Source organism: Rhodococcus sp. JG-3 (assembly GCF_000482405.1).
GTDB lineage: Bacteria > Actinomycetota > Actinomycetes > Mycobacteriales > Mycobacteriaceae > Rhodococcoides > Rhodococcoides fascians.
The window spans coordinates 570,622-1,029,545 of the sequence record NZ_KI519398.1 but is presented as its reverse complement, the minus strand read 5'-3'; the positions used below and the strand labels follow the sequence as shown (position 1 = coordinate 1,029,545).

At 64.6% G+C, this 458,924-nt stretch carries 454 protein-coding genes, 6 tRNA genes, 3 pseudogenes and 2 riboswitches (2 of these 465 only partly in view); of the genes and pseudogenes, 239 read left to right on the top strand and 224 right to left on the bottom strand.

The features are described from left to right. From K414_RS0106320 to K414_RS0106305, 3 genes are all read left to right on the top strand, one after another. Positions 1-642, top strand: the final stretch of a protein-coding gene (locus tag K414_RS0106320; protein ID WP_027495178.1) for a DEAD/DEAH box helicase. It extends 1,308 nt beyond the left edge of the window; the window shows 642 of its 1,950 coding nt (coding positions 1,309-1,950); its start codon lies beyond the left edge, outside the window; the stop codon is at positions 640-642. Between the two features lie 93 nt (positions 643-735). Beyond that, positions 736-891: a DUF6131 family protein gene (locus tag K414_RS29305; RefSeq protein WP_094611554.1), complete on the top strand. Its 156-nt coding sequence runs from the start codon at positions 736-738 to the stop codon at positions 889-891. A 422-nt stretch (positions 892-1,313) separates the two neighbouring features. Next, positions 1,314-2,060, top strand: coding sequence for a GTP pyrophosphokinase family protein (locus K414_RS0106305; protein WP_027495176.1), 747 nt, complete (start codon positions 1,314-1,316; stop codon positions 2,058-2,060). Between the two features lie 70 nt (positions 2,061-2,130). On the opposite strand, the gene K414_RS0106300 is transcribed toward K414_RS0106305, so the two are convergent. Further along, positions 2,131-3,714, bottom strand: coding sequence for an MFS transporter (locus K414_RS0106300; protein WP_027495175.1), 1,584 nt, complete (start codon positions 3,712-3,714; stop codon positions 2,131-2,133). Between the two features lie 117 nt (positions 3,715-3,831). Here K414_RS0106300 and K414_RS0106295 point away from each other — a divergent pair, with 117 nt between their 5' ends. Then, positions 3,832-4,398, top strand: a complete 567-nt coding sequence (locus K414_RS0106295; protein ID WP_027495174.1) for a TetR family transcriptional regulator — start codon at positions 3,832-3,834, stop codon at positions 4,396-4,398. A gap of 263 nt (positions 4,399-4,661) precedes the next feature. Here K414_RS0106295 and K414_RS0106290 read toward each other — a convergent pair whose 3' ends face one another. The 4 genes from K414_RS0106290 to K414_RS0106275 are packed head-to-tail and all read right to left on the bottom strand — an operon-like array spanning position 4,662 to position 8,648. Further along, entirely contained in the window at positions 4,662-5,981 is a 1,320-nt protein-coding gene (locus tag K414_RS0106290) for an MFS transporter (protein ID WP_027495173.1), read from the bottom strand. Then, positions 5,978-6,529 (bottom strand): 3-isopropylmalate dehydratase, encoded by a 552-nt coding sequence (locus K414_RS0106285; RefSeq protein WP_027495172.1) that lies wholly within the window; start codon positions 6,527-6,529, stop codon positions 5,978-5,980. Before K414_RS0106285 ends, K414_RS0106290 begins: the two co-directional genes overlap by 4 nt. Then, on the bottom strand, positions 6,526-7,770 hold the full coding sequence (locus K414_RS0106280) for an aconitase family protein (RefSeq protein ID WP_027495171.1): 1,245 nt from the start codon (positions 7,768-7,770) through the stop codon (positions 6,526-6,528). The genes K414_RS0106285 and K414_RS0106280 overlap by 4 nt, the downstream gene beginning before the upstream one ends. Before the next feature lie 17 nt (positions 7,771-7,787). Next, complete coding sequence (locus K414_RS0106275; RefSeq protein ID WP_027495170.1) at positions 7,788-8,648, bottom strand: isocitrate lyase/PEP mutase family protein; 861 nt, start codon at positions 8,646-8,648, stop codon at positions 7,788-7,790. Between the two features lie 149 nt (positions 8,649-8,797). Between K414_RS0106275 and K414_RS0106270 the strand changes: the two genes are divergently transcribed. Then, the gene (locus tag K414_RS0106270) at positions 8,798-9,598 is read left to right on the top strand and encodes an IclR family transcriptional regulator (protein WP_027495169.1); all 801 of its coding nucleotides are present in this window, start codon (positions 8,798-8,800) and stop codon (positions 9,596-9,598) included. Positions 9,599-9,646: 48 nt separating this feature from the next. On the opposite strand, the gene K414_RS0106265 is transcribed toward K414_RS0106270, so the two are convergent. Continuing rightward, the gene (locus K414_RS0106265; RefSeq protein WP_027495168.1) at positions 9,647-10,480 is read right to left on the bottom strand and encodes a DUF72 domain-containing protein; all 834 of its coding nucleotides are present in this window, start codon (positions 10,478-10,480) and stop codon (positions 9,647-9,649) included. A gap of 69 nt (positions 10,481-10,549) precedes the next feature. On the opposite strand from K414_RS0106265, the gene K414_RS0106260 reads away from it, so the two are divergent. Next, positions 10,550-12,094 carry a metallophosphoesterase gene (locus tag K414_RS0106260; protein ID WP_027495167.1) on the top strand — a complete coding sequence of 515 codons (1,545 nt, stop codon included), beginning with the start codon at positions 10,550-10,552 and terminating at the stop codon, positions 12,092-12,094. A gap of 38 nt (positions 12,095-12,132) precedes the next feature. Next, positions 12,133-13,272, top strand: coding sequence for a trypsin-like peptidase domain-containing protein (locus K414_RS0106255; RefSeq protein WP_027495166.1), 1,140 nt, complete (start codon positions 12,133-12,135; stop codon positions 13,270-13,272). A gap of 10 nt (positions 13,273-13,282) precedes the next feature. Here the strand turns inward: K414_RS0106255 and K414_RS0106250 are convergent, their stop codons facing one another. Further along, entirely contained in the window at positions 13,283-13,660 is a 378-nt protein-coding gene (locus K414_RS0106250) for a VOC family protein (protein ID WP_027495165.1), read from the bottom strand. A gap of 59 nt (positions 13,661-13,719) precedes the next feature. Here K414_RS0106250 and K414_RS0106245 point away from each other — a divergent pair, with 59 nt between their 5' ends. The 6 genes from K414_RS0106245 (at position 13,720) to K414_RS0106220 (ending at position 17,662) form a co-directional block, all read left to right on the top strand. After that, the gene (locus K414_RS0106245; protein ID WP_027495164.1) at positions 13,720-14,697 is read left to right on the top strand and encodes an LLM class F420-dependent oxidoreductase; all 978 of its coding nucleotides are present in this window, start codon (positions 13,720-13,722) and stop codon (positions 14,695-14,697) included. Between the two features lie 65 nt (positions 14,698-14,762). Next, entirely contained in the window at positions 14,763-15,371 is a 609-nt protein-coding gene (locus K414_RS0106240; RefSeq protein WP_027495163.1) for an AIM24 family protein, read from the top strand. Position 15,372: 1 nt separating this feature from the next. After that, positions 15,373-16,050 carry an AIM24 family protein gene (locus K414_RS0106235; RefSeq protein ID WP_027495162.1) on the top strand — a complete coding sequence of 226 codons (678 nt, stop codon included), beginning with the start codon at positions 15,373-15,375 and terminating at the stop codon, positions 16,048-16,050. Positions 16,051-16,059: 9 nt separating this feature from the next. Then, positions 16,060-16,803, top strand: a complete 744-nt coding sequence (locus tag K414_RS0106230; protein ID WP_027495161.1) for an AIM24 family protein — start codon at positions 16,060-16,062, stop codon at positions 16,801-16,803. Positions 16,804-16,860: 57 nt separating this feature from the next. Next, positions 16,861-17,184: a hypothetical protein gene (locus tag K414_RS0106225; protein ID WP_027495160.1), complete on the top strand. Its 324-nt coding sequence runs from the start codon at positions 16,861-16,863 to the stop codon at positions 17,182-17,184. A gap of 19 nt (positions 17,185-17,203) precedes the next feature. Next, positions 17,204-17,662, top strand: a complete 459-nt coding sequence (locus K414_RS0106220) for a hypothetical protein (protein WP_027495159.1) — start codon at positions 17,204-17,206, stop codon at positions 17,660-17,662. Here the strand turns inward: K414_RS0106220 and K414_RS0106215 are convergent. Next, positions 17,655-18,824, bottom strand: coding sequence for a macrolide family glycosyltransferase (locus K414_RS0106215; RefSeq protein ID WP_027495158.1), 1,170 nt, complete (start codon positions 18,822-18,824; stop codon positions 17,655-17,657). The two genes, K414_RS0106220 and K414_RS0106215, sit on opposite strands and share 8 nt — an antisense overlap. A gap of 34 nt (positions 18,825-18,858) precedes the next feature. Beyond that, positions 18,859-19,173 (bottom strand): helix-turn-helix domain-containing protein, encoded by a 315-nt coding sequence (locus tag K414_RS0106210; protein ID WP_027495157.1) that lies wholly within the window; start codon positions 19,171-19,173, stop codon positions 18,859-18,861. Positions 19,174-19,260: 87 nt separating this feature from the next. On the opposite strand from K414_RS0106210, the gene K414_RS0106205 reads away from it, so the two are divergent. Genes K414_RS0106205 through K414_RS26185 form a run of 4 tightly spaced genes read left to right on the top strand, consistent with a single transcriptional unit; the run spans position 19,261 to position 25,355 of the window. After that, on the top strand, positions 19,261-20,544 hold the full coding sequence (locus tag K414_RS0106205) for an MFS transporter (protein ID WP_027495156.1): 1,284 nt from the start codon (positions 19,261-19,263) through the stop codon (positions 20,542-20,544). Then, positions 20,513-21,100 carry a GNAT family protein gene (locus tag K414_RS0106200; protein ID WP_027495155.1) on the top strand — a complete coding sequence of 196 codons (588 nt, stop codon included), beginning with the start codon at positions 20,513-20,515 and terminating at the stop codon, positions 21,098-21,100. Before K414_RS0106205 ends, K414_RS0106200 begins: the two co-directional genes overlap by 32 nt. 9 nt (positions 21,101-21,109) lie before the next feature. Next, positions 21,110-23,479: a lysylphosphatidylglycerol synthase transmembrane domain-containing protein gene (locus K414_RS0106195; protein ID WP_027495154.1), complete on the top strand. Its 2,370-nt coding sequence runs from the start codon at positions 21,110-21,112 to the stop codon at positions 23,477-23,479. Positions 23,480-23,534: 55 nt separating this feature from the next. Continuing rightward, positions 23,535-25,355: a bifunctional diguanylate cyclase/phosphodiesterase gene (locus tag K414_RS26185; RefSeq protein WP_235580063.1), complete on the top strand. Its 1,821-nt coding sequence runs from the start codon at positions 23,535-23,537 to the stop codon at positions 25,353-25,355. Here K414_RS26185 and K414_RS0106185 read toward each other — a convergent pair. Then, positions 25,333-25,629 (bottom strand): antibiotic biosynthesis monooxygenase, encoded by a 297-nt coding sequence (locus K414_RS0106185; protein WP_027495153.1) that lies wholly within the window; start codon positions 25,627-25,629, stop codon positions 25,333-25,335. The genes K414_RS26185 and K414_RS0106185 overlap by 23 nt on opposite strands. Before the next feature lie 81 nt (positions 25,630-25,710). Between K414_RS0106185 and K414_RS0106180 the strand changes: the two genes are divergently transcribed. Beyond that, positions 25,711-27,063, top strand: a complete 1,353-nt coding sequence (locus K414_RS0106180; protein ID WP_027495152.1) for an 8-oxoguanine deaminase — start codon at positions 25,711-25,713, stop codon at positions 27,061-27,063. Between the two features lie 22 nt (positions 27,064-27,085). Here K414_RS0106180 and K414_RS0106175 read toward each other — a convergent pair whose 3' ends face one another. From K414_RS0106175 to K414_RS0106160, 4 genes are read right to left on the bottom strand one after another with little or no spacing between them, the layout of a single operon-like run. After that, the gene (locus tag K414_RS0106175) at positions 27,086-27,904 is read right to left on the bottom strand and encodes a fused MFS/spermidine synthase (RefSeq protein ID WP_027495151.1); all 819 of its coding nucleotides are present in this window, start codon (positions 27,902-27,904) and stop codon (positions 27,086-27,088) included. Then, positions 27,897-28,337, bottom strand: a complete 441-nt coding sequence (locus tag K414_RS0106170; RefSeq protein ID WP_027495150.1) for a cupin domain-containing protein — start codon at positions 28,335-28,337, stop codon at positions 27,897-27,899. The genes K414_RS0106175 and K414_RS0106170 overlap by 8 nt, the downstream gene beginning before the upstream one ends. A gap of 14 nt (positions 28,338-28,351) precedes the next feature. Then, entirely contained in the window at positions 28,352-29,017 is a 666-nt protein-coding gene (locus tag K414_RS0106165) for an SDR family NAD(P)-dependent oxidoreductase (RefSeq protein ID WP_027495149.1), read from the bottom strand. Beyond that, a complete protein-coding gene (locus K414_RS0106160) occupies positions 29,014-29,715 on the bottom strand; it encodes a TetR/AcrR family transcriptional regulator (protein ID WP_027495148.1) in 702 nt (233 codons plus the stop codon). Before K414_RS0106160 ends, K414_RS0106165 begins: the two co-directional genes overlap by 4 nt. A 187-nt stretch (positions 29,716-29,902) precedes the next feature. Between K414_RS0106160 and K414_RS0106155 the strand changes: the two genes are divergently transcribed. The 7 genes from K414_RS0106155 to K414_RS26180 are packed head-to-tail and all read left to right on the top strand — an operon-like array spanning position 29,903 to position 37,671. Beyond that, a complete protein-coding gene (locus tag K414_RS0106155) occupies positions 29,903-31,450 on the top strand; it encodes an amino acid permease (RefSeq protein WP_027495147.1) in 1,548 nt (515 codons plus the stop codon). Positions 31,451-31,456: 6 nt separating this feature from the next. Next, positions 31,457-32,239, top strand: coding sequence for an urea amidolyase associated protein UAAP1 (locus tag K414_RS0106150; protein WP_027495146.1), 783 nt, complete (start codon positions 31,457-31,459; stop codon positions 32,237-32,239). Continuing rightward, complete coding sequence (locus K414_RS0106145) at positions 32,236-32,862, top strand: urea amidolyase associated protein UAAP2 (protein WP_027495145.1); 627 nt, start codon at positions 32,236-32,238, stop codon at positions 32,860-32,862. The genes K414_RS0106150 and K414_RS0106145 overlap by 4 nt, the downstream gene beginning before the upstream one ends. After that, on the top strand, positions 32,859-34,883 hold the full coding sequence (locus K414_RS0106140) for a 5-oxoprolinase/urea amidolyase family protein (protein ID WP_037218943.1): 2,025 nt from the start codon (positions 32,859-32,861) through the stop codon (positions 34,881-34,883). Before K414_RS0106145 ends, K414_RS0106140 begins: the two co-directional genes overlap by 4 nt. Beyond that, positions 34,873-36,576: an allophanate hydrolase gene (gene atzF, locus K414_RS0106135; RefSeq protein ID WP_027495143.1), complete on the top strand. Its 1,704-nt coding sequence runs from the start codon at positions 34,873-34,875 to the stop codon at positions 36,574-36,576. The genes K414_RS0106140 and atzF overlap by 11 nt, the downstream gene beginning before the upstream one ends. Before the next feature lie 46 nt (positions 36,577-36,622). Further along, complete coding sequence (locus tag K414_RS0106130) at positions 36,623-37,126, top strand: PaaI family thioesterase (protein WP_027495142.1); 504 nt, start codon at positions 36,623-36,625, stop codon at positions 37,124-37,126. A 2-nt stretch (positions 37,127-37,128) separates the two neighbouring features. Then, positions 37,129-37,671 (top strand): helix-turn-helix domain-containing protein, encoded by a 543-nt coding sequence (locus K414_RS26180; protein ID WP_080729912.1) that lies wholly within the window; start codon positions 37,129-37,131, stop codon positions 37,669-37,671. Here K414_RS26180 and K414_RS0106120 read toward each other — a convergent pair. Together K414_RS0106120 and K414_RS0106115 are read right to left on the bottom strand one after the other, a co-directional pair. Next, on the bottom strand, positions 37,621-38,262 hold the full coding sequence (locus K414_RS0106120; protein ID WP_027495141.1) for a LysE family translocator: 642 nt from the start codon (positions 38,260-38,262) through the stop codon (positions 37,621-37,623). The two genes, K414_RS26180 and K414_RS0106120, sit on opposite strands and share 51 nt — an antisense overlap. 61 nt (positions 38,263-38,323) lie before the next feature. Then, complete coding sequence (locus tag K414_RS0106115; RefSeq protein WP_202595049.1) at positions 38,324-39,211, bottom strand: SGNH/GDSL hydrolase family protein; 888 nt, start codon at positions 39,209-39,211, stop codon at positions 38,324-38,326. 252 nt (positions 39,212-39,463) lie between these two features. Here K414_RS0106115 and K414_RS29300 point away from each other — a divergent pair, with 252 nt between their 5' ends. Further along, the gene (locus K414_RS29300; RefSeq protein WP_167328122.1) at positions 39,464-39,622 is read left to right on the top strand and encodes a hypothetical protein; all 159 of its coding nucleotides are present in this window, start codon (positions 39,464-39,466) and stop codon (positions 39,620-39,622) included. Here the strand turns inward: K414_RS29300 and K414_RS0106100 are convergent. After that, positions 39,619-39,807, bottom strand: coding sequence for a hypothetical protein (locus K414_RS0106100; protein WP_230593523.1), 189 nt, complete (start codon positions 39,805-39,807; stop codon positions 39,619-39,621). The genes K414_RS29300 and K414_RS0106100 overlap by 4 nt on opposite strands. A 291-nt stretch (positions 39,808-40,098) precedes the next feature. On the opposite strand from K414_RS0106100, the gene K414_RS0106095 reads away from it, so the two are divergent. Beyond that, the gene (locus K414_RS0106095) at positions 40,099-41,088 is read left to right on the top strand and encodes an NAD(P)/FAD-dependent oxidoreductase (RefSeq protein ID WP_037219817.1); all 990 of its coding nucleotides are present in this window, start codon (positions 40,099-40,101) and stop codon (positions 41,086-41,088) included. A gap of 10 nt (positions 41,089-41,098) precedes the next feature. On the opposite strand, the gene K414_RS0106090 is transcribed toward K414_RS0106095, so the two are convergent. Beyond that, entirely contained in the window at positions 41,099-41,809 is a 711-nt protein-coding gene (locus K414_RS0106090) for a Clp protease N-terminal domain-containing protein (protein ID WP_027495137.1), read from the bottom strand. A 201-nt stretch (positions 41,810-42,010) separates the two neighbouring features. Here K414_RS0106090 and K414_RS0106085 point away from each other — a divergent pair, with 201 nt between their 5' ends. Then, positions 42,011-44,233 (top strand): bifunctional diguanylate cyclase/phosphodiesterase, encoded by a 2,223-nt coding sequence (locus K414_RS0106085; RefSeq protein WP_027495136.1) that lies wholly within the window; start codon positions 42,011-42,013, stop codon positions 44,231-44,233. A gap of 36 nt (positions 44,234-44,269) precedes the next feature. Next, positions 44,270-46,186, top strand: coding sequence for a gamma-glutamyltransferase (gene ggt, locus K414_RS0106080; RefSeq protein ID WP_027495135.1), 1,917 nt, complete (start codon positions 44,270-44,272; stop codon positions 46,184-46,186). A 19-nt stretch (positions 46,187-46,205) separates the two neighbouring features. Here the strand turns inward: ggt and K414_RS0106075 are convergent, their stop codons facing one another. From K414_RS0106075 to K414_RS0106040, 8 genes are all read right to left on the bottom strand, one after another. Continuing rightward, positions 46,206-46,883 carry a response regulator gene (locus tag K414_RS0106075; protein ID WP_027495134.1) on the bottom strand — a complete coding sequence of 226 codons (678 nt, stop codon included), beginning with the start codon at positions 46,881-46,883 and terminating at the stop codon, positions 46,206-46,208. Continuing rightward, positions 46,880-49,333: a sensor histidine kinase KdpD gene (locus K414_RS0106070; protein ID WP_051364964.1), complete on the bottom strand. Its 2,454-nt coding sequence runs from the start codon at positions 49,331-49,333 to the stop codon at positions 46,880-46,882. Before K414_RS0106070 ends, K414_RS0106075 begins: the two co-directional genes overlap by 4 nt. Then, positions 49,317-49,973, bottom strand: coding sequence for a potassium-transporting ATPase subunit C (locus tag K414_RS26170; protein ID WP_032392574.1), 657 nt, complete (start codon positions 49,971-49,973; stop codon positions 49,317-49,319). Before K414_RS26170 ends, K414_RS0106070 begins: the two co-directional genes overlap by 17 nt. Positions 49,974-49,975: 2 nt before the next feature. Beyond that, positions 49,976-51,988, bottom strand: coding sequence for a potassium-transporting ATPase subunit KdpB (gene kdpB, locus K414_RS0106060; RefSeq protein ID WP_027495132.1), 2,013 nt, complete (start codon positions 51,986-51,988; stop codon positions 49,976-49,978). Then, entirely contained in the window at positions 51,985-53,649 is a 1,665-nt protein-coding gene (gene kdpA, locus K414_RS0106055) for a potassium-transporting ATPase subunit KdpA (RefSeq protein ID WP_027495131.1), read from the bottom strand. Before kdpA ends, kdpB begins: the two co-directional genes overlap by 4 nt. A gap of 7 nt (positions 53,650-53,656) precedes the next feature. After that, on the bottom strand, positions 53,657-53,740 hold the full coding sequence (locus K414_RS28455) for a potassium-transporting ATPase subunit F (protein WP_072691966.1): 84 nt from the start codon (positions 53,738-53,740) through the stop codon (positions 53,657-53,659). A 117-nt stretch (positions 53,741-53,857) separates the two neighbouring features. After that, entirely contained in the window at positions 53,858-54,316 is a 459-nt protein-coding gene (locus K414_RS0106045; protein WP_027495130.1) for a hypothetical protein, read from the bottom strand. Next, the gene (locus K414_RS0106040) at positions 54,301-54,858 is read right to left on the bottom strand and encodes a sigma-70 family RNA polymerase sigma factor (protein WP_048318882.1); all 558 of its coding nucleotides are present in this window, start codon (positions 54,856-54,858) and stop codon (positions 54,301-54,303) included. Before K414_RS0106040 ends, K414_RS0106045 begins: the two co-directional genes overlap by 16 nt. A 120-nt stretch (positions 54,859-54,978) precedes the next feature. Between K414_RS0106040 and K414_RS0106035 the strand changes: the two genes are divergently transcribed. From K414_RS0106035 to K414_RS26155, 7 genes are read left to right on the top strand one after another with little or no spacing between them, the layout of a single operon-like run. Further along, entirely contained in the window at positions 54,979-55,467 is a 489-nt protein-coding gene (locus tag K414_RS0106035) for an Asp23/Gls24 family envelope stress response protein (protein WP_027495128.1), read from the top strand. Next, positions 55,464-55,754 carry an Asp23/Gls24 family envelope stress response protein gene (locus K414_RS0106030; protein WP_027495127.1) on the top strand — a complete coding sequence of 97 codons (291 nt, stop codon included), beginning with the start codon at positions 55,464-55,466 and terminating at the stop codon, positions 55,752-55,754. Before K414_RS0106035 ends, K414_RS0106030 begins: the two co-directional genes overlap by 4 nt. A 19-nt stretch (positions 55,755-55,773) precedes the next feature. Further along, positions 55,774-56,058: a hypothetical protein gene (locus K414_RS29295; RefSeq protein ID WP_162247549.1), complete on the top strand. Its 285-nt coding sequence runs from the start codon at positions 55,774-55,776 to the stop codon at positions 56,056-56,058. 38 nt (positions 56,059-56,096) lie between these two features. After that, the gene (locus tag K414_RS0106020; RefSeq protein WP_027495126.1) at positions 56,097-56,276 is read left to right on the top strand and encodes a hypothetical protein; all 180 of its coding nucleotides are present in this window, start codon (positions 56,097-56,099) and stop codon (positions 56,274-56,276) included. Continuing rightward, positions 56,269-56,682, top strand: a complete 414-nt coding sequence (locus K414_RS0106015) for an Asp23/Gls24 family envelope stress response protein (RefSeq protein WP_027495125.1) — start codon at positions 56,269-56,271, stop codon at positions 56,680-56,682. The genes K414_RS0106020 and K414_RS0106015 overlap by 8 nt, the downstream gene beginning before the upstream one ends. After that, positions 56,679-57,221 (top strand): DUF6286 domain-containing protein, encoded by a 543-nt coding sequence (locus K414_RS26160; protein ID WP_051364962.1) that lies wholly within the window; start codon positions 56,679-56,681, stop codon positions 57,219-57,221. The genes K414_RS0106015 and K414_RS26160 overlap by 4 nt, the downstream gene beginning before the upstream one ends. 13 nt (positions 57,222-57,234) lie before the next feature. Continuing rightward, positions 57,235-57,834 (top strand): hypothetical protein, encoded by a 600-nt coding sequence (locus K414_RS26155; protein ID WP_051364961.1) that lies wholly within the window; start codon positions 57,235-57,237, stop codon positions 57,832-57,834. Here K414_RS26155 and K414_RS0106000 read toward each other — a convergent pair. The 3 genes from K414_RS0106000 to K414_RS26150 are packed head-to-tail and all read right to left on the bottom strand — an operon-like array spanning position 57,827 to position 61,441. Continuing rightward, positions 57,827-58,807, bottom strand: coding sequence for an endonuclease/exonuclease/phosphatase family protein (locus K414_RS0106000; RefSeq protein ID WP_051364960.1), 981 nt, complete (start codon positions 58,805-58,807; stop codon positions 57,827-57,829). The two genes, K414_RS26155 and K414_RS0106000, sit on opposite strands and share 8 nt — an antisense overlap. A gap of 14 nt (positions 58,808-58,821) precedes the next feature. Next, the gene (locus K414_RS0105995; protein ID WP_027495123.1) at positions 58,822-60,120 is read right to left on the bottom strand and encodes a lipase family protein; all 1,299 of its coding nucleotides are present in this window, start codon (positions 60,118-60,120) and stop codon (positions 58,822-58,824) included. After that, the gene (locus K414_RS26150; RefSeq protein WP_161631778.1) at positions 60,038-61,441 is read right to left on the bottom strand and encodes an HNH endonuclease signature motif containing protein; all 1,404 of its coding nucleotides are present in this window, start codon (positions 61,439-61,441) and stop codon (positions 60,038-60,040) included. Before K414_RS26150 ends, K414_RS0105995 begins: the two co-directional genes overlap by 83 nt. Before the next feature lie 160 nt (positions 61,442-61,601). Between K414_RS26150 and K414_RS0105985 the strand changes: the two genes are divergently transcribed. The 4 genes from K414_RS0105985 to K414_RS0105970 all read left to right on the top strand — a co-directional run bounded on the left by K414_RS0105985 (position 61,602) and on the right by K414_RS0105970 (position 65,599). Then, positions 61,602-62,513: a TIGR04222 domain-containing membrane protein gene (locus K414_RS0105985; protein ID WP_032392740.1), complete on the top strand. Its 912-nt coding sequence runs from the start codon at positions 61,602-61,604 to the stop codon at positions 62,511-62,513. Further along, on the top strand, positions 62,486-63,349 hold the full coding sequence (locus tag K414_RS0105980) for a DUF692 domain-containing protein (protein WP_051364958.1): 864 nt from the start codon (positions 62,486-62,488) through the stop codon (positions 63,347-63,349). Before K414_RS0105985 ends, K414_RS0105980 begins: the two co-directional genes overlap by 28 nt. Before the next feature lie 311 nt (positions 63,350-63,660). Further along, complete coding sequence (locus K414_RS0105975; protein ID WP_027495120.1) at positions 63,661-64,890, top strand: molybdopterin-dependent oxidoreductase; 1,230 nt, start codon at positions 63,661-63,663, stop codon at positions 64,888-64,890. Between the two features lie 106 nt (positions 64,891-64,996). After that, a complete protein-coding gene (locus K414_RS0105970) occupies positions 64,997-65,599 on the top strand; it encodes a hypothetical protein (protein WP_027495119.1) in 603 nt (200 codons plus the stop codon). On the opposite strand, the gene K414_RS28135 is transcribed toward K414_RS0105970, so the two are convergent. From K414_RS28135 to K414_RS26140, 3 genes are read right to left on the bottom strand one after another with little or no spacing between them, the layout of a single operon-like run. Next, positions 65,596-66,357, bottom strand: coding sequence for a class I SAM-dependent methyltransferase (locus tag K414_RS28135; protein ID WP_051364957.1), 762 nt, complete (start codon positions 66,355-66,357; stop codon positions 65,596-65,598). The genes K414_RS0105970 and K414_RS28135 overlap by 4 nt on opposite strands. A gap of 27 nt (positions 66,358-66,384) precedes the next feature. After that, positions 66,385-66,834, bottom strand: coding sequence for an SRPBCC family protein (locus tag K414_RS0105960; protein WP_027495118.1), 450 nt, complete (start codon positions 66,832-66,834; stop codon positions 66,385-66,387). Positions 66,835-66,888: 54 nt separating this feature from the next. After that, entirely contained in the window at positions 66,889-67,842 is a 954-nt protein-coding gene (locus tag K414_RS26140) for a D-2-hydroxyacid dehydrogenase (RefSeq protein ID WP_051364956.1), read from the bottom strand. Between the two features lie 23 nt (positions 67,843-67,865). Here K414_RS26140 and K414_RS0105950 point away from each other — a divergent pair, with 23 nt between their 5' ends. Next, positions 67,866-68,426 carry a sugar O-acetyltransferase gene (locus K414_RS0105950; protein WP_027495117.1) on the top strand — a complete coding sequence of 187 codons (561 nt, stop codon included), beginning with the start codon at positions 67,866-67,868 and terminating at the stop codon, positions 68,424-68,426. On the opposite strand, the gene K414_RS0105945 is transcribed toward K414_RS0105950, so the two are convergent. Together K414_RS0105945 and K414_RS0105940 are read right to left on the bottom strand one after the other, a co-directional pair. Then, positions 68,418-69,971, bottom strand: coding sequence for an ABC transporter permease (locus tag K414_RS0105945; RefSeq protein ID WP_237606143.1), 1,554 nt, complete (start codon positions 69,969-69,971; stop codon positions 68,418-68,420). The two genes, K414_RS0105950 and K414_RS0105945, sit on opposite strands and share 9 nt — an antisense overlap. 26 nt (positions 69,972-69,997) lie before the next feature. Further along, positions 69,998-70,726, bottom strand: a complete 729-nt coding sequence (locus tag K414_RS0105940; RefSeq protein ID WP_032367991.1) for an ABC transporter ATP-binding protein — start codon at positions 70,724-70,726, stop codon at positions 69,998-70,000. Between the two features lie 107 nt (positions 70,727-70,833). On the opposite strand from K414_RS0105940, the gene K414_RS0105935 reads away from it, so the two are divergent. Together K414_RS0105935 and K414_RS0105930 are read left to right on the top strand one after the other, a co-directional pair. After that, a complete protein-coding gene (locus tag K414_RS0105935) occupies positions 70,834-71,637 on the top strand; it encodes an SDR family oxidoreductase (RefSeq protein ID WP_027495114.1) in 804 nt (267 codons plus the stop codon). A gap of 32 nt (positions 71,638-71,669) precedes the next feature. Next, positions 71,670-73,235, top strand: a complete 1,566-nt coding sequence (locus tag K414_RS0105930) for a Na+/H+ antiporter (protein ID WP_027495113.1) — start codon at positions 71,670-71,672, stop codon at positions 73,233-73,235. On the opposite strand, the gene K414_RS0105925 is transcribed toward K414_RS0105930, so the two are convergent. Together K414_RS0105925 and K414_RS0105920 are read right to left on the bottom strand one after the other, a co-directional pair. Further along, positions 73,232-74,014, bottom strand: a complete 783-nt coding sequence (locus K414_RS0105925; protein WP_027495112.1) for a pirin-like bicupin family protein — start codon at positions 74,012-74,014, stop codon at positions 73,232-73,234. The two genes, K414_RS0105930 and K414_RS0105925, sit on opposite strands and share 4 nt — an antisense overlap. Positions 74,015-74,048: 34 nt before the next feature. Then, entirely contained in the window at positions 74,049-74,573 is a 525-nt protein-coding gene (locus K414_RS0105920) for a VOC family protein (RefSeq protein WP_027495111.1), read from the bottom strand. A gap of 85 nt (positions 74,574-74,658) precedes the next feature. On the opposite strand from K414_RS0105920, the gene K414_RS0105915 reads away from it, so the two are divergent. Together K414_RS0105915 and K414_RS0105910 are read left to right on the top strand one after the other, a co-directional pair. Next, a complete protein-coding gene (locus K414_RS0105915; protein WP_027495110.1) occupies positions 74,659-75,111 on the top strand; it encodes a MarR family transcriptional regulator in 453 nt (150 codons plus the stop codon). After that, entirely contained in the window at positions 75,108-75,830 is a 723-nt protein-coding gene (locus K414_RS0105910) for a pirin family protein (protein WP_027495109.1), read from the top strand. Before K414_RS0105915 ends, K414_RS0105910 begins: the two co-directional genes overlap by 4 nt. A 16-nt stretch (positions 75,831-75,846) precedes the next feature. On the opposite strand, the gene K414_RS0105905 is transcribed toward K414_RS0105910, so the two are convergent. After that, positions 75,847-76,281: a MarR family transcriptional regulator gene (locus K414_RS0105905; protein WP_027495108.1), complete on the bottom strand. Its 435-nt coding sequence runs from the start codon at positions 76,279-76,281 to the stop codon at positions 75,847-75,849. A 62-nt stretch (positions 76,282-76,343) separates the two neighbouring features. Here K414_RS0105905 and K414_RS0105900 point away from each other — a divergent pair, with 62 nt between their 5' ends. The 4 genes from K414_RS0105900 (at position 76,344) to K414_RS0105885 (ending at position 78,279) form a co-directional block, all read left to right on the top strand. Then, the gene (locus K414_RS0105900; protein ID WP_027495107.1) at positions 76,344-76,715 is read left to right on the top strand and encodes a VOC family protein; all 372 of its coding nucleotides are present in this window, start codon (positions 76,344-76,346) and stop codon (positions 76,713-76,715) included. An 18-nt stretch (positions 76,716-76,733) separates the two neighbouring features. Then, complete coding sequence (locus tag K414_RS0105895; RefSeq protein WP_230074095.1) at positions 76,734-77,408, top strand: DUF1109 domain-containing protein; 675 nt, start codon at positions 76,734-76,736, stop codon at positions 77,406-77,408. Between the two features lie 62 nt (positions 77,409-77,470). Continuing rightward, positions 77,471-78,058 carry a helix-turn-helix domain-containing protein gene (locus K414_RS0105890; RefSeq protein WP_027495105.1) on the top strand — a complete coding sequence of 196 codons (588 nt, stop codon included), beginning with the start codon at positions 77,471-77,473 and terminating at the stop codon, positions 78,056-78,058. A gap of 8 nt (positions 78,059-78,066) precedes the next feature. Further along, positions 78,067-78,279, top strand: coding sequence for a hypothetical protein (locus K414_RS0105885; RefSeq protein WP_027495104.1), 213 nt, complete (start codon positions 78,067-78,069; stop codon positions 78,277-78,279). 10 nt (positions 78,280-78,289) lie between these two features. On the opposite strand, the gene K414_RS0105880 is transcribed toward K414_RS0105885, so the two are convergent. Continuing rightward, positions 78,290-78,775 carry a GNAT family N-acetyltransferase gene (locus K414_RS0105880; protein WP_027495103.1) on the bottom strand — a complete coding sequence of 162 codons (486 nt, stop codon included), beginning with the start codon at positions 78,773-78,775 and terminating at the stop codon, positions 78,290-78,292. Next, complete coding sequence (locus tag K414_RS0105875; protein ID WP_027495102.1) at positions 78,775-79,716, bottom strand: DUF808 domain-containing protein; 942 nt, start codon at positions 79,714-79,716, stop codon at positions 78,775-78,777. The genes K414_RS0105880 and K414_RS0105875 overlap by 1 nt, the downstream gene beginning before the upstream one ends. A 181-nt stretch (positions 79,717-79,897) precedes the next feature. Between K414_RS0105875 and K414_RS0105870 the strand changes: the two genes are divergently transcribed. Both K414_RS0105870 and K414_RS0105865 read left to right on the top strand, forming a co-directional pair. Further along, positions 79,898-80,305 carry a hypothetical protein gene (locus K414_RS0105870; protein WP_152530366.1) on the top strand — a complete coding sequence of 136 codons (408 nt, stop codon included), beginning with the start codon at positions 79,898-79,900 and terminating at the stop codon, positions 80,303-80,305. Then, positions 80,302-80,499 (top strand): helix-turn-helix transcriptional regulator, encoded by a 198-nt coding sequence (locus K414_RS0105865; protein ID WP_027495100.1) that lies wholly within the window; start codon positions 80,302-80,304, stop codon positions 80,497-80,499. Before K414_RS0105870 ends, K414_RS0105865 begins: the two co-directional genes overlap by 4 nt. Positions 80,500-80,502: 3 nt before the next feature. Here K414_RS0105865 and K414_RS0105860 read toward each other — a convergent pair whose 3' ends face one another. Continuing rightward, the gene (locus tag K414_RS0105860; protein ID WP_027495099.1) at positions 80,503-81,723 is read right to left on the bottom strand and encodes a pyridoxal phosphate-dependent aminotransferase; all 1,221 of its coding nucleotides are present in this window, start codon (positions 81,721-81,723) and stop codon (positions 80,503-80,505) included. Further along, positions 81,720-82,661, bottom strand: coding sequence for a DMT family transporter (locus K414_RS0105855; protein WP_027495098.1), 942 nt, complete (start codon positions 82,659-82,661; stop codon positions 81,720-81,722). Before K414_RS0105855 ends, K414_RS0105860 begins: the two co-directional genes overlap by 4 nt. Between K414_RS0105855 and K414_RS0105850 the strand changes: the two genes are divergently transcribed. Then, positions 82,660-84,054: a PLP-dependent aminotransferase family protein gene (locus K414_RS0105850; protein WP_027495097.1), complete on the top strand. Its 1,395-nt coding sequence runs from the start codon at positions 82,660-82,662 to the stop codon at positions 84,052-84,054. The genes K414_RS0105855 and K414_RS0105850 overlap by 2 nt on opposite strands. Here K414_RS0105850 and K414_RS0105845 read toward each other — a convergent pair. After that, positions 84,047-84,322 (bottom strand): PLD nuclease N-terminal domain-containing protein, encoded by a 276-nt coding sequence (locus K414_RS0105845; RefSeq protein ID WP_027495096.1) that lies wholly within the window; start codon positions 84,320-84,322, stop codon positions 84,047-84,049. The two genes, K414_RS0105850 and K414_RS0105845, sit on opposite strands and share 8 nt — an antisense overlap. Positions 84,323-84,503: 181 nt before the next feature. Between K414_RS0105845 and K414_RS0105840 the strand changes: the two genes are divergently transcribed. Further along, positions 84,504-85,127: a hypothetical protein gene (locus tag K414_RS0105840; RefSeq protein WP_152530365.1), complete on the top strand. Its 624-nt coding sequence runs from the start codon at positions 84,504-84,506 to the stop codon at positions 85,125-85,127. A 5-nt stretch (positions 85,128-85,132) separates the two neighbouring features. After that, positions 85,133-85,594 (top strand): DUF6194 family protein, encoded by a 462-nt coding sequence (locus K414_RS0105835; protein WP_027495094.1) that lies wholly within the window; start codon positions 85,133-85,135, stop codon positions 85,592-85,594. Between the two features lie 154 nt (positions 85,595-85,748). Here the strand turns inward: K414_RS0105835 and K414_RS0105830 are convergent, their stop codons facing one another. Next, entirely contained in the window at positions 85,749-86,342 is a 594-nt protein-coding gene (locus tag K414_RS0105830) for a TIGR03086 family metal-binding protein (protein ID WP_027495093.1), read from the bottom strand. Between the two features lie 103 nt (positions 86,343-86,445). Between K414_RS0105830 and K414_RS0105825 the strand changes: the two genes are divergently transcribed. The 9 genes from K414_RS0105825 to K414_RS0105780 all read left to right on the top strand — a co-directional run bounded on the left by K414_RS0105825 (position 86,446) and on the right by K414_RS0105780 (position 93,188). Then, complete coding sequence (locus K414_RS0105825) at positions 86,446-87,378, top strand: WYL domain-containing protein (protein ID WP_027495092.1); 933 nt, start codon at positions 86,446-86,448, stop codon at positions 87,376-87,378. Between the two features lie 326 nt (positions 87,379-87,704). After that, positions 87,705-88,076 (top strand): VOC family protein, encoded by a 372-nt coding sequence (locus K414_RS0105815; protein WP_027495091.1) that lies wholly within the window; start codon positions 87,705-87,707, stop codon positions 88,074-88,076. A gap of 12 nt (positions 88,077-88,088) precedes the next feature. Further along, positions 88,089-88,490: a hypothetical protein gene (locus K414_RS0105810; RefSeq protein ID WP_027495090.1), complete on the top strand. Its 402-nt coding sequence runs from the start codon at positions 88,089-88,091 to the stop codon at positions 88,488-88,490. Between the two features lie 40 nt (positions 88,491-88,530). Next, positions 88,531-88,863 (top strand): hypothetical protein, encoded by a 333-nt coding sequence (locus K414_RS0105805; protein WP_152530364.1) that lies wholly within the window; start codon positions 88,531-88,533, stop codon positions 88,861-88,863. A gap of 14 nt (positions 88,864-88,877) precedes the next feature. Further along, positions 88,878-89,360, top strand: a complete 483-nt coding sequence (locus tag K414_RS26135) for a GNAT family N-acetyltransferase (RefSeq protein ID WP_032373444.1) — start codon at positions 88,878-88,880, stop codon at positions 89,358-89,360. Positions 89,361-89,369: 9 nt separating this feature from the next. Further along, positions 89,370-90,125, top strand: a complete 756-nt coding sequence (locus tag K414_RS0105795; protein ID WP_027495088.1) for a class I SAM-dependent methyltransferase — start codon at positions 89,370-89,372, stop codon at positions 90,123-90,125. After that, positions 90,122-90,661 carry a hypothetical protein gene (locus K414_RS0105790; RefSeq protein ID WP_027495087.1) on the top strand — a complete coding sequence of 180 codons (540 nt, stop codon included), beginning with the start codon at positions 90,122-90,124 and terminating at the stop codon, positions 90,659-90,661. The genes K414_RS0105795 and K414_RS0105790 overlap by 4 nt, the downstream gene beginning before the upstream one ends. A gap of 43 nt (positions 90,662-90,704) precedes the next feature. Continuing rightward, entirely contained in the window at positions 90,705-90,989 is a 285-nt protein-coding gene (locus K414_RS0105785; RefSeq protein ID WP_027495086.1) for a DUF1490 family protein, read from the top strand. Between the two features lie 18 nt (positions 90,990-91,007). Continuing rightward, positions 91,008-93,188 (top strand): cation-translocating P-type ATPase, encoded by a 2,181-nt coding sequence (locus tag K414_RS0105780; protein ID WP_051364954.1) that lies wholly within the window; start codon positions 91,008-91,010, stop codon positions 93,186-93,188. A 46-nt stretch (positions 93,189-93,234) separates the two neighbouring features. Here the strand turns inward: K414_RS0105780 and K414_RS0105775 are convergent, their stop codons facing one another. From K414_RS0105775 to rpsF, 7 genes are all read right to left on the bottom strand, one after another. Further along, on the bottom strand, positions 93,235-93,492 hold the full coding sequence (locus K414_RS0105775; protein WP_027495084.1) for a DUF3297 family protein: 258 nt from the start codon (positions 93,490-93,492) through the stop codon (positions 93,235-93,237). Positions 93,493-93,581: 89 nt separating this feature from the next. Further along, complete coding sequence (gene dnaB, locus K414_RS0105770) at positions 93,582-94,976, bottom strand: replicative DNA helicase (RefSeq protein ID WP_027495083.1); 1,395 nt, start codon at positions 94,974-94,976, stop codon at positions 93,582-93,584. Positions 94,977-95,499: 523 nt separating this feature from the next. After that, positions 95,500-97,779 carry a bifunctional SulP family inorganic anion transporter/carbonic anhydrase gene (locus K414_RS0105765; RefSeq protein WP_027495082.1) on the bottom strand — a complete coding sequence of 760 codons (2,280 nt, stop codon included), beginning with the start codon at positions 97,777-97,779 and terminating at the stop codon, positions 95,500-95,502. Between the two features lie 228 nt (positions 97,780-98,007). Next, positions 98,008-98,463: a 50S ribosomal protein L9 gene (rplI, locus tag K414_RS0105760; protein WP_027495081.1), complete on the bottom strand. Its 456-nt coding sequence runs from the start codon at positions 98,461-98,463 to the stop codon at positions 98,008-98,010. 15 nt (positions 98,464-98,478) lie between these two features. After that, positions 98,479-98,721 (bottom strand): 30S ribosomal protein S18, encoded by a 243-nt coding sequence (gene rpsR, locus K414_RS0105755; protein ID WP_027495080.1) that lies wholly within the window; start codon positions 98,719-98,721, stop codon positions 98,479-98,481. 42 nt (positions 98,722-98,763) lie between these two features. After that, positions 98,764-99,309, bottom strand: a complete 546-nt coding sequence (locus tag K414_RS0105750; protein ID WP_027495079.1) for a single-stranded DNA-binding protein — start codon at positions 99,307-99,309, stop codon at positions 98,764-98,766. A gap of 57 nt (positions 99,310-99,366) precedes the next feature. After that, entirely contained in the window at positions 99,367-99,654 is a 288-nt protein-coding gene (rpsF, locus tag K414_RS0105745; protein ID WP_008711385.1) for a 30S ribosomal protein S6, read from the bottom strand. Between the two features lie 161 nt (positions 99,655-99,815). Between rpsF and K414_RS0105740 the strand changes: the two genes are divergently transcribed. From K414_RS0105740 to K414_RS0105730, 3 genes and pseudogenes are all read left to right on the top strand, one after another. Beyond that, a complete protein-coding gene (locus K414_RS0105740; protein ID WP_027495078.1) occupies positions 99,816-101,219 on the top strand; it encodes a DUF2029 domain-containing protein in 1,404 nt (467 codons plus the stop codon). 52 nt (positions 101,220-101,271) lie between these two features. Continuing rightward, the gene (locus K414_RS0105735) at positions 101,272-101,970 is read left to right on the top strand and encodes a response regulator transcription factor (RefSeq protein WP_048318943.1); all 699 of its coding nucleotides are present in this window, start codon (positions 101,272-101,274) and stop codon (positions 101,968-101,970) included. A gap of 265 nt (positions 101,971-102,235) precedes the next feature. Beyond that, positions 102,236-102,466, top strand: a pseudogene (locus tag K414_RS0105730) (helix-turn-helix transcriptional regulator); the annotation flags it as partial. A gap of 31 nt (positions 102,467-102,497) precedes the next feature. Here K414_RS0105730 and K414_RS0105725 read toward each other — a convergent pair. Continuing rightward, a complete protein-coding gene (locus K414_RS0105725; RefSeq protein WP_027495075.1) occupies positions 102,498-103,595 on the bottom strand; it encodes a DUF475 domain-containing protein in 1,098 nt (365 codons plus the stop codon). A gap of 125 nt (positions 103,596-103,720) precedes the next feature. Next, positions 103,721-104,296 carry a TerD family protein gene (locus K414_RS0105720; protein ID WP_027495074.1) on the bottom strand — a complete coding sequence of 192 codons (576 nt, stop codon included), beginning with the start codon at positions 104,294-104,296 and terminating at the stop codon, positions 103,721-103,723. A gap of 220 nt (positions 104,297-104,516) precedes the next feature. Here K414_RS0105720 and K414_RS0105715 point away from each other — a divergent pair, with 220 nt between their 5' ends. From K414_RS0105715 to K414_RS0105675, 9 genes are all read left to right on the top strand, one after another. Next, positions 104,517-105,596: a hypothetical protein gene (locus tag K414_RS0105715; RefSeq protein ID WP_027495073.1), complete on the top strand. Its 1,080-nt coding sequence runs from the start codon at positions 104,517-104,519 to the stop codon at positions 105,594-105,596. Between the two features lie 26 nt (positions 105,597-105,622). After that, complete coding sequence (locus K414_RS0105710) at positions 105,623-106,774, top strand: HpcH/HpaI aldolase/citrate lyase family protein (protein WP_202595048.1); 1,152 nt, start codon at positions 105,623-105,625, stop codon at positions 106,772-106,774. After that, positions 106,771-109,104: a phosphoribosyltransferase gene (locus K414_RS26130; RefSeq protein WP_081701540.1), complete on the top strand. Its 2,334-nt coding sequence runs from the start codon at positions 106,771-106,773 to the stop codon at positions 109,102-109,104. The genes K414_RS0105710 and K414_RS26130 overlap by 4 nt, the downstream gene beginning before the upstream one ends. Beyond that, positions 109,101-109,904, top strand: a complete 804-nt coding sequence (locus K414_RS0105700; protein ID WP_027495071.1) for a hypothetical protein — start codon at positions 109,101-109,103, stop codon at positions 109,902-109,904. The genes K414_RS26130 and K414_RS0105700 overlap by 4 nt, the downstream gene beginning before the upstream one ends. 39 nt (positions 109,905-109,943) lie before the next feature. Next, positions 109,944-111,305 carry a PPE domain-containing protein gene (locus tag K414_RS28130; protein WP_051364953.1) on the top strand — a complete coding sequence of 454 codons (1,362 nt, stop codon included), beginning with the start codon at positions 109,944-109,946 and terminating at the stop codon, positions 111,303-111,305. Between the two features lie 2 nt (positions 111,306-111,307). After that, positions 111,308-112,042 (top strand): ESX secretion-associated protein EspG, encoded by a 735-nt coding sequence (locus K414_RS0105690; RefSeq protein WP_027495070.1) that lies wholly within the window; start codon positions 111,308-111,310, stop codon positions 112,040-112,042. Between the two features lie 106 nt (positions 112,043-112,148). Then, the gene (locus tag K414_RS0105685; RefSeq protein WP_237606142.1) at positions 112,149-112,727 is read left to right on the top strand and encodes a hypothetical protein; all 579 of its coding nucleotides are present in this window, start codon (positions 112,149-112,151) and stop codon (positions 112,725-112,727) included. Continuing rightward, a complete protein-coding gene (locus tag K414_RS0105680) occupies positions 112,727-112,954 on the top strand; it encodes a helix-turn-helix transcriptional regulator (RefSeq protein ID WP_027495068.1) in 228 nt (75 codons plus the stop codon). The genes K414_RS0105685 and K414_RS0105680 overlap by 1 nt, the downstream gene beginning before the upstream one ends. Before the next feature lie 91 nt (positions 112,955-113,045). Then, complete coding sequence (locus K414_RS0105675; protein ID WP_237606141.1) at positions 113,046-114,269, top strand: TerD family protein; 1,224 nt, start codon at positions 113,046-113,048, stop codon at positions 114,267-114,269. Here the strand turns inward: K414_RS0105675 and K414_RS0105670 are convergent. The 3 genes from K414_RS0105670 to K414_RS0105660 form a co-directional block, all read right to left on the bottom strand. Beyond that, the gene (locus K414_RS0105670; RefSeq protein WP_048319254.1) at positions 114,244-115,692 is read right to left on the bottom strand and encodes a glycosyltransferase 87 family protein; all 1,449 of its coding nucleotides are present in this window, start codon (positions 115,690-115,692) and stop codon (positions 114,244-114,246) included. The genes K414_RS0105675 and K414_RS0105670 overlap by 26 nt on opposite strands. Positions 115,693-115,803: 111 nt before the next feature. Then, positions 115,804-118,107 (bottom strand): transglycosylase domain-containing protein, encoded by a 2,304-nt coding sequence (locus tag K414_RS0105665; RefSeq protein ID WP_230074926.1) that lies wholly within the window; start codon positions 118,105-118,107, stop codon positions 115,804-115,806. Between the two features lie 435 nt (positions 118,108-118,542). Next, positions 118,543-118,974 (bottom strand): DUF5318 domain-containing protein, encoded by a 432-nt coding sequence (locus tag K414_RS0105660; protein ID WP_027495064.1) that lies wholly within the window; start codon positions 118,972-118,974, stop codon positions 118,543-118,545. Between the two features lie 99 nt (positions 118,975-119,073). Here K414_RS0105660 and K414_RS0105655 point away from each other — a divergent pair, with 99 nt between their 5' ends. Next, complete coding sequence (locus tag K414_RS0105655; protein ID WP_237606140.1) at positions 119,074-119,889, top strand: DUF1707 domain-containing protein; 816 nt, start codon at positions 119,074-119,076, stop codon at positions 119,887-119,889. Positions 119,890-119,913: 24 nt separating this feature from the next. Then, positions 119,914-120,756 carry a DUF1707 domain-containing protein gene (locus K414_RS0105650; protein WP_027495062.1) on the top strand — a complete coding sequence of 281 codons (843 nt, stop codon included), beginning with the start codon at positions 119,914-119,916 and terminating at the stop codon, positions 120,754-120,756. Between the two features lie 26 nt (positions 120,757-120,782). On the opposite strand, the gene K414_RS0105645 is transcribed toward K414_RS0105650, so the two are convergent. Genes K414_RS0105645 through K414_RS0105635 form a run of 3 tightly spaced genes read right to left on the bottom strand, consistent with a single transcriptional unit; the run spans position 120,783 to position 121,770 of the window. Further along, on the bottom strand, positions 120,783-121,055 hold the full coding sequence (locus tag K414_RS0105645) for a DUF4235 domain-containing protein (protein WP_027495061.1): 273 nt from the start codon (positions 121,053-121,055) through the stop codon (positions 120,783-120,785). Continuing rightward, positions 121,052-121,330, bottom strand: coding sequence for a DUF3618 domain-containing protein (locus tag K414_RS0105640; RefSeq protein ID WP_027495060.1), 279 nt, complete (start codon positions 121,328-121,330; stop codon positions 121,052-121,054). The genes K414_RS0105645 and K414_RS0105640 overlap by 4 nt, the downstream gene beginning before the upstream one ends. Further along, entirely contained in the window at positions 121,327-121,770 is a 444-nt protein-coding gene (locus K414_RS0105635) for a phage holin family protein (RefSeq protein WP_237606139.1), read from the bottom strand. The genes K414_RS0105640 and K414_RS0105635 overlap by 4 nt, the downstream gene beginning before the upstream one ends. A 197-nt stretch (positions 121,771-121,967) precedes the next feature. Between K414_RS0105635 and K414_RS0105630 the strand changes: the two genes are divergently transcribed. After that, positions 121,968-122,558 carry a PadR family transcriptional regulator gene (locus tag K414_RS0105630; RefSeq protein WP_027495058.1) on the top strand — a complete coding sequence of 197 codons (591 nt, stop codon included), beginning with the start codon at positions 121,968-121,970 and terminating at the stop codon, positions 122,556-122,558. Beyond that, positions 122,551-123,633: an inositol-3-phosphate synthase gene (locus K414_RS0105625; RefSeq protein WP_027495057.1), complete on the top strand. Its 1,083-nt coding sequence runs from the start codon at positions 122,551-122,553 to the stop codon at positions 123,631-123,633. The genes K414_RS0105630 and K414_RS0105625 overlap by 8 nt, the downstream gene beginning before the upstream one ends. Positions 123,634-123,728: 95 nt before the next feature. Here the strand turns inward: K414_RS0105625 and K414_RS0105620 are convergent, their stop codons facing one another. After that, positions 123,729-124,079, bottom strand: a complete 351-nt coding sequence (locus tag K414_RS0105620) for a nuclear transport factor 2 family protein (RefSeq protein ID WP_027495056.1) — start codon at positions 124,077-124,079, stop codon at positions 123,729-123,731. A 108-nt stretch (positions 124,080-124,187) separates the two neighbouring features. Here K414_RS0105620 and K414_RS0105615 point away from each other — a divergent pair, with 108 nt between their 5' ends. Both K414_RS0105615 and K414_RS0105610 read left to right on the top strand, forming a co-directional pair. Continuing rightward, positions 124,188-124,622 (top strand): MmcQ/YjbR family DNA-binding protein, encoded by a 435-nt coding sequence (locus tag K414_RS0105615; RefSeq protein ID WP_027495055.1) that lies wholly within the window; start codon positions 124,188-124,190, stop codon positions 124,620-124,622. Next, positions 124,613-125,497 (top strand): LysR family transcriptional regulator, encoded by an 885-nt coding sequence (locus K414_RS0105610; protein ID WP_027495054.1) that lies wholly within the window; start codon positions 124,613-124,615, stop codon positions 125,495-125,497. Before K414_RS0105615 ends, K414_RS0105610 begins: the two co-directional genes overlap by 10 nt. Here the strand turns inward: K414_RS0105610 and K414_RS29290 are convergent. The 4 genes from K414_RS29290 to K414_RS0105590 are packed head-to-tail and all read right to left on the bottom strand — an operon-like array spanning position 125,481 to position 128,810. Next, the gene (locus K414_RS29290) at positions 125,481-125,654 is read right to left on the bottom strand and encodes a hypothetical protein (RefSeq protein ID WP_169879403.1); all 174 of its coding nucleotides are present in this window, start codon (positions 125,652-125,654) and stop codon (positions 125,481-125,483) included. The two genes, K414_RS0105610 and K414_RS29290, sit on opposite strands and share 17 nt — an antisense overlap. Next, positions 125,651-126,472: a carbohydrate ABC transporter permease gene (locus K414_RS0105600; RefSeq protein WP_027495053.1), complete on the bottom strand. Its 822-nt coding sequence runs from the start codon at positions 126,470-126,472 to the stop codon at positions 125,651-125,653. The genes K414_RS29290 and K414_RS0105600 overlap by 4 nt, the downstream gene beginning before the upstream one ends. Continuing rightward, entirely contained in the window at positions 126,469-127,515 is a 1,047-nt protein-coding gene (locus K414_RS0105595; RefSeq protein WP_027495052.1) for a sugar ABC transporter permease, read from the bottom strand. Before K414_RS0105595 ends, K414_RS0105600 begins: the two co-directional genes overlap by 4 nt. A 14-nt stretch (positions 127,516-127,529) precedes the next feature. Continuing rightward, a complete protein-coding gene (locus K414_RS0105590; RefSeq protein ID WP_027495051.1) occupies positions 127,530-128,810 on the bottom strand; it encodes an ABC transporter substrate-binding protein in 1,281 nt (426 codons plus the stop codon). Positions 128,811-128,998: 188 nt separating this feature from the next. Here K414_RS0105590 and K414_RS0105585 point away from each other — a divergent pair, with 188 nt between their 5' ends. Further along, entirely contained in the window at positions 128,999-129,817 is an 819-nt protein-coding gene (locus K414_RS0105585; RefSeq protein ID WP_027495050.1) for a DUF2786 domain-containing protein, read from the top strand. A 3-nt stretch (positions 129,818-129,820) separates the two neighbouring features. On the opposite strand, the gene K414_RS0105580 is transcribed toward K414_RS0105585, so the two are convergent. From K414_RS0105580 to K414_RS0105555, 6 genes are all read right to left on the bottom strand, one after another. Continuing rightward, positions 129,821-130,630, bottom strand: coding sequence for a MerR family transcriptional regulator (locus K414_RS0105580; RefSeq protein WP_081701538.1), 810 nt, complete (start codon positions 130,628-130,630; stop codon positions 129,821-129,823). 288 nt (positions 130,631-130,918) lie between these two features. Further along, the gene (locus tag K414_RS0105575; RefSeq protein WP_027495048.1) at positions 130,919-132,184 is read right to left on the bottom strand and encodes an MFS transporter; all 1,266 of its coding nucleotides are present in this window, start codon (positions 132,182-132,184) and stop codon (positions 130,919-130,921) included. Beyond that, entirely contained in the window at positions 132,181-133,932 is a 1,752-nt protein-coding gene (locus K414_RS26120; protein WP_202595047.1) for an ABC transporter permease subunit, read from the bottom strand. Before K414_RS26120 ends, K414_RS0105575 begins: the two co-directional genes overlap by 4 nt. A gap of 3 nt (positions 133,933-133,935) precedes the next feature. Further along, a complete protein-coding gene (locus tag K414_RS0105565) occupies positions 133,936-135,420 on the bottom strand; it encodes an ABC transporter substrate-binding protein (RefSeq protein WP_027495047.1) in 1,485 nt (494 codons plus the stop codon). Positions 135,421-135,437: 17 nt separating this feature from the next. Then, a complete protein-coding gene (locus K414_RS0105560) occupies positions 135,438-136,199 on the bottom strand; it encodes an ATP-binding cassette domain-containing protein (protein WP_161631777.1) in 762 nt (253 codons plus the stop codon). Beyond that, positions 136,196-136,921, bottom strand: a complete 726-nt coding sequence (locus tag K414_RS0105555; protein WP_027495045.1) for an ABC transporter ATP-binding protein — start codon at positions 136,919-136,921, stop codon at positions 136,196-136,198. The genes K414_RS0105560 and K414_RS0105555 overlap by 4 nt, the downstream gene beginning before the upstream one ends. A gap of 106 nt (positions 136,922-137,027) precedes the next feature. Here K414_RS0105555 and K414_RS0105550 point away from each other — a divergent pair, with 106 nt between their 5' ends. The 5 genes and pseudogenes from K414_RS0105550 to K414_RS0105525 all read left to right on the top strand — a co-directional run bounded on the left by K414_RS0105550 (position 137,028) and on the right by K414_RS0105525 (position 143,084). Then, positions 137,028-137,537 (top strand): TIGR04338 family metallohydrolase, encoded by a 510-nt coding sequence (locus K414_RS0105550; protein ID WP_027495044.1) that lies wholly within the window; start codon positions 137,028-137,030, stop codon positions 137,535-137,537. Positions 137,538-137,609: 72 nt separating this feature from the next. Next, positions 137,610-138,374 carry an LLM class F420-dependent oxidoreductase gene (locus K414_RS0105545; protein ID WP_027495043.1) on the top strand — a complete coding sequence of 255 codons (765 nt, stop codon included), beginning with the start codon at positions 137,610-137,612 and terminating at the stop codon, positions 138,372-138,374. Positions 138,375-138,499: 125 nt separating this feature from the next. Continuing rightward, positions 138,500-140,215, top strand: a pseudogene (locus K414_RS29285) (ABC transporter substrate-binding protein/permease). A 5-nt stretch (positions 140,216-140,220) separates the two neighbouring features. Beyond that, complete coding sequence (locus tag K414_RS0105530) at positions 140,221-140,949, top strand: amino acid ABC transporter ATP-binding protein (protein WP_174557188.1); 729 nt, start codon at positions 140,221-140,223, stop codon at positions 140,947-140,949. A gap of 83 nt (positions 140,950-141,032) precedes the next feature. Then, on the top strand, positions 141,033-143,084 hold the full coding sequence (locus K414_RS0105525; protein WP_027495039.1) for a PhoX family phosphatase: 2,052 nt from the start codon (positions 141,033-141,035) through the stop codon (positions 143,082-143,084). A 67-nt stretch (positions 143,085-143,151) separates the two neighbouring features. Here the strand turns inward: K414_RS0105525 and K414_RS0105520 are convergent, their stop codons facing one another. After that, a complete protein-coding gene (locus K414_RS0105520) occupies positions 143,152-144,033 on the bottom strand; it encodes a LysR family transcriptional regulator (RefSeq protein WP_027495038.1) in 882 nt (293 codons plus the stop codon). A gap of 139 nt (positions 144,034-144,172) precedes the next feature. On the opposite strand from K414_RS0105520, the gene K414_RS26115 reads away from it, so the two are divergent. Both K414_RS26115 and K414_RS0105510 read left to right on the top strand, forming a co-directional pair. Continuing rightward, a complete protein-coding gene (locus K414_RS26115) occupies positions 144,173-145,366 on the top strand; it encodes an MFS transporter (protein WP_230074338.1) in 1,194 nt (397 codons plus the stop codon). 140 nt (positions 145,367-145,506) lie between these two features. Next, entirely contained in the window at positions 145,507-146,193 is a 687-nt protein-coding gene (locus K414_RS0105510) for a thioesterase domain-containing protein (RefSeq protein ID WP_027495037.1), read from the top strand. Between the two features lie 10 nt (positions 146,194-146,203). On the opposite strand, the gene K414_RS0105505 is transcribed toward K414_RS0105510, so the two are convergent. Then, positions 146,204-147,541: a glycogen debranching protein gene (locus tag K414_RS0105505; protein WP_027495036.1), complete on the bottom strand. Its 1,338-nt coding sequence runs from the start codon at positions 147,539-147,541 to the stop codon at positions 146,204-146,206. 107 nt (positions 147,542-147,648) lie between these two features. On the opposite strand from K414_RS0105505, the gene K414_RS0105500 reads away from it, so the two are divergent. Continuing rightward, entirely contained in the window at positions 147,649-148,164 is a 516-nt protein-coding gene (locus K414_RS0105500; protein WP_027495035.1) for a DinB family protein, read from the top strand. A gap of 13 nt (positions 148,165-148,177) precedes the next feature. Further along, positions 148,178-148,849, top strand: a complete 672-nt coding sequence (locus K414_RS0105495; protein ID WP_027495034.1) for an SDR family oxidoreductase — start codon at positions 148,178-148,180, stop codon at positions 148,847-148,849. 218 nt (positions 148,850-149,067) lie between these two features. Here the strand turns inward: K414_RS0105495 and K414_RS29525 are convergent. Next, positions 149,068-149,289: pseudogene (locus tag K414_RS29525) on the bottom strand (LuxR C-terminal-related transcriptional regulator); the annotation flags it as partial. Positions 149,290-149,640: 351 nt separating this feature from the next. Between K414_RS29525 and K414_RS0105485 the strand changes: the two are divergent. Beyond that, positions 149,641-150,879 carry a TetR/AcrR family transcriptional regulator gene (locus K414_RS0105485; RefSeq protein ID WP_027495032.1) on the top strand — a complete coding sequence of 413 codons (1,239 nt, stop codon included), beginning with the start codon at positions 149,641-149,643 and terminating at the stop codon, positions 150,877-150,879. Positions 150,880-150,900: 21 nt separating this feature from the next. On the opposite strand, the gene K414_RS0105480 is transcribed toward K414_RS0105485, so the two are convergent. Beyond that, positions 150,901-151,491, bottom strand: a complete 591-nt coding sequence (locus tag K414_RS0105480) for a cytochrome b/b6 domain-containing protein (protein ID WP_027495031.1) — start codon at positions 151,489-151,491, stop codon at positions 150,901-150,903. Then, on the bottom strand, positions 151,475-152,200 hold the full coding sequence (locus tag K414_RS0105475; RefSeq protein ID WP_027495030.1) for a molybdopterin-dependent oxidoreductase: 726 nt from the start codon (positions 152,198-152,200) through the stop codon (positions 151,475-151,477). Before K414_RS0105475 ends, K414_RS0105480 begins: the two co-directional genes overlap by 17 nt. Positions 152,201-152,291: 91 nt before the next feature. On the opposite strand from K414_RS0105475, the gene K414_RS0105470 reads away from it, so the two are divergent. Continuing rightward, positions 152,292-152,717, top strand: coding sequence for a pyridoxamine 5'-phosphate oxidase family protein (locus K414_RS0105470; RefSeq protein WP_027495029.1), 426 nt, complete (start codon positions 152,292-152,294; stop codon positions 152,715-152,717). 5 nt (positions 152,718-152,722) lie between these two features. Here K414_RS0105470 and K414_RS0105465 read toward each other — a convergent pair whose 3' ends face one another. Together K414_RS0105465 and leuS are read right to left on the bottom strand one after the other, a co-directional pair. After that, on the bottom strand, positions 152,723-153,961 hold the full coding sequence (locus K414_RS0105465; protein ID WP_202595046.1) for a lipase family protein: 1,239 nt from the start codon (positions 153,959-153,961) through the stop codon (positions 152,723-152,725). Between the two features lie 124 nt (positions 153,962-154,085). Then, positions 154,086-156,908 carry a leucine--tRNA ligase gene (leuS, locus tag K414_RS0105460; RefSeq protein WP_027495027.1) on the bottom strand — a complete coding sequence of 941 codons (2,823 nt, stop codon included), beginning with the start codon at positions 156,906-156,908 and terminating at the stop codon, positions 154,086-154,088. Between the two features lie 68 nt (positions 156,909-156,976). Between leuS and K414_RS0105455 the strand changes: the two genes are divergently transcribed. The 4 genes from K414_RS0105455 to K414_RS0105440 are packed head-to-tail and all read left to right on the top strand — an operon-like array spanning position 156,977 to position 160,764. Further along, a complete protein-coding gene (locus K414_RS0105455; protein WP_027495026.1) occupies positions 156,977-157,381 on the top strand; it encodes an SdpI family protein in 405 nt (134 codons plus the stop codon). Positions 157,382-157,385: 4 nt separating this feature from the next. Next, positions 157,386-158,366, top strand: coding sequence for a DUF1648 domain-containing protein (locus K414_RS0105450; protein ID WP_027495025.1), 981 nt, complete (start codon positions 157,386-157,388; stop codon positions 158,364-158,366). A 17-nt stretch (positions 158,367-158,383) separates the two neighbouring features. After that, a complete protein-coding gene (locus K414_RS0105445; RefSeq protein WP_205912897.1) occupies positions 158,384-159,370 on the top strand; it encodes a bile acid:sodium symporter family protein in 987 nt (328 codons plus the stop codon). A 32-nt stretch (positions 159,371-159,402) separates the two neighbouring features. Then, on the top strand, positions 159,403-160,764 hold the full coding sequence (locus K414_RS0105440) for a glutamate decarboxylase (RefSeq protein WP_027495023.1): 1,362 nt from the start codon (positions 159,403-159,405) through the stop codon (positions 160,762-160,764). A 72-nt stretch (positions 160,765-160,836) separates the two neighbouring features. Here K414_RS0105440 and K414_RS0105435 read toward each other — a convergent pair whose 3' ends face one another. Continuing rightward, complete coding sequence (locus tag K414_RS0105435; RefSeq protein WP_032371389.1) at positions 160,837-161,454, bottom strand: YqgE/AlgH family protein; 618 nt, start codon at positions 161,452-161,454, stop codon at positions 160,837-160,839. Between the two features lie 54 nt (positions 161,455-161,508). After that, positions 161,509-162,198 carry a TetR/AcrR family transcriptional regulator gene (locus K414_RS0105430; RefSeq protein ID WP_027495021.1) on the bottom strand — a complete coding sequence of 230 codons (690 nt, stop codon included), beginning with the start codon at positions 162,196-162,198 and terminating at the stop codon, positions 161,509-161,511. 117 nt (positions 162,199-162,315) lie between these two features. Between K414_RS0105430 and K414_RS0105425 the strand changes: the two genes are divergently transcribed. The 3 genes from K414_RS0105425 (at position 162,316) to K414_RS26110 (ending at position 166,116) form a co-directional block, all read left to right on the top strand. After that, positions 162,316-163,248 carry an NAD-dependent epimerase/dehydratase family protein gene (locus K414_RS0105425; RefSeq protein ID WP_027495020.1) on the top strand — a complete coding sequence of 311 codons (933 nt, stop codon included), beginning with the start codon at positions 162,316-162,318 and terminating at the stop codon, positions 163,246-163,248. A gap of 24 nt (positions 163,249-163,272) precedes the next feature. Further along, entirely contained in the window at positions 163,273-164,559 is a 1,287-nt protein-coding gene (locus K414_RS0105420; protein WP_027495019.1) for an MFS transporter, read from the top strand. A gap of 120 nt (positions 164,560-164,679) precedes the next feature. Next, a complete protein-coding gene (locus K414_RS26110; RefSeq protein WP_237606138.1) occupies positions 164,680-166,116 on the top strand; it encodes a DUF4185 domain-containing protein in 1,437 nt (478 codons plus the stop codon). 50 nt (positions 166,117-166,166) lie between these two features. On the opposite strand, the gene K414_RS0105410 is transcribed toward K414_RS26110, so the two are convergent. Beyond that, positions 166,167-167,633, bottom strand: coding sequence for a CCA tRNA nucleotidyltransferase (locus K414_RS0105410; RefSeq protein WP_027495018.1), 1,467 nt, complete (start codon positions 167,631-167,633; stop codon positions 166,167-166,169). A gap of 101 nt (positions 167,634-167,734) precedes the next feature. Here K414_RS0105410 and K414_RS0105405 point away from each other — a divergent pair, with 101 nt between their 5' ends. From K414_RS0105405 to K414_RS0105370, 8 genes are all read left to right on the top strand, one after another. Beyond that, complete coding sequence (locus tag K414_RS0105405) at positions 167,735-168,310, top strand: NUDIX hydrolase (RefSeq protein WP_027495017.1); 576 nt, start codon at positions 167,735-167,737, stop codon at positions 168,308-168,310. 2 nt (positions 168,311-168,312) lie between these two features. Then, positions 168,313-170,715, top strand: coding sequence for a DUF6049 family protein (locus tag K414_RS0105400; RefSeq protein WP_237606137.1), 2,403 nt, complete (start codon positions 168,313-168,315; stop codon positions 170,713-170,715). Beyond that, a complete protein-coding gene (gene murJ / locus K414_RS0105395) occupies positions 170,712-174,902 on the top strand; it encodes a murein biosynthesis integral membrane protein MurJ (RefSeq protein WP_081701536.1) in 4,191 nt (1,396 codons plus the stop codon). The genes K414_RS0105400 and murJ overlap by 4 nt, the downstream gene beginning before the upstream one ends. A 99-nt stretch (positions 174,903-175,001) precedes the next feature. Continuing rightward, positions 175,002-175,583 carry an RNA polymerase sigma factor SigM gene (sigM, locus tag K414_RS0105390; RefSeq protein ID WP_045841535.1) on the top strand — a complete coding sequence of 194 codons (582 nt, stop codon included), beginning with the start codon at positions 175,002-175,004 and terminating at the stop codon, positions 175,581-175,583. 59 nt (positions 175,584-175,642) lie between these two features. After that, the gene (locus tag K414_RS0105385) at positions 175,643-176,401 is read left to right on the top strand and encodes a hypothetical protein (RefSeq protein WP_027495013.1); all 759 of its coding nucleotides are present in this window, start codon (positions 175,643-175,645) and stop codon (positions 176,399-176,401) included. Positions 176,402-176,526: 125 nt separating this feature from the next. Beyond that, positions 176,527-177,516, top strand: a complete 990-nt coding sequence (gene trxB / locus K414_RS0105380; protein ID WP_027495012.1) for a thioredoxin-disulfide reductase — start codon at positions 176,527-176,529, stop codon at positions 177,514-177,516. A gap of 47 nt (positions 177,517-177,563) precedes the next feature. Further along, positions 177,564-177,896: a thioredoxin gene (trxA, locus tag K414_RS0105375; protein ID WP_008711582.1), complete on the top strand. Its 333-nt coding sequence runs from the start codon at positions 177,564-177,566 to the stop codon at positions 177,894-177,896. A 138-nt stretch (positions 177,897-178,034) separates the two neighbouring features. Further along, a complete protein-coding gene (locus tag K414_RS0105370) occupies positions 178,035-179,228 on the top strand; it encodes an N-acetylmuramoyl-L-alanine amidase (protein ID WP_027495011.1) in 1,194 nt (397 codons plus the stop codon). 38 nt (positions 179,229-179,266) lie between these two features. On the opposite strand, the gene K414_RS0105365 is transcribed toward K414_RS0105370, so the two are convergent. The 9 genes from K414_RS0105365 to rpmH form a co-directional block, all read right to left on the bottom strand. Further along, positions 179,267-179,947 (bottom strand): hypothetical protein, encoded by a 681-nt coding sequence (locus tag K414_RS0105365; RefSeq protein ID WP_027495010.1) that lies wholly within the window; start codon positions 179,945-179,947, stop codon positions 179,267-179,269. A gap of 235 nt (positions 179,948-180,182) precedes the next feature. Next, entirely contained in the window at positions 180,183-181,259 is a 1,077-nt protein-coding gene (locus K414_RS0105360; protein ID WP_027495009.1) for a ParB/RepB/Spo0J family partition protein, read from the bottom strand. 3 nt (positions 181,260-181,262) lie between these two features. Continuing rightward, a complete protein-coding gene (locus tag K414_RS0105355) occupies positions 181,263-182,264 on the bottom strand; it encodes a ParA family protein (protein WP_027495008.1) in 1,002 nt (333 codons plus the stop codon). Positions 182,265-182,340: 76 nt separating this feature from the next. Then, positions 182,341-183,018: a 16S rRNA (guanine(527)-N(7))-methyltransferase RsmG gene (gene rsmG / locus K414_RS0105350; protein ID WP_027495007.1), complete on the bottom strand. Its 678-nt coding sequence runs from the start codon at positions 183,016-183,018 to the stop codon at positions 182,341-182,343. A 2,665-nt stretch (positions 183,019-185,683) separates the two neighbouring features. Then, positions 185,684-186,376 carry a R3H domain-containing nucleic acid-binding protein gene (locus K414_RS0105325; protein WP_027495005.1) on the bottom strand — a complete coding sequence of 231 codons (693 nt, stop codon included), beginning with the start codon at positions 186,374-186,376 and terminating at the stop codon, positions 185,684-185,686. A gap of 25 nt (positions 186,377-186,401) precedes the next feature. After that, entirely contained in the window at positions 186,402-187,493 is a 1,092-nt protein-coding gene (yidC, locus tag K414_RS0105320) for a membrane protein insertase YidC (protein ID WP_027495004.1), read from the bottom strand. Between the two features lie 4 nt (positions 187,494-187,497). Then, the gene (gene yidD, locus K414_RS0105315; protein WP_027495003.1) at positions 187,498-187,827 is read right to left on the bottom strand and encodes a membrane protein insertion efficiency factor YidD; all 330 of its coding nucleotides are present in this window, start codon (positions 187,825-187,827) and stop codon (positions 187,498-187,500) included. After that, complete coding sequence (rnpA, locus tag K414_RS0105310; RefSeq protein WP_027495002.1) at positions 187,824-188,204, bottom strand: ribonuclease P protein component; 381 nt, start codon at positions 188,202-188,204, stop codon at positions 187,824-187,826. Before rnpA ends, yidD begins: the two co-directional genes overlap by 4 nt. A gap of 30 nt (positions 188,205-188,234) precedes the next feature. Beyond that, complete coding sequence (gene rpmH / locus K414_RS0105305) at positions 188,235-188,378, bottom strand: 50S ribosomal protein L34 (protein WP_026347786.1); 144 nt, start codon at positions 188,376-188,378, stop codon at positions 188,235-188,237. A gap of 622 nt (positions 188,379-189,000) precedes the next feature. Between rpmH and dnaA the strand changes: the two genes are divergently transcribed. From dnaA to K414_RS28120, 15 genes are all read left to right on the top strand, one after another. Next, positions 189,001-190,533 carry a chromosomal replication initiator protein DnaA gene (gene dnaA, locus K414_RS0105300; RefSeq protein ID WP_027495001.1) on the top strand — a complete coding sequence of 511 codons (1,533 nt, stop codon included), beginning with the start codon at positions 189,001-189,003 and terminating at the stop codon, positions 190,531-190,533. Positions 190,534-191,203: 670 nt separating this feature from the next. Beyond that, a complete protein-coding gene (gene dnaN, locus K414_RS0105290) occupies positions 191,204-192,388 on the top strand; it encodes a DNA polymerase III subunit beta (protein ID WP_027494999.1) in 1,185 nt (394 codons plus the stop codon). Positions 192,389-192,492: 104 nt separating this feature from the next. Continuing rightward, positions 192,493-193,419 (top strand): phosphogluconate dehydrogenase (NAD(+)-dependent, decarboxylating), encoded by a 927-nt coding sequence (gene gnd / locus K414_RS0105285; protein WP_027494998.1) that lies wholly within the window; start codon positions 192,493-192,495, stop codon positions 193,417-193,419. Continuing rightward, positions 193,420-194,652: a DNA replication/repair protein RecF gene (recF, locus tag K414_RS0105280; RefSeq protein WP_027494997.1), complete on the top strand. Its 1,233-nt coding sequence runs from the start codon at positions 193,420-193,422 to the stop codon at positions 194,650-194,652. It begins immediately after the preceding gene. Then, a complete protein-coding gene (locus K414_RS0105275) occupies positions 194,649-195,209 on the top strand; it encodes a DUF721 family protein (protein ID WP_027494996.1) in 561 nt (186 codons plus the stop codon). The genes recF and K414_RS0105275 overlap by 4 nt, the downstream gene beginning before the upstream one ends. A 167-nt stretch (positions 195,210-195,376) precedes the next feature. Then, positions 195,377-196,294, top strand: a complete 918-nt coding sequence (locus K414_RS0105270; RefSeq protein ID WP_027494995.1) for a metal-dependent hydrolase — start codon at positions 195,377-195,379, stop codon at positions 196,292-196,294. Continuing rightward, a complete protein-coding gene (locus K414_RS0105265) occupies positions 196,291-197,424 on the top strand; it encodes a PDR/VanB family oxidoreductase (protein ID WP_080736544.1) in 1,134 nt (377 codons plus the stop codon). The genes K414_RS0105270 and K414_RS0105265 overlap by 4 nt, the downstream gene beginning before the upstream one ends. Before the next feature lie 255 nt (positions 197,425-197,679). After that, on the top strand, positions 197,680-199,722 hold the full coding sequence (gene gyrB / locus K414_RS0105260; RefSeq protein WP_027494993.1) for a DNA topoisomerase (ATP-hydrolyzing) subunit B: 2,043 nt from the start codon (positions 197,680-197,682) through the stop codon (positions 199,720-199,722). Positions 199,723-199,787: 65 nt separating this feature from the next. Further along, positions 199,788-202,331, top strand: a complete 2,544-nt coding sequence (gyrA, locus tag K414_RS0105255; protein WP_027494992.1) for a DNA gyrase subunit A — start codon at positions 199,788-199,790, stop codon at positions 202,329-202,331. Next, a complete protein-coding gene (locus tag K414_RS29280; protein WP_081701535.1) occupies positions 202,332-203,708 on the top strand; it encodes a DUF3566 domain-containing protein in 1,377 nt (458 codons plus the stop codon). It abuts the gene before it with no gap. A 109-nt stretch (positions 203,709-203,817) separates the two neighbouring features. Further along, positions 203,818-203,891: transfer RNA gene (locus tag K414_RS0105245), tRNA-Ile, on the top strand. A 190-nt stretch (positions 203,892-204,081) separates the two neighbouring features. Next, positions 204,082-204,154: transfer RNA gene (locus K414_RS0105240), tRNA-Ala, on the top strand. A gap of 392 nt (positions 204,155-204,546) precedes the next feature. Continuing rightward, positions 204,547-205,497, top strand: a complete 951-nt coding sequence (locus K414_RS0105235; protein ID WP_027494991.1) for an acyl-ACP desaturase — start codon at positions 204,547-204,549, stop codon at positions 205,495-205,497. 196 nt (positions 205,498-205,693) lie between these two features. Continuing rightward, on the top strand, positions 205,694-206,689 hold the full coding sequence (locus tag K414_RS0105230) for a GGDEF domain-containing protein (protein ID WP_027494990.1): 996 nt from the start codon (positions 205,694-205,696) through the stop codon (positions 206,687-206,689). Positions 206,690-206,811: 122 nt separating this feature from the next. Then, positions 206,812-208,443 carry an alpha/beta hydrolase gene (locus K414_RS28120; protein ID WP_051364951.1) on the top strand — a complete coding sequence of 544 codons (1,632 nt, stop codon included), beginning with the start codon at positions 206,812-206,814 and terminating at the stop codon, positions 208,441-208,443. Here K414_RS28120 and K414_RS0105220 read toward each other — a convergent pair. Beyond that, positions 208,432-208,821 carry a hypothetical protein gene (locus tag K414_RS0105220; protein ID WP_027494989.1) on the bottom strand — a complete coding sequence of 130 codons (390 nt, stop codon included), beginning with the start codon at positions 208,819-208,821 and terminating at the stop codon, positions 208,432-208,434. The two genes, K414_RS28120 and K414_RS0105220, sit on opposite strands and share 12 nt — an antisense overlap. Positions 208,822-208,903: 82 nt before the next feature. On the opposite strand from K414_RS0105220, the gene K414_RS0105215 reads away from it, so the two are divergent. Both K414_RS0105215 and K414_RS0105210 read left to right on the top strand, forming a co-directional pair. After that, complete coding sequence (locus K414_RS0105215; protein ID WP_094621787.1) at positions 208,904-209,440, top strand: peptidylprolyl isomerase; 537 nt, start codon at positions 208,904-208,906, stop codon at positions 209,438-209,440. A gap of 23 nt (positions 209,441-209,463) precedes the next feature. Then, positions 209,464-210,381 (top strand): rhomboid family intramembrane serine protease, encoded by a 918-nt coding sequence (locus K414_RS0105210; protein ID WP_027494987.1) that lies wholly within the window; start codon positions 209,464-209,466, stop codon positions 210,379-210,381. A gap of 207 nt (positions 210,382-210,588) precedes the next feature. On the opposite strand, the gene K414_RS0105205 is transcribed toward K414_RS0105210, so the two are convergent. Together K414_RS0105205 and crgA are read right to left on the bottom strand one after the other, a co-directional pair. Next, the gene (locus K414_RS0105205) at positions 210,589-211,074 is read right to left on the bottom strand and encodes a PH domain-containing protein (protein WP_045841529.1); all 486 of its coding nucleotides are present in this window, start codon (positions 211,072-211,074) and stop codon (positions 210,589-210,591) included. Between the two features lie 36 nt (positions 211,075-211,110). Next, positions 211,111-211,374, bottom strand: coding sequence for a cell division protein CrgA (gene crgA / locus K414_RS0105200; RefSeq protein ID WP_027494985.1), 264 nt, complete (start codon positions 211,372-211,374; stop codon positions 211,111-211,113). Positions 211,375-211,577: 203 nt separating this feature from the next. On the opposite strand from crgA, the gene K414_RS0105195 reads away from it, so the two are divergent. Further along, positions 211,578-212,324 carry a DUF881 domain-containing protein gene (locus K414_RS0105195; protein ID WP_027494984.1) on the top strand — a complete coding sequence of 249 codons (747 nt, stop codon included), beginning with the start codon at positions 211,578-211,580 and terminating at the stop codon, positions 212,322-212,324. A gap of 13 nt (positions 212,325-212,337) precedes the next feature. After that, entirely contained in the window at positions 212,338-212,979 is a 642-nt protein-coding gene (locus K414_RS0105190; RefSeq protein ID WP_027494983.1) for an aminodeoxychorismate/anthranilate synthase component II, read from the top strand. Between the two features lie 10 nt (positions 212,980-212,989). Here K414_RS0105190 and pknB read toward each other — a convergent pair whose 3' ends face one another. From pknB to K414_RS0105155, 7 genes are all read right to left on the bottom strand, one after another. Further along, positions 212,990-214,924 carry a Stk1 family PASTA domain-containing Ser/Thr kinase gene (gene pknB / locus K414_RS0105185; protein WP_027494982.1) on the bottom strand — a complete coding sequence of 645 codons (1,935 nt, stop codon included), beginning with the start codon at positions 214,922-214,924 and terminating at the stop codon, positions 212,990-212,992. Continuing rightward, positions 214,921-216,297, bottom strand: coding sequence for a serine/threonine-protein kinase (locus K414_RS0105180; protein ID WP_027494981.1), 1,377 nt, complete (start codon positions 216,295-216,297; stop codon positions 214,921-214,923). The genes pknB and K414_RS0105180 overlap by 4 nt, the downstream gene beginning before the upstream one ends. Before the next feature lie 6 nt (positions 216,298-216,303). Then, positions 216,304-217,788, bottom strand: coding sequence for a penicillin-binding protein 2 (locus K414_RS0105175; RefSeq protein ID WP_027494980.1), 1,485 nt, complete (start codon positions 217,786-217,788; stop codon positions 216,304-216,306). Next, on the bottom strand, positions 217,785-219,242 hold the full coding sequence (locus tag K414_RS0105170) for an FtsW/RodA/SpoVE family cell cycle protein (protein WP_027494979.1): 1,458 nt from the start codon (positions 219,240-219,242) through the stop codon (positions 217,785-217,787). The genes K414_RS0105175 and K414_RS0105170 overlap by 4 nt, the downstream gene beginning before the upstream one ends. Next, entirely contained in the window at positions 219,239-220,684 is a 1,446-nt protein-coding gene (locus K414_RS0105165) for a PP2C family serine/threonine-protein phosphatase (protein WP_027494978.1), read from the bottom strand. Before K414_RS0105165 ends, K414_RS0105170 begins: the two co-directional genes overlap by 4 nt. Then, the gene (locus K414_RS0105160) at positions 220,681-221,145 is read right to left on the bottom strand and encodes an FHA domain-containing protein (protein WP_027494977.1); all 465 of its coding nucleotides are present in this window, start codon (positions 221,143-221,145) and stop codon (positions 220,681-220,683) included. Before K414_RS0105160 ends, K414_RS0105165 begins: the two co-directional genes overlap by 4 nt. A gap of 180 nt (positions 221,146-221,325) precedes the next feature. Then, the gene (locus tag K414_RS0105155; RefSeq protein ID WP_027494976.1) at positions 221,326-222,795 is read right to left on the bottom strand and encodes a DUF3662 and FHA domain-containing protein; all 1,470 of its coding nucleotides are present in this window, start codon (positions 222,793-222,795) and stop codon (positions 221,326-221,328) included. Between the two features lie 207 nt (positions 222,796-223,002). Here K414_RS0105155 and K414_RS0105150 point away from each other — a divergent pair. The 4 genes from K414_RS0105150 to K414_RS0105135 all read left to right on the top strand — a co-directional run bounded on the left by K414_RS0105150 (position 223,003) and on the right by K414_RS0105135 (position 230,713). Next, positions 223,003-223,088 (top strand) — tRNA-Leu (locus tag K414_RS0105150). A 424-nt stretch (positions 223,089-223,512) separates the two neighbouring features. Beyond that, on the top strand, positions 223,513-228,102 hold the full coding sequence (gene gltB, locus K414_RS0105145) for a glutamate synthase large subunit (protein ID WP_027494975.1): 4,590 nt from the start codon (positions 223,513-223,515) through the stop codon (positions 228,100-228,102). Then, the gene (locus tag K414_RS0105140; protein WP_027494974.1) at positions 228,095-229,546 is read left to right on the top strand and encodes a glutamate synthase subunit beta; all 1,452 of its coding nucleotides are present in this window, start codon (positions 228,095-228,097) and stop codon (positions 229,544-229,546) included. The genes gltB and K414_RS0105140 overlap by 8 nt, the downstream gene beginning before the upstream one ends. A 264-nt stretch (positions 229,547-229,810) precedes the next feature. Further along, complete coding sequence (locus tag K414_RS0105135) at positions 229,811-230,713, top strand: cutinase family protein (protein WP_027494973.1); 903 nt, start codon at positions 229,811-229,813, stop codon at positions 230,711-230,713. Here the strand turns inward: K414_RS0105135 and K414_RS0105130 are convergent, their stop codons facing one another. Beyond that, positions 230,714-232,240, bottom strand: a complete 1,527-nt coding sequence (locus K414_RS0105130; RefSeq protein ID WP_027494972.1) for an MFS transporter — start codon at positions 232,238-232,240, stop codon at positions 230,714-230,716. Between the two features lie 102 nt (positions 232,241-232,342). On the opposite strand from K414_RS0105130, the gene K414_RS0105125 reads away from it, so the two are divergent. After that, entirely contained in the window at positions 232,343-232,636 is a 294-nt protein-coding gene (locus K414_RS0105125) for a putative quinol monooxygenase (RefSeq protein WP_027494971.1), read from the top strand. Here K414_RS0105125 and K414_RS0105120 read toward each other — a convergent pair. The 3 genes from K414_RS0105120 to K414_RS0105110 form a co-directional block, all read right to left on the bottom strand. Further along, a complete protein-coding gene (locus K414_RS0105120; RefSeq protein ID WP_237606136.1) occupies positions 232,571-234,064 on the bottom strand; it encodes a phage infection protein in 1,494 nt (497 codons plus the stop codon). The genes K414_RS0105125 and K414_RS0105120 overlap by 66 nt on opposite strands. A 96-nt stretch (positions 234,065-234,160) precedes the next feature. Then, positions 234,161-234,775, bottom strand: a complete 615-nt coding sequence (locus tag K414_RS0105115) for a histidine phosphatase family protein (protein ID WP_027494969.1) — start codon at positions 234,773-234,775, stop codon at positions 234,161-234,163. A gap of 4 nt (positions 234,776-234,779) precedes the next feature. Further along, positions 234,780-235,691 carry a LysR family transcriptional regulator gene (locus tag K414_RS0105110; protein ID WP_202595045.1) on the bottom strand — a complete coding sequence of 304 codons (912 nt, stop codon included), beginning with the start codon at positions 235,689-235,691 and terminating at the stop codon, positions 234,780-234,782. A gap of 82 nt (positions 235,692-235,773) precedes the next feature. On the opposite strand from K414_RS0105110, the gene K414_RS26095 reads away from it, so the two are divergent. After that, positions 235,774-237,006 carry an MFS transporter gene (locus K414_RS26095; RefSeq protein ID WP_051365314.1) on the top strand — a complete coding sequence of 411 codons (1,233 nt, stop codon included), beginning with the start codon at positions 235,774-235,776 and terminating at the stop codon, positions 237,004-237,006. Here the strand turns inward: K414_RS26095 and K414_RS29745 are convergent. The 5 genes from K414_RS29745 to lysX all read right to left on the bottom strand — a co-directional run bounded on the left by K414_RS29745 (position 236,992) and on the right by lysX (position 243,665). Then, entirely contained in the window at positions 236,992-237,477 is a 486-nt protein-coding gene (locus K414_RS29745) for a DUF4190 domain-containing protein (RefSeq protein WP_027494967.1), read from the bottom strand. The genes K414_RS26095 and K414_RS29745 overlap by 15 nt on opposite strands. A gap of 50 nt (positions 237,478-237,527) precedes the next feature. Then, complete coding sequence (locus tag K414_RS0105095; protein WP_027494966.1) at positions 237,528-237,929, bottom strand: PPOX class F420-dependent oxidoreductase; 402 nt, start codon at positions 237,927-237,929, stop codon at positions 237,528-237,530. 313 nt (positions 237,930-238,242) lie between these two features. Further along, a complete protein-coding gene (locus tag K414_RS0105090; protein WP_027494965.1) occupies positions 238,243-239,247 on the bottom strand; it encodes a beta-ketoacyl-ACP synthase III in 1,005 nt (334 codons plus the stop codon). 100 nt (positions 239,248-239,347) lie between these two features. Then, positions 239,348-240,244: an alpha/beta hydrolase gene (locus tag K414_RS0105085; RefSeq protein ID WP_202595044.1), complete on the bottom strand. Its 897-nt coding sequence runs from the start codon at positions 240,242-240,244 to the stop codon at positions 239,348-239,350. Positions 240,245-240,353: 109 nt separating this feature from the next. After that, on the bottom strand, positions 240,354-243,665 hold the full coding sequence (lysX, locus tag K414_RS0105080) for a bifunctional lysylphosphatidylglycerol synthetase/lysine--tRNA ligase LysX (RefSeq protein WP_027494963.1): 3,312 nt from the start codon (positions 243,663-243,665) through the stop codon (positions 240,354-240,356). 304 nt (positions 243,666-243,969) lie between these two features. On the opposite strand from lysX, the gene K414_RS0105075 reads away from it, so the two are divergent. Then, positions 243,970-244,941 carry a hypothetical protein gene (locus tag K414_RS0105075; protein ID WP_027494962.1) on the top strand — a complete coding sequence of 324 codons (972 nt, stop codon included), beginning with the start codon at positions 243,970-243,972 and terminating at the stop codon, positions 244,939-244,941. Here K414_RS0105075 and K414_RS0105070 read toward each other — a convergent pair. The 4 genes from K414_RS0105070 to K414_RS0105055 all read right to left on the bottom strand — a co-directional run bounded on the left by K414_RS0105070 (position 244,923) and on the right by K414_RS0105055 (position 248,619). Continuing rightward, positions 244,923-245,477, bottom strand: a complete 555-nt coding sequence (locus tag K414_RS0105070; protein ID WP_032367599.1) for a GNAT family protein — start codon at positions 245,475-245,477, stop codon at positions 244,923-244,925. The two genes, K414_RS0105075 and K414_RS0105070, sit on opposite strands and share 19 nt — an antisense overlap. Before the next feature lie 226 nt (positions 245,478-245,703). Continuing rightward, entirely contained in the window at positions 245,704-246,123 is a 420-nt protein-coding gene (locus tag K414_RS0105065) for a TIGR03668 family PPOX class F420-dependent oxidoreductase (RefSeq protein ID WP_027494960.1), read from the bottom strand. A gap of 10 nt (positions 246,124-246,133) precedes the next feature. Beyond that, positions 246,134-247,489 carry a bifunctional diguanylate cyclase/phosphodiesterase gene (locus K414_RS26090; RefSeq protein WP_051364949.1) on the bottom strand — a complete coding sequence of 452 codons (1,356 nt, stop codon included), beginning with the start codon at positions 247,487-247,489 and terminating at the stop codon, positions 246,134-246,136. An 83-nt stretch (positions 247,490-247,572) separates the two neighbouring features. Then, positions 247,573-248,619, bottom strand: coding sequence for a LacI family DNA-binding transcriptional regulator (locus K414_RS0105055; RefSeq protein WP_027494959.1), 1,047 nt, complete (start codon positions 248,617-248,619; stop codon positions 247,573-247,575). Between the two features lie 46 nt (positions 248,620-248,665). Between K414_RS0105055 and K414_RS0105050 the strand changes: the two genes are divergently transcribed. From K414_RS0105050 to K414_RS0105035, 4 genes are all read left to right on the top strand, one after another. Then, positions 248,666-249,865: an MFS transporter gene (locus K414_RS0105050; protein WP_027494958.1), complete on the top strand. Its 1,200-nt coding sequence runs from the start codon at positions 248,666-248,668 to the stop codon at positions 249,863-249,865. Between the two features lie 45 nt (positions 249,866-249,910). Continuing rightward, positions 249,911-249,975, top strand: a riboswitch (cobalamin riboswitch). 65 nt (positions 249,976-250,040) lie between these two features. Further along, positions 250,041-251,069: an ABC transporter substrate-binding protein gene (locus tag K414_RS0105045; RefSeq protein WP_027494957.1), complete on the top strand. Its 1,029-nt coding sequence runs from the start codon at positions 250,041-250,043 to the stop codon at positions 251,067-251,069. Further along, positions 251,066-252,091: an iron chelate uptake ABC transporter family permease subunit gene (locus K414_RS0105040; RefSeq protein WP_027494956.1), complete on the top strand. Its 1,026-nt coding sequence runs from the start codon at positions 251,066-251,068 to the stop codon at positions 252,089-252,091. The genes K414_RS0105045 and K414_RS0105040 overlap by 4 nt, the downstream gene beginning before the upstream one ends. After that, positions 252,088-252,876 (top strand): ABC transporter ATP-binding protein, encoded by a 789-nt coding sequence (locus K414_RS0105035; protein WP_027494955.1) that lies wholly within the window; start codon positions 252,088-252,090, stop codon positions 252,874-252,876. Before K414_RS0105040 ends, K414_RS0105035 begins: the two co-directional genes overlap by 4 nt. Positions 252,877-252,956: 80 nt before the next feature. On the opposite strand, the gene K414_RS0105030 is transcribed toward K414_RS0105035, so the two are convergent. Further along, complete coding sequence (locus K414_RS0105030) at positions 252,957-253,427, bottom strand: nuclear transport factor 2 family protein (RefSeq protein ID WP_027494954.1); 471 nt, start codon at positions 253,425-253,427, stop codon at positions 252,957-252,959. A 290-nt stretch (positions 253,428-253,717) separates the two neighbouring features. Between K414_RS0105030 and K414_RS26085 the strand changes: the two genes are divergently transcribed. Further along, the gene (locus tag K414_RS26085; protein ID WP_051364948.1) at positions 253,718-254,263 is read left to right on the top strand and encodes a tetratricopeptide repeat protein; all 546 of its coding nucleotides are present in this window, start codon (positions 253,718-253,720) and stop codon (positions 254,261-254,263) included. Next, complete coding sequence (locus tag K414_RS0105015) at positions 254,260-254,691, top strand: PPOX class F420-dependent oxidoreductase (RefSeq protein ID WP_027494953.1); 432 nt, start codon at positions 254,260-254,262, stop codon at positions 254,689-254,691. Before K414_RS26085 ends, K414_RS0105015 begins: the two co-directional genes overlap by 4 nt. Positions 254,692-254,785: 94 nt before the next feature. On the opposite strand, the gene K414_RS0105010 is transcribed toward K414_RS0105015, so the two are convergent. Continuing rightward, positions 254,786-255,241, bottom strand: a complete 456-nt coding sequence (locus K414_RS0105010) for a DUF3237 domain-containing protein (protein WP_027494952.1) — start codon at positions 255,239-255,241, stop codon at positions 254,786-254,788. Between the two features lies 1 nt (position 255,242). Then, positions 255,243-255,761 carry a phenolic acid decarboxylase gene (locus K414_RS0105005; RefSeq protein ID WP_197077467.1) on the bottom strand — a complete coding sequence of 173 codons (519 nt, stop codon included), beginning with the start codon at positions 255,759-255,761 and terminating at the stop codon, positions 255,243-255,245. A 60-nt stretch (positions 255,762-255,821) separates the two neighbouring features. Here K414_RS0105005 and K414_RS0105000 point away from each other — a divergent pair, with 60 nt between their 5' ends. After that, positions 255,822-256,265 carry a MarR family transcriptional regulator gene (locus tag K414_RS0105000; RefSeq protein WP_027494950.1) on the top strand — a complete coding sequence of 148 codons (444 nt, stop codon included), beginning with the start codon at positions 255,822-255,824 and terminating at the stop codon, positions 256,263-256,265. Positions 256,266-256,380: 115 nt separating this feature from the next. Here the strand turns inward: K414_RS0105000 and K414_RS0104995 are convergent, their stop codons facing one another. The 3 genes from K414_RS0104995 to K414_RS0104985 form a co-directional block, all read right to left on the bottom strand. Then, entirely contained in the window at positions 256,381-256,875 is a 495-nt protein-coding gene (locus K414_RS0104995; protein WP_196248563.1) for a hypothetical protein, read from the bottom strand. Between the two features lie 117 nt (positions 256,876-256,992). Next, positions 256,993-257,862 (bottom strand): AraC family transcriptional regulator, encoded by an 870-nt coding sequence (locus K414_RS0104990; protein WP_027494948.1) that lies wholly within the window; start codon positions 257,860-257,862, stop codon positions 256,993-256,995. A gap of 89 nt (positions 257,863-257,951) precedes the next feature. Next, the gene (locus tag K414_RS0104985; protein WP_027494947.1) at positions 257,952-258,821 is read right to left on the bottom strand and encodes a helix-turn-helix transcriptional regulator; all 870 of its coding nucleotides are present in this window, start codon (positions 258,819-258,821) and stop codon (positions 257,952-257,954) included. A 129-nt stretch (positions 258,822-258,950) separates the two neighbouring features. Between K414_RS0104985 and K414_RS0104980 the strand changes: the two genes are divergently transcribed. Beyond that, positions 258,951-260,024: an aldo/keto reductase gene (locus K414_RS0104980; RefSeq protein ID WP_027494946.1), complete on the top strand. Its 1,074-nt coding sequence runs from the start codon at positions 258,951-258,953 to the stop codon at positions 260,022-260,024. Between the two features lie 22 nt (positions 260,025-260,046). Here the strand turns inward: K414_RS0104980 and K414_RS28115 are convergent, their stop codons facing one another. Continuing rightward, positions 260,047-260,508, bottom strand: a complete 462-nt coding sequence (locus tag K414_RS28115) for a GNAT family N-acetyltransferase (protein WP_027494945.1) — start codon at positions 260,506-260,508, stop codon at positions 260,047-260,049. Between the two features lie 112 nt (positions 260,509-260,620). Here K414_RS28115 and K414_RS0104970 point away from each other — a divergent pair, with 112 nt between their 5' ends. After that, positions 260,621-261,343, top strand: a complete 723-nt coding sequence (locus tag K414_RS0104970) for a haloacid dehalogenase type II (RefSeq protein ID WP_027494944.1) — start codon at positions 260,621-260,623, stop codon at positions 261,341-261,343. Between the two features lie 253 nt (positions 261,344-261,596). On the opposite strand, the gene K414_RS0104960 is transcribed toward K414_RS0104970, so the two are convergent. Next, positions 261,597-262,046: a MarR family winged helix-turn-helix transcriptional regulator gene (locus tag K414_RS0104960; RefSeq protein WP_037218906.1), complete on the bottom strand. Its 450-nt coding sequence runs from the start codon at positions 262,044-262,046 to the stop codon at positions 261,597-261,599. Between the two features lie 67 nt (positions 262,047-262,113). Between K414_RS0104960 and K414_RS0104955 the strand changes: the two genes are divergently transcribed. Beyond that, a complete protein-coding gene (locus tag K414_RS0104955) occupies positions 262,114-262,791 on the top strand; it encodes a hypothetical protein (RefSeq protein WP_027494941.1) in 678 nt (225 codons plus the stop codon). Positions 262,792-262,801: 10 nt separating this feature from the next. Here K414_RS0104955 and K414_RS0104950 read toward each other — a convergent pair whose 3' ends face one another. From K414_RS0104950 to K414_RS0104940, 3 genes are all read right to left on the bottom strand, one after another. Next, positions 262,802-263,014, bottom strand: a complete 213-nt coding sequence (locus K414_RS0104950) for a hypothetical protein (RefSeq protein WP_027494940.1) — start codon at positions 263,012-263,014, stop codon at positions 262,802-262,804. A gap of 16 nt (positions 263,015-263,030) precedes the next feature. Further along, entirely contained in the window at positions 263,031-264,101 is a 1,071-nt protein-coding gene (mraY, locus tag K414_RS0104945) for a phospho-N-acetylmuramoyl-pentapeptide-transferase (RefSeq protein WP_027494939.1), read from the bottom strand. Positions 264,102-264,216: 115 nt separating this feature from the next. Next, entirely contained in the window at positions 264,217-265,041 is an 825-nt protein-coding gene (locus tag K414_RS0104940; protein ID WP_237606135.1) for a helix-turn-helix transcriptional regulator, read from the bottom strand. A gap of 67 nt (positions 265,042-265,108) precedes the next feature. On the opposite strand from K414_RS0104940, the gene K414_RS0104935 reads away from it, so the two are divergent. Continuing rightward, positions 265,109-265,486 carry a VOC family protein gene (locus tag K414_RS0104935; protein ID WP_027494937.1) on the top strand — a complete coding sequence of 126 codons (378 nt, stop codon included), beginning with the start codon at positions 265,109-265,111 and terminating at the stop codon, positions 265,484-265,486. 19 nt (positions 265,487-265,505) lie between these two features. Continuing rightward, entirely contained in the window at positions 265,506-265,892 is a 387-nt protein-coding gene (locus K414_RS0104930) for a VOC family protein (RefSeq protein ID WP_027494936.1), read from the top strand. Positions 265,893-265,896: 4 nt separating this feature from the next. Here the strand turns inward: K414_RS0104930 and K414_RS0104925 are convergent, their stop codons facing one another. The 3 genes from K414_RS0104925 to K414_RS0104915 form a co-directional block, all read right to left on the bottom strand. Then, positions 265,897-266,289, bottom strand: coding sequence for a VOC family protein (locus K414_RS0104925; RefSeq protein WP_027494935.1), 393 nt, complete (start codon positions 266,287-266,289; stop codon positions 265,897-265,899). Beyond that, a complete protein-coding gene (locus tag K414_RS0104920; protein WP_037219763.1) occupies positions 266,286-266,807 on the bottom strand; it encodes a DUF664 domain-containing protein in 522 nt (173 codons plus the stop codon). The genes K414_RS0104925 and K414_RS0104920 overlap by 4 nt, the downstream gene beginning before the upstream one ends. A gap of 122 nt (positions 266,808-266,929) precedes the next feature. After that, positions 266,930-267,547, bottom strand: coding sequence for a LysE/ArgO family amino acid transporter (locus tag K414_RS0104915; protein ID WP_027494933.1), 618 nt, complete (start codon positions 267,545-267,547; stop codon positions 266,930-266,932). Between the two features lie 75 nt (positions 267,548-267,622). On the opposite strand from K414_RS0104915, the gene K414_RS0104910 reads away from it, so the two are divergent. After that, the gene (locus K414_RS0104910) at positions 267,623-268,477 is read left to right on the top strand and encodes a LysR family transcriptional regulator ArgP (protein WP_306436686.1); all 855 of its coding nucleotides are present in this window, start codon (positions 267,623-267,625) and stop codon (positions 268,475-268,477) included. Position 268,478: 1 nt separating this feature from the next. Here K414_RS0104910 and K414_RS0104905 read toward each other — a convergent pair whose 3' ends face one another. Further along, on the bottom strand, positions 268,479-268,883 hold the full coding sequence (locus K414_RS0104905; protein ID WP_027494931.1) for a hypothetical protein: 405 nt from the start codon (positions 268,881-268,883) through the stop codon (positions 268,479-268,481). Between the two features lie 73 nt (positions 268,884-268,956). Next, on the bottom strand, positions 268,957-270,285 hold the full coding sequence (gene lat / locus K414_RS0104900) for an L-lysine 6-transaminase (protein ID WP_032367949.1): 1,329 nt from the start codon (positions 270,283-270,285) through the stop codon (positions 268,957-268,959). A 124-nt stretch (positions 270,286-270,409) separates the two neighbouring features. On the opposite strand from lat, the gene K414_RS0104895 reads away from it, so the two are divergent. Together K414_RS0104895 and K414_RS0104890 are read left to right on the top strand one after the other, a co-directional pair. Next, positions 270,410-271,945: an aldehyde dehydrogenase family protein gene (locus K414_RS0104895; protein ID WP_027494929.1), complete on the top strand. Its 1,536-nt coding sequence runs from the start codon at positions 270,410-270,412 to the stop codon at positions 271,943-271,945. A 16-nt stretch (positions 271,946-271,961) separates the two neighbouring features. Continuing rightward, the gene (locus K414_RS0104890; RefSeq protein WP_152530362.1) at positions 271,962-273,194 is read left to right on the top strand and encodes a hypothetical protein; all 1,233 of its coding nucleotides are present in this window, start codon (positions 271,962-271,964) and stop codon (positions 273,192-273,194) included. Positions 273,195-273,216: 22 nt separating this feature from the next. Here the strand turns inward: K414_RS0104890 and K414_RS26075 are convergent, their stop codons facing one another. After that, entirely contained in the window at positions 273,217-274,914 is a 1,698-nt protein-coding gene (locus K414_RS26075) for a cutinase family protein (protein ID WP_037219760.1), read from the bottom strand. Positions 274,915-275,033: 119 nt separating this feature from the next. Here K414_RS26075 and K414_RS0104880 point away from each other — a divergent pair, with 119 nt between their 5' ends. Genes K414_RS0104880 through K414_RS0104850 form a run of 7 tightly spaced genes read left to right on the top strand, consistent with a single transcriptional unit; the run spans position 275,034 to position 281,037 of the window. Further along, on the top strand, positions 275,034-275,546 hold the full coding sequence (locus tag K414_RS0104880) for a GNAT family N-acetyltransferase (RefSeq protein WP_237606134.1): 513 nt from the start codon (positions 275,034-275,036) through the stop codon (positions 275,544-275,546). A gap of 26 nt (positions 275,547-275,572) precedes the next feature. Continuing rightward, on the top strand, positions 275,573-275,821 hold the full coding sequence (locus K414_RS29275; RefSeq protein WP_032389480.1) for a hypothetical protein: 249 nt from the start codon (positions 275,573-275,575) through the stop codon (positions 275,819-275,821). Further along, positions 275,818-278,007, top strand: coding sequence for a heavy metal translocating P-type ATPase (locus K414_RS0104870; protein WP_027494926.1), 2,190 nt, complete (start codon positions 275,818-275,820; stop codon positions 278,005-278,007). Before K414_RS29275 ends, K414_RS0104870 begins: the two co-directional genes overlap by 4 nt. 43 nt (positions 278,008-278,050) lie before the next feature. Next, positions 278,051-278,284 carry an RNA-binding S4 domain-containing protein gene (locus tag K414_RS0104865; RefSeq protein WP_027494925.1) on the top strand — a complete coding sequence of 78 codons (234 nt, stop codon included), beginning with the start codon at positions 278,051-278,053 and terminating at the stop codon, positions 278,282-278,284. Next, positions 278,281-279,018, top strand: coding sequence for a class I SAM-dependent methyltransferase (locus tag K414_RS0104860; protein ID WP_027494924.1), 738 nt, complete (start codon positions 278,281-278,283; stop codon positions 279,016-279,018). The genes K414_RS0104865 and K414_RS0104860 overlap by 4 nt, the downstream gene beginning before the upstream one ends. Further along, a complete protein-coding gene (locus K414_RS0104855; RefSeq protein WP_027494923.1) occupies positions 279,015-280,532 on the top strand; it encodes an NAD(P)/FAD-dependent oxidoreductase in 1,518 nt (505 codons plus the stop codon). The genes K414_RS0104860 and K414_RS0104855 overlap by 4 nt, the downstream gene beginning before the upstream one ends. A gap of 49 nt (positions 280,533-280,581) precedes the next feature. Beyond that, complete coding sequence (locus tag K414_RS0104850) at positions 280,582-281,037, top strand: GNAT family N-acetyltransferase (RefSeq protein ID WP_027494922.1); 456 nt, start codon at positions 280,582-280,584, stop codon at positions 281,035-281,037. A gap of 84 nt (positions 281,038-281,121) precedes the next feature. Here K414_RS0104850 and K414_RS0104845 read toward each other — a convergent pair whose 3' ends face one another. Both K414_RS0104845 and K414_RS0104840 read right to left on the bottom strand, forming a co-directional pair. Next, positions 281,122-281,304 (bottom strand): hypothetical protein, encoded by a 183-nt coding sequence (locus K414_RS0104845; protein WP_027494921.1) that lies wholly within the window; start codon positions 281,302-281,304, stop codon positions 281,122-281,124. Positions 281,305-281,362: 58 nt separating this feature from the next. Next, positions 281,363-281,812: an Hsp20/alpha crystallin family protein gene (locus K414_RS0104840; RefSeq protein ID WP_027494920.1), complete on the bottom strand. Its 450-nt coding sequence runs from the start codon at positions 281,810-281,812 to the stop codon at positions 281,363-281,365. 229 nt (positions 281,813-282,041) lie between these two features. Between K414_RS0104840 and K414_RS0104835 the strand changes: the two genes are divergently transcribed. From K414_RS0104835 to K414_RS0104825, 3 genes are all read left to right on the top strand, one after another. Then, entirely contained in the window at positions 282,042-282,533 is a 492-nt protein-coding gene (locus K414_RS0104835) for a GNAT family N-acetyltransferase (RefSeq protein WP_027494919.1), read from the top strand. Positions 282,534-282,609: 76 nt separating this feature from the next. Continuing rightward, a complete protein-coding gene (locus K414_RS0104830; protein ID WP_027494918.1) occupies positions 282,610-282,954 on the top strand; it encodes a metalloregulator ArsR/SmtB family transcription factor in 345 nt (114 codons plus the stop codon). Next, positions 282,951-283,418: an SRPBCC family protein gene (locus tag K414_RS0104825; RefSeq protein WP_027494917.1), complete on the top strand. Its 468-nt coding sequence runs from the start codon at positions 282,951-282,953 to the stop codon at positions 283,416-283,418. Before K414_RS0104830 ends, K414_RS0104825 begins: the two co-directional genes overlap by 4 nt. A 1-nt stretch (position 283,419) precedes the next feature. Here the strand turns inward: K414_RS0104825 and K414_RS0104820 are convergent, their stop codons facing one another. The 3 genes from K414_RS0104820 to K414_RS0104810 form a co-directional block, all read right to left on the bottom strand. Then, positions 283,420-284,439, bottom strand: a complete 1,020-nt coding sequence (locus tag K414_RS0104820; RefSeq protein ID WP_027494916.1) for a DUF5914 domain-containing protein — start codon at positions 284,437-284,439, stop codon at positions 283,420-283,422. Positions 284,440-284,871: 432 nt separating this feature from the next. Beyond that, entirely contained in the window at positions 284,872-285,183 is a 312-nt protein-coding gene (locus K414_RS0104815; protein ID WP_027494915.1) for an AzlD domain-containing protein, read from the bottom strand. Then, entirely contained in the window at positions 285,180-285,878 is a 699-nt protein-coding gene (locus K414_RS0104810; RefSeq protein WP_027494914.1) for an AzlC family ABC transporter permease, read from the bottom strand. Before K414_RS0104810 ends, K414_RS0104815 begins: the two co-directional genes overlap by 4 nt. A gap of 66 nt (positions 285,879-285,944) precedes the next feature. On the opposite strand from K414_RS0104810, the gene K414_RS0104805 reads away from it, so the two are divergent. Further along, positions 285,945-286,502 carry an XRE family transcriptional regulator gene (locus K414_RS0104805; RefSeq protein WP_027494913.1) on the top strand — a complete coding sequence of 186 codons (558 nt, stop codon included), beginning with the start codon at positions 285,945-285,947 and terminating at the stop codon, positions 286,500-286,502. Positions 286,503-286,669: 167 nt separating this feature from the next. Next, entirely contained in the window at positions 286,670-287,497 is an 828-nt protein-coding gene (locus K414_RS0104800; RefSeq protein ID WP_027494912.1) for an SDR family oxidoreductase, read from the top strand. A gap of 1 nt (position 287,498) precedes the next feature. Here K414_RS0104800 and K414_RS0104795 read toward each other — a convergent pair whose 3' ends face one another. Continuing rightward, a complete protein-coding gene (locus tag K414_RS0104795) occupies positions 287,499-288,050 on the bottom strand; it encodes a response regulator transcription factor (RefSeq protein ID WP_237606133.1) in 552 nt (183 codons plus the stop codon). Between the two features lie 215 nt (positions 288,051-288,265). On the opposite strand from K414_RS0104795, the gene K414_RS0104790 reads away from it, so the two are divergent. Together K414_RS0104790 and K414_RS0104785 are read left to right on the top strand one after the other, a co-directional pair. After that, positions 288,266-289,018, top strand: coding sequence for an ABC transporter ATP-binding protein (locus K414_RS0104790; protein ID WP_027494910.1), 753 nt, complete (start codon positions 288,266-288,268; stop codon positions 289,016-289,018). An 80-nt stretch (positions 289,019-289,098) separates the two neighbouring features. Next, on the top strand, positions 289,099-291,414 hold the full coding sequence (locus K414_RS0104785; protein WP_237606132.1) for an ABC transporter permease: 2,316 nt from the start codon (positions 289,099-289,101) through the stop codon (positions 291,412-291,414). A 30-nt stretch (positions 291,415-291,444) separates the two neighbouring features. Here K414_RS0104785 and K414_RS0104780 read toward each other — a convergent pair whose 3' ends face one another. Then, positions 291,445-291,831 (bottom strand): hypothetical protein, encoded by a 387-nt coding sequence (locus tag K414_RS0104780; protein ID WP_027494908.1) that lies wholly within the window; start codon positions 291,829-291,831, stop codon positions 291,445-291,447. Positions 291,832-291,860: 29 nt separating this feature from the next. Further along, the gene (locus K414_RS0104775; protein ID WP_027494907.1) at positions 291,861-292,415 is read right to left on the bottom strand and encodes a DUF3558 family protein; all 555 of its coding nucleotides are present in this window, start codon (positions 292,413-292,415) and stop codon (positions 291,861-291,863) included. Positions 292,416-292,804: 389 nt separating this feature from the next. Between K414_RS0104775 and K414_RS0104770 the strand changes: the two genes are divergently transcribed. The 5 genes from K414_RS0104770 to galK all read left to right on the top strand — a co-directional run bounded on the left by K414_RS0104770 (position 292,805) and on the right by galK (position 297,594). Then, positions 292,805-294,073: a reverse transcriptase family protein gene (locus tag K414_RS0104770; protein ID WP_027494906.1), complete on the top strand. Its 1,269-nt coding sequence runs from the start codon at positions 292,805-292,807 to the stop codon at positions 294,071-294,073. Between the two features lie 38 nt (positions 294,074-294,111). Further along, a complete protein-coding gene (locus K414_RS0104765; protein WP_027494905.1) occupies positions 294,112-294,387 on the top strand; it encodes a YrhK family protein in 276 nt (91 codons plus the stop codon). 89 nt (positions 294,388-294,476) lie between these two features. Next, on the top strand, positions 294,477-295,292 hold the full coding sequence (locus K414_RS0104760) for a DeoR/GlpR family DNA-binding transcription regulator (RefSeq protein WP_027494904.1): 816 nt from the start codon (positions 294,477-294,479) through the stop codon (positions 295,290-295,292). A gap of 23 nt (positions 295,293-295,315) precedes the next feature. Further along, positions 295,316-296,431: a galactose-1-phosphate uridylyltransferase gene (galT, locus tag K414_RS0104755; protein ID WP_032374625.1), complete on the top strand. Its 1,116-nt coding sequence runs from the start codon at positions 295,316-295,318 to the stop codon at positions 296,429-296,431. After that, positions 296,428-297,594: a galactokinase gene (gene galK / locus K414_RS0104750; protein ID WP_027494902.1), complete on the top strand. Its 1,167-nt coding sequence runs from the start codon at positions 296,428-296,430 to the stop codon at positions 297,592-297,594. Before galT ends, galK begins: the two co-directional genes overlap by 4 nt. Positions 297,595-297,600: 6 nt before the next feature. Here the strand turns inward: galK and K414_RS0104745 are convergent, their stop codons facing one another. Next, the gene (locus tag K414_RS0104745) at positions 297,601-298,251 is read right to left on the bottom strand and encodes a cutinase family protein (RefSeq protein WP_027494901.1); all 651 of its coding nucleotides are present in this window, start codon (positions 298,249-298,251) and stop codon (positions 297,601-297,603) included. A 379-nt stretch (positions 298,252-298,630) separates the two neighbouring features. Here K414_RS0104745 and K414_RS0104735 point away from each other — a divergent pair, with 379 nt between their 5' ends. Next, positions 298,631-299,464, top strand: a complete 834-nt coding sequence (locus K414_RS0104735; protein WP_027494899.1) for a MerR family transcriptional regulator — start codon at positions 298,631-298,633, stop codon at positions 299,462-299,464. Here the strand turns inward: K414_RS0104735 and K414_RS0104730 are convergent. Beyond that, a complete protein-coding gene (locus K414_RS0104730) occupies positions 299,452-299,634 on the bottom strand; it encodes a hypothetical protein (RefSeq protein ID WP_027494898.1) in 183 nt (60 codons plus the stop codon). The two genes, K414_RS0104735 and K414_RS0104730, sit on opposite strands and share 13 nt — an antisense overlap. A 194-nt stretch (positions 299,635-299,828) precedes the next feature. On the opposite strand from K414_RS0104730, the gene K414_RS29270 reads away from it, so the two are divergent. The 3 genes from K414_RS29270 to K414_RS0104715 are packed head-to-tail and all read left to right on the top strand — an operon-like array spanning position 299,829 to position 302,526. Then, positions 299,829-301,103 carry a histidine kinase gene (locus K414_RS29270; protein WP_080735759.1) on the top strand — a complete coding sequence of 425 codons (1,275 nt, stop codon included), beginning with the start codon at positions 299,829-299,831 and terminating at the stop codon, positions 301,101-301,103. Further along, positions 301,094-301,750 carry a response regulator transcription factor gene (locus K414_RS0104720; protein ID WP_027494897.1) on the top strand — a complete coding sequence of 219 codons (657 nt, stop codon included), beginning with the start codon at positions 301,094-301,096 and terminating at the stop codon, positions 301,748-301,750. Before K414_RS29270 ends, K414_RS0104720 begins: the two co-directional genes overlap by 10 nt. After that, complete coding sequence (locus tag K414_RS0104715) at positions 301,747-302,526, top strand: DUF4097 family beta strand repeat-containing protein (protein ID WP_027494896.1); 780 nt, start codon at positions 301,747-301,749, stop codon at positions 302,524-302,526. Before K414_RS0104720 ends, K414_RS0104715 begins: the two co-directional genes overlap by 4 nt. Here the strand turns inward: K414_RS0104715 and K414_RS0104710 are convergent. Next, a complete protein-coding gene (locus K414_RS0104710) occupies positions 302,520-303,740 on the bottom strand; it encodes an FAD-binding domain-containing protein (protein ID WP_027494895.1) in 1,221 nt (406 codons plus the stop codon). The genes K414_RS0104715 and K414_RS0104710 overlap by 7 nt on opposite strands. Before the next feature lie 42 nt (positions 303,741-303,782). Further along, a complete protein-coding gene (locus K414_RS28445) occupies positions 303,783-304,010 on the bottom strand; it encodes a zinc ribbon domain-containing protein (RefSeq protein WP_230591622.1) in 228 nt (75 codons plus the stop codon). A gap of 200 nt (positions 304,011-304,210) precedes the next feature. Here K414_RS28445 and fmdA point away from each other — a divergent pair, with 200 nt between their 5' ends. Next, positions 304,211-305,464, top strand: a complete 1,254-nt coding sequence (gene fmdA / locus K414_RS0104700) for a formamidase (RefSeq protein WP_027494894.1) — start codon at positions 304,211-304,213, stop codon at positions 305,462-305,464. 1 nt (position 305,465) lies between these two features. After that, the gene (locus K414_RS0104695; protein WP_237606131.1) at positions 305,466-305,978 is read left to right on the top strand and encodes a hypothetical protein; all 513 of its coding nucleotides are present in this window, start codon (positions 305,466-305,468) and stop codon (positions 305,976-305,978) included. 6 nt (positions 305,979-305,984) lie between these two features. On the opposite strand, the gene K414_RS28105 is transcribed toward K414_RS0104695, so the two are convergent. Together K414_RS28105 and K414_RS0104685 are read right to left on the bottom strand one after the other, a co-directional pair. Continuing rightward, complete coding sequence (locus K414_RS28105; protein WP_152530361.1) at positions 305,985-306,476, bottom strand: hypothetical protein; 492 nt, start codon at positions 306,474-306,476, stop codon at positions 305,985-305,987. A 169-nt stretch (positions 306,477-306,645) separates the two neighbouring features. Then, positions 306,646-307,137, bottom strand: coding sequence for a hypothetical protein (locus K414_RS0104685; RefSeq protein ID WP_152530360.1), 492 nt, complete (start codon positions 307,135-307,137; stop codon positions 306,646-306,648). A gap of 120 nt (positions 307,138-307,257) precedes the next feature. Here K414_RS0104685 and K414_RS28100 point away from each other — a divergent pair, with 120 nt between their 5' ends. Then, positions 307,258-309,177 carry an HNH endonuclease signature motif containing protein gene (locus K414_RS28100; RefSeq protein WP_051364945.1) on the top strand — a complete coding sequence of 640 codons (1,920 nt, stop codon included), beginning with the start codon at positions 307,258-307,260 and terminating at the stop codon, positions 309,175-309,177. Positions 309,178-309,295: 118 nt separating this feature from the next. Beyond that, on the top strand, positions 309,296-309,652 hold the full coding sequence (locus K414_RS26040) for a hypothetical protein (protein WP_051364944.1): 357 nt from the start codon (positions 309,296-309,298) through the stop codon (positions 309,650-309,652). A gap of 4 nt (positions 309,653-309,656) precedes the next feature. Here the strand turns inward: K414_RS26040 and K414_RS0104670 are convergent, their stop codons facing one another. From K414_RS0104670 to K414_RS0104660, 3 genes are read right to left on the bottom strand one after another with little or no spacing between them, the layout of a single operon-like run. Beyond that, the gene (locus K414_RS0104670; RefSeq protein ID WP_027494891.1) at positions 309,657-309,854 is read right to left on the bottom strand and encodes a PLDc N-terminal domain-containing protein; all 198 of its coding nucleotides are present in this window, start codon (positions 309,852-309,854) and stop codon (positions 309,657-309,659) included. Between the two features lie 36 nt (positions 309,855-309,890). Next, on the bottom strand, positions 309,891-311,411 hold the full coding sequence (locus K414_RS0104665; RefSeq protein WP_027494890.1) for a hypothetical protein: 1,521 nt from the start codon (positions 311,409-311,411) through the stop codon (positions 309,891-309,893). 31 nt (positions 311,412-311,442) lie between these two features. Next, complete coding sequence (locus K414_RS0104660) at positions 311,443-312,444, bottom strand: hypothetical protein (protein ID WP_027494889.1); 1,002 nt, start codon at positions 312,442-312,444, stop codon at positions 311,443-311,445. A gap of 64 nt (positions 312,445-312,508) precedes the next feature. On the opposite strand from K414_RS0104660, the gene K414_RS0104655 reads away from it, so the two are divergent. Next, positions 312,509-312,730 carry a PLDc N-terminal domain-containing protein gene (locus tag K414_RS0104655; protein WP_027494888.1) on the top strand — a complete coding sequence of 74 codons (222 nt, stop codon included), beginning with the start codon at positions 312,509-312,511 and terminating at the stop codon, positions 312,728-312,730. Continuing rightward, positions 312,727-312,984 carry a hypothetical protein gene (locus tag K414_RS0104650; protein ID WP_027494887.1) on the top strand — a complete coding sequence of 86 codons (258 nt, stop codon included), beginning with the start codon at positions 312,727-312,729 and terminating at the stop codon, positions 312,982-312,984. The genes K414_RS0104655 and K414_RS0104650 overlap by 4 nt, the downstream gene beginning before the upstream one ends. Here K414_RS0104650 and K414_RS26035 read toward each other — a convergent pair. Together K414_RS26035 and K414_RS26030 are read right to left on the bottom strand one after the other, a co-directional pair. Then, on the bottom strand, positions 312,950-313,426 hold the full coding sequence (locus tag K414_RS26035) for a GNAT family N-acetyltransferase (protein ID WP_051364943.1): 477 nt from the start codon (positions 313,424-313,426) through the stop codon (positions 312,950-312,952). The two genes, K414_RS0104650 and K414_RS26035, sit on opposite strands and share 35 nt — an antisense overlap. Beyond that, positions 313,413-314,423, bottom strand: a complete 1,011-nt coding sequence (locus K414_RS26030) for an aldo/keto reductase (RefSeq protein WP_051365311.1) — start codon at positions 314,421-314,423, stop codon at positions 313,413-313,415. Before K414_RS26030 ends, K414_RS26035 begins: the two co-directional genes overlap by 14 nt. A 64-nt stretch (positions 314,424-314,487) precedes the next feature. Between K414_RS26030 and K414_RS0104635 the strand changes: the two genes are divergently transcribed. Next, positions 314,488-315,399: an aminotransferase class IV gene (locus K414_RS0104635; RefSeq protein ID WP_027494886.1), complete on the top strand. Its 912-nt coding sequence runs from the start codon at positions 314,488-314,490 to the stop codon at positions 315,397-315,399. Here the strand turns inward: K414_RS0104635 and K414_RS0104630 are convergent, their stop codons facing one another. Then, positions 315,400-316,548 carry a serine hydrolase domain-containing protein gene (locus K414_RS0104630; protein ID WP_027494885.1) on the bottom strand — a complete coding sequence of 383 codons (1,149 nt, stop codon included), beginning with the start codon at positions 316,546-316,548 and terminating at the stop codon, positions 315,400-315,402. 66 nt (positions 316,549-316,614) lie between these two features. Then, positions 316,615-317,175, bottom strand: a complete 561-nt coding sequence (locus K414_RS0104625) for a TetR/AcrR family transcriptional regulator (protein ID WP_027494884.1) — start codon at positions 317,173-317,175, stop codon at positions 316,615-316,617. A gap of 103 nt (positions 317,176-317,278) precedes the next feature. Between K414_RS0104625 and K414_RS0104620 the strand changes: the two genes are divergently transcribed. Further along, entirely contained in the window at positions 317,279-318,118 is an 840-nt protein-coding gene (locus tag K414_RS0104620) for an alpha/beta hydrolase (RefSeq protein ID WP_027494883.1), read from the top strand. A gap of 64 nt (positions 318,119-318,182) precedes the next feature. Here K414_RS0104620 and rraA read toward each other — a convergent pair whose 3' ends face one another. Together rraA and K414_RS0104610 are read right to left on the bottom strand one after the other, a co-directional pair. Then, positions 318,183-318,662 carry a ribonuclease E activity regulator RraA gene (gene rraA / locus K414_RS0104615; protein WP_027494882.1) on the bottom strand — a complete coding sequence of 160 codons (480 nt, stop codon included), beginning with the start codon at positions 318,660-318,662 and terminating at the stop codon, positions 318,183-318,185. Positions 318,663-318,686: 24 nt separating this feature from the next. Beyond that, entirely contained in the window at positions 318,687-319,070 is a 384-nt protein-coding gene (locus tag K414_RS0104610) for a DUF5313 family protein (RefSeq protein ID WP_027494881.1), read from the bottom strand. A 115-nt stretch (positions 319,071-319,185) separates the two neighbouring features. On the opposite strand from K414_RS0104610, the gene K414_RS0104605 reads away from it, so the two are divergent. Next, on the top strand, positions 319,186-320,217 hold the full coding sequence (locus K414_RS0104605) for an amidohydrolase family protein (RefSeq protein ID WP_237606130.1): 1,032 nt from the start codon (positions 319,186-319,188) through the stop codon (positions 320,215-320,217). 192 nt (positions 320,218-320,409) lie between these two features. Here K414_RS0104605 and K414_RS0104600 read toward each other — a convergent pair whose 3' ends face one another. Together K414_RS0104600 and K414_RS0104595 are read right to left on the bottom strand one after the other, a co-directional pair. Next, positions 320,410-321,162, bottom strand: a complete 753-nt coding sequence (locus K414_RS0104600; RefSeq protein ID WP_027494879.1) for a MerR family transcriptional regulator — start codon at positions 321,160-321,162, stop codon at positions 320,410-320,412. A 109-nt stretch (positions 321,163-321,271) separates the two neighbouring features. Beyond that, a complete protein-coding gene (locus K414_RS0104595; protein WP_027494878.1) occupies positions 321,272-322,477 on the bottom strand; it encodes a lipase family protein in 1,206 nt (401 codons plus the stop codon). Positions 322,478-322,633: 156 nt separating this feature from the next. Here K414_RS0104595 and K414_RS0104590 point away from each other — a divergent pair, with 156 nt between their 5' ends. After that, positions 322,634-324,187, top strand: a complete 1,554-nt coding sequence (locus K414_RS0104590; RefSeq protein WP_027494877.1) for a succinic semialdehyde dehydrogenase — start codon at positions 322,634-322,636, stop codon at positions 324,185-324,187. Between the two features lie 75 nt (positions 324,188-324,262). On the opposite strand, the gene K414_RS0104585 is transcribed toward K414_RS0104590, so the two are convergent. The 3 genes from K414_RS0104585 to K414_RS0104575 all read right to left on the bottom strand — a co-directional run bounded on the left by K414_RS0104585 (position 324,263) and on the right by K414_RS0104575 (position 327,348). After that, entirely contained in the window at positions 324,263-326,308 is a 2,046-nt protein-coding gene (locus K414_RS0104585; protein WP_027494876.1) for an MDR family MFS transporter, read from the bottom strand. A gap of 3 nt (positions 326,309-326,311) precedes the next feature. Further along, positions 326,312-326,797, bottom strand: coding sequence for a MarR family transcriptional regulator (locus tag K414_RS0104580; protein WP_027494875.1), 486 nt, complete (start codon positions 326,795-326,797; stop codon positions 326,312-326,314). A 137-nt stretch (positions 326,798-326,934) separates the two neighbouring features. After that, on the bottom strand, positions 326,935-327,348 hold the full coding sequence (locus K414_RS0104575) for a hypothetical protein (RefSeq protein ID WP_027494874.1): 414 nt from the start codon (positions 327,346-327,348) through the stop codon (positions 326,935-326,937). 266 nt (positions 327,349-327,614) lie between these two features. On the opposite strand from K414_RS0104575, the gene K414_RS0104570 reads away from it, so the two are divergent. Beyond that, the gene (locus tag K414_RS0104570) at positions 327,615-328,511 is read left to right on the top strand and encodes a hypothetical protein (RefSeq protein WP_032371722.1); all 897 of its coding nucleotides are present in this window, start codon (positions 327,615-327,617) and stop codon (positions 328,509-328,511) included. A 30-nt stretch (positions 328,512-328,541) separates the two neighbouring features. Here K414_RS0104570 and K414_RS0104565 read toward each other — a convergent pair whose 3' ends face one another. Continuing rightward, entirely contained in the window at positions 328,542-329,822 is a 1,281-nt protein-coding gene (locus tag K414_RS0104565; RefSeq protein ID WP_161631776.1) for a plasmid pRiA4b ORF-3 family protein, read from the bottom strand. A gap of 79 nt (positions 329,823-329,901) precedes the next feature. Here K414_RS0104565 and K414_RS0104560 point away from each other — a divergent pair, with 79 nt between their 5' ends. Further along, positions 329,902-330,252 carry a VOC family protein gene (locus tag K414_RS0104560; RefSeq protein ID WP_027494871.1) on the top strand — a complete coding sequence of 117 codons (351 nt, stop codon included), beginning with the start codon at positions 329,902-329,904 and terminating at the stop codon, positions 330,250-330,252. A gap of 2 nt (positions 330,253-330,254) precedes the next feature. On the opposite strand, the gene K414_RS26025 is transcribed toward K414_RS0104560, so the two are convergent. The 9 genes from K414_RS26025 to K414_RS0104515 all read right to left on the bottom strand — a co-directional run bounded on the left by K414_RS26025 (position 330,255) and on the right by K414_RS0104515 (position 337,927). Beyond that, a complete protein-coding gene (locus K414_RS26025) occupies positions 330,255-331,370 on the bottom strand; it encodes a TDT family transporter (RefSeq protein WP_051364941.1) in 1,116 nt (371 codons plus the stop codon). 68 nt (positions 331,371-331,438) lie between these two features. Next, positions 331,439-332,347 (bottom strand): LysR family transcriptional regulator, encoded by a 909-nt coding sequence (locus K414_RS0104550; protein WP_027494870.1) that lies wholly within the window; start codon positions 332,345-332,347, stop codon positions 331,439-331,441. A gap of 24 nt (positions 332,348-332,371) precedes the next feature. Continuing rightward, positions 332,372-333,232 carry a GIY-YIG nuclease family protein gene (locus tag K414_RS26020; protein WP_051365309.1) on the bottom strand — a complete coding sequence of 287 codons (861 nt, stop codon included), beginning with the start codon at positions 333,230-333,232 and terminating at the stop codon, positions 332,372-332,374. Further along, positions 333,216-334,406, bottom strand: coding sequence for a DNA cytosine methyltransferase (locus K414_RS0104540; RefSeq protein ID WP_027494869.1), 1,191 nt, complete (start codon positions 334,404-334,406; stop codon positions 333,216-333,218). The genes K414_RS26020 and K414_RS0104540 overlap by 17 nt, the downstream gene beginning before the upstream one ends. 68 nt (positions 334,407-334,474) lie before the next feature. Next, positions 334,475-335,419, bottom strand: a complete 945-nt coding sequence (locus K414_RS0104535) for a CopD family protein (protein WP_237606129.1) — start codon at positions 335,417-335,419, stop codon at positions 334,475-334,477. Positions 335,420-335,435: 16 nt separating this feature from the next. Continuing rightward, a complete protein-coding gene (locus K414_RS0104530; protein WP_081701678.1) occupies positions 335,436-335,939 on the bottom strand; it encodes a copper resistance CopC family protein in 504 nt (167 codons plus the stop codon). Between the two features lie 74 nt (positions 335,940-336,013). Continuing rightward, the gene (locus K414_RS0104525) at positions 336,014-336,676 is read right to left on the bottom strand and encodes a YcnI family protein (protein WP_027494866.1); all 663 of its coding nucleotides are present in this window, start codon (positions 336,674-336,676) and stop codon (positions 336,014-336,016) included. Positions 336,677-336,726: 50 nt separating this feature from the next. Next, positions 336,727-337,260 carry a hypothetical protein gene (locus K414_RS0104520; RefSeq protein WP_027494865.1) on the bottom strand — a complete coding sequence of 178 codons (534 nt, stop codon included), beginning with the start codon at positions 337,258-337,260 and terminating at the stop codon, positions 336,727-336,729. A gap of 16 nt (positions 337,261-337,276) precedes the next feature. After that, entirely contained in the window at positions 337,277-337,927 is a 651-nt protein-coding gene (locus tag K414_RS0104515; RefSeq protein ID WP_027494864.1) for a DUF6474 family protein, read from the bottom strand. A 151-nt stretch (positions 337,928-338,078) separates the two neighbouring features. Between K414_RS0104515 and K414_RS0104510 the strand changes: the two genes are divergently transcribed. Next, on the top strand, positions 338,079-339,647 hold the full coding sequence (locus K414_RS0104510; RefSeq protein WP_237606441.1) for a TM0106 family RecB-like putative nuclease: 1,569 nt from the start codon (positions 338,079-338,081) through the stop codon (positions 339,645-339,647). Between the two features lie 40 nt (positions 339,648-339,687). Here K414_RS0104510 and K414_RS0104505 read toward each other — a convergent pair whose 3' ends face one another. The 5 genes from K414_RS0104505 to K414_RS0104485 all read right to left on the bottom strand — a co-directional run bounded on the left by K414_RS0104505 (position 339,688) and on the right by K414_RS0104485 (position 344,237). Beyond that, positions 339,688-340,455 (bottom strand): SDR family NAD(P)-dependent oxidoreductase, encoded by a 768-nt coding sequence (locus tag K414_RS0104505; RefSeq protein WP_027494862.1) that lies wholly within the window; start codon positions 340,453-340,455, stop codon positions 339,688-339,690. 112 nt (positions 340,456-340,567) lie between these two features. Next, positions 340,568-341,584, bottom strand: coding sequence for a hypothetical protein (locus tag K414_RS0104500; RefSeq protein ID WP_051364939.1), 1,017 nt, complete (start codon positions 341,582-341,584; stop codon positions 340,568-340,570). Next, positions 341,581-342,765, bottom strand: coding sequence for an ATP-binding protein (locus K414_RS0104495; protein WP_051364938.1), 1,185 nt, complete (start codon positions 342,763-342,765; stop codon positions 341,581-341,583). The genes K414_RS0104500 and K414_RS0104495 overlap by 4 nt, the downstream gene beginning before the upstream one ends. A gap of 30 nt (positions 342,766-342,795) precedes the next feature. Then, positions 342,796-343,503 (bottom strand): TMEM165/GDT1 family protein, encoded by a 708-nt coding sequence (locus K414_RS0104490; RefSeq protein ID WP_027494859.1) that lies wholly within the window; start codon positions 343,501-343,503, stop codon positions 342,796-342,798. A gap of 206 nt (positions 343,504-343,709) precedes the next feature. Then, entirely contained in the window at positions 343,710-344,237 is a 528-nt protein-coding gene (locus K414_RS0104485; protein WP_027494858.1) for a hypothetical protein, read from the bottom strand. A 157-nt stretch (positions 344,238-344,394) separates the two neighbouring features. Between K414_RS0104485 and K414_RS0104480 the strand changes: the two genes are divergently transcribed. Continuing rightward, complete coding sequence (locus tag K414_RS0104480; protein ID WP_027494857.1) at positions 344,395-345,342, top strand: ABC transporter substrate-binding protein; 948 nt, start codon at positions 344,395-344,397, stop codon at positions 345,340-345,342. Position 345,343: 1 nt separating this feature from the next. Then, positions 345,344-346,264, top strand: coding sequence for a sucrase ferredoxin (locus K414_RS26015; RefSeq protein ID WP_051364937.1), 921 nt, complete (start codon positions 345,344-345,346; stop codon positions 346,262-346,264). Positions 346,265-346,343: 79 nt separating this feature from the next. Here the strand turns inward: K414_RS26015 and K414_RS0104470 are convergent, their stop codons facing one another. After that, a complete protein-coding gene (locus K414_RS0104470; protein WP_019667073.1) occupies positions 346,344-346,967 on the bottom strand; it encodes a superoxide dismutase in 624 nt (207 codons plus the stop codon). Positions 346,968-347,226: 259 nt separating this feature from the next. Here K414_RS0104470 and K414_RS0104465 point away from each other — a divergent pair, with 259 nt between their 5' ends. Continuing rightward, complete coding sequence (locus tag K414_RS0104465) at positions 347,227-348,366, top strand: acyltransferase (protein ID WP_027494856.1); 1,140 nt, start codon at positions 347,227-347,229, stop codon at positions 348,364-348,366. Positions 348,367-348,469: 103 nt separating this feature from the next. On the opposite strand, the gene K414_RS0104460 is transcribed toward K414_RS0104465, so the two are convergent. Beyond that, a complete protein-coding gene (locus K414_RS0104460; RefSeq protein WP_037218886.1) occupies positions 348,470-349,414 on the bottom strand; it encodes an LLM class F420-dependent oxidoreductase in 945 nt (314 codons plus the stop codon). Positions 349,415-349,740: 326 nt separating this feature from the next. On the opposite strand from K414_RS0104460, the gene K414_RS0104455 reads away from it, so the two are divergent. Genes K414_RS0104455 through K414_RS0104440 form a run of 4 tightly spaced genes read left to right on the top strand, consistent with a single transcriptional unit; the run spans position 349,741 to position 352,863 of the window. Further along, the gene (locus K414_RS0104455) at positions 349,741-350,043 is read left to right on the top strand and encodes a rhodanese-like domain-containing protein (protein ID WP_230074781.1); all 303 of its coding nucleotides are present in this window, start codon (positions 349,741-349,743) and stop codon (positions 350,041-350,043) included. Then, positions 350,044-351,171 carry a DUF4328 domain-containing protein gene (locus K414_RS26010; RefSeq protein WP_051364936.1) on the top strand — a complete coding sequence of 376 codons (1,128 nt, stop codon included), beginning with the start codon at positions 350,044-350,046 and terminating at the stop codon, positions 351,169-351,171. Next, entirely contained in the window at positions 351,168-351,941 is a 774-nt protein-coding gene (locus K414_RS0104445) for a glycerophosphodiester phosphodiesterase (protein WP_027494853.1), read from the top strand. Before K414_RS26010 ends, K414_RS0104445 begins: the two co-directional genes overlap by 4 nt. A gap of 10 nt (positions 351,942-351,951) precedes the next feature. Further along, the gene (locus K414_RS0104440; RefSeq protein ID WP_027494852.1) at positions 351,952-352,863 is read left to right on the top strand and encodes a DUF5926 family protein; all 912 of its coding nucleotides are present in this window, start codon (positions 351,952-351,954) and stop codon (positions 352,861-352,863) included. Between the two features lie 157 nt (positions 352,864-353,020). Here K414_RS0104440 and K414_RS0104435 read toward each other — a convergent pair whose 3' ends face one another. From K414_RS0104435 to K414_RS0104415, 5 genes are all read right to left on the bottom strand, one after another. Continuing rightward, positions 353,021-353,575, bottom strand: a complete 555-nt coding sequence (locus K414_RS0104435) for a ferritin (RefSeq protein ID WP_027494851.1) — start codon at positions 353,573-353,575, stop codon at positions 353,021-353,023. Between the two features lie 112 nt (positions 353,576-353,687). Next, positions 353,688-354,233, bottom strand: coding sequence for a ferritin (locus tag K414_RS0104430; RefSeq protein ID WP_027494850.1), 546 nt, complete (start codon positions 354,231-354,233; stop codon positions 353,688-353,690). A gap of 30 nt (positions 354,234-354,263) precedes the next feature. Next, positions 354,264-355,514 (bottom strand): LCP family protein, encoded by a 1,251-nt coding sequence (locus K414_RS0104425; protein WP_228139378.1) that lies wholly within the window; start codon positions 355,512-355,514, stop codon positions 354,264-354,266. Positions 355,515-355,803: 289 nt separating this feature from the next. Then, complete coding sequence (locus tag K414_RS0104420; protein ID WP_202595094.1) at positions 355,804-356,610, bottom strand: type II CAAX endopeptidase family protein; 807 nt, start codon at positions 356,608-356,610, stop codon at positions 355,804-355,806. 38 nt (positions 356,611-356,648) lie between these two features. Further along, complete coding sequence (locus K414_RS0104415; protein WP_027494847.1) at positions 356,649-357,419, bottom strand: DUF2470 domain-containing protein; 771 nt, start codon at positions 357,417-357,419, stop codon at positions 356,649-356,651. 124 nt (positions 357,420-357,543) lie between these two features. Between K414_RS0104415 and K414_RS0104410 the strand changes: the two genes are divergently transcribed. Genes K414_RS0104410 through K414_RS0104400 form a run of 3 tightly spaced genes read left to right on the top strand, consistent with a single transcriptional unit; the run spans position 357,544 to position 359,870 of the window. Further along, on the top strand, positions 357,544-358,266 hold the full coding sequence (locus K414_RS0104410) for a hypothetical protein (RefSeq protein WP_027494846.1): 723 nt from the start codon (positions 357,544-357,546) through the stop codon (positions 358,264-358,266). A gap of 9 nt (positions 358,267-358,275) precedes the next feature. Further along, entirely contained in the window at positions 358,276-359,208 is a 933-nt protein-coding gene (gene pheA / locus K414_RS0104405) for a prephenate dehydratase (RefSeq protein ID WP_027494845.1), read from the top strand. Then, complete coding sequence (locus K414_RS0104400; protein WP_027494844.1) at positions 359,205-359,870, top strand: histidine phosphatase family protein; 666 nt, start codon at positions 359,205-359,207, stop codon at positions 359,868-359,870. Before pheA ends, K414_RS0104400 begins: the two co-directional genes overlap by 4 nt. On the opposite strand, the gene K414_RS26005 is transcribed toward K414_RS0104400, so the two are convergent. The 4 genes from K414_RS26005 to K414_RS0104380 all read right to left on the bottom strand — a co-directional run bounded on the left by K414_RS26005 (position 359,863) and on the right by K414_RS0104380 (position 362,931). Beyond that, complete coding sequence (locus tag K414_RS26005; protein WP_051364935.1) at positions 359,863-360,726, bottom strand: ESX secretion-associated protein EspG; 864 nt, start codon at positions 360,724-360,726, stop codon at positions 359,863-359,865. The two genes, K414_RS0104400 and K414_RS26005, sit on opposite strands and share 8 nt — an antisense overlap. Further along, the gene (locus tag K414_RS0104390) at positions 360,723-361,898 is read right to left on the bottom strand and encodes a PPE domain-containing protein (RefSeq protein WP_027494843.1); all 1,176 of its coding nucleotides are present in this window, start codon (positions 361,896-361,898) and stop codon (positions 360,723-360,725) included. Before K414_RS0104390 ends, K414_RS26005 begins: the two co-directional genes overlap by 4 nt. A gap of 66 nt (positions 361,899-361,964) precedes the next feature. Further along, a complete protein-coding gene (locus K414_RS0104385) occupies positions 361,965-362,276 on the bottom strand; it encodes a PE family protein (protein WP_027494842.1) in 312 nt (103 codons plus the stop codon). A gap of 88 nt (positions 362,277-362,364) precedes the next feature. After that, positions 362,365-362,931, bottom strand: a complete 567-nt coding sequence (locus K414_RS0104380; RefSeq protein ID WP_032366732.1) for a histidine phosphatase family protein — start codon at positions 362,929-362,931, stop codon at positions 362,365-362,367. Positions 362,932-362,995: 64 nt separating this feature from the next. Next, positions 362,996-363,130, top strand: a riboswitch (cobalamin riboswitch). 50 nt (positions 363,131-363,180) lie between these two features. Here K414_RS0104380 and K414_RS0104375 point away from each other — a divergent pair. Next, positions 363,181-363,375, top strand: a complete 195-nt coding sequence (locus K414_RS0104375) for a CbtB domain-containing protein (protein WP_027494840.1) — start codon at positions 363,181-363,183, stop codon at positions 363,373-363,375. After that, positions 363,366-364,136, top strand: coding sequence for a CbtA family protein (locus K414_RS0104370; RefSeq protein ID WP_027494839.1), 771 nt, complete (start codon positions 363,366-363,368; stop codon positions 364,134-364,136). Before K414_RS0104375 ends, K414_RS0104370 begins: the two co-directional genes overlap by 10 nt. Before the next feature lie 130 nt (positions 364,137-364,266). Here K414_RS0104370 and K414_RS0104365 read toward each other — a convergent pair whose 3' ends face one another. Both K414_RS0104365 and K414_RS0104360 read right to left on the bottom strand, forming a co-directional pair. Beyond that, positions 364,267-364,599, bottom strand: a complete 333-nt coding sequence (locus tag K414_RS0104365; RefSeq protein WP_027494838.1) for a metallopeptidase family protein — start codon at positions 364,597-364,599, stop codon at positions 364,267-364,269. A 13-nt stretch (positions 364,600-364,612) separates the two neighbouring features. Continuing rightward, positions 364,613-365,695 carry a septum formation family protein gene (locus K414_RS0104360; RefSeq protein WP_027494837.1) on the bottom strand — a complete coding sequence of 361 codons (1,083 nt, stop codon included), beginning with the start codon at positions 365,693-365,695 and terminating at the stop codon, positions 364,613-364,615. Between the two features lie 34 nt (positions 365,696-365,729). On the opposite strand from K414_RS0104360, the gene K414_RS0104355 reads away from it, so the two are divergent. Next, on the top strand, positions 365,730-366,122 hold the full coding sequence (locus K414_RS0104355; RefSeq protein WP_027494836.1) for an ankyrin repeat domain-containing protein: 393 nt from the start codon (positions 365,730-365,732) through the stop codon (positions 366,120-366,122). An 11-nt stretch (positions 366,123-366,133) separates the two neighbouring features. Continuing rightward, positions 366,134-367,387, top strand: coding sequence for a serine--tRNA ligase (gene serS / locus K414_RS0104350; RefSeq protein WP_027494835.1), 1,254 nt, complete (start codon positions 366,134-366,136; stop codon positions 367,385-367,387). A 7-nt stretch (positions 367,388-367,394) separates the two neighbouring features. Here the strand turns inward: serS and K414_RS0104345 are convergent, their stop codons facing one another. Next, on the bottom strand, positions 367,395-368,279 hold the full coding sequence (locus tag K414_RS0104345) for a hypothetical protein (protein ID WP_027494834.1): 885 nt from the start codon (positions 368,277-368,279) through the stop codon (positions 367,395-367,397). A 100-nt stretch (positions 368,280-368,379) separates the two neighbouring features. On the opposite strand from K414_RS0104345, the gene K414_RS0104340 reads away from it, so the two are divergent. Both K414_RS0104340 and K414_RS0104335 read left to right on the top strand, forming a co-directional pair. Continuing rightward, a complete protein-coding gene (locus tag K414_RS0104340; RefSeq protein ID WP_027494833.1) occupies positions 368,380-369,120 on the top strand; it encodes a lysophospholipid acyltransferase family protein in 741 nt (246 codons plus the stop codon). Positions 369,121-369,129: 9 nt separating this feature from the next. After that, positions 369,130-369,615: a GNAT family protein gene (locus K414_RS0104335; RefSeq protein ID WP_027494832.1), complete on the top strand. Its 486-nt coding sequence runs from the start codon at positions 369,130-369,132 to the stop codon at positions 369,613-369,615. Between the two features lie 25 nt (positions 369,616-369,640). Here the strand turns inward: K414_RS0104335 and K414_RS0104330 are convergent, their stop codons facing one another. Both K414_RS0104330 and K414_RS0104325 read right to left on the bottom strand, forming a co-directional pair. After that, positions 369,641-371,056: a HAMP domain-containing sensor histidine kinase gene (locus K414_RS0104330; protein WP_237606128.1), complete on the bottom strand. Its 1,416-nt coding sequence runs from the start codon at positions 371,054-371,056 to the stop codon at positions 369,641-369,643. Further along, positions 371,053-371,736 carry a response regulator transcription factor gene (locus K414_RS0104325; RefSeq protein WP_081701528.1) on the bottom strand — a complete coding sequence of 228 codons (684 nt, stop codon included), beginning with the start codon at positions 371,734-371,736 and terminating at the stop codon, positions 371,053-371,055. Before K414_RS0104325 ends, K414_RS0104330 begins: the two co-directional genes overlap by 4 nt. Before the next feature lie 127 nt (positions 371,737-371,863). Between K414_RS0104325 and K414_RS28095 the strand changes: the two genes are divergently transcribed. After that, a complete protein-coding gene (locus tag K414_RS28095) occupies positions 371,864-372,466 on the top strand; it encodes a hypothetical protein (protein ID WP_152530359.1) in 603 nt (200 codons plus the stop codon). Positions 372,467-372,549: 83 nt separating this feature from the next. On the opposite strand, the gene K414_RS0104315 is transcribed toward K414_RS28095, so the two are convergent. The 7 genes from K414_RS0104315 to K414_RS0104285 all read right to left on the bottom strand — a co-directional run bounded on the left by K414_RS0104315 (position 372,550) and on the right by K414_RS0104285 (position 378,705). Next, positions 372,550-373,383, bottom strand: coding sequence for an LLM class F420-dependent oxidoreductase (locus K414_RS0104315; RefSeq protein WP_027494828.1), 834 nt, complete (start codon positions 373,381-373,383; stop codon positions 372,550-372,552). A 61-nt stretch (positions 373,384-373,444) separates the two neighbouring features. Beyond that, positions 373,445-373,903, bottom strand: coding sequence for a nitroreductase family deazaflavin-dependent oxidoreductase (locus K414_RS0104310; RefSeq protein WP_051364931.1), 459 nt, complete (start codon positions 373,901-373,903; stop codon positions 373,445-373,447). A gap of 393 nt (positions 373,904-374,296) precedes the next feature. Continuing rightward, positions 374,297-374,890: a DinB family protein gene (locus K414_RS0104305; RefSeq protein ID WP_051365305.1), complete on the bottom strand. Its 594-nt coding sequence runs from the start codon at positions 374,888-374,890 to the stop codon at positions 374,297-374,299. Between the two features lie 5 nt (positions 374,891-374,895). Next, positions 374,896-375,639: a CPBP family intramembrane glutamic endopeptidase gene (locus K414_RS0104300; protein ID WP_027494825.1), complete on the bottom strand. Its 744-nt coding sequence runs from the start codon at positions 375,637-375,639 to the stop codon at positions 374,896-374,898. A 19-nt stretch (positions 375,640-375,658) separates the two neighbouring features. Further along, on the bottom strand, positions 375,659-376,930 hold the full coding sequence (locus K414_RS0104295; RefSeq protein ID WP_027494824.1) for a DUF3533 domain-containing protein: 1,272 nt from the start codon (positions 376,928-376,930) through the stop codon (positions 375,659-375,661). A 175-nt stretch (positions 376,931-377,105) separates the two neighbouring features. Beyond that, the gene (msrA, locus tag K414_RS0104290) at positions 377,106-377,618 is read right to left on the bottom strand and encodes a peptide-methionine (S)-S-oxide reductase MsrA (RefSeq protein ID WP_027494823.1); all 513 of its coding nucleotides are present in this window, start codon (positions 377,616-377,618) and stop codon (positions 377,106-377,108) included. Positions 377,619-377,673: 55 nt separating this feature from the next. Further along, entirely contained in the window at positions 377,674-378,705 is a 1,032-nt protein-coding gene (locus tag K414_RS0104285; protein ID WP_027494822.1) for an NADP-dependent oxidoreductase, read from the bottom strand. 75 nt (positions 378,706-378,780) lie between these two features. On the opposite strand from K414_RS0104285, the gene K414_RS0104280 reads away from it, so the two are divergent. After that, complete coding sequence (locus K414_RS0104280) at positions 378,781-379,617, top strand: Cof-type HAD-IIB family hydrolase (protein ID WP_027494821.1); 837 nt, start codon at positions 378,781-378,783, stop codon at positions 379,615-379,617. A 78-nt stretch (positions 379,618-379,695) separates the two neighbouring features. On the opposite strand, the gene K414_RS0104275 is transcribed toward K414_RS0104280, so the two are convergent. After that, positions 379,696-381,876, bottom strand: coding sequence for an N-acetylmuramoyl-L-alanine amidase (locus K414_RS0104275; RefSeq protein WP_027494820.1), 2,181 nt, complete (start codon positions 381,874-381,876; stop codon positions 379,696-379,698). A gap of 181 nt (positions 381,877-382,057) precedes the next feature. Between K414_RS0104275 and cobM the strand changes: the two genes are divergently transcribed. From cobM to K414_RS0104195, 16 genes are all read left to right on the top strand, one after another. Then, a complete protein-coding gene (gene cobM / locus K414_RS0104270; RefSeq protein WP_027494819.1) occupies positions 382,058-382,801 on the top strand; it encodes a precorrin-4 C(11)-methyltransferase in 744 nt (247 codons plus the stop codon). Beyond that, on the top strand, positions 382,798-383,547 hold the full coding sequence (gene cobF / locus K414_RS0104265) for a precorrin-6A synthase (deacetylating) (protein ID WP_027494818.1): 750 nt from the start codon (positions 382,798-382,800) through the stop codon (positions 383,545-383,547). The genes cobM and cobF overlap by 4 nt, the downstream gene beginning before the upstream one ends. Positions 383,548-383,614: 67 nt before the next feature. Next, the gene (glf, locus tag K414_RS0104260) at positions 383,615-384,844 is read left to right on the top strand and encodes a UDP-galactopyranose mutase (protein WP_027494817.1); all 1,230 of its coding nucleotides are present in this window, start codon (positions 383,615-383,617) and stop codon (positions 384,842-384,844) included. Continuing rightward, the gene (locus tag K414_RS0104255) at positions 384,841-386,748 is read left to right on the top strand and encodes a glycosyltransferase (protein ID WP_027494816.1); all 1,908 of its coding nucleotides are present in this window, start codon (positions 384,841-384,843) and stop codon (positions 386,746-386,748) included. The genes glf and K414_RS0104255 overlap by 4 nt, the downstream gene beginning before the upstream one ends. Then, complete coding sequence (locus tag K414_RS0104250) at positions 386,726-387,262, top strand: phosphatase PAP2 family protein (protein ID WP_174557191.1); 537 nt, start codon at positions 386,726-386,728, stop codon at positions 387,260-387,262. The genes K414_RS0104255 and K414_RS0104250 overlap by 23 nt, the downstream gene beginning before the upstream one ends. Next, positions 387,259-388,164, top strand: coding sequence for a decaprenyl-phosphate phosphoribosyltransferase (locus K414_RS0104245; RefSeq protein ID WP_027494814.1), 906 nt, complete (start codon positions 387,259-387,261; stop codon positions 388,162-388,164). Before K414_RS0104250 ends, K414_RS0104245 begins: the two co-directional genes overlap by 4 nt. After that, a complete protein-coding gene (gene zomB / locus K414_RS0104240; protein ID WP_027494813.1) occupies positions 388,142-390,007 on the top strand; it encodes a flagellar motor control protein ZomB in 1,866 nt (621 codons plus the stop codon). Before K414_RS0104245 ends, zomB begins: the two co-directional genes overlap by 23 nt. A gap of 213 nt (positions 390,008-390,220) precedes the next feature. Then, entirely contained in the window at positions 390,221-391,231 is a 1,011-nt protein-coding gene (locus K414_RS0104235) for an alpha/beta hydrolase family protein (protein ID WP_174557192.1), read from the top strand. 331 nt (positions 391,232-391,562) lie between these two features. Next, positions 391,563-392,576, top strand: coding sequence for an alpha/beta hydrolase family protein (locus K414_RS0104230; protein WP_027494811.1), 1,014 nt, complete (start codon positions 391,563-391,565; stop codon positions 392,574-392,576). Between the two features lie 219 nt (positions 392,577-392,795). Next, a complete protein-coding gene (locus tag K414_RS0104225; RefSeq protein WP_027494810.1) occupies positions 392,796-394,697 on the top strand; it encodes an alpha/beta hydrolase-fold protein in 1,902 nt (633 codons plus the stop codon). Positions 394,698-394,780: 83 nt separating this feature from the next. After that, positions 394,781-395,332, top strand: a complete 552-nt coding sequence (locus K414_RS0104220) for a DUF732 domain-containing protein (protein ID WP_032374174.1) — start codon at positions 394,781-394,783, stop codon at positions 395,330-395,332. 9 nt (positions 395,333-395,341) lie between these two features. Further along, positions 395,342-396,295 (top strand): cutinase family protein, encoded by a 954-nt coding sequence (locus K414_RS0104215; protein WP_027494808.1) that lies wholly within the window; start codon positions 395,342-395,344, stop codon positions 396,293-396,295. A gap of 289 nt (positions 396,296-396,584) precedes the next feature. Then, positions 396,585-397,583 (top strand): LLM class F420-dependent oxidoreductase, encoded by a 999-nt coding sequence (locus K414_RS0104210; RefSeq protein WP_027494807.1) that lies wholly within the window; start codon positions 396,585-396,587, stop codon positions 397,581-397,583. A 179-nt stretch (positions 397,584-397,762) separates the two neighbouring features. Continuing rightward, on the top strand, positions 397,763-399,661 hold the full coding sequence (fadD32, locus tag K414_RS0104205; RefSeq protein ID WP_027494806.1) for a long-chain-fatty-acid--AMP ligase FadD32: 1,899 nt from the start codon (positions 397,763-397,765) through the stop codon (positions 399,659-399,661). 42 nt (positions 399,662-399,703) lie between these two features. Further along, positions 399,704-404,743, top strand: coding sequence for a polyketide synthase Pks13 (pks13, locus tag K414_RS0104200; RefSeq protein WP_027494805.1), 5,040 nt, complete (start codon positions 399,704-399,706; stop codon positions 404,741-404,743). A gap of 3 nt (positions 404,744-404,746) precedes the next feature. Beyond that, the gene (locus K414_RS0104195; RefSeq protein ID WP_027494804.1) at positions 404,747-406,291 is read left to right on the top strand and encodes an acyl-CoA carboxylase subunit beta; all 1,545 of its coding nucleotides are present in this window, start codon (positions 404,747-404,749) and stop codon (positions 406,289-406,291) included. A 163-nt stretch (positions 406,292-406,454) separates the two neighbouring features. Here the strand turns inward: K414_RS0104195 and K414_RS0104190 are convergent, their stop codons facing one another. The 5 genes from K414_RS0104190 to K414_RS0104170 all read right to left on the bottom strand — a co-directional run bounded on the left by K414_RS0104190 (position 406,455) and on the right by K414_RS0104170 (position 416,876). Further along, the gene (locus tag K414_RS0104190) at positions 406,455-407,426 is read right to left on the bottom strand and encodes a hypothetical protein (RefSeq protein ID WP_027494803.1); all 972 of its coding nucleotides are present in this window, start codon (positions 407,424-407,426) and stop codon (positions 406,455-406,457) included. 305 nt (positions 407,427-407,731) lie between these two features. Further along, positions 407,732-410,944 (bottom strand): arabinosyltransferase domain-containing protein, encoded by a 3,213-nt coding sequence (locus K414_RS0104185; protein WP_237606439.1) that lies wholly within the window; start codon positions 410,942-410,944, stop codon positions 407,732-407,734. A 180-nt stretch (positions 410,945-411,124) separates the two neighbouring features. Beyond that, positions 411,125-414,301, bottom strand: a complete 3,177-nt coding sequence (locus tag K414_RS0104180; RefSeq protein WP_237606127.1) for an arabinosyltransferase domain-containing protein — start codon at positions 414,299-414,301, stop codon at positions 411,125-411,127. A 10-nt stretch (positions 414,302-414,311) separates the two neighbouring features. Then, positions 414,312-416,081: a glycosyl transferase gene (locus K414_RS0104175; RefSeq protein ID WP_027494800.1), complete on the bottom strand. Its 1,770-nt coding sequence runs from the start codon at positions 416,079-416,081 to the stop codon at positions 414,312-414,314. A 96-nt stretch (positions 416,082-416,177) separates the two neighbouring features. Then, a complete protein-coding gene (locus K414_RS0104170) occupies positions 416,178-416,876 on the bottom strand; it encodes a nitroreductase (protein WP_051365304.1) in 699 nt (232 codons plus the stop codon). Positions 416,877-416,955: 79 nt separating this feature from the next. On the opposite strand from K414_RS0104170, the gene K414_RS0104165 reads away from it, so the two are divergent. Then, on the top strand, positions 416,956-417,408 hold the full coding sequence (locus K414_RS0104165; protein ID WP_027494798.1) for a helix-turn-helix domain-containing protein: 453 nt from the start codon (positions 416,956-416,958) through the stop codon (positions 417,406-417,408). A gap of 45 nt (positions 417,409-417,453) precedes the next feature. Here the strand turns inward: K414_RS0104165 and K414_RS0104160 are convergent, their stop codons facing one another. The 3 genes from K414_RS0104160 to K414_RS0104150 are packed head-to-tail and all read right to left on the bottom strand — an operon-like array spanning position 417,454 to position 421,669. Continuing rightward, entirely contained in the window at positions 417,454-419,451 is a 1,998-nt protein-coding gene (locus K414_RS0104160) for a galactan 5-O-arabinofuranosyltransferase (RefSeq protein WP_051364929.1), read from the bottom strand. A 5-nt stretch (positions 419,452-419,456) separates the two neighbouring features. After that, complete coding sequence (locus K414_RS0104155; protein ID WP_027494796.1) at positions 419,457-420,221, bottom strand: decaprenylphospho-beta-D-erythro-pentofuranosid-2-ulose 2-reductase; 765 nt, start codon at positions 420,219-420,221, stop codon at positions 419,457-419,459. After that, entirely contained in the window at positions 420,218-421,669 is a 1,452-nt protein-coding gene (locus K414_RS0104150; RefSeq protein ID WP_027494795.1) for an FAD-binding oxidoreductase, read from the bottom strand. The genes K414_RS0104155 and K414_RS0104150 overlap by 4 nt, the downstream gene beginning before the upstream one ends. 68 nt (positions 421,670-421,737) lie before the next feature. On the opposite strand from K414_RS0104150, the gene K414_RS0104145 reads away from it, so the two are divergent. Together K414_RS0104145 and K414_RS0104135 are read left to right on the top strand one after the other, a co-directional pair. Next, on the top strand, positions 421,738-422,235 hold the full coding sequence (locus tag K414_RS0104145; RefSeq protein ID WP_230593552.1) for a GtrA family protein: 498 nt from the start codon (positions 421,738-421,740) through the stop codon (positions 422,233-422,235). 174 nt (positions 422,236-422,409) lie between these two features. Next, entirely contained in the window at positions 422,410-423,438 is a 1,029-nt protein-coding gene (locus K414_RS0104135) for a TerC family protein (RefSeq protein ID WP_027494793.1), read from the top strand. A gap of 62 nt (positions 423,439-423,500) precedes the next feature. Here the strand turns inward: K414_RS0104135 and rfbC are convergent, their stop codons facing one another. Together rfbC and rfbA are read right to left on the bottom strand one after the other, a co-directional pair. Further along, positions 423,501-424,082, bottom strand: a complete 582-nt coding sequence (gene rfbC, locus K414_RS0104130) for a dTDP-4-dehydrorhamnose 3,5-epimerase (RefSeq protein ID WP_027494792.1) — start codon at positions 424,080-424,082, stop codon at positions 423,501-423,503. After that, the gene (gene rfbA, locus K414_RS0104125) at positions 424,079-424,951 is read right to left on the bottom strand and encodes a glucose-1-phosphate thymidylyltransferase RfbA (protein ID WP_027494791.1); all 873 of its coding nucleotides are present in this window, start codon (positions 424,949-424,951) and stop codon (positions 424,079-424,081) included. Before rfbA ends, rfbC begins: the two co-directional genes overlap by 4 nt. Positions 424,952-425,097: 146 nt before the next feature. Between rfbA and K414_RS25995 the strand changes: the two genes are divergently transcribed. Next, entirely contained in the window at positions 425,098-425,616 is a 519-nt protein-coding gene (locus K414_RS25995; protein WP_051364928.1) for a maleylpyruvate isomerase family mycothiol-dependent enzyme, read from the top strand. A 15-nt stretch (positions 425,617-425,631) separates the two neighbouring features. Here K414_RS25995 and K414_RS0104115 read toward each other — a convergent pair whose 3' ends face one another. Genes K414_RS0104115 through K414_RS29265 form a run of 3 tightly spaced genes read right to left on the bottom strand, consistent with a single transcriptional unit; the run spans position 425,632 to position 427,966 of the window. After that, entirely contained in the window at positions 425,632-425,988 is a 357-nt protein-coding gene (locus K414_RS0104115) for a hypothetical protein (RefSeq protein WP_037219715.1), read from the bottom strand. Further along, positions 425,985-427,193, bottom strand: a complete 1,209-nt coding sequence (locus K414_RS0104110; protein ID WP_027494789.1) for a WXG100 family type VII secretion target — start codon at positions 427,191-427,193, stop codon at positions 425,985-425,987. Before K414_RS0104110 ends, K414_RS0104115 begins: the two co-directional genes overlap by 4 nt. Continuing rightward, positions 427,190-427,966 carry a hypothetical protein gene (locus tag K414_RS29265; protein ID WP_051364927.1) on the bottom strand — a complete coding sequence of 259 codons (777 nt, stop codon included), beginning with the start codon at positions 427,964-427,966 and terminating at the stop codon, positions 427,190-427,192. Before K414_RS29265 ends, K414_RS0104110 begins: the two co-directional genes overlap by 4 nt. A 90-nt stretch (positions 427,967-428,056) precedes the next feature. Here K414_RS29265 and rfbB point away from each other — a divergent pair, with 90 nt between their 5' ends. Beyond that, entirely contained in the window at positions 428,057-429,064 is a 1,008-nt protein-coding gene (gene rfbB, locus K414_RS0104100) for a dTDP-glucose 4,6-dehydratase (RefSeq protein WP_027494787.1), read from the top strand. Here rfbB and K414_RS25990 read toward each other — a convergent pair. Further along, a complete protein-coding gene (locus K414_RS25990; protein ID WP_051364926.1) occupies positions 429,061-430,053 on the bottom strand; it encodes a lysylphosphatidylglycerol synthase transmembrane domain-containing protein in 993 nt (330 codons plus the stop codon). The two genes, rfbB and K414_RS25990, sit on opposite strands and share 4 nt — an antisense overlap. After that, a complete protein-coding gene (locus tag K414_RS0104090; protein ID WP_230593061.1) occupies positions 430,050-430,775 on the bottom strand; it encodes an acyl-ACP--UDP-N- acetylglucosamine O-acyltransferase in 726 nt (241 codons plus the stop codon). The genes K414_RS25990 and K414_RS0104090 overlap by 4 nt, the downstream gene beginning before the upstream one ends. A 172-nt stretch (positions 430,776-430,947) precedes the next feature. On the opposite strand from K414_RS0104090, the gene K414_RS0104085 reads away from it, so the two are divergent. Both K414_RS0104085 and K414_RS0104080 read left to right on the top strand, forming a co-directional pair. Beyond that, on the top strand, positions 430,948-432,048 hold the full coding sequence (locus K414_RS0104085; RefSeq protein WP_027494785.1) for a DegT/DnrJ/EryC1/StrS family aminotransferase: 1,101 nt from the start codon (positions 430,948-430,950) through the stop codon (positions 432,046-432,048). Continuing rightward, positions 432,048-433,004 carry a Gfo/Idh/MocA family oxidoreductase gene (locus K414_RS0104080; protein WP_027494784.1) on the top strand — a complete coding sequence of 319 codons (957 nt, stop codon included), beginning with the start codon at positions 432,048-432,050 and terminating at the stop codon, positions 433,002-433,004. Before K414_RS0104085 ends, K414_RS0104080 begins: the two co-directional genes overlap by 1 nt. Here the strand turns inward: K414_RS0104080 and K414_RS25985 are convergent. Then, a complete protein-coding gene (locus tag K414_RS25985) occupies positions 432,998-435,166 on the bottom strand; it encodes a hypothetical protein (RefSeq protein ID WP_152530356.1) in 2,169 nt (722 codons plus the stop codon). The two genes, K414_RS0104080 and K414_RS25985, sit on opposite strands and share 7 nt — an antisense overlap. Positions 435,167-435,260: 94 nt before the next feature. Between K414_RS25985 and K414_RS0104070 the strand changes: the two genes are divergently transcribed. The 4 genes from K414_RS0104070 to K414_RS0104055 all read left to right on the top strand — a co-directional run bounded on the left by K414_RS0104070 (position 435,261) and on the right by K414_RS0104055 (position 439,355). After that, complete coding sequence (locus tag K414_RS0104070) at positions 435,261-436,061, top strand: glycosyltransferase (RefSeq protein ID WP_027494783.1); 801 nt, start codon at positions 435,261-435,263, stop codon at positions 436,059-436,061. Between the two features lie 118 nt (positions 436,062-436,179). After that, positions 436,180-437,922, top strand: a complete 1,743-nt coding sequence (locus K414_RS0104065; protein ID WP_237606124.1) for an amidohydrolase family protein — start codon at positions 436,180-436,182, stop codon at positions 437,920-437,922. Further along, positions 437,923-438,525, top strand: a complete 603-nt coding sequence (locus K414_RS0104060; RefSeq protein WP_027494781.1) for a TetR/AcrR family transcriptional regulator — start codon at positions 437,923-437,925, stop codon at positions 438,523-438,525. It abuts the gene before it with no gap. Beyond that, positions 438,522-439,355, top strand: coding sequence for an alpha/beta fold hydrolase (locus tag K414_RS0104055; protein ID WP_027494780.1), 834 nt, complete (start codon positions 438,522-438,524; stop codon positions 439,353-439,355). Before K414_RS0104060 ends, K414_RS0104055 begins: the two co-directional genes overlap by 4 nt. A 7-nt stretch (positions 439,356-439,362) precedes the next feature. Here the strand turns inward: K414_RS0104055 and K414_RS0104050 are convergent, their stop codons facing one another. The 6 genes from K414_RS0104050 to K414_RS0104025 form a co-directional block, all read right to left on the bottom strand. Next, positions 439,363-441,240 carry a glycosyltransferase gene (locus K414_RS0104050; RefSeq protein ID WP_027494779.1) on the bottom strand — a complete coding sequence of 626 codons (1,878 nt, stop codon included), beginning with the start codon at positions 441,238-441,240 and terminating at the stop codon, positions 439,363-439,365. A gap of 102 nt (positions 441,241-441,342) precedes the next feature. Next, positions 441,343-442,212, bottom strand: coding sequence for a TylF/MycF/NovP-related O-methyltransferase (locus K414_RS0104045; protein ID WP_027494778.1), 870 nt, complete (start codon positions 442,210-442,212; stop codon positions 441,343-441,345). A gap of 51 nt (positions 442,213-442,263) precedes the next feature. Beyond that, positions 442,264-443,166, bottom strand: a complete 903-nt coding sequence (locus K414_RS0104040; RefSeq protein ID WP_027494777.1) for a glycosyltransferase family 2 protein — start codon at positions 443,164-443,166, stop codon at positions 442,264-442,266. Beyond that, entirely contained in the window at positions 443,159-443,965 is an 807-nt protein-coding gene (locus K414_RS0104035) for an ABC transporter ATP-binding protein (protein ID WP_037218880.1), read from the bottom strand. Before K414_RS0104035 ends, K414_RS0104040 begins: the two co-directional genes overlap by 8 nt. A gap of 10 nt (positions 443,966-443,975) precedes the next feature. Further along, a complete protein-coding gene (locus K414_RS0104030) occupies positions 443,976-444,812 on the bottom strand; it encodes an ABC transporter permease (protein ID WP_167669101.1) in 837 nt (278 codons plus the stop codon). A gap of 104 nt (positions 444,813-444,916) precedes the next feature. Beyond that, entirely contained in the window at positions 444,917-445,495 is a 579-nt protein-coding gene (locus K414_RS0104025) for a bacterial proteasome activator family protein (RefSeq protein WP_027494774.1), read from the bottom strand. Positions 445,496-445,670: 175 nt separating this feature from the next. Between K414_RS0104025 and K414_RS0104020 the strand changes: the two genes are divergently transcribed. Continuing rightward, on the top strand, positions 445,671-446,876 hold the full coding sequence (locus K414_RS0104020; protein WP_027494773.1) for a cysteine desulfurase-like protein: 1,206 nt from the start codon (positions 445,671-445,673) through the stop codon (positions 446,874-446,876). 73 nt (positions 446,877-446,949) lie between these two features. Here the strand turns inward: K414_RS0104020 and K414_RS0104015 are convergent, their stop codons facing one another. Continuing rightward, positions 446,950-447,939, bottom strand: a complete 990-nt coding sequence (locus K414_RS0104015) for an NAD(P)H-quinone oxidoreductase (RefSeq protein WP_027494772.1) — start codon at positions 447,937-447,939, stop codon at positions 446,950-446,952. 34 nt (positions 447,940-447,973) lie between these two features. After that, the gene (mgrA, locus tag K414_RS0104010) at positions 447,974-449,008 is read right to left on the bottom strand and encodes an L-glyceraldehyde 3-phosphate reductase (protein ID WP_027494771.1); all 1,035 of its coding nucleotides are present in this window, start codon (positions 449,006-449,008) and stop codon (positions 447,974-447,976) included. Positions 449,009-449,154: 146 nt separating this feature from the next. Here mgrA and K414_RS0104005 point away from each other — a divergent pair, with 146 nt between their 5' ends. From K414_RS0104005 to K414_RS0103995, 3 genes are all read left to right on the top strand, one after another. Next, entirely contained in the window at positions 449,155-449,598 is a 444-nt protein-coding gene (locus tag K414_RS0104005) for a MarR family transcriptional regulator (protein ID WP_222085094.1), read from the top strand. A 57-nt stretch (positions 449,599-449,655) separates the two neighbouring features. Continuing rightward, positions 449,656-449,745: transfer RNA gene (locus K414_RS0104000), tRNA-Ser, on the top strand. A 113-nt stretch (positions 449,746-449,858) separates the two neighbouring features. Then, a complete protein-coding gene (locus K414_RS0103995) occupies positions 449,859-450,671 on the top strand; it encodes a formate/nitrite transporter family protein (RefSeq protein ID WP_027494769.1) in 813 nt (270 codons plus the stop codon). 25 nt (positions 450,672-450,696) lie between these two features. On the opposite strand, the gene K414_RS0103990 is transcribed toward K414_RS0103995, so the two are convergent. Both K414_RS0103990 and K414_RS0103985 read right to left on the bottom strand, forming a co-directional pair. Further along, positions 450,697-451,611, bottom strand: a complete 915-nt coding sequence (locus K414_RS0103990; protein ID WP_237606123.1) for a pseudouridine synthase — start codon at positions 451,609-451,611, stop codon at positions 450,697-450,699. A gap of 78 nt (positions 451,612-451,689) precedes the next feature. Continuing rightward, positions 451,690-452,025 carry an excalibur calcium-binding domain-containing protein gene (locus tag K414_RS0103985; protein ID WP_027494767.1) on the bottom strand — a complete coding sequence of 112 codons (336 nt, stop codon included), beginning with the start codon at positions 452,023-452,025 and terminating at the stop codon, positions 451,690-451,692. 160 nt (positions 452,026-452,185) lie between these two features. Here K414_RS0103985 and K414_RS0103980 point away from each other — a divergent pair, with 160 nt between their 5' ends. Together K414_RS0103980 and K414_RS0103975 are read left to right on the top strand one after the other, a co-directional pair. Next, positions 452,186-452,389: a DUF3072 domain-containing protein gene (locus tag K414_RS0103980; protein WP_027494766.1), complete on the top strand. Its 204-nt coding sequence runs from the start codon at positions 452,186-452,188 to the stop codon at positions 452,387-452,389. A 292-nt stretch (positions 452,390-452,681) separates the two neighbouring features. After that, on the top strand, positions 452,682-453,728 hold the full coding sequence (locus tag K414_RS0103975; RefSeq protein WP_027494765.1) for an alpha/beta hydrolase family protein: 1,047 nt from the start codon (positions 452,682-452,684) through the stop codon (positions 453,726-453,728). On the opposite strand, the gene hisC is transcribed toward K414_RS0103975, so the two are convergent. Then, positions 453,717-454,772: a histidinol-phosphate transaminase gene (gene hisC, locus K414_RS0103970; RefSeq protein ID WP_027494764.1), complete on the bottom strand. Its 1,056-nt coding sequence runs from the start codon at positions 454,770-454,772 to the stop codon at positions 453,717-453,719. The two genes, K414_RS0103975 and hisC, sit on opposite strands and share 12 nt — an antisense overlap. Before the next feature lie 96 nt (positions 454,773-454,868). Here hisC and K414_RS0103965 point away from each other — a divergent pair, with 96 nt between their 5' ends. The 3 genes from K414_RS0103965 to K414_RS0103955 all read left to right on the top strand — a co-directional run bounded on the left by K414_RS0103965 (position 454,869) and on the right by K414_RS0103955 (position 455,974). Beyond that, the gene (locus K414_RS0103965) at positions 454,869-455,633 is read left to right on the top strand and encodes a dienelactone hydrolase family protein (protein WP_027494763.1); all 765 of its coding nucleotides are present in this window, start codon (positions 454,869-454,871) and stop codon (positions 455,631-455,633) included. 123 nt (positions 455,634-455,756) lie between these two features. Then, a tRNA-Ser gene (locus K414_RS0103960) sits at positions 455,757-455,846 on the top strand. Positions 455,847-455,901: 55 nt separating this feature from the next. Further along, a tRNA-Arg gene (locus K414_RS0103955) sits at positions 455,902-455,974 on the top strand. An 88-nt stretch (positions 455,975-456,062) separates the two neighbouring features. Here K414_RS0103955 and K414_RS0103950 read toward each other — a convergent pair. Then, a complete protein-coding gene (locus K414_RS0103950) occupies positions 456,063-457,820 on the bottom strand; it encodes a helix-turn-helix domain-containing protein (protein WP_027494762.1) in 1,758 nt (585 codons plus the stop codon). 316 nt (positions 457,821-458,136) lie between these two features. After that, positions 458,137-458,924, bottom strand: the 3' portion of a protein-coding gene (gene groL / locus K414_RS0103940) for a chaperonin GroEL (protein ID WP_027494761.1). 862 nt of this gene lie beyond the right edge of the window; only the last 788 of its 1,650 coding nucleotides appear in the window; the start codon falls outside the window, past its right edge — the gene reads right to left on this strand; it ends in the stop codon at positions 458,137-458,139.

Below are 458,924 nucleotides of genomic sequence, written 5' to 3'. Positions count from 1 at the left end.
CCGATCTGGAAGGCCGTCGGCGGAAAGCGAGTGCTGCAGAAGAATCCGAGTACTCGTGCGGCGACGCTGCGTTTTCGCCAGAAGTGCTCGTACCTGCGCATTCCCGCGTCTGCGGATCAAGTCCGGACGTGGGTCAAGGCAGGCAATCAGGTGTTCGTCTCGATGTTCTACCGCGAGTCGGTCGCTGCTCTGGCCCAGACACTTCGAGACGAGGGGCTCGAGGTCGCCGTGGTCGACGGGAGCATGAGCAGTCCCGAGCAGGAGGCGTCGATCCGCAGTTTTCAGACCGGCGACGCGTCGGTCATCGTCTCGACCACCACGAGCGCGATCAACCTGCACACCAACGAGTTACTGCTCCCGGAGGGGACGGTCTCCACACTCGCACCGCGCGTGACGCTGATTCACGATCCTCGGTGGACACCCATCGACATCAGGCAGATCGAGGGCCGCGCCAACCGCATCGACAAGGACCACAACCACACCACGTCGACCTGCTACTACGGCTACGCCGAGGGCACCGTCGAGGAGGAGATGGTGCTCACCGGGATCGAGCGCATCGCGGATCTGGGATCGATCGTGGGGCAGGCGGATCTGATCGATCCGGAGGCTTTCCTCGCGGCGAAAGTGGATGCCGGAAAATAGCGACAATTGTGAGCAATCGTCCACGCGCCCGAGTAGGTTCGGTCCCATCGACAATTCGTCGATAGTGGGCTCACTTTGGCACCAGGAGTAGTCATGATCGTTCTCGGAATCATCCTCGCCCTCATCGGCTATTTCGCCGGCATTTCAATTTTGACGACTATCGGCATCATTCTGGTGGTCGTCGGCGCGGTTCTGACGTTGCTCGGTTCGATGGGGCGCGCAGTCGGTGGCCGCAAGACGTGGTTTTGACATCCACGTTAGAACATACGTTCGATTTCTGTTAGTCTGAGCGGGCCCCCGGAGTTGGCGATGCGGCCAGCGGAGCCACTTCGGGCGGTCCAAATCGGGCGGTAGACAGTGTCGAAGGCGGTTGCGCGCGATGGCATCCGACGAGCGCGACACCGACCCGGTTGCCGGCTCGCTCTACCGCGTCGGCGATCGGTGGGCAGAACGAGCACCTACTCACTGCACCAACGGCCATCCGCTTGTCGCCGGTTCGGTACTGGTGGGTTCGCGTGCTTGCTCGTGTGAGCGGGGGCATCACCGTACCCATCAGTGCCAGAGGTGCAATCTCGTGCGGTTCACCCCAGAACTCGGTGCCACGTGCAGCGACGCCAGCTTCGATTCTCGCGCGGCGCGGTCACGTCCGGCGATCGTGGACAATCGGGGGCATGAGCAACAGTGAAGCCGTCGTCGACCTGGTGCAGCTGAGGCACGATTTCACCCGCTTCATGATGAGTTACAAGTTCGGAATCGACGAACTGATCACCAAGATCAACATCCTGAAGCAGGAATTCACTCACATCCACCGCTACAGCCCCATCGAGCATGTCTCGTCGCGACTCAAGACGCCCGAGAGCATCGTCGACAAGGCTCAGCGCAAGAAGTGCGCACTGACGCTCGACGCCATTCGCGAGAACATCTTCGACGTCGCAGGTGTCCGCATCACGTGCAGCTTCATCTCCGACACCTACCGCATCGCGGACATGCTCAGTAGTCAGACCGACGTTCGAGTCGTCGAGGTCAAGGATTACATCGCGAACCCGAAAGCCAACGGCTACAAGAGTTTGCACCTCATCGTCGAAATTCCGGTGTTCATGTCCGATCGCGTCCAACCGGTCTTGGTCGAACTCCAGATCCGCACGATTGCCATGGATTTCTGGGCGAGCCTCGAGCACAAGATCTTCTACAAGTACCGCGGCCAGATTCCGCCCACCCTGTTGGCGGAACTGACCGAGGCCGCCGAGACGGCCAACACGCTGGACGAGAAGATGGAAAGCCTGCACGACGAGGTGGAGGAACTGAACGGCGATTCCGACAACTCCATCACTCTCGGCGCGATGCCTCCGATGGCATTGCCTCCCGAGCTGCTGCACATGTTGCTCACCGCGCAGGCCGAAGCAATCGACCCGGACTGACGATGCCTTCGAAGAACGTCAACCCCGCTGCTCGACGGCTGAGCAGCGGGGTTGTCGGTTCGTGCCTGCGTTATCCGATATGTACCGGGGTGTCGCCGACGGGCAGGTCGTCTTTCTTCGCGCGGACGAGCAGCAACACGACCGGGCTCACCAGCGCTACGAGGATCGCGGCGGTACCGAATGCCCAGGCGTAGCCGGAGACCTCGGCCGAGAACGCGTGGTCGATGGTCGCGAGCACGAAGTTGCGGATCGGCTCCGGCAGCGCGGCCAACATCTCGTCGCTGGGCACTTCCTGGCCGGCGAGAGCTTCCGCGGGAACTCCGGCGGGCGGAGTCGGTGCCGGATTCTCGGCCAGGTACGAGGTCTTCGACGAGGTGTAGACGGTGGTGAACACCGCAGCACCGAGTGCACCACCGACCTGCAGGGTGGCGTTGATCAGCGCCGATGCGGCACCTGCGTCGTGATCGGGAACGCCGATCAGTGCGACGTTCTGCATCGGAACCATCAGCAGACCGAGGCCGAGGCCGAGCAGCACGACGCCCGGCAGGACGTGCGTGAAGTACGAGGTGTCGACGCCGATCTGGGTGAGCAGCAGCAGGCCGACTGCGGAGACGACCGGACCGACGGCCATCAGCGGCTTGGGTCCGATCTTCGGCACGAGTGCAGAAGCGAGCGCGGCCGTGATCAAAATGCCGCCGGTCATCGGGAGCGACGCGACGCCGGCGATCACCGGGCTCATCTCCAGCACGATCTGGAAGTAGAACGTGAGGTACAACGTGCCACCGAGCAGGGCAGCGCCGATGACGGCCGAGCCGATGTACGCGGCACCGCGGTCACGGTCGAGCAACACACTCAACGGCAGCAGTGGGTTGGCGGACTTGGACTCGACGACGACGAACGCGGCCAGCAGAGCGAGGCCGAGCGCGATGAACGAGATGGTGGGTACCGTCGCCCAGCCGTCTTCGGCCTCGGTGAAGCCGTAGACCAGCGATGCCAGACCGAGAGCGACGACGATCGCGCCGGGCAGGTCGTAGCGGGTGTCTCCGTGAGCCTTGCTCTCCTTCACCAGCGGCACCGCTGCGGCGATGGCGAACACTGCGACCGGGATGTTGACCAGCAGGCACCAGCGCCAGTTCGCGTATTCGGTGAGCACTCCGCCGAGGAGTAGGCCGACCGCTGCGCCGCCACCGGCAATGGCGCCGAAGACGCCGAACGCTTTGGCGCGTTCCTTGGTGTCGGTGAACGTCACCGTCAGGATGGCCAGTGCTGCCGGGGCGAGCAGTGCAGCGAACACACCCTGGCCGGCGCGCGCGATGAACAGCTGCCAGCCTTCCTGAGCGAGTCCGCCGATAGCGGAGGCAACGGCGAAGCCTGCCATGCCGACGATGAACGAGCGCTTGCGTCCCCAGTAGTCGGCAATGCGTCCGCCGAGCAGCAGCAGTGCGCCGAACGACAACGCGTAGGCGGTGATGACCCAGGCGCGGCTGCTGTCGCTGATGCCGAGATCCAGCTGAGCCTGCGGCAGCGCAATGTTGACGATCGTGCCGTCGAGCACGATCGTGAGCTGCGTGATGGCGACGATGCACAGCACCAGCCATCGGCGCTCGTAGTTCGGATTCAGATCCGGCGCTTCGCGCTCGGAGTGCTGCGACATGCTTGTACCCCACTCGTACTCGTTGATTCTGGGCACGAAAAATGTCCCGAGCAAAAAGGTAGGCGACCCAGAACCAATAGTCAAACGAACTAGTTGGTTGGGGGTATGGTGACCGCCATGAAACCTGACGCCAGTGCGACCCGCGCCCGCATCGTCGTCGCCGCCCGGGACGAGTTCTCGGTACACGGGCTGGCCGGGGCCCGCGTCGATCGGATCGCGGCCGCGGCCAAGGCCAGCAAGGAACGTCTGTACGCCTACTTCGGCGACAAAGAAGCCCTGTTCCGGGCCGTCGTCGAGGACGGGTTCGCGAGGTTCATCGACGAAGTACCCTTCGCCGTCGACGACCTCGGCGGGTACGCAGCGCGCGAATACCTGCACCTCGCTGCGCATCCCGAGGAGCACCGCCTCCTGCTGTGGACTCAGCTGCAGGGCGGTATGGCGACCTCGGGCACCGACGACATCCACTCGGTCATCGCCGAGCGACACAGGGCCATGGCCGACGCCCAGCGAGACGGACTGATCTCCGACGCCTTCACCGTCGAGGATCTGATCACCATGATGTTCGGCATCACCTCGGCGTGGATGACCGCGCCGAGCCTGCACTGCGAGCCTGCCGATGACGCCGAAATTCAGCGTCGTGCGTCGAAAATCGAAGCCGCCGTGCGTCGACTCTGCGCTCCGTAGCGCTGTCTATCCATATCTAGCTTTGACGCAAGAGTGCGGAATACTGGGGTAGCGGCCCCCATTTCCGCAAACGCGCGCGCGTTTGCCAGACGCGCACAAAGTAGACACCGATCACGTCGCTATTCTGCGCGCATCTGGCAAGTGCGCTCGCGTTTGTCACCCCGGTCGGCTGCGTCCCTCGACCGCACACACGCGGGACGCCCCACCACGTCGAGCGCACGTGGTGGGGCGAGTCTCGAACTACGGCCGGCATCTACGCCGCACTACACCGGGAGTTTCTCGCGTCCGGTTTCCTTGATGGTCAGCACCGTGAGTACGCCGATCACGCAGACACCCATGACCCAGTAGGCGGGTGACATGGCGTTGCCGGTCGACTCCACCAGTTGAGCGGCGACGTACGGTGCTGTACCGCCTGCGGCGATGGTGCCGATGTTGAAGCCCAACGACACTCCGGTGTATCGAACTGCCCGGGGGAACAGCTCGGTGAACAGTGGGAACGCAGGTACCTGCACGACTCCGTTGAGAACCATGTAGACGAAGTACACACAGCCCACCACGATGATCGACGACGTCGCGCCGAGGATCATGAACACCGGCAACGCAATGACGACATACGCAACGTAGCCGCTGAGCAGTACCGGTTTGCGCCCGAATCTGTCGGTGAGCATGCCGCTGAGCGGGAAGGTCGCACAGGCCAACGCAATTGCGATCGCGGATGTCCAGTAGACCGAGTCCTTGGAGAATCCGAGGTCGTTGATCAGGTACACGCTGAAGTACGTCAGACCGATGTAACCGGATCCGTTCATCGCGATCGCAATTCCGACGACACGTAGCACCGACCACGGCTGCTTCTTCACGACATCGCTGAGCGGGCTTTTCGCAACCTCGTTCTTGGCTGCCATTTCCTCGAACTCGGGGCTGTCTTCGAGCTTCAGCCGCACTCGCAGACAGACGAATGCCAGCGGGAGAGCAAGCAGGAACGGGATGCGCCAGCCCCACGACGACATCTGGTCGTCGGTCGTGATGAGGGCGACCACTCCGACAACGGCTGCGGCGACCGCGAATCCGAGGGTGGAACCGACCGGCGTGAACGACCCGAAGAAGCCGCGACGGTTCGGCGGTGCAGACTCTGCGATATAGGTTGCTGCACCGCCGATTTCACCTCCTGCAGAGAATCCTTGGGCGAGTCGGATGATGACGAGCAGAATCGGTGCCAGCACGCCCACACTCGAGTGCGTGGGCAGCATTCCCAGGACTCCACACGCGATACCCATACAGACCACTGTCACGACCAGAGCCTGCCGACGGCCCCTTCTGTCGCCGAGGCGGCCGAAGAAGATGCCTCCGAGCGGACGTGCAACGTATGCGACGCCGAATACTGCCAGGGTCGCGAGGATGGATACGCCGGGGCTGGTGGACGGAAAGAACAGTGGCGCAATGACTACGGCGAGAAATCCGTAGACGGCGAAGTCGTAATACTCGATGAGCGTGCCGACGCCACCGGCGAGCGCAGCACGGCGCGCGGTGGTGGTGTCGGCTTTCGGTGCGCTGGTGACCGCAGAAGGCTGGTCGACGTTCGTCATCGCGCTGTTCCCTGTCCTGTGAGTGGTTGCTTGTTTCGGTGTTCGGCCAGCAGTAGTTCGTACGATCCGCCGGCCTCGATGACTGCGACAGTACGAGGGTTGGGCGCACTGCCCACCATCGATCGACCGTCGGCGGTGGTCAATGCTGCTCGTCGCCAATCGAGTTCGACGGCATCACCGGTGACGACCGCGCCGGAGACTTCCGGAATGGTGATGAGGGGTACTCCGTTGAATGTCTCTCCGCGCCAGAATCCCGGCGAGAACGACTCGGCCACGATGGCCTGGATACCGGCGTTGCGCAGAGCCACCATCGGCGGATAGTGCGGGTGACCGTACCCGAAGTTGCGGCCGCCGACGATGATGTCGCCCGGCCGAACGCGATCGACGAAACCCGGATCGTATGCGGTCATGCAGACCGACCTCAGATGCTCGGGATCGTACGACTTGATATTCGCAACGCCGACAACGAGATCGATGTCGAAGTCGTCGCCGAAGACCCAGGCAACTCGGCCGGAGATGACGTCGGGCGGGGGTGGGTAGGCGCTCACGAGCCCACCTGCTGGATCGTGCCGGCCAGCGCGCTGGCGGCGACGGTGTACGGAGAACCCATGTAGATGTTGGCGTCCGAGCTACCCATCCGGCCGGAGATGTTGAGCACGCCGGTCGATATGCAATTCTCGCCCGCCGCCAACGGCTTCTGATAGCCGAAACAGAAGTCGCAGCTCGACACTGCAATGTGCGCACCAGCCGCGCGCAGTACGTCGAGCAGCCCCTCTCGCTCTGCCTGATCGTGCACCTTCTGCGACGTGGGCACGACATTGAGCTCCACACCGGGAGCCACGGTGCGTCCGTCGAGCACGAGTGCCGCGGCCCGCAGATCCTCGATTCGTCCACTGGCACATGATCCGATGAACGCCTTGGTGATCGGAGTGCCGGCGAGTTCGGCTGCAGTGTGGGTGTTGGCTGCACGCGCCGAGCCGGGCTGCACGACCTGCGGCACGATCTGGGCGAGGTCGATGGTGTGCCGAGCTGCGTAGGTCGCATCGGAGTCTGGGTGGACCGGCGTGAACGACTGTCGCGCAACATCGTTGGCGTAGGCGAGTGAGGTTTCGTCCGGTTCGAATATCGCGGACACGGCTCCGGTGAACATCGCCATGCCGCACAATCCCTGCCGGTGATCGATTTTCATCGACCGGGCACCGGGGCCACCGAATTCCATCACCTGGTGTGCGCACCCGTCGGCCCCGACGAGGTCGATGATGGTGTGCACCAGATCGCGGCTGTCCACCCCCGGCGCGAATTCTCCGTACAGGTCGAACCGCGTCGTCGCTGGGATATCCACGTAGAGTTGGCCGGTCACCCATGCCTCGATCAGATCTCGGCGGATACCCCAGCCCAACGCACCGAACGCCCCGATTCCGCTGATGTGGCCGTCGAAGTGGACGAGGAAGTCACCGGGGATGGCCAAACCGAGTTCGGCGGTGAGTTGGTGCCCGATGCCGCGGCCCTCGTGCAACTCGATTCCGTAGTACTCGCACCACTCTCGGGTGACCTGGTGTACTTCTTGTTCCCGGTCGTTGCGCTTGGTCAACATGTGATCGATGAAGACGACGTACCGAGACGGGTCCTCGAGTGAGGTGATACCGAAGTCGTCGCGCATCTGCCGGAACATCACATCGGTGTACCCGGGAAAGTCGTACGCGATCATCCGAGCCGGTCGTACCGCGTGGTTCTCACCGGCACGCACTGGATCACCGCCACAGGTCCTACCGAGGATCTTCTCGACCATCGTGAACGCGGCCGATGTCATCGGTTCGCCTCTGCAGGAAGGTACTTACGCTGCTGCGCTTCGACTTCGGGAAAACCGATGAGGTCCACGAACTCGTGGTGCTGCAGCGCGTCGGCACTGACGTCGGCGGGAGCTTCGCCTGCGGCCAGGCGACGCAGAGTCTCGCGTGCGGCACCGGTTGCGGCCATCAGCACCTGAGTGGGCAGCAGAGCCAGCCGCACTCCGATCTGTGCCAGAACCTCCGGAGTGAACTCCCGCTCGGTCCAGGTCGACGCGGTGAGCGTGGCCATCAGCGGAACCCCGACCGCTCGGTGACAGTTCTCCCACTGCTCGACGGTCTCGAACGTCTTCGTCACCGGCATGATCATGTCGGCTCCGGCGTCGACGTAGGCCTGTGCGCGCATGATCGCCTCGTCGCCACGTGCGTCGGTGCGTGCGATGAGCAGAACGTCGTCCGGCATGGAATCACGCACCGCCCGAACCTTGCCCGACGCCTCCTCGACGGAGATCAAGTCCACCGGCTCGCCGACGCAGATCGGGCATTTCTTCGGCGACAGCTGGTCCTCCATGAACACACCCTGGACGCCGGCCTCGGCGAACCGCGTCGCGGTGCGCGCGGCGTTGACGGCGTTTCCGTAGCCCGTGTCGATGTCCGCGACGAGGGGCAGAGACGATGCCTCGCGAATGGTCCGGACGGCCTGCAGGTTCTCGGTCATGGTGTACAGCTCGGCGTCGGGCAGTCCGAGCGCAGCCGATACGGCGAAGCCGGACGCGCACAGCGCCGAGAAGCCCGCCTGCTCGGCCAGCTTGGCCGTCAACCCGTCCCAGACGCCGGGCGCATACACCAGGCCTTGTTCGGTCAGGCCTCTCAAAGTCATCGTCACGAGCACTCTCCGTTTCGTATTGCGGAACGCCTTCCGAATTTAGAGTGGCTCGGATCACAAGTCAATACCCGTGGATCGATAGCGCATCGCGCGTCGGTTCGTAGGATGGCGACGACGCTCCACCCGACCGGAAGGAACAACTCGTGGCAGTTCCCACCGAGTCCGACGCCCAGGCCGGCCGCGACATCGTCGGTGCCGTCGTGAAGGCATGCGCTCTGCTCGACCATTTCGACACGACGCATCCTGTGTGGACGCTCAACGACCTGACGACGGCGAGTCGAATGAACAAGACGACCGTGCATCGTCTGATGACGACGTTGATCCATGCCGGCTGGGTGGACAGAACAGCGGAGGGTTCGTACCGGATCGCCATGCCGGTGTTCGAGATCGGATCGTCCGCGTTGACACAGCTCGACATCCGCGGTGCCGCCCAGCCGTATCTGTCGGACATCGCCCAAAAGTTCGGCGACACCGCCTATCTGATGGTTCCCGCTGACGAGGGCGCGGTGTGCATCGACCGCCACGAGGGCAGCAATCCCCTTGTGGTAGCGGGCATTTCGATTGGATCCGTTCTTCCGTATCACGCGACGGCCGGGCCGATGGCGATGCTCGCGTTCTCCGCTCGCATTCGCGACCGCTGGCTCGGCGGAGAGCTTGCTGCATACACGAGCCGAACACTGACGTCACCCGACCAGTTGATGGATCATCTCGACCGGATCCGAACGCAGGGATACGCGCTGAGCAACTCCGACTACCTGGCCGGCGTCGCGGCGGTGGGCGCACCGATTCTCGGACGCGACGGGGTGGTCGTCGCGTCGATCAGCGTCGGTGGCCGCGTGGAGACATTCGAGGGCGACGCCTTGGCGGACAAGGTGGAGACAATTCTCGCGGCGGCGCGCAGCCTTTCACGTGTCGCAGAGGCTCTACCTGCATCGAGTCAGTAGCTACACGAGTATTCGCTCCTCTAGCTTCGATCCTAGAGAGACGAATACTCAGCTACCGACGCGCTCGATGAGTTTCATGGCATCGAAGGGTGCGTAGCCCTTGATGTCGTTGTCGAAGTACACGAAGACGTCCCGGCCCGCCGACGTCCACTCGGAGATCTTGGTGGCCCATCGATCGAGAGCGTCGTCGGTGTAGCCGCTGGCGTACAACTCTTCGTCTCCGTGCAGTCGGGCATACATGAAATCCGCTGTGGGGGTGTCGATGTACGGGTACTTTCCGGCGGTGTCGGCAACCACGATCGCAATATCGTTCTCGCGCAACAGTTCCATTGCCTCGTCGGAGGCGAAGCTTGCATGCCTGGCTTCGATACAGTGCCGCAGTGGCCGAGACGACGCAGCCGGCAACAGCACTCGATCCTCGGCCAGTTTGTCGTCCCGCGACTCCGCCAGAGTTACTGCAGCAGAAACAGTTCTGGGCAACAGGGCGCAGAAGTCCGTCATCTTCTGCGCGTCGAACTCGAGATTGGGTGGGAGCTGCCACAAGAATGGCCCCAGCTTGTCACCGAGGGTGAGGACCCCGGTGGCGAAGAAGTTCGCCAATGCCGACTCGACGCCGACGAGCCGCTTGATGTGCGTGACGTACCGCCCACCCTTGATGGAGAACACGAAGTCATCCGGAGTCTCGTCGTGCCACTTGGTGAAGCTCGACGGCTTCTGCATCGCATAGAACGTGCCGTTGATCTCGATCGACGTCAGGTGCTCGGACGCGTACCCGAGTTCCTTGCGATGCGCGAGACCGCTCGGGTAGAAATCCCCTCGCCACGGCGCGTACGTCCAGCCGGAGATACCGATCAGAACCCGAGGGCGATGCTGCGCGGACATGAGCCGACTGTAGCCGGGCAGCCCTGCGGTTTCCGCGGCTCCGGCGCTGGTATCGGTAACCTCGATGGCATGAAGCGCCCATCGGCATTCGGCTCCTTGGCGCTGACCTGTGTGCTGCTCGCCCTCACCGGTGCCGATGCGGCTGCCGAGCGCCGCGACCAGCCGACGCCTCGTCAGGCGGCTGCGGTACCGGGGATCGGTTTGACGACGGTGCCCGCGGCGATCACCACGTCCATGGTCGCGGGTGTCGCAGACGCGCCGAATCCGCCGACTCACGAGGTCGGTGTCGAGTCGTCGACGACGGAGATGCGTACCTCGGGGTGGGACGAATATCCCTATCTCCGCTACACCGCGACGTTCGCGCCGGGTACGGACACGGCGACGCTGACGTGGTCCGGCAGATCGGTGAACACCAACGATCTGGCGTTGCATGTATGGGACCAGTCGGGCAACACGTGGGGCCCGGCCATTGCCACGGCCGACCCGGTTGCGCCCGGCGGTTCGGTGGAATTGAGTGCCGAGATCTCCACCGAGAGAGGCACTGTCGAAGTACTGGTCATCGACAACCCGCGTGCAGATCGTTCTTTCGCCGAAACCAACGCGCGCCCCGACAGCAGCTTCGCCGATCCGAGCACGTACGATTTCGCGCTCCAGCACATCACCGACACGCAGTACATAGCCCGCGACGATCCCGGTGTGTATTCGGAGATGACGCAGTGGACCGCCGACAACGCCGACGAGCTGAAGATCGACTACAGCATGCACACCGGCGACCTGATTCAGAGCTGGATCAGCCCGGGGCGTCCGGATACTCAGGCGCGCAAGGAGTTCGAGGCCGCCAGCGAATCGATGCAGATCCTCGAGGATGCCGGCATCGCCCACGGCGTTCTGCCTGGTAACCACGACAACATCTGGAACGTCGCAGGCAAATTGGTCCCCGGGGAGCACGAGAAGAATCACGCGCTCTACAACGAGTACTTCGGCCCTCAGCGTTATCGGGATCAACCCTATTGGGGCGGTTCGTTCACCGACGAGGACAATTCGGCGCACTACGACCTGGTCGACATCGCGGGTGCCAAATTCTTGATGCTGTACATCGGCTACAACCCGCCGGAGAAGGTCATGCAGTGGGCCGAACGAGTTCTCGACGAGAACCCCGACCGCAATGTCGTCATCGGCACGCACTACTACCTCGACGAACTCGGCGAGAAGAAACTGATGGGGTTCGGCGACATCGGGTCGAGCTCCGGCCAGCAGATCTGGAATCGACTGGTCGTTCCACACGAGACCGTCTTCCTCGTCCTGTCCGGGCACGTCGACGGCCAGGTCGCGGTCGTCGACGAGCACGTGGGAGAGACCGACCGCACCGTCGTGCAACTGCTGGCCGACTACCAGTACTTCGAGGTCGACGGCGAACGCAGTACCGGCTTCCAACGTCTGCTCCAGTTCGATATCGACGGCGGCTCGATGGCCGTCACCACCCATTCGCCGTCCCTCGACGCGTTCGACGTCGAGAGCTACGACATCAAGAATCGATACGGGCCCGAAGACGGCGAATTCGTCACCGACTTCACGTTGCGCGCCGACGTTCCCCGAGCGGTGATCGCAGACTGACTGGCACGGTGCTCGGCATCGGACCATAATCGATTTTCATGCAGTCGGGTGGGCGAGCGTGGGTACTGACGCTGGTCGCCGCCGGTGTCTGGTTCCTCGCCACGCCGCTGAGTCCCGGAGTGCTGAGTCCCGGAGTGCTGAGTCCCGGAATTGTCGGCACCGACGTCCAGCTGCAGGCCCCCGAGGTCACGTCCATCCCCGTCGTCGAGCCGCCCCCGCTCACTCTCGAGGACCTCTCGGCGCGAGTGAACCCCACCGTCGTCACGATCTCCGCCACCGCCGGCTACTCCGGCGTCGCAGGTACCGGCTTCGTCGTTGCCCCGGACGGCCTGGTGCTCACCAACTTCCACGTCGTCGAAAACGCGACCGAGATCAGCGCCGTGCACATGGGCAACGGACTGATCTACGACGCCACCGTGCTCGGTTACGACAAATCTCGTGACCTGGCGGTCATGCAGTTGATTTCCGCGGCCGACCTGCCGGTGGTCGAGTTCGCTCCGGACTCACCTCCCGAGGTGGGGGATGCGGTCACTGCCGTCGGGAATGCCGCTGGCGCAGGTGTTTTGGTGCCTGCGCCGGGTGCGGTGACGGCTCTGGATCAGCAGGTGCGTACCCGTAGTTCGGTGGACGGTTCGCGGAACACTCTGGATCGGATGATTCGAGTCGATGCCGATGTGCGAGCGGGTGATTCGGGTGGCCCACTGTTCGATGCCTGGGGTCGTGTGGTGGGCGTCAATACAGCGGGCCTCTCGGACGAGGCGCGCACCGGCTCCGAGAGCAGGCCTCCGCAGGCCCCCGAGGCGTATGCGGTTCCGATCACGGAGGCTGCTGCCGTGCTCGATCAGGTCGTCGCGGGGCAGTCCGGCGGGACGGTTCATGTGGGCCGGACCCCGTACTTCGGGGTGTCGGTGCGAGATGTGTCCGTGTTCGACAACAAGCCGGCGATGGGTGCCGAGGTGGTGACGGTGGCTACCGATTCTCCGGCCTCGGCAATCGGACTGTCCGGCGACGATGTGATCGTCGCCTTCGACGGTGCCGGTGTCGGTTCGTCCTCGGATCTGGCCCAGGCCCTCATCGGACGGCACCCCGGTGATGTCGCCGTCGTCGAGTGGGTCGATCCCCAGGGCGTACGACGTTCCGCTACAACGGCTTTGGCGGAAGGAACCCCGGCTGCCTGAGCGGTCGAGTTCAGTCCTGCAGCACCGACAACACGTTGCCCGCCGGATCGGTGAACCAGGCGATGAGCGGTCCGCCGTGCCGGAAGATCCCCTTCTCGTCGGTGCCCATGTCCGGATACTGTTGGAACACCACCCCTTTGGCGATCAATGCATCGACTGCGGCCTCGATGTCGGTCACCGGGAAATTGAGGATGGTGTACTGCGCCGGCACGTGACCGGGCCGGGGATAGATCAGTACCGCCGCAGCTCCCAGGTGAAGTTCGAGCATCCCCATCTCGTTCTCGGTCACCTCGAGACCGAGGGTGTCCGCGTAGAACGTGCGAGCTGCCGGCAGGTCGTCGACGGCGAATCCGGAGAACGGTGCTCGGGCCAGATCGATGGTGGTCATGGACGAATTATCGCGCTCTCCCACGTGCTGTGGGCCGATATCCGAGTAGCGTGGCTCCCGTGACTATTCGCCTCGGTTACCAGATGCCCAACTTCAGCTACGACGGTTCGGTCGCGGAACTCTTTCCCCAGGTCATCGCGCAGGCGCGCGAGGCCGAAGCGGCCGGGTTCGACACTGCATTCGTGATGGATCACTTCTACCAACTCCCCGGAATCGGAAAGCCCGACGAGCCGATGCTCGAGGCCTACTCCGCCCTGTCGGCGCTCGCGACGGCCACCGACACCATCCAGCTCTCCGCCTTGGTCACCGGCAACACGTATCGCAACCCGGCGATCCTGGCCAAGACCGTCACCACGCTCGACGTCGTCAGCGGCGGCCGGGCCATTCTCGGTATCGGTGCCGGCTGGTACGAACTCGAGCATCAGAGCTTCGGACTCGAATTCGGTACGTTCACCGACCGATTCGAGCGCCTCGACGAGGCCCTGCAGATCATCGAACCCATGCTCCGCGGCCAGCGTCCCACGTTCGACGGCCTGTGGTACCAGGTCGAGAACGCGATGAACGAGCCCCGCATCCGCGATGATCTGCCGATCATGTTGGGTGGTGGCGGCGAGAAAAAGACCTTCGGCCTGGCCGCACAGTTCGCCGATCACCTCAACATCATCTGCGACGCAAACGAACTGCCCCGCAAGATGGCCGCCGTTCAGGCCCGGTGCGAGGAAGTCGACCGCGATCCGAAGGATCTCGAGACGAGCTTCCTCGCCTTCGTCATCATCGACGAGGACGGCGACAAGGCCAAGGAGTTGCAGCGGGAGTTCGTGCTGAAGCAGGGCCTCGATCTGACGAACCTGTCCGAGGAGGACGCAGCGAAGGCCACCGACCGCCACTTCTGCGGAACCCCCGACGATGTCGCCGAGCAGGTGCAGAAGCGCGTACTCGATCAGGGCATCGACGGCGTCATCATCAACCTGATCACCAACGGACACCAGCCCGGTGCCGTCGAATTGGCGGGCAAGGCTCTGAAGCTGCTCGTCTAGATTTTCTCCAGCAGTAGCCGCGGGGGTGCGAGCGGTGGCATAGTTCCCCCGTGGCTCAGCTGAGGATGAACGGGCACCGTGTCTTGGTCGCAGACCTGACCGGTGACTCTCTGCGCGCGATGTCGGGTTCGATGGTTGCCTACGAAGGCGATGTCGCCTTCAAGAGCGCAGGCATGGGCGGTGGCGGCGGTTTTCGCGCCGCGCTCAAACAAAAGGTGACCGGCGAGTCGTTGTCGCTGATGGACGTGTCCGGCAAAGGCACCGTGTACTTCGCGGTCGACGCCCAGGACATCACTCTGGTCGAGGTGCAAGGCGACAACCTGCACGTCGAATCGTCTCAATTGCTTGCTCTCACAGGTCAATTGAAGACGGACGTGAAGTTCTCCGGCCTTCGTGGTGCGACGTCGGGGCAGGGACTGTTCACCACAGTCGTGAGCGGCTCCGGGACGGTGGCGCTGCTGTCGAAGGGTGGGCCGATCATCGCGCTCGCCGTCGATCCGCAGTATCCGCTCGTCGTCGACCCCGACGCCTTCGTCGCGCATCGAGGGCAGCTCAACCAGAGTTTCGTCACCGACGTCACGTGGCGCTCCGCCATCGGCGGCGGCAGCGGCGAGGCGTTCTCCCTCCGCTTCGACGGCCAGGGCGTCGTCTACATCCAACCCGAGGAGCGCTGACGTGCCGCTCGAACTCGTCAACAGCAAAGTCGTGAAATCCGTTCTGGCACCGAATCAGAGTGTGCTGGCTCGGCGCGGATCGATGCTCTATTACACCGGCGACGTCCGGTTCGTCCCGCATTCCATGGGCGGCGGCGCGGGTGCCATGCCCGGCATGAGCGGTGTCGCGGGCATGGCCGGCCGCATGATGGCAGGCGAGCACGTGGCGATGATGGCCGCCGAGGGGCAAGGCGAAGTCTTCTACGGCCACGCCGGGCTGTACGTCGAAGTGATTCATCTCGACGGCTCGTCCATGCTCACCGTCGAAGCCGATCGCCTGCTGGTGCATGACGGCTACCTGCAGAGTTCCATCGTTGCGCTCACCTCCCAGGGCGGCGTTCGCGGAGCAGTGCGCGGTGCCATGACCGGGCAGGGTCTGTTCACGACGCAACTCACCGGGCAGGGCAGCGTCGCGGTCCTGTCGCACGGCGGCGCGACACCGCTGCAGGTCGGGCCCAACAACCCCATGGTCGTGGTGGATCCGCAGGCGTACGTGTGCCACATCGGCAACATCAACGTCGACATCTCCGCCAACGTCGGGTGGCGTGACGCCGTGGGCAAGGGCAGCGGCGAGGCGATCCAGTTGAAGATGACCGGCATGGGCACCGTGTGGGTCCAGGCGTCCGAGCAGAAGTTCTAGGGAGCGGCAATGAGTTTGGACATTCACACCCCGTACACCCTGCCGGTCAACGACAACGTCCCCGGTAACGACTACGCGTTCTGCGTCGAACTCGCCGGCCAACCGTGGTTCACCTCCAAAGGCGCGATGATCGCGTACTACGGCAACGTCCGATTCGAACCACTCGGGCAGACGTCCATGCCCGCCATCGTGGCGGCGCGGTTCTCGTCTCCGCTGTACTCGAACGACTGGGTGCTGGCGCAGGGGCAGGGCAAGCTGATCCTCGGGGATCGCGGGTTCAACATCAACAGCTACGACCTCGACGACGGCAACCTGACGATCCGAGCCGCGAATCTGCTGGCCTTCGAGCCGACTCTGGACCTCAAGCAATCCATCGTGCCCGGCTTCCTGACCCTGCTCGGTACCGGCAAGTTCTTGGCCTCCTCCAACGGCACGGTCATGTTCGCCGAGCCGCCGCTGCGGATCGATCCGGAAGCGCTTGTCGGATGGGCAGATTGCCCGTCACCCTCGCATCACTTCGATGCCGCCTGGATGCAGAACTTCCTCGGTGCCGCTCGCGGATTCCTCGGGGCCAACAGTGGCGAAGAGCGTCAGTTCGATTTCACCGGCGCCGGCACCGTGCTGATCCAGTCGAGCGAGAAGGTTTTGAACGACACCCATCTGTTGCGGCACATCGAATCTCAGACGGTCTCGCTCGGCCAGAACTCACTGCGGGCTCTGCACAACACCATCGGGGCCCGACTGCAGCAGTAGCTGCTCGCCCATTCGGAGAAAACGCGCATACTGGAGTTTCACTCAGGAGGTAGCGCCATGGCCAACCAGGGACCCTTCGGATTCGGATCCGACGACTTCGACAAGTTCGCGCGTGAAGCAACCGAGGGCCTGCGCGAGGTGGTCGGTTCGCTGTTCGCCAACACGGGAGCACCCAAAGCCCCGCCGGAGCCGGAAACCACAGGCCAGAAGGGTGATGGTGTCTGGGCGATCTACAGCGTCGACGATGCCGGCTCGGCGCAGGTCGATCAGCTCTACGCCACCGAACTCGATGCGCTGCGGGCACACAAGGACAACACCGACCCGCGTCGACGGGTTCGTTTCCTGCCCTACGGCGTGAGCGTCAGCGTTCTGGAGGACTGAGTCGGTACCTTTGATTCTCGTGACTACACAGCAGGATGCAATCTCGATTCCGTTGGGCCGGCCCGTGTTCGTTCAGGCGCTGAGGTACACCGCACTGTTCGATCAGAAGCCGTTCGCCGAGGCGTTGTTGATCTACACCGACAACGGCGCGTACAAGATCATGTCTCCGGGAGAAGATCATTACGGCAGCTACGTCTCGTACACCGACCCCGCCGAGAACCCTCGACACGTGATCTTCCTGTCGTGGCCGTCGGAGGATTGGGGACGCAACGTCGCCTCGCACACTCTGACGTTCAACCCCGATTCTGCAGCGTTCACGCAGGTACTCGTTCTGCCCGGTAGCCCGGTGCCGCGCTCGCAGTACGGCTATGCGCTGCCGATCGCCGGTCCGGAGAGTGTGGACATGACGGCTTCCTGGGATCAGGTCCGCGACACGTACGCCGAGACGTTCGAGGAGTTGGCGACGCTGGCTACGTAGCCGCGCCGCCGGCATCGACACCGAATGCTTCGATCGCATTCGCGGCCTGATCGACGCCGCCGTGCGCGCGCACATCGGCGCTGATCTCACGTGCGCGCGGCGCGAGTCCGCGGGCCTGTTCGACGGCGTCGCGCAGTCCTGTCGCCGTCACCCCGTCGAAGTCGACCTGCACTCCCACGCCGAGTTCGGCGAGCATCGCCGCGTTACCGAATTGGTCGACCGCCTGCGGTAGGGCAACTGTCGGCACGCCGAACCACAGGGCTTCGGTGCACCCACCCATTCCGGCGTGGGTGACGAACACGGTGGCGGCGTCGAGTACCGCGAGCTGCGGAACGTGTTCGTGTACTTCGATATTCGCGGGTGGCTCCCCGAGCACAGTGGGGTCGACGCGTCGGCCGATGGAGATCACCACGTGCCAGTCCGTGTTCGCGAACGTCTCGATGCACAGCCGGTAGAAGTCGGGGCGTTCGTTGTACCCGGTGCCGAACGATACGTAGAGAACGGGCCCCTCGGGCGCGGACCACGATCGGTCGTGCAGTCGCACCGGATCGAGACACGGGCCGACGAACTGCACCGAGCTGGGGACTCGATCGGCGTTCGGCTGCATCACTTTCGGGATCAACGACAGGCAGTGCTCCGGGTACGTGATCCAGTCCCACGGGTCGGCGTCGATGTCGTTCTCTCGCAACCAGGTCGCATAGGTATCGCAATACGCAACGCCGGTTGTCGACTCGCGGATTGAGGTCATCCCGTCACCGAGATCCTCGACGTAGCCGTCCCAGGCGAAGTACGTCGGGGAGAGCTGCACGGCCGTCACGCCGTACCGGACGCCGAGAATCGGGGCGGTCAGGCCGCCGATGTCGTAGAGGATCACATCCGGCTGATCGTCGTCGTAGAACGCGGTGAGCACGGGAAAGGACGCAATCGCTTCGTCGAGGAACACCTGCATCGCCGAGGCCGGGTCGTCCGGCCAAGAGCCCTCACCGTCGGGAAGTATCGAGGGGAACGCCACCACCTCGACGCCGGCCGGTTCCACCAAGTGCCGCAACGACTCGCCGACGGCATAGGTGACGCGATGCCCGCGTCGGACCAATTCGGCGACGACGGCGAGCGAGGGGTAGATGTGGCTCGGCGCCGTCGTGCCGATCATCGCGAAGTGCATGCCGCCCACCGTAGGACGCGAAGAGGGTGTGGGGCTACCGGTTTTCGTTGGCGATCAGATCGAGCAGACCGGGGAATCGCTCTTCGAGCTCGTGGCGACGCAGCGTCACTTTGCGACTGTTTCCGCGATCGACCTGGAACACCAGGCCTGCCTCGCGTAGCACTCGAAAATGGTGCGTCAGAGTCGATTTGGTGACACCGAGCTCGAACGACATACACGTCCGCTCGGCCCCGTCGTCGTCGCCGACGAGTTCTGTGACCACCTGGCGACGCAACGGATCGGCCAACGCGGACATCACCGCACCCAGTTGCATTTCCTCGGGCTCGGGATGCCCGTCCTTGTCTGCCATGCGCTCCTCCTACAAGGTACGACTTGCGCCGTACCTTGAAACCTGGTCTAGTACGAGAACCATCGTACCTACGGTTCAGGGGGACACATGAAGGCAGTGCTACCGGTCGTACTCGCGGCTCAATTCGTCGTACCGATGTCCATCTCGGGTACTGCACTCGCCCTTCCGGTTATCGCCGGCGACCTCGGTACCGATCCGACGCCTCTGCAGTGGGTCGTCAACGGCTTCAACATCGCGTTCGCGCTGTTCACCGTCGTCTGGGGCGCAGTGTCGGATCGAATCGGTCACCGCACGTCGTTCCGCATCGGGGTGGTGCTGACGGCCGTCGCGAGTGCGGTCAGCGCCGTCGCGCCGTCGTTGTACCTACTCGATGTCGCGCGGGTGTTCGCGGGTATCGGAGCCGCAGCAGTTCTGGTGGGCTCCACTTCCATTCTCTCACTTCACTTCCACGGCGCAGCCCGAGCAACGGCGTTCGCACTGTTCGGCACCGTGAACGGTCTCGGTCTGGCACTCGGGCCCACCATCTCCGGGCTGCTCGTCGCGGCGTTCGAGTGGCGGGGCGTGTTCGCCGCACAGGCGGTCGTCCTGGCTGCGGCGGCCATCGGAACTGTCGCTCTGCCGACTCTGCGAACCGAATCGACGGCGCACCGCCTGCTCGATTTCTCGCTATTGCGCAACCGGAGATTCCTGGCCCTGTGCCTCGTTCCGGTGGCCGGGGCCATCGGATTCGTCACGCTGCTCACGTATCTGCCCGCTGCGCTGAGCGCTGTCGCGTCGCTGACGCCGGGGCTCGCCGGAGTGTTCATGCTGGCCATGACCATCCCCGTTCTGCTCGCTCCGCTGACCGTTGCCCGCCTGAGCCGCATGTTCGACGCCGTCACCCCCACTCGCGTCGTGCTGGTCAGCCTCGGCTGCCTCGTACTCGGCAATCTGGGCATGCTGGCGCTGCAACCAGGTGTCCCGCTCGGTGCCGTCGTGGTCCCGATGATCGCGTTGGGGCTCGGATTCGGACTCCCGATCGGCTTGGTGGACGGCGAGGCACTGGCTGCGGTGCCGCCGCACAGCAGCGGTACCGCGGCGGGCGTGCTGAACCTGTTTCGCATCGGCAGCGAGGCCCTGATGGTGGCCGGATATGCCTGGTTGCTGACCGTCCTGGTCCGCGGCGAGCTACCCGACCGAGCCGACGCCGACGCCGCAGCAGCCGGACGCTCCGGGTTTGCCGACGCCTACGCGCACGCCTACACCGAGGTCGTGTCGATCGTCGTCGTAGCTCTCGTCGTGACCGCGGCGGTGATCTTCTCGCTGTTGCGAACACCACGCCGGGACGTATCGTCGGCCAATGTCCTTTCTGCAACCGGTGACCCTCACTGACGACCTCGTGACACTCGAGCCGCTGAGCCGCGACCACCTCGAGGGGCTGTGCGATGCCGCCCGCGACGGCGAGCTCTGGAACCTCTGGTACACGAGCGTTCCGAAACCGGAAGACATGGCCGCAGAGATCGATCGCCGGCTCGGACTGCTCGACGCGGGTACCATGCTTCCATTCACATTGCGGCGCAACGACACCGGGCAGATCCTCGGCGCGACGACCTTCTGCAACATCGACGCGAACAACCGCCGCGTCGAAATCGGATACACCTGGAATGCGCGCTCCGCCCACGGAACCGGCACCAACGCGTCGAGCAAACTGCTGTTGCTGACGCACGCTTTCGAGCAACTCGGTTGTATCGCGGTGGAATTCCGCACCCACTGGATGAACCTCCAATCGCGGACGGCCATCGCGAAACTCGGAGCCAAGCAGGACGGCATTCTGCGCAATCACCAACGCATGGCCGACGGTTCACTGCGCGACACCGTCGTGTTCTCGATCATCGAATCCGAATGGCCCGCCGTGCGCAACGAACTCCGTCGGCGTACCGCACGGTAAGTTGAGCCCATGCGCGTGGATGGGCGGGACGTTCCCGTAGCGGGAAACCTGCTGCAGCCGCTGGTGAGAAGAACCAGTGACATCATTCGGGTCGTTGCCGCCTCGGTGTTCTTGAGCTTGGTCATCGCCGGCTCGCTCATCACCCGAAATCAGTGGGACGCACTCGAACAATCGGTGTCCAACATCGTCGGCGTGCTCAGCCCCGATCAGTCCAACGCCGTCTACATCGTCTACGGCATCGCGATCCTCGCCCTCCCGTTCGGAGTGTTGATCGGGCTGATCGCCGGACGCAAATGGAAACTGTTGGCCGGGTACGCGGCAGCAGCTCTGATCGCCGCGCTGGCTCTGTCCATCACCGGTACCGGCATCTCGACTCCGACGTGGGACCTGGACGTGCCCGAGCGACTCGACACGTTCCTGTCGCAATTCCTCGACGATTCACGCTGGATCGCCATGCTCGCCGCGGCACTCACGGTGTCGGGCCCGGGCCTGCCCGCGCGGTGGCGTCGAGCATGGTGGGCACTGCTGCTCGCCTTCGTACCGATACACCTGGTGGTGTCCACGGTGGTCCCGGCCCGTTCGCTGCTCGGGCTGGCCGTCGGGTGGCTCGTCGGTGCGATCATCGTGCTGCTGGTCGGCACCCCGGCACTGGAGGTTCCACTCGACGCGGCGGTGCGCCTGTTCCGCAGCCGGGGCGTCGACGTCCGCAGCTTCACCGTCGTGCGCCCTGCGGGCCCGGGCCCGTTGGTGTTGAACGCACACACCCCGGACGCCGATGTGGTGGTCGAGCTCTACGGACAGAACCAACGCAGTGGCGGTGCGCTGCGCCAGTTCTGGCGATGGATCACCCGCCGCGGCAGCGAGACAGCGCCGTTGCACGCGTCCATGCGCCGCGCCGTCGAGCATCGCGCGTTGATGGGCCTGGCCATCAAGAGTATGAACGCCGCAGGCAGCGACCCGTTGGCGGTAGCAGCACTCGACCGCGGCTGGACGTTGTACGCGCACAGCCAGCCCATCGGCGATCCCATCGAGGCCGAGCTCGACGATGCCGCGCTCAGAGCTCTCTGGTCGGCTCTGAACACGTTGCACGAGAACCAGATCTCGCACGGTGACCTGCATCGGGGTGAACTGCGGCTCCGTGACGGCGCGGCACTGTTCTGCGGGTTCGGGCACGCAGAACTCGGCGCGTCGGACGCCCAGATGCAATCCGATGTCGCACAGCTGTTACTCACCACCGCAGACCTTTTCGGCTCCCATCGCGCCGTGGCCACCGCCGTCGAGGTGCTGGGAATCGACGTCGTGATCGCGGCGTCCGGTCGATTGACCAAGTCCGCCATCCCCCTTCGGGTGCGTCAGTCGGTTGCCGATGCAGGAAAGACGATGAAGTCCGTCCGGCTCGAAGTCCTCGATCAGACCGGTGCCGCGAGGATCGAGGCCGAGCAGGTGACTCGATTCAGCCGCAACCAGATCATCTCGCTCGTGTTGCTGATCGGATTGGTCTACGTCGCATACCCGTTCATCAGTGCAGTTCCCGCGTTCGTCGTCGAATTGGGCTCGGTCGACTGGTGGTGGGCACTGCTCGGTCTAGCCGTTTCCGCACTGACCTACATCGGTGCGGGCGCCGCCTTGTGGGCCTGCGCATTCGGCAAGGTCAGCTTCAGGAATCTGACGATCATGCAGGTAGCGAATACTTTTGCCGCGACCACGACACCTGCGGGCGTCGGTGGCCTGGCCCTGAGCGTTCGCTTTCTGCAGAAGGGTGGATTGGGTACCGTCCGCGCGACGGCCGCTGTGGCATTGCAACAGTCGGTTCAGGTGATCACCCATGTCAGCCTGTTGATCTTCTTCAGCGTCGTCGCCGGAACGTCGTCGGGGCTGTCCAACATGGTGCCGGGCAACACCGTCCTGTACCTCATCGCCGGCGTCGCATTCGGAGTCGTCGGGACCTTCATGTTCGTGCCCAAGCTGCGACTGTGGCTGAAAGTGGCCGTCCGGCCCCAGGTTGCCGAAGTGCTCACCGAGCTCGGCGAACTCGCCCGCGACCCGAAACGGTTCTCGATCATCATCTTGGGTTGCGCCGCAACCACTTTGGGTGCTGCGCTCGCCCTGTGGGCGAGTGTCGAGGCGTTCGGCGGCGGAACGACGTTCGTGACGGTGACAGTGGTGACGATGATCGGTGGAACATTGGCCTCGGCCGCCCCGACGCCGGGCGGTGTGGGGGCCGTGGAAGCAGCCCTCATCGGTGGGCTTGCCGCGTTCGGTCTCCCCGCCTCCATCGCAGTCCCGTCCGTGCTGCTCTACCGCGTACTGACCTGCTGGTTACCGGTGTTTCTCGGCTGGCCGACGTTGCGCTGGCTCACCAAGCACGACATGGTCTGAACGGCTGCATCCCCACTACGGCACCAGTTGTGGGTGCTAGCGTTCACGCAGGTTAGTGGCTGGTTCTACGGAGGGCGTCACCATTTCCGAACCGGGAGACTTCGCACCCACCGCGGAGGAACGATGGGTGCGGCTGTTCATCAGCGGAATGACGCTCACATTCGGCCTCGCCGGGGCCCTGATGGTCCCCGCCGGTCAGTTCTCCGACCCCATGTCGATCGCCGTGCTCCTGGCGTCCGTCACCACGGTGCCGGTGGCGATTGCCTGGTACCTCCGGCCGTGGGCGTCCCCGAGGATGGCGATCGTCTACATCCTCTACGCCGACGTCGGCATCGTGACCGTTCTGTTCGCCTTCCAAACCCACTTCGACGCGATGCCCGGCTGCGCGATGTTCTCGATCGTCGCAGCGTTCATCGTCGTCGCGAGCTCGCACCGTGTCATGTTGATTCACTTGGCAATCGGCGCACTCACCCTCGCTGGCCTCGCCGCTCTGGCTGTCTCGGAGGGCGCCGATCCATGGTCCACCACTTCTCGGATGGTCACCATCGGGTCCCTCTACGCCGCACCCTTCATGATCAAGTCGTACATCGGTCAGCTGCGAACGAGCGCGGCGAGGGCATTGCGAGATCCGTTGACCGGCCTGTGGAACCGACGTGGGCTACTCGATACCGTCGACTCGTTGCGCCTGTCCCCGGCAGAGGATCGCGCACAGCAAGCGGTCGGAGTGACCGTCCTCGACATCGATCGGTTCAAGCACATCAACGACAGGTTCGGCCATCCCTCCGGTGACGCAGTGCTCGTCGAGGTCGCCCGTCGCCTGTCCTGTGCGGTGGGAGACAAGTCCGCGGTCGCACGACTCGGCGGCGACGAGTTCGTGGTCGTCAGCGTCGGAACCAGAGAGTCGATCGCCGAATCGGACAACAGGATTCGCGCATCGCTGGAGGAATCGTTCGACGGCCCGCCGTTCACCACCAGTGTGGGCTCGGCCGTGGAGACGCCACCCGCCGACACCGGCCTACACGTACTGGTCCGACGGTTGATCGCTCTCGCCGACATCGAGATGTATCGCTTCAAAGCACGGACCTCGGGAAAGTTTCCGGAGACGGGACTGTCCGCAGCGGACGCCCGCGAACAGGCCAGGCAGAGAATCGATGCGCTCATCGAATCCGGCGGTCCCGACATCTTCTTTCAGCCCATCTGCGACACGGTCACCGGTTCGACCGTCGGCTACGAGGCACTGTCGCGGTTCCCGTTCGGCCACGGATCGCCCCTGTCGTGGTACCGCGACGCAGCCGAGGCCGGCGTCGGTCCACGGCTCGAACGCGCCGCACTGGAACGGGCACTAGCGGATGTTCATCTGCTGCCACCGGGGCCGTTTGTGTCGCTCAATGCGTCGGCCGACACCATCCGCACCACCGACCTACTCGACCGGTTGCGTCCGCATCTGGCAACCCGAACCTTCCACCTCGAGATCACCGAGCACGAACGTGTCGACGACTACCGTGCGGTGACCCGCGCCATCGAGAAGCTGCGCGACGCGGGGGTTCAAATCTCCATCGACGACGTCGGAGCCGGATTCGCCGGTATGCGCCACATCGTCGAGCTCAGGCCCGACACCCTCAAAATCGATTACGCACTCGTGCACGGAATCGACCGGGACTCGTTCCGTCGCGCCGCGGCCACGGCGATCATCGACTTCGCCCGACAGATCGGTGCCGGCGTGATCATGGAGGGTGTCGAGACCGACGCGGAATTGCGGGTGGCGGCCGATCTCGGTGCCGACATGGTGCAGGGGTTCCTCACCGGTCGACCACAACCGGCCACCGTGGCCGGTGGCCGGATCGACGAATCCGCTACACCGAGGAATCGACGGTGAATTTAGTCAACGACGGTGCTGCGGCGAGCAGCGGCGGCAATTCGACGATCTTGCCCGGTCCGGCGCGGAACTCGCGGTACTTCGCGTCGGCCTCCGCCGATTCCCACGTCTCGTGCGCGACGACGTGCGCTTCGTTCTCTTCGTCGACCCACACCTCGACGCCGAGGCACCCCTCGAACGCGCGGGTGTCCGCGAGAACGGTCCGCAGCAGCGCCCGTGCTTCGGCAAGGGATTCGGGCTTGAACGTCAGATCCAACTGTGCAATGAGAGCCATACCGTCACCCTAGACCCGCTCCGCTGCGCCGACGCTCCGGCGGGCTTACGATGTCGCAGCAACTCGAAAGGCCGACGACACATGACCACCGTGATCTCCAATGCGTATATCGCCCCCATTGTCGGCGACGAGATTCCCTCCGGCTATCTCGTGATCGAAGGAACGAAGATCACCGCCGTGGGATCCGGCTCGGCACCGGTCCTCGCCGGGGCAGAGAACATCGACGCGTCCGGCTGCCTCGTCACGCCTGGACTGGTGAATACCCATCACCACCTCTATCAGTGGGCCTCTCAAGGTCTCGCCAAGGACAACACGCTCTTCGAATGGCTTGTGGCGCTGTACAAGCCATGGTCGAAGATGGATGCCGAGGTCGTCGGTGGCGCAGCTGCTGCCGGCCTCGGTTGGCTGGCGAAATCGGGATGCGCGACGAGCACCGATCATCACTACATCTTCCCCAAGGGCCGGGGCGACCTGTTCGCCGCCGAGATCGACGCGGCTCAGCGCATCGGCGTCCGATTTCAGCCGTGCCGCGGCTCGATGGACCGGGGCGTCTCCGACGGCGGTCTGCCGCCCGACGAGGTGGTCGAAACGCTCGACGACATCCTCACCGCTACCGCCGAGGCCATCGACACCTATCACGACGCCTCCTTCGGCTCTATGCTCCGCATCGCCGTCGCGCCGTGCTCCCCGTTCTCGATCAGCAAGCAACTGCTCGTCGAGTCCGCACAACTCGCCCGCGCAAAAGGTGTTCGGCTGCACACCCATCTGGCCGAGACTCTGGACGAGGAGGAGCATTGCATCGCTCAGATGAACTGCACCCCGGTCGAATACATGGAGCAGGTCGGCTGGCTCGGCGACGACGTGTGGTTCGCCCATGCGGTACACCTGCACGACTCCGACATCGCGAAGATGGCGGCCACCGGCACCGGCATTGCGCACTGCCCGAGTTCCAATGCACGTCTGGGCGCAGGCATCGCGCGAATCTCGGACCTGCTCGCGGCCGGCGCACCCGTCGGCCTCGGTGTGGACGGTTCCGCTTCGGCCGAGATGATGCCGCTTGCCGGCGAGGTCCGCCAGGCGATGTACATGCAGCGAGCCAAGTACGGTCCGACAGCACTGACCGCGCGTCAGGCACTCGAGATCGGAACCCTGGGCGGTGCAAAGGTACTGGGACGGCAGAGCGAGATCGGTTCGCTCGAGGTCGGCAAGCTGGCCGACATCGCCATCTGGCGCACCGATGGTTTCTACTCGGCCGTGGACGACCCTGTGGTCGCGTTCGCCTACGGGCAGACGCCACCGCTTGCTCGCTTGATGGTGGGCGGTCGAACGATCGTCGAGAACGACGTCCTGATCAGCGCACCGCAGGACGAAATAGGCCGCGCCGGAGCCGATGCGCACCGTCGCCTGATGACACTCGCGCAGGACGTGCTGTGAGCGGGTCTTGGAACCCAGTACTTCAATCCCGCAACATCTTTGCATCACGCGCGAAAGTCGTGACCTCGTCGGTCAACCACACATGCGCCGGAACTGCTCCGCCGAGAAGCTCCCGCGCCAGAGCCGGGGAGTCCCCGATCGGGACGTCACTGCCGGCAATGATGATGTTGCCGTAGCGCCTGCCCTTGAGCATCGCCGGATCGGCGACAATCGCCGTGTGCGGAAATATGCTTCCGATGGTCGACGCCTCCTGCTTCGCGAGCGAGAGATCGCGTCGATCACCGCAGTTGACGACGTACATGCCGCCGGGTGAGAGAACGCGTCGAACATGCTCGGTGAACTCGGCCGTGAGCAGCGGAGGCGGAGTTGTGGCTCCGGCGAACACATCTCGCACGATCAGGTCTCGGCTGTTCTCGTTGAGCGTCTCGGTGACGGCCCGTGCCTCACCGACGCGGATACGCAGCAGCGGTGCCCGCGGTAGGTCGAACCATTCACGAACCAGCTCCGAGAGCTTCCCGTCGAGCTCCACCACCACCTGACGCGCACCGGGAAATTCGGCGGTGAACGAGCGTGCCAGCGTGCAGGCCCCGCCCCCGAGATGCAGCGCGCGCAGCGGAAACGTCGAATCCCACTGCGCTCGAACCAGTCCCGAGATCCACCGCATGTACTCGAACTCGAGCACCGTGGGGTCGTTCATGTCGATGTGCGAACTCGGAACATCGTTGACGTTGACGACCCACCCGTCGTCCGAGAAGGAGTCGCGCACCAATTCACAGGTGCCCGAATCGATCTCGAACAGGCCGGGCTTCAGCCCTCCCGCGGACTCGCGCTTCCTACCCATGGGAGTCCTCGAGCCGGAAGTCTTCGAAATCGAATCCCGGGGTGACGATGCAACTGACCAGGCTCGGCTCCTCGCCCACCGGCCGCGCACGCTGCCACACCGACGGTGGCACGATCTGCTGCGGAGACTCGGGCGCAACCAGCAGCGTGGTCACCTCGCCCGGCTGGGTTCCATCACTACCCAGGTCGAGTTGCACCGGGCTGCCCCGGTGATAGAGCCACATCTCGGTGCCGCGGACGGTGTGCCAGGCCGACTGCTGACCGGGCATGAGCAGGAACAGAATTGCCGTCCCTGCCGCGCGGGGACCGGGATAACCGTCGGGCAGAGCTGCCTGTGGAATCGTGACCTCGCTGCGCCAGGTCTCCTTGAACCATCCACCCTCCGGGTGGGGTGCCAGGTCCAGGCTCTGAGCCCAGTCGGGCAACGATGTCATGCCGGCAAGCCTAGTCAGTCCGTGGCTACCTGAACCCGGAACCTGTCGCGCCCGGTGTGCAGGCTCCACAGCTGCTCGGCGAGAGCCTCCGGGCTCTTCTTCGGATCGCTACCGTCGATGGCACCACCGATGATCAACTGCGACACCTGGATTCCCTCTTCGGCCAACTCCTCGTTGAGCAGCTGCGCATAGGCGGCCTGGCCTGCGAACGCGATGGATGTGCCGGTGACCGTACGACCGGGCTTCACGGCAGAGCCGCCGTTGACGAACAAGATCGTGCCCTTGCTCTTGCCGAGGAATCGCATTCCCGGCAGCACCTGATGAACGGCGGCGATGGGTCCGTAGATGGAGAACTCGACCGGTCCGACCATGTCGGCCGGGGTGGTCTCGAGCACGGGCCGCATGAAGTCCTTTTGCGGAAGCGGGCTGTACTGCAGCACCTCGATGGGGCCGAGCGTTTCGGTGACCTGCTCGAGCGCTGCGGCGATGGAGGCCGGATCGCGCACATCGGCGACGAATCCCTTGGCGGATACACCCTCGGCAGCGAGCTGATCAGCGAGTGCGTCGACACGGGCCTGGTTGCGGGAGATCAGGCCGACCGAGAAGCCCTGCGCTCCGAACTTACGCGCCACTGCTGCTCCGAGACCTGCACCTGCTCCGACTATTGCTATCGATGTCATGTCGAATGCAAGGAGCGAGAATCCTCGACTATTCCGACGACCGTCTCGAGCAGGGCTTCCGCACTCTCGTGCAACGCGGTGACATCCGCGGTCCAGCCGAGCACCCGCAGGGCGGCCTCGGCAATCCCCGCCGCATCCACCGTAGGGTCGCGGCGTCCGTTCTCGCGGTCGGCACGCGCGTTCACCACGGTCTCCACCAGGCGAAACGGCAGGTCTTCCGTGCCCGGTCGGCGCTCGGAGCCGAGTTCAACCAGCGTGTCCGACGCGATGGCCGCATACAGGCTCATCAGTGTGTAGCGGTGGTCTCGAAAGGCCTCGAAACGCTCACTGCGCAACTCGGGCAGCAGGTAGAGGGCGCCCAGATTCCAGGTGGACGCGGCCAGCTGCCCGGCGTCGAAGTAGGCGAGGGCGTACATCTGGGTCGGGGCCTCGGCTCCGGAATCGCGGATTCGCTGCGCAACGGCCAACGGCGCGTCGACGGTGCCGCTGAGAAGTGCGTCGAGGATGTCGTCCTTGGTGGCGAAGTGGTGATAGAGCGAGGCCTGACGCAGTCCGACAGCGTCGGCGATGACGCGGGTCGAGGTGTTGGTGAATCCGCGAGTGGTGAACAGCTCAGCCGAGGCGTCGAGTATTTCCTCGCGAGCGGTGTCCCCTGCCCGCTTCTTTGTGCTCAGCCGTGGTCTGCCTGCGCCGGTCATGACTGCATCTTGTCAGGTCCACGTGACGGTGAGATTTCTGTCATCTGATCGAAATAGACGAAACGAGCTTGTTTCACGACGGACACCGCCCGGGAACGGCGGTGCCGAAAACTATCAACTGACAGAAACCCGCCTCGGCGATGCAGCGGGCGGTCACTCACCACCCACCTCGCCCGTAGGAGTGAACATGAGCTCGACAACATTGCCGGCCCCCGGCGCGGGATCGGAACCGGTTCGTACGACGGACCATTCGGATCTTGCTGCCCTCGGGTACGACCAGCAGCTGCACCGTAGCCTCGGCAAGTACGCGTCGTTCGCCGCCGGCTTCTCGTTCGTCTCGATCCTGACCACCATCTTCCAGCTCTTCGGCCTCGGCTTCAGCTTCGGCGGCCCGGCCTTCTTCCTGACCTGGCCGTTGGTGTTCCTCGGCCAGTTCATGGTCGCCTTGAACTTCGCCGAACTCGCCGCGCGCTATCCCATCTCGGGGGCCATCTACCACTGGTCCCGGCGCATGGGCGGTGAACTGGTCGGCTGGTTCGCCGGGTGGTTCATGATCATCGCGCAGATCGTCACCGCCTCCGCCGCCGCAATCGCGTTGCAGGTGGTGCTGCCCAGCATCTGGGGCGGATTCCAACTGATCGGCGAGGACACGGCACTCACCTCGCCGAGCGGTGCCGCCAATGCCGTTGTGCTGGGCTCGATTCTGCTGGTACTCACGACCACCATCAACTGCATCGGCGTGAACTGGATGTCGCGCATCAACAGCATCGGAGTCACCTGCGAGATCGTCGGTGTCATCGCCCTCGTGCTGGTGTTCTTCACCCATGCCGAGCGCGGCCCGCAGGTGGTCTTCGACACCGGCAGTGCCGGAGCCGATCCCGGCTACATCGGGGCCTGGATCGTCTCGGGTCTGATGGCCGCCTACGTCATGGTCGGCTTCGGCTCGGCGGGCGAGCTCGCCGAGGAAACCCGCAATCCCCGACGCGTCGCGCCCCGCACCATCCGCCTGGCCCTGTCAGCATCGGCACTCGGCGGTGGCCTGATGATCGTCGGCGCACTGATGGCCGCACCCAGTCTCACCGACGGTCAGCTTGCGACGCAGGGACTTCCGTACGTCATCGATTCGATTCTCACCTCGCCGTGGGGCAAGGTCCTGCTCGTCGACGTCGCCATCGCCGTGTTCATCTGCACCCTCGCCATCCAGACCGCAGCCTCCCGGTTGATGTTCTCCATGGCCCGTGACGGACGACTGCCCGCCTCGGCTGCACTGGCCAAGGTCAACTCGCGCACCGGAACTCCCATCGCACCCTCGGTGCTGATCGGCCTGGCCTGCGTAGCCATCCTCGCCGTGAACGTCGGCAACTCCGCGATCTTCACGACCCTGTCGAGCGTCTGCATCGTGCTCATCTACCTCGCCTACATGATGGTGACCGTCCCGCTGCTGGTCCAGCGACTCAAGGGCTGGCCGCACGGCGGCGTGCAGAAGGACAGCGACGGCGAGAAGCTCTTCACCCTCGGCCGCCTCGGCCTGCCGGTCAACATCGCCGCAGTTCTCTACGGCGGGCTCATGGTGGTCAACCTCTCGTGGCCACGAGCCGAAATCTTCGACCCCACCGGCGAATTCCCACTGCTGCGCTGGGCCGCACCCCTGACCGTCCTCGCAGTGATCGTCGTGGGCATCGCCTGCCTGCCCCGCGGCAAAGCCCACCCGAAGCCCGTCACGATCGGAGCCTGAACCACCATGAGCACAGCAACCACCCATTCGGCCAAGGAACACGCGCGGTCCCAGGCGACCCTCGCACCGGCCCCCACAGCACCGGAGGGCGTGTCGCAACTGACGTGGGCAGAATCGGTGCCCGGCGGCAGCTACACCACGAAGGTTCTGGCTCGCGGAACCCGCTTGCGCCTCGTCGACGTCGACGGCGCCGCCTGCGCCAACCTGCTGCTCTATCGCGTCGACGCACCGTGGGAGCGCCTCAACACCGCCGACACCGTCAAGGTTCCGTGGCAGGCGTACCTGAGCGCGGGCCACCCCCTGCTCTCCGATCAGGGCCGCGTGCTGGCGACCATCGTCGCCGACACCTCCGGTCACCACGACGCGCTGTGCGGTACCACGTCCACGGCGACGAACATCGCCAAATACGGAGTGAGCGGACCGCATTCGTCCGCTCCGGCCGGACGCGAGCTGTTCACCCTCGCCGCGGCCAAGCACGGACTCGAGCCGCGCGACGTCGGACCGTCGCTGTCGTTCTTCCACGGCGTCACCGTCGACGCGGACGGGAGCCTCGTCAGCACCGGCTCGGCCGGACCGGGCCGCTCGGTGGATCTGCTGATCCACCTGCCGGTGATCGTGTTGCTCGCCAACACCGCTCACCCACTGAACCCCAGTCCCGAGTACGACACGACGACACTCGACGTACTGGCCTGGCGCGCACCGGAAGAGCTGCTCACACTCGACAACACCGAGCCGGAATACCAGCGCGCAGTGCAGAACACCGAGAACGCATGGAAGGCAGCGCAATGACTACCAGCACAGTGAACACGGTGACAGTGAGAGACGAGATCGCTCCCGCGTTCGGCCCCTGGTCGGCAATCGTCGAGGCCGGTGACGTCCTGACCATCGTCGATCTCTACGGCAATCAGGCCGTGGACACCCTGCTGTACGCCGCACACGATCACTCACTGCGATACTCCGCGGCCGCGACCGTCACCGCGCAACAGAACCTGTTCCTGACCACCGGAACCGTTCTCCGCAGCGATGATTCGACACCGCTGATGACGATCAGCGACGATGAGGTCGGCAACCACGACACCGTCGGCGGTGCGTGCTCCAAGGAATCGAACACCCTGCGCTACGGCCATCACACCCAGCACCAGCACGCGTGCGTCGAGAATTTCCTCATCGAGGGTTCCAAGTGGGGACTCGGCAAGCGAGATCTGGCCCCCAACATCAACTTCTTCATGAACGTCCCCGTCGACGCCGACGGCACCCTCGGCATCGTCGACGGTCTGTCGGCCCCCGGTAAGACGCTCTCGCTGCGTGCAGAGATCGACACCCTGGTGTTGGTCTCGAACTGCCCGCAGATCAACAACCCCTGCAACGGGTTCGAGCCCACCGCAGTGCAGATGATCGTGACGCGATCATGACCGCTGTGAACAGTAAGGCCGCCAAGATGACCGTGCAGCGGCCCGGCATGATCACGACCGTGCAGGACTGGCCGGGACGCGTCGGATATTGGAAGGTGGGCGTGCCGCCGTCGGGACCGATGGACGATCTGTCGTTCCGGCTCGGCAACACCGCGCTCGGCAATCCCGAGGGCGCACCCGGCCTCGAATCGACCATGGCCGGACCGGCATTGACGTTCGACGCCGACACCTACGTCTGCGTCACCGGTGCCGCAGTGCCGGTGCGCATCGACGGCCGACCGGCCCCGCAGTGGCGACCGGTTCTGGTACCTGCCGGAGCAACACTGGATGTGGGCACCACCACCGGACACGGTCTGCGGGTGTATGTCCTGATCCAGGGCGGCCTCGACGTCGACGACTACCTCGGCAGCGCAGCGACATTCACGCTCGGTAAGTTCGGCGGACATCGCGGCGGCATCCTGGGCGAGAGAGACATCATCGGACTGGCCGGCCGCTCCGACAACTCCGCCGTCCTCGGACCGATCCCGATGGAACACCTGCCGGTGCTGACGTCCAACTGGGACATCGCCGTCACCGAAGGCCCACACGGAGCACCCGAGTTCTTCACCCGCGACGACATCGACACCCTCTACGCCACCCGCTACGAGGTCCACTTCAACTCCGATCGCACCGGAGTTCGGCTGATCGGACCCAAGCCGCAGTGGGCTCGCGCCGACGGCGGCGAGGCCGGATTGCACCCGTCGAACATCCACGACAACGCCTACAGCGTCGGGGCATTGGACTTCACCGGCGACACCCCGATCCTGCTCGGCCCCGACGGCCCGAGTCTCGGCGGATTCGTCTGTCCTGTCACCGTTGTCGCGGCCGAACGCTGGAAGCTCGGCCAGCTTCGGCCCGGTGACACCATCCGATTCGTGCCGGTCCGGGCTGCAGCCACCGCGCCGCTGGGATCGCTCGGCCTCGCTCGGCGCGCATCACTACCCGCGGTCTTCTCCGCCGGCGGTGACGGGGACGACGGCGTCATCGCTCGGCGTGACGCCGATACCTGCGTCACCTACCGGCGATCTGGGGACGACAACGTGCTGGTCGAATACGGCGACATGAAACTCGACCTCACCCTGCGAGCACGGGTGCACGCGCTGCATCAGCGTGTCGAAGCCATCGCGCCCCGAGGCCTGTTGGATCTGACCCCCGGCATCCGCTCACTGCAGGTCAAGGTGAATCCCGATGTGCTGTCGATCGATTCGCTGATGGGTCTGCTCGCCGAGGTCGAGGATGATCTTCCTGCCGCCTCGGAACTCGTGGTCCCCAGCCGTCAGGTTCGGCTCCCGCTCTCGTGGGACGACCCGTCGACCCGCGAAGCAATTCAGCGGTACATGCACGGCGTGCGTGCCGACGCCCCGTGGTGTCCCTGGAACATCGAATTCATCAGGCGGATGAACGGACTCGGTTCCGTCGCAGACGTTTTCGATACCATTTTCGCGGCGGACTACATGGTGCTCGGGCTCGGTGACGTGTACCTCGGTGCCCCGGTGGCGACTCCGCTGGATCCGCGTCACCGCCTGGTGACGACGAAGTACAACCCGGCACGCACGTGGACGCCGGAGAATGCCGTCGGCATCGGCGGGGCATACCTCTGCATCTACGGCATGGAGGGTCCCGGCGGATACCAGTTCGTCGGCCGAACCACGCAGGTGTGGAACCACAGTGCCACGTACAGCGGAGGCCCGTTCGAGGAAGGAACCCCGTGGCTGTTGCGGTTCTTCGACCGAATCTCCTGGTACTCGGTCGAACCCGAGGAGCTGATGGACCTGCGCGCGGATCTCGCGGCAGGCCGAGGCGGTGGAGTCGAGATCACCGACGGTGAGTTCTCGCTCGCCGAGCACGAGAACTTCCTCGAGTCCAACGCCGAATCCATCGCGGAGTTCCGCGCGACTCAGGCCGTGGCCTTCGGGGCCGAGCGGGACGCGTGGTCGGCAGCCGGAGAATTCGACAAGAGAGGCAAGATCGATGCTGCCTGAGGTACGAGAACGAGTTCTGCAGGCGTACAAGCGAATCGCGGAGGTCGACCGACCCGAGGTGTGGATCACCCTGCGCGACGAGGACGACGTACTGGCCGAGGCGGTGGCGCTCGAACGCGCACTTGAGGCAGGTGCAGATCTGCCGCTCGCCGGCGTGCTGGTTGCGGTCAAGGACAACATCGACGTCGCCGGTCTGCCCACTACTGCGGCGTGCCCCGAATTCGCCTACACACCAGCAGTCTCCGCCGTCGCCATCGAGCGATTGACGAGCCAGGGCGCTCTGATACTCGGCAAGACCAACCTGGACCAATTCGCCACCGGACTGGTCGGCACCCGCAGCCCCTACGGAGCAGTGCGCTGCGCCTGGGACCCCACGCTGGTCTCGGGCGGGTCCAGTTCCGGCTCGGCAGTGGCGGTGGCACTGGGGATCGCGGACATCGGAATCGGCACCGACACAGCCGGATCCGGGCGAGTTCCCGCCGCGTTCCACGGACTCGTCGGCATCAAGGCGACACTGGGGATCGTGCCGAACACCGGCGTCGTTCCCGCCTGCGCCGACTACGACTGCGTCACCGTTCTGGCCCACGATCTCGACAGTGCCACGGCAGCAATCAAAGTGATGACCGGTCCGACCACCACCGATCCACGCAGCCGGGCCTGGCCCGCCGACATTCGACTGGCCGCGTCGCCGGAGCCCCGGGTCGCCGTTCCACGTGCCGCGGATCTGGTATCGCTGAGCCCGGACTACCGTCGGGCATTCGAGGAGACGGTCGCAGGCCTGGCCGACAAGGGCTTCACCCACCTCGAAGTCGACATCTCGGATCTCCTCGATGCGGCCACACTGCTGTACGACGGAGCCATTGTGGCGCAACGCTATTCGGCCGTCGGAGAATTTCTCGATACCGCGCCGGACGGTGCCGATCCCACGGTCGCTGCCATCGTCCGCTCTGCAGCCGGCCCGTCCGCGCACCGCTACGTGGACGATCTGGGCACACTCACCCAGGCCAAGACGGCTGCCCGCGAACTGCTACGCGAGGTCGACGGTCTACTGCTGCCCACCACCACCGAACATCCGAGTATCGCTACAGTGCAGGCAGATCCGGTCGGCATCAACCGACGCCTCGGCACGTTCACCAACTTCTGCAACCTGCTCGACATGGCGGCGGTCGCGGTCCCCGGTGCCCCGACGTCGGACGGCAATCCGTTCGGAGTGATGTTCGTCGTCCCTGCGTTCGAGGATCAGATCGCGATCGACCTCGCTGCTCGGCTGAGCGAAGTGCCGTCACCCTCGCTGATCGACGACGGTATCGAGGTGTTGGTCGTAGGAGCGCACCTGCACGGTTTTCCGGTGCACAGCCAACTGACCGATCGGGGCGCACGGTTCAGCGGCGAGGTGACCACGTCTGCGGACTATCGACTCGTGGATCTGCACACCACACCGCCCAAGCCCGGTCTGGTGCGGCGGGAAGGGGACGGCGCACCCATAGCCGGAGAGCTGTACCGGATGTCCGCCGCCGCGCTCGGCACCTTCCTCGCCGGGTTGCCCGCGCCGATGGGCCTCGGTCCCGTCGAGTTGTCGGACGGACGTTGGGTCACCGGGTTCTGCTGCGCCCACGACGCGGCCGAGAAGGGCACCGACATCACCGAGTACGGCGGTTGGCGCGCCTACCGCGATCAGGGGTTACTATCCTGAGCAGCTGACTATCATGGTGATAGTTACTCGAGGACAGGCGAGACACATGATCACTGATGAGCAACGACGATCGCAGACCTTCTCGTGGGTCGACCCCGCCGAGGTGCTGAAGACTGCGTCCACCATGAGCGGTCTCGACGCCATGCGTGCGCTGGTCAGTGGCGAGCTGCCACCTCCGCCCATCGCCGCCCTCATGCAGTTCTCCCCGGTCTTGGTCGAGACCGGCAAAGTGGTGTTCGAGTGCGAACCGTCCGAGGCGCACTACAACCCGATCGGCATGGTGCACGGCGGTCTGGTGTGCACGCTTCTCGACACAGTCCTCGGTTGCGCGGCCCACACCACGCTCCCGGCAGGCACCGGGTACACCTCCATCGACATCAACGTCAGCTACCAACGCCCGGTGCACTCTCACAGCGGACCTTTGACGGCCACGGGGACCGTGGTCAAGAGCGGCTCGCGAGTGATCTTCACCGAGGGTTCGGTGGTCGACAACACCGGCAGGGTCGTCGCGACCGGGACGAGTTCCTTGCTCGTCATCCCTGGAAAGTAGCAATGCAACGCCGTAGTTTCGCGGACATGGAGTGCCCCATCGCCGGGGCGCTCGAGCAGGTCGGCGAATGGTGGACGCTGCTGATCCTGCGGGATGTGCTCGACGGCTTCTCTCGCTTCGACGAGCTGGAGTCCAATCTCGGTATTGCTCCGAACATGTTGGCGCGCAGACTCAAAGGCCTGGTCGACGGCGGGATGCTGACCAAGGTGCAATACAGTGAGCACCCCCCGCGCCACGAGTACGTACCGACGGCGCGGGCCCGTGAACTCAGCACGGTCATCGTCGCTCTGTATGCATGGGGAAACAAGCATGTGCCGCAACGGGATCGGCGGGTGGTGCTGGTGGACGGAGATGGCCGACCGATCGATCCGGTCCTCGTCGACCGCGAGACAGGAAGGACTCTGCGCGAGAGCCACGCGCAGTTCCTTCCGGGGCCGGCTGCATCCGAAGGCATACGGCGACGGTTGGATCCGGATCTGCGTGCCACGCGTCGATCACGCCGGGAGCGGTCGCCCGCCGTCGGTAGCGACACGGACCGCCAGTAACCCGAGCACTGTGCCCATCAGGTAACGCTGCACCTTCAGCCAGGTGGGCCGGACGGCGAGGAATCGGGCGATCGATCCGGCCAGAACCACGATCACCAGATTGATCACCACCGCTACGGCGATCTGTACGCCGCCGAGCGTGAAGCCCTGCAGCAGAAGGCGGCCGGCCGCAGGATCGACGAATTGCGGAATCACGGAGATGTACATGATCGCGATCTTCGGGTTCAGCAGGTTGGTCACCAGACCCATCGTGAACAGTCGACGGTTCGAATCCTGTTGCAGTGCAGTCGCCTCAAAGGCGGAGGCCGTTCCGCGTAGCGCCTGCACGGCAAGCCAACCGAGGTAGACCGCGCCGGCGAGCTTGCCCACGATGTACAACGCGGGCACGGCCGTGAACACCGCTGCCAGGCCGAGATTGGTGGCCGTCAGGTAGACCAGAAAGCCGACAGCCACACCTACGAGGGACACCATCCCCGCCCGCCTGCCTTGCGAAATGCTGCGCGAGACGAGGTAGATCATGTTGGGACCCGGTGTCAGAACCAACACGAGGGCGACGGCGAACACGCCGAATACTGCGGACCACGAGACCATACGGTCGACACTTCCCGATAGTCGAACGCCCGGGTAGAGCCAGTTACCTTCCCGTGGACACCTATTCGCTTCGCACGATCGAGGCGATCTCGTCACCGATGGCGGCCATGCCGGCTGCCGTCGGGTGCAGTGGCGCAGCGGGGTTCTCCGGGATGACGCCCTCGAAGTACCGCTGATCGACTGCCGCACAGACATCGTGGCCGACGCTGAGCGCCTCGGTGTCGACGAACTCGGCCCCGTGCTCCTCGGCCTGTGTCTTCAGCGCCTGGTTCATGGCGGTGATGCTGCTCTGGATGTAGTCGGTGTCCTCGGGGAGAACCGGCTGATTGGGGAAGCAGCCGCCGTCGGGGAGATACGTTCCGTATCCGACGACGAGGATCCGCGCGTCGGGCGCACGCTCGGCCACCGCGTCGAGCATCGCGCCCCAACCCGGAGCCTTGTCCGCGATGGCGGCGGCGACGGTGTCGACGCCGCCGGCGGTGAGCCGGTCCTTGCAGACGTTGCCTGTCGAGGAATTCGCGAACGTCAGGCAGCCCACCGCAGTCGAGACGAGCCCGATGTCGTTGCCACCGATGGTCACCGTGACCAGTTCGGTCTCGGGCGTCACCGCGTCGAGTTGGACGGGCTGATCCCCGCTGGAGGTGCTTTGGGGCGTCGAGACCAGGTTCTCGGTCACTGCCCCGCCGCACGTGACGTCGACGAAGGACGCGACCTCTAGCTGAGCCGCGACGACGTGTGGGTAGTTCGAGTCGGACTGCTCGCAGCCCGGCACACCCACCTGTTCCGGGATGCGTGGCCCCGACGCCGCGGAATCACCCAGCGCCACATAGTTCAGTGGCGCCGAAGCCGGGGTGTCCGGGACGTCGGCGTCCGGTGCACTGGGCGAAGAACACGCCGCAAGCAGGCTCACGGCAACAGCAATCCCGACGTAGATCCCAGGGTTCCTCACAGGTTCGACGCTACCGCGGCCGGTAACCTCGACCGGGTTGTCCCACGAGTACGTCTACACATCGAAGCAAAGGAACATCTCATGATCACCAACTTCATCAACGCGATCCTCGCCGGCTTCGGCTCCATTTCTGCTGGTAGCAGCGGCTTCGAGCTGGCACCGGGAACGCTGCCCTTCGGACTGTAGGACCGGCAGTTCGCCATCCGTGCGGTGCCGACGGTTCGTCCGGCACCGCACGGGTACACCGCACACATGACTGATCCGAAGCACGACGAGAACTCTGCCCCCGACGCCGACAAGGACGTGCAGTCCGACCCGGCTGCGGACGCAGACACCAACGACTGGTCCAGCGAGGGTGGGGCCATCGAAACCGGCCCGGCCACCGACGACGAGCGAACCGACGGCAGCTAGCCGAACAAGCGGCGAGGTGCCGACCGCACCGTCCGGACGTCACCGTCGGCCACGATGTGCTCCACCGCTTCTCCGCGCGCTCGCATCGACGGGTCGGCGGTGAAGTCCACTCGGGCGTCGCCGAGCCAGTCGATGCCTACGACGATCCCCACGGTTCCCTTGGGAATGCCGCTTCGCCAACGCACGCGTCCCAAATTTCTGAGTGCGACGACCGTATCCCCGATTTCGAAATTCCCCATTGCGCCCCCAAATTCTTCCTGCCGATCAGTAGACCGCACCCGAACGGCCTGTTCAAGCGGTAGATCCGCGCTTACTGCCACCGATCGCAACCGTCGGTTCGGCCGACGAGGGCACAAACAGGGCAGCTACCTCGTTTTGTGTGCGCCGGTCGGAGCAGCGGTATTTTCGTCTTCGACAACTTGCTGTTCTGGCAAGATTTCTTGCCAACCATGCAGCTCTGTCCGCACACTGCAGACATGACTTCAGACAACGCACACCCAGCCCCCGTCGAGAATGTCCCCGTCGACGCGATCATCGTCGGCGGCGGAGTCGCCGGGCTCAGCGCCGCGGTAGCTCTCGGACGCTCGCGCCGATCCGTGACGATCATCGACGCCGGCGATCCGCGCAACGCTCCGGCCGCCCATTCGCACAACTACCTCACGCGCGACGGCGAATCTCCGCTCGAGCTCGTTCGCCTCGGCCGTATCGAGGCCGAGCACTACGGCGTCCGCATCGTCGACGGCACCGCGACGTCGGCGGTGCGGACCGACTCCGGGTTCGACGTGTCCCTCGCCGACGGCACCGTCGTTCGAGGCCGTCGCGTTCTGGTCACCACCGGTCTCACCGACATTCTTCCCAGCATTCCGGGGCTCGCCGAGCGCTGGGGCCGCGATGTACTGCACTGCCCGTACTGCCACGGGTGGGAGGTCCGAGACCGGGCGATCGGCATCATCGGCAGCGTCATGTCCGGACACCAGGCCCAGATGTGGCGTCAGCTGTCCGAGAACGTCACCGTCTTCACCCACACTGCAACGGAACTGAGCCCCGAGGATCTGACGCGGATGCGCGCCCGCGGGATCGTCGTGGTCGAAGAAGAGATCACGCGAGTCGACGTCGAGAACGACGCCATCGTCGGCGTCACGTTGGCGAACGGCGTCGCCGTCGCGCTCGACGCCGTGGTCGTCGGCCCCAACTTCACTTCCCGCGCGGACGTTCTCGAGTCATTGGGACTCGAGACAACCGAGATGGTGATGAACGGGCACGTCCTGGGCACCTACATCGAGGCCGACCCGGTCGGGGCGACGTCCGTGCCAGGAGTGTGGGTGGCCGGCAACGTAGCGGCACCCATGGACACCGTCGTCGCGGCATCTGCGGCAGGCGTGAAGGCCGGTGCCGCGATCAACGGTGATCTCATCGAGGAGGACGTTCGGTTCGCCGTCGAGCAGGCCGAAGCAATGGCCTCCTGACGGCGGTTCATCAGCTTCCCAGCGCGGTTGCCAGTCCGCTCTCGATGGCGTCTTTGCGGACCCCGAGCTCGGTCAGGGTGGCATCCTCGTTCTCGAGCAACGCCAACAGGATGTGCTCGGTGCCGATGTAGTTGTGTCCCAACCGAAGCGCCTCACGGAAGGTCAATTCCAGTGCCTTCTGGGCACCGGCGTCGAATGGAATCAGCGCCGGCAGGGGATCGGCCGGTGCGGGCAGCGTCGCCGTCACCGCGGCGCGGATCTGCTCGTCGGTGAGCCCCTGCGCACCCAGCAGCTTCGCGGCGAAGCCCTCGGGCTCGCCGAGCAGGCCGAGGATCAAGTGGCCCGTGGTGATGTGGTCGTTGCTCGTCGCCCGGGCTTCGTTCTGCGCCCCCACCACCACATTTCGTGCGCGCGGAGTGAAGCGAGAGAAGCCCTGGCTGGCGTCGAGCTCGGCAGGGTCGTCGCCGCCCTTGGCCACGAAACGTTTCTGCACCGCCTGCTTGCTGACACCCATCGAGGCGCCGATGGCAGTCCAGGACGCACCTGAACGACGTGCTCGATCCACGAAGTGTCCGATCAGATGGTCGGCGATGTCGCCGAGCGCATCGGCGGCGATCACCGCGTCGGAGAGCTGATCGAGGGCGTCGGTGTGCACCTTCTCGATGGCGGCGATCAGGTCGTCGAGTCGGACTGGATTGGTGATCTTCGTTGATTCGGTCATGCGTCAACCTTAGGTTGACGACCGCCTGCCGTCAACCTTCGGTTGACGTCAGTTTTCGACGGGTGGGTGGAGCCGAGGTCTGTTCGAAGGCAATTAGTGACCCTGGTCACCGTTTGTGCAGGCAAAGACGTATATTCACCGATGAAGGCGTCAGCGGAGAAGGTGCGAGCGCCGCACGGCGAGGGGAAGTGGGGTCCTTCGATGAATGCGAAGGCCGCTGCGCCATTCGCCGTGCCATCGGTGCGGACCGCGTTCCTGGCTGCGGTGGCCGTCGTCGCGGTGGCGGTGTTCGTCCAGGGCAGTGCCGACGTGCGTGCCGGCGTGCTGGCCGTTGTCGCCGTGGGATCGGTCGTGGCGATCAGTGCGGCAATTCGTCGCTACCGTCCGAGCGACGCCCGATGCTGGTGGGCTCTGTTCGGAGCCTCGGTGCTCTTCATGTTCGGAGTCTCGTTTCGCAGCGACCCGAACGCGCTGGATCGATCGTTCTCCCTGCTCCCGGATCTGTTCACTCTCACCGGGTACGCCCTGGTGGGATACGCCCTGTCTCGGTGGATCCGAGACCGCCGATCGATCGACGACATCACCCCACTCGTCGATGCGGGCCTGATCTTCCTCGGCACGCTGTTCCTGTCGTGGTTGCTGCTGATCTCTCCGGCCCTCGACCTGCCGCGTTCGTCCGTGTCGACGGTGGTGAACGGGATTTATCCGGCGATCGACGCGGCGCTGATCACGTTGACGACATATCTGCTCTTCTCCTCGAAACCCCGCTCCGCCGCGCTGTTCTGGGCGCTGCTCGCCCTGGTGGCGACATTCGTCGGCGACGTGTCCTACGCCTTCGCGGCGACGACCGACGACGCTCCGTCCTCGGGGTTGCTCGACGGCATCTACCTGTTCGCGTACCTGTCGCTGGCGATGGCAGCGCTCGACCCGTCGATGCGCACGGTGTCGCACCGGCAGACCCCCGCACCCGCCCACAGCAGCCGTCGGGTGGTCTTCGTGGTGTTGTTGTTGGTGGTCTGCGCGACCGTGCCGCTGCTCGGTTCGGCGGTCTCCACCGGCGACCTGATCGTCCGCTCGCTGTTGCTCGCCTCGATCCTGGTCGGTGCTTTCCTCCGCGGCGAACGCGCCCTGGCCCGAGTGCAGACCGGCGAGGAGCATGCCCGCTACCTCGCGGCACACGACCTGCTCACCGGACTGCCGAACCGCACGACGCTCGACGCGGAGTACGCCCGACACGAACGCGCTCAGCGACCCGGACGCACCTGCACTCTGTTCGTCGACCTCGACAACTTCAAGATGGTCAACGATTCGTACGGCCACCGCGTCGGAGACGAGTTGATCGTCGCCGCGGCACGTCGCATCCGCGCGGCCGTCGGTGCCGCCGACACCGTCGTTCGGTATGCCGGCGACGAGTTCGTGGTGCTCACCCGCCGCGACCGTTCCGGTTCGGAACTGTTGGCGCGCCGCATCATCGAGCGACTGAGCGAGCCGTTCCCGCTCAGTGCTGCCACCGCCTACGTCTCGGCCTCGGTGGGCATCGCCGACGCCGAACGACTGCACGACGCCATCCGCGAGGCCGACACCGCGATGTATCACGCGAAATCTCTCGGGGCGTCTCGCTACGCGTTCTTCGACGAGTCCTTGCGTGCGCGAGCAACATCGGCGATCGAGACCGCCACCGCACTTCGCGGCGCGATCCGGCGCGGGGAGCTCGAGGTCTACTACCAACCGATCGTCGCGACGAAGTCCCGCAAGACCGTTGTCTACGAGGCGCTCGTGCGCTGGAACTGGCAGGGCCGAGTACGGACGCCGAACGAGTTCATCCCGATCGCCGAATCGACCAATCTCATCGAGGAGATCGGTGAGTGGGTACTGCGCACCGCGATCTCCGATCTGGTGACACTGCGCGCGAACGGGCAGGACGTCACCATGTCGGTCAACGTCTCGCCGATGCAGTTGCGCGACGACTCGTTGCCGGGCATCGTCCAACGGGTGCTCGATACCTTCGGCGTCACCGGTGCGGACCTGGCGCTCGAGATCACCGAAAGTGTTCTGATCGACGACATCGGCGCAGCGAAGACCGTGCTCGATCGGCTCGCCGCCATGGGCGTACTCATCGTGCTCGACGATTTCGGTATCGGCTACTCCTCGCTGAACCGGTTGCGCAAGATGCCGATTGCACTGCTCAAGATCGACAAGTCCTTCGTCCACGAGATCGGCGTCTCCGATTCCGACGTCCAGCTCATTCGCGCGATCACCGCCATGGCGTCCGCGCTGCCCGTGGCCACCGTCGCCGAGGGGGTCGAGACCGAGGAACAAGCTGCGATCATCGAGCAACTCGACTGCCGTTTCGCACAGGGCTATCTGTACGGCAGGCCCGCCCCCATCGCGCATTGGCTTCTCGAATCCGCGCAGCAACGGTGACCACGGTGTTAGCGTCGAGCGGTGTCTGCAACCGGAATGCGCCCTGTTCGCTACACCGCCCTCGCCTGTGCTCTTCTGCTGGTGCCGCTCGTCGCGTGCAGCAGTAGCGACGACGCCGGTACCGACACCGCGGACAGCTGCGTGCTCGGTGCCAGTGGCGGCACCCCGGTAGGAAAGAGTCCGAGCACCGGCTCGGGTGACATCTCCACCAATCCGGAAGTGGCGACCGGATATCGGTCGAACATGACTCCGGTGGAGACGCCGTCGTACTCGGTCTCCACCGCCAACCCGGTCTCCACTGCAGCCGCGTGCGAGGTACTACGCGACGGCGGCACCGCGGCCGACGCACTCATCGTCGCGCAGACCGTGCTCGGGCTCGTCGAACCCCAGTCGTCGGGAATCGGCGGCGGCGCTTTTCTGATGTACTACGACGCCGCGTCGGGCGAGGTGCAGAGCTACGACGGTCGCGAGACCGCGCCGATGAGTGCCACCGGCGACTACCTGCGGTACATCGACGACGTCAACCGCACTGTGCCGCAACCCGATGCGCGGTCCAGTGGCCGATCGATCGGCGTGCCGGGCGTTGTGCGCATGCTCGAGCAGGCGCACGAGGATCACGGCGACAAGCCGTGGGGGGATCTGTTCCGACCAGCGATCGAGCTCGCCGACAACGGAATCGAGATCAGCCCGCGCATGGCCTCGTCCATCGCGGACTCGGCACCGAAGCTCGCACTCGACCCGGCGTCCAAGGACTACTTCCTGCAGCCCGACGGTACCGGTAAGCCCGCCGGCACGGTGCTGAACAACCCAGCGATGTCGAAGACGTTGTCCGCCATCGCAACCGACGGTGCCGACGCCTTCTACACCGGCGACATAGCCCAGGCCATCGTCGACGCGACAGCCGATACCACCGCCGGCCGTACCCCGGGGCAGATCACGGTGGACGACCTCGCCGGCTACGAGCCGAAGACCCGTACCGCAGTGTGCACGCCGTACCGCGATCACGACATCTGCGGAATGCCGGGGCCGTCCTCCGGTGGAATCGCGGTGGCCTCGACGATGGGCATTCTGTCGAACTTCGATCTGGCGCAGTACGCCCCGACGGACATGGACGCCAACGGCGGCAAGCCGACCGCCGAGGCCGTGCATCTGATCTCCGAGGCCGAGCGTTTGGCCTACGCCGATCGCGACAAGTACGTCGCCGATCCGGACTTCGTGCCCCTACCCGGCGGCTCGCCCGACACCCTGCTCGACCCCGAGTACCTCAGCAGCAGAGCAGGACTGATCGACGAAGGCAAGTCGATGGGTACCGCGAAACCGGGCGACTTCGGGCCCGTGCAGTTCGCCTCGTCCACCGATCCCGAGCACGGCACCAGCCACATCTCCATCGTCGACGGCGAGGGCAACGCGGCCTCGATGACGACGACCGTCGAATCCGCCTTCGGCTCGTTCCACATGGTCGACGGATTCCTGCTCAACAATCAGCTGACCGACTTCTCGGCCGCGCCGGTAGCCGAGGACGGAAGCCCGACGGCCAATCGAGTCGAGCCCGGCAAGCGTCCGCGAAGCTCGATGGCCCCGACGCTGGTGTTCGACCGCAGCGACGACGGTGCACGCGGAGACCTCGTTCTCGTCGCGGGCTCACCCGGCGGATCGGTCATCATCCAGTTCGTCGTCAAAACACTGGTAGGACTGCTCGATTGGGGAATGGACCCGCAGCAGGCGGTGTCGATGGTCGACTTCGGAGCGGCCAACACCCCGTCCACCAACTACGGCGGCGAACACCCCAACGTGTCCGGAGAGAACGATCCGGTCGTTGTGACGCTGCGCGAGATGGGCCATCAGGTCTCGGTTGCCGACCAGTCGAGCGGGCTGAGCGCGTTGCAACGCACCGACGGTGGCTGGATCGGCGGAGCCGACCCGCGCCGCGAAGGTGAGGTACTGGGTGGATAGGTGCGGGCGCGGTTAGCGCTCAGCTCACGAATCGATAGCCCATACCGGTTTCGGTGATCAGATGCACCGGTGCCGCCGGGTCTCGTTCCAACTTCTGCCGTAGTTGGCCGAGATAGATTCGCAGATAATGCGTTTCGCGTTCATGCCCGGGCCCCCACACGGTACGCAGAATCTCCTTCTGCGACACCAGCTTTCCTTCGTTGCGGACGAGCAACTCCAGCACCCCCCACTCGGTGCGCGTCAGGTGCACGTTCTCGCCTTGCCGAACAACGGTTTTGGCAGCGAGGTCGACGGTGAAGTCTGCCGTCTGGACGATGGGGTCCGGCACCGATTGCGGACCGCGGCGCAGGGCCGCGCGCAGCCGTGCCAGCAGCTCGTCCATGCCGAACGGCTTGGTCACGAAGTCGTCGGCCCCGGCATCGAGTGCCTCGACTGTGTCGGCCGAGTCGGTGCGCGCCGACAGCACCAGAATCGGCACATCGGTCCATCCGCGCAGACCTGCTATGACGTCGATACCGTCGATGTCGGGCAGACCGAGGTCCAGGATCACGATGTCCGGGTGGAAGTTCGCGGCCACCCGCAGTGCTTCCCCGCCCGTAGCCGCGCTGACGACCTCGAATCCGCGGACGTTCAGATTGATCCGCAGCGCCCGCACTATCTGTGGTTCGTCGTCGACGACGAGCGCCCGTACCTTCACCTGCTCGCCGCCTTCAACTCGACCGTCATCGTCAGCCCTCCGCCGACGGTGTCCGACGCCGTGACGGTACCGCCCATGGCCCGCACGAATCCTCGCACCACCGACAGGCCGAGTCCGACGCCCACCGAGTTGTCACGGTCGCCGAGGCGTTGGAACGCGTCGAACATCGTCGCTTCCGCCCCGACGGTGATGCCGGGGCCGTGGTCGACGACGGAGATGGTGGCCATGTCACCGTGCACTGCGGCGCGCACGGTGATCTCGCCGGTGGGGGCGTAGCGGGCACTGTTCGCCACCAGGTTCGCGAGCACTCGTTCGAGCAGACCCGGATCGGCGAGCACTTCGACGTCGCCCACCTCGACCCGCACGCGCTCGTCGGCCCCTACCAGCGCGCCTGCCAGCACGTCGTCGACGAAGACGGGACGCAGACTGGGTTGGACCACACCGGCTTGCAGCCGCGAGGAGTCGAGCAGATTGGTCACCAATGCCGTCAACTGGTCGGCCGACTCGTCGATGGTGGCGAGCAGTTCGTCGGTGTCCTCGGGCGAGAACTGAACGTCGGTGCTGCGCAGCGACGACGAGGCTGCCTTGACCGCCGACAGCGGCGTCCGCAGATCGTGGCTGACGGCCGAGAGCAATGCTCGACGCAACGCGTCGGCCTCGGCCAGTGCGTTGGCGCGGCTGGCTTCCTCGGCCAAACGGGCTTGGCGCACCATGCCCGCGGCTTGGTTGGCCACGGCTGCGAGGACGCGGCGATCGTGGGCGCGGGTGCGTTCGCCGACGAGCAGCAGCGTGAAATCGCCCGCGTCGATTTCGGTGTCGGCCCCGTTGCGATCGGTAGGCGGGTGTTCGCCCGAGCTGCCCACGATGGATCGGGACTGGTTGTCCCACAATGCGACGCCGGACTGGCGGTACGTCTCCCGTGCGCGCTCGAGCAGCGCACCCAGATCGGCACCGCGCAGGACGGACCCCGCGAACAGGGTCAACAGTTCGGCTTCCTGCGTCGCCCGGCGTGCCTGACGCGTCCGCCGAGCAGCCGCATCCACCAGGGCCGCGACCGCGACAGCGACCAGCAGCAGTACGACTGTCACGACGAAGTTGTCCGGCTCGGCGATCGTCAGGCTGTATCTGGGTGTGGTGAAGAAATAGTTCAGTAGAAATCCTGCGATCAGCGCCGAGAGTGCTGCCGGGGCAACACCTCCGAGCAGCGCCACACACAGCACCACCATGAAGAACAGGGCGCTCTCACCGCTGGAATCGAAATCGGGACCGACCGTGCTCAGCACTGCAGCGGCCAAGCAAGGCACGAGAACCGCGGCCAGCCAGGCGATCACCCGTCGACGCCCCGAATCGACCTGCAGACTCCGCCGACGGGCCTGCTCGGCGTGAGTGACCATGTGCACGTCGATCTTTCCCGAGTTCTGCACCACGGCCGCGCCGATACCCTCGTCGAGAATGCGGGCGGCGCGTGACCTTCTCGAGGTACCGATCACCAACTGCGTGGCGTTCACTCCGCGCGCGAAATCGAGCAGAGTGGTGGGCACGTCGTCCCCGACAACGCTGTGCACACTCGCACCGAGGCCGGCGGCGAGCTTGCGCACGGAACCCATCTGCGGTGCGGACACGCCCATGAGGCCGTCTCCGCGAACGATGTGCAGCACCATCAGTTCGGCACTGGACTTCGAGGCGATCCGACTCGCCCGCCGAAGCAGGGTTTCCGACTCGGGGCCGCCCGTCACCGCGACCACCACCCGCTCGCGCGCCTCCCAGGTGTCGGTGATGCGATTGTCCTTGCGGTACTTCACCAATGCGGCGTCGACCTGGTCGGCGATCCACAGCAGTGCTAGCTCACGCAGAGCCGTCAGGTTGCCGCCGCGGAAGTAGTTGCTCAGCGCGGCGTCTACTTTGTCGGCGGCGTAGACGTTGCCGTGCCGCAGCCTGCTCCGCAACGCCTCCGGTGTGATGTCGACCAGCTCGACCTCGTCCGCGGCCCGAACCACGCTGTCGGGAACCGTCTCTCGCTGCGGAACACCGGTGATCTGCTGCACCACGTCGTTCAGAGATTCGAGGTGCTGCACGTTGAGTGTGGAGATGACATCGATGCCCGCGTCGAGCAGCACTTCGACGTCCTGCCACCGCTTGTCGTGGACGCTGCCCGGAGTGTTGGTGTGCGCCAGCTCGTCGACGAGCACCACCTCGGGGCGGCGCGTCAGGACCGCGTCGAGATCGAGTTCCTGCGCCGAGGCTCCTCGGTAACGGACGGTGGCCATCGGCAGAACTTCGATGCCCTCGAGTGCCTCGATGGTTCGCGCCCGACCGTGCGTTTCCACAACGGCCGCGACCACGTCACGTCCGCGATCCTGCAGCCGACGAGCTTCGCCGAGCATGGCGAAGGTCTTGCCGACGCCGGGCGCGGCACCGAGATAGATCCGCAGCTCACCCCTGTCCGCCACAGCCTGTCTCCTCACCCGGCCGGTATGCGTCCCGCAGTGCCAGGTTCAACTCCGGGACATTCACCGCTTCGGCACCGAGTACACCGTACTGCGGGCCGCGGGTGTACTCGTCGACCAGAGCCTCCACCTCGCTCACCGGCGCTCCGTTGACCTGGGCCACCCGGGCGACCTGGAGGGCCGCGTAGGCGGGACTGATATCGGGATCGACACCGGATCCGGAGCCGGTGACGGCGTCGGCCGGAATGGTGGACGGGTCGACGTTCTCCCGGGCTGCGATGGCGGCTCGGCGCTGTTCGACGAACGACGCGAGTACCTCGCTCGACGGGCCCTGATTGGTCGGCAGCGCCGCGGCCGGATCACCGGGCGCGAACGCGTCGTCGTCCGATACCGAGCCCGTGACGCGGGTGTGGAAGAACGGATCCGGCTCTCCCGGATCCACCTGCGGATCGACGCCGATCAGCGAGCTGCCGACGACGCACCCCTGTGCGTCACGCAGCGGCGACCCCTCGGCGGAGTCGGTGCCGATGCGGCCGATGCCCCAGACCACAGCCGGGTACGCGATGCCGAGGATCACGGTGAGCGCCAGCAGCACTGCGAAGCCGGCGACGACCTGACGGAGAAATCCCTGTACGAAACGCATGGTCAGCCAATCCCTGGAATGAGTCGAACGAGCAGGTCGATGAGCCAGATACCGACGAACGGACTGATGACGCCGCCGACGCCGTAGACCAGTAGGTTCCGCCGCAGCAACGCAGCCGCGGATGCCGGGGTGTATCGAACACCTTTGAGTGCCAACGGAATCAGCGCCACGATGACGAGCGCGTTGAAGATCACCGCGGACAGGATCGCCGATTCCGGGGTCGCCAGGTGCATGATGTTGAGCCCGCCCAGCTGGGGATAGACGGTGGAGAACATCGCCGGCAGAATCGCGAAGTACTTCGCCAGGTCGTTGGCCAACGAGAACGTCGTCAGAGCTCCGCGCGTGATGAGCAACTGCTTGCCGATCTCGACGATCTCGATGAGTTTGGTCGGATCGGAATCGAGGTCCACCATGTTGCCGGCTTCCTTGGCGGCCGAGGTGCCGGTGTTCATCGCGACGCCGACGTCGGCCTGGGCGAGAGCCGGGGCGTCGTTGGTACCGTCGCCGGTCATCGCAACGAGCCTGCCGCCTTCCTGCTCCTGCCGGATGAGCGTGAGCTTGTCCTCGGGAGTGGCCTCGGCCAGGTAGTCGTCGACGCCTGCCTCGGCAGCAATGGCTTTGGCGGTCAGCGGATTGTCGCCGGTGACCATCACCGTTCGGATGCCCATGGCCCGCAGCTGAGCGAACCGTTCGGCAATGCCGGGTTTGACGACGTCCGAGAGTTCGACGACGCCGAGAGCGCGAGCGGGAGAACCGGTTTCGCGTACCGCGACCACCAGCGGCGTGCCGCCGTTCTGGGCGATGTCGTGCACGGTGCCGTCCAGATCGGCCGTCCCGCCGCCGTCGCGAATCCAACTGTAGACCGAATCCGCTGCACCCTTGCGGATCTCCATGCCCGGTAGATCCAACCCGCTCATCCGAGTTTGCGCCGTGAACGCCACGAACTCGCTGCGCTCGGATTCGCCTTCTGCCGTGACGGATTCGAAGTCTCGCTCGACCAGTTCGACGATGCTGCGCCCCTCGGGGGTGCCGTCGGCCAGCGACGACAGCCGAGCTGCGCGAGCCAATTCGGCGGCGTCGATGCCCGTCGCCGGATGCAGACCGGTGGCGCGGCGGTTACCGAAGGTGATGGTGCCGGTCTTGTCCATCAGCAGCGTGTCGATGTCGCCTGCCGCCTCCACTGCCCGGCCGGACATTGCCAGTACGTTGCGCTGCACCAACCGGTCCATGCCCGCGATACCGATGGCCGAGAGCAGTGCCCCGATGGTCGTGGGGATCAGGCAGACGAGCAGGGCAATCAGCTGGATTGGATCCTGTTGCTGTCCCGCGTAATTCGACATCGGACCGATGGCGACGACAGCGAAGAGAAACACGATGGTCAGCGACGCGAGCAGGATGTTCAGGGCGATCTCGTTCGGCGTCTTCTGCCGCGCCGCGCCCTCGACGAGGGCGATCATCCGATCCACGAACGTCTCGCCCTGCGCTGCAGTGATTTTCACGACGATCTCATCGGAGAGCACGATGGTGCCGCCGGTGACGGCCGACCGATCGCCGCCGGATTCACGGACCACGGGAGCCGACTCACCGGTGATGGCGGATTCGTCGACGGTTGCAATGCCCTCGATGACATCGCCGTCGCCGGGAATGACCTCACCGGCCGAGACGACGACCTCGTCGCCGACCTTCAATTCGGCACCGGCCACCTCGGTGATCACGAACTCGGCACCCGACGCCGTGCGTCGTCGAGCAGTGGTGTCTTGCTTCACCTTTCGCAGGCTGGCGGCCTGCGCCTTGCCGCGACCTTCGGCGACGGATTCGGCGAGGTTCGCGAACAGCACCGTGAACCACAGCCAGCCGGTGACGAACCAGGCGAACACCGACGGCTGAGCAATCGACAGGATCGTCGTGACGATCGAGCCGAGGAAGACGACGAACATGACCGGGTTGCGGGCCAGGTGACGCGGATCGAGTTTGCGGAACGCGCCGGGTAGAGCGGTGTTCAGTGACAGGTTCATTGCATGGCCTCTGCTATGGGTCCGAGAGCAAGTGCGGGGAAGAAGGTGAGGGCCGCGACCAGGATCGAGGTACCGATCAGCAGCGTGCCGAACAACGGTCCATCGGTGGGCAGGGTGCCGGCGTTGGGCGCGCTGCGTTTGGTCGTCGCAAGCGAACCGGCCAGGGCCAATACGAAGACGATCGGCAGAAACCGGCCGAGCAGCATCGCGATACCGAGGGAGATCTGGAACCAGTCGCTCGTCACCGTCAAGCCGCCGAAAGCACTGCCGTTGTTGTTCGCAGCGGAGGCGTAGGCGTAGAGCACCTCGGTGAATCCGTGGATGCCGGGGTTGCCCTGATAGCTCGTCGTCGATTCGAGTATCACCGTGATCGACGTTCCGACGAGCACGAGGATCGGCATCACGAGAACCGAGAGCGCGGCCATCGTGATGGCCCGTCGACCCAGCTTCTTACCGAGGAATTCCGGGGTCCGGCCGACGAGCAGGCCACCGACGAAGACCGCGATGACCGCAAGCACCAGCAATCCGTAGAGACCGGTGCCGACGCCACCCGGCGCGATCTCGCCGAACAGCATGTTCAGCAACACCGCTCCGCCGCCCAGCGCAGACATACTGTCGTGGGCCGAATTGACTGCGCCGGTCGATGTTCCGGTCGTCGACACCGCGAACAGCGCAGACGCCGGGATGCCGAAGCGAACTTCCTTGCCTTCCATCATCGCGCCCGCGGCCGTTGCTGCCACTCCACGGGTACCGGATTCGGCGAACAACGTCACCGCCAACAACGTCGCCCACAGCGTCGCCATCACCGCCAGCAGCGTCAGACCCTGCTTGCGGTTGCCGATCATCGTGCCGAACGTACGAGTGAGGGCCACCGGGATCAGCAGCAACGAGATGATCTGCACGATGTTGGTCAGTGGTGTCGGGTTCTCGAACGGGTGCGCCGAGTTGGCCGCCAGAATGCCACCACCGTTGGTGCCGATCTCCTTGATCGCCTCCTGCGAGGCAACGGGCGCAAGCGCATTGGTGACCGTCTGCCCATCGAGACCGCCGGAGGTGAAGCCGGACGAGAACGACATCACGGTGCCCTGAGTCAGCATGATCACCGCGACGAGCACGGAGAGCGGCAGCAGAATACGGAGCGTCCCGCGCGTGAGGTCGACCCAGAAATTGCCGAGCTCACCGCCCGTCGACACCCGAACGAAGCCGCGCACGACGGCGATCGCCACCGCGAGACCGACTGCAGCAGAGACGAAGTTCTGCACCGCCAGCCCCAGCGGCTGCGTCAGATTCGACAGCGTGGTCTCGGGAACGTACGACTGCCAGTTGGTGTTGGTGACGAACGACGCCGCAGTGTTGAACGCCATCGCCGGACTCACCCCCGACAGGCCACCGTTCAGCGGGAGCACACCCTGAATTCGCTGCAGTACGAACAGGAATACGACCCCGGCGAACGAGAACCCGAGCAGGCTGGTGGAATAGCCGACCCAGGTCTGTTCCGACGACGAGTTCACCCGGGCCACCCGATAGAGCAGACTCTCGACCCGAGTGTCGTGGGTCGAACCGAACACCCGGGCCATGTAGTCACCGAGCGGCACGTACGCCGCCGCCAACACGACGATGACCACAGCGATCTGAAGACCGGCAAGCAGAGCAGGATTCATGGCGGCGTCAGAACCTCTCGGGATCGAGAAGAGCGACGAACAGGTAGACCGCGACGAACGCGGCCACCGTGAGACAGAGCAATTCGGTCATTGCTCGATCCTGGATCCCACCAGCGAACGAAAACGCGTTCCTTACGCTTTCCTACGCTCACGACCTGCGGTCATGACGGAGTTTTTACGCTAGCGCTCCTCGAACAACCCCGATCCGCTAGCGCTCCTCGATGTCGTCGACGCGGATTTCGACCGCATCCCTGCCGAGGGTGACGCCGAGCAGGTCCGCGACCACGTCGATGGCGATCGATGCCAGTTCTTCGCCTGCCGCCTGCAGATCGTCGCCGTACACGCCGATCACCGCGACGAACAGGCCTGTGCAGGCGTGATCGTCGAGATCGAGGTCGATCTCGGTGGGCTGTGCACCGTGTACGCCCGCGAGAGCACGGCGCAACGTCGTCTTGACGATGTGATCGCTGATCCGCAGTGAGTCCCGTGGATCAGCCGCTGAACCCGCCGGGAAGACGCTGTCGATCGGCCAGGTGCGGCGCGTCGTATTGCGCACTTTCGCGAGGATGGACGAGCTGATGTCCACCCAGTTCGGTTCCTGCGGTGCCTCCCGAAGCTCGGTGGCAGCACGCGCGAGAACCGCATTCGGTTCTACCGGGTTCGCCATGTCGCCAACCTTTCGCTCAATGTTGCTCGTGCTCTGGTCAATTGACCTCGTACTGCTCCTGCGGACAACGTCATGATCGCGCCGATCTCCGGATGGGTCAGGCCCTCGACCTCCCGAAGCAACCAGCAGGCCCGCTGCCGATAGGGCAACTCCGCCAGTGCCACACCCAATTCGGCCATGAAGCTGTCTGCTTCGACGTCCGCCTCGGGATCACTGCCCGCGCCCGTGCTCTTGCGCTCGAATACCCAGTCTTCCGCAGGAGGAACGCTGCGACGCCGGCGATGATCTATCACTTTGTGCGAGACCAACGAGAACAGCCAGGTGCGCAGAGCCGAATCGCCCCGGAAGTTGTCGAGCCCCTTCCACGCTGCGACGAACGCGTCCTGCACCACCTCCTCTGCTGCACCCTGATCGGACAGCATGTTTCGGGCGTACCGAAACATCTCCGGTCCGTATCGGCCCACGATCTCCTCGAACGCATCCGTCTCGCCGAGCGCGGCTGCGCCGACGAGTACGCGGTCCGACGCATCTCTCCACTCCATCGGGCCCCCAGACGTAATCTATGACGTAGGTCACTTTATTTGTACGTGCGTTTCGGTGATCGAGCTACGACCAACTCCTGACACACACTGTGCACCACTACTCAGCGAAGAGAGGCAGTCATGAGCTCCACGACGGACACCAAGGCAACCGTATCCGCAGCAGGCGAAGGCAAGACCGACATCACCACGAAGTCGGATTCCGTGCTCGTCAGCTCGCAGGGCCGCACCACCATTGCCGATACCGTCGTCTCGAAGATCGCCGGCATCGCCACCCGTGAGGTCCAGGGCGTACATGCCGTCGGCGGCGGAGCGAGCCGCGCGATCGGTGCCCTGCGCGAGCGTATCCCGGGTGCCCGCGTCAACCAGTCGCAGGGCGTCTCGGTCGAGGTCGGCGAGCGTCAGGCAGCGGTCGACATCGACATCGTCGCCGATTACGGCGTCTCGATCGCAGACCTCGCAGCAGGCATTCGTCGCAACGTCATCAACGCCGTCGAGCGCATGACGGGCCTCGAGGTCACCGAGGTCAACATCGTCGTTCACGACATCTACCTGGACGACGGCTCGGACGAAGAGGAGACCACCGAGACCGCCTCCACCCGAGTGCAGTGACCGACCCGAACCCGACGGACCGTGACAAGTCCGAGGACATCGCCGACGCCGTACAGGCGATCGACGGTGTCGTCGGGCTGCACGGCGGCATGTTCGGCGAGGCTGCGACCTATCTACCCGGACGCCGCGTCGCCGGCATCCGGATCGCAGACGACGGCACCGAGGTACACGTCACTCTCCAGTTCGGCTACGCCGTACGGGAGACCGCCGAGGCAGTGCGTAGCACCGTCGCGGCAATGGTCGACGGGCCCGTGCACGTCACAGTCGAGGATGTCGTCCGGGTCTGAATTGTGCGAGTCTGACCAGGTGAACGAGCATTCAGCGCGCGACCGGGCCGCCGCATACAAGGCGGCCCGGCGCGCTGTGGCCCGAGAACACCACCCCGACATCGGTGGTGATCCCGCCCGGTACATGGCAGAGCTCGCGGAAGTCGACCGCCGGTTCGCCGTACTTCCGTCGAATCCGATCAACACTGCCAGCGCACCGACAGCGTTCCGTTCGTCCTCGGTACCGACGCCACTGCGCACACTGCCGAAACGCATCGCCCGGCTCCGCAAACGCGTCACTCGACGCAACTACTTCGACATCTGAACTCTCGACATCCGAACACTCTGACTGGAGACAAGACCATGACCACTGCAACCATCGGTTTGTTCGTGGGACTTCTGCTGGCCATCGCCGCAGCAGCCGGCGGCTTCACCGGCTTCCTCATCGCCATCGTCCTCGGCGGACTCGGTTTCTTCGTCGGCCGCTACATCGACGGTGAACTGGATCTGAACTCGATCATGCGTGGTCGCGGTCGTGACTGACACAGCAGCAACCCCCACGACCCCAGGGACACCGGCCGCAACCCCGGGGTCACTCGCGGACCCCGGCGATCGCGGTTCCCTGGAGATCAAGCACAAGGCAGTCGAACGCCTGGCCGTTCTGGCGGCCCGCGGCACCGACTCCGTCACCGACCGCCAGCCCGGACTGCACCTCCTCGGTGGGCGTGATCTGCCGAAGGCCGATGTGACGATCACCGGCGAGCGAGTGCGAGCGAAGGTCTCCGTCGGAGTCACCTGGCCCTCACCGTTGGCGAAAGTGGCTGCGAACGTTCGCGCCGCCGTGGCCAGAGACCTGTCCGAACTCGGTATCTACACCGTCGACCGAGTCGACGTGACGGTCGAATGCATACCGGCCGAGCCCACCAGCGAAGAAGGGAGAGTGCAGTGACAGAGCAAGCAAGCAAGAAGCCGGTGGCCAACCCCACCGCAGCTGTTCCGGCCGTCCTGTTCGCTCTCGTTCTCATCGCCGCCGGAGTCGTACTCGGACGCGAGGCGCTGCTGAAGCTGGGCGCTCTCGACGGCTCCGAGTGGGTCGGCCCGGCCGCATCGAACCTCGATGGGCTCACCGCTCAGCAGTGGATGCTGCCCGCAGGTATCGCCGCCGTCGTCATCGGATTCGTTCTCGTGTTCGTGGCAATTCGCCCACGTCGTCGCACCCACCGTGCTCTCAACGAGCAGGGCGTCTGGCTTCGTAAGGGCGACGTCGCTGCCGTCGCGCGATCTGCCGCCCTGGACAGTGTCGGCGTCGACACCGCGTCCGCCAAGGCGGGCAACAAGAAGGTCACCGTCGCCGTATCCACCGTGGCCGGTACCGACACCTCGGCTCTCAAATCCGCGGTCGTGACGTCCGTGGACGACGCCCTCCGCCCACTCGCGTCGGCACCCAAGGTGCGCACCCGAGTGCGAACGACAGGACAGACCTCATGAAAGGACAGCAGCTGTGAAACGTGCAACCGCATCGCTCGACCGCACCGGCACAGCCGTCGTCGGGCTGGCTCTGATCGCTCTCGGCGGCGGAGCCATCGCGTGGGAACGCGGCGAGCTTCCCGGCCGCGAGCGGCTGGACGCCGCGTTCGTCGACACCGCCGTCGACGCCGGTTGGTGGCCCTGGGCTCTCGGCGTAGCCGCTGTCGTGCTGATCCTGCTGGGTCTGTGGTGGTTGCTCGCGCACCTGCCGCGCCGATCGGTCGGGACCGTGGCCTTCGGATCCACGTCGGCCGAGGTCACGAACGTGGACGGAGAGCAGGTCGACGGCAGGCTCAGCGTCGACCTCGGCACCGCCGCCCGTAGTGCAGCCAAGTCGCTGGCAGGTCACGATGGAATCGTCTCGGCCTCCGGTCGCTCTGTCTCGGACAGGGGACAGCGCGTGGTCGAGATCGTCGCGACGCTCGACCCAGCCGTCACGTCCCTCGAGCAGGTCTCCGACGCCGCAGCACGGACCCGTGACGACATCGTGACCTCACTCGACGGAACTCCAGTCAAGGTGCGAATTCTGTTGCAGTGCGGCAAGTCTCGCAAGCAGTCGGCGCGCGTCAGCTGACTCCGGAGAACTCGATCTCCCCGATCAGACCGTGGTGGTCCGATCCCGGGAGGTCGATTCTTTCCAGTGATCGGGCGTGCCCGGAATTGGTGAGAATGTGGTCGATGCCGACGACGGCCGGAGTGCCCTTGTCCGTGGGATAGGTCGGGATCAGCCCCATCCCCAATTGTGCTGCAGCGTCGGTATATCCGGCATCGAGTAGGTTCCTGAACTTCTTGTGCGAATACGTGGTGTTGAAATCACCACTGACGATGACGGGACCGCTTGCCGACACCGCCTCGAGATCGCTACGGAGCGTGTCCAATTCGGCGGTCCAGATATCGGCCGGGGTGACGTATGCCGGGCCGGGATGGACGGCCAGCAGCGTCACTGGCTCCGATCCGGGAACGTCGACGGAGGTGGCCAGGTTCACGGGCCCGTAGCCGGCGAGTTCGCGGTTGTCGGACAGCGGTGTGCGACTGTAGATTCCGGCACCTCCGCCACCCGTCGGCAACGCTCGCAGGTAGCTGTACGGAAAGAGTTGCTCCATGCCGGCATCCCGTAGCCCGAGCACCGACGCATCGGTCAGCTCTTGGATCGTCACGACGTCGACGGCGTTGTCGCGTGCCGATCCGACGACGACCGACGGATCGGCGCTGCCCACCATCAGGTTGGCCTGCATCACCCGCAGCCGGACGGCATCGCCGCTCGCCTCGTCCTGGGATGCCGCGTCGGCCACGTACAGAGGTGCGTACGCCACTGCGGCTGATGCCAACACGACGGCCGACACCGCCGCCAGAATCCATTGCCTACCGATCAGCGCGACGACGGCACCGACCACGACAGCGACGAGCATCAGGGGAACGAACGATGCCAGCGCGATCAGAACGTTGATGCGGGTGTCGGTGTAGTACGCCCCCATCGCGACGAGTCCGGTGACGATGCCCAGCGTCGCGATCGTTCCGGTGAGAATCCGTACCCAGGTTCGCTGCATCGCACCGAGAGTAGCTACGCCCTGACGCCGACGGTCAATGCTCGGACGGTTGTCCAGGTCAGAGACATCAAGCCCCGTACAGCCGCGAACGAGAACGCTGTCGACCACACCGTTCTGGTCGCCGGTTCGGCAACAGGAAGGCCGGCAAAGCGATCGGCCAGCCAATCGAGGGTCAGGGGCGCACTGAGCGGATGCAGCGACAGGTGCTCGCTCAGCCGATCTCGCAGGTAGGTCACGTGTGCGCCGGCTTCGAGATACCGATCGACCTGGCCGTCGACGTCGTCGACGGCAATGATCTGGTCGTGCACGGCCTGCACGACCAGCAACGGCACCGACGGAGCAGTGCGACCGGGCTGGATGTCCTGGAACACCTGCACGATCTCGGGTAGGGCGAGCAGGTCGGCAAGCGGAATGTCGATGTAGTTGTCGAGATCGTGCCGAGCCAGCCGTCTGACAGCGCGAACGGTCGTCATCGATTCGACGGAATCGAGAATGCGCATTCCGTCCTCGCTGACGTACTGACGCACCACGCGATCGAGATCGGGGTAGGTGCGTCGCAGTCCCGCGACAACAAGCGTCGGCAGAGCCGCGTGCAGCGTCGCATTGAGCCTGGTGAACGCAGAACCCGGATCGCCGACGGGGGAGCCGAGGGCGGCACCGACGAGCTCGAGCTCCGGCGCGTATTCGGGGGCCATCTCCGCGGCCCACGACGTCGCGAGCCCGCCGCCCGAATATCCCCACAATGCGACGGGCGTGCTCTCGTGCAGTTCCAACGACTCGAACGACAGCGCCGCGCGGATCGCGTCGAGTGTGCAGAATCCTGGTTCCTGCGGCGACCCCCAATGTCCGTCCGGTCCCTCGTGGTCGGGGATCGAGATGGTCCATCCGCGGCGCAGGGCATGCAGAACCAGCAGAAACTCGAACTGAGGAACTGCGCCGAGGGCCTTCGAGCCGCGTCGAAGCGCGTAGGACGGAAAACACGAGGACGCGACGCCGTCGATGGCGCACTGGTACGAGAGCAACACCGGTTCGCCATTCTGCGGTCGCAGCACCGTCGTCACACTGGCCTGCGGTATACCGCCCAGATCGGCGGTTCGGTAGAGCAGCTGCCATGCGTCGACTCGCTGTCGCACGTGGCCGAACATCGCGACCTCGACCGGCCTCACCTTGAGAATCGTCCCCGGTAGAGCCGTTTCGTAGCCCTCGGGCGCGGCGTAGAACGGGTCGTTCTCAGGCCTGGTTGCATCCTCGCAGCTCGGCCATTGTTCCACCGGCCAGGACTGTTCGTCCGCCATCGATCTGTCGACGCTCATATCCCACCGCTTCTTGTCCGAGTCTCTTCGTCACACTAACTTGCCCTGAACGGCCCCTTTTCATGCAGCCTGCTGCCAGTTGGTGATCAGAACGTCGGTCGCGTAGCTGAGGTCGAGGCCTTTCCCCGCCCCAGTTCGGGACAATGGCGTCGGGTTCGATGTGCTGATATTGCCGCCGGAGGACCTCCGCGTCTCCGGACAGCGCCGGCGCATGAACCATCTCTGCTCCCGATGGGTGCCGGAACGTGAATCGTTGGTTGCCGAGGGATTCGATGAGGAAGTAGCCGTCGTGCAGTGCTCGATGGTGTTCGCCGCACAGCAGGACCAAGTTGTCGAGCGAGGTCGCACCTCCCCGCGAGCGGTAGGTGACGTGGTGAGCATGCAGAAACCGGGTGCGCCTGCACCCGGGCACCGAGCAGCATCGATCGCGAATGATCAACTGACGCAACTGGGTTCGACTCGGAGCTTTGGCCGTGGTACTCCACCGCACAGTTTTCCCCAGCCGGCCGTGACCGACGACTCTCATCACCGACGAACACAACACCTGGGCGAGAGTTTCGTCGTCCAGACCAGGTCCGTCGTCGAAATGAGCATGATCACACCCTGCTTCGGTGCTGTCTCCGAGGTGGACCAACACGTCCGCGGCAGGTGAGACGACCGGAGAATCGATGGCGTCACACACCATCTCCGCCATTGCGACGAGCGCAGGAACGGGGTTCGGCGGTGCCGGGGCCGACCGGTCACCCTCGGATTCCACCTCCGTGCGAGTGCGCTCGTACTCGGCCCTGGTCACGGCGGCCAGAAATCGCTTGCCGTCCTCGGGCCGAAAGCGCGCCGTCACCACGAGCGAGCCGTCCTCGTCGTCCCAGCGCCACCGTCCCACACACGGATCGAGGTCGACACCGTTGCCCCTGGTCGGCCGCATCGCCTTCTTCAGACCACGGCAGAGACGTTCTATGTGCGCGGCGGGTGCATCGAGCGCCTTCTGCAACAGTGACGCTTCGTTGTCGGCTGTTGCGACACGGGTCATCGCGCGCACCTTCGAATACGACACCGCGCCGCTCAGGTACGCAGAGGTGATCAGGGGCAGCTCTCGCATCGCCTTGGCCACCCGTACCTGCTCACGGGCAGTATGCAGATCGACTCCCGCGCGCCAGGACAACCAGTGCGCACAGGACCTCGTCTCCCACGCGGCCCACCCGCGTCGAGCATCGAACTCACCGACCAGGATCAGATACTGCGCAGATACAGCCGCGATCTGGCCCGCCAGCGCGCATATCTCCGTCTCGATGTCTGCAGTCTCGACCATGAATGCCCCCACTCGTCGAATGTATGTTCGGCGACAGTACGACGAGGCACCGACAAGAACGGCGGGAGACCGACGCACCCGTCCCCGCGGGGACGTCGTCGGGGTTGCTTTCTCGCCCACGGGCCCGATACTGAGCATCAGATGCTGGATCCGACGGAAAGTGGGTGTGGCCATGAGCGGTTCGGACACCTGGGGCATCCCCAGCACAGACTTTCTCCGCTGGTACCTGCTCGCGGCAGTTCTCGCGATACTCCTGACGATGGCGGGGAACTGGATAGCCGCTCACCGATCGACCCCGGTGACGTCGGCAGGCCGCGTGCTCACACCACCCGAAGTAGGTGTGCTCACCAGCGACTCCCAGGCAGTGATGGCATCGTTGGCCATACTTCGCGGTGCCGAGATCATCGACTCGCAAGGAAGAAAGCGCCGCGAGCTGAGCGCCATCGAGCGGTCACAGCTGGACTGGTTCACCCGCACCGTTCTCGAACGCCTCGGTAGCGGTAAAGCACCCCTGGTTCGCTCCCGACTGGTGGCGAACATGTCGGGCACATGCGCGCAACTGCGGAGCACTCTCGTCGACGAGGGTCTGCTGCACGGCGCACGCGGCTCCGCTGTCACACGGGTATTCCCGGTGGTCTTCGTCATCGCAGTCGGAATTGCCCGCATCGTCGCCGGCACCGCGAACGGCAAGCCCGTCTGGTTTCTCGTCGCGATCGTGCTCGTCCTGTTCGCGGCGGTGCCGGTTCTGCTTCGCCGACGCCGTCGGACAGCTGCGGGCGATACCGAACTACGCCGACTCCGCGCCGAGAACGACTACCTTTCACCCCGCGCGCGACCGTCCTTCACCGCCTACGGGCCGACTCGTGCCGGAATGTCTGCAGCCATTTTCGGAGCAGGGGCCCTGCTGATGCTCGATCCGGCGATGGCCGGTGCACTCAGCTACGGCACCGCCCAGGCCGGTGGGGCCGCGTCGTTCGGCTTCGGCGGCGACAGCGGAGGCAGCGGAGGCAGCGGAGGCGACGGCGGCAGTAGCAGTTGCGGCGGTGGCGGTGGGGGATGCGGCGGCGGAGGGTGTGGAGGTTGAACATCGACACAGTGCCCGTCGGGCTCGGAATCGGTTGGCGCTCGGAGATATCCGGCATCGTCTCGGAACTCCCGGGGCTGGCGTTCTGCGAGGTCATCGCCGAATCGATCGGTGAGCAGGCACCCGATCGCCTCGTCGCATTGGGAGTTCCCGTCGTCACGCACGGAATCTCGTTGTCCTTGGGCGGTGCCGAGCCGGTGGAACAGCACCGTATCGACCGACTGGCACGAGTGGCATCCATGCTCGGATCCCCGCTGGTGAGCGAGCACATCGCCTTCGTCCGCGCCGACGGCATAGAAGCCGGTCATCTGCTCCCGGTACCGCGCACCCACGAAGCCCTGACCGCGCTCGCGCGAAACATCGCACGAACGCAGGACGGAGTGCCGGTTCCGTTGGCGGTGGAAAACATTGCAGCCCTGTTCGATTGGCCGGAAGACCAGTTGACTGAAAGCGAATTCCTGGCAGAACTCGTCGAGCGCACCGGCGTGAGCCTGGTGCTCGACATTGCCAACGTGTACGCGAACGCACTCAATCGGGGCCGCGACCCGTGGAGCGAACTCCAACGCCTGCCGCTGGATCGAATTGCGTACTGCCACATCGCCGGTGGCACGGTCCGCGGCGGCATCTATCACGACACCCACACTGCGCCGGTGCCCGACGAAGTCCTCGAACTACTACGAACCTTCGCGACGGCTGGGCATCGCACGCCTCTGATGCTCGAACGCGACGGTCACTATCCACCCGAGGCCGAGCTTCTCGCAGAACTGGATTCGATCGCGGATGCCGCGGGACTCGATCGCATCACCGGGGTACGGACGTCCGGGTACACGAGGTGAACGACGACCTGGCTCGCCGTCAAGAAGAGTTGGTGCGCGCTCTCGTGGCAGGTGGGCCACTGCCCGCCGAATTCGATTCTGCGACAGTGGACACTGTCCGAGCGGCTTTGCTGAACAAGCGAGCGGCCGAGATCGCGGCACGCTATCCGGCACTGCCCTCGGCGTTGGGCGACCGATACGAAATGTTGTTCCGCCGATGGGCGTCGAGCCGCCCCAAGGTGTCGACGGCCGAGGATGCCGAGGCCTTCTACCGAGCCATGGAACAGGAAGGGGAACTCGCCGCCACACATCCGGGACGGGTCGGGCAGCGAATGCCATACATGGCCGACGCACCCAACCCGCTCGCGCGCTTTCGCAGTCCGCTGCGCAGCACGTGGTTGACGTCGGTGTTCGGCGCGGTGCTGCTCATTGCGCTGCCGATCGTGATTCTGACGGGCCTGCTGTCCTACAGTGCCTACGGGCCGCAATTCGGCCAAGCCAGACCAGGTGCCGTCGGGTGGTTGCGTTTACCGTTCTTCGACTGGCCGACGAACCCGGCCTGGCTGTACCAGCTGACGCAGGGCCTGCACGTCGGGTTGGGTCTGATCATCGTCCCGCTCGTGATCGCCAAGCTCTGGTCGGTGATGCCCAAGCTCGTCGAACTGCCACCGGTCCGGTCGCCCGCACATGCACTCGAACGACTGTCGCTGCTGGCACTCGTCGGTGGCCTGCTGTTCGAGATCGTCACCGGCGTGCTGAACATCCAGTACGACTACGTGTTCGGCTTCGATTTCTACGCCGCTCACTACTTCGGTGCCTGGGTTTTCATCTCCGGATTCCTGGTGCACCTCGGTCTCAAAGTGCCGCTGATGTGGCGGACCCTTCGATCGGAATCGTTGATGGACGTCCTGCGCGCCCGCAACGAAGCGCCGAGCCGGCCACACCAGACCATGAGCCGACGCGGTGCGATCGGATTGGTCGCCGCTGGAATGGGTTTCGTGGCCGTGTTGACGGTGGGGCAGACCGTCGGCGGCGTCCTACGCAAGGCAGCGATTCTCCTTCCGCGGGGGCGTTCGTACGGCGACGGGCCCAACGACTTTCAGATCAATCGCACTGCCGAGGCGGCCGGAGTCACCGAAGAACAGACGGACGCAGACTGGACGCTGTCCGTCGAAAGTACCTCGGAGAACATGGAACCGGTGGTGCTCTCCCGCGGCAGGCTGCTGTCGATGACTCAGCACACCGCCGAACTTCCCATCGCCTGTGTCGAAGGATGGTCGACCACGCAGAGTTGGACGGGCGTTCCGTTGGCCGAACTCGCAGCATTGGCAGGTGTACCCGCACCCAGGTCCGCGGAAGTCATCTCGATAGAACAGGGTGGCCCATTCGGTCGTGCTGTGCTGCAGGGCAATCAAGCTCTCCATCCCGATTCACTGTTGGCATTGAAAGTCAACGGCGTCGATCTCTCGCTCGACCACGGCTACCCGGCACGCGTCATCGTTCCCGCGCTTCCCGGTGTGCACAACACCAAGTGGGTGGCGCGCATCGTGTTCCGTTCGTGACTTTGCAAAACCGCCCGGATGGTCGAGAATCTTTCATCGGTGGCCCGCGGGGCTGCCGACGAAGGAATACTCCTTCGCCTGGACGAGTCCAAAAGGTCATGCCACGATGCACGCACTATCTCGAGGCCTTCTCGCCGCGGGTGCAGCCCTCACGCTGATGCTCGCCGCGGGCTGTTCGTCGTCCGACGCCGGCACCGCCGTTGCCGCAGACACCACCGCCTCCAGCAGCTCCGCAGCCCCCACCACCACCACCGACAACGTGTCCGGCCAGGAAGGCATCGACGCCGGTGGCTCCACCGACATCGACGTCGAGATCGGCCAGTGCGTCAAGCTCGGTGGCACGATGACGGCCGCCGAAATCGACAACGCCGAATGCGGCAGCATGGAGTCCAACTACAAGGTCATCGCCAAAGCCGCAGAGAACGAGCAGTGCCCCACCGACGTCAACCAGACGTACTACGAGACTCTGAACGGTGTCGAGCAGGGCGCACTGTGCCTCGACGTCGACTGGGTGATCGACGGCTGCATGAGCGTGCCGAGTACCGGAATGGACGAGCCCGCCCGAGTCGATTGCGCAGACCCCAGCGCGACGAGCGTCGAGAAGGTCACCGAGATCAAGACCGGTACCGCGGACCCCAACGACTGCCCCGAAGGCGGATTCGCCTACGAAGCACGGCAATTCGTCGTCTGCACCACGACGGTGTCCTAGTCGCGAGTCGCCGTCATCATCTGCGTGACGTACCGATAATCCAGGTGGCCGTGGCTGTCGATAGCCGCATGAACCGCTCGGAGCACTTCCTGCCGACGCGTGTCGGTGAGAATCAGGTGACTCGAGTACGTCGCGGCCATGGCGCAGAATTCGTCTGCGGAGTAACGCTGAACCCACTCGTACGTCGACGTGGACCAGGGGCCGAAGCCGGCCGCGCGGGGTACCGCGGTCTCGGATTGCACGCCGAGGGAGTGCGCCAACAGCGGTGCGGCGTCGGGCTCGGTGGCGATGTACGCAGCCCGTACCGACTCCCACACCGGGCCGTCGAGCTGACCGGGCATGTTCCACCACAACCGAAGTGATCCCCCGGGTACCAATGCACGAGCCGCCACCGCGGCTCCTCGATCGGGGTCGACCCAGTGCCACGCTTGAGCGGCCACGACGACGTCGAACGATGACGGCGTGCCGACGAAGTCCTCGAACCGGGAGACCTGAACATCGACGTCCATGTTTTCGGTGCGGCGTCGGATCACCTCGGCCATACCCGAATCCGGCTCGACCGCAACCACCGAAGCGCCGCGTTCGGCCAACGCGACGGTGGCTTTTCCGGTGCCGGCTCCCGCTTCCAACACGCGGGTCGCACCGCCGGCAAGAACATCCGTGTACAGCGCCGCCGGGTATCCAGGGCGAGCCCGGTCGTACTCCTCGGCGACTCTGCCGAAGCTCAATCCGCGGGGTCGTTCCGGCTCGTCCGTCACGTTAGCCAGAGTACCGATTATTCGGGACTACCGATGTTCGGCCGATTCCAGTTGCGACCGCAATGTGGACTCGGTGTGCCGAATCGCCTGCCCGACGACGGGCTCCACGACGGCCCCGAGAACTTTGCCGGCGATGCCCCCGGGCAGGCTGTAACGGAAGATGACATCGAGGCGGGTCCGGCCCTCATCCAGGTCCGTGAAAGACCAGGTCGATGAGTTGGACAGGCCTTCGACCGATTCGAGCGTGAGTCGCTCGTTCTCGATCCATTCGGTGACGCGCACGATCGAATTCAATGACTTGGGGCCGATCTGCATGGTTGCGTCGTACGTCGCCCCGAGACCGGAGGTGGTCTCACTCCTCGGCTCGAACCGCGTGATCCCGAACATCCACCGCGGGACGTTTCGATAGTCGTCGAGGTAGGCGAAAGCCGCATCGCGGGGTGTCGACGCGACCGCCGAATGGTTTATCTCACGCATTCCACCGACACTAATACACGCGACGGCGTGTTACACATAGATTGGCGTCGGCTTCTACCGGCGGACGTAGCCCGCCTGCTTATCCACCACATTGACCAGGGACTCGTTCCGCCGGTACCTATCGAGGTTGTCCTCGAACAGCGTCCACAGCCGATCGGCGAAGTCGTCGGCGTCACCGGCCAGATGCGCCGTCAGAATCACGTTGTCGAGCTCCCACAGCGGACTCGACGCGGGAAGTGGCTCGACCTCGAAGACATCCAACACAGCCCATCCGATCGCCCCGGATTCCAACGCTTCACACAAGGCCTGTTCGTCGACAACGGGCCCACGAGCGATGTTGACCAGACCCGCGTCGTGACGCATCGCCCCGAGGACCTCTGCATTCACGAGCCCGCGGGTCTTCTCGGTCAGCGGCGCGGACAGCACCACCACGTCGTATTCACCTGCATAGGAGGGTAACTCGTCCACCGAACGAATTCTCTCGAACTCCGCATCGCCCGGTCGCTCGGATGTGCCGGCCGCCTCGACACGCATGCCGAGTGCACCGAGAACGCGACCGATGGCGCGGCCGATCGAACCCGGACCGACGACCAGCACCCTTCGATTGTGGATTCCACTGGTGAGGCGATGCTCCCAGACCCGTTCGCGTTGCCGCCGAAGCGCTTCGGGCAGCTTCTTCATCGACGCCAGAACGCCCGCAGCGACGTATTCGGCGATCGCACGGTCGAGAATGCCGCCGGAGTTGGTCAGTACCCACGGACTGTCCCGCAGCACCGGATCCAGCACCCGATCGACCCCGGCGCTCGACACATGAATCCAGCGAAGCTTGTCGGCGTGCGGCCACACATTCTGCAGGTCGACTGCCTCGAACGTGCGAAGCAGTAGAACCTCCGCCCACGACACCGCATCGACGAGTTCGGGGATCGTGCAACTGCGGAAGTGGACTCCGCCAATCGACGGGAAGGCCTTTCGGTCCGAATCACTCTCGACCACGAGCACATTGATCACGGGACAAAGATAGCCTCTGGTCCATGAGCGAGAATCGGGACCGGATGTTGCGCGGCGAACTCTATCGAGACAATGATCCCGACTTGGTGGCGTCTCGGGTGTCGTGTGGAAAGCTGCTCGACAGATTCAACGCAACCGAGGCGGACCAGGACGCAGAAAGACGTGAACTGCTCGGCGAACTACTTGGTTCCATCGGAGCGGACTCGCGGATCATGCCGCGCTTCCAATGCGACTACGGCACATACATTTCCATCGGGTCCAACAGCTTTCTGAACTACGACGCCATTCTGTTGGACTGCGCGCCCATCACGATCGGGAACGACGTCTCGATCGGTCCACGGGCCCAGCTACTGACGGCGCTGCATCCCATGGAGGACCACGATGCTCGTCGATCTCGTTGGGAGAGCGCCCTTCCCATCACCATCGGAGACAATGTCTGGCTCGGCGGAGGCGTCATCGTCTGTCCCGGAGTCACGATCGGAGAGAACTCGGTGATCGGAGCAGGAAGTGTCGTCACCCGCGACGTACCGCCGCATACGTTCGCTGCAGGGAACCCGTGTCGGGCGATCCGCGCACTACCGTGAGATCACCGAGTTCAGGATTCTGTCGGAGTCACGAACCAGCGTGCCGACTGCCATCCGCGCGCCCCACCACATCCCCAGCCAGCCGATCGCTGCGGCCACCAGGATGGACAGATACGCCCACGCTCCCGGAAGGAGCAGTGCGAGAAGCAGTGCGGGCACGACCGACACGGCCAGGACCACTATCCCGAGGATGAGGAAGACGAATGCATTTCCGGTGAACGACCCCCGTGTGTTCATCGAGAACGACTTCGTAGCTTCGGGCACCGGGTAGGCACCGCGTACGGAGTTCACGGCGGTCAGACCGGCGCTGACTCCGAGCATCGAGATCGTCACGGCGACAGGGATCTCCCATCGGTCGAGCCCGAGATCTCCGAACACTCGAACCACCACGACCGGCACGATCGCGAAGGGGGTCGCGACCAGCAACCAGGCGATCTGCCGACCACGGATGTCGTCGGGGAGAGCCTGCGGAATCATCACCAGGTGCCACATCGAACCGCCGTCGAGACCGTACGAATTCGATCCCGCACCCATCGCCATGAAGATCGCGATCCAGGCGCCCCAGGCTGCGCTGAACGGAATCGAGTCGGTCACCAGCGGGCCGATGCCGGCCAGCACTGCGAAAATCAGCACCGACAGCAGCTGACTCCGACGACGCATGTCACCGCGCCACAGAGACAGCTCTCGCGTCACTACCGCGCCGACGCGCGTTGCCCGCCACCCTGTTGCACCGTCGCGGCCCTTCTCTGCCGTCTGCTTACGGGTCGATCCCGACGGCGTCGAGACCCGCCCCTCGAAGTGGCGTAGAACCAGTCGCTGCCAGGCCCACACCAGTGCGACGTCCAGCAGCAGCAATCCCACCACCGCGCCGATCGCCAACAGCCAATTGCCCTCCAGCACAGCATCGACGCCGGTGATACCCCAGCCGAAGGGAATCGAATGGGCCAGTGTGAGCGGCCACGTCACCTCACCCGACAGCACACGATCGAGATTCTGCGTGATGGGGAACTGCAGGAAGTACAGGCCTCCGAAGACAGCGCCGAACGCCAGCAACGCGAACTCGCGGCTGCGGCGACTCTTGAGTAGTTGCGACATGGCCAGTGTCACCACCCGTGACAGCGTCACGAAGAACACCACCGTCGCGGGCCAGGCCACCAGCGCCAGAGGCACTGCGGCAACCGACCGCGACAGAGCGTAGATCGGAATGGATGCCGTCGCGACGATTGTCAGCGGAACCACCATGCCGATCACCGACGTGGTCAGCAGCGCACGGGCCAGTCGCGCAGGATCGACGGACAGCAATTGGAAGTGGCGGGGCTGGATGTTGTCGTCGGAGATACCCGACAGCACCGGGAAGAGCACCCAACTCAGGCCCGTCAGGGTCAGTCCGAGGCTTGCGGTGCCGCCCACCAATACCTGCGACGCGTCGGTTCGGGCCGCCATCACGCATGCGAGAACCGCGAGGGCCAGCCCCAGCAACCCGAACACGGTCTTGACCACTGCTTGTCCGCCCTTGAACTGCCTGCGGTAGAGCGTGATTCGCATCTGCAGGACGGTGCGACCGACCGAATTCACGAGCGCATCCAGGACAAGCCGTCCGGGTTCTGGTCTCGGGATCCGACGAGGCGCACGAAGGCGTCGTCGAGGGTGCCACCTGCGCGGACGTCGTCGACCGTTCCCGCCGCCACGACTCGACCGCCGGTGATGACACCGACGTGGGAGCACAGCCGTTCCACGAGGGCCATGACGTGACTGGACAGGATCACCGAGCCACCGGAGCGAACGAACTGAATCAGGATGTTGCGGATCGTCGTGGACGAGATGGGATCGACGGCTTCGAAGGGCTCGTCCAACACCAAGAGGCGAGGCCCGTGCAACAGCGCCGACGCCAGTCCGATCTTCTTGGTCATTCCGGCGGAATAGTCGGCGATGACGGTTCCGCCCGCATCGGCGAGACCCAACGCGTTCAGCAGCTCGTCGCGACGCTGCGCGATGACGTCCTCCGGCATCGCGCGCAGTCGACCGATATAGGTCAGGAGCTCGTGGCCGGTGAACTGGGAAGGCAATGTCAGTCCGTCGGGTAGCACACCGAGCAGCTCCTTCGCCGCGATCGGATCGGCCCAGACGTCACGCCCGAAAACGAGGCTTCGGCCGTACTGCGGTCTGAGCAGCCCGACCGCCATGGACAGACATGTCGTCTTACCAGCACCGTTGGGGCCGACCAACCCGAACATCGACCCGGGCGGAACCATCAACGACAGGTCGTCGACCGCAATCTTGGGGCCGAAGGCCATGCACATGTGCTCGAGCAGCAAAGCGGGAGGATTCGTTTGCACGGGTAACAGACTAGCCGGTATGGGCGGTTTCGTCATGAGCTACGTACCGACTGCACCGGTACCATCTGGGCATGAATCGCACCGCAGTGGTCACCGGAGCTTCGTCGGGCATCGGAAGGGCCGTCGCGTCGGCGCTGGTCGCCCGCGGCTACCGAGTTATCGGCACTTCTCGGAATCCGGATTCGATGACCTCCGATCAACGGGCAGCAGGCGTCGAGTATCGAGCTCTCGATCTCACCGATTCCGCGTCGATCACCGCATTCGTGACCGAACTCGGCGCCGTCGATGTTCTGGTCAACAATGCCGGAGAGAGCCAGTCCGGGCCCTTCGAGGAACTGCCGACCGACGCCATCGAGCGATTGTTCCAATTGAACGTGTTCGGCGCAGTGACGCTGTCGCAGAACGTCATTCCCGGCATGCGTGAGCGCGGGTACGGCCGCATCGTCATGGTCGGGTCGATGCTTGCGAGCTTTCCGCTCGCCTACCGCTCCTCGTACGCGTCGACGAAAGCAGCCATCAAGGGATTCTCCGACGCCGCGCGGCTGGAACTCTCTCCGTTCGGCGTGTGGATGACCACCGTGGAGCCGGGATCGATCAACACCGGAATCAGCGAACGCCGCACCAAGTACATCGCAGCGGATTCGGTCCACCGAGATGACTTCCACACAGCGATCTCGTCATTGGATCGTAAGGAGGGAACCGGAATCTCCGCCGAGGACGTCGCCGAAGTGGTGCTGAAGGCCATCGAGGCCGACAAGCCGAAACCCTTGTACGCCAGGGGAAGCAACGCACCGGTCGTGTTTCTGGCGCGACGGTTGCTGCCGGCGACATTCATGGAGAAGACGATTGCGAAGATGTTCGGGCTGAAGAGATAGTTTGAACCCCTGACCTGGTGGAATACAGCCGGGTGATAGAAACTCTGGGCCTGGTCCTGGCGGCGACGGGTCTGATCGTCGCCGCGCAGGTGATCTCGAAGAAGACGGCGCTGCCCGCGGCCGCGTTGTTGACCTTGGCCGGCCTGGCCGTCTCGGCGTCGGCGTTGCCCGACATCGTTCTCGACCCCGAAGTCGTGCTGACTCTGGTGATTCCGCCGCTGCTCTACAGCGCCGCGCTGAACTCCTCGTTGATTGCGATCCGCCGCAACGTCTGGACGATCCTGAGTCTGTCGGTCGCCCTCGTGGTGGCCACGGCTGCCCTCGTGGGCGTCGGCATGTGGTTGCTCGTTCCGGGCATCACCCTGGCCGCCGGTATGGCGCTCGGTGCCGCGGTTGCGCCGCCGGACCCGGTCGCCGCCCTTGCGGTGGGTCGTCGCGCCGGTATCCCACCGAAACTCGTCACCCTCATCGAAGGTGAGGGACTGCTGAACGACGCGACGGCGCTGACGATGCTGACCGTCGCGATCGCCGCAATATCCAGTCAGGACATGACCTTCGTCCACGCGGGTGGGTTGTTCGTGTTGGCTGCGGCCGGCGGAATCGTCGTCGGATTGGTTGTCGCCCTGCTGATTCGCCTCGTACAGCGCTACGTTCACGATTCGCTGCTGCTCAACATCGTGTCGCTGGCGACGCCGTTCGTGGCGTACCTGGCGGCAGAGGAAGTTCACGCCTCGGGTGTTCTCGCCGTGGTCGTCGCGGCTCTTGTGATCGGGCACCACACCCGCCACGCCATCTCCGGGGCCAGCCGACTGCAGACCAGCGCCGTGTGGCGACTGATAGATCTGCTGCTCGAGGGCTTCGTATTTCTGCTCATCGGTGAGCAGTTGCCCACCGTGGTCGGCGGCCTCTCGGCCTACTCGGGAACGACCATCGCCCTCGCGGTCACGGTCACTCTGGCCGGCGTGCTCCTGCTGCGTCCGCTGTGGTTGCTCACGACCGGGCTGTCCCCACGCGAGGCGGTGGTGATGAGCTGGGCCGGCACCCGCGGCGTCATCACCGTCGCCGCGGTGTTCACGCTCCCTCTGACGATCGACTCGGGCGAGCCGTTCGAGAGCCGAGACCTGTTGCTGTTCTGCGCATTTCTCGTCGTGCTGGTGACGGTCATTGGACAGGGCCTCACGTTCGCTCCACTGGTCCGCAAGCTGAACGTCGTCGCGGACCCCGCCGCAGAGGCGCGTCTGCGAAACGAAGCACGTGAGGGATCGGCCAAAGCTGCACTGTCACAGCTCGATCGCATCGCCGACGAAGAGAACCTCGACGACGAGGGCCGGGAGATCCTGCGGAGCGAGCTCGAGCATCGCATCGACCGGTACCACCGTCGACTCGATCATCTCGACGAGACGGACGTCGGCGACGCGGTCATCTCACCGGAACAGATTGCTGCGATGAGTACGCGCCGCCGAATCCTCGATGTGGAGCGAGAAGAGTTGCTCTGCTGGCGCGATGCCGGCCGGCTACCGGACAACAGCATGCGCAGCCTCGAACACGAACTCGACCACGAGGAGCACTCGTTCCGCCCACACCGAGAGACCGATTAACCGGCGATCGCGGCGTGCATCTCCCAGACGATCACTTCGGCACCGCTGGCAGTGCTCAGTTTCTGACCGCCGCCTCCGCTGACGCGCACGGCGTCGCCCTGCGCGAGGGGTCCGACTCCCTCGAGCATCGCCTCACCCTCGGCCACGAAGATGTGTACGAACGGTGCATCGGGAATCTCCACCGGAGCCTGCCCGGGCTGTAGGCGCGCCACGTGCATGGCGGCGTACTTGTTCTTGATGCGAATGGCGGCGTGATCGGAATGGTCGGGCATGCCGGATGCGACGGGAACCAGACCGCCGCTGAGCAATTCGTTGTCGATCTCGAGCTGTTCGTAGCCCGGGGTGATGCCCTGCTCGTCGGGCACGACCCACATCTGGACGAAGCGAACAGGATCGCCGTGCTTGCCCGAGTACGAGCCGGCAGTATCGCCGAGTCGCCACGAATCGTTCTTCTCCGAGTGCAGAATTCCGGTGCCCGCACTCATGCGTTGCGCGAGGCCGGGGTAGATGACTCCGGAGTGGCCCATCGAATCCTGGTGCACCAGCGATCCCTGCAGAACCCAGGTGATGATCTCCATGTCGCGGTGCGGGTGGGTATCGAATCCCATTCCCGGGGTGACGATGTCGTCGTTGTTGACCATGAGGACGCCGTGGTGGGTGTTACCGCGATCGAAGTGGTTGCCGAACGAGAAGGAGTGCTTGGAGTCCAGCCAGCCGATCTTGGTCTTGAATCGGTCGTCGGCGCGGCGGAGGTCGAGTGTGGTTGCTGCAGAGGTCATGTCATTGCCTCGAATCTCGAAAGTAGGTGTGTTCTCAGAGAACGTGCGAGCCGTACATTTCACCGAGCGGATCGGCGATCAGTTCGAGCCGTGCACCGTCGGGGTCGCGGAAGTAGAGCGAGACCTCGCTGTGCTCGATCAATTCGATTCCCGCGTCGATCAGCTTGGTGCGCAGGTGCTCCCAGCGGGTGGGCTCGACACTGATGGCCACGTGATGCAGACCGCCCAGCACCTCCGCGTACGGGCCGACGTCGAGTCCGGGGAAGTCGAAGAAGGCCAGCAGGTTGCTGTTGCCGATGTCGAAGAAGAAGTGCGACGAACCCGGGTAGTCACGGTTCTCGATGAGCTCGGTCAGAGGGAACTCGAGCAGGTCTTGATAGAACCGCACGGTCGCCTCGACATCGCTGCTGACCAATGCCGTGTGATGAAGTCCGCGGGCAGACGATGCCGGACGCTCGCCTGCAGGCTTCATGTACTGCTGACGAATGCGATCCCGCTGTTCGGCGTGCTCCTGCGCGCGGCGTGTCTCGTCTGCAGTCAGTTCGTTGGTCTCGGTCATCGCTTCGGCCTCCGGTCAAGTAGTTGCTTCGTCAACTACCGAGAACAGTACACCGGTTAGTTGCGTTGTCAACTAGCATGGGGGCATGGACTCACCACGGTGGCTCGGTGCCGACGAACAGCAGGCCTGGCGCGCATACCTCGATGCGACGCGGCTGCTGCTTCGCGACCTCGACAATCAACTCACACGCGACTCCGGGATCTCCTTCACCGACTTCGAGCTGCTGGTCGTGCTGTCCGAGGCACCCGACCGTCGCCGACGAATGAGCGAACTCGCCGACGCCGTCACCACGACTCGTAGCGGCGTCACCAGAGCCATCAGCCGACTCGTCGACAACGGCTGGGTCACACGCGTCAAATGCGACGACGACAAGCGCGGAATGTCCGCCGAACTCACCGAAGCAGGCATGAACACCCTCGCCGCTGCCAGCCCGGGACACGTCGAAGCAGTACGAGAGAAAATGTTCGACCTGGTTGACCCGAACGATCTCGCGGCTCTGACGCGGACTTTCACGGCAATGCGGAATCACGCATCGTGACGGTGACTCACATACCCGGTGCGCAACGCCATCACTGGTGGAACGAATGGCTCGACTCGAAGCAGTCGTTTCCCGCCACCGGCAATTACGACCTCGCGGCCAATGCGCACGGGCTACTGATGGTGCACAACGAGGACACGGTGTTTCCCGGCGAAGGGTTCGACTCCCATCAGCACGAGAACATGGAGATCGTCACGTGGGTGCTGGAAGGGACGCTGAAACATACTGACTCCGAGGCTAATTCGGGGCTGATCTACCCCGGCCTCGTTCAACGCATGAGTGCCGGAACCGGAATCCGGCACACCGAGACCAATGCGTCGAGCCGGATCAGCCGCGAAAAGCTGCGCGTGGTGCAGATGTGGGTCCCACCCGACACCGATCAAACCGACCCCTCCTACGAAGAGCTGGACGTACAGGACCAGCTGGCGAACGGCGAGCTGGTTCCGGTGGCGTCCGGCATGCCGGGCCGCGGCGGCGTTCGGATCGGCAACCGCTACGCGACGCTGCATGCCGCCCGACTCGCACCGGGGGAGTCCGTCACCGTCCCTGACGCGCCGTACGGTCACGTCTTCGTCGCCGACGGTTCCGCAGTGTTCGAGACCGTCGGAGACGTTGCCCAAGGCGACGCGGTCCGACTCACCGCCACCGGAGGTCACCGTGTGACAGCATCGACGGCGAGCGAGATCTTGATCTGGGAAATGCACGCCGGCTTCGCCTGACCGAGAACCACTGAGGTTACGACTGCTCGCGCCCGTCCAGAGCCTCGGCACACGTAACAAGGCTGCGGTGCAACACTTCTCGCTCACTCTTGGACAGCGACGCAATCATGGCGTTTTCCACCGCGGCGACAGCGGCCGACGCTTGCCGCAGGCGCTCCCTGCCCAGGGTCGTCACGTACAGACGCTGGTCTCGACCTACCCCCTCGATCTCCACCAGGCCGCCGCGCGTGAGCCCGGCCAGCAGTTGATGGGTTGCTTGCCTGCTGACGAATACCGCGCGCGCGAGTTCGGCGTTGGACAGCCCCGGTTTGTGCGCGAGGAGTTCGAGGCTCGAGTACTGCGAGACGGTGATATCGAGATCGCGTAGGCACTCGTCCATCGCCGAACGCAGGGCGGACGTGGCCCGCTTGAGGGCGTAACCGATCGAGGTGTCGACATCCACTTGACTCATGTCAACATCTTGACATACATTCATTTCGTCAAGACCTTGACGAACTACTGAAAGGACACGACATGACCGTTGCAACCGTTTCCGGACCCAGTTTCCTCTCCCTCCAGGTACGCGACCTCGCCGTCAGTGCAGACTTCTACGAATCGCAGCTGGGCCTCGTCCGCGCACCCCAGGCACCACCCGGCGCAGTGGTGTTCACCACCTCACCGATACCGTTCGCCATCCGAAACCCCGCTCCCGAAACGGATCTCGACAGTGGTCAGCCGGGACTCGGAGTTGCCCTCTGGCTGGTGTGCGACGACGCCGAAGCGCTCCACGAAAATCTCGTCGCCGCCGACGTGACGATCGTGACCGCCCCCTTCGACGGCCCCTTCGGAAAGACCTTCGTCCTACGTGACCCCGACGGATACGCCGTCACCGTGCACAGCAGTTAGCCCCGAAGTCATCGACAAATGTGGGACCCTGAGCGCGGATGCCACCTCCGACGCGTAGGGAACACGACCATCATCGAGCGCCTGAAGAACCGCCTCATCGAGTCGGCGAACGCACCTCGAAAACCCGCAAAACCGCCCGGGCCGATCCTGCTGGTGTTCACCACGATCGTCACCGTCACGTGGGTATGCGTGTCCAGGAACTGGTGGCCCTCGCCCTACGGACAGTTCGCCTGGTTCGATCCGCTCCTCGCCGGCGCGTCATCGATCCTGGTGCTGCTGATCGTCGGGCTCATCTGGGCAATTCGCACCCTCCACGTCGTCGGCCAGGATCGAAGATGGTCGTGGTGGATAGCGCCGGCTCCGGTGGTGGTGGGCTTGGCAGCGGCCGTTCTGGTACTGCTGCCACCGGACAATATGCTGGACCATCGCGACGAATTCGAGGCCGTTGCGCGAGAATTGAGTGCACAGCCCTCGAGTAGCCGCGAACACATCGAGATCGGCCCGTTCGACATCAGCTCGGCACGCGCCACATCTGGCGGCGAGGTCTACTTCACCGAAGACGGCGGCTTCTCCCTCATGAGCGCCTCGGGCTGGGCGTATGCACCAGGTGGACCTCCCGCGGGATTCGACGACTTCACCGCCACGCACCTGTACGGTCCCTGGTACGAATTCTCGGCCATCTGGCGGGACTGATACCCCAACCGCGAATCCGAAAGAACTATTGCGAAATATTTCTTTCGGGTTATGGTTGTTGCATGAGCCCACCACCTCCCGGTAGGACGCCGCGCAAGCTGACAGACATGTCCGAGCTGAAAGCGCTGACGCATCCCATCCGGTTACGTCTGCTCTATGCACTCCGCGCCAACAAATCGATGACGGCAACCCAGCTCGGCGATCTGGTGGACGAGTCACCCGCCTCGGTGAGCTATCACCTGCGCAAACTCGCCGAGCACGGGTTCGTCAAGGAGGTAGAGAACGGCTCGGACAAGCGCCAACGTTGGTGGTCGGAGGCCAATGAGGAGGGCTTCAGCTGGTCCGAGAACGACTTCTCCGACTCGCCCGAGTCACTGTCGGTCGCCAAGGCGTCCAAGGACTCCTGGTTGGCGCACCAGTGGTCTCGGTTGCGTGATTTCGACCGGACTTCCGAGTCGTGGGGGCATGAGTGGGTATCGGCGGCCTTCAGCTCCGACGATGTCCTGCGGCTCACCGCCGAGGAGACGAAGGAGATGGGCACGGAGATGCGTGCCGTCATCGACAAATGGCGTCGACACGGCGAGAACGCGACCTCGGGGCAGCGTGAACACGTGATGGTGCTGATGCATGGATTCCCCACTACACCTTAGGAGTTGGCATGTATCCGTTCGATCCACACACGTACCTCTTCTTGGCCGAGCAAGATCGCGATCGGCATGTGCTTCTGGCCGAGCGGCGCAGACTCGCTGCTGCGCAGAAGCGCCTCCGCCGAGATGAACTCCGCGTTCAGAAGGCGTGGGACGAGTTGACCGCATCGCTCGCCGATGTCTCCCTGTCCGAGCGACGGGTCCTCGAGCTGGCTCGTCGGTGACGAAAGCTGTTCAAAGCAGTCGCTTTTCCAGCCATACCTCGGCGTAGGGCTCGGTGTTGAATGCCGGTACCTCCCGATAGCCGAGCTTGGAGTACAGGCCCCGGGCCTCGACGAGGTCCGCTCGCGTATCCAATCGCATTGTCTTGCGGCGCGATTGCCGGACCGAACCTTCGACGAACTCGACGACCGACGCCCCGACGCCGTTTCCACGGGCACGCGCGTCGACGAACACCCGAGTCAGTTCTGCGATGTCGTCGGAGACGAAACGAGCACCACCGCAACCGACCAGCATCGAGCCCAGGTATGCGACCACGAACAGACCCGAATCACCCACGAGATCGTCACTCGGCTCGTCGATCATCGCTCGACGCGTTTCCTCGTCCGACGCTTGCCGACCATGGAAGCGGCCAACGACATCCGCGTAGTAGCGAAACAGGATGTCGAGCGCCGGCTCCGACGAGGGATGAACGACGGCGAACGTCGCCGGTACAGGCACTACTTCGCGGCGGCCCGCTTGGCGAGCACCTTGGAGATACCGAGCTGCGCAAGCACGATGATGCAACCCACGATTGCACCGATGACTGCCGACGCGAGAGTGTTGACGATCCACGCCAGCACTCCGCCGACACCCGCGACCCCACGCACCGCATCCTCACCGTGGTGCACCAGCTCGTAGATGGGATGGAAACCGAGCTCGTCGATGCCCACGAGAAGGATGTGCCCACCGACCCACAGCATGGCTGCGGTGCCGACGACCGATAGCACTGCCATCACCTTCGGCATGCCCTTGACCAGTCCGCGGCCGAACTTCTCGACGAACCCGGACGAGCCCTCGGCCAGCTTCAGACCGATGTCGTCCATTTTGACGATGAGTGCGACGACGCCGTAAACGACGATGGTGATGACCACCGCGACGACCGCCAAGATGATGAGGCGACTCCAGAAGCCCTCGCTCGCAATGGTGTCGAGAGCGATGACCATGATCTCGGCGGAGAGAATCAGGTCGGTCCGAACGGCACCGGACACCACGCTGTCCTCGTCCCGCGGCTCGTCCTCTGCCTCGGCGTGATGATCGCCGTGGCCGAACAGCGCTCCCCAGATCTTGTGCGCGGCCTCATAGCTGAGGTAGCAGCCACCGAGCATCAGAATAGGCGTCAGCAGCCATGGGAGGAACTGACTGAGCAGCAGGGCGATCGGCAGAATGATCAGCAGCTTGTTCCGAAGCGAGCCGACAGCGATGCGCTTGATGATGGGCAATTCCCGTTCGGCCGCGAGACCGCGAACGTACTGAGGCGTCACCGCTGCGTCGTCGATCACGACACCGGCGGCCTTGGCCGTCGCTTTGCCGGTAGCGGCTCCCACGTCGTCGATCGATGCTGCCGCCAGCCGTGCCAGCGCGGCCACGTCGTCGAGCAGGGCTACCAGTCCGCCGGCCATCAGTGATCTCCGAGTGAAGACGAATGCACGATCAGGCTCCTAGGGCTGAGTACGACGCCGAAATCCGGCAATCCACGTGCTCGAACCATACCGCCAGTAGCTTGCTGCGGACCACACATCGGAGTGGGATGTATGGTTTCCTATACGTATAGCGAGCTATACCAACGAACGGAGCATTCAGGTGAGACTCAGATGGATATCGGTCGCCGCTGTCGGCCTGGCCACGGCATCGGCGACGGCATTGCTCGCCTGGCTCGTCTCGCCCGTCGCACCGGGGGTCGCGGCGGTGGTGTTCGGCGTCACCGCGCTGCCCTTCGGCGCGATGCTGGGCTGGATACTGTTCGTCGCGCCGGTCACCACAGACCAGACCTACACCTCGGGCGACAGCATCGAAAGCCATTGGACGACATCCGCGTCCAGCGGTACGGCCACCGATCTGGTGACCGTACTGGGTCTGACCCTTGCGGTGGTGTCCATCGCAAGAGTCGACCCCCCGGCCACGCTGCTTCTGACGGGCTTGCTGCTGGCTGCGTTCGCATCGTTCACTGCGCGGTACGCGTTCGCGCGCTACCGGGCCCTGTCCGAGTGAAGAACGATGTTCGACGTCGTCGCACCGAGAAGGGGTGGTCTCAGAGCGAGCTGGCCGAACGCATCGACGTCACCCGCCTGACGATCATCTCCATCGAAAAGGAGCGATTCGACCCGAGCCTGCCCGTCGCCTTTCGCCTTGCCGCAGCTTTCGACTGCACGATCGAGGACCTGTTCGAGCCCGATAAGAATTGAGCACTACTGCGAGTACGAACTCATGAAGTTACCGAGCCGCTCGAGTGCGGTCGAGAGATCGTCCACGTTGGGCAGGGTGACGAGCCGGAAGTGGTCGGGCACATCCCAATTGAACGCTCGACCGTGACTGACCAGGATTTTCTCGGATTCGAGCAAGTCGAGGACGAACTTCTCGTCGTCGACGATGCCGAAACGGTCGGTGTCGAGCTTGGGGAACATGTACAGCGCGCCCGCAGCCTGCACACAGCTGATCCCGTCGATGGAGTTCAGCATTCGATGCGCCAGATCCCGCTGCGCGGTCAACCGACCCGTCGGCAGCAGAAGGTCCTCGATCGATTGACGGCCGCCGAGCGCCGTCTGTATTGCATGTTGTGCAGGCACATTCGCGCACATGCGCATGTTGGACAGCAACGTGATGCCCTCGATGAAGCTCGCGGCACGGCGTCGTGGACCGGTGATCGCCAGCCACCCGGCACGGAATCCACACACTCGGTAGGCCTTCGACAACCCCGAATAGGTCAGGCACAGCACATCTTTGCCGGTGAGAGTTGCGAGATTGGTCATCTCGGAACCGTCGTACACGATCTTCTCGTAGATCTCGTCGGCGAGCAGAATCAGATCGTGCTCGCGCGCGAGGTCGACGAAACGCTGCAGAACGTCGCGTGAGTACACCGCACCGGTGGGGTTGTTGGGATTGATCACGACGATGGCCCGGGTACGGGTGGTGATCTTCGATTCCAGATCCTCGAAGTCCGGAGCCCAGTCCTGAGTCTCGTCTGCCAAGTAGTGGACCGGAGTGCCTCCGGCGAGAGCAACCGAGCCCGTCCACAGCGGGTAGTCGGGGGAGGGGATCAGCACCTCGTCCTCGGGGTTGCACAGCGCCTGCATCGTCATGGTGATCAGCTCGGAGACCCCGTTGCCCAGGTAGACGTCGCCGACGTCGAGGTCGCTCAGGCCCTTGGTCTGGTAGTACTGCACCACCGCGGTGCGCGCCGAGAACAGGCCCCGCGAGTCGGAATATCCCTGCGCGGTAGGCAGATTGCGAATCATCGCCATCATGATCTCGTCGGGTGCCTCGAAACCGAACGGGGCCGGGTTGCCCACGTTGAGGCGCAGGATCTTGTGCCCCTGCTCCTCGAGTTCCTCGGTCTTGTCCAGAATGCGGCCACGAATGTCGTAGCGAACATTCTCGAGCTTGCGTGCCTGATCGATCGATCGCGTCATGACGAAAGTTCCTCCTGTCGAACGGACGGCGACATCCGAGTTCGGACCGCCACTGTTGCACATACGATGACCGCTGCTCCACCCACGACCACCGGCCACGTCAGTCCCTCGTGGAGCAGAATCGCGGCCCAGCAGATCGTCAGCACCGGCTGAACGAGCTGCACCTGGCTCACGCTCGACATCGGACCGATGGCCAACCCCCGATACCAGGCGAAGAACCCCAGGTACATGCTCACGACGGCCAGATAGGCGAACGCAGCCCACTCTGCGACACCTCCGCTCGTGGGTTGATGCCACCACGCGAACGCCGTCATCGCTCCGGTCACCGGAACAGAGACGACGAGCGCCCACGAGACCGTCTGCCACGCTCCCAGTTCACGCGCAAGCAGCCCGCCCTCCGCATATCCCATCGCGGCCGCCACGACGGCTCCGAGGAGAAGCAGATCCGACCACCCCAGTCCGGCGACCTCGCCGCCCTGCACGGCCGCGAATCCGACAGCGACCGCAGCACCCATGGCCGCAACCAACCAGAACATCGGCCGGACGCGTTGCCGCTCGCGGACGACGGCGAAGGCCGCGGTCGCAGCCGGCAGAAGCGCGATGACGACGGCACTGTGGCCGGCGGAGGCGGTGGTCAGAGCGAACGACGTGAGCACGGGGAAACCGATGACGACCCCTGCCGCGATGACAAACAGTCGAACCCATTGCCGTCCGCGTGGCAACCGTTGCGAGGTCAGGGCCAGGGCGGCAGCAGCGAGAGCCGCGGCGACGACGGCCCGGCCGGACCCGACGAACAGCGGCGACAGGCCACCGGTCACGGCGATCCGAGTCAGTGGCACGGTGAACGAGAACGCCGTGACACCCAACAGTCCCCACAAGAGGCCGGCTCGGGATAGCAGTCCCGGCGCGAGCTGGGTAGCGCTACTATGCTGTGTCATGTCCGACGATAGCAGTTCCCGGATCGTGTCCGCACTGCGAACCTGGATCGCAACCGCCCCGCCCGAGGCGAAGCTGCCATCCACTCGGGCGCTGGTGGCCCAGCATTCGGCCAGCCCCGTGACGGTGCAGAAAGCACTGCGCACCCTCATTTCGCAGGGTGTCATCGAAACACGGCCTGGCGTCGGAACATTCGTCAAGACCGTGCACACGGCCCGCCCGAACGACTACGGGTGGCAGACTGCCGCGCTCGGTGCACCCGGAAACAGATTGCAACTCCCCGCCGCACTGCAGTCCACGTCGAGTGACGTGATCGCTCTGCATTCCGGTTACCCGGCCCGAGAGCTGTTGCCGGAGCGACTCGTTCACGCTGCTTTCACCCGAGCCTCACGCACCGACGCAGTGGTTGCCCGGCCACCGACCGCAGGTCTGCCCGAGCTTCGAGCTTGGTTCGCCGCGGAACTCGGCGCTTCCACCCCGCTGGGCGTCACGCCGCCCTCGGCCAGCGACGTGGTCATCATCCCGGGCAGCCAGACCGGCCTGAGCACGGCCTTTCGGGCGCTCGTCGGTGCGGGACGCCCACTTCTCATGGAATCACCGACGTACTGGGGAGCGATTCTGGCGGCAACGCAGGCAGGCGTTCGCGTGGTCCCGGTCCCCACCGGGGTCGACGGACCCGACCCGGACGCGCTGGAGCAGGCATTCGCCGAGTCCGGCGCGCGGGCGTTCTACGCTCAACCGACCTTCGCCAGCCCCACTGGAGCGCAGTGGTCTCCGGACCTGTCCGAACGTGTGCTCGACATCGTTCGACGACACGGCGCGTTCCTGATCGAGGACGACTCCGCCCACGATTTCGGGATCACCGCCGAACCCAGCCCATTGGCCGCACGAGACGACGGCGGACATGTGGTGTACCTGCGTTCGCTGACCAAGGTCGTATCACCGTCGATTCGATTGGCAGGCTTGATCGCTCGTGGCCCGGCCCACGAACGTATCCTCGCCGACACGGGAGCCGAATCGATGTACGTCAGCGGCATCCTGCAAACCGTCGCTCTCGATGTCGTCACTCAACCCGCCTGGCGCACACACCTACGACGCCTACGCACGCTACTCGAAGCTCGTCGAGACCTATTGGCCCACAGCCTGATCGAGTTCGCTCCTCGCGGTCATCTCGATCGGATCCCCCGGGGCGGACTCAATCTGTGGATGCGCCTGCGTGACGACATCGACCTGGAAGACGTTGAGCACAAATGCAAATTGGCGGGTGTCATCGTCGGTGCGGGAGACGATTACTTCCCGGCCGAACCCACCGGCAAGTTCCTGCGGTTGAACTACGCGGGCTCGAACGCCGGTGAGTTCCCGGATGCGGCACGCACGATCGGATCGGTCATCTGAGACTGTTCGACGCTTCGACGGCGAACGTCGAGGTGCGGCCCCATACGAACCAGACCAGAGGCCCGAGAAACGGAAACGCGAGCACGACGAAGATCCACACCGCACGGCCTGCGACACTGTAATTGGGTGAGCGAAGGATGCTGACGAGCGCGGCGACGAACAGAACGACCGCGCCGAGCACTGCCACCAAGACGATGGTTCCCAGCCCGAACCCGAGTACCTGCTCGGTGGTCGAGTGTTGTTGTGAAAGTAGTACTGCGGCGTGCATGACGGTTCCTCTGCTGTGCTTGTTCTTCGCTGTTTCGTTGACGACCACAACGCTATGGACCCGAACGTTCCTGCACATCGGTCTGCACGTGTATCTCGTCGTACATCGGACGATGTAGGCCTACCGCCGGAGTCGTCGCGCAGTTACCGTGGTGCGGACGTATCCGACCTGGGGGGGACTTGTGCAGACCGTCAAGAACGACTACACGACGTGGAGGGCCTTGGGGCCGGGTGGCTTACCGGCCAACGTCGGTGGGTGGTTGATCGCCACCGCGCTACGACCGTTGTCCAGACGTGATCTTATGACCGTCGCCGGCGCGTCGCGCGCAGGCCGGCACTGGCACCTCGAGCCGCGCCGAGGACCGCGTCCGAGGATCGCCCCGTACCCGATTCCACATCGCCAGCTCACCGACCGTGCTACGCCCGTACTGACAGACAGGATCACCGGCGCAGTTGCTACCGAAGCGCGCACGAACAATCGATACCACCTGGCGCGCAGCCACTTCGAGAGGCGAGGGGACGCGCTGTATCTGACGGATGTCACCGCTGCTGCACCGTGGATTTCGCGAACCAACGGCGAGATACTCCACGTCCACGAGACCGAAGGATCGATGCACGTCGTCATGCAGCCCGACGATGCTCAGACCGTCATCTCCGCGGGCTGGGGTGAGCTACACCCCCTCGCCGGACGCCCTGGCCTCGGACTTCCCGAAACCTACGTCTTCCTCTACGCACCGAGAGACTCCGACGACGCAGATCGAATCGAACAGATCATCCATCGCGCAACAGCTACTTCGACGAGGTGAGGAACATGACTCTCGGCGACATCGTCGACCTGGTCGGCAGCTTCGACGGAACAGTGGCGCAGCGTCCCAGCGAGGGCGACGGAACCCCCGAACTCGCATGGGGCGACGTGTTCTTCTACTACTCACCCGACGGGACCATCCCGACCGGTACTCAGCCGTTCGCCACCGTCGTGACCAAGAATTACCCAGGCGACGAACTGTCTCGGCTGGATCGTCCCGGCGCCTTCCGCGTCAATGTCCCTGTAGCGAAGGAAGAATTCGAGAGGCTGTTGGGTGTAATGCCACGCGAGGCTGACCGTGCGCCTCGAGCCGATGCCGACGACACGCTCGCAGCGCATCCGCAATACGGCACTGCCGGATGGATATCGATCGTCAATCCGGCATCTGGAACGCAGCCACAAGTCGAGGAGTTGCTTCGATCGGCCTACGAGACCGCGAAAACACGATTCGAGCGCCGCCGCAAGTGAGGTGAGCGCCCACAATTCGCAGGCATCGACGGGATCCCGATTCCAGAGCCGAATTGTGGACGCTCAGGGCAGTTGCAGATCGGCGGTGAGTCAGCGCATTGCCATATGTCGCGGCGTCTCGTCGAAAGTCATTTGCATGAGCCAATACTCGTGACTACACCCAGCCGTCCGACGACCGACCGGAGAAATTCGCCAGGCGTTCGAGTGAACCCGCTTCCGGCCTCGGTTCCACGACGGGGCCGAACGGCACTCCCGGAACCCGCGCATCCGCTGGAAGCATTGCATGGAATTCCACTGCTACCGGCTCGACGAGAGTGTCGTCCACTTCTGCGGGCTGGCCAGTCGCCACCGCGAGGTCCCAGCCGTGCAGTAGTAGCTCGCGCGTGTATCCCCACACAGCCGATCGCCCCGGTACCTCACCCCACGGGACCGCGACCGGGGCATCGAGCAATGCATCGTCGGCCCACGCGGCACGGGCTTGCGTCACCGACGTGTCGAAGGATGCGGCGTCATGATCGGAGCACAAGGGCGACACAGAGTCCGGACTCCCGAGTTCGGCGATCGCAATCAGCCTTCGGACCGTGGCAACGAGATGGCCTGCCAGCGTCCGGACGACGAACTCGTCGCACGGAGTTGGAAGGTCCAGTTGGTCGGCGCGCACGCCTGTGAGCAGACCGCTCACCCATGCGGCGGACGTGAAGTACACCTCGCGCGGATCCGTCTGCTGCGTGGTCTCGATGGTGTTCATTGTCGATCCTTCCGTTTCGCGGCCACCGGGTGTGGCCTGCTGGGTAGAAGTAGATCGGGTGAACATGACATCTTCTGTCATGTTTTGGTGAGAGACTTTTCGGGTGCGCGCAGACCGGTTGTTGTCCATCGTCATGCTGCTCCAACATCGGGGCAGACTGAACGCTGCCGACATCGCCGCCCAGCTCGAAGTGTCCACGCGCACCGTGTTGCGTGACATCGAAGCCTTGTCTTCGGCGGGCATTCCGGTCTACACCGATCGCGGTCGCGGTGGTGGCATCAGTCTGCTGCAGGGCTATCGCACCGAGCTGACCGGTCTGACGGCCGCCGAGGCGACGGCATTGCTCGCTTCCGGCGCGGGACGCGTCGCCACCCCGGCGTTCGCGAGCGCCATGCGCAAGGTGATCGCCGCGATACCCGACGCTCACCGGGCGGCGGCAAGCACTGCGTCACAACGAATCCTGGTCCGGCCCGACGGTTTCGCGTATCCCCACGAACCGGAAGAACATCTGGTGGAACTCCAACGGGTCGTCATAGACGGTATGCGGATAAGAATCACGTATCGCGATCGCAGCGGTTCGGTGAACGATCGAATCCTTGACCCCATCGGGCTGGTCTACGCCGGCGATCACTGGTACCTACTCGCCGGGCGTGAGGGCACCGAACGTGTATACCGGGTATCGCGGATCGACGAACTGACCGTGCTCGACGAGCAGGCTCACCGCGCTTCCACCGTGGACCTGGAGGCCGCCTTCACCGCACACTGGAAGTCGTTCCGTGCGAGTTTGACCCACATCGAAATCACCTGCCTCGCAGAAGAATCGGTATGGATCTCGTTGACCAAGAATGTCGTTCGAGTGATCAGCGACCAGGTTCAGGACGACGGACGACGCCTCGCAGTCATCGAGTTCTCCGGACACAATCACGCTGTGGGGGCGTTGTGGCACTGCGGACCTGCGGTAACAGTGCTCCAGCCGAACACAATTCGCGACGAATTGGCTCAACGGGCTACGGCAACGGCGCGGTTGTACAGCTGACGTCGCGGCTGGATCTTCTGGGAAGGTGTGCACAGTGTCCACTATTACTAGGCCGGCGCGCTTTCCCGATTCTCGAGCCGAATTGTGGACACTCAGCGCACCACCGATCACCAAGTCATTACCATTGCGAATAGTCTGGTGCCTTCATAGGGTGGACGCGACTCCGAACAGGCAGGACGGCGCTATGGCTTTCAATCCACCCCGAAGTTGGTTCGGCCCGAAACGGTACGGCTGGGGAATCAGCCCGCACACCTGGGAGGGCTGGCTACTCCTGGTCGTCTTCGTGATAGTCGTCGTCACGCTGGGGGCCACCGTATTCTCGTGACATGTCGCGTCCACACCTCGACGTAGCAGGGATATCCATCGACTGCCCCGAACCGGTAGCCCTCGCTCGCTTCTACCTTGCGCTTCTGGGCGGAGACCTGTTGTGGGAGAACCCGTCGAGCTCGGGGATTCGCACGCACTCGGGCCTGAACATCGTTGCGCAAAGAGTGGCGAACTACATCCCGCCTACATGGCCGTCGGCGTCCATCGTGCACTTCGATCTCGATGCGGGAGTGAGCCTCGACGAATCCGTCGCTCATGCACTCGAATGCGGGGCAACAGAAGCAGCGGAGCAACCGGACCCGCGGTGGCGAGTTCTCCTCGACCCCGCCGGCCACCCCTTCTGCATCACTACAGAGGTGCACGAAGGTTGAGGCGATTATGAGGTGGGCGAATCCTCTGCAGTGGAGCTGAGTCTCGACGACATTCGGGAGGTTGTGGCCTTCGCAGTTGCCTGTGCCCGTCGGGCCTTGCCGATTTGCGAGGTCTCGCACTCGAACGATCTCCGTCCTTGCGCGGCCACCGACGCCGCCCTTGCTGCCATGCATGCAGCTGGGGCCGCCTTCCTCCATCCGCTGTACAGCTCGCATCAGGTCAAGCATATTCTTGGTTCTGCCGTCCATCTCGAGCTGACGGACTCCAAAGCTGTTGCGAAGCAGATCGAATGGATCCATACACAAGCCGATGCAACATTCCGGTCGGTCCTTAGACGGTTTCCACAACCGGCCTCAGGGCGCACCACGTTCGGCAAGCTCCTGGCGCAGCTCGATAGCGAATTGCGTCGCTGAGCCATTGCCCTGATCCATCGGCGATGACAGCATGGAACACATGAGTCGACGTCCGTGGGTCCGGTACCTGTACGTCGCTTGGATGGCCTGGATTGCGTTCATTCTGATTTCCGACGTGATCTCAGAACCCTCGACCTGGGACTGGATCCAGCTGTCACTTGCGGGTGTAGCCATCCCCTGGCTGGTGTACAGCCATCTGCGTCCCGAAAGAGCCAGCGTCGACAAGATCGGACCCGAGGCCGTACCCGCCGAGGATGTCGAAGCGTTAGTGGAAGAACGCGGCAGAACTGTCTACGCCATCAAAGCGCTGCGAGAGATGCATCCCGGCCTCGGTCTGCTCGACGCCAAGAATCTCGTTCAACCGGATCACTGACAGGGGAGAAGTCGATGACATCGGTCAGCGGTACACGTGCCGTCCAGGATCCCGCCGAATTCATCGAGGCCGCAACCCTGTTGATCGATTTCAATCGCGAGTACGACTACCCGGTGCCCGAGCCGGATTGGCTTGCATCACATCTCGACACTCTGGTGAAGTCCGGCGACACCAGCGTGCTGACGTTTGGGACTCCCGCCATCGGTGTAGCGGTTGTGCGTTTTCGGATCGGGAGTTTGAGCGCAGACATGGAGGCCTATCTCGCCGAGTTCTACATCCAGCCCGGGCTGCGCGGGAAAGGCTACGGCACAACCTTTCTCGACAATGTCATCGAGCACGCACGCGGTAGGGGTGCGACCTATATGGACCTCAATACCTCGGAAGACGACGAGGCAGCCCGCCACGTGTACGAGAAGCGCGGCTTCGACTGTCACGAAGGACGCGGCGAGGGACCAAAGGCTCTCTACTACGAACTCGAGCTCGAACCGGACGGGTAACGTGACCTTATGGTTAGCCGAGATAACAGCTCGACGTCGTTCGGGACCGCCGCCGAGGTGTATGAATCTGCTCGTCCCGAATACCCGTCGGACGCAGTCGCGTGGATGTTGGAGCCCACTCTCGCGTCCGATCGTCGTCCACGAGTCGCTGACGTCGGTGCCGGCACGGGCAAGCTCACGCGCAGCATCGTTGCCGCTGGTTGCGACGCCATTGCCGTCGACCCTGATAACGCCATGCTCGACGCCCTGCGGATCGCGGTACCGGGTGTCCCGACCAAGGTCGGTACTGCCGAGTCCCTCCCAATAGACGACGAGAGTCTCGATGGAGTGCTGCTTGGACAGGCCTGGCACTGGGTCGATCCAGTGGCCGCGTCACGCGAGATCGGACGGGTCCTGCGCCCTGGCGGTGTGCTGGGATTGATCTGGAACATTCGCGACGAGTCGCAGCCCTGGGTTCGACGCCTCAACTCCGTGGTCTCACGTGGTGGAGCGATGGCCATGTTCGACGACGGTCCGCCACCAATAGCGGAGCCCTTCGATCATCTCGAAGAGCGACGATGGGCGTGGTCTCGCACGGTGAACCGATCGCTGTTGACCGACCTGGTTCGATCGCGCAGTTTCTACATCACCGCGACGGCCGACGAGCGCAACGGCATAGATCAGAATCTCGCCACCTTGTTCGACGAGCTAGGGCTGCATGGGGATACAACGATCGACCTGCCATACGTGACCAGAGCTTTCCGATCCACAAGGCCGAACCGATGACATCTGAAATCGATTCGTTCGCAGTCGAATCAGGCGATCCAATCGTGGGAATCGGCGCACTACTCGTCGACGACGGATCGATCCGCCTCACGCCCAATGCCCCCGACGAGCGGGCAGCGACCCTGAGCGCAGTGACCATCCCGGTGACGGGACGTAACTCCGTCATGCCATCGGGTGGGTGGGTGTCGCTGAGCGGCACGTTGCTCGACGGAGCCATCGAAGCCGACGTGATCGACGGCATCGACAGGCCCGAATATCCGGGGGAACCCGCACTGCGCATTCCTGGTCCGGCCGGGGGCGCCTGGACCAACCATGCCGTCCTGGAGGCTGTAAAGCAGAGCGAGTCGGATCTTCGTAACGCGTCAGGGGCGTATCGCGACAGCGACGGAACACTGGTGGTCACATTGGAGTATTTGTACCTCGATCGAAGGGCCTACCAGTGGCTCGCCCAACCTCACCCGGGCCCGATCAACGTATGGGTGGCCCTGCGCCCCGGGGACCCCGCAAGTCGCCATGATCACATGAAACGAATATGATTCCCAATAAGTGGGTACCGGTTCGAATACGAGGAGCTACAACATGGCGTTTCCGATCATCGTCGCGAAGGCAGTATCGACGGTCGTGACGGGTGCAGTCGGCGTCGCCGCATACAACGGTGCCAAGAAGCTGTACGAGAAGGCCCCCGTCCGCAAGGCTGCGGTGTCGGCCACCGAACTCGGTCTGCGCGCAGCGCGCAAGGCCGAGGTTCACGCGGAATCGGCCCGACTGGCCGTGTCCGACGTCGTCGCCGAGGCCCGGGACCGGATCGGTGAAGAGGTTCAGCCGCCCACGGCCTCCGATGCAGGCCACGGCCACGCGCACTGACCGGGACTGCTTCCGATTATGACGACCCTCGCCCAACGCCCCCTCGACATCGACGCGACGCAGGCAGACGGCATCGAGATCCTCTCCGACGCCGCCGGCCGTATGCGCCTTCGCGTCGACTGGCTCCGCTCGAGCCCGGGCCGTGCTGTCGCGGTCGAGGACCATGTGGACAAGATCCGCGGAGTGCGCGCCGTTCATGCGTACCCGCGGACGGCGTCGGTCGTCATCTGGTACTCCCGCACACGAATCGACAGGGCCGAACTCTTCGACGCAGTGAACGCGGGGCGCTCGACGAATTGGGCCCTGGTACCGGTCCGTAGTCCGCGCTCAGCTGACGTCACCAGCGGCGACGTGCTGCGGATGACCATCGGCGGCGCGACACTGGTCCTTCTCGGTCTTCGCCGCTACGCGTTCCGTCGGCCGCCCATCCTCGGCCCCACCAGCCGTCTCGTTGCCACCGGCGCAACGATCTTCACCGGCTACCCGTTCCTCAAGGGAGCCGTGCGCTCGCTGGCCGGCAACAGGACGGCAGGAACCGACGCACTCGTCAGCGCCGCAACCGTGGCCAGCCTCGTGTTGCGCGAGAACGTCGTCGCCCTCACCGTGCTGTGGCTCCTGAACATCGGCGAGTACCTGCAGGAATTGACCCTCAAGCGAACTCGACGCGCGATCTCAGATCTGTTGACCGGCACACAGGACACCGCCTGGATCAGGCTGCCCGACGGCTCCGAGATCTCCGTCGACGTCGATCGACTCGAGATCGGCGACGAGGTCGTCGTGCACGACCACGTGGGCGTTCCCGTCGACGGCACCGTGGTCGACGGTGACGCGGTGGTGGATCAGTCCGCGATCACCGGCGAGACCTTGCCGGTATCGATCGTCGCCGGAGACCGTATTCATGCGGGATCCGTCGTCGTCCGTGGCCGCCTCGTCGTGCGCGCATCCGCCGTCGGTCGCGACACAACGATCGGCCGCATCATTTCTCGCGTCGAGGAGGCGCAGGAAGATCGTGCACCGATTCAGACTGTAGGAGAGAACTTTTCACGACGCTTCGTCCCCGCGTCCTTCATCCTGTCGGCGCTGACTCTCGTCGTCACCCGGGATGTACGACGTGCCATGACGATGCTGCTCGTGGCGTGCCCGTGCGCGGTCGGGTTGTCCACGCCGACCGCCATCAGCGCAGCCATCGGAAACGGTGCCCGCAGAGGCATTCTCATCAAGGGCGGATCTCACCTCGAACAGGCCGGCAGGGTCGACGCCTTTGTGTTCGACAAGACCGGAACCCTCACGGTGGGACGCCCAGTGGTGACCAATGTCGTTTCGTTTCAGGACGATTGGGAACCCGAGCAGGTGCTGGCCTACGCGGCGAGCTCCGAGATCCACTCTCGACATCCTCTGGCAGAGGCTGTCATTCGGAGTACCGAGGAACGACACATCGTCATCCCGCCGCACGAGGAGTGCGAGGTGATCGTCGGACTCGGCATGCGGACGGTCGCAGACGGACGGACGCTGCTCCTGGGCAGTCCATCTCTCCTACGCAGCGAGGACGTCGCGGTGTCCGAGGATGCGCAGCAATGGGTTTCGCGACTGCAGGATGAGGCCGAGACTCCGCTGCTGTTGGCCGTCGACGGCGTACTCGTCGGCTTGATCAGTCTCCGCGACGAAGTCCGTACCAACGCATCGGCCGTTCTGAACGCGCTCCGTGCCGACGGTGTCGAACGCATCATCATGCTCACCGGCGACCACCCGAAGACAGCGGCGGCGGTCGCCGCGGAACTCGGTATCACCGAGTGGCGGGCCGAAGTGATGCCTGACGAAAAGCTCGAAGCCGTCCGAGAACTGCAGGACGCAGGTTACGTCGTGGCGATGGTCGGTGACGGCACCAACGATGCTCCTGCGTTGGCCGTCGCCGATATCGGAATCGCAATGGGATTGGCGGGCACCGACGTTGCCGTCGAGACCGCGGACGTGGCACTGGCGAGCGACGACTTGTCGCGTCTGCTCGACGTACGTGACCTCGGCCGGCACTCGGTGTCGGTCATCCGTCAGAACTACGGAATGTCCATCGCCGTCAACGCTCTCGGCTTGGCGGTCAGCGCCGGTGGTGCGCTGTCCCCAGTGCTGGCGGCAATCCTGCACAACGCCTCGTCGGTCGCGGTGGTCGGCAACAGTTCGCGATTGATCCGATACCGACTCTGATCAGTAGGTACCGAACGCCAGGGCGAGGTGTCCGGTACCTACTTCGCTATTTTGCGTCGCGGAAGTACGGTTCGACCGTGCCCTTGAGCTTGACGAGCATGGGGTTTCCGTAGCGATCCTTCGCGGTCGGGACCTCGACACGCACCCAACCCTCGGCCACGTTGTATTCGCGAATGCTCGTCTTCTCGACGCCGTTGAAGCGAATGCCCACGTCGCGGCGAAGAACCTCTTCGTTGTAGAAGCGGCTGCTCGGATCGATCGAGAGATGGTTCGGTGGAACGTCTGTGTTCTGGTCCTCGGGCATGATTACTTTCGTCGATGTGCTGCGTTGGGTGCTGGGGTCTGAACCCCATGAAGAATACGCGACCCAGCGTTGGACCAGCGCCGCTGTCCCTAGCCCCGTGCCATGTCCACGAATCTGGACAGGTGCAGCTGGTGCGCCACAGTGATTGTCGCCGTCGGACCGTTACGGTGCTTGCCGAGGATCAGGTCGGCCTCGCCGCCGCGGGGGTCGTCTCGCTCGATGGCGTCGGGGCGGTGCAGCAGAATCACCATATCGGCGTCCTGCTCCAGCGAGCCGGACTCACGGAGGTCCGAGACCATGGGCTTCTTGTCGGTTCGCTGCTCAGGACCACGGTTGAGCTGGCAGACCGCGACCACCGGGCATTCGAGTTCCTTGGCCAACAGCTTGAGCTGACGGGAGAAGTCCGAGACCTCCTGCTGACGGGATTCGACCTTCTTGCCGGACGACATCAGCTGAAGGTAGTCCACCACAATGAGTTTGAGGCCGTTGCGCTGCTTGAGGCGTCGCGCCTTGGCTCGAATTTCCATCATCGTCAGGTTGGGCGAATCGTCGACGAAGAGCGGTGCTTCGCTGATCTCGCTCATGCGACGGGCCAGCTTGGTCCAGTCGTCGTCAGTCATCTTTCCGGAACGCATGTCGCCGAGCTTGATCTTGGCCTCTGCGGACAGCAGACGCATGACGATCTCGGTGCGACTCATCTCCAGAGAGAAGATGACACTGGGCATGCCGTGCTTGATGGAGCACGAACGCATGAAATCCATACTTAGGGTAGACTTACCTACGCCGGGCCTTGCCGCGACGATAATCATCTGACCAGGGTGAAGACCGTTGGTGATCTCGTCGAGTTCGGCGAATCCCGTCGGCACGCCGAGGGAGATGCCGCCGCGGCTGGCGATGGAGTCGATTTCGTCCATCGTGGGCTGCAGCAACTCTTCGAGGGGGAGGAAGTCCTCGGAGGTGCGTCGCTCGGTGACCTCGTACACCTCTGCCTGTGCGCGGTCGACGACCTCGGCGACGTCCTGACCGTCGGCTCCGGCGTAACCGAACTGCACGATGCGGGTACCGGCTTGCACGAGCCGCCGGAGAATGGACTTCTCCGCCACGATCTCGGCGTAGTACCCGGCGTTGGCGGCGGTGGGCGTCGTCTGAGTCAGCGTGATCAGGTACGGCGGGCCGCCGATGCGCTTGAGCTCGCCGCGGCGATCCAGCTCGGCCGAGACGGTCACCGGGTCGGCAGGCTCACCGCGGCTGTAGAGGTCGAGAATGGCGTCGTAGACGTTCTGGTGTGCCGGCCGGTAGAAGTCGCCCGGACGGAGCACCTCGAGCACGTCGGCGATGGCATCCTTGCTCAGCAGCATGCCGCCCAACACGGACTGTTCGGCGGCCATGTCCTGTGGCGGCTGTCGCCCGAAGTCTTCGCCCGGACCTTCGCTGGACGAGGAGCCGGAGTAGTCGGACTGTCCTCGATCGTCCACAACTGCCACGCGAACCGGCCGTCCTCTCCCCATAGTCCGAGCACGGCCGGATAACACCCGGACGTGCGGTCAAGCAAGTTCTACCCCCGGGCACCGACAGGTCCTGTTCGGTACCGGATCCGCGCTGCCCCGGCACCGTTCGACGGCATCGAGAGAGACGCTGGAGGGACGTTAAGCGGTATCGCCAGGAGTCACAACACAGGCTGTGGATGGATCTGTGGATGAAATGTGGACGAGGTTGAACAACGGTGTTGACCGTCTGGGGATAACCTGGGTATAACTTTTGGACTTTGCACCATTCCCGCACGTCAAGGCGTGTACATAAAGTTTTTTGCCTGTGCATCGTTCTGGGGGCGGCGTGTCGGCCGAATTGACAACTCGGGCGTGTTGAGTAAATGCCGAGTGAACTCCGCGGTGAAGTACGTCACACCGGCTGGAAATTGGCACCGAAACAGTCTTAGTGCTGGTTTTCGAGCCGAGAGGCCCGATCCCCGTCGGGAATCGGGCCCTCGTACTTCGCTCGAACAGGCCGTCAGAGATCGGCCTTCTGCGGGCACAGCGCCGGGTCGAGAACCGTGATCTCCTTCGTACCGATCTGCAGCACCCGGGCCGACGGGATGTCGAAGAAGAGGCCGGTGATCCGCAGACGACCCTCCGCGTTCGCGCGTCCCACCACCCGGTGGCGGGTCAACGTCTGCAGCTGCACCGCGACATTGACCATCGCGAGCTGGTCGGCCTCGCCGAAGCCCAGCTCCGCCGCTTGGCGGCCCACCGGGTGCCCACTGCGGAACGCGTCCAGGCTGGCCCTTCCGTGCCCGAGCCACTCGGCCACCGACGGGTCGGCGGCATTCTCCGCCCCGCCGAGAATCGCCTTCATGGCACCGCAACCGGAATGGCCACACACCACGACCGACGACGTACCCACTTCGTCGACGCCGAAGGCAAGAGCTGCCTCCACCGAACAATCCTGACCTTGGGTGGGGATCATGTTGCCGACGTTACGCACGGTGAACAGGTCACCGGGGCCGCTGCTGGTGATCGTGTTCGGCATGACGCGTGAGTCGACGCAGCAGAGGAACAGCGTGTCCGGGTCCTGAGACTCGGTCAGACCTTCCAGGTGCGGACGAATGTTGGGGGCATGAGTGCGGTGGTATTCGGCCACTCCGCTCAACACCGGACGCAGAGCGGCAGGCGAATCCTCCTGCGTGTCGTCGCTCTTGAGCTGCCACGCCCGCCACGGTGCCAACGAGCTGCGCACCGTGGCAGATCCGCGCCGCGGTGGCCCTTCGGTGGCCGCAGCCATCGACGCCGTGCCCACCTCCTCGACGCGCACGGAACCACCGGTCGCTTCGTGTTGGCGGACCCACTCGTTCAACGCGTCGTGCACAGCATGGTCGAGGAAGTCGACTCCGAGATGGACGGTGACCGACGTGCCTGCGGGCACCGTGGCCAACACACGAGTCAGTCGCGGCAGCGCGAGGAAGCTCAGCGAGCCCTCCATCGTCACCCGCCAGGTTCCGTCGACCGTTTCCTCGGCCCGAATCTTCGCCAGCACCACGCGTCGCAGAACCAGGATGATCGAGAGCGCCAGGCCGATCAGCACTCCCTCGAGCAGGTTGAGCGCGACGACACCCAGCACCGTGACTGCGTAGACAGCGATGTCACCGGTCTTGTTCGCGATCTTGATGTCGGCCAGTTTGATGAGCTGCACACCGATCATCACGAGCAACCCGGCGAGCGCCGCGAAGGGCACGAGCTCGACGATCGAGATGAACAGCACCGAGAAGATCAGGATCCACACGCCGTGCAGAATCGCCGACGCACGAGACTTGGCACCGACCTTGACGTTGGTCGCGCTACGCACGATGACGCCGGTGATCGGCAGGCCACCGATGGCACCGGAGGCCATGTTGCCCGCACCCTGCGCCATCAATTCGCGGTCGAAGTTGGTGCGCTCACCGCTGTGCATCTTGTCGACGGCCACAGCGGACAGCAGGCTCTCGACGCTGGCGATCAGCGCGATGGTGATGACACCGGTGGCGAATGCACCCCACTGACCGTCGGGCATGATCGGGAAGCTCAGAGACTCGATGAGGTTGCCCGGCAACTCGATTCGCTCGACGTCGAGCGAGAAGAAGATCGAGACCGCGGTTGCAGTGACCACTGCAACCAGTGCCGCAGGCACTTTGGAAACCTTGGCCATCACACTGGACACGCCGGCCAGTCGCGGCCACGAGAACATCAGCACGACGACGATGCCGCCGACGACGATGGACGGCCATTGGCCGTCGGCCACGGAACGCGGAATGGCGAGGAGGTTCTGCACCGCGGAGCTTTCGGACTCTCCACCGAGCAGCACGTGAATCTGTTGCAGCGCAATGGTTATACCGATGCCGGCGAGCATCGCGTGAACGACCACCGGCGAAATGGCAAGTGCACTACGAGCAATGCGGCTCATGCCCAGAAGAACCTGGACGAGGCCGGCCAACACCGTGATGGCACATGTTGTGGCCCAACCGAATTGGTTGACCAACTCGGCGACCACCACAGTCAGACCCGCAGCCGGACCACTGACCTGCAACGGCGATCCGCCGAGAATACCGGCGAGAATGCCGCCGACCACAGCGGCGATGAGGCCGGCCATGATGGGAGCGCCGGAGGCGACAGCGATACCGATCGAAAGTGGCACTGCCACAAGGAAAACGACCAGCGAGGCCGGTAGGTCGTACTTGATTATCGACCCGACCCGAGACGGCGGCTCGGATCGGGTCTTCGGACTGGGTTCTGAATCGTGCTCTGCTGTCGTTGTCACGGCAGTTCCTCCGGGCGTCTAGGCGTCAGGTCGGTCGATCGTGTTCCGGCTTGGAATGTCGCCCCCAAGTAAAGGGTACGCAAACCTCGGCCGAAGGTGGCACCGAGAGAGATCCTTCACAATTTGGAAACCGTTGTGACAGTTGAATTTTGTGAGATGGCACGAAAAAACCCCACGAACCGAAGTTCGTGGGGTTTCTTGCAGCCGTTTCGGGCCGAAAGCTGAAAATCAGCTTCCGACGACCTCCAGCTTGAACTTGGCGGTCACGTCGGGATGCAGGTTCACGACGATGTCGTGCTTGCCCGTGCTCTTGACGTGAGCCTTCGGCAGATCGATGCTGCGCTTGTCGACGACCGGTCCACCGGCAGCCTTGAGTGCAGAAGCGACGTCCGACGCGGTGACCGAGCCGAACAGCTTGCCCGAGTCGCCGGCAGTCTTGACAGACAGCGTGACGGACTCGAGGCCCTCGATGGCCTGCTTGAGCTCGTTGGCGTGCTCGAGGCCGCGAACGGCCCGAGCTTCCTGAGCGCGGCGAATGCCGTCGACCTGCTTCTGAGCTCCACGGGTGGCCTGGATGGCCAATCCGCGGGGCAGCAGGAAGTTACGGCCGTAGCCGTCCTTGACCTCTACGGTGTCGCCAGGCGCACCGAGGTTGTCCACATCAGCGGTGAGGATCAGTTTCATACCAATCGCCCCTTTCTATCGAGCCGTCGCGGCGTAAGGCAGCAGTGCTACCTCACGCGAGTTCTTCACGGCAACGGCCACGTCACGCTGATGCTGGACGCAGTTGCCGGTGACACGGCGAGCACGGATCTTTCCGCGATCGCTGACGTACTTACGCAGCAACGTCGTGTCCTTGTAATCGATCGCCGTGTTCTTTTCCTTGCAGAAGGAACACGCCTTCTTCTTGAGCACCTTGTCGCGCAATGGCGGTTTGGGCATGGGTCTTTCTCCGTTACATCTGGTTGTTCTCGATCGAAGGATCTAGAACGGTGGCTCTTCGTCTCCGCCACGTCCGCCGAAGGAGCCCGACGCCGCCGGGGCACTGCCCCAGGGATCGTCTCCACCGGAACCGGAGTTGGACGAGGAGTTCGAGCGGCCGCCGCCCGATCCGCCGGAGGAACCCGAGCCGGAGTTGAAGCCGCCTCCGCCGCCACCTCCACCGCGATTGGCCTTGTTGACCTTTGCGGTGGCGTAGCGAAGTGAAGGTCCGATCTCGTCGACTTCGAGCTCGACGACTGTCCGCTTCTCACCCTCGCGCGTCTCGTACGAACGCTGCCGCAGCCGTCCGCTCACGATCACTCGTGAGCCTCGGGTCAGACTCTCGGCAACGTTCTCCGCTGCCTCGCGCCAGATGTTGCAGCGCATGAAGAGCGCGTCGCCGTCTTTCCATTCGTTCGTCTGACGATCGAATGTGCGCGGGGTGGATGCAACCGTGAAGTTGGCAACTGCCGCACCGGCGGGGGTGAATCGAAGTTCTGGATCAGCCGTCAAGTTTCCGATGACGGTGATGACGGTCTCGCCTGCCATGGTTCCTCTTTCAGTAGTAAGCGTTGTGAGTGCCAGCCTAGGGCCGGACACCGACAATTACTTGCCCTGTCGCAGGACCTTCGTACGCAACACGGACTCGTTGAGTCCGAGCTGACGATCCAGCTCGCTGACGGTGGCAGGCTCGGCGTTGAGGTTCACAACGGCGTAGATGCCCTCGGCATGCTTGAGGATCTCGTAAGCCAGACGACGCTTGCCCCATACATCGACCTTGTCGACGGTGCCGCCATCCTTGCGAACGACGTTGAGGAACGTATCGAGCGACGGAGCGACAGTGCGCTCGTCCAGATTGGGGTCGAGAATGACCATCAATTCGTAATGACGCATAAGACCTCATCACCTCCTGTGGACTAGTGAAAACGGCCACGGACTATCCGTGGCAGGAGGGTCGTTGCGTCAGCAACCCCTCGAAGATACACGACAGGGCCCTGACCTGCTAATTCCCTCTGGGCGCACAGTCGGGCATTCGCTCGTCATACTCTTGCACCATGCGATCCGGGGTCCGCGCCAGTCCGACGACGGTTGTCGTGGTCGTCGCGATGGCAGCAATCGGGTTGATTCTGGGATATCTGAACAAGGCCCGCTGCGCCGTCGCACCGTTCGACGAGTCCGGACGCAGCACGGTGTTCGACGTCATCAAGGACTCGTCCGTCTGCTACTCCGACATCCAGTTCCTGTGGCTCGGTCGCGATATCGACAATCACATATTTCCCTACATCCACGGGGCCATCACGAGCGACGGAATCCTCACCGGAGGGACGGTGGAGTATCCGGTTCTGAGCGGTCTGCTGATGTGGCTCGGCGCGATCCCGGCCCACACCGACGCGCAGTTCCTGTTGACCTCGGCACTGATCCTTGCGCCGTTCGGGCTTCTCACCGCCTGGATGCTCGGGCGGATGGCCGGATGGCCGGCGCTGCTGTGGTCCATCTCCCCACCCCTGGTGATGTATGCCTTCCACAACTGGGAGCTACCGGTCGTCGCCTCTGCGGTAGGCGCGATCTTCGTCATGACATTGCCGATTGCATTGCGACGCAAGGCAATTGTGGCTTCGGTACTGCTGGCGATCGGATTCTGCCTCAAGATCTATCCAGGCGCGTTCGTGCTCCCTCTCATTGCCTATGTCGTCACCGGCGGAACGAACGGTCGAGAAAAACCGGAGACCGTCCGTGGCCGCTACGACATACGCGGCGGCCTGCAGGTCGCCGGAGCCGCGATCGCCACCGTCGTCGCTGTCAACCTGCCGTTCGCCGTCATCGGTTACGAGGGCTGGCGCGCGTCGTTCACCTTCCAGTCGCTGCGCCAGGCGGACCTGACGACCAACTCCATCTGGTACTGGGGGCTGCGTCACCTCTACGTCAACGACCGCATGACGCCCGACGCGTACAACGACGCCGAAGCGTCGTTCCAGAAAGTCGTCGACGTGGCTTCGCCGCTCCTGGTGTTCGTCGCGTTCGCGCTCGCGCTGTGGCTCGGCTTCCGGCGCGCGAACGTGATCGGCACGTATCCCTGGGTCGCAGTGAGCGGGTCGATGCTGTGCGGCTTCATGCTGCTGCACAAGGTGCACTCACCCCAGTACACGCTGTGGCTGCTTCCCTTCCTCGTGTTGCTTCGGATCCCCTGGGGGATCGTCGCCGCGTACTTGATGGTCGATCTGTCGATGGGGATCGGCGTGTTCAAGTACTTCGCTGCACTGGCCTCCGGCGTCGACGCCAACGACGAGGAATTCTTCGTCCTCGTCGGAGTGTGGGGGCGAGCACTGCTGCTGGTGGTGCTGTTCGTGATGTTCGCCCGCGCTCGCCTGCGGTTTGCCCAACCGGGCGAAACCGACTCGGAGTCGGTAACGTCGCCTCGTTCGTCGACGACATCTGTGACGGCATCACCGAGGCACTAGAGCTTCGGGAAACAGGGCGCTGGGGAAATAGCGCGCAGAGCGGGGCGGGGACATGGCACAGGTGTCGCAATCTCAGGGAAGTACCGAGGACGGCACTGCCGCGGTACGTCGCATCGGTTTGATCGAGGACCACGAATCCGTCGCGCTCGGCCTCAAGGCCATGCTGGCGGACGAACCCGATCTCGATCTCGTGATCATGGCCTCCACCGTGGACGAATTGCTCGCCCACCGAGAGCAGCTCGACCTGGTGGTACTCGATCTGCGCCTCGGCGACGGATCGTCTCCGCGCTCGAACGTGGAACAGTTGCACGCCGCAGGATCACGAGTGCTGGTGTACACCGGTGCCGAGAACGCATTCCTGGTTCGGTCCGCGGCACGCGCGGGAGTGCTCGGCGTGGTGCGCAAGTCCGCGCCCGCATCGGCCATCGTGTCCGCGATCCGGCGAGCCGCGAGCGGCGGGCAGGTGGTCACCACGGACTGGGCCGCGGCGATCGACGGCGATCCACAACTGCCCGACGTCGGTCTGAGCCCACGTCAACGCGAGGTGCTCGCCCTCTACGCGTCGGGCGAGAAGGCAGGACGCGTCGCCCGCCTGGCCGGACTGTCGGAACAGACCGTGAACGACTACCTCGTGCGCATCCGCAACAAATACGCCGAGGCGGGGCGTCCGGCACCGACCAAAACCGACCTGTACAAACGCGCGGTCGAAGACGGCTGGCTCCCGATGCCCGAGCTCCCCTCGCAGGACTGATGACCGGTTGGAACGCGATTCATGACGCATCCTCGGAGTTGACGGTTCAAATGCCCATAGAAATCAGGGCAGCGAGTCTGTGATCGACCTGTGAGAATGAGTCGACTCAGGTTTAGACCGTCTCAACCTGCCTCGGCCCTTGGGAGAACTGATGTCCGCACTGCTCGATCCCATGCCCTCGGAACACAGCGACTCCATCTCTGCCGCACCGCTCGCTCGCGGACTGATCAGCCTGGTGCCGCCCGCTGAGCAGAGAGACAAGTTCCCCACGCGGCCCGGCCTGACCGACCGTGAGATCGAGGTACTGCTCTGCTGGATTCGCCTCGACTCCAAGACCGAGGTCGCGAAGGCACTGTTCCTGTCGCTGGGAACCGTCAACACCCACTTGACGCGCATCCGCGCGAAATACACCTCTGTCGGACGGTCCGCCCCGACCAAGGCCGCCCTGGTGGCCCGGGCCCTGCAGGACGGACTCGTCGACATCTCGGAGCTGTAAGTCTTCGAGCTGTTGCGGTTCGAAGCGAAGGTCAGACGTGGACTTCGGTGTCCACGCCTTCGCTCTCGAGACGCTTGTTGCGTCGGATGCTGCTGATCAGTGCGGCACCGATGAAGAGGATTCCGACGAAGCCGGTGATCAGTTCGTTGATGTGCACGCCGATCGACACGAGCAGGATGATGGCCAAGGCACCGATTGCCCAGTGCGCGCCGTGCTCGAGGTAGACGTAGTCCGACAACGTTCCCTTGCGAACGAGGAACACCGTGATCGAGCGAACGAACATGGCACCGATGAAGCCGAGGCCGAGCGCGATGATGATCGGGTCCGCGGTGATGGCGAAGGCTCCGATGACACCGTCGAACGAGAACGACGCGTCGAGGACCTCGAGGTAGAGGAACAGGAAGAAACCGGCCTTGCCGGTCGCCTTCGCCAGTTCGCTCGGGCCGCCGGAGGACTCTTCGCCCTCTTCCTCGATGTGGAACAGTTCGCCGAGACCGTTGACGGCAATGTACGTGATCATGCCGAGCACGCCGGAGACCATGACGGTGGAAATCTTGTCGTCGTCGGCGAGGAATTCGGCGCTGAGCACGAGCAGCAGGCCCGCGACGACAACGGAGAGCTGATCGAGGCGACCGATCCGGGCGAGAGGCTTCTCCAGCCAGCTCAGCCACGTGATCTCGCGGTCCTCGAAGATGAAGCCGAGGAAGAGCATCAGCAGGAACATGCCGCCGAAGGCTGCGATCTGCGGATGTGCGTCGGTGAGGAGCGTTTCGTAGCTCGGCGAACCGTCAGGGAAGGTCGCGGCACCGTCGGCGGGCGGGTTGAGCGCCAGGTCGATGGCGGCGACCGGACCGAGGCCCGACGCAGCCCAGACGATGACCAGCGGGAACAGCAACCGCATGCCGAACACGGCGATGACGATGCCGATGGTGAGGAAGATCTTCTGCCAGAACTCACTCATCCGTCGCAACACGGTGGCGTTGATGACGGCGTTGTCGAAGGACAGGGACACTTCGAGCACGCCGAGGATGAGGACGAGAATCATCGCCTCGAGTCCGCCGTACAAGAAGGCCACGATGACGGACACGATGGTGACCGCAATCGACCAGCCGAAGATTCTCATAACCACGTCAGTGGCCTTTCTGGCTAGGAGCAGAGCCCGCAGGCGCGACCAAGTTGGGGGACGAAACGGAAAAACCCCCGCCCATCATGAATGACGAGGCGGGGGTATCCCCAATCTTAGGAGTGACTTTACTAGACGTTTACTCCGAAGTCCCGGGCGATGCCTGCGAGCCCGGATGCGTAGCCCTGGCCGACTGCGCGGAACTTCCACTCCGCGCCGTTGCGGTACAGCTCGCCGAAGACCATGGCGGTTTCGGTCGAGGCATCCTCGCTGAGGTCGTAGCGAGCGAGCTCGGAGTTGTCGGCCTGGTTGATGACGCGAATGAACGCGTTGCGCACCTGACCGAACGACTGCGAGCGAGCGTCCGCATCGTAGATCGACACGGGGAACGTGATGGTCTCGATCTCCGGCGGCACAGCGGCGAGATCGACCTTGATCTGCTCGTCGTCTCCGTCGCCTTCACCGGTCGTGTTGTCCCCGGTGTGCTCGATGGAGCCGTCGGGAGACTTCAAGTTGTTGAAGAACACGAAGTGCCCGTCGCTCAGGGCCTTCTTCGTCGAGTTCAATGCGATGGCGCTGGCATCGAGGTCGAAGTCGGTGCCCGTCGTCGTGCGGATGTCCCAACCGAGGCCGACCACGACCGCGGTCAGGTTCGGTGCTGCCTTGGTGAGCGAGACATTGCCACCCTTGCTGAGGCTGACGCCCATTGAGAGGTCCTTTCGCAATTGGTTTCCCGTTACGGGTACAACCGTAGTGGGAATGTCCGGTTTCTGGACGTACTCGACCAACGAGCGCGGTGATGCGGAGGTTCCCGTCGGTAGTATCGAACAGGTGACAAGTCGCTGGCCTGGGGTGTTTCGCCGAGGTTCCGAATCGGACGCCGCCGCGCGTCGTTCCCAGGACGCCGCTGTCGCCGCCTTTCTCGACATGGACAAGCGACAGTCCATCGCATCCGCCGGCGTCGAGGCATCCACCGCGCTGCGTCCGGAGGACGGACTCGCCCGCCGATGGTTCGATACCGAGAAGCTGTGTTTCGACGCGGGAGCGGCGTATCTCGCTGCCGTCGAACAGTTCGACGGAATCACCACTGCCGCCGCGAGGTCGGCATTCGACAACGCGACGCGACTGCTCCACGACGCCAGTGTCGCCGTCGACCGTTTCTACGAGGCTCATCGCGGGACTCTCGAGCACGCCTCGGCACAGTTCGCGGCCACCCCGCGCCTGGTGCAGGACGCGCTGGCCGAGGCGGACGCTGCGCGGTCCACCGTCGACGAGCAGTACGCCACCTATCCATCACTGCGGCAGGCCTGGAACGAACTGGACTTCGCCACAACACAATTGAACGATCTTCGACGGGATCCGCTGCGTGCGCGAGAGCAGGCCGCCGTCGTCCGGGACAGGTCCTCTGCGTTGCGCGAGGCGGTTCGCTCGGCTCCCGGACGCCAGCAGGAGGCCCGGACCGCACTGGTCTCGGTGCGGACCCGAATCGAAGCCGTACGAACGAGATCCGAGGGGATCGCGCCGGCCTTCTCGAGTTTGCTCCGCGAATTCAATGCCAAGAGTTCGGCAGATCTGTCGCACAACGAACGATCGAGTGTGCGCCACATCGAGCAGGCCGACGAGGATCTACGAGCGGCCCGTTCGGCGCTCGACACGGGCAACCCCGAGCAGGCCTTGGATCTCGTCGCCCAGGCCCGGTCGCACCTGACCGATGCCGAGCACCTGGTCGATGCCGTCACCGATCGTGTTCGCCTGCTGCGCGCAGTCAAAGCCGATCCGAGCGAGACCGAGAACAAGGTCCGGTTCAAACTTCGTGACGCTCAACAACTCGCGATCAATCGTGGTCTGGTTGCCGAATGGGGCTCGGTGCTGGATGCTCAGCTCGCCCGGATCGACAGGGCGAGCAACGCACTGACGGGTACCCATCCCGACTACTGGTCATATCTGCAGGATCTGGCTACCATTTCGGACTTCATCGCAGGCGTGATCGAACGCATGCGCAGCTAGCACCGACCGCATTCACACGAAGGATCATGGTGCAACACTTTCGCCATCTCGACGCCGACACCCGCGAACGCATGTTCTTCCTGCAACCGGAGGACATCGCGGTCAGCGACGGAAACAATGTCCTAGCAACAGCACTCGGTGCAACGCTGTACATTCCCGCGACCCGTGCGGACCTGACCGCGACGGTGCGCAAGCGCACCGACGAGGGCGTTCGATCGATCGTGATCGATCTCGAAGATGCAGTCGCAGACCATGATCTGCAGTACGCGGTGGAGAACACCATCCGAACTCTGAACGAACTCTCGGGTTCGAATGCCCTGGTGTTCGTCCGAGCCCGCACTGCCCAACAGATCCGGACGGTCTGCGCCGGTCTGGCTCCCGGGGCCGCAGGACTTGCCGGATTCGTCGTACCGAAGTTCACCTCGGCAACCGGAGCCGAGTACCTCGACGAGATTCTCGCCGCATCCACCGCGCACGACACCCGCCTGTTGGCGATGCCGGTTCTCGAGTCGGCCGAGGTGGTCCACCGCGAAACACGCGACACCGAACTTGTCGCCATCCGGGAACTACTGGGAAAATACCGAGACATCGTGCTGGCCGTCCGCATCGGAGCCACCGACATGTGCGGCACCTTCGGCATTCGCCGCGACCGTGACCTGACGATCTACGACGTCCGCGTCGTGGCCGACGTCATCAGCGCGATCGTCAATCACCTGGGCCGCAACGACGGATCGGGATTCGTCATCACCGGGCCGGTGTGGGAGTACTTCGCAGACCACGAACGCATGTTCCGGCCACTGCTGCGCCAGACGCCGTTCGTCGACCAGGAGGCCGTGCGCTTCCGGCAGCAACTGGTCAGCAGCGACTTGGACGCACTGCTGCGCGAGGTCGCCCTCGACCGCGCCAACGGTATCCAGGGCAAGACGGTCATCCATCCATCCCACGTTCCTGCCGTGCACGCATTGTCCGCAGTGACGCACGAGGAATACCACGACGCCCTCGATATTCTGGCCTCCGATCAGGGCGGCGCGCAGGCCTCCGGCTACCGGAACAAGATGAACGAGCTGGGACCACATCGCAATTGGGCGAAACAGACGATGGTTCGCGCCCGGGCATTCGGGGTCACCAACGAAGGGATCACGTTCGTGGACCTACTGACGGCGCTGGCTCAGCGATGACCGACAACCCGGCCGACGGCATCGCCCTGACCGACACCGGCTCCTCGTCGTCGTGGACGGCACGACAACTGGTGCGTCCCGGCCTACGCCGCAATCCCCGACGGGCACATCTGTTGGTGTCCACTGTGCTCGGCAAACACATACCCGTGGATCCGGACGTCGTCATCGGTGCCGGCGATGAATTGGCCGGCCTGGTCGCTGCGGCGGTCGGCGGCTCCGACGTCGATGTTCTTGGATTCGCCGAGACGGCAACGGGATTGGGTCACACGGTGGCAACCGCCCTCGATGCGCGCTGCTATGTGCACTCGACCCGCCGCACGGTCCCGGGCATGACGGTGCACGGAGAGTTCGAGGAAGGGCACTCGCACGCCACCGACCATCTGCTGATGCCGACCTCGGCGGACCTGCTCGGCGGCGAACTACCCCTCGTTCTCGTCGACGACGAGATCTCGACCGGAGCCACCGCACTCGATGCGCTCCGCCAGATCCATTCCACGGCTGCGCGTTCCCACTACGTCATCGCATCCCTGGTGGACATGCGTACCGCCGAGCATCTCGACGCGACCGCAGCAACGGCCGCCGAACTGGGCGTCGTGATCGACAACGTCAGCCTCGCTCAGGGATCGGTCGAGCTGGCACCCGGGCTCGTGGAGACGGTACTGGACCTTCCCGATCCGACGTTCAATCCGATTGCTGTACAACCTGGTTCGGTACACCGCATCGACGCGCACTGGCCCGCAGCTCTACCCGAGGGCGGCCGCCACGGCTTCCTCAGGTCTGATGCAGCCGGGTTCGACGACGCGATCGAAGCAGTCGCGGCCACCGTCGACGCGTCGCTCCCCGACTCGGGTGCCGTCGTGGTCGTCGGCCACGAGGAGCTGATGTACCTGCCGTTACGCCTGGCGGCAGCGCTGCAACAACGCGGACACAGCGCACTGTTCCAGACGACCACCCGCTCGCCCGCCTACGTACTCGACGTGGCGGGCTACCCACTGCGCCGGGGCTTCGAATTCGTAGCGCCCGAGGACGAATCCTCTCTGCGCTACCTCTACAACGCCGACGCGCCGGCCGGCTCGACCCTGGTGTTCGTCGCCGATACCCCCGCGGATACCGACGCACTCACCGCCGCGGCAGAGACACTCGCGGCGGCGGGCACCGACGTGCTGGTCGTGGTCGTGACCGGTGCCGATCCGCAGGCGCTCGAGATCGCCAGACGCGCCCGTCCGCTGCGTGGGCCCGAGTTCGGCTCGTACGCGCCGGACGAGGTGACCTGGCTACTCAAAGACCTGTCGGGGATCTCGCTGGAAGCGGCAACGGCGGAGCGCGAGAGGGCGATTCAGGCCGGCACGGCGCACTATGCCGAATCGCTGCCGGTGGAATACCAACCCGATCTTGCGTATCGCGAACTGTTCGAGAAGGTACTGCACGAGAGTGCGGCGCGGCTCGCGGTCGCCGTCGGAACCGTCACCGAGGTGGTGCTCGCCGAGCGCGGACACGACATCGTGCTCGCGTCACTGGCCCGGGCCGGTACTCCGGTGGGAATTCTGATGCGGCGCTGGGCTTTCGCCGCCCACGGCATCGAACTACCGCATTACGCCGTCTCGATCGTGCGTGATCGGGGTATCGACAGCGTCGCTTTGCGCTACCTCGCCGAGCACCACGATTCACGCTCGGTGGTGTTCGTGGACGGCTGGACCGGCAAAGGTGCCATCGCACGCGAACTCACAGCGGCACTACGCGACTTCCCTGGGGCGGACTTCGACGACGATCTGGCCGTGCTCGCCGATCCCGGACACTGCGCTCGCACCTACGGGACCCGAGACGACTTCCTCATCGCCTCGGCCTGCCTGAATTCGACCGTCTCGGGCCTCGTTTCGCGAACTGTACTCAACGACAGCCTCATCCGGCCGGGTGATTTCCACGGCGCGAAGTACTACGCAGATCTCGCACCCGACGACGTGTCGCGGCATCTACTCGACGCGGTGACGGCTCGATTCGACGACGTGCGTGACGAGGTCGCGGAGACGGTGTCGTCGGTGCTCGCGTCCGACAGGACTCCCACCTGGTCGGGATGGGCATCGGTGGAGAAGGTCCGCCAGGAGTACGGCATCTCGCACGTCAACTTCGTCAAGCCCGGTGTCGGCGAGACCACGCGGGTGCTGCTACGCCGAGTACCGTGGCGCGTGTTGGTGCGCGACGCGAATGCTCCGGAGCACCAACATATTCGGATGCTCGCCGAAGCCAGGGGAGTACCGGTCGACGTGGTACCCGACCTCGCCTACTCGTGCATGGGTCTGATCAAGAACGTCTCCACCGAGGATGCCTCGTGAGCGCCCTCGTCGCCGTCGACCTCGATCGCACGATGATCTTCTCCGAAGGCGCGCTCGGTGTGCCCCTGGACGAGACGTTCGAGTGCGTGGAGGTGTACGAGGGCAAACCGTTGTCGTACATGAGCACTCGGTCGATGTCGCTGCTCCGCGGGTTGAGCGAGAGCGTCCCCGTGGTTCCGACGACGACGCGGACCATCGAACAGTTCCAGCGCATCGACTTGCCGGGTGCCCCGTGGCGGTACGCCATCACCAGCAACGGTGGCAACATTCTCGTCGACGGTGAGCCGGATACGGCCTGGCGCAAGGGCTTCGATCTGGACCTGGCCGGCATCGGCGCAGAGTTGAGATCGAGGGTCTCCGAAGACTGGGTGCTCAAATACCGCGAGGCCGACGGCCTGTTCTGCTACCTCGTCGTCGACGTCACCGCCGTCCCGCCGGACTTCGTCTCGGACTGGTCGCAGTGGTGCGCGGCACGCGACTGGAACGTGTCCCAGCAAGGCCGCAAGATTTACACGATGCCCAACGCGGTGTGCAAGAGCTCCGCGGTCGCCGAGGTCCGATCCAGGCTGATCCACGACGGCGCTCTGGACCCCGAGGCCGGCGTGTTCGCGGCCGGTGACGGCGCACTCGACGCCGAGATGCTCATGGCCGCCGACGAGGCAGTTCGGCCGCGGCACGGCGAGCTCGAACTGCTGGGGTTCACCCGCCCCGGGTTGACCGTCACCGATTCCTCCGGCGTACGGGCCAGCGAGGAAATTCTCGAGTGGCTGCGGAACCGAACCACTGCGCACCGCGTCTAACAGTTCGTCGGGGGGACAGGCGCGTGGCAAGGGGTGGGCATGGCGAATCCGTACGAGGAACTCGAAGCGACGATCGACGGGATAGTCACCAACATATTCGTGACCCCGGTGGGGCCCGAGCTCGTCGGCACCATGCTCGGGGAGGCGTTCGAGAAAGCGAACGGGGCATTCGACTACCGCGGTGACTACGAACCCAACGAAGTGACGATCACCGAACCGTTCGAGGTGATGTCACACGAGGACATCGCGGGCATGGTCGGGTCGTTGGCCATCGGTCCCATTGCGACCTCGTCCCAGAACTGGAACGACCTCTCGGCCGCCGCCGGCTCTGGCTCCGACGGCTTCCGAACGGGAATCGAGGCGGCCATGGCGTCGGGCTGGTCCGGGCCGATGTCCGACGCCGTGCGCGGCGGCGTAGGCGATTACGTCTCGTCGGCGTCCGCGCTGGCCACGTCGATGAGCCTGATCGGGAACAAGCTGCTCGAAGCACACGCGGGATTCGAGCAGACCAAGTCGAGAATGCCGCCGGTGGTCGCCTCCGAGGCCAGCACCCTGATCGGTTCCCTGCTCCCCGTTCCGTTCGCTACCAAAACGGCGACGGCAGTGCAGGAGGAGCAGCAGAACGAAGCGCGTCGCATCATGCGATCGGTGTACGTACCGGGCGTGGTGCTGTCTGACACCAACGTTCCGGTGCTGCCGACGGCGCACAATCCCGTCGACGGCGGAGGCGGTGGTTCCACCGGCGGCTGGGCAGGCGGTTTCCCGCCGGGCAGTTTCCCGGCCGCCAGTGGGAGCGGCGGTGCGACGTCCGGTGGGGGCGCAGGCTCGGCAGGAGCCGTCGATCCCGCAGCGCAGTCGGCTGCGCAGCAGACCGATGCCGGCACCGCGACGCCTGGACAATCGGGCCCCGGGCAACCGGGTTCGAGTCCATCCGGACCGCTGCCGCCTGCAGATCGGTCCGGGGAAACCCGGGCCGCCGCAGCCGGTGGCCCCGGAAATGCTCCCGGGGGACTCGGAAGCAACGTGGGAGGCGGCGGATCCTCGGGGACAGGCTCCCCGGGCTCCGGCTACGGCGGCTCGGGCTACAGCGGCTCCAACTACGGCGGCTCGGGCTACAACGGATCCGGTGGCGGTGTGGGCTCCGGTGCAGGTTACGGCGGCTCTGTTCTCGGGTCTCCGATCGGTTCCGGCGGTTCCAGCGGCGGCCCGGGTGCGGCGGCGGCCGGTCGAGCAGGGGCTCACGGTATGCCCGGAGTGGGCGGTATGGGCGCGGCGGGAGGTCGTGGCACCGGCGACAACGACGGAGAACACACCACCCCCGGCTATTTGATCGACGTGGGCAACGGCAGCGAACTGATCGGCGACCTGCCACTCGTCGCACCCCCAGTGCTCGGCGGCTGACGGTGACGCAGTGGACCGTGCGCGGCATGGATTTCGCGATGCTCTGCAGTCGTTTCGGACGGGATCGGTTGCCCTACCCTCTGGCCGTCACCGTCGACGTCGATACCGAGGATCAGCTCCGACGGCTGCGGCGCGAAGCGTCGGCGAGGATCGACGCGCTGGTGGACGAGCGGCTCGAGGCAGCCATCGGAGTGGTGGTCGACCCCGCTGTGCGCATCGAATGCCGAAGCGACACACACGCTCTCGGGCAAAGCCCGGTGCGCGTTCATGCAGCGGTGACCCACGATCTCGCGGTTGTCCTCACCCAACAACCTGGGCCGGACTGTTCGGTCACGATCGACGCGGTGACCCCGGCATCTGCCCCCGTACGGATCGCCGAGTCCGTGCCGACCGTGCAGGCCGGACGCCGTGCGGCCGCCACCCTCGAACATCCCTGCACTGCAACCACATCGAACGGAGCAATCCTGTCCACGGCCACTCGAAACGCGACTGCGGACGAGAAGTTCGAGGCGTTCTTCGCCCGACCGCGATCGGCAGTCGGCGAGGTGATCGTCGCGCGCGGTGCCACCTACGACCACCGCCGCGATACCGACGCCGTCTCGTTCTTCTGGATGGACTTCGACGGGGACGGCCGCTACCTCGTTCGTTCCCACGCGTCGATCGACGTCGTGCCCGCCGATTCCACCCGATTGGTTGCCGAGATTGGGCGACAGTTGGAGTCGGCCTTACGCCGATGACACAGCCCACCCCTTGACACCGTATCGATTTTCGATAGGTTATCGATATTCGTTGTTATCGACTATCGATATGGAGGCGGGCGGGATGGCATACGGACTGGGTTCCATGAGGACCAACAAGTGGGCGATGGTGTTCTACGGAGCACTGGCCGTGGGCTGGACCGGCTGGAAAATGTGGAAATACCACTCCTCGGACTACGTCCTTGCCACGGTCGAACCCGAGTGGAACACCCCACCCGTCGAGTTGTTCGGAGGCCAGTTGCAACCGGGGAACTCGGTCGAGCTGAGCGTCCCGAAAGCCGAAATCGTACGACTGCTGGGCTTCATCGACGTGATGCGCTACGGATCCCTCGCCGTCGGACTGGTGATCATCCTGGTGGGCCTGCTGTTCTTCTACCGCTTCTGCGATCGCGTCATCGCCGGGAATCCCTTCACCAACGCCGCACGCACCGACGTCGTAGTGATCGGCGCGTGCATTCTCGCCTACCCCATCATCACTGGGTTCATGAACATGCTGGGCACCAACAGCGTCGTCGGTGCGCTCGAGCTGAGCGGGACCGTGGACACCGCTCGACCGGCCACCGGTCTCTGGATCGCAATCTTCGTGTCCACATTCCTGCAATTCGTCTACGCCACCATCGCCCAGGGCACCAAGCTCGCTCGTGATGCCGATGGTCTGGTCTGATGGCCGAGGAGTTCGTCGACCATCTCGTCGTGTGTCATCTCGGCGAGATCCTCGAAGCCCGCGGCATGACGCTCGCCGAACTGTCGCGTCTGGCGGGGGTCAGCGTCGTGAATCTGTCGGTACTCAAGAACGACCGCGCCAAGGCCATCCGATTCTCCACCTTGACCGCCGTGTGCCGGGTGCTCGGCTGCACCCCTGGCGACCTGTTCACCCTTCGCCAGATCTGACCTATACGCCGTCGCAGCCACACCAGTTAAGACAAATCGACCAAGTACATTGGATGACGGTAACCAGCACTTTGAGAGAGAGTCCACCACATTGTCTGCTCCGGCCGGTCAACCGTTGTCCAAGGGTCAGAACGGCCCCCTCACCGTCGGCGACGTCGTCGTGTCCATCGCCCTGGCAGTGCCGGCCGATCTGTCTGCACTTCTGGTCACCGACGCCGGAAAGGTGCGCACGGACGCCGATTTCGTGTTCTTCAATCAGCCGACCGGTCCCGGTGTTCGCCTCGAACCAGGGCAGGGCGGGCCGGCGCGGCTCGCCGTCTCGCTCGGCGCAGTTCCGTCCGACATCGAGCAGATCCGTGCGGTCATCACCCTCGACGACGCATCGAGCAACTTCGGCCGATCGGCACCCCCGGTCGCGCGAGTCAGTGACACAGCGGGAAATGTGTTGTACGAGTACACGATCGACGGTCTCAGCTCCGAATCCATCGTCATCGCGCTGGAGATCTACCGCCGCCAGGGGAGCTGGAAAGTGCGCGCCGTGGGGCAGGGATACGCGGGCGGTTTCGCTGCGTTGGTGACCGATCACGGTGTCTCCGTGGACGACGCGCCGGCTCCGGCACCCACCCCGCCCCCTGCACCGCCGACGCCACCCGCCCCGGCCGCGCCTCCCGCAGCCCCTCCCGCCCCGGTTCGCTCCGAGGCTCCGGAGGTCAGCCTCACCAAGTCCAAGCCCGTCAGTCTGTCCAAGGGCCAGAAGGTCACTCTCCGCAAGGACGGCGGCGTGGCCCTGACGGTGATTCGCATGGGCCTCGGCTGGGACCCGGTGACGACCCCGAAGAAGGGTGGACTGTTCGGCGGCGGAGGCCGTGCGGCGAACATCGACCTGGACGCGTCGGCAATCATGCTGGCAGATCGCAACGTCAACGATGTCGTGTACTACGGCCAGCTCAACGCCAAGGACGGGTCGATCACGCACAAGGGAGACAACCTGACCGGCGAGGGCGAGGGCGACGACGAGGTCATCGTCGTCGATCTGACGCGGGTACCCCAGCACGTCACCGGCATCGTCTTCACGGTCACCTCGTACCGCGGCCAGACGTTCGAGCAGGTTGCCAATGCGTTCTGCCGGCTGGTCGACAACACCACCAACACCGAACTCGCCCGCTTCACCCTGCAGGGCGGCATGCCGTTCACGGGATTGGTGATGGCAAAGGTCTACCGCCAGGGCAGTGAATGGAAGCTACAGGCCATCGGCGACGGCATCCAGGCCAAGCACGCCGGTGAAGCCGTCAAGCAGCTCGGCCGCTATATGTGACCGCACGCCGACCGGTTCGATCTGCAGCGCCGTCGAGTACGCCACCGAGCGGGTCGACGGCGCTGCCGTTTCGAATGAGATCCTCCGACGGCCGGTAGATCTGCCGAACGATCAACGCGCACAAGCCGATCACTGCGATATCGCGCACGACCACGGTGGCGGTGAACCACTGTTCGGGCAGACCCTTGTTGTCCACGCCCAGGTAGTAGTACATCCGGGGGAACCAGACGAACGCGTCGATTGCCATCCACGCCAACAGGATTCGACGATGCGGTAGAGCCAGCACCGCGAGAGGGACCAGCCACAGCGAGTACTGGGGACTCCACACCTTGTTGGTCAGCAGGAACCCGGCCACCACCAGAAACACCAACTGGGCCAGCCTCGGCCGGGTCGGAGCCGTCGTACCGATGTAGGCGATCAGCGCACACACGACGGCGAAGAGCAGCAGCGTGACTGCGTTGAGAACCATCGGCTTGTCCCCCGGATAGAGGGGGCCGTCGAAGCCCGTCCATCCGGTGAAGGAAGTGACGACGTTGTACAGCGAATCGGGGTCGGCTCCGCGCTCGGAGTTGAGCCGGAAGAACTCGTACCACCCCGTCGAATACAGCAGGGCCAGTGGAAGATTGACCGCAAGCCAGGCCCCGAGGGCAGCCACTGCGGTCAGCCCCCACTCGCGCATGCGGCCGGCCCGCCAGCACAACACCAGCAGCGGTCCGAGGAACAACAGAGGATAGAGCTTGGTGGCACCGCCGAGGCCCAGCAGTACACCGGCCAGTACGGGCCGCTTCTTGGCCCAGGCCAGCAGACCGGTGAGCGCGAATGCCGTTGCGAGAGCGTCGAAGTTGGTGAATCCATGCACGATCACCAGCGGTGAGGCAGCCACCAGGGCAGCGTCCCAGATGCGTCGTCCCGCCGAGATCGCCGTCGCCCACACGGTGACCAGCCACGCGACGGCCAATCCCAGAGCGACGACGTTGAAGTAGACGACCACAGGCAGGGCTTGCGGCAGGAAACTCAGTGAGTTCCATGCCTTTCCGACGACCATCGAGCCGTACTGGTACAGGCCGGCAATGACCGGGTACTCCATGTACCGGATCTGACTCGACCCGTCGGCCTTCGTTTCTTCCCAGGACTTCTTGTACGGAAACGCGCCTTGGTCGAGCCGCTCGGCACCGTAGAGCGGCACGGTGTCCGAATAGCACATCGCCACGTACTGGCGACTGCCGCTCCAGTCGAGACCGAGTTCACCGTTCGGACCCACCGGTGCCTGTTGAATGCACGCCGCCTTGGCGAACCAACCGAAGCAGAGAAAGACCACAGCGAGCAACAGGATGACCCGCAGCGCAGTGAACCACCGTTGCCGACCGACCAGAGCGTGCGCGCCCACCGGCCCGCCGATGACCGAGGACAGTTCCTCGGTCATCGGATCGGTACGGCTGGGTGCGTCACGGTCCGCTGCAGTCGCCGTGTCCAGGCGACCAGGACTGGCAAGGGCTCTGCCCTTGCGCTCGGGTTCGGTCGTCACCGTTCGGTGCTACTGGCCGGGAGTCGCCGGTTCGGGGGCTGCCGGCTCGGGTGCTGCCGGTGGCTGTGCGGGCTGAGCCGGGGCCAGACCCGGCAGCGGAATGGTGACGCCCGGCAGAATCTCGACCTGACGCGGCGTGATGACCACCGGCGGCGAAATCTCCGTCGGGATCGGCAGAGTCACGGGCGGCGGCGCGGACGGAGCCACCGTCGTGACCGGTGCGGCCGGTGCCGAGTACTGCGGGACACCTGCCTGACCGGCGATGGCCTCGGGCGTCGGGAACGTCTCGTTCGAGGTGCCCTCGAGCGTGCCGTCCATCGTCGCCTTCCAGATGTCCGACGGTATGCCCGATCCGTAGATCGGACCGCCGTAACTGTTCTCGAGCGGCAAGCCCTGCTCGGTACCGACCCACACCGCCGTCGACAGTGACGGGGTGTACCCGACCATCCAGGCGTCCTTGTTCTGCCCGGTATCACCGAGCTGCGCGGTACCGGTCTTCGCCGCCGATTGACGACCACCCGCGAGGTTGTGACCGTTGGAGTACCCGGCGATCGGACGCATCGCCGACGTCACGTTGTCGGCCACCGCCGCCGAGACGACCTGCTGACCGGCCTCGGGTGCACGATCGAGCAACACCGTGCCGTCGGCCGTGACGACCTTCTGCACGAAGTGCGGGGTGTGGTAGACGCCGGAGGCTGCCAGTGTGGCGTAGGCCGAGGCCATATCGATCACCCGCGACTGGTACTGGCCGAGCACGATTCCGTAGTTCGGGCCCGCGTTGTCGGGCTCGGTCAGCGTGGGGCCGACGCCCTCGATCTCCTGCGGGATACCGAGCTTGTGTGCCATGTCCGCGATCGCCTGCGGGCCGTTGTCCATGCCGAGCATCATGCGGTAGAAGCTCGTGTTCAGCGACCGCTTGAGGGCTTCGGCGATGGTGCACGTGCCACAGGATTCGCCCTCGACGTTGCTGATCTGGATGCCGTTGACGTCGAGCGAGGAACTGTCGTACATCTTCGACAGCGGAATTCCCTGGTCCAAGGCAGCGGCGAGGCCGAACACCTTGAACGACGATCCGGTCTGCAACCCGGACTGCGCGAAGTCGAAACCGCGCCCGTCCGCGCCGCCGTAGTACGAGCGGACCGCGCCACTGCGCGGATCGATAGACACCGACGCCGTGCGCAGCTCCGACGGCTCACCCTGCAGGTTGTTGTCCACGGCCTCGACCGCGGCGGCCTGCGCCCTCGGATCGATCGTCGTCGTGATCTGCAGACCCTCGGTGTTCAGATCCTGATCACTGACCCCGACAGCCGACAATTCACGCAAAACCTGCGCCTTGATCAGACCGTTGGGACCTGCGTCGGCGGCATCACCCGAATCGACCTGAGAAATCGGGACCCACTGCGGATACTGCATCGCCGCACGCTGAGTCGGATCGAGCTGGCCCTGCGAGACCATGCCGTCGAGCACGTAGTTCCACCGCGACTGAGCACCGGTGGGGTTGACTTCCGGATCGAGTCCGGAAGGCTGCTGGATGGTCGCAGCCAGTACTGCGCCTTCCTCGACCGAGAGCTGATCGACGGATTTGCCGAAGTACGCCGTCGACGCGGCAGCGATGCCATAAGCGCCACGACCGAAATAGATGGTGTTCAGATACGCCGCGAGAATGTCGTCCTTGGACCATTGGCGAGCCATCTTCGACGAGATGACCAGCTCCCGCATCTTGCGCGTCAACGTCCGCTCGGAGCCGACCACCGCATTCTTGACGTACTGCTGGGTGATCGTGGAACCGCCGCCCGCGCTGTCACGTCCGAGAACGTTGTCGCGCAGGGCACGGCCGAAGCCGGTCACCGAGAACCCGGGATTGGAATAGAAGTCGCGATCCTCCGCCGAGAGCACGGCGTTACGCACGTGCTCCGGAATCTGGTCGATCGTGACATCGGTTCGGTTGCCCTCGGGTGGCACCACCTTGCCGAGCACGCTCGACCCGTCGGAGGCGAAGATCGTCGCAACCTGATTGGTCCTGAGGTCACCGGGCCGCGGGACGTCCACCAGCGTGTACGCCACCATGAACAGCAGAATCGGCACTATCAGGCCCAAGGCGATCAACGCGTAAATGGTGCGTCGAACAACCCGCCACTTGGACTTCTTCTTCGTTTTCGCGGCGGAACCTCTTTCGGGGGGCTCGGGCGGTTCGTTGCCCGAGGAGCTAGCTGATGGATCGTTCGGTTCGTGTGGCGGCGGGACGGATCCCGATCGGGTGACACCTGCCGCGGCGTAGCGACCGTCACCGGGCGGTCGACCCTGCGGTGGCATCGGACGCTGGCCCGGAGGCGGACCCGGGCGTTGGCCGGCGGGAGGCATCGGCGGTCGACCCTGCGGTGGCATCGGACGCTGCCCAGGAGGGGGCCCGGGGCGCTGACCCGGAGGCGGTACCGGACGCTGACCCGGAGGAGGCATCGGCGGTCGACCCTGCGGTGGCATCGGACGCTGCCCGGGAGGCGGTAGCGGACGTTGGCCCGGAGGAGGCACCGGACGTTGGCCCGGTGGGGGTACCGGACGACGTCCGGGCGGATCGGAATGGCGGCTGCCGCGCGGTGGTCCGGGCACGTCGGGGCGCCGTCCGGAGTCGCTACGGCCAGGTTCGTTGTTACCCGGGTTGTTGTCGTAGGGGGAACTCACGTACGAATCTCCAGTAATCTCGGCGGCCGCGTCGAATTCTCGGTGGCTGGGTTCAGCGAAGCGATTGTGTCATTCACTCGCAGTTCGACGGTTCGGTTGACGGGATCCCGATCGTGGGCGACGGGGTTGCTTGGGTGCGGGCACGGCCCCGAGGACGTAGGACTGGACGAGGTGATTCCAGCTGCACGAGCGGCAGACCTCGACCACATGGACCGAAAATTCCTCTTGGGTGGCAGCCAGCCGGCCGAGTTCGTCGGCCGTTCTCGCGGAGCCGGACAGGGGTCCGAGCTTCTCGCCGAACACCCACGACACGAGCGTGAGCTGCTCCTTCCGGCAGATCGGGCACACTACGTCGCTGCCGCGGCCGTGGAACTTGGCGGCACGTAGAAGATAGGGATCTGCATCGCAGACCGCTGCCACGCCCGTCCTACCGGAGTAGACCTCGGCCAGCAGCGACCGACGCTGAAGGGCGTAGTCCACCACCTGTCGCTGAAGTCGCACGAGAACCAGAGTACGTGCGGCAGTGTCGATGGAGACCTGCGATCCCCGCCTGGACGACGATCGACCCCCATTCCTGGGCCGAGAAACTATGCTCCACCTGTGCCGACGCGACTGTCACCCAGTACGCGAGCGCGTGATGTGGATCGCACCGATACTTGCGCCACGTTGGACGAAGCACTCGCCGATGGCCAGCTGTCCGATTTCGAGCACGCCGCAAGGATCGATCTGGCGAAGGAAGCCGACACGATCGCCGATCTGCACGCCCTCATCGAGGACCTTCAGAACGACACCGATCTGCCGCCGATGGCCGACCCGATCGAGTTCGCGCATCCGATCACGACGGCAAAGGGCTCACGCCTGGGCTTCATGGCCGTCGCGGTCCCTGCCGTTGCCGCCCTCGTGGCGCTCACCTTCGGCATTCGCGCGTGCTCGAACACCGATGACCCCGAATCGGGTCTCGGGTCGGCCGGGTACAAGAATCCTGCAGTCGTCGTAGATATCGTCGATGCACTGCAACAGAAGATCGGCACGTCGGTGGTCGACAGACTCGGGCTGTACGACGACTACGCCGCCATTTCGGCACCCGCACCCGGGGTGCCACAGAAGCAGGTCAGCTACACCTATCGCGACGGCGTGATCGACGACTACGACGACAATTTCTCGAGCACCCGCGACTTCGACGAACCTCAGATCGACCTGGCGACGGTCGATCTGACGAAGGCAGCGGGGATCATCGCCGGTGCCCGCGAGAGCTTGAACATGAGTCGCATCGACAGCTACAACGTGAGCTTCCACGGCAGCGACAACGGCCCGCAAATTTCCGTCTCCGCCGACAACACCGACCAGGAAAGCGGAACTCTCCTATTCGATCCCGCAGGCAACTTCCTGCGTGTCACGCCGTTTTCGTTCGGCTGATGTGTCCGGAAAGGAAGCCCGCAGGTGGCTCAACGACCCGATTTTCGCGCCCGTGACATCGACCGCGCGCTGACCGCCACCGTTCTGGATTCCGCATACGCCGACGGCCAGCTCACCTTCGACGAGCACCGCCTACGCAGCGAACGTGCGCGGGTGGCCATCACCCTGCGCGATCTGCGACGCCTGGTCTCCGACCTACAACTCGACATCGACCTTCCGGAACCACCGCCGCGAACATCCGAACCGAAGAACCGGCTACTGCTGGCACTCGGCTCGGTCGTCATCGTGACTGTAGGGCTGGTGGTGTTTCTGTCGACCAGGACCGGCGAAGAACCGGTTCCGACTGCTGCCGTCGTCGCGTCCACGACGACGCGCAGCGTGACCCCCACCGTGCCAATGGACCTGCCGGTCGATGTCACCCCGATAGTCGCCCGCCCGTTCGTTTTCGACACGGCAGCCGGACTCGACGATTTCCGAGAACGCTACGTGGAACGCTTCGGGAGTTCGCAGGTTCTCGAGGTGTTCATTCAGATGGACGGCAACCGTGCCGACGTCTATCGCCCGACGGCAGAGGGCCGACGAGAGCGCGTGTTCGTCTCCGGAGGGTTCGAGGTGTATCACGAGACCGAGCCGCCCGAGGAACTGGAGGCGCTCTTCGACTGGGCCACAATCGATTCCGCGGTTCTGGCAGGCCTCGTGGCGGGAACTCCCGACGCCGTCGGGGTCCCGGACGCCGCCGTCGAATACGTCATGATCACCGACTCCCGCGGTGAGCAGCGCATCTCGATCACGGCAAAGAACTACGACGATCAGGGTGGCCGCGTCGAAGCGGACTTCGCGGGCAACATCGTCTCGGTAAGCCGATAGACGCCGCGAATCATGTTGCGTGTCGGCTACTTCGGGCTCTCGTGCGTGATGGCGCGGTAACCGGTTGCCCCTACCCGGTCGACTGCGGCCTTGACGACGCCGAACACCGCACCGTGGACGGCTGCCGCGATCAGCACCTCTCGGACGGAGCGATTCAGATCCTTCGGGTCGGGGGCCGCCGCGTCGTCGTCGCCGACGTGCTTCCACACCTGCTTGAACACCGCGCCTGCCGCCAGCCCGCCGAGCACACTCGTCGCCAACGACATCGGTCTGTAGAACGCCTTCGATACTGCACTCATCGAAACACCTTTCTCGTACGTCGGCGACGAAGAAGAACCGTCACCAACACTGCGGTCACCACGAAGCCCACGGCCCCTGCGGCAGTGCCGGGCCTACTGCGCACCGCATCGGAGGCACGTGTCGCCTGTCGAGAGGCCTCGCTGCCCACTCGAGTGGGGATGTCGGCTTTGGCCGCGAGAGCGGCGACGGTGTCGGCCAGTTCGGAACGCTGTTCCTCGATGCTGGGCGGCTGATCGGAGTTGCCGGGAACACTGTGCGCCGGTGTGTCGGTCATCGGATTCCCTCCTTCACTGCGGTGATGTTGTCGCCGATACGTGCTGCGGTGTCCGCGGGAATCGGCGGCAAGGCCTTCTTGGCCCGTGACGCGCCGACTGCGGCCAGAATGCCCCCGATCGCCAGCACCACGATCGCGACGATCAGCGCTGCGAGCCATGCGGACAACACTGTCGCCAGTCCGAGCACTGCGGTAGCGATCAAGGTGGCGAGCCCGAGGAACAGCAGCAGCGCACCCGCGCCGGAGATTCCGACGCCTACCCCGAGGCGGCTTCCCTTGCTCTTGACTTCGGCGAGTCCGGCGTCGATCTCGGTCCGGACGAGCGTCGAGACCTGGGTCGTCAGTCGCTCGATCAGCTGCACCGTCGACAGGTCCGCCACGTGGGAACCGCGCTCGGACTCGCCGTTCGACAGTGGGGGCGGTTGATCGTATTCGTGCATGATGCGCTCCTTCGATGTAGTGCCGTCCTGTGTCGATACCCGTGAAGGACCCCGAAAAACACGTCCGCGAATGCCGGTTCGCGCGATGTAACCGGCCATTGGTTTGTCACTTCATGTATCGGCGCGATACATTCTCCGATAGTGTGGCTCATCGCATCGCCAGGATGTGATCGTTGGATTCGAGAAGGGGGAGTTGCATGCTCGAGCTCGCAATTCTCGGACTGCTTCTCGAATCACCCATGCACGGTTACGAGCTTCGCAAGCGGCTGACCGGCCTGCTCGGAGCATTTCGTGCGTTTTCGTACGGATCGCTGTACCCGGCGCTCCGTCGACTACAAACCGACGGGCTCATCGCCGAGGACGCCGGTCCCGAACTGCTCGTGAAAAGACGAGCAAAACGGGTGTACGTGCTCACCCCCCTCGGCAGGGAACGATTTGCCGAACTGGTGGCCGACACCGGACCGCAGAACTACACCGACGACGGATTCGGCGTACATCTGGCCTTCTTCAGTCGAACCCCGGCAGAAGCTCGGGTCCGCATTCTCGAAGGCAGACGACGCCAGGTCGAGGAGCGCCGAGAAGGCCTCCGCGACGCTGTGGCCAAGGCGAACGGAACACTCGACCGCTACACCCGGCAACTCCACCAGCTCGGTCTCGAATCGAGCGAACGCGAGGTGCGCTGGCTCAACGAAGTCATCGCAGCCGAGCAAGCCGCCCCCAACCCAGCACCGTCCCACACAGCACCAAACAGGACAGTCAAGACAGAAGGAGAACCCGACCATGGGTGAGAACAACAACGCAATCCGCGTGGCCATTGTGGGTGTGGGCAACTGCGCCTCATCCCTGGTCCAGGGTGTCGAGTACTACAAGGACGCAGACGAGAACGCCACCGTTCCCGGCCTGATGCACGTCATGTTCGGCAAGTACCACGTCCGCGACGTCGAGTTCGTCGCCGCGTTCGACGTCGACGCCAAGAAGGTCGGCTTCGACCTCTCCGAGGCCATCTTCTCCAGCGAGAACAACACCATCAAGATCGCCGACGTGCCCCCGAAGGACGTCCACGTCCTGCGCGGACCGACCCTCGACGGCCTCGGAAAGTACTACCGCGAGACCATCACCGAGGCCGACGGCGAAGCAGTCGACGTCGCACAGGCACTGCGTGACGCCAAGGTCGACGTCCTCGTGTCCTACCTCCCCGTCGGATCCGAAGAAGCCGACAAGTTCTACGCACAGGCCGCCATCGACGCAGGCGTCGCCTTCGTCAACGCCCTCCCCGTCTTCATCGCCTCCGATCCCGTCTGGGCCAAGAAGTTCGAGGACGCTGGCGTCCCCATCGTCGGCGACGACATCAAGAGCCAGGTCGGTGCCACCATCACCCACCGCGTCATGGCGAAGCTGTTCGAAGACCGCGGCGTGCAGCTCGACCGCACCATGCAGCTCAACGTCGGCGGCAACATGGACTTCCTCAACATGCTCGAGCGCACCCGCCTCGAGTCGAAGAAGATCTCCAAGACCCAGGCCGTCACGTCGAACCTGCAGAAGGAATTCAACGCCAAGGACGTCCACATCGGACCGTCCGACCACGTCGGCTGGCTCGACGACCGCAAGTGGGCCTACGTCCGCCTCGAAGGCCGCGCCTTCGGTGACGTTCCCCTGAGCCTCGAATACAAGCTCGAGGTCTGGGACTCGCCCAACTCTGCCGGCGTCATCATCGACGCAGTCCGCGCCGCGAAAATCGCCAAGGACCGCGGCATCGGTGGACCGGTCATCCCGGCTTCCGCATACCTGATGAAAAGCCCGCCGAAGCAGCTGGCCGACGACGTCGCTCGCGAACAACTCGAAGCCTTCATCATCGACGCGTAATTCTCCGCGGCACCGACGCCCGCCGGTCCACTCAACGTGACATTGACCCCCAAAAAGGCCACCAAATGTCACATTGAGTACCGGCGGGCGTTCGGCTATCCCGCCTCGACGATGGCGCGAGGGTCGAATGTCACCCTGATTTCGGTGATTTTGCCGTCTTCGATTCGTTGCCAGTTCGCGGTGGGGGCCGGGGGTGCGATGGACGTGTGCAGCTCGAACCACGTCAACACGTTCGGGCCATCGACGAAGACGTGCGCGATGTCGATGTCGGTGACGATCTGCGACATTCCCTTCAACCCGGCGACGCATTCTTCGCCGCTGTCGGCGGTGCCCAGTGGCCCGCGAAACGTGGCGTCTTCGTGCAGGATCGACGCCAGAGTGTCGAAGTCCTTCGACTTCCAGGCCTCGAAGTAGGTCGCTGCAATTTGTGCGGGTGTCTGTGTCATGACTTCGAGTCTCGAACCGGCCCGGTCAGAAGTCCAACAGTTGGTTCCGATCATCACCAGAACTTCTACTCATAGCCGCAGCTAGACATCACGCGCTATCGTTTTCGCGTGGCCATCGATCCCACCTCGAAGCATCCGATTCTCGAACGCGTTCGCGCTCTGGCGTTCGCGTACCCCGACGTGACCGAGAAGGTTTCGCACGGCAGGCCGACCTTCCGCACAGCCTCGGTGTTCGTCTACTTCGGCGGCGGCGTCAAAAGCGGCGATCAGTTCGATCTGTCGATCATCGTCAAATGCGAGAACGCCGAGGAGCAGCGAGCCTGCGAACTCGAGCCGCGCTACTTCCATCCCGCCTACCTCGGACCCGCAGGCTGGGTGGGATTCGACCTGAGCAGTGACCGCAAAGACAAGGCCGACAGCGATGTCTGGGCCGAAGCCGCCGAACTGATCGACTGCAGCTACCGCCTCACCGCGCCGAAGCGCGCGATAGCCCGCCTCGACGCCGGCGAGGGCCCCGATCTGGGAGTACAGCAATGGAACTGAGGCAACTCGAGTATTTCGTCGCGGTGGCCGAGGAAGCGAACTTCACCCGCGCTGCCGCCCGCGTTCACATCAGCCAATCGGGGGTCAGCGCGCAGATCAGGGCGCTCGAGCGCGAACTCGGTACCGAGCTGATCGACAGATCCGGTGGCACAGCCACTTTGACCACAGCCGGCCAGGCGGCGTTGCCGCAGGCCCGGGCCACACTGGCCGCGGCAGGATCCGTCAAACAATCCGTCGACGATGTGACGGGCCTACTGCGCGGCACACTGAGCATCGGTATGGTCACCGCCTGCACCGTTCCCCCACTGTTCGACGCGTTGGCGGGCTTCCACGCGGCGCATCCCGGCGTCGACATTGCTTTGCGCGAGGGTAATTCGGACCATCTCGTCGCGGATGTTCGATCCGGCGAGCTCGATCTTGCGTTGGTCGGTCTCGCTTCTCGGACCCCCACCGGACTCGAATCGATGGTGGTGATCGACGAGCGGATCGTCGCAGCCGTGCCGGCGGAGCATCCACTGGCGGCGCAGAAGGACGCGACACTCGCCGAGGTGTGCGAGTATCCGATCGTTGCCCTACCGCCGGGCACCGGAATTCGTGCGGTGTTCGACAGGGACTGCGCCGGGGTAGGTCTGTCACCATCGATTGCGTTGCAGGCCAGCGCACCTGACGCGGTGGCCGACCTCGCAGCTCGCGGTCTGGGCGTTGGGATCCTCAGCCGATCGATGGCCGAGTTCTACGGCGACCGGCTCGTCGCGGTCGAGCTGACCGACTCGCACACCGCCGCCCTGCTGGCCCTGGTCTGGCGCAGCGCGATGAGTCCTGCACTGACCGAACTGGTGTCCGTAGCGACGACGAGTTTCAGCGAATCTTCTTGACGACGAACCACAGTGCCACCAGCAGACCGAGCAGCGCTACGGACGGCAGCACGCCGGGATCACCTCCGATGATCCCGGCTACGGCGAAGCCGAGAGCGACCAGCGCGAAGAACCCCAGAATGCCTGCCAACAACTGCAGGTGGTCCTGCGCCGTCACGACTTGACGCCGCCCGCCGTCAGTCCGGAGATGATGCGGCGCTGGAACAGCAGCACCATGATCACCAGTGGAATCGCCACGATGGTGCCCGCGGCCATGATCGCGGCATACGGCACCACGAGCGGATCGTTGCCGGTGAACCGCGCGATGGCGACGGTCACCGGTTCGGTCCTGTCACTCGAGAGCTGACTGGCGAGCAGGTACTCGTTCACCGCGGCGATGAACGCGAGGATCGCGGTGGTGAACAACGCAGGTGCTGCGAGTGGGAGCATCACCAGTCGAAACGCTTGGAATCGTCCGGCACCGTCGATCCGTGCGGCTTCTTCGAGCTCCCAGGGTAATTCGGCGAAGAACGCCGCCAGCGTATAGATCGTCAGCGGTAGGACGAACGAGATGTTCGGGATGACCATCGCCTGGTAGCTGCCGATCCAGCCGATGTTGGTGAAGAACTGGAACAGCGGGGTCACCAATGCGACGACGGGGAACATCGACGCACCCAGGATGATGCCCGTCACCACGTACTTGAAGCGAAAGTCGATGCGCGAGAGCGCGTATGCCGTGAAGATGCCGATGACCAACGCGATCAGCGTGGTCGCGCCGCCCACGATCAGACTGTTGCCCACCGCACGAAGAAAGTTGTTGCCGTTCGCCGTCGACAACGCGTTCTCGAAGTTCTCCCACGTGACGTGCGTCGGCCACGGCGTCGTATCGAAGGTGTAGCGCGGGTCGCGGAATGCGGTGACGACCATCCAATAGAACGGTGCCAGTCCCCAGACGAGAATGACGACAACGCCGAGATAGATGCGAGCTTGCTTCATCGGCCGGGCCCCTTGCGCTGATTGTCCTGAGTGGCAACGGCATTGGCACCGAGAAACTTCACCAGGATGAACGCCACGACGAAGATCATGATGAACGAGATCGTCGACAGCGAGGCAGCGCTGTTGAATCCCTGCCGAATCTGATCCACCACCAGGATCGAAATGGTCCGGGTGGCGGGATTGCCCTCGGTGAGGATCGCCGGCAAGTCGTACATACGCAGCGCGTCCATGGTGCGGAACAGAATTGCCACCATCAACGCGGGCTTGACCAACGGCAGTGTGATCTTGGTGAACCGCTGCCACACCGACGCACCGTCGACGCGAGCCGCCTCATACACGTCGGCGGGAATCATCTGCAACCCGGCCAGAATCAACAGCGCCATGAACGGCGTCGTCTTCCACACGTCGGCGATGATGACGGCGAAACGAGCGGGCCACGCGTCGCCGGTCCACAGAATGTTGGTTCCCAGAATGCGATTGGCGATGCCGTCGTACGCGAAGATGAAGTACCAGAGCTTGGCCGTGACCGCCGTCGGGATCGCCCAGGGGATCAGGATTGCCGCGCGCAACAGGGCGCGTCCGGCGAAGGTCTTGCCCATGATGACGGCCATTCCGAAGCCGATGACCACCTCGATGGACACCGTGACGACCGTGAAGAACGCGGTGTTTCCGACGGCACCCCAGAACTGCGACCCCAGCGTCCCCGGCGGGCAGGGCACCAACGTGCCCGACGCCGAAGTGCATTGCTGCAGGATCCAGTGCGTGTAATTGTCGAAGCCGGCAGATCCACCGGTGACGAACATGCCGGTGGCGGGATCGAGACCGGGATCCTTGGAGAAGGACATCACCAGGGCCCGGATCACCGGGTAGACGATGACGATCGCGAGGATCACCATCGTCGGTGCGATCAACAGCCAGGCCCGACCCTGCGTCAGGCCGAACCGCTTGTTCTTGGACCGCACATGCCGACCGCGGCCGGGGGACGAGCCCCCGGCCGCGGTGGTTGCGGCGGCCCCACTGGTCACACCAGCAGGTACAGCCATTGGTTCTCCCGAAATCAGTTGGCGCTGGCGGTTTCGATACCGGCCTGCATGTCCGTGATCGCCTGGTCGACGCTCTTCTCACCCTTGATGGCGGCAGAGACGTTGTCCTGCACAGCCTTCGAGACGGCCGGGTAGAACGGGGTGACGGGACGCGGAACGGCATTCTCGATGGATGCCTTCAATGCGGGAAGGTACGGCATCGCGGCGATCAGTGCGGGATCGTCGTACAGCGAGGAGAGCACGGGCGGCAAAGCACCCTCGGCGATGATGCGCTGCGCCTTCTCGCCCTGCATGAAGCGCAGGAAGTCGGCAGCAGTGGCCTTGTTCTCGGAGTACGCGCTGATCGCGGCGTTGTATCCGCCGAGCGTCGAGGTGCCCACTCCGGTGACGCCGGGAAGCGGTGCGACCGCATACTTTCCGACCACAGCCGAACCTTCTTCTGCGGCGGTGCCGTAGACGTACGGCCAGTTGCGCAGGAACAGTGTCTTTCCGTCCTGGAACGCCTGCTGGCTGTCGGACTCCTTGAACGTGGTGTCCTGGGCCGGGATGACGCCGGTCTCGAACGCGGTGACCAGAGTCTGCAGTCCGGCCTTGGCTTCCGGACTGTTGACGGCGGGGGTCTTGCCGTCTTCGCCGACGATCGATCCGCCGTGCGCGTTGATGATCTCCGACGCGTTGGCCGTCAAGCCCTCGTACGGGGCGAATTGCCCTGCGTAGCAGTCGATGTTGTTGTCGCGGGCGACCTGGCAGTCCTCGGTGAGCTCGGCCCAGGTGGTGGGCGCTTCGGGGAGCAGATCACTGCGGTAGTAGAGCAGTCCGCCATTGGTGTTCTTCGGTGCGGCGTACTGCTTGCCGTTGTAGGTCGCGCTCGCGACGGTCGCCGGAAGAACGCCTGCGTTTTCGAGTGCGAATTCGCCCTCGAGCGGCACGAGCCAGCCCTTGGCCGCGAACTCGGCGGTCCAGACGACGTCGAGTGCCATGACGTCGTAATCGCTCTGCTGCGCCTGGAGCTGCTGAACGAAGTCGTCGTGGGCCTGATCGGCGTCGGCGGACTGCTCCTTGAAGGTGACCTGCTGATCGGGGTTGGCGGCGTTCCACTCCGAGATGATCTGCTGGACGACACCGGTCTCGGTGGTGTCCTGGCCCTCTACATAGGTGATAGGTCCACGGCCGTCGGCATTTTCGGATGCAGCACCCGAATCGCCGCTCGAACCGCTGTCGCTCGAACATCCGGTGAGCGTCAGCAGCGTGGCTGCTGTCGCAACCACTGCCACCTTCGTGATCAAAGACGCCATTGTTTTCTCCACTTACTTCTACGCGGTGGTATGCGCCCGGAGATGGGCACGCAGAATCGTGCTGTGATGCTCCCCCGACACATATGTCGATGGGTACTGTGGCACACAACTCACCGCGCAGGGGTCATTATCGAGTTCCTGAATCGGTCAACCCGGACGTGTCGGAGGTGCCCGGTACCCTTTCGCTCATGAGTTCGGACAAGATGCTGACGCGAATCGGCGGATTGCTGCGTCAGGCGGAGTCCACCGACAACCCCCACGAGGCCGAGGCCTTCATGGAGGCCGCGCAGCGTTTGGCCACGTCGGCGTCGGTGGATCTGGCGGTGGCGCGTTCGCACAGCGCATCCCGCGAACGGCAAGCGACGCCGACTCAGAAGGTCATCCCCATCGGTGAACCGGGCAAGCGTGGACTCAAGACCTACGTTCAACTGTTCGTCGCCATCGCCCACGCAAACGATGTGCAGTGCGACGTCGCCAGATCGTCGACGCAGGTGTTCGCCTACGGTTTCGACTCGGACATCGAGACCACCGAGGCCCTGTATTTCTCTTTGCTGATTCAGATGGTCCGAGCGTCCGACGCGTACATCAAGTCCGGTGCCTACAAATCCGAGACGGCCATCCGCACCGTGACCGAGGTCAAGAATCGTCGCCGCTACACCCGACGCGAGGAAGTGCCCGTCGCCGCCGTGACGGCGCGTCTGAACTTTCAGACGGCATTCGCGTCGCGCATCGGTCAACGGCTCGCGGAGGTCAAGAAGGACACCGAGGCCAAGGCCATCGCGCAGGAGACTTCCGGTGCCGGAACCGCTCTGGTGTTGCGAGACAAAGAGATCGAGCTACGCGACTACTACCGCCAGACGTCCACTGCACGCGGGCACTGGCGAGGCCAGAGCGCGAACGCCGGGTACTCCGAGGGCGCACGCAAGGCCGGAGATCGAGCGGGACGAAACGCGAAGATCGGTGCCCACGCAGAGATCGGCGGAGCAAGCCGGCAGCTGGGCCGCTGACTGCTACGTGGCCGGTGATGCCGTGAACACCGGCCATCCGATCTCGGTACGCCAGAGCGTCGAATTCTCGGTATCCCGCGGCCCGACGACATAGACCTCGCGAACCGGCCCCGCGATGGCGAGGCCGTTGGTCTCCACGTGCACCCCGAGCGCACCGTACGTGACGTCGATGTCGTCGTGGGGTCCGTGATGAACCGTCACCGCGAGTTCGACGGGAGGCAGCGTCATCGGCCGAACTCTGCCGACGGATGGCGCATCGACGGTGGGAACGTAGACGGTCAACTCACCCCGCCCGTCGGTGAAGAGGTCGTTGTCGTACAACCCGCCCGGCGGCCCCGTGGTGTCCGATACGACCGCGTCGATCTCGGCCATCGCGTCGGAGTACCAGCCCAGCACGTCGGACGCGTCGACCACCTCGGAAATGGCTGCGACAGAAAACTGTTCAGTGAGAATGCGTCGGACATCGATCGCGGGCGGAGTGGGATCGAGCAACCGGCGCAGCGCCGTCACGGCTGATCTGGTGTCGTCCAACTGACGCTCGAGTCGAGTGAGATGTTCGGCGATCAGTCGAGCGCGGGCATCGGGATCGGGTGTCTGCACGATTGCCCGCACCTCCCGCTCCGGCATCTGCATCTTCCGGAATCGACCGATGATCTGCGCGACCCCGACCTGATCGGTGGCGTAGTACCGATAGCCCGAGTAGTCGTCGACCGTCGCGGGTTCGAGCAGACCCGACTCGTGATAGCGACGCAGGGTCTTCACCGACAGATGGGTGATTCGCGAGAACTCGCCGATCGTCAGCAATCCGTTCATGCCCACATTCTCGCCCCTCCCCGTGGGGGAGAGTCGACTCTCCCGGGGGAGGGGTGACGCCGGATGTAGCCGAGGCCGCCGCAAACGCGCGCGCGTTCGCCAGGTGCGCGCGGAATAGCCCCGAATTCGAGGCGAATCTACTCGCGTATGACAAACGCGCGCGCGTTTGCGGGAAATGGGGGCGGCGGGATGGGGACGACGGCGGGATGGGGGCGGCGGGATGGGGGCGGAGGAAAGGGGGCGGGGAAATGCGGGCGGCCGACAGAAGCCGGCGACACCAGAACCAACTCAGTCGAGTCGAGCCAACACGATTCGCAGGCCGATGACACTGGCGATGGGGAACAGGGCAGCGACCAGCCATGGGATTGCTGCTCCCCAGCCGGTGTCGGGCGAGGCGTCGATCACCGCTCCGACGGCGATCGAGCCGAGGAGTACCCCGATGCCGCCGAGGGAGGCCATGAATCCGTAGTACGAGCCGAGTCGGCGTTCGGCAGCCATCTTGGGGACGAGGTCGCGCGCCTGCGGCATTGCGATCATCTGTCCCAATGCCAGCAGCAGCACGAACAGGGCGGCCGGAATCAGGCCGACGAGCCCCGTCAGCTCCAGAGGACTGAGGACCGCCACCAGCGCGAAAGAGAGTGCCATGACGGCAAATCCGATCGGCAGCGTGATGCGCGGCGAGACCGCGGCGACGCGTCGGGTGATGGGCAACTGCGTCGTGACGACGAGTACCGCGGAGATTGCGAAGAACCAGCCGAGTACCGTCTGGGATCCCCAGGCCCGTTCGACCTCGAGGGGGAGCAGCAGATACAGCTGGTTGTAGGCCACCAACTGCGCGCTCATGGCGACGGCGAACAGCACGAAGGTGCGGTTTCGGATCACGTCTGTCCAGCCCGAGAGCCACGGATCGTCGCGGTGTTCGCCGGGCTCGCGCGGTAGCCATGTGATGTGTGCGGCGATGACGAGGACGAAAATGCCCGCGGCCGTGAGACATGCGATTCGGAAGTCGGCCAACAACAACAGAGATCCGATGAGTGGGCCGGTGAACGATCCGATCTGATTGCACACCGACAACAGCGCGAAGGTCTGAACCCGGGTGGCACCGCCGCTGCGTTCGCTCTTGCCTGCTTCGATGGCGATCGCGGATTCCACTGCGGGAGAGAACAATGCAGCCGCGAACCCGACCAGTACCGTCGCGGCGACGACACCGGCGAGAGAATCGAACGCGGCCAGGCCCAGGAACCCCAGTACTCGCAGGACACAGCCGACGAGGACCACCGGCTTGATGCCCCACCGATCGGCGAGGGTGCCGCCCACGAAGAACAGGCCCTGCTGCGAGAACGTTCGGATACCGAGGACGACACCGACGAGTGCCGCTCCGAGTCCCAGATCGGAAGTCAGGTGCACCGACAGATACGGCAACACCATGAAAAAGCCGATGTTGAACGTCATCTGGGTGAGAACCAGCAATCGCACCGTGGGAGTGGCGCGCCCGAGGTCGACGAGAAACGACCACCGCCACCGCGTCGGCGACTTGTCGGTCCTCGAACTCATGTAACGCGCCCTCCTGCATCGACTCTGCCGTCAACGCTACCGGTCGTTCTCACCCGCCCCGACGTCGCGCTGGCGACGGAGACGGCGAGGACGGCCAGTGCGATCAACGACGCCAGCGGTGCTGCCGCGACCCACGGTGCTCGCTCGACGGCGGCAACCCCGTCGGACAGGATCAGTCCCCAATCCGCGGTCGGCGGTTGCGGACCGAGGCCCAGAAATCCGAGGGCGGCGAGCGCCAGAGCGACACCGGGCAGCCGGGTCATGGCGTGCCGAAACACGGCCGGCAGCACACCGGGAACGATGGAGCCGAACAGGATTCGACCGTTGCCGGCACCGAGTGTCGGCAGGATGGAGATGTAGGGCTGTGCTCGCGCCTCGTCGACGAGTGCGGCGGTGTGCGCGGCGAGTGGAGCCCACGTCACGATCAGGACCGCGACAGCCGCCCCGCCGGCGCTCGGACCCCAGATCGCGGCGATGAGGATGCCGGTCACGACGGGCGGTGCGGCATTGGTGACCTCCACGAGCCCTCGGGTCGCTCGGGGGATCAGCCCCAGCAGTACCCCGACGCACAACGCCGCCAGCGTGACTGCCAGCGACAGGCCGATCGATCGCACGGCCCCGTCCGCCACTCGGGCGAGCAGGTCGCGGCCGGACGCGTCGGTTCCGAACGGGAACTCCGACGATGGTCGGGCGAACTTCTCACGTGTGGTGACCTGGCCGTCTCGTGGCAGCCCCACCAGTACCATTACCGCGAGCAGCGATGCGGCTGCAATCGGAACGATCCACCGACGCGGTGACGGGTGGAACACCCCGGCCGGGATCGGCATCGCCTTCTCGTGCAGTGCGCTGCCGAGCAGTAGACGGCGCAACAGTTCCGCCGCGATACCGAGGGCGGCACTGACGGCCAGCAGCAGCAGGATGTCGATCTGTAGGGCGGGCAGGTCCTGCGACTGCGCGTCACCGAGAGTCGAGCGCCCCAATCCCGGTATGGCGAAGACCTTTTCGACGGCCACTGCGCCGCCCGTCATGGCCACCATGATCAAACCGACCTGCGACGCAAGTCCGGGGACGGCCCGGCGCAACACAGCGACGGCGATCTGCCGCCGCGAGAACCCTGCCACCGTCCACGTGATCACCCATCCCTCGGTGAAGGTGACGGCTACCGCGTCGGCGAGGAGACGACCGATCAAGCCACCCGCTGGAAGGCCCAGTGCCAGTGCGGGTAGCACCGCATATTCCGGCCCGTTCCACCCGTACGCCGGAAACGACAACCACACCGCTCCGACGACCACCAGTACCGATGCCAGCAGGAACTCCGGCAGAGACGTCAGCGCGGCCGCAATGCTGCCGCCGGTGCGTTTCGGGGTGCCGCGCAGCCCCGCCCGCATGCTCGGCAGGACGACGAGGGCGGCGGTGACGAGCGCGACGACCATCGCGAAACCCATCAGGGTCAGCGAGACGGACAGTGCCTCGAGTGCACCGGGCAGTACGGGTTTGTCGGTGTTCCAGGATGTTCCAGGGTTGCCCGACGCGAGGCCGGTGAGCCAGTTCCAGAAGGTTCGTAGCGGCCCGGCGTCGAGACCGAGGTCGTTGCGGATGGCCGCGAGGGCCTCGGGCGTCGCTTCTTGCTCGGCCGAGCGTGCCCGCAGAATGCTCAGTGCGGGATCTCGGTCGGACAACCACGGCAGCATCCCGACGAGCAGTACGACGCCCGCTACCGAGAGCAGCCGTGAGGCAGTCGTTCTCACTGCCTACTCGAAGGCGGTCTGGTTGGTGATCAGCGTCCGCTCGCGTGGATCGCGGGCCACGCCGGTCACGTTCTCGGATTCTCCCTGGATGACGCGTTCGTGCAGCAGCGGCACCGCAGCATCTTTTTCGAGGATCAGTTTTTCGGCGTCGAGGATCGCGGTGCGACGAGCGTCGCCGGGATCGGTGGCTGCGGCGTCGGCGAGCGCGGTGTCGACCTGCGGGTCGCAGAACTGCGAGATGTTGAACGATCCCTCGCAGGCGAAGTCGGAGTACATGTACGCGGCCGGGTCTCCTGAGTCGAGCACGGTGGCGCGGGAGAGGATGAACGCATCGAAAGCCCCGGCGAGAGCATCGGTTTCGATGAACTGATATTCGCGTACGACCTGTTCGACGACGAAGCCCTTGGCTTCGAGCTCCTGCTGCAGCAGCACCGCGACCTCGGGGAGTTCGGCTCGGTCCGTGAACGTGGCGAGGGTGATCTTCTTCCCTGCGGCGTCGCCGGCCTGGGTCTGCGTACGGGCCGGACGATCGGCGGCCCACGGCAGAGCCGGGCCGAGCAGTCCGTTCGCGGCGTCGGCGCGGCCCTCGTACACCTGATCGACCAGACGGTCGCGGTCGATGGACTCGCGTGCCGCGGCGCGCATCGCGGGATCCGCGAAGACCCCGGACGCGGTATTCAGGTACAGGGTGTTGGTGCGCGGCATCGGCACCTCGTGCACGAGTGCCTGATCGACGTTGGCGGCCTGAGACACCGGAATCGCCTCCACCACATCGGCTGTGCCGTTGCGTAGCGCTGCGGCGCGGGCCGTGCCGTCGGGTACGAAGTCGACGTCGATGCCGGAGACCTTCGCCGGCTCTCCCCAGTAGTTCTCGTTGCGGTCGAGAGTTGCTGTCGACGTGCCGTTCACGGCCTTCAGCACGAAGGGCCCGGTGCCGGTTCCGATGGGGTTGCTGCTGCCCGTCGAGTACGCGTCGGGTGCCAGGATGGCCAGCTGTGGGCTCGACAGTCGTTGCGGTACCAGTGGATCGACGTCGGCAGTGGTCACGGCGACGCTGTCGGCGTCGGTGGCGGTCACCGTCATGTCGACGCCGTCGAGGATGCGCGGCTTGGGGGCCGACTGTGTGGCCGCGGTGAGCGCGGTGACGACGGCCGCTGCGTCGAGCGGGGCTCCGTTGTGGAACGTGACGTCCGGCCGGATGTCGAAGTTCCAGGTCCGATCGTCCACGCGGTTCCAGGCGGTGGCCAGACCCGGCTCGGCCTCACCGAGATCGTCGAGAACGATCAACGTCTCGGCGGTGGACCAGCGCGACAGCTTGAAGGCGTCGTCACTGAACTGGGACAACCCCGAACGAGGTGGCTGCAGCATTGCCACGCGCACGCGGTTCTCGCCGTCGTCGGTGGAGGCAGAACTGGACGAAAAGCACCCGGTGAGCGTCAGTGTGCCCACTGCTGCGAGCGCGCCGATGCGAAACATGTTGCTGGTCAATGTAGCTCCTGATTGTGTTACGTGAGCCGAGGAACGGCGTCGATCAGATCTCGGGTGTGCTCGTGCTGGGGCCGAGTGAGAACGCTGCGGACAGAACCGGATTCGACGATGCGACCCTCCTGCATCACCGACACGTCGCTGCAGAGTCTGGCCACGGCCGACAGGTCGTGGCTGACGATCAGCAGCGCACCCGGTAGGCCGGCAAGTACATCGAGCACCTGCTCTCGGAGGTCGGGATCGAGCCCACTGACCGGCTCGTCCGCCAACAGATAGTGCGGCGCGCAGGCCACGGCTCGGGCGATGGCGACTCGTTGTTTCTGTCCGCCGGACAGCTCGGCCGAACGGCGAGCCAAGAAGTGCGCATCGAGTCCGACGGCAGACAATGCGCCGGTGGCCGTGGCTCGGTGATCACCCTCGATACCGAGTAGGCGTAGCGGAGTAGCGACGAGGTCGAGGACGCTGCGGCGCGGGTCGAGGCTGGTCGCCGGATCCTGCGGAATGTACTGCACCCGGCGGCGGAACCACCGTAGCGATCCGGCCGATCCGGGTCGGACGACTCGCCCGTCGAGCGAGATACTTCCGCCGCTCGGGGCATCGACGGCCAGCAGCAGGCGCAGCAATGTCGTTTTGCCGGAACCGGATTCACCGACGACGGCAATCCGCCCGGTCGGCGGCACCGCGAACGTGACGGCATCCAACGCGGTGTGCGACGTGCCGTGCCGGTCGTACTGCCGCGTGAGTGCCGTACCCACCAAACCGGCAGACTCATCCAGGCTCACGATGCAACCAGCTGCCGGAACGGGTCAGCCGCCCGAGCCACGTCGATCATCTGTCGCGTTCGATCCGAGCATGGGTTCTTGAGTACCGTTGCAGTGGAACCGGATTCGATGATTCTGCCGGAATCGAGAACCAGCAGGTGGTCGCACAACTGCGCGGCGACGGCGATGTCGTGGGTGATCAGTAGCAACGACGGCACCTGCCGCAGAGCGTCGAGAACGCGCGCCTGACTCAGGACGTCCAGTGCCGTCGTCGGTTCGTCGGCGATCACCAGCGAGCTCTCGCGCGCCAATGCCAGTGCGATGCAGACTCGTTGACGCTGACCACCCGAAAGTTCGAGTGGGTGCGAGGCCAGGACGCGCGCGGTGTCGTGCAGACCCACGCGCGCGAGCAGCGCGGCGGCGTCGGGCGTGCGGAGTTGCCTACCGACGGTGACCATCGGGTTCAGCGCCGTCGCGGAGTCCTGGAAGACCATCGCCGGGCGTGCGGTGCGCGGCCGCCGCGGGGTCGGAACACCGGCGACATCGTGGCCGTCGACGACGACGCGACCGGAACACGTGATGCCCGGCGGGAGGTATCCGACCAGAGCCGAGGCGATGGAGGACTTGCCCGAACCCGAGGCGCCCAGCAGGCCGACGCGTCGACCCGTGGGTATCTCGAACGAGACGCCGTCGACGATGCGGGTGCGTCCGGCGTCGATGCGGAGATTCTCGACGACGAGCACGACGAACTCCTGAGCCTGGAAGTGGGAATGACTTCGACAATCGTTGTCACTTGAACCATAGGCGAGCGCCGGTACGGAAACAACTCGACCTGCTTAAGCTGGACGAGTGAGCAGACCGAGGGATGCGCAGCGGTCGGCGGTGTACGACGCCGAACAGATGGTGCGGATCATGTTCGATCGAGCCGAGGAGCGCGACAACCGCGTCGTGACGGTGTTGGGCTCACAGATCACGTTGCCGATCGAGCGGAAGTTCGCCTCGTTGAAATCCGTGCAGAGCTATGTCGATGCGGTGCTGGCGCTGGACTGGATCGCGACTACGTGGCCCGACGCCGGCCGGACGGTGACCGTTCGGGCCAGATCCGGATCGGGTGCCGCCCACTACGAACGCGACGCCGCGACCATCGCGGTACCCCTGCATCAGGGCAATCGGGCCTGGGCGCTGCGCGAGCTGGTGGTGCTCCACGAACTGGCTCACCACTTCGGTGACGAGGACGAGCAACAGCACGGCGGGGCGTTCGTCGATCGCTACATCACGTTGGTCGGCGACATCGTCGGCTCCGAGGCCGGGTTCGTCCTCCGAGCGATGATGGCCGAGAGCGGAGTACGAGTCGGCTGATCTCGGTCGACGTGCATCGCGGGAAACGAGGTGCATCATGGGTGAGACAGCCCACACGACGAGGAGACGTACATGACCGTCAAGATCGGTGTTCAGCTTCAGCCCCAGCACGCGCCCGACTATCAGCTGATCCGCGACGCGGTGCTGCGGTCCGAAGATGCGGGAGTCGACATCGTCTTCAACTGGGACCACTTCTATCCGCTGTACGGCGACCTCGACGGCGCGCATTACGAGTGCTGGACGATGCTCGGTGCCTGGGCCGAGCAGACGTCGAACGTGGAGATCGGCGCGCTCGTCACCGGAGGTGGCTACCGCAACCCCGACCTGCTGGCAGACATGGCGCGCACCGTCGACCACATCAGCGGCGGCCGGTTGATTCTCGGCATCGGTGCCGGATGGAACGAGAAGGACTACGACAACTTCGGCTACGAGTTCGGTACGGCCGGTTCACGTCTGGCGCTGCTCAAGGAGAGCCTCGGCAGGATCCGGCACCGCCTCGACGTCGGTAACCCGGCCCCGACGCGCGACATCCCGATCCTCATCGGCGGCGGCGGTGAGAAGAAGACCCTCAAGCTCGTGGCCGAGTACGCCCACATCTGGCACAGCTTCGCCGACCTCGATGCACTGAAGCGTAAATCCGAGATCCTCGCCGAGCACGGCACCACCGTCGGGCGGGACACCTCGGGCATCACCCGCTCGGTCTCGTGGCCGGGCGCGGACACCGCTCAGGACTTCGTCGACGCCGGTGCCACGCTGTTCACCGTCGGTACCGGGGGACCGGATTACGACCTCACGGAACTGGGCGAGGCCATCGCGTGGCGGGACGCACACCGCTAGACGCGATTGAGGTGAGGGAATTTCGGGAACAAGCGGGTTGCTTCATACAACTGCAATGTGATTGTCGTGTGCCTCCATCGGCACGATAGCCTCGTTCGTCCCTCCCGATTGCACCTAGGAGCTTCATCTTGAACACACGTCGTTTACGAGGCCGTGCCATCGCAGCTGTCGCTGCGACGCTCGCACTCACGCTCGGAGCCGTCGCGTGTTCCGACGGAAGCTCGGGTGGCACCGGCGAGAACGCTCTGGCCGGTTCCGACCAGGCCTCGCTCGACAAGTACACGACCGACAGCGTCACCGCGCTCGATCAGATCGACACCGCGAACCTCGGTCTGATCAAGCCGGGGACGTTGTACGTCGGCACCCTGTCCGACGCGCCGCCGAACATCTTCATCGACGACGCAGGCAACTTCACCGGCTTCGACAACGAGCTGCTCAAAGCCGTCGCGGCCAAGCTGAACCTCACCGTCGAGTTCTCGGCGACCGAGTTCTCAGGCCTGCTCGCAGCGGTCAACAACAAGGTCTACGACGCCGGTTCCTCGTCCATCTCTACCACGGATGCCCGTCGTCAGACCGTCGGCTTCACCAACGGTTACGACTTCGGTGAGATGGCACTGGTCGCGAAGAACGACTACTCGATCAAGACGATCGCCGAGTTGAACGCCGATCAGCGCATCGCCGTCGTGCAGGGCACCGTGCAGGACGATTACGTCACCAACACCCTCGGCATCGAGCCGGTGCGGTTCCCGGATTACAACACCGCGTACGCGAACGTGAAGTCCGGTCAGGTCGACGCCTGGGTCGCACCGTCGCAGCAGGCAACCGGTCAGGTCAAGACCGAGGACGGTGTCTCCATTCTGGAGAAGACCATCAACACCACCAACTTCACCGCCTACGCCGTCGCCAAGGACAACCAGCCGTTGATCGACGCCCTGAACGCCGGCCTCGACGCCGTGGTCGACGACGGCACCTGGAGCACGCTCGAGAAGCAGTGGTACCCGGACCGTGAGGTCCCCGCCGACTGGAAGCCGGGCAGCAAGGCGTCCGTTCTGCCGGCGTCGTAAGGGCACTCGTACCTCATGAGCACTCTGTCGAATCTGTACGACACGTTCTTCGATTGGGAACTGATCGGCGAGACCATTCCCAAACTGGTCACGGTCGGATTGCCGAACACCCTCATTCTGGCGGTCTCGTCGGGAGTGATCGGTACCGTGATCGGACTCGGGCTGGCGGTGGCGGGTATCTCCCGCACCCGCTGGCTGCGGTGGCCGGCGCGGGTGTACACGGACATCTTTCGTGGACTACCCGCCGCCGTGGTCATCCTGCTCATCGGCCTCGGGTTCGGCCCGACGCTGACCCAATTCACCGGCAGCAGAAGCCCGTTCCCGCTGGGCATCCTGGCGCTGTCGTTGATGGCAGCGGCGTACTTCGGTGAGATCTTCCGCTCCGGCATCCAGAGCGTCGACTCCGGGCAGCTCGAAGCCTCCCGCGCACTGGGTTTCAGCTACCGACGGTCCATGAACCTCGTGGTCGTGCCGCAGGGCATTCGGCGCGTGCTACCTGCGATCGTCAACCAGTTCATCTCGTTGATCAAGGACAGCTCGCTGATCTACTTCCTGGGTCTGCTTGCCTCGCAACGAGAATTGTTCCGCGTCGGCCAGGACACCGCCGCCCAGACCGGCAATCTCTCGCCGCTGCTGGCCGCCGGATTGTTCTATCTCATCCTGACCATCCCGCTGACGCACCTGGTCAATTACATCGACCGACGCCTACGATCCGGTAAGGCCGACACCTCGGGCACCCTCGGTCCCGTCGAAACATCCATCGTGGTGGAGAGGTAGCCGACGTGACTTCAGTTTCTCTGACCGGCAAGGACATTCACCTGTCGTTCGGTACCAACAAGGTTCTGCGTGGGGTGAGCCTGCATGTCGACGCAGGTAAGACCACCACTGTCATCGGGCCTTCGGGCTCGGGTAAGTCCACGCTGTTGCGGGCCCTCAATCGCCTGCACGAGCCCGAGCAGGGAGACATCCTGCTCGACGGCAAGTCGGTGCTGAAGGACAACCCCGACGAACTTCGTCAGCGGATCGGAATGGTGTTCCAGCACTTCAACCTGTTCCCGCACAAGACCGTCGCCGACAACATCGCGCTCGGGCCGCAGAAGCTGCTGGGGCTCAACAAGGATGCGGCGCGCGCGGCCGCGATGGAGCAGCTCGAACTGGTGGGCCTGGCCAACAAGGCGGATTCGCGTCCGGGCAATCTCTCCGGCGGCCAGCAGCAGCGCGTCGCCATCGCGCGAGCACTGGCCATGAAGCCCGAGGTGATGTTCTTCGACGAGGCCACCTCTGCACTGGACCCGGAACTGGTCAAGGGAGTGCTGGCATTGATGGCCGACCTCGCCAAGGGCGGCATGACGATGGTCGTGGTGACCCACGAAATGGGCTTCGCTCGGTCGGTGTCCAACAAGGTCCTGTTCATGGATCACGGCAGCGCCGTCGAAACCGGAACGCCGGAGCAGTTGTTCGACGATCCGCACACCGATCGACTGAAGACATTCCTCTCGCAGGTGCTGTAGCAGCGACCAAGGGTTACCTCGTTATCCGGGACTTCACCTGAGCGTTCCTTTACTTTCGCTTTTGGGTGACAGCGTGCCGTGACATGAAGCCACTGCCCCTGTTCGCCGTTCACGACGGAAGCTCCAAACGATCATCGTTGACCTGCAAGTACAAGTGCGGCGATGCCTGTTTCCACGAGATTCCCAATACGTCGAAGGGCCAGTACTTCGGCGACATCGTCAAGACCGCGATGTCGCGGCGCGGCGTCATCAAGGGCGGGGCGATGGCAGTGCTCGCCGTCGGCGCGGGTAGCGCGCTGGCCGCATGCTCGACCGACGAGCCGGCAGCCACCGGAACCTCGACCACCTCGGGCTCCGACACCCAGCCCGTCGACGGCGTGGATTTCGTTGCAGTGGAACCGAACACCGAGGACGCGGTCGTCGTTCCCGACGGCTACGAGCAGGGCATCGTCATTCGCTGGGGCGACGCCGTCGTCGCGGGCGCACCGGCCTTCGACTTCGACAAGCAGACGGGCGCAGCGCAGGAGAAGCAGTTCGGTTTCAACAACGACTTCGCCGGCCTGTTACCGATCGAGGGCACGCCCAATGCCCACCTGCTGGTGGTCAACCACGAGTACAGCACGGAACCGGCAATGTTCAAGGGCTACGACGCGGAGAACCCCACCCGCGAGCAGTTCGACGTAGCCCTTGCGGCACACGGCCTTTCCGTCGTGCAGGTGCAGGGCGAATCGGGCACCGGCAAGCTCACCCCCGCTATGGGCCAGTACAACCGGCGCATCACCGGCACCACCGAGTTCCTGATCACCGGCCCCGCCGCCGGCAGCGACTTCCTCAAGACCAGCGTGGACCCCACCGGCACCAAGGTGTTCGGCACGTTCAACAACTGCTCGGGCGGTCTGACCCCGTGGGGAACGGTGCTCTCCGGCGAGGAGAACTTCAACCAGTATTTCGCCAACGCCGAGACCGTCACGGATGCGACTGTGGCCATGCGCCTTTCGCGCTACGGCGTCGAAGGCGGTGCCAGTGAACGTAAGTGGGAGCGCTTCGACAAGCGATTCGATCTGGCTCAGGAACCCAACGAGGTCAACCGATTCGGCTACATCGTCGAGGTGAATCCGTGGGATCCGCAGTCGGCCCCGATCAAGCACACCGCTCTGGGCCGGTTCAAGCACGAGGCCGCGACCATCCACGTCACCGACGACGGCACCGTCGTGGCGTACAGCGGCGACGACGAACGTTTCGACTACATGTACAAGTTCGTCTCGAGCCGAAAGATGATGCCCGGCACCGGCCAGGCCGCGATGCGCAACAACCTGACCTTGCTCGACGCCGGCACGCTGTACGTCGCCAGCCTCACCGGCGATACGCCCGACGAGATCGACGGCTCGGGCACGCTGCCCTCCAACGGTGAATTCCGTGGCAGCGGAACGTGGATCCCCTTGCTCGAAACCGGCGAGGACGGCCGCGGCAAGTCTCTCGTCGACGGTATGTCGGCCGAGGAAGTCGCCGTGTTCACCCGTCAGGCGGGTGACGCAGTGGGCGCAACCAAGATGGACCGCCCCGAAGACTTCGAGCCGAACCCGGTGACCGGCAAGGTGTATGTCGCACTGACCAACAACTCCAACCGCGGCACCGAGGGCAAAGCGGCCGCCGACGAGGCAAACCCCCGCAACAAGAACAAGAACGGGCAGGTACTCGAACTCGACGACGACCACGCCGGGACGTCGTTCACGTGGAACCTCCTGCTGGTCTGCGGTGATCCGAACGAGGCCGACACGTACTTCGGCGGATTCGACAAGAGTCAGGTCAGCCCCATCTCGTGCCCCGACAACCTCGCCTTCGACTCGAAGGGCAACCTGTGGGTCTCGACCGACGGCAACGCCCTCGACTCCAACGACGGCCTCTTCGCCGTGGTGCTCGACGGCCCCCGTCGCGGCGAGACACGTCAGTTCCTGACCGTCCCCGCCGGCGGCGAGACCTGCGGCCCCATCGTCACCGACGAGCGCGTCATGGTCTGCGTCCAGCACCCGGGTGAAAGCGACGACGCCACCGCCGACGCACCGATCTCGCACTGGCCCGACGGCGGCGACACGCAGCCACGGCCGTCCATCGTCGCGGTGTGGAAGTCCGCCTAGCCCAGAGTGTTTCGATAGAGCCACGATGCCCGTAGTCGAATCCTCGACTACGGGCATCGGGCGGTGTTCACTGCGCCACCGACGACGCGATCAAATCCTCGACCACCGCGGCGATCACGCCATTCGCGTGCTCGGGGTTGGTCACCACCGACACCGTTCGTGTCGGTGCATCGATGACGTCGATCATGTGTAGTCCAGGGAGAATCGACGCCAAGGATGACGGCAGCAGTGTCACACCCAACCCTGCTGCGGTGAGTTGACCGATGAGGTCGGCCGAATCGGCCTCCAGAATGCGTCCACGGGGAACCGACGAGCGGGTGAATGCATGATCGGATTGCAGTCTGGCCTCGCTGCCCGCCGGCCGGTCGATCATCGTCATCTCGGACAGGTCTGCCAGCCGGATCGAATCCCTCTGGGCCCAAGGATGATCGGGGCCGACGAACAGTGACAGTGGTTCGGTCCACAGGGCCGTGACCGACAATCCCGGATGCGGCCGTCCGGGCGCGAGTCCGATAATTCCGAGATCGAGGTCTCCGCGTGCGATGCCGTCGAGAATGTCGGCGCTCGGCCGCGGCAGCAACGTCACCGACGTGTTGGGAAATCGCTGGGAGACTCGACCGACCACCGCGGCCAGATCGACACGGGCGAGAGGCGCGATCATGCCGACGCGCAGCCGCCGGATGGCGGTCGTGGGATCGGGCGCGACGTCGGCAACCAATCGGGACACGGCACCGAGCACACTGTGCGCGCGTTCGAGAAAGATCTGCCCGGCCGGGGTGATGGCGACGCTTCGGCTCGTGCGAGCGAACAGATCTACGCCCAGCTCTTTTTCCAGGTCTCTGATCTGGCTGCTCAGCGCCGATTGAGCGACTCGCAGCCGAGCTGCTGCACGCCCGAAGTGCTGCTCTTCGGCGACCGCCACGGCGTACCGGATGTGTCTGAGTTCCACGCTTCGCAACTCTATCTGTTTAGACGATCGATCGTTCGTAACGTTCTATTGGACAGCTGGATGTGCAACGAGCACCCTTGTTCATGTGAAGACAGCAAGCACCTCGCGCACCGGCGTGAGCACCCCCGTCGTCGCCCTGATGGCGATCGCCACCGGACTCTCGGCCGGCGGCAACTATCTCAACCAGCCGCTGCTCGACCTCATTGCCACCGAATTCGACGTGTCCGAGACAGCCGCAGCCACCTCGGTGACCGTCGCACAGATTTCCTATGCCCTCGGCCTGCTGCTCATCGTGCCTCTCGGCGACGTCGTCGATCGCCGCAGGTTGAGCGTCGGGCTGATGATTCTCGCTGCGACGGGTCAGGCGATCACCGGATTCGCGCCCGGCCTCTCCTGGCTCCTCGTCGGCACGGCGATCGCTGGACTGTTCTCGGTGGCGGCGCAGGTGATCGTGCCGTTCGCCGCGTCGATGGCACACCCGGAGCAATCCGGACGCATCGTCGGAGTGGTCATGGGCGGGTTGCTGACGGGCATCCTGCTGGCCCGCAGCATCTCGGGGCTGCTGTCGTCGGTGACGGGGTGGCAGGGCGTCTACCGTGTGGCCGCGGTGTTGATGCTGATCGCCGCGGTCGGCCTGTGGCGGGTGCTGCCACGCAACACCGTGACGGCGGACGTCACCTACGGCTCGGCGCTCGTGTCGATGGTTCGGCTGGTACGCACCCACCGCAGGCTTCGGACCCGCGCGGTGCTCGGCGGTCTCGGCTTCGCGTCGGTGAGCACGGTGTTCGCGACGATGACGCTGTTGCTGTCGTCGAGGTTCGGCTTCGGTGCCGTCCAGATCGGACTGATCGGATTGGCCGGGGTCGGCGGCGCTCTGATGGCCTCGGTCGCGGGCCGGCTCGCAGACCGCGGACTGGTGCAATGGGCCAGCGGTACCTGTGCGGTTCTGCTGATCGCACTCTGGCCGATGTTCGCCGTCGGCGGCCACTACTGGGTGGTGTTCGTGGTCGCATTCGTACTTCTCGACCTGGCACTGCAGGGCGTGCACGTGAGCAACCAGCACATCGTCTACGCCCTGGAACCGGCTGCTCGCGCCCGAATCAACTCCGTCTACATGACGACGTACTTCGTGGGAGCCTCAGCAGGATCTGCCGTTGGGACTATGGCTTGGAAGCATTTCGAGTGGGCAGGTGTGTGCGCTGCGGGGGCCGTGTTCGCGATCGCCGGACTACTGGTCTGGCTGCTGGATCTGCAGGTGGACGCCCGTCATCGGCGGGAAAACACGTGCGGGACGCCCGGTGGGTCCGAGCCGACGATGGTGAACAGTCACTAATGCGTTCTGTTCCGAGACGTGGTTGAGTCGTTCTCGATGAGACGTGGGTAACACTCACGCTGCCGACGGCGACATACCCAGAGTCGGCACGAACAAACCATAGAAACACGAACTACTTCTCTTGGCTCGGAGGCGCACCCATGACTGTCGTGAACGATCGCATCCACGTGGCTCTCACGGAACTCGACCCGTCCGATTACGCGGTGCCGACCATCGCACCGATTCGTACGGCCGGCCACCTCGACCCGGTGTTCTGCATCCACCCCCTCGTCGGGCTGGTCGACTGCTACGCGGAACTCGCAGCACACGTCGACGACGCGCGTCCCATCTACGGCGTCCAGGTCCCGACGTCGGGAGAGCTCGCGGAGTCCCTCGTCGCCTTGGCCTCGCAGTACGCCGACGACATCGTTCGCATCCAGACCGACGGGGCCGTACACCTGCTGGGCACGTCCTTCGGTGGAGTACTCGCGCACGCCATCGCCGTCGAGCTGCAGAGTCGCGGCGTTACGGTCGGTGCACTGACGTTGCTCGACAGCGACCCCGTTCGGTCCAGCGCCGACAGCGCCGACCTGCTCGGATCCATGGGCGACGACATCGATCGCAGCCACGCCGAAGAGTTGCTCGCCGTTGCCTCGCACAACGACGAACTCGCCCAGCGGCACCTGCCGGGCATCTACTTCGGTGACATCCTCGCCGTGTCCTCGATGGGAACCGACTCCGGTTCCGCGTGGCACCCCTTCGTCTGCGGCACGATCGCCAAGTACCTCGTGCCCGACGCCACCTCGTTCGACGTCGTCGGCCCGCTGGTCGACAGCTACCTCGGCTGACCCGGCCGGCTCATCCGAGCCAATCCAGCACGGCAGCGGCCGTCCAGGACTGCTGCATGCTGCCGAGCGGCTTGCCGGTGAACGGCTCGTAGTACTCGGCGAAGCTGCCGTCACTCGCCTGACGCAGACCCTCGTCTCGCAAAGACAGTGATCGCTCCGACCACCCGCGGCGTGCGAAAGCCCACGAGAACAGCCATGTCATCACCGGCCACACCGGTCCCCGCCAGTACTCGCGAGCACGGAAGTCCTTCGACACCGGGGACGTCGACGGCGGTACCGCGTACCGCAGGTCCGGATGTCCGCAGAACCGGGTGCCCTCGAAGATCCGAATGAGATTGCGCTCCTGCTCGCGCGGCAATCCTCCGCACAGCAGCGGCGCGAACATGGCAATGGTCTCCGTGCCGATCCACTGACCCGTCCGCAGATCGAAATCTCGTGCCCCGCCCGAACGCGTGTCGGTGGTCGCGATGACTCCCGTGCGGAACTTGTCCGCCCACCCGCGCAATTCGCGCACATCCGAGCGCGGCCGCGAGTGGTCCTCCCCGATGGTGGCGAGGACGTCGCACGCGACGGCGAAGATGGCACTGACGAACACGTCCTCGACGGCGAAGCTCATCTTCGTCTTCAACGCATCGTCGTCGTAGCCGACCTGTTTCATCTCCTCCACCAACCAGATGTAGCGGTCGTACTCGAGATTGCTGGGCCGCTGAGACGAGTCCGTGATGACCGCCTTGTCCTCGCGAAAATACGGATCCATCTCACCGGCAACCACATTGGCGTAGGCCGAATCCCATCGCGGCGAATTGTCCATGCCGGACTCCCAGCCGTGGAACAGCGCAATACGTCCGTTGTCGTCGACGTCGCGGGCCTGGGCGAGCCAACGATGCCACCGCACCAGATCACCCCAGCGGCGATCCAGGAACTCCTCCGCCACCGCTCGCGTCGTGCGGCCGTGGCGTTTGGAGTGATCCAGGATGCGCTGCACGGCGATCGCGTGGACGGGCGGTTGGGTGATTCCGGAGGTCTGCGGACTCATCGGAGCGTGGGTCGCCAGCGTCCCGGTGGCCCACCGCGCAGGGCCGGGGAAGTAGCCGTCGACACCGTTGGCGAACACGATGTGCGGAATCATCCCGTTCTTCCACTGCGCCGACAGCAACGTGTCCATCTCCACGACGGCCCGCTCGACGCTCAACGGTGCCAAGCCGACGGAAACGAATGCGGCGTCCCAGCTCCACATGTGCGGGTACAACCTGGGTGCTGCGCTGGTCATGGTGCCCAGGTCGTTGCCTCGGAGCAGATACGCCGCACGTGCGGCCAGCTGCGTGGAAGTGAAACCGCGATCGCCCATGCAGATAGTTTGCGTCCGGCGGCCGATTTCTGCTCGGTTGGATTGCGGACCGAAGGTGTCCGCGATCGCTCCTAGTGTGAGTTTCACCAGCTACCAGGAGGAAAACAATGGCCACCGAGAACACCGACATTCAGAAAATGCTCGCCGAACAGCGCGCGAACTTTCTCATCACCGTCCGCGGCATCAGCGAGGAACAGGCTCGTACCCGCACCACCGCGAGCGAGCTGACCCTCGGTGGACTGCTGCACCACGTGATCAGCAACGAGCGCCACTGGATGACAGTGATCGCAGAGCTGGACGAGACGGCCGAATTCGACATGGCCGCCGCCGGCAGCGAGTACGTGATGGCCGAGAACGAGACCGTCGCCGGACTCGTCGCCGAATGGGAAGAGGTGGCCGGTGCCACCTCGGCAGCGCTAGAAACTTTGGACCTCGACCTGTCGGTACCTGTCCCGACGGCGCCGTGGGCACCCGAACGAATCTGGCAGAGTGCACGATTCACGGTTCTGCACATCCTTCGCGAAATCTCTCAGCACGCCGGCCACGCGGACATCATTCGCGAGGAACTCGACGGCGCGAACACCACCCAGGCATGGGCATCCGAGGCGGGGATGAGCTTCTAGCTAACCTGAGTTCATGACTCGTACTGCGTTGGTGACCGGAGCAAGCCGGGGTCTCGGGGCCCATATCGCTCGAATGCTCGCTCCGGACCATCACGTGTTGCTGGGTGGTCGGTCCACCGAGTCCCTCGCCCCCATTGCGTCGGAACTGTCCGGGTCCACCCCATGGCCGGTGGAACTGACCGATCCGGACGCGGTGGCCGCTGCCGCGTCGAACATCGATTCTCTGGATGTGTTGGTGCACAACGCCGGCGTGGCGGCGCTCGGGACGGTCGAAGAGTCGACGGCGGACGATTGGCGTCGCCAATACGAGGTGAACGTCATCGCCGTCGTCGAACTCACTCGATTGCTACTCCCTGCACTGCGCTCCGCCAAAGGCCATGTGGTGCTGATCAATTCGGGTGCCGGCATACGCGCCAACCCGGGTTGGGGTGCCTACGCGGCGAGCAAGTTCGCGCTCCGCGCCTTCGCTGATGCACTGCGCCTGGAGGAGCCGTCGTTACGCGTCACTTCGGTGCACCCAGGACGCATCGACACCGAGATGCAGCAAGAGATCGTCGCGCACGAAGGCGGGGAGTACGACGGCTCGAAGTTCTTGCAGCCCAGGACCGTTGCCCGTGCAGTGCGCAACGCAATCGATACTCCCGCCGATGCTCACCCCACGGAATTGGTGCTCCGCACCAGGTGAGCGAAACTTCGTAGCAGGGGTCGAGTTTCCACTCACAACATGAGCTTCGTCCCCGGCGTTGTTCACAGGACCGACTGCATCTCCCTCTTCACCCTTGCCAGTGGACGAATGGAGTCTTCTCATTCACTCGGATGATCTATCGCTTACGGTCCGGGGCGGCGACTGCCAAAGAGCTCGGGAACGCATCCACAGGCTTCAGCAACGCGGACAACCTAGCTTCAGAGCTCGTCCAGTTTCACGATGCCGTCTTGCAGGGCGCGCGCGACGAGTGCAGCTTTCGTGGGAGCGGCGCGTCCGACGCGGGAGTACTTGTCGCGGATCCTCGTCAGGTGCGTGTTGACGGTGCCCAATGCGATGTGGAGGCGTGCGCCCACGTCGACCTTGGAATCGCAGTCCAGCCACGCCTTGAGCACGGTGATCTCACGCGCGGTCAGGCCCGGTGAGGTGTACACCCCCACAGCCCGCGCGGGCGCAGGGGTGGGCCTCGCTCCGCCGGGCCTGGTACCGAGTGGAGAGCGGACGCCGCTCGACACCGAGACTCGCGAATAAAGTTGGGGTCGATGACTCGTCGCTACCATCTTGGCCTCCTGATGCAATCGGCCTACGGACCGATCTGAATCTGACCACGGTTGCCGAACTCTATGCAACACAAGCTTATTCGAGGCTTTACTCCACAAAGCATGTCCGGCTACACCATGCTTTAGTTGAAACTAAACAGCAGGATCCGGACCATCCAATTGCTATAGTTCAAGATCCAACAATGCGGTGCAGGTGGACGAAGGCGGTAGTCGGTGAACCAGAAGTCACTCCCACGGGAGCAGTTCCTTCAGGCCGGATATCGCCTGCTCGGTGAGATGGACACGACCGATCTTGCGCGTTCGCTCTCGATCTCGGCCGTCGTCGAACACGCGGGGCTGTCGCACCAAACTTTCCACAACACGTACCCCGGCAACTCTCGCGGCGGCGGGTCCGGTGGCAAGGAAGCTTTCGTCGAAGACCTCCTCGACCACCTCACACTCGATTACACCGGTACTGCGGCTACTACCGGCAGCCAGGACGTGAAAGCTCCGGTGTCGGCGCTGTTCGACGACCTCACGTCCGGTCTCATGCGACGTCGCCTCGTCGCAGTGCTGCTGGCTGCCGACCACAACGGTGCCCGAAAGGCCGTCATCCCCGAGTTCGAGCGCTTCGACACCGACCTGCGATCCATCATCGGTCAAGCGGTGCAGGCTCACGGCGGTTCGTTGCGCCAACCACTGTCGCTGACAAACCTCTCGGCGGTCGTCGGGGCTCTGCTCGACGGGTTGGCGCTCCGGGAGGTGCTCACGCCGGGCTCGGTGTCCTCCGACGACGTTGCATCGGCCACCAACTCGATTCTCCAGTGGGCCATAGACCCACTGCATTCCGACCGCACCGTTGCCCAACCCGATCCGGGCGAAATCTCGGATGCTCTGCGGCCCGACCTCGAGGCCGACGTGATCGCGGCGACCGAAACTCTGTTCGTCGACAACGGCTACTTCCTGGTCACCCTGGCCGACATCGCGGCGGCGGCGAAGATCCGCGTAGAAGACCTTCGACGACTGTTTCCGAGCAAGGTCGACATCATCGTTGCGGCGCTGAAGCCCGAATTCGACCGTGTGCTCCGCCTCCGTCGCGCCGACGAACGCCTCGGAGTCGACCCCGCCACCGCACTGCAACGCACGTTGGTTTCGTTGGGCGAGTTCGTCATCGACAATCGAGCCATGAGCTCGGGCATGCTGCTCGCCTTGAGCTTCGAACAATTCCACCAACCGAGCACCATCACGACGGTCATCGAAAACCTCTACCTCCCGTCCGCTGTGGTCCCCATCCTCGAACGCGGACGTGAAAGCGGCGTGTTCAGCGACGACGCACCGGCACTCGAAGCCGCAATCATGTTGACCAACAACATTCTCTTCCGCTGCCTGACGCGTCCTGCGGAGTCCGCAACCGAAGTGGCGCAGGGTGTCCTGCGAATACTGATGCCCGGTGTTGCGATACGGCCAGCGTGAGGACGCTCGACTGAACTGTTGTCACCACTCCGGATGCTCGTGCTCTGCCCACTCGCTGGTCACGGCACCCTGTGTCATTCCGCGCATTGCTTCCGGGTCACGCCAGGCGTACGTGATGTGACCGGCGACGAGTAGCCCGAATCCCAGGGCGAACCAGTCGTGTACGAATGTTGCACCGATACGCCATTGCAGTGGACTCCACGCCGAGAAGTACATGACGACGCCGGTACCGAGGAGCACCAGAATCGACCCGCCGCTGAGCGCGCCGTTGAGCTTCTGACCCGCGTTGAATTTCCCGACCCCCACCGCCCCGAGTCGACGTGCTTTGGAGCGCAACCACTTCCAGTCGTCGGCGACAAATCTGTTGAGACGGCCGAGGTCCGTGCGATAGCTGCGTGAGACCGCACCGAGAATCAACGGAATCGGCAACAGAAAGCCCGACCACACGTGCACGAACTCCACCACCGGGCGATTGCCGACCAGCACCGCGAGCGACCCGATGTACAGAATCGCAGCGGTCACCATGCACACGATCACCAAGACCCCGACTGTCCAGTGCACGTACCGCTCGACTCGGTCGAACCGTGCGCGGTCGTCAGCTCGTGGGGTCATCTCGACGTCCGTTCGACTCGCCGACGTACGCATCGATGTCGTATCCACGTTTCTCCCAGTATCCGGGAACCACGTTGTCCGTCAACTCGATTCCGCCGATCCACTTGATGCTCTTGTAGCCGTACATCGAAGCGACGAACAGCCGAACCGGACCTCCGTGATCGTGGGTGACGGGGCCGTCGAGCATGGTCAACGCAACCAGTACGTCGTCGCGTCGCGCCTGCTCGAGCGTCAGACTCTCGGTATACGTGCCGTCGAACGAGGTGAACCGCAACGACGTCGCCGACGCGGTGGGTCCGACGGCATCGAGAATATCTGCCAATCGCACTCCGCTCCAAGCAACTTCCGGTACACGCCATCCCGTCACGCACTGGAAGTCACGCACCAACGACGTCTGCGGCATCGAGCGGAGGTCCTGCAGAGTGAACGTGCGCGGTGTGTCGACGGAACCGCCCACCGTCAGGGCATAGGAGTTCTCGTCCTTGCGCGGCGCGCCCTGCGTCACCGAATAGAAGCGAAAGTTGTCGCCCACGGGAATCAGTCCGATCAGTCCCGTCGGATCGTGGTTACCGATCGGCCCGAGTACCGACGCGAGACCCTTCTGCACCGCGCCCCCACCGACGATGCCCGCGACCCCGGCCGCCACCAGGCCGAGCACGACTCGGCGACCGACGGGGCTACCCGCAATCTTCGGCTCGGCGATCGGCATCCCTCCACTGTCCACGGCGGACCAGGATCAGGCCACATTGGGCGTCGAATCAGGTCTGGAACTTCGCCCGGGGAAGTCTTACGGTTGATTCATGGCACTGTCGAAGACAGAACGCGAAGAGTATCTGGCCGAATCGCATATCGCCGCCCTCTCGGTAGCGGCCGGGGCGGACCGTGGCCCGCTGACGGTACCGATCTGGTACGACTACACCCCCGGCGGTGAAGCCTGGGTGTTGACCGGTGCCACCTCGAAGAAGGCCCAATTGATCAGGACTGCAGGGCGATTCACTCTGATGATCGAGCAGTCCGATCCGACGATCCGCTACGTCAGCGTCGAGGGCCCCGTGGCGCGAGAGGAGCCGAGCACCCCGCAGCTGCTGCGAGCCATGGCAGCCCGTTACCTGCCCCCGGAGAAGGTCGACGGCTACCTCGAGATGGCCAACCGAGAGCACGAGGAGAATGTGGTGTTCTACCTGCGCCCCGAACACTGGCTGTCTGCCGATCTCGGGGCCATCTGAGAGAACTACGAAGTCGGGGTCAAGGCATTGCCGGGCGGGATCGTCACACAGTTGCTGTGCGTCGGCCCACCGCTGAACCGTTCGGTCAGGAACTGCAGGCTCTGCGCCTCGAATACCGGGAAGGCGTCGCTGTGCGTCAGGCCGTCGTACTGCGCGTACTGCACATCCACGCCCCGGCCGCAGTAGCCGTACGCCAGTCCCTGCACGTCGCCGGTGATCATGACGGTGTCGCCGATCGGATCGGCGTGACCGACGGCCAGAAACATCGGCGTCCGCGGAGTGCCCTGGCTGCCCATGATGTTGTCGTCGATCGCCGCCACCACCTCGGGTACATCCAGCAGGGAGGTGTACGGGGCCTTGACCATCGAGGCGTCGGTGAGTGTCGGGTAGTCGTCGGCGAACTGGGCGATGCACTCCTGATCGACCTGATCGATCACCTCGAAGCCGTAGTCGGAGATGAAACTGTTCAGGTCGAGTCCGTACGCACGCTCGTAGGCGACGATCAGTGCCGGGATGACACCCGCCCACTCTCTGTTACCGCTGACGTACGGAAGGTTGTGAGCCAGGTCGACCGGCAGCCCGCCGGCCGCCGCACCGACCAGATTCAGCTCGGGCGCGTATTCGGGGGCAACTTCGGCACCCCACTGCGTCGGGACGGATCCTCCGGAGTACCCGACCATGCCGACGGGCGTGCTCGACGGAAGCTGCAGGAGGGACTGCGCGGCACGAATGCCGTCCAGAGCGGCGTAGCCCGACTGCCGCCCGATCGTCCACTCGAGCTCCTCGCCCTCGTAATCCGGCACGACGACGGTGTAGCCGGCTGCAAGGTAACCGGCAATGACCGCCTGTTCCGCGCCGGCAATGGGACTCGTGGACCCGCCGCTGAGGGTGTACGAGGGATTGCATTGCGAGCCGAGGGCGTCGTACGCCATGTGGTACGAGACGATCCGCGTCGGCCCGGGGATCAAGGGCCGCAGCACTGTGGCGACCGTGACGACGCCGTCGCCCTGCTGGTCGGTAGTCCTGTAGAGCACCTGGCTACCTGTGATCGCCGTCGGCTGGGTGGGGGTACGGAACGTCATGGGCCTCGACCGCAGCACCGTTCCCGGGGAGACGTCCAGGCCGCCGTCCCAATCGTAGAACGGATCATCCGCTGGAACCGGCGAGCCGGGTCCCGGATCTGCTTGTGCAACAGGGACACTCACGAGCGTCGCGGACCCGAGAAGTAGCACCACGGAGGCCATCAGCCTCAACGCAAACCCTCTACCAGCCAGTGACATGCAACAAATTAAACCCCCGCGAGCTCGAAGTTATGGACGGAAATCGCAAGATTTTCATCCATAACTTCGAGTTCGGCGGAGGCGAGAGCTACTTCAGAACGATGTTCACCATGCGACCCGGAATCACGATGATCTTGGTCGGGGCCTTCCCGTCGAGCAGGGCCACGATTTTCTCGTCTTCCAATGCCGTCTTCTCGACGTCGTCCTTCGTTGCATCGGCAGAGACCGTGATGCGGCTGCGGACTTTGCCGTTGACCTGGATGGGGTAGTCGACGGTATCGGCGACCAACCACTTCTTCTCCACGCGCGGGAATGGCCCGTGCGCCAACGACTTCTCGTGTCCGAGCCTGCCCCACAAGTCCTCGGCGAGGTGCGGCGCCAAAGGAGCGAGCATCAGGATCAAGGGCTCCACCACCCCGCGCGGGGCACCGTCGGGGTACGCCTTGGTGATGTGGTTGGTCAGCTCGATCAGCTTGGCACCGGCCGTATTGTCGCGCAGCGCAGCGTAATCCGCGTGCACACCGTCGATCACCCGGTTGAGCACCCGCAGCGTGTCCTCGGTGGGCTTCGCATCGGTGACGCGAACCTCGCCGGTCACCTCGTCGAGCACCAGTCGCCACACGCGCTGCAGGAAACGCTGCGCGCCGACGACGTCCTTCGTCGCCCACGGGCGTGAGGTGTCCAGCGGACCCATCGACATCTCGTAGACACGCAGGGTGTCGGCACCGTACTCGGCGAAGATCTCGTCGGGCGAGACCGAGTTCTTCAACGACTTACCCATTTTGCCGTACTCACGGTTGACGGGCTGGTCCTGGTAGAAGTAGCCGCCGTCGCGTTCGACGACCTCGGCTGCAGGTACGTAGACCCCGCGGGAATCGGTGTACGCGTAGGCCTGGATGTAACCCTGGTTGTACAGGCGTCGGTAGGGCTCGCTCGAGCTGACGTGACCCAGATCGAACAGCACCTTGTGCCAAAAGCGCGAGTACAGCAGGTGCAACACCGCATGCTCGACGCCACCGACGTAGAGATCCACTCCGCCCGGATCGTTGGGTCCGTGGATTTCGGGACGCGGCCCCACCCAGTACTTTTCGTTCTCCGGGTCTGCGAAGGCCTCGGAGTTGGTGGGGTCGACGTAGCGTAGCTGGTACCAGGAGCTGCCGGCCCACTGCGGCATCACGTTGGTGTCGCGGGTGTAGGTCTGCAGTCCGTCGCCCAGATCGAGTTCGACATTGACCCACTCGTCGGCCTTGGCCAGCGGTGGGGACGGCTCGGAGCTGGCGTCGTCAGGATCGAACGACACCGGGGCGTAGTTCTCGATCTCGGGAAGTTCCACCGGCAGAGCAGAATCGGGCAGTCCGTGCGGGTTGCCTTCGGAATCCCAGACGATCGGGAACGGCTCGCCCCAGTAGCGCTGGCGCGCGAACAGCCAGTCGCGCAGCTTGTACTGAATTGTGCCGCGGCCCTTGCCTTCCGACTCCAGTCGGGAAATGACGGCGGCTTTGGCCTCGTCGACCGGTAGGCCGTCGAGGAAACCGGAGTTCACGAGCTCGCCATCGCCGACGTAAGCCGCCTCGGTGACGTCGCCGCCGGAGATGACCTCGCGCACAGGCAGATCGAATGCCGTCGCGAACTCCCAGTCACGTGCGTCGTGGCCCGGAACGGCCATGATGGCGCCGGTGCCGTACCCGGTCAGCACGTAATCGGCGATGAACACCGGCACCTGCTCACCGTTGACCGGGTTCTCGGCGTACGCACCGATGAAGACGCCGGTCTTCTCCTTGTTCTCCTGCCGCTCGAGATCGGACTTGGCGGCGATCGACGCGCGGTATGCGGCAACGGCTTCGGCCGGTGTCGCGGCGCCGCCGGTCCACTTGTCCGAAATTCCGGCAGGCCACTGCTCGGCCACCATGCCGTCGACCAGATCGTGCTCGGGCGCCAGCACCACGTAGGTCGCACCGAACAGCGTGTCCGGGCGGGTGGTGAACACCTCGATCCCGGAGAACGAGACCTGCGCTCCGCGAGAGCGTCCGATCCAGTTGCGCTGCATGGTCTTGACCTTCTCGGGCCAATCCAGGTATTCGAGGTCGTCGACCAGCCGATCGGAGTACGCAGTGATGCGCATCATCCACTGGCGCAGGTTCTTTCGGAAGACCGGGAAGTTGCCGCGATCGCTACGTCCGTCGGCGGTGACCTCCTCGTTGGCCAGCACGGTACCCAGGCCAGGGCACCAGTTGACCATCGAGTTGGACTCGTACACCAAACGGAAGCCGTCGATCACCTCGCGGCGTTCACCGACGGTCAGCGACTCCCAGGAGCGGCCGTCGTCCAAGGTCCGCTCACCCGAGGCGAATTCCGCCTCCAGCTCCGAGATGGGACGCGCCTTGCCGAGCTCGTCGTCGAACCAGGCATTGAAGATCTGCAGAAAGATCCACTGCGTCCAGTGGTAGAAGTCGACATCCGTCGTCGCCAGGGACCGTCGACGATCGTGCCCGAGACCCAGGCGACGCAACTGGCGTCGCATGTTGACGATGTTGTCCTCGGTGGTGCTGCGCGGATGCGTACCCGTCTGCACGGCGTACTGCTCGGCGGGCAGTCCGAAGGCGTCGTAGCCCAGTGCGTGCAGTACGTTGCGTCCCTGCATGCGGTGGTACCGCGCGAAGACATCGGTGGCGATGTAGCCCAAGGGGTGCCCGACATGCAGGCCGCTGCCCGACGGATACGGGAACATGTCCTGGACGAAGAGCTTGTCCTTCGGGACGTCTCCGGCGAGCGCTCCGACCGGGTTGGGCGCGTCGAAGGTGCCCTGCGATTCCCACAGGTCCTGCCACTGCTCCTCGATGCGCCCGGCGAGTTCGGCTGTGTAGCGGTACTCGGGAACGGACTCGGTGGATGCTTCAACGGAATCGGTCACACCTACCAGCCTAAAGTGTGACGCGGCCCGCCTGGTACCAGGACCTCGCTGCGCCGTATCCTGGCCAGGTGGTCATCGTCTCGGTTGTGTTGTTCGTGCTCGCCCTCGTCGTCGGGGCTGTCGCTGCCCTGTCGCTGCTCGGCCGGCTCCCGCGCAATCGTTTCGCCGGTGTCCGTACCCCAGAGGCAATGCGCGACGACGAGACGTTCGTCCTCGCGAACCGTGTCGCCGGCCCGACCACAGCAGCATCTGCGCTGGTACTGGCCATCGGCGGCGTAGCCGCACTCGCACTGAGCGGCATCGCAGCGGTCGTCGGAGTGGTCGTCGCCCTCGCTGCAGCGCTGTTCATCGCCGCAGCCGGCGGATCGATCGGTGCCCGCGCAGCCGCGGCAGTGCCGGCACCCGCCGAGGCCGACGGATGCGGACAATCGTGCATCTCGTGCAGCCTCAAGGACGCCTGCCAGCCGAGCTGAGCGCATGAAACAGAAGAGTCTGCGCACCTTCGATCCTGCCGGAGTCGTCTTCGGCGTCGTCCTCCCGCTCGCGGTTGCCGTTCTCTGCCTCGTCCTGGCCTATCTGTGGGAGGGTCGCCTGCCGGACCAGGTGGCGACTCACTTCAGCGGAACCCAGCCGGACGACTTCTCCAATCCGCTCGCCAACGCCTGGACCGTCGCCATCGTCATCGTGTTGGTCGGCGGCGGTGTGAGCGCGGTGGCCGCCCTGGCCCGAGTGCTGCTGATCATGCGTCGGACGATGTTGATCATCGGGCTTACCGTCGTCGGGACGATCGGCGTGCTGGAGATCGCGACCCTCGCACGCGAACTCGACCTACCCACCGAGCAGAGCGTCACCATTCCCGGCTGGGCCATCGCCGTCGGTACCGTTGCCGGGTTCGCCATCGGACTGTTCGGAGCGACGCGCCTGCGGGATCACCGCGAACGCGTCGTCGCCACCGCACCCCTGCACACCGACCTACCTCGGTGCGGCCTCGAACTGCCGCTGGTGGTTCCCGTCGGAGCCAGCCGCGTCGCCGCAGTCACGGTGATCGCGCTGTCTGCGGCCGGAGCCGGCGTGACGTGCTACCTCTCGAATTCGCCGTGGCCGATCTTTCTGTTCGTTCCGCTGACCATCCTGATCCTGTCCCTGCTGCGATTCACCGTGCACATCGACAGTGACGGCCTCTACGTCTCGAGCCTGGGAATGGCGGCATTCGACTACGACATCGCCGAGATCACCGGTGCCTCGGTGCGGACGGTGAACCCGGCCAAGGACTTCGGCGGGTGGGGTCTGCGAGCGAAGGGCCGCGGCAACTACGCCGTCGCCACCGAAGCCGGGCCGGCGGCATTCGTCACCTTCGCCAACGGTGATCGACTGACCATCGGAACCGCAGCCGCCGACACGATCGCGGGAACGCTCAACACCCTCACCGACCGTGCCCGCACCACCACTGCGGACTGAGTGGCCGAGTGAAAGCGTTGCGGGACACCGTCCTGGATCCCTTCCTGCTGAGCATCTTCGCGGTCGCCGCGCTGGCGAGCATCTTCCCCGCGTCGGGAACCGCCGAGGACGTTCTCGGCTGGGTGACACGCGTCGCCATCGGGCTGCTGTTTCTCATCTACGGCGCGCGACTGTCCCCACGTGACGCCTGGGAAGGCGTCAAACACTGGCGCTTGCACTCGGTGATCCTGGCGTCGACGTACCTGCTGTTCCCCGCGCTCGGCCTGGCCCTGAGGGTCCTCGAACCGAGTCTGCTCAGCGAGGACCTCTACACCGGAGTGCTGTTCCTCTGCCTGGTGCCCTCGACCGTCCAATCCTCGATCGCCTTCACCTCCATCGCCCGAGGCAACGTGGCCGGTGCCGTGGTGAGCGCGTCGTTCTCCAACATCCTCGGCGTGTTCGTCACCCCGCTGCTGGTGCTCGCGCTGATGACCACCACGGGTTCGGCGAGCATCGATCCCAGCTCGATCCTCGACATCGTTGCGCAGCTGCTGCTCCCGTTCGCCGTCGGTCAGTTGCTCCGACCCTGGGTGACGGGCTGGCTGACCCGTCACAGCGCGTCGACGAAGCTCGTCGACCGGGGATCGATTCTGCTGGTCGTCTTCTCCGCCTTCAGCGCGTCGATGAACCAACACGTGTGGTCCTCGGTCGCCCTGTGGCGCATCGGCATCGTCGTCGCCGTGTGCATCCTGCTGCTCGCCCTCGTTCTGACGATCACCTGGTACGCAGGCAAGTGGTTCGGTTTCTCGCTCGAGGATCGTCTGGTGCTGCTGTTCTGCGGATCCAAGAAGAGCTTGGCGAGCGGACTGCCGATGGCCGCCGTGCTCTTCGTCGGCCAACCCATCGGGTTGATCGTCCTGCCGCTGTTGCTGTTCCATCAGATCCAGCTGATGGTGTGCACCGTCATCGCTCAGCATTTCGCGCGTCGACCGGAACCGAGCCCGGCGGCGGTCGTCGCGGACTAGGTTGGGTGTCAGTCGAGAAATCGGAGAAGACAATGCCCAGGAAACTGCACACGGACGGCGTCGTGTCTGCCGCCTACACCGGCCGGCTCGCCACCGATCCTGTACCCGCACTGCGACTCCCCGAGAATCAACTCGACCCCGACGCCGCCTACCGCTACATCCACGACGAACTGATGCTCGACGGCAGCTCACGCCTCAACCTGGCGACGTTCGTGACCACCTGGATGGATCCGCAGGCCGAGAAGCTGATGGCGGAAACGTTCGACAAGAACATGATCGACAAGGACGAGTACCCGTCGACCGCGGCCATCGAAGAACGCTGCGTCAACATCGTCGCCGATCTGTTCCACGCACCCGGCCTCGACCGCGAGGACCCGTCGTCGGCCACCGGCGTCTCGACCATCGGCTCCAGTGAAGCAGTCATGCTGGCGGGGTTGGCGCTCAAGTGGCGCTGGCGGGCGAAGGGCGCCGGGACAGGAACCCCGAACCTGGTGTTGGGCAGCAATGTCCAGGTGGTGTGGGAGAAATTCTGTCGCTACTTCGACGTCGAACCCAAGTACCTGCCCGTCGAACGCGGGCGCTACGTCATCACCCCGGAACAGGTTCGGGACGCGGTGGACGAGAACACCATCGGCGTCGTGGCGATTCTCGGCACCACGTTCACCGGTGAACTCGAACCCGTACAGGAAATCTGCGCCGTCCTCGACGAGATCGCCGGCGGCGGTGGACCCGACGTACCGGTTCACGTCGACGCGGCCAGCGGTGGGTTCGTCGTACCGTTCTTGTACCCGGAGCTCGAATGGGACTTCCGTCTGCCTCGGGTCAAGTCCATCAACGCCAGCGGACACAAGTACGGATTGACCTATCCGGGAATCGGATTCGCCATCTGGCGGACCAAAGAAGACCTGCCCGAGGATCTCGTGTTCCGCGTGAACTACCTCGGCGGCGACATGCCCACCTTCACGCTGAACTTCTCGCGGCCGGGCAATCAGGTGATCGGCCAGTACTACAATTTTCTGCGCCTGGGCCGGTCCGGCTACACCGACATCATGAAAGCACTGCGCGACACCGCAGTTCGCGTCAGCACTCATCTCGCGGGACATCCCGATATCGACGTGATCACCAATGGATCGGCCATCCCGGTCCTGTCGTTCATGTTGAAAGAGCACTGCGAGTTCACCGTGTTCGACGTGTCCCACGAACTGCGTGCCCGCGGCTGGCAGGTGCCGGCGTACACGATGCCCGACAACGCCACCGACGTCGCCGTACTCAGAATCGTCGTCCGCGAGGGCTTCAGCGCAGACCTCGGCCGCATGCTGTGCATCGCCATCGACGAGGTGATCGACGGTCTGAAATCGGGCGGACACTCGACCGCGCGGGCTTTTTCGCACTAGGTTGCGTCCTGGGTCGTGAGTGGAAACTCGACCCCTGCTACGAAGTTCCGCGCACGTGCGGCGCAGCCGCTCTCAGTTCCGTTCGACGTCGATCGGGTGGGACGCCAACAGCGCCAACGGCATCGGCTGACGACGCAGAACCTGCGCCCACAGGTCGACGCGCGGCGGACCGATCACATCGGAAGCCAAGGCCGACAACACGATCCAGTCCTCTCGGTCCAGTTCACCTTCGAGCTGCCCGAACGTCCACCCCGAGTACCCGGCGAAGATGCGCACACCCTCCACGTACGGCGCGATGTCTGCGGGGTCGGAATCCAGATCGACCATCACCACCCGGCCGTCGACTCGGCGCAGACCGGCGACCCCGTCGATCGACGCACCGGTGCGCAGCGTGGCCAGACACAGTGCCGAATCACGCTTGACCGGACCACCGACGTACAGGGCCCGCGGCTTCGCGGCGAGCTCGGACCAATCGGGCAGCACGTTCTGCACCGCGGTCTCACTGGGGCGATTGATCACGACGCCGAGACTGCCCGCGTCGTTGTGTTCGATGATGTAGATGACGGTGCGCCGAAACGTGGGCTCCACGAGTTCGATGGACGACACCAGCAGACTGCCGGGACGAACATCGTGCAGTGCCGACGCCGTCCGGTCCTCGGGTTCCTCCGCATGCGCTGCCACATCAGCCATTGTGGCACCGCACACCGCCGGATGTGGCACAAGCACGACGGCCAGTCCTCGGTCCTACTCGAGCCCGGCAATCTTCGTCAGAATCCCCAACTGGAACTCGAACAACGCGTCCCGGTCGGCAAACGTCGTCGCGCCGTACTGATCGAACACGTCGAAGTTGATCGCACCGAACAGTGACGCCCACACCATCACGCCCAATGCGATGAGCTCGTCGGGCAGGTCCATGTCCATCTGGGCGCGGATGTCCTCGAAACTTGCGTGCAGCGACGCCAACTCGGTGGGTGCCGATTCGATGTCCGGGCGACGGATATCCCAGGCCGACTGCAGGACTGCTACCAATGTGGTGATCACCCGGGTCCCCGGGCCGGTGGTCTGTTCGGCGGGCGCGTGGTAGCCGGGTACGGGGCTGCCGAAGAGCAGCGCGTACCGGGCCGGCTCTCGAAGTCCCCATCGACGCACCGCCCGGCTCAACGCCCGGAATTTGTCGGCAGGGCCGTCCGCGGCGTCGACGGCCGCGTCGACCTCGTCGCCCAACTCGGAATACGCATCGACGACGAGCAAGGTCAGTAGTTCGTCCCGGCTCGAGACGTAGCGATAGACCGCCGAGGAGACGACGCCCAGATCTCGGGCGACCGCGCGTAGCGACAGGGCCGCAGCACCGTCCGCGGCCAGGTGCTCGCGTCCGATGCGGGTGATGTCGCTCAGAGTCTGGGCGCGGGCTCGGGTACGCGGAGTGCTCGCCATGCTCGCTACTGTAACTGCCGCTCTTTTCCGAGAGCACTGCTCTTGCTTTTCTCCGAGCAGAGGTGCACACGCGACACATCAGAGAGCACCGCTCTCGTTTACCGAAACGGAGTAGCCATGTCAGAACTTCACGTCGTCACCGGTGCAGGACCCGTCGGCTGGACGATCGCCGAACAGCTTGCTGCACAGGGACATACGGTGCGTATCCTGACTCGATCCGGCAGCGGGCCACAGCATCCGAACATCGAACGGCGATCGGTCGACATCGAGTCCGACGACCTCCGAGCGCACGTCGACGGAGCAACCGCCATCTATCACTGCACCCACGCCGCCTACGAGAACACGGTGTGGCGCGACAAGCTCGAGGCGATGGAACGACGTGTGCTCGACGCGGCCGCGGGCACGGTCGTCGTGTTCCCCGAAAGTCTCTACGCCTACGGCCGGGTCGACGGGCCCATCCGCGAGGACTCACCCAGAAATGCCACGTTCCGCAAGCTGGGTGTGCGCACCGAACTCCTGGCCGCACGCGACGCTCACTCGACCCCCACCGTCAGCATCGCGGCATCCGACTTCTACGGCCCACGGGTGCTGGTCTCGCACATGGGAGAACGTGTGGTCGCCAATGTGCTCGCCGGTAAGACCATTCGGGTGATCGGGGCCGCGAACCTATCCCATTCTTTCACGTACGTGCCGGATTTCGCAGCCGCGATGATCGTCGCGGCCGCACGACCGTCCACGTGGAATACCGTCCTGCATGCACCGACCGCCCCCGCGGTGACTCAGCGGGAGATGATCGAGATGTACTCCGCTGCAGCGGACTTGCCGACCCCGAAGATCGGTGTCGTGCCGGCCTGGGTCATGCGAGCACTGGGGCTCGTTTCCGGTCCGATGAAAGAGCTGGGGGACACCCTGTACCAGTTCCGCGACCCCTACATCCTCGATTCCAGCCACAGCGAGCGCGTTCTCGGCCTCGAGCCCACCCCGCTCGCCGACGGCACAGCCGCCACGATCGCGTGGTGGAAGGCAGACAAGCCCGCCGTATCGGTGTGACCGACGCGGGATAGAGTCCCGTCGGTGAACGACGCCTCCTTTCGTACCCGCCTACGTGAGTCCCCGGGCGTCGGCAAGCTCACCACCGTTCGTTTCGCCGGCCAGTTCGGTGATGGATTGTTCCAAGCCGCATTGAGCGGTGCCATCCTGTTCAATCCCGAACGCGCCACCAACCCCGCCGAGATCGCCGCCGGTTTCGGTGTTCTGCTCGTGCCCTACTCGTTGGTGGGCCCGTTCGCAGGTGCGCTGTTGGACCGCTGGGATCGTCGATCGGTTCTGTTGTGGGCCAATATCGTTCGCATCGTTCTCATCACCGCTACCGCCGGGCTTCTGTGTGCCGGGGTCGACGCCACGCCGCTGCTGCTGTTGGCTCTGGCCACCGTCGGGCTCAGTCGGTTCGTCCTGGCGGGCGCGTCGGCATCCTTGCCGCATGTGGTGCGGCAATCGTGGCTGGTGCCGATGAACTCGGTACTGGCCACCGTCGGCTCCGGTTTCGCGGCGGCCGGTGCGGGACTGGCGGTGGCAGTGATCGGTGCCGTCGGAGCGGGGGACTTCGGTTCGGGTGTCGCCGTGGGGCTGGCCGCGACCGGCTCGGTGGTCGGTGCTGTTGCGGCCGGACGGTTCGCGCCGCGGTCTCTCGGTCCCGATACGGACTATCGGCCCGGCAACCCGCTGAAAGATGTTGCCGCCGGCCTGAAATCGGGTGCCCTCGCGGTGTGGCGGTCGCCGGGCGTGACCACCGCGATGATCGGCATCGGGGCACACCGCATCGTGTTCGGCATCAACACCCTCATCATGGTGCTGGTGCTGCGGGAGAGCACGCAGAGTTCCCTGCCCGGCGGCCTCGCCGGCTTCGGCATTGCCGTCGGAGCCACGGCCACCGGAATGTTCCTCGCCGCCGTCATCGCGCCGTTCGCCGTCCCGCGGTTCGGCCGCACCCGCACCATCGCCACGGCCCTCGTCCTGGCCATCGCCGCTCAGGTCGGTGCCGTCTCCGGCCTCACCCAGACCAGTCTGCTGCTCGGAGCTTTTCTCCTCGGGATCGCCGGGCAGACCGTCAAACTCAGTGGGGACGCCGCCATGCAGATCGAGATCGACGACGCGCATCGCGGACGAGTCTTCGCGTTGCAGGACACCGTGTTCAACGTCGCGTTCGTCGGCGCCCTCGCCGCGGCCGCATTCGCCGTCGGCCCCGACGCCACGGAGCTGAGCCAGGATCCCACTGCGCACGCGCTGGTGTTCGTCGGAGCAGGAATCTACGCCGTCGGCTTCGTCGCAGCGGTACTCAACACGAGGCGCGCACCGCGCTGACGTGGTGTATCTTCCCGTATCGGACCGCTAGGTTTCGTCGGACAACACGGGGGCACCGCATGCATGGCCGCACGACGTCGCTCGGCTGCATCATCGCGGTTGCCGCAGGTACAGCCGTCCTTGCCGCACCCCCCCGCGTACGCGGCCCCGCCGCCGCCGGTGAATTCCTGTGGAGAAACCGGATTCGACCCCAAGGACTACCCACCAGAGCCCGTCGGGCCCGGAAATCCGCCGCAGCTGCCGCCGTTGCCGGATCGTGTGGTGATCCCCGTGCCGTATCCGTCGATCGAACTCGTGCCGGTGCCCGACCCGCCGCCGAACAACACCCGTGTCCAGGCCGAGCCGTCGGCCGACCCGTGCGCGGACCCCTGTCCCGACCTCACCGACGCCACGGAGTCGCCCACCACCGGCTCTGCAGACCATCTCCCGTTCCCTCGCATCGAGATCGACCCGCAGCCCGAGACCATTCCCATCCCGATTCCCGGCCCCGGTGGAACTCCGGGAACCCCGCCGCCCGCACCCGCGGTCACTGCGGCGGAGTCCGGGACGACGACGGTACCGCCGGTGGCACCGGCCGTCGGACACGTCGAGGTGGTCTCACAGCTGACCGGACCGGGATCGGAGAACCGCACCGACAAGCGCTGGCAGGTCGACGGCACCGACCTCGGCATCATGTGGGAGAGCAAGCCGGGCGAGGTCGCCGTCGTTTTCGGCGATTCCTTCGGCAAGGGTTGGGAATTCGGTGTGGTCGGAGGGAAGGATTGGCGGTCGAACGTACTGGGACACAGCACCGACACCGACCTGTCCGACGGTATGACCCTGGACTCGATGGTGCAGGACTCCCGCTGTCACGCAGCCGAACTCTTGCCCTCGCGCAAGATCAAGAATTGGGAGACCACGGTCATCCCCACGTCCGGGTTCGCGATCGACGACCGGCAGTACATGTCATACATGTCCATCCGGCGCTGGAGCACGATCCCCGGCATGTGGTGGACCAACTACGGCGGCATCGCCTACTCGGACGACAACGGGTCCACCTGGGTCAAGGACGAACATGCCAAGTGGGACAACGTCTTCGGGTTCTCCAAGTTCCAGGTGTCGACGATGGTCCCGGCGGGGGAGTACGTGTACATGTTCGGCACCGTCAACGGTCGCGCCGGACAGGTCGGCCTGGCACGCGTCCCGAAGGCAGACGTGCTGAACAAGACCGCCTACCAATACTGGGTGAACGGCACGTGGGCTCCCGTCGGATCGAACGAGGCCACCCCCATCGCCGACGGTATGGCCGGGGAACTGTCGGTCCATCACGACGAGGCCCGAGACCTCTGGCGAATGACGTATCTGGATCCGTTACGCGGCGATATCGTTCTGCGCGAAGCAAATTCACCACAGGGTGAGTGGACCGCCCCGAGCACCCTGATCGATACCGCCGAGTACCCCAAGACCTACGGGGGCTTCATTCATCCGTGGTCGACGGCGAACGAGCTGTACTTCACCGTCTCGGAGTGGGACAGCTACAACGTCTATCTCGTCAAGGCCGAGCTTCGCTCGTCGTGAGTGGAAACTCGTAGTGGGCTACGAAGTTCCGCGCACGTGCGCGGGACGCGCTACTGCGTCGGCCACCACTCGAGCAGCGCCGCTTCGGCGTCCTCACGTGAGAGTGGTCCCCGATCGAGGCGCAGTTCCTTCAGGTATTTCCACGCCTTGCCCACGTCGGGACCTGCGGGAATGCCGAGCAGCTCCATGATCGCGTTGCCGTCCAGGTCGGGACGAACCCGCGCCAGGTCCTCCTGCTCGGCGATGCGGGCGATGCGCTCTTCGAGATCGTCGTAAGTGGCTTGCAGGGCAGCCGCTCGACGCTTGTTCCTGGTGGTCGAATCGGCTCGAACCAGCTTGTGCAACTTGGGCAGTAGCTCGCCGGCATCGGTGGCGTAGCGACGCACCGCCGAGTCGGTCCACTGACCCTTGCCGTATCCGTGGAATCGCAGATGCAGGAACACCAGATGCGAGACGTCCTCGATCATCTTCTTCGAATATTTCAACGCGCGCATACGCTTTCGCACCATCTTGGCCCCGACGACCTCGTGGTGGTGAAAGCTGACGCCGCCGCCGGGCTCGTTTCGTTTGGTATCGGGCTTGCCGATGTCGTGCAGCAGTGCGGCCCAACGCAATACGAGATCGGGGTCGCCGTCCTCGAGATCGATGGCCTGCTTCAGCACCGTCAACGAATGCCAGTACACGTCCTTGTGCTGATGATGCTCGTCGATTTCGAGCTTCATGTTCGGCACCTCGGGAATGATGCGCTGAGCCAGACCGGTCTCGCACATCACGTCGATGCCCTCGATCGGGTGGGCACCGAGAATCAGCTTGTCCAGCTCCACCTGAATGCGCTCGGCGGTGATGCGGTCGATCTGATCGGCCATGTCGACGATGGCGCTGTGCACCCGCGGCAACAACGAGAAACCGAGTTGCGACACGAAACGAGCCGCGCGCAGCATCCGCAGCGGATCGTCACCGAACGACGTTTCCGGTGCCGACGGGGTATCGAGAACGCCCTCGAGCAACGCGTCCATGCCGCCGAGCGGATCGACGAACTCCTGCACGCCGTCCGCACCCAACCGCACGGCCATGGCGTTGACGGTGAAATCGCGTCGAACGAGATCTTCTTGGAGGCTGCTGCCGTACTGCACCTCGGGGTTACGCGAGACCTGGTCGTACGAATCGGTGCGGAACGTCGTGATCTCGATCTGCTGGCCGTCCTTGGCCGCACTGATCGTTCCGAACGCGATGCCCGTGTCCCACTGATGGTCCGCCCACCCGGACAGCAGCGTCTGAACGACCTCCGGCCTGGCGTCGGTGGTGAAATCCAGATCGGTTCCCAAACGTCCGAGAACCGCGTCCCGAACGGACCCTCCGACGAGGTAGAGCTCGTGGCCCGCGGCGGCGAACAACGCGCCCAGCGGGGTCAATACCGGCGCGAGTTCACGCAACGTCACCGCAGCTGCAGCCAGCAACCTTTCCCGGCGCGCATCGGCGTGCTCGGGGGAAACGGAAGACAGGGACTGATCGGCCACGGTGGAAGAGCCTACTGGCGCAGTATCGACCGGATCGTCTCGGCCATCGGCCACGGTGCGGCAAGCCGGAGCGGGGCACCGAGGCAACTAGTATGGATCGGGTGTCTGCTGCCGAACGTGCGAACAGGAGCCGCCGCAACCCGCGGCGGCGTCAAGCACGCGCCGACACCGAAGCACCCAAGCTGCGGACCGTCCGAGAAACCTCTGCCGGAGGCCTGGTGGTCGACGGCCTCGACGGCCCGCCTGCCACCCGCTGCGCAGCCCTGATCGGCCGCACCGACCGGCGCGGACGCCTGCTCTGGTCCCTGCCCAAAGGACACATCGAGCAGGGCGAAACCGCCGAGCAGACGGCCATGCGCGAAGTCGCCGAGGAAACCGGCATCCGCGGCACCGTGCTGGCGTCGCTGGGAAGCATCGACTACTGGTTCGTCACCGAAGGCCGCCGAGTCCACAAGACCGTTCACCACTACCTCCTCCGCTTCCTGGGCGGTGAACTGTCCGACGAGGATCTCGAAGTCACCGAAGTCGCCTGGGTACCGCTGAGCGAACTGCCGTCCCGACTCGCCTACGCCGACGAACGCAAACTCGCCGCCATCGCCACCAGACTCATCGAGGACATGAACGGCGAGCAGGCAACCGGCGGCGACACGAACGCACCCACGCCCGGCGGGAAGTGATCGTGCGGGCCCGGAAGGTCGCTGCCGCCGCATTGACCTCGTTTTTCCTCGCTGCAGCGCCGGCCGTCGGCACCGCAGCACTGGGACCCCAACAGCTCCCTACTGCCACGGCGCAGCCAGATTCCGCCGGAGACGCCAGCGGCACGACCAGCGCCGTTCCCGATACCCCGATGACGCAGGCCGGCGATCCGTTCCTGACGCTGAGCATCGATACGGTCGCACCCTCGACGGTCACCACCAGCAGCGATCCGTTCGTCACGGTTCGCGCGACAGTGAAGAACACCGGCGATCGACGCGTCGACGACGTCAGCGTTCGCCTGCAGGGTGCCGCGGCCATCGACACCACGTCGGGTCTGCGGACCTCCCTGACCCTCGACCAGGAGAGATTCGACCGCGTCGGATCGTTCGTCACGGTCGCCGAGTCGCTGGAGAAGGACCAGAGCCGCCAGTTCGATCTGTCGATGCAGTTACGAAGCAGTACCGAGCCCTCACTCGGGATCGACGCTCCTGGCGTTTACCCCCTACTTCTCAACGTCAACGGCACCCCCGAGTACGGCGGGACGGCTCGACTCGACGACGCCCGCTTCCTGCTACCCGTCGTCGGACTGCCGCGGAATCCCGGTCAGCTCGACCCCGCAGCGCCCGACGCGATGCCGCTACCCCCCAACACCCGGAATCCCGTAGCGATGACGGTGTTGTGGCCACTCGCCGACATTCCCCGTCTCGCGGCCGGAATCCCCGGTTCCATCGACGATCGAGTGCGTTTGATCGACGACGACCTGGCGACCCAGCTCGCCGCCGGTGGTCGGCTCGACACCCTGCTCAAAGCCCTGGAATTCGCGACGCAGCCCGGTCTCGATCCCGACGGCAAACTGGCGTCGAGCCTGTGCATCGGCATCGATCCCGACCTGCTGGTCACCGTCTCGAACATGACCCGCGGCTACCTCGTCGTCGACAACCCGGCCGATCCGGCCAGCTCCGCGCGGGAGGGCTCCGGCAGCGGGGCCGCAGCCCAGTGGTTGACGCGGCTCGAGGCACTGGCGTCGAACACGTGCGTGACGGCCCTACCGTTCGCTCAGGCCGACCTCGCCGCCGTCGCCGACATCGGTGATTCCTCGCTGCTCAGCAGCGCTGTCGCCGCCCCGGCCGACATCGTCGACGGCATCCTCGGCATCAGCTCGTTACGCGGTTTCACCTGGAGTGCCACCGGCGGCGTCGACGCGGGCGCTGCGGACGCGCTGAGATCGTCGGGAACCGGGACCGTCCTCGTCGCCGACAACAGCATCAGCCCACCCACGTCGTCGCCGACGTCTCTGCTGGTGTCCACCGACACCGCGCCGACCGCCGCCGATCCGACCGGCACCTTGGCCGCCACCCACTACGACTCGGCGACCGCAGCCGCACTGGCCGGCGTCGGGACGACCCCGTCGACCCCGGCCTTGACCCCGGCGAATCAACGCTTCGACCTGGGCACCGACTCTCGCACCGCACGGCTGCAGGACGCCCTCGGCGCCATCAATTTTCACGCCCTCGTCGGAGCCGATCGACCCGGCCGCACGGTGACCGTCGCACCGCCGCAGTACTGGACCGCGGGAGGAGACGAACCGTCGGCAATCCTGTCGACGGTGTCCTCGCTGTTGCGTTCGGGCCTGGCGACGCCTCGCCCGCTGCTCGGCCTGATCACCGAGCCCCCCACCGGAATCCCGGTGACCAGCATCGATGTGCCGACCGATCTCGATGCGTCCGCCATCGACACGGTGCGAACACAGAGCGCACGGGTGGACACCCTGGCGCAGTCACTGGTCGAGGATCCCCAGTCCGCGCTGACTCCGCGCCTGTACACCGCCCCGCTGCGAGAGGACATGCTCCGCGCCCTGTCGACCGCGGGTCGCGCCAGCGCCGAGGGCGAGGACGCCGCGGCCATGGCACGCACCCGTCTCACCGCGACCCGCGTCGGGCTCGACACCGTCTACGGATCGGTGACCGTGCTGGCCCCGGGCGGCGTCTACACACTCGCCTCCGAGCAGAGTCCGCTGCTGCTCGTGGCCCGCAACGACCTACCGGTGCCGGTCAACGTGCTCCTCCGAGTAGACGCACCACCGGAGATGACGATCAGCGACGTCGGTGTGACCCAACTTCCGGCGCGCGGATCGCGAACCATCACCGTGCCCGCCGAGGTGGACGACAAACGCAATCTGTCGGTCGACTTCTCCGTCACCACCCTCGACGGCACCCGGCTCGGCGAGGTATCGACGGTGTCGGTTCGATCGAACGCATACGGTCAAGCTCTCGCGATAATTACCGCCTGCGCCGGCGCGCTCCTACTGTTGCTTGCAGGCCGACGACTCTGGCACCGATTCCGAGGACAACCCGACCCGGCCGACGAAGGGTACGAGAGACCATGACAGGCAATGTGCCGTACGACGGCGACCTGCCCCGGTCACGCATGCCCGCAGCGCAGGTGTTCCGGCGCACGACGCCCCCACGCCCCGCCCCCTGGGAGCGACAACCGCGACCCGAGATGCGTTCCTACCCTGCGCCGCCCCCGCTCGACGGTCAACCGGCAGCGGACGACTCCGCAACTCAGCTCATCCCACGGTTCCGGGACGAGGACTACCCACCCGCCGCGCCGTCGGGGAACATTCCTCCGCCGCAGACACCACCGGGCGGCAACGAGTCACCACCGCAGCCCGAACCCAGACCTCAGAAATCGTTGCTGGCCGCGTCGGGCTCGATCGCCGTTGCGACCCTCGTCAGCCGGATCACCGGATTCGCCAAGCAAGTAGCCATGACGGCCACCCTGGGTGCCGGCCTGGCCAGTGCGTTCACCGTCTCGACGATTCTCCCGAACATGATCTCCGAGCTGGTGCTCGGTGCCGTCCTCGGAGCGATCGTCGTTCCTGTCCTGGTACGCGCAGAACAAGAGGACGCCGACGGCGGACGTGACTTCGTCCGACGCCTGTTCACCATTGCGGTCGCGCTGCTCGGCACCGTGGCGTTGGCCGCAACCATCGCTGCGCCGCTGCTGGCGCGTCTGATGCTCAACGGTGATCCGAAGGTCAACGAGGACCTGACCATTGCCTTCACCTATCTGGTGTTGCCTGCGCTGATGTTCTACGGGCTCTCCGGCTTGCTCACGGCGGTGCTCAACACCCGACAGAACTTCAAACCCGGTGCGTGGGCACCGGTGTTCAACAACCTCGTGGTACTCGCGGTGTTCGGCATCTACTTCCTGATGCCGGGTGAGATCACCGTCAATCCGGTCGACATGACGAACCCGCAGCTGTTGATCATCGGCCTCGGCGTCACCACCGGTGTCATCACGCAGGTCCTGGCGCTGATCCCTGCGCTTCGCCGCGAGAAGATCGACCTGCGCCCACTCTGGGGGTTCGACGCGCGCCTGAAGAAGTTCGGCGCGATGGCGGCCGCGATCGTGCTCTACGTCGTCATCAGTCAGATCGGTCTGATCGTCGCCACCAACATCTCGTCGGGAGCCGACGACGCGAGCCCCACGATCTATTCCCAGGCCTGGATCGTGCTGCAGTTGCCGTACGGCATTCTCGGCGTCACGGTTCTGACGGCGATCATGCCTCGACTCAGTCGTAATGCCGCCAACGGTGACACGCCCTCGGTCGTCGACGATCTCTCCGTCGCCACCCGATTGACGATGGTCGCGATGGTCCCGATCGTCGTGTTCCTGACGTTCGCGGGGCCGTGGGTGGGCGAGGCGCTGTACGGGTTCGGCAAGTTTGCGCCCGACGCCAACCGGCTGGGTGAGGCCGTGAGCTGGTCGGCGTTCTCCCTTATCCCGTACGCCCTGGTCCTGATCCACCTGCGCGTGTTCTACGCCCGCGAGCAGGCCTGGACGCCCACCTGGATCGTCCTCGGCATCACCGCCGTCAAGATCGGCCTGTCGTTGCTCGCCCCGATCGTCGCAACCGATCCGGAACAAGTGGTGCTGCTCCTCGGCACCGCGACCGGCCTCGGCTACACCGCAGGTGCCGTCATCGGCGGATACCTGCTGCACAAGAGCCTCGGCAACCTGCGGATGGCCAACGTCGGGAAGACTGTCTGGCTGGTTCTCATCGCCTCGCTGGCCGGCGGCGCAGCCATGCTCGCCATCGACCGGATCGTCGGATTCGACGCCATGGCGAACGGCTGGATCGGCAACTTCGTGCGCGTCGCGATGGACGCCGTCATCATGCTCGGCATCACGTTCTCCATCCTGTGGTTCGGCAAGATTCCCGAAGTACTGGCCGTCACCGTCGCGTTGAGCCGTCTTGTCCGCCGGGTCCTCGGACGGGCGGCCCCGCCCGAGCCTGCGACGTCCGGTTCGGTGCCGGATCCGGCTTCCGCGGAAACCAGCGTGATTCCTGTTATTCGAACCGAGCCCACATGGGACACTGCGCGGGATCGACTCCCGTACCCTGGTCAACGGCACCCGGGGGCAGACGCCCCTGCAGGTCGACCGCTTGTAGAACAACACGGGGCATATTCGCCTGAAGGAGTAACAGTGACCGACGACGATGTTGCTGGGGGGCCGGCACAGTCTCCAGCAAACGAAGCCGACCGAACGAGCGGCGGAGTCGAAGTCGACACCCAGGACCGCACCGAGCCCGTGAAGGCCCAGTCTGCTGCGTCGTCGAAAACACCCGAGTCGAAAACACCCGAGTCGAAGACAGCGGACCCGAAAGCACCTGATTCTTCGGAGAAGCCGAGCACACCCAGCACGCCTGAGTCGGCGGCAGCATCGAGTGCCGAGGCCACCGAGAAGAAGGAAACCAAAGCGTCTGCTCCCAAGGATCAGACGATCGCGATCTCCAAGGCAGCGCTGGCGGCCAAGCCGTCCGACAAGACCGTCTCCATCTCGAAGGCGAAGCTGCCGGTCGACGACGCGAGCAAGGCCGAGCCGAAGACCGACAGCACACCGGTGGACGCGACGAAGAAATCGGCGGCAGTCGACACACCAGTAGCACCGAATCCGACGACGGACAAAGCTGCCGAAAAACCAGCCGAGGACCAGTCCACCGCGGACGCCCCCGGGCGCACCCTTCGCGGACCGACGCTGATTCCCGGTGCGTCGGTGGCCGGGGGACGCTACCGCCTGTTGGCACCGCACGGTGGAGCTCGCGGGCTGAAGTTCTGGCAGGCCCACGACGTCAAGCTCGACCGCGAGGTCGCGTTGACGTTCGTCGACGCCGATCAGCAGTCCACGGCGTCGCCCAACGACCGCACTCAGGGCCCGCAGGCAATCCTGTCCCGAACGCTGCGCCTCGGTCGGATCAACTCTCCCGGCCTCGCCCGGGTGCTCGACGTGGTGCGCGGTAGCTCCGGCGGCATCGTCGTCGCCGAGTGGACTCCCGGTCGCTCGCTGCGCGAGATGGCCGATACGGTTCCTGCCCCCACCGGTGCCGCTCGTGCGATCAAGGTCCTGGCCGCCGCGGCCGAGGCTGCGCACCGAAGCGGCGGCGCACTGTCGATCGACCACCCCGATCGCGTACGCATCAGTACCAGCGGCAACGCCGTCCTGGCGTTTCCCGCGACTCTGGCGGACGCCGACTCCAGTTCGGACGTCCGTGGTCTCGGTGCCATGCTCTACGCCCTGATCACTGCACGCTGGCCGTTGTCGGACACCACCGGAGAAGCCGTCGTTCCCGGTGACGCGGCATCCCTGCGCAGCGTCGGCGGCATGCGTCCGGCCGATCGGGACGACAAGGGTGCGCCGCGCGAGCCTCGCGAAATTCGCCCCGACGTTCCGTTCGAGATCTCTGCCGTCGCGGTACGAGCGCTCGAGCAGAACAGTGGCATTCGCACCGCCGCGACGGTGCAGCACGTTCTCGATCAGGCCGCGGTGGTCAACGACAAGACCGACCTGATGCCGGCACTGCGACTGGGCCAGCGTGCCCCGGGAGCCAGCGGTCACTCGCTCGCAGACCCGGAAGAGCTGGCCGCCGAGAAGGCGAAGTCGACGCGAACCAACATCGCCATCGCCGTTCTCGGCGCTCTGACGGTGCTGATTCTGGCGTTCGCCGGCTACTGGTTGTTCACCTCTATCGCGGGCGACAACACCGATGCACCGCTGGACAGCCAGGAGTTCGGGCTGACGACCCCGGCTGCCGCACCGCCGGCCGGCGACACCGCTGCGCCCCCGGCGCCGACGGGTGGACCCGTCGCGATGAGCGATGTCAGCGTCTTCTCGCCGCAGGGTTCTGCAGACAACCCGGGCACGGCATCGAACGTGATCGACAACAACCCCAGCACGGCCTGGACCACCGACTCCTACTTCCAGCAGTTCCCGGCACTGAAGAACGGTGTCGGACTGCTCGTCACCATCCCGTCGTCGACGTTGAAGAACGCGTGGATCGAATCGACGTCGCCGGGAACGGTCGTCGAGATCAGGTCCGCTCCCAACGATTCACCGAGCCTCGGCGACACCACGCTGCTCGGTGAAGCCACTCTGCAGAACGGCCGCACCGACATCGCGCTCGACGGCACCGAACCCACCGGCAACGTCCTGGTGTGGATCACCACCCTCGGAGAGCAGGGTGGCCGCATCGCTACCTCGATCTCCGGGATCGGTTTCGACACGTAAAACCGGCGATACAGAGGCAAATCGCGTTCGTTTCGTACTTCGCGGTATCGATGGCCTAGGCTCCCCCCAATGCGTTAACACGGGGGGAGCCGTTTTCGTATGACCGAACGTATCGATTCGGCGCTGGGGGAGCGCACGGATGCGGAATTGTTGGCTGCTCATGCAGCCGGTGAGCCCACCGCATTCGCCACGTTGATCCATCGCCATCAGGAACACCTGTGGCTCACGGCACGCCGCACGAGCTACACACCCGAGGACGCATCCGACGCGTTGCAGGAGGCGTTGCTCTCCGCGCATCGAACGGCCGGGTCGTTTCGCGCGGACGCTGCAGTCCGCAGTTGGTTGCACAAGATCGTCGTCAACGCGTGCCTCGATCGCATTCGCCGAAACAAGGCACGTCCGTCGGTTCCGTTGAGCGAGAACGAGAGTCACGAACCGGTGTCGCCTCGGGACCGAATCTCCGAATCCGAGACGAGCATCCTCGTCCGACAGGCCCTGATGACGCTGCCGCCCGACCAGCGAGCGGCGGTGGTCGTCGTGGACATGGAGGGCTACTCGGTGGCCGACGCCGCAGCGTTGCTGGGGGTTCCCACCGGTACCGTGAAGAGTCGATGCGCTCGCGGCAGACTCAAGTTGTCGACGCAGCTCGCATACCTCAAGGACGCAGGGAACCGAATCTAGACCCCTCGCGTCTAAACCGTGTGAGAGGGAAAGAAGACTCGGCGAAGGGAGGCAGGAACGTGTCGTCGAACACCGACGCTCTACCCGGTGCCCCGTTCTCACCCGAGTTGCTGGCCGATCTGCATGCAGATGCGCTACCCGAGGACGTCAGCAGTCGGCTGTGGCCGTTGGTGCGTGCCGACGCCGAGGCGATGCGAATCCTGGCGACACTGGACACCGTCACCGCTCGGCTGCACGAGTTGGGCGAGGATCCGAACGGCACGATGCCCGTTCCCGCCGACGTCGCCCGGCAGATCGATCGCACCCTCGAGACCCTGGCCGACACAGAGTCGGCGGACCGTACCGCCGATGTCCTTCCGCTTCGCAGACCTCCACGTAGCGCGCGTACACGCCGGCACGTGATCGTCGGAATTGCCGCTGCTGCAGCACTTCTCGCGGGTGGTTCGGTCACCTTCGCCGCCGTTCTGCACAGCCCGGGCACGTCGGATCCCGTCGTAGCCGAGCCGGGGACCACGCCACCCGACTCGTCCCTCGTTCTCGATTCCACCGATCTCGACTCGAACGTCGCGTTCACCGTCATCGGTAAACGAGACCCCGGCAGCCTGTCGGATCCGGCAGACCTGGCCGCGTGTCTCGACGCCAACGGCGTGGACCCCGCCGCCACCGTTCTCGGATCCAGTCAGGTTCGAATCGAAGGCCGACAGGGAACTCTCCTCGTCCTCGCCGGGGCCGGGCCGGCGCAGTTCATCGCTCTGGCAGTAGGCAACGATTGCCGCGGCGGCAATCCCGATGTCCTCACGCGTCGCGATATCGGCTGACACATCTCTCACCGGGGAACAACTGCCTCTAGGGTGGTGTTGACCAGATGTACGTCGATAGGCAGTGCTCAGTGCACTTTCGCGTCGACGCCAAGAACACGCCGCACAAGATCGGAAGGTCTGCATTGAGTACCCCCAAGGTTCACGATCTCATCATCGTCGGTTCGGGACCGGCCGGTTATACCGCCGGTGTCTACGCGGCCCGCGCAGAGCTGGAGCCGATCCTGTTCGAGGGAACCCAGTTCGGCGGTGCCTTGATGACGACGACCGAGGTCGAGAACTTCCCCGGTTTCCGCGAGGGCATCATGGGCCCCGATCTGATGGAACAGATGCGCGAGCAGGCGCAACGTTTCGGTGCCGACATCCGCACCGAGGACGTCGAGGAGCTCGAGTTGACCGGGCCGATCAAGACCGTCTCGGCGGGCGGCGAGACCTACCGTGCTCGCGCGATCATTCTCGCGATGGGCGCAGCCGCTCGGTACCTCTCCATTCCCGGTGAGGAGAAGCTCCTCGGACGCGGCGTCAGCGCATGCGCCACCTGCGACGGGTTCTTCTTCCGCGACCAGGACATCGCCGTCATCGGCGGCGGCGACTCGGCAATGGAAGAGGCAACCTTCCTCACGCGCTTCGCCCGAAGCGTGACGATCGTGCACCGCCGCAGCGAGTTCCGCGCGTCCCGCATCATGCTCGAGCGCGCCAAGAAGAACGAGAAGATTCGTTTCCTCACCGACACCAAGGTTCTCGAAGTCCTCGGCGACACCAGCGTCACCGGCCTGTCTCTGGAACATGCAGTCACCGGCGAGAAGACGACTCTGGACGTCACCGGAATGTTCGTGGCGATCGGCCACGATCCTCGCAACGAGCTGGTCAAGGGCCAGGTCGAACTCGACGATGCCGGCTACGTCAAGGTTGCATCGCCCACGTCGGCCACCTCGGTCGAAGGCGTGTTCGCTGCAGGCGACCTCGTCGATCACGTCTACCAGCAGGCCATCACCGCTGCGGGTACCGGCTGCACCGCATCCATCGACGCCGAGCGTTGGCTGGCCGAGCAGGGCGACATCACCACCAACACACTCGAGCACGCCGATCAGCCGGTCGACGCCGTCAACGCCTGACCGGTAGCCCCACCACCTGTTTGCAGACCCACACCGAGGAGATTCACATGTCCGACGACAAGAGCACAGTCACCATCACCGACGCGTCGTTCGTCGACGACGTTCTGACCAGCGAGAAGCCCGTTCTGGTCGACTTCTGGGCCACCTGGTGCGGCCCGTGCAAGATGGTTGCTCCCGTTCTCGAGGAGATCGCTGCCGAGCACAAGGACAAGCTGACCATCGCCAAGCTCGACATCGACGCCAACCCGCAGGCGGCTCGGGACTTCAAGGTCATGTCCATCCCGACGCTGATCCTGTTCCAGGGTGGCAAGCCGGTCAAGCAGATCGTCGGCGCAAAGGGCAAGGCCGCGCTGCTCAAGGACCTCGAAGGCGTTATCTGACTCACCCACGCTTGGTGTGGATTGCCGCAGAAGCCTGTCTTTCTGCGACAATCATCTGATGTGCCGATGCTTGCGTCGGCACATCAGCGCATCGAAGTGCGTGTAGACCGTCAGGACGATCGAGAGGGTTTTTCCAGGATGCAGGAGCTCAGTCACGGCGATTCCGGACCCGCCGTCGCCGAGGTCCGCGGCACTCTCTCGGCACTCGGTTTCCTCCACGAGGCCGTGGTTCCGCCCGGCCCGATGGACGACGGCCACTGGACGGCCCCGGGATCGGTGTTCGACCGGGCCCTCGACGGTGCCGTCCGCGCATTCCAGCAGCATCGCGGCTTACTGGTCGACGGTATCGTCGGACCGGCCACGTACCGCGCCCTCAAAGAAGCGTCCTACCACCTCGGTGCCCGCACGCTGATCTACCAGCTGTCCGCTCCGCTGTACGGCGACGACGTCGCCACCCTGCAGACACGCCTGCAGGACCTCGGTTTCTACAACGAGCGCGTCGACGGCTTCTTCGGTCCGAAGACGCACGAGGGCCTGTCGTCTTTTCAACGCGAGATCGGTCTGGCTCCCGACGGTATCTGTGGTCCGGCGACACTGCGTTCGCTCGACCTCCTCGGAACCCGCGTCACCGGTGGATCGCCCCACGCGATGAGCGAAGAAGAACTCGTACGCAAATCCGGCCCACAGTTGACGGGTAAGCGAATCGTCATCGACCCCGATCTCGGTGGTGCCGACACCGGCCGCATCGTCGACGGCACATTCGGACGCGTCTCCGAATCGGAAATTCTGTGGGATCTAGCCAGTCGTCTCGAAGGCCGAATGGCGGCGACCGGAATGGAAACGTTCCTCTCTCGTGCACGGGGAACCAACCCGTCGGTGGCCGACCGCGCGGAAACCGCCAACGCCTGGGGCGCAGATCTGATGATCTCGCTGCGCTGCGCGTCGAGCACCAGTCCTGTGGCCAACGGAGTGGCCAGCTTCCACTTCGGTAACTCGCACGGATCCACCTCGATGATCGGCCAGGTCCTCACCAGCTACGTGCAACGCGAAATCGTTGCTCGCACACCACTTCTCGATTGCCGCAGTCACGGCCGCACGTGGGATCTGTTGCGGCTCACCAACATGCCGACCATCCAGATAGACCTCGGCTACCTCACCAACGAATCCGACGTCGAAGTACTGAGCGATCCGCGATTCCGCGACATCATTGCCGAAGCAATCCTGATCGCCGTCAAGCGGTTGTACCTCCTAGGTCAGGACGACCAACCGACCGGCACGTTCACGTTCGCTGAACTACTGGCCGAGGAACTCGCCGCCGCCGACCGCCCCTGATCGACGGCGCCCCCGAGCCACCGGTCGGAGCCCGTCGTTCAGCGAGCTCCGACCGTCGACTTCTGTTCGATGTCGACCACCGAGATACTCGCCGCCACCAGCAATTGCTCGAGCGCCGATTCGACGTCCTGCTTCCACCCGTGATCGCGATCCAATTCGAGGCGGAGTCTCGGGAACCTGTGATGCGGCGCCACCACCTCGAAGCCGACCTTCTCCAGAAAGTCGGCGTCGATCATGCATGTCGCAGCCGAGCACGTCGCATGTGCCGTCGCGTTGGGAATTGCCGGCGACGCGTCGTCCGCATTGTGGCGAATGCCGAAGGCCTCCAAGGCACGAACACCACGATTGACGAGATCGCCGACCACCGCCTGAATCAGGGTTGCCGAATGCAGATCCGCATCGGCCGGGGAGTCGATACGAAGCTGGGTCAGTAGGACCGCGTCGGGACTGACGGGCGAAGTAGGGAAGGTCGACGCCCGAGGAACTGCGCGGGGCGGGCAGTACAGCGCACACCCGATCGTGTTGCCGTCCACGGACAACAGCTGTCCGCACGATCCCCACTCGAGCATGATCGTCGACAACCACACCTCGTTCTCGAATTCGAGGTCCACTGCCGCGCCGTCGGACGTGGGATCGAGGACCCAGAAGCTACACCGCCGAGAATGTGCCGGCAGATGTTCGAACGAGCCGAGGGTCACTCCGGTCACCATCGCCGACACCGCGTACCTCAGCCTCCGTGCAGTCGTTCCACCGCTCGATTCTCGGTGGGGAGCCGATTCTCTCCTCGACCAGGATAGGCGACGGGGTCGCGCTACCTGGTGATCGGGGAAGATCCTCGAAACCTAGTGCATCACAATAGTTTTCGATCCAACTTGCCGTTTTCGGGACCACTCGTCATCGATATACGTCACAGTGACGTTACGCCCTGGTATGACTGGTCCTGAAAAAACGCGGCTACTTTTTCTTCTGAGCTTCCATCATCTCGACGATTCTCTGAAGGTCGTCGACCGACCCGAATTCGACGACGATCTTGCCCTTTCGCTTACCCAGACTCACTGTCACCCTCGTATCGAACGAATCCGAGAGACGATCGGCCACATCCTGAAGGCCCGGCATCTGGATCGGCTTGCGCTTCGCCGCCGGTTCGGGGGACTTACCGTCCTCGCGATTGGCGAGAGTGACGGCTTCTTCCGTCGCTCGAACCGAGAGACCCTCGGCCACGATGCGCGCAGCCAACGATTCCTGTGCATCCGATCCCGCGTCCAACGACAGCAGTGCGCGTGCATGTCCCGCCGACAGAACACCGGCTGCGACACGTCTCTGTACCGGAATCGGCAGCTTCAGCAGACGGATCATGTTGGTCACGACGGGGCGTGAGCGACCGATCTTTGCCGCGAGCTCCTCGTGCGTGACATCGAATTCCTCGAGCAGCTGCTGATATGCGGCCGCCTCTTCGAGAGGATTGAGCTGTACGCGATGGATGTTTTCGAGCAGTGCGTCGCGCAGCATTGCGTCGTCTGCGGTTTCCCGGACGATCGCGGGGATCTTCTCCAGGCCCGCTTCCTGGCTCGCGCGCCACCGCCGCTCGCCCATGACGAGTTGATACTTGGCATCTCCTGCAGCTGCAGAACCGGATACGAGACGCACCACGATCGGCTGCATGAGGCCGAATTCGCGAATCGAGTGCACCAGTTCGGCAAGGGATTCGTCGTCGAAGACGTGCCTCGGCTGCTTGGGATTGGCCTCAATTCTCTCCGGCGAAATCTCCCGATACACGGCACCGACAGGGGAGAGGTCGCCCCCGTTCAGCACCGGCGGCGTCGGAGTAGGTGCCGTTGCGGTCTCTGTGGTGTCGTCGGACGCCGCTGCCCGCTTGGGCTTCGTCGACGTGTCCGCCTTGTCCTTGGCGTTGCGGTCGGCACCGATGATGACGTCGGCTGCTGCATTACCGAGGCGCGGTCCGGCATCGGGGCCCGTGGGGATGAGCGACGCGAGTCCGCGCCCCAGACCGCCCTTACGTGCTTGACTCATGTCCTACTTCTTTCGTGCGTCGATGCCGGCCGAGCGAGCAGCGAGCTCTCGTCCGGCGTCCAAGTAACTCATTGCTCCACGCGAACCCGGGTCGTAATCCAACACCGTCATGCCGTACCCCGGTGCCTCGGAGACCTTCACACTGCGCGGAATCACGGCACGCAGGACGGCATCACCGAAGTGCTTGCGCACTTCCTCGGCGACCTGATCGGCCAGTTTGGTGCGGCCGTCGTACATCGTGAGGATGACGGTCGAGACGTGCAATTCAGGATTGAGATGGGACTGAACCAGCTCGATATTCCGAAGCAGCTGCCCCACACCCTCCAGTGCGTAGTACTCGCATTGAATGGGAATCAGCACCTCGGTGGCCGCCACAAGCGCATTGACTGTCAACAGACCGAGTGACGGTGGGCAGTCGATGAGGATGAAATCGGCGTCGAGTCCGGCCAACTCCTCGACCGACAACGCCGTCTTGAGGCGTCCTTCCCGGGCCACCATCGAGACCAACTCGATCTCCGCGCCCGCGAGGTCGATCGTTGCCGGGATGCAGAACAACCGCTCACTGTGTGGACTCTGCTGGATCGCGTCTTTGGCCTTCACTTCGCCGATGAGCACCTCGTAGCTCGACGGCACACCGGAATGATGTTCGACGCCCAGTGCGGTGCTGGCGTTGCCCTGAGGGTCCAGATCCACCACCAAGACCGTCAGGCCCTGGAGCGCGAGTGCGGCTGCGAGGTTGACCGCCGTCGTGGTCTTGCCGACGCCGCCCTTCTGATTCGCAATCGTCAGCATGCGGCGCTTCGCCGGCTTGGGCAGCGTCACCGATCCCGGGTGAAGGACCTGACTGGCCCGGTGCGCGGCGGCCCCGATCGGGGTGTCGTCGGTCGAAATCGAGTTGGTGTACTCGAAGCCACTCGTCACCCCCGCCTTGTTGGCGGCTGCGTTCGACGACTTCTTCTTGGACTCTGTTTCACGTGAAACAGCGGGATCCGACCCACCCGACATATGTGCTCCTTAGTGCGGAACTGAATGTGTTCTACGTTCGATACAAACGGCGCGGGGCGATTCCCGCAATCGATCATCAGTGGCGACTGAGCCGCCGCGGCTCACGGACTGCCCTGACGACGATGGTGGGTGTCGGGAGAAGACCGACACCGCACTCCACGACCTCCAGCTTGCCAGCACCCATACGGGTGAGGGAAGTCCTGTCGCGTTCGATCTCCTCACTCGCGCTGGAACCCTTCAGCGCGAGCATCCGGCCGCGTTCGTGAACGAGGGGGAGAGACCATTTGGCGAGCTTCTCCAGCGGGGCCACAGCCCTCGACGTGACGACATCCGCGCCGCCGGCTTCCTTCTTCACGCCGGGCTGCTCGGCCCGCCCACGTACGACCAACACGTTCAGATCGTGCTCGTCGATGAACTCGGCCAGATAGACGGTTCTCCGAAGAAGAGGCTCGACGAGCGTCACCCGAAGATCCGGTCGAGCGATGGCAAGAGGGATGCCGGGAAGGCCAGCACCGCTGCCGATGTCGACCACAGTCTCGCCCTCGTCGATGAGCTCGCCGATCGCAGCGCAATTGAGGATATGCCGCTTCCAGAGTCGCGGAACTTCGCGTGGACCGATCAGCCCCCGTTCGACTCCGGCGGTAGCCAAGGACTCGTGATATCTCCGAGCGAGATCCAGTCGATCTCCGAACATCTGCTCGGCGACGGCCATCAACTCGGTGCTATCCGACGCTTCTTGTTCCACGTGAAACATCATCCCGTGCTCGGGCACGGATCGCCAAACGACACCTCTGTAAGTCAACGAGATTGCGAGGTTCCGGGAGTTGGAGTCCCGATTCGCTGGGTGGAGCACACCAGGACCGCCGTCCGCGCACCCGCTCCCGATTCGACGGTTCATCTTTCCCGACACGTCTCCGTCGCCCAGTACGCCGGTGTTTCACGTGAAACCGCGCCGCGGTCCGACGGCTGGGGAATCGTCGATTGCGGGCGTAGGACCGACCAACCCGATGTCCTCAGCGCACTCCAATGAACTTGTGCACCGATCCACATCAAGTGGGACTTCCAGGTCCGCCGATGGTTAACGAGATGCCCGTACGACCAGACCCATCCGGTACGAGAGCCCTTCCTGTCTCCCATCCGATGGGGGAGCGTCAGGCCGGGGACTAGAAGTGGATCGCTGCCCCGTACCCACCGCCGTCATGTGGTCCTCGGCCGGGCCGCCTACGACCGTTGCTATATGGACACTCGGCGAGCCCGCCAAGGGAAAGCACCCAATCGGCACATTGACCCGACCAGCCGACACGGGTCCCACACAATCCGCCTATGCGATGAGCACACCCGAGGACGGCGTTGGGGACCGCGTTCAGTGAAAGGCATCCGCCATCCCCGCCCAGGTTTTGAGCAACCAGTTCGTCGAGACGAGTCGTAACTCTGATGGCCGTCTGCGTGCTGTCGGGCGGCGGCGCCCTCCGCTGTTTCACGTGAAACCGGACAGCTCACTCTAGTCGAACAGCATCGGCAGATTCGTCGCGCGAATGACACCGCAATCGATCATGCCTCGACCGAGCCTGCTACACGTCGCCCTCACTCTCGACCACAGCCTCGCCCCACAGCACCAAGCTCGAAGCCGACTCCGCACCCCCTCGTTCGGACCGGCTCTTGCGACCACCCGCCGTGGCGTCGTCCGCGATTGGCACCCACGCTTTCGGATACAACCGGACAGCTTCGAGCATCGTTTGACCTGTCGGAAAATGTCGCGCGGCTCGGACTGCTCCTCGCGCCCGCCTACCGCCGGCTGTCGCGAGCACCGGTCGACCGGTCGCAAGATCGACGCCCGGTTCGGACTGCTCCTCGGGCCGGGCCCGCCGAATGTCGTGAGCATCGGCCGGAGCGTATTCAAAAGCGTCGGACGCCTCGAAAGCAGGATCGTGCTTTAGATCGTGTTTCACGTGAAACACGATCCAAGTCTCTGCGGGTCACGTTCGCCGTCGACTTCGCCGTAGTCTCGATGACCGTTAGTCGCCCTCGGCGCCAAGTTCTACAACGGGTCTTACCGACGATAAGTCTGGATGTCAGATTGGCAGGCGACCCTCGGGTGCCTCCGATCAGTTGGACCACTTCACCCGCAGACGCAATTCGAAGACGACGACTGCACGGCGATTGAGGGCGGCAGCGTCGATCCCTCCTCGAGCAAATGGGGTCGGACGCATAGAGCGAGCCGGCACCAGTCCAACCGAGCCCAGTCTCGATAAGTGACAGCCGTCCAAGAGACCCGACTGTTTCACGTGAAACACGCACACGCGTCCGCTCCCCTCGTAAGTCACCCGGGGGGAGGTGGTTCTCCCTACGCGACCGTCGTGTCCATGATGCGACGCCGGGGCGCACCCACGATGGGTGATCCTGCGTTCGCAGACATTCGCGATCCGATGCTGGTGTATCGAGTCCCGCTGAGCGTGAAGCGACCGAAGGTGACTACGAAACTGCCGGCCGCCACACGTCACGCCATGGTGAACCACCCATGCTCATTCGACCTAACCTGCGCCGTCACCGCGCCGGACACTCCGCCGTCGCAATCCAGAACAAGGTCATCACAGAATTCACCCAGACAGATCCTGCTACACCTCATGCCTCCAGGAGTTCGCGCAGCACGCACAGCACGGTCACAACCCACCGTCCGTCGATGGGCTCACGTCTTCATCCAACACCGGCTCGGCAAGTGAGGAGTACACCTTCTCCCGGCCCGACAGCAGAGTTTGAGGTCATGAACTAGCCCGGTGTGCCCGCCCGCTACACCGAGGCCCGCCTGTCATATCGTCGCGCAAGGGGCCACGGCGACTATGTGCTCGCCGCGGGCGCGCATCGCGGCAAGCGAACCGACGGTCGGATAGTCCGCGGTCCCACCGTGACTTGATTCCTTCCTCGGAACTTGGAACTGAGCACACGCGTGCGTTGATGCTGCAGAACTAAGCGGGCGGTTCTCAGCGTGTGCACGATGGGTGGTCTCGGCTACTCGCAATCGGCTGGGGTCCAAGAGTTGGTTGACACCCTCGACCTCGCCGAGCCGCGAGGCATTCCTCGATCATCGGCTGTCGACCAAACGGGATCCGGTCGCATGATCGGCGTGCGTATGACCGCCACAAGGGCGAGCCACCTCGACCTATCAATCGACATCTGCCTCAGCGTTCGTTTCACGTGAAACATCGTCCAACACGTGGAATCACGGACAGAGCCGCCCTGCAACCACCCGTCACAGTGACGAAAGCGTCCGATACCGCTGGGCCCTTTATTTTTCGCTCTCGGAGCCCATCCGATCGCCAACACCCAAGGCAAATTACATCCGTGCAATTCAAGCCCGAGCTTTCGACACAAACGACGATGGCCCCCACCGAAGTGGGGGCCATCGCTTATCGAAAGTGTCGTTATGCCTTGACGACGACGACTCGTCGAGCGGGTTCGACGCCGGTACTTTCGCTCGCAACGCCGTCGATCTTGGCGACTGCGTCGTGCACGATCTTCCGCTCGAACGGAGTCATCGGAGTCAGTTCTTCACGCTCTCCGGATTCGAGTACTCGACGTGCCGCTTCGGCACCCAGGTTCCCGAGCTCGGTGCGTCGCTTGGCGCGCCACCCGGCGACGTCGAGCATCAGCTTGCTGCGCTCGCCCGTCGACTGCTGCACAGCCAGACGGGTGAGTTCCTGCAGAGCGTCGAGTACCTCGCCCTTGCGACCGACGAGCTTGGCGAGATCGTCTCCGCCGTCGATGCTGACGATCGCGCGATCACCCTCGACGTCGAGGTCGATGTCTCCGTCGAAGTCGAGCACGTCCAGAAGCTGCTCGAGGTAGTCGCCGGCGATTTCGCCTTCCTCGACCAAGTAGTCCTCGTCGTCTTCGTCGTCCTCATCCGGATCGTCGTCATTCGAGGCCGCAGCGTCATCGACACTCGTGGGAACCGACGGCGTCTTCTGCACGGCGTCGTCGACGGTTGCGTCGTCGTCGGACTCCGTCTCGACGGCACTCACCTGATCGGTCTCGACCATCACGTCACCCACTCCATCCCCAGCTGCTGCGTTCCGTACTTCGTCGTTCTGTGCTTCTTCGGCGTGCGCTGCCATGTTCGTCCTTCTCTCGACGTGTCGGTCAGCGCCGCTTGCGCTTGGTCGACTTGTTCCTGTTCGCCTGCGGTCGCGGTTTGCTCGGCGTGGCAGACCCTGACGAGGACTCCGTCCCGGCGGTTCCGGCATCGGTCGAGGACTCTTCACCTGTCGGTGCCATCTTCGAGAGCTTCGGCCGAGCGCCGGGCTTGGGCTTGGTGGTCGAGACCGGCTTCACTCCGGGCTTGGGCGCATTCTCCGAGCGCTTCTCGACGGCGGCCGCTACCTTGGCGGCCTCTTCCTTGTCGATCTTGCCGAACACGAGGTGCTGCTGCGCGTAGGTCCAGGTGTTGTTGCTGACCCAGTACAGCAGGATGGCGATCGGAAGCAATGCGCCGAAGACGAGGACGCCGAGCGGGAACACGTAGAGGGCCAGCTTGTTCATGATCGCGGACTGCGGGTTTGCTGCCGCGGCAGCGCTCTGACGTGCGACCGACGCACGTGAGTTCAGGTGCGTCATGATCGCCGCGATGATCATCAGTGGGATGGATACCGCCGCGATGACCCATGTGGACGGAATTGTTGCTCCCGGACCCACAGCGAAGGCGTTGAGCTGATCCTGCGGCATCGTGATCCACGCCGAGATCGGTGCACCGAACAGACGAGCATCGAGGAACGACTGCACATCGGACACGTTGAACGCGTAGTTCGACAGCTCACGATTCTCTTCGGGCGTCAGCCCGAGCTGACCGAAACCGGTGCCGGTGCGGTTGAACGAGCGAAGCACGTGGAACAGGCCGATGAAGACGGGTGCCTGCGCCAGCACGGGGAGGCAGCCCATCAACGGGTTGAAGCCGTGTTCTTTTTGCAGCTTCTGCATCTGGACGGCCATTTTTTGCTTGTCTTTGCCGTACTTCTTCTGCAGCGCCTTGATCTGCGGCTGCAGTTCCTGCATCTGCCGCGTCGTGCGGACCTGCTTGACGAAGGGCTTGTACAGGATCAGCCGGAGGGTGAAGACGAGGAAGACGACGGACAATGCCCAGGCGAAGCCATTGCTGGGATCCTGGAACACAAAGCCGAACACCTTGTGCCACACCCAGAGAATCCAGGCAACCGGGTAGTAAATGAAGTCGAGCACGGCTCTATGTACTCCTCTGTTCTTCCACTCGCAGGAGATCGTGGTGTTCTTCGGTTTCGGTCAGCTCGGTGACGGTTGCGCGCCACCTACCGGGTTCGGGCACCGGGTCCCAGCCTCCAGAGTGCCAGGGAGCACATTTGAGGAGGCGGACGACTGCCAGGAGCGAGCCCTTCGGCATCCCGTGCACCTGGAGCGCCTCGATGGCGTATTCACTGCAGGTGGGGGAGAAGCGACAGGTAGGGGGCCGCATCGGGGACACATAGGTCCGGTACAACACGATGCAGTAGACGAGAGTTCGAGCAGGAATGGAACGAAGGTTGCCCATGAATGTCATGACGGCGGACCCTTCGGAGCTTCGAGTAGACCGAGCTTCTTCAAACCTGAACGCAGTTGAACGTGTAAATCTGCCGAGGATGCGTGCGCAGCACCCGGAAGTGCTCGAATGACCACGTCGGTGTTCACCGCGAGCCCGTCGATCACCTCGGCACAGATATGCCGAAGCCGGCGCGCAACTCGATGACGAGTTACGGCCGGCCCGACTGCCTTGCTGACGATCAATCCGAAACGTGGCCCATGAACGGTGGATGCGATGCCCTGCTCGTGACGCGCAACTGCGTGTACGACCAGGTCCGATCTACCCATTCGGCGTCCTCGACGCATCACCACGGTGAAGTCACGTGCGCGATGCAGCCGATTCGGCTCAGGAAGCATCCCGAGCTCCAAGCTTCGGACGAACGGTTATCAGGCTGTGAGTTCTTTGCGGCCCTTGCCGCGACGTGCGGAAACGATTGCACGACCCGCACGGGTACGCATACGAAGACGGAAGCCATGAACGCGCGCGCGGCGGCGATTGTTCGGCTGGAACGTCCGCTTGCCCTTGGCCACGGTCAACACTCCTCGAGATTCGAAGACGCCGATCTGTCGGCGCCTGCTGTAAAGGTTCTCAGCGAGTTCGGATGAACTCGCTAGCCTCCCGAGCGAGAAATCCGAGTGAAGACAGACTGTGAGCAGCCAGCAAGCATCGGCCACCTCGCTATTGGGTGACTGTTCGAGAGTACTGATCGAGTCACCGGTGGTCAAACTCGCTCGACATCGACCGATCCGTCGATTCATACACAGGCCACCGACGACGAGACCTCGGACGGGCCGAAGAGTCGACAATATCTGTCGTTCCGCCGCGCCGCGCAACTGGTCGTTGCTGCGATCGAACGACTGACAATGGCTATCGCCGCAGGTCAGACTGTCGTATACGTACTACCACGCCACTCGGTGACGGTTGGGCTCACATCGGTGTCGTTTATCCACACCTGTGGATAATTGTGTGGAAACACAGTTCAGGTGGCATATTCGTACCTTGCGGGGTCCACCGAAGGACCCTTGTCTCGGCCGCGGAGGCGCACGATCGACGACGCTATCCGACGACGCGGTTGCGCGGGTTCGAAACGCCGCACCGAATCGGTTGTCGGAGTCCGGCGAGACCTACAAGCTCGACGACGGAGGGATCGACGTGAACGACGATCCGGATGCGCTTGCGCGCATCTGGCCCGAGGTAGTCGCGGAGCTGACGTCCGACCGACACAGTGGGTCGCCGCTGACCAAGGGCCAGAAGGCCTGGCTCGCGCTGGTCAAACCGCTCACGTTGACTCAGGGCTTCGCTCTGCTCGCCGTCCCGTCGACCTTCGCTCAGGAAGCGATCGAACGTGACCTGCGCGAACCCATCCTGGGAGCCCTGGGGCGTCATCTGGGACAGGGTGTCGAAGGTCTCGGCGTTCGGATCTCCGCCCCCGAGGACGAGAAGCTCGAAACCGAGCGCTCGACGTATCCCGATGCCGTCAGTTCCCCGACGTACCGGCGCCGCGTCCTGACCAGCAGAGACGACGAGCCGTCGGACTCCGAGACCGCCGATTACGAGGAAGTGGACGACGAGCGGGAAGCCCTCGCCAGTGTCCAGAACTCGTGGCCGACGTACTTCACCAAACCACCGGAGTCGACGCCACCATCGTCGGGTGCCAACAGCCTCAACTCGAAGTACACCTTCGACACGTTCGTGATCGGCGCCTCCAACCGGTTCGCGCACGCCGCCGCGGTCGCCATCGCCGAAGCACCCGCCCGGGCGTACAACCCGTTGTTCGTGTGGGGGGCATCGGGCCTGGGCAAGACGCACCTGCTGCACGCGGCCGGTCACTACGCGCAGCGCCTGTTCCCGGGCATGCGCGTCAAGTACGTCTCCACCGAAGAATTCACCAACGACTTCATCAACAGTCTCCGTGACGACCGCAAGGTGGCGTTCAAGCGCCGCTACCGGGAGACCGACGTGCTGCTGGTCGACGACATTCAGTTCATCGAGGGCAAGGAAGGTATCCAGGAAGAGTTCTTCCACACCTTCAACACGCTGCACAACGCCAACAAGCAGATCGTCGTCTCGTCCGACCGACCACCCAAACAGTTGGCGACCCTCGAGGAGCGGCTGCGTACCCGCTTCGAGTGGGGCCTGATCACCGACGTCCAGCCACCGGAGCTCGAGACGCGGATCGCCATTCTGAGCAAGAAGGCTCGGATGGATCGACTCGACGTGCCGCACGACGTCCTGGAGCTGATCGCCAGCCGCATCGAGCGCAACATCCGCGAGCTCGAAGGCGCCCTCATTCGCGTGACGGCATTCGCCTCGTTGAACGGACAGGCCCTCGACCTCACCCTCGCCGAGGTCGTCCTACGTGACCTGATTCCCGATTCGTCCAGCTTGGAGATCAACGCGGCCACGATCATGGCCGTCACCGCGGAGTACTTCGACACCTCCATCGAGGACCTGTGCGGACCGGGTAAGGCCCGAGCGTTGGCCATGGCCCGGCAGATCGCGATGTATCTCTGCAGAGAGCTCACCGACCTGTCGCTACCGAAGATCGGTCAGACGTTCGGCCGAGATCACACGACGGTGATGTACGCGGACAAGAAGATTCGCAAGGAAATGACCGAGCGTCGCAAGGTCTACGACCAGGTCCAGGAGTTGACGGCGCGCATCAAGCAGCGCTCGAAGCGATAGCTCCACAGTCCTTCGGCAACGACGGCGACGGCGCCGATTCCCATCGCGGGGGTCGGCGCCGTCGCCGTTTTCGTCGGTGATCGGTGCCGCCTCGGTTCGACTCGGGCGTCGATCGAACACGATCTCCAGTCGATTCCGGATCGAATCTGGGTCGATTCTGCGCCGAATCCGGGCCGATTCTGGGCCGAATCGGATGACATTTCGGAGCCGACGACCATTGATTCACACCTGTGGATAACCATGTGGACAACCGTCGACTTCTGGGGATGGAATGTGGGCGCCTGTGCACCGATGCGATTGGTCCACAGGCAGCCGTCCGTCAACCGCAGATTGGTCCCGAGTTCATCCCCACGACACCACGCCGAGCCACCAGCATCGCGAGGGCTCCATGCACAGATTGCACAGGACCTATTAATACTTCTGTTTTCTCCTTGAAAGAACTTCTTTGAAAACAGGTGTTGGGGAACGATCCGTTCACAGCCCCCTTCCGACGACCGCATCGGTGCCCTTCGCGGCCTCGCCCGAGCTTTCAACTTCGTCTCGAAGGGCATACGGTGTGCTTGCGCTGGATGTGCCAGACTCGTCGTTGCATCGGTTGGAGCCGCGACGATCGTGGTCGCACCGCTCGACTGTGCACACGAATGCCCCGAACGAGAGGAAATGCCGAGCGATGGAGCTTGGAAGTTTGAAGTTTCGCGTTGCTCGTGAAGATTTTTCCGATTCCGTGGCGTGGGTGGCCCGCAGCCTGCCGTCCCGGCCGCCCGTTCCCGTTCTCGGTGGCGTTCTGCTCGCCGCCGACGAACAGGGTCTGACGGTCTCGGGCTTCGATTACGAGGTCTCCGCCCAGGTGAAGGTGTCGGCCGAAGTGGCCACCGCAGGACGAGTTCTGGTGTCGGGCAAGCTACTTGCCGATATCACCAAGTCGTTGCCGAACAAGCCCGTCGACGTCACCGTCGACGGGACTCGCGTTCTCGTCAACTGCGGAAGCGCAAAATTCTCGCTGCCGACGATGCCGGTCGAGGACTATCCTCAGCTACCCGAGTTGCCCAGCAACACCGGTTCGCTGGCCGGTGATGTCTTCTCCGAGGCCATTGCCCAGGTCGCCATTGCGGCGGGCAAGGACGACACGCTTCCCATGCTGACCGGTATCCGTGTCGAGATCGACGGCACCAACGTCGTGCTGGCTGCGACCGACCGATTCCGGTTGGCGGTTCGTGAGGTGGACTGGACTCCCGCCGGCGCCGACACCACCACCGCAGTGCTGATTCCGGCGAAGACTCTGTCCGAGTCGGCCAAGACTCTCGGCGGCAACGCGGGTTCGCCCGTCGAGCTGGCTCTCGGTTCGGGTTCCTCCATCGGAAGCGACGGTTTGCTCGGAATCGTCAGTGACGGGCGCCGCACGACCACTCGTCTGCTCGATGCGGAATTCCCGAAGTTCCGTCAGTTGCTGCCGGCAGAACACACTGCCGTCGCAACACTCGAGATCGCGCCGCTGGTCGAGGCCATCAAGCGCGTGGCACTCGTCGCCGAACGCGGTGCGCAGGTGCGTCTGGAATTCAACGCCGAAGGTGTGCTGCTGTCGGCAGGCGGCGACGATGCCGGCCGCGCCGAGGAAGCTCTGCCGGCCGACTTCCAGGGCGAGGCGCTCACCATCGCGTTCAACCCGGGGTACCTCATCGACGGCCTGTCCTCCTTGCACAGCGAGAAGGTCACGTTCGGTTTCACGACCCCGAGTCGGCCTGCAGTGCTGCGTCCGACGTCGGACGAGGAGCTGGTGCCCGACGATTCCGGCAAGTTCGCGGCGCCTCAGTCCCAATACACCTATCTGTTGATGCCCGTCAGGCTGCCGGGCTGATCCTGCCTGGTTACTGTTGAAGTTGCGGGATCGTACGAGTCGTTCCGCCGGCTCCACTCCCGCTCGACCGGAATTACACCTGACACAGACAAGGACGCTTCCTCATGCAGCTGGGCTTGGTCGGTCTCGGAAAAATGGGCTTCAACATGCGCGAGCGGCTGCGCGAGCACGGCCACGAGGTCATCGGTTACGACCCGAGGCCCGAGGTGACGGACACTCCGTCACTCGCCGGTCTCGCGGAATCCCTCACCGCCCCCCGGGTGGTGTGGGTGATGGTGCCCTCCGGCCAGATCACCCGGGACACCATCACCGGGCTCGGGGATGTTCTCGAACCGGGCGACCTGGTGATCGACGGTGGAAACTCGCGTTTCACCGATGACAAGCCCAACGCAGAACTGTTGGACGCCAAGGGAATCGGGTACATCGATGCCGGAGTTTCGGGCGGTGTCTGGGGATTGAAGAACGGCTACGGCCTGATGGTCGGCGGCGACGACGAGCACGTTGCACGCGCTATGCCGATCTTCGACGCCCTGCGTCCGGAAGGGGAACGCGCGGACGGATTCGTCCACGCCGGCCCTGTCGGTGCCGGGCATTACTCGAAGATGGTGCACAACGGCATCGAATACGGTCTGATGCAGGCGTACGCCGAGGGCTACGAGATCCTCGAGGCCGAAGAATTGGTGCAGGACGTGCAGGGCGTACTGCGGGCCTGGAGCAAGGGCACCGTCGTGCGGTCGTGGCTGCTCGATCTGTTGGTCGAGGCACTCGGTCAGGATCCGGAGTTCAGTGAGATCTCGGGGTACACCGAGGACTCCGGCGAGGGTCGATGGACCGTCGAGGAGGCCATTCGGCATGCCGTACCAGCCCCGGTCATCTCCGCAGCTCTGTTCGCGAGATTCGCTTCGCGACAAGAAGATTCGCCTGCAATGAAGGCAGTGTCGGCGTTGCGGAACCAGTTCGGCGGGCATGCCGTCAAGAAGGCGGATGCGGACGAGACACTGCGCGCACCCGCGCCGAAGAACACCGAGTAAGTGTTCGTCCGGTCTTTGCAACTTCACGATTTCCGGTCCTGGGACGACGTCATCGTCGACCTGGGCCCGGGATCGACCGTGTTCGTCGGGCCCAACGGCCACGGTAAGACCAACCTGCTGGAATCACTCGGTTATCTGTCGACGCTGTCCTCGCACCGGGTCTCGACCGATGCGCCCATGATCAGGGCAGGTGCGTCCACCGCGTTCGTCGGCAGCGCCGTGGTCAACCACGGACGCGAGTTGATCATCGACGTCGAACTGCTCGAGGGCAAGGCGAACAAGGCGAGGATGAACAGGTCTCCGCTGCGTCGACCACGAGAAATTCTGGGTGTACTGCAGAGTGTGTTGTTCGCACCCGAGGACCTCTCGCTGGTGCGCGGCGACCCGAGTGAGCGCCGTCGGTATCTGGACGAGCTGCTCACCACCAGAATTCCTCGAATGGCCGCTGTGCGTGCAGATTACGACAAGGTGCTGCGTCAGCGGTCGGCACTGCTGAAGACCGCCAGCGGGGCGTTGCGCCGAGGCTCGTCGTCCACCGACGGCTCGAGCGCTCTGGCCACGCTCGATGTCTGGGATGGCCATCTTGCTGCCCACGGTGCCCGATTGCTGTCGGCCAGAATATCTTTGGTACACGAGCTGATGCCCTTCGTGCAGCAGGCCTACGAGTCGATCGCGCCGGAATCGCGGCTCGCCACGTTGTCCTATCGATGCAGCCTCGCCGAGGCACTGCCGCCGGAATTCTCCGATGCCGGCCGAGCACCGGAGTCCGACGACGTCGACGTGCTGGAAGCTGCTTTCCTGCACCAACTTTCGGTGATGAGGCAGCGAGAGATCGAACGTGGGGTGTGTCTGGTCGGTCCCCATCGAGACGATCTGGAATTGATGCTCGGCGACCGACCCACCAAGGGCTTTGCCAGCCACGGTGAATCGTGGTCGTACGCACTCTCTCTTCGGCTCGGTTCCTTTTCGTTGCTGCGCGAGGACGGGACCGACCCCGTCCTGATGCTCGACGACGTGTTCGCCGAGCTCGACCGCAAGCGGCGCACGGCCCTGGCGGCAGTGGCGGCCGACGCGGAACAGGTACTGATCACCGCCGCGGTTCCCGAGGACGTGCCACCCGAACTCGATGCACGACGCTATGGTGTCGAGGCTCGTCAGGAATCCGATTCCGGTGCGGCAGGGCGTATTTCGACCATCACCGAGCTGTCGACGTCGGAGAATGAGGTGTCATGAGCGACGACACGAACTCACCGGCACCGGATGAGCAGCCGGAGTTGAAGGGCGTCGACCTTGCTCGGCGGGCCCTCGAAGATGCCCGGGCTGCGGCCAAGGCGAGCGGCAAGTCGGTCGGTCAAGGTCGTTCGTCACCGACCGGGGGTGTCCGGGCACTGCGGGGGCGTCGACGACGGGGTTGGTCGGGAGCGGGCCCCGACGATCGGGATCCGCAGGCATTCGGTGCATTGGCCAACAGCATCGCGTCCAAGCGTGGGTGGTCGGCCAAGGTATCGGAGGGTGCCGTGCTGGGGCGCTGGCCCAGCGTCGTCGGTGAGGACATCTCGGCGCACGCCGACCCCACCGGCCTCAAGGACGGAGTGCTCAGTATCTCCGCCGAGTCGACTGCGTGGGCGACGCAGCTCCGATTGATGCAGTCGCAGATTCTGGCGAAGATCGCGGCGGCGGTGGGCCACGGTGTGGTGACGTCGCTTCGGATCACCGGGCCGACGACGCAGAGCTGGCGAAAAGGCGAGCGCCATGTCAAAGGTCGTGGTCCGCGGGACACCTACGGATAGTGACTGTTCCCAATGCGCGTTCGACGTAGCCCCTGGTCCAGGTGATCCTCAACAGATGTTGGGGGCAGTGTTGCTGTGAGACAGTTGGTATGCGTAGCGTGATTCGGGACACGCAACGGTCGGGGGACCGAATACTGTTCCATGCGGCCATCGGACGAGGAGAAGTTGTGTCTGCACCTACGAAGAAGGCGTCGACAACGGCGGTCGACGTCGATGGGACCCCCGAAGACAGAGTGGTTCTGCACGCTCGGAACGTCGAATTCGATTGGGAAACTCTGCCGCTGCACTATATGGACGGCAATCCCCTGGCCACCCATCTGATCAACGTGATGCACCTGCTTCTGCCCGAGGGCGAGGAGTGGTTCGTGCGTACGTTCAAAGAGGCGTTGCCGCTCATCCACGACGATCAGTTGCGCGACGACGTGATCGGCTTCATCGGCCAGGAAGCCATGCATGCACAGGCCCACACCGAGGTCCACGATCAGCTTCGGGCCCACGGCATCGATGTCGATCCGTACGTCGACCAGATGAAGTTCCTGTTCGGACGCGCGCTCGGCAACCGCTCGGGCCACGGTCAGAACAGCCTGGTGGAGCGTCTTGCCTTGATCGCAGCTGCCGAGCATCTGACCGCGTTTCTCGGCGACTGGGTTCTCAACGCGCGCGAGCTCGACGAAGCCGACGTCGATCCGGTCATGCTCGATCTGTTGCGGTGGCACGGCGCCGAAGAAGTGGAGCATCGTTCGGTGGCGTACGAGGTGATGCGCTACTTCGACGTTCGGCCGGCCCGGCGTATCCGGACCTACGTGGTCATTGCACCCACTCTCGTCTGGTTCTGGACGCGCGGCGTGCGCTACCTCATGAGCCAGGATCCGACGTTGGCGCATCTGTCGCCGAAGGAGCGCACGCCGTCGTTCCGTGAATTCCGACGGGTCGCCAAGGCCGGTCTGTTTCCGACGCCGATGTCCATGGTCAAGGCGTCCCTGCGGTACTTCAAGAGCACATATCACCCGTCTCAGGAAGGCTCGACGGCCCAGGCCGTGCAGTATCTCGCCACCTCGCCGGCGGCGCGGTCCGCTGATCGATGACCAAACGCACGTTGCGGAGCAGGCTCGACGCGATGGCTCGAAAGGTCGACTCGTTCCGAGTAGGCCGCACGATTCCACAGAATCTGTACGGGCGTGACGAGCCGGATCAGACGGTGTCGCTGGTCACCGATGCACTGGACAAGTGGTTCGCCCTCCTCGACAACGGTGAGTACGACGCCTCGTTTGCGGCGCCTCCCGTCGCGCGTACCCGAGAACTGACACTGGTCTCCCGTGACGTTCTGTGCATCGACGAACAGGTCGTCCAGCTGACCTTCGCCGCCGCTGACGGGTCGGCTCTGCCGGCGTGGGCACCGGGAATGCACTTGGATTTCTACCTCCCGTCCGGTCGCCGACGGCAGTATTCCCTGTGCGGATTGCCCGGCGACGACACGTACTCGATCGCAGTACGACTCGTGCCGGACGGCGGCGGCGGATCTCCGGAGATGCACGCGCTGACGGTCGGCACTGCGGTGTCGATCAGGGGGCCGCGCAACGGGTTTCCGTTCGTACCGTCCGAACAGGCAGTATTCGTCGCCGGTGGAATCGGCATCACCGCGATCATCTCGATGGTGCGCCGTGCCCGCGATCTGGGCATGGACTGGCACCTCGTCTACTGCGGCCGCTCCCGCGAGTCGATGCCGTTTCTCGATGAGATCGAGGGCTGGGATCCCGCCCGGGTCACCGTGCGCACCGACGACGTGGACGGCATGCCGTCGAGTATGGATCTGTTGGGCTCGACGGCCCCCGGCGGTTCGGTCTACGTATGTGGTCCGCCGCCGATGATCGACCTCGTTCGCGCCTCGTTCGACGCCCTCCCGGCCACGCATCTGCACTTCGAGCGCTTCTCACCGCCGCCGGTGAAGAACGGGACGGAATTCGAGGTGCAGCTCGTCGATTCCGGCGAAATTCTGTCGGTCGGTGCGGAAGAGACTGCGCTGCATGCCATTCGACGCATCAGGCCGGATGTCGCGTACTCGTGTCAGCAGGGTTTCTGCGGCACGTGCCGGGTGCGAGTGCTCAGCGGAACACCGCAGCATCGAGAGAATCGGTTGACGACCGAGGAGCAGCGGCACGAGATGTTGATCTGTGTCTCGCGGTCGGACGGAGAACGGATCGTCCTCGATCTGTAGCCGAATCGCCGGTTTTACCCTTCATCTTTGTCGTCCGATGTCGAGAAAATGCGCCTGTGAAGCAATCAGGGGCCTTTTAGGGGTGTCATCGTCCCCATGCTGTCGCAGCCACCCAGTACTATGGACCGGTACGACATCAAGCCCGGAACAAACGCATGGACCGAGCACGGCGGAAACGACCGTGCCGACCCTGCGGTAGCACCTACGTCAGGTGTGAGCGGGGTAGTGGACGCGTAGAAGGAGAACCAGCTAACCGTGGCTGCCCAGAAGTCAGGTAACAGTGAGAACAGCAAGGATTACGGCGCTTCTTCCATCACGGTCCTCGAGGGCCTGGAAGCAGTCCGTAAGAGGCCCGGTATGTACATCGGTTCCACCGGTGAACGAGGCCTGCACCACCTGATCTGGGAGGTCGTCGACAACTCCGTCGACGAGGCCATGGCCGGCTACGCCTCCACCGTCGACGTCACCATCCACGAAGACGGCAGCGTCGAGGTCAAGGACGACGGCCGCGGCATCCCCGTCGCCATGCACTCCTCCGGTGTTCCCACCGTCGAGGTCGTCATGACCCAGCTGCACGCCGGTGGCAAGTTCGACTCCGACTCCTACGCCGTCTCCGGCGGTCTGCACGGCGTCGGTATCTCCGTCGTGAACGCACTCTCGACCAAGGTCGAACTGCAGATCGCGCGTGACGGTCACCGCTACAAGCAGACGTACGATTACGCCAAGCCCGGCCCACTCGAGACCGTCGGCGACACCACGGAGACCGGCACCACGGTGCGGTTCTGGGCCGACGGCAAGATTTTCGAGACTCTCGACTACAGCTTCGAGACCGTGCATCGTCGCCTGCAGGAGATGGCGTTCCTCAACAAGGGACTGACCATCAACTTCACCGACGAGCGAGTGGCGGCCACCGACGCGACCGAGGAAGAACTCGGCGAGACCGCCGAGGCACCCAAGACCGCCGAGGAAGAGCAGGCCGACGCGGCCAACGCGAAGCCGGCCAAGGTTCGTAAGCGGACGTACCACTACCCCGACGGTCTGGTGGACTTCGTCAAGCACATCAACCGCACCAAGACCGCGATTCACAACTCGGTCGTCGGCTTCACCGGCAAGGGTGAGGGCCACGAGGTCGAGATCGCCATGCAGTGGAACGCTGGTTACTCCGAATCGGTGCACACCTTCGCCAACACGATCAACACGCACGAGGGCGGTACCCACGAAGAGGGTTTCCGTACCGCGCTGACGTCGACGGTGAACAAGTACGCCATCGAGAAGAAACTGGTCAAGGAAAAGGACGTCAAGCTCACCGGCGACGACATCCGTGAAGGCCTCGCCGCCGTCATCTCGGTGCGGGTCGGCGAGCCGCAGTTCGAGGGCCAGACCAAGACCAAGCTCGGCAACACCGAGATTCGCTCGTTCGTGCAGAAGGCGTGCAACGAGCACCTCTCGCACTGGTTCGAGTCCAACCCGGCCGATGCCAAGACGATCATCAACAAGGCGGTCTCGTCCGCGCAGGCCCGCATGGCCGCACGTAAGGCGCGAGAGTTGGTGCGGCGCAAGAGCGCAACCGATATCGGTGGCCTGCCCGGCAAGCTCGCAGACTGCCGCTCGAACGATCCGAGCAAGTCCGAGATCTACATCGTGGAGGGCGACTCCGCCGGCGGCTCGGCCAAATCCGGCCGTGACTCGATGTTCCAGGCGATCCTGCCGCTGCGCGGAAAGATCATCAACGTCGAGAAGGCCCGCATCGACCGTGTCCTCAAGAACAACGAGGTCCAGTCGATCATCACCGCGTTCGGCACCGGCATTCACGACGAGTTCGACATCGCCAAACTGCGCTATCACAAGATCGTGCTGATGGCCGACGCCGACGTCGACGGCCAGCACATCTCCACCCTGCTGATGACCCTGTTGTTCCGGTTCATGCGGCCGCTGATCGAGAACGGTCACGTCTACCTGGCCATGCCGCCGCTGTACAAGCTCAAGTGGAGCCGCGGCGAACCGGATTTCGCGTACTCCGACCGCGAGCGCGACGGTCTGCTCGAGGCCGGTATCGCCAACAAGCGCAAGATCAACGTCGAGGACGGCGTCCAGCGCTACAAAGGCCTCGGCGAGATGAACGCCAAGGAGCTGTGGGAAACCACGATGGACCCGGCAGTGCGAGTTCTTCGTCTGGTCACTCTCGACGATGCCGCGGCCGCGGACGAACTGTTCAGCGTCCTGATGGGCGAGGACGTGTCCGCCCGCCGAAGCTTCATCGCGCGTAACGCGAAAGATGTTCGCTTTCTTGACGTTTAGTCGTTTCTCGGACGCACCGCACTCAGTGTCGGTGCGTCCGACGACCGTTTTCGAGGAGATCTTCTATGTCTGACATCACCGAACCGCCGGTCGGGCCCCCGCCGGGCTCGACCACCAACGCCGAGGGCGGCGACCGGATCGATCCGGTCGACATCCAGCAGGAAATGCAGCGCAGCTACATCGATTACGCGATGAGCGTCATCGTCGGCCGCGCGCTTCCCGAGGTCCGCGACGGTCTCAAGCCGGTGCACCGACGTGTGCTGTACGCGATGTACGACTCGGGCTTCCGTCCCGACCGTAGTTACGTGAAATCCGCACGGCCCGTTGCCGAAACGATGGGTAACTACCATCCCCACGGCGACACCTCGATCTACGACGCGCTCGTGCGTCTGGCTCAGCCGTGGTCGATGCGGTACCCACTGGTCGACGGCCAGGGCAACTTCGGCTCCCGCGGCAACGACGGTGCCGCCGCCATGCGATACACCGAAGCGCGTCTTACCCCGCTCGCCATGGAGATGCTGCGCGACATCGACGAGGAAACCGTCGACTTCATCCCCAACTACGACGGCAAAACCCAAGAGCCGACGGTACTTCCGTCACGCGTGCCGAACCTGTTGATGAACGGCTCCAACGGTATCGCCGTCGGTATGGCCACCAACATTCCGCCGCACAACCTGCGTGAACTCGGCGACGCGGTGTTCTGGGCCCTCGACAACTTCGAGGCCGACGAGGAAGCGACTCTCGCGGCCTGCATGGAACGCGTCAAGGGTCCCGACTTCCCCACCCACGGACTCATCGTCGGCGGCCAGGGAATTCAGGATGCGTACTCGACCGGCCGCGGTTCGATCCGCATGCGCGGCGTCGTCGAGATCGAGGAAGACTCCAACGGTCGCACGACGATCGTCATCACCGAACTGCCCTTCCAGGTCAACCCCGACAACCTGATCACCTCGATCGCCGAGCAGGTTCGCGACGGCAAGTTGTCCGGTATCTCGAAGATCGACGACGAGTCCTCGGACCGCGTCGGTATGCGCATCGTCGTGACGATCAAGCGCGACGCCGTCGCCAAGGTCGTGCTCAACAACCTCTACAAGCACTCGCAGCTGCAGACCAGCTTCGGTGCCAACATGCTCTCGATCGTCGACGGCGTGCCGCGCACTTTGCGACTCGATCAGATGATCCGGTACTACGTCACTCACCAACTCGACGTGATCGTTCGTCGTACTCGGTACCGCCTGCGCAGAGCCGAGGAGCGGGCCCACATCCTGCGCGGCCTCGTGAAGGCGCTCGACGCGTTGGACGAGGTCATCGCCCTCATCCGTGCGTCGCAGACGGTCGATCTCGCCAAGCAGGGCTTGATCGATCTGCTCGACATCGACGAGATCCAGGCGCAGGCAATTCTCGACATGCAGCTGCGGCGCCTCGCAGCCCTCGAGCGCCAGAAGATCATCGACGAGTTGGCCGAACTCGAACGCACCATCGCCGACTTGCAGGACATTCTGGCCAAGCCGGAGCGTCAGCGTCAGATCGTGCGAGACGAACTGGCCGAGATCGTCGAGAAGTTCGGCGACGACCGTCGCACGCGCATCATCGCTGCCGACGGCGACGTCAACGACGAAGATCTGATCGCCCGGGAGAACGTGGTCGTCACGATCACCGAGACCGGATACGCCAAGCGCACCAGAACCGATCTGTACCGGTCGCAGAAGCGCGGCGGCAAGGGCGTGCAGGGAGCAGGCCTCAAGCAGGACGACATCGTCAGCAAGTTCTTCGTCTGCTCGACGCACGACTGGATCCTGTTCTTCACCACCAAGGGACGCGTCTACCGGGCCAAGGCGTACGAGCTGCCCGAGGCCAACCGCACGGCGCGCGGACAGCACGTCGCGAACCTGCTGGCGTTCCAGCCCGACGAACGCATCGCGCAGGTCATCCAGATCAAGACCTACGAAGATGCTCCCTACCTGGTGCTCGCCACCAAGGGCGGTCTGGTCAAGAAGTCGCGTCTGACCGACTTCGACTCCAACCGCAGCGGCGGCATCGTGGCCGTCAACCTCCGCGGCGAGGACGAGTTGGTCGGGGCAGTTCTGGCGTCGTCCGACGACGACCTGCTGCTCGTCTCGGCTCAAGGCCAATCGATCCGATTCTCGGCTACCGACGAGGTCCTGCGACCCATGGGCCGCGCCACCTCCGGTGTCCAGGGCATGCGCTTCAACGGCGAAGACGAGCTGCTCTCGCTCAACGTGGTCAGCGAGAACAAGTTCCTGCTGGTCGCGACGTCGGGCGGTTATTCCAAGCGCACCGCGATGGAGGACTACCCGCAGCAGGGCCGCGGCGGAAAGGGAGTACTGACAATCCAGTACGACCCCAAGCGTGGCACGCTGGTGGGAGCTCTCATCGTCGACGACGAGGACGAGCTGTACGCCATCACGTCCAGTGGTGGCGTCATCCGGACCGCTGCCAAGCAGGTTCGGAAAGCCGGCCGACAGACCAAGGGCGTGCGGTTGATGAATCTCGGTGAAGGCGACACACTGCTCGCGATAGCGCGCAACGCCGACGAGATCGAACCGGACGCAGCAGGTCCCGAAGACGATGCACCGAAGGAGTCGTAAGTGAGCACTCCCAACCGGCCTGGCAGCAGGCCCGGCCCCACGGGTGGACCGGACAGCAGGGACGCTGCGCAGACCGAGCAGCCATCGCGTCCGGCACCTCCAGAAGGTGCCCGACCGGGAAGTCGCCCCCAGCCGGCGACGCGTCCGGCACCGGCGGCAGGGCGAGGACCGGCACCGCAGCAGGGTGCTCGGCCACCGGCACGCCCGACACAGGGTGGTCCGGCCGGCCCGCCTCGTCCGACGCAGGGACCGCCGCCGCAGCGCCCACCGGCACCGCAGGGTCAGCCGGGTTCTCAGGGTCAGCCGGCACCTCAGGGACCGCCGCCGCGAGCACCTCAGCAGGGCCCGGCACCGCAGGGTCCGGCTCAGTCTCGCCCGCCACAGGCGGCCAACGGTCGGCCCGGTGAGCCGGGTACCGCAAACGCCGACGGCGGTCGCCCCGCCAACGGCCAGCCGCCGCAGGGTCAGGGACCGTCCGGTCCCGCATCGCCGCCGCGTCCCGCCAATGACGCTGCTCCGGCCGCCGAGGGGTCAGCCGAGTCGAAGGCTCCGGCACCGACCCAGGCGATACCGACTCAACGCGGAGACGGCCCGCAGGGCGGTTCCGGCACTCCGCCCTGGCAGCGCGGCCCCGGCCAGCGTCCGGCACAGCAGGGGCCCGACGACCGTCAGCAGCCCCAGAACCAACCTCAGACGAACCTGTCCGGGCGCGGCACCGCACTGCCGGCAACAGGTGAGTTCGATCGTTCGACAGCGGCAGCTGCAGCCGCCTCGGCAGCGCCGGGCCAGCGTGAATCGGGCCAGCGTGAATCGAGTGAGCGTGAATCGGGTGAGGACAAGACCGAACGACGCGAGGCAGCGCGGTCGAAGGCGGCCGTGATCGACGGACCGACTCGGCACATCGAGCGCAAGGATCTGGCGAAGGACATGCCGGATCTGTCTGCCACCCGGCATCCCGAGCCGACGGCAGCCGATCGCGCAGCCCCCACCGCCATCACGGCGGTACCCAGCGCGGACGGCGATCCTCTGCGGGCGACGATCCAGATTCGCAAGATCGATCCCTGGTCGACGCTCAAGATCGCTCTGGTCATCGCTGTGTCGTTGTTCTTCGTGTGGATGGTGGCCGTCGGGCTGCTGTACGCCGTGCTCGACGGCATGGGTGTGTGGGACCGACTCAACAGTGCCTTCACCGAGATCGTCAACGAATCCGGCGACGGCGGACTCGTCAGCGCCGGCCAGGTGTTCGGCTACGCGGCAGTGATCGGTGTGATCAATGTCGTACTGTTCACCGCACTCACCACGATCGGCGCCTTCATCTACAACCTGTCGTCGGACCTGGTCGGCGGCGTCGAAGTGACGCTGGCAGATCGCGACTGACCAGCACGAACGACTGCCGTATCGGGCCGTTTTGGAAGACAGCGGCCCGATACGGTAATCTCATCCCTCGGTTCGAGGAGAGCAATTCTTCGGCCCGAAGCAGTATCGAGGGCCTATAGCTCAGGCGGTTAGAGCGCTTCCCTGATAAGGAAGAGGTCGGAGGTTCAAGTCCTCCTAGGCCCACACCGAACGAACGAAAAGAGGCAGGACGTGAAAATCCTTCTTCTTGTTGCTTCGGTGGTGATCGCAGTGCTGACAGTATCGAAGGTGCGCTCCACGCGCAGCTCGGAAGGCGTCTGGCACAGCATCTCCACCGGGTGACAATCGCTCGGACAGAACGTGTAAAGTTCGTGCACGTTCGACAGCAACACCCGGGGCCTTAGCTCAGTTGGTAGAGCGCTGCCTTTGCAAGGCAGATGTCAGGAGTTCGAATCTCCTAGGCTCCACAATCAAAAGGACGTCCATTCCGATGGGCGTCCTTTTTCGTGTCCCCCCTCGACTGCCGCTCACCCCAAGTCCACTAGATGTGACATTGACCCCCGAAAAGTCCACCGAACGTGACATCGAGTCCCGGCCGGGTGGCAGGGATGCATCGACCACTGTTGTGACTCGGACCAACCGCTGTCGACATCGGTGCCCAGATATCCAGATCATTGTTCGATTCGTTTCGCATCACGTCCGCGGTCCCTAGCGTTCTTCGGGTACAGCAGCGTCGGTTCTCGGATCGACGGGACAGGTCGCGACGGCGCACCGCAGGGGGGTGTGCCGTCGTTCGATCTCGGCGTCTCGGATCGGTCTTCGGTTCGGGCGTCTCATATTTCTCGGAGGAGCCCCACAGATGACGCGTGTTCTCGATCATGAAGAGCTGTTGACCGAACTCGACGGCACGTTGGAAGCCAACCTGAATCGCCATCTGTCGATGGCGAAGGAGTGGCATCCGCATGATTACGTGCCGTGGGATCTGGGTCGCAATTTTGCAGCAATGGGCGGAGAGGACTGGTCGCTGGAGCAGTCGTCTTTGTCGGAGTTGGCTCGTACAGCGATGATCACCAATCTGTTGACCGAAGACAATCTGCCGTCGTACCACCGCGGTCTGGCCGACAACTTCTCGTTGGACGGAGCCTGGGGCACCTGGGTGGGCCGTTGGACCGCGGAGGAGAACCGTCACGGGATCGTGATGCGCGACTATCTGGTCGTCACACGCGCCGTCGACCCGGTCGAGCTGGAGCGGGCTCGGATGCACCACATGACCGTCGGTGTCGATGCCCCCATGGACGGCTCCAACTTCTTGCATTCGGTGGCGTACGTGACGTTCCAGGAGCTCGCCACGCGCGTGTCGCATCGCAACACGGGTCTGGCCTGTGGTGACCCGATCGCCGATCGAATGCTGGCCCGGGTGGCCGCCGACGAGAATTTGCACATGATCTTCTACCGGAACCTGGGCGAGGCGTCGCTCGACCTGGTCCCGGACCAGATGGTGCGGGCCATCGCCGATGTCGCGACGGACTTTCAGATGCCGGGACTCAACATGCCGAACTTCCGCAAGAACGCCATGATCCTGGCGAAGCACGGGATCTACGATCTCCGCCAGCATCTGGACGAGGTGCTGATGCCGGTGCTGCGGAAATGGAACATCTTCGAGCGCAACGACTTCAGTGGTGAGGGCGAACGCGATCGCGATCGTCTGGCCGCATTCGTCCAGGATCTCGAGGCGAAGGCGACGAAGTTCGAGGAATCACGCGATCGCCTGTTGGCGCGGGAGGAAGCGCGGGCCGAGAAAGCGTCCTGACCTGCTACGGAATCGCTGCTGCGGGTCGTGATCGAAGCTCGGAGGTGTTAGAGTCCGGTCACGGGTGGGCCCGATGAGGCGATGGTCGTAGTGCGTGGGGAGGGCCGATGGTGCCTGGGGGGAATCGCGTGAGCGGTGGTGTCCGGTTCGTTGCGTGCCTCGGTGAGGCGTCACGCGTAATCGACGGTGTCTGCTGGTGAGCAGATTCAGGTTCGACGAGTCCGGCCGGATGCTGGCGGTATTCGCCGCGGTGACCACGGTTCTCTACATCGCGAACGGCATCGCATCGTGGTCGGACGTGTCCGGCCCGCAGCAGCTCTTCGCCGCGCTCGCAGTGGTTCTGGGGCCGGCGGCGATCGTTGTTCTCGCCAGGGCAGGAGCGCCGAGTCCCAAGCATGCGGTCGGCACCGCCACCGCCCTGTCGGTGGGCGCGCTTGCCTGTGCATTGGGCAGTAGCAACACGATGCCCGCGTTCTTGATCTGTGTGCAAGCGGCGATGTTCCTCGGCATGCACATCGGTGCGTTCTGGTCCGAGCGCGACGCTGGGATATGGGTTGCAGTACTGGCCGTGTCTGCGGTCGTGGGCGCCGCTGTCGCCCCCTACGGCACGCCCTTCATCAGCTACATTCTGGTCGCCCTGGGCATCGTCGGCGCAACGGAAGTCTTCGGGGTGTTCGCGCGTCGAATGCGGTATTCGGCCACTCACGACGCGTTGACGGGCCTGCTCAATCGATTCGGTTTCGAGTCGAAGATCGAGAAGATGTTGCCCGCGTGCGCCGCTCGTGGTCTGACGGTCAGTCTGGCGGTGCTCGATCTCGACAACTTCAAGGAGATCAACGACGAGTACGGCCATATTGCCGGCGACGTGTTGCTCACTCGCGTCTCGAAGGCGTGGAAGGGGCAACTGACGAAACGGGACGTTCTGGGCCGGCTCGGCGGAGACGAATTCGTCCTGTTCATGCCAGGGGTTCTCGAGGCCGAAGCCTGGCAGGTCATCGACGGCTTGCGTCGATCCCATCGAGCCGAGTGGAGCGTCGGTCTGGCGTGTATGCCTGCCGGCCGCCGGTGGGGTGAAATATACCGCGCTGCAGACGCAGACCTGTACCGCGCCAAGCGGAGTCGTCCCCCGAAGGCGTCTCGCCATACCGAGCCCGGCGACGGACATCGCGGGCCGGTACGCAGAATCGTGTAGCGATACACCGATGTGGCCGTCATCCCCAGATTTCATCCACAGCCTGGGGATAGATTTCTCGCTGCACCGTCTCGCTGACGTTGACTCGTCGAGTACGACGACAACGCTGCGGGGGGATTGCGATGGTCACGCTCGATGACGTCAGATCATGGGACAGTCAGGCGCTGACCGCCGTCTCGAATCGGTTCATGCACAGTTGGCGTGAATTGACCGCCGTGCACAGCTCACTGCTGGAGACCGTCGTCGACGACGGATGGCAGGGCCCCGCGGCAACGGCATACCGGGATGCCATCGGAGCTCTAAGTGCGCAGGTGGGGGACTGTGCGACGGAGCTACTGCGGGTAGCGCTGTGCACCGCTCCGGCGGCCATCGACATGGCGGGACTCGTCTCGGCGCTGACCGCTCTGGAATCGAACGCCGCGTGCGAGCACTTCGATATCCGACGCGACGGTTCGGTGACCGACGTGCTGACGTCGTATTCGGTTGCGCAGCAGGACCTGTCGTCGACCATTCGCGATCGGCGTCGCCGTTGCACCGAGTTGGCCGAACGCATCACCCAACTGATGCGAGCCGCGACCGCGTTCGACGACGACCTTGCCCGACGCCTCGCCGGCGACATCTCACCGGTAAAATTGGCCACGGCAGGGGTATCGGTAGTGCCGGTCGACGGGAGCCCGGCCACGAATGCGGCGTTCTGGAGCGCACTCTCGCCCGCCGAGCGCACTCGGCTGCTCGTCGAGCACCCGGCTCTCATCGGTAATCTGGACGGCGTGCCGGGCCGAATTCGGGATTCAGCGAACCGTCGGGTACTTGCCAGTGAGCGCCTCCGACTGCAGGCTGTGGCGGGTGAACTCGTAAACCAATTGCAGGACAACATTTTCGGAGGACTATTCAGTGATGCTGACGCCGGCTTGGAACAGACGCGAACGCGGTTGAGTTCGCTCGACGCGATCGAGAGCACTCTGGCGCAGGGTGACAGGCAACTGTTGGCGCTCGACAATTCGACGTATGCGGAGACCACTGCCGCGATCGCGGTAGGTGACGTCGACACGGCAACACACGTGGCGGTGTTCGTACCCGGCCTCGGCTCGACCGTCCACGGCGACGCGGTACGTTACGACGGCGACCTGGAAAATCTCAAAGCTACTGTGGAGCAGACATTTTCGGAGGATCCGCCGCCCACCGTCGCAGCCGTGACGTGGATGAACTACCAGGCTCCACAGCTGGGGTGGGGCCTACTCGATCCCGATCGAACAGTCGTATCCGACGCAGCAGCGCACGCAGGGGCGACGCGATTGGTGCCCTTTCTGGAGGGCCTCGACGTGGCCCGGTCGAACGATCCACATCTGTCGGTGCTCGCGCACTCGTACGGATCATTGACCGCAGCCGCTGCCCTGCACGAAAGCACCGGCGTCGACGAGTTCGTGGCCCTCGGATCACCTGGCCTCGGCACCGACAGTGTGACCGACCTACAGGTTCCCGACGGTCACGTTTTCGCGGCGGAGGCGCGCGGGGACATCGTTGCCGACATCGGTGCCTTCGGTCGCGATCCCGGCACACTCGATGGAGTGACCCAACTGGCGACCGACGAGGGCGACGGGCGTCCGGGCACGACAGGTCACGGCGACTACCTCACGGACGGTTCGAGCGTCGAACACAACGTCGCGCTGGTCGTCGCCGGCCGGGGTGACGATGCAGAAACCAGGCCCCGGCCGGGCCTGTTCGATCTACTACAGAAGCTTCTATACCTGTGACGTCGACTCGTCTTCGTAATCGACCAAGCTGGGCGGCGCATCTGCGGGCGGCGGCACCTCGTGGCGGCGACGGCTGAGGTAGAACACGACACCTCCGACGACGACAGCGGCAGCTCCGAGCGCCAGGACGCGACGCTTGTTTCCCGGCGTCCGATCAGTCGTGAGAGCTGCCTTGGTCAGATCGGCCCGGGCAATGCGCTCGGCAGTCGCCGCGCGACGCTGCGCAGCCTGCTTACGCGCCAGACCGTAGCCGCGCTTGGCGAGCAACAGGCCCACTCCGGCAGGGCCCTTGCTCACGACGGAAGCGGCACCGAGCAGCGTCGACGCCGCCGTACCGGTGGAGGAGTGAACCCGCTCGGTTTTCGTTGTGCTCGTCATGCCCTCACTGTTCCACAACAGCGCCCCGATCGACCCTCCCGATACACCACCTGTGAACTACCCGGTCGCTCGAGATGGCACGATGGTGAGCGTGACTTCACCAAACAAGACCCAAACGGCAACGCTGCACACCAACCGCGGCGACATCGTCATCGAACTGTTCGGCAATCACGCCCCCAAGACCGTCGCGAACTTCGTCGGTCTCGCGGACGGGTCGAAGGAATACACGACGCAGAACGCGTCGGGTGCCAAGACCGGACCGTTCTACGACGGCGCAGTCTTCCACCGCGTCATCGACGGTTTCATGATCCAGGGCGGCGACCCGACCGGAACCGGCACCGGCGGACCGGGCTACAAGTTCGAGGACGAGTTCCACCCGGAGCTCTCCTTCGACCGCCCCTACCTGCTGGCCATGGCCAACGCAGGCCCCGGCACCAACGGCTCGCAGTTCTTCATCACCACCGGCAAGACCCCGCACCTCAACCGCAAGCACAGCATCTTCGGTGAGGTCACGGACGAGGCGTCCAAGAAGGTCGTCGACGCCATCTCGAGCACGCAGGTCGGCCGCGGCGATCGCCCGGTGGAAGAGGTCGTCATCAACAGCATCACCATCGCCTGATTCGGTTGTAGAAGGATTACACGATGACAAACCCCGGCTGGGGTGGCGCGTACGGCGACCAGCCCAACCCACCCCAGTCGGTGTGCGTCAGACATCCCGATCGCCCGACCGGCCTGGCCTGCTCTCGATGCGGCCGGCCCGCGTGCCCACAGTGCCTGCAGCCCGCGGCCGTCGGGCAACACTGTGTGGACTGTGTTCGCGACGGCAACAAGAACGTCCGGACCGCTCGCACGGTCGCCGGCGCGCCGATGACACGCACCGCCAAGACACCCCTGACCTTCGCGCTGATCGCGATCAACGTCGTGATCTTCGGCATCACCGCCGCTCAATCCGGCGACCTCATGAGCAATTTCCGCGGATCCTCGCTGGCCGACGCCTGGGCACTGAACAGTCTGCTGGTCGCGGACGGCGATGTGTGGCGCCTCCTCAGCAGCGGGTTCATCCACATAGGACCCATTCACCTGCTGGTGAACATGTTCGCCCTCTACATCATCGGCCGAGACGTCGAACTGGTGCTGGGCCGCAGCCGCTATCTCGCCGTCTACTTCCTGTCGCTGCTCGGTGGCAGTGCATCGGTCCTGCTGTTCGAGAACCCTCTCGCCGCCACCGCCGGCGCGTCGGGTGCCGTATTCGGATTGCTCGGCGCGCAGGCCGTCATTCTGCTGCGACTCAAGCGCTCCCCGACCCCGGTCCTGATCGTGATCGCGTTGAACATCTTCATCAGCATCTCCATCCCCAGCATCTCGCTGTGGGGCCACATGGGCGGACTGGTCGCCGGAGCGGCAGCCACCGCCGGATTGGTGTTCCTACCCAACCGCAACGACGCGCAGCCTCGTGCCGGGATATCCCTCGCCTGGCTCTCCGTGGCCGCAGTAGCCCTGATAGCCCTGGGCACCATCGCGGTCCGAGTCCTCGACCTGCGCGCGCAGATGGGCCTCTGAAGTCCACTAAATGTGCCATTGACCCCCGAAAAGGCCACCGGACGTCACATTGACTCCCGACGACGCCGACACGCGTGCTCGGCAATCACCATGGGCTGCCCGGCGGCTTTGCGACGCTCACTGGTCCACTAAATGTGCCATTGACCCCCGAAAAGTCCACTGAACGTCACATTGAGTACCCCCGGAGGGGTCGGGGACGGTGGGCGGTCAGTTGTTCGGCGGCACCAGACCGTAGGTGTCGAGTACCTCGAACACGTCGCGTGGGTCGGCTCCCAGGTCCCATCGACCGAAGATGATGAGTCGATCGTCGTCCTCGTCGGGTGGGCGGACGTCCAGTTCGAGCATCGGCACTCGTCGTCCCAGTCTCGGGTAGCGGACCACTTTGATTTGGACGATGTCGGCGCGCGAGTACGTACGTGTGCCGGTGAGTCGTTTCATCACCAGGGAGCCGTCGGGTGTGATGGCGAGTCGGGGGCGTTGTGCGGCCGCGAGGGCTGCCATCACCCAGGTTCCGACGGCGGCGAGTCCGACGAGGAAGGTTCCGGCGGCGTCCGAGGAGGCGAGGACGGCACCGATGGCGAGTGCGATACCGCCTGCCACCAGCGCGCCGACGGCTACGGCCGGCGTCGCCCATCGGTGTTCGTACACACCCTGTGGATGGTTGGGAAAGTTATCCACAGGGTTTATCCACATTGGGGATGAATGACATGGGTGTAACTCGGCCGGCTCTCAGCGCCATCGCATGGTCATGACGAGGCCGACGACCATGAAGCCGAATCCGATGAGGAAGTTGTACGCACCGAGGTTGCCGATGAACGAGATGTCTTCCTGGGCCAGGTAGTACACAATCAGCCACAGCAGCCCTACCAGCATGAATCCGAGCATCAGGACCACGTACCAGACCGGCGACGGGCCGGCGTTGACCTTTACCGGCGTGCGGTTGGCCGGGTTGATCGTGTAGTCGTTCTTCTTCCGTACCTTCGACTTCGGCATTGCGTCCTCTTCGTGTTCTTGACGGTCATCGGCGTGCGCCGTGCCTGTGGACAACTGACGGTGACAACCTGTGGATCGATCGAGTTGCGTGCATCCCCAGGTTATTGTCTCCCGGAGAGCCGTGGCGGTCATCCACCCGGTTTGTAGTACACGCTAACTCAGATCAGCGCAGCACCGACCTACCGAACAGTGGCGAGCACTCTGTGAGACGACGATCGACCGATTCCTCCGAGACCCGATGGTGGGTGCTCGCTGTGGCGGTGTGCGCTGTGGTCGGTCTGCTGCTCGGAACCACGCGACATGCCTCGGACGGCAACGAGTTGCGGGGCGGTGACACGACACGGCTCGCCGATCTGGTCGATTCGGCCCAGAGAAGCAGCGACGATGCGCTGCGCAGTAGAGATGCGCTGGAGCAGCAGGTCGATCTCCTGCAGCAGCGTACGGCGGCGGGCGACTCCGAGGTGGCCGACGCGTTGGCCCGGGTCGACGCCCTCTCGGACGCGGCGGGCCGGGAGGAGGCGTCCGGCACGGGGTTGACGGTGACGATGGCCGACGCTCCACGCGGTCCCGACGGGTCGTATGCGTCCGACGCGTCTCCGGACGACCTGGTGGTTCATCAGGTCGACGTGCAGAGTGTCCTCAACGCCCTGTGGGCCGGTGGTGCGTCGGCGATGGCGATGCAGGATCAGCGTCTGGTGGCGTCGTCAGCGCCGCGGTGTATCGGGAACACACTGCTGCTGGGCGGCCGGACGTACAGTCCGCCGTATGTGATGTCGGCTCTCGGCGACCCGGATCGATTGCGGGCGGCGCTGGACAACGAGCCCGGGGTACGGCTGTACGAGCAGTATGCGCTGCGTTACGGTCTGCGCTACGAGGTCGCGGCGTATCAGAACGTCTCGGTTCCGGCGTACACCGAATCGGTGCGCATGCGTTTCGCGGAGCCGCGCTGAGTACGCTGTCGACATGCGCATTCTCGTCGTCGACAACTACGACAGCTTCGTCTTCAACCTCGTCCAGTACCTGGGGCAGTTGAACGCCGAGGTCGAGGTGTGGCGCAACGACGACGAGCGACTTGCCGACCGCGACGCTGTTGCCGCGGAGTTCGACGGCATTCTGCTCAGCCCGGGCCCGGGAACTCCGCAGCGCGCCGGGGCCACGATGGACCTGGTTTCGGCGAGCGCGCGGGCCGGAACCCCGCTGCTGGGTGTGTGTCTGGGCCATCAGGCCATCGGAGCCGCGTTCGGTGCCACGGTCGAGAAGGCTCCGGAATTGCTGCACGGCAAGACCAGCCTCGTCCATCACACCGGTGTCGGCGTCCTGGAAGGGATGGCCGAGCCGTTCACGGCCACCCGCTATCACTCGCTGACCGTCCGCGAGGACACCATCCCCGCGGAGCTCGAGATCATCGGCCGTACCGAATCAGGTCTGGTGATGGCCATGAGGCACACCGAGCTACCCATTCACGGCGTGCAGTTCCATCCGGAGTCCATCCTCACCGAGGGCGGGCACCGGATGCTGGCCAACTGGCTCGCGGTGTGCGGTATGCCCACCGATTCCGTCCTGGTGGGAACCCTGGAGGCGCAGGTCGCCGAGGCCTTCGCCTGATCGTCGACAACTAACGCCCGGGGATACCCAGGGCTCCGATGCTGATCGTGACGGTGTCGGACTTACTGATCTCGGACCCTGCCGGCTGCGTCTGATTCACCACTCGCCCGACCATCAACGGATCCAACGTCGCTTCTCGCGTCGCCGTCAGTTCCGCTGCCGTTCCCGTCCAGCCGGCCGACTGCAGCGCGGCCAACGCCTGCGCCTCGGTCAGACCGGCGAGGTCGGGCATGGGGATCTTGTCGCCGTTCGACACGCGCAGCGTGACGACAGTGTTCTCGGTGACATTGGTGCCGCCCGCGGGGTCTGTGGAGACAACCTGCCCCGTCGGCTGTCCCGAGTCGATGTTCTGCACCTGGACGCGCAGTCCGGCTCCCTCGACGTTCGGCTGCGCCACGTTCACGAGTTGCCCCACCACATCGGGCATCCGCACCTGCGCGGGCCCGGTGCCCAGGGTGATGCGAACCTGCGAGTTCGCGTTCATGCTCACGCCCGAGGACGGATTCTGCTCGACGACCTTGTCGAGGTTCTCGGGTGACGACGGAGCACGGGCGACGGTGGCATCGAGCTGGAGGCCCACCTCGTTCAGTGCATCCGACGCCTGCTGCTGGGTGAGTCCGGTCAGTCGCGGAACCTGCACCTGCTGCGGTCCCGAGGACACGTCGAGCTGGATGTTCCCCGGCGATTCGGTCTGTGATCCGGCCGCCGGATTGGTGCCGATGGCTGAGCCTTCCGGAATCGCCGCGTCGGGCTTCTCCTGGATGCTCACTCGCAGGCCGGCTTCTTCGAGTTGACGCTGCGCCTCGTCTGCGGACAGTCCTACGACGGTGGGCACGGCGACGGTCTTGGGGTCGGCACCGGGACCGAGCGACCACAGGAAGGCACCGACGATAGCGACGACGATGATCGCGGCCGCCGAGATCAACGCGATCTTGAGGCCGCGGCGGTTCTTCGGTTCCTCGTAGTCCTCCGTGTGGCGTGACGACCGAGGTGCCGCGGTAGCGGCGGGCTTGTCCTTGCCGGAGAAATCGGCCTGACGAGAATCGACGGAGCCGAGGATGGTGGTTCGATCCTCGTCGTTCATCACCATGGGCGCACTCGGGCGCTGTCCACCCAGAACGCGGACCAGGTCGGTACGCATCTCGGCGGCGCTCTGGTAGCGATTGGCCGGGTTCTTGGCCATTGCCTTGAGGATGATCGAGTCGAGTTCGCGCGGGACGGTGTCGTTGACCAGCGACGGCAGCTGGGGGTCTTCTCGGACGTGCTGATAGGCGACGGCGACCGGCGAATCCCCCTTGAACGGCGGCTCGCCGGTGAGGATCTCGAACAGCACGCAGCCGAGCGAGTAGACGTCCGAACGCGCATCGACCTGTTCCCCGCGGGCCTGCTCGGGCGAGAGGTACTGCGCGGTTCCGATCACGGCGGCGGTCTGAGTCATCGGCGAGGACGAGTCGGCGATGGCACGGGCGATGCCGAAGTCCATCACCTTCACCGCGCCGGCGTTGTTGATCATGATGTTGGCGGGTTTGACGTCGCGGTGCACGATGCCGTTGCGGTGGCTGAAATCGAGCGCAGCACAGACGTCGGCGATGACCTCCATGGCCCGACGCGGCTCCATGGGTCCTTCGGCGCGCACGATGTCGCGCAGGGTGTCGCCGTCGACGTATTCCATGACGATGAACGGGAGCGGACCGGCTTCGGTCTCCGCTTCACCGGTGTCGTAGACGGCGACGATGGCGGGGTGATTGAGCGCAGCAGCGTTCTGTGCCTCACGTCGGAACCTGAGGTAGAACGTGGGATCGCGAGCGAGGTCGGCGCGCAGAACCTTGATGGCGACGTCACGATCGAGTCGGGTGTCCCGAGCGAGGTGAACCTCGGACATACCGCCGAAACCGAGTATCTCGCCCAGCTCGTAGCGAGAGGAGAGCGTACGGGGAGTCGTCATCGTTGTCCTTGTGGTGCTTGCGGGAACGGAATCTCGATCAGCGGCCTGCGAGTCGTCGTCTGGGTGGGCTGCGCCGAGGTCGTCGTGCTCTCTTCGGTGGTCGTCGGCTCCTCCGAGGTGGTCGTGGTCGTCGTGGTGGTGGTCGTGGTTTCTTCGGTGGTCGTGGTTTCTTCGGTGGTGGTCGTCGGCTCGGTGGTCGTTGTGGTCGTGGTCGTCGGCTGCGTGGTGGTAGTGGGCTGCACGAACGGTGTCGGCGAGTCGTCCCTGCCACCGGTCAGCAGTACGTAACCGCCGATCAGGATGGCCAACAGCAGGAGCACGCCGCCGCCCCAGGCCAACGCCTTCTGTGCCGAGGACATGCCGGTCTGCTCGGGAACCGCTGCAGCTGCAGTGCCGGTAGCCGGGCCCCGGTAATCCCGTTGCGAGGTCGGCATCATCTGGGTGCTCGACGGCGGAGACGGCTGCGGGCTGGGCACGACGCCGGGCATCATGACTCTCCCGGTTCCGGTACCGCGCGAGTTGCCGGGTGCAGGCGGCCGGCGGCCGGCGCGAACTGCGGCGACGGCGTCGGCGAATTCACCGCCGTTGGCGTACCGGGCGGCCGGATCCTTGACCATCGTGATCTCGATGAGCTCACGGACGGCAGGCGGTAGGTCGACCGGCATGGGCGCCGGTGCTTCGCGGACGTGCTTCATGGCGACGGTCAAGGCACCGTCGCCCACGAAAGGCCGTGTGCCCGCGAGTACTTCGTATCCGACGACGCCGAGTGAGTAGACGTCGGATGCCGAGGTCGCCTCTTCGCCGAGGGCTTGCTCGGGAGCGATGTACTGGGCGGTGCCCATGACCATTCCGGTCTTGGTGACCGGGGAGGCGTCGACGGCCTTGGCGATGCCGAAGTCGGTGATCTTGACCTGCCCGGTGGGGGTGATCAGGATGTTGCCGGGCTTGACGTCGCGGTGGACGACCCCTGCCGTGTGCGCGATCTGCAGTGAGCGCCCGGTTTGTTCGAGCATGTCGAGGGCATGGCCGAGCGGCAGGCGCGACATGCGACCCAGCACTGCGTTGAGGGGTTCGCCGTTGACCAGTTCCATCACCAGGTAGGCGAGCGATTCGCCTGCACCATCGCGGGTCTCGCCGTAGTCGTACACCCCGGCGATTCCGGGGTAGTTCAGCTGAGCGGTGGTACGGGCCTCGAACCTGAAGCGCTGCAAGAACTCCGGATCCTCGGAGAACTCGGCTTTGAGTACCTTCACGGCGACACGGCGGTCGAGGCGATTGTCCATCGCCTCCCAGACCTGTCCCATGCCGCCGGTGGCGATGAGGCGCAGCAGTCTGTAGCGCTGCGCGATGACGGCTCCGTTACTCAGTGGCACCGATGCTCACCTCCCCTGCAATGCGGCGGCGATGACGGCGCGGCCGATGGGTGCTGCGACCGAACCGCCGGTGGCGGCGAGGGCTCGATCTCCGCCGTCCTCGACGATGACGGCGATGGCGACCTTGGGGTCCTTCGCCGGTGCGAAACCGATGTACCACGCATGGGGCGGGGTGTTGCGAGGATCCGAACCATGTTCTGCGGTACCGGTTTTCGACGCGATCTGCACCCCGGGGATCTTGCCTTCCCCGCTGGTGTTGTTCTCGGAACCGATCATCAGATCGGTCAGGGTCGCGGCCGTGTCGGAGCTGATCGCCTCACCCATCGATTGGGGTTGGTAGCTGGACAGGTCCGACAGGTCGGGAGACTGCAACTGCTGCACCAGGTTCGGGGCCATCCGTACACCGCCGTTGGCGACGGTCGCGGCGATGACGGCGTCCTGCAGCGGGGTCAGCGCCACGTCGCGCTGACCGATGCTGGACTGGCCGAGAGCAGCGTCGTCGTCGATGGATCCGATGGTGCTGTCGGCGACGGTGAGCGGGATGCTGGTGTCCTCTCCGATACCGAACTTGGCGGCGGTCTCGCGCATCTTGTCGGCACCGGTGTCGATGCCGAGTTCGACGAAGGCGGTGTTGCACGACCGTGCGAACGCCTCACGCAGCGAGGCGGTCTGACCGCCTCCGCAGGTCGAACCGTTGTAGTTCTCGAGCGTCGTCGACGTTCCCGGAAGGGTGATGTTCGACGCGGCCGTCAGTTGATCGTCCGGAGTGGCGCCTGCTTGGAGCGCAGCGGCGGTCGTGATCACCTTGAACGTCGATCCCGGTGGGTAGGTCTGCGAGATCGCGCGGTTCACCAGCGGCTTGCTCGGATCGTCGCTCAGGTTCTCCCAGGCGGTCGACGTGGTGCTGCCGTCGTGGCTGGCCAGCAGGTTGGGGTCGTAGCTCGGCGTGCTGGCCATGGCGAGAATGTTGCCGGTGGCGGGGTCGAGGGCCACGACGGAGCCGGTGTATCCCTTGGCGGTCAACTGGTCGTACGCCACCTGTTGGACGACCGGGTCGATGGTGGTGACGACGTTGCCGCCGCGGGGATCACGGCCGGAGATGAGGTCGAACAGGCGTCCGCCGAACAACCGGTCGTCGGATCCGTTGAGTACCGGGTCCTCGGCGCGTTCGAGACCGGTGCTCGAGTACAGCATCGAATAGAAGCCGGTGATCGGGGCGTTGGCCTGCGGGCTTGCGGGGGAGATCGAATTCTGCGGGTACGTGCGCAGGTATTTGTAGCGATCGTCGGTGGCAACCGACGATGCGAGAACCTGGCCACCCGCCGAGATCTGACCGCGTTGACGTGAGTACTCGTCGAGCAGAACGCGGGAGTTCCGTGGGTCGGTGCGCAGGTCGTCGGCCTTGATGACCTGAACGTAGGTCGCGTTGGCGAGCAGGGCGACCACCATCACCATGATGGCGATGGAGACGCGGCGTAGGGGAGTGTTCATGCGCGCTTCACCATTTCGGTCGGCGCCTCGGCGATCGGGGCGGCCACAGCGGGCTTCTTCTTGGGGGTCGCAGGCTCACGCGCTGCGTCGGAGATCTTGATCAGCAAGGCCACCAACAGGTAGTTCGCCAGCAACGAGGATCCTCCGTACGACATGTACGGGGTGGTCAGACCGGTCAGCGGGATGAGTTTGGTGACGCCGCCGACGACGACGAACAGCTGGACGGCGACGGTGAACGAGAGCCCGGCGGCGAGCAACTTGCCGAAGCTGTCTCGGACGGCGAGCGCAGTACGCATTCCGCGAATGACGAACAGCAGATACAGGATCAGCACTGCGGCCAAACCGATGAGGCCGAGTTCCTCGCCGACGGTGGCGATAATGAAGTCGGTCTTGGGGAACGGAACCTGCGACGGGCGACCGCTGCCGAGGCCGGTGCCGGCGAGCCCACCGGTGGCCAGACCGAACAGCGACTGGGAAATCTGATAGCCGGTGTCGTTGTAGTCCGCGAACGGGTCCAGCCAGGTCAGTGTTCGCACGCGCACGTGGCTGAACGCCTGGTAAGCGAAGAAGAATCCGACCATCAGCAGACCGCTGCCGATGATGATCCAGCCGACACGCTCGGTGGCGATGTAGATCATCACCAGAACGGTGCTGAAGATCAGCAGCGACGTGCCCAGATCTTTCTCGAACACGAGCACCGCGACCGAGACGATCCACACGACGATGATGGGCCCGAGATCGCGAGCGCGCGGGAAGTCCATGCCGAGCCAGTGTTTGCCTGCCGTGGTGAACAGTTCGCGCTTGGACACCAGCAGTGACGCGAAGAAGATCAGCAGCAGAATCTTGGCGAACTCACCGGGCTGCAAACTGAAGCCGGGCAACCGAATCCAGATCTTGGAGCCGTTGACCTCGGAGAATGCCGACGGCAGCAGCGCAGGAATGGCGAGAAGGATCAGCCCGGCCAGCCCGAGGGTGTACCCGTAGCGAGCCAGGGTGCGGTAGTCGCGCAGCAACACCAGCAGTGCCACGAAGCCGGCGATGGCCAGCGTCGTCCACAGCACCTGCTGGTTGGCGTCAGGCGACGGAATGGGATTGCCGAGATACTGCGCCTGTTGCTGATCGGCCAGGTCGAGTCGATGGATCAGCACCAGACCGAGACCGTTGAGCAGCGCGACGATCGGCAGCAGCAGCGGATCCGCATAGGGGGCGAACCGTCGAACGGCCAGGTGCGCCACCGTCACCAGTGCGAGGTAGGCCAGCGCGTACTTCGCCAGGTCCCAGGTGATCGTCTGTTCCTGGCTGGCTTCGACGAGGATCAACGAGATGGTGGTGATCAGGACCGCGGCCCCGAGCAGCAGCAATTCGACATTGCGACGATTCGACTGGATCGGTGCGGGAGCGAACCCACCGGGAGGACTCGGAAAGGAGCCTCCTGCGGACGGATTGGAACTCATCGAGTACCGGTCCTGCAGTTCTGGCCCGGGATCTGCGCGACGGTCGGTGTCGGCACGGCGGTAGTGGTCGGGGCAGCTTCCGGAACGGGCTCCGGCGCGGGCGGGGGCAACGGAACTCCGGGGGGCGGGATGATCGTCGTCGTCGGGGCGGGTGCGGCCGTGGTGGTCACTGCCGGCTCGGTCTCGCAGACCTCCAGTAGGTCTCCCGAGGCCAACCGTTGCACCTGACCGCGGGCGTCGTCGAGAGAGCCCGACGGGAGTCCTGCGGTCACCTGCTCGCGCGCGGCCGGCAACAGGTCGTCGATCTCGAACGGGACGCAATCGGCCGGCGCGGCGTCGGGTGCGGTCAGTGTGACGCCACCGTTGTCGTCGAGGCAGCCGATCAATTCCACGCTTTGCAGCGAGTACCCGAGAACCGAACCGGGGAGACCGCGCAGCACGGTGACCTTGCTGTTGTCGGCACCGACGTAGTAATTGCCCTTGATCACCGAATTGGCAACGACCACACCGATTCCGGCCAACACGACCAGGGTCAGCGCGATCAGTGACCACCGCAGTTTGTGCGACTTCTTCTCCGGTGTCACTACAGGAGCGGTCACGCGCTTGGGCGTCGTGCGCGGGGGACGCATGGCGGCGGCGCGGCCCGCTGCAGTGTTCGGCGGCGGAGCGTCTTCTTCGTCCTCGGTGCTGGCTGCGCCGCCGAGAATCGGGTGGCTCTGGCCGTAGTCGAGGTCGATGACGTCGGCGACGACGACGGTGACGTTGTCCGGGCCACCGCTGCGCAGGGCTAGTTCGATGAGGCGGTCGGCGCACGGCCCGGTCTCGCCCTCGGCGAGGGTGTTCTCGATTGTTTCGTCGCTCACGACGTCCGACAAACCGTCGGAGCACAACAGGTAGCGGTCGCCGGCACGGACCTCGCGGACGGTGAGCGTCGGCTCGATCTCGTTACCGGTCAGTGCCCTCATGATCAGTGAGCGTTGCGGGTGCGTGTGCGCCTGTTCGGCGGTGATGCGGCCTTCGTCGACCAGTGACTGGACGAACGTATCGTCGCGGGTGATCTGAGTGAGCGAGCCGTCGCGCAGCATGTAGGCACGCGAGTCACCGATGTGCACCAGACCCATTCGCTTGCCCGCGAACAGGATTGCGGTCAGCGTGGTTCCCATGCCGTCGAGTTCGGGCTCGTCTTCCACCTGGTCGGCGATGGAGGCGTTGCCCTCGCGGGTGGCGGCTTCGAGTTTGCCGAGCAGATCCTCGCCCGGTTCGTCGTCGTCGAGGTGCGCCAGCGCGGCGATCATCAACTGCGAGGCCACTTCGCCTGCGGCGTGACCGCCCATGCCGTCGGCCAGAGCCAACAGTCGCGCACCTGCGTAGACGGAGTCCTCGTTGTTGGAGCGAACGAGACCGCGATCGCTGCGGGCGGCGTAGCGGAGAACAAGGGTCACGGGCGCAACTCGATCACGGTCTTGCCGACGCGAACCGGAGTTCCCAGTGGAACGCGTACAGCGGTGGTGACCTTGGCTCGATCGAGGTAGGTGCCGTTGGTCGAGCCCAGGTCTTCGACGTACCAATCTCCGCCGCGAGGCGAGAGGCGAGCGTGCCTGGTGGACGAATAGTCGTCTGTCAGAACGAGAGTCGAATCGTCTGCGCGTCCGATCAGAACCGGCTGAGTGCCGAGCGAGATGCGCGTGCCGGCGAGGCCGCCCTGGGTCACCACGAGGTACTTCGCCACCTTCTGCTTGTTGAACGACGGGAGCACCTTCGAGCCACCGGAGTAGCGGGCGGGCACACGCATACCGGCTGCGGCATAGATGTCACTGCGCAGCGTCCGAAGAACGGCCCAGACGAAGAACCACAACAGAAGCAGAAAACCTGCCCTGGTCAGTTGCAGAATCAATCCCTGCACGACGATTCACCTCCTCCTTCGCGATCGGACCTGCATCCCCCACAATCCGACGCGGCGGCGCGACAGACATGGTTGTCTCGCAGCATCATAGGGTGCAGTCGCTCGTGTGGACGACATACGGGTGGGCGAACCTGCGAGTCGAGGAGACGAACATCTCGGTCGGCCGGGCCACTCCGGTGATCAGACGATCCGGACCAGAATCTCGGAGTGACCGGCGCGGATCACGTCGCCGTCGGCCAGTTGCCAATCCTGGACGGGTGCACCGTTGACGGTGGTTCCGTTGGTGGATCCCAGATCGGACAGCATGGCCACTCGGCCGTCCCAGCGAATCTCGATGTGTCGGCGTGACACTCCGGTGTCGGGGAGGCGGAACTGGGCGTCCTGGCCGCGCCCGATGATGTTCTGTCCGTCCCGGAGCTGGAAGTAGCGGCCGCTGCCGTCCTCGAGCTGAAGGGTCGCGGCGAGCGCCTGGGACTGACCTGCGTAGGACGCCGGCTGGTCGTAGCCGTAGCCGTCCCCGCGATCACCGGCACCCTGGGGGTAGCCGCGGCCGTAGGGCGCTTGGGCAGGCGGGTAGTCGTAGGCGGGCTGCTGGTAGCCCTGCTGTGGGTAACCGGCACCCTGCGGCTCGGCATAGCGGCCGGCGGGCTCGCCGTACGCCTGCTCCTGATAGGGAGCCTCGTTGTAGGCACCGCCCTGCTCGCCACCGTTGTAGTCGTAACCGGCACCGTTGTAGCCCTGCGCGTCGTAGCCCTGGGCGTTGTAGCCCTGAGCGTCGTAACCCTGCGCGTTGTAGCCCGCTCGGTCGTAGCCCTGGGCGTCGTAACCCTGCTCCTGACCGTTGGGTGCTCCGTAGGCCTGGTCGTATCCCTGCTCCGGGCCGCCGGCGGCGCTGTAGGCCTGGCCGTGCTGGGCGTACGGCTGCTCGTCGTAGCCCTGGTTCTCGTAGCCCTGGGCGTTGTACGGCTGCTGGTCGTAGCGCTGATCTCGATCGGCGGGCGCGTAACCCTGCGCGTCGTATCCGTTCTGCTCACGCGCCGCGTAGCGGGGATCCTGGCCACCGGCGTATCCGTTGCGCGCGCGCGGATCCGGACGATGTCCGTCCGCGGGGTCGCGCTGCGGGTCGTAGCCTGGGTTCTGCGTCATGTGGCCGGCTCCTGGTATCGACATCGGTGGGGCAGTCGGTCGCTGCGTGGCTGAAGGGACGGGACGGGCTGGCTGTGCCGACGCGTTCTGCTGAACAGAGCTGTTCTGCGCAGCAATCGCCGATCGTCCCACATCGGGATCGACCGAGCCACTGGCCCGGAACTGTCCGGTGTGAAGGGTGGGCGACGGTTCGAAGCGAACCACCACGTCACCGTAGGTCTGCCACCCCTGATCACGGATGTAATCGTCCAGGTGACGCGAGAAAGCCTTGACCGTGAGCTCGCGATCACCGGCAAGTTCCTCGTGATCCGAGCTGTTGATCGTGATCACGTAGTTGTTGGGTGCCAGGTAATGACCGCCGTCCAAGGGGCGAACGAGATCGGACGCCTCCTGTTGCAGCGCCGCCTCGACTTCGGCCGGTACGACGCCGCCGCCGAACACGCGGGCGAAGACGTCGCCGACAGCGCTCTGCAGCTTGCGTTCGAAACGCTGAACGATGCCCATCGTGACCCCTCCTCTCACTGTGTTCTTCCACCCTGTGGTGCCTGTTGCCTACAACGGTGCGACGGCCGCGTGTCATCACGAAGTCGCGCTGCAAGCATGATATACGGTGCGGCCGACAGCAACGCTGTGCCGCCGGTTGCTCGGGGCAGCTCGAGGCGGCGATTTTCGAGCACGGCGGGGTGCGTGTTAGTGTTCTCGCCGTCACCCGGGCGGGTGGCGGAATGGCAGACGCGCTGGCTTCAGGTGCCAGTGTCCTTCGGGACGTGGGGGTTCAAGTCCCCCTCCGCCCACCACACTGGCCGCAGCTGATCTCGATCGCTGCGGCCAGTAGTTTCTTCGAACCCCGGCGTGTGAGCGCGGGTGATGCCGTACATTCGTGTAGTTCGACAACGATGTCGACGTGTCGATGCAGAGCCGGATTCCGGACCCCGTCGATTCGGTGGAAAATCGCAGGTGAGAGCCCGAAGTAGGCTTACCTTATTTGCGAGAGCACCCTGGTACTGACTTATCGTTCGTAATTGGATCGGCCTCACCACGGCCTGATCCGTCGAGACCTTCACTTTTCTACCACGAGCCCACCCGCCCGTGCAGAGGAAAGCGTGGAAGATCGACAGGTGCTGCTTCAACGGCGAGGACGCACCGCAGGCCGTTCGAGCAGCCGGTTACACCACACCGTCGCCGACGAGTTTCAAGGCTGGACTTATCCGAAGGCTAGGTATGAAGCACACTCCGGGCCCGCAAGGCCTCTACGATCCCGTCAACGAACACGACTCCTGTGGTGTCGCATTCGTGGTGGACATGCACGGTCGCCGCAGTCGCGACATCGTCGAGAAGGCGATCACCGCACTGGTCAACCTCGAGCACCGCGGTGCCGCGGGCTCCGAACCGAACACCGGCGACGGTGCGGGCATTCTGATCCAGGTACCGGACGCGTTCTTCCGCGCCGTCGTAGATTTCGAGCTCCCCGCACCCGGTGCCTACGCAACAGGTGTCGCATTCCTGCCGCAGGGCCGCAGCGACGCCGCACGCGCGTGCGAGGGTGTCGAGCGCATCGTCGAGAGCGAAGGCATGACCGTCCTCGGATGGCGTGAGGTCCCCACCGACGACTCCTCCTTGGGCGCGTTGGCGCGCGACGCGATGCCGACGTTCCGTCAGTTGTTCTTCTCCGCTCCCGACGCGGCGATCACCGACCTCGAACTCGAGCGTCGTGCCTTCGTCATTCGCAAGCGCGTCGAACACGAGTTGGGTGAAGAGGGCGCAGGCAAGGACGGCCCCGGTCGCGAGACCGTGTACTTCCCGTCGCTGTCCTCGCAGACGTTCGTCTACAAGGGCATGCTGACCACGCCCCAGCTCAAGGGCTTCTACCTCGACCTGCAGGACGAGCGCGTCGAAAGTGCACTGGGACTTGTGCATTCGCGTTTCTCGACCAACACGTTCCCGTCGTGGCCGTTGGCCCACCCGTTCCGACGGGTCGCACACAACGGTGAGATCAACACCGCGACCGGCAACGAGAACTGGATGCGCGCCCGCGAGGCCCTCATCACCTCCGATGTGTTCGGTGGCTCGGAAGCGCTCGAGAAGATCTTCCCCGTCGTCACCCACGGAGCCAGTGACACAGCACGTTTCGACGAGGTGCTCGAACTGCTGCACCTCGGCGGCCGCAGCCTGCCGCATGCCGTGCTGATGATGATTCCCGAGGCCTGGGAGCGGCACGAATCCATGGACCCCGCGCGTCGGGCGTTCTACAAGTACCACTCCTCGCTGATGGAACCCTGGGACGGCCCGGCCTCGGTGTGCTTCACCGACGGCACCGTCATCGGGGCAGTTCTGGACCGCAACGGTCTGCGCCCCAGCCGCCTGTGGGTCACCGACGACGGCTTGGTCGTCATGGCTTCCGAGGTCGGCGTGCTGGACATCGACCCGTCCAAGGTCGTCCGCAAGGTGCGTCTGCAGCCGGGCCGGATGTTCCTGGTGGACACCGCACAGGGCCGCATCGTCTCCGACGACGAGATCAAGGACGAGCTCGCCGCCGAACACCCTTACCAGCAGTGGCTCAACGAGGGCCTGACGTCGATCGACGATCTACCCGAGCGGCCGCACGTGCACATGCCGCACGATCGCGTGCTGATCCGCCAGCAGATCTTCGGATACACCACCGAGGAACTGAACGTGCTGGTCTCGCCGATGGCGAAGTCCGGTGCCGAGGCCATCGGTTCGATGGGTACCGACACCCCGATCGCCGTGCTGTCGGCACGTCCGCGGATGTTGTTCGACTACTTCTCGCAGCTGTTCGCCCAGGTCACCAACCCGCCGCTCGACGCGATCCGTGAAGAGATCGTCACCAGCCTCGGCGGCACCATCGGTCCCGAGGGCGATCTGCTCAACCCGGGCGCCGATGGCTTCAAGCAGATCGTGCTGCCCCAGCCGATCCTGCACAACGACGACCTCGCCAAGCTCGTCCACATCAACGACGAGGGCACGCAGGAAGAGCTGCGCTCGGTGGTCGTGCGTGGCCTGTACCCGGTTGCCGAGGGCGGTGAAGGTCTCCGAAAGGCGTTGGAGGCCATCCGCGCTCAGGTTTCCGCTGCCATTTCGGGCGGGGCGCGGATCATCGTGCTCTCCGACCGAGAGTCCAGTGAGAAGCTCGCTCCGATCCCGTCGTTGCTCCTCACCTCGGCAGTGCACCACCATCTCGTTCGTGAGAAGACGCGCACCAAGGTGGGTCTGATCATCGAAGCCGGTGACGCCCGCGAGGTCCACCACATGGCTCTGCTCATCGGATTCGGTGCGGCAGCGGTCAATCCGTACATGGCTTTCGAGTCGATCGAGGACATGATCGAGCGCGGTGCCCTCACCGGCATCGACTTCGACAAGGCCGTCGGCAACTACATCAAGGCTGCAGGCAAGGGCGTGCTGAAGGTGATGTCCAAGATGGGCATCTCGACTCTCGCGTCGTACACCGGAGCCCAGCTGTTCCAGGTCATCGGCCTGTCGCAGGAACTGGTCGACGAGTACTTCACCGGGCTAAACAGCCATCTCGGCGGTATCGATCTCGATCAGGTCGCCGACGACGTCGCAGCGCGACATGGCGTCGCGTACCTCGACAACCGTCAGGAACGCGCACACCGTGAGCTCGAGACGGGCGGCGAGTACCAGTGGCGTCGGGAAGGGGAGTACCACCTCTTCAACCCCGACACCGTCTTCAAGCTGCAGCACTCCACCCGCACCGGTCAGTACGACATCTTCAAGGAATACACGAAGATGGTCGACGACCAGTCCGAGCGGCTCGCGTCGCTGCGCGGTCTGTTCCGCTTCAAGACCGAAGAGCGACAGGCTATTTCGATCGACGAGGTCGAGCCGGCAAGCGAGATCGTCAAGCGTTTCTCCACGGGCGCGATGAGCTACGGCTCCATCTCGGCCGAGGCACACGAGACCCTCGCCATCGCGATGAACCGTCTCGGCGGACGCTCGAATTCCGGTGAGGGCGGCGAGGACGTCTCGCGCTTCGAGCCGGACGAGAACGGCGATTGGCGACGCAGTGCCATCAAGCAGGTCGCGTCGGGACGTTTCGGCGTCACCTCGCACTACTTGACGAACTGCACCGACATCCAGATCAAGATGGCGCAGGGAGCCAAGCCCGGTGAGGGCGGCCAGCTTCCGGCTCACAAGGTGTACCCGTGGGTCGCCGAGGTTCGGCACTCCACGCCGGGTGTCGGTCTGATCTCGCCGCCGCCGCACCACGACATCTACTCGATCGAGGATCTGGCGCAGCTGATCCACGACCTGAAGAACGCGAACCCGTCGGCTCGTATTCACGTCAAGCTGGTCTCCGAGGTCGGAGTCGGCACCGTTGCGGCGGGTGTGTCCAAGGCGCACGCGGACGTGGTGCTCATCTCGGGCCACGACGGCGGCACCGGCGCGACGCCGCTGACGTCGGTCAAGCACGCAGGTGGACCGTGGGAGCTCGGCTTGGCCGAGACCCAGCAGACGTTGCTGCTCAACGGTCTTCGCGATCGCATCGTCGTGCAGGTGGACGGCCAGCTCAAGACCGGCCGCGACGTCATGGTCGCTGCTCTGCTCGGCGGCGAGGAGTTCGGTTTCGCCACCGCTCCGCTCGTCGTGTCGGGCTGCATCATGATGCGCGTCTGCCACCTCGATACCTGCCCCGTCGGTGTTGCGACACAGAACCCGTTGCTGCGCAAGCGTTTTGCGGGCAAGCCCGAGTTCGTCGAGAACTTCTTCATGTTCATCGCCGAAGAGGTACGTGAGCTCATGGCCGAGCTCGGCTTCCGCACGCTCGACGAAGCCGTCGGCCAGGTCGGTCTGCTCGACACGACCGCGGCCAAGGAGCACTGGAAGGCGTCGAAGCTCGATCTGTCGCCGATCCTCGAAGAGGTCGAATCGGCGTTCATGAACCAGAACCTCTACAACACCGGGGTCCAGGATCACGGTCTCGACAAGGCCCTCGATCAGCAGCTCATCTCGGCCAGCCGCAATGCGTTGGACAAGGGCGAGAAGGTCGCGTTCGAGTCCAAGATCACCAACGTCAACCGCACCGTCGGCACGATGCTCGGACACGAGGTGACCAAGGCATACGGCGGCGTCGGCCTCCCGGACGACACCATCGAGATCACGTTCACCGGCTCGGCCGGCAACAGTTTCGGTGCATTCGTGCCCTCCGGTATGACGTTGCGCCTCAACGGAGACGCCAACGACTTCGTCGGCAAGGGCTTGTCCGGTGGACATCTCGTGCTGCGGCCGTCGCTGAACGCTCCGAAGGGATTCGTGGCCGAGGACAACATCATCGGCGGCAACGTGTTCCTGTTCGGTGCCACCAGCGGTGAAGCCCTGATCCGCGGCGTCGTCGGCGAGCGGTTCGCGGTTCGTAACTCCGGTGCCGTTGCTGTCGTCGAAGGCGTCGGCGATCACGGTTGCGAGTACATGACCGGCGGCAAGGTCGTCATCCTCGGCACGACGGGACGAAACTTCGGTGCCGGCATGTCCGGCGGCGTCGCGTTCATCTTCGATCCGAACAAGACGTTCGAGGCCAACCTCAACACCGAGCTGGTCGACATCGACGAGCTCGAGGGCGACGAATTCACCTGGTTGAAGGACATCGTCACTCGTCACCAGGAGCAGACCGGCTCCGAGGTGGCCGAGCGGATCCTCGCGGATTGGTCACAGCAGGTGAACCATTTCGTGAAGGTCATGCCTCGCGACTACAAGAAGGTACTGCTGGCCATCTCCGAAGCCGAGAAGAACGGCGCGGACGTGGACGAAGCGATCATGGAGGCAGCTCGTGGGTGACCCACAGGGATTTTTGAAGAACACGGTTCGCGAAGTACCCAAGCGGCGGCCCGTCGATCTGCGCCTGATGGACTGGAAAGAGGTCTACGAGGACTTCTCGAAGGACACTCTGCGCACCCAGGCCAGCCGATGCATGGACTGTGGCATTCCGTTCTGCCACAACGGTTGTCCCCTCGGGAACCTGATTCCCGAGTGGAACGACCTGGTGTTCAAGGATCGCTGGCGCGACAGCATCGATCGCCTGCACGCCACCAACAACTTTCCGGAATTCACCGGACGGTTGTGCCCCGCTCCGTGCGAGGCGGCGTGTGTCCTGGGTATCAACCAGGATCCGGTGACCATCAAGCAGGTCGAGGTCGAGATCATCGACAAGGCCTTCGAGGAAGGCTGGGTCACGCCGGTCTACCCGACGCACCTGACCGGTAAGACCGTCGCCGTCGTCGGCTCCGGACCCGCGGGACTTGCTGCAGCGCAGCAGCTCACCCGCGCCGGCCACACCGTCACGGTGTTCGAGCGTGCCGATCGCATCGGCGGATTGCTGCGCTACGGCATTCCCGAGTTCAAGATGGAGAAGCGCCACATCGATCGTCGGCTCGCGCAGATGGAGGCCGAGGGCACCGTCTTCCGCACGGGTGTCGATGTGGGCGTAGACATCTCGGCCGACGAACTGCGTGAGCAGTTCGACGCCGTCGTCCTCTCCGGCGGTGCCACCGCCTGGCGCGACCTGCCCATCGAGGGCCGCGAGCTCGACGGCATCTACCAGGCCATGGAGTTCCTGCCGCACGCCAACCGCGTCCAGCAGGGCGACTTCGAGCAGCCGCCGGTCAGTGCCGAGGGCAAGAAGGTCGTCATCATCGGCGGCGGCGACACCGGGGCCGACTGCCTGGGCACCTCGCACCGTCAGGGCGCCGAAAGCGTCCACCAGTTCGAGATCATGGCGCGTCCGCCCGAGGAGCGTGCCACCTCCACCCCGTGGCCGACGTACCCGCTGATGTACCGCGTCGCGTCCGCACACGAGGAAGGGGGCGAGCGCGTCTTCTCCGTCAACACCGAGCGTTTCGTCGGTGAGAACGGCAAGGTCACCGCACTCGAAGCCTGCGAGGTCGAATTCAAGGCCGGCAAGTTCGAGAAGATCGAAGGCAGCGAGTTCACCCTCGAAGCCGATCTCGTGCTCCTCGCCATGGGCTTCGTCGGACCCGACAAGGGCGGTCTGCTGACCGACCTGGGCGTCGACTTCAACCAGCGCGGAAACGTCGAACGCACCAACGAGTGGGTCACCAACGTGCCCGGCGTCTTCGTCGCCGGAGACATGGGCCGCGGTCAGTCGCTCATCGTGTGGGCCATCGCCGAGGGCCGCTCCTGCGCGGCCGCCGTCGACACCTTCCTGCAGGGAGCAACGGCACTGCCGTCGCCGATCGTGCCCACCCAGGCGCCGCAGCGGTAGGTATTTTCCGCCCGTCCCGTCGGGATCAATGTCCCTTTCTTGCACTCTGAGCGACTGAAAGCCGCATTGATCCCGAGGGGGGGCTACCGATCCCGACGGGGGCGAGCGATCCTGACGGGGGCGACCGATCCCGACGGGTGGCGGCGAACCGTGTGACGCACGGTTACGTCCGTTAACCATGTGGGCATCGGATGGTCACAGGCCGCTGTCATTGTGGTGATCGAACACAAGAAGCGTTCGATCACCCAGTGAGGCCCCCTCCCCATGAGTGTCAAGGAATTCTGCGCCGGTGTCGGCGTCGCTGCAGCTGTTGCGTCCGGTCTAATCGTCGGGGCGTCACCCGCCGTCGCCGATCCCGGCGGTTGTCCCTCGATGTACGTCGTCGCGATTCCGGGAACGTGGGAGACCAGCTCCGGTGCTGCGCCGAAGCCGGGGATGCTGACCGACGTCACCGATCGTCTCGGCGGGGACATCCGCACCGAGTACGTCTCGTATCCCGCCACCGCGTTCCCGTGGGAGGGCGAGGTGTACGGGCAGTCCCGTGCTGCTGCCGTCACCAATGCAGGCGGCATGCTGAAGGCGATGGCGGATCGCTGCGGCGCAACGAAACTGGGCATCATCGGTTACAGCCAGGGAGCGGACGCGGCCGGTGATCTCGCCGCGTCCATCGGAACCGGTCTCGGGGTGGTTCCGGCCGACAAGGTGGTGGCGGTCGGGCTCGTCTCCGACCCGAAGCGGTCGGACACCGACGCCCTGGTCGGTCCCTCTGTGGTGGGTACCGGCGTCGGTGGACCCAGGGTCGGCGGATTCGGCTACGTCAGTCCGGTGGTGCGCACGTTCTGCGCCGTCGGCGATCTGTATTGCTCGACGCCCAAGGACGACTACGTGGCGCGACTCGCGGGCTTCCTCGCCGTGTCGTCCAACCCTGCGCCCGACGTCGCAGATCAGTACACCCAGGAAGCACAATGCTTGATCGCCGACCTCGCTGCGTCCGGTGGATTACCCGTACTGCAGGGGCAGCTGTCGGATCAGGCCAACGCTCAGCGTCAGCGGGAAATCGAGGCCTTCTACCGCTCGGGCATCCACCAGGAATATCAGACCTACGACGTCGGAGACGGAGTGTCGGCGACGCGGTGGTTGGCGCGTTACCTCGCCGACGCGGTCTGACTACGACGGAGTAGCAGGAACCCGACGGAGCAGCAGGAACACGACCACGGCACTGACGAACATCAGCACGGCGCTCGTACCGGCGGCGAGGTTGAAGCCGTCGATGAAGGACGAGTGCGCGACGTCGGTCAACTGCGATGCGAACGGCTCCGGCAGATAGTCGGCCACGGCTATTGCGCCGCCGATGGTTTCGCGGGCCGGATCGGCGATCGCGGCCGGTGTGCCCGCCGGGATGGCGTCCTCCATGCGGTGTCGATAGACGGTGCTGCCGATGGTGCCGAGAATCGCGATGCCGACGGCACCGCCGAGCTCGGCCCCGGTTTCCGACAATGCCGATGCAGCCCCGGCCTTTTCGGGGGCCGCAGCGGTCAGCACGATGTCGGAGTTCAGAGTCGATGCTGCTCCGATCCCGAACGTGACCAGGGCCATTCCGGTCAGCAGCAGCGGCAGGCCGGAGTCGGATTGCACGAATATCAGTGCGATGCAGCCGAAGACGATGGACAGCAGGCCCGCCGAAATGATGGTGCCGGTGGGGATCACCTTGCTCATCGTCGGTGCGGTGACGGCACCGGCCGCCGCTGCGGCAGCGGGAATCAGCAACCACAGTCCGGCGCGGAGTGGTCCGAGTCCGAGAACCAGCTGCAGGTACTGGGAGGCGAACAGGCTGAAGCCGGTCATGGAGAAGATGACCAGAAATTGCACGACGACTGCAGCGCTGAAAGCACGTTCGGCGAAGAGCGTCACGTCGATGAGCGGGTTCGATGCCTTGCGTTGCCGGATGACGAACACGAAGCCGAGTGCCAGGCCGAGGATCGCGGTGGTGAACGTCGTGGCGTCGATACCGTCCTGGGCCCCGTGCTTGATGGCGAACACGATCGAGAGCATCGACGAGATCGCGAGGATCACGCTGATCGGGTCGAACTTTCCGGGGTCGCTGTCCTTGAACTCGGGGACCAGTAGCGGGGCCGCAACGAAGAGCACGACCATGATGGGGATGTTGATCAGGAAGACCGAACCCCACCAGAAGTGTTCCAGCAGAACGCCTCCGACAACCGGGCCCACGGCTGCGCCGCCTGCGAAACCGGCGGTCCACAGACCGATCGCTTCCTTGCGCTGCGCAGGGTCGTGAAACATATTGCGGATCAACGACAGTGTGCTCGGCGCGATGGTGGCTCCGCCCACTCCGAGCAGAGCACGTGCGACGAGCAGCATCTCGGGGGAGGTGGAGAACGTCGCGGCGAGCGATGCCGCGCCGAAGACCACCGCGCCGACCATCAGCAGGGTCCGGCGTCCGATACGGTCGCCGAGCGAGCCCATGGTGATCAGCAGACCGGCCAGCAGAAATCCGTAGATGTCGAGGATCCACAGGGTCTGGTTGCTGGTGGGTTCGAGATCGGCCGTCATGAAGGGCAGCGCGAGATACAGCACCGACATGTCCATGGAGACCACGAGGATCGGCACCACCAGTACCGCGAGGCCGAGCCATTCTTTCTTCGTGGCGCGATCCTCGGTTGTCGTCTGATTCACTGCTTCTTCCCTTCCCGCGTGGACACCTCACCTTAGGTGGGTCGGGAGTACGTTCGGTGAGGAAGAGTGTGTCTCGCCGAACGAAGGAACCGATTCCGCATGATCAACGATCTCGAGGTAGTCGCGACGATCACCGCCAAGCCGGACGCAATCGACACCGTGCGCGACGGGCTCGTGGCTCTGGTCGCCGAGTCACGCAAGGAGAGCGGCAACGTCTCCTACAAGTTGTTCGAGTCGGCGGTCGAGCCGGGCACCTTCATCACCATCGAGGTATGGAAGTCGCAGGAGGACCTCGACGGCCACATGCAGACCCCGCACCTGCAGCAGGCGCTAAGCGAATTCGGTGCCCATCTCGCGGCCCCGCCCGCCATCCATCCGCTCCGGTCCATCGGCTGAGCCTGCCCGCGCGCTGACGTACACGAGTGCCGAGACGGCAAGCAGCGCCACCGTGGCACCGATCGCCAGCCACCCGGTCCCGCTCATCTCTCCCGACGCGATGATGCGGGCACCAGCGGCGGTGTAGCTCATCGGCATGAACGCGGCGAGGTCGCCCCAGATCGGTGCCGTCGATGCGTACGCGAAGCCGCAGACGACGACCTGTACCACGAGGGCGACGACATTGACGATCTGGCCCACCACAGCACCGAGCACTCGTTGAATTGCGCCTGCGGTGGCGAGATAAGCCGCGGCCGAGACGACGAGGAACGCGCCGGCTCCGATCACCGGTCCGAGGGCGGCGTCGGTGGCGAAGGCGAATGCGACGGCCGCGCTGACACCCACTGCGGCGACGGCCGCTCCGACGGCGAGCCACCGCGGCTTGGTGTCCCTGCCCAGGACCCGCACGAGGCTGACGCAGCCGAGAGCTCCGAGTGCCACGAGGGCGGCGATCAGATACGGGGTGGCACCGGTACCGGTGCTCGTCGCCGTCACTGCAACGTCCTGGTCGGAGGTGGCGTCATCGGTCGTGGCCGCCTTTGCCGGGAGGGCGGCGGAGGCGTCGCGCACATTGGTGGCGATGCCGTTGACGATTCCCTCGACGGGTTTCACCGACGTCACGAGCTGATCGGTGCCGGCTTTGAGTTGCTGCCCGCCGTCGTCGAGCTGGCCGAGTCCGTCACGCAACTGCACGGTTGCGTCGCCGAGCTGCGCGGTAGCACCGAGGAACTGACTGTTGGGGTCGTTCAGTTCGGTCGACAGCTGCTGAGCACCACCCTTGAGGGTCTGCAGCTGAGCGAGCGTATCGGGACCGAACGCCTGAGTGTTGAGGTTGTCGATCACTCCGCGGATCTCGCCGGAAATCGCGTCGGACCCCGGATGCGGGAAGCGATCGACCGTGTCTGCCGTGGCGGCGAGCTTTGCCGTGAAGTCGGCCTGCAGAGCTCCGAATCCGGCGAGCTGGTCGACGACCTGGTCGACACCCCCGCTGATCTGCGATGCGCCGTCACCGAGCTGGCCGATGCCGTCGCGGTACTGGCCGAAACCGTCGGCGAGCTGGATGGTTCCGTCGTGAGCCTGGGTGATGCCGTCGGCGAGCTGGCCGACGCCGTCGTTGAGCTGCGTTCCGCCTTCGGTCAGCTGACCGATGCCGCTGGAGAGAAAGGTGATCGGGAGCGAGGCGCTGTTAAGGCTGCTCCTGGCCTTGGACAGGGGATCGGCCGTCTGCTGTGCCTCGGCCGGGGCCTGCTGAGTGTCTGCGACAACGGCGGTCGTCGTGGTCGATTCTCCGCCCAGGTCGTAGCCGGTGCCGAGTGCGAACGCACCCACAGCCACCAGAGGGAACGCCAGTGCGACGAGAGCAACGGCAGGACGTCGGAAGATACGCATTTCACCCATGATGACTTCGAGGCTAACTGCCACCGCCGGCCGCACCGACCACTCGGAGCGATCCACAGCGGCCGTTCTGCACCTCTACCAGGGACTTTAAGAGGTCTCTGTGGATTGTCGGTTGCGCGGCAACAGGTCCCACACATGGGCGGTCTCGTTGACCGACGAGACCGATCGGGCACCGCTGCGGGAGAAGAGCACACGCGTCACCGAGCAGTAGTCGATGGGAAATCCGAGCACTTTCGGGGTCTGGAGAATGTCTTGCAACAGCATGTTGACGACGCCGCCGTGAGCGAAGAGGACGACGGTATCGGAGTGCGCGGCGGCCGAGACGATATCGTCCACTCCGTCGAGAACTCGCCGGCGGAAGGCCTGCTCGTCGACCTGCTCGGGTAGGTGACCGGCCTTGATGCGGTCGTAGGCGTCGCGAAATTCGGTCTTCGCGGCCTCGATCGGGACGTAGCCGCCGAAGTCCCGGTCGTACTCGGTCAGACGGTCGTCGGTCGTGATCTCGAGACCGAGCCGTTCGGCGAGTGGCTGCGCGGTCCGGATCGCGCGTTGCTGCGAACTCGACACGACTCGGGACACCGTGAAGCGTGCCAGCGCATCCGGCACTCGGCGGGATTGCTCGACGCCCAGTTCGTCGAGATCGGGATCGGCCGAGGACTCCGATCGTCGCGGAAGGGCGTGCCGTACCAGAACCAGTTGCATCGACTCACCTAATCACGAGTGTGCGTCCACTGCGTTGCACCATCGAGCGGAAGGCCGCCACCTGGCGGGGCATGTCCGTCCCCGGCTCCCACACCATGCCGATTCGCCTGCGCGCAGTCGGTTGGGTGAGTCCCACGTCGACCGTTCCACCCTCGGCGCCGTGTGCACGGATCCGCGGCAGGATGGCGATGCCGAGGCCGGCGCCGACGAGTCCGCGCACTGTATGGGTGTCCTGTCCCTCGAACGCGATGCGCGGGCTGAATCCGGCATCGGCCCACAGCTCGTCACAGATCGAGCGCATTCCGTATCCGTGGCCCATGGCGATGGAGTTCTCGTCGGCGGTATCGGCGAGATCGACCGTCTTTCGCGACGCGAGACGGTGATGTTCGGGGACGACCAGCATCAGCCGCTCGTCGTACAGCTGGAAGGAATTCGTGTCGGTGTGTTCGGCGCTCAAAGACACGAACGCCAGGTCGGACGTGCGGTCTGCGAGGCGATCCAGGCAGCGTGCGCGTGCGCCTTGGTCGAGATCGAACGTCACCGCGGGATGGTCGACGCGAAAGTGCCGGATCAGTGCGGGCACGACGTCCTCACCGAGTGTGTTCTGGAACGCAACGGCGATGCGGCCACGCGCTCGGGCGTCGTGCTCGGTCATGGCGTCGATACCGGCGTCGATGTCGCTCAGGGCTCGTTGAAGATACGGGATGAGGACGCGGCCGGTACTGGTCAGCACGATGCCGCGGCCCCGTCGTTCCACGATGTCGACGCCGAGGATCGCCGACGCGCGGGCGACCTGCCGACTGACGGTGGGTTGCGGGACTCCCAGGACGTGGGCGGCGTCGGTGATGTGCTCGGTGTCCGCCACCGCGACCAGGGTCGGCAGAAGCGGCAGCAGCTCGGTGGTCTCGCGGCGCATGAGCGAAGCATATCGCTGACGTATCGATCGCTGAGGTCTCATGCATTGGACGTATACCGTGAGCGCTTCTAACGTCTTGGACATGACTACGACGCAGCCCGAGGTCCTGGAGTGGGAGGGGCATCCCAAGGGATCGACCGAGTACCGGCGTCTCGTGCTGGCGCTGCTGTTCGCCGGAGTGGCGACGTTCGCGCAGCTCTACTCGGTACAGGGGATTCTGCCGCTGATCGCGTCCAGTCTCGACATCACTCCGTCTCAGTCCTCGCTTGCCGTCGGCCTGGCGACCGTCGGCGTCGCGGTGTCGGTCATTCCGTGGTCGGTAGCGGCCGACCGAATCGGACGTGTTCGAGCGATGACCGCCTCGATACTCGTCGCGACGACACTGGGTTTGCTGGTGCCTCTGTCGCCTTCTCTCGAGGTGCTGCTGGTCCTGCGATTCTTCGAAGGTGCTGCGCTGGGTGGACTTCCGGCCATCGCGATCGCCTATCTCAGCGAGGAGGTGCACCGCAATCACACCGCGTTGGCGGCGGCAACCTACGTGTCCGGTACGACGCTCGGTGGGCTGCTGGGGCGAATAGTTTCAGGACCCGTTGCAGAACAGACCAACTGGCGAATCGGAACCCTGACCGTGTCGGTCATCGCGGCGTTGGCAGCGGGACTGTTCGTGTGGTTGGCACCGCGGCCGCGAACCACCCTCGTGCACAGCAAGATCGGTGACCTACCCGGTCGGTTGTGGGTGAATCTTCGAGAGCCGGGGATGCTGGCGCTGTACGGCCAGGGGTTCCTGCTGATGGGAGGATTCGTCGCGGTCTACAACTTCCTCGGATTCCGGCTCGAGGCAGCACCTTTCGGACTTCCACAGTCTCTGATCAGCCTGATCTTCGTGGCCTACCTCAGTGGCACGGTGTCCTCGCGAGTGGCGGGGAAGTTGGCGACGAAGCACGGCCGGTCGATCGTCCTCGCCGGATCGACCGCCACCATGATCGTCGGAGTCGCACTGACGATGGCGTCGAACCTGGCCGTGATCCTCACCGGGCTGGTGATCTTCACGATGGGATTCTTCGCCGCCCACGCCATCGCGTCGGGATGGACCGGCCAGCGAGCCGTCCACGGACGGGCGCAGGCGACATCGCTGTACAACCTGTTCTATTACGGAGGATCGTCCGTCGTCGGCTGGCTCGGCGGAGTGGTCTTTCAGTCACTCGGATGGAACGCCTTGGCGCTGTTCGTCATTGCGTTGGCAGTCATCGCCGGCCTGTGGGCCGCAGCGATGAACGGCCGACTGGCGCAGCAACCGAACTCAATACGTGGATGAATTCGAGGCTGCTATCGCGAAGATGAAAATAGCAGCCACGACGAGGACGAACAGGGCGACCGACACGTAGCCGACGATCAGACCTGCCGTCGCGAATCCTGACCCGCCCTCGCCGGTGCGCTTGATCTGGCCCTTCGCAACGTGGCCACACACCACCGCACACACCGACGCGATCAGCGGGATGAACGTCAGACCCAACACCGCCAACACGAGCGACACGATCGCCAACGTGTTCGTGGCGGGTGCCGGCCGAAAACCCGCTCCGACATACGGGGCCTGACCGTATTGCGGCTGTCCGTACTGGGGTTGTCCGTATTGGGGTTGTCCGTACTGAGGGTTCGGGTACTGAGGTTGTCCGTGCTGCGGGTTCTGGTAGCTCGTGTTCGGGTCCTGATACGGCGGGTACTGCTGACCCCCGTACGGCTCGTCCTTCTCGAACGCGTCGCTACCTTCACCCTGCGGATTGACCATTGCGGGAGTCTTGCACCTGAATTGGGCCGTCGCAAGCGGCAACGCGACGTCTACGAACCGACCTTGCCCCAGCCCACATACGCGTCGACGGTCACGTAACCGGTCACGCGCGGCTGATCGCGAACCGGATACCGCTCGCCGGTGTAATGCGTCGCGATGCGATCGATATCCACCAGATCCGGGTCGTCCTGCAATTCGATCGAACCGTGCACCGTCACATGCGTATACCAACTGGCCTCGTCCATCACCGAAATCGAGACCTTGGGATTCGCCCGAATGTGCTCCAGCCGCTTACGTGAAGCATCGAAATTGAGCACGATCTTCCCGTCCTCCCACAAAAACCACGTGGGCGCGGTGATCGGAGTTCCATCGGCACGAACCACCGCCATGACAGCGGGATTCGCCTTCTTCAGCAACTCGACAGCATCAACGGGCAACGGAGGCTTGGGCATGAACCAACCCTACGACCCGAGAGCTGACTCGGCCAGACCCTCGGCCCACGCACCCAGCCCGCCCGAGTCCACCCGCACCCAAGTCCACCCGCACCCAAGTCCACCCGCACCCAAGTCCACCCGCACCCAAGTCCACCCGGCCCGAGTCCAATCGCACCCACCCCACCCGGCCCGAGTCCAATCGCACCCACCCCACCCGGCCCGAGTCCACTCAACGTGACATTGACTGCCGAAAAGGCCACTGAATGTCACATCGAGTGGACTGCGGATAGGTGGACTGCGGGTGGGTGTGGGCTGCGGACGGGTGGAGTGATTACAGCTTCGGGAGTTTGACGACCTGTCCGGCGTAGGACAGTCCTGCACCGAAGGCGAGCAGGAGTGCGGTGTCGCCTGCTTTGGCTTTTCCGGTGCGCAGTAGTTCTTCCATTGCCAGGGGGATGGACGCCGCGGAGGTGTTGCCGGTTTCGGCGATGTCGTTGGCGACGGCGGTGCCTTCGTCCAGGTTGAGACTCTTCGCCAGCAGATCGGTGATGCGGCTGTTGGCCTGGTGAGGGATGAAGGCGTGCAGTTCGTCGGTTTTGATGCCGGCGACGTCGAGTACCTTCTGCGCGGCCTTGCCCATCTCGAATGCAGCCCAGCGGAAGACGGAGATTCCGTTCATCCTGATCCAGGGTCGTTCCATGTTGGCTGTCGTGATGTATTCGTACCAGTCCGTGGTCTGCACGATGGCGTCGGACTGCGAGCCGTCGGATCCCCATACGGCGGGTCCGATTTCGGTTTCGTCGCTCTGTCCGACGACGACGGCTCCGGCACCGTCGGCGAAGATGAAGCGGGTGGTGCGGTCGTACGGGTCGGTGGTGACGCTGAGCTGCTCGGCTCCGATGACGAGGACGTACTGCGAGGTCCCGGCCTTGACCAGGTCCGATGCGACGGCGAGTGCGTAGCAGAAGCCTGCGCATCCGGCGCAGATGTCGAACGCGGCCGGTCCTTTGGTGCCGAGTCCGTGGGCAACCTTGGCGGCTGCTTGGGGTGTCAGTTCGAGGTGTGTGGAGGTCGCGACGATGACGGTGTCGACCTGCTCGGCGGAGATGCCGCTGGCTTCGAGTGCTTTTCGGCCTGCCGAGATCGACATCTGGACGACGTTTTCTTCGGGGTCGGCGAATCGGCGGTTCTTGATGCCGGATCGCGTCTGAATCCACTCGTCGCTGGAGTCGATGAACTCGCAGATCTCATCGTTGGTGACTATTCGTTCGGGGCGGTGAACGCCCAGACCGAGCATCTTCGACTGTCGACCTTGCGTTGTGCTGATCGCACCCATCTTCAATTTCCTCTCGTGCTACCGCGCCATCGCCGAGCTTCGGCTCGGGTCTTGGGCTACGGGCTCGTCGACACACGTTACGTGCGTCGACGGGAGAGGTTCACACCAGTTCGGTGATGAGCGCCGCAACCTCGGCGGGTTTGTCGATCATGGCGTGGTGATGGGCGGGTATGACGACGGTGAAATCGGCTCGCAAGTATGTGGCCAGCTTGCGTTGGGTCTTGATCCATCTGCGTCCCCACGGGGACGGGCGTCCGGTGTGGGCGGCCGCGACGATAACGGGAACGACGAGTGGCAATCGCTTCCGAAGTCGGTTCAATTCGGCCGCGAGGTCCGGGTAGACGACATCTTCGACGAGTGCAGCCGTGAGATAGGTAGGCCTGCGGTAGATGTCGTCGACCCAGTCGACGACGTCCTTCGGTGTGCCGTCGGGCGGCGTCGCCTGGTTGAGTATCGGTCGGACGCGCGGGCCGACGAGCCGCTGAAGGCCCGTGCGGCTCAGTAGCGTCGACAGGGAATGCGCTGCGCGCACTCGCAGAGCCGCCGGAAGGATGCGGCGGGGGTCGGACTCGGCGCTCGAGTCCAGGAGAAGAACACCACGTATGCGTGACGGGTACAGCCGGGCCACCGCTTCTGCGTAGAAGCCGGCAATCGAGTGACCCGCGACGACGGCCGGCTCGGTGACACCGAGCGCGTCGAGGACGCCGACGATCCTGTCGGCCTCGCCGCGGACGGTGGGAGTAGCACCATCGGGTAGAGGGTCGCTGAGTCCGAAGCCGGGGCGGTCGAGAACCACGACATGATGTCGGGCGCTCAAGATATCGACGGTGTCGTTCCAGTCGAACCAGTTACTGCCCAAGCCGCCGCAGAGAACGATCGTGGGGCCGGTTCCCCGGACGAACAGATGCAGACGTTGCCCGTCTACTTCGACGTACTGCCCGGGAGGATGTTTCACGGGAAACAATGCCTCGCGCTCAGTTCGGTTCCCGTGATCCATATGTTCGTCCCCACCATAAATAGCCGACTCGTAGTTTGTTTGAGCCTCCAGTTTCCATCATTCACCCCGTTTTGCAACTTTCCCGTGGAGGATCGCCTCGGGAAGACCGTCATTGTCGCGGTTTGGCCAGCGGAAATGCGAGTGTCTCGCGAATGCTGCCGCCGGTGATGAGCATGACGACGCGGTCGACGCCCATGCCGAGGCCGCCGGTCGGGGGCATCCCGTGCTCGAGCGCCTGCAGGAAGTCCTCGTCCAAGCTCATCGCTTCTTCGTCGCCACCCGCAGCCAGCAACGACTGCTCGGTGAGGCGTCGACGTTGATCGACGGGATCGGTCAGCTCGCTGTAGGCCGTGCCCAATTCGACCCCCCACGCCACCAGGTCCCACTTTTCAGCGACGCCGGGGATGCTCCGATGCGGTCTCGTCAACGGCGACATCGACGTCGGGAAGTCCTTGTAGAAGGTGGGAAATTCGGTGTAGTCCTCCACCAGGTGCTCGTACATGCCCTGGGCGACGGCACCCGCGTCCCACGACTTCTCGTACGGGATGTCGTTCTCGTCGCACAGCCGCTGCAGCTCGTCCAGGGGCGTCGACGGCTCGACGGGAACACCCAATTTTTCGGCGACGGCACCGTGCAGTGTCTTGACGGGCCATTCCCCAGAGATGTCGATCTCGATCATCTCGCCGTCCGGGCCGTCGGGACGCAGAATGATTTCGCGGCCGTGCGCTGCGACGGCTGCACGCTGAATCAGTTCGCGGCACAACACCATTGCGCGCTCGTAGTCACTGTGTGCCTCGTACGCCTCGAGGATCGTGAACTCCGGATTGTGCTTGAAGTCCGCTCCTTCGTTACGGAACACTCGCCCGATCTCGAAGACTTTCTCCATGCCGCCGACGCACAGCCGCTTGAGATAGAGCTCCGGTGCGATGCGCAGGTACAGATCCAGGTTGTAGGCATTGATGTGGGTGACGAACGGGGCAGCGTTCGCACCGCCGTGTACCTGCTGCAGGATCGGTGTCTCGACCTCCATGTAGCCGCGATCGCTCAGTGAATCACGAAGCGACTTCACCACATTCGAGCGTGCGATCATCAGCGCGCGCGCATCGCGGTTGATCGCCAGGTCCACGTACCGCTGCCGTACTCGCGCTTCCGGATCGGTCAGACCGCGGTACTTGTCGGGCAGAGGGTGCAGGCATTTGGCGTTCATTCGCCACTCGGTGGCGAGCAGCGACAGCTCACCACGCCTGCTGTATCCGATGGTGCCACTGACTTCGATGAGGTCACCCAGGTCGAAGTCGGCATCGAATTCCTCGATTCTGTCGCCGACGCGTTCGCGGTCGAACAGCACCTGAATATCGGCCGACCAGTCCCGGATGACGGCGAACGACACGCCGCCGTAGTCGCGAATGCGCAGTATTCGACCCGCGATTCGGACCGTCGTGCCCTGGGGCGATGCCGCCGCTTCACCGACGGTGTGCGTCGGGGGATAAGCGACGGGATAGCCCTCGATGCCGTCGCTTTCGAGACGATCGAGTTTGGCCATGCGCACGCGTACCTGGTCGGGACGTTTACGGCCGGGCACGGTGTCGTCTGCGGGAGTCTCGGGTCCGCTGCCGTCGGGATGAATGTCCTCGGCGTCGACCAACGCTGCGGGCACCGCGACGTGGGACCCGGTGTGCTTCGAGGCGCGCCGAAAGGTCGGCAGAGTCAAGAAGCCTTCGGCGATGGCCGACGCGACACCGACCTTCGGCAGCACCCGATTGTCGGCGAAGCACAGGTAGCGCGGCTCCCATTCCGGCAAGTACTTCACATTCGAGCGATACAGCGCCTCGAGCTGCCACCAGCGCGAGAAGAACACCAATACACTGCGCCAGATTCGCAGGACCGGACCGGCCCCGATCCGACTGCCCTCCTCGAACGCAGCACGGAACACCGCGAAGTTCAGCGAAATCTTGCTGACACCGAAATGATCTGCGCCGGTGGCCAGTTCGGTCACCATCAACTCGATGACACCGTTCGGCGACGCCGGATCGCGGCGCATCAGGTCCAACGACGCGCCGGTCCGACCCCACGGCACCAGCGACAGAACACCGACGATCTTCTCGCCCTGAACCGCCTGCACCAGAAGACAATCGCCGTCGAGCGGATCGCCCAACCGGCCCAGCGCCATCGAGAAACCACGCTCGGTCTCGGTATTGCGCCACGCATCCGCGCAGGCAATGATCTCGTCCATCTCCTCGGCCGGAATATCGCGATGACGACGCACGGTGACCACGACACCCGCTTTACGAGCCCGGTTGACGGCCTGACGCACGGGACGCATCTCGCGTCCATTGAGGTTGAAATCTTTGGTTTTCAGGATTGCTTCGTCGCCGAGTTCGAGAACACTCAGGCCGGCCCGCTTGTAGGCCGTGGCCCCGATCTCGCTGGCCCCCATGACAGCTGGGGTCCAGCCGTACTTCTCGGCCAGGTCGAGCCATTCGGATATCGCATGTGGCCACGCCTCGGGGTTGCCGATCGGGTCACCACTGGCCAGACACACCCCGACCTCGACGCGATACGTCACCGCCGCCTTGCCGCTGGTGGCGAAGATGACGCCCTTGTCGCGGCGGGTCGCGAAGTAGCCGAGGGAATCGTCGGCACCCCACTTGTCGAGCAGGCCGCGCAGAGCCGACTCGTCGCGCCCGGTCAACGCATTGCTCGACCGCTGCGACCGGAACAACGTGACCACGGCACCGAGCAACGCCAGCGCTCCGAACAGTCCCAACGCCGTATTGACGAAACCGTTCGGCCTACCGTCGAACTGCTCGTTGTCCACCGTCGCCAACGCCGTCACCCTGTTGAACGCCCACAGGAACGTCTGACCCTCCGGCAACGAACCCGGGAACAACGCCACCAACGCCCACCCGACAATCGTGCCGACGGCCGCCCCCAGCACGAGCACCCCGAGCGCCTTCCACACCGCACCACGCCGAACCCGCGTGTAGAACTCCTTGCGCGACGCGATCAGCAGACCCGTCACGACGACATGAACCGCCAACGCAATCCACGAACTGACGTTCTTGTCCTCGATGCCCTCCGCGACATTCGTGATCGCCAACAACACCAAATAAATCGTCAGCAACCACCACGCAATACGCTTCCGACTCGCCAACGCCGCCGCCAACAACCCGACAACCAACGCCCACGACAAACTCGTATCCGGAGCATCGAAGTAATACGTGTCGACATACTCCCGCGGCGCATGAACCAGATACCGCAAAGTGGGCGACAGACTCCACAGAAACAACGCCGCCGCGAACACACCGAGCACCAGCCCCGCGATATGCGGAACCTCACTCAACCGACCGCGCTGCGGCGGCGAAAACAACCGTGGTGCCGTAGTACCCGACCGATCCGAGGGAACTGCTGTCGCCGTCATGTCTCACTCCCGAAATAAGAACGCACGAGTTGCAAGATAGACGGTATCCCCGCTGAGGTGGGTGGGTTGCCTGTTGCCGCCCCGCCGTCCACTCAATGTGACATTTGGTGGCCTTTCCGGCAGTCAATGGCACATCGAGTGGACTCGCGGCCGGTCACGAGAGCGCGCCTGGCCGTGCTCGAGTCAGAGTGTGGGCGACCCCTCCTGTATGCGTTTGTCCACAGGTATTCGGTTATCCACAGGGCTGTTGATAGTGCGACGTCGGGTGCGATCGGTGTCCGGCCGAGCGTGCACGATCGTCTGTATGAAGAGGGGCGGCGCACGGGTCGATGCGAGGGTAATTGCGGCCGCATCGGATCGCGGGCTGGTGCGGACTGCTCATCTTCTCGAACTCGGCGTCGCGTCGAAGACGATTGTTCGGCGCACGCTGCCGGACGGTATCTGGTCACGGGCGCTACCTGGCCTGGTGTTCTTGAAGAACCGTTCGCTGACGCCCTTGGAGCGGGCGGTTGCCGCGTCCATCTACTGCGGTCGTGATGGCGTCATCAGTGGTCGGGCCGGGCTGGCGTTGCATGGTCTCGGTACATCCGGCTCGTTCGAGGAGACGTTCGTGCTCATCCCCGAGGCGCAGCACCGCAGGTCCGTGAGCTTCGCCGCGGTGGAACGTACGTGGCGGATGCCGACGGCGGAAAGTAAGTCGGGTCTTCCCGTCGCGCCGGTTGTTCGGTGTTTGTGCGACGCGATTCGTCGCATGAAGAACGCCGAGCAGTGCATGGCGCTCGTTGCCAGTGTCGTTCAGCGGGGTGCCGCAACGATCGAGGCGATCATGAAGGAACTGGACGCCGGCACCACGCGTGGAACCGCGATGCCTCGTCGAGTACTTCGCGAACTGGCCGCCGGCGCGCACTCCGTTGCCGCAGCACACGCGCAGAAGTTGTACGCGCGCAGCGGTCTTCCCCCGATGACTCACAATGTCGCGGTACGCGACGAGTCGGGCAGGTTGCTGCTGGTGGCCGACAATTGGCTCGACGATGTGGCCCTCGACTGGGAGATCGACTCGCTCGAATATCACCTGTCACCCGCGGCGCACCGCGCCACCGTGGAACGACGGGAGCGCGCTCAGAACGCGGGCATCATTGTCGTGACTCACCTGCCGAGCGATATTCGCGACGATCCGGAACGTGTTCTCTCCGACCTGCGGTCTCGGTACCGACAGGCGCTCGCGCGTCCGCGCCCCCACGTCACCGTCGACCCGTCCTACCGCCGATCGGGCTGATACACCCAAATCATGTGGTCCCCGGTTTCGGCCGCAGCGGCCAAGGCTCGCGGCTCGATCCTGTCGAGGACGAAACCCAGCCGACGCGGAACGGCTCGACTCCTCGAATTGGCTGCATCACAATGAATTTCGACGCGATCGACGTCGGCGAGTTTCAATGCCTCTTGCGTGAGGGTCGCGGTGGCTTCGGAGATGATGCCGTCACCCTCGGCTGCACTGTCGAGCCAGTACCCTATTTCGATCCCACCCGGTCCGACTCGTCGGTGCAATGCAATCTTCCCCAGGAATGCGCTGGTGGATCGACCGAAAATCCCGTAGTCGTACATTTCGTCGGCGTCCCACAGCTTCCGGCTTTCCGCGATGCGGACGATCTGCGCCGACCTGTTTGCAGCGTCCTCGGTGGCCCAACCGAGCCACGGCAGCAGGCGGACCCGATTTCGGTCGATCGCCTCGGCTATGACAACAGCATCGTCTGCCGTCTCGCGTCGAACCACGAGACGGTCGGTGACAATCCGAACGGGAGGTTTGCTGACCATTGCGACAGTCTGACTCCCTGCTACTGCCGATTCCACTGGTTTTCGGTGCCCTCCGACCCACGTGCAGTCCACTCGATGTGCCATTGACGGTCGAAAGGGCCACCGGATGTCACATTGAGTGGTCAGACGGTAGTGGTGTCAGACGGGAGTGGTCAGCCGGGAGTGGTCAGACGGTAGAGGTCTGGCGGTGGGGTGGGCGATGCTTGGGGGAGAGGAAGTAAAACGATCAGGAAGCTGACCACGATCTCCAGGACAGTTTGTCGATGACGATGACCGGCCCCTCGGGTCGGTTGTTCTTGTATTGGCTGTATTTCGCGACGAGGGTGTCGGTACCGACTGTGCCTTCGGCGCTTCCCGCGTCGACGATGCGGGCGTTGCCGTCGGCGCGTATCCACCAGAGTTGGGACCAGTCGTCGGAGTAGTGGTCGACGATGAGGCTGACAGCGGGGTCGGCGTGGATGTTCTCGAGTCGCTGCAGTTTCTGGGTGGTTTTGGGTTTCCAGTCGATGGCTGTGTAGATGCGATCGCCGGTGGGCGCGACAGCGAAGACGATGGGGACCAGGTGTGGTGTGCCGTTGGGGTTGATGGTGGAGAGTTGGGCGCGGGGTGCGTCGGTGAAGCGTTGAATTTCGTTGTCTATCTTCACGTTCGGTTCCTCATGCGGATTCGCTGTGGCTGCTGTGTCGGGTGATGTATTGCTCCAGTTCGGCGACGGGCATGGGTCGTCCGAGGAGGTGTCCTTGGCCGAAGGTTACGCCCATGTCGGTGCAGATTCGGAGTTGTTCGGTGGTCTCGATGCCTTCGATGACGGTGTCTTTGCCGAGGGTGGTGGTGACGTCGACGAGGGCGGTGCAGAGGGTGGTCATGGCGCGGCGTCGGTGCAGGTTGGTGCTGTCGAGGTGTTGGGTGAGGGATCTGTCGATTTTGAGGATGTCGACGGGCAGGGTGGCGAGTCGTTCGAGGGAGGAGAAGCCGGAGCCGAAGTCGTCGATGGCGATGAGGACGCCGTGGCGTTGGACGTCGCGGAGTTGGTAGTGCACGGCGTCGAGGTCGTGCAGCGTCTGCGATTCGGCGAGTTCGAGTGCGAGTCGACCGCGTTCGATGCCGTGGGCGTCGACGATGTCGATGACGTCGGTGGCCAGGGTTCCTGCGGCGAAGTGCGCGGGGCTGACGTTGACACCGACCTGGAGCATGATCGCTCGGGATTGCCAGTCGGCGATGGTTGCCGCGACGTCGGTGAGAATCCACATGCTCAGGGGGATTATCAGGTCGTTGTCTTCGGCGAGGGGGATGAAGGCGTCGGGCATCAGGAGTCCGAGTTCGGGGTGGTTCCAGCGAACGAGGGCTTCGGCTCCGACCACGGCTCCGGTCGCGAGTTCGACGATGGGTTGGTAGACCATGGTGAGCTCGCGCGCGGTCATGGCGACTCCGCGCAGTCGTTCGAGGAGCTCGAGCCGAGTGCGGTTGGTGTGGTGCAGCTCGTCGGAGAAGATGTGATGCCGGTTGCGGCCGGTGGCTTTGGCGGCATGCATCGCGGCGGTGGCGTTGTGTACCAGCTGGGTGGCGCGATCGGTGCTGCCGGTGGTGGACGCGACACCGACGCTGGCGGTGAGGGTGAGTTGACGGCCGCCGAGCTCGAAGGGGGGCTCGAAGATGCTGGCGAATCCCGCGGCCATCGCTCGGGCTGCCAGGGAATGGCAGCCGTAGGCGACGATGACGAATTCGTCCCCGGTGAGTCGGCCGATAGTGTCGCCGGGTCGAGTCGATGCGGTGAGTCGGTCGGCGACCATGCACAGCAGCTCGTCGCCCTGGGCCGGTCCGAGCGCGTCGTTGAATTCACGGAAGCCGTCGATGTCGACGAGGAGGACGCTGAAGTGCTGGTCAGGGCCTAGGTCGACCAGCGCGGCGGTGATGGTGGCCAGGATTTCGTCCCGGTTCGCAAGCCCGGTGAGGGCGTCGAGCGTCGGGTTGGGGTCGGCACGGCGGAGCGGGGTGTCGTGTTCTCGACTCACAGTGCCCCCTCGTAGCCGGACGGCCACCGGCGATACTAGCCGAAGAGTTTGCTTAACGCCTATAAACGGGGAGCGCGCCCTTTTTACTGGCCCTCACGCAGCGTGCCCGTCGACCCTCGCGTCTCGATGTTCCACATCGCGGCGTCGACGGCGTCGCTGAGACCGAGCACCCACCGGGCCGCCGATCGGCCCTGGTCGAACAACGATTGCGCGACGGTGGTCAAGTGGGCCGCCGCCGCTGCAGGGGAGTCGTCCCATCCGGTCAGTGCGACGTGGCCGGGAATGTCGATACCGGCACCCGTCGCCGCGTCGAGTGCGCCGAAGGCAAGTTCGTCGCTCATCGCGAATATCACATCGACGACGTTGTCGCGCAACAACAGTCGCGCTGCCCGTGTGCCCTCTTCGCGCGAATTGTGGGTGGTGAACAGCGTCGGTACCGTCGACCACTCGATACCTCGACGCATGCACGCATCGCGGTAGCCCTCGAGTCGTGCGCGGGTCACCGGCATCGAGATGCCCGACGCGTCGGCGCCCTGCACCACCGTCGATTCGCGTCGCGAATCGGGTCGCAGTGCAACGATCGCGGGCCGACGCCGATTGCGCAGAGCAATGGTGGCGATCGCGTCGGCGGCCGCGCGGTCGTCGATTCCGATGGAGTGCAATCCCGGATGCTGGGGGCCTCCCTGGACGCAGGTGGGTCGACCGGTGCCGACGAGCACGTCGAGGACGGGGTCGTCGACGCCGGTGGTCCAGACGACGTAGCCGTCGACCTGCGCGTCGCGAATTCTCGCAATATCGCTGTCGCGGTGCAGGTTCGGCAACATCACCAGCGCGGTGTCGGCGTCGAGACACGCGTCGGCGATGCCCGAGAGGAACCGTCGGGCCTGGGGATCCTCGAAGGCATAGGTGAGTTTTTCACCGAGTACAACGCCGATGCTGTTGTGCTTTCCGCTGCGGAGCGAGCGTGCCGCACGGTTGGGGCCTGCGTATCCGAGGGCCGCCGCCGCTGCGTGGACGCGGTCCCGGGTGGCAGGCGAGACGCGGTCGGGTTGGTTGTAGGTGTACGAGACGCTCATGGTGGAGACTCCCGCGGACGTCGCGACGTCGGCCATCGTCACCCGATTGTTCACGGGGTCACCTTAGCGTGCGTCGACGATCTGTGTAACGATACACAGTATGTCGTCGCCCCTCCCCAAGCTGCTGGTTCTCGGTGCAGCCGCCTTCATCTATGTCACGGCCGAAACGTTGCCCGTGGGTCTGCTTCCGGAGATCTCGGGCGATCTCGGCGTCGGCGAATCCGCTGTCGGTCTGCTGCTGACCTTCTACGCATACGGCGTCGCCGTCATGACCATGCCGTTGATCAGGTTCGTACGCGACTGGCCGCGGCGACGGGTCGTCGTCATCACCGTTGCGGCACTGGTCTTTTCGCAACTGCTGTCCGCGGTGTCCGTCGGGTACCCGATGCTGGTGCTGTCGAGGATGCTGTGCGCGGCCACCCACGGAGTCTTCTGGGCCGTGGTCGCACCCGTCGCGGCGTCACTCGCACTTCCCGGTAAGCAAGGAAAAGCGATCGCCACGGTGTACGCCGGCACCTCGTTGGCGTTGGTCGCCGGAAATCCGATCACCGCGGCCATGGGTCAGTGGTTCGGGTGGCGCACTGCTGCAACGATTCTCGGTGTCGTTGCCGCCGCTATCGCGGTGGCGCTCTACTTCGTCCTCCCCGCACTACCGGTCACCCGGGCAGCTGCGGGCAACAAGAAATCATCGCGCGTGCTCGACGGCACCCTGGCGATCCTGTGTGGAGTGACGTTCCTGGCCGTCCTCGGCCATTTCGCCGCGTACACGTACTTCTCGCTCATCGTCGATCGCGCAATCGGTTCGGCCGGAACCACTCTGACGCTGATGTTGATGCTCTACGGTTTGTTCGGGGTTGTCGGTATCTGGGTGATAGGCAGAACGTACGACCGTTGGCCGCGGCCCTCCACCATCGCAGCTCTGGGTGTCGTCGCGGCTGCGACGGCGATCCTGTGGGGCACCCTCAGCGCAGCACCGGGCAGCCTGGCCGTCCTTGCTGTCGGGGCGATCGCGTTGTGGGGTCTGGCCTTCACCACACTGCCGGTCTGCATCCAGTCCGCCGTGGTTCGGGCCGCCCCTGCCGACGCCGACAAGGCGTCGGCGCTCTATGTCGTCGCCTTCCAACTGGCCATTGCCACCGGGGCCCTGGTGGGAGGCGTCGTCGTCGACGCCAGGGGCATCGGGGCGGTGACCGCTGCGGCGACGATCCTGGTGGCTGTGGCACTCACCGTCGTAGTGGTCGCGCGCAGAGCCTTTCCGAGCTCGTATCCGTCGGTACCGGTCTCGACGCCGGCGCACTGACCTCGCGGGCCACTCGCGCGATAGGGTCAGCACGCGACGAACGAGGGAATCCGGTGCAATTCCGGAGCTGGCGCGCAACGGTGACGGGTGAGAGCTCGAAGTCCGAATGCTCGGACGTCGTGATCGAACCCCACCCGCGGCTCCGCGACACGAGCCCCAAGCAGGAAGCTCTTCGATGCGTACCTCTCTCGCCGCACTAGGCGCTGTCTCCATCCTTCTGGTCTGCGGTTGTTCGACCGCGTCGACCCCCGACGCGTCCACCGACACCTCCGGGAACTATCCCCTGACCATCGAGAACTGCGGACGCGACGTCGTCGTCGACGCACCACCGCAACGCGCGGTGTCGTTGAACCAGAGCTCGACGGAAATACTGCTCTCGCTCGGCCTCGCAGACCGTATGGTGGGCACCGCCACCTGGACCGACCCGGTCCGCTCGAACCTCGAATCCGAGAACGCCAGGGTGCCGAGGCTCGCGGACAACAAGCCATCGCTCGAGGTCGTGTTGGATACCGAGCCCGACTTCGTGTCCGCGTCCTTCGGCGGCACCCTCGGACCCGGGGGAGTCGCAGATCGGAGCAGGTTCGAGCAACTCGGCGTCCCGAACTACCTCTCGCCCACCGACTGTCAGGGCAAGACGGACGAGAGCGTCAATTCCGACGGTGCTCGCACGGAGCCGTTGGTGATCGACACCGTCTATCGGGAGATTCGTGATCTCGCGGCGGTCTTCGACGTGCGAGACCGTGGCGAGCGCCTGGTCGCCGAACTGCAGGATCGGTTCGAGAAGGCCTCCGGTTCGGTCGACGCGTCAGGTGTGTCGTTGGCCTACTGGTTCGCCGACACCGATACGCCGTACATGGCCGGTTGCTGCGGATCGTCGGGCATCATCACCGACTCCGTCGGCGCCGAGAACATCTATGCCGATACCACCGACGAATGGCCACAGGTCAATTGGGAGAGTGTGCTCGATCGCAACCCGACTGCACTGGTGCTCGCAGATCTGAGCCGACGCAGTATCGCCGGGGACGCCCTGGACAGCAAAATCGGCTTCCTGGAGTCGAATTCGGTCACGAACCGAATGCCCGCCGTCGAGAACAAGCGGTACATCGTCGTCAACGGTGCCGATCTGAACCCGTCCATTCGGACGATCGACGGTGTCGAGAAAGTTGCGGCCGCCCTGCAGGATTGGGGAATGGCGTCGCGATGAGCCGCACCGATCGCGGGGTGCTCGTCCCACTGCTGCTCGCAGGATCGGCGTTGTTGGTGCTCTCGATCGGCGTCGCCGTCACCATCGGACCCGCGAACGTGTCGGTGCCCGACGTGTATCGAGTGATACTGACGCACATGGGTATCGGGAGTTCGGGAGTCGGTCGCATCCAGGACGGAATCGTCTGGGAGCTGCGCCTGCCCCGGACCTTGCTGGCCGCCGTGTGCGGCGCGGGTCTCGCGCTGTGCGGGGCGATCATGCAATCGCTGCTGCGCAACCCTCTCGCCGATCCCTTCGTCCTGGGCATTTCGTCCGGTGCATCCACCGGAGCTGTCCTCGTCGCGGTTCTCGGCGTCGGCGGTGGCGCATTGTCCTTGTCCACAGGGGCATTCGCCGGTGCGCTGCTCTCGTTCGTCCTGGTGATGCTGCTGGCCGCAGGGGCAGGCGGTGGAAACGACCGCGTGGTGCTGGCCGGGGTTGCGGGGACGCAGCTGTTCTCGGCCTTGACGTCGTTCATCGTCATTTCCTCGGCCGACGCCGAACAGACACGCGGCGTGCTGTTCTGGCTCCTCGGATCGCTGAGCGGTGCCGACTGGACGGACGTGGTGCTGTGCGGATCGGTTGCGCTGCTCGGAATGGTGTTGTGTCTGTTCAACACTTCGGCCCTCGACGCCTTCACATTCGGGCACGACGCGGCCGCGTCCCTCGGTGTTCCGGTCAAGTGGGTGCGAATCCTGTTGTTGGTCATCACCGCACTGATCACGGCCTCGCTCGTCAGCGCCGCCGGAGCCATCGGGTTCGTGGGTCTCGTTCTGCCGCACGCCGCCCGTTTTCTCGTCGGCGCGCGGCATCGACGACTGCTGCCGACGACGGTGGTCATCGGCGCGATCTTCATGGTGTGGGTCGACACCATCGCCCGAACGCTGTTCGCCCCGCAGGAAATACCCGTCGGAGTGGTGACCGCACTCATCGGCGTGCCGGCATTCGCGCTCATTCTGTTTCGGCTCAGGAGGTCCCGATGACGTTGCACGTGAACAACATCCAGTGGACCCGCGGCGGGAACCCGATTCTCGACGGCATCAGCTTCGCACCGGAACCGGGCGAGACCATCGGGCTCATCGGCCCCAACGGCTCCGGCAAATCGTCGCTACTGCGCATCCTCGCCGGCATCGTGGCACCCGACAGCGGCGACGTGCTGCTCGACGGAAAGAACCTGCGCACCCAACGTCGTCGCAGCATCGCCCGCCGCGTAGCAATGGTCGACCAACACTCCGACACCGACGTCGACATCACCGTCCGCGACGTCGTACGCCTTGGCCGCATCCCCCACCACGGCATCCTCGGCGGAGACACAGCAGCCGACGACGCCGCGATCGAACAGGCACTCACCGACACCGCCATGGCGTCGAAAGCCACCCGACGCTGGCACACCCTCTCCGGTGGAGAGCGCCAGCGCGCCCAGATCGCACGGGCCCTCGCTCAACAACCCACCGAACTACTGCTCGACGAGCCGACCAACCACCTCGACATCCAACACCAACTCGACATCCTCACCCTCGTCGCAGGACTACCCCTGAGCAGTTACATCGCCCTCCACGACCTCAACCTCGCCGCCATGTTCTGCAACCGCATCATCGTCCTGAACAACGGCACCATCGTGGCATCGGGAACCCCACACGAAGTGATCACCGAACACCTGGTGCGCGAGGTGTACAACGTGCACGCCAGCGTCTCGCATACCGACGACTACCCCCAGGTGACCTATCGCCGCCCCCGACCGACCGCCCCCGGAGTCCACTCGATGTGACATTGACCCCCGAAAAGGCCACTAGATGTCACATTGAGTACCGGGGGGAAGGGGCGAACTGGGGGGAGGGGAGACCGAATCTAAAGTTGGCGCAATTTTCGCTCGAATGCGTCGATGCGCGTGGTGTCCTCGAAGAAGTCCTCTTGCGAGACGATTTTGCCCCAGCTGGTGCGGACAAGGAGCACCGTTCGGTTGCTGTACAACTCGGTGCCGTCGGCTGCGTGTGCTTGGTCGTCGAAGCGGACGAGGAGGGTCATGCGCCAGGGGGCTCCGCCGCTGTAGATTTCCGTGACCTGTCCGCGGATGCCGGCGGCGACGAAGTCCTGGAAGAACTTTTCGATTGCCGGTCGTCCGCGGTGGGTGCCCGACCATCGGCTGTCACCGTCGGCGAATTTGAGCACCGCGTCTCGGTGGAACGACGAGAGCAGTGGGCGATAGTTTCCGTTGTTGAGCGCCTCGATGTCTCGCTGCAACTTGAGGGTCAGCACTCGCATCAGCAGAAGCTTGCATGCGAAGGCCGTCGAGATGCCGGCCAGAAATCTCAGTTGCATGGCTATACGTTTGCTTACCGTTCACCGACGTGTCAATCGAGTGGGACGTTTCGAGACCCGGCTTCACCCAGGTCGGTGGTGGTGCTGTTCACCATCTTTTCGAGTTCGCAGCCCGGCCGATACCGTCGATGACGACTCACACCGATCGTGTACTTCGCTTCGGTTCAGAGAACATCACAGAGTGAAGGTTCCAAGCGTAGGCATGCTCTGCAAGGATGGACTGGTGAGGGGACGAACGTGAGCGCATATCGTTCGTCGGTCGCAGGCCGGCCGAATCCCGGGGGGCCCAGATGGACTCCATAGCTGCGTTCTGGTGCCACGCAGATGACGGCGAGCCTGCTCTGATGCGGTCGGAGATGAATCAGTTGCTCTCGGCGACAAGGCTTTCCCGAGCACGGACACTGTTCGAACGTGCGTCGCTCGAGGATTTTCTGGGCGAAGAATCGGCTGCGATTCCGTTGTACGAGGCGTCGCTGTCGAGTGGGCTCGAGTCCGTGCACGAGAGCAAGGCCAGAATTCAGCTCGCCAGTTCGCTGCGTAATGTCGGGCGACTCGAGGACGCGTCGCGTGTGTTGGAAGACTTCGAGTTTTCCGACGAATTCTCCTCTGCGCGAGATGCATTCATGGCCCTGATCCTGTGGGATCTGGGCGATGGTGCTGGCGCGCTGAAGGCGGCACTGCAGGCAGCGAAGCCTGCGCTCGGCACATACCGTCGCGCAATCGGAACTTATGCCGACGACCTCCGTACCGACAGGCCGAGGAACAGCGGCACCGACGACCGTGTTGCCCACCATGATCGTGCCAGTTCGTTCGACGACCCCGAGGTGAAGCCATGACCAGCGGAGCATTCGATCCACACGACCTCCTCGAGCGCAGCCGACTCGGCGTACTCGCCACGATAAAAGCGAGCGGCCTGCCGCAACTGTCGCCGGTGACGCCGTTCTACGATCGCACCGAGCGAACAATCAAGATTTCGGTCACCGAAGGACGAGCGAAAACGGCCAACCTACGCCGAGACCCGCGCGCTGCACTCGAAGTGACCAGCGCCGACGGCAAGGCCTGGGCAACAGCAGAAGGAACCGTCACCCTCACCGGACCGGGCGCGAACCCGAACAGCCCCGAAATCGATGCGCTGGTCGACTACTACCGCGCCGCCGCCGGAGAGCACCCCGACTGGAACGAATACCGCGCCGCAATGGCCGCGGATCGCCGCGTACTGGTGACCATCGCCGTCGACCACGTCTACGGCGAAAGCATCTCCTGATCGCCCCGGCAGTCCACTCGATGTGCCATTGACCCCCGAAAAGGCCACTGAATGTGCCATTGAGTGCGCTGGGGTCGGTGCACATCCGCCTCCGTCATGTGAGTTGGTAGACGTCCAGTTCGACGGAATTCGGTAAACGTTCACCGGTGGCCACGAAGAGTGTTCCGTTCATCCAGCTGAGGGAGTCGGCGGACGTCGACAGTCGGGGAATGGTGCGGAAGTAGATTCGGTCGGCGGGAACCTGCTCGCCGCGAGTCAATGCGTCGATGTCCTGTTCGCTGCCGGTGCGAACCCCGACGTTGTGGACCGAGATCCGTTCGCCTGTGTCGGTCTCGAGTGCATATCGGGCGTCGAGTTCGGTGACAGTGGCCGATCTGAGGACCTGGTGGTCGGCGCCGCCGGCCAGGACGCGTCCTCGTATCACCGGCCCGTCGACGGTCCCACCGAGGATCGGCACGAGGCGTCGATGTCCGTCGCTGACCTGGCCGAGATCGATGGGCTCCCCGACCGTGACGGACAGGTGCGCGACGAACGTCAGATCGGGGCGCACGTCAGTTCGTTCGGTCCGCGAAGCCGTCGGGAAGATCGCCAGGTGCGACGGACACGATGGTCTCGTCGTCGGCTCCGACGTTCTCGAAGAGCGTGATCGTGGCGAACTCGGGGACGACATAGATGGGGTAGGTCGGTCCGGCGTCGCGGTACGCACGCATTTCGTCGAGGTGATCGTTCTGGTAGAGGACCGTTTTGGTGCCGTCCAATTCGATCCACTGCGGGAAGAAGATGGTTCCGTGCAGACGACGCTTGCCTGGGATGACGTTGACGACGACCGAGGTTCCGGTGGGCTCGTTCCACGAGATCTTGTAGACGTCGTCGTCGAGCTGGACGAGATCGACTTCCTGGTCCTTGACCCAGCGTCCGCCGACCATGCCGGTGTGAATTCGGTAGTCGATCGTGGTCGCGTTCTTGACATACATCTCGTACTGCCAGCTGTTGGCGTACGTGTAGATGAAGCGATGCCCGACGATGCCGCTCAGATCTTGGCTGGGGATGGGGTTCTCGACTGTGGTCATGGTCTTCATTTTGTCACAAAACTATGTTTGCGGCAAAACTATCTGTGCGATCATCGACGCATGGACTCCACCGCAACGGAACTGGGCCGACAGCTGGGGCCCCTGCGGCGATCACTGCTCCGGGCGACGCGGGATGTCGCGCAGCTGCCCGACATCGCCGACTCGCACATCGAGGTGATGCGAGCCCTCGCAGCAGAACCGTCCATGAGTCCGGGACGCCTCGCCACCCGCCTCAACCTGGCCCGATCCACCGTGAGCAACCTGATCAGAGCGATGGTCGACGCCGGCCTGGTGGAAAGATCGATCACCGCCGGTGACCTTCGAGGGGCGACACTCACCGCATCGCCCAAAGCTGTGAAGCTCCTCGCCGAATACGACGCGGCGAGCTCCCGAGTACTCGCGGACGCACTGGACGAACTGAGTCGACACAACCGCGAAGCCATCGCCGCAGCTCTGCCGGCCTTGGCGAAAATCACCAGCATCCTCTCCCGCCGCAGCTCCTGATTCTCGGCGGCGCGCCCGCACCCACGCAGTCCACTCGATGTGCCATTGACCCCCGAAAAGGCCACCGAATGTCACATTGAGTACCGGGATGTCGTACTAGTGCTCCCTGTTTCGATCAGCGACGCGTGTTGATGTCGAGGACAAGCCGAGGAGTGCGCATCTGACCGACTGTCGACCACCAGCGGTGTGCGGGATACGACAGTCGAACCACGAAATAGTTGACGAATTCGACAACCGCGAACAGCCACACGACGAGCAGTGCGACGCCAATTCCGGCGCTCGACGGGAACCATACGACGACACCGATGAGCCCAGCCGCCAACAGTGGGACGTTTGCGACTCGACATACGCGATAGAGCGCCCGAATGACCGGTGGCATCGGGTTGAGTTCGACCCAGGATCGCGCCATCAACCAGTAGATCCCCGCCTGCACGAGGACGGCGAGCAACGGGATGAGAGCGGACCACATGGCGAGAGACTCCTCTCGACCGTCGAGCCGTGGTTCTGCCATGGTGAGCGCAATCGAAGCAAACACCGCTGCGGCGGACAGCTCACCCAGGCCGAGCGACAGATACCGTCGCCGCAACTCGTTCCGGCGACTACTGGACATCACGCCAGATTAGTCATGAGTTGGCACCGACACCCGCCCCCACAGTCCACTGGATGTGCCATTGACCCCCAAAAAGGCCACCAAATGTCACATTGAGTGACCAGGGCGGGCGGGAAGTCATTGGTTGCGGGCAACCGGGATCCAGAGTTCTCCGGCTCCCGATGACCAGTCGGTGTTGTTCTCGGTGACGGTCAGAATTTCCGGGCCGGGGGCGATGTGGAAGGGGTGGGAGGGGAACCACTCGCTGAATGCGTCGGCCCAGAGTTGTTGTAGTGCTGGGGCGAGTGCGGTGTCGCTGCGTGTTTCGAAGACCGCCCATGTCGATGCGGGGACGCTGAGGGAGTTCAGGTCGGCCGGTATGGGGGCTGTGGTGGCGACGGCGAAGTAGTAGTCGAAGAGACTGCCGTCGGTTCGGTCGGCCTCGAAGCCATCGCTGACGAAGAGGATGTGGGGGAGTTCGGGCAGGTCGGCGTGTCGGCGGAGTTGTTCGCCGAATCCGGTGGGCAAGGTCTGGTGGAACTGGGTCATGGCGGTGTTCTCGCCGTGGAATGTGAGGGGGATTCGCGTCGATTTGCCGATGATGTGGAATGCGGGCAGTTCGGTGATGCGGTAGTCCATGGTGCTCTTTCCTTCGATGGTCAGGTGAAATGCCAGTGGTGGTCTGGAGCGGAGGGTGGTCCCTGGCTTGCGGGCGTGGGATGGTGTGACCCCGTGCATGTCTCGGAATGCGCGAGTGAATGCGTCGCCGCTGTAGCCGTATTTGGTCGCGACGTCGAGCACCCCGACGCCGTCGAGAATGTCTTTGGCTGCCAACGACATTCGTCGTTGTCGGATGTACGCCGACAGTGGGATTCCGGCCAGTGCGGAGAACACGCGTCGAAAGTGATAATCGGACGTGAGGGTGATGCGAGCGAGCTGTGCCGGGTCGATGTCGTGATCGAGGTTGTCCTCGATGTAATCGAGTGCTGCATTCCATCGTTCGAGCATGTGCCGGTGGCCTTTCCTTCGTTCTGGTGACAACGATAGGGAGGCGCAGGCACGGTTGGCTCGACTTTTCGAGCCCGGCTGGGTCGGGTTCAGATGGTGCGCAGATGCCGTCCGCGTCGCCGAGCACGGAGGCGACCGAGTTCGGCCAACGCGGCATGCGATTGTGCGTCGGCCGGGCGATAGACGATCAATCGAAGATCCGGGTCGCCGAGTGGAGTGAGGACGTCGAACGTCACGGTCACCGGGCCGACGAGCGGGTGCCGCATCGGCTTGTCTCCCCGGCTTCGTATCGATACTTCTCGTGATTGCCAGTATCGCGAGAATTCGGCACTGCCGTGTTGGAGTTCGTCGATCAGCAGGGCAAGGTGAGTGTCGTGCGAGTGGTCGACCCACGCGGCACGCAAATCGGCGACGGCACCGCGGACGACGTCGTCGCGTGACTCGTAGAAGCCATCGAATGATGTGTCCAAGAAGCACATTCGGAGGACATTACGACTCTCGGCGGGCCGTTCGTCTATGTCGAGCAGCAGGGCGGCCATGGTTTCGTTGATGGCCAGGATGTCGAGTCTGTAATCGAGGACCATGGCAGGCAGGGGCTCGACGTCGTGTACCAACTGGGCGATTCCGTCGGGAATCTTTCGGTCGGTGGGCCGTTCGGGTGCACGATGCCCCGCCAACGTGAACAGGTAGCCCGTCTGGTCGCCGGACAACTTCAAGGCCCTCGACAGTGATCCCACCACCTGGGCGGACGGTCGGATATCACGGGCCTGCTCGAGCCGCACGAGATAGTCGACGCTGACACCGGCGAGCGCGGCGACCTCCTCGCGCCTGAGTCCGGGGGTCCGGGAGGCCCCGATCCGTGGCGGCAGACCGACGTCGGACGGAACGAGCGCTTCACGTCGAGACCGCAGGAAGGCCGCCAGTTCTCGGCGGGCCATCTCCGGTGGCGTCGTGGTCATTCCACACAGCGTAGGTCAATTCGGACCACTCAGCCTGGTATCGCGCGTCCCAGGATGACCATGACCTTCCCGCTTCTCGACCGGACCGGCACTGTGAGCCGGACGGATCGATCGAGAAGGAGACACACGATGACACGGATGGACGACTATCGACTCCTGGGACGCTCGGGACTGCGCGTGGCACCGTTGTCGTTGGGGGCCATGACATTCGGGGACGCCTGGGGGTGGGGAGCCGACAAGCAGGAGTCGAAACGCATCTTCGACGCTTATCTGGACCTCGGAGGCAACATGATCGATACCGCGAACATCTACACCGACGGTCAATCGGAGCGGTATCTGGGGGAATTTCTCGAAGGTTGTCGCGACTCGGTTGTCGTATCGACCAAATATGCGGCGACGCGCGATCCGGCGGACCCGAATGCGGGTGGCGGCGGGAGAAAGAGCCTGCGTGGTTCGGTCGAGGCCAGTTTGCGGAACCTGGGCACCGACTACATCGATCTGATGTACCTGCACGCATGGGACGGTGTGACGCCGAGCGACGAGATCATGGCCGCCCTCGGTGATTTGGTGCAATCGGGAAAAGTTCTCTACCTCGGCATTTCGGATACCCCGGCCTGGGAGGTCGCGCGAATGCAGACCCTTGCGCAGCTACGCGGATGGCCACCGCTGTCCGCACTGCAGGTCGAGTACAGCCTGATCGAGCGCACTACCGAACGCGAGTTGTTACCGATGGCAGCAGATCTCGGTCTCGGTGTGGTTCCGTGGTCACCCCTCGGCGGGGGTGTGTTGACGGGTAAGTACACCGCTGCCGACATCGAAGGGGCGAGCTCGAATTTGCCGGCGGGCAGTCGGCGCGATCACGCGAGGTCGAACCGAACACTGACCGAACGTGGTTTGCGCACAGCCGACGTCGTCGTCGAGGTGGCAGAAGAGTTGGGTGCGACTCCGGCCCAGGTGGCGTTGGCATGGACGCTGCTGCATCCCGCCGTCGTCAGTTCGTTGATCGGTGTGCGGACGGCAGAACAGTTGCGGCACAACATCGGTGCCCTCGATGTCGTCTTCGACGAGTCGCAGTTGATGCGGCTGCATTCGGTCAGCGCCATCGACATGGGGTTTCCGCACGAATTCCTGACGCGTCCGATGGTCCGCGGGGTCACGAGTGGGCGAACATCGGTGCGCCCACGTCCGCCGCGGTCCTGGTGATCGGACCTGGTGAGCAGTCGAATCAGGACGACGGTGATCGACGATAGGTCAACGGATCACCGTCGTGCACGACTGTGAACCCTGCCTTCTCCAGCACTCTTTGCGACGCGGCATTGCCGCGTGCGACTGTCGCAACCATTGCGAGGTTGCCCACGGTCTCGCGGACCTCGCCCAGCATGTGCCCAGCACAGCCGCGTCCCCAGTGGTCCGGATGCACCCAGTAGCCCACCTCGACGTGATCGGCTCGACGGATGAGGCTCAGCAGTCCGACCGGTACCGCGTCTTCGACTCCGATCGACCACATGGGCAGGTCGGGTGTATCGAGGTCCGTCGTCGCCAGTGCTCGGCTGAATCGACGGTCGAAATAAGTTCTTGTCCAGGGCTTTCCGTCGCCCACCCACCGCATGACGGTGGCGTCCGAGGCCATCGAGTACAGGAATTCGGCATCCGTAGCGGCTGCCGGCCGTAGCCGGGTCGACGTCACAACCGCCGACCATCGATCGGTCTAGGGTCGGCCAACCGCAGTACGATGCACATGACCTGCAGACGATAGAGGCATCCGGATCCGACCGCCACCGAATACCCAAGGGAGCCCGATGAACCTGGCCGACTACGACGTCTTGAGCTTCGACTGCTACGGAACGTTGATCGATTGGGAGTCGGGGATCGGCGACGTGCTCGGCGCATGGGCTGCGGATACAGGGTCGATGTCCAATGACGAATTACTCGCCGCCTACGCCCCCAACGAAGCACAGGCGCAGCAGGATTCACCCTCGATGCTCTATCCCGATATCCTGGCCGACGCATTCGGACGAACAGGCGACGCACTGGGTATACCGGTCACCCCGGAATGGTCAGGCAGACTCGCCGGCTCCGTTCCGGACTGGCCGGCGTTTCCGGACTCGGCGGACGCACTGGCATCACTCGCCGAGCACTACAAGCTGGTGATTCTGTCCAACGTGCACCGCGCGGGTTTTGCCGGTAGCAACCGTCGACTGCGCGTTGAATTCGACGCCATCGTCACAGCCGAGGATGTGCGCGCATACAAGCCGGCGGACAACCATTTCGATGCGCTCGACGCGATCCTCGACGACTTCGGTGTGCCCAAATCACGTCTGCTGCACGTGGCGCAGAGCCTGTTCCACGATCACGTCCCGGCGCGGCGTCACGGCCTTGCGTCGGTGTGGATCGATCGCAGACACGATCGGCCAGGGTGGGGCGCAACACCGGAGCCGAACGGCGACTACGGTTTTGCGATGCAGTTCCCGAGCATGGCGGAGTTTGCCGACGCGGCCCGTGGGGCGCACGGCAATGCGTAGGTTGAGCACCCTGGTCGGGCTGTGTCTCGGATTGATCGGCTCGCTCGGATACTTGCTGTGGGAGAACAGGCCGCGACGCGTCAACTATGTATTCGTTGCCGACGATCCAAGCTTTATCCAATCGTTGTGGCAGACACACACAACGGCATTGATAGTTCTTGGCCTACCCATCCTCGGCGCTGTTCTCGGCCTCGTGGTCGGTGTTCTGTTCACCAGAAAGCGACGCTGACGCTGTCGGCTACGAGCGACTGCCCTACCAGTGCCATGCGTCGCCGCCGACGTTCTCGATGGTTCGTTGCAGGACGCGGATGGTGGTCGCGAAATCGTCCTGACTGATTCCCTGCATGCGTTCGTCCTGCAGCATCCGTTGGATGTCCGCGGCGCGGGCGAATAGCCGCTGGCCCTCAGGCGTGAACTTCAGTCGTGCATGGGATTCGGTGATCAACCCCTTCTCGGTAGCGGAGTCGATTGCGTCGACGATCGCGCCAGGGGTGTCGTTGTGTCCGATCGTGTCGATCGTCCTCGCTCGATCGGCACCAGCGGGATGCAGTGAAATCTGATGCAGGAGCCACCATTCGGCCTGGGTGATGCCGATGTCGCGGAGCGCTCCGCGTGTTCGAGCGCGGACGGCCTCCCCGGCGCGGACGGTCCAGAAGCCGATGGGTTGCTTCTCGGGTGGTTGCATGGGGCGCTGTGTCGTCATGCATCGAACGGTAGAACCTGAACAATGCTCGAGGTCAAGAGACCGACTGGCCGGTAGAGTCTCGCGCGTGGACAGACCATCCGGCAAAGGGCTCGTCGCAGTGCTCGGGGGCGTCGGCGCGGCCACAGGGGCTGCGGCCGCGGTGGTGTGGCACGTTGCGATCACCGAACCGCCGGACACTCCTGGGACGGCACATCTGCGACCGAGCTGGTTCCCCGTGTCGCTGTATCTCGTTGCCGCCGGGGTGGCTCTGGCTGTGGTGGTGGCGTGGTTTCTCGTCGATTCCGGAATGCGCGTCGTCAGAGACCGTCAGTACAGTTCCGCCCACCTGTTCACGTTGCTGATCGTCGTCGGTGCCGCGCTGGGAGCGGGCAGTGCCTTCGCGTGGACCCACTGGCCGCCGCAGCGGTCGGAGGCGGACACCGCGGCGCCATTGCTCCCCACGTTGATGTTCGTGGACTCGGGTGACGAGCCAACGACTCCAGCATCCGACTACGGCTGGACTTCGATGGACATTCACACTGCAGACACGTACTTCTCGGACACGTATGTATCGGACCTGTACAGCACCGATACGTCGTACATCTCTCGCGGTGAGCCGGAGTCGACCTTCACCCCGATCATCGGCAGTCCGTGGACGGTGTTTCCCGTCGGGGGTGCTGTGCTGGCCGCGATTGCGGCATGGACCCTGTCGCTGAGGGATTTTCGATTGACTGTGCTGGACTCCGACCAGAGCGCCGTGTGAAAAGTCGGGTCTATTCGTCGGTGCGTAGTTCGTCGACCAACGTGAACAGCCTGCCCAGGTAGTCGCTGTGAAAGACCTCGGTGGCGCGGATCTTTGCGTTTCCGTCGAGTCCGAACTGAAGGTTGACGAGTTCGACTCCGATGGCGACGCGTCGAGCATCGAGGGTCTCGAGTTCGGCGGCGAGAGCATCGACCTTGGCCAGCGGAGACAGTTCGTCGGTCATATCGGAATCGTAGAGGTCAGCCGACGGCCGCGAGGAATTCGCTGTAGAACAATCCGAGCCCCAGCGCCGACGCGATGGCCGCGAACAGCCACAGTCGGATGATGACCGTTGTTTCCGCCCAGCCGCCCAACTCGAAGTGATGGTGGATCGGTGCCATCCGGAACGGCCGCTTGCCGGTGGACTTGAAGGACGCGACCTGGATGACCACCGAGGCGCTCTCGGCGACGAAGAGGGCTCCAAAGACGACCGCGATCAGCTCGGTCTTGCTGACGACGGACAGTCCGGCGAGCAGACCACCGAGTGCCAGGGAGCCGGTGTCACCCATGAAGATCTTGGCCGGTGCCGCGTTCCACCACAGGAATCCGATGCACGCTCCCGCGGCCGCCGCGCACACGACAGCGAGGTCGAGGGGATCACGCACCTGGTAGCACCCGGCCACCGAATTGGTGGCGCACGATTGCCGGTACTGCCAGAACGTCATCACCGTGTAGGCGCCGAGGACGAGGGTCATCGAGCCCGCCGCCAGACCGTCGAGCCCGTCGGTGAGGTTGACGGCATTGGACCAGGCAACGACGAGGAACACACAGAACAGCACGAAGACGATCGGAGCCATCGTGAAGAACGTCGACTGACGCACCAGCGACAGTTCGACGTTGCCCGGCGTCAGCCCGTTGCCGTTGCGAAACTGCAGTGCCAGAACCGCGAAGATCACTGCGGCACTGATCTGCCCGACGTACTTTCCGGTGGCTTTGAGGCCGAGGCTTCGCTTCATCCGGAGCTTGATGTAGTCGTCGAGGAAACCGACGATGCCGAGGGCGGTCGCGAGACCGAGAATCAACAGCGCCGATGCCGACGGCCCGTCGCCTCCCATCGCCACGAGGTGGGAACCGAGGTAACCGGCCCACAGACCCACGATGATCGCGACGCCGCCCATCGTCGGCGTTCCTCGCTTGGCTTGGTGGCTCGCCGGGCCTTCGACGCGAATCTCCTGGCCGAAGCCCTGCCGGGTGAACAGCGCGATGAGAAATGGCGTCAACAGAATCGAGACCGCCAATGCGATTCCACCGGCGACGAGAATGTTGATCATGCGTTGAAGCCCACTCTTCCTCTGTGCTGCGGTTGCCCACCGGGTGCTACCGAGCACCGCGGGATACTGTGCCAAACGAATCGGCAAAAGTCGCATTGCGTGACGAAGGTGTTACTCACAGTTGATACGTACCGGGAGACACACCGACCAGTTCGGTGAACTCGCGGGTGAAATGCGCCTGGTCGAACCAGCCGTACCGCGCGGCGAGTTCCGCCAGCGACCCGCTGTATCCGTTGTCGAGATCACTGAGGGCGTCGTGAATCCGATATCGGCCCAGAACCCACTTGGGCGTCGCACCGACATAACGCTCGAACAACCGCTGTAGCCGACGAGTCCCGATGCCACATCTGTCCTCCACCTGGCCGACGCGTATCAGCGTCCGATCACCGAGCATCGTGCCGATGACATCCAAGACGATCTCGTACTCCGGCTCGACATCGTGGGCGTAGGGCTCGAGAACCGCGTCGACGACGGTTCGGCAGTGGTCGGCGTCGTGCTGTGCGTCCAGTCGCGTCAACGCGGCGACGGTCTCCGATCGGAACGGGGTGGGCGGAGCTACTGGGACGTCGCGCAGAGTTCGGGCCACGGTTCCGGTGAAGCTCGCGTAGCCGCCGGGTCGGAACTTGACGCCGAACACCCACCCGGACTCGGCGAGTTCGACGTCGAACCGTCGGGTCAGCACTCCGGTCACGACCACCGGCTCGGTGACGCCGGCGCGGGTCCAGCCGTGCTCGACGCTGAGCGTGCATGCCGGGTGGGGCAGGGTCGAGCTGCGATACGAGGTGCCCGACGGCAGATCCCACCGAAGTTGCCAGTAGTTCTCGACCCACGGTTCCAACGACGCCGCACACGGCAGCCGGACCAGGTCGACATACTGCGCCAGCTGATCCGGCCGCAGGACACCGGCGTGGGTGGCTGTCGCATTTTTCCTATCCGGCACGGGCGTCAGTGTAGGAGTCTGGTCCGACACCTTCGAGAAACGATCGACGCTGTCGAGGAGAAACACCATGAACGATGCACCCGTGGCAACCCTGAAGATGGTCACGCTGGACTGCGGAGATCCCGAGGCCAGCGCGACGTTCTGGTCTGCGCTACTCGGCTGGACCGTCGTCCACGCGGAGAAGGATTACGCGATGCTGCAGGGGCCCTCCAGCGCGCTCGGATTCGGACGCGTGGAGAATTATCAGCGGCCGCAGTGGCCGAACACGAAGGGCAGCAAACAGTTTCACTTCGATCTCGCGGTCGACGATCTGGATGCGGCCGCGAAAGCCGCAGTGCAGTTGGGTGCAACTGTGCCCGACGAGCAACCGGGTGAGACCTGGCGTGTGCTGTTGGATCCGGCCGGGCATCCGTTCTGCCTGACAAATGCCGCGAACTGGGGCTGACGTGGCTACCCTTGTCCGGGTGAAACCACGTCTGGCAGGAATCGAAATCGTCGTCGCCGATATGGCAGTTGCATTGGCGTTCTACCGCGTTCTGGGACTGGACATTCCGGCCGAGGCCGATGCCGAGCAACATGTGGAGGTCGACCTCGGTGGGGTTCGGTTGTTGTTCGACCTACCCTCGACGATCACCTCGTTCGATCCGACGTGGACCGCGCCCAGCGGAGGCCACCGCGTCGCGCTTGCATTCGACTGCGGCACGGCCGCCGGAGTCGATGCCGCGTGGGCCGCAGTGACCGACGCGGGGTACACAGGGCACCTGCAGCCGTGGGATGCGTTCTGGGGGCAGCGTTATGCCGTCGTGCACGATCCCGACGGCACCACCGTCGATCTGTACGCGAACGTGTGACCGGTCAGCTCACCGGAGCGATGATCTGAATCAGGTTGCCGCAGGTGTCGTCGAACACGGCGGTGATCACCGGGCCCATCTCGGTGGGCTCCTGAGTGAACCTGACACCCAGTCCGACGAGCCGATCGTGTTCGGCGGCAACGTCTTCGACGGCGAACTGGGTGAACGGAATGCCGTCGGTGAACAGTGCCGTCTTGAACGGGCCGGTTGCCGGATGGCCGCTGGGCTCGAGCAGTAGCTCGGTGCCCTCCGGCTCCTGAGGAGATACGACCGTGAGCCAGCGATCTGTTCCGCCCATGGGAATGTCGTGCTTGACCACGAAGCCCAGTACGTCGGTGTAGAACGCCAGTGCCTTGTCTTGGTCGTCGACGAACACACTGGTGATGTTGATTCTCATTGCGGCCCCTCGCCTGCGGGCCCGCCGGTCAGTTCGACGGCGACGTCGAGGTGGCCGAGATGGCGGGCGTATTCCTGCAGTACATGAAAGCAGATCCAGATCAGGGTGGGCTGTTCTTCGGTGAATCGTCCACCCAGGGTGGCCACGTCGTCCATGCGATGAGACCGCAGTACCTGCTCGGTCAGTCGAGCGCCGTCGTCGAGGCGCGCGAGCAATGCCGCCGCCGGCACGTCGGTCGGCACATGCCAGGATCCGTCCTTTTTGTCGCCCCACGGATCGTCGACGGCGCGCCCGAGGAACCCCCAGACGAACCAGCGCTGCTCCATGTACACAAGATGGATGAGCATCTCGAGGGGAGTCCACTGCGACGGCACAGCCGCCGTGGCCAGCGCGTCGTCACTCAACGCGGTGATCCGCCGGGCGAGCTCACCGCGGTAGAAGCGCAGGTACTCGACGAACAGGTCGGCGGGATCGGACAAGGAGGAATCGGGCTCCGGGAACGTCGTCAGCTGTGCCATGGGTCCTTCGTATCGGGTGGTGGGCTGCGTGTCCATTCTGTGGATGCGAAATCGGGATGAGGGCCGCGATCGTGAATTGTGGACACTCAGCTCACTGCTCGCGCTCCGTCGGCGCGGCAGACTCAGCCGAACAACAGCAGCGCGGCCAGGGTGAGCATCATGATTCCGATACCGAGATCGAGGACCCGCCACGCCATCGGCCGCGCGAACAGGGGGCTGAGCACGCGCGATCCGTATCCGAGAGCGGTGAACCAGAGTACGCTGCCGAGCACGGCACCGAGGGCGAACCACCACCGAAGCTCGCCCGGCTGCCGGTTACCGATGGACCCGAGAAATACGACGGTATCGAGGTAGACGTGGGGGTTGAGCCACGTCAACGCGAGACACGTTGCGACAGCGGCGATCAGCGAGCCCCCGCCGCCGCCGTCGGTGGTCATCGCCGCTGGGGTGCGGGCGCGGTTCAGCGCCATCACTCCGTAGACGAGGAGAAACAGCGCTCCGAGCACGGTGACGACGCGTAGCGCCAGCGGAAACCGGTCCACGAGGACGCCGATGCCCGCCACCCCGGCGACGATCAGCACGGCGTCGGACAGCGCGCACACCGCAACCACCGGGAACACATGGGTGCGTTGCAGGCCCTTGCGCAGGACGAACGCGTTCTGCGCACCGATGGCGACGATAAGGGACAGGCCGACTCCCAATCCGGTCAACGTCGATTGTGCTGCGGCAAGCGAGGTCATGCTGTTCACGCTAGGAGGCGACCAGCATTAGAGCCAGCGAATGTTTTTCACCATCGGTAAGTATAACTTCATATTGTGGAGATCGAGCAGCTCAGAGCGCTGACAGCAGTAGTCGACGGTGGAACTTTCGAGGCTGCCGCACGTGCATTGCATGTGACCCCGTCGGCAGTAAGCCAGAGAATCAAGTCGCTCGAAGCGTCGTTGGGGCGCACCCTGGTGCAGCGGACGAAACCGGTGGTGGCCACCCAGTCGGGTGCCGCGGTACTACGCCTGGCTCGTCAGATCGATACGCTCACGGATCAGACGAGGGCCGAGCTCAACGACGACGGCGTCTCGGCCCCCATTTCGATTGCCGTCAATGCCGATTCGATGGCGACGTGGGTGCTGCCTGCGCTCGCGCCACTCGCCGGTACGACGACCTTCGATCTGCATCGTCAGGACCAGGACCGCACGGCCCAGCTCCTGCACGACGGAATCGTCTCTGCTGCAATCACATCGGTGTCCGAACCGGTCCGTGGGTGTACCGTCCGATCCCTCGGCGCCATGCGCTACCGGCCGTCGGCAACCGAAAAGTTCATCGAGCGATGGTTCGGTGCCGGCACGACGATCGAGGCACTGAGCACCGCACCGGTGGTGGTGTTCGATGCCGACGACCGATTGCAGGACAACTACTTACGGCACCGAGGCGTCGATTCGCATACTCCGCCCCGTCACCTCGTCCCGGCGTCCTCGGACTACGCCCGGGCGGTGGAACTCGGCTTCGGCTGGGGAATGATCCCGGACCTCCAGGACTGTGACTCGCTGACGTGCTTCGACGCCGACGGCATCGAAGACGTTCAGCTGTACTGGCAGCAGTGGTCGCTGTCGTCGCCTGCACTGCAGCGAGCGGCCGACGCCGTCGCAGCCGCGGCAGCGACCGTGCTGCGGTGAGTCACGCCGGACTGTCGTTCGGAACGATGTCGGGCTGCCCATCGCCGACGGGATCGAGAATCGCCGCCGCGCGGGCACCCCACCGCTCGTGCGCCGATTGACGAGACATGCCGACCGCCTGGCCGATGATCGCCCACGTCGCACCCTGAACGCGCAGCACCACAACGGTTTCGATGCCGTCGAGCCCCGCCGCCAGTTGCACACGAAGACTCAACAGATGCCACGCGAGGCTCCGTCGTGCAGGCAGGTCGGTCGACTGCTCTGCCTCCCATTCCGGTGTGCCCGGCAGTGGGCCGGTGCCGATGATCTCGTCGGCAATGCGACCGGCCTCGGTGGCTGCGGCCGTCACGACCGCCCGTGTTGCCGCAGTGATGTCGGCCTCGGCGGCCAGCTCGATCGGATCCATGATCCACCTCCTGTGTCAGGTTTATCCTGACAGAAGGCTGCGGCTGATGTCAAGGATTACCTGACGCGGTGGGTCAGAGCCGATTCAACACCCGATCGATGGACTCGATTGCCTGTGTCAGTTCGGCTTCGGTGACCGTCAGTGCCGGCCGGAATCGCACTGCCGCGTCGCCGCAGCCCAACGCGAGTACGTGCTCCTCGGTGCGCAACAGTTCGATCACTCGGTCGCGGGTCGTAGCGTCGGGCAGGGAGAAGGCGCACATGAGTCCGCGTCCACGAACCTCGGTGACCATCGCATGTCGAGTTGCCAACTCCTGCAACTGCTTCAGCAGCACTGTTCCGAGTCGGCCGGCGCGTTCGATGAGGTTCTCGGCTTCGACGACCTCCAATATTTTACGCGAGCGCACCATGTCGGTGAGGCTGCCACCCCACGTCGAGTTGATTCTGGAGCTGACCGCGAACACGTGGTCGTCGATGTCGTCGACGCGACCGCCCGCCATCACGCCGCAGACCTGGACCTTCTTACCGAAGGCGACCACATCCGGGACGACGTCGAGCTGCTGGAAAGCCCATGCGGTGCCGGTCATTCCGGCTCCGGTCTGCACCTCGTCCATGACGAACAGTGCGTCGAACTCGTGGCAGAGTGCGCGCAGCTTCTGCAGGAAGCGGGGGCGGAAGTGGTGATCCCCGCCCTCGCCCTGGATGGGTTCGATGATGGCGCAGGCGATGTCGTGCGGATTGGCTTCGAAGGCCAGCCGCGCGGCCGTCAACGATGCGTCTTCGAGCTCGTCCATGTTCGCGTCGGATCTGATGAACGGGGACGGAATTCGGGGCCAGTCGAATTTCGGGAAGCGTGCGACCTTGTTCGGGTCGGTGTTGGTGAGGGACATCGTGTACCCGGAGCGCCCGTGGAATGCGTGCTCGAAGTGCATCACCTGCGAGCCCAGGGACGGATCGATGCCCTTGCGCTCGTTCCACCGGGACTTCCAGTCGAATGCCACCTTCAATGCGTTCTCCACTGCCAATGCACCGCCCTCGACGAAGAACAGGTGCGGTAGCCGAGCATCGCCCAGCACCCGGGCGAACGTGTCGACGAAGCGTGCCATCGGCACGGTGTAGATGTCGGAGTTGCTGGGTTTGTTCATCGCCGCCTGCAGCAGGTCGGCCCGGAAATCCGGATCGTCGGTCAGGGCGGGGTGGTTCATACCCAGGGCATTGGACGCGAAGAAGGTGAACAGATCCAGGTAGCGGGTGCCGTCTCGGGCGTCGACCAGGGTGGACCCGGTGGAGGCGTCCAGGTCCAGGACCAGCTCGAAACCGTCGGCCAATAGGTGTTCACCGATCACGCCGCGGGCGGTCGAGGCGTCGATGGGCACTCCGGTGCGCTGTAATACTTGCGTCATGATGACTAACATACGCGTAAATATTCCGTAAGCAAGACATTTAGACAGGAAATAATACGGTTGTGACCCCCGTCGGTAGGCTTATCTCCGACGGTTCGATTCTCTCCACGGAAGGTGTACGCGCATGTCTGCATCCATCACCCACGACGAGCTGAGTGTGCGTACGCGCGCCATTCTCGACCGGCTGGGTGCGACGATCGCGCTCGACGTGCCGGCCGGTCCCGACGCGATCACCGCGAGATCGCCGATCACCGGCGGAAATCTGGCGTCGCTGGCATCGACCTCTGCCGCAGACGTCGACGGTGTCATCGCGGACGCAGCTGCGGCGTTCGTCTCGTGGTCGCAGGTGCCGGCACCGGCGCGGGGTCAGGTGATCCGAGAACTCGGGGAACTGCTGCGTACGCACAAGGAGGACCTCGGCGCCCTGGTCTCCATCGAGGCCGGAAAGATCGTCTCCGAGGGGCTCGGGGAAGTGCAGGAGATGATCGACATCTGCGACTTCGCCGTCGGCCTGTCACGTCAGCTGTACGGCAACACCATTGCCACCGAACGCCCCGGGCATCGCATGATGGAGCAGTGGCATCCGCTCGGTGTCGTCGGCGTCATCACGGCGTTCAATTTCCCTGTCGCGGTGTGGAGTTGGAACACGGCGTTGGCGTTGGTGGCGGGCGACACCGTCATCTGGAAGCCGTCGGAGAAGACCCCGCTGACTGCCGTCGGCGTGCAGGCTCTGTTCGAGCGTGCTGCTGCCGCTGCAGGTGTCGATCCCAAGATCGCTCAGTTGGTGATCGGGGACCGAGCGTCCGGTGAAGCGCTGGTGGATGATTCGCGTGTTGCTCTGGTGTCGGCAACCGGTTCGACCAGGATGGGCAAGGCTGTTGCGCCGCGGGTTGCGCAGCGATTCGGGCGCGTGCTGCTCGAACTCGGCGGCAACAACGCGGCGATCGTGACGCCGTCGGCAGACCTCGATCTCACGACGCGCGGGCTGGTGTTCTCGGCTGCGGGTACGGCCGGTCAGCGGTGCACCTCGCTCCGACGCGTCATCGCGCATTTCTCGGTTGCGGACGAACTGGTGGCCAAGTTGGCCGCGGCGTACGAGACGCTGTCCATCGGATCTCCCTTGGAGAGCGACACTTTGGTGGGTCCGCTCATCGACGCGGGCGCGTTCGCCGGCTATCAGAAGGCGCTCGAGGCCGCCAAGTCCGACGGCGGAACGGTGGTGGTCGGCGGTGAGCGCGTGAATGTCGTCGACGAGTATTCGTACTACGTGCAGCCCGCGATCGTGACGATGCCCGCCCAGACCGACATCGTCAAGCACGAAACGTTCGCGCCCATCCTGTACGTGCTCACCTACGACACCCTCGACGAGGCCATCGCCCTGCACAACAATGTGCCGCAGGGACTTTCGTCGTCGATCTTCACTACCGACCTGCGTGAAGCGGAACGCTTTCTGTCGGCTGCGGGATCGGACTGCGGCATCGCGAACGTCAACATCGGTCCCTCCGGTGCCGAGATCGGCGGTGCTTTCGGCGGCGAGAAGGAAACCGGTGGCGGACGCGAATCAGGTTCGGACGCATGGAAGGCCTACATGCGCCGGGCGACGAACACGGTCAACTATTCCAACGAACTGCCCCTGGCGCAGGGAGTGAAATTCGGCTGACGGCATGATCGGCAGTATGAAAGTACTGTCGATGCTCTTGGCCGGTTTCGTTCTCGGCTATGCCATCAGTGACATCGGCCCCGTCGAGTCGCTGGTGAACAGCACTGCGGAATTCGGGTCGTTCTGGTCGATTGTCAACGGGCTCACAGTCGTTGCCGTCGCTGCCTGTGGGACGGCGGTCGCCGTGGCCCGGGTCAGTGCGCCAACTGCGACCATCGTGGCGATGGCAGCGCTGCTCGTCGTGGTGTTCCAGACCGTCGGAATGGTGCCCGGCATACTCGGGCACTGGGCCGCTGCAGTGGGCACCGGTGTGCTGCTGGGTGCGGCCGCGGTCTTGTCGGGACACCACCGTGGTGCACAGGCCGCCCTGGGTGTCTCGGTTGTGGGCGCCGGGCTGCTGGGTTATTGGCTCGATGCGCTGATGCAGGCGAACGACGGTCCCGTCTTCGTCTGGGATGTGGTCGGTGCCGAGGACGATGTGGCGCCCGAGCGCGCGATCGTCATGGTGATCGCTGCAGTGGCCGCGGCAGTCACGTTGTTCCTGGCACGCCGCCACGAGGTGGTGCAGCCACCCGAGACCCCGCGGATTCTGCTCGTCGGCCTGTCGCTGCCCGTCGTGGCAAGCGTCCTGAGCTGGATTGCGGCAGATGCCGATACGCGGAGCGTCGAGTGGCTCGGGGCTCTCGTCGGTATGACGGCTGCCGCGCTGCTGGCCTCGTTCCTACTTCCTGGGCGCGACGGATGCCTGCTGCTGGTGCTGTTCGCAGTGTCGGCGACGGCCCTGGGCACCTCCGGCTTCGCCGCGGGAGATGCCGTTCGGTTGTGCGCGAGCGCAGCACTGTTGGTAGTGGGAGCCGGGATCGGTTACCGGTGGCCGCAGCTGTACATCGGGCTGGGCGGCCTGTTCGTCATCGCTGCTACGAGCCTGACGGAGAACTACGTCGACATTCCGATCGTCTCGCAGTTCGCTCTGCCGCTCGTTGCGGCCTATGTTCTGGTCTCCGCACTGGCGACCTCGCCCGGATCTCTGGTGATCTCACTGCCGGCGGTGTTCGTCATGGCCCTGCCCGTGACCGTGGTGTCCGCCGGCTACACACCGTCGTTTTCCATGGATGAATCGGTCATCTCACGCACAAGCGAGCCCGACCACCTGGTGCTGTCGGTGGCCGGGCTCGTGGTTCTTGCTGTGGTGACGGGTGCCGCTGTTCTGCTGGCGCGTCGCTCACCCGTCGTGCGTGGAAACTCGTAGTGGGCTACGAGTTTCCACACACCTACGGGGTCGGTGCGACAGTCGTCGTCGGAGCTGCGGCCTCGGGGGTGACCGGCGTTTCCGTGGCGGGCGCGGTGACGCATACCGGCGGTGCGCCCTCGACGGGTGGCTCACCCTCGACCGGAGTCGTGCAGGCCGGTTCTGCAGGCTCGGCAGCGGGAGCCGGTGCCGGTGCGGGTGCCGGCACCTCGGCCGCGGGGGCGGGAGCAGGCGCAACGGGGGCGGCCGGCGCAGCGGGGCTGGTGGTGACCGGTGCCGGCGTCGTTGCCGTCGGAGTTGCCGTTGCCGAGGTGGTGGTCTCGGGTGTGGCGGCGATGGCCTGGATTGCTGCGCGGCCTGCCTTCTCCTGTACTTCCTTGGTCTTCACCGGCTCGCCCCGGTTGGCCTGCTCGGCCAGCTGGGTCAGCCAGGCTGCGGCGTACTGGACCGAGGTCAGTGGCTTGCCGTTGGCGGCGTCGGCGTCGCGCCAGTAGTCGAAGTGGTGTCCCGAGCCGGGCCCGAGGGTCAGGCCGTAGGGATCGTTCATGATGACCGGGATCGTGTTCTGGTTGGACGAGATGAACCCGGTGATCTCCTTGAAGATCTTCTGCGGCAGGTACACCATGTCGACCATCTGGCCGGTCTCGATCGGCTCTTCACCGTCGACCTTGGCCGAGACGGGGGTCGTTGCGGTGCCGGGCTTGTAGTTGGGCTCGGACACCTTGATCAGTACGTCGAGGAAGGTCTCGTCGCTCTGCATCCAATTGGGCTGCGACGCAATGTCGTTGAAGGCGTTGACTGCGATGCGTCCCAGTGCCAGAGCCAGGTCGGCTCCGGTGGCCGGGGTGAGGTTCTCGTTCTGCAGCGCATCGGCGTTGACCTGTCGACCGACGTTGGCGGCCAGGTGGATCAGCGACGTGTTGGCGGGCAGTGCGCAGGTCAGGTCACCGTCGGAGCAGAAGGACGCGACGCGCCCGTCGAGTGCGCCGAAGCCGCCCGACGTTCCCGGCAATGCACCCTGTCCGGGGATGGCGTTGTTGCCGTTCTGGTACTTGGTGTCGAAACCGTCCGGGTTACTGAACGGGTTCTCGGCACCGGGGAACGGTCCCTCTCCTGCGACGCGTCCCGCGTCGGCGAAGATGACGACGCCGACGACCTGCGAGGGGTCGATGATGCCGTACTTGCCGTCCTCGGGAACGGCCTGATTGCCGATTTCCATGGCGGTGCGGCGAGCAACGTCTGCGCCTTCGCTGTAGCCGACGATGGCGAAGCGAGTCTTGGGGCAGGACGCGGAGATTTCCTTCATGATGGTCTGCGAGTTGGTGACGCCCGTCTGCACGGCGTTCTCGTAGCTCGCCAGGTCGGCCGGGTACTCGACGTAGACCGCGGCGTAGGAGTCGGGAACCACGTTGCCGTTGTTCGGAGCTCGCACGGCCTGGTCGATCCAGTCGCTCGAGTAGTCACCGGACATCGCTGCGGGGAGGCGGGTGCCGTCGGGCTTGGTCAGCCACTTGACGCCCTCGCGTGGGGTGTCGCCGCGTCCGCCGATGGCGATGCTCACCATGTCGTAGCAGGTCGATGTCGAGACCAGCTCGACGGAGGCCTCGACACTCGTTTCCGACGCAGACCAGGGTGCTGCCACCAGCACTCCGGCACCGAGTGCGCCGATCGCAAACGCGCTGAGCGCGATGCGCACACGCTTCGACTTGCCACCATTCATGTTTTCGATCCCCATCATCCACGCCCGAACCGATCCCGACTGCAATTGCCAGTGGGTTACCCGGCATTTCGTCGCTCGGATGGTTCGCGTTACAAAACGCTTCGTTTACCGTCGTGGACATGACTTTTCACGCCCGAATGACACCGATGGAATTAGCTCTGACCGATGGATCGACCTGCGTCGTGCGTGAGGCGGTGGCGTCGGACCTCGAGTCGATCGTGGCGCTGCTGGCGGACGACCAGTTGGGCGCGACGCGCGAATCCGTCGAGAACATGGACGGATATCGCACCGCTTTCGAGGACATTTCCTCCGATCCACGGAACGTGCTGGTCGTCGTCGTGCACGGTGGCGAGGTGGTAGGAACTCTGCAGTCGACGGTCATTCCGGGACTGGCGCGAGGTGGTGCGTTGCGCGCTCAGATCGAAGCCGTACGGGTGGCCGCTACCTGGCGCAGCCGCGGGCTCGGTGGCGCGTTGATCGAGTGGGCGATCGAGGAGGCCACGCGGCGAGGGTGCGCTCTGGTGCAGCTGACGTCCGACTCGCGTCGAGTGGATGCCCACCGGTTCTACACCCGTCTGGGCTTCACTGCCTCACACGTCGGCTTCAAGAAGGCGATCGGCACTACCCACTAGATACCCTGGGGGGGTAGGGTAGGGATGTGAACTCCACACGACAGGAACTCGGCACCCCGACCAAGCTCGTCGGATTCGTCGTCGGCATAGCCCTTGTCTTCTTTCTCGCCCTGTTCGTCGGCCATGCGATCGGACCCGACGCGTCGCCCAGCGAACCGACGCATTCCGACCACGAGTCGCACGACGGAACATCTGCGCTCTATCCGGACTTCCAGCATCAGGGGGTCGTCCGCACGGCCACATTCGTCATCGAGGCAGAAGGGAATCAGGGATGAGTACGGAAACCGAACTGATTCTGGGCGGCATGACCTGTGCGTCGTGCGCCAACCGCATCGAGCGCAGGCTCAACAAGCTCGACGGGGTATCGGCGACGGTCAACTACGCCACCGAGAAGGCGCGCGTCACCAGTGACGGTGTTGCTACCGAAGACCTGATCGCCGCCGTCGAAGCTGCCGGGTACACCGCGAGCCTTCCGGTGGCCGAGCCGGTCGACGCCGACACACCGGTCGATCCGTTGAAGCAGCGTCTGATCGTTTCGGCGGTGCTCAGCGTGCCGGTCATCGCGATGGCCATGATTCCGGCCTTTCAGTTCACCAACTGGCAGTGGCTGTCGTTGACTCTCGCCGCGCCGGTCGTCATCTGGGGAGCGCTGCCGTTCCACCGGGCCGCGTGGACCAACCTGAAGCACGGTACGTCGACGATGGACACCCTCGTGAGCATGGGAACCCTTGCTGCACTGGGCTGGTCGCTGTATGCGCTGTTCTTCGGTACGGCCGGTGAGCCCGGCATGACGCATCCGTTCGAGTTCACGATCGCGCGGATGGACGGGGCGAGCAATATCTATCTCGAGGCGGCTGCGGGCGTCACCACCTTCATCCTGGCCGGCCGGTGGTTCGAGAGCAGGTCCAAGAGGCAGGCCGGTGCGGCGTTGCGCGCACTGATGGACCTCGGTGCCAAGACCGTCGCTGTGCTGAAAGGCGATGAGGAACAGCAGATTCCGATCGATCAGCTCGCCGTCGGCGATCTGTTCGTCGTTCGTCCGGGTGAGAAGATTGCCACGGACGGAACCGTCGAGAGTGGATCCTCGGCCGTCGATCGGTCGATGCTGACGGGCGAGTCGGTGCCGGTGGAGGTCGGGGCCGGCGACGCGGTGACCGGAGCCACGGTGAACGTCGGTGGTCGAATCACCGTGCGCGCCAGCAGAGTCGGTGCAGACACCCAGCTCGCGCAGATGGCGAAGGTGGTGGAAGATGCGCAGACCGGCAAGGCTCAGGCCCAGCGTCTGGCCGATCGTATCTCGGGAATCTTCGTGCCGATCGTCATCGCCATCTCGGTGGCAACGCTCGGATTCTGGCTCGGCACCGGAAATTCGGTGGCCGCTGCCTTCACGGCGGCGGTCGCCGTCCTGATCATCGCGTGCCCTTGCGCACTCGGGCTCGCCACCCCCACAGCACTGATGGTCGGCACCGGACGGGCGGCGCAGCTGGGGATTCTGATCAAAGGCCCCGAAATGCTCGAATCGACCCGCCGCATCGATACCGTCGTGCTGGACAAGACCGGCACCGTGACCACCGGTGAAATGACACTGCACTCGGTGCACGTGGCCGACGGTGAGGACGAGGACGTGGTCCGTGCCGTGGCGGCAGCGTTGGAATCGGGTTCGGAGCATCCCATCGCCCGGGCCATCGCAGGTTCGACCCAGTCCACGGCTGTCGAGGAGTTCGCCAGCCTCGAGGGTCTCGGTGTCCAGGGCGTCGTCGAGGGTCGCGCCGCGGTCATCGGCCGTCGCAGCCTGCTGGCCGACTGGTCGATGCCTCTGCCACCGGAACTGGCCGACGCCTTCGACGACGCCGAACGCCAGGGACGCACCGCCGTCGCGATCGGGTGGGACGGGAAGGCCCGCGGGGCTCTGGTGGTCTCCGACTCGGTCAAGCCGACGTCGAAGCAGGCCGTCGCAGAACTGCGCGAGCTGGGCCTGACGCCGGTCATGCTCACCGGCGACAACGAGGCCGCCGCCCGAACGATCGCCGCGGAGGTAGGCATCGAGCAGGTCGTTGCCGGTGTGCTGCCGTCGGGCAAGGCCGATGCCGTTCGTGAACTGCAGGCCGCAGGCAAGGTCGTGGCGATGGTCGGCGACGGCATCAACGACGCGGCAGCGCTGGCCACCGCCGACCTGGGGCTCGCGATGGGAACCGGAACCGATGTAGCGATCGAGGCGAGCGACCTGACGTTGGTCCGCGGCGACCTACGGGCCGTCGGCGATGCGATCCGGCTCTCGCGTCGCACGCTGAGCACCATCAAGGGCAACCTGTTCTGGGCGTTCGCCTACAACGTCGCAGCGATCCCCCTCGCGGCCGCGGGCATGCTCAACCCGATGCTCGCCGGGGCTGCAATGGCGCTGTCCTCGGCGTTCGTGGTGAGCAACAGCCTGCGATTGCGCCGCTTCCGCGCCGCGATGTGACTCGTTGGTAGCAGCGAGCGGCCCGCTAGTACAGGATGGAGACATGTCCGATGCACACGATGTCCCCATCCGCGACGAATCGATCCGGCTGGGCCAATTCCTCAAGCTCGCCAACCTGATCGAATCCGGTGCCGAAGCCAAGGGCATCATCGCCGACGGCCTGGTCAGCGTCAACGGGGACGTGGACATCCGCCGCGGACGGCAGTTGCAGCACGGAGATGTCGTGTCGGTCCAGGGTGGGCCAGCTGCCCGCGTGAGCAAGGAAGAGGCACTGTGAAGGTCGGTAAGCGCGGTCTGCCGCGAAACGAAGTTCCCGGCGCATTCGACGTCGGTGCCAAGGCGTACGACCGACTCGTCGGAGCGAACCCCGGCTACCACGAGCACCTCGTCAAGTCCGCGCAGCGCCTCCGCATCCCCGACCTCGGGAGCGGACTGCGCCTGCTCGATATCGGTTGCGGTACGGGTGCGTCCACCGCAGCGCTGCTCGAAGCGGCACCGCACGCCGAGATCGTCGCCGCCGACGCGTCCGCCGAGATGCTCGAGGTCGCCCGGAGCAAGGACTGGCCGTCGAACGTCACGTTCGTGCATTCGCGGGTGGAGGATCTGGCCGTGAACGGGGTCGACGGACCGTTCGACGCCATCCTGGCCGCATATCTGATCAGGAACGTCGACGACCCCGACACCGAACTCAAATCGCTACTGGCGCTGCTGCGTCCGGGTTCGACGATCGCGTTCCACGAATACTCGGTGCACGATTCACTGCGTGCTCGCATCTCCTGGAACGTCGTGAGCTGGGGCATCATCATCCCGCTCGGCTGGCTCGCGACGCGAGACGCCACATTGTATCGGCATCTGTGGCGCAGCGTCGTGACGTTCGACGGCGCATCGGCGTTCGTGCGACGGATGCAGCGTGCGGGCTACAGCGGTGTCGCCCGAGAGACGATGACCGGATGGCAGAACGGTGTGGTGCACACGTTCCTGGGCTCTCGACCCGCGAAGGAAGAGCGTTGACCGATTCCAAGAAGGTCACCCATGTTGCGGTGCAAGGATATTCGGATGCAGGCCAGCTGGCCGACGTCCCGCATGTGGTGGTGGTGGGCGGCGGCATCGCGGGACTGAGCGCCGCGACCGCGCTGGCCGAACGCGGCGTCAAGGTTCATCTGGTCGAACGCGAAAGCTACCTCGGTGGCCGCGTCGGCGGCTGGGACACGACGCTGGAGGACGGCTCGCCCGCGACGATGAGCCGCGGCTTCCACGCGTTCTTCCGGCAGTACTACAATCTGCGAAATCTGCTGCGCCGCACCGACCCAGACCTGGCGCGTCTACGCCCGGTCGACGACTACCCGCTGATCGACGGCGACGGACGTATCGACGGATTCAAGGGTCTGCCCGAGACGCCACCGCTCAATGCATTCGCGTTCGTCAAGCGCAGTCCGACGTTCCGGTGGAAGGACCTCACCGACCTCAACGGAATCGCCGCCCTGCCACTGATGACGGTGAGCGTGCCGAAGACCTTCGACGAACTCGACACCACTCCCGCGGCGGAGTTCCTGCGCAACATCAACTTTCCCGAAGCGGCACGCCATCTGGCGTTCGGGGTGTTCTCACGCAGCTTCTTCGCCGACCCGGAGGAGATGTCGGCTGCCGAACTGGCGATGATGTTCCACATCTACTTCCTCGGCTCCTCCGAGGGTCTGATCTTCGACGTCCCCCGCGATCCCTACCCACAGGCACTGTGGAACCCGTTGGGGGAGTACCTCAGCGGTCTCGGTGTCGAGATCAGAACGTCCACTCCGTGTGGCGAGATCACCCGCGGTGGCCTGCGCAAGTTCCGCGTCGACGCCGGCGGAATCATCGACGCCGACGCGGTGGTCCTCGCTACCGACATCGCCGGATTGCAGCGGGTGCTCGAGCAATCCCCCGAGCTCGGGACGCCGGCGTGGCGCAAGCAGATCGGCGCGCTGCAGAACACCCCGCCTTTCATGGTCCACCGCGTGTGGCTGAGCAAGGCGGTGAATGCCGATCGTCCCGCGTTCATCGGCACCGGTGGTATGCCTCCGATCGACAACATCAGTGTGCTCGAGCGGTTCGAGGACGAGGCCGCGGAGTGGGCAGCGAGGACCGGAGGTTCGGTCGTCGAACTGCATGCCTACGCCGCCGAGGAATCCGAGGAGGTCACCCGCGCGCAGCTGATGGCCCGCATGCACGAGATCTACCCGGAAACCGCTGCGGCAGAAGTAATCGCGGAACGATCCGAATGGCGAGACGACTGCCCGATGTTCGGCCTCGGAGCATTCGCCGAGCGGCCCACCGTGCGTACCCCCGAGCCCTCGCTGGTACTTGCGGGTGACGGCATTCGGATCGATCTGCCCGTGGCTCTCATGGAACGTGCCGCCACCACCGGACTGCAGGCAGCGAACACCCTGTTGGCGGGCTGGGGCGTCACCGGCCACGACATCGAAACCGTACCCACGAGTGGACGATTCAAGATGTTCGACGCTTTGGAGCGGCTTCGCCGCAGGTGAGTGGTACTTCGTAGCAGGGGTCGAACTTCCACTCACGACAGGAGGTTGCATGCGTCTCGAGGTCGACGATCTGTCGCGGCCGGAGGTCGGTGCGTTGCTCGTCGAGCACCTTGCGGACATGCACGCGACGTCCCCGGCAGAGAGTGTTCACGCACTGGATCTGTCGGGTCTGCGCGGGCCGGACATGGGGGTGTGGACGGCGTGGGAGGCCGGGGCACTGCTCGGCATTGCCGCGCTGAAGACACTCACTCCTGAACACGGTGAACTGAAGTCGATGCGCACTTCGGGTTTCGCGCGGGGCCGCGGGGTGGCGTCCGGACTGCTCGAGCACGTTCTGACGGAGGCGCGGCGGCTGGGATTCGAGCGCGTCAGCCTCGAGACGGGCACCCAGGACTACTTCGCCGCAGCTCGACGCCTCTACGAGCGACACGGATTCATCGCAGTGCCCCCGTTCGGCGTTTACGTCGTGGACCCGTCGAGCACGTTCTACTCGTTGGTCCTGTGACTTCTGGCCTTCTGACTGGTTGCTCGGTGCGGCAATGACGCAGGCCGGCACCGAATGTCGGTGCCGGCCTTGCGGTCGTTCGGATCACGCAGCGACGGGCTCTCGCGGTACGTGCGGGTAGAGGTCGTCGTCGACCGGCTCTGCACGCTGCTGATCCAGTAGATCGGCCGTGGCGCATTCCCGGATCCCGGTCCCGACCCCGAGAACCGTGCGCCACCATTGGTCACGATCGGGAGATTCCGGCCAGACCACGGTATCCGTTTCCATATGCATCACCCTCCCTGAGTAGTTCGACAGTGCTCGATGTGCTTGTGCGCGTGACGGATCAGGTCGATTGGTGTTCGATGGATCTCTGCTCGCCGGTCAGCTCGGCACGAGCGATGTCGACCTTGCGCGGCTTCGCTCGCTCGGCAAGCGGAATGGTGATCGACAGGACGCCGTTGTCGTACGACGCCGAGATGCCCTCGGTGTCGACGCCGTCACCCAGAGAGATCTGTCGACGGAACGTCCCGGCGAACCGTTCCGATGAAATCCACTGCACGCCGGAGCTTTCCGGCACTGTTCGTTGCGCGGTGAGCGTCAATGTGCCGCGATCGACGTCGACGTCGATGGATCCCGGGTCGACGCCGGGAAGGTCGGCACTGAGTACGTAGTGATCGTCGACCTTGTACAGATCCATGGGCATGAATCGCGGTGCGCGGTCCGAACCGGTAGACGCACCCAACAATGCCGAGGTGAGCGAATCGACGTCACGGAACGGATCGAAACGAAGCACAGCAACCACCTCCTGTACCCAGATGCGCTCGCCCCTGTGGCGAGGCGCTCCTCAACTGTGCAACACAAAAATTAGCACTCGAATGCAGCGAGTGCCAAGACCTTCTCGGCACTTTTTCGGAAATTTTTTCCACCCAATAGTGCTGCGGCGCAATGGGGGTGGCATGCAGCAGTCGGTGTAACGGTCGAACCGCCGCCTCGCTCGAATGCTGCAACCTACACTCGGTCCGATGGTGACCATCGTGCCGTACGTCCCCCGGTATCGGGCCGAGTTGCTCGCGCTGTCGCTTCGCGCGTGGGAACCGGTGTTTCCGCTCGTGCAGGAGGCGGTCCCGTCGTTCGTGTACGACTGCTTCTATCCCCAGGGGTGGCAGGCGCGTCAGTACGACGATCTCGCATCCGTCGTCGACGACGAACCCGAAAGCGTGGACGTGGCCGTGGACGGTGACACGCCGGTCGGCTGGGTCTGTACCCGCCTGCACCCGAACGACGACATGGGTGAGGTGTACGTCCTGGTGGTCGACCCAACTCAGCAGCGAGCCGGCGTCGGAAGGGCACTCCTCGATCGGTCTTTCGCACGAGTGAGATCCGCCGGAATGCGCATGGTGATGGTCGAGACCGGTGACGATCCCGGTCATGCGCCGGCGCGGTCGGTCTACGAGAAGAGCGGTTTCGAGCGGTGGCCTGTCGCCCGGTATTTCAAGGACCTCGCCGACGACTGATGGTTCCGGCGAGTCCGCACCGAATCGCCGATACTGTGCCCTTGCGCTAAGTGTTGTTGCAGAGATACTGTGCCATATGGCTCAGTATTTCGAGGTGCTCGACGACGTGTTCCAGGCGTTGGCCGATCCCACGCGGCGTGCAGTACTGGGCCGACTGGGGTCCGGGCCTGCGACCGTGGGGGAACTGGCCGAACCGTTCGACATGACTCTGCCGTCGTTCATGAAACACATTCATGTACTCGAGCGCAGCGGATGGATTCGCACCCACAAGACCGGACGTGTACGCGCATGCACGATCGAGCGAACCAACCTGGATGCGGCCTCCACGTGGCTGGAACAGCAACGGTCCGTGTGGGAATCCAGAACCGACCGTCTCGAACAGTTCGTCACCCGATCCTCGAAAGAGAGTGAGCAGCAATGACTTCCTTCGATCCCGAACTCGACCTGAGTATCTCCCGCATCATCGCGGTTCCGCGCGAGACGGTGTGGGATGCGTGGGCCGACCCGTCGAAGTTCGAGAAATGGTGGATTCCCGCACCTACTCTGTGCCGAGTGGATGCGTGGGACTTGCAGCCCGGAGGCGCATTCCGAACGCTGATGAGTGAACCCGGAGGAGACTTCGAACCGCACATCGACGGATGCTTCCTCGCCGTCGACCATCAGGAACGCATCGTGTTCACCAACTCCCTCGTCGAAGGTTGGCGACCTGCCCCACAACTGTTCATGACCGCGGTGATCACGTTTGCCGACCATCCCGACGGGACGGAGTACCGGGCGCACGTGATGCACCGCAACGTAGAAGACCGAAAGATGCACGAGGAGTTGGGTTTCGAAGACGGATGGGGAACCGTCATCGGCCAACTCGCCGCACTCGTCGAAAGTTAGATCACGCGCGACCCGTCGAGCGCAGTTCGTAACGACGTTCGGCGTAATCGAGGTCGTCCTTCCACAGACGTGCGGCGGTGAAATTCATCGCCGGACGCAGCAATCCCGAGACCTTGCGCGCCATCTGGAAGCCGGGTCGATCCGAGCTCGCGATCGTCGCCTCGATGACCGCCGTCCGCGGGGTGCCGTCGGGCGCAGGAGCCAGGGGAGTCGCGTGAGTCTCGACAACGCTTCCCGCCCCCTCACCGTCGAGGATGCGCATGACGATGGTGCGTGGGCCGGGGCAGACGAATTCGGCTCGAACGGGAACACCGATGCCGCGACTGACGCGGAACGTGACATCGACCAGGAAGCGATCGTCCTCCTCGGGCACATCGATGTCGGTGGGCGCGCTGACCACTTTCAGCCTCGCGAACGAGTACGGATGGAACCATGCGCCGTGCCACGGATCGAGGCGATTGGCGATGATGTCGTCCGGTTCGCACTTCCCGATCAACGTGACGACACCAGGAATGGACGTCGACGCAGGGGGCCTGATCGGTACCACCGGCACCGGCGTCGGCTCCTCGCCGCCCAGCTCGTCGAGCCGGACCCACACCAGAACACCGTCGTCGAACGCAGGAACCGGCCGCCAGCCAGCCTTACCCTTCGGACCCAACGCCAGCCCATGCCACCGGCACACCAACGCGTCGCACTCGATCTTCGCGGTATCGAGCGCCGCCCCGAGATGCGGACACGCACCCGGACCGATATGCACCTTGCCCGCCGAATCCCGCCACGCAACCAACTCGGTGGTACCGACATAGCGACCGAACGGCTTGTCGGCCTTCACGTCACGACTCGCAGCGAAAACGAACCAATTACCCGACGTCCGAGTCTTCGCACGCTTCAACGCCGACTCGATGACCTGGGGATTCGCACCCTTCCACGTCGGCTCCTGCTTGGCCCACGACTCCGACGGAAGCGGCTGAAGTGGCATCGTCTTCGGCCAACGTCGTCGTACTGCATCCAGCGCGGTCATTGCTGCTCCCCACATCGAGACATTGTGTTCATTCTCCATTGTCCCCGCCCGGGGGTACTCAATGTGACGTCGAGTGGACTTTTCGGGGGTCAATGTCACATCCAGTGGACCCGGGGTGCCGGTAAACGGGGAGCGGTGCACGAGGTCAGGTGGGTCCAGTGGGGGCCGGCGGTCCGAGCTGCGCCGGCCAACTGATGTCAGCGCCCACAATTCGGCTCGAAAGGCGGGATCCCGTGGATGCAGAGAAATAGTGGGCGCTCAGGTCGGTAAGCGAGGTGGCCCGGGTGGCAACGGGCTTGTTGCCGAGTCGGTAGTCCGCGAAGGGGCGATGGCTGTCACCCGTGTTCCCCATCCGATGCACTCAATGTGACATTTGGTGGACTTTTCGGGGGTTAATGTCACATCTAGTGGACTTGGGGTGCCGCGGTTCGGTCAGGCGACACCGAACCAGCGGAGAGTAGCGGTGGTTGCGGCAGCGGCGATCACGATGACGACGAAGGGTGCTTTGCGCCAAGCGAGGATTCCGGCCACGGTCACGCCGATGGGGGCCGCGAAGCCCGCGAAGTCCTTGCCCACGAGCAGGGTGGAGGTGGCGATGAGGGCCACGAACACGACGGCGACCGAGGTGGACATGACGCGGTCGATGCGGGGCGAGATGGTCATGCGCGAGCGTAGGGCCGGGCCGATGAGGCGGAGAGCGAAGGTGCCGACGACCATGGCGATCAGCGGAATCGTGAGGTTCATGCGGATTCCTTGCGTGCGGCGGGCGTGGTCGACAGCAGTGCGGGGACCACGGCGATCAGCGAGAGGAGCACCGGCAGTCCGCTCGGTAGGAACATCGACGCTGCCAGGGCGATCCCTGCTCCGACGAGTGCGGCATTGCGCGTGCCCCGATCTCGGAGCGCAGGCATGATCAGTCCGAGCAGGATTGCGGGGAATGCGGCGTCGAGTCCGAGCGCCGCAGTGTCGGTGATCGCTCCTCCGCCCACCGTGCCGATCGCAACGCCGATGTTCCAGGTGACGAACAGTCCGATTCCGCACAGCCAGAACGCAGTTCGACGGCTCGCCTCGTCCTTCTCGGCGACGCTGAATGCGACCGCTTCGTCGGTGATCAGGTGGGTGCCGAGCAGTCGCTTCAGTGGCGAGACGTTGTCGAAAACGGATCCTATGGAGAATCCGAGCGGTACCAGCCGAGTATTGGCAAGCAACGCGCTCGCCACGGCGGCGGCGGGGTTCCCGCCGACGGCCAGGATGCCGACGAAGATGAACTGGGAGGAACCCGCGAACACCACCAGCGACATCACGACCGGTAGCCACAACGGCAGGTCAGCGGCCACGGAGATCGCACCGAACGAGGCCCCGACCAAGGCGTCGGCCAGACAGACCAACGCGATGTCGCGGATGTTGACCCCCTGCAGGGTTCGCCATATCGAACGCATGGTCGTTATAGTGGACGATGTTAAGCTGTTCGTCAAATCAAACGAACGTACCGATGGAGTGAACGAATGGCGGACGCCGGACCACCGATCGCAGCCATCGCTGCCGCTCTGCAGCAGGAGCGGCGACGCGTGGGCCTCTCGCTGGCTGAGGTGGCGCGCCGCGCCGGAATTGCGAAATCGACTCTGTCGCAACTGGAATCGGGTACGGGGAATCCGAGTCTGGAAACTCTGTGGGCCCTCAGCGTCACCCTGGAGGTGCCGTTCTCCAGACTGGTCGAGCCGGCGAAGCAGTCGGTCCGACTGATCCGTGCAGGGGAGGGGCCGAGATTCGCGTCGGACCGGGCGGACTACTCCGCGACGCTGCTGGCGTCGTCTCCACCGAACGCGCGACGAGACATCTATCTGGTCAGCGCGGACGTCGGCGAGCCGAGGCGTTCGGACCCTCATTCGCCCGGTGTGGTCGAGCACGTTGTGCTCAGCGCCGGACGAGCCCTGGTGGGGCCAGTGGGCGAGGCAGTCGAGCTGGCACCCGGCGACTATGTCGCCTACCCCGGCGACGCGCTGCACATCTTCGAGGCGCTGGAGCCGAGCACCATGGCGGTGATGATCACCGAACACAGCTGACGTGCGGGGAATAGTCGGCGACGGCGCCTCGTTGGACTCTTTCGACGGCGTTCGCTTGGCAAGCCCCGGGCCTCACCCCATTTGTCGCTTCGAGCGACCACTCGCCGAGAGGCGTTTGCAGCGGACGTCGTCCTTACTTTTGCCCGTGTAGCGAAGGGACGAGATTCATGACAGCCAAGACGTGGTTCATCACCGGCACCTCCAAGGGATTCGGGCGGGAGTGGGCGATCGCGGCACTCGACCGTGGCGATCGGGTCGCAGCGACTGCTCGCAACACAGACACCTTGAAAGATCTCGTCGAACAGTACGGCGATGCGATTCTGCCGATCGAACTCGACGTGAACGATCGCGCCGCCGACTTCGCGGCAGTCCAACAGGCCTACGACAAGTTCGGTTCACTCGACATCGTCATCAACAACGCCGGCTACGGCCAGTTCGGCATGATCGAGGAACTCTCCGAGGAAGATGCTCGGGCGCAGATCGAGACGAACGTCTTCGGAGCGCTATGGGTTACGCAGGCGGCGCTGCCGTTCATGCGTGAGCAGGGGAGTGGCCACATCTTGCAGGTGTCGTCCATCGGCGGAATCTCAGCATTCCCGAATGTCGGCGCGTACCACGCCTCGAAGTGGGCGCTCGAAGGATTCAGCCAGGCATTGGCGCAGGAGGTCGAGGACTTCGGTATCCACGTGACGCTGATCGAGCCGGGTGGGTTCTCCACCGACTGGTCCGGCCCGTCTGCGAAGAAGTCCACCGATATCGCCGCGTACGACCCGATTCGGGACAAGGCAGCGAAGCTGCGGAGTGCGCGGCAGGCAACTCCTGGTGATCCGAGCGCAACACGGTCGGCACTACTCAAGGTGATCGACGCCGAAAAGCCGCCGCTACGAGTCTTTTTCGGAGAAGCACCGCTCCAGATCGCGACGACGGACTACGAATCACGCCTGGCGAACTGGCGCGAATGGCAGCCCGTGGCCGTCGAGGCGCACGGAGGCTGATCTACAACCACCCGTTTTCACGTGCGGACTTTATCGCTTCGAGACGACTGCTTGCGTCCAACTTGGTAATGATGCTCGAGAGATAATTGCGCACGGTTCCGGGGCTGAGAAACAAGCGTTCGCCGATCTGCTTGGTGGACAACCCTTGATCGACGAGCCTCAACACGTCGAGCTCGCGGTCACGCAAGGGATTCGGCCCCGCCCGCAACGCTTCGGCAGCCAAGGCCGGATCGATGACGGTGTGTTTCGAGAACACCGCCTTGATACCGGCGAAGAGGTGCACCGCGTCCGTGCTCTTGAGGAGATACCCGTTCGCTCCCGCGGCCAAAGCGTCGTGCACATGCCCGCTGCCGGGTAGGGCAGTCAGCAGCAGGACGGGGGTGCGGTCGTTCATTGCTCGAAGGGCAGCCGTGGCCGCGATGCCCGTCATACCGGGCATGTCGATGTCCATCAGGATCAGGTCCGGTCGCAGGCGAGATACGGCACCGCACACCTCGTCGCCTCGGGACACTCGTCCGACCACCTCGATGTCCGGATCGGTGGACAACAACACCTCGAATGCCCCAGCTACGCGCCTGATGCTGGGATTGTCGCCCTTCGTGGGGGATCCACACCCCGTCGACGGGGTGTGCTCGACAATCCCGGGCGTGGATCGAAGGCCCGGCCATCGTAGGCACAGCGCACGCCGCCATCGGTAGGGCTGACCCCCGAATATTGTGTGGTGCGTGCGGCACTGTGCCGCTACGGCGAAACAGATTCAATGACTGCATGATTCGACACGAAATACCTGCAGTCCGGCTTGCCGATGTTCGGAAGGTGCACGGTGAGGGCCATCGTGCAGTCACTGCTCTCGGCGGGGTCTCGATGGACTTTCGGCGGGGTAGTTTCACTGCGATTTTGGGCCCCTCGGGTTCGGGTAAGTCGACGCTGCTGCACTGCGCCGCAGGTCTGGATCGTCCGACCAGTGGCACCGTCACGATTGCGGGCACCGACATCGCCCAGCTCAACGAGAAGGCGCGGACCGAATTACGGCGTCGCCGTCTGGGTTTCGTATTTCAGACGTTCAATCTTGTGGGTTCACTCACTGCAGCACAAAACGTCGAACTACCAATGCGATTCGCCGGCAATCGTGTCCCGGCGAGTGAAGTGACGGCGGCGCTCACGTCAGTGGGGCTCGAGGATCGCGCGTCGCATCGTCCTGCCGAATTGTCTGGTGGTCAGCAGCAACGTGTGGCATTGGCGCGCGCGCTCATTACCCGGCCGGACGTCCTCTTTGCGGATGAACCGACCGGCGCATTGGACTCCCGCGCGTCGAAAGATGTTCTGTCGCTGATACGTAGGCTCGTCGACGATCACGAGCAGACCATTCTGATGGTCACCCACGACCCACTTGCCGCTTCTTACGCCGACGTAGCGATCTTTCTCGAGGACGGGCTCATAGTCGATTCCTTGGAGATCGAACGGGAGCGACCGGACAATGCCGCCGCGATCGCCGCTCGAATGGCCGGGCTGGACGGATGATGTTGGCATCGGCGAACCTACGCACTCACTGGAGAAGTTTCCTGGCCACCCTGCTGGCTACGACTTTCGGGGTCGCCCTGATGCCCGCTACGTTCATCATCTACGACTCCTCACGACCGGTGGTGCAGCCGCGGCTGGAGGGTGCGGCACTACTCGCATTGCCCGCGCAGGCCGTGAACGAGTTCGGCAACACGGCGGACTTCATTCCGTGGAGTGCAGAGGAAGCACGTGGGATCGCCGCCGATCTCGGCGCAGTGCCCGGAGCGGAGGCCGTCGTCACTGATAGGTCTTTCTATGCCCAGCCGTTCATCGACGGCGCACCGGTCGAGGACGAGGGAGCTCAGGACGCCGGACACGGTTGGGCAAGTGCGCAATTGACGCCTTCACGACTGACGTCCGGTGCGGCACCGATGAACCCAGACCAAATTATCGTCTCAGGCTCATTGGGTCTCGCCGTAGGCGACTCGGTCTCGATCAATCTTGCGGCGGGGCTCGAGACGTTCGCAGTGGCGGGAACGCACGACGGGCCGGGCATCTACTTCACGGACGAGCGTGCTGCGCAGTTGTCCCCCGGTGTCCGGGCGATCGGCATCGTACCGAAGCTCGACGCGCGGATCGATGAACTCGTGACAGGGGCGGAAGAACGGGTGGGTGACCGTGGACGGGTTGTGACCGGCACCGATCGCGCGGCCCTGGAACCCGAGTTCGTCTCTCATCGGCGAATTCTGGGCAATCAACTGATCGTCGCGATGGCCACCATCGGCCTGTTCACCACCATCTTCGTTGTGGGATCGACCTTCGCTCTCGCGACATCCGAACGCCGACGGGAGATCGCACTGCTGCGAACCATCGGTGCTGCAACGGGACAAGTGCGACGCTTGGTGCTCGGAGAGGCCGCGCTGATCGGCCTAGTGGGCGGTCTCGTTGGTGCAGGACTCGGCATTGCAGCATCTCCTGTTCTGCGTATGTTGCTGCTGAAACTCGACGTTCAACCACCGGACTTACAGGTTGGGGTATCAGCGTGGCCGCTACTGGTGGCGGTGAGCATCGGCATCGCCGTGGCGTTGATCGGTGCCTGGATTCCCGCTCGATCGGCGGCCACAGTGGCTCCGATCGAGGCGCTACTCGACGCCGCCGTCGAACGACGTCCCATGACGACGCTGCGTTGGCTCACCGGCCTTGCCTCGCTCATCGGTGGTCTGGGCGTGACGGTGTCGACAGCAACAGCGGCTACGGACAGCAGAGTGAATACCGCGGTCGCTGCGGCCATGCTGCTGATCCTGGCTGCGGCGCTACTTACGCCGATCTTCGTCGGTCCGATCGCAGGCCTCGTGACATGGCCGTTCACGCGGCGATCACGATCGGCAGCATCGATGTTGATCAGAGCGGAGCTGACCACAGGGACACGCCGTGCGGCCGCGACCGTGGCTCCGGTCATTGCCGCCGTCGGCTTCGCGGTGCTGCTGAGCGGAATGGTGCAGACGATGGCTGTGGCGTATCCGGCCGAGCAGACCGAGCAACTGCGCGGACTGGCAGCCGTGACCCCCGATGGAACCGCTGGCCTGAGCGATCAGGTGGTAGCCGAAACAGCGGCGGGACCGATAGGAACAACTGCCGGACTACCGTCACGCGTATTCGTACCGGGAGCGGACGGCACCGTAACCGTCGTCGACGCCGTCGGCAGCCTCGACGAACGGTACGCCGCATCGGGTCGGGCAGTGCTGGACGAGGCAACAGCGAGTCTGTTCGATGTGCGGGCCGGCGAGGAGATGTCGGTGACCTTTGCAGACGGTCGTTCCGAGAGTGTGGTGGTGTCGCAGGTGCTCCCGCTCGACCCCGCTCGTGGTGCATTGGTGCTGCCCCGCGAACTGGTACGCGATCATGATCCGTCGGCATTGACCGAGGTTGTGTTCGTTCCGCAAGACATGGCGCCGACACAGTTGACCGCAGGTGCGAGGGTCGAAGACGCACACAGTTTCGCGTTGCAGGACTACATGGTCGATGCGCGACTCACCAATTGGCTTGCGGCCGTGCTTATCACGATGGGTGTCGGCTACAGCGGTCTCGCGGTGGCGAACAGCACGGCTATGTCGGCGTACCGACGTAAGGACGATTACGCCGTCCTGAGAGCGTCCGGTGGAACCGACCGGCAACTGCTGACGACAGCCGTGGGCGAAACTGCTGTGATTGTTCTGGTCGGCTCTGCGCTCGGGGTGATGGTCACCGTGCCTCCGCTGTTGGCGATGGCGGTCGGCTTGTCTCAGGTGACCGAAACCGACGTGGGTCTGCAGATGTCGTGGTCGACGGTGCTGTGGGTGGTCTCGGCATGTTGGTCTCTGGCGACGGCCGCAACCGTGTTGGTGACCCGACGGGGACTCCGGGTAAGTACGGAATAGCCGTGGGCGGCCGAGAAGGGTTGTCCGCATTCAGTTATGCGGAATGAGCGCGGTGATGTTCGCAGACGTCTGGGTGTCGGTAGCCTCGGTCTCGTCGAAGTAGCGGCGGAAGAGCATGCGCATCGATTCGATGACGTCGATGTGCTGCTGAAGAATCACGTCGAGAGAACGATCGGTGCCGGTGGCCAGGCGTCCGAATCTGGCTTGCAGATCCTGGGCGGACTTCAAGTCGCCCCATGGAGTGGCTATGTCGATGGAGAGAGCATCGCGTTGCATCCTCCCCAGATGAGCGAGATATGCAACGCAGGCTGCGTCGCACTTCGCGGCCACATCGCCGGGAATGGTGATCGTGCCCGCGTCGGCCTGGGCGTTGAGGCCTTGCCAATGAGCAAGAACGTTCTGCTGGAAATCGGCCATGGGTTAGGTGTCCTTGGGTTCGGTGTAGTTCAGCTGGGGAGTTCGGAACCGAGCGCCGCGATCAACGTGTTCAGCTCGGTGCACGGATCGTATTGCGGTGTATCGACAAGCACGTCCGAGTTGATCGTTGCCATGATCAGTTCTCTACCGGCCGTGTAGGCGACGCCGCAATTCAGTGATTTGCTCACGGAAACCTGCTCGAACTGAGTAGCGGCGTGAGTGCCCACCTGGACAGGGCGCAGTCCATCGAAACGACTGGTGTCGCTGATCCAGTCGATGGTTTGAAACCCCACGAAGATCCGCACGTAGTACTTGCTCGCCGGCGGCCGGTTCTCCCAGCCGCAGATCTTGAATCCGAATTGATCTCTGCCGAACACCCCCGATTCCTTGGAGTCGACGTTCAATCCCGCCTGCTCGATGGCGTCGTCGGGGATGGTGCATGGATCCCAAGGCGTCGGTGCGGCGACCGCGGTGTTGGTCGTCGCGATGACTTCGGGGACTGCAGTACCGTCTTGGCCCGTCGAACATGCGGTGAGCAGGAGCAGACCTACTGCGATTGCCGCCCATCGACTGTTTCGATGCATGTGCACTGTCCTTTCCCAAGACCCCATCTAAGGGTTGGACGCAACGGAGTCGGCGCTGGTTCCGTTCACCTGCTCCGGACTCGAGAGCTCCGGCTCGTAATCGAGCAACTCACGAGAACTTCAAAACCCGACCGGTCGGTCGAACTAGTGAGTCATCCCGCTGACAGATCCGCGTCGGTTTGGCATTGTGGTGGGATGCAGCGGCGCGTGGGCGAGAGTTGGTCCGCGGGACCGGTCTCAGGGGTAACCCCTGGGTACATGAAGAGAATCGAGCACTGCGTCCGAAGCTGGTCCGCACGCTTCGCGTGCTTGGCAGCTCCGAGGACGAAAGATTTCGGTCGCCGCGCGTCGCTGCATTCTCTCGCTCTAGATCCGGTGGAGCGACACACGTGAACGACCGCGACTTGACGCCGCGCGCCGCCGCAACCCTGGCTCGTTTGGCTGCAGACGCAGAGTGGACGCAATCGGGGCTCGAGGAGGCGTTCTCTCGGTTCATGCCGGCCAAGGCCTCGCGGTTGGCCGATCGAATCATCGACCTGTATCCGAGTCCGCCGTTCGACGAGGCGTCGATATTCGTTCTGCTGCGAGATCTTCCGTTGATTACGCAGCCGTCGAAGTCGTCACAGCGATCGCCGATACGTGGCCGTGTCGTACCCTGGCGGTTCGAGGTGCCTCGCTACGAGACGACGGGCCAGCTCGCGCAATCACTGGATCTGACCATTTCCGAAATCGAGTGGTTTGCCGACCTGCAGGGGAGGCTGCGTACTGCGCCGTTCCCGTTGCAGCACTATCGATCTGCTCGTCTCGACAAACGTCAGGGCATTCGACTGCTGGAGGTTCCCAAACCGCGCCTGCGCGAGATTCAGCGAAAGATACTGCACCGCATCCTGGATCGAATTCCACCACATCCCGCCGCGCACGGTTTTCGTAAAGGGCGCAGCCCCCGCACGTTCGCGACGCCCCACGCCGAGCGTGAGGTGGTGGTCTCGGTCGACTTACGTCGCTTTTTTCCGTCCATCGGGTTCGATCGCGTGGTGGCGATCTTCGAGGCCGTCGGCTACCGCCGAAAGGTCGCTGCGAATCTTGCCGCGCTGTGCACAACGGTCACCCCGGCCGGAGAATTGACGGGCATGGACCGCGCGACGGCGGCGAGGCTCCGCACCACCCACTTGCCGCAGGGCGCACCGACGTCGCCCGCCCTGGCCAACCTGGCTGCCCGTCAACTCGATATTCGAGCTGCCGGGCTCGCTCGCACCATGGGTGCCCGCTACACCCGCTACGCCGACGACCTGGCGTTCTCCGGTCCGGCAGACCTCGACGTCGACAAGTTGCTGTGGGTGGTGTCCCAGATCGCGCACGACGAGGGCTTCACGATTCATCCCGACAAAACCCGAGTGCGGCGCGCGCATCAACGCCAACAGCTCACGGGGCTGGTGGTCAATGCGTGGCCCGCAGTTCCGCGAGAGGAGTACGACAACCTCCGCGCGTTACTGCACAACTGCATCGGTAGCGGTGCAGTTCAACAGAATCGGGACGTTCTGACCGACTTCCGCGCCCATGTGTACGGACGGATCGCTCGGATCGGAGAGACCAGCGAGACACGTCGTCGGAAACTGCTCGAGATGGCAGCCCGGGTCGATTGGGAGGGATCCGGGTAGTCGGACTGGGTACACCGACGTTTTACGAAGGAGCCGCTATGAACGACCTGACCTTCACTATCGGGCACGAGGAACTGGTGATTCGCCAGCGGTGGGAAGTTGTCAGCATCATCAACGACATTCTCGTTGCGGTCTGGTTCATCGTCGGCAGCATCCTCTTCTTTCGGGAGAGCACGACGGTGATCGGTACGTGGTTCTTCCTGCTGGGGAGTATCGAACTGCTCATCCGTCCCGTGATTCGACTGGCGCGACGGGTGCATCTGACACGGATCGGTCGTGCACGAACCGCGTCCGAGAGCGACGACGACTTCTGACCACATCGCCGCACCCTGTTCGCTTTTGTTGACATTTGTTGCTATCTGGTGAATGTTGTGTGCATGGAATCAGGTCTGGTGATGGTGTGATGCTCGCCCATCAACGTCAGCAGAAGATTCTGGACCGGGTGCGGTCCGAGGGAGCCGTCACGGTGGCCGCGTTGGGCACTGCTCTGTCGGTGTCCGACATGACCATTCGACGAGACGTCAATGAACTGGTCGCCCAGGGCCTGGTCGAGCGAGTGCATGGCGGCATCACCGCGCCGAGTTCCGCGAGCGCGTTCGAGCCGGGCTTTCCGGTGAAGTCCGAGCAGAGCCGTGACGCCAAGGCCGCCATTGCCCGCGCCGCCGCACGATTGATCCGGCCAGGAACGACCATCGGCATCTCTGGAGGTACGACGACACACGCGCTGGCGCGGGAACTGCTTCGTGTACCCGACATCACCGTGGTGACCAACTCCTTGCCCGTCGCCGACGTCCTTCATGCCGGCGGCAGAGCAGACCACACCGTGTTGCTCACCGGAGGCCAACGCACCCCGTCGTACGCACTCGTCGGCCCGTTGGCGGTCGGCGCGTTGCAGACGCTGCACGTCGACATTCTGTTTCTCGGCACGCATGGAGTGGATATCGATGCGGGCCTCACCTGCCCCAATCTGCTGGAGGCACAGACCAATCAGGCCTTCGTCGCCTCGGCTCGACGCGTCGCGGTCCTCGCTGATCACACCAAGTGGGGTGTTCGCGCCCTCGCAACCACCGCTGCGTTGTCGGAGGTGGATGTGATCGTCACCGATGTCGATGTGCCCGAACGTATTCGCGACGCGCTGACCGACATCGTCCATGACGTGGTCGTCGCAACCGGCCCCGCCGAACCCCGGCCGACCACCCAGGAAGCGAACAGTCGATGACCACGCAGGACACCACCCATCCCATGCGCAAGACCTCGACCACGTTGGCCGACGGTCGAGAATTGATCTATTACGACGACACAGAGCCCTACCTTTCCGGTGGTGCCACCCGGGAGCTCGTGGACTCACGGCCGCTGCCGCCGTCGATGTCGCTCTCGCAGATGAGATTCGACGTGCTCACCGGCGAGTGGATCGTCATGGCTGCCCAGCGGATGGACCGCACGTTCTTGCCTCCCGCCGACCTGTCCCCGTTGGCCCCCAGCCGTCCGGGCCGGCCGGCGACCGAGATCCCGGCCTCGGATTACGACGTCGTGGTGTTCGAAAACCGTTTCCCGTCGTTGGCGGGAAGTGCTGCACAACAAACTCTTCCGGCAGCGGTCGACGGTGAGCCGATGTGGCCGTTGGCGGCAGGTACCGGTCGGTGCGAGGTCGTCTGTTTCGCCAGTGATCCCGACGCGTCTTTCGTCTCGCTGGAACTGTCGAGGGTTCGAACGATCATCGACGTGTGGGCAGACCGGACCACGGAGCTCTCGGCGATCGACGGAGTGAAACAGGTGTTCTGCTTCGAGAATCGTGGCAAGGAGATCGGTGTCACCTTGACGCACCCGCACGGCCAAATATACGCCTACCCCTACCTTCCTCCTCGTACCGATGCTTTGATCAGGCAGTCGCGCAAGCACTTCGAGAACACCGGTCGAGTTCTGTTGGCCGATGTACTCGCCGCCGAATTGCGCTCGGGTCGACGGATAGTCGTGGATGTCGAGCATTGGGTGGCGTACGTCCCCGCGGCGTCGCGGTGGCCGCTCGAGGTGCATCTTGCTCCGCGCCGCGACGTCGCAGATCTTGCCGAACTGAACGACGCGGAGCGCGACGAGCTGGCTGGCGTCTACCGCGCATTGCTGCGGGGCGTCGACGCATTCTTCGAGGGCGTGGACGAGGTGCCGTACATCTCGGCGTGGCATCAGGCTCCCGTCGGATCCGATCGAGAGCTGGGACGACTTCACCTGCAACTGTTCTCGATGATGCGGTCACCGGGCCGGATGAAGTTTCTGGCCGGATCCGAGTCGGCGATGGGCGCATGGATCAACGACACGACTCCCGAGAGAATCGCAGACAGATTGCGCGAGGTGCTGGTGTGAACTGGTTGAGCGTCGTGTCCGAGCAGAGCCTCGCCGACGGTGCTTCGGAGCTGTTCGACGCCGCGTTCGGCGGTGAACCGGACGGCGTCTGGTTGGCCCCAGGACGAGTCAATCTGATCGGCGAACACATCGACTACGCAGGTGGTCTGGTGCTGCCGTTCGCGCTGCCCTTCGCCACTGCAGTCGCTGTTCGGCGGCGCGAGGATGCCACGATGCGGGTGGTCTCGACGCATACCGACCAGACGTGGACGGGGCAACTCGGTGACATCGGACCGGGAAGTCCGTCGGGCTGGGCCGCGTACGTGGCGGGCGTTGCCTGGGCGCTGCAGGAGCACGGGATAGGCGGAGTCGACGTTGCCGTGCACTCCTCGGTACCGGTGGGCTCGGGTCTGTCGAGTTCGGCGGCCCTCGAGTGCTCGTTCGCCTTGGCCCTGAGCGATCTGTTCGATCTGAACGTCGATCGAAAGGTACTGATCGACGCCAGCATTCGCGCCGAGAACGATGTGGCCGGCGCGTCGACCGGGGGAATGGATCAAGCCATCGCGATGCTTGCCGAACGAGGGCATGCCCTGCTTCTGGACTGCCTCGACGGATCGACCCGGCAGATCCCACTGGACGTCGCGGCGTTGGGTGCTCGCATCATGGTGATCGACACCAACGCTCCGCACCGTCTGGTGGACGGCCAGTACGGTGCCCGCCGGGCCGCCCTCGACCGGGCCTACCTGGAGCTGGGTGTGTCGACGCTGCGCGGACTCGACCCCGAGCGGGCGGTATCGGGGCTCGTCGATCAGGCTCTCGTTCCCCGAGTTCGTCACGTCACCAGCGAGATACGACGAGTCGAGCGGGCAGTAGCGTTGCTGGACGGCGGTGACATCGGTACCGAACTCGGCGACCTGATGACGGCGTCGCACGTCTCGCTTCGAGACGACTACGAGGTCAGTTCCCCCGAGCTGGACAGCGCCGTCGATGCTGCGCTGCGAGCCGGGGCATACGGGGCCCGTATGACGGGTGGGGGGTTCGGGGGTTCGGCCATTGCGTTGGTTCCGATAGCTCGGGTCGATGCAGTCGCTGAGGAAATCTTCACGAGCGCACAGCAATCCGGGCTACCGGAACCGACTTTTCTATCCGCAGAACCATCGGGGCCCGCGCACCGATTTCGGTGAGTCGATTCAGCTCCGTACCTGAGCGGCCGCGAACGAGGCACCCTGCGTCGTCGAGCCGTTGGTGCCGTAGGTCAGGTGAGCGAAGGTGTTGAAGCCGCCGATCTGGCACACCGGGTCGCCGAAGTTGCAGAAGCTGTTGGTGCGTGAACCGTATGTGCTGCTGGCTGTTTCGATCTTCCTGCCGGTAAGCCCGAATGGGTTGCCGAACACCACAACGGCCTCGATACGGTCGGCGATCGCGGCCGGGATGACGGCACCGGTGAAGCTGCTGGGAGTGCGCAGACCGACTGCGTTGGTCACCACGGTCGCCCCCTGCGAGTAACCGCCGATCACGAATTTCGTCGACGGGCACGATGCCGCAACGGAATTGAGATGAGCCACGAGGTCGCGAGATCCGGGTCCCGCGCTGGCCTGGGTGAAGTCGGCGGCGTAGTTCACGGCGTACGTGCTGACCGAGCGATCCGAGAGTTGCGATTTGACGCTGTTCACAAAAGGAGTACCCGTGATGCCGAGACCGGGAAGTTCCCCGGTGCCGCGAGCGAACGAGACGTCCACATCCGAACACGGCGCGGCCGACGCCACTCCGGTGGGAAGCGCCACTGCTGTGGCGGAGATAGCAAGTGCAGCAATGGAATAAGCGATCAGGCGTCTCTTCATGGCGAGTCCTTGTGGGTTCGGGGGAGGAGCATCGAAACGAACCATAACCGCTGCGACGTCGCATTCACAGGGTCGTTCAACATTTGATTACAGACGCCCGGTCGGTTATCGAGGGGGGTCCGGGAGGCCGTATCGGGATGTGTCGGGAATTCACTTCCAAGCCTGGTTTCTCAACGCCTGTGGCGCTACGGTGACCGCTGGGGTGCCGTAGACCTGGCGAATGGCCTGGTCCGAATTTTTCGTGGCTATCAGGGAGCGCACTCGATCGATGCGACGACCGGCGAAATCGGTTGATCGGTGCGCGCAGAACGGGTCGAGCCACCGCACGGCGCGCGATACTTGACCCTCACACAGTGTGAGACGGCAGTCTCGGAGGGTCATGTTCAGTATCGGAGAGTTCGCATCGATCGGCCGGGTTTCGGTTCGCATGCTTCGGCATTACGACGAGATCGGGCTGTTGACGCCGGCACGGGTGGATCCGTTCACCGGATATCGGTCGTACGACGGTAGACAGTTCGAGGAGTTGGGCCGCATCCTGATGTTCAAGGACCTGGGATTTCGGCTCGACGAGGTGAAGCAGATCGTGCATGCGCAGGTCAGCGAAGCCCGATTGCGTCGGATGCTCGTCGCCAAACGTGAAGACGTCGCCCATCGACTCGATCTCGACGCCGCCCGACTGCGTCGGATCGATGCGCGCCTCCGCGCCGTAGAGGGAGAAGATTCGATGATCACCGTGGACACCAAGTCGCTGCCGGCCACCCGAGTCGCCGTCGTCACCGAGAATGCTGCCGGTTACGGGCCACAGAACGTCGGCCCGGTGATCGGTCCGATGTACGCCCGGCTCGCGTCGTCTCTGGCACGAGACGGAGTCGAATTCGGACCGTCGTCGATCGCCCTGTACGAGGCCGTCGACGACGGTGACGGCACCGGCATCACGGTGCATGCCGCGTTCGAGATCACCCCCGACGTTGATGCAGGCGAGGACTACGACGTCACCGAGCTACCCGCGATCGACCTCGCGCTGACGACCGTGCACCACGGCTCGATGGCGACGATCGGGGAAACCTGGGAGCAGTTCATGGCCTGGATCGACGCCAACGGTTACGAGCTCTCCGGCATCTGCCGCGAGTACTACCTGGTCTCCGAGCCTGCGCCGCAGGAGAACTGGGTGACGGAGCTGCAGCAGCCGGTCGTCCGGCGTCAGGACGCCTGAGCGAGCTCAACCAGCGCTGTGCACTGGCAGCCGCCGGTGATCTCCTCGCACTCGAGCACCAGGAAGTGGCGAACGTACTCGAGATCCACGCAATCGGGTTCCGTGCATTCCGCACTACCGACTGCGTGGATCACGAGCGTTCCGTGGCAGGTATCGACACTGGCGGACATGGGAACCCTTTCTGTAGTCGTGTACTTCCTTGATATCACCGGCTACCGACAAGTTCGGGAAGCAAAGGGCGTGTTCGACGCCTGAGCTGGGCGAACTCACATGGACCTGCGCGCCGAGGGTAGGGCTGGCCCTACCTCACCTCGTGGGTTCGCAGTGAGGACGCCCCGGCGACTGCCCACTTAGGCTCATCCGCATGAACCAGGCATTACCGATTCCCCTCAATCCGCTCAGAGCGTGGATTTCGCAGCAGTGGTGGTTGGCAATGGCGTCGCTGTTGGCGACGACGTTCGCCGGACTGGGCGGATGGCTGATCGTAGGTCTGCTCCTGCTCGCGGTGTTCGCGTTGCCGTTCGCCCTCAGCGGTGTGCTCGTCTTCGTGTTCACGATCGTGGTCCTTCGTTGGCTGGACATCGCGGCGCGAGCGGGCATCGACCTGACCAGTGGCATCGAGATCACGAAACCGGACACCATCGTCTATCCGACCAGTTGGCGAAAGTTGGTGTGGTGTGTTCGTGACGTCGGGCTGTGGAAGTCGCTCGTCTACTGGATCATTCGTATTCCGATCTCGGCTGCGCTGCTGTTCTTGCTGCCTGCGCTCTTCCTGGCGCTTCCGGTTCTGGCGGCCGCCCCGGTCGCGTGGTTGGTCACCGATCCCGAGGGCACCGGGTTGGAGATAGCCGAACGAGTGGACTTTCCGCTGGTTGCGGTGATCGGAGTGGCAGCTCTGGTAGTCCTGGTTGCCGGCGTTCCGCCACTGACGACCCTGATTGCCAAGCTCGATTGGTGGAGCGCTGCAGCACTTCTCGGGCAGTCGGAGTCGAGCAAGCGGGTGAACGAGCTGACCATGAGCCGTGCTCGCGTCGTCGACGCCGCCGATGCCGAGCGGCGACGCATCGAACGGGACCTGCACGACGGTGCCCAGCAACGGCTGGTCTCGGTGGCAATGTCACTGGGACAAGCGAAGTCTCGCGCGTCGGCTACGGACGACGTGGTCTTGAAGGGTTTGCTCGACGATGCACATCGGGAGGCGAAGAACGCGATCGGTGAGATCCGAACGTTGACGCGCGGACTGCATCCCCCGATCCTGACCGATCGCGGACTCGACGCAGCGCTGTCGTCGGTCGCGGCGTTGTCGACAGTTCCGGTGACGATCGACATCGACCCGGCCCTCACCGGCGAGCGACGTCTGAACGCCACCGCCGAGTCGACGGTGTACTTCGTGGTGTCCGAGGCCTTGACCAATGTCGGCAAGCACGCCCACGCCGGAAACGTGCAGGTCGATGTCGCTCGCGGCGAGTCCTCCGTCGCCGTCACCGTGGTCGACGACGGTTGCGGCGGTGCGCATTTCGAGCCCGGCGGCGGATTGGCCGGATTGGCCGACAGGCTCAGCGGAATCGACGGAACCCTGACGGTGACTTCGCCGTCGGGCGGCCCGACACGAGTGGAGGTGACCATCCCGTGCGAGTGATCATTGCCGACGACTCGGTACTGCTACGTGAGGGTGTTGCGCGTTTGTTGGTCGACTCCGGTGCCGAGGTGATCGGAAAAGTTGGTGACGCGGCGCAGCTGTTGACGCTGATGTCGTCCACCGAGCCGCTGCCCGACGTCTGCGTCATCGACGTGCGGATGCCTCCGACATTTCTCGACGAGGGTCTGCGAGCGGCACTGGTCATTCGTGAGCGTTGGCCCGATGTCGGAGTACTGGTGCTCTCGCAGTACGTGGAGGAAAGGTATGCGGCAGAACTGATTCGGCAGAGCACGGACGGCGTCGGATATCTGCTGAAGGATCGCGTCGCCGATGTGGACGAATTCTCCGACGCGGTGAAAACGGTCGCCGACGGCGGAACCGTCATCGATCCAGAAGTTGTGCAACAGATTTTGGCGCGCGCACCACGATCGGATCCACTCGACTCGCTGACACCGCGAGAGCGAGATGTGCTGACGGCGATGGCCGAAGGTAAGTCCAATGCCGGCATCGCCTCCACTCTGGTCGTAGGCCAAGCAGCCGTCGAGAAGCACATCGGAAACATCTTCGCCAAACTCGGATTGCTCGGCGACAGTGCGGATCACCGCCGGGTCATGGCAGTCCTACGATACCTGGGAGCTATTCGATGAATCGAATTCCATTGTTGCGCTACACGTTGGCGATCACCACAGCGGCCGTCGTGGTCGGTGCGGCCGGAGCAGGCACCACTGCGGCGATCGCGCTCGGTTTCTCCGTTCCGAAGACTCAGAACTACGACTACTCGGTAGATCACGCGATCGACGGCTCGCAGCTGACTGTGACGACCGGGTTCGCGCACCTGAAGTTCGTGCCCAGTCCCGATGATTCGCTGCATGTTCGAGCGCACGGGATCTACCGAGGGGACGCCCCCACGGTCGACGTCGGTGCGGACGGGTCGAGCGTGGCTGTGGAATGTTCCTACGGCAGGTACAAGACGTGTGACGCCGACGTCGAATTGCAGATACCCGCAGGCCTGACCCTCGCGGTGAACGGTGCGGGCGGTGATGTCGTGCTGTCGGATGTCGGTGCAGACGTATCCGTCTCGACAGCGTCGGGATCGGTGTTCGCTCGTGGATCGGCGGGAGCCATCCGGGTCGACACACGGTTCGGTGACGTGAAGATCAGTGATGCAACTGCGTCCATCGTGGATGTGAGCACGACGTTCGGCGAGATCAGCGTCGAATCGCGTACTGCACCGGAATCGGTCAAGGCGCGCAACGTGATCGGCGACACGACGATCGGGCTTCCGCCCGCCGACTTCTATGCCGTCGACGCGGCATCCGACAAAGGCGACGTCGTCGTCGACGTGATCAACGACCCCAGATCGCCGAAGACGGTCTCCGCCACCAGCGAGGAAGGGCAGATCACGGTGCGGGCACGTCAGTGACTGCGCCGCCACGCACTGAACGACCGGACCGAGGATGTGGTGGGACGCGTCAGCCAGGGCCATGGATGCAATTCGACCGGGGCGATGGCGTCGGCGATGCGAGAGAAGCCGGGAACAGGTGCCCAGGTGGCGGCCAGAGACCGTCCGGAAAGTTCCTCCGATACTCGGCCGCGACGTACCTCCAACGGCCGGGTCGACGCGATCTCGCCGAGAGTCTCGGCGAGAAACACCAGTCGCTTTCCGGACAGCCGCAGCTTGTGGAGGAGCGGTTCGTCGAACACGAAGACGGCAGGTCGCTCGGGATTCGCAGCCATGGCGGGGTCTGTGGTGCCGAGCGATTCCGCGGTCAACCAGACCTGTTCTGCACCATCGCCTTCCATGAGCGCGGGGCCCGCGGGCACCGGGGCCTTGTTGAGATCCGGGCCGTCGACCGCCGGTCCGAGATCGTCGTCGGGCCAGTTCTCGATGGGGCACGCATCTTTCAGCGCGCAGTTGCGGCACAGCGATGGGGCGCGCTTGTTCACCTGCCACCGACTGAAGCCGTACACCTTGCCGCTTCCGGTACCGACCGTCCATTGCCAACCCAGTCGATTGGCCGCCCGTGAGCCGTCGAGCAAGTGGGTGAACATCTCGTCCTCGCCGTCGCGCCATGTCGCGCCGGCACGCACAGCCCACTGGGATGCCAGCCACATGCGTGTTTGGTTGACGAGCCAACCGTCACTGTGCAATTCACCCACCACCGTGGACATGCAGTTCATCTCGTCGGGCCAGGGTTCGGAAGTCCAGTTGTGCGGTCGTGGCTGTTCACGACGAAGGGATCGCCCCAGATCGGTTCCGACGCGGGCATAGAGGTGGCGGGCGTATTCCTGCCACATGAGTTCGTCCCGGTACCGCGTGCGATCGCGCGCGGGGGCGTCCGCTACGGCGTCCCACACCTCACGGAGAGTCAGCAGACCGTGCCGGATGTAAGGCGACATTCGACTGGCTCCCCGGCGATTCGCAGGAAGTACAGTGCTGCGGTCGCGGGCGTAGCCGGTGATGTCCAAGCTCGCCAGCGCGGCATCGGCCGCCGATTGTCCGCCGCGAATGCCACCCGGAGCTATGTCGTCCGGCCGCTCGAGCGTCAGGTCGCCCAGATGCTCGGCAACCCAGGAAACGACGTCGTCGGTGGTTGAGCCGTCGGCGATCGACGGGGGAGCGGGGAGCTGGGACATGCACCCGGACTTCCCCGTCGGCACGAAAGAGAAACGCCGAGATCAGGGACGTGGCAGGCGACGGTGGAGCGGGTTCGACGTCGTCGGGCTCGCCGCCCGCCCTTGCCGTGGGATGGAGGTGACTACCGTCGGTGAGTCGGCGGTGGCGCGTGAGGCGTCGTGTGCCTTCATCGCAGCGCTGTTCCCCCTGCCGAGGGCAGGAGACGAAATCCGGCGTGCAGCGCTCTCGCCGCACTCCGGGCACGTCACCTGGGAGGGGACGTCGGCCATGGAGAATCTCTGCTCGACGGGTTCGCAACGCTGTGTGCAGCGAAAGCTGTAGGTGGGCACGCACACGAGGGTAGCGTGAGGTGTCGTGTCAGTGGCGTTCCGGCGCAACGTCATACAACATTTACACGTCATACCGGGCCGAATACACCACGACGGTGCAATGATCGAGGCAGGAGAATCCGCGCAACCGGAGGTGCCTCGTGCCCGAACTGCTGTTTCCGCTCGACTCGACGAAGAGTTTCACCGAACAGGAAATCGTCGGTCACAACCGATGGCATCCCGACATACCGGCCGCGGTCACAGTGAAGCCCGGCACGTCGTTTCGGGCGCACTGCCGCGAATGGTTCGATGGGGCAATCCACAACGACGACTCCGCCGAGGACATTCTGAATGCGCCGCTCAACAACGTGCACACGTTGTCCGGGCCGTTCCACATCGAGGGAGCCGAGCCCGGGGACCTGCTGATCGTCGATATTCTCGACGTCGGTCCGATCCCGCAGGAAGATTCGGGCCCACTGGCCGGTCAGGGCTGGGGATACACGGGGATCTTCGCCAAGCAGAACGGCGGCGGATTCCTCACTGATCGATTCCCCGACGCGTACAAGGCGATCTGGGACTTTTCCGGGCAGACCACCACATCTCGCCACGTTCCGCACGTGAAGTACACCGGCATCACTCATCCCGGCCTGATGGGAACCGCGCCGTCGGCTGCCCTGCTGGCGAAGTGGAACGCCCGTGAAGGTGCTCTGATCGCCACCGATCCCCATCGTGTTCCGCCATTGGCTTTGGCACCTGAACTCGACGGGGCAATTCTGGGATCGTTGAGCGGCGACGAGTTCTCGCGTGTCGCAGGCGAAGCCGCACGTACGGCACCGCCACGAGAGAACGGTGGCAATCAGGACATCAAGAATCTCACCAAGGGCACTCGCGTCTTCTATCCGGTGTTCGTACCGGGGGCGAAGTTGTCGTTCGGAGACTTGCACTTCTCGCAGGGTGACGGGGAGATCACCTTCTGTGGTGCCATCGAAATGGGCGGTTTCATGGACCTGCACGTCGACCTGATCAAGGGCGGCATGGACACGTACGGGGTCAGTGAAAACGCGATCTTCATGCCCGGAAACACCGCACCGCAGTACTCGGAATGGATTGCATTCTCCGGCATTTCGGTCACCGTCGACGGCGAGCAGAAGTACCTGGACTCCGACCTGTCCTACCAGAACGCCTGCATGCATGCGATCGACTACCTCACCAAATTCGGGTACAGCCCCGAGCAGGCGTACCTGCTGCTGGGCTCGGCCCCGATCGAAGGACGCCTGTCCGGAGTGGTCGACATCCCCAACTCCTGTGCCACCGTGTACATCCCCACCGCAATCTTCGATTTCCCGATAGCGCCTTCGGCAAGCGGTCCGTTCCAAATCGACCCGGGAATGGGAGCGCCCAGGGCGCAGTTCTGACGTGAGTTTGCTTGATATGTCGCAACTGTGGATGCTCGAGGACATGGAACCGTGGCCTGACGAGCCTGCCGTAGGCGCGGTGTTTACTCCCACCACGTACTGGGCGTCACCCGACCAGATGGACCTGCCGGCGCAAATGTGTGCCGAGGTGCCGGCTCGGGTCGAGACTGTCACTGTGGACGGTCTGACGGAGTGGGTGGCGCATCTCGGGAACGGCTTCACCACGATGATGGGCGACGGCGGCCTGGTCGGTGATGTGACGTTACACGGCTGCCTGGTGTGGGACAGGTATCTGTGGTTGGACTTTCGGACGCGGCCGCGAGGCACCCTCCGCATCCATGATCGGGCCGGTCTTCTCGTGCAACGACGGGAATTGATCCCGACGCGACATCCCGGCGCGTTCAGTGTGACGTACAGCGGTGCGCTGGAGTACCACGAAAGGGATTCAATACCTGCGGGATTCGGAGTTCGATGGAAAGTATCGACTGTCGAGACCGTTGCATCGACTGGTTGAGGTATCTCAGTCGATGTGCTGGTCGTAGTTCACGGTGATGATCTGGTCGACGCGGACCGGCGACGAATCGATATCTGTGAACGCGAGAAGGTCCGCAACAGCATCCCTGCTGCCCCCGATATAGGCACAGGGGAAGTCGAAGTGCTGAGCTACACACCACGCGTGGTCGTTGGGCCACCACAGATTCGGTGACAACCCACGGAGGATGTCCGTTGCGCGTTCGATCGGGCCCCTCAACAGGAAATAGTTGTAGCCGGCGATTTCCTCGGTCGGTGCCGTCACGCGAATGTCATCGAGTGCCGTGTTGCCTTCCCAGACGGCGAACCAGCATTCGTCGGGTGTTTTCGTGCTTCGAGCGAGAACCTCGGTGATGGATGCCAGCTGAACATGCCAGGCTGCAACGGTTTTCGCCCGCGAAAGGAGATTCGGCGTGCCGTTGCGCCCGGGATACTGGACGCAGGCATAGGCGTCGAACACAGTGGGGACCAGCGAGCCCACCGTGGTCCTCGCGACGCCGTCGAGGTTGTCTTTCAGCCATTCGGCCCGCGAGACATCATGCTGCAGATCGCTATCCCGACCATTCCGCCCGATCGGTTTTCGATTCCACATACCTGACGCTACCGATATCCGGTGTGGATTGGTCGACCTATCTCGCAAGCAAAGATGGCTAGGTGACGGATCCTGCCTGCCTGCTGCGCTCAGTCCACAGCGCTGCGAGCGTTGCGCCTGTTGGGATCATGAAAGCTGCGTACGGTGCCGCAACCGCCCACTGCTCCACCGAGGACAATTCGGGACTCCAGCTGTCCGGGTCGCGAAGGGCTGAATCGCCGACGATAGCAATAATCGAATTCAGCACCATCAACAGGTAGAAGGCCATCGCCAGAGCCAATCCAACGGTCGCATACCAGCGGGCGTGACGAAGACGGCCGGGGGAGGCAAGCTCGAAGCCTCCGTTTACGGAGAAAAAGGCAGCTGGAATGAGAATGACCAATCCGGCTGCCGTAGTGATATTCCAGGTGCTCACGACATCGCCGATGGCGTCGTTGCCGATGCCCAGCGCGCCAGCAGCCAAGCTGAGGCACCACCAGGCGAGGTGAAGACTTCCCGCCACGATCACCGAGCGACGGACTCCGCTCGTGCGATTCGGAATCGTCAGCATGCTTTCATCCTCTACCAGTGTCACCGTGCAGATGTCCGGTTCGGGGCCCGGGGGCATTCGTCATTATGTTGTCGCACGTGCGTTCGAAAACTTGTCGGTGGGTCGCGGTAGATTCTGTTCATGCTTTCGGGGGACGGCGGATCAGGGGTGGACGGCATCGACACGGTGCCGCCTGCCCCCGTCGTGTCCGACCCCGAACTGTCGGTGCTGGTGGACCGTGTCGAGTCCGCGGTCGCCGAGTTGGCGGGGCAGGCGTCGGTGGCATGGTCGAATGCCGACCGGCGTGCGGTGATCCAACGCATGGACACTGTGTCGCGCTCTGTGACGGCGTATTCGCACACCTGGCTCAACGAACTGATCGCACAACACGGCCTCGATGTCTATCCGGGTTCGGTGCCGTGTTCGGTGGCATGGATGCTGCGAATCACCCCACGCGCGGCCGGTGCGCGAGTACGTCTGGCCGCAGAGTTGGGTGACCGCACCGCACTGTCCGGCGAACCGCTACCGCCTTTGCTGCCACACACCGCTGCAGCGGTGCGGGCAGGGTTGCTCGATGCCCAGCACGTGCAGATGATCCGCGAATTCTTCCGGCACCTACCGTCGAGTGTCGATCCGCAGACCCGCGATCGCGCCGAACAGCAATTGGTCGGTCTCGCCTCGACCAGACGGCCCGACGACTTCGCACCACTGGTCGCGCACCTTGACTCGATCCTCGACCCCGACGGCGACTTCGACGAGAACGAAGACGAAGACAAGAACGCAAAGCCGAGGCCACGGAAACGGGATGCGTTCTTCTACCTCGGTGAGCAGGGTTCCGACGGAATGTCCGAGGGGAAGTTCTGCGTCGACTCGGAGCTACGGGCCTACCTCGAAGCCCTGTTCTCGAAAGCCGCGAAGCCGGGAGTGAACAACCCTGCCGACCCGACATCGATCGTCCACGAGGATGAGACCACCGGCGACGAGGACGGCGGCTGGGACGGCGGCGGGGACAGGGACGACGGCGGGGACGGCAGTACGGCTACGCCAAAGCCCGGGCCGATGCCCGACGAGGCAGGATCCGGCGATGCTCGATCGGGTGACGAATACCTGTGGGATGGGACCGACGACAACGGTGCCAACTTCTGCGGTGACGACTTTTGCGGTGACGACGACCGCAGTGGCGAAGACCGCAGTGGCGACGACCGCGGTGAGGGTGAATGCGCCGACAGTAGTGACTGTGGTTGCGGCACAACGCTACACAGCACGCCCGACACCAACGACACCAACGACACCAACGACGATGCCGGCTCCGACAGCGCTGCTGAACCCGACGGCGTTACTGACTCAGACGACGCAGCAGATATACGTGACGCTGCCGCCGCACGGGATCTACGCACCCAGAACGAACGCCGCCATGATGCCCTGAAGATGACGCTCCGGCACACCCTCGCCTCCGGCACCCTCGGCACCCACCGCGGCCTGCCCGTCACCGCCATCGTCACCATGACCCTGAAAGACCTCGACGCCGGCTGCGGCTACGCCATGACCGCCACCGGATCACGCGTCTCGATCCGCGACGCCATCCGCATGGCCTCGCACGCCCACCACTACCTCACCATCTTCGACGACAACGGCAGAGCCCTCTACCTCGGCCGATCCAAACGCATCGCCTCCGCCGACCAACGCATCGTCCTCATCGCCCGCGACCGCGGCTGCAGCTTCCCCTCCTGCACCCGCCCGGCGACCTGGTGCCAGTCCCACCACCTCGACGACTGGGTCGAGGGCGGACCCACCGACATCGACTCCCTCACCTTCGCCTGCGACATGCACCACGCACTCGTCGGCACCGGACCCGAAAAGTGGGCCACCACCAAAACCACAGCACGACACCGCTATCCGGGCCGCACCCTGTGGCACCCACCCACCGGAATGGACCCCACACGCCGCGGGCTGATCAATCACGCACACCACCCCGAGGAAGTCCTCTACCCACCCGACCACCACAACGACACAGGCGACACCGGCGACACCGGCGACGAAGAACCACGACAACCCGCCTGACGACCCACACAAGCGTCAGGGCACAGCTCTGTCTGTTGTCAGTACATCGCGACCGCCCGCACCGGCGTGCGCGAAAAATAGGAGGGCTCCCGAGTCGGTGCCCGCGTACGGTAACCCCATGATGGTTCTCGCCAGCAGGACTGCGGAGTTGTCGCCGCCGGTCTTCTTCGTCTGGAAGGCACTGATGCGCCCAGACGTGCATCCGAAGAATCAAGGGTTCGCCTGGCCGGTGATGCTCGACGGCGAGCCGCCGCCGCGCATCGTCGAGAGCAGCGAGTTCGACCGCGTGGTGTGGAGCTCGCCGTGGCCGAGTCTTCCCGACATCCTGGTGCAGTTCGATCTGACCGCAGCAACCCGACTTCGCTGGACGCTGTTGGCCCACACACCCGCCCCCAACCCGCAGACGGTCGAGTGGCTTCGCGACCAGGTAAGCCATCTGATCAACATCGACCTACGCAATGCGACTGGATACTGAACTCTCAGCTGTTGCCGCCGTTCACCCCATACGGATAGTGCTTCCCGACTGCGAACCACAGGATCGGGCCGACGATGGGCAGGATCACTGCCACCACTACCCACGCCAGCTTGATGAGCCAGCCGGTGCCTGTGTCACTGACGATCGACACGAGAGCCATGCCGAAGAGAGCCAATGCAATCGCGCCGCCGGCAGAAGTCATGCCTGCAAAGCTAGCTCCCTCTGCGGCAACCTGCGGTCACCTCTGCTGTTCGCCCGACATCGAATCGTCGAGCATTGCTGCGATATCGAGCTTCACGGGCCATCGCAGCACCGGATCGTCGTGTCGAAGTACTTGGACCCCACGCGCGATGACCAGAATCCGACCTACGTCGTCGATCGCGACGCTCGGGCTGGTCGCGATCACGGGAACGCTCGTCAGTGGCGTCAAGGTCGTCGCGTCATAGATGGTGAACAACCAGAACTGTTCGCCTCGTTCGTAGGTGACCGGGCCAGAGAGCGGCCACCACCCCGCTGATGAAGTGCCGTCGGGTGGATGCCCGATCGTCCAGGCAAAGCGACCGAGCTGACCACCGTGAAACTGGCTGCGCCCCAGTTGTTTACCGTCGTCGCGAATGGTGAGGTCCGGTTCGACGAATGCAACGTCGACTCCTCGGACCAGACGAAGTGGATCGCCCGCAAGATAAGGATTTCCGTGGCCGCGAGGTAGCTGCGGAATGACTGGTCCGATGGTCGAATGCCCCGTCCCTGACACCCGAACCAGGCGCACCACTGATTCCGCGGGAGGCTGAACGCAGACGACCCAACCATCACGTTCCACAGCTATGGAATTGACGTGGCCCGCGACAGCCGCGACGGCCGCCGAATCCGAACCCGGTGTGTACAGACGCCACATTGCCGATCCGGCACAGACGAGCAACAGCCCCCCGTTGACGGATCCGATGAGCGCGGGCAAGGTATCGACCCGAACTGCTTCCTGACCGAGGCGAATCCAGAACATTCCGTCCATTCCGCCGACCCAGCACCCTGCTTCGGTGGCCCAGACGGAGCGCGAACCACCGATCCTGGCCGGTAGAACATGTTCGGCAGCAATACCTTCCGAATCGATGCTGACTACCAGCGGCAATTCCGCGTCGAGAACCCAGGTGACGCCGCCGGCAGCGGCCACGTCTCCCGGCACGATGCTCGGGCGGGTCGGTAGATGCGGAACGTCGTCGAGATCGAGATCGATCATGACGCTGTTCTCCTGGTCGACGGGGTCACCGTCCTCGCGCATCGACTCGTGGCCGAACATTCGCCGGACTTCCTCCACGTCCCGAGTGGCACGGTGACCAGGGCATATGACCCAACCCTCGCCGGGAATCAACTGGTAGCGCTCCGACACCAATTGAGCTCGGGTCACTCGACCGCGAAACCACCCCTCGGTGTCGTAGCCGAAGACGCCGTAGAAGCGGCCGGTCAACTCGACTTGCCCAGTCCTGGCGGTGAATCCGCGCCATGACGCAGTCCAGCCGTCGCCGCGAAGCAGTCCGGTCCATTCCCAGCGACGAGGGGACTTCTGCCCCGTGTATTGCCAGATCGGCTCCTGCCCCGACGGTTCGAGGCTCGCCGATATCCTGACGACCTGCCGCTCGTTCTCGGGTAGCTCTACGAAACGCAATGGGCCTGTCAACACCGAACCCACACGGGGCGGGTCGATCTCTCCGTCACCGATCACCGACGCCGAGATGTGCACGACCAGCGTGCGATGGTCGCTCATGCGCCTTTCAACGAGGTCATGAGAGTTGAGGCTACTCGTGAGCGCGTCCAGCGACTCTCCGACCACGGTCCACCGGCTCTCCAGGATGTAATGAATGTTGCAATTCGAGGACTGCAAGATCATCGAGCTGTCCGTTTGTCGCTCCGGCAGCCCAATCCCAGTCCGGAGTGGACCAAACGTAATGCGACACTCCCCACTTCGGTGCCCATCCCTCGCCACTGCGAGGGCGACGTCCCAACAGTGTTCTCCGATTGCTCGTATCGAAGCCCCCGTCGCCGGCCTCTGCGAAATGCACGTACTCGGGAGTGAAATCGAGCGGTGCGCGCACGATCAATGGCGTCGGCGCCACGTTCTCTCTGAACCACTGCGCGTGCGTGTGCCGCAGCGCTCTCGACTCGTCCTCTAGTATCTGCTGATACTCCTCGCCCGTGTACGCCGGCCCGTCCCAGACGAACATCGTGTCGTCGATCGGTTCGCCGACAGCGAGTTCGACGAACTGCGAACCGATTCCTGCCTCGTCGATGAGGTCGCCCAGGATGAACCCGGTTTCGACGTCGACCCAGATGCGAAGCGGATACGGTTTCCCATCGGGAGGAGCCAATTGCACTGTCCAACAATCGCGTCCGGCGAACTCGACCGTCTCCACCGTGCCGATCGGTTGCGCGAATTCGTTTCCGGTCCACTCGGCGGTACTGCGTTGCTGCAACAAGAATTGGCTAGGCCCCAGATACATCACCCTGCCAAGCGGTCCGACGCGTGGTCGGTCGGCCGGGCCCGTGAAGTCCCAGGCCCGCGTACCGTCACTGATGAAGATGGGACTGCCGTCGAGACGTGCGACGCGTGTCTTGCGCCCGGATCGCCATACCCGACAGCTATCTTCGGGTGCGATCAGCACGGGTGGAGTGCCACTGTAGGCGAATCCGTGCCGGAAGGACTCGGGACTTCCTGCTTCGTGGATCTCCTCGATAGTGCCCCGCATCGGTATGGTCGATTCAGTGGTCATGGCCGTAAGAACTTCGATCCAGGCGGTCATGGTCGCAGCCTAACGCCGAGCAAGATCGATAGGCTGGCTATTCGAGGCAAAGGGAGTGGAAACAATGGACGGCAGCAATCCCACCGTTCCGCTGGCGTTCGATTTGGTATGGATTGCTGCAATTGTTCTGTGGTTCATGCTCGTTGCTGTCGCCTGGGTGTCGATAGTTCGCAGTACTCAGTCGCGTAAGGGCGCAAAACTCTGGTGGTGCCTATTGGTGCTTGTCATGCCGATCTCCGGTGCGCTGATCTGGTTTTGGGCCCGAACACGTCTGGAGAACTCGTGAAAGTGCGAAGCAGTATCGCCACCACTTTCGTCATGGCCGCGGTGGTCATTCTGCTGGGGCTGGCAGCGCGGTTCGCGTTCGGAATGGACTCGGCGAGGGCATTCAATCTCGTGTTCGCCGTAGCGGTGGGAGTCGCGGCGTCGACGGCCTTGCTTCTGATGATCGGAGAACGATCTCGGCACGGAGCCGTGTTGGCCGGCTCCGCAGCGTTCGGGGCGGTCATCGCTGTAGTCGTCTGGGCTCTGAGCGGTTGAGTTCGTAGCGGGCCAGCCACAGTCCCGGCAACACCTCTTGATTCTGGCTGTGCACGAAGCCGAGGGACTCGTACAGGCGACGGGCCGGTCCATTGTCGCGTCCCGTTGCGACTCGCAGTCGTTGTCCTGCAATTGAATTCAGTATCGACTCGACCAACGCTCGACCGATGCCCTGGCGATGTGCGTGTGGAGCCACCACCAGACGGTCGATCTCGGAACCGGACCACGCAGCGGCACCGAGGATTTCGTCCAGATCACGCGCGACGAGCCAGTGGACCTGTGCTGCACACAGATCATCCACCGACTCGTGCAGTAGTGGGATGCGGTCGTCGCCGATGAGCTCGGCCTCGACAGCATACGCACTCCTCTGTACGGCCAGGATTTTCTCGGCCGACAACCGATCCGTCGACGGATCGACCTGCGTTATCTCAATACCGGCCACCAGCGGGCTCAGGCAATGCGTCGAGCGCGGCGAGGTGCTCGGAGCTCAACGTGAGCGAGGCGGCACCGGCGTTCTCGTCCAGACGTGAAGTGCGGCGAGTGCCGGGAATCGGCACCACGTGCTCTCCCTGCGCCAGCACCCATGCCAGGGCCACCTGCGCAGGCGTCGCACCGAGCTCGTCGGCGATGGCCGCGATGGCGTCGACGATGACGAGGTTCGCATCGAGGTTGTCGTGACTGAAACGCGGCAGTCGAGAGCGGAAATCATCTGCAGCGGGTACGGTTCCGCGGAAGTTGCCCGTCAGAAACCCTCGGCCCAGCGGCGAGAACGGCACGAATGCCGCACCGTTGTCTTGCGTCCACTTCAGCGACGTGGCCAGGTGGTCGCGTGTCCACAACGACAACTCCGACTGCACAGCGGATATCGGATGCACCCGCTGAGCCCGATCGAGCTGCTCGACGGTGAACTCCGAAACACCCAGTGCGCGAACCTTTCCGGCCTGCACGGCCTCCGCCATCGCGCCGATACTGTCTTCGACGTCGACCTCAGGATCGGGACGGTGCAGGTAATACAGATCGATGTGGTCGACGCCCAACCGTCGGAGCGAATCGTCGATGGCAGACCGCAGATGCTCGGGCTTGCCGTTGGGGCCGGAAATGACCGGCTCTCCGGCGTCGCCGATGTGGGAGGTCAATCCGCCCTTGGTCGCGAGCACCACCTCGTCGCGTCGACTGCCGATGGCTGCGCCGACGACTTCCTCGTTGGTGAACGGTCCGTACACATCGGCGGTGTCGATGAAGTTCACACCCAGGTCCAGGGCGTGCCCGATGACGCGATCGGGGGACTCCGTTCGGTCGTCTGCCTTGTATGCCCAGGTCATTCCCATGCAGCCCAAGCCGATGGCACCCACCTCGGGGCCGTCGTTCCAGAGGGTGCGGGCGGGGGTGGAGCCTGCGGAACGACCAAGGGGTGGCCAGGGTACTGTGCGTTCGCTCATGTACTCGACCATAGAGAAGTAAATGCGTTGTCGCTTGGACTCACCGGGCGACTAGCATCGCCGCATGGCACTCCCGCACTCGAAGGTGTATTTCGGCGACAGACTGGTCGATGCGAAGGACGCGACACTCGGGGTCGCGACCTCGGCCGTCCTCTACGGCCTGAGTGTCTACACCGTGTTTCCGGTGCAGGTGGACGGAGATCGGCGCACCGCTTTCCGGTTGCTCGATCACTACCAGCGACTCGTCGAGTCCTGCAAGATCATCGGCATCGACACCTTCGCGTCACAGTGGAGTTTCGAGCGGTTCGTACAGGCGACACGCGACGTCATCGCCGCCAACGTCCCGACCGACGAGGTGTACGTGCGGGCAACCGTCCACGTCGACGAGTCCATTCCCGGAACACGGGTCCGTGGCCTGCACACGACAGTGTCGATCTTCCTCTATGACGCCAATCCCATTGTGCCGCAAAACGGTATGAGGTTGAAGACCAGTGTGTGGCGTCGCATCCCCGACTATGCGATTCCGTCGCGCGCGAAGGTCAACGGGGCATACATCAATTCCGTTCTGGCGAAGCAGGATGCCATCGACAGTGGGTTCGACGATTGCGTCTTCCTCGACATCAACGGACACGTCTGCGAGCTCAGTGCCGCCAACATCTTCCTCGTCCGAAACGGAGTGCTCATCACGCCTGACGTCACCAGCGACATTCTCGATGGCATCAACCGTCGAACACTCCTGACGTTGGCGCGCGAAGAAGGAATGACGGTTCAGGAGCGCACCGTCGACCTCACCGAGCTGTACATCGCCGACGAGGTCTTCGTGTGTGGCACGTCGGCCGGGGTTGCCCCGGTGTACGAAATCGACGGCCGCGCAATAGGAACCAAGGAGTCGGGCCCGGTGACGCTCACTCTGCGGAAGCGTCACCAGGCTGCACTCACGAGCGACGAAGTACACGGCTGGGTGACGACCCTCTAACTACGCCGGGCAGGTCGATGCCAGTCCGGCGATCAGTGCTTCGGATGCGGGTTGTAGCAGTGGATCGGTGCCCGGGGTCGCCGCGGCTGTGGTCCAGGCCAGTGACACCTGACGGTTGCCGTCGGGACTCGAGAACTGAAAAGTGCGATATCCGAAGCCGTTGCCGCGCTGGCCGAACACCAGCTCACCGGACTCTGGATCGCAGGCATCGACTCCCAGCAGCAATCCGAGGCCGTAGCCGGAGGGGCTGACCACCTGCATGTCGTCGACCATGTTGCGAGGTAGCAGTGTGCCCTCGAACAGCGCTCTGAAGAAGGTGTTCAGATCGCCGACCGTGGACACCACAGCAGCACCCGAGGACCAGATACTCGCGTCGTATTCGGTGACGTCGGTGTAGATCCCGTTCTCCAGCACGTAGCCGTGCAGTGCATCGCCGGCGATATCGGCGTCGGTGGGGTAAGTGGTGTAGGTCATCTGTAGAGGATCGAAGATCCTGTCCTGCAACGACTGTCCGACGGGCTTCCCATCGAGATCGGCCACGATCCGCCCGAGTAGAACGTAGTTGGTGTTCGAGTAGCTGAACTCCTGGCCCGGTTCACTTGTCCACGGCATGGCCGATGCCTTCGAGATCAGCTCATGATCGGTGACGGAATCATCGGCGCGAGAAGCGATCTGCTGCGCCGTATCGAGTCCGGTGAGGTAGTCGGGTATTCCGCTCGTATGGTCGAGCAGTTGTCGGACGGTGACGGACTTGGACAGCAGACCCGGAAGGAGTTCGTCGACCCGCTGATCGAGCTGCAGTTTTCCCTCGTCGACGAGCTGCAGCACCACCGCCGCGACCATCGACTTGGTGACGCTTGCAATGCGCACCGGATCATCGGCAGCCGCCGGCTCGGTGCCATCACGCTCGACGAGTCCTGCCGCTCCCGACCAGGAATCCTCGCCGTCGCGCACCTGCGCGACGGCGGCGACGGACCCTGCATCGACCAGGGCGTCCAGAGCGGCCTGGACGTCGTCGGTCCTGATGCTCCCACTCGACGTCGTCGTAGAGGTCGCCTGCACGGCTGAGGGCTCGTCGGACGACGTGCATCCACTGACCAGCAGGGACGTCGAGACGGTGAGGGCGGCGAGGACTCGTAGCTTGCTCATGGATTCGACACTAACGTCCCGAATCGGACAATTTCAGTGTCAAATGTCAGTGATCCGCGATGCCGGTCACTTCGCGCTCGAATTCAACAGAACCTCGGCCGCAGTCTTTGCTGCAGAGGCGGATTCGGCCAGTTCGGTGATGGCGGCGGTGGTTTGAGCACCCTCGGCGAGAAGTGCGATTTGCAGACCGACGGTCGGCTCGCATCCATCTTCGACGGCCAAGGCGGTGACGTACTCGATGAAACGTTTCTTGTGCTGATGCGCGGCGTCGGCGACCTCGGGCATGGTTGCGCCCAGTTCGCCGAAGGAGTTGATGAACGCGCACCCGCGAAAGTCGTCTTCTCGGAACCATCGATCCAGGAAGTCGAAGATGGACAACAGCTTTCCGCGCGGCGTGTCGTGTCGGTCCGCCTCGGCGCGGATCCCGTCGTTCCACTGGGCAGTGCGGCCACGGAGGACCTCGGCCACGATGGCCGTCTTGGACGGAAACAGTGTGTACATGCGTTTGAGAGAGATTCCCGCTGCGGTGCGCAGCTCATCCATGCCGACGGCCTGGATGCCGCGCGCATAGAACAGTTCGTCCGCGGCGTTCACCACCTGTGCCCGTCCGATTTCCGTAATGGTCATCGCTTACCCCTTGCCGAGAGAACCAACGTTCTCTACAGTAGTCCACACACGGAGAGAACGACCGTTCTCCCTCTCGATGTTCAGGACACAGGAAGGCAGGATCATGGCGTACATCAACGTCGGAACCGAGAACTCCACCCCCGTCGAGGTCTACTACGAGGATCACGGCTCCGGCCAGCCGGTTGTGCTCATCCACGGCTACCCGCTCGACGGCAACTCCTGGGAGCGCCAGTCGCGTGCGCTGCTCGATGCCGGCTACCGCGTCATCACCTACGACCGCCGCGGATTCGGGCAGTCGAGCAAGCCCACCGTCGGCTACGACTACGACACCTTCGCTGCAGACCTGGACAAGGTGCTCACCGAGCTCGACCTGAACGACGTCATCCTCGTCGGATTCTCCATGGGCACAGGTGAACTGGCTCGGTATGCCGCGAAGTACGGCACCGATCGCGTCGCCAAGTTCGCGTTTCTCGCCTCGCTCGAGCCGTTCCTGCTACAGACCGACGACAACCCCACCGGCGTTCCGCAGTCGGTGTTCGACGGCATCGAGACCGCAGCGCGCGAGGATCGTTTCACCTGGTTCGAGAACTTCTACAAGGACTTCTACAACCTCGACGAAAACCTCGGCAGCCGCATCAGCGAGGCCACCGTGCGCGCCAGCTGGAACACCGCCACCACCAGCGCGCCCGTCGCGGCCTATGCCGTCGTGCCCACCTGGCTCGAAGACTTTCGCGGAGACGTCGAGAAGGTCCGCGCATCGGGCAAGCCGACGCTGATCCTGCACGGCACGGCCGACAACATCCTGCCGATCGACTCCACCGGCCGCCCGTTCCACGAGGCGTTCCCGGAGGCAACGTACGTCGAGGTCGACGGCGCACCCCACGGGCTGCTGTGGACACACTTCCAGGAAGTGAACGACGCGCTTCTCGCGTTCGTGAAGTAGCACCGACGTCGTACAAAGACGCAACAGAAAGGGACGGCACCGCGGCCGTCCCTTTCGCGTCGGATCAGACTGCGACCACTCCGTCGTGATCGCTGTAGACGATCTCGCCGGGGGTGAAGGTGACGCCGCCGAAGGTCACCGGCACGTTCTTCTCGCCCGATCCCGTCTGCGTGCTCTTGCGTGGGTTCGTCCCCAATGCCTTGACGCCGATATCGAGGGTGCGCAGAATCGCCGAGTCCCGCACAGCACCGTTGACGATGACGCCTGCCCAGCCGTTGTCGACACCCCGCCCGGCGATGATGTCGCCGACCAGCGCGGTGTGGATGCTGGCGTCGCCGTCGACCACGAGAACGCCGCCGTTGCCGGGCTCGCTCAACGTCTGCTTGACCAGCAAGTTGTCCTGGAAGCAGCGGATGGTGGTGATGGGTCCGGCGAACTCGGTGTGCTTGCCGAACTGGATGAACTGGGTGTCGCAGCTGCGGATGTCGGGACCGATCTCGTCGGCCAGATCAGCGGTTGCTTTGAATTCCACAGGTGAAGTCATGCGCAGAAGACTAACGTCCGATCGTCAGCCGCGGCCGTGACGTCGCTCGTAGTCGTCCCGGGTGCGGTCGACACGGCTCTGCGCCTTGGCGTTGATCAACTGGGGATCGAGGCCGTGAATGAGCAACCGGTGCCGCCGATAGACGTTCATCAGCGCTATCGCGAAGTACACCAGCGGAATGAACAGCAACGCCATCATCGCCAGCGACATCCACAGCGGGCCGGGAATCAGCAGGAACAGCAGCAGCAACGGGATGACGGGGACCGTGAATCGGGCCAGGTAGCGCACCTGGGCACCGTTGCCGACGAGGTCGTTTCGGACCCAATCCTGCATCGACGGGGGCAGGACCCGACCGAACGAGTACCCCAAAAATTGCGCAGGACTGGGCTTCGTACGTTCGGTCGCCATCGCGCCATGCTAGTCCTACATCAGTTGGTACAAGTCACCGTTGACTGCGAATATTCTCATATGTGACGATAGCGTCAGTTCGGACCGGGTGGTGTCGACGACAAGGACGTAGACCGTGATCGATCGCAGAACCTTGCTCGGCGCGCTCGGTGCAGCCACGCTCTCTGGAGTCGCTCTGTCCGCAGCGACCGCGTCGGCGTCACCGAAGCCTGCCGCCGGGGGAGTAGTGGACGTGCACTCGCACATGGTCCCCGACTTCTATCTGCGCGAAGCACTCGCGTCCGGCATCGTCTTTCCCGACGGCATGCCGAAGTGGCCGTCCTGGTCGGTGACCGAGCATCTGCAGATGATGGACCGGTGCGGGATCGACAGTGCGATCCTGTCCGTGTCGAGCCCTGGGGTGCACTTCGGGGACGACGGTAAGGCTGCCGATCTGGCCCGACGGGTCAATGACTTCGGAGCCGGAGTTGCCCAGGGTCAGCCACGACTCGGATTCTTTGCGTCGCTGCCCCTTCCGAACGTCGTCGACTCGACGGTCGAGGCCATTCGGGCTCTCGATCGGCTCGGTGCCGACGGGGTCACCGTGATGTCGAACGCCGGCGGCATGTATCTGGGCAACGCGGTGCTGACGCCACTGCTCACCGCGCTCGATGCGCGTTCGGCGGTGGTCTTCGTGCATCCCACCTCGCCGCCGAATGCAGCTGCGGTAGCGCTCGGTAGGCCCGCTCCGATGGTCGAATTCCTCTTCGACACAGCGCGAACCGTCATCGACTTGATTCTGCTGGGCGTGGTCGATCGGTTCCCTCACATCCGCTGGGTGTTCACTCACGGTGGTGGAGTACTGCCGCTGTTGGCGGATCGGGTCGACTTCTTCCGGACGCAGGTCGGTCTCGGTACCCCGTCGACGCCGAATGTACTGCAGCGCTTGTGGTTCGACCTCGCCGGTACGCCGGTTCCGCGGCAGCTGCCGGCGTTGCTCTCGACGGTCGGACCCGATCGTCTGGTCTACGGCAGCGACTACTGCTTCACGCCGATCGCCGCTGTGCAAGAACAACTGCGATCACTCGACGCCGGTGCCGCGGACGGTGGACTGGAGAACTGGCGCGCCGTCACAGTAGACAATGCCCGCAGTCTCCTCGGTGTCTGATCCATACGAGAGTTCGATGAAAAGACAAGCAATGCAACCTATCTCTGACCACTGGGACTGGCAGATGAATGCCGCCTGCCGCTCGCGTCAACTCTGAAGAGCAGCGTTCGCCCGGACATCTACGCCCCGGGTCGGAATCCGCACCCCCTGCAGGAGGCGCGGATTCCGAAAAGGGGTGCGGATCGAGACGAGTCAGCTCTGACGAGCGGCGTTCGCGACGATAACGTCGCGAAGGTACTGCGCCAAACCGTCGGCGATATCGTTGTAGTGCTTGGCAAATCGCTCGTCGGCGATGTACATCTCCGCCAGGTTCACCTGCATCTCGTAACCGCAGTCGTAGTACCGCTCGATCGACGCCCGATGACGTTCGGCCAGTACCCCGGCTTCGGGGGAATCCGGCGACACACCCCGCTGCATCGCGGCAGCGAGATCGGCTTCGAGGAGGTCCGTCTCTTCCTTGACGGCCTTCCAATCGTCCTTGGTGAACGACGCCGTCCGCTGCTGAGACTGCTTCCACTCGTCGGTTTCGCCCCAGCGCTGCTCGGCCTCCTCGGCGTATTCCTCGCCGGGCCAGTTGTCGCCGAAGATTTCGCGCTGCTCCTCGGGAGTCAATTGCATACCCATCTTCTTCGCCTCCATCATCTTGTCCACGGCCGCAGCCATTGCGTGCAAGTGATCGATCCGCTCGCCGAGCATCTCGCGCTGCCGACGTAGATGCGCCATCGCGTCGACGGCCGGGTCGTCGAGCAACGCTGCAATGACGTCGAGTGGGAACCCGAGTTCGCGGTAGGTCAGTACCTGATGCAGCCGTTCGACATCGGCCGACGAGTACGTCCGATAGCCCTTGGGGGTTCTGCCCGACGGCACCACCAACGCGATCTCGTCGTAGTGATGCAGCGTTCTGACGCTGACACCCACCAACTTCGAGACCGCGCCGACCTGCATGCCGACCTGGACGTCAACCGAACTGTTCGCGGACGAATCACTCACGAAGGACACTGTGCTGCCTCCCGTGGCGTGAGGGTCAAGACGAAAAACAATTCGTTATGGACCTCTAGCGAATCACACGTTCGCAACCCGAGGTGGGTACACCGGCCAGGCGTTGCGCCAGCCAGTCGTAGGCACCGGGACGGCCGTTGGTCTGGGCCAGTGAATGGTCGCCGGGCACCTCTTCCAGATGTACCGACGCTCCTGCTGCACACCACTGATCCTGCACGGCCTCGGCACCTTCTTTGGGAATGAGGAAGTCCTGCAGGCCCTGGTAGATGTACACCGGCGCGTCCGGCTTCGTCTGGCCCATGCGGTTTTCCTCGACGACGGCCGTGGTGATCGGATGCGCGAAGACGTCCGGGACGTTGGAGAGATTTCGCTGGTCCAACAGCAGTAGTCCGCTGTAGGACAACACATCCACGCATTGATCCTTCTGTGCCAGCGCCAGTCGCTTGCCGTTGTCGTTGGCGAGCTGCCGCATCTCCGGGTACTCCCGGGACAGTCCGATCGTCGCCGCAGTGAACAAGCCCGACCCGATCTGACCGTTCAACGACGTCTGCAGAATCTTGTAATCGGTGGGCGGACCGCCGAACGCGACTCCGGCGATGTTCAGCTCGGGTGCGTACTCGGGTGCCAACTGCGCCGCCCAGCCCGAGGCGATCGCACCGCCGGAATATCCGGTGATGCCGATGGGTGCATCCGCGCTCACGCCTGCAGTCCGGGAGGCACGCAGACCGTCGAGCACGGTGTGCCCCGACACGAGACCGGCCGAATAAGCCTGACGCGGCCCCTGATAATCCGTCATCACCACGGTGTAACCGCGGCCGAGCAGGATCCGGACCTGATCGATCTCTTTGTTGTTGCCTCGCGGGAGGGTGTACGACGGCGCGCATTTGTTGCCGAGTGAATCCGTCGCCTCGTTGTATGCGATGACGGGGCGATCTCCACCACCGGTCCACGGCGCAGTGGGAGTCAGCACCGTCGTCGCCGCTGCGATGGGACGATTCTTCGAATCGGTGGAGCGGAAGAGCAATTGGACGGACGAGGCCTCGGGCGTCACCGCGACATCGCGTCGAGCGAGGACAGTGCCGGGCACGAGATTCTCGTATCCCGCCGGCGGATCGAACCACGGATCGCCGAGTGACGAGGGGAGATACGCAGCCGGATCGCTCGGCGGAGCAATGAAATCTTGGACCGGATCTGCCTGCGCAGACCCCGCGAATGCCACCATCAGTGCTGCTGCTCCGGCCAGAACTAGTGCCTTGCGCATGGATTCCCCACCCTGTTGCTTCCGAACGCCCCGACGTCGGAGTAGACCACCGCCCATCGTGCCACAGGGTCAGGGAACATCGGCCCTGTGAACTGAGCCGAAGACCAGGTAGGTTGTCTGTTACTCCGAACACTACTCATCAGTAGGGATGCAAAAATGCCTGCTCCGTCCACTGCGACCTTTTCCCGGCTCGCTGATCTCATCGCCATTCCCGACGCGGACTCGCGTCCCACCAAGACGATCACCGAGGTGTTCACCGGTAAGGAGCTGGCGACCATTCCGGTCGGCACGGCTGCAGATGCTCTGGCTGCGATCGCGCGCGTTCGTACCGCTCAGGCGGCCTGGGCCAAGCGCCCGGTCTCCGAGCGCGCAGAGATCTTCCACCGCTACCGCGACCTGGTGCTCGCGCACCGCGACGAGCTCATGGACATGGCGCAGGCCGAGACGGGCAAGTCCCGCGCCGCCGCCCTCGAGGAAGTCCTCGACATCTCGATGACCTCGCGGCACTACGCACGCACCGCCGCCAAACTGCTGGCCCCGAAGAAGGTCACCGGCATGCTTCCCGTGCTGACCAAGACTCGCGTTCGGTACCAGCCCAAGGGCGTCGTCGGAATCATCTCGCCGTGGAACTACCCGATGACCCTCGCGGTGTCCGACGCCATTCCGGCGCTGCTGGCCGGTAACGGCGTCGTGCTCAAGCCCGACAGCCAGACGCCGTACTGCGCGCTGGCCTGCGTCGAGCTGCTCTACAAGGCCGGTCTGCCCCGCGACCTGTTCGCCGTGGTCCCCGGCCCCGGCTCGGTGGTGGGCACCGCGATCGTCGAGAACACCGAATACGTCATGTTCACCGGCTCCACGGCCACCGGCCAGCTCCTGGCCGAGCAGGCGGGGCGTCGACTCATCGGTTTCTCCGCCGAGCTCGGCGGCAAGAACGCCATGATCGTCGCGAAGGGCGCGAACCTGCGGGAAGTATCCGACGCGGCAGTGCGCGCCTGCTTCTCCAACTCCGGTCAGCTCTGCATCTCCATCGAGCGCATCTACGTCGAGAAGTCGATCGCCGCCGAGTTCACCGAGAAGTTCGGCCAGCGGGTACGCAACATGACCGTGGGTGCCGATTACGAGTTCGGCATCGAAATGGGCAGCCTCATCTCCGAGGACCAGATCAAGACGGTCTCGGCGCACGTCGACGACGCCAAGGTCAAGGGCGCGACGGTCGTCGCGGGCGGCAAGGCGCGTCCCGACATCGGCCCGCTGTTCTACGAGCCGACGTTGCTGACGAACGTCACCGAGGACATGGAGTGTGCGGCGACCGAGACCTTCGGGCCGCTGGTGTCGATCTACCCCGTCGCCGACGTCGACGAGGCCATTGCGAAGGCCAACGACACCGACTACGGATTGAACGCAAGTGTCTGGGCCAAGACGAAGGCTCAGGGCGAGGCCATTGCCGCACGTCTGCATGCGGGCACGGTGAACGTCGACGAGGGTTACGCGCCGACGTGGGGCACCACCGGTGCGCCGATGGGCGGAATGGGCGTCTCCGGCATGGGCCGTAGGCACGGAAACGAGGGACTGCTCAAGTACACCGAGCCGCAGACCATCGCGACGACCCGCCTGCTCAATCTCGGTGGACCGCGCGGACTTCCGCCGAAGCTGTGGGCAAAGATCATGCCTCCCTTCGTCAAAGCGCTGAAGTACATACCCGGCCGGTAGTAGTCGGTAGACGGACGAGGAAAGGCCCCGCACTCCCTTTCGGGTGTGCGGGGCCTTTCGCTGTTCTGTGGCAGATCAGTTGACGCTGTGGCCGTTCAGTCCGGCGTTGGCGTAGTGATTGTGGCTGTCGGGAATGTGGTTGTCTCCCAACACCCGAGCCACCTGCTGCTCGCTGAGTCCGAGTCGGCGGAGTCGCTCGCACACTGCATCGAAGTCGAGCATCTTGGCGTCGAGCTCCTGTTGCAGCTCGATCACCTCGGCGCGAATGGCCTCGGCCTCGTCGAGAGCGGTCAACGTGTCCTCGGGCTGGGGCAGCAGCAGCGTGAGCAGTCGATCACGGGCATCGGTGCTCAGTCCATCGAAGGGACGCTGACCCGGCTGAGCCTCGTGGCGACCTTCGTTGCGACGCTCGAAGCGCCGTTCGTTGCCGTACTGCGCTCCGACGTAATCCTGAGTCGCCCCGAAGGACGGGATCTCGGCGAGCTGTTCCCGACGCTCGGGCTGTGCCTGAGCATCAGCGTCGAGATTGTTCTGGTCCAGATCGGTAACGGGTCCCTGCGCCGGTGCCGACGCGATGTCGATCGTCTTGCGCAGCGGGCGATTCGGGATGAAGACCACTGCGATGAGCGTGACGATCGCAACGAAGCCGGCGATCATGAAGATGCGTCCGGTCGCGTCGCCGTATGCGGTGCGGATGACGCTGACGATCGGAGCAGGCAGTGCCGTGAGGTCGAGCGATCCGCCGCCTCCGGCCGAACCGTCCACACCGAGCTGCGCCAGACCGGCTGCCGACTTCTCGGCGACCCGGGTTGCCAGCAGCGAACCGAGAACCGAGACGCCGATCGCTCCGCCGAAGGTACGGAAGAAGGCAACCGTCGACGATGCTGCACCGACGTTCTGCACACTGACCGTGTTCTGCACTGCGAGAACGAGATTCTGCATCAGCATGCCGGTACCGAGACCGACGATGGTGATGAAGATGCCGACCGTCACCAGGCTGGTGGCGTGGTCGATGGTGCCCAGCAGCAGGAATCCGATGACCAGCAAGATGGAGCCGGTGACGATGAACGGCTTCCACTGACCGAACTTGGTGATCAGCTGACCGGAGCCCACGGAGGCGACGAGCATGCCGAACACCAGTGGGATGGAGAGCAATCCAGCTTCGGTGGGGGTGTAGCCGCGAGCAGTCTGGAAGTACTGGCCGAGGAACGTGGTGGCTCCGAAGAGGCCGACGCCGACCGCGATGGACGCGATGATGGCCAGGCCGGTGGTGCGCTCGGTGACGATCTTGAGCGGGATGATCGGCGACTTGTGTCGAGCCTCGACGATGATCGTCAGGACGAGCAGCGCAACTCCGCCGCCGACGAGGTACGCGGTCTCACGAGAGATCCAGGCGTAGTAGTCGGCCTTGCCTGCGAACGAAACCCACACGAGGAGAACGGACACGCCTGCGGTCAGCAGAAGTGCGCCGAGCCAGTCGATGGAGACGTTGTCCTTGCGGACGGTCTTGATGTGCAGCGTCTTCTGCAGCAGGCCGAGGGCGATGACAGCCAACGGGACGCAGACGAAGAAGCACCAGCGCCACCCGAGGGGGCTGTCGACGATGACGCCGCCGAGGATGGGGCCACCGGACATCGATACGGCCATGACGGCACCGGTGTAACCGGAGTAGCGGCCACGATCACGCGGGGAGACGATGGTTCCGATGATGGCGATGACGAGTGCCGTCAGGCCACCCATGCCGATGCCCTGCACCACACGTGCGGCGAGCAGCACCGGAACGTTGTGCGCGAAGCCGGCGATGAGCGAGCCCGCGACGAAGATCAGAATCGAGCTCTGGACCAGGACCTTCTTGTTGAACAGGTCGGCGAGCTTGCCCCAGATGGGCGTCGACGCGGCGTTGGCCAACAGGGCGGTGGTGATGACCCAGGCGTACGCGGTCTGCGAACCCTTCAGGTCACCGATGATGGTCGGAAGTGCGGTCGAGACGATGGTGGTGCTCAGCAGCGCGGTGAACAGCGCGGCCAGCAGACCGGTGAGGGCTTCGAGGATCTGGCGATGCGTCATCGCATCGGGATCGGCGATTGCCTGATTCGGCGGATTCTCCGCGGATGTTGTCATTGGTTATCTCGCAATCAATTCAATGCGGGCCACGTCCTGGTGCTGGGCGTGGGCGTCTTCGTTGAACGTGTCGTTGAGCTTGCGGATGGAATCGAGGGCATCGAGAGCCTCGGTTTCACTCCATTCACTCAACATCTCTGCCAGGCGACGAGCTCGCCTGTCCCAAATCTGTTTCAGTCGAGCCTGGCCGTCGTCCGACACACAGACCCGGGAGGCTCTTCTGTCGTCCGGATCGGGATGCCGATCGATGTAGCCGAGTTCGACGAGGTCCGCGATCTGCCGGCTGAGGGCGGACTGGCTGACGCAGAGCCTGCTGGCGAGGTCGGTCTGTCTGCATTCACCCTCTGTCGCGAGGATGGCCAGAACTCCGGTCAGCGCCTGCGGCAACGGTGAATCCTCGACTCCGGTGGTCACGGCCCGCTTCAGCGTGCGCCCGAAGAGGAAAACCTCTTCGACGAGCGATTCCGCTGTCGTGGATTGAACTGCCATGAGTACTCCAACGCTGAGTTCGATTTACTTGCTGTCTGCAACCATATATATACATACATGCGCTAAGCAAACAATATTCCTGTCTGGTGGGTCACAGCGTCGATGTGGGGATGGCCAGATCCTTCGGGCCGGTGACGCTAGTGCGGATAGAAGAAGGATCGCCGCACGGACAGGCCGACCGTCTCGCCCACCTCGGGCCGCGGCCCGCGCGTCGAGCAGCGGAAGTCGACGTCGTCGCAGTGCACCAGGACGTCGCTCGCATCGCGGCCGAACAACGACGACGTGACGGTGCCACTGACCTCACCAGTGTCGTCCGCAGATCCGGGCACGATGTCGATGTCGGTCGGCAGGATTGCGAGCGTCCCGGGTCCGGAGCCCTCCGCCTCGAGTGTGAGGGAGCCCGAAGTGAAGGTGCCGTCTGCGACAACGCCGTCGACGAGGGTGGCGTCGGACAGGAAACGCGCGACGAACGCCGATGTCGGAGCACGCACCACGTCCTCGGGTGAGCCGATCTGCTCGATGCCTCGAAGATCCTCGGCATTGCGGGTCATCAGCCGCCTTCGCTCGCTTGTCGTACCCCTCGTCTACTCTCTCGACCACACACATCCGGGGGGACATCATGAGCAACCGCAGATCGCGTAGCAGAAAGACCAGTCGCGAGGCCCACAGTCAGGTTCAGCGTGAAAGGGAACCTCTATTTTGGCCGAGCGCGCTTCTTCACTTCTCCGATTGGCTGATCGAGAATGCCTGGGTCGCAGATCAGTTGACGGCTTTTGCGACAGCAATGACAGTCGATCGGTCGGTCCGCGAGCGGAACGTGAGCGTGTACGGCGCAGATTTTCCGATCGACATGTTCTGTCTCGATGATCACGAGTACTTGGACCTCGATGACTATGAGCGGTCGCCATGGGAGCGCGACGAGATTCGTCGCGCCATCGATCTGTTCGGCACGTTCGTCGTCGCCGAACGGTTGTCGCCATCTCAGAACGAAGAGATCTCGAGAGAGATCGGGTTCCCGTCTGCATTCGCGTCGGTGCCCAGTTCTCCGATATCGCCGGGGCGCTCGAGCCCACTGAGTACACCGATAATGGTCTCACTCCTGCAACGGTTGGCATCGTGGGCTGCGACCGAGCGCCGCGCGCCATCGGCCCGAATCGACTACTGGGACGACTCGGCCGAGATCGTTGCCGCGCTCGGGATTCCGGGTTTCGACAGCATCCCTGAACAACCTGACTTCATGGCAATGGTGAACTATCGATCGGTGTTGGATACCGCCCGTAGGGTCGGGGTTCTCGAGCACGCGGGCCAGACTTACACCCGCGGACCCGAAGCCGGAGCTTGGGTGGTGTCTCCAAGTGCGGACCGAACTCGCGCCGCCGTGGTCGAGGCGTACGCATCTTGCTTGACGCCTGTGTACGACTCCGGCGATGATTCCGTGCAGTCCGAGCTCGTGGCAGGCTCGACGTTGGCGACCACCGTGCTCGTGCGCAGCCTCGTCGGTGATCCGGTAGGGGAATCCGACGGTGTCGTCCTGGGAACGATGTCCGACAGCAAGGTGATTCAGACCGTCGCGACACTCCGGTTCATGTCGATGTTCGACCTCGGATTGCTCGTCAAGGTGAACGACAAGTTCTGCGTACCTGACCTTCTGGCGCCCCTGCTGCTCGAGGCGCTCGATCGAGATCGTCTGCGGCGCGTAGGGCGCGCAGCATGACCTGACGAGTGGCCGGTAGCACCTTCTGGTTCACGAGCCGAGTGCATGTACGGCAAAAGTGCGTCCCCAATCCGGTACGGCCCCGTCGCGACCCAAAGTCGACGGCACAGCGCCGATCAGAGTGAGGAAGTCGAAGGTCGGTCGAGCGAGGTACTGGGCGTAGCGTCTTTCGCTTTCGGGGATTCGCCACCCGATGGCCTCGAGGCTTCGTAGGATCAGCGAATTGCGTTCGGTCGCAAAGCAACCCCCTGCAACCGAAACCAGCAGCAGCAGGCCTGCATCCTTCTCGTACTGCTCGCGGCCGAAGGGCATCCGAGCCGCGGCGTGCGACCACAGTCGGAGCGGGTCGGTGGCCAGGGTGTTGCCCAACCGGGTGCGAAGTAGCCGTCCCTTCAGCACGCGAACCAGCCCGAGTTGCGTCACTGCAGCCCGAAGCCAGTGCACCTGCTGATGGTCCACCTCGCGGTTGGAGCTTCCGAACCATTCGGCACCCCACTCGAGCTCTGCACGCATCGCAGCGACGTCTTTGGGTGGGAGATAGCCCGCAGCAGTCAGCGTGATTCCGTCTGCGCCCACCCGCGCCAGCATCCATGTCAGCTTTTCCATTGCCGATGCCGCCGCTACGGGGTCCAGCTGTGCCACATCGAAATCGACGCGTGCGAGGACATCGGGCAGATCGGGGTGATACTCGAGGGGCCCGCGTTCGAGAAGCGAGCCGAGTTTGGGTAGGCGCTCCCGCACGCGGCCGGCCAACTCCGTCACCGCGCGCCGCAACGCGATTCTGTTGTTCGCGTCGGCCACCGCGAAGCGTTCCTCGAAGCTGCCCGCCCACTGCTTCATATGGTTGTGCTCAGGATGATCGGTATCAGCCAGAACCTTCAGCAGTTTGTCGTAGCCCGACCTGCCACCGCAGTCCTCGGGTGGGCAGGCGCGGGCGCCGTCGAGGCAGGCTGCAGTACCGGCAACGGGCGATATTTCTTCGACGACCAGGTGGTGTGTCCATCCGTCACCGAAGTCGTACTCGTACCCGAGACGATCCCCGACGGCACCGAGGACTTCGTCCACTCGAACGCCGTCCTCGAGCGTCCCGGCGCCGTCGTCCCACTCTTCGAGCGCGGACTTCATCTCGTAGCGTCGACTGGTTCGATAGGGATCGTCGCCGACGAAGAACATGTGCAGGTGTCGGTCTTCCCATCCCATGACATCTTGGATGACGTCGTGTAGCTCGGGCAGTGTGGCGTCGGAATTGATGGTGAACCGCCGCCACACCGCTGGTTCGATGTCGGCCAGAGTTACCTTGATCGTCAGCATCGAAACATCGTCCCCCATGCGCGAGATGCCCGTCGAGAACGTCCCCGCGGGGACGCTTTCGGCGCGATACAGTCCGAACATGGACGTTGTGCGCGCGATGCCCCTGCTCACGGTCACCGATCTCGACGCGGCGCTGGACGCGTATGTACAGGTCACCGGAATGGAGGTGGTGATGAACCACGGTTGGATCGCCACACTTGCGTCACCGGGGGACAGCACCGCGCAATTGAGTCTGATCACCGTCGACCCCACCGGCCCGGTGAATCCGTCGGCGTCTCTCGAAGTGGACGACGTCGACGCGGCCTACCGCGCCGCGGTGGGTGCACATCTCGAGATCGTGTACGAGATCACCAACGAGGAGTGGGGCGTGCGCCGATTCTTCTTCCGAGACGCGGGCGGCAACGTGGTGAACGTGCTCGCGCACATCTGAGATCAGCTGGGCTGCAGCAGGTTTCCTCGCCACACGCCTCGGACAGTTCGAGTGGCGACAGTGATCCAGGCCGTCACGAGCACGACGTACAGCAGTACGGCAAGGGCACGGACCGCGCCGAAATCGAGGGCATTGCCCAGTGCGGTCGCTCCGGTGACGCAGGTGCCGATCGGGAATGTGAACGACCACCACGTCAGTGAGAAGCTCATCTTCTTGCGCGCCGCGTGCACGGTCAGGGCAGTGGCCAGTGCGAACATCAGCGCGCCGAATCCGCCCATGATCAGTCCGTAGCCGATCCCGACGACGTGCAGCCCGACGGCGATCGACGACTGCGGACCGGTGAACACCATCGATGCATCGGTGCCGAGCAGGTTCGCCGCCGTGATCGACTGGCCGATCAACCCCAGCGTGATCCAGACCGTCGGAGCCGCGTCGACGGACGACAGACCGCCGTGCAGCAGGCGTCCGTAGATCAACGTCATGGTGAGCATTCCGACGATCAGCGACAGCCCGAACATCGCGTAGCACGCGCACAGCAGCGCCAACCGCCACTGGCCGTCGGGCAGATGCGGAAGCAACAACGCTCCGGTCGATGCAGACACCATCGGCGGGACGACGGGCATCAACCACGCCGGCAATGCCGTGACCTGATCCCGGGGACCGGACGTCATCATGCGGAACGGCACGGCAACGCTGGTGAGCAGGCCGGTGACCGTGCCGGCGACCCACAGGACTGCGAACAGTGCCGTGGCCGCCGTGGGACCGATGAGGTCTCCGCCGAGCAGGCCGGCCCCGGCGCCGACGGTGAGCAAGGCCATGGGCGGTGCGCCGTAGAACTGCATCATCACCGGGTGCTGCGCGTAGTCGACTGCGCGTGCGCGATACCCGGTCCAGTGCCGCACGAAGGCTGCGCCGATCACTGCGAGTGCTGCGGCAGCGAGTACCCATACGACGACGGCGACGACGCGCAACGCAGGGAGGTCGACGGGCAGTGTGGCGGCCGCGGTGGCGACGATGCCGGTTCCCATGACGGCGGCGAACCAGTTGGGGGTGATGTGCTCGACGGTCCGCCTGCGCGACAGCCGGGGTGCATACGAGACGGACTCGAGGACGGTCATGACTTCACTGTGCGCGACGCGGCCCGCGTCCGGTAGGCAGCAATTCGCGATCCAGTCATAACTGGAGGTTATGGCTGGATGGACGTCGCTACCGTCAGAAGTTCTGCGGCCGGGCCGCTGGGCGCACGGCCCGATTGCCAGATGGCGCGCAAGTCTCTGTGCAGGGACAGATCGGGGAGCGGCACTCCGATCAGACTGCCCGCCGCCAGCTCCGTCGCGACGGCCAGTGAACTGAGGACGGCACCGCCGATCCCCGCCGCCACAGCGGACTTGATGGCCGTCGTCGACGACACTTCCAGCAGAGGAGTCGTGGGCGGGCCGAAACCTGCTGCAGCAACCGCACTCTCGTACACCGACCTGGTTCCCGACCCGGCCTCGCGGGTGACCAGCGCCGTCTCGACTACCTGCGCGGTCGACGGTGCAGTGTGTGCCCACGGATGTCCGGGTGCCACGACGAGAACCAGTTCGTCGGTTGCGACGGTGCGGTACGTGAGTTCGGCCTGGACACTGGGGTTTTCGATGAACCCCAGGTCTGCGTCTCCGGCGAGCACCGTCGCGGCGACCACCGCCGAATTACCCGAGCTCAGCGTGGGCACGATCTGGGGCAGCGTCGTGTGCAGTGTGACCAGCCATCTCGGCAGAAGATATTCGGCGACAGTCTGACTGGCCGCGATCTGCAGGTGGCCGATGCGCTCGGCGTGCAGCGTGGCGATCGCCGTCGCCAAGTCCTCGGCCGACCGGACGACCGGCGCTGCCCAACTCGCGACGAGCTCGCCGAACTCCGTCAGCACCGTTCCGCGTGCGCCCCGCTTCAACAACGGCGCTCCGACGCGACGCTCCAGCGCGCGAATGCGAGAACTTGCCGCGGGCTGCGACATGCCGTGGGCGTGTCCGGCACGGCCGATGCTGCCGAGCTCTGCCACCGACAGCAACAGATCGATGCTGGTGAGATCGGCAACGTGAGGGGGAAGCGGCACAGGTCGAGCCTACGGCGACGGGAGTCAGTAGTCGCTGAACAGGTCCAGCTCGGCGTCGGGCTCGGGTAGGTCCTCTGGGTCTTCGGGGTCGTCCGGATCCACGGGATCGCTACGTTCGTGCAGCACCGAACCCACCAGGGCGGTGACGTCGATGGCCGCGGGATCGGGAATGGGGTGACCCTCGACGAAGGCGAGTCGCTCTGCAGACAAATACGCCAGCCGCACCGCCTGCACCACCAGGACGCGTCGCAGACCCTCGGACACCTCGCCGCGCTCGCGAGTGACCGCAGCCAATCGGGAGATGGTCTCCGCGCGTCGCGCGATCCGAATGTCGGGGTGCCCGCGCTCTATTCGGGTCTGCTCGGAAATCAGCGACCGCCGCAGTGACGCAGGCAGAGTGATGGGCTCGGAGACCGGCGGGATCTTCTCGTTCAGAATTGCCTTGTGACGCGACCTGTCGATGGCCTCGAGGTACGCCGTGTACTCGTGGGCGTTCAAGTCTCGTTCGGCGGCGCGGAATTGTTCTGCGCCGTCGGACTTCTTGAGGTCCTCGTACTGCCAGAGCGGCCAGATCTCGATCTCCGCGACCTCGAACACGTCCAGCACTCGCATCGCGACGGCGTCGGTCCGCTGATTGGTCAGATGCCGCTGCACCCGAACGCTGAGCTTCTCCTTGGTCTGCCCCACGTAGATCGGCTCGCCGTCGTAGTCGTAGAACGCATACACGCCCCACTTGGCCGCCGACCAGACGCGCCCTCGATCGTCCTTCTCGCTCAGCACTTCTCGCAGTGCAGCTCGAAAGGACTGCACATCGTCCGCAGGCAGACTGCTCTTGCGCGGCGCGACCGCCGACGCCCGCAGCGAGGACTTACCGTGACTGGACATGCGCAGCAGTCGCATTCGGCGCGATGGAACCGAGTGTCCCGTTCACCAGGGGCATCAGGTAGTGCTCCGCCAGCCACGCGACCACCGGAACGCACACCGCATCACCGAAACCGAAGAGCGCCTGGTTGTTCCGCAGACCGCCGAGCGTGTAGTCGCCGGCGCCCATCAAGCGGGCGTACTCGAGAGGCGTCATCCAGCGCACCTGCAACCGGCCGTGGCCGATCTTGACCACCGCCTGCTTCGACGACCCGCCGCGCGCAGTACGCAGGCAGCCGGAGATGTCGTCGGGGCGGGCCTCCCACACCGCGACGCCATTGCGGGTACGACGGTAGGCGGTACGGTAACTGACCTTGCGCGCCTTCTTCAGAATCTCGATGCGCTGCAACTGAATCGGGGACAACGAGCGTACGAACGCCTCGGTGCGGTCTGCATCCCACCAGCGCTCGTCGCGGTAATCCATCCGCTCGACCAGATCGCCGAGACCACTGGTCAACGGGATCGGCGGGCTGGGTAGTGGAGCCCGATGCGTCGACAGCGTCGAATCGCCGTAGACCGCCTGCAACCAATCCGGACGCAGTTCACTGTTGGGATCGCGGGCATCCTCCGGCGGATGTTGCGCACCGATCAGGAACAGACGAGGACGGGACTGCGGGACGAACCGTCGAGCATCGATGGTGAGGACGTCCACCGAATAGCCGAGTTCGTTGAGCTCACGGACCGCGGCCGCCAGATCGTCGCCCCCATGACTGGTGGCCAGGCCGACGACGTTCTCCAGCGCGACCACCTCGGGTCGGCCGTCACCCATTTCGTCCAACACCCGAGTGAAGTGCCGAAATGTCGAGGAGTTCTTGCCCGCGAGACCGGCCCGGCCCCCGGCCAGAGACAAATCCGTGCACGGAAACGACGCCCAAGCCAACGACAGACCGTCCGGCAGATCACCGCCGCGCGTGCCGGCAACATCCCCGAGCTGGAAATGGGCCGCGTCGTCACCGAAGTGTTGGCGATACATGTGGTGCTTGTCGCGCTCGATGTCGTTTGCCCAGCACACCTCGAAACCGGCCTGCTCCAAGCCCATTCGCACCAGACCGATACCGGCGAAGAACTCGGCGACCGTGGGAATCCGATCGCGCGCGGACACCGAGGAACCACCCGGCACCACAGTCAACTTCGGCATGCACTCAGGCTAGTACAGAGCCCCGACAGACTCGCTTGTCTGGTCATTCCGCAGGCTGCACTCCGGCCTTACGCCGTGGTTGCCAACGCCGCCGCCAGTCCGAACGCCACCGTCAGCAGACAGACATGAGCGGCAGCTCGCCGCACCGAGTAGTCCGCCGTGGAGCGGTGCGCAGTGGCGGTCGGCAACCACGTGCGGCGGATCCGAGATGCCACGGCCACCAGGATCACGGTCATCACGACTTTGGCGAGAACGATTCGGCCGTAACCGGTCTCGATCGCAGCAGCCGGGCTCTCCAACTTCAGGACCGCGTCGAATACGCCGGTCACGGCCACCCCGACGACGCACCACAGCGCGATCCGGGAATAGGCCGGCAAAAGCGTCGCCCACGCTGTCTTGGTCCGCAGACTCAGCGCCATCGCGCCGAGCACACCGAGCCACACCGAGGCGCACACCACATGCACGGCAACGGCAATGGAACCGAATGCGAATTGCGACATGTGTCCGGTGATCGGTCGCGCGACCAGGGCCAGCGCCGCCAGTGTGACCACGGGAACCGGGGACCAGGATGCGTCTCGTCGATATCCGAGTACGCCCATGGCGCACAGAACGAGCGCGAGGAGCACCGTCGTCGCGCCGAGTCGACCGACGGAGATCGACGCGACGAAGGCCGCAAATGCACTCGGCGACAGCGCCGTGACTGCTCGGCCCTCGGCCTCGGCTGCGGCCGCTGCCAACAGGACGAACTCGGCCACCGCCCACAGACCCGACAGGAACCCGATCGACCGCCACATCACCAGCGAGTCGAGGGCGGGGCGTCGAGATGCGGAATTACCGTCCAGGACAGCGAGAATTCCGAACCCCAACACCACCGAACCCGACGCGACAGCGATGACGCGGAGCCACGACGACCCGCTGGGAAAGGTGGGGTACGCCAGCGCGAACGCTGCCGCGACCCCCACCACCGCCGAGGCTGCGGCGGCGAGCACGAGCCGAAGGCTCCTCTCGCTCACCGCAGCCACGTCGGATCTACTTCTCGCTCTTCGGCTTACGCTGGTCTTCTGGCTTACGCTGGTCTTTCGGCTTACGCAGTGCGAATGCCAACGCTCCACCGAAGGCGAGGACCGCAACCACGACCAGCACGATGGGACCGTAGCCGCCGAGGAACCCGTCCTCGGACTCTTCCGAGGTACCCGACGCATCGGCCGGTGCCCCGGGTGTTCCGGACCCTTCCTGCGTCAGCGTGAACGTGGCCGTGCCGCTCACCGGATGACCGTCTGCCGAGGTGATGCGGTAGGCGAGGGTGTACTCGCCGGCAGGGCCCAGATCACCGACATCGACGACCACGCTCTGGCCCTCGATGCGAGCATCGCCCTTCGACCAGATGTTGCCGTCGGGGCCGACGACGTTGAGCGTGGCGAACTGCGACTGCGGCACCTCGTTGAAGGTCACCGATGCCGTCGCCGGAGATGCGTCGAGCGAGGAGCCGTCGGCCGGGCTGTACCCGGTGACCTGCGAATGAGCCGAGGCCATCGGAGCCGCGATCAGCAGTGCCAGCAAGGCCACCGCCGATACGACCACCGCTTTGGCGGACACGGTCAGCGCCCTCACGAGCGTCGGCTCCGCACGGTTGCACCGATGCCAAGGCCGGCGCCGACGGCACCGAGAACGAGCCCGGCACCGGCGATCCACCGGGCGGTGGTGTCCGAGGAGGACGCGGACGTCTGCTCGGCTGCGTCCGTCGTCTCGGCGTGGGCTCCGCCGTGTGCGTCACCGCTCGAGGCTGCGAGGGTCAGTGTGGGAGCGGGCAATTCGGGCTCGCTGCCGTCCTCGGTCATCGGCTCGTTCCACTGTACGACCTCACCGTCGGTGTAGGTCTGGGTGGCCGGGAACGACACGGTTTCCTGCTCGGGCAGCGGCCCCGCGGAGAGCAGGAACTGCTGGAACTGGCCCGGACCGACCTCGGCACCGGGATTCGCCGTCCACGTCACCGACACGGCGAGATCGGCGGAGTCCTTCTCGACGGTGGACGTCCACCCCGGAATGGGCTGGGTGCGAGCAGAATTGAGGCCAGGCAAGGTGACCTTGACCGAGTTGGTCGATGCGATGTCGGACTCGGTGGGGACGCGGAACGTCAGGACCGAGTAGCCGCCCTGCGCGGCGTCGGGCGCGGAGACGACCACATGAGCGGAGGCTGCGCCTGCGCCGATCAGCAGTGCGCCGAGGGTGGCACCGGATACGAACAAGGCACGCGGAATGGAACTCTTCATGATTGTTGGGTCATTTCTGTACGAAGGTGAAAGGGGATGTCGGATCAGAGTTACGAGCTGACCGACATAGGAGGCCCACGACGAGAAATGGCCCAGTCCAGGGCAATACCGTGCGCCGACGGCATCGCGACGGAGAACCGGACGCGACCGACAGCAGAACCGTCGGGCAGGGGAGTGAGGAGCGCAAGAACGGCACGAACGATCGATGTGATCGGGCCGTAGAGACGTTCGGCTGCGGCGATCAACAGCGCGGCGACCAGCGACGCGGCCGCGTGAAAGCCGATCATCGCGGCGCTGGGCAGCAGCGAATGGCTGTGTGACGAGCCCGACATGCCGGCCATGTCGCTCAGGCTCAGTGCGGTATGAGCGAGGAGTTGGCCACCCATCAGGGCGGGCAACAGAACGGTCGAGCGACGCGGAACGGCAGTCGTGGCACCCACGCCGAGGCTGACCACGATCAGCAGAGCCAATCCCGATCCGCTGAGATAGCCGCCGCCCGCCATTCCGTGCGCAGCCACCGCGAGCGCGGCGGTGACCGTACCGACAGCTCCGCCGCGAAGCGGTGCAGCAGAGCCGTCGGTCATCGGATGGTCGGTGAGATCAGCGCACGCCGAGGCGAGCGAGCACGTCCGCTTCGATGCCGTCGAGCTCAGCGGAAATGGCGGCGTGGGCAGTCTTGCGGCGCGCCGGCGGCATCTGCTCGGCGGCGCGCACAGCGGTGGTCAGATCGTCGAGACGCTCGCTGATCGCGGCACCGAAACTCTTGGTCTCCGGATCCGAATGACGCGATCCGATGGTGCTCAGCGACTTCTCGGCACCGGCGATCCGGGCGCTGAGCTTGCCGCCGTGGCCCGAGTACTCGCTCAGCTGATCGGGTGCGACACCCAGCTGCTGCGCCTTACGGTTGTCGAGCTGCCCGCGAACGACGGTGGCAGCGCGGTAGGCAATCGGAGCCAGCACCGGCAGCAGAAGCCGAGCAATACCGAGATACTTACGAATCTGAGCCACGTTCAGCGTGCCGGCCGCAGCCGCCTTCTGCTGCGCCCGCAACGCCGAGACCTGGGCCTTCTCGACGTTCTTCTGCGACTTCGCCTCCACCGCGCTGAGCTTGCGCTGCGCCTTGGCGATCGACTTCAGCTGCTTGCGCTCGTTCTTCGCGCCGAGCTTCGCCTCGAGAGTGGCCTTGTGCTTGAGGGCCTTCGCCTCCGCCTTGCGAGTGGCACGACCTTTGCGCTTACGGAACAGACCCATCGACAAGGCTCCTGACATGTGCTGCTAGGCGGTAACGGTGCGTTCCACACAGCCTAATAGGCAGCTGTTCTTCTTCGGCTGTCGGAGGGCTCACCTAATGTCTAGCGGTGTGAACGGTCAACGAGATGCGGCAGCGTCGCACGCACCTGTGCTGCTCGACGCCGGATCGTTGACGCGATGTCGGCACCGGCTCTATCTCGACACCGCCTACGGGGCGCTCCTGCGCGGTGAACCCGAAAATCCCGGGGTGCGGCAACGCCGAGAGGCGGCCCAGGCGCATCGCGAGAACATTCGCGCGCAGTTGGCAGCGGCAGACCCCATGTTGTGGACCGAGATCGACGAGCCCACGGCCCGTGCTGCGGCCGATGCGACCGTCGCGGCCTGCCGCGCAGGCGTCGAACGTATCTGGAATGCAGTTCTGCCACTCGAACGCGATACCGGCCGCCGCGGACGGAGCGAGCTTCTCGTGCGGGACGCGTCGGGCGGCTACATTCCGGTGATCGTCGTCAATCACAAGGTGACCGACCCCGGGCGCGGCGCGCGCACCACACCGCTCACGCACTGGGCTCCGGCCGTCGACGAAACCCGCAAGGTGCGCAGCCAGCTGCGCGATCAGCTCCGCCTCGCGCACCTGTACCGCATGCTCGCCCACGAGGGCTTGGCCACGGCTACCCCGGTCGGGGGCGCAGTGGGTTATCGCGGAGAGTGCGTGTTGGTACACGACCTGACTGCCGCGCTCGACGAATACGACATTCGATTCGCGGACCGGCTTGCGGTCGCGAGCGGTGACGCGGTGACCGTTCCCTCGCAGATCAGCGAATGCCGTTCGTGTGCTTGGTGGTTCGACTGCAAGCCGCAGTTGGTGGCGGCCCGCGACGTCTCACTCGTCGCATCGGGATCTCGAGCGGACGTGCTGCGCAGCGCTGGAGTGCGGACGATCGACGAACTGGCGCAATGGACCGGTCCGGCTCCCGAGGAGTGGCCCTTCGGCAACTTCGACGACGCGGTGTCCGCGGCGCTGGCCTGGCGCGCCGACGTGCCGCTTCTGCGTCGATCGGAGACCGTGACGGTCCACCGCGCCGACGTGGAGGTGGACGTCGACATGGAGAGCTATCAGGAGCACGGCGCGTACCTGTGGGGCACGCTCCTCACCGAGGCAGGCGGACCGCCGCCGGAGTATCGCGGCTTCGTCACGTGGGATCCGCTGCCCACCGTCGACGAGGGACGCTCGTTCGCGGTGTTCTGGAACTGGTTGATGGACACGCGGGCCGATGCCGCGGCTCGCGGCAAAACGTTTGCAGCGTATTGCTATTCGAGACAAGCCGAGGACAAATGGCTACTCGACTCGGCCCGACGCTTCGCCGACGTCCCCGGAGTGCCCACCGAGGCGCAGATACGCGAATTCATCGACAGCGAGCAGTGGGTGGATATCTATCAGGCCGTCAGCGACCAGTTCATCTGCCCGAACGGCAAGGGGCTGAAGAAGATTGCCCCGGTGGCCGGATTCTCCTGGCGCGACGAGGAAGCCGGCGGCGAGGCGTCGATGGGCTGGTACCGCGAGGCCGTCGGATACGACGCCGATCCCGATCACACCCAGCGAGAACGGCTACTCGTCTACAACGAGGACGATGTGCTCGCCACCAAAGTGTTGCGCGAGTGGATGTCCGACCGCGCCGAGGACGAGATCCCGACCGTGGCGGACCTGCGCGCTCGCGTGTGACCCCGCGCCCGAGAAGTCGGGGCCACACGCGAAAGGACTTCTAGCGCGGTGCCATCCGGATCGCGCCGTCCATGCGGATCGTTTCGCCGTTGAGGTAGTCGTGCTCGGCGATCATCTGCACCAGCTGGGCGTACTCGCTGGGCTGTGCGAGACGCGACGGGAAGGGCACGGACGCCTCGAGTCCCTGACGGTATTCCTCGGTGACACCGGCGAGCATCGGGGTGTCGACGATGCCGGGGGCGATGGTGTTCACGCGAATGCCGACCTGGGCCAGGTCACGGGCCGCGGTGATGGTCATCGCGTGCACGCCGCCCTTGGAGGCGGTGTAGGCGATCTGGCCGATCTGACCCTCGAATGCGGCGACCGATGCGGTGTTGATGACAACGCCGCGCTGGCCGGCGTCGTCGACGGTGGACTGCGACTGAATGCGGTTGGCGGCCAGCCGCATCACGTTGAACGTGCCGAGCAGGTTGATGGTGATGACCGTGCGGAACAGCTCGAGATCGTGCGGTCCCTTCTTGGACAGGATGCGACCCGCCCAGCCCACGCCTGCACAGTTGACGACGATGCGCAGCGGCACACCGGACTCGACGATGGTGTCCAGTGCGGCCTCGACCTCGGCCTCACTGGTGACGTCGGCGGGAATGAGGGTCACGCCGTCCGGGACACTGTCTCCGGCGCGCTCGATGGACTGCGGCAGATCGAGACCGAACACCGTGACGCCGGCGCCTGCCAGACGTGCTGCGGTTGCTGCTCCGAGGCCCGACGCGCCACCGGTGACGAGTGCTGCTGTTCCTGAAATCTCCACGTCGTACGATCCCCTTCGTTAGCGGTGTCGGGTCGCGGCACAGGCAGCGACCACGCTGTGTTCTGCACCATAACCGGCGGGGGACCTCACCCCACTCCCAGGCACCCGCCGATCAGGGCAGAATGCGGCCGGAGTCGTCGTACTCGACTCGCTGGGCACCGTCACCGAAGTCGTCGAGCAGAATCGTCGCCGCGGCCGGTCGGCCCGGAGGCAGCAGGCGAACCGTCACCGATCCGGTCACGGCACCGTCCAGACTGCTCGACGCCCCCGCCGCGATGTCGTTGCGGACCTTCTCGCTCAGTGCCGTGGGGCTTCGGTCGTCGAGCATCGTGACCTCGACGCCACGGGCGCGAGCCGAGCGTGCCGCTCTGGCCAACTCGGGCAGTACGAGCCCGCGGGCCCGCAGGGTGTCGCGGAGCTCGGCTTCGAGGAGTCGGCACGCCAGGACTTCCTCGTCGGTGAGATCGGGGCCGTCCGCGATGCGCTGCAGGAGCGGACGGGCGAGCGTATCGAGACTGGCCAGGCGCGCGTCGCGTTCTTCGAGTACCGCCGCGGCGGCGGCCTGGGCGGCGATGCGGATGGTGGATTGTTCACGGAGCTCGAAGATCGCTGCACCGAGGGGTCGGATGGTGAAGGCGAAGAACGTCGCCATCAACAACGGAGCAATATTGATGGCGCTGAACGACAACCCGAACAATGCGCCTTGACCCGTCCAGGCTGCCCAGCCGACGACGACAGACATCGTGAGCGCGAGTCCGAACCACGCGGCCGGCGTGCGGCCACGGACACACATGAACGTGTAGATCACAATGGACATACCCAGAGGCCAGGACTGCAGACTGCCGGTCAGGGGCACCGGCGCCACGGCGAAGACGAACGACGCGGCCACCGGCCCGGATACGGTGAGCAGCGCCGTCGACCGTGGGCTCAGCGGATCCCCCGGAGCGCTGAGCAGCAGGATGACCGCGGCCGAGAACACCAACACCGAGACGAACGGCGGCCACACCGCGGACATACCCTTCAGCGTCGCCGACGCACACACGGCGCACGCGAGGATGTAGAAGCCGGCGACAGCGTACGCGGACGCCGACTTCATCGACAGCAGGTCGCGAACATCCTCGCCGTTCATCGCGCCCAGCTCAATCGCACAGTGGTTCCGCGGCGGGAGGTGTCGATCTCGGCCGAACCGCCGTCGAGCTGACGCATCCGCCCCTCGATGCTGACGGCGACGCCGAGTCGGTGCGGAGGCACCGAGCGTCGATCGAAGCCGATACCGTTGTCTCGCACGATGACTCGCAGTGCCGACGGGGCCAGCTCGACCGTCACCGATCTGGTCGACGCCTGAGCGTGAACGACGCTGTTACGCAATGCTTCTGCGAGTGCGCCCGCGATCGACCGGACCGCATCGGCAGGGTAGTTCGCCGAGGAATCGGCGGGGTCCTCGCGGACCCTGAAATCGATCGACTCGTCGACCGTCGATGCGGAGGCTCGCATCAGAGCGATCGTGTCGTCGATGGTGAAATCGTGTGTGGCGGTGTCGGTGTGCAGTCCGTCCAGATGGGCCAATGCCGAACATGCTTGACGGGCCAGGCTGGCAGTGCGGCCCTGGCGAGCGACCGCCAGCAGTGACGACATGACCTCGTCGTGGATGAGGGCGTCGAACCGTTCCCGTTCGACTTCGCGTGCATTCGCCGCAGCCGCCCGTGCGGCATCGCCGTGGGTGGCGCTGATGGTGGCATCGAGAATGCGACCGGTACGCAGTGCGGCCAGAGTCGCCGCGACGAACACCGTGCAGAACATCAGCCCGAAGAATATTTCGGCGATGATGTTGCTGCGAGGAAACGGCTCTCGCACAGCTTGATTGATCAGCTGCACGATCACCACCGAGACGGCCGTGTGCACGAATGCCGGGATGGGTCGCCACACGGTCGCGGCCGCGAGTGAGGCCAGGCCGGGGAATGCGGACAGGAACATTCCGCTCCGATCGAAGGTGGTCCCGTCCCAGGCCACCCACCACAGCAGGGCCATGACCGGGAATGCCAACGCTGCGATCGAACCCGCAACCTGGCTGACCCTGATGCTCGGGTGAAAGGTGAAGGCTCCGAACGCGAGACCGGTACCGAACACGACGATCACGGCGGCCGGGGTCCACCACCCGGGGACCGTGACGCTGCTGCGCGCGATGTCGGGAACGAGCAGCAGTAGATATGCCGCGTAGCCGGTACCGACGAACCGGCCGAAGATCCTGATGAGCCGATCGGTCGAACGGTGTGCCGCGTCGCTACCCGTCGCCTGCAGGTTGTCGTTCATTCACCCCTCCGCGAGGAGTGTAAACCAAGGTCAGACGTCTTCGGTGGTGCTGCGCTTCTCCACTTCCTGCGGAGCGTCGCTGCGGGAGCGTCGGACGAACGCAGCGGCGACGACGAGGGCCGAGATCGCCACCACGACTGCGGCCGCCACGTACGGAGCCGACGTACCCGGCATCAGTCCCTCGAAGAACAGGACCGCGCCGAAGACGAAGAACAGAATGGCCGCACCGTACTGAATCAGCCGTTCCGGCAAGTGCTTTCCGACAACGGCACCCAGCACGATAGCGAGGGCGTCGGCGGCGACCATGCCTACCGTCGAGCCGATCCACACTCCGACCCAATCGTTGTCGGCGGCCAGAGTGACGGTGGCCAGCATCGTCTTGTCGCCCAGTTCGGCGAGGAAGAACGCGGACGCGATGGCCAGGAAGGCCGACTTGGTGACTCGCGATGCCTTGGCACCCTCGTCGTCGGACAGCGAATCTCCGCGCAGGGTCCACAGACCGAACACGACGAACGCGAGCCCGCCGACGATCGAGATGGCTTCGGTGGGGATGGACACACCGAGGAAATGGCCGACGGCGACCGAGACCAGATGCACGACGGTCGTGGCCACCGTGATGCCGCCGATGACGACGTACCACTTGTAGCGCAAGGCGAACGTCATGGCCATCAGCTGGGATTTGTCACCCAGCTCGGCCACGAAAATGACAGCGAAACTCAACAGTAGAGCGGACAGCACAGCAGACTCCTCGGTCGTCGAACGGACCGAAGGTCTCGCCCACCGGAAGTACCGGTTCAGGTGCCGGGTCGTGGAAAACGACCAGTATGTCGACACGTTGATTGGGGGCTACTCCCCTTCGCTGCAGACGACTTTAAGTGCCGTTTCTCCAATTGTCCAATGCGCCAATAAGTTTGGGGACCCGAAAAATCGTGTACGGGGAGCGGTCAGGATGCGAGGAGCATCGCCAAAACTGCGGTGTCGGGATCGCTGATCGGATCGAGGCCGACCCGACTGATCATCGACGTCACGGTGCCGTCGGATTCTGCCTCCACCCACGCGGCCCGGTGATCGAGGCCCAGATGCGGAAGACCGGGCAGCAGAACGCAACCCGAGGCCGCGCCCGCACATTCCGGCAGAGAAGGCGTCGTCTCCGACGGTGGATGCAGCATCAGCAACGCGGCCGGCTGATGGTCCGAGAACCGCCCGGGAGCCAACGCGAAATCGCCGATCACCGGTCCCTCGGCCAACACCAGGCCGACCGTCCCCGGCTCCGGATCCTCGGGCAGCTCCTCCCGCACCCCGAACACCGTCGACGTCGCCAACAGACCCGGCATCGACGCGACCCGGACGGCCAGCGCCAGGAATTGAGCCCACTCCTTGGTGGTGTCCGGCCAACGACCGGAGATCACGAACCCGCGCAGTAGACCGGCGGCGTGAAAAGGCGAGACACCGATGAGATCTCGATCGTCCATTGCGCATCCCTCCCAGACAGGTACGAGGCAGAAGCCGGGTACACGACGTTGGGTAAGGAGAAGAATGACCCGAAAACGGCTGGCACACAAGATGGGGAGAGTGCCAGCCGAAAACGTAGCCGGCCCACGGCGGCTCGCCAGCCGATACGCTGCTGCGGTGAAAAACAGAGGATCCGCCCGGCGAACCGTCGTCTCGTTGCTGTCCATGGCGCTACTGCTGACTGTCGCCGCATGCAGTCGGGAAGAATCGACCCCGGGCGAGACCGGCGGCGAGGTTCGCACCGTGCAGCATGCGTTCGATGAGACGAGTGTTCCCGTCGATCCACAGCGCGTGGCCGTGCTCGACGGCGACCGCACGTTGGAAGCCGTCGTCGCGTTGGGCATCCAACCCGTCGCGGCAGTGAAGCCGCCGCTCACCGGTGACTACGCACCCGTCGTCCGGGATCGGCTCACCACCGAACCGATCGACATCGGATCCGTCGACGCCGACGTCGACATCGAGGCTCTGACGGCTGCCGCACCGGACCTGATCGTCATGCGAACGACGGGTGAGGACAACCGAGCGCTGTACGACCGGGTCGCCCCGATCGCGCCGACCGTCGTCGTGGAATACACCCCGGCCTCGTGGCAGAACACCTTGCAGCAGCTGGCGGGAATCTTCGATCGGCAGGAGATCGCCGACGGTTTGCTGGCGGACTATCGACAGGCGGTCGACGAATCCGAGTCACGCTCACCTCGGGAAAACAGCACGTTGACCGTCGCGCGAGTGCGCGCCGACTCGTTGCGGTACATGACGCAGGACGGATCGTTTCCTTACGCCGTCCTGGCCGATCTCGGCTACCGCGCGCCCGCACAGCAGGATCGCGGATCCGACGCGGTGCAGACGGTCGACGTCAGCCCGGAACTGATCGACTTGCTGGCGGCCGACGACATCCTTCTGCTCACCGATGCCGGGACGGAGGACGCCGTGGCGCAACTGCGGCAGAACCCGCTCTTCACCGGTCTCGGAGCTCGGGTGACCGAGCTACCGTCCAAGGATTTTCTCTTCGGCAACGTGCTGACCGCCCAAGCCCTGGTCGAGACCGCGACCGAAATCGGGGGCTGACGTGCCGGCATCCGAACGCTGGGTCGGCTGCGCTGCAGTGGCGCGCGAGAACGACGAATCGCTTCGCGGGACAGCTGCACGCGCACACGGCTGGGTGTTGATCGAGCACCGAGGCCCGTGGGGGCGCGAACCGTGGGGGCCGGACGGGCCGCTGGGTCGAATCGGCACCGAACTCTCGCGTCGCTGCAAGGCCGTCGGGGTACGCCCGCAACTGGTGCGAGAAACGCACGGCAGGCGTGAACCCACCGAGACGCGACAGGTGTTTCTTGCGCACTCGGGTCGCCGCGGCCCGTGGCTGGAGAAATACACGGTCGACACCGTCGAGCAGATTCTCGAACTACCGATCGAAACCGCTGCGGCGGGCACCCCACCTGGTATCGGGACTCGCGTCGACCAGCGGCTCTACCTCGTCTGCACGCACGGAAAGAAGGATCCGTGCTGCGCGGTGCTCGGTCGGCCGGTGGCGGCGGCCCTCGCCGGACCCAGCGGGCGGGTATGGGAATCGACGCACCTGGGCGGCGATCGATACGCAGCGGGCATGGTGGCCCTGCCCGACGGCAGCTACTACGGCAACCTCGAACCGACCAACGCGCAGGCCGTCGTGGACGACCACGACCGCGGGCACCTCACGCTGCGCCACTACCGAGGCCGCTGCACCGACGACACCGTCGCCCAGATCGCCGAACACGCAGTACGAACCGAATACGGGCTCACCGGAATCGACGACGTCCACCCGTCCGATGTCACGTCGTCCGATGTCGCGTCGGATGTTGTGGTGGTGACGACGTCGGGAAGCGTGCAGGTACACGTGACACCCGATCCCGAGCCCCCGCGCCGAACGACCTGCCGTTCCGAGGACGTCGCGAGACCGGACCACGGCGTCGCAACCATCGGGTCGGTGCCCGCCGCCGGGAGGGCGTGACCTTCGAAATGCGACAGGGCCACCGCGTCGAACGCGGTGGCCCTGTATGCGATTGCGCGTCGTGCGGCAATCTCGAAACCTACGGGAAGATCAGGCCCGGGGTCTTCGACGTGGCGGCCTCGAAACGAGCCTGGACGTCGGCCCAGTTGACGACGTTCCAGAACGCCTTCACGTAATCGGCCTTGACGTTCTTGTACTGCAGGTAGAAGGCGTGCTCCCACATGTCGACCTGCAGCAGCGGAATGATGCCCAGCGGCACGTTGGCCTGCTGATCGTAGAGCTGGAAGGTGAGGAGCTTCTTGCCCAGCGAGTCGTAGCCGAGCACTGCCCAGCCGGAGCCCTGCAGGCCGTTGGCAGCAGCGGTGAACTGTGCGCGGAATTTGTCGAACGAACCGAACTGGTCGTCGATCGCGGCACCGAGTTCGCCTTCGGGCTTGTCGCCACCGTTGGGCGACAGGTTCTTCCACCAGATGGAGTGGTTGACGTGGCCACCGAGGTGGAACGCGAGGTTCTTCTCCAGCAGGAAGATGCTGCCGTGATCCTCGGCCTCGCGGGCTGCAGCCAGCTTCTCGAGCGCGGTGTTGGCACCGGCGACGTAGGTGGCGTGATGCTTGGAGTGGTGGAGCTCGTTGATCTCGCCCGAGATGTGCGGCTCGAGGGCGGAGTAATCGAAATCAAGGTCGGGCAAGGTGTACTCGGACACGTGGTTCCCTTCTCTAACGACGCCGTGCCCATCGCGTGATGCGGGCACGTTCGTCCTACTGCGGATCTTTCGTAGGGTTCAACCCAATCTCATTCCTACCCCTTGTGCAACCGTTGTAACCGAGATGCTTTTCTCGGAATAAATCCACGTGAACAAGACAGTTGAATTCCTGGGCTGCGAAAACCTGCGATTGTCACGAAATAGTTGCGTAACAGCGCCGAATTGGTCCACACCATGAACGGAACCTAAACTCGAGGGTGTGAAAGGGGACCGTCCGAACCGAAATTCGGTCGACGAGTCCGCAGCCGCACCGCCCGTGACCGCGCCCCGCGTCCAGATGAACGGTGCCGATCTCCTGCGCGTCATCGCCGTCTGCGCCGTCCTCTACTCGCACATCTCGTTCTACCTACTCGACGACGTCGGCGGCGACTGGTGGATGCTCGACATCGTCAACCTCGTCCTCATCGACGACATCGGCCTCAACCTCCACCTCTCCTTCGTGGGCGTGAGCATGTTCATGCTGCTCACCGGACTGCTCATCACCCGATCCGCTATGCGGCAATCGCGTCGGGACTTCATGGTCGCGCGGCTCGCCCGACTCGTGCCCGCCCTCTGGTTCGCCATCGCCCTGGCCGTCGTACTCGTCAAACTCGGCGTCAACGGCATGTTCAGCGGACAATCCGGAATCAGCAACGGAGAGGCCGTACTCAGCTTCTTCCTCGGCGGCTTCTTCCTCCGACCCGAGGTCGCCGTACTGGGCGTCACCTGGACACTCGTCGTGCAAATCGTGTTCTACCTCTACTGCGTCGCAATGCGCTCGGCGCTACGAGCAAGCCCGATCACCGTGCCCCTCATCGGAGCCGCACTCTGCACACTGGCGATCCTCTGGAACCTCTACCTGCCCCAGCCGTACACCATCCCGTTCCTCACCAAAGTCGCCGGAGTACTGCCCACCCTGTTCCTCGGCCAGATCTTCTACCTCGGCTGGGCGAAACTCGTCACCTGGCGCTGGATCGTCATCGGCGTCGTCGCACAGATCGAAGTGATCCGCCTCGCCATCGACGTCCACACCTTCTGGATGGGCGAGACCTACCTATGGTCACTGCTCGTCGTCACCGGCACGGTTCTGATCCTGGCCCGATACGACGGACCCATCACCCGCTGGCCCATCATCGGCTGGATCGGCACCCGCAGCTACGCCATCTACCTGATCCACACACTCGTGCTCTACCGCATCTACGCAGCCGTGGAACCGCACTTCGGACCGACCGCCGCCGTCCTGGCCTTCCTGACCGGCACCGCCGCACTCGCCGAAATCATCTACCGCTTGATCGAACTACCCGCAGCACGACACATCAGCACGCGCTACCGACAACTACGCACCCGATCTGCCGCTTGACCCCAGCCCGCTGGGTAGTGAGCCCCGCTGGGTAGTCAATGTGACATTTGGTGGCCTTTTCGGGGGTCAATGTCACGTTGAGTGGACTTGGGTGCGGGGGAGATCAGAGCTGCGGGATGACCTCGGAGGCGACCAGTTCGAGGTGATCGAGATCGGTGAGGTCGAGGGTCTGCAGGTACACGCGAGTCGCGCCGATGGCCCCGAAGCGGCCGATTTTGTCGACCAGTTCGGCGGGACTTCCCGCGGCCCCGTTCTCGCGGAGTTCGGAGACGTCGCGGCCGATGGCGGCTGCGCGTCGGGCGATGTCCTCCTCGGTGCGGCCGCAGCACAGGACGAGTGCGTTGGAGTAGACGAGGGAGTCGGGGTCACGGTCGGCGGCAGTGCAGGCGGCGCGGACGCGTCCGAACTGCGTTTCGGTGTCGGCCAGCGAGGCGAAGGGGATGTTGAATTCATCCGCGTATTTCGCGGCCAGGGCCGGGGTGCGCTTCTTGCCTCCGCCGCCGATGAGGATGGGGGGACGCGGCGATTGGACGGGCTTGGGGAGGGCGGGGGAATTGGTGACGGGGTAGTGGGTTCCCGCGTGCGAGAACGTCTCGCCGGTCGGTGTTTCCCACAGCCCGGTGATGACGGCGAGGGACTCTTCCAGTCGGTCGAAGCGTTCACCGAGCGCCGGGAACGGCAGGCCGTATGCCTTGTGCTCGTCCTCGAACCAGCCGGCACCCAACCCCAGGTCGACGCGGCCACCGCTCATGGCGTCGACCTGCGCGACGCTGATGGCGAGTGGGCCGGGGTAGCGGAATGTGGCGGAGGTGACGAGCGTGCCGAGCCGGATGGTCGACGTCTCACGAGCCAGGCCGGCCAGGGTGATCCACGCGTCGGTGGGGCCGGGCAACCCGTCGCCGCTCATTGCGAGGTAATGGTCGGATCGGAAGAAGGCACCGTAGCCGAATTGCTCCGCGGCTGTGGCGACCCGGAGGAGGTCGTCGTAGGTGGCGCCCTGTTGCGGTTCGGTGAAGACGCGTAGCTCGACCGAGGAGTGAGAAGTCATGTTTGCCAGGGTAATCAGCTTGGATAAACGACCGCAGACAACTGCTGTGTCAAATCACGATCGATCCACAGCCTTCGTTGGTACTCGATACACCGGCATTCAGTTGTGAGGCCGTGACCTGTGGATAGAAACCGGCACGGGCCCCGATTCTGTGCATCAACCTGTGGATATTGTGGATAACTTTTGTGAGCCAAAGTGACGTAGGTCATAGCTGGGGCCGTCCATCGTCAGGCGGGCACGAGTGGCAGTCGCGATCGCACCCGTGACAAGATCGAGAGGTGTCTCACCCCGAGCAGTCGCCCGCCGTCACCGTAGACCGCCTTCCGGTGCCGTTCCCGGAAGCGGCAGTGCTGCTCGACGTCCGAGAAGACGACGAGTGGCAGGCCGGACATGCACCCGGTGCCGTGCACATCCCGATGGGCGACATTCCGTCCAGAGCAGGCGAAATCGACAACCAGTCCGAGATCTACGTCGTCTGCAAAGCCGGCGGGCGCTCGGCTCGGGTCGTCGAATACCTCAATCGCGTGGGCTACGAGGCCATCAACGTCGAGGGCGGGATGCTCGACTGGCATGCCGCCGGTAGGCCGATCCAGCGCGACGACGATTCGGACGAAGCGAGAATCATCTAGATGTCGGCACCGCAGGGGCGCGCACAGGCGTTCCAGGTCTGCGCCCGCTGCAGCACTCGCTGGGCGGTCGGCGCACGGCCGGGTACGTGGTGCCCCCGCTGCCACGGCGTGCTGCTCTCGCCGGTGTCCGCTCGGGCACCGGCACAGGGCCGCCGCAATTTTCGTTGGATTGCGCGGCCTGCGTCGTCGAAGGGCAAGGCCAGCGGTCCCGCCCGGGTCGCGGCACCCACCCCCACTCCGCGTTACGACTCGACGCCCACGTGGGGGCTGCGCGACACCCCACGCGACCCCGCAGCACACACGCCCGTCGGCCGCGTCGAGCAGTACGCAGCCAACGCGCAGACGTTCGTCTGGATCACGGCGCTGCTGCTCGGGCTGGCGGCGTTCGCCGAGCTGTTTCGCTACGGAATTCTGCTGTACAACCGCACCCGACTGCTGTCGCCGATCACGCTGGCAATTTCCGATGCGCTGGTCTATTTCGCGCAGGTCGGCGCGCTCATCGTCGGTCTGCTCGCGCTGATCACGACGTCCTGCTGGCTGGTTCGGCAACGCCGGCTGGCCTACGCATCGGTCGGGGCGACCGAGCCGCGGTCGGTGCGATGGATGCTGCTGCTCTCGATGCTGCCTCTGGTTCGGATCGTCATGCCCGGGGTGTACCTGACGGAGATCGTCCGTCTCCGAGCCGAAGCCGACGGCGACGTGTACCGCGAGCTCACCTTGATCCGGATCTGGTGGGCCGTCTGGGCGACGAGCAACGCGCTGGTCGTCGTGCAGGTGCTGTGGAGTCTGCGCAACACACTGCAAGCCCGCGCCGACGGCGTTCTGCTCGCCGCCGTCGTGGCGCTCGTGGCCGCAGTTTCCGCGGTGCTGACCCTGGCCGTCATGCGCCGACTCGAGGGCCGCACCCTGCGCGGTTCGGCGTTGTCTCGTCCCACCCGCTGGGTCATCGCACCCAGCATCGAGCGAAAGACCACGCAGTCCGAGACCGAGCAGTCCGAGACCGAGCAGACCGAGACCCAGACTGAGCAGACCGAGACCCAGACTGAGCAGACCGAGACCGAGCCGGCCGACGCAGCTCGTGCGGACTCCGGGGCCGAGAAGGACGACCGGGCGGTGACGGTCTCGTGAGCCCGGACCGACGCGGCCCTTTGGTCGTCGCGCACCGAGGAGCATCTGCGGCGAAGAAGGAACACACGCTCGCGGCCTACGATCTCGCGTTACGGGAGGGAGCGGACGGCGTCGAATGCGACGTCCGGCTCACGAAGGACGGCCGCATCGTGTGTGTGCACGACCGCCGCGTCGACCGAACCTCGAACGGCACCGGAATCGTCAGCGAGATGACCTTCGACGAGCTCGCCCGGTTGAACTACGGCGATGCTGACGAACCCGCCGAACTTCTGACGCTGCACGACCTGATCGCGCTGATTCTGGATTGGACCAGCAAGCCGGTCAAGCTCTTCATCGAAACCAAGCATCCGGTGCGCTACGGCTCGCTGATCGAGGCCTCGGTGCTGGCCGAGCTGCACCACTTCGGCATCGGCGCGCCTGCCTCGGCGGATCATTCGCGGGCGGTCATCATGTCTTTTGCGCCCTCGGCCGTGTGGCGAGTGCGCCGCTCGGCACCGATGCTTCCGACGGTCCTCCTCGGTGACAGCTCGCACTATCTGGGCGGCGGAGCAGCGACGACCGTCGGTGCCACCGCGGTCGGTCCGTCGATCCGGGCGTTGCGTGAGCACCCGACGCTCGTCGATCGTGCAGCCGCGTCGGGCCGTGCCAGTTACGTGTGGACGGTCGACGAGAAAGAGGACGTGGACCTGTGCCGGGAACTCGGTGTCGGGTGGATCGCGACCAACCATCCCGGACGAACGCGCGCCTGGCTGGAATCGAAGAACGTGTAGGTTTTCTGGCGTGGGTAAGAGCAAAAGAAACAGCGGACCGAAGCAGGACAGCAACCGGGCGGCCAAGCTCGCACAGCGTGAGGCCGAGCGTGCAAGCCTCGAGTCGGGGACGACGCGGCCGTTCGAGGGCCTGGCCGCAGAATGCGACCTGGTAGCGCTGCGCGAATTCGTGCCGTCGGCCACCGCCACCGCGCCGATCACGTCCGGCGGCCGCACCGTCACTCTGGCAACGGTATTGCCGGGAGCCGTCGCCGCTCTGGTACGCGAAGAGGCGGGCACTGTAGAAGGATTCGTCGGCCTGCAGGTTCAGACGCAGTCGAAAGACGTTGCAGCAGATATCAGTAGCGCGTTGGGCTGGGTCGCCGCCGCCCCCGCAGGTGAGTCGCTCGAAGCTTCGAAGGTGGACGAGAACACCCCCGCATTGACCGATGTCCTCGACCCGTCCGCGCTCCTCGAGATCACCGTGCATCAGGATTTCAATTGGTGGATCCCGGAAAGTGCCACTCCCGCAGCCGATGTGGCCGCAACCGTGGAGCGCGCGAATCAGGCGATCATGCCCTCGGCGCGGATCGAGGCGGACGGTGTCGTTGCAGCATGGTGGGTCGATGCCGGCGACAAGGCGCACATCCGGTGGGTTCGCCCGGAGAGCGAGGACGACGTCATGCTCGCCCTCGCACGGTTGCACGCTGCCGGAGACCTGAATCTCGGTGAGGGCTCGCGGTACGCAGGCTCGTTCCGTACGCACGGGTTGCTGGTGCCGGTGTTCGATCTCGATCCGGAGATGCATCCCACCGAATGGGCTGCTCCGACAAAGGAATTCGGGGAGAAGCTGAACGAGGCTCTTGCCGTCGACGCCCCGCTCACGGGAGCGCAGCTGCGTTCGCGGGACGGCCTTCGTGGCCGTCAGGTCACCCTGCGCTGAGCAGTCGAGCCCAACCGAGAGGTGCGGCGGCCCGAAAGATGGTGCACCGAAACGCACGTCGGGTGGCCGTCGGACAAGGGGCTGCTTGTCCGATGACCACCCGTATGAGCGCGAGATCTCTCGCGTTACTCGTCGATGCGTGTCGCGTGAAGCGAAATTACAGCGATCCGCCGGCAACGGTGGGTGCGCCTGCATCGGCGACGACGCTGGTGTTCATCTCGCGGGCAACGAACTGCTCGAGGTCGAACAGGTTGTGGCCGGCGCGGTCTGCGATGTTGAGCAAAGTCTTCATGCTGGCAACTTCCTCGACCTGCTCCTTGAGGAACCACTGCATGAACTGCTCGCCGAGGTAGTCGCCCTCTTCGCGGGCGGTGCTCGCCAGAGCGATGATCTGCTCGGTGACCGTCTCTTCCTGTGCCAGTGCGAGGGCGATGGCCTCACGCGGGTCCGTGAACACGGACTTCGACGCGTCGACACCGGTCAATTCGACGGTGATGTCGCGATCGAGGAAGTACTGGACGATCATCATCGCGTGGTTACGCTCTTCGACCGACTGCGCGTAGAAGTGCTTGGCCAGCTGCGGCAGGTCGACATTCGCGAAGTAGACGGCGGTGGCGATGTATTGCTGCGAGGCGTTGAACTCGTTGCGGATCTGGTCGCGAAGAAGTGCGTGGAACTTGGTGTGGTTCGTTTCTTTGATGTCTGCGCTCATGGTGAGGACAATATGCCTGGTCAGAGGGCATTGTCATCCAAGTCGAGCCTTATTGAGGCGAACGTAGCCTAATACAGTGAATCCTAAATGTCCCCTCTGAGCAGGGCGTTAGTTACGCGCTTCCGGCCTCTTTGGGTGCATTGGTGGCGCGGGTCACCGAGCCGAGCTCGCGTGCCACGTACTGCTCGATGTCGAACAGATCCGAACCTGCTCGCCGCACGATGTTGAGGAGGCTCTGCATCGCGGCTACTTCCTCGACCTGTTCGGTGAGGAACCAGTGCATGAATTGCTCCCCGATGTAATCGCCCTCGGCTCTGGCCGCCTGTGCGAGCGCGGTGACCCGATCGGTGACCGCCACCTCCTGCGCCAGCGCCAATCCCACCGGTTCGGCGACCGAATCGAACGCGGTCACCACGTCGTCGATGCCCGACGCGTCCACCTCGAGTCGGTTGTCGATGAGGAACCGAATCATCATCATGGCGTGCCGACGCTCTTCGGCCGACTGGGCGTAGAAGCGGTGCGCCAACTGCGGAAGATCGTTGCGGTCGAACCAGATCGCGATGGCGACGTACTGCTGCGAGGCGGTGAACTCGTACCGAACCTGGGCGCGCAGTAGATCGTGAAACGAGGTGGTGGGCTCATGCGACGGCAATGTCATGATCCACAACGTACCGGCCGCACGCCCCCGTCAGGGGCCGCCGGTCAGCAGATCTGCCGGAATTTCCCGATCCTGAGCGATGGCGTCGAAGAATGCCGGTGCCCTGGTGTCGTCCCACACGAGGACGTTGCCGACATCGGAGTCCTGGAAGCCGCCGACCGGCACGGTCGTCGTCACCGGCCCACCGCGCATCGCCCAGGCCAACCCGGCCAGGTTCCAGATGTGGTCTCCGTCGTCGACACTCAACGACGACGCGGTATCGGACACCAACGGCCACAGTTTCAAAGGATTGAGGAAAGTGGAAGCGCTGGTTGCCTTGTCGAGCAGAGCGGACATGAAGGCCCGCTGGTTGTTCATCCGGTCGAGGTCGGCCAATGCGGTCGCGCGGGATCGCACGAAGCCGAGTGCCTCGGAACCGTCGAGATCCTGACAGCCCGCGGGAATGTTGATGCCCGCCAACGGATCGTCGATCGCGTTCTGCACACACACGTTGACTCCACCGACGGCGTCGACGATTCCGGCGAAACCACCGAAGCCGATCTCGGCGTAGTGATCGATGTGTACACCCGTCGCGCCCTCGACCGTCTGCACCAACAGGGACGGCCCGCCGAATGCGAACGCCGCGTTGAGCTTGTCCTCGCCGTTGCCGGGAATCGGCACGTACGAATCGCGGGGCAGGCTGACCATCGTCGTCGCCCCGCCGCCCTCGGGGATGTGGATCATGATGATCGTGTCGGTGCGGCTGGGGCCCACCTCGCCGCCGGTCGCGAGAGATGCTTCCTGCTCCGGCGTCAGGCCGGCTCGTGAATCCGATCCGACGAGAAGCCAATTGGTGCCCGGGGTGTCGCCGATCCTGCCGGGGTACGAGGTCAGAGCGTCGACTCGCGTGAGCGAACTGTCGACGTAGTAGACGATGCCGCCGATGCCCAGAACGAGGACGAGCAGGACGATCAGGAAGCGACGGCCCCAGCGCCGACGCTTGCGCGGCTTCGCAACCTTGGGGGGACGTGAATCACGTTGTGGCCGAGCTGGTTCCGGTCGGCGTAAGGCGCGCTGCGGAGAAGCCGGTGGCTGCCTGCGCTCGTCGACGTACGGTTCCGGTTGTTGGCGCGGTGCGTACCCGGTGCGCCCGGCCTCGTCCTCGGCAGCGCGGGAGTACTGGCGCGTCGAGTTCGGCGGAACGGAACCGGCAGGGCCGGGTTCGGGTGCCTGCGACCACGCCTGTTGCGGTGGGACAGGGGCGCCGTGGCGGGGAGCGGCCGGGCGGCCGTCGCGTCTGATGAATTCGGTGCCCTCGGGTGCGGGCCCCGGACGGCGAGGGGTCCCTCGCTCCGCGGGAGGTTCCGGGTTGTACCGACGGGGGTTCGGAACCGGCGGCGGACCGGGTCGGTACTGACGTGGTGGCGGCGGTGGCTGTCCAGGGGCCCCACCGGCGCGCCGAGGCGGGGGAGGGGGCTGCTGGCCGGGTGGTCGACGCGGTGGCGGCGGCTGGCTCGGCGGCGGGGTACGCCGATTGGGCGCGCCGTGCCGTCCGTAGCGATCGTCGTCGTTCACGAATCGACTGTACCCATCAGGGCAACCACGCCAGGTGTTCGCGCAGCAGGGCGTAACCGACGAACGCGACGATGTCGATGAGTGCGTGCGCGATCAGCAGTGGCCACAGCCTCCCGGTGCGCTGCCAGTATCGGCCGAACACCAGGCCCATCAGGAAGTTGCCGACGCCGCCGCCCACCCCCTGATAGAAGTGGTAGCTCCCGCGCAGCAGCGAGGAGCACAGCAAGGACTTGTTCTCGCTCAAGCCGAGTCGGCGCAGTCGAGAGATCAGGTAGGCGACGACGATGATCTCCTCGGCACCGGAGTTGGCCAGCGCATACAGAATCAGGGCGGGCACTCGCCACCAGTGGTCGTCGAGCGCGCTGGGTACGACGTTCAGATTGAATCCCAGGGCGTTGCCGACCAGGTAGAGCGCGAGACCCGGCAGCCCGATGAGTGCCGCCAGCCCGACGCCGTGGCCGAGATCGATCTTCAGGCGCGGTTTCGCCAGTCCGATCGCACGCGGTGCCAGATCTGCTCGCCACAGCAGGTACAGCCCCAAGGCTCCCCATGCGCACAGGCGCAGGATGCTCAGCAGCTGGAACAGCAGGTCGATGACGCTGAAACTCGATCGCGAGGAGTTCAGTGCGACCGTCTGATCGGACAGCGATGCGGTCTGCAGGGCATCCTCGACCAGCGAGAGAATGCTGCTCATGCCACTGAGGCCGAACGTCACCAGCAGCACGATCGCGATCTCGACCTTGATGGTCGTGCGTTCGCGAGCATCGGGCGGTGGCGCGGTGCTCTCCGGCGGCGGTGGCGTCAACCAATTCCTGAAGTCGATCACGGCACGAGTGTGCCCTGTTGTGCCTCGCGGCGGCGTCAGCCCCGGGCGCGCAGACCGTTGAGGAACGGGCAACCGGCGAGGACCCGGAGGGCCCGGCTCAGGGAGATCGTGTCGTCGACGGGCGCGGCGAAGCCCAACCGGACGTCGTTGTCGCCGCACTCGCCCTCGATACGCAGACGAATGCCGTAGCGGTCGATGCCCAGCGGACGCACGCGTCCCTGCCGCAGCGACGGTGGGAGGCGTCGGGACAGTTGCGCGAGGAGGTCGGGATGATCGGAGTCGAGGTGCTCGAGCCAGCTCGTTTCCATCTCCCAGAACGGATCGGGCTCGGCTGCCAGCAGCGAGTCGACGTCGACCGGCTCGGCTCCGGTGCTGTCCGCCACCACTGCGGAGCCGACGATCAGACGCACCAGGGAGGTGGTGTGGCCGACGTCGAGCAGTGCCGCGTGGGGATGCTCGGCGGCCACCGCGCCGGCCATCGGGCGCATCAGCGATTCCGGCACCGGGCGCAATTCTCCGCGCAGCCACACCAGTGACCGCACCGGTTCGCGCAATGCGAGAGGTGCGTGATCGGTGAGCTCGACGACGGCAGGAACGCCGGCGCGGGAGGACTGCCACCTGATCGCGTCGTCGAGGGAATCGGTGGGGACCGCCAGAATCATCTCGCCGTTGGGGCGCAGGTGGTGCAGGGACGTCACGACGGGGTCGCTGCCGTCGATCACGAGAGCTGCACCCTCGGCGCGCATGCAGGCGCTGCGTACGCGCTCGGCGGTGGACGGTCCGGTGGTGGTGGTTGCGCCGAGCATGGGCTCCTCCGATGCGATCGGTACAGTTGAATGGCCAGTAGGTGAGGCATACCTAAGTAACGTGCCCCTAAGTTAGCCGGATGCGGCGGGTATCGCAAGGGCAAGCTGGGACTACCGTGAAGACGTGCCGATTCCGTTGACCCTCGGTGTGCCGCACCGACCAGATCCGAACGCGCTCGTCGCCGGACTGCTGCAGCCGTTCTGCGCCGATGCCCCTGCCGTGCAGGCCGCTCCACGCGCCGCCGAGTACGGCCCGCCCGTCGTGCTGGCCTCGACCCTGCTGACGCTGCCGCCCACCGAGAACCTCGGGCGCATCGTCGTGCGACTCGACATCGACCCGGACGAGCTCCGGGCCTCGAGCGCAGGCAACTACGAAGCCGTTCGATTCGAGGTCGACGCGGTCCCCGAGCATCTCGCCGACGCGCTCGGGTTACGGCTGCCCTCGCCCCTCGTCGTCTTCCCGGTGTTCGACGCGATCGACGTGGCCGAGACCGCGGAGACCATCGTTGCCGCTCATCGGACCCCCGGCATCGGTGTCGGCGACACGGCGCGGCGTATCGCCGACGTGCTCGCCGTCGTCTCGCATGCCGATGTCGGTCTGGTCGCCCGCGCCGACACCGGAGACGAGGTGATCGCGATCCTCGCGGCGACGGTGGCATCGCTGCGCGGAGACGACATCGCGTCGGCTCTGGCCGCGCCGAATGTCGACGCTCTGCGCAAGCTCATACCCGAGGCCGCCGAGGCCGTGCGGGAGGTGCTGCTGGGTGTCGAGATCGTCGACGCCGTCGCCGCCCGCGCCCGGCTGGTCGACGTCGGTTTGATCGCTTCGGGGACGTCGACAACGTAACCTCGAGACGTGCCTCGCATCGCTTACTTCGGCCCATCGGGAACGTTCACGGAGATGGCGCTGGCGCAGTTCGAAACGCTCGGCGCATTCGACGGGGTCGGCCTGAGCGGGGACGTCCAGAGGGTGTCGGCCGCGAGCCCGCCCGCGGCGCTCGAGGCCGTTCGATCCGGTGCCGCCGACGCCGCAGTGGTTCCCATCGAAAGTTCCATCGAGGGGGCCGTGCCGCCGACGCTCGACGCATTGTCCGAAGGACGGCGATTGCAGATCGTCGCCGAGACGGAGATCGAGGTCGCCTTCACCATCGTCGGCGGACCCGGTGTCACTCTCGACTCGGCCCGCACGATCAGCGCGTACCCCATCGCCCTCAGCCAGGTCCGGCAGTGGTTGCAGGCCACGATGCCCGACGCCGTCGTGCAGTCCGCGACCTCGAATGCCGGTGCAGCAGAAGATGTTGCCGCCGGCGTGGTCGACGCCGCCGTCTCGACACGCTTGGCCGGGGAGCGGCTCTCATTGCCGACGTTGGCCGACGGCATCATCGACGTCGAGGGTGCGCGCACCCGCTTCGTGCTGGTGACTCCGCCGCAGCCGGTGCCTGCCCGCACCGGTGCCGATCGCACCTCGGTGGTGCTGAAGCCGCCGAACGACCCGGGTACGCTGCCGGCAGCGTTGGCGGAGTTCGGAATTCGCAACATCGATCTGACGTTCATCGAATCACGCCCTACCCGTTCGCAATTGGGCACTTACATGTTCTTCGTCGATTGCGCCGGGCATGTGGACGATCCCCTCGTCGCCGAGGCGCTGACCGCGTTCCACCGGAAGATGCCACTACGTTTCCTCGGATCATGGCCCACAGCAACGACATCGGGAGGTTCGGTGCCGCAACCGATCGACGAGCATGTGCAGTGGTTGTCCGAAATCCGTTCCGGTCGGGGTGATCTGTGATGGGCAAGCTCATTCTCGTTCGGCACGGGCAGACCGTCTCCAACGTCGCGAAGAAGCTGGACACAGCGCCGCCGGGAGCCGAACTCACCGAGCTCGGGCACCGACAAGCCGAGGCGTACGCGCAGACGCGGCTGGGTAATCCCCCCGCCGTGTTGGTCTCGTCGATTGCGTTGCGCGCCAAGCAGACTGCGGGCTACGTCGAGCGCGGCACCGGAGTGCCCCTCGTCGTGACCGACGGTATCCAGGAGACGTCCGCCGGAGAACTGGAAGATCGAGACGATCCCGAGGCGCACCGACTGTTCACCGAAATCTTCTACCGGTGGCATACCGGAGATCTGGATGCAGCCGCGCCGGGCGGCGAGAGCGGGCGCGCAGTGTTGGCGCGCTACGTCCCGGTGCTCGACGAGCTGCGTGGACAGTACCTGGGTGACGACACCGCCGGAGACGTCGTCGTCGTGAGCCACGGGGCCGCAATTCGACTGGTCGCGGCGGCCCTCACCGGTGTCGACGGCACCTTCGCCGCCGACAACCATCTCGACAACACCCAGACAATCGAGCTGTTGCCGCTACTCGACGGTGGCTGGGCATGCGCCAAGTGGGGCACGTTCCTGCCGCCGTTCGAGGGCAAGGGCAGCGACAAGGCAGACAACCCGATCAGCTGATCGCGGGATTGCCGATCGCTGGGTTCGTGGTCGCTGGGTTGGTGGTCGCTGGGTCCTTGGCCGACGAGATCAGCTCTGTCAGAGCCGCTGTCACCCGGTGATCCGACGCGCCGGTCAACGAGCTCCACGAACGACCGTCCGCGGCGACAGCGGAGGTGGCGACGATCCGTCCGGCGCGGGTGTCGAACAGGGCCACCGGACGCCCGGCCCCGCGTCGAGTCCCGTGCCTGCGGGTCACGGCCGTGATCTCGGTCCTGCCCGCGCACGTGGCCATCGCCGCGGCCAGAGTGAGGGCCCGGTCGTCGGCGATTCCGATGCTGCGCAGACGGGAAGCGGTGCCCCCCACGTCGGACGGTGCCGCGTCCAGTGCCTCGGCCAGCAGGTCGGTGGGCGCGTTGATGCTGCCGGGATCGAACGGCGGTGCCGATCCCAGCGACGAGACGAGATCGCGAGCCGGATCCCCGGCGATGACGCGCAGGGTGACGATGTTCTCTCGCCGTACCGCCGACACCGCGATGGTGTCGTCGGATGCGATGCAGATCCGAGTCACGGGAACGGTGTCGCCCTCGAACTGTCGCGCCGAGACGTACCAGCGGGGTTGTTCCAGGACCCGCAGCCAGTGGCGAACGTCCTCGTGGACCGCGGTGCCGTCCCACAGTCCTGCCGCCGCGAGGGCCTGACGGCCGCGGTCGACAGCACGGTCGCGGGCTTTCGCGTCGTCGAAGCGTGGGAAGACGTCGAGCACGACGGGTAGTTCGGCAATCGAGAGTTCGTCGACCAGGAAATCCATCTCGTCGACACCGAGTGCGGCACTCGGCAGTGTGTGGCCCACCGGCACGGTTCCCAAGTCGATCACCGGCCGTTCTCACTGATGTTGTCGAGGGCTGGGTCTGCTCCGATGACCGACGGTGCCACCGTGCGGCCGTCGGCGAAATGCTCGAACTGTTTCAGGTATTCCGGGGTGTCGTGTTCGTCGTCGTCCTGCGCCCGTGTTCCCGACGCGGGCGCAGCACCAGTTCCAGTTCCGCGCTGAGCGAGTCCGCCCTCGGCTGCGGTCGGTGCGCCGACCGCGGAGGCAGGACTGCTCTGTACTGCACCCGTGAGCGCCGGTCCACCGCCGAGGGGACTGGACGCCGAGCCGGGCACTCCCAGTCCGCCGCCGATGCTGCCGATGCTTCCGCCCAGTCCGCCGTATGCCACCGGACGGGTGGATGCCGGCCCGACGGCGTGAGGTCCCGAACCACCGGGTGCGAAGGAGTGGCCGATGCCGGATCCGGGTCCAATCGGCGGCGGCGTCGAGACCAGGTTGGATGCCGCGGTGGCCACCGTGGATACGCCTGTTCCGGCGATCGAGGTGGCGGCACTGCCGAGCTGCCCGGCTGCGGCTGCGACGCCGGGGTTCTGAGTCGCGGCCATCAAACTGCCGACCGCAGCCTGAACGGGAGACGTCATCAGCGCACCGTTGGCGAATTTGCCGAGACCACTGCCGGATTCGGACACGATGGCGGGCGCATGATCGAACGTCGTCTTCGCGATCAGGTGCGAGGAGACCAGCTCGAAACCCTCCATGACCATGGCTGCGCGGATGTCGAGCAATCGATCTGCGACCTCGGCTGCCTCGTAACTTCCGTTCAGTGCACCGCCGGTCGACGCAGCCGTCACCTTGGCAGCTTGCACGGCACCGATCTCGACGAGCGACGGCATGGTGGCCAGTGCGACGCCGTACGAGGTTCCCGCGGCGGGGGCTTCGATCGACAGTGCCGCCGCCTTCAGTGCGGTGGCACCGGTCCACGTGGCGAACCGGGCGAGGGCGGCCTGCGCGAGGAGAGCCGACTCACCCTCCCAGCCTGCAGTCAGAGCTGTCGTGATGGCGGCGATGCTCACCGAGGCCTCGGTGAAGGCCGCGGCCACCGAACCCCAGGCCCCGCCTGCGACATGTAGAGGCACCGGCCCGGGCCCCAACAGTCGCGTCGAATTTCCTGTCGCAGTTCGTGGTAGCCACACCACACCTGTCACACCGAGCGTCATTGTCCAGCCCCCATCATGTTCGAGCCCCCGTGTCGTTTTCGAAACCGTTGCCGGTCGATGAGTGCGTCAGATGCCGGCGAGCCCCGGCAGGCCTCCGGCGGTGTCGTCGTCGGTGGCCAGGTAGTCCGCGGCCTGTTTGCGCAGTTCCTCGGCGGCCCGGTGTAGCTCCGAAATACCCTGTGCTGCAGCAGGGCCGAAGGTATCGGCCGCGGTGGCGAAGAAGCGATCGGTCAAGAGCGACACCTCGTCGGTGCCCGGCGGTAGCGGCCGAACAGGAAGAGCCGTCGCAGTGACGGCGGCCTGCAATCGGGCAGCGACCGCATCGAGTTCCGAGGCAGCGAGCTGCAGAGCCACCGGATCGACTTTGATGACGGTCATGAGCACGCTCCCTGCGATCGACGAACTGGGCTGTCGGTAGGTAGGACGCCGCCGTGCCCGGATCGGTTCCATCGATGCCGGAAAGAATTCAGAGAGACTTCTGTGCCACCGAATCCGTCGTCCACAGCGAGCCTCGGCGATGGATCGAGGTGCGCGTCAACGGTGCGACGTCGACCCGCCAGAACGAGCTGACCGGTGCCGCCAGCACCAGCACGACCGCGGCCCTGATCACCGCGGGTGCGGTCACGGCCAGCGTGCGGCCCGGCGTCGAACCGACCTCGTCGAGCCACGTCCGGACGCGAGCGAACAACGCCTCCAGAGATTCACCGCCCGGCGGTGTGAATGCCGGGTCGCCGAGCCAGGCCATCGCGTCGGCGTCGGGCAGATCGGTCATCTCGAGACCGGACCACCGGCCGTACGCGACGTCGGCCAACGCGGGTTCGACGGCGACGTCGCTGCCGAAGATGTCGGCAGTGGATCGGGACCGCAGCTCCGGGCCGCACACCACTCGGTCGGCACGCGGAAAGTCGGTCACCTCGGCGAGTGCGCGCACACCCGCCTCGTCGAGTGGCTCGTCGGCAGGAAAGCGGCCCGAGCGCATCGCATCGGTCCTTGCGTGGCTCACCAACGTCAGGCGGGTCGTAGGCGCAGTCACCGCGTCATTGTGGCATCGGACTGTGTTCTCTCGAGGACAGTGATTGACAGAGAGTCGAACGCGGTGCCACAGTGCGCAGGTAAGACGCGATGTACGCAGGTAATCCGGTGAAAATCCGGAACGGTTGCGCCACTGTGATCGACGTCGGGCAGATGTCCGAATTCGAGAGCCAGAAAACTCGTACATCGCATGGCCGTCCCTTCGACTCCGAAGGGACTACGGGACGCACAATCCCAGGAGGACACCCCCATGGCAATACTTCATGCACCCAGCAACACGACGGAATCGGCGGCCCTCGCCGTCATCGTCGCCGCGACGATACTGCTCGCATTCGTTGTGCTCTACCTCGTCGGATTCGACCAGGGCGCGATCTCGCGCAGTGGCATGTACATGCACGAACTCATGCACGACGGCCGCCACCTGCTGGGCCTGCCATGCCACTGACCGGGACATTCGTTCAGTTGCTGGTGCGAGGTCTGCTCGCCGGTCTCGTCGCGGGACTGCTCGCCGGCGGAGTTGCCTTCGTCATCGGTGAGCCGCACGTCGATTCGGCCATCTCCATCGAAGAAGCAGCAGGCGAGGCACACCACGCCGACTCCGATGCGACTGCTGCGCACTCGCACGGAGACGAGGACGCCCTCGTCAGTCGCGACGGGCAACGCGTCGGACTGTTCCTCGCCACCGGACTCGCCGGACTCGCACTCGGCGCGATCTTCGCGTCGGTACTGCACTATGCCCGACGGTTCAGCTCGCTCCCGGGCTCGATCCTCGCGCTCCTCGGAGCCGGGGCCGGATGGCTGGCAATCGAAGCGGTGCCGTTCTTCAAGTACCCGGCAAACCCACCGGCCGTCGGAGACCCGGAGACGATCACCCAGCGCACCTGGCTGTGGTTGGCGTCGGTGATTCTCGGTCTGCTGGCCGTGGGCGTCGCGATCTACGTGGCGAAGGCGGTGGCGTCGCAGTCGTCGGTGGCGGTTCGCGTCGGTGCTCCGACGGTGGCGTTCCTCGTGATCGTCGCTGTGGGCTACGCACTTCTACCGGGTGTGAACGAAGTGGGTTCGGACTTCCCGGCGACCCTGCTGTGGGAATTCCGACTCTCGTCACTGGCCACGCAGGCAACCCTGTGGCTGGCTCTGGGACTGGGATTCGCGTTCCTGACCGACCGCGCGGTGCGGCCGGTTCGTCGAGAGGCTGTCTCGGCTTAACCCTGTTTTGCCCGCCCCCCCAGGTTGGGATCAATGCGCCTTTGTTGCAGTCTGACCGACTGAAACCCACATTGATCCCAACCGGGGGTGGCATTACGGGGGTGGGGGTGGCGATCGGGGGCGAGCGCGATCAGCCGAATCCCAGTTGATGCAGGCGTTCGTCGTCGATGCCGAAGTGATGGCCGATTTCGTGCGCGACGGTGATGGCGATTTCGCGTCGAGCCTCGTGTTCGTCGTCGACCATGTCGAGGATCGGCTTGCGGTAGATCGTGATGACGTCGGGCAAGTGTCCGCTGTATTCGTAGCGTTCGGTCAACGCGATTCCCTCGTACAACCCGAGGATGTCCTCGGTGGGGTGCTCCTCCTCGACGAGGACGACCACGTTGTTCATGAAGTCGGTGAGTTCTCGCGGCAGGGTGTCGAGAGCGTCGGACACCGCTTCTTCGAAATCGACGCGGGTCATGTGCGTGGGGATGTCAGCCTCCGGTGGTGATCGGAGCGGCACCGGGCAGCGGAGTCGGGAGGGCGCGGCCGTCGGGGGCTGCGGGCGGCGGTACGGGCGCGGCACCGTTGATGAGGATGTCGCCCTTCGCGCTGCCGACGATGGTCGCGAATCCACCGGAGTCGAGTTCCTTGCCCACCGAGCAGGTCACCTGACGGCTACCGGCGAGCCAGCTCGAGACGTCGATCGTGTCCCAGAACAACGTCAACGTCTTGTCCCGCAGCGCGTTCTCCGAGCCGAGGTATCCGTTGACGGCGTCGGTGCAGGTCTTCTCCAGGTACGCGTCCTGGTCGCCTTCCGACGGATGCCCGCCGGGGAACTGCTGCGTGAGGTTGATCACCGAGGCAACCTCGAACGCGTGGGGAGTCGAGCAGTCCACCGGGTCGGCAGGCACGTTCTGGTTGATTCCGATGCACGTGCCCGTCGGCCACACCTTGGACTGGTCCTGGTCGAGGATCGAGCCGGTCATCTCGAGCAGCGCACCGGTGTTCGACGGCATCTGCACACCGCACCGCAGCGTGCGCTCGCCCTTGGCCCATCCGGCCTGGCTGGGGAACATCAGGCCGACGCCGTAGCGGCCGTTCGGGTCGAACTTGGCACCGACGTAGCCGTCGACGGCGGCGGTGCAGTGCTCGTCGCGCAGTTCACCGAAGCGCAGCGCTCCCGGGTACGGCGCGCCGGGGCCGAATTCGATACCGGGGTAGACGCTCATGTCGATGTCGCGGGCCACCTCGAAGCGGTGGGCGTCGGCGCACGGCACTTCGCTGAGGTCCTGACGATCGGTCTCGGGATCGTCGGTGGGCGTCCACTGCAGACATACGCCCGGGTCGGCGGCACCGAAGGACTTCGCGGACACCGGACCTGCGGTGGCGGGGCCACTGGCCGTCGAATGCGTGGTGATCTTCTCGGGAGTCGAGAATCCGCCGGACAGGAACACTGTTGCCCCCGCGGCCAGGACTGCACCGACGGCCACCATGGCGAGGCCGCGTCGAGCAGTGGTGGCCGAGAGAGTTCTCCGACTCTCGCTCGTCGTGGGGTCTGGTTCTGTAGCGGACATCGCCCTCCATCATGCCCGAGTATGTTCGGTCGACATGAGCGACCCAACGGGTGACGACGACCTCAGTGAGCTGGCCGGTCGACTGTTCGCAATGGCACGTACCGGTGACGCCGTCGGTCTGGCGAGTTACGTCGACGCCGGAGTTCCGGTGAATCTGCACAACGAGTCGGGGGACACCCTGCTCATGTTGGCCGCCTATCACGGTCACACCGATGCGGTACGGGTGCTGGTCGAACGCGGTGCCGATGTGAACAAGGCCAACGACAAGGGGCAGAGCCCACTCGCGGGCGCTGTGTTCAAAGGCGAGGACGAGGTGGTGCGGCTGCTCGTCGACGGCGGAGCCGACCCACACGGCGGCCACCCCTCGGCGATCGACGCAGCCACGATGTTCGGACGCGAGGACTACCTGGGCTTGCTCGGCAAGTAAGGTTTGCTCTCGTGATCGACCTGAAATTGCTTCGCGAGAACCCCGACGCAGTGCGCGCCTCGCAGCGCACCCGAGGCGAGGACCCCGCTCTCGTCGACGCTCTTCTGGACGCCGACGCCTCCCGCCGCGCCGCTGTGTTGGCCGGGGATCAGTTGCGTGCCGAGCAGAAGGCGCTGGGCAAGAAGGTCGGCAAGGCTTCGGCCGAGGACCGTCCCGCGCTGCTGGCCGGGGCATCGGAACTGGCCGCGAAGGTCAAGGCGGCCCAGGCAGCCGAGGCCGAGGCCGACGCAGCTCTCGACACGGCTCACCGGGCGATCTCCAACATCGTCGAGGAGGGAACGCCCGAGGGCGGCGAGGACGACTTCGTGCTGCTCGAGACCGTCGGCGACGTCCCCGAGTTCGACTTCGAGCCCAAGGATCACCTGGAACTCGGCGAGTCGCTGAACCTGATCGACATGGAACGCGGAGCCAAGGTGTCGGGCTCACGCTTCTACTTCATGACCGGCTACGGCGCGTTGCTACAGCAGGGGCTGCTTCAGCTCGCCGCGCAGAAGGCCGTCAAGAACGGGTTCACCATGATGATCCCGCCGGTTCTCGTGCGGCCGGAGATCATGTCGGGAACCGGCTTCCTCGGCGCACACGCAGACGAGATCTACCGCCTCGAAGCCGACGACCTCTACCTTGTCGGAACCTCCGAAGTTGCTCTCGCCGGCTACCACTCGGGCGAGATCATCGACCTCGCCGACGGCCCCAAGCGCTACGCCGGTTGGTCGTCGTGCTTCCGTCGTGAAGCGGGCAGCTACGGCAAGGACACCCGCGGCATCATCCGCGTCCATCAGTTCGACAAGATCGAGATGTTCTCGTACATCAAGCCCGAGGACGCGGCGGCCGAGCACCGGAAGCTGCTGCAGTACGAGAAGGAAATGCTCGCCGCGGTCGAATTGCCCTACCGCGTCATCGACACCGCAGGCGGAGACCTCGGGTCCTCGGCCGCTCGCAAGTTCGACTGCGAAGCTTGGGTCCCCACGCAGAAGGCATACCGCGAGCTCACCTCGACCTCGAACTGCACGACCTTCCAGGCCCGACGCCTCGGCGTGCGCTACCGCGACGAGAACGGCAAGCCTCAGACCGCCGCCACTCTGAACGGCACCCTCGCCACCACGCGGTGGATCGTGGCGATCCTCGAAAACCACCAGCAGGCCGACGGCACCGTCCGGGTTCCGGAAGCCCTCGTGCCCTTCGTCGGGACCGATGTCCTGAAGTAGTTCAGGATCAGGCGATGTCGCCGATGCAGTAGCCCTCGCCGCCGATCGCCAGCAGGAACGTGCGGTTCTGGTACACCCCCGAGGCGTCGATGATGTCTGCATTGACCTGCGTGTAGACGCCGTTCTGAGCCGTCACGAACACGCTGTCGGGATCGAACGAAGTGATGCTCGGCAGAATTGCCGGGTTCTCGGCCAGAGGTGGGGCAGTAGGAGACCCGGTGCCGTTCGGATCCCACGTGCCGCGGCTGTCGCACACCAGCGGGTAGCTCTCTTCGACGTCGCCCCGATTGACGGGGATACCGGCGATGCGTCCCAGATAGCGATCGACGGTGTAGACCGCGTCCGTCGCGTCGAAGACCGGCGTCGTGCCGGTGGGATAGACGGTAGGGCAGGCGTAGCCTGACGCGATCTCGCTGCGTTTGATGGCGACCGTTGCCGTGGGTCCGGTCCACGTCACCGCGTACTGACCGTCGACCGCGGGAGCCGCCACCGCCGCGAGGATGGCGCCGGTGTCGAAGTACATCGTCGGAATGTCGGTCGGCGGCACAGTCCAGCACCTCGCGGTGACGACACCTATTCCGCCGCCGGTGAGATCGTTGACGAACGGCCGTAGTGCCGCGGCGGCCGCAGGATTTCCGGGGGCTTCGCCGACGGGCGGACCCGGTGGGATGGGCGGCGGTGCCGGGGTGGTGGTGGGCTCTGGGGTGCTCGACCCGGCGGCATTCGCGGACTCGGGGGTGGACCCGGCACTGCTGCTGGACGGGGCTGCGTCCTGATCGGATGGGATCCCGACCGCGGAATCGCAGGCACCGACCAGCGCAATCATCGCTATCAGCGGCAGCGCGGTTCGGCAGACTCGGCTGCGCCGCGGTGAAGCCGCTCTGTTCTTCACGTGAATTCTCTCCCCCGTAGCTTCTCGAACTGCGCACGACCCGACCGCGCTCCTGGCCGGACCTTTCTCCGACCCCGTCCACCGACTACGCTAACCGACTGTGGAACCCGTCTACCGATCAGTCATCGGCATCGCTCGCACAGTGTTCGCGTTCGAGGGCCTGAAGTTCGAGGTCGAGGGCGAGGACCACATCCCTGCTACCGGTGGAGCGGTCATCGCCGTCAACCACACCGGATACATGGACTTCACCTACGCCGGGTTGCCGCCGCGGCGAGTGAAGCGCTACATCCGCTTCATGGCCAAGAAGGAAGTCTTCGACAACAAGATCTCCGGACCCATCATGCGCGCGCTCAAGCACATCCCCGTCGACCGTGGGGCAGGTGCGGAGTCCTACAAGTCGGCCGTGCAGAGTCTGCGCAACGGCGAACTGGTGGGCGTCTACCCCGAGGCCACCATCAGCCGGAGCTTCGAGATCAAGGAATTCAAGTCCGGTGCAGCGCGTATGGCCATCGAGGCCGGCGTCCCCATCATCCCGACGGTGATCTGGGGTGCGCAGCGAGTGTGGACCAAGGGCTACCCGAAGCGATTGGGCCGCACCAACACTCCGATCTCCATTGCCGTCGGTGAACCGATTGCGCCGGTCGGGCCGCCGAACGAACTGACCGACAAGCTGCGGTCGGTCATGCAGAAGATGCTGCTCGAGCTTCAGGAGGGCTACCACCACGAGCCCGGCGCGTACTGGGTTCCGGCCCGACTCGGTGGCAGTGCCCCGACCCTGGAGGAAGCCGACAAGCTCGACGCCCAGGATCTGGCGGCGCGCGCAGCCAAGCGCGTCGAGTAGTCGGCGGGCATGAACCTCCGCGGTGAACGGGTCGTGTTGCGGCCGATCACCGCTGAGGACGTGCCGGAGCTACGCCGAATACTGCACACCCCCGAGGTGCATGCGCGGTGGGGTGACGAGGACGCCGACGAGAGCTGGCCGTTCGACAACCCTGAAGAGACCCGCCTGGTTGTCGAATTGGACTCCGCGACAGTCGGTTTGATCCAGTACGGCGAAGAGACCGACCCGATGTACCGGCACGCGTCGATCGACATCTTCCTCGATCCGGCTGTACACGGCCGCGGCGTCGGAAAGGACGCGGTAGGCACGCTGGTGCGCTACCTGACAGTCGGTCTCGGTCATCACCGCCTGGTGATCGATCCCGCCGCCGACAACGCAGTGGCCATAGCCTGTTACAGCGCAGTCGGTTTCGAGCCCGTCGGGATCATGCGCAAGTACGAGAAGGGGCCGGACGGCTGGCACGACAGCCTGCTGATGGACTTGATCGTCGAGTAGCTGACATGTTCGGGATTTCAGGTGTTCACGCGTTCAGGGGGAGAGTCAGCCGGAATCGCGCGCCCGAAGGCCCTGCGAGGCAGACGAGTTCGCCGCCATGGGCGCGCGCCAGTGTTCGAGCGATCGACAGCCCCAGTCCGACGCCACCGGATGCTCGGTCACGGGCGGAGTTCAGCCTGACGAGTCGTTCGAAGATGCGCTCACGGTCTGCCTCTGCGACACCGGGTCCTTCGTCGTCCACGGTGACGAATGCGTGGGTGTCCCGGCCGACCGCTACCCGAATCGTGCCGTCGGACGGGGTGAAACGACCGGCATTGTCCAGCACGTTCGACAGGATTTGTTCGATGCGTCCGACATCGATGTGAACCATAATCGGTTGCGCGGCAGCGACATCGAACCGAATATCCGGCATGACCAGAGCTGCTCGCTCCACGGTGCGGCGGGTGATGTCGGCAAGGTCGGTATCGGTTGCGTCGAGATCCGACGTGTTCTCCGCACGGACGGAATCGAGCATGTCGCCCACCAAGCGTGACGCCCTGCTCGATTCCCCGACCAGCAGCTCGCTCCAGCGCGCGACTCGATCGGGGCGATGCTCGGCGTCGCGCTGCAGCGACTGCGCCAACGCCGAGATCCCGGCGACGGGAGTGCGCAGCTCGTGTGCGGCGTCGGCCAGAAAGCGCCGCATGTCCTCCTCGGCGAGGCGGGCTGTGCGCGCCGCTGCGGCCTCGCGGCGCTCGGCGTCCTCGAGGGCGTCGAGCATCTCGTCCACGGCCGAGGCAGTACGGCCGAGGTCGGTGTTCGGTTTGGTGGGAAGCAGCCGTCTGCCCCTGTCGCCGTTGGTTATTCGGCGCGCGACCGATGTCATCGAGTCCAGCGGGGACAGTGCTCGCCGTACGGCAAAGGTGAGTGCTGCGGCGGCCAGTAGCAGCGTCACAGCACCCGCTCCCAGCATGAGGATGCGCAGTTGTCGCCGAACATCGGCGATGGCGGTGGTATCGCCGAGGAGAGACAGCGTCGAACCGTCGGGCAACGGTTCGGTGATCTCGAACGAATCGGACGGGGGCGCAGGAGGATCCGGCGGACCAGGGGGACTCGGAGTTCGCGACTGGCCCGCAGGCGGAGCCGGGGTGGCAGGCCGGATGTCCGGGCCAGGCGGTCCGCTGCCGGGAGCGCCGTACACCGTGCCGTCCGCAGCGGTGACACGAACTCGGATGGCGTCGCCCTGCAGGGCCTGCACCAGATCCCCGGGCCCGACGCCGCTCTCCACGAGCTCGACAGCCCGAGTTGCCCGGTCCGACAACCGCGCCTCCAGATCACGCCGAAGCTGTTGACCCAGAACGACATCCACCGACGAGCCGACAATCACCAGCAGTGCCGCGAACAATACGACGACGGTGGCGACCACCCGCATCCGAAGCGACGGAGTCGGCGTCCGCTTCACTGCGGAGCCCGCAATGCATAACCCAAGCCGCGGACGGTATGGATCAACCGCGGCCCATGCGCTTCCATCTTGCGACGCAACGCACTGATGTGAACTTCCACCAGGTTACCGTCGTACGCGCCGTAGCCCCAGACCGATTCCAGGATAGAGGTTTTGGAGACGGTACGTCCTCGTTGTGCGACGAGGAACGTGGCCAAACGGAGCTCCGTCGCCGTCAGATCGAGAACCTGACCTGCCCGAGTGACCACTCCGGCGGGCTCGTCGACCAGTAGATCACCGACCTGGACCGCGTCGGAAGAACGACCGCGACGCCGCAGCACAGATTTGGCGCGGGCGACCACCTCGTCGAGTTGGAAAGGCTTGACCACGTAGTCGTCAGCTCCGTCGCCCAGGCCCCGCAACCGGTCGGCCAGCTGATCTTTCGCGGTGACCATGATGATGCCCGCGTCGCTGCTCTGCCGGACGACGTCGATGAGATCGAACCCGTCCCGTACACCGGGCAGCATGACGTCGAGGATCACCACATCGGGACGAAAGCCTGCCATCGTGGGCTCGAAGTCGTCGCCGTCGGGCAGGGACACGGCGGTGAAACCCGCGTCCTCGAACGCCGCTACGAGCGCTTCCCTGATGGGTAGCGAATCCTCCACCACCATCACCCGGGGAGCGGAACTGTATGTCATGCCTCGATTGTCACCCACCAGCTGAAGTGATCCTGAAGATCCGCTCGGCTTCAGGGTGACTTCAGCTAGCGGCGGCAGTGTCGGTGACAGACCGAAACGAACGACGCAGTCCGAACAAGGAGTGAACGTGAACGATCAGACCCAACCGATTCCCGCCGCATCGAACCCCGAGCCCGGCACCGCTCGGGAGAACAAGCCCAAGCGGTGGAAGGGACGTGCGCCGCTGGCCGCGACCGCAGCAGCGGGACTTGCCATCGGAGCCCTGGTGACCGCGGCTGTGTTCGCAGCCACCGGACCCGACGCCTCGCCTGGCGTGTCGACCGTGGCGTCGTCGTCTGCCCTCGGACAGCGAACCGATGGCGGTGGCGGGTCGGACGTGCCCGCTGTTCCGGCAAGCCCCGAGGCGACGGATTCCGGCGACGGATCTACGGTCCCCGCGGTTCCGACGCCACCGGGACCCGCGGACGGAACAACTCCGGCCGTGCCGGATAACGGCGCAACTCCGCCTGCCCCGCCCGCGGGTGGTCCGGGCAAGGGCGGACCGGCCGATGGTGGTCCGGGTAAGGGTGGGCCGGGCGCAGGTGGCCCGGGAGCGGTGTGCGCACCAGAAGACGGAGCGACGCCGCCCGCGCCGCCGGCACCGGCCGATGGCACAACTCCGCCCGCGCCGCCGGCACCCGCTGATGGTGCGACGCCTCCCGTACCGCCGGCAGCGCCGTCCGGTTCCTGAACGCAAGCTAGGTCGGTCCCCGCACCGGATCGGTGCGGGGACCGGTGTGGGTGGACGCGCGACTTCCGAACGCGCCCAGGGTTTTATCTCCCGCGGTACGCGGACGCCAGCGCGGCGTACTCGTCGAGGATTTTCAACGATTCGTCGTGCGGCGCGGTGGGCAGCATGAGCGCAAGCTGCCCGAATCCCAACTCTTCGCAGGCGTGCCAGTACTCGGGATCCGCGGGGGTGCCGAACTGTAGCAACGGAACGTCGTGCCCGAGTCCTTCGCGCATCGCATCGATGCGCGCGGACATGACATCGACGGGCTGTGGGTTGGCTATCCACCCGGCGTCGTGCCGGATGACGCGCTTCACCGTCGCATCGGAGGCACCGCCGATGAATATCGGGGGGTGCGGTGTCTGCACCGGCTTGGGACGGAGGTAGGAGGGTTCGATATCGACGTGCTTGCCGTGATACTCGGCCGGCTCGTTCGTCCACAGGGCTTTGATTGCTTCGATCTGCTCGTCCAACAGTGCACCCCGTGTCTTCGGGTCGGTGCCGTGGTTGCGGATCTCCTCGAGGAGCCAACCCGCTCCCACGCCGAATACGAACCGGCCCCGTGAGATCAGGTCGATACTGGCGGATTCTTTTGCAGTGGTGATGGGATCACGCTGAATGAGCAAGGTGATACCGGTGACCAGCTCGATCTTCGATGTCACCGCTGCGGCCGCTGCCAGAGTGACGAAGGGGTCGAGCGTCCGATAGTAGAAGTCGGGCATCTCTTCGCCGGTGGGAAACGCCGTCTCCCTACTGGCTGGGATGTGAGTGTGCTCGGCAACAACCAGCGAGTCGAATCCACGCTCCTCGATGGCGCGAGCCAGCGACACCGGGTCGATCCCGTCGTCGGTGACGAAGGTGGAGATTCCGATTTTCAAGGCTGTTCCTAACGTCGGGTGTCGCCCGTGCACGGGGCGTGAAGTGGGATCACAGCCGGGGTCACTCCAGGATGAAGACGGGGAGTTGCCGGTCTGTCTGGGACTGGAATTCGGCGTACTGAGCGAAGGACTCGACGGCTAGCGTCCACCATTTCTTGCGCTCGGCCCCGTCGAGCTCGCGGGCCTGGAGGGTGAGAACCTTCGTCCCGTCTTGCACCGTGACGGTGGGGTTTGCCTTGATGTTGTAGTACCACGACGGGTTCGTGGCACCGGCACCGTTGGAACCGACCATGGCGTACTTGCCGTCGGCTTCGACGCGCATCAAGGGCACGTACCGCTTCTTGCCGGACTTCGCCCCGGTGATCGTGAACAGCACGACAGGCAGACCCTGATACTCGGCCCCCTCGGTGGTGCCCTGCTCGAGAATCTGCTCGGTCAGCTCGCGGACCCAGGACTTGGGGCTCAGCTCGGTTTCGGTGGCGGTCTCGTTGTCAAGCACGTGGGCGCCAACAATCGCCATGGCCGGAAATTCCTGACACGTCTCGCTCACCGAAACTTTGCCCCTCTCCTGGTAATTCCACCCCCTTCCACACCGGGGATCGTGGCATCGATGCGTGGGCAACGCGTGGTTGGCCGCGGGCGCAGATTATTGCCGAAGATATTTTGGGGTACATCCGTGTCGGACGTGCATCCGATGCGCGATCGGGCAGGCTGGGGTCTTCGCTTCGATAGCAGGGGCGACACCGGTATCGAAGCTGCGCTCCGGGAAGGCCGTGAGAATCGAGAAAAAGAACGGTAGACGGACAGTGATCACTGCCCGGGATTTCCGCGCAGGCTGTCGTCGCGCTGAATCGGGTCATCGATCGCGGTTGGACAGGTACACCGCGAAAATAGCCGTCGAGCCGAAAATGGCTCAGTCGGCGGGACGGGCTTGATCAGCCTCTAGAGCAACGGTTTCCAACTCGGATCGGTACTCTGCCCACCATGCTGCGTCGCCGTCGGCCATGTTCTCGTTGCCGAGGCGCAGTCCGACGGAGTTGTCGATCAATTCGCGCAGTATGTCTGCGTGTCCGGCATGTCGATTCGTTTCGATGCACAGATGCACCAGTACGCGATGCAACGTCACTTCTTGTTTGTCCGCAGGCCAGTGCAGGACGCGTCCCGCTGCATCCAGGTCGAGTGAATCGATGGTCTTGTCGGCATACGTCCACGCCTCGCGGTACAGGGCGACAATGGATTCCGACGATTCTTCGGCGGTGGCCCACATGTCGGAATTCAGCCGGGCCATGCCCTCTGCTTCCAATTCCGCGAAACGAGCTGGAAACTCACGACCGAACGTGAGGCCGAAGTAGCCGTATTCGACGATGGCGAGGTGTTTGACCAACCCCAAGAGGTTGGTTCCCGTCGGCGTCATCGGTCGTCGCTTCTGGTATTCGGTGAGGCCGTCGAGCTTCCACAGCATGTTCTGGCGAGCGATCCGAAGGTATTGGTGCAGCTCGTCTTTCATGTCGCTCAGCTCGTCGATGCGTGCCACACGAGGGCTGCGGCCAGTGCGCCGAGTCCGTTCAACGACCAGTGCAGGGCGATGGGTGCGATGAGACTCCCGCTTCGGCTGCGCAGCCAGGTGAAGACGACCCCGGCTGCTGCGGTCGCGACGACTGCGAGCGCGATCCCGACGATTTGCCCGAACAGCCCGCCGCCGAGAAATCCGCTGAGTCCCACGTTCCCGGCGGTCAGGCCGAGCGAGGACGCGATGTGCCACAGACCGAACAGTAGGGATCCCGCCGCGAAGACTCCGCGGGCACCGTAGATGCGGCCCAACGTGCCGTGCAGCACCCCACGGAACGCAAGTTCTTCCGGGATGACCGTCTGCAGCGGAATGACGATCATCGAGGCGACCAGCGCCGCAGAGATGGTGGCATAGCGATCGGCCATGAAGAAGGGCCGCGTCATCGGTAGCAATGCACCGATGGCGATGACCGTCAGGACGATGCCGACGGCACCGAGTGCGTAGAGCGAACCCGTCTTCCACTGCTTGGGTGACAGTCCCAGCTCGGCCCATCCGAGTCCGCGACGGTTCGACAGGATCACCAGGAGAACGGCGGCGATCGGAACCGTCGCGATACTCGCCCACACCGTGGTGAAGTGTGCGATGAGGTTGGTGCCCACGAGGACGAGAACGACGATGGCGACGTCGAGATAGGCGCGGACGGCCCGTCGGGGTGCCACGCTCCCGGCTGGATTGACGGCAAGCATTGGATCGAGTGTACCGGCGTCAGCTGATGACACCCGGAGAATCGAGGCTTCTGTCGAGGCCCTTACGGTCGTAGAGAAGGGTGAACACCAGGCCGAACACGAGCCCGATGAGCAGCCCGAGGGACGTCATACCCACCGAATGCAGCAGGCCGGCGTCGGGCGAGGCGTTGAAGTACAGGATCGATCGGGTGCCGAGGAAAATCTGATGCATCGGCTCGAACTGGGCCAGCCACGTGAAAATCGGCGGGCTCGCCTCGAGAGGAATCGTGCCACCCGAGGACGGCAGGGCCAGGATGATGAAGACGACCAAGTTGACCAGCAACCCTGCTGTGCCGAATGCGGACATCACCGCCAGCGCCGTGAATCCGACGGCGGTGATCGCGAACGCGCCGTACATCCACAGGGTCCACGCATGGGTGATGGGCATGCTCAGCAAGTGGCTGATCAGTAGGTACAGGGCGGATACGAGCATGGCCAGAACGAACATCACCAGCCACTTGACCAACAGCGTCTGGAACCGGCTGATCCGGGTGGGTCCGCGGTGGATGTACTTCGGGCCGATTTCGGTTGGAGTGAACCCCAACAAGCCGTCGACGAGGGTGCTGACGATGGTCGCACCGGTGAATCCCGCCAGGACGAGCAGTAGCGCGTAGTAGAACGCAGACAGGCCACCGCCGGTACCGTCGGGCAGTGGATCGTGCTGGGCAACAATCACATTGATCGGCTGCGCCAACGTCAGAGCGCTCGCGCCCGCCAGGGGAGTGTCGCCGAGCTGCTGGCGAACCTGATCGGTGATCTGTTGGCCCACGGTCTGATTCACCGATTCGAATGCAGGAGTGGCCACTCCGGTCACGAGCGACATTCCGAAGCTACCCGCCCGCGGATTGGTGTAGACGGTGATGATCGGCTTCTCGATATCACCGGGAACGATGCTGCCCTCGGCCAGGATTCCCATTCTCTTGGTGAAATCACTGGGGATGACGATGGAGCCGTAGACCTCGGCCGTGGACAGCAACGATTCGGCCTGCGCCGGGCCTACCTCGCGGAAAGCGACCTTCTCGGAATCGACGTTCTGAATCAATCCGTCGACGATGTCGTTGCCGATATTGCGTTGCTCACCCGCGAGGGTGTCGCCCTCGTCCTGGTTGACGATCGCAATGGGCAGATCGTGCAAGTTGCCCCGTGGATCGAGAACACCGCCCAGATACAGGGCCGCGAGAAACGACATGAGGGTCGAGACGACAAGGATCGGAGCGAGCCAGAAGCGCGGCGAACGAAGGACGTCGGCCATCGACCGAGGGGTTCTGTCGGGTGTCACCGGATCAGTGTCGCAAGTTCGGCTCCCATGTGCGCGGTAGTTCTACCTGTGGACCGTCGGCCGTCCGGAATGGGCGTTACGCCCTACCCATGTGAGTGGAACTTCGTAGCAGGCTACGAAGTTCCATGCACATGCGGCGCAGCCGCTCCTAGGCGGTTGCGCGACGCGGCAGCTTCCAGTCCGGGCGAACCCAGTGGCAGGTGTAGCCCTCGGGGTACTTCTGCAGGTAGTCCTGGTGCTCGGGTTCGGCTTCCCAGAAATCTCCTGCCGGGGTCACCTCGGTGACGACCTTGCCCGGCCACAGGCCCGACGCGTCGACATCGGCGATCGTGTCCTCGGCCACGCGCTTCTGCTCGTCGTTCAGGTAGAAGATGGCCGAGCGGTAGCTGGCTCCGATGTCGTTGCCCTGACGATTCTTCGTGGTGGGATCGTGGATCTGGAAGAAGAACTCCAGCAGATCCCGGTACGACGTCTGGGTGGGGTCATAGATCACTTCGAGGCCCTCGGCGTGGTTGCCGTGGTTGCGGTACGTCGCGTTGGGGACTTCGCCGCCGGTGTAGCCGACGCGAGTGGAGACCACCCCGGGCAGCTTGCGGACGAGCTCCTCGGCTCCCCAGAAGCATCCTCCAGCGAGAATGGCGGTTTCGGTGGCTGCAGACATGTGCTCTCCTAGTTCTCTATCGAGCGATACGTGGGGTCCAACGAACGAGTCGTCCTCATAATTCCGAATCGTGGGTGCGTTCGCCGACCTCCAGGACGAGTTTGCCGGTATTGGCACCGTCGAACAACAGGTTGAGCGTCGATCCGAACGCCGTGATTCCGCCGATCTCGATCTGCTCGCGCGCGGTCATCTTGCCGCTGGTGAGCAACTCCGACAGAGCGTCGACGCCTTCCTGATAGCGATCGAGATAGTCGAAGATGATGAACCCGGTCATCGACGCACGGTTGATCAGCAGAGACAGGTAGTGCGCGGGTCCGGGCTGCGGTTCGGTGGCGTTGTAGCCGGAGATGGCCCCGCACAACACCACTCGCGCACCCTTACGCAGGCGCGAGAGCGCCGCATCGAGAATCTCGCCGCCGACGTTGTCGAAATACACGTCGATGCCCTTCGGCGCAGCGGCCTTGAGGGCCTTGTACACCGACTCGTTCTTGTAGTCGATCGCTGCGTCGAAGCCCAGCTCCTCGGTGAGCCAGGCGCACTTCTCGGGTCCGCCGGCAATCCCGATCACGTTGGCTCCCTTGGCTTTCGCGATCTGACCCGCGATGCTGCCGACGGCGCCAGCCGCTCCGGAGATGACGACGGTATCGCCCTCGGCCAGCTTGCCGACGTCCATCAACCCGAAGTAGGCCGTCAATCCTGGAAAGCCGAGGGCACCGAGCCACGTGGGTGCCGGTGCGATCGATTCGTCGACCTTCTGCACTCCCGACCCGTCCGAGATCGCATGCTCGGTGACGCCGAACGAGCCCGAAACGACCTCGCCCACAGCGTAATCCGGATGCCGGGACTCGAGGACGCGGCCGACGGCATGAGCACGCATCACCTCACCGATGCCGACGGGAGGCACGTACGAGCGCGCATCGTTGAGCCAACCGCGCATGGCGGGATCGAGGGAAACGTAGTCGACGGTGACGACGAATTCGCCGTCGCCCGGGGTGGGGATGGGTTCCTCGGTGAGATCCCACGTCGACTCGTCGGGACGCCCCACGGGCCGCTGAGCCAAGCGGATCTGACGGTTCACGGATGTCATCTACCGTTCCTTCCACATCGAAGACGTGCATGTCGAAAACAGGGTCCTTCGACACTAGGGCAGAATGACGTCACGATGACCAACGCGCCGAACACCACCCGCCTCGCCCCTCGCCTCGTCGCCAGCGATGTCGACGGGACCCTGCTCGACCAGCACGAACGTGTCAGTGAACGCACCAAGCGAGCTGTCGCAGCCGTCGTAGCGGACGGAGTGCCGTTCGTGCTGTCCACCGGTAGGCCGCCGCGGTGGATCCACCCCGTCGTCGACGGTCTCGGATACGCGCCGATGTCGGTGTGCGCCAACGGTGCGGTCATCTACGACGCGGCCACCGATCGCGTGCTCAGTGCGGAGACCCTCGATGTCGAGACGCTGCAGTGGCTGGCCGACGTCGCGTACCGCGCGCTACCCGGCTGCGGTCTCGCGGCCGAGCGCGTCGGTCGATCGGCGCACGACGCGGCGACGCCGCAGTTCGTCAGCTCGCCCGGCTACGAGCACGCGTGGCTCAATCCCGACAACGTCGAGATGTCCGAGGACGACGTCGTCGACGTCCCCGCGGTGAAGCTCTTGATACGTCTGTCGGGATCGACCAGCGGCCACATGGCGAACATTCTCTCGCCGCTGATCTCCGGCCGCGCCGACCTGACCTTCTCCACCGACAACGGGCTCATCGAACTGTCGGCGCCGGGCGTCACGAAGGCGTCGGGCCTGGCGAAGGTCGCCGAGACCCTGTCCGTGGACGTCGCCGACATCGTCGCCTTCGGGGACATGCCCAACGACGTCCCGATGCTGTCGATGGTCGGCCTGGGCGTCGCCATGGGCAACGCGCATCCGGCTGCCGTCGCCGCCGCGGACGAAGTGACCGTCACCAACGCAGACGACGGAGTGGCGCAGGTACTCGAACGCTGGTGGTGATACGCCGGTACAGGGGCGCATCGAACACGACAAGGGCCGAGTCACCACGGTGACTCGGCCCTTGTCGACTGTCTGAACTCAGCCCGCGGGTGCGGGCTCCGGTGCCGGAGCGGGCTCGGCAACAGGTGCCGGCTCCACCGGCGCGGCGACCGGCTTCTGCATTTCTGCGTTGTAGGTGTCGTTGTACGTCTTGATGACCGTGGTCACGATGCCGGTGAGCTCGTTGAAGATGAGCGAACCGTTCTCGAAGTCCGTGCGGAAGCCCTCCGGCACCTTGAACTCGTCGGTGAGCGGCAGACCGAGGACGCCGTCGACGCCACCCTGCTGCAGGTACTGCTGGAAGATCTTGCCGATGACGGCCACGGCCTGGCCGGCCATGTTGGTGATGATCTCGCCGTTCTGGAACTGAGCCTTCTCGCGGCCGCCGCTGACCTGAACCAGGCCGCTGACCGGTACGCCGAGAGCGCCGGTTTCGCCGCCCGAGGACAACCACTTCTGCGCGACGGGGCTCGTCGACGCCAGGCGCTGCAATTCTGCGACCAGGGCCGGGATGTTCTCGCCCAGAGTCGAACTGACGTCCGTGCCCGGACGTGACGGTGCCGGGTCGGTCACCGCGGTATCCGGTGCGGTGGCATCGGGCGCGGTCTCGGGTGCTGCCGGTGTGACGTCGTCGCCGCCGCCGAGGTTCGCGGCCGCGATGTCGCGGATCTCCCCGAGCCTGGCGTATCCGGCGTCACCGGGGCATTCGGTGTTGCCGACGTCGCGGTGACCGAAGATCACCGGCAGGTCGACGGTCTTGCCTTTGCCGATGAACGTGAAATCCGTTCCCTCGGAGGTCATCGTCGTGGTCCCCTTGGGATCCAGACCGGCCTTGCCGAGTCGCCAGCCGAGGAACTTGCCGACCGAATCGACGGTCTCCTGCGACGGATCCTGAGTGGAGTAGTCGCCCATCATGGCCACTCCGACGGTGTTCTCGTTGAATCCACCGGCGTGCGCACCCTGGACCGGCTTGTCCAAGCCGCCGGCGCGACCCTCGAAGATCTGGCCGTACTTGTCGACGAGTGCGTTGTAGCCGATGTCGCACCAGCCCAGAGTCTGTGCGTGGTACGCGTAGATGGCGCGGACGATCTCGGCCGATTCGGACTTCGAGTAGTCGTTGCTGCCTGCGGTGTGGTGCACGGTGGCACCGCCGATGAAATCGTCGATTGTCGGGTTGGCGCAACGGATCGACTCGTCGGCACCCCACTGGGCGCGGGTGATGACGTTGGGACCTGCATCGCCCGCCACCGGAGTAGCGAGGTCGCTCAACGCCGAATCGGCGGGGGACGTGCCGGGGGTGATGAGCACGGCGCTGATGTCGCTCACTGCCGACGCCAACTGCTCGGCCGACACCTCAGGAGCGGCTTCGGGCGCAGCAGGCTCTATCGGTGCCGGATTCTGTTGGCGCAGCGGCTTGCTCGACGACGCGGGTGTGTAGCCCAAAGGCTGCTCCGCAACGGCGGGAGCAGGTGCAGTGGCATCGGAAGGCAGCGGAACAACCGGGACCTCCGGAACCGGCGGCGTTGCGAAGCTTTCGGGAGCAGCACTGCTCGTCAGCGGAGTCAACAGCACCTGCACGGCCTTGGTGAGCCCCACGAAGATCGGTTCGGTGCCCTGCTTTTCCGCAGCGGGAACGGCGTCGCTCGCAGTGGTATCCACCGGTGCGGTCTGCAGCCACGGGCCCCAGGATCCGTCCTCGAGCTGCCGTCGAACCTGTGCGCTCGCGCCGTTCAGCTGCTCGGAGGTCAACGCCACCATGCTGAACGGGGTGTCCTGCGAGATTTCCTTGACTGCGGCTCCGAGCGGCGGACCGGTGGGGTCGGCAGCCTCAGGATTGACCGGTGCCGAGGCGTCCACCCTGGGGATCGGGGCCTGCGCGGTTGCGCCACCCGGAGCCGGCGTCGTGAGACCCGGGATGTCGGGAATCTCGATCGGCGGGATCACGATGGAGTCCGGCAGCGGCAGGTATTTCAGATCGGAGAGCCGCAGATCGGGCAGCGGCAGGCCGGTGAGCTCCTGCAGCGGAATGACGATGTCCGGCGCAGCGCTCAGCGCGGTCTCGACGATCTTCGTCGGCACGGTGACCGGGGTTGTCTCGTTGGCCGGTCGAACTCCGGTGGTCGTGCTGTCTGTCAGCCCTGCGACCGCAAACGGGGTCGCGACGGCGAGTAGTGCGACAGCACCGAGAACGATCGACGGCTTCGTTCGACGGTTCGGCAAGGCGGTACTCCCTGGTTGGTGGTAGGTACGCGTCGTAGGATCTCCACTGCTGAACAACATGAATCACATCAGCAACATGAGTCCCATCAGACACAAGGCTAAACCTTAGCTTGACAGTTAGCCACAGCCGGGAAGTTCCAGTGGCGCGGCGCGTCGGGCGCGTCACCTACGCTTTCCACCTGTGACTGTGCACTTCATCGGAGCCGGACCCGGAGCGGCAGACCTGCTCACGCTGCGGGCCGTCGAGTTCCTGCGATCCAGTCCGGTGTGTGTCTACGCCGGTACCTACATCGACGACGCCATCCTCGAACATTGCTCGGCCGGTACTCGCCTGGTCGACACCGCGAAGCTCGATCTCGATGCCATCACCGCCGAACTCGTTGCGGCCGACCAGCGCGGGGACGACGTCGCACGCTTGTGCTCGGGTGACCCTTCCCTCTACTCCGCGATCGCAGAACAGTCGGCTCGACTCGACGCCGCGGGTGTGCCGTGGGACGTCACCCCGGGAGTGCCCGCCTACGCGGCCGCCGCGGCCACGTTGGGCGTCGAGCTGACCGTTCCCGAGGTGACGCAATCGGTGGTCCTCACTCGCGCGCAGGCCCGCTCGACGGCGATGCCGGACACCGAGGCGCTGGCCAACTTCGCCGCCACTCGCGCGACGTTGGCTTTGCATCTGGCCATCACCCGCACCCGTGTCCTCGCCGACGAGTTGGCGCAGTTCTACGGCTCGGACTGCCCCGCCGCGGTCGTCTTCCATGCCAGCAAGCCCGACGAGATCGTTCTGCGCGGCACTCTGGCCGACATCGCCGACCAGGTCGAGGCCGCCGGCCTTCGTCAAGCTGCGGTGATCCTCGTCGGTCCTGCTCTGGCCCGTCGTGTCGTCGCCGAATCCCACCTGTACGACGCCTGCCGGGACCGCTCGTGAAAATCCATCTGATCGGCATCGGCGGTGGTCACCCGGACCAGGTGACGGTGCAAGCCGTCGAGAAGCTGCGGGCCGTGGACGTGTTCGTCGTGGCAGACAAGGGTGCGTCCGTCGGGGATCTCGCAGCAGCCAGGCAGGAGATCCTCGAACGCCACCACGGTGGAAGCTACCGGGTCATCGAGGTGCCCGACCCCCCACGCGACCGGTCACCTCGGCAGTACGAGACCGCGGTCCTCGATTGGCACGACGCCCGCGCCCGGGCGTACGCCGACGTGCTCGACGGTCTCGCCGACGGCACCGTCGTGGGGTTTCTCGTCTGGGGAGACCCCGCGCTCTACGACAGCACGATCCGCGTCGTCGAGCGGATCGCCCAACTGCGCGGCGACATCGAGTTCGATGTCACACCCGGCATCTCCAGCGTGTCCATGCTGGCGGCGAGTCATCGACTCGTCCTCAATCGCATCGGGGGCCCGATCGTCATCACCACCGGCAGGAACCTGGCCGGCGACGTCGCAGCCGGGCTGGACAACCTCGTCGTCATGCTCGACGGCAACCTGGCCTGCAGTGCGCTGACCGGCGCAGGCTGGGGCATCCACTGGGGAGCCAACCTGGGTACGACCGACGAGAAGCTCGTGGCCGGGCCGCTCGACGACGTGCTCGACGACATTCGCCGCGCCCGCGCCGAGGTCAAAGAGGCACACGGCTGGGTGATGGATACCTACCTGCTCCGACGCCTGCCAGGTTGACACCGGACCGGCCGGGCGGTGCCTGGCGGGGTGGAGCCGTCACGATCGTCGGATACCCTGGTTGCCCGTGACTGCTGTAAGCCCCGAGACCACCTCTTCCGACGCCACCGCGACCGGCCGCTACGACCTCATCGTCGTCGGATCCGGGTTCTTCGGTCTGACCGTGGCAGAACGGGCGGCGTCCCAGCTGGGCAAGCGTGTTCTCGTTCTCGATCGGCGGCACCACCTGGGCGGCAACGCGTACTCGGAAGCCGAGCCCGAGACGGGTATCGAGATCCACAAGTACGGTGCGCACCTGTTCCACACGTCCAACAAGCGCGTGTGGGACTACGTCAACCAGTTCACCGACTTCACGGGCTACCAGCACCGCGTCTTCGCGCTGCACAACGGTCAGTCGTACCAGTTCCCGATGGGCCTGGGGCTGATCTCGCAGTTCTTCGGGAAGTTCTTCTCCCCGGCCGAGGCGCGGGCCCTGATCGAGGATCAGTCCAGTGAGTTCGACTCCAAGGACGCGCAGAACTTCGAGGAGAAGGCAATCTCGCTGATCGGACGTCCGCTCTACGAGGCGTTCATCCGGGACTACACGGCCAAGCAGTGGCAGACCGATCCGAAGGAACTGCCCGCGGGCAACATCACCCGGTTGCCGGTGCGCTACACCTTCGACAACCGCTACTTCAACGACACCTACGAGGGGCTGCCGGTCGACGGCTACACCGCGTGGCTCGAGAACATGACACGCGACGAGAAAATCGACGTTCGCCTGAACACCGACTGGTTCGATGTTCGCGACGAGTTGGTCGCCGAGAGCCCGGACGCCCCGATCGTCTACACCGGGCCGCTGGACCGCTACTTCGACTACTCCGAGGGCGAATTGGGCTGGCGCACCATCGATTTCGAGACCGAGGTGCTCCCGGTCGGCGATTTCCAGGGAACGCCGGTGATGAACTACAACGACGGCGACGTGCCGTTCATTCGGATCCACGAGTTCCGCCACTTCCATCCCGAGCGTGAGTACCCGACCGACAAGACGGTCATCATGCGCGAGTTCTCACGTTTCGCCGAGAGCGGCGACGAGCCGTACTACCCGATCAACACCCCCGACGACCGGCAGAAGCTCGAGGCGTACCGCAACCGCGCGAAGGCCGAGACGGCCTCCAACGGTGTGCTGTTCGGTGGTCGACTCGGCACGTACCAGTACCTCGACATGCACATGGCCATCGCGAGCGCACTGAACATGTACGACAACACCCTGGCCCCGCACTTCGAGACCGGCACCGCCCTGGCGGGGGACAAATGACCGCCAAGCATCTGCTCGAGGACGGGGTGGCAGACGTCGCGCCGGTCCTCGGAATATCGCTGTTGCAGCGTGTTCTGCTGCCCCGTTCGGGTGAGCCGCTCGACGTGCGCACGCTGTACCTCGAAGAAGCGACCACCAATGCCAAACGCGCGCACTCGCTCTCGCGTACCTCGCTCACCATCGGCGGCGAGTCCGAGGTGTCGTTCTGCACCTACTTCAACGCATTCCCGGCGAGCTACTGGCGGCGCTACAGCGTCCTGAAGTCCGTGGTGCTGCGCGTCGAGGTGTCCGGCCACTGCCGGATCGACGTCTACCGGTCCAAGGCCGATGCGTCGCGCATCCACGTCGAGGGCCGCGAGGCCGTGGACGGCGATGCGGCGCAAGAGTTTCTGATCGACCTCGGCCCGTTCGAGGACGGCGGGTGGATCTGGTTCGACATCACCTCCGACTCCGAGGTGGTCCTCGAGAGCGCGGGTTGGTACGCGCCGATCGAGGCTCCCGGCGAGGCGACCGTCGCCGTCGGCATCCCCACGTTCAATCGACCCACCGACGCCGTCAAAGCGCTTGTCGCCCTTGGCTCGGACCCGTTGGTGCTCGACGTGATCCAGGCCGTCATCATGCCGGATCAGGGCACCCGCAAGGCAAAGGACGAACCCGGCTTCGACGAGGCCGCAGCCGCACTCGGCGGCCGCCTCGCCATCCACGATCAGGCGAACCTCGGTGGGTCCGGTGGCTACAGCCGGATCATGTTCGAGGCGCTGAACAACACTGCGTGCCAGCACATTCTGTTCATGGACGACGACATCGAGATCGAGCCCGACTCGATTCTGCGGGCGTTGGCGATGTCGCGTTTCGCCAAGGTGCCCACGCTCGTCGGCGGCCAGATGCTGAATCTGCAGGCGCGTAGTCACCTGCACGTCATGGGTGAAGTGATCGACCGCGGGAACTTCATGTGGACCGGCGCGCAGAACGTCGAATACGACCACGACTTCTCCGAGGACCCGCTGCGCACCAGCAAGCTGCTGCACCGCCGCATCGACGTCGATTACAACGGCTGGTGGATGTGCATGATCCCGCGCGTCGTCGCCGAGGAACTCGGGCAGCCGTTGCCCCTGTTCATCAAGTGGGACGACGCCGAATACGGCTTGCGCGCACGCGAAGCCGGCTACCCGACGGTGACGCTGCCGGGTGCCGCGATCTGGCACATGGCGTGGAGCGACAAGGACGACGCCATCGACTGGCAGGCGTACTTCCACCTGCGCAACCGTCTCGTTGTCGCGTCGCTGCACATGCCGGGCGACGGCAAGGGCCTGGTTCTGGACACCATCAAGGCCACCGTCAAGCACCTGCTGTGCCTCGAGTACTCGACGGTCGCCATCCAGAACCTCGCGATCCGTGACTTCCTGGCCGGTCCCGAGCACATCCTGGAGATCCTGCCCACCGCGCTCCCGACGGTGCACGCACTGCGCAAGGAATTCCCCGACGCCGTCGTCGTCGGCAGTTCTACTGAGCTGCCGCTCGCATCCGGTGAGGAAGTCGGAGCCGTCGGCCTGCCGACCAACCCGATCTCCAAGGTCCGTCGTCTGGCCAAGGGCTTGCTGCACAACGTCAAGCCTGCGCACGAGCAGCACCACGAGCGTCCGCAGCTCAATGTGCCGACTCTCGACGCGCGCTGGTTCCTGCTGTCCCAGGTCGACGGCGTCACCGTCACGACAGCCGACGGTCGAGGCGTGGTCTACCGCAAGCGCGACCGTGCGCAGGCGGCGGCGTTGCTGAAGGAAGCGCTGTCGTTGCGCAAGCAGTTGGCAGCCGAATTCCCTGCGCTCAAGGCTCGATACCGTGATGCCGTGCCGCACCTGACCAGTAAGGAAACGTGGGAACGTGTCTTTCGTTACCAGGCGTAAAGGCCAGACCGAGGTGCCGACCGAAGTGCGCATCCTCGAGAAGGTGCAGGCAACGGTCGGCAGCGCCCCCGGTGCGATCACCGTCGCGCGCGGGATGTCGCACTTCGGCGAACATGCCCTCGGCTGGGTGGCGATAGCAGGTATCGGCGCTGCTCTGGACGCGCCGCGGCGACGCCAGTGGGCGTCGGTGGCCGTCGGTGCCGTCGGATCGCATGCCGCGTCCATCGTCATCAAGCGCATCGTGCGCAGGCCACGTCCCCACGATCCGGCCGTCCGGATCAATGTCTCGACGCCGAGCAAGCTGAGTTTCCCGTCGTCGCATGCGACATCCACCACAGCGGCTGCGGTTCTCCTCGGCCGCGTGACCGGGCTACCGTTACCGGCGGTCCTCGTCCCACCCATGTTGCTCTCGCGCTTGGTGCTCGGAGTCCATTACCCCACCGACGTGCTGGCCGGATCTGCACTCGGCGCGTTGACGGCTGCTGCCGTCGTGAAGTTCGAAGGAGACAAATGAGCGAGGATGCCGCACCCGTAGGCGCACCGCCGAAGAATCTGGCGGACGGCATCGTCAAGGCGCTTCGCCCGCGTCAGTGGGTCAAGAACGTGCTGGTCCTGGCCGCGCCGTTGGCGGCAGGCTCGGTCACCGATCGCGACGTGCTGCTGTCCGTCGCGCTCGCGTTCATCGTGTTCTGCTTCGCCGCCTCCGGTGTCTACCTGGTCAACGACGCCATGGACGTCGAGGCCGACCGCGCGCACCCCACCAAGCGGTTCCGGCCGATCGCTGCAGGAGTCCTGCCCGTCACGATCGCCTACGCGATGGCCGTGGTGTCGCTCGGACTCGCCGTCGGCCTGTCGTTCTTCGCAAACTGGAAGCTCGCGCTGGTCATCGGCGTCTACATCGTCATCCAGCTGGCGTACTGCTTCGGCCTCAAGCACCAGGCCGTGCTCGACATCTGCATCGTCTCCTCGGGCTTCCTGCTCCGCGCGATCGCCGGTGGCGTCGCTGCCTCGATCCCGCTCTCGCAGTGGTTCCTGCTGATCATGGCGTTCGGCTCGCTGTTCATGGCGGCAGGCAAGCGCTACGCCGAGCTGCAACTGGCCGAACGCACCGGGGCGAAGATCCGTAAGTCGCTCGAGAACTACACCACGACATATCTGCGCTTCGTGTGGACGCTGTCCGCGACGGCCGTCGTCATCTGCTACGGCCTGTGGGCTTTTCAACAGGACGCCGAAACGGACTCCAACTGGTTCGCCATCTCGATGATTCCGTTTACTATCGCAATCCTGCGATACGCAGTGGATGTAGACGGCGGCGAGGCAGGCGAACCCGAAGAGATCGCGTTGGGAGACAGGGTTCTCCAGCTACTCGCCATAGCGTGGATCGGAGTGGTTGGTGTCGCTGTCTACCTCGCCTGACCAGCGAGACACGCGAGAAGACACCCCGGCACCGGCGGTCTCGACCAGGGCGGTCTTCTGGGTCGGGACCGTCGTCACCGGTGCCCTGTTTCTGTGGGGTGCCTGGGAACGTCGCTGGATCGCCGACGACGGCCTGATCGTCCTGCGCACCGTCCGCAACCTGTTGGCCGGCAACGGCCCGGTGTTCAACGCGGGCGAGCGGGTCGAGACCAACACGAGCACCATCTGGACGTACCTCGTCTACGCGGGTAGCTGGCTCAGCGACGGCCGGCTCGAGTACGTGGTCCTGACGATCGCGCTCGTGCTGTCCACAGCGGCCGTCGTCATCGCGATGATCGGCACGTTCGCCCTGCGTGGGCGCACTGCGTCACGCACTCTCTTCCTCCCCGCCGGTGTACTGGTGTACATCGCGGTACCGCCGGCCCGTGACTTCGCCACGTCCGGACTCGAGACCTGCCTGGTCATCTTCTGGCTGGCGGTTTTGTGGCTGCTGATGGTGCGGTGGGGGCAACGCCGTGGCGGTGGCGTCGAGCTGCTGCTGCTGGCCTTCTTCACCGGCCTGGGCCCGCTGGTGCGCCCCGAGCTGTCCATCGTGTCGGTTCTGGCACTCGCGATGATCTTCCTCGCCCCGCAGACGTGGTTGTCGAGGCTGCGCGTGTTCGCATTCGCGGGCGCGGTTCCCGTGCTGTACCAAATTTGGCGCATGGGCTACTACGGCCTTCCGTACCCCAACACCGCAGTGTCCAAGGACGCCGGCGGTGCCAAGTGGTCGCAAGGGTGGGCGTATCTGACCAACCTGATGGGACCGTACCTACTGTGGCTCCCGCTGGTGCTGCTCCTGCTCGGTGCCGCCCTGTCGGTGACACGAGTGCGCCCGACGCTGCCCAGATCAGTGGGCGGCCTGCTCGCCGCGTTGCGCACGCCGACCGCTGTCGTCGTATTCGTGCTCGTCAGTGGATTGTTGCTCGCGGTCTACGCAATTCGAGTCGGTGGCGATTTCATGCACGGGCGAACATTGTTGCCCGCCCTGTTCACGCTGCTGTTGCCCATTTCGATATTGCCCGTCGCGCTCCCGCAACGATGGTCCGGTAATCGTGCGACTGCTGTTTTCGTCGCAGATGTATTCGTCTGGGGTGGGATCGTCTTCTGGGCTGTGATTGCGGCGAACACGACGGGAATGCCCCAGGGCTCGATCGTCGGACGAAGCGGAATCGTCGACGAACGAGCGTTCTATTCGCTCAACACCGGGCACGCTCATCCGATCCTGGCGTCGGACTATCTCGACTATCCGCGGATGCGGGCGATGGTTCAGGCGATCGACGACACCCCGGACGGCGGATTGCTGCTGCCGTCCGCGCAATTCACCTACTGGGATGTCGTCCCGCCGCCCCTCCCGATCCCCGAGGGTGGATTCGGTCACACCGTCTACTTCCTCAACCTGGGGATGACGAGCATGAACGTCGGCCTCGACGTGCGGGTCATCGACCAGATGGGGCTGGCGTACCCGTTGGCATCGCACACCGAACGCCTCGAGAACGGCCGTATCGGTCACGACAAGAACCTCTACCCGGACTGGGTCGTCGCAGATCTGGGACTGGTCGGCATCCATCCGTACCTGCCCTGGTACATGGACGAGGACTGGGTGACCGAAGCTCAGGTGGCGTTGACCTGCCCGGACACCCAGGAATTGCTGACGTCCTACCGAGCACCGCTGACGAAGGATCTGTTCGTCCGGAATGTGAAACGTTCGTTGTTCTATGCCGGTTATCGATTCGACCGGGTGCCGAAATACGAAATACAGCGATGTGATCTTCCGGCACCTGTATTGAAGGCCGATAATTAGCCGACAGAACACGAGAAGATCACCGGGTTGCGCCGATTCGGTCTCGACGCGAAGATGAGCTGTCTCGATCCTGTAACGGGCGACGTACTTCGTGCGATAAGTGCGGAGGATATGTATGCGCCAGACCCTGGGTCGGGCGCATACATGATGAACTTGCGAGATCAATCGTTGATTGCGTAACCGATGTGACGAAGCTGCTGAGAGGTCGAGTGCATGCTGGGTAGATGGAAGAGCCGGTCCGGGGACAAGCGAGCGGGCTCCTGGGGACGCCGCGCCGCAACATCCATGCTGATGGCAGTGGTGCTACCACTGGGCTTGGCCGTGGCGGGCGGTGGCGCAACTGCCAACGCAGCGTTCGACGGCAACGCCATCGACGTCTGGACGGACTCGAGCATGGGCCCGATCAAGAGCCGGGTGTGGCGGGCAGCGGACGGTAACACCAACCGCGTCGTCTACCTGCTCGACGGCCTGCGCGCCACGACGGACATCTCGGGCTGGGAGCACGAGACCGACGCCGGAGCAGTTCTCGCCTCGTGGAACATCAACGTCGTCGAGCCGGTCGGTGGACAGTCGAGCTTCTACTCCGACTGGTACGCACCGTCCAACTTCAACGGTCAGAAGACCACCTACAAGTGGGAAACCTTCCTGACGCAGAACCTCCGCGAGAACCTGCGCGCGAACTACGGCTTCAACCCGAACCGCAACGGTGTCATCGGTATCTCGATGGGCGGCTCCGCAGCCCTCACGCTGGCTGCGTACCACCCGGACCAGTTCAGCTACGCCGGTTCGCTGTCGGGCTACCTGAACATCTCCGCACCCGGCATGCGCGAGGCGATGCGCCTGGCACTGCTGGACTCCGGCCGCTACAACATCGACGCGATGTGGGGCCCGCCGTGGGATCCGGCATGGCTGCGCAACGACCCGTTCGTCTTTGCGCCTCGCTTGCGTGACAACGGCACGCGAGTGTGGGTCTTCGCAGGCAGCGGTCTGCCCGGCGGTCTCGATCGCCCACAGAGCTTCATCGATTACTACAACACCGCGAACGGTATGGGCCTCGAGGCCATCGCCCTGGCGAACAGCCGCGCCTTCCAGATCCGCATGGCGAGCATCGGTGCCAACAACGTCACGTATGCGTTCCCGGCCGTCGGTACCCACCAGTGGGGCTACTGGGGCGAGCAGATCCGCGTCATGGCACCGGACCTGAGCGCCAACATCGGTAACTGATCCACCCGACAGCGTTTGCTGTCGCAGTCCCCGCTTTCGGCCCTGTAGTGATATTTCACGACTTTTCAGGGCTGTTCAGCGGGGACCGCGCAGGATAGTCTCCTGTTTCAGAAACTCGCAGAGGCGAAACTGGGACGCTGATCACAGTTTTGCCTTGGAACCGCTCGATGGAATAACCTCCATCGAGCGGTTCGCCTGTTATGCAGCAGAACCTCAACATTTCGACACACCACAGCTTCACCCCGGCCTCATGGGCCGTCAGTCAGCCCTGTTCGATTGCCGGGGGCCGCTACGACAGCGGAGACCGCGTAGATGAGAGAGAGCACGATTCATGCGATTTGCCGGCCTCAGCAGTAACCCGAAGGCGTCATCACGTTGGCGTCAGCGCCTGCTCGGCGTGGGTGCTGCCGCACTCGTTCTGCCGATTGCAGCCGGTGTCGTCGGCGGCGCAGTCGCAGTCGCTGCCCCCACTGCCGTCGTCCATCAGACCCCGGCCGGTGGCCGCGAGGACCTGATCGTCCCGTCCGAGATGGGTCCGATCAAGGTCCAGGTCCAGTGGGCGGCACGCGGCGGAAACGCTGCTCTCTACCTGCTCGACGGCCTGCGTGCCCGCGACGATCGCAACGCCTGGACCTTCGAGACCAACGCGCAGGATCAGTTCGCCAACGACGACGTGACTCTGGTCATGCCCGTCGGTGGACAGTCCAGCTTCTACAGCGACTGGTACACCTCGTCGAACTTCAACGGCCAGGAAGTCACCTACAAGTGGGAGACGTTCCTGACGCAGGAGCTCCCGGCGTTCCTGGAGAACTACGGCGTCTCGCGCAACAACAACGGTGTTCTCGGACTGTCGATGGGTGGTTCGGCTGCCCTGACGCTCGCCGCGTACCACCGCGACCAGTTCAAGTTCGCCGGCTCGCTCTCGGGTTACCTGAACATCTCGGCCCCGGGCATGCGTGAGGCGATTCGTATCGCGATGCTCGATGCCGGCCGCTTCAACGTCGACTCCATGTGGGGACCGCCCTGGAACCCGGCGTGGCTGCGCAACGACCCGTTCGTCTTCGCACCCAGGTTGCAGGGTCTGTCGCTGTACATCTCCGCAGCCAGTGGCCTGCCCGGCCAGTTCGACCGCCCGGCCGCTCCGATCGATTTCTACAACACCGCCAACGGCATGGCGCTCGAGGCACTCTCGCTCGCCAACACCCGTGCATTCCAGATCCGCATGGGCACCCTCGGTATCCCGGCAACCTACAGCTTCCCGGCCAACGGAATCCACGCCTGGCCGTACTGGGGTGCCGAGCTGTGGAAGGCACGCACCCAGATCCTGGACGCGCTGAACGCCTGATTCGGTTCCGTAACGTGCTCTCCGACAATGCCGCCCCACGCTCTCGCGTCGGGCGGCATTGTCGGTTCGAGCGCCGGCTCTCCGATTCTCCCCAATTCACATTCGCACCACCAGTCACAGCGAGTCTGCTGTTCGTGGCCATCGGGCACGTGTAGAAAGACATACGAAGCATGTCTCGAGACGAGACCTTCGGTCGTCACAGGAAAGAGAGTCACCATCATGCGCACTGGGCTTGTTCGGTTCGGTCGTACCCCATCGGCCGGCACACGGGCTCGGCGAGCGGCAGCAGCAGTGACTGTCGCCTCCGCGCTGATGATTCCCTTCGCGACGACGACGTTGGCCACTGCAGCCCCGGTTGCTCATGCCGCCCCGATGGCGCAGACCGGCCCCGCCTACACCCAGACCGGTGGAGCAACCGTCACCTCGGTGGACTGGCTCTCCGATCGCCGCGTCGCGCTGTGGATCCAGTCGCCCTCGATGGGAACGCCCATCCAGGTGCAGCTGCTGCTCGCGCGTGACTGGAACATCAACCCGCAGGCCACGTTCCCGCAGGTGTACATGTTGGACGGCCTCCGGGCGACCGACCAGGAGAACGGCTGGACGGCCGAGACCGACGCCGAGGCCTACTTCGCCGACAAGAACGTCAACGTCGTGCTGCCGATCGGCGGACAGTCCAGCTTCTACTCCGACTGGGTCGATCAGGACAACGGCAAGAACTACCAGTGGGAGACGTTCCTGACCAAGGAGCTGCCGCCCATCCTGGCCAAGGACTGGCGCAGCACCGACAACCGTGGCGTCGTCGGGTTGTCGATGGGTGGCACGTCGGCGATATTCCTCGCGGCCCGCAACCCCGGCTTCTTCAAGTTCGCCGGTTCGCTGTCGGGCATCCTGACCACCACCTCGCTCGGCATGCCGCAGGCCATCCAGTACGCGATGACCGACGCCGGCGGCTACAACTCCAAGGCCATGTGGGGCGCACCGTCCAACTCGCTGTGGGCTCAGCACGATCCGTACCTGCTGGCCGACAAGCTGAAGGGCGTCAGCCTCTACATCTCGAGTGGCAACGGCTCGACCGGCCCGTACGATCAGCCGTCGCCGATTCCGGGCGTCAGCACCAACTACGCGGGTATGGGGCTCGAGATCCTCTCGCGACTCACTTCCCAGACCTTCGCCACCAAGCTCAACCAGCTCGGAATCCCCGCGCAGGTCAACTACCGCCCGTCGGGCACGCACTCGTGGCCTTACTGGCAGTTCGAGTTGCACCAGCTGTGGCCGCAGCTCGCCACGGCACTCGGCGTCGAGGTCGACAAGCCCGCCTGCAGTGTCGCGGGCATGATCGGCAATGCGAGCGGCGCGAACTCGTGGCTGGGTCCCTGCCTCACCGCGGAGTACAACGTCGCAGGCGGACGAGCTCAGGACTTCACCTTCGGTCGGGTCTTCTTCACGCCTGACACCGGGGCGCAGGTGGTTGCCGGCGCTATCGGCGGTATCTACCAGGGCAACAAGGGCCCCGAGGGTGCGCTCGGTTTCCCGAAGACCGGCGAGATCGCCACTCCCGACGGCCGCGGCCGCTTCAACGCCTTCCAGAACGGCATGGTCTACTTCACGCCGCAGACCGGAGCCCATGTGGTCAAGGGTGCCGTGCTCGACGAGTGGGCAGCCCAGGGCTACGAGGGCGGTCCTCTGGGATACCCGGTGCTCGACGAGGTGGCAACACCCAACAAGCCCGGCTCGGTGCAGGGCTTCGAGATCGGCGCGATCTACACCTCTCCCGACGCGGGCGTGCATTCTGTGCAGGGCATGATTCTCGGTAAGTACGGTGAATTGGGTTGGGAGAGTGGACCTCTCGGGTTCCCCAAGTCCAACGAGATCGGCCCCATCCGGGACGGCGGACGGTTCAATCAGTTCGAGACCGGCAACATCTACTGGAGCCCGGTCAGCGGAGCCTGGTCCATGCCGTACGGCCCGATCTTCGACGCCTGGGGATCGGTGGGCTACGAAGGTGGCCGCCTCGGCTACCCCACCAGCGATCAGTTCGACATCGACGGTGGCGGTAAGCAACAGAACTTCCAGTTCGGCATCATCACCGTCAAGGACGGCAAGGCCACGATTGCTCCGTGACCGGAGGCAGTCACGGCTTCAGAGTTCTCTCAGAGCGTGGCTGTACTCTCGCCTGCGACCCGACGACCGAAGGATTTCGATCGATGACGCGTAACTCTCTGGCCAGAACTCTGTCACTCGGCGTGCTCGCCGTGGCGGCGAGCTCGATGCTGGTGGCGTGTGGAAGTGACGACTCGACGGCCACCGGCGCGCCGACGAGCACCACCACGGCAGCTGCGACGACGACCGAGGCGAGTTCGTCGACGTCGGCGGCCGAGAGCACCACCACTACTGTCGCTCCGACCACCAGTCCGGGCGAGGCGGCGACGGCACCGCCGGAGCAACCCCAGGCCGTGCCGGACGACTTCCCGGGGCCGACGGAGAGCCAGATCGACAACCGTGGCCAGCGTTTCCTCGACGAGCTGAAGAGCAAGGGCGTCACCCCGGCGGGCAACGGCGACATCGCGGTGTCGACGGCCAACTACATCTGTGCCGCGCAGGCGCAGGGCGTCGCAGCCGACGAAATCACGACCTACGTCACCGCGAACGTCGGCGTCGAGGCGAGTGCAGCCGGAACGCAGATGAACGAGACGCAGGCCCAGCAGGCTGCCCAGACCTACATCGCCGCCGCGCAGGCGACGTACTGCACGCCGTAGTTCGCGCTGATGGCCAAACGTAAACGCAGAGTTCTGCCGGTGATCGCCTTCGCGGTGATCATCGGGCTCGTCATCGTGGCCCTGTGGTACCTCCTCGCCGGGCGTCTCGGACCCGGACCGGGACCGGTACCACCGCCGGGCCCCGAGCAGCCGACCTCGCAACCGGCGGACTGCCCGGACGTCCAGGTCATTGCCATCCCGGGTACGTGGGAGTCCTCGTCGACAGATGACCCGTACAACCCGACCGCCAATCCGGTGTCGCTGATGCTCAACGTCACTCGGCCGCTGCAGGAGCAGTTCCCCGGATCTCGCGCGGACGTCTACACGGTTCCCTACGTCGCACAGTTCTCGAACCCCATCGCGCTGCCGCCGGACGGCCAACAGTCGTACAACAACAGCCGTACCGAGGGCAAAAACGTTGCGGTGCAGAAGATGTCGGACGTCGCAGCGCGGTGCCCACTGACCAACTTCGTCATGGCCGGCTTCTCTCAGGGAGCAGTCATCTCCGGCGACATCGCGGCCGACATCGGCGCGGGTAACGGACCCATCTCCGCCGATCGTGTCCTCGGCGTCACCCTCATCGCCGACGGCCGCCGCGACGGAGTGTCGGGTACCGACGTGCCGGGACCGCTCGACGGCGTCGGAGCCGAGGTCGCCCTCGGGGGACTCGATCTCCCCGGCATCACCATGACGGGGCGTCGGGACGGCGGGTTCGGCGCGCTCGACGACCGGACCAATCAGATCTGTGCACCCGGCGACCTGATCTGTGCGTCCCCGTCGGATGGACTGTCGCTGCGCAACATTCCGCAGAGCATCCAAATTCTGATCGGGGCGGCGGGCAATCCGGTGCACGCGTCGTACAACAGTTTCGTCGTCGACGGTTCCGGCACGACGGCCACCCAGTGGACGGCGGCGTGGGCGGCCGATCTGATCGAGAATGCGCCGACGCCTCCGCACTCGTGATCGGGTCGTGTGGACGACGGCGTGATCGGGGTCGTGGGTAGCGCAGTGACCGGTGTCATGGATAACGGACAGGTCACAACGCGGCGTGTCGCCAACTGGTGCAGGGCACAAACCTGTGGTCTGCGACCCCCAGTCGGTGGGATCCGCTCCCGCGAGCGGCTAGAGTGACGCCTTGGACCTGCGCGGATCGGCCCCGGCCGACTGCCCCGCACGGTGTGCCCAGACCCCCGGTACCGACCACCTCAGACCCCAGGTGCCGGCCGCTCCAGACCCCAGAGGAGAGCAATAGATGAGTTCCGCCGAGGCCGCGACCCCCGGGCCGCGCAAATTCCGCTTCGCTGCAGGCGGAGAGGGAAACGCGGAGGAGGGCGGGGCTCGGAAGTTCATCAAGCTGGCTCAGCAGGCCGAGGAACTGGGTTACGACAGCTTCATGATCCCCGATCATCTCGGTAATCAGGTCGGGCCGATCGCGGCGCTCGGAGCTCTCGCCGTCGCCACCGACAAGATTCGGCTCGGCACGGCGGTGCTCGCCAACGGCTTCCGCCATCCCGCGGTGCTCGCCAAGGACGCGGCGACCATCGATGTGCTCTCCGGCGGACGGCTCGAACTCGGACTCGGCGCGGGCTGGATGCGCGAGGAATACGACAAGGCCGGCATCACCTACGACCGTCCCGGCGTCCGCATCGAGAAGCTCGCGGAGACCCTCGACATTCTCGACGTGTTGCTGCGCGGCCAGGAATGCAACTACGAGGGCAAGCACTACACGATCACCGGTCTCAAAGGCAGCCCTCGTCCGCGTCAGGGACCGCGTCCGCCGATCTGCATCGGCGGCGGCGGCCCCAAGATGCTCGCGCTGGCGGCCAAGCACGCCGACATCATCTCCGTGGTGCCGAGCACCTCGAAGGAAGGCAAGTTGCTGCTGTCGGGCATGACCATCGAGAAGACTCTCGAGCGCGTCGAGCTCATCCGGGCTGCCGCAGGGGATCGGTTCGACGACATCGAGCTGAACTGGGCGATCACCACCATCGTGGTCACCGACGATCGCGAGCAGATGGCCGAGATGGCATTGGCCGCGCTGGACAACGGTTATCCACCCAACGTGGACGTCGACGTCAAGCTCACGGTCGAGGACATTCTGTCGTCGCCGTACCTTGCCTTCGGAACGTACGAGGAAATCGCCGATCAGATCCGTAACGTTCGCGCGCGGACGACGATGTCCTATGTCGGGGTTTTCCCCACACAAATGGAAGCATTCGCTCCGGTTGTCGACTTGCTGAAAGGCGAGTGACGCAGGCGCGTGTCGGTAGCATGGAGTCGGCCTCGAGGTCGACCGAAACCGCCACCGCTGGAGTTACCACTTAGTAACATAAAACGCTGTTCGGTGTCTGCATCGATGAACGTCGTCAATGCAAAGCCAGGTCACGCACGATGTGTGGCAGCGATTCGTGTCGGAGGAGATTGAAGAAAATGAGCCACACGTTCGATGATTTCATCGATGAGAACGGCCACATCACCATCGGTGAAGGGCAGACACTCGTCCGCCACGTCGAGGCGAACGTCGAAGAGAACGCCGACACGCTCGCGTACCGGTTCATGGACTACTCCCGGGAACGGGACGGTGAAGCGCACGAGTTGACCTGGTCACAGTTCGGCAAGCGGCTGCGCGCTGTCGCCGCCCGTCTGCAGCAGGTCACCGAGCCCGGTGACCGCGTGGCGATCCTCGCTCCCCAGGGCCTCGAGTACGTCATCGCGTTCTTCGGTGCGATCTACGCGGGCACCATCGCGGTGCCGCTGTTCGATCCCGACGAGCCCGGCCACACCGACCGCCTGCATGCCGTCCTCGGCGACTGCAAGCCCAGCGCGATCCTCACCGCCAGCAACTCCGCGGCGGGCGTTCGCGCGTTCTTCCGCGCGCTCCCCGCTGCCGAGCGGCCACGCATCATCGCCGTCGACGCCGTTCCCGACAGCGTCGGCGAGACGTGGGTCGAGCCCAAGGCAGGGTTGGACGACATCGCCTACCTGCAGTACACGTCCGGTTCGACGCGGACCCCGGCCGGCGTCGAGATCACGCACCGCGCGGTCGGCGTCAACGCGCTGCAGATGGTCGACAGCATGGAGATCAACTACGACTCGCGCGGCGTCACCTGGCTGCCGATGTTCCACGACATGGGTCTGCTCACCGTCATCCTCCCGGCCCTCGGTGGCAAATACATCACGATCATGAGCCCGCGCGCGTTCGTGCAGCGGCCGTGGCGCTGGATCAAGGAACTCGCCGCGGTCTCCGACGGAGCAGGCACGTTCGCCGCGGCACCGAACTTCGCGTTCGAGCACGCCGCCCAGCGCGGACTGCCCAAGAACGGTGAAAGTCTCGACCTGTCGAACGTCATCGGCCTGATCAACGGCAGCGAGCCCGTCACCACGTCGTCGATGAAGAAGTTCAACGAGGCCTTCGGCCCGTACGGTCTGCCGAAGTCCGCGATCAAGCCGTCGTACGGCATGGCCGAGGCGACGCTGTTCGTCTCAACGAGCAAGCACGCCGACGAGGCCAAGGTCGTCTACGTCGACCGTGTCGAGCTGAACGCAGGCAACTTCGTCGTCGTCGCACCCGACGCTCCCGGAGCCATCCCGCAGGTATCGACCGGAACCGTCGCCCGGAGTCAGTGGGCCGCGATCGTCGACTCCGAAACCGCCACCGAGGTGCCCGACGAACACGTCGGCGAGATCTGGCTGCACGGCGAGAACATCGGCAAGGGCTACTGGGGTCGCGAGACCGAGACCAGCGAAACCTTCCACAACAAGCTCGTCCACCGCGTCGCCGACGGGTCGCACGCCACGGGTGCCCCCGAGGGCGCCAACTGGATGCGCACCGGAGACTTCGGCGTCTATCACGACGGCGAGCTCTACATCACCGGCCGCGTGAAGGACCTCGTCATCGTCGACGGCCGCAATCACTACCCCCAGGACATCGAGTTCTCGGCTCAGGAAGCAAGCAAGGCTCTGCGGCCGGGCTTCGTGGCGGCGTTCGCGGTGCCGCTCAACCAGCTGCCCGACGTCGTGTTCGAGTTCAGTGGTGCCGCTTTGACCAAGGATTCGGACGACAGCTCCGAACAGCTCGTCATCGTTGCCGAGCGCGCTCCCGGCTCGGGCAAGGCAGACCCGGCTCCGATCGCCGACGAGGTGCGCACCGCAGTCTCGGCGCGGCACGGCGTCACGGTCCGCGACGTCCTGCTCGTCCCGGCCGGTTCCATCCCGCGTACGTCGAGCGGCAAGATCGCCCGACGCGCGTGCAAGGCCGCCTACATCGAGGGCACCCTGCGCGGCGGTTACCAGCAGACGGCATTCCCGGACGCCGAACTACCCGACTGATCTCTGGGCCTCCCGTTCCTTCGATACATAGCTTGGTGAGTAATGGCTGAACAAGAGACAGACAAGATTCAGAGTGCCGACGGGACGGACCTCACGGTCGCCCAACTGCGGGATTGGCTACGCAACTGGGTTGCAGACGCGACGGGTCAACCCGCGTCGGCCATCTCCGACGACCGTCCGATGGAGGAATTCGGTCTGTCCTCTCGCGATGCCGTCGCACTGAGCGGTGAGATCGAGGAGCTGGTGGGGGTCACGCTGACCGCGACCGTCGTCTACCAGCACCCCACCATCGCGTCTCTGGCCAAGATCATCATCGAGGGCGAACCCGACGAGCCGGTGGGTACCGTCGACGACGCGTTCTACACCAGCGGAGTGCAGGCCGGCGACGCCCACGACATCGCGATCGTCGGACTGTCGTCACGCTTCCCCGGCACCGGTCACACCCCTGAGGAGATGTGGTCGCTGCTCATCGAGGGCCGCGACGGCATTACCGACCTGCCCGAGGGCCGGTGGAAGGAATTCACCTCCGATCCCGTCATCGCCGCAGCCGTCGACGCGACGGTCACCAAGGGTGGCTACCTCGACGACGTCAAGACTTTCGACGCCGAGTTCTTCGCGATGTCGCCCAACGAGGTCGTCAACGTCGACCCGCAGCAGCGCCTCGCGCTGGAACTGACCTGGGAAGCGCTCGAGCACGCGCACATCCCGGCCAGCTCTGTGAAGGGCAGTCAGGTCGGCGTCTTCATCGGCAGCTCGTCCAACGACTACCAGCTCATCGCCGTTAGTGATCCGGCCGTCCACCCCTACGCACTGACCGGCACCTCCACCGCCATCGTCGCCAACCGCGTGTCGTACTTCTACGACTTCCGCGGGCCGTCGATCGCCGTCGACACTGCCTGCTCGTCGTCCCTCGTGGCCGTCCACCAGGCAGTGCGCAGCCTGCGCACCGGCGAATCCGATCTCGCCGTCGCAGGCGGGGTCAACATGCTGCTCGCCCCGCCGATCACCGTTGGCTTCGGTCAGACCGGCGTCCTCGCTCCCGACGGCCGGATCAAGGCCTTCTCCTCCGACGCGAACGGCATGATTCGCTCCGAGGGCGGCGGACTCGTCGTGCTCAAGCGACTCGAGGACGCCGAGCGAGACGGCGATCAGGTGCTCGCTGTCATCGCCGGATCCGCCATCAACCAGGACGGCCGCTCCAACGGACTCCTCGCGCCGAACCCCGACGCACAGGCCGACGCACTCCGATTCGCATACCGCGACGCCGGCATCAACCCGTCGGGCGTGGACTACATCGAAGCGCACGGCACCGGAACCATCCTGGGCGATCCCATCGAGGCCGACGCGCTCGGCCGCGTGGTCGGCCGTGGCCGCGACGCGGACAAGCCGGCACTGCTCGGCTCGGCGAAGACCAACTTCGGACACCTCGAATCTGCAGCAGGCGCAGCAGGTTTGATCAAAGTCGTGTTGGCGATGCAGGAGAACAAGCTCCCGGCGTCACTGAACTACGTGGGCCCCAACCCGTACATCGACTTCGACAAGGCGCACCTGAAGGTCATCCCGGAGGCCACCGACTGGCCGCGGTACACCGGCAAGGCCGTCGCCGGCATCTCCGGTTTCGGCTTCGGCGGCACCAACGCCCACGTCGTCGTGCGCGAGTACGTACCGGGTGAGACCTCGGCCGAATTCGACCCCGCTGCCGTGGATCCCGAGGCCGCGGTGGTGGAGGGCGTCTACGAGGAGCAGCTCGACGCCGAGACGACCAGCCCGGTCGCCGAGGCCGAGACCATCCTGGCGGAGTCCGACAGTGCTCCGGAGACAGTGATTCTCGCGGTGTCGGCCGCGTTGCCGTCGCGCCGTAAGCGCGCGGCGTCGGAACTGGCCGACTGGCTCGAGACCGAAGAGGGCAGCACGACGCCTCTGGTCGATGTCGGCCGTACATTGGCTCGGCGTAACCACGGGCGTTCGCGCGCAGTGGTTCTCGCGTCCACCACAGCCGAGGCCATCGCCGGATTGCGCGCCATCGCAGCAGGCAAGCCCGGACCGGGCGTGTTCTCCGCGGACTCACCTGCGTCCAACGGCGCAGTGTGGGTGTTCTCCGGATTCGGCTCGCAGCACCGCAAGATGGCATCGCGGCTGTACCGAACCAACGCCGTGTTCGCCGCCGAGGTGGACAAGGTGGACGAGCTGCTCGTCGACGAAGCCGGCTACTCCATCCGCGAGATCATCCTCGACGACTCGCAGACCTACGAGTTCGAGAACTCCCAGGTCGCTATCTTCGTCATCCAGATCGCCTTGGCCGCAACGCTTCGCGCACACGGTGCGGAGCCGTCGGCCGTCATCGGCCACTCGATGGGTGAGGTCGCCGCCGCGTACGTTGCCGGAGGCCTGAACCTCGAAGACGCCGTCCGCATCATCTACGCCCGCTCGCGGCTGCTGGCCGAGGGCCAGGACGGCCTCGGTGCCGCCTCGCAGGGTGCCATGGCACTCGTCGAGTACACCCCCGACGAGGTCAAGACCCTCACCGATCAGTTCCCGAACGTGGAGCCCTGCGTGTACGCCGCGCCCACGCACACTACGGTCGGCGGGCCCCGCGCCGAGGTCGAAGCCCTCGTCGAAAAGGCCGAGGCCGCAGGCAAAATGGCCCGTCTGCTCGACGTCAAGGGAGCAGGACACACCGCGGCAGTCGACGTACTGCTCGGTGAGCTCGCAGCCGAGCTCGCCGGAATCGAACCGAGCAAGCTCACCGCCGGGGTCTACTCCTCGGTCGATCGTGAGGCGCACTACCGCGTCGGACATGCGGCGATTCACGGCGTCGACTACTGGACCAAGGGAATGCGTCACCCGGTCTGGTTCACCCAGGCCGTCAATGTTGCTGTGGGAGACGGGCACACGACGTTCGTGGAGCTCGCCCCCAACCCCGTCGCACTGATGTCGGTTGCCGCTACCGCGTGGGCTGCCGGCCTGGCCGACGCCACGTTGATTCCGACGCTCAAGCGCAAGGAAGACGAGGCAGACACGTTCCTCGCCGCGCTGGCGCAGCTGTACGTGCACGGTCACGCGCTGGAACTGGCGACGCTGTTCGAGTCGGGTCCGTATGCTGCAATTCCGCGAACTGCGTACTTGCGCAAGGAGTTCTGGCTCAGCTCGCAGGTCAGCTCCAGCGGTAACTCTCGCGTCCCCGGTGCCCGGGTGGCGTTGCCCGACGGCCGCCACGTGTGGGAAGTTCAGGCCTCGGCCGTCTCGGGATTCGATGCGTTGGTCACCGCCGCTGCCTCGCAGGTGTTCTCCGATGTGGCGCTGGGTGCTTCGGTCTCGCATGCATCGGTGCCAGCGGCCGGCACGGTCGTCACCACATTGACCTCGCACCTCGGTGGTGCGTCGGTCCAGGTCCATGCACATGAGGGCTCGGCGTTCACCCTGCTGCACGAGGCCGTCGTCACCTCGGGTGATGCTCGTCCGGAACCTGTTGTGGCGGTAGAAGAGCGATCCTCGTCTCCGATGGAAGAGTTGCCCGAGGTCGTCGAGACGTTCGGTGACCGCTGGGATCCCAACGGCAATCAGAAGCTCGAAGATCGGCTGGCGATCATCGTCGCCGAGTCGATGGGCTACGCACCCGAGGACTTGCCTCCCGAGGTGCCGCTGATCGAACTGGGGCTCGATTCGCTCAGCGCCGTTCGGATCAAGAACCGCGTCGAGTACGAATTCGACATCCCAACAGTGCAATTGCAGGCCGTGCGTGATGCGAACCTGCGTGAGGTGGAGAAGTACCTGCGCTACGCGATCGAGAACCGCGACGAGGTGCAGGCGCTGGCAGACAAGCAGGCCGCCGAAAAGGCTGCCGAGCAGGCTGCCGAGAGTGGCGCGACTGCACGCGACGAAGCGTTGGAGACGGCCGTCGCCGCACCGGAGACCGCGGTGCCGAGTGCGGAATACCAACCCGCACCGGTGGTCGCAGCGCAGACCGACCTGGGCGGCAAGGAAGCGTTCGCCGAGGCCGCCGGATCCGATGTGCCCCCACGTGACAACGCCGAGCGGATGACGTTCGCAACGTGGGCAGTGGTGACGAAGGAATCGGCCAAGGGCATCTTCAACACGCTGCCGATCCTCGACGACGAGACGGCCGAGAAGTTGGCCGCTCGCCTGACCGAGCGGGCCGGCGGCGAGATCACCTTCGACGACGTACTGGACTCGGAGACCATCGAGCAGCTCGCCGACAAGGTACGCCCGCACCTCGAGGACGGCGAGATCGACGGTGTCGTGCGCAATCTTCGGGCCCGTCCCGAGGGTTCCACGGCCACACCGGTATTCGCGTTCCACTCGGCCGGTAGCTCCACCGTCGCCTACGAGCCGTTGCTGCGGAAGTTGCCGGCAGGCACGCCCATGTACGGCCTCGAGCGCGTCGAAGGACCCATTGCCAAGCGCGCCGCGGAGTACGTGCCGTTGATCAAGGCGATCCAGCCCGAGGGACCGTACGTGTTCGTCGGATGGTCGCTCGGCGGCATCCTCGCCTACGAGGTGGCGCGGCAGATGGAAGAGGAAGGTATCGAGGTCGCCTACGTGGGGCTGCTCGATACCGTCATGCCCGGCACCAAGATCCCCGACACCAAGGACGAAGTCCGCAAGCGTTGGGAGCGGTACGCCGCGTTCGCCAAGAAGACGTACAACGTCGACTACCCGATCCCGTACGACAAGTTGGTCGACTCCGACGACGAGGGTCAGATTCGGATCATCACCGATCTGGTCAAGCTCAGCGGGGCAAAGATTCCCGGCGGCATCATCGAGCATCAGCGGACGTCGTGGCTCGACAATCGGGCTATCCAGACGGCCGAGCTCAAGGAGTACGGCGGGCACGTCACGCTGTACCTCGCCGACAAGTACCACGACGACGCGATCGCCCTCGAGCCCGCATACGCCACCCGCGAAGAGCACGGTGGTTGGGGACCGGTGGTGAAGGACCTCGAGATCGTCTACGTCGGAGGCGACCACCTCGCGGTCGTCGACGAGCCGTACATTGGAAAAATTGCGGCCCATCTGTCGAAGACGCTCGAGAACATCGAGTCTGCAAGAACCGGAGCGTAGATTTTGAGTGGCACCACTGCGGAGAAGCTGGCCGAGCTACGGGCGAGGCTGGAACTGGCCAAGGAACCGGCCGGCGAGATCGGCATCGCCAAGCGCGCCAAGAAGGGCATACCCAGCGCCCGAGATCGCGTGAACTCGCTGCTCGACCCCGGCAGTTTCGTCGAGATCGGCGCGCTGGTGAAGGCACCGAACGATCCGGGTGCCCTCTACAGCGACGGCGTCGTCACCGGGCACGGAACCGTCGACGGACGTCCGATCGCAGTGTTCTCACACGATCAGACCGTGTTCGGCGGAACCGTCGGCGAGATGTTCGGCCGCAAGGTCGCCGGCATCATGGACTTCGCGATCAAGATGGGCTGCCCGGTCGTCGGCATCAACGACTCCGGTGGAGCTCGCGTGCAGGACGCCGTCACCTCCCTCGCGTGGTACGCCGAACTGGGTCGACGCCATGAGGCGCTCTCCGGCCTGTGCCCGCAGATCTCTCTGATCCTCGGTAAATGCGCCGGTGGCGCGGTGTACGCACCGATCAACACCGACATCGTCGTCGCCACCGAAGAGGCGTACATGTTCGTCACCGGACCGGACGTCATCAAGTCCGTCACCGGCGAGGACGTCAGCCTCGACGAACTCGGTAGTGCCCGTGTCCAGGCCATCAACGGCAACGTGCACCACGTCGCTGCCGACGAGAAGGCCGCATTCGACTGGATTCGGAACTACCTGAGCTACCTGCCGTCGAGCTGCCAGGAAGAGGCACCGGTGATCAACCCGGGGCTCGAGCCGGAGATCACCGAATCCGATCGCACGCTCGACTCGTTCATGCCCGACGCCGACAACGCCGGTTACGACATGCACGACATCATCCTGCGCATCTTCGACGACGGCGAGTTCCACGAGATCGCCGCCCAGACTGCACAGAACGTCATCACCGGCTTCGCCCGCGTCGACGGTCGGCCGGTGGGAATCGTCGCCAATCAGCCGATGCACCTGTCCGGGGCACTCGACGCCAAGGCAGCGGACAAATGTGCGCGGTTCATTCGCCTCAGCGACGCCTACAACATTCCGATCATCTTCCTCGTCGACACACCCGGCTTCCTGCCCGGCGTCGACCAGGAAACCCTCGGCGTCATCCATCGCGGTGGCCGCTTCATCTTCTCGTTCGTCGAAGCGACGGTGCCGAAACTGACTGTCGTCATTCGTAAGTCGTACGGCGGCGGATACGCGGTGATGGGCTCGAAGCAGCTCGGATCCGACATCAACCTCGCCTGGCCGACCGCCCGCATCGCCGTCATGGGTGCAGAAGGTGCCATCAACATCATGAGTCGCAAGCAACTCGCCGAGGCGGGCGAAAATGCTCCGGCGCTGCGCAAGCAGCTCATCAACTTCTACAACGAGCATGTCGCAACGCCGTGGATCGCCGCCGAGCGTGGCTACATCGACGCCGTCATCGAGCCCTCGCAGACGCGCCTCGAAATTCGCAAGGCCCTGCACATCCTCAAGGACAAGGAAGTGCACAAGAGTCCGCGTAAGCACTCTTTGCTCCCGATCTAGCCAAGCGCGCCGGTCCTGCGTCGGGGTCGCTTCGCTCCTTTTTGGGATCAATGTGGGTTTCAGTCGCTCTGACTGCAACAAAGCCGCATTCATTCGTCGGTCTCCCCGAGCCAGTAGCGAATGAATGTGGCTTTGTTGCAGTTGGAGTGCTTGCAAGAGACATTCATCCGGTCGACGTCGCGCTCCGTCGAAGAACGAGGTTCGGACGGGGCCGCGCCAGAGCCTGTTGATAGCCGGCCCGAAGATCCGCGAGCACGCGCTGGGGGTCGTCCCGGATGTCCTGCGGCAGATGTGACACCACGATCGCGCCGTGGCGTTGCAGGAGAGCTCGGCGAGCCATCGTGTTCGCATGATCGATCGGCGAGAGGTGATCAGCGAGGGAGTCGATCTCCCACCCGAAGCAGACTGTGTCGAGGAAGCCGTCGGGGCTACCGAGGAATATACCGTCCGAGGTGAACAGCCGGGCATTGTGAATCATTGGTGGGAGTCCGCTCGATCGGTAGAGCCGTTGAGCGTCCGCCTCGGCGACGGAGTGAGCGTTTCCTTCCAGATCCCTGATAGCCAACCGTGTCGATGCGCTGTAGCGTCTCGGCCCCTCCGCCAATTCGATTGCCAGCTCTTCGAGTGATGCCGCACCCCGTCTGATGATCTCCGCAATCAAAGCCGTGCACTGAGATCGTCCGCGTAGTGCGCGGGTCGCGTCGACGACACTCCGGGATACCGGAGCACAGCGCGGACCGTGGTCGAACACGGCTTCGGGCATGCGCCAGGTGCGTTCGGATCGGACGAATTTGACGGATGCTCGCTGCATCTCGTTCGGGACGAGAATGTGAACTTCATTCGACGGTGGATTCGGCCCCAAGCCATGCACACTCAATGCCGCGTTCCCAGTGAGGATGCTGTGTGGACCGCCGTACGCCAGGGCAGCAGCCATTCGCTGTCGGTGAGATGGGAAGCCGTTGTGCAGCAGCACCACCCCTGGGAGCAAGTGCTGCCAAGGTCCGCCGGCTGCGCATCGGCCGGCTACCGTCCCGTCCGCGACACCGGCCGAGCGAAGCTGTGCCCTTGTCACGACGCCGTGATCGGCGACGTCCTCGAGCATCGATAGGTCTGTGGCCCAAACTCCCCGTTTCATGCCTCGACTGTCGAGCGCGACACTGACACTTCGACGTCGAAAACGGCCGTTCAGGGGTTCCCTGTGGATGGTCGACGAGGTTGTGCACAAATGTCTCGAGGGCGTGTCTTGTGCACCGAAGACTGTCGGGGGTCGGTGGTAAGCCCCCGCTCCATCGATCGTGTGCCGAACCCCGCTCCATCGGCCGTACGCCAACCCCCGTCCGAATGAATGCGGGATTCAGTCAGTCAGAGTGCAACAAAGGGACATTGATCCCAAAAGGGAGCGGGCGACACCACGCGGAGGGGCGGGCGAGGCTGGGTGGACTATTTCTCGAAGACTCGCAGCTTTCCGTCCTCGTAGAATCCCGACCGCGTGGTTTCTCCGGTTTGCAGGTCGGCGGGCACGGCGCTGGGGTAGTACTGCTCGTAGCGCTCGAGTGAGCCCCAGTCCCTGGCCCAGTCGTTTTTGAGGTAGGTGGGGACGGCGACTGGTTTGGCGAGTAGTTCGGACCATCCGAGCGGTCCGCCGTTCTCGCCGGATTGCCAGGTGTCGGTGGAGCTGACGGCCAGTGGGCGGTCGGGGAGAATGCGGTAGCCCGGTACCTCGGCGACGCCGTAGCGGTGGTCGAACGGCCGTTGGCACGGGAACTGGAGTCCGACAGCCCAGTCGAGCAGAACGGGCTGCTCACTGCCGATCATGGTGTTCAGATTCTCCATCACCGGTACTCGCGGCGGGGTGAATGCGAGCCACTGGTCGCCGGTGAGGTTGGGGTCGTTGGCGACGATGCGGACGGCGTCGGCGTCGGGTGCGATGTCTGCCAACGGAACTCGCAGGTTGCGCCACGAGGGTGCGGGTCCGATGTCCCGAGGTAGGTAGGTGCCCTGCGCCTGGACGCTTCCGTCGGGCTGGCGCTTGCCGTATTCGAGCAGCAGCGACTGGCCGTAGGTGAGGGCACCGGTGTCGTCGTAGGACCAGATACGTCCGGCCGCGGAGAACACGACGAGTGGTGCGTCGTCGCTGCGGGCGGGTAGCTGGTACCAGCTCGAGGTGGCCTCGGCCGGTTCCTGGATTCCTTCTTGGTAGGAGCCGAGGACGGGTGTGGTGGCGGGGTCGAGTCCGAAGGGGAGGGCGGCGGTGGAGCCGTTGACGCCCAGTGCGCCGGTGCCTCCTGCTGTGCCCGAGCTCTGGCCTTCCTCGAAGGCGGGCCCGACGGCTTGTTGGTCGGTATTGCCTTGTCCTGGTTTGACTTCCACGGCGTCGGCGCTGAGGTCGCTGGGGATTCCGTTGGCGGTGAAGTTGCGCAGGGTGTCGCTGGCTCCGCCGAGGGGGCCTGCGACGGGATCGAATTCACCAGGCAGGGGGCTCAGTACATCAGCGTTGGGATCGGCTTCGACGAGCACGTCGTTGGCGAGTCCGCACGAATTGCCCAGTACCGATTGCACATTGGAGCGTGCGAGCGAGTAGGCGGGATATTGGGAGACGGCACCCTTGACGAGGGAGAGGACCTCGAACAGCACCATGATTCCGGCGATGACGGTCAGTGGTGCGGCAGCGAACTTGCGAATGCGTCTACCGCGGGCCGACGTCGGTTTCGGTTGTGGCGGTGCGTATCCCTCACGGAGGTATTGGAATGCCGCGACGGCGAGAACCAGTCCGAAGAGGACGAGGAACAGCGAGCCGGATTCGTTGCCGCCGAGCGAGACCGTCTTGTCGAACCACGGTACGCCGTAGCTCGAGACGTACCAGTAACCGTTGATTCCCGAGAACGACAGTGCGAGAACGAACATCAGGCCGGCCGTGAACAGGGATCGGTTTCGGCGTGAGCGCAGTGCACTGGCCGACACGGCTACTGCGGTCAGTGCGGCGAGCCCACCGGCGATTCCGGCGTAGGAACCGAAGTGGTGAGTCCACTTGGTGGGGTTGAACATCATGAAGAAGATGGTTCCGAGGACGACGCCGAGCAGTCGCCAGGCAGGCCCGTTCGCGATGCCGGGAATGCGTCGGCGGCGCAGGAGCACGAACAGCGCGGTGAACAGGCACAGGAGCATCGCGAGGAACGCGAAGCGGCGGGCCACGGAACCGTCGACGGTCTGGACGAAGAGGTAGTAGTACCGCAGGAAGTCTTGGTACCAAGCCTCGTTGGGGCCGATGATGGTGCGCACTCGGGTGGATTCGATGACCGTCGCGAAGGTCTGGTCGGCGAACACGACGACGAGGACGAGTACTCCGGCAGCGGCCAACGGTGCGAGCATGGCGAGGGTGCCGACCTGTCGGTGGCGTCGGACCACGATGCGAGCGATGGGCCGGGCTCCGGCGAGAAGCGCTGCGACACACATCAATCCGGTGGGTGCGGCGGCCAGGGTGAAGGCACCGATGAGGCAGGCGGCGGCTGCGGGAAGCAGTCTGCCGGTAGCGATGGAGCGTTCGATCGAGCACCAGGTCAGCAATGCGCCGAGGGCGACGATCGGCTCGGGACGCAGTCCGTTGTTGTACGGGAGCCAGAAGGCGAGGAACACCAATCCGCCGGTCCACAGCGCCACGTTCGATTTGCGCACGGCGCGTCCGAGGCGCGGCACCACCTCGCGGCTGATCACCATCCAGCACAGGACTCCGGCGATCAGGGCGGGCAGGCGCATCCATGGGCTTGCGGTCGAGATCTTGGCGAAGACGGCCAGGACGTCGTAGTACCAGCCGAACGGTGCCTCGGGGACGCCGAACCAGCGGAAGTAGTTGGCCATGTAGCCGGAATGTTCGGCCGCGCGGGCCATGGTGAGCAGGTAGCCGTCGTCGGAGGTGTTGGCCCCGACGAAGTGCCAGCCGACGAGGACTCCGAGAACCGTGACGTCGACGCCCGTGAACTTCCACCAGTGGGACGGGAAGAAGCGGCGGTGCGCGCGGCGGTCGGTGCCGTCGAGCCGTGCGAGCGCGCCCATGGCCAGCAACGTGCAGGCGATCGCCAGCACCATGATCAACGACTTCAGGATGGTCGGAGTCGACGAGAAGCGGGAGTCGACGTCGACGGTGACCGACATGTCGGCCGGGGCCGCGCCACTGAGATCACTGAAGATGCCGACGACCTGCGGACGGAGGTCGCCGTCGAGCCGACCCTGGACGGGTTGGCCGCTCTCGTCGGTCAGTCCGGTGAAGGCTGCGGAGGTGTACTGGTCGTTCGAGGTGATCTCGATGGCGGCGCAGCGCGTGCTCTGGACGTCGGCGCGCGGTGCCGTCGCGACGACGACGTTGCGGTCGAGGACATCGACGTTCGACTCGCCGACGCGAACGAACAGGCTGTTGAGGGCGGCACCCTCACCTTGCGGGGGTGCGGTCGCCAGCAACAGCCCGCCCGACGCGGGTAGTGCGGCCACAGCAGAGCACGGGAGGCTTGCGGACAGTCGCAGGGGTGCCTGGGACACCAGTGGGGCGTCCACGTCCTGTAGGAGCCCGTTCTGCGGCCACTCGATACTCGCGGTGGTCTGCGTGACGGGTGCGAACGGAGTGATCAGTGCGAACAGCACGCCGAGTATGCCGGCCACCATCGCGATCAGCCGGGGAATCCGTACCTGAGCACGAAGTTCGTCCGAGGCTCCGAGCGGAGCGGGGACGGGGGGACCAGCTGATGAATCTGTCACGACGTCGGGCACGATTGTCGATGTTATGCGAGCGTGACTTCGAGGTCACACAGGCGCCGTCCCCGGATCCGTTGGAGAAACAGGGAATCAGCCGGTCTTCATCGGTCCGTCGCTGGACAGTCCCGACCGAGACTGTTGCTCGACGGTGATCCGGGCGGTCGCGGCAGCCGGATCGAGTGGCGTGTATCTCTCGATCGACCCCCAATCGCGGGCGTAGTCGTCGGCCAGATACGACGGCAGAGTCTGGGCACCGAGAAGCAGTTCGGTCCACCCCAGCGGGCCGCCGCCGAACGAGTCCTGCCAGGCGTTGGTGGATTCGGCTCCGGTTCGGTCGGGCAGGATGCGGTACTGCGGCACCTCGGCGACGCCGTCGCGATGATCGAACGGACGCTGGCACGGGAACGCCAGCCCGACCGCCCAGTCGAGCAGAACGGGGTCGGTGGACCCGACCAGAGAATTCAGCGTCTGAGTTTTCGGGACGCGTGGGGGAGTGACGGCGAGCCACTGATCTCCGGCCAGGTCGTTGTCCTCGGCGACGATGCGAACGGCGTTAGCGTCGGCGGGTAGGTCGCTCATCGGTACGCGCAGGTTGCGCCACGACGGTGCCGGGCCGATGTCGAGTGGCGTGACGCGGCCGAGTGCCTGGACGTCTCCGCCGTCGCGGCGTCCGTATTCCAGTTCGACGCGTTGGCCCGGGGTGACGATGCCGTCCTTGTCCACCGAGCGAATTCGGCCTGCGGCGGCGATGGCGATCAGGTCGCCGCGGTCGGTGTCGGAGAGCTGGTACCAACCGGAGGTCAGGGACGCGGGCTCGGTCGCTCCGAAGCTGCCGAGGACCGGGGTCGTTTCGGGGTTCAGTCCGAACGGCAGAGCGACTGTGCTGCCGTTGATTCCGACGTTCTCGTTGGTTCCGCCCGAGGTGCCTGCGGAGTTCGACGAGGTGGCCGACGCGCTCTCTTCGGAGTCTTCGGGGCGGATGGAGTTGGCACTGCCCTGGGCGGTGTCCTCGGAGTCGGCCGTGAGGTCTTCGGCGACGCCGTCCGGGGTGAATCCGGTGCTGCCGCCTGCTCCCAGCGCGTCCGGGGCGGGGTCGATCGGCTGCAGGACGGATCCGTTGACGTCGGTCTCCACCTGCACGTCACCGGCGAGTCCGCACGAGTTGCCGGCGAGTGCGGAGAAGTTGGATCGCGCGATGGAGTACGCAGGGTATTGAGCCACAGCACCTTTGGCGAACGAGAGCACTTCGAATGCGACGACACCGCCGGCGACGATGGTCAACGCGGAGGGGGCGAAGCGTCGACGCGTGGTGGTTTCTGCTGTGCGATAAGGCAATCGGACATGTTGGTACGCGGCATACAGCAGGGTCAGCACGGTCAGGCCGAGCAGGATGGTCGAGAAGCCCTTGCCGGCAATGGACGGCGGCTTGTCGAACCACGGAATGCCGTAACTCGAGACGTACCACCAACCGTTCGAGCTGGTGAACGCCACCGCCGTCAGAAACAGCACTGCGGCGGTGAACAGCGTTCTGTTACGCGGGGATCGGACGGTGGCAGCCGTGACGGCCACCGCTGCCAGTGCGCCGAGAGACGCGGCGAGACCGGCGTACACACCGAAGTGGTGGGTCCACTTGGTCGGGGTGAACATCATCAAAGCAAGTGCGCCCAGCACGATTCCGAGTATCCGACGCGATGGCCCGGTGGCGGTACCGGGGATGCGTCCGTTCTTGCGGAGCATCACCGCGATGCAGACGACGATGCACAGCAGCATCGCGAACATGCCGAATCGTCGGGCGAGCGAGCCGTCGGGGGAGATGGTCATCAACGCGTCCCAGCGCACCCGTTCCTCGAACCAGGGCACGTTGGGTCCGAGAGCCGAGCGCACCCGGGTCGCTTCGAGCACGGTGCTCAGAGTTTGGTCGGCGAAGATCGCGATCACCACGGCCAGTCCCGACGCGATCAGCGGCGCGAGGACCGCGAGCAACCCCACTTGGCGGGCTCGTTTGACGATGATCATCACGATCGGGCGGAGTCCGGCGAGCAGCGCGGCGACGGCGATCAGTCCGGTGGGTCCGGCGGCGAGCGAGAAGGCGGCGATCAGTGTGCCGACCGCGGCGGGCAACAGTCGTCCGGTGGCGATTGCACGCTCGATCGAGCACCACGTCAGCAGCGCGCCCAGGGCGATGACGGGTTCCGGGCGCAGTCCGTTGTCGTAGGGCAGCCAGAAGGCGAGGAACACCAGGCCTGCGGTCCACAGCGCGACGCGGTTGGTCAGTACCGCGCGCCCGAGGCGGGGGATGACCTCGCGGCTGATGACGAGCCAGCACAGCAGTGCGGCGATGGTGGCAGGCAGGCGCATCCAGATGCTGGCGGTGCTGACTTTGGCGAGGGCGGCCAGCATGTCGTAGTACGGCATGCCGAACGGTGCTTCGGGAACGCCGAACCAGCGGAAGTAGTTGGCCATGTATCCGGCGTGCTCGGAGACGCGTGCCATGTTGAGCAGGTAGCCGTCGTCGGAGGTGTTGGCACCGATGAAGTGCCACAACACCAGCACTCCGACGACGACGGCGTCGACGCCGGTCACCGACTTCCAGCGTGACGGCAGGAAGCGGCGGTGACGCCGACCGTCCACGCTGTCGAGGCGATGCAATGCGAACAGGGAGGCGACGACGGCCAGCGCGCCGACGATCATCGCCAGCAGCTTGAACGTCGTCGGGGTCGAGGAGTAGCGGGAGTCGATGTCCACGCGCACGTTCAGACCGTCGACCGGCGCGGTGAGGTCGGTGAAGATGCCGACGACCTGGGGTCGGACGTCGCCGTCGACAGTGGTGGCCGCGCCGCCGAGGTCGACCACCGTGCGAGCGGCGTTCGAGGAGATCGTCAGGGCGCAATCTGAGGCCAGGTCGGATACGGGAGCCTCGGCGAGAACGCGATCGCGGAGCAGCACCTGCAGTCGATCGTCGTCGACCCGCACGGTCAATGCTCGCTGCTCGGTTTTCGCCGCGGCGATCGGAGCGGTGGACATCACCGTGCCGCCGCCCTCGAGCCGAGTGGCAGTACTGCACGGGATCGTCGCGTCCAGATCGAGCGGGGAGTAGCTCACCAGCGGAGCGTTGACGCTGCCGAACGAGTTCTGCGGCCACGCCAGCGTGGAGACGTCCTGCTGCACCGGCAGCAACGGAGTGGCGATGGCCAGAACGGCACCGATGATGCCGGTGACGATCGCTATCAGCCGGGCAGTCGTGATGTTCGGAGCGGTCGCAGGCACACCGGCGATGCTATTGGACGAGCGAGCGCACATCCCACACCCATACGCCGCCGGTGTATTGCGGCTGGACGTCGAGCAGCTCGGTGACCGTGCTGCGCAGGGCGACGGTGTTCTTGCTCGGCGGCAGTACCACGACGTCGGCTTCCCAGAAGCTCATGTCCTGCGCCGCCTGGCTGCGCTGATCGGCGGTGATCTCGGGGACGGTGCCGGAGTCGTAGACCGAGCCGAGCAGCAGCGCCGTCGGGCGGTCGACGGCGCCGTACTTGGCGACCTTCTCTTCCTGATCGCTCGGTCCGACGAAGTATCCGGCGGCCAGCGTGAAGCCCATGTCCGCGTCCATCTGCCAACGCAGCGGACGGGCGTCCTCGGGCCGTGGGAGAGGGACGGTGACGACGGAACCGTCGTCGACGTAGTTTTGCCAATCGCCGTCGGCGAAGAACCGGGGTGTGGGGGATTTGTCGACGGTGACCAGCGGCGTCGGGATCAGCGGAACGAGGGCGAGGGCGAGTCCGGCGATCCAGAATGCAGGCAACGGCCGTAGTCCGTTGCGGAACGTCCGATCGGTGGCCAGGACGAGCAACAGAGCCAGTGCGGGGACCGCGCCGAGGGCGAAGCGGGTCTCGAGGACGGATTCGACGAGTGGGTATTCGGCGAGTTTCGTCCACGGCAGGGTGATGCCGGTGTCGTTCTTGCCGATCATCAGCGTTGCGCCGAGCGAGAGCACGCTCATGACAATGGCCGTGGCAGCCGCGGCCCTGGCGCAGGCAACACGCCACATCCACACTGCCGCCACGAGGCACAGCACGAGCAGCGGCCAGCCGAAGTATGCGTTCTCCTCGGTGGCGTTGATCCGTACGTTCTGTCCCGGGGTGGCGACGCCACCGATGGATTGCGTCGGGAACTGGAAGAGGGCTTTGGCGTCGTTGCCCATCGGGCCGTGTTCGAGGAAGGAATACGACTGCGGTCCGAAGAACTGCCACCACAGCGGCAAGGCCACGATGACCAGCGCGATGCTCGCCGATACCGCGAGCCGGGGTACGGCATTGCGGACGGCCGGCCACAGCGATCGCGGCCGGGACAGGTAGTAGACGACGGCGAAGATGGCGAACGACATCGCGAAGATCAGCAGCGGTTCTTCGCCGAGCAGGATCTGCAGCGCGACGATCAGGCCGAGCCCGACGGTGTTCTTGGTGGTTCCGCCGCCGTGTGCGATGCGGGTGACCAGCATCGCGATGACCGGGAGCAGGAACAGCACCACGAAGTTGGGGTGGCCGTTGGCATGGGAGATGGCACCGGGCGCGAAGCCGCACAGTGCGCCGCCCATTGCGGCGGCACCCTTGGACGCGTTCAGCTGACGCGAGAACAGCCAGTACCAGGCGAACGAGGTGCCTGCGAGGCCGATTGTGAGGGCAATTGCCCAGGTCACCGTTGGTCCGAAAAGTAACGTGATCGGGGCCAGCGGAATGGAGATGCCGAACATCGCCGTGTTCGCCATCAGATTCACCCCGAGTGGGTAATTCTGCAGGTCACTGGACAGTGGATTGTCCAGATGCGCGACGGCATGGGCGGCGACGGAGAAGAACCACTCCCACATCGTCTGGTCCTGGCCGCTGTTGTAGAGGTAGCCACCGTTGAGACTGCGCCACTGACCCTGCAGGACGTACACGGCGGCGATCAGAAACCCGACGGCCGCCACGATGTCGCCTCGCCCGACGCCGGAGTGTCGAGCCGGTGCCGTGGTCGGCTGCCGCTCGAGAACGCTCTGGTCGTGGGTGGTCATCGCGTCGAGGTTACAGAAAGATCACGGTGGGCGAAAACTCGAACGTGCTGGGTCACACCGGCTGGAGTGCGACGCCGCCCCACCCCTATGTACGGATCAGTCACCGATCCAGGTGGCCACATTCGTCACGTCCGCCCGTTCGGTTCGGAACGAGTTGATCGGGTGCTCCAGGTCCGCGTATCCGAACGAGATGCCGAGCACGATGCGCCGGTGCTCCGGTATGTCGAAGTAGTCGTGCAGAAAATCGGAGTACGACGCGAGGGCGGCCTGTGGGGCGGTTGCGATGCCGAGGCTGTGTGCGCTGAGCAGAAAGGTGTTGACGTACAGACCGCAGTCGATCGCTCCGTACTCGCCGAGATCGGCCTCGGTGGTGATCACGGCGACGTGTGGCGCATCGAAGAAGTCGAAGTTGCGGAGCATCTGAGCAAGGGCGCGCGGATCCCCCTTCTCGATGCCGACACTGTCGTAGAGCTGCAGTCCGCACGCACGGCGACGGTCGCGATAGTCGCCGGCGTACTGGGTGGGGAAGGGGATGTCACTCTGCACGGGGCCGCCGCCGCGGACGTGGTCCTGGAGTGTCCGGCGGAAGCGGTCTGTCCCTTCCCCTTCCGTCACGATGACCTGCCACGGCTGGGTGTTGCACCACGACGGTGTGCGCTGGCTCAGCGCGAGCACACGCTCGATATCGCCGCGTGGCACTGCATCCGGCCGGAACTGTCGGCACGTCCAGCGTTCTCCGAGAATTCCGGCGAGTGCCGAGAATTGCTGCCCTCGATCGTCTGTCACAGCGTCCATGTACACCCCTGGTCTCATTTCGAGACTACAAAGTAGCAGCAATAGTCTCGTTTCGAGACTGCTGGGTAAGGTCGACGGTATGCGTCACGCGGAGCTGGCCGATGTGCCCTGCTCGATTTCGAGGTCTCTGTCCGTTCTGGGTGACCGGTGGACACTGGTGATTCTGAAGTGGTCGTTCGCAGGGGTTCGCCGTTTCAACCACTTCCAGAGCGCCATGGGGATCTCACGAAGTCGGCTGCAGGATCGACTCGACCGCCTCGTCGAGCACGACATTCTCGCCAAGGTGCAGACCGATTCCACCTACGCGGAATACCGGCTGACCCGCAAGGGCCACGACATCTATCCGATTCTGATGGCCTTCAAAGACTGGGGCGACGCGTACATGGCACCCGACGGTGTCCCCTTGCACTACACGCACCGCGACTGTGGGGGCGACGCACACGTGAGGCTCGAGTGTGACTCGTGTGGGGATGAGATCACGGCTCGTCAGGTGCTGCCGACGCCTGCCGCGGGCAACCCGCTTGCGCCGTGACGTACTCGGCCTGCGGTCGCGGTCTCGATCCGGCGCGCACAGCGATTATGCAGTGCGTACGACCAGTGCGAAGGGCCCGATATCGGTCACCGTGAAGCGTGGACCCTCGAACAGTGACTCGGGGAAGGTGACGGTGTAGCGCCGCACATTCGGATCGTTCGGGTAGACGTCCTCCGCCAGTCTCAAGGTGTAGCCGTCGGCACCGCGGCGGAACAGGAAGGCATCGGGGGCGCGCCACTGGCTGGTGTCGAGCGCCTCGATCATCTGGTCGGGGGTCTCGAGCTCGGTCCACCGCTCGATGGCGTCGGCCCGCTGATCGAACTGCGCCAGTGGATTGGCGTAGTGCGACGTCAGTCCTTGGAATCCGAAGTACGGGTAGTAGCTCAGGAACGAGGTGTCCGCAGTGAGCAAGACGGTTTCGTCGCGCGGTCGACCGGTCTGTTCGGTCAGGGCGTCGTCGACCTCGCGGTAGTACGAGACGGCGCTCGGCGGACGCATATCGGCACGGTTGCCATCACCGTCGGTGTCGGAGTACGCGACGGTGATCTCGCTCTGCAGTACCTGGGGGATGTTCTGCGCGAAGGCCATTGCGCCGATGGCCGCGACGACGACGGCAGCGATGCGGAACTTCGGTGGCTCGTTGATGGCCTGGTAGATCGCGTGGCTGCCTTCGAGGAATCCGAAAACGCCTGCGCTGCCGAGCAATACGATGAGAACCGCTTCGAGTCGGAACGAGAGCAGTGTGGTGCCCGCAGCCGTGGCCGCCATCGACAGCAACGTCCACAGGTAGACCGCGACGACGCCGACTCCGAGTGCCTGTGCTCGACGCGACGACGAGAAACGTACTGCCACCCATACCGTTCCGACGAGACACAGAATGCCCATCATCGAGAACTCGAACATCGGGAACGGAAGCGTTGCACCGGCTTCGGGCAGGTAGTGCAGTGCGGTGCCCGATGTGGACGGTGCGCCGCGAAGGAAGTCGACGAGATACGGCAGCCATACCGTCGCCGCTATGAGGCCCGAGATGACGGCGATCGCAGCCACTTTGATTGCGATAGGAATCAAGGCCCGCCAGGTCTTGCGCTCGCGATAGGCGAGAACGGCGGCGAACAAGGCCATCAGCACGACGGTGAACGCGGCCAGACCCAGGTACAGGGTGTAGAACGTCGCGGCCAGACCGAGGAACAGGCCGGTACCGATTACCGCTCCCCAGCCGCCTGCTGCGCGTCCCCCCGTGGGGATGAATGTCCCATTCTTGCCGTCTGACCGACTGGATGTCGCATTCATCCCGACGGGGGTGGCCGCTCCAGCCCCGTTGGAGACAGGAGTGACGGGGCGATGCAACGCGCCCCAGGCCAGGAGCAATGCCGGGGCGAACAGCAGCACGATGACGGCGCTGTAGGCCTCGGGCGAGGCGTAGGCGACAACCAATGCAGTCGTGACAGCGCTGACGGCGACAGCCCAGTCACTGCGGATCAGGGCCTTCCACAGTACGAAAGCGACCACCGACGTGACAGCAAGCAGTCCGATTGCGTACGGCTTGAACACTTCCCAGCCGTCCATACCCAGCAGGTTGCCGACCCGTCCACCGAGCCAGAACCAACCGGCGGGGTAGAAGGGTGGGATGTCGGCGTACGTCATGTCGCGCAACGACGCCGAATCTGTCAGCCGCGTCAGGTATTCGGTGCGAAACTCCTGGTCGACGGAGATGCCGAACAGGTACAGCTTGGTTGCCGCCAAAGGCATTCCGAGGGTCACGGTAACGAAGCCGGACAGCCCGACCCACGCCGAGAGTCGAGCGATCCACGGCCACTTACGGATTCGGTACAGGTAGATCGACGACGCGAACAGGGCCGCGGCTACCACCTGGCCCAGAGTTGTCAGAGCGCGAGTGACGTTGGACGAGTTGAACGCCGGCCACTGAACCAGTGAGAAGGCGTACAGCCCGACCGTCGCCACCACGACTGCGACGAGCGCACCGAGAACGATCTCCCCGACGGCAGAGGCGGTTCTGCGAGCCGGTGCAACCCCGTCAGTCATCGAGATCAGATGGGCAGCTTGCGGAAGATCGGCCGCGGCACGTGTCGCAGCACCATCATCACCAGACGCCACGGTGCGGGAGTCCAGATGAGCGGGGTGCCCTTGCGCGATGCATTCACCGCGAGCTTCGCGATGACCTCCTTGTCGACGGTCATCGGCGCTTCCTTGACGTGGGCGCTGAACTTGGTGCGCACCATGCCCGGACGAACGACCGTGACCCGGGGACCGAACTCGCGCAACGCTTCTCCGAGTCCGAGGTAGAAACCGTCGAGGCCGGCCTTGGTGGAGCCGTAGACGAAGTTCGAGCGACGGACCCGCTCGCCTGCCACCGAGGACATGACGATGATGCGGCCGTACGCCTGCGCCTTCATCTTCTCGCCCAGCAGTACGCCGACCGACACGGATGCGGTGTAGTTGATGTTCGCGGCGAGGACGGCCTTGCGCTGGTCCTGCCAGAGCTGCTCGGCATCGAAGTCGACGGCGAAGGCGACGATCGCGACGTCGACGTCACCCTTGGCCCAGGCCGCGTCGATGACCTTCGGATGCGACGCGGTGTCGAGTGCGTCGAAGTCGATGACGTCCACGGACTTCGCGCCCTTGGCGGTGAGCTGTGCAACGGCACTCTCACGCAGCGGATCGTTGGGCAGCGCAGCGAGAACGACGCGTGCCGGAGACTTCGACAGGTACTCCTCGGTGATCGCGAGACCGATCTCGCTGGTGCCACCCAGAACGAGAATCGTCTGTGGGTTACCTACGGCGTCTATCGTCACAGCAGTTCCAGCCTTCTAGCCATATCGGAGGCGAAAACGCCTGTGGGGTCTACGGATCGACGAACCTTGATCCATTCGTCGATCCGCGGGTACATCGAGTGGAACGTCTCGGCGTCGGTGCGCGAATCCTTCGCGGTGTACAGACGACCGCCGAACTCGAGCACACGCTTGTCGAGTTCGCGGACGAACTCGTTCAGGCCCGGCTTGATCGGGAAGTCCACGCAGATGTTCCAGCCTGGAATCGGAAAGCTCAGTGGCGCTTTGTTTCCCGGACCGAACAGCTTGAACACGTTGAGGAACGAGTAGTGCCCCGACTTCTGGATATCGACGATGATCTTCTTGAACTCGTCGACGGCCTCCGGCGGCACCACGAACTGGTACTGCAGAAATCCCTTGGAGCCGTAGGCGCGGTTCCACTCACTGAACATGTCGAGTGGGTGGTAGAACGCTGTCAGGGACTGAACCTTGTTCCGATAGTTGCCGGCCTTGCGGTACCAGGCCTCGCCGACGGCGGAGAACGTGTACTTGTTGGCGAGCCCGTTCGGAAAGATATCGGGGAACTTCACGAGCGGCTTGGCGTTGAAGCGCAGCGGATCCTTCTGCAGCTTTTCGGGAAGCTGGTCGAGGCGCGCCAACGATCCACGTGAGAGAGCTGCGCGGCCGAGCTTGGGGGGCGGAGCGACGGCGTCGAACCAGGCGCTCGAGTAGTCGTAGTTGTTCTCACTGCCGTCGCTGTGCAGGGCAATGGTCTCGTCGAGGGTGCTGGTGACGTCGCCGTCGGCGATGAAGTAGGCCGTTTCCGTGGGCGTCATCTCGATCGTCGCGCGCAGGATGATGCCGGTCAGGCCGTTGCCGCCGACTGTCGCCCAGAAGAGCTTGGCGTTCTTGCCCGTCGGCGTCAGGTGGCGGATCTGACCGTCCGCGGTGAGCAGTTCCATCGAGCGGACGTGGTTGCCGAAGCTGCCCGCGCTGTGGTGGTTCTTGCCGTGGATGTCCGTGCCGATTGCTCCGCCGATGGTGACCTGACGGGTACCCGGAAGCACCGGAACCCACAGACCGAACGGCAGTGCAGCACGCATCAGTTGGTCGAGGTTGACGCCACCGTCTACGTCGACGATGCGCGTCGACGCGTCGATGCTGTGAATGCCGTTGAGGGCATTCATGTCGATGACGAGTCCGCCGGAGTTCTGCGCGTTGTCGCCGTAGGAGCGGCCGAGGCCGCGGGCGATGACGCCGCGTCGGAGGTAAGCCGGCTTGGAGTCGTTCTGCTCGGCGACCTGCTTGACCGCGTTCGCGATGAGCTCGGGGTCGGAGGTCGAGAGCACCTCGCCGGTGGAGGGCGCAGTGCGGCCCCAACCAGTGAGTGTGCGGGTCTGCGTGGGTAGCGGCGCAGTGTTCCCGGCCTGTGGTTCCAGGGGGAAGAGTGCGTCGTCGGCTGTCGTGGACATCGCTCAAGAGGGTACCCGCATTGCGATAGCAGCTAATGTCAGTCCTCGTGTCCACCCCTGATCGCTCCATCGAAGACGGCTCCGGGAACGACGACTGGTCGCCCGAGGACGACGAGCTGCAGCATCACGTCCCGCTGCCCGTCGAGCTGCCACTGACCGAGAACATCGCCGACGCGGCCCTCGATCTCAAGACGCAGGTAGTGCGGTTTCTGGCGACGGGTGTGTTGTCGGCGATCGTCGATCAGGGCGTCAATCTGATCCTGCATTTCGTGTTCGGCGTCGGGGTGACTCTGGCCAAGGCAATCGGGTTCGTGCTCGGCACCACCACGGCGTACCTGATCAACCGTCGGTGGACGTTCAACGCGGCACCGTCCCGCGCTCGGTTCTTCGCCGTCGTCGCGTTGTACGGAGTCACCTTCGCCGTCCAGGTCGGGATCTACACCTGGCTCTACCAGGTTCTTCCCGACGGCTTCTGGTACGCCAACGTGGCATTCGTCGTCGCGCAGGGAACGGCGACGGTCATCAACTTCCTGGTGCAGCGGTTCGTGATCTTCAAAATTCGGTAACTGTTGTGGGGCGCTAAGTTTCCTTGATCCCGGGCCGAAGTCCTGGTTCAATATGGCCCCAGGAGGGGAGTATCCCCCAGCAGCTTCGTCGTCACCACGGCCCGGCAATCCGGGCCCGGCGAGCGGCCCGCATCGGGCGGGAGAGACCTCCAGTTCACCGAACTGGAGGTTGTCATGTCCGTTCCATTTTGGGCTTGGGTGGCAGTACTCGGCTTCATCGTCGCCATGCTTGCGGTCGATTTGTTCGCCCATCGGCGAGCACACGTCATCGGAGTGCGCGAAGCGGCTGTCTGGTCTGGTATCTGGGTCGCTTTCGGCGTTGGATTCGGTGCACTGATCTGGGCCACCGCCGGTGCCGAGTTCGGCCAGCAGTACTTCGCCGGCTACCTGATCGAGAAGTCGCTGGCGGTCGACAACGTGTTCGTGTGGGCCATCATCTTCACGTATTTCGCGGTGCCCAGGGAGTTGCAACACCGCGTCCTGTTCTTCGGCGTACTCGGTGCGCTGGTCTTTCGTGGCATCTTCATCGCCGGGGGATCTGCCCTCATCGCCAGCTTCAGCGCGGTGCTCTACCTCTTCGCTGCCTTCTTGATCTTCACCGGATACCGCATGGTGCGTCAGCGCAACGAGCATCTCGATCCCGAACAGTCTCGTACGCTGCGGTTGTTCCGTCGCTACGTTCCCATGACCGACGCGTTCTACGGGCAGAAGTTCGTGGTGCGCATCGGGGGCGTTGCGTTGGCCACTCCACTGTTGGCGGTGCTCGTACTCGTCGAGGTCACCGACATCGTCTTCGCTGTCGATTCCATCCCGGCGATCTTCGCCGTCACCGACATTCCCTTCCTGGTGTTCACAGCCAACGCATTCGCCATTCTCGGACTGCGCGCGATGTACTTTCTGCTCGCGGACCTGATGCACCGATTCGTGTATCTGAAGGTGGGACTGGCGTTGGTCCTCATCTGGGTCGGCATCAAGATGGCACTCAAGGTGGACGTGTTCTACATCCCCACCGCCGTCTCGCTCGGTGTCATCTCGTCGATTCTCGCGGTCTCCGTGATACTCAGTTTGCGAGCCACCCGAGGGCAGGATGCGCACCCGGAGGTCGACCGGCCGGTGTCGCCGTTCCGGACGGCAACAGAAGCTGAACTTGCTGCGGCTCAACCTTTGTGGAGCACGCGCGGTCGACGGAAAGACCGTCTGTAGCTTGCGCATCGGGTGTTGGGGCGACGCCGCACGACCGCGGTGTCGCCCCAACAACGACCAACTCAGAAGGTGGGCAGGTTTCCTGCTTCGAGGGCTTCGGTGAGGGTGGGGGCGGCTTTGTCTTTGGCGGAGAGCTCGTAGGTCAGAGGCGATCCGTCGCGGCCGGTGGTGGGCCAGTCGATGCCCAGGGCGGGGTCGAGGGGGTTGATGTCGCGGTCCAACGCGGGGGTGTACTCGAGGCCGCACAGATACATGACGGTGGAGTTGTCTTCCAACGACAAGATGGCGTGCCCGAGGCCTTCGGAGAGGAACACTGCTTTGCGGTCGATGTCGTCGATCAGCACGCTGTCCCATTGCCCGAACGTCGGGGAGCCGACGCGCAGGTCGACGATGACGTCGAGGAACGCTCCGCGGGCGCAGGTGACGTATTTCGCTTGCCCGGGTGGGTTGGTGGTGAAGTGGATTCCGCGCAGCACGCCGGCGGCGGAGACCGAGCAGTTGGCCTGCTTCAGGTCCAACGCTCGCCCGGTGGTTTCCTCGAAGAGGCTGGCTTTGAACCATTCGAAGAACACGCCGCGGTCGTCACCGAACTGGCGTGGGGTGTATTCGTAGGCGCCGGATATTTTCAGTTCACGAAAGGTCATCGGTTTCCTCGGTCGATCAGGTCGAGCAGGTAGCGGCCGTAGCCGGATTTGACGAGTTTCTCGGCGCGGGCGCGGAGTTCGTCGTCGGTGATGAATCCTCGTCGCCAGGCGACTTCTTCGGGGGACCCGATCTTGAGTCCTTGGCGTTGTTCGATGGTGCGCACGTAGTTGGAGGCGTCGAGGAGGGAGTCGAAGGTGCCGGTGTCGAGCCAGGCGGTGCCGCGGGGCAGGACTTCGACCTGCAGTCGGCCGGCCTCCAAGTAATGCCGGTTGACGTCGGTGATCTCGTACTCCCCGCGGGCGGAGGGTTGCAGGTCGCGTGCGATGGCGATGACGTCGTTGTCGTAGAAGTACAGGCCCGGGACGGCGTAGTTCGATTTCGGGGCGGTGGGTTTTTCTTCCAACGACACGGCTTTGCGGTTGTCGTCGAATTCGATGACGCCGTAGGCGGTGGGGTCGGAGACCTCGTAGGCGAAGACGGCTCCGCCGTCGATGGTGTCGAAGCGTGAGAGTTGGGTGCCCAGGCCGGGGCCGTAGAAGATGTTGTCGCCGAGCACCAGGGCGGCGGAGTCGGTGCCGATGTGTTCGGCTCCGAGGACGAAGGCTTGGGCGAGGCCGTTGGGTTCGTGTTGGACCTTGTAGGTCAAGGAGATGCCGAATTGGGAGCCGTCGCCGAGCAGGCGTGTGAACTGGTCGGCGTCCTGAGGTGTGGTGATGATGAGGATCTCGCGGATGCCGGCGAGGATCAGGGTCGAGAGGGGGTAGTAGATCATCGGTTTGTCGTAGACCGGGACCAGCTGTTTGCTCACTCCCATCGTGATCGGATGAAGCCGTGAGCCCGTGCCGCCCGCCAGAATGATTCCCCGCATGAGCCCGAAGTCTTCCAGACCCTCCGATCACCCGCTCGGTCGTGCACCTTCGTTCCGGCGCGCGAGGTGGCAACTGCCCATAGACTCCGGCCAGCCCTGCCCCGTTCCGACGGAACCGCCCGTCGACCGAACAAAGGACAAGCCACGTGACGACGAGTAGCCAGATCGCCACCGGTGCCACTCAGATCACCGAATTGATGGCCGGAATGACCGACGCCGAACGCGCGTCGGCCACGCCCTGCACGGAGTGGACAGTCGCTGACCTGACGGACCACCTGGTGCACACCGCGGCCAACCTGGTGACGATGGCGCGAGGTGGGGAGATCGACTGGTCGGCCGCACCCGAGCCCTCCTCGGATCCGGTTCCGCTGTGGACCGCCCGGACCCGCGAACTGCTGACCGAGCTCGACGCAGGTTCACCGCTGCCGGCCGGCATGGTCGCTGCTGAACTTTCGGTGCACGCGTGGGACCTTGCGACCGCGCTCGGGCGCGGTACCGACGACTTCGACCAGACCGTGGCGGAGGAGGGGATGGTGTTCATGTCGGCCAATATGACCGATGAGCGCAGGGGTGGTGCCTTCGATCCCGAGCAGCCTGCACCCGACGGAGCAAACGCGTACGAGCGCATCGCGGCTTTTGCCGGGCGCACTGTTCGACGGTCCTGACACGTCCAGCGGCACTCACTCCCACGGGATTCGATAGGGCTGAGACAGGGCTTCGGTCGTCGATGTCGGCCATTCCGACGGCCACACGATCAGCGGATCGGCTGTGAGCTCGTCCACCTCCGGAGGCAGCGGATTCGCGTCCACCTGGATTCGTTCCCAACTGCATTCACCCGACGCGACGCGGCGTGCGTAGTGCATAAGGTCGGCCGACGCTCGCGGTGAGGACGCCACGCGGGCCAGTAGTTCCGTTGTGACGGTCCGGGTTTTCAGGTCTGCGTTCGAGGCGCGTGTACGCGTGGCTTCGAGCTCTCCGCAGGATGCCATCAGTCGGTCGTAGGCAGCGCGGGCGTGCGGAGGCAGTGACTCGATCATGCGTCCCGCCATGGTTCGTCGCCGGTGCCGACGGAGAAGTCCTCGTCCGGTGTGTCGAGTACCGGTCGGATATCCGCGGTCTTGCCCGCTTCGACGGCTTGCTTGCCGTAGTCGAGGAGGTCGTTCAGCGGTCGCAGTGTGTCGTCGATCTTCTGGCCCACCTGGCCTTCGGGGTCGCCCAGCGCGTCGAGGAACCCGCCGAAGTCGTCGACCACCTGCTCGATCTTCACAATGAGATCCTTGGTCAGATCCATTGCCGTCAAGCATATTTCGATGATGCTCTCCACCTGCCATGCAGTGCCGACCACCGGCACTTTCTTGAGCACGACCTTCAGCGCACCGCGGGCGTTGTCGACGGCCACTTCGGACTCGAGCAATTCGACGATCTTGCGGACCACTGCCAGCGCTGCGCCACGAAGTTGCTCGGCGATGGCTGTACAGATTGCGGCGATCGTTCGGCCGGCATGCCCTTCCCATCGCATTGCGGCGAGTTGTCGGTCGGCATAGTCGGTGAATGCCTGTGCGGCTGCACCGTTCCAGTGACCGTCGACGCGGCGTACTCCTGCAGCCAACGACTCGGCTGCGGCTTCCATGGCGTCGCCCGCAATCTGGTACGCCTGACCGATTCGACGGATTTCGTTCCAGTTGCCGGTGACAGGAATGGTCGCTTCGCGTAGCGGACTCCACCCGGAGAGTTCGAAGATCGTTCGGTCGATCTCGCCGAGCCACTCGGAGGCATCGGCGAGCACGTCGCGGATGTCGTCGATGGCGGGATTGGTTGGAGGATAATCGATTTTGTGAGGATGACCGTAGTCAGCGGCACCGTCGAATTCGTCTACATGCCCGGCCGCGGCGTGATCCGAACTCCCGCGGTCGCTGCCGGGTAGCGGTGGCAGAGATGTGTGGGCGTTGAGCAGGTCGTAATTCTTTCGGTCTTGATCGGCATACAACCAGGCAGCTTTGTTCAGCTCGGCCCCCATCTCGCCGCAGTTGGCCGACAGGTGAACGTGTCGGGTGCGGGTCATCTCTTGGAAGCGCGCGATATACGGACGCAGCTTCTTCAGAATTTCTCCGACCACGTTCTCGCCGAGGCCGGCGTTGTCGAGCAAGTAGTGGTGACTGGCCAGGGTATCGGCACCGATGTGATCGAGAAGATTACCGAGACCGGCGATTTCGGGTGTTTTTGCCGCGAGCTGTTCGGTCATTCCGTCGAGCTCTTCCGTAGTGAGGAGATGAGGCCTTCGACGTCTTCGTCGGTCAGTGCGTTCTCGACATCACGGTCGGCAAGCACGACGAAGACCGCGACCTCTGCGGTGGCGAAACCGGTAGTCGTGACGACGTCGAATGTGGCGCGGGGAGGAGGGCAGTACGGCGAATCCGGTATGTCTTCCACCAGGGCTGTGTAGTGGACAGCCGGAGCTCCGTCGATCTGCAGATACTTGGGGTCCTCGATGCGAACGGTGGGTTCCAGAGACCCATCTTCGTTGGTGAAGATCATCGACGCTTTCTGCACCTCTCGATAGGCGAGGACAGTCAAGTCACCGGCACGACGACCGGTCATTCCGCTGATTGCCGAAGACTCGAACTCACCGCCTTCGCAATCGAATCGTCCGTGGAGACCCATTGCGCCGTATGTTGCGGTCGATCCGTCCTCGCCGACCCACTCCGAGAATCCGTCGTTCCAATTCTCCCAGTCAGCCGGAATGTCGTAAGTCCAGCCGAATTTGGTGGCGATGGGCTGCGGCTGCCCGTCGGGTACGTCGATTCGCGGTGGCGGGCGTTCCATCGACGGAAAACCCGGCGGCAGGGGCGGCGGCACTGTCGTCGAGCCCGTGGGTTTCGGCGACACCGGTGGCAGAGTGCGTACACCCTCGTACGGTTCCGGCACTTGCGGAGCCAGCTGCGGAATTGCCCACATGAGCCCGAACAGCAGCGTTATCAGTGCCGCGAGACGGACAAGAATTTTTCCCAGACTCATTGACGTACTCCCCCCGAAGTCGAACAGAAGCTAGCACGCGCGCCCGACAAGAACGGCCCGCACAACCCTCCACCGGTAAAGTGCCTGTTCATGAGAATTCTCGTCACGGGTGGGGCCGGGTTCATCGGCGCGAACTTCGTACATCAGACCCTCGCGCAGCGCCCCGACTCCCAGGTCACCGTGCTCGACAAGCTCACCTACGCCGGCAACAAGGCCTCTCTGGACCCCGTCGCCGATCGCATCGACTTCGTGCACGGCGACATCGCCGACGCCGATCTCGTCGACCGCCTCGTCCGCGAGACCGATCTCGTCGTCCACTTCGCCGCCGAATCCCACAACGACAACTCGTTGACCGACCCGTGGCCGTTCGTGCACACCAACGTCATCGGAACCACCACCCTGCTCAACGCGGTCCGCGAACACGACGTCCGCTACCACCACATCTCCACCGACGAGGTCTACGGCGACCTCGAACTCGACGACCCGGCCAGGTTCACCGAATCGACCCCGTACAACCCGTCGAGCCCGTACTCCTCGACCAAGGCGTCGAGTGATCTGCTGGTGCGCGCCTGGACCCGCTCGTTCGGGGTCCGCTCCACCATCTCGAACTGCTCCAACAACTACGGCCCGTATCAGCACGTGGAGAAGTTCATCCCGCGTCAGATCACCAACATCCTCAGCGGCTCACGCCCCAAGCTCTACGGCGCCGGGCAGAACGTGCGCGACTGGATCCACGTCGACGACCACAACAGCGCCGTCTGGGCCATCATCGACGGCGGCCGCATCGGCGAGACCTACCTCATCGGAGCCGACGGCGAAGCCAACAACCGCACTGTCCTCGAAGCGATCCTCGAAGAAACCGGCAACGCACCTGACGCCTTCGACTTCGTCACCGACCGCCCCGGCCACGACCTGCGCTACGCCATCGACTCCACCAAACTCCGCACCGAATTGGGTTGGACACCAACCTACGTCGACTTCCGGGCAGGACTGAAAGCGACCGTCGACTGGTACCGCGACAACGAGCAGTGGTGGCGACCGCAGAAGGACGCCACCGAGGCCGTCTACGCGACGAAGGAGTCCGTACTGAATCGCTAGTTGGCAGTCGACTGTTTGTGAGGCGCTGGAACGCGAGAGTGGCTGTGCACCAGCATATTACGGAGCGCTCGCGAACCGGATGCAGCGGCGATCACGCCGGCCAGTACCTCGCACAGAGTGAACACGAGTCGCGAGGCCAGGGCCAATCCCAGTGCGACACCGGCGTCCATGAACGGCGACAGTGCTGCGACCACCACGGCTTCTCGGACACCGATGCCCGACGGCACCACCACGACGAGCACACCTGCACACATTCCGAGTGCGAGTGCGCCGATGCACTCCACCAGTCCACCGATCCGGAAACCGGCGGAGCTCGAGGCGAGGATCCACAGGTGGGTGCCGTAGAGAACCCAACTTGCGGCACACCAACCAAGTGACAACGCTATTTTGCGCGTCGTCAGCGGCGACTGTAGCGGCGCGCGGCGAAGGACCTTCAGCGCCAGATTCACCAGGCGAGTCAGGATAGGTGGGTACGCGCAGGTCAGGGCAATGGGAACCAGCACGATTACCGCCACAGCAGCGATGGTGCTGACATCGAACAGTGCAGGAAGGCCAAGAAGACCGACAACCAGCGCGGAGGTCGTGCTCAGTCCTACGGTGACCAGAACCGCCACGAATCCTGCAGCTCGGGTGACACCGGCGCGTCTGACCAGCTCGGTCTGAAGAACGAATGCCCAGACACTGCCGGGCAAGTATTTGCCCAGTTGCCCCACCAGGTAGCAGCGGGCGGCGTCGAACGCCGGGATGGGATATTCCAGTGCCCCGAGTGCGTGCTGCCAGGCCCGCACCGCTGCTCCCATGCCGAGGAACACCAGCAGCGACGACCCGAGAAGTGACCAGATTCCCAGCGACAGAATGGTGTCGCGGACCTCGGACCACTGGGATCTCACTGCCAGGACGATGGCGACGACGATCGCCACGGTGACCGCGACGCGCAGTACGGTGCCGGCAATCTTCTTTCCGCGCGAGGCCGCTACTTCCTCGGTCATCTGATCAAGGGTTTGGTGGACAGATTTCGCCACCACTCGAAGGCCGTCGCGGTTGTTTCGTTCAAAGCGGCAAGATCGGGCAGGCGGCCGTTCGAGTATGCCGAACCGACGATCTCGACATCCGACTCTGCGTACCCCTTTCGCGTCATGCCGACCGAGTTGGCTCCGTGCAGAACTCCTGGGTTCCCGACGACGGTCGCGAATGGCGGGATGTCTTTGGTAGCGATACCGCCCATACCCACCATGGCACCAGCGCCCATGACGCGGCGCTGGTGGATGGTGCTGTTCATGCCCATGTTGCATCCGGGCCCGAGAGTGACGTGACCGCCGAACGTCACGCCTGGCGCTGCGATCGTGTTGTCCCCGAGCTGTACGTCGTGTCCCACCGAGATGCGATTCATGATGAACGAGTTCGCTCCGACGATGGTGCGTCGTTCGCTTCCCTGATGGACGGCGGTGAGCTCGCGGATAACTGTGTTCTCTCCGATGTGAATTCCGCACCCGATGCTGGGTGCCACGTAGGACGAGAAATGCTCGAAACCATTGATTTCCGGGGGCGAACCGAGGACGGTCTGCGCGCCGATCCAGCAGTCGTTGCCGACCTCCAGCGGTCCGGTCAGCACTGCGAAGGGGCCGATGGTGACCCGGTCGCCGATGACCACGCCCTCGCCGATGACGGCGGTCTCGTGGATTCGACAGTCCTGGCCTATGTCGATCGGCACCTGAAATCGGCCTCCCACGTCTCTGTTGGATTTGCTGCGCTGTTGTAGAAAATAACGTTACGCGCGGCAAGGCTTGTGACCGGGACCTCGTGGCAGGCGATAGTGTCGACGGGTAAAGATGCGAATCGGTACGGTTTTCCGTCGCAGCCAGATCGGTCCGAGGGGTATGTCAGTGATTGCAATTTCCAGTGTCGTTTTCGGCGAGGATGTCGAGCGTGAAGTACTCGATACCCTTCGTTCGGGCATTGTCGCGCAGGGTCCCAAGGTCAAGCGCTTCGAGGAGCAGTTCGCTGAGCTCGTCGGTGCCGGCCACGCAGTGGCAGTGAACAACGGCACGACCGCCCTCGGTGCGGCGTTGGAAATTCAGGATCTGCAGCCCGGTGACGAGGTCTTGACCAGTCCGTTCACATTCGTCGCGACGTTGAACGCAATTTTGGATGCGGGTGCCATCGTCCGATTTGCCGATATCTCTGCGGATGATTTCAACATCGACCCGGTAGACGCGGCCACGCGAATTACCGATCGCACTGCCGTACTGATGCCGGTTCATCTGTACGGCCAGTCTGCGGACATGGCCGCGATAGGCGATCTTGCGCAACAGCACGGCCTTGCCATCGTGGAGGATGCGGCGCAGGCGCACGGTGCGACGTTCGACGGCCGCGGAGTCGGCACGTTCGGGCTCGGCTGTTTCTCCTTCTATGCCACGAAGAATTTGACCACCGCCGAGGGCGGCATGATCACCACCGACGACGAGGCCGTCGCCGACCGCTTGCGAGTCCTGCGCAACCAGGGGATGCGCGCCCGGTACCAGTACGAGGTCGTCGGTCACAACTACCGGATGACCGACTTGCAGGCCAGCCTCGGTCTACCCCAGCTGGCCGGCTATCGGACGCAGGTCGAGCAGCGTCGGCGCAACGCGGACATGCTCACCACCGGGTTGAAGGACGTTGCCGGACTGACTTTGCCCGCAGAACTCGAACGCAGAGGGCACGTCTGGCATCAGTACACCGTGCTGGTCGACGAGGACGCCTCGATCGACCGCGACGAGCTGAGCTCGCGACTCGCCGATGCGGGTGTGGGGAGCGGAATCTACTACCCGAAGACCGCGTACGACTACGACTGCTACCGCGAACACCCGAACGTGGTCATCGAGGACACACCGGTCGCCACGTCGGTCTCCCAGCGGTGCTTGAGTATTCCGGTACATGCGAACTTGACCGTAGATGACATCGACACCGTCGTGTCGGCTGTTCGTTCGGCGATGGGACAGTGATGAATCCTCGGGTTGCACTGGTCGGATCGGGTCGCATGGGGTCTCTGCATGCCAGGGTCATCGCCCAGTCGGATCGCTGCGATCTGGCTGTGCTGGTCGAACCACGGGAGAGTCAAGGTCGTGCTGTCGCCGAGCGCTTCGGCTGTGACTGGGCTGCGGAATTCGACGACCTCGCCGGTATCGATGCGGTGGTCATCGCTGCGGCGACTCCTGCTCATTACGACATCGCGTCGAGAATTCTCGAACTGGGTAAGCCGGTGTTGGTCGAGAAGCCCTTGGCCGCCACGTACGAGCAGAGTTCTGAGCTCGTGGGCAAGGCTGCGGCCGGAGACATTCCGTTGATGTGCGGGTTGCTCGAGCGGTTCAACCCCGCGGTGCGTACGGCGCGTGAGTTCGCGGGTGACGTGTGGCAGGTCAACGGCATTCGACATTCTCCGTTCGTATCGCGAATCTCGACCGGTGTGGCGACCGATCTCCTCATTCACGACGTCGATCTCGCCATTTCTTTCGTCGGTTCCGAACCGAAATCGGTTGCGGGGGAGTTCGGCTACTTCCATCCGGCATCGAAGGAAAACCATGCCGAGGACTGCGCCGATGCAATCCTTCGGTTCGAGTCAGGCGCTGTGGCAACGATTTCAGCGAGTCGCATCAGTCAGCGCAAGATCCGGCAGCTGTCGCTGCTCGAATCCGATCGGCTGATCGAGATCGACCTTCTCCGCCGCGACATCACCGTCTATCGGCACATCGACGACGACATGCCGTCCGATCGAGACGGATACCAGCAGCAGACGATCATCGAGATCCCCACCATCAGGTACAGCGAAGAGCCGCTCTCGGCTCAGCTGAATCACTTCCTGGACCTCGTCGCTGGATCAGGAGATGTTGCAGCAGAACGTGACTCGATCCTTCCGGCGCACCGTGCGGTGGACGAAGCGACGCAGTCGGCGGCTCACTGATCGACCGGTCGGCGTCGTCTGACGCCGACCACGACCGATTGCGCAAGCGCCATCAGGAGACCGCCTGCGGCGAGTGCTACACCGCCGGTGGTGCCTGGCGGCGCGTACTCGATGGTCGCGGTCTCGCCGCCCTTGGGCAGGACCACCTGAAGCAACCCTCCCTCGGTTGCGCGTACCTCGGCCGGAGCCCCGTCCACGGTTGCCGTCCAACCGGGCCAGGCGAGCAAGGCAAACGTCACGACACCGGAGCCGTTGTATCGCACAGTCTCTCGGGTGTCCGTCTCGGCATCGTCCGCAAGAACGGTGACGCCGTCGCTTGCAGCGGACAGTCGCCCATCCGGCCACGCCAGCGGCGTGTTGCGGTGTGCGACGGTGACGACATCGGCATTGGTGGTCGTCCAGCGGTCGCGTGGAAGCGCATCGAAAGCGTGTAGATCTCCGTAGGGGCCACTGTTCTGAACGATGATCGTGTCGAGCCGGAGTGCATCCGCCCATGACACGCCGGTTCCGGGTGCCGTTGCCATCAACCTGTCCACTGCGTCCGGGCAGGTGACTCCGCCGTAGTAATTCAGGCACAGCGCGTCGACGAAATCCTCGTAACTGATACCGGCGTAGCTGTTCACGGCATCCACGCCGGAGGCTTGCCACGCGTTGCCGAACACCAGATCACCCCATTGCGACGTGGGAGCGTCGTCGGGAATGGAATCCGTGTCGGCGATCGCGAATGTGTTGCCGGTGTACCTGCTGTCCAAGCGGTCTTCCAGGAACGCAACCTGGCGAGGAAAACGCCAGGGTGTGACGTTGTCGTTGCTCTGGAACCATGCGTTCGTCTGAAGCGCGAGGGTGGCCACTATTCCCACGACGAGGACGCCGCCGAAGACGCGTGGTGCTCGATAGGCTGCGGTGACAGCCGCTATCGTCAGCACGCCGCAGACCAGCAGTGCCAGGGCATGGATGCCGAGGTCGTCCGGAACACTCGACCACGCCAGGTAGAACTGCAGCACCAGGAGTGCAGCCGTGATCGAGGCTCGGAGTCGAAGCCTTTCCCGGTGCAGACCGGCGCTGGCCGCAACCGCTGTGACCACCAGTAGGGGCAATTGGCCGTATTCGATCAATCTGATCGGCCAGCGAAAAAGCCACAGGTTCGACGGTCCGAGTAGCAACACGGCATAGACGCCTGCGAAGACGGCCAGCGATACGGCACTTTTCCGCAGGTTACCGAGTGTGCGCCACCTGATCCACGGGCTCAACGGAACGAGAAACCACACCAGGTAGCCGATGGGGACGGTCATGAAGCTGGCCCCGAACGACTCGACCATCGGCAGATGAGTCGGGCTGCTGACGTTGATCAAATCGCCCAGTCCGGGGCGGAGGGTTCCGTCGTTGGACACTCCGGACTGGTTTCGCACCGACACATCGGTGGTGAAGGCGAGCGGGAGGTAGACGATCAAGGACATCGCCAGGATCGATGCTCCGCTGACGATCAGCGACAAGATGCGCCGATAGTTGCCCAGCGCCACGACCTCTGCGATGACAGCGAGATACACGACGGCGACCGCGACGGCACCGTATGGATTGCCGGTCGTCATGGCCATGAAGCCGAAGAAGATGGGAACTATTGGATTCACTCGGCCGAGGGCAGCGGACCGCGTGGACCACCAGACGTGTGGGATCCACGCGAAGGCGAACAGGCCCGACGCCCAACTGGAGGCATCGAAGTACAGCGTGTAGCCGGCGAACGGCATCGCGAAACCGGCCACGAACGCCATCGACGTTCGTGCGCCGTACTGCTTCGCCAGGATGTAGACGCCGACGGCGAGAATCGCCATGAACTGCATCTTGACCAAGGTGATGCCGATGGCCAGATTCGGAATTGCCGCGATCAGCGCGGAATTGGCCAACAGCAGCGGGTTGTAGGTGCCGTAGAGCGCCTCGGCGGTGACGTTTCCGCCGGCCCACAGTTCCGGCAGGAGCGTCGGCCACGATCCTGACAGCAGTCTTTCGCCGATCACCCGCCATCCCGGTGTGAACGCCGCTGCACTGTCGTCCCAGTAGTAGAACCATCGGTTCGTGAGCATGGGGATCGCCGCGGCGACCGCGACGGTCAGGGCGAGAACCGCGGGCGGCAGTACACGCGCAGCCCAGGGGCGATCAGAAGTCACGAAACGCCTTCGTCGGTGATGGTCGGTGAGCATCGGACAGTCCGTTGCAGCGTAGTGTTTCGTCCGTTCGTGGTTTTCGACAGGCGCTGAAAGGGTGACTGTGTTCTCTGGTCCCGCTCCGAGTTCGCGGCCGGACGCGGTCGAATTGTCGGTGGTCATACCTGCCCACAATTCCGCCCGAGTCATCGAATCCACTGTGAGCGCTTTCGTCGAGTACCTGTCCGGACGGCCGGCAGAAATCATCGTGATCGAGAACGGTTCGACCGATTCCACCGCCGACATCTGCGCTCGCCTTGCGGCCGGTTGGGCGCACCCCACCGTCGCGCTGTCGGTGTTGACCAGTGCCAAGGGGATGGGTAACGCGCTTCGGCTCGGTGTCGAGCAGTCTCGCGGTGACAGCGTGCTGCTGACCGCCGACGATCTTCCATTCGGGTTCGACGATCTGAACGCGGCTGCGCAATGGACCTCCGAAACCGGGTCGACTCCGTTGGTGGCCATCGGCTCGAAGGCGCATCCGGAGTCTGCTGTGCAACGTGGGGTACTTCGCGCAGTGATGACCTTCGGTTTCACGTCGCTCCGCAGAGTCGTGCTGGGCACTCGAACGAAGGACCCGCAGGGAACGTTCATCGTCGATGGCACCCTTCTGCGTGCGGTGGCTCCGCAGCTGATCGAACCGGGTTTCCTGTTCACCACCGAATTGGATTACGCGGTGGAATTGGCCGGTGTCCGTCCTGTGGAGCTGCCGGTTCGTCTGTCCGAATCGCACCGGAGCGAGCCCAGCCGGGTTGCGATCGGGGATGTCGTGAAGATGGCCCGGGGCCTGCTGTCGTTGCGAGGGCGGCGTCACGAACTTCTGGCGGCCGCACGAGCCGGTCGTCAGGCTGTCGACGCCTGAAGCGGTCCGCTCCGGGCTATTGCGAGTGACCACTCTCTAAGTTACTGTTTCGTCATTCTATGACGGAGGTCACATTAACCCGAACATTCCTTTCGATGTCGTCATCGCCGGCGGAACCGTGTACGACGGATCCGGCGGCCCTGGAGTTCGGGCGGATGTGGGCATCGTCGACGGCGTCGTGCGGGCCGTGTCGTCCACTCCCCTCGAGGCGGGCGCGACGACCGAGGTGGTCGACGCCACCGGCAAGTGGGTCACGCCGGGCTTCGTGGACGTACACACCCATTACGACGCAGAGGTGTTGGTCGGGCCGGGTCTCGAAGAGTCCGTCCGGCACGGGGTCACGACGGTTCTCCTGGGCAACTGTTCGTTGTCGACGCTCTATTCCACCCCGGTCGACATCGCGGATCTGTTCAGTCGGGTCGAGGCGCTGCCGCGCGATCATGTGCTCAAGGCCGTCGATGCGCACAAAAATTGGAACAGTCCCGACGAGTACATCGCAGCCCTCGAGCGCCTGCCTCTCGGGCCCAATATTGCTGCGTTGGTCGGTCATTCGGATCTCCGTGCGCACGTCATGGGTCTCGACCGCTCGACCGACCGAAGTCAGAAGCCCACTCGCGAGGAATGGCGCGCCATGTCCGACGCGCTCGAGAAGGCGCTCGATGCCGGGCTGCTCGGAATGTCGACCATGACGAACCCGTGGGACAAGTTGGACGGCGATCGATACCGGTCTCGTTCGTTACCGTCCTCGTATGCGCGGTGGAGCGAATTCCGTTCTCTGCACAAGATTTTGCGTCGACGCGGTCGGTTGTTGCAGAGCATTCCGAACTTGAACACCAAGTACGACATGTTGTTCTTCCTCGCCTCGGCCACCGGGGTCGGCCGCACTCCGCTCAAGATCTCGTTGCTGGCGGCGGCCGATGCCAAGGCGTCGCCGTGGATCCATCGCGTCTTCGGCCCGCTCGCCCGGATGGTCAACGGCCCGGGCAAGGGCCAGTTCCGCTGGCAGCACCTCCCCACCACGTTCGACGTGTATTCCGACGGCATCGATCTCGTGGTGTTCGAGGAGTTCGGCTCGGGCCGCGCCGCACTGCATCTGCGAGAAGAGTTGGGACGCAACGAGTTGCTGTCCGACGAGGCGTACCGCCGCTGGTTCCGTGCCGACTTCGAGAAGAAGTTCAGCTCGCGCGTCTGGCATCGCGACTTCGCCGACGCCGAGATCACCGAATGCCCCGACGCGTCGGTCGTCGGAAAGAACATCGCGGAGGTCGCAGCCGAACGTGGTGTGCACGTGGTCGACGCATTCCTCGATCTGGTGGTCGAGCACGGCCGAAAGTTGCGCTGGCACACGACGGTTGCCAATCACCGCAAGCGGCAGATGGACAAGCTGATCAATCAGTCCGGGGTGACCGTGGGGTTCTCCGATGCCGGCGCTCATCTGCGCAACATGGCGTTCTACAACTTCGGCATTCGGTTACTGCACCGCGTGCACGACGCGCGAAACGATCGCCGGCCGTTCATGACCGTGGAGAAGGCAGTGCACAAGCTCAGCGGCGAACTGGCCGACTTCTACGGTGTCGACGCCGGGCACCTGCGGGTGGGGGACCGTGCCGATATCGTCGTGATCGATCCGGAGGGCCTGAACGACGATGTCCTGGCCTATCGCGAGGAGACCATGCCGGAGTTCGGTGGCCTGAGCCGCATGGTCAATCGCAACGACCGAGCGGTCACCGCCACTCTGGTCGCGGGCCGAATCGTGTTCTCCGGCGGCACCTTTGCGCCCTGGTTCGGTGTGTCGGAGCGGGCCGGTAGCTTCCTGCGGGCAGGCACTCCCACCGCCCCGCGACGCCGGGAGCGTGTGTGAGTGGCGAGTCAACACCAGCGTCGAACCGAGACCATCGGAAAACTGCTCGACGCGACTATCGCATCGTTGTGCGAGAAGGGCTACGCCGCAACCAGTGTCAGTGAAATCGTCAGCCGGGCCGGAGTGTCGTCCGGGGCCATGTTTCGACATTTCGACACCAGGCTCGACCTGATCGTCGCCGCAGCCGACGAGGTTCGTCGACGTCAGTTCGAGGAGTTTCGCCGCGGCCTGTCCGGTTTCGGTAGCGCATCCATCGAGCACTGTCTCGAACTGCTCAGAGCAGCGTGCCGCGCCCCGATCAACGGGGCCTGGTACGAGCTGTTGACCGCCGCCCGCAGCGACGACGAGCTGCGAGAGAGACTGCAGCCGTTCACCGTTCGATATCACGAGCAGATCGCCGAACTTGCTCGTGCGCTTCCCGTTGCCGGCGTGATCGATCCGCAGCATCTGGAAACGGTGATCTTCAGCGTCGTCCACCTGCTCGACGGCGAGGCGTTGGCAGCCGTGGTCCATCCGCAGCCCGAGCAGGAAGCCATGCGGCTGAGGATGATTGCCCACCTGTTGCGCGGCGGCGCACTGCATGCCCTGACCGACGCAGGATGACCCACTGGACCGTACGCACATCGGGGGCCGAGCTTCCCGTTTTCGAGTACGGAAACCCGGCAGCCCGCTCGACGGTGTTGCTGGTGCACGGCTATCCCGACAACCATCACGTGTTCGATCCGCTGATCACCGCGCTCGGCGACACGGTCCGGGTGATCGCCTACGACACACGAGGCAGCGGAGCGTCAGTGCTGGAGCCTGCGGCAGACGTCGCCATCGAGCAGCTGGCGCGGGACGCCTTCGCGGTGGTCGAGTCGATTCCGGGCCTCACCGGCAAGGTGCACGTCTTCGCCCACGACTGGGGTTCGGTCCAGATGTGGGAGGCGATGGCCTGGCCTCGGGCGAGCACCGCATTCGCGTCGTACACGTCGGTGTCCGGGCCCAGTCTGGATCACTTGCGGCAGGTGGCACGGGCGCGGTCGGTCCGGCCGTATCGATGGCCGTCGCTGGTGGGGCAGTTGGCCAGGTCCTGGTACGTCTTCGGGTTTCACGTGCCCGTTCTGCGAACGCGAATACCGGCTCTGCTGGCCCGACTGCAGGCCGAGGGCGAGCCGACCCCGACGGTGGCCGACCAGCAGCGCGGCATCGCGCTGTACCGGGCCAACGTGCTGCGGCGGGTGCTCCGTGGACCCGATGCGCGGTGCTTCGTCCCGACCACCGTGGTGGTCCCGACACACGACCCGATGCTGTCGACGAACCTCACCGACGGTCTCGATCGATGGATCCCCGACCTGCGCGTCGTTCACGTCGACGCGGGCCACTGGTGGCCGTACACGCACCCGGCCGACGCCGCCCGCGTGCTGCTGGAGCGGGTGCGGGCCACGGGGTAGCCGGTAGCTACTTGCCGAACAACCGTGCCCAATTGGAGCGACTGGTCATCGACTCGAATTCACGACGGTAGCTGTCACGTATTCGTGGAGCCTGGGACCGCAACTTCCATTGCGCACGGAGACCCCGGACGAGCAGTTGCTTCATCAGTTCGGCGTTGTGCCGTCGGACGCGAACGCCTTCCTGAGAGGCGTCGGTGACGACGGCGTGCCCGAAGAGTGAGACGTGCCACCAGTGCGCGTCCCGACTCGCGATAGCGACGGGATGCGGGTTGACGCGTCCGCGCAGTTGCTGCATCAGCCGCTTGGCCAGGACGAGCCCTTCCATGCTGGGCCACGGTGCAGCGCTGGCGATCTGGTAGTCGGCGTTCTGCAGTTCCGGTGCGTGCGCAGCGGAGTGTCGCACCGTCTCGGAGTACATCGCTCGTTCACGCCGGATGTCGGCAGCGGCCTCGATGCCGCCGTCGTGGAAGACTTCGGGACCCTGCAGAAAGTCCTCGATGGCCTTGATATGAGTGAGCGCCAGTCCGTATTGCATTCCGACGAGGAACCGCAATAGATCGCGAGAAAGGCTGCGAAACAGTACCTTTCCATCGAACTCGCTGTGCAGGGCCGCGGTGAGCAGGCCGTTGCGAATGTTGAAGTAGCGGTGCCACTCGTCCCAGTCCTTCCAGGAGAAGTCGGCGTGCCATACGCCTGCACCCGGAAGGGTGACGGTAGCGAATCCGCGGCTGCGGGCGCGCAATCCGTACTCCACGTCGTCCCACTGGAAGAAAAGTGGGAGCGGGTATCCGACCTGAGCAATGATCTCGGACGGAATGAGGCAGGTCCACCAGCCGTTGTAGCCGGCGTCGACGCGAATGTCCTGACTCTTCTTCACAACGCTGGAGTTGACGAGCGCGTTGGTCGACGGAATGCCCACCTTGGGTCCGGAAAGGTCGGCGTGTTCGGCCCCGACGAGGATGCGATCAGGGTGAAACAGCCCCAGCATCTGCGCTCCGACGATGGCCGGCTCCACCGTCATGTTGGCGAAAGCATTGACACGCAAGACGGTTTCGGGCTCACACAGGATGTCGTCGTCCATCAGAATGACGTTGGCGTGATCGGCTCCGACGACGTCGGTGACCTCGTACATCCCGCGGGTGAAACCGCCTGCACCGCCGAGATTGGGTTGACGTATGTAGACGAGCTTGTCACCAAGCACCCGTGCGATGTTCTGGAACTTCTCGCGAATCTCGACCAGGTCGGTGCCCTGGTCCACCACGTACACCGCATCGAGACCGGCAACGACCTCTGAGTCGTTACCCAGTACTGCAACGGTTTCCGCGCATTCGTCGGCGCGGTTGAAGGTGCACACCACCACGGCCGCGGGTCGGACTGTCTCCGGGGAATCGACGCTCCACGCCACTTCTGAGAGCTTCAGAGTGGTTGTGTGCGTGTTGATTCGGATCCACATGGCGCCACCGTCCACGAAGCGGTCCAACAGGCCGTTCACTTCGACGGTGCCACTGCCGTCTACATCGACCGCGTCGACGGTGCGATCGCGGCCATCCGAGTCGGACGCAACCAGAGCGATGCGTCCGGCCCCGTCGTAGGACAGCTGTACCCGTACCTCTGTGACGGCCGTCCAGCGTTGCCAGTAGCTCGCAGGAAACCGGCCGAAGTAGGTGTTGGTGTCGATTTCCGCGTTGGGCTCGATCGCCACCTCGTGGCGTGACCGGTAGGCCAGACCGCTGGCGATGTGCGTGTAGAGGTCGTCGTCGATCAGGGTGGACGGACCCGAGAACAGTCCGCGCTGGACAACGAAGCGCGATTGCGGGTCGTGCTCCACCAGGCGCGACCGCACATCTGAACTGCTGTGTGCGATGTCGGGGGCTGTATCGGTCATCAACGCTCCATCGATTTCGTACGGATTCGAGTGGATCCTCGTGAGACCCCCTGCGCTGCGATCCTACCTGCGGCGATTGGGGTCTTATGTGCAAGGCCCGAGTCAGTCACGGACACCTGAAACGCGGGGTGCCTTACGAATCCGTACGACGACCTGTTCGTTGTCTACCGTGTATCCCAGGTAGTCGAATTCGGTGCCGGTGCGCGCGACGAATTCCGTCCACGCCCGGTATTCGTGGTTGCGCCAGCCGGGGAAGTTGAAGTACTCGTCGAACACGATGACGGTGCCCACTGCGAGTCGATCGGCCACGAGGTCCAGCACGGTGACCGTCGACGAGTACAGGTCGGCGTCGAGGTGCAGGAAGGCCAACTTCTCGTGGTGGCCCTTCAGGAATCCCGGCAGCGAATCCTCGAACAGCCCAGGGACGATCTGTGCGCCGGGCACTTCGGGGATGGTGTCCTGCTCGAACAGTCCCTTCGGAAAGCCCGTACGCCAGGTCTCGGGTAGGCCGGAGAACACGTCGAATCCGGCGACGACGGTGATGTCCTTACGCGACGCCAATTCCTCCGCGATGATCTCGAGTGTCGTCCCGCTGGCCACTCCGAACTCGAGCGCCATGCCGCGAATGGAGACCTCACCGAGGGCGAATCGCAGCGTTGCGTGCGGCAACGGAAAGGTGGGAGCAGTCGACATCATTTCTTCGGCGAACTCGGCACTTTGGGCGGCGGCCTCGACCTCGGAAGCGAAATAGAGGTCGCGGCGCATGCGTAGCTCTAGCCCTCGCACAAAGCCGCGTAAATCCTCGATCTCACGCCGTTGACGTTCGAGAACGTCGAGCAATGTCGCCTGCTGATCGCTGGTCTGCTCGGCCAGCTGTGCGGTCTGCTGAGCCAGAACCTCGCCGATTGCTCGTTGAAGCTTCTCCCGTGCCGACGACTTGATGCGATCAGCGAGCTTCCGAGGTTCCGTCATGGGCACACGGTAGCGGTATCACGTGGGTGCGCGCACCCCTTGGAGGCAGCCTCAGGGCCTACGGAAGTGTTCTCGGCGCCCCAGGCCGCGGAGCCGGAACCATTCTGCTAAACCGCGAGGATTCCTGGTGGTGATCAGGAAGAACCAAGTGAAGCGAATCCACTCTTGCGGCAACAGCTTTCGCATACCCGGCTGCGACATCAGGTAACCGCGGTTGCGGTAGGTGAAGTAGCGCTTGGTCGCATCCTCCGGGTACTGCGTGTGCATCCGCCCACCGAGGATCGGCTTGAACTCCTCGGCCCCGTTCGGGTGCACGTACGCGGCGGTGAGACACGTGCCGAACTTCAGGCCCGAGCGCTGCAATCGGCGGTGTACTTCCACCTCGTCGCCGCGCACGAACAGCCGCAGATCGGGCACGCCGACCGCATCGATGGTCGAGGCCTTGAACAGGGCACCGTTGAACAACGATGCGATGCCTTCGAGCAGATCGTCGTCCGGATTCTCCGGGTCGATCAACTCCGAGCGAAGACGACGCCACTCGACGCCGCGTCGCAACGGGAACGCCAAACGATCCGGATCCTCGATGTCACAGACGACTGGGGAGACCTCGTCCAGTCCGTGCGCGAGCGCGCAGTCGTAGAGGGTTTCGAGGACCTTCGGGCCCTCGGGTCGGCCGTCGTCGTCGGCGAGAAACACCCAGTCCGCGCCGAGCGAGAGCGCATACAGAATGCCAAGCGCGAATCCGCCTGCGCCACCCAGATTGTGCTGAGAGCCGAGGTACGTCGTCGGCAGGGCCGTCGACTCCACCAACTCACGGACGTCCGGCTCGTTCGCATTGTCGACGACGACCAGATGATCGAGCGGACGCGTCTGGGCACCGATCACGTCCAACGACAGAGCCAACAACTCACGCCGCTTGTGTGTGACGATGACCCCGACAATCTTGTCAGGCACCGGTGTTGTCCTCGCGCTCGATCTCTTTCAGGATCTGCGCGACGTGGTCACCGGCGTCGTCGCCGTCGTATGCCCGCACCACGTCCTCGATGCCGCCCTGCTGGCGAATCTGGCCGTGATCGATCCACATCGCGGTGTCGCACAGCTGAGCCAGGAATTCGTTGGAGTGGCTGGCGAACACCAGGATTCCCGAGCGCTTCACCAACTGCTGCAGTCGGTGCCGGGCCTTCTTCATGAACTCCGCGTCGACGGCACCGATGCCCTCGTCGAGCAGCAGGATCTCCGGGTCGATGCTGGTGACGACGCCCATCGCGACGCGCACCCGCATACCTGTGGAGTAGGTGCGCAGCGGCATGTCGAGGTAGTCGCCGAGTTCGGTGAAGTCGGCGATCTCGTCCATCTTCGCGAGCATCTGCTTGCGCGTCTGGCCGAGGAACAGCCCACGAATGATGATGTTCTCGTAACCGGAGATCTCCGGGTCCATACCGACGCCCAGATCGAACACCGGCGCGACGCGGCCGCGGATGGTGGCGCTGCCACGCGTCGGCTCGTAGATGCCCGAGAGCAGCCGCAGCAGCGTCGACTTGCCGGCACCGTTGTGTCCCACCAGGCCGACGCGATCGCCGTCCTTCAGGTTCATCGTGATGTTCTTGAGGGCTTCGACGACGACGACGTCGGAGGAGTTCCGGTCGATGGCACCGCCGGCTTTGCCGAGGAACGCCTTCTTCAAAGACCGCGTCTTGGCGTCGAAGATCGGGAAGTCGACGCATGCGTCATGGGTACTGATGCTGATGGACAACTGCTGACCCCTAAACCCAGTAGGGCACGCGGGCCCGGTACTTCTTGAGAGCGACGATGGCCAGCGCCCACCCGACGACGGTGAACCCGAGCACGATGTACCAGTGGTACGCCTGCTGGTCCTCGCCGATCAGAGGGGCGCGGATGATGTCCAGGTAGTGGAAGAGCGGGTTGATCTCGACGAGCTTGGCGCGTTTCGCGGCCTCGCCGCCCATCTGCACGAGTCCCGATGTGGTCCACACGATCGGCGTCATGAAGAACATCAGCGTGACGAAGCTGCCGAGGATCGGGGCGATGTCGCGGTAGCGGGTGGCGATGATGCCGAAGAGGATCGACACCCACACCGCGTTGAGCAGAATCAGGACCAGCGCCGGAATCGCGAAAATCACGGTCCAGTGCAGTCCGCCGGGCGGCCAGAAGATCGCGATGATGATCACGTAGATCAGCAGGTTGTGGCCGAGCAGCAGGAGCTGACGCCACACCAGGCGATACACGTGCACGCTGAGCGCACTGGGCAGCTGCTTGATCAGACCCTCGTTGGCGACGAAGACGTCTCCGCCCTCGAGAATCGCGGCACTGATGAGGTTCCAGATGATCAGGCCGACCGTGACGTGCGGCAGGAACTCGCGCAGATCGATGTCGAGAAGCACCGAATACAGCAGGCCCATGGCGATGGCCTGCACGCCGGTGGCGATGGTGATCCAGAACGGGCCGATCACCGACCGTCGATAGCGCTGCTTGATGTCCTGCCAGCCGAGATGCAGCCACAGCTCACGCTGGTTGAAACCGGTCCGCAGATCGCCGAACGCGCGCCGATAAGTCTGTGAGTCCGAAACCGGAGCAGGCATCTGTTCTCCTGCCTCGCTCTCGGGATCCTTCGCTGGTGCCGACACGACGGTCGACACTACCTGCAATCGACCATGCAGCTCATTTTGCAAGCGTGTGTGTGGTGTTACAGGTACTGGCCGGTACCGCTGCCGTGGCCGCCGCCCGGTGTGGGCATGACACCGGGAGGCAATGCGCCCTGACGCATCTGCTCGAGTTGGGCCCGTGCGGCCATCTGCTGAGCGAAGAGTGCCGTCTGGATGCCGTGGAACAGTCCTTCGAGCCAGCCGACGAGCTGAGCCTGCGCGATCCGCAGTTCGGCGTCGGTGGGCACGACGTCGTCGCCGAACGGCAGCACCAGACGCTCGAGCTCGTCGCGCAGCTCCGGGGCCAAGCCCTGCTCGAGCTCCTGGATGGACGATTTGTGGATTTCCTTGAGCCGGTTGCGGCTGGCGTCGTCGAGAGGTGCCGCGCGCACTTCTTCGAGCAGCTGCTTGATCATCGTGCCGATGCGCATCACCTTGGCGGGCTGTTCCACCATCTCCGAGAGGTCCGATCCGTCGGACGACTCCTCGTTGGCCGCCGATCCGGAAGCGCGGGCTGCAGCAGCGGTGGCTTCCTCGCGGCTCAGTGCGAGTGGCTCTCCGTTGGGGCCGATCACGACGACGTGATCGCCGGGTGCATTGTTCGACTCGGATTGCGTCATGCATCCATCTTTACGCGTCGCCTGCCGTTGCGCGATCGACAGGGGCGATTATCCTGGTTCGGTCGTTCGCAACCGGGGTGTCAGGAGGATCGAAGCGTGCGTTGTTGGCTGCCGTTCCCTGGGGAAACGGGACGTGAAACACACCCTCGGCGGGTCGGCGCTTAGAGTGTCCGGCATGGGGTACGACGTCGCACGGGTCAGAGGGTCCATTCCCTCCCTCGGCGACGGGTGGATTCATTTGGACCCTCAGCTGGGAATGCTGATTCCGGATCGCGTGTCGACGGCCGTCTCCACGGCGTTCCGGCACAGTGCGCCCAATCATTCGGCCGGCAACATCGCTGCCAAGCGGAGTGCTGCTCTGCTCGAATCCGCCCGCGTCGCAATCGCAGATCTGGTCGGTGCCTATCCGTCCGGGGTGGTCATCGGACCGGATCGGGCGACGCTGCTGTCATGGCTCGCCGATTCTCTGAGCTCCCGGCTCGGGCTGGGAACCGGCCTGGTGCTCTCGCGTCTGGACGAGGAAGCCAACGTCGCGCCGTGGCTGCGGGTCGCCAGCCGAACCGGCGCACACGTGCGCTGGGCCGAGGTCGAGATCGATACGTGCGAGCTGCCCACATGGCAGTTCGAGGAACTCATCACCTCCACCACCCGGCTCGTCGCGGTCACCGCGGCGTCGCCGATCGTGGGTAGCGCTCCCGACGTTCGCGTCGCGGCGGATCTGGTCCACGAGGTCGGTGGACTCATCGTCGTCGATGCCGCCGGAGCAGCCCCCTACGCACACGTCGACATCAAGGAACTCGGAGCCGACGTCGTCGCGATCGACGCGGCCGCGTGGGGTGGGCCGTCGGTGGGTGCGCTGATCTTCCGCGATCCGACACTGCTCGACCAGTTGCCGTCGATGTCGCTGAACCCGTCGGCGAAGGGGCCCGAGCGGCTCGAGGTCAGTGGTCATCAGTACGCGCTGCTGGCCGGTGTCGTGTCGTCCATCGACTACCTGGCCAACCTCGACGACGCAGCGACGGGGACCCGACGTGAGCGGCTGGAGCTGTCCATCGGGTCGCTGCAGCACTATCAGGATCGACTCTTCGAGCATCTGATGGCTGCGCTCGCCACCCTCGATCACGTCATGGTGCTCGGCACTGCGCCCACGCGTATCCCGACCGTCAGCTTCACGGTCGACGGGATGCCCGCGGTGAAGGTGTCCGAGCAACTTGCGCAGGCTCGAATCGGCAGCGTCAGCGGGGTCCACGGTGGCAGTCGTCTGCTCGACGCCCTGGGCGTCAACGACGAAGGTGGTGCCGTCACCATCGGACTCGCTCCCTACACCACCCGGTACGAGATCGATCAGCTCGTGAAAGCTCTCGCTGCGCTCGCTCTATGAGAGCGGCTGCGCCGCACGTGCACGGAACTTCGTAGCCCACTACGAAGTTCCACGCACGACCCTCGGGCGCACATCACTGCACGCGCAGGATGACCTTCCCGATCGTCTCGGCGTCGTCGAGCATTCGATGCCCTTGTGCTGCTTCGGTTATCGGGATTTCGGCATGCACGACGGCGGTGACGCGGCCCTCGGAGATCATCGGCCACAGGTGCGCGGTCATGTCGGCGACGATGTCGGCTTTGCTCGACGGTCCGGTCTCGGGGCGTCCACGCAATCCGGCCGCGTGTACCGAGCCACGCTTGGCGATGAGCTTGCCGAAGTTCAGCTCCCCGTTCACGCCGCCCTGCATTCCGATGGTGACGACGGTGCCGCCCATGGCGAGGGCATCGAGGTTTCGGTCGAGGTACTTCGCGCCCATGTTGTCCAGGATCAGGTCGGCACCGTGATCGTTTGTCTGTGAACGGATTTCGGTGACGAAGTCTTGATTCTTGTAGTCGATGAGGATGTCGGCACCGAGGTCCGCGCACATGTCCAGCTTGTACTTGGATCCGGCGGTCACGGCGACGGTGACGCCCATCTGTTTCGCGACCTGGATTGCGTGCGTACCGATTCCGCTGCCGCCGCCGTGGATCAGCAGTACTTGGCCCGAACGCATGTGCGCATCCATCACCAGGTTGGACCACACCGTGGACGCGACCTCCGGAAGTGCTGCTGCCACATGGAGATCGAGGCCCGCAGGGATCGGGAACAGCTGGGTGGCAGGCACGGCGACCTGCTCGGCGTACCCGCCACCTGCCAGAAGCGCGCAGACCCTGTCGCCGACGTTCCAGCCGCTGACGCCGTCACCGAGCTCGGAAATGATTCCCGAGCACTCGAGACCGAGGATCTCGCTGGCACCCGGGGGCGGCGGGTAGTTGCCCTGACGCTGCATCAGATCGGCACGGTTGACGGCGGTGGCGGAGACGTCGACGATCACCTGTCCGCGGGCCGGTCGTGGATCGGGAACCTCGGTCCACTCCATGACGTCGGGATCGCCGAATTCTTTCAGTGTGATTGCACGCATGCATCCATGATGCGCCACCGCTGTCGCAGGCGCTTTACAGGTCCCAGAGGTTGATGCCGAAGTCGCCGGCGTGACTGTCGATCTGTTCGAGTTCGGCGTCGGAGAAGTCCAGATTGTCCAGCGCCGCGACGTTGTTCTCGAGCTGCTCGACGCTCGATGCGCCGATCAGTACCGACGTCACTCGCCGGTCGCGCAGCGCCCAACTCAGTGCGAGCTGCGCCAGTGACTGACCGCGGGCCGACGCGATGTCGTTCAGTGCGCGAAGGTGCCCGATGTGGTCGTCGGTGAGCCAGTCCGGGTTCAGTGACTTGCCCTGTGCTGCGCGCGAATCCGTGGGAATGCCGTCGAGGTACTTGTCGGTGAGCATGCCTTGGGCGAGGGGAGAGAATGCGATGACGCCTGCGCCGATCGCGTCGAGGGTGCCCAGCAGTTCGGGCTCGATCCACCGGTTGACCATCGAGTAGCTGGGCTGATGAATCAGCAACGGAACGCCGGCGTCGGCGAGCAGATCCGCCATCTTCTGCGTGCCTTCGGGCTTGTACGAGCTGATGCCCGCGTACAGGGCCTTCCCCTGTTGAACGGCGCTGATCAGCGCGCCGGCTGTTTCTTCGATGGGGGTGTCGTGGTCGGGGCGGTGGCTGTAGAAGATGTCGACGTGGTCGAGTCGCATGCGCGCCAACGATTGGTCCAGTGAGGACAGCAGGTACTTGCGGGAGCCCCCGAAGCCGTACGGGCCGGGCCACATGTCCCATCCCGCTTTGCTGGAGATGATCAGTTCGTCGCGGTAGCCGGCGAAGTCCTCGGAGAAGATGCGGCCGAAGTTCTTCTCGGCGCTTCCGTACGGCGGACCGTAGTTGTTCGCCAAGTCGAAGTGGTTGATTCCCAGATCGAAGGCGCGACGAAGAATCGAGCGCTGCTTCATCAGTGGAACGTCGTCGCCGAAGTTGTGCCACAGGCCCAGCGACACCGCCGGCAGTACCGGCCCACGCGATCCCACTCTGCGATACGACATGGATTCGTAGCGATCGGCGGCGGCAACGTACGGAGGGTCGATGTAGGGATCTGTCATAACTCGACCCTAGGTCTCATCGGCGAATCGGACCCCGAACCACGGCAAGCTACTCGTGAGTAGATTTCCTGCCTAAGATGACTCGCGTGACGGCCGAATTAGCCATTGGTCCCGGGGGGGACCCGCAGTGGCTCGACACTGCGGAAATGAGAGCTTGGCGTGCCTATGTCGACGGCGGTCAACGATTGATGGAGGTATTGAACAGGGATCTACAGGACAGACACGACCTGTCGATGGCGGAGTACCGCATCCTGGTGATGCTGTCCGAGGCGGACGACGGCTCCATCCGCATGAGCGAGTTGGCCGACGGGGTTCTGTCCTCCCGAAGTCGCCTCACCCACCAGATCAGGCGGATGGAAGTCCAGGACATGGTGCGCCGCAGTACCTGCGCGCACGACGGCCGTGGCGTCCTCGCCGTCATCACCGAGGAAGGTCGACGACGACTGACGGAGGCAGCACCCACGCACGTCCGCAGCGTCCGGCAACATCTGGTCGATCTCCTCACCCCGACCGAACTCGAGGTCCTGGGCGACATCTTCCAGAAGGTGGACGCCGCCATGGACGCATCGGCAACCAGACCCCGACGCTGACGGCCGGCGCAGAGGGGCGATTGGGCCGGTGCCGCCCCGGCCGTTAAGATCGCACACGGAAGCGTGGCAGAGCGGCCCAATGCACTCGCCTTGAAAGCGAGAGACGTGTAAAAGCGTCCGGGGGTTCAAATCCCTCCGCTTCCGCCATATGTCGATTGATCGAGCCCGGTCCGCCCGCGAGGGTGGACCGGGTTTGTTCGTTTGCGAAGCAGCGAATTCTCGGCTGGCATCAATACCGGTTCAGTGGGTACTACCTGCCAATGAGCGAAGAAGCGCGGCGCAACGACGGCGACAACGAGGGACCTCTGGAAGAGGAGCTCGAGGAGAGTTTCGACGCTGTCGTCACCGAAGGTGGCGAGCGATTGCATCGCACCGTACGCACCGTTCTGATCACCGGGCTCTTCGGCGGACTCGAGGTCGCTCTGGGGGTGATGGCGTACCTGGCGGTGCTGGACGAGACCGGCAGTCACCTGCTGGCAGGCCTGGCGTTCGGAATCGGCCTCGTGGCCATCTATCTCGCGCACGGTGAGCTGTTCACCGAGGATTTCCTGATGCCGATCGCCGCGATTGTGGCCCGCAACGGCACGCCTGCACAGCTCGCGAAGTTGTGGGTCGGGACGCTGCTCGCAAACTTGCTCGGCGGTTGGTTCGTGATGTGGTTGATCGCGCACGCGTTTCCGCAATGGCTCGAAGTGTTGTCCGAGTCGGCACATCATTTCGTCTACGCACCCTTGGATCTTCAGTCGATCTGCCTCGCTGTTCTCGGTGGCAGCACGATGACACTGCTGACCCGCATGCAGCAAGGAACCGAATCCGACGTGGCGCGGATCATCGCCGCCATGGCGGCGGGTTTTCTGTTGGCCGGATTGCAGTTGTTCCACTCGGTCCTGGATTCCCTGCTGATCTTCGGGGCCATCCACGCAGGAGCGGACGTGAGCTATCGCGAGTGGATCGAATGGTTCGGCTACACAGTGCTGTTCAACATCATCGGCGGCGTCGTGTTGGTCACGGCGCTGCGCTTGGTGCGCACGAAGGAACTCGTGAAGTCCGAGCGTGACCAGAATTCTGAGTAGTGATCGGAGCCGAGAGTCATGGACTTCAGTTCTGCACCCAACGCTCCAGGCTTCGCTGAGTCTCGAAGCGTCGCACAGCTTTCGAGATCGGGTCGATGAATTCGATTGCACTGGCCAGTAATTGGAGTGGAGCTGTGAAATCGTCGACGGCTCGGCCGGTTGCCGTCGGGTAGAGATCGTCACCCAGGATGGGGATGCCCAACGAATTCATGTGCAGACGCAGCTGATGGGTTCGTCCCGTCGACGGTGTCAGTCGATACCGTCCGATGCCCTCGCGGTGGTTCAAGAGTTCGACGACGGTGTGCGCGTTGGGTTCTCCGGTCACTTCGCGTGCAGTGAACTGGCCCTTGTCCGAGACGATTCGACTGCGTACCTCGGTAGGCAGGGCGAGGGACGGTTCGTAGGCCGCGATGGCCTCGTATTCCTTGTGTACCTTCCGATCCTGGAACAACGTCTGATACGCCCCGCGCAGGGTCGGATCGACGACGAACAGCACCAGGCCCGCGGTGACGCGGTCGAGTCGATGAGCGGGCACCAGTTGCGGCAGATCGAGTTCGAGACGTAGTCGCACCAACGCGGTCTGCAGGATGTGGCCGCCGCGCGGAATCGTCGGTAGGAAGTGCGGCTTGTCGATCACCAGTACGGCATCGTCCCGGTGCACGATCGAGATATCGAAGGGCACAACGGTTTCCGTCGGCAGGTCGCGGTGGAACCAGAGAGCCTCACCGGGGACGTACGGCGCATCAGCGGATAGAGGGCCGCCCATGTCGACGACCTCACCCGCAGCGAGCATCTCGTCGATGCGCCGCGGCGAGATGCGTTGCTCGGTCGCCGTCAAGAACTCGCGGACGGTGGGCCATGAGCCGTCCTCGGGCATTCGGACGCGTGCGGGGTCGAGGCCGTAGCGCTTCGCCAGGGGCGGTTGCTGGCGTCGTCTCACCGACCGAGCGTATCCGTCCGCCGAGATCGCACTTGTGCAGACAATCGACAGCGATTCACTTACACAAGTGCGAACTCGCTACTCGCAGCCGATGCCGTCGTTGTCGCGGTCGAGGTGGGGGCCGTAGCCGTACTCGTCGCGATAGACCGGTGCAGCTCCGGCGTCGCGGGCGGCGTCGCAGTTCTGGTACTGGAACCCACCGTTGGGCCGAGGTGCGGGAGCGGGCGCACCCTGAGGTGCGGGCGGGGGAGCGAAAGCAGGCGGCGGCGGAAGGATGCAGAACTGCGCCGAGCCGGCACCGCACAGGAAATCGGTGATCGGATCCGCCGAAGCGAGGGCGGGGGTGGTGACCATGGCTGCCGCAGCGATCGCGCTTCCGATGCCGATTCTGACCAGCAGATTCTTCGTCTTCATGTTGCTCCAATTCGAGGGGGTGCGATGGAGCTTCCTCGTCGGATCCTTGAACTGTCAACGAAGTCATTCGCGCGACCGACAGCCGTACTGAGCAGGGCGGCACCGACATGCGCAGGATCGACGCGTTTGGAAACCGTCACGAGGGCGTATTTACGAACGTATGAGCGAAAACGAGCAGGTCAACCAAAACCCCGAGAAGGATCCCGACGACTGGGTCACCGGCGACGAGCCGATGACCGGTCCGCAGAAGAGCTACCTGAGCACCCTCGCGCAGGAGGCAGGGGAGGAAGTTCCCGACGACCTGAACAAGGCGCAGGCGTCGGAAATGATCGACAAGTTGCAGGGCGAAACCGGCCGCGGTTGAGCCTGCTCCGTCAGAAGTCCACTCGATGTGACATCGACCCCCGAAAAGTCCACCGAATGTCACATTGAGTGCCTTCCGAAGCACCTCCCGGTGGCAGCATCCGACCAGGTAGACCGTTATTTCTTCGGTACATGTAACAAAGGATTACGCAGACTTTTGTACCCGGGATTTCGCGGCTACTGTGAGCGGACCCACAGCCCTCGGCGTGTCTGCGTCGCGGTGGGTACGTTGTGGAACGGATGTTGTTTGTGTTGCGCCCGCGAGGGTGCGCCTGGGGAGGATGGCAGATCAGATGCACCGTCGTGTGTTGGCAGTAGCGGGGGCTGCGCTGGCTGTGTCCTTGCTGTCGTCGGGTATCGCCGGAGCGCAGCCGCTTCCGGGTACCGGCAGTGCCGATGGTGGCGGGGCGGCACCTGGCATACAGGCGCAGTCGTTGCCGACGGCAGCGGCTCGTATCGACCGAGTCGACATGTTGACTCCGCGTCGTGCGGCCGTGTGGGTCGATTCGCCGGCCATGGGTCGGGCGATCCAGGTGCAGGTTCTTCTTCCGGCCGCGCAGGCGGTGTCTCGCCCGACGCTCTACATGCTCGACGGCGTCAGTGCCGGCAAGGAATCCGATTACAAGGAAAGCACCTGGACGCAGAAGACCGACATCGTCGATTTCTTCGCCGACAAGCAGGTCAATGTGGTGTTGCCGGTCGGTGGATCGAGTAGCTACTACACCGACTGGAATGTTCCCGACCCCGTCCTGGGCGTCAACAAGTGGGAGACGTTCTTGACGGCGGAGTTGCCGCCGCTGATCGACGCGCGGTTCTCCGGTAACGGCACCAATGCCATCGGCGGTGTGTCGATGGGTGCCCAGGCCGCGATGGATCTCATCACGCGCCACCCCGATCTCTACACCGGAGTAGCCGGTTTGAGCGGGTGCTACGACAACTCGCAGAACAACCTCAAGGACGCTGTGCGCGCCACGGTCGCCACCAACGGCGGCAACGCCACCAACATGTGGGGCGAGAACGCCGACGCGAAGTGGATCGAACACGATCCGTCACGCAACGCAGAAGCATTGCGCGGCAAGGACGTCTACGTGTCCGTCGGCACCGGCCTACCCGGCCCGTACGAGCTGGGCCCCGGCGGCGGTGGTGTGCAGGAGGCTGCGATGGGCGGACCGCTCGAAGCTGCAGCGCTGTACTGCACCACGCTCTTCGACACACGCCTGCGCTCGATCGACATACCGGCCACCTTCACCTACCGCCCGTACGGCATTCATCAGTGGCCGTACTGGCAGGACGATCTCCGGGAATCCTGGCCGACGCTCGAGCGCGCGCTAGGACTGTAGAGCGAACTTCAGAAACGCGTCGTTCTCGTGCGGGTCGCCGATGGTGACCCGCACTCCGTCGTTTCCGTAGGAACGCAACAGCACGCCCTGTTCGGCTGCGCCCGAGGCGAATTCACCCGAACGCTCGCCCAGCGGCAGCCAGATGAAATTGGACTGGGATACGCCCACGTCGTAGCCACCCGAGACCAGGGCGTCGCGCACTCGATCACGTTCGGCGATCAGTGCATCGGTCCGAGCCAGTAGCTCGGCCGATGCTTCGAGCGACGCCAGAGCCGCCTGCTGAGCAATGGTGCTGACGGCGAACGCAATTCGAACCTTCGACAGTGCCGTGATCACCTCGGGATCGGCCACCGCGTAGCCCACTCGCAGACCCGCGAGGCCGTACGCCTTCGAGAACGTCCGCAGCACGATCACGTTGCGCCGACCGCGAGCGATCTCCACCCCGTCGGTGTGATTGCCTGCCGCGTCGGGCCGGGTGTACTCGAAGTAGGCCTCGTCGAGGACGACGAGGACGTTGGGCGGCACCGCGTCGAGAAAGGCCACGAGCTTGTCGCGCTGAACGACGGTTCCGCTCGGGTTGTTCGGGTTGCAGACGAAGATCAGCCGGGTGCGCTCGGTGATGGCGTCGAGCATGGCGTCGAGATCGTGCACGTGGTCCGAGGTCAGCGGCACCTGAACGGGCGTCGCTCCCGTCACCCGGACGATGATCGGATAGGCCTCGAACGAGCGCCACGCGAAGATCACCTCGTCACCGGGGCCACAGGTGATCTGGACGACCTCCTGGCACAACGCGACCGAGCCGTTCCCGGCGGCCACGTTCTCCGGAGTCACTCCGAGCTTCTTCGCCAACGACTCGACGAGCGCCGTCGCGCGGATGTCGGGGTAGCGATTGACGCCGCCGGCCGCTTCCGCGATCGCCTCACGGACACTCGGCAGAGGGCCTTGTGTCGTTTCGTTACTCGCCAGCTTGATCGCACCGGGAAAGCTGCGGCCGGGTACGTAAGCGGGGATGGCGTCGAGGTCGGGGCGGATGTGCACGGTCACGTCAGTCATTATGCGCCGACCCTGTCGGTAGTCGACTTCTGCCTGTCCGCGTCAAAGCTGTGCAGGACGGCCGCGATCGTCCTATCTTCGTACAGTATGTCGGGAACTTTCAGCGACTTCGCAGTCCTTCGGTCCGCCCCCGCGCCCACAGTCGGCGCGGACGACGAGGTGGATACGGCCGCATCGAAACCCGTCTCGCAGGAGAAAGTGCCGCTGACGGCCGTCGAGCCCGATGGGTCCCCGCGCGGCGGGATCGTCGTGTTGCACGAGGCCAGGGAGATTCCCGAGTCGCTGAAAGATCTCCTTCGCGCCCTCGCGTTGGAAGGGTGGCTGGCGGTAGCGCCGGACCTGTTCCATCGGGGGCACGGCGACGACAAGGAAGTGTTCGGCGACGACCTCTTCGCCGATTTCGACGCCACCTCCGACTGGCTCGTCCAGCGCGGGGTGTATTCCGATTGCATCGGCGTCATCGGATTCGACGATGCCGGAACGGCCGCGTTGATCGTGGCCACCAGCCGTCCGGTCGGAGCGGCGGTCAGTGTCGCCGCAGCAGGGATCGTGGAGCCGCTCAATTCGGACGCCATCGCATTGGTCGACGCCGCGCCCAAGCTGCAGGCGCCGTGGCTCGGCCTCTACGGCGAGAACGACCCCCACACCCCACCCGAACACATCGAAGCCCTTCGCGATGCCGCCACGCGCGCCTCAGTGGCCACGAACGTCGTCAGCTACTCCGGTGTTGAGCATCGCGCCGATCATCCTCGGGAACAGCCGGGCAGCAGCGACGACACCGACCCCGCCGAGGCTGCTCTCGTCGATGCGCAGACGCGCATCTTCGACTGGTTCGACAGCTTCATGCGTTGACGAGCAACAAGCATCTTTTACGCGAACGCCGCGCGAACCTGGGGCGTCGACCAGCCGTTTTGCCTTCTGGCCTCAGCCGTGTGTAATCTCTTTCCTCGGCGGTCCGAGAGGGCCGGCAGCCTAGGAGGCGTGCCAGAGCGGCCGAATGGGAGTCACTGCTAATGACTTGACCCTTCACCGGGTCCGGAGGTTCAAATCCTCTCGCCTCCGCCACGCTGATCCGCAAGGATCGGCACGTCGGTTCTTCGGAACCGACACAACTGAACATGCGCCCGTAGCTCAACGGATAGAGCACTTGACTACGGATCAAGAGGTTAGGGGTTCGAATCCCTTCGGGCGCACAGAAGAAAATGCCCCGAACTGCAGCGATGCGGTTCGGGGCATTTTCGTCGAGTATCCGAGCTGCGGCCGGCTCGGCATCTGGTCTGTCTAGAACTCGATCCCGAATTCTCGGATTTTTCGGTAGATCGTGGCCCGTGACATTCCGAGGGCATCCGCGGCGGCCTGCTTGTTGCCTCCGTTTTCCTCGAGGCTGCGGACTATTGCGTCTCGGTTCATTGCCTCTATCGGGGTGAGGGTTCTGCGGCTCACCGCCCGGACGGACGGTGGCAGCTTGTCTGCCTCGACGACCCCTGAACGTTGACTCTGCACGACCTCCTGGAGCACGTCGCGGAGCTGTCCGACATTGCCGGGCCAACTGTATTTGGTCAGCTGACGGACCGCAGCCGCCGACAGTGACAGCTCCTGACCGCGACTGACTTGGCGCAGTAGGTAGGGAATCAATTTGTGGAGGTCTTCGATGCGGTGTCGAAGGGCGGGTACGTGCACGGTGTGGCCGAAGAAGGGAAGTATCAGTGCCTCGCTTCCGGCGCTCTGCGTACCGGTTCCGATGGTGGCTCCCATCCATCCGGCGTGTTCGCGCCCTTGAATCAGGCTCGCGATCTCTTGCTGGACAGAGTTCGGAACCAGGTCGAGGTCGCGAATGATGACGCTGAATTCGTCCTGTTCGATCTCGGTTTCGAGCGCCCGCATCCCTGCGTCCCCGTCGGCGAGTTCGGCTGCGGTGACGAAGTGTGTGCGACTGGAAATATGCTGTTGCGCCGCAGCTTTGAGGACCGCGAATCGGCCAGAGCCGGATTCGCCTGCCACCACGGCCCATTCGTGCCTGCGAACGCACTGCGACACGTCTCGGGTCGCGCGCCTCCACGATGCGCTGTCTCCCACGATGCCGGGCAGCGACCTGATGCCCTCGATGGCTATCGCCGCCGGACCGGCTGTGTCGTTGAGGTAGGCGTGGTACACCGCCACACCGTGTCGAGGTGCAAGGGCGTCGTCGTGGAACGGCGACAACCTGACGGTCTGCCCACCGGGCAGGGTCAGCAGATACTTGCTGTTGTCGGTGTGGACGCTCAGATCGACTGCGTGCTCGAGCAAGGCGGCTTGGTCTTGCGGGGTGAGGGCATTGCGTAGCTTGCGATTGAGCAGGACGATGTCGTCGCCGAGTGCCAGAACTCCGACCTGTTGGGATCGCCGGCACGCTTTGAGATAGGTGTTGAGCAGAGCGGTCTGCTCCTGACTCGATTGGGACAGCAGTCGACCTTCGATCTGTGCCGTCGCCGATTGCGCAAGTGTCACCAGGAGTGGAGCTCCGTCGTCGATCCACCCGGTCACGTCGAGAACGCCGACGACGAGTCCGGATATGGGATGAACGATGGGGACGCCGGCGCACACCAACCCGCCCAAGCTCTCGACGTAGTGTTCGGCTCCGTAGACCAGAGTCGGTTGGCGAGTCTCGAGCGCTGTGCCGATGCCGTTGGTTCCGGCATATTCTTCCGAGTAGCTGAAGCCCGGTGCGAGATTGACGTTGTCCAAATTGTCCAGCAGTGGCTTGCTACCGGCCACGCGGTCCAACACCACACCGTCGGCCGAGGTGAGGATCACCGAAATCGGCTCGTCCACCAAACCTGTTGCGAGCTGGCGAAGTACGGGCGCTGCGGCGACGACGAGTGGACTGTCCAAGTCGGGTTCGCGAACGAAGGGCAGGTGCAGAATGTCGGGTTGGATGTTCAGTGCGCGCGATCGTTCCCACGAGAACGAGATCTGGTCTCGGACCGCGTCGTCGAACTCGTTCTCTACGAAGAACTTGTCACGCGCTCTCGAGAGATCGCGTGCGCCCTGTCTTGCCAAAGCCGCCACCTACCCACAACAATCGAGGAAACTCAATTACCGCCTGCGCGTGAATGATTCGGCGTAGGTGTTCTGCGGGGATCGAGTCTACCCGTCGAAAAGCGTGGCGTCTGCGGTTTTTGGCACTCGGCTGCGGCAGGCACCTCGGGGCCGATATGAATGCCGGTCAGAACTCGCAGCACGACTCGAAGGTCGTGATCGGTCAGCTCGCGTCGCGGCTTCGATGAGGACATCGTGGTTGTCTCCTTGGTGCGGCTCGGGGATCGGCGTCCTCACTGCGATGCCGACCCCCGAGTAGCGCGAAACTCGTTGGGTTTCAGTAGATGTTCGAGGGGCGGACCATTCCTTCGGCGAGATCGCCGAATCCGGGGGCCATGATCGCGCCCGGGTTGCCGAATACCTCTTCCACCACTGCGGTTTCGGTGGTGATCAGCAGCGCTGCAATGGAAGCTGCACTTTCGAGCGCCGCACGCGTCACTTTGAAGGGATCGATCACTCCGTCGTCGAACATGTCTCCGTATTCGCCGGTGAGCGCATTGAAGCCATGGCCCAGTGGCAGTCCGGACACGATCTCCACGACGTCGTCGCCTTCGTAGCCGGCGTTGATGGCGATCCATCGAAGCGGTTCGGTGAGCGCTTTGCGGACCACTTCGGCACCGATCGCCTGGTCTCCGGTCAGCTCCAACTCGCCGAGGGCGCGATGGGACTGCGCCAACGCGGTACCCCCGCCGGAGACGATCCCGGATTCCAGAGCTGCTCGAGACGCCGCCAGGGCGTCCTCGACACGCAGCATGCGTTCCTTGAGCTCGACACTGGTGGCCCCGCCTACCTTGACCACGGCCACCCGGCCGGTCAGTCGTGCGATCCTCTGCTCGAGGCTGTCCCGGTCACCGTCGATCTTGGAGCGCTCGAATTGCGACTCGAGCTGAGCCACGCGCGCGTCGAGCAGCTTGGGATCGCCCCGGCCACCGACAATGGTGGTCGAGTGCTCGGTGACGGTGATGCGGTCGCACGAGCCCAGTTGGTCGAGCGAGACCTCGAACAATTCGAGGCCGGTGTCCTTGGCGATGACCTGACCCCCGAGCGACACGGCGAGGTCCTGGA

Bases quoted from the DNA above. Each gene is read 5' to 3' on its own strand.
- K414_RS26075 (WP_037219760.1), bottom strand. From the start codon at position 274,914: ATGAATGGTGGCAAGTCGAAGCGTGTGCGCATCGCGCTCAGCGCGTTT.
- rplI (WP_027495081.1), bottom strand. From the start codon at position 98,463: ATGAAACTGATCCTCACCGCTGATGTGGACAACCTCGGTGCGCCTGGC.
- K414_RS0104370 (WP_027494839.1), top strand. From the start codon at position 363,366: ATGCCACTGACCGGGACATTCGTTCAGTTGCTGGTGCGAGGTCTGCTC.
- K414_RS0105680 (WP_027495068.1), top strand. From the start codon at position 112,727: ATGGCCGAGGAGTTCGTCGACCATCTCGTCGTGTGTCATCTCGGCGAG.
- K414_RS0104220 (WP_032374174.1), top strand. From the start codon at position 394,781: ATGACGCGTAACTCTCTGGCCAGAACTCTGTCACTCGGCGTGCTCGCC.
- K414_RS28100 (WP_051364945.1), top strand. From the start codon at position 307,258: ATGCTTTCGGGGGACGGCGGATCAGGGGTGGACGGCATCGACACGGTG.
- K414_RS0105035 (WP_027494955.1), top strand. From the start codon at position 252,088: ATGACGTTGCACGTGAACAACATCCAGTGGACCCGCGGCGGGAACCCG.
- K414_RS0104630 (WP_027494885.1), bottom strand. From the start codon at position 316,548: ATGAGCAAGCTACGAGTCCTCGCCGCCCTCACCGTCTCGACGTCCCTG.
- K414_RS26010 (WP_051364936.1), top strand. From the start codon at position 350,044: ATGTCGGCACCGCAGGGGCGCGCACAGGCGTTCCAGGTCTGCGCCCGC.
- K414_RS0105635 (WP_237606139.1), bottom strand. From the start codon at position 121,770: ATGCACGAATACGATCAACCGCCCCCACTGTCGAACGGCGAGTCCGAG.
- K414_RS0106170 (WP_027495150.1), bottom strand. From the start codon at position 28,337: ATGACATCGTTGCCCGACTGGGCTCAGAGCCTGGACCTGGCACCCCAC.
- K414_RS0105710 (WP_202595048.1), top strand. From the start codon at position 105,623: ATGGTGCAACACTTTCGCCATCTCGACGCCGACACCCGCGAACGCATG.
- K414_RS25990 (WP_051364926.1), bottom strand. From the start codon at position 430,053: ATGACCGAGGAAGTAGCGGCCTCGCGCGGAAAGAAGATTGCCGGCACC.
- K414_RS26170 (WP_032392574.1), bottom strand. From the start codon at position 49,973: ATGCGTTTCGTACAGGGATTTCTCCGTCAGGTCGTCGCCGGCTTCGCA.
- K414_RS0104150 (WP_027494795.1), bottom strand. From the start codon at position 421,669: ATGTCCACGACAGCCGACGACGCACTCTTCCCCCTGGAACCACAGGCC.
- K414_RS0104805 (WP_027494913.1), top strand. From the start codon at position 285,945: ATGGCGGACGCCGGACCACCGATCGCAGCCATCGCTGCCGCTCTGCAG.
- K414_RS0104815 (WP_027494915.1), bottom strand. From the start codon at position 285,183: ATGAACCTCACGATTCCGCTGATCGCCATGGTCGTCGGCACCTTCGCT.
- K414_RS0106275 (WP_027495170.1), bottom strand. From the start codon at position 8,648: ATGACTTTGAGAGGCCTGACCGAACAAGGCCTGGTGTATGCGCCCGGC.
- K414_RS0104845 (WP_027494921.1), bottom strand. From the start codon at position 281,304: ATGGAAACGGATACCGTGGTCTGGCCGGAATCTCCCGATCGTGACCAA.
- galT (WP_032374625.1), top strand. From the start codon at position 295,316: ATGCGCAAGACCTCGACCACGTTGGCCGACGGTCGAGAATTGATCTAT.
- K414_RS0105620 (WP_027495056.1), bottom strand. From the start codon at position 124,079: ATGACACAGACACCCGCACAAATTGCAGCGACCTACTTCGAGGCCTGG.
- K414_RS0104110 (WP_027494789.1), bottom strand. From the start codon at position 427,193: ATGACCGAACAGCTCGCGGCAAAAACACCCGAAATCGCCGGTCTCGGT.
- K414_RS0104595 (WP_027494878.1), bottom strand. From the start codon at position 322,477: ATGCGCAAGGCACTAGTTCTGGCCGGAGCAGCAGCACTGATGGTGGCA.
- K414_RS0104850 (WP_027494922.1), top strand. From the start codon at position 280,582: ATGCGTCTCGAGGTCGACGATCTGTCGCGGCCGGAGGTCGGTGCGTTG.
- K414_RS0105645 (WP_027495061.1), bottom strand. From the start codon at position 121,055: ATGAGTGCAGTATCGAAGGCGTTCTACAGACCGATGTCGTTGGCGACG.
- K414_RS0105075 (WP_027494962.1), top strand. From the start codon at position 243,970: ATGAAGAGGGGCGGCGCACGGGTCGATGCGAGGGTAATTGCGGCCGCA.
- K414_RS0104950 (WP_027494940.1), bottom strand. From the start codon at position 263,014: ATGACCGACGAACTGTCTCCGCTGGCCAAGGTCGATGCTCTCGCCGCC.
- K414_RS0104115 (WP_037219715.1), bottom strand. From the start codon at position 425,988: ATGATCGAGTCACTGCCTCCGCACGCCCGCGCTGCCTACGACCGACTG.
- sigM (WP_045841535.1), top strand. From the start codon at position 175,002: ATGACCGAACGTATCGATTCGGCGCTGGGGGAGCGCACGGATGCGGAA.
- K414_RS0105360 (WP_027495009.1), bottom strand. From the start codon at position 181,259: ATGAGTCAAGCACGTAAGGGCGGTCTGGGGCGCGGACTCGCGTCGCTC.
- atzF (WP_027495143.1), top strand. From the start codon at position 34,873: ATGCTGCCTGAGGTACGAGAACGAGTTCTGCAGGCGTACAAGCGAATC.
- K414_RS0104185 (WP_237606439.1), bottom strand. From the start codon at position 410,944: ATGGTGGCCGGCATACTCGGCGTGCTGTTCGCACTGATCACTCCGTTC.
- K414_RS0104385 (WP_027494842.1), bottom strand. From the start codon at position 362,276: ATGACCGTCATCAAAGTCGATCCGGTGGCTCTGCAGCTCGCTGCCTCG.
- K414_RS0105275 (WP_027494996.1), top strand. From the start codon at position 194,649: ATGAGCGACGACACGAACTCACCGGCACCGGATGAGCAGCCGGAGTTG.
- K414_RS0105715 (WP_027495073.1), top strand. From the start codon at position 104,517: ATGGACAAGCGACAGTCCATCGCATCCGCCGGCGTCGAGGCATCCACC.
- rraA (WP_027494882.1), bottom strand. From the start codon at position 318,662: ATGACTTCACCTGTGGAATTCAAAGCAACCGCTGATCTGGCCGACGAG.
- K414_RS0104520 (WP_027494865.1), bottom strand. From the start codon at position 337,260: ATGACCGACGGCTCTGCTGCACCGCTTCGCGGCGGAGCTGTCGGTACG.
- K414_RS0103980 (WP_027494766.1), top strand. From the start codon at position 452,186: ATGAGCGAAAACGAGCAGGTCAACCAAAACCCCGAGAAGGATCCCGAC.
- K414_RS0106255 (WP_027495166.1), top strand. From the start codon at position 12,133: ATGCAGTCGGGTGGGCGAGCGTGGGTACTGACGCTGGTCGCCGCCGGT.
- K414_RS0105135 (WP_027494973.1), top strand. From the start codon at position 229,811: ATGAGTGTCAAGGAATTCTGCGCCGGTGTCGGCGTCGCTGCAGCTGTT.
- K414_RS0106200 (WP_027495155.1), top strand. From the start codon at position 20,513: ATGTCCTTTCTGCAACCGGTGACCCTCACTGACGACCTCGTGACACTC.
- K414_RS0104635 (WP_027494886.1), top strand. From the start codon at position 314,488: ATGGCACTCCCGCACTCGAAGGTGTATTTCGGCGACAGACTGGTCGAT.
- K414_RS0104760 (WP_027494904.1), top strand. From the start codon at position 294,477: ATGCTCGCCCATCAACGTCAGCAGAAGATTCTGGACCGGGTGCGGTCC.
- K414_RS0105750 (WP_027495079.1), bottom strand. From the start codon at position 99,309: ATGGCAGGCGAGACCGTCATCACCGTCATCGGAAACTTGACGGCTGAT.
- K414_RS0106090 (WP_027495137.1), bottom strand. From the start codon at position 41,809: ATGACCGAATCAACGAAGATCACCAATCCAGTCCGACTCGACGACCTG.
- K414_RS28120 (WP_051364951.1), top strand. From the start codon at position 206,812: ATGGTCACGCTCGATGACGTCAGATCATGGGACAGTCAGGCGCTGACC.
- K414_RS0105740 (WP_027495078.1), top strand. From the start codon at position 99,816: ATGCGATCCGGGGTCCGCGCCAGTCCGACGACGGTTGTCGTGGTCGTC.
- K414_RS0105850 (WP_027495097.1), top strand. From the start codon at position 82,660: ATGTCCGACGATAGCAGTTCCCGGATCGTGTCCGCACTGCGAACCTGG.
- K414_RS0105030 (WP_027494954.1), bottom strand. From the start codon at position 253,427: ATGCAACTGAGATTTCTGGCCGGCATCTCGACGGCCTTCGCATGCAAG.
- K414_RS0105900 (WP_027495107.1), top strand. From the start codon at position 76,344: ATGACCGTTGCAACCGTTTCCGGACCCAGTTTCCTCTCCCTCCAGGTA.
- K414_RS0106210 (WP_027495157.1), bottom strand. From the start codon at position 19,173: ATGGCAGACAAGGACGGGCATCCCGAGCCCGAGGAAATGCAACTGGGT.
- K414_RS0104790 (WP_027494910.1), top strand. From the start codon at position 288,266: ATGATTCGACACGAAATACCTGCAGTCCGGCTTGCCGATGTTCGGAAG.
- K414_RS28455 (WP_072691966.1), bottom strand. From the start codon at position 53,740: ATGACCGAATTGCTCTGTCTCACGGTGGCCGCGTTCGTCGCGGTCTAC.
- K414_RS0106230 (WP_027495161.1), top strand. From the start codon at position 16,060: ATGAGTTTGGACATTCACACCCCGTACACCCTGCCGGTCAACGACAAC.
- K414_RS0104905 (WP_027494931.1), bottom strand. From the start codon at position 268,883: ATGGATCCGATCGAGCTGGCCGCCGAGGCCGACATCACTGCGGCAACA.
- K414_RS0105685 (WP_237606142.1), top strand. From the start codon at position 112,149: ATGAGGACCAACAAGTGGGCGATGGTGTTCTACGGAGCACTGGCCGTG.
- K414_RS0105085 (WP_202595044.1), bottom strand. From the start codon at position 240,244: ATGGATCACGGGAACCGAACTGAGCGCGAGGCATTGTTTCCCGTGAAA.
- K414_RS0104170 (WP_051365304.1), bottom strand. From the start codon at position 416,876: ATGGACGCTGTGACAGACGATCGAGGGCAGCAATTCTCGGCACTCGCC.
- K414_RS0105805 (WP_152530364.1), top strand. From the start codon at position 88,531: ATGAGTCGACGTCCGTGGGTCCGGTACCTGTACGTCGCTTGGATGGCC.
- K414_RS0105465 (WP_202595046.1), bottom strand. From the start codon at position 153,961: ATGGCCTCCGTGGTGCTACTTCTCGGGTCCGCGACGCTCGTGAGTGTC.
- K414_RS0106260 (WP_027495167.1), top strand. From the start codon at position 10,550: ATGAAGCGCCCATCGGCATTCGGCTCCTTGGCGCTGACCTGTGTGCTG.
- K414_RS0104990 (WP_027494948.1), bottom strand. From the start codon at position 257,862: ATGCTCGAACGATGGAATGCAGCACTCGATTACATCGAGGACAACCTC.
- K414_RS0104660 (WP_027494889.1), bottom strand. From the start codon at position 312,444: ATGACCGCCTGGATCGAAGTTCTTACGGCCATGACCACTGAATCGACC.
- murJ (WP_081701536.1), top strand. From the start codon at position 170,712: ATGACAGGCAATGTGCCGTACGACGGCGACCTGCCCCGGTCACGCATG.
- K414_RS0104375 (WP_027494840.1), top strand. From the start codon at position 363,181: ATGGCAATACTTCATGCACCCAGCAACACGACGGAATCGGCGGCCCTC.
- K414_RS0105835 (WP_027495094.1), top strand. From the start codon at position 85,133: ATGACTCTCGGCGACATCGTCGACCTGGTCGGCAGCTTCGACGGAACA.
- K414_RS26180 (WP_080729912.1), top strand. From the start codon at position 37,129: ATGCAACGCCGTAGTTTCGCGGACATGGAGTGCCCCATCGCCGGGGCG.
- K414_RS0105070 (WP_032367599.1), bottom strand. From the start codon at position 245,477: ATGGTCAGCAAACCTCCCGTTCGGATTGTCACCGACCGTCTCGTGGTT.
- K414_RS0104560 (WP_027494871.1), top strand. From the start codon at position 329,902: ATGGACGTTGTGCGCGCGATGCCCCTGCTCACGGTCACCGATCTCGAC.
- K414_RS0104215 (WP_027494808.1), top strand. From the start codon at position 395,342: ATGGCCAAACGTAAACGCAGAGTTCTGCCGGTGATCGCCTTCGCGGTG.
- K414_RS0105630 (WP_027495058.1), top strand. From the start codon at position 121,968: ATGCTCGAGCTCGCAATTCTCGGACTGCTTCTCGAATCACCCATGCAC.
- K414_RS0105895 (WP_230074095.1), top strand. From the start codon at position 76,734: ATGTGGGACCCTGAGCGCGGATGCCACCTCCGACGCGTAGGGAACACG.
- yidD (WP_027495003.1), bottom strand. From the start codon at position 187,827: ATGACATTCATGGGCAACCTTCGTTCCATTCCTGCTCGAACTCTCGTC.
- K414_RS0104670 (WP_027494891.1), bottom strand. From the start codon at position 309,854: ATGACTTCTGCCGGCGGCGCGATTGCATTGGCTCTCTTCGGCATGGCT.
- K414_RS0104390 (WP_027494843.1), bottom strand. From the start codon at position 361,898: ATGACGCTCGGTGTGACAGGTGTGGTGTGGCTACCACGAACTGCGACA.
- K414_RS0104295 (WP_027494824.1), bottom strand. From the start codon at position 376,930: ATGGCCGACGTCCTTCGTTCGCCGCGCTTCTGGCTCGCTCCGATCCTT.
- K414_RS0105920 (WP_027495111.1), bottom strand. From the start codon at position 74,573: ATGACCGAGACCAACGAACTGACTGCAGACGAGACACGCCGCGCGCAG.
- K414_RS0105370 (WP_027495011.1), top strand. From the start codon at position 178,035: ATGCAGGAGCTCAGTCACGGCGATTCCGGACCCGCCGTCGCCGAGGTC.
- K414_RS0106300 (WP_027495175.1), bottom strand. From the start codon at position 3,714: ATGTCGCAGCACTCCGAGCGCGAAGCGCCGGATCTGAATCCGAACTAC.
- K414_RS0104665 (WP_027494890.1), bottom strand. From the start codon at position 311,411: ATGAGCGACCATCGCACGCTGGTCGTGCACATCTCGGCGTCGGTGATC.
- K414_RS0105995 (WP_027495123.1), bottom strand. From the start codon at position 60,120: ATGAGCGTCGACAGATCGATGGCGGACGAACAGTCCTGGCCGGTGGAA.
- K414_RS0104685 (WP_152530360.1), bottom strand. From the start codon at position 307,137: ATGCTGACGATTCCGAATCGCACGAGCGGAGTCCGTCGCTCGGTGATC.
- K414_RS0104820 (WP_027494916.1), bottom strand. From the start codon at position 284,439: ATGACCGCGCTGGATGCAGTACGACGACGTTGGCCGAAGACGATGCCA.
- K414_RS0104870 (WP_027494926.1), top strand. From the start codon at position 275,818: ATGAGTACGGAAACCGAACTGATTCTGGGCGGCATGACCTGTGCGTCG.
- rpsR (WP_027495080.1), bottom strand. From the start codon at position 98,721: ATGCCCAAACCGCCATTGCGCGACAAGGTGCTCAAGAAGAAGGCGTGT.
- K414_RS0106085 (WP_027495136.1), top strand. From the start codon at position 42,011: ATGAATGCGAAGGCCGCTGCGCCATTCGCCGTGCCATCGGTGCGGACC.
- K414_RS0104020 (WP_027494773.1), top strand. From the start codon at position 445,671: ATGGGGTACGACGTCGCACGGGTCAGAGGGTCCATTCCCTCCCTCGGC.
- K414_RS0104325 (WP_081701528.1), bottom strand. From the start codon at position 371,736: ATGACATACAGTTCCGCTCCCCGGGTGATGGTGGTGGAGGATTCGCTA.
- K414_RS0104050 (WP_027494779.1), bottom strand. From the start codon at position 441,240: ATGACCGATACAGCCCCCGACATCGCACACAGCAGTTCAGATGTGCGG.
- K414_RS0104915 (WP_027494933.1), bottom strand. From the start codon at position 267,547: ATGACCTCGCTTGCCGCAGCACAATCGACGTTGACCGGATTGGGAGTC.
- K414_RS0106240 (WP_027495163.1), top strand. From the start codon at position 14,763: ATGAACGGGCACCGTGTCTTGGTCGCAGACCTGACCGGTGACTCTCTG.
- K414_RS0105450 (WP_027495025.1), top strand. From the start codon at position 157,386: ATGAAACAGAAGAGTCTGCGCACCTTCGATCCTGCCGGAGTCGTCTTC.
- K414_RS0105475 (WP_027495030.1), bottom strand. From the start codon at position 152,200: ATGCCGATCGCCGAGCCGAAGATTGCGGGTAGCCCCGTCGGTCGCCGA.
- K414_RS0105735 (WP_048318943.1), top strand. From the start codon at position 101,272: ATGGCACAGGTGTCGCAATCTCAGGGAAGTACCGAGGACGGCACTGCC.
- K414_RS0104745 (WP_027494901.1), bottom strand. From the start codon at position 298,251: ATGAAGAGACGCCTGATCGCTTATTCCATTGCTGCACTTGCTATCTCC.
- K414_RS0104285 (WP_027494822.1), bottom strand. From the start codon at position 378,705: ATGACATCCGTGAACCGTCAGATCCGCTTGGCTCAGCGGCCCGTGGGG.
- K414_RS29305 (WP_094611554.1), top strand. From the start codon at position 736: ATGATCGTTCTCGGAATCATCCTCGCCCTCATCGGCTATTTCGCCGGC.
- trxA (WP_008711582.1), top strand. From the start codon at position 177,564: ATGTCCGACGACAAGAGCACAGTCACCATCACCGACGCGTCGTTCGTC.
- K414_RS0105215 (WP_094621787.1), top strand. From the start codon at position 208,904: ATGGTGAGCGTGACTTCACCAAACAAGACCCAAACGGCAACGCTGCAC.
- K414_RS0104880 (WP_237606134.1), top strand. From the start codon at position 275,034: ATGACTTTTCACGCCCGAATGACACCGATGGAATTAGCTCTGACCGAT.
- K414_RS26095 (WP_051365314.1), top strand. From the start codon at position 235,774: ATGACTACGACGCAGCCCGAGGTCCTGGAGTGGGAGGGGCATCCCAAG.
- K414_RS0104780 (WP_027494908.1), bottom strand. From the start codon at position 291,831: ATGGCCGATTTCCAGCAGAACGTTCTTGCTCATTGGCAAGGCCTCAAC.
- K414_RS0105625 (WP_027495057.1), top strand. From the start codon at position 122,551: ATGGGTGAGAACAACAACGCAATCCGCGTGGCCATTGTGGGTGTGGGC.
- K414_RS0105355 (WP_027495008.1), bottom strand. From the start codon at position 182,264: ATGTCGGGTGGGTCGGATCCCGCTGTTTCACGTGAAACAGAGTCCAAG.
- K414_RS0104580 (WP_027494875.1), bottom strand. From the start codon at position 326,797: ATGGCAGTTCAATCCACGACAGCGGAATCGCTCGTCGAAGAGGTTTTC.
- K414_RS0105860 (WP_027495099.1), bottom strand. From the start codon at position 81,723: ATGACGCGATCGATCGATCAGGCACGCAAGCTCGAGAATGTTCGCTAC.
- K414_RS0104225 (WP_027494810.1), top strand. From the start codon at position 392,796: ATGCGCACTGGGCTTGTTCGGTTCGGTCGTACCCCATCGGCCGGCACA.
- K414_RS0105220 (WP_027494989.1), bottom strand. From the start codon at position 208,821: ATGACGAGCACAACGAAAACCGAGCGGGTTCACTCCTCCACCGGTACG.
- K414_RS0106000 (WP_051364960.1), bottom strand. From the start codon at position 58,807: ATGCAGCGAACCTGGGTACGGATTCTCACCGGAACGATCGCGACGCTG.
- K414_RS0105110 (WP_202595045.1), bottom strand. From the start codon at position 235,691: ATGCGCCGCGAGACCACCGAGCTGCTGCCGCTTCTGCCGACCCTGGTC.
- mgrA (WP_027494771.1), bottom strand. From the start codon at position 449,008: ATGACAGATCCCTACATCGACCCTCCGTACGTTGCCGCCGCCGATCGC.
- K414_RS0106280 (WP_027495171.1), bottom strand. From the start codon at position 7,770: ATGGTCGAGAAGATCCTCGGTAGGACCTGTGGCGGTGATCCAGTGCGT.
- K414_RS0104890 (WP_152530362.1), top strand. From the start codon at position 271,962: ATGAAAGTACTGTCGATGCTCTTGGCCGGTTTCGTTCTCGGCTATGCC.
- K414_RS0104625 (WP_027494884.1), bottom strand. From the start codon at position 317,175: ATGACCATTACGGAAATCGGACGGGCACAGGTGGTGAACGCCGCGGAC.
- K414_RS0105590 (WP_027495051.1), bottom strand. From the start codon at position 128,810: ATGGCGTCTTTGATCACGAAGGTGGCAGTGGTTGCGACAGCAGCCACG.
- K414_RS29745 (WP_027494967.1), bottom strand. From the start codon at position 237,477: ATGGTCAATCCGCAGGGTGAAGGTAGCGACGCGTTCGAGAAGGACGAG.
- K414_RS0104895 (WP_027494929.1), top strand. From the start codon at position 270,410: ATGTCTGCATCCATCACCCACGACGAGCTGAGTGTGCGTACGCGCGCC.
- K414_RS0104835 (WP_027494919.1), top strand. From the start codon at position 282,042: ATGGTGACCATCGTGCCGTACGTCCCCCGGTATCGGGCCGAGTTGCTC.
- K414_RS0104355 (WP_027494836.1), top strand. From the start codon at position 365,730: ATGAGCGACCCAACGGGTGACGACGACCTCAGTGAGCTGGCCGGTCGA.
- K414_RS0104735 (WP_027494899.1), top strand. From the start codon at position 298,631: ATGTTCAGTATCGGAGAGTTCGCATCGATCGGCCGGGTTTCGGTTCGC.
- K414_RS0104025 (WP_027494774.1), bottom strand. From the start codon at position 445,495: ATGACGCAATCCGAGTCGAACAATGCACCCGGCGATCACGTCGTCGTG.
- rnpA (WP_027495002.1), bottom strand. From the start codon at position 188,204: ATGCTTCCTGAGCCGAATCGGCTGCATCGCGCACGTGACTTCACCGTG.
- K414_RS0105325 (WP_027495005.1), bottom strand. From the start codon at position 186,376: ATGGCAGCGCACGCCGAAGAAGCACAGAACGACGAAGTACGGAACGCA.
- K414_RS0104575 (WP_027494874.1), bottom strand. From the start codon at position 327,348: ATGACCCGCAATGCCGAGGATCTTCGAGGCATCGAGCAGATCGGCTCA.
- lysX (WP_027494963.1), bottom strand. From the start codon at position 243,665: ATGACGGCGACAGCAGTTCCCTCGGATCGGTCGGGTACTACGGCACCA.
- lat (WP_032367949.1), bottom strand. From the start codon at position 270,285: ATGACGCAAGTATTACAGCGCACCGGAGTGCCCATCGACGCCTCGACC.
- K414_RS0106140 (WP_037218943.1), top strand. From the start codon at position 32,859: ATGACCGCTGTGAACAGTAAGGCCGCCAAGATGACCGTGCAGCGGCCC.
- K414_RS0104585 (WP_027494876.1), bottom strand. From the start codon at position 326,308: ATGACAACATCCGCGGAGAATCCGCCGAATCAGGCAATCGCCGATCCC.
- K414_RS0104415 (WP_027494847.1), bottom strand. From the start codon at position 357,419: ATGCTCGGCGCAACCACCACCACCGGACCGTCCACCGCCGAGCGCGTA.
- K414_RS0104210 (WP_027494807.1), top strand. From the start codon at position 396,585: ATGAGTTCCGCCGAGGCCGCGACCCCCGGGCCGCGCAAATTCCGCTTC.
- K414_RS0106150 (WP_027495146.1), top strand. From the start codon at position 31,457: ATGAGCACAGCAACCACCCATTCGGCCAAGGAACACGCGCGGTCCCAG.
- K414_RS0104460 (WP_037218886.1), bottom strand. From the start codon at position 349,414: ATGACTTCTCACTCCTCGGTCGAGCTACGCGTCTTCACCGAACCGCAA.
- K414_RS26020 (WP_051365309.1), bottom strand. From the start codon at position 333,232: ATGTCCAGTCACGGTAAGTCCTCGCTGCGGGCGTCGGCGGTCGCGCCG.
- K414_RS0104280 (WP_027494821.1), top strand. From the start codon at position 378,781: ATGACCAACGCGCCGAACACCACCCGCCTCGCCCCTCGCCTCGTCGCC.
- K414_RS0104160 (WP_051364929.1), bottom strand. From the start codon at position 419,451: ATGACTGACGGGGTTGCACCGGCTCGCAGAACCGCCTCTGCCGTCGGG.
- fadD32 (WP_027494806.1), top strand. From the start codon at position 397,763: ATGAGCCACACGTTCGATGATTTCATCGATGAGAACGGCCACATCACC.
- rpsF (WP_008711385.1), bottom strand. From the start codon at position 99,654: ATGCGTCATTACGAATTGATGGTCATTCTCGACCCCAATCTGGACGAG.
- msrA (WP_027494823.1), bottom strand. From the start codon at position 377,618: ATGTCTGCAGCCACCGAAACCGCCATTCTCGCTGGAGGATGCTTCTGG.
- K414_RS0104360 (WP_027494837.1), bottom strand. From the start codon at position 365,695: ATGTCCGCTACAGAACCAGACCCCACGACGAGCGAGAGTCGGAGAACT.
- rfbA (WP_027494791.1), bottom strand. From the start codon at position 424,951: ATGCGGGGAATCATTCTGGCGGGCGGCACGGGCTCACGGCTTCATCCG.
- K414_RS0105045 (WP_027494957.1), top strand. From the start codon at position 250,041: ATGCGTACCTCTCTCGCCGCACTAGGCGCTGTCTCCATCCTTCTGGTC.
- K414_RS0105960 (WP_027495118.1), bottom strand. From the start codon at position 66,834: ATGCGTGAGATAAACCATTCGGCGGTCGCGTCGACACCCCGCGATGCG.
- K414_RS0106040 (WP_048318882.1), bottom strand. From the start codon at position 54,858: ATGGAGTGGAGAGATGCGTCGGACCGCGTACTCGTCGGCGCAGCCGCG.
- K414_RS0106250 (WP_027495165.1), bottom strand. From the start codon at position 13,660: ATGACCACCATCGATCTGGCCCGAGCACCGTTCTCCGGATTCGCCGTC.
- K414_RS26130 (WP_081701540.1), top strand. From the start codon at position 106,771: ATGACCGACAACCCGGCCGACGGCATCGCCCTGACCGACACCGGCTCC.
- K414_RS0104565 (WP_161631776.1), bottom strand. From the start codon at position 329,822: ATGCTGACGATCAAGGTAACTCTGGCCGACATCGAACCAGCGGTGTGG.
- K414_RS0105115 (WP_027494969.1), bottom strand. From the start codon at position 234,775: ATGCAACTGGTTCTGGTACGGCACGCCCTTCCGCGACGATCGGAGTCC.
- K414_RS0104305 (WP_051365305.1), bottom strand. From the start codon at position 374,890: ATGAAAGACGAGCTGCACCAATACCTTCGGATCGCTCGCCAGAACATG.
- K414_RS0105040 (WP_027494956.1), top strand. From the start codon at position 251,066: ATGAGCCGCACCGATCGCGGGGTGCTCGTCCCACTGCTGCTCGCAGGA.
- rsmG (WP_027495007.1), bottom strand. From the start codon at position 183,018: ATGTTTCACGTGGAACAAGAAGCGTCGGATAGCACCGAGTTGATGGCC.
- K414_RS0105985 (WP_032392740.1), top strand. From the start codon at position 61,602: ATGAGCGGTTCGGACACCTGGGGCATCCCCAGCACAGACTTTCTCCGC.
- K414_RS26040 (WP_051364944.1), top strand. From the start codon at position 309,296: ATGATGGTTCTCGCCAGCAGGACTGCGGAGTTGTCGCCGCCGGTCTTC.
- K414_RS0104300 (WP_027494825.1), bottom strand. From the start codon at position 375,639: ATGCTTGCCGTCAATCCAGCCGGGAGCGTGGCACCCCGACGGGCCGTC.
- kdpA (WP_027495131.1), bottom strand. From the start codon at position 53,649: ATGAATCCTGCTCTGCTTGCCGGTCTTCAGATCGCTGTGGTCATCGTC.
- K414_RS0105720 (WP_027495074.1), bottom strand. From the start codon at position 104,296: ATGGGCGTCAGCCTCAGCAAGGGTGGCAATGTCTCGCTCACCAAGGCA.
- K414_RS0104005 (WP_222085094.1), top strand. From the start codon at position 449,155: ATGAGAGCTTGGCGTGCCTATGTCGACGGCGGTCAACGATTGATGGAG.
- K414_RS0106165 (WP_027495149.1), bottom strand. From the start codon at position 29,017: ATGACATCGATAGCAATAGTCGGAGCAGGTGCAGGTCTCGGAGCAGCA.
- K414_RS0104530 (WP_081701678.1), bottom strand. From the start codon at position 335,939: ATGGCCTCGGCTCATTCGCAGGTCACCGGGTACAGCCCGGCCGACGGC.
- K414_RS0104655 (WP_027494888.1), top strand. From the start codon at position 312,509: ATGGACGGCAGCAATCCCACCGTTCCGCTGGCGTTCGATTTGGTATGG.
- K414_RS0105640 (WP_027495060.1), bottom strand. From the start codon at position 121,330: ATGACCGACACACCGGCGCACAGTGTTCCCGGCAACTCCGATCAGCCG.
- K414_RS0104830 (WP_027494918.1), top strand. From the start codon at position 282,610: ATGGCTCAGTATTTCGAGGTGCTCGACGACGTGTTCCAGGCGTTGGCC.
- K414_RS0104825 (WP_027494917.1), top strand. From the start codon at position 282,951: ATGACTTCCTTCGATCCCGAACTCGACCTGAGTATCTCCCGCATCATC.
- K414_RS0105855 (WP_027495098.1), bottom strand. From the start codon at position 82,661: ATGACACAGCATAGTAGCGCTACCCAGCTCGCGCCGGGACTGCTATCC.
- K414_RS26030 (WP_051365311.1), bottom strand. From the start codon at position 314,423: ATGAGCGAACGCACAGTACCCTGGCCACCCCTTGGTCGTTCCGCAGGC.
- K414_RS0105665 (WP_230074926.1), bottom strand. From the start codon at position 118,107: ATGCCACCGCAGGGTCGACCGCCCGGTGACGGTCGCTACGCCGCGGCA.
- K414_RS0105510 (WP_027495037.1), top strand. From the start codon at position 145,507: ATGACTGTCGTGAACGATCGCATCCACGTGGCTCTCACGGAACTCGAC.
- K414_RS0105585 (WP_027495050.1), top strand. From the start codon at position 128,999: ATGAGTTCGGACAAGATGCTGACGCGAATCGGCGGATTGCTGCGTCAG.
- K414_RS0106045 (WP_027495130.1), bottom strand. From the start codon at position 54,316: ATGGCGAACCCGGTAGAACCGAATGCGGTTCTCGCGCGTGCTGCCACC.
- K414_RS0104620 (WP_027494883.1), top strand. From the start codon at position 317,279: ATGGCGTACATCAACGTCGGAACCGAGAACTCCACCCCCGTCGAGGTC.
- K414_RS0104245 (WP_027494814.1), top strand. From the start codon at position 387,259: ATGAGCGAGGATGCCGCACCCGTAGGCGCACCGCCGAAGAATCTGGCG.
- K414_RS0104030 (WP_167669101.1), bottom strand. From the start codon at position 444,812: ATGCCTGCTCCGGTTTCGGACTCACAGACTTATCGGCGCGCGTTCGGC.
- K414_RS0104925 (WP_027494935.1), bottom strand. From the start codon at position 266,289: ATGAGAATCAACATCACCAGTGTGTTCGTCGACGACCAAGACAAGGCA.
- K414_RS0106205 (WP_027495156.1), top strand. From the start codon at position 19,261: ATGAAGGCAGTGCTACCGGTCGTACTCGCGGCTCAATTCGTCGTACCG.
- K414_RS0104985 (WP_027494947.1), bottom strand. From the start codon at position 258,821: ATGACCACGACGCCACCGGAGATGGCCCGCCGAGAACTGGCGGCCTTC.
- K414_RS0104235 (WP_174557192.1), top strand. From the start codon at position 390,221: ATGCTGGGTAGATGGAAGAGCCGGTCCGGGGACAAGCGAGCGGGCTCC.
- K414_RS0105095 (WP_027494966.1), bottom strand. From the start codon at position 237,929: ATGCCCAAGCCTCCGTTGCCCGTTGATGCTGTCGAGTTGCTGAAGAAG.
- K414_RS0105610 (WP_027495054.1), top strand. From the start codon at position 124,613: ATGGAACTGAGGCAACTCGAGTATTTCGTCGCGGTGGCCGAGGAAGCG.
- gyrA (WP_027494992.1), top strand. From the start codon at position 199,788: ATGTCTGACATCACCGAACCGCCGGTCGGGCCCCCGCCGGGCTCGACC.
- K414_RS0104175 (WP_027494800.1), bottom strand. From the start codon at position 416,081: ATGACCACCCACGACCAGAGCGTTCTCGAGCGGCAGCCGACCACGGCA.
- K414_RS0105935 (WP_027495114.1), top strand. From the start codon at position 70,834: ATGAATCGCACCGCAGTGGTCACCGGAGCTTCGTCGGGCATCGGAAGG.
- K414_RS0106295 (WP_027495174.1), top strand. From the start codon at position 3,832: ATGAAACCTGACGCCAGTGCGACCCGCGCCCGCATCGTCGTCGCCGCC.
- K414_RS0103965 (WP_027494763.1), top strand. From the start codon at position 454,869: ATGTCGGGAACTTTCAGCGACTTCGCAGTCCTTCGGTCCGCCCCCGCG.
- K414_RS0104310 (WP_051364931.1), bottom strand. From the start codon at position 373,903: ATGGCGATTGTTGGCGCCCACGTGCTTGACAACGAGACCGCCACCGAA.
- K414_RS0105120 (WP_237606136.1), bottom strand. From the start codon at position 234,064: ATGCGTATCTTCCGACGTCCTGCCGTTGCTCTCGTCGCACTGGCGTTC.
- gltB (WP_027494975.1), top strand. From the start codon at position 223,513: ATGAAGCACACTCCGGGCCCGCAAGGCCTCTACGATCCCGTCAACGAA.
- K414_RS0104865 (WP_027494925.1), top strand. From the start codon at position 278,051: ATGTCCGATGCACACGATGTCCCCATCCGCGACGAATCGATCCGGCTG.
- K414_RS0104540 (WP_027494869.1), bottom strand. From the start codon at position 334,406: ATGCCGAAGTTGACTGTGGTGCCGGGTGGTTCCTCGGTGTCCGCGCGC.
- dnaN (WP_027494999.1), top strand. From the start codon at position 191,204: ATGGAGCTTGGAAGTTTGAAGTTTCGCGTTGCTCGTGAAGATTTTTCC.
- K414_RS0104055 (WP_027494780.1), top strand. From the start codon at position 438,522: ATGACCCACTGGACCGTACGCACATCGGGGGCCGAGCTTCCCGTTTTC.
- K414_RS28130 (WP_051364953.1), top strand. From the start codon at position 109,944: ATGGCGAATCCGTACGAGGAACTCGAAGCGACGATCGACGGGATAGTC.
- K414_RS0105090 (WP_027494965.1), bottom strand. From the start codon at position 239,247: ATGGGTGCGATCAGCACAACGCAAGGTCGACAGTCGAAGATGCTCGGT.
- K414_RS26135 (WP_032373444.1), top strand. From the start codon at position 88,878: ATGACATCGGTCAGCGGTACACGTGCCGTCCAGGATCCCGCCGAATTC.
- pknB (WP_027494982.1), bottom strand. From the start codon at position 214,924: ATGACGACTCCCCGTACGCTCTCCTCTCGCTACGAGCTGGGCGAGATA.
- K414_RS0105175 (WP_027494980.1), bottom strand. From the start codon at position 217,788: ATGAACACTCCCCTACGCCGCGTCTCCATCGCCATCATGGTGATGGTG.
- K414_RS0105905 (WP_027495108.1), bottom strand. From the start codon at position 76,281: ATGAGTCAAGTGGATGTCGACACCTCGATCGGTTACGCCCTCAAGCGG.
- K414_RS0104590 (WP_027494877.1), top strand. From the start codon at position 322,634: ATGCCTGCTCCGTCCACTGCGACCTTTTCCCGGCTCGCTGATCTCATC.
- K414_RS0106035 (WP_027495128.1), top strand. From the start codon at position 54,979: ATGAGCTCCACGACGGACACCAAGGCAACCGTATCCGCAGCAGGCGAA.
- K414_RS0105545 (WP_027495043.1), top strand. From the start codon at position 137,610: ATGACCGTCAAGATCGGTGTTCAGCTTCAGCCCCAGCACGCGCCCGAC.
- mraY (WP_027494939.1), bottom strand. From the start codon at position 264,101: ATGATCAACATTCTCGTCGCCGGTGGAATCGCATTGGCGGTCTCGATT.
- K414_RS0105890 (WP_027495105.1), top strand. From the start codon at position 77,471: ATGAGCCCACCACCTCCCGGTAGGACGCCGCGCAAGCTGACAGACATG.
- K414_RS0105265 (WP_080736544.1), top strand. From the start codon at position 196,291: ATGACCAAACGCACGTTGCGGAGCAGGCTCGACGCGATGGCTCGAAAG.
- K414_RS0106195 (WP_027495154.1), top strand. From the start codon at position 21,110: ATGCGCGTGGATGGGCGGGACGTTCCCGTAGCGGGAAACCTGCTGCAG.
- K414_RS0105430 (WP_027495021.1), bottom strand. From the start codon at position 162,198: ATGGCGAGCACTCCGCGTACCCGAGCCCGCGCCCAGACTCTGAGCGAC.
- K414_RS0105970 (WP_027495119.1), top strand. From the start codon at position 64,997: ATGCACGCACTATCTCGAGGCCTTCTCGCCGCGGGTGCAGCCCTCACG.
- K414_RS0106265 (WP_027495168.1), bottom strand. From the start codon at position 10,480: ATGTCCGCGCAGCATCGCCCTCGGGTTCTGATCGGTATCTCCGGCTGG.
- K414_RS0104715 (WP_027494896.1), top strand. From the start codon at position 301,747: ATGAATCGAATTCCATTGTTGCGCTACACGTTGGCGATCACCACAGCG.
- K414_RS0103995 (WP_027494769.1), top strand. From the start codon at position 449,859: ATGAGCGAAGAAGCGCGGCGCAACGACGGCGACAACGAGGGACCTCTG.
- K414_RS0104515 (WP_027494864.1), bottom strand. From the start codon at position 337,927: ATGGGTCTGTTCCGTAAGCGCAAAGGTCGTGCCACTCGCAAGGCGGAG.
- K414_RS0103985 (WP_027494767.1), bottom strand. From the start codon at position 452,025: ATGAAGACGAAGAATCTGCTGGTCAGAATCGGCATCGGAAGCGCGATC.
- K414_RS0105885 (WP_027495104.1), top strand. From the start codon at position 78,067: ATGTATCCGTTCGATCCACACACGTACCTCTTCTTGGCCGAGCAAGAT.
- K414_RS28445 (WP_230591622.1), bottom strand. From the start codon at position 304,010: ATGGCCGACGTCCCCTCCCAGGTGACGTGCCCGGAGTGCGGCGAGAGC.
- K414_RS0104935 (WP_027494937.1), top strand. From the start codon at position 265,109: ATGAACGATGCACCCGTGGCAACCCTGAAGATGGTCACGCTGGACTGC.
- K414_RS0105000 (WP_027494950.1), top strand. From the start codon at position 255,822: ATGGACTCCACCGCAACGGAACTGGGCCGACAGCTGGGGCCCCTGCGG.
- K414_RS0104485 (WP_027494858.1), bottom strand. From the start codon at position 344,237: ATGGACGATCGAGATCTCATCGGTGTCTCGCCTTTTCACGCCGCCGGT.
- K414_RS26115 (WP_230074338.1), top strand. From the start codon at position 144,173: ATGGCGATCGCCACCGGACTCTCGGCCGGCGGCAACTATCTCAACCAG.
- K414_RS0104800 (WP_027494912.1), top strand. From the start codon at position 286,670: ATGACAGCCAAGACGTGGTTCATCACCGGCACCTCCAAGGGATTCGGG.
- K414_RS0104015 (WP_027494772.1), bottom strand. From the start codon at position 447,939: ATGCGTGCAATCACACTGAAAGAATTCGGCGATCCCGACGTCATGGAG.
- K414_RS0105205 (WP_045841529.1), bottom strand. From the start codon at position 211,074: ATGTGGATAAACCCTGTGGATAACTTTCCCAACCATCCACAGGGTGTG.
- K414_RS0103975 (WP_027494765.1), top strand. From the start codon at position 452,682: ATGCACCGTCGTGTGTTGGCAGTAGCGGGGGCTGCGCTGGCTGTGTCC.
- rfbC (WP_027494792.1), bottom strand. From the start codon at position 424,082: ATGACCTTTCGTGAACTGAAAATATCCGGCGCCTACGAATACACCCCA.
- K414_RS0105670 (WP_048319254.1), bottom strand. From the start codon at position 115,692: ATGACCGAGGAACTGTCCTCGGTCATCGGCGGGCCGGTGGGCGCGCAC.
- K414_RS0105015 (WP_027494953.1), top strand. From the start codon at position 254,260: ATGACCAGCGGAGCATTCGATCCACACGACCTCCTCGAGCGCAGCCGA.
- K414_RS0104920 (WP_037219763.1), bottom strand. From the start codon at position 266,807: ATGGCACAGCTGACGACGTTCCCGGAGCCCGATTCCTCCTTGTCCGAT.
- K414_RS0105470 (WP_027495029.1), top strand. From the start codon at position 152,292: ATGGCACTGTCGAAGACAGAACGCGAAGAGTATCTGGCCGAATCGCAT.
- K414_RS0105595 (WP_027495052.1), bottom strand. From the start codon at position 127,515: ATGGCTGTACCTGCTGGTGTGACCAGTGGGGCCGCCGCAACCACCGCG.
- K414_RS0106225 (WP_027495160.1), top strand. From the start codon at position 16,861: ATGGCCAACCAGGGACCCTTCGGATTCGGATCCGACGACTTCGACAAG.
- K414_RS0106155 (WP_027495147.1), top strand. From the start codon at position 29,903: ATGAGCTCGACAACATTGCCGGCCCCCGGCGCGGGATCGGAACCGGTT.
- K414_RS0105785 (WP_027495086.1), top strand. From the start codon at position 90,705: ATGGCGTTTCCGATCATCGTCGCGAAGGCAGTATCGACGGTCGTGACG.
- K414_RS0105525 (WP_027495039.1), top strand. From the start codon at position 141,033: ATGAAGCCACTGCCCCTGTTCGCCGTTCACGACGGAAGCTCCAAACGA.
- K414_RS0104045 (WP_027494778.1), bottom strand. From the start codon at position 442,212: ATGACGGAACCTCGGAAGCTCGCTGATCGCATCAAGTCGTCGGCACGG.
- K414_RS0104430 (WP_027494850.1), bottom strand. From the start codon at position 354,233: ATGACATTGCCGTCGCATGAGCCCACCACCTCGTTTCACGATCTACTG.
- K414_RS0104980 (WP_027494946.1), top strand. From the start codon at position 258,951: ATGACACGGATGGACGACTATCGACTCCTGGGACGCTCGGGACTGCGC.
- K414_RS0105845 (WP_027495096.1), bottom strand. From the start codon at position 84,322: ATGCACGCCGCAGTACTACTTTCACAACAACACTCGACCACCGAGCAG.
- K414_RS0106145 (WP_027495145.1), top strand. From the start codon at position 32,236: ATGACTACCAGCACAGTGAACACGGTGACAGTGAGAGACGAGATCGCT.
- K414_RS0105425 (WP_027495020.1), top strand. From the start codon at position 162,316: ATGTCAGAACTTCACGTCGTCACCGGTGCAGGACCCGTCGGCTGGACG.
- K414_RS29300 (WP_167328122.1), top strand. From the start codon at position 39,464: ATGACTGATCCGAAGCACGACGAGAACTCTGCCCCCGACGCCGACAAG.
- K414_RS0105950 (WP_027495117.1), top strand. From the start codon at position 67,866: ATGAGCGAGAATCGGGACCGGATGTTGCGCGGCGAACTCTATCGAGAC.
- K414_RS0105500 (WP_027495035.1), top strand. From the start codon at position 147,649: ATGGCCACCGAGAACACCGACATTCAGAAAATGCTCGCCGAACAGCGC.
- K414_RS0106130 (WP_027495142.1), top strand. From the start codon at position 36,623: ATGATCACTGATGAGCAACGACGATCGCAGACCTTCTCGTGGGTCGAC.
- pks13 (WP_027494805.1), top strand. From the start codon at position 399,704: ATGGCTGAACAAGAGACAGACAAGATTCAGAGTGCCGACGGGACGGAC.
- K414_RS0104495 (WP_051364938.1), bottom strand. From the start codon at position 342,765: ATGAACGACAACCTGCAGGCGACGGGTAGCGACGCGGCACACCGTTCG.
- K414_RS0104190 (WP_027494803.1), bottom strand. From the start codon at position 407,426: ATGAAACGGGGAGTTTGGGCCACAGACCTATCGATGCTCGAGGACGTC.
- K414_RS0104255 (WP_027494816.1), top strand. From the start codon at position 384,841: ATGACCGCCAAGCATCTGCTCGAGGACGGGGTGGCAGACGTCGCGCCG.
- K414_RS0106215 (WP_027495158.1), bottom strand. From the start codon at position 18,824: ATGCACTTCGCGATGATCGGCACGACGGCGCCGAGCCACATCTACCCC.
- K414_RS0105575 (WP_027495048.1), bottom strand. From the start codon at position 132,184: ATGAGTTCGAGGACCGACAAGTCGCCGACGCGGTGGCGGTGGTCGTTT.
- K414_RS29270 (WP_080735759.1), top strand. From the start codon at position 299,829: ATGAACCAGGCATTACCGATTCCCCTCAATCCGCTCAGAGCGTGGATT.
- ggt (WP_027495135.1), top strand. From the start codon at position 44,270: ATGCGCCCTGTTCGCTACACCGCCCTCGCCTGTGCTCTTCTGCTGGTG.
- K414_RS0105210 (WP_027494987.1), top strand. From the start codon at position 209,464: ATGACAAACCCCGGCTGGGGTGGCGCGTACGGCGACCAGCCCAACCCA.
- rfbB (WP_027494787.1), top strand. From the start codon at position 428,057: ATGAGAATTCTCGTCACGGGTGGGGCCGGGTTCATCGGCGCGAACTTC.
- K414_RS0104710 (WP_027494895.1), bottom strand. From the start codon at position 303,740: ATGTCCCAGCTCCCCGCTCCCCCGTCGATCGCCGACGGCTCAACCACC.
- K414_RS0104080 (WP_027494784.1), top strand. From the start codon at position 432,048: ATGAATCCTCGGGTTGCACTGGTCGGATCGGGTCGCATGGGGTCTCTG.
- K414_RS0106290 (WP_027495173.1), bottom strand. From the start codon at position 5,981: ATGACGAACGTCGACCAGCCTTCTGCGGTCACCAGCGCACCGAAAGCC.
- K414_RS26025 (WP_051364941.1), bottom strand. From the start codon at position 331,370: ATGACCGTCCTCGAGTCCGTCTCGTATGCACCCCGGCTGTCGCGCAGG.
- K414_RS0106175 (WP_027495151.1), bottom strand. From the start codon at position 27,904: ATGGGTAGGAAGCGCGAGTCCGCGGGAGGGCTGAAGCCCGGCCTGTTC.
- K414_RS0105795 (WP_027495088.1), top strand. From the start codon at position 89,370: ATGGTTAGCCGAGATAACAGCTCGACGTCGTTCGGGACCGCCGCCGAG.
- K414_RS0104775 (WP_027494907.1), bottom strand. From the start codon at position 292,415: ATGCATCGAAACAGTCGATGGGCGGCAATCGCAGTAGGTCTGCTCCTG.
- K414_RS0106180 (WP_027495152.1), top strand. From the start codon at position 25,711: ATGACCACCGTGATCTCCAATGCGTATATCGCCCCCATTGTCGGCGAC.
- K414_RS0104165 (WP_027494798.1), top strand. From the start codon at position 416,956: ATGCGTCACGCGGAGCTGGCCGATGTGCCCTGCTCGATTTCGAGGTCT.
- K414_RS0105005 (WP_197077467.1), bottom strand. From the start codon at position 255,761: ATGACCACAGTCGAGAACCCCATCCCCAGCCAAGATCTGAGCGGCATC.
- K414_RS0105435 (WP_032371389.1), bottom strand. From the start codon at position 161,454: ATGGCTGATGTGGCAGCGCATGCGGAGGAACCCGAGGACCGGACGGCG.
- K414_RS0104995 (WP_196248563.1), bottom strand. From the start codon at position 256,875: ATGTCCAGTAGTCGCCGGAACGAGTTGCGGCGACGGTATCTGTCGCTC.
- K414_RS0105190 (WP_027494983.1), top strand. From the start codon at position 212,338: ATGCGCATTCTCGTCGTCGACAACTACGACAGCTTCGTCTTCAACCTC.
- K414_RS0105980 (WP_051364958.1), top strand. From the start codon at position 62,486: ATGCGGCGGCGGAGGGTGTGGAGGTTGAACATCGACACAGTGCCCGTC.
- K414_RS0104525 (WP_027494866.1), bottom strand. From the start codon at position 336,676: ATGAAGAGTTCCATTCCGCGTGCCTTGTTCGTATCCGGTGCCACCCTC.
- K414_RS0104960 (WP_037218906.1), bottom strand. From the start codon at position 262,046: ATGACGACACAGCGCCCCATGCAACCACCCGAGAAGCAACCCATCGGC.
- K414_RS0105875 (WP_027495102.1), bottom strand. From the start codon at position 79,716: ATGGCCGGCGGACTGGTAGCCCTGCTCGACGACGTGGCCGCGCTGGCA.
- K414_RS0105235 (WP_027494991.1), top strand. From the start codon at position 204,547: ATGACGCGTGTTCTCGATCATGAAGAGCTGTTGACCGAACTCGACGGC.
- K414_RS0105440 (WP_027495023.1), top strand. From the start codon at position 159,403: ATGCCCAGGAAACTGCACACGGACGGCGTCGTGTCTGCCGCCTACACC.
- K414_RS0105925 (WP_027495112.1), bottom strand. From the start codon at position 74,014: ATGACCTCTGCAGCAACCACACTCGACCTCCGCCGCGCCGACGACCGA.
- K414_RS0104230 (WP_027494811.1), top strand. From the start codon at position 391,563: ATGCGATTTGCCGGCCTCAGCAGTAACCCGAAGGCGTCATCACGTTGG.
- K414_RS0105790 (WP_027495087.1), top strand. From the start codon at position 90,122: ATGACATCTGAAATCGATTCGTTCGCAGTCGAATCAGGCGATCCAATC.
- K414_RS0104810 (WP_027494914.1), bottom strand. From the start codon at position 285,878: ATGCGTTCGATATGGCGAACCCTGCAGGGGGTCAACATCCGCGACATC.
- K414_RS0105815 (WP_027495091.1), top strand. From the start codon at position 87,705: ATGTCGCGTCCACACCTCGACGTAGCAGGGATATCCATCGACTGCCCC.
- K414_RS0105830 (WP_027495093.1), bottom strand. From the start codon at position 86,342: ATGAACACCATCGAGACCACGCAGCAGACGGATCCGCGCGAGGTGTAC.
- K414_RS0105600 (WP_027495053.1), bottom strand. From the start codon at position 126,472: ATGAAGCAAGCTCGCATCTATCTCGGCGTTGTCGTCATTCTCGTCTGG.
- kdpB (WP_027495132.1), bottom strand. From the start codon at position 51,988: ATGAACCTGTCACTGAACACCGCTCTACCCGGCGCGTTCCGCAAACTC.
- K414_RS0104765 (WP_027494905.1), top strand. From the start codon at position 294,112: ATGAACGACCTGACCTTCACTATCGGGCACGAGGAACTGGTGATTCGC.
- K414_RS0106305 (WP_027495176.1), top strand. From the start codon at position 1,314: ATGAGCAACAGTGAAGCCGTCGTCGACCTGGTGCAGCTGAGGCACGAT.
- K414_RS0105780 (WP_051364954.1), top strand. From the start codon at position 91,008: ATGACGACCCTCGCCCAACGCCCCCTCGACATCGACGCGACGCAGGCA.
- K414_RS0106160 (WP_027495148.1), bottom strand. From the start codon at position 29,715: ATGACCGGCGCAGGCAGACCACGGCTGAGCACAAAGAAGCGGGCAGGG.
- K414_RS0105050 (WP_027494958.1), top strand. From the start codon at position 248,666: ATGTCGTCGCCCCTCCCCAAGCTGCTGGTTCTCGGTGCAGCCGCCTTC.
- K414_RS0106095 (WP_037219817.1), top strand. From the start codon at position 40,099: ATGACTTCAGACAACGCACACCCAGCCCCCGTCGAGAATGTCCCCGTC.
- crgA (WP_027494985.1), bottom strand. From the start codon at position 211,374: ATGCCGAAGTCGAAGGTACGGAAGAAGAACGACTACACGATCAACCCG.
- K414_RS0106185 (WP_027495153.1), bottom strand. From the start codon at position 25,629: ATGGCTCTCATTGCACAGTTGGATCTGACGTTCAAGCCCGAATCCCTT.
- K414_RS0104135 (WP_027494793.1), top strand. From the start codon at position 422,410: ATGTCCGTTCCATTTTGGGCTTGGGTGGCAGTACTCGGCTTCATCGTC.
- K414_RS0105155 (WP_027494976.1), bottom strand. From the start codon at position 222,795: ATGGGCATCGTTCAGCGTTTCGAACGCAAGCTGCAGAGCGCTGTCGGC.
- K414_RS0105945 (WP_237606143.1), bottom strand. From the start codon at position 69,971: ATGCGAATCACGCTCTACCGCAGGCAGTTCAAGGGCGGACAAGCAGTG.
- K414_RS26085 (WP_051364948.1), top strand. From the start codon at position 253,718: ATGGACTCCATAGCTGCGTTCTGGTGCCACGCAGATGACGGCGAGCCT.
- K414_RS0104365 (WP_027494838.1), bottom strand. From the start codon at position 364,599: ATGACCCGCGTCGATTTCGAAGAAGCGGTGTCCGACGCTCTCGACACC.
- K414_RS0105775 (WP_027495084.1), bottom strand. From the start codon at position 93,492: ATGCCCGAGGACCAGAACACAGACGTTCCACCGAACCATCTCTCGATC.
- gnd (WP_027494998.1), top strand. From the start codon at position 192,493: ATGCAGCTGGGCTTGGTCGGTCTCGGAAAAATGGGCTTCAACATGCGC.
- K414_RS0105580 (WP_081701538.1), bottom strand. From the start codon at position 130,630: ATGAACGGATTGCTGACGATCGGCGAGTTCTCGCGAATCACCCATCTG.
- K414_RS0106120 (WP_027495141.1), bottom strand. From the start codon at position 38,262: ATGGTCTCGTGGTCCGCAGTATTCGGCGTGTTCGCCGTCGCCCTCGTG.
- K414_RS0104610 (WP_027494881.1), bottom strand. From the start codon at position 319,070: ATGGCGACCGAACGTACGAAGCCCAGTCCTGCGCAATTTTTGGGGTAC.
- K414_RS0104500 (WP_051364939.1), bottom strand. From the start codon at position 341,584: ATGAACGGCGAGGATGTTCGCGACCTGCTGTCGATGAAGTCGGCGTCC.
- K414_RS29265 (WP_051364927.1), bottom strand. From the start codon at position 427,966: ATGAGTCTGGGAAAAATTCTTGTCCGTCTCGCGGCACTGATAACGCTG.
- K414_RS0104785 (WP_237606132.1), top strand. From the start codon at position 289,099: ATGCCCGCTACGTTCATCATCTACGACTCCTCACGACCGGTGGTGCAG.
- K414_RS0104435 (WP_027494851.1), bottom strand. From the start codon at position 353,575: ATGAGCGCAGACATCAAAGAAACGAACCACACCAAGTTCCACGCACTT.
- K414_RS0104730 (WP_027494898.1), bottom strand. From the start codon at position 299,634: ATGTCCGCCAGTGTCGATACCTGCCACGGAACGCTCGTGATCCACGCA.
- K414_RS0105915 (WP_027495110.1), top strand. From the start codon at position 74,659: ATGGACTCACCACGGTGGCTCGGTGCCGACGAACAGCAGGCCTGGCGC.
- K414_RS0105940 (WP_032367991.1), bottom strand. From the start codon at position 70,726: ATGTGCATGGCCTTCGGCCCCAAGATTGCGGTCGACGACCTGTCGTTG.
- K414_RS0106020 (WP_027495126.1), top strand. From the start codon at position 56,097: ATGACCACTGCAACCATCGGTTTGTTCGTGGGACTTCTGCTGGCCATC.
- K414_RS0105975 (WP_027495120.1), top strand. From the start codon at position 63,661: ATGCCATACATGGCCGACGCACCCAACCCGCTCGCGCGCTTTCGCAGT.
- K414_RS0105495 (WP_027495034.1), top strand. From the start codon at position 148,178: ATGACTCGTACTGCGTTGGTGACCGGAGCAAGCCGGGGTCTCGGGGCC.
- K414_RS0104335 (WP_027494832.1), top strand. From the start codon at position 369,130: ATGAACCTCCGCGGTGAACGGGTCGTGTTGCGGCCGATCACCGCTGAG.
- K414_RS0105170 (WP_027494979.1), bottom strand. From the start codon at position 219,242: ATGAGTTCCAATCCGTCCGCAGGAGGCTCCTTTCCGAGTCCTCCCGGT.
- K414_RS0104600 (WP_027494879.1), bottom strand. From the start codon at position 321,162: ATGCAGGTCGGCGCGGTCTCGAAGTTGGTGGGTGTCAGCGTCAGAACG.
- K414_RS0105505 (WP_027495036.1), bottom strand. From the start codon at position 147,541: ATGGGCGATCGCGGTTTCACTTCCACGCAGCTGGCCGCACGTGCGGCG.
- K414_RS0104970 (WP_027494944.1), top strand. From the start codon at position 260,621: ATGAACCTGGCCGACTACGACGTCTTGAGCTTCGACTGCTACGGAACG.
- K414_RS0105480 (WP_027495031.1), bottom strand. From the start codon at position 151,491: ATGACCCCACGAGCTGACGACCGCGCACGGTTCGACCGAGTCGAGCGG.